Here is a 461,373-nt window from a genome sequence, read left to right on the forward strand (position 1 = left end):
TATCACTATCAATAATGGCAGCCTTTGTGTTCTGAGGTTGATATCCTACAAACTTATACCCCACAAATAAGGAAATAATTAAGGCAATAACTGATATAAATAACTGTATATATTTCATTCAAATCCCCGCTTCAATAGAAAATTTAACATTTGGTGATGGTATTATATCATAAGATTCCTTTACTAAAGGAAACCCGAAATCCAATCTAAGTCTACCAAAAGGAGAAAGCATTGAAAAGCCAAAACCTGGTGACACTCTCACAAGCTTGCTATCATAGTATTTCCCTTCATACTTCTTATTTTTATCATCTAAGCCAAAAAGTGTCGCATAGTCAACAAATAGTGAGCCTTTGATACCAGCATAGTCATATAGTTTTGGTAGAGGAAAATCCACTTGCTGTGTTAGATTAAAATAAGTTTTGCCTCCTAATGAGCTTTTATTTTTGTCTTCTGCTCTTGGTCCAATACCGGAAAGGTCAAACCCTCTAATCTCATTACCCCCTTTAAAAAAGTGCTGGCCAATGTTTAGATTTTCATCAGTATAAGAAAAAATATGACCTGCCGCCATCTTAAAGCGTAGCGTTATATCATCGTCAATTTTGCTTAATATAGGGTGCGTATAAAAAGATAAGAATTCAGATTTTAGGAAATTCACGTTTCCTCCCAATCCTGAAATATCCTGACTTAAGCGCAGTAAATACCCTTCTTTTGGAGCATATAGATTATCCAGTTTATTATATGCCAACGTGTATCCCACTGATGAAATCTGATGTTTACCTTTTCGGTCCAGTATTATTTCAGAGATATCGGTGTCTTGTCCACCCTTATTATCCATGTGTATATGATTATACTTATAAGAATAGCGAAGGGAATTAGTTAAGTTCTCTGTGACTTTATATGATAACTTTGTAAAAAATCCCATATCGCAACTATCAAAAGTAGTGTTTGGTTTATCTTGTTTTTCATAAAATACACCCATGCCTAGTGACGTATCAGAATCGTTAAAATTATTTTCAACAAACTCTAAATCAGTAGAAAATACGTATTGACTTTTTTCAAGAGCAAAAGAGAGCTCTTTTCCAGTACCAAATAAATTACGGTCTTTGAGGTCAATTTTAATCAATGCTCCACCAGGAAGAGACACACCTCCTCCCAAATACAACGAAGTAGTGTTTTTTTCTTTAACATTTAAGTCAAGATTTACTGTATTGTCATTAACTGCGTAACTATTTACTTTCACTGTTTCAAAAAAATCACTACTCATTAGTTTTTTACGTGACTTTTGAATCTCAGATATATTGTACGCATCACCTTCTGCTACACTTAGCTTACTTCTGATCACTTTATCTAAAGTGCGATCGTTACCATCAATTGTAATTTGATTTATATAAATCTTTTTACCCGGCAGCACTCTGTAGGTTACATCTACAACGTTGTCACGTTGTGCATACTCTGGATTAACTTTTGCAAATATATATCCTTTTTCATTTAAATATTTGTTTATTTTTTCTACTGTATTATTAATTTTAACTCTATTAAATATCTTATCGTTTTCCTCTGTTATAAAATCCAATATTTCTTCTTTTAGGCTCAAATCCTGAATTTCAGTTTCAATATTAACCTCATTATTTCCAAACAAATACTGCTGTCCTTCGTCAATCAAAAAAGTTAACTCTGTTTGATTGTTATTATCAACCTCAACAATTGGTTGAATATTATTTTGAATATATCCCTTAGACGAATAAAAACGATCGAGCAATTCTGTGTTAATCAATAGATATTGCGGTGAATAATGATTTTCGCCTTTAAAAATGGCTCTAAATAACTTACTAAATATGTCATTACTATGTCTTTTAATAACTTGCTCTAGCTCATTTTCAGAAAAGTTTTTATTGCCTATAAATCTTATATCCTTAATTTTAGAGGTTTTGCCTTCTTTTATTTTGAAAATTAGATTGACCCTATTACTATCGAGCTTCTCCAACTCATATTCAATTTTAACGCCAACCTTACCGTTATTTCTATAAGTAGTGATTAAATTCATTAAATCGTTTTGCAATTTTGTTTCAGTTAAAATAGTTAGCGACTTTGATTGAATCACATTATTTAGCAGCTCTTTGCTGTTAAATAACTTATTGCCTTTTAACACTACCTTGTTAATCAGTGGATTTTCTTGAATTTTTATTACTAAATTTTTTTTATCATCTATGTAAGCATTAACACTAGCAAATAACTTTGTTTTATATAGATCTTTTATAATTGAGTCTATATCATCGTCGTTTATATAATCACCAGATTTTAGTTTTATATAGAACCCTATTGTCTGGTTGCTTACCCTCTCATTACCAATACATTTGACATCTTTCACCTGCACTTTTTCCGCAGTTCCTAAAGCAACAAGCAGGGCAGGAAAAGAAATAAAAACCACTACCAGTATATAAAATAGCTTTTTCATATTTTATTTCAAAAAAGATCCCTGATATCATTTGACATTCCAGTTGCCATAAGCAAAAACAACACTAAAGCACCAAAAATAGCTGCATATTTTTGACATTTCAAGCTTAAATCCCTACGTATAACCGCTTCTATGATATAGTGAAATAAATGCCCACCATCTAGCAGTGGTATTGGCAGCAAGTTAATTGCAGCTAAATTAGCTGAAATGATTGCCATAAAATATAGAACCATAATAAATCCCTTTTTAGCTGATTGTCCTGAATATTTTGCGATTTTTATTGGTCCACCTATTTCATTGATACTCCTTTTACCAACAATAATGTGAAAGAGAGCTTTGATCGTTAAGCACATAGTGTGGTAAGTTTCACTTACTGATAAGCTCACAGCCCCAAGAAAAGACGACTGCTTTAATGTATTGACTGAAATAATCCCTATAGTTTCTCTTTCTATTGTGTTGCCAAAAACGTCTTTGTCCTTGATTATTAATGGAGTTAAACTGGTCCTGTGCTTCTCATTATTTCTGCTATACTCAATCTCCATTCTTGTTTTAGGATTCGACATTATCACACGTGAAATATCTTCAAAGTATTTTATTTTATGCTCATTGATTTGTGTAATAGTGTCACCTGGCAACAAACCAGCTTGCTTAGCTGCACTACCTTCGATTACATTTTCAATCACCGGTGGAGTGCGATAATAACCTGCTATGCTAAAAAATATTGTAAAAGCTATAACAGCAAATACCATGTTTGCAAAAGGCCCTGCAAAAACTACTGCTGCTTTTTTATGACGCGGTTTTGTATGAAATGAATACAATTTTTCTTCTTCCGTTAATTCTTGTTGATCAGCTGGGACACTCGCTGCATTAGTATCTCCTAGCATTTTAACATAACCACCCAATGGAACAGCGCTTAATTTCCATCTAGTTCCAGACTTATCGTTAAAACCAAAAATTTCAGGACCAAAACCTATGGAAAAAGATTCAACTTTAACTTTGCATGCTTTGGCAACAACATAATGCCCATATTCATGCACGAATACTATGACAGAAATTATTAAAGAAAATGATAAAAAATAATATATTCCATCGCTAAATTGATGGATAAGATTAGAAATTAATTCCACCTGTATATTTAGATCTTAACAAAATGTTAAGTATATTAAAATGCGCCTCGCTTGACAAGTATTTAGTTTAACTTTTAAATTAAAAAAAGTTTAATTGTAATGACAGATACCTCACTACTCAGAAGAAAATTAATATATAGAAGCTGGCATAGGGGTTGCAAAGAAACCGATATACTTTTAGGGCATTTCGCATTGAAATATCTTGATAAATTTTCCTTAAGCGAACTAATCGAATACGAAAAAATAGTTGATCTTGATGATTACGAATTATATTGTTACATAACTCGTAAGACAAACCTCCCTCCTGGCTTGAATAGTCAGATAGTCAATTTAATTGCTTGCTTTATTGAAGCTAATCCTTTATGCACTCAAGATTAGTGATAATCTTATTTACCTTATCTAGTACCTCAGTATATTCTATTCTTTTCTCGTTTCTATACTTTTCGCGCTCTTGATTTACTTCATCTAATCGCTTTGTTAATTCTAAAATTTTATCCTCAAGAATTAGTGCTGCAAGTAAGAAATTTAATGCATCCGACCCCTTACCTCCAATTTTTTGAGATACAGAACCAACTAGCTTGTCAAAACTATTAGCAAGGCGTAATAAATGGCTCTTCTTCCCACTTTCGCAAGATATTTTGTATGTGTTATTACGTATAACTATTTCTACTACTTGCATATGGTGCTAAAAATTTCTATCGTACAGTATAAACTCAAACCCCTACTTTCATCTTATTTATGGTATAAATTTTTATTCATTTATCAAATCAGATAATTTTTTACTGCTACGAAAATATGTTTTAAAGTATTGATTCTTTGTAAACTTCTGTAACATTAAATGGCTTGTTTCTTTCAAGTTATAACTTCTAACTGAAAAAGAACCAAACCCCCTAATTTCAACTCTATTATGATGTTTCAATGTGCTTGAAAGTATCCCAAAAAATCTATCAACTATAGCTGCTATAACAATCTTATCTAAAAAAGGATGTCTTTTTGCTACCCTCGCTATTATATCAGACTTTGTTGCCATTTATATGAAGCCAAAATAAGTAAACCTTATCACTTAGCAGATAATGCTATGTTATATTCTTCAACACCCAATACTTCAACTTCTATTTTTTCTGATATAGAGAATTTTTTATTCTCTGGTAAATGCTCTTGATCTATTAGAAGGGTTACATCGTTCTCAACTTCAACGACTAGTCCATTATCTTCTCTCTTACCTACAATAACCTGTATTTTATCACCTACCTTAACTTTCTTTATCAGTTCTTCAAGAGGATCATACTCTATTTGTTTTATTCCAAGATAAATTCTTGCCCGATTCACGTTAGCCCTTATTACTTTTGCTTCTATTTTATCACCTACATTATACTTCTTTATCTCATCTGAACCATTTTTAGACCAACTAAAATCTTTCACATATATTGTCCCTTCTACGTTCTCATCTATTTCAGAATCACCGAAAGCAACAGATACATATGAGCCGGTATTATTCTTCACTTCACCAGAAACAATAGAACCAGGAGGATATTTATTGATAAATACTTGCCAAGGGTTGTCTACACACCTTTTCATGCTTAAACTCATCCTACTCTTAGCAATGTCAATACTGAGAATTTTTACATATACTTCTTGTCCCCTTGTTACGAGACTACTAACTGGTAAATTACTCTTAACCCAAGTTATTTCTGACGAGTGCACTAAACCTTCAATTCCAGGTCTAAGCTCAACAAATAATCCATAATCTTCTATGCTTGTTACATAACCCTTATGCACACTATCAACTGGATATTTTGACTCTGCATCTTGCCAAGGGCTATCTTCTAGCTGCTTCACACCCAAGGAAATTTTAGCATTTTCCTTATCTATTTTTATAATTTTAACTTTTATAGTCTGACCACAAGTAAAAACTGCAGACGGATGACTTACCCTACTCCAAGAGATATCTGTAATATGTAACAATCCATCTATAACTCCCACTACATCTGATTCATGAATACCGACAAATACACCGTAATGAGTGATACTTTTTATTTTCCCTTCTATTATATCGCCTTCATTTAAAGATTCTAAAAATTTAATTTTTTCACCAGCGTGCAATTTTTCTAACACCAGCTTTCTTGATACTACAATATTGCCCTGCTTCTTATCCATTTTAAGCACGATGAACTTTTGTTCAGTTTCAATAAGGTGCTTCGCATCTTTTACTTGCTTCAAATCCACATGACTCAGCGGTAAAAAAGCGCTTATTCCGTCACCAAGATCAACAATAAAGCCACATTTAATTGAGCGTTTAATAACTCCGCTTACTTCAGCCCTTGTAACTGTATCTTCTTCCAACTTATTCCATTTTTCGTCCCTAATTGCTTTTTCACGACTAAGAACAACATTACCATGATAATCTTCAATTCTTTCCACATAAACTCTGATTTTCGAGCCAATAATGACCTCATCATTACAACCGAGTTCCTTGATCAGAATTCTCCCGTCAGATTTTAAACCAATATCAACCACAACGTCGTTAGGGTTTATTCTTGTAATTACACCTTCTACCACATCTCCTTCTTTAATTTTGTTAACAAAAGAATCTTCAAACAAGGTATTATCTTGATCCTCAAATTGGCCTTGACATATCTCTTCTATAAATTTGTTTGATGATAGCTTTCTGATAGTAACCGGTAGATTTACGACTGGATTATTATTATTCATACCTTTAACTTAAACTTTATTAGAACTCATATATTATATAATATTAACAATTATTGACAAGTAATTTTTCATTAACTCATTTCGAGAATTGTTTAAGCTATATAAAATATAGTGAGAAAATTATATATGTATCAAGAATATGCTATTTAAGAATAGCAAGTGGATTAGATCGTTCTCCAGAAGGTCCAGGCTAAAACCTGATGTTGATGAAATATTGGAAAAATATTCTATTCAAAACAGCAAGGAATCTATAGAGAAAATTGTAAATTCACAAAAAAGAATATGGGTAGAAATAGGCTTTGGCAACGGTGAAAATATGCTTTACCAGGTGCTCAATGAACCTGATCTATTATTTATAGGATGTGAGCCCTACTTAAAGGGGGTTTCTCGCTTGCTAACAAACATAGAAATACAGAACATAAAAAATATTTTAATGTGGACAGAAGATGCAAGAGAATTGATTGCAAATTTTCCTGATAACAGTGTTGAAAGATTCTTTATTCTCTTTCCAGATCCATGGCCAAAAAGAAGTCACAATAAAAGACGATTAATTAATACGGAATTTTTAAATTTATTAGCAAAAAAAATACTTATAACAGGGGAAATATTCATTGCAACCGATCATCAGGACTATGCAGAGTGGATAGCATCACATATAAAGCAGTGTAACTCTTTAATCTATAGGGAAGACGATTTCACAAGTTATACTCTTACAAAATACCACAGAAGAGCGCTCAAAGATCAGCGTAAAGTGAGGTTCTTTAAAGTAAGTGTTATTAATAATTTGCAGACTATGGATCAATAGAGTTTTTGCATATCTCTTTTACGTTAACTATAGATTAAAAATAATAAAAAAAGAGGGAGAAATAGAGTAAATTCCTTTAACTACTTCTCCTTATGAAGGAATAGACTTCTTGCATAACCCAAACTAAGTAGAAAAAAGGTATCATCCAAGTAGCCCCTTTCTCGTCATGCCGCCGCGGCGCTAACACGTAGCGGGATGATGAGGCTTATCGTCATGCCACCGCGAACCGTCATACTGTCACGGTATCTCTTAGCCGCTAACAAGTAGCGGGATGACGGTTGTCAGGTTAGCTGTTATCCCAGTTTTTGACACTGGGATGACAACGAAGGGCTACTTGGATGACAGGGAAGGATGCTGGAATGAAGGTTTTTCAAATTGTCGATAAACCTAAATCTATAATAACTATTTGCCTTTTTTCTAGGTTATGCAAGAAGTCTACTGAATAACAGTAAGATTTTTCAATCCTGTTCCACAGCAAATTTTAGTGCCATGTGAGTAGTTATGGTGCTGTTAACAATCAAAATAACAAAAACTAAGATGGTGATTAGTAGTGTATAAATATTCAAGGATAAATTTTCAAATTGAGTTAGCATTTTAAAATACACAAAGGTTGGCATTATCATTGGCAAAACAAGAATTTGCGATACTCCTGATGCTAAGTTGTTTCGACCAATCATCAATGCATTTCCAGTAGCTGAAATATTAATGATTATCAGCGTATTAAATAATAAAGACACTCCAACTGCTATTGAGTGTTCAATACTATTGCCTAGAATTGCAAAGCTGAATATGGAAGAAATTACTGAAATCGGTAACCCAAATAATAACCAGTGAGCGAAAATTTTATAAGCAACTATAAGCCTAGAAGAGAGTGGCTGTACAAAGATTTGCTCTAATATTCCATCATGATAATCAGATGTAAACAAATTATTTGTAGAAATCTGCAAAACAAATGTAGCACATATCCATGTTAATGTTAACATAACTTCTTGTTTATTGTTGTTTTTAAGTGTAAATGAAGATAAACTTAACATTATGATAAAAATACATACTATATAGGTAAAGTTCTTATCATCTATTACTAATTTTTTTACTGAGTCGATCATACTAGGCTTTTAAATGTTTATTATAAATTATAGTGTTTACTTTGAGGTAGTATAATTTTTTGTTCATAAATTATATAGGTTTTATTATTTTTTTGATAATGCAATTATGGAAAAGTTACCAAAAATAAAGTCACCAGAAGATTACACTCCTTCAGAAGATGAAGAATATATGAGCGTAAAACAACTGGAATACTTCAGCTTAAAGTTACAATCAATACTCGCTGAGTTAGAGAAACAAGAACTAGAAGATAATAGTATTGATACATACTATTCTGATGAAGATAGTGGAAACGAGGAATTAATCAAGCGTCGAAAAGATAGAAAAGAAAAAATTAAGGAGGCGTTAGAAAAAATAAAATTAGGCACTTATGGTTACTGCGATGGAACAGGAGAAGAAATAGGAGTCGAAAGACTTAAAGCTAATCCGCTTGCTATATATTGTATTGAAGAGCAAGAGAGAGTAGAAAAAGAAAAGAACGTGTACAACATTAACGATTAATTTACACATAAGTGGTGAGCCCATTGGACTTCAAGAGGAGCAAGAGGCGCTGAAGTATGTTATGCTATAAAGAAAGTGGAAAATTGGACATTCTCAACTTGACTCCTGCAGATTAAAAATTAAGTTGTATCCGTTCAGGCAATGGCGTCAACTTAAGGAAAAATATCAGCGATAGTGTATAAAATTTCTCTCTAAATTTTTTATCATTAAATTATCCAAAGAGTGCAAGGGACAGCACTTTTGTTTCTATTTTATTGCAACAAAAAAGTTTAAAATGTGTCTTTTTTAGGTGAGGCATGCAAAAAGGAAAAGATCTTATCTTACAAATTAAAAATGCAATATACTCGAAAACTTTTCAGAAAATCCATTGTGTTGAGTTTTACACGAACAAGAAAACTTCCTTTTTCGACAGTATTTTCTATGATTTTAAAGTTAGTTAAAAAAAGTTTGGGAATAGAATGTGAACTTATGGAGCCATTGACATGTACCCTCAAAGCAAGCTTTTTCTAAAGCAAGATATAAGATTTGCCATACAGGCTTTCAAGAATTTAAGCATCCAAACAGCCTATCAGGATGAACCTGAGTTGGAGAGGCTATAGACTTATTGCAGCAGATGGTTCTGGTATGAGATTACCCAGCTCTGGGGAAATTGTATCCGAGTTTGAACCAAATGGAACAACAGGCACCATTGGCAATTTGTTTGTTGATTTGTGTACTTCGTTGATTTGCAGTGCTCGTCTTGCAGCTTGGAATATAGGTGAACAAACGTTGGCGGCAGAGCAATTACCCGAAGTTATCACTCAAATGCGTTTATTAAATCAAGAGAAATTATTATTTATCTATGATCGTCTTCAGTAAAATTCATTCAGCAGCATTATGATTTGGAAGTAGATTTTATTTTTCGCTTGCAAAAAAGAAATTATAGTAAGCTATGGGAACGCTGGCGCATTAGATTTTGATTTTATATTAGAAAATGAAAAGCTAAAAAATAAAATGAAAGGACAGAAAGTAAGAGTTATAGTGCTGACATTAGCCAACTGAGAAACAGAGTTTTTGACCGAGACTTTGGAGCAAAGCTTATGTGTTAAGGTGACACATAGAGGAGTGCTATAAACGACTCAAAGTAGGAGCAGAGTTAGAGAATTTTTCTGGAGAGGCTGTATTACAAGAATTTTGGGCAAACTTGGTCATGTGCAATATATTATCGCTTCATATGTGTGATGCACAAGGGCCTTGGAACCCAGATCAAATTACTGAGTATCGTTTAAATTTTTCAGTTTTATTTGGTGTAATGAGGCAGAAACTCTATCAGGTACTTATTGCGCCAAAAAACTTTCAAGCCCTTTTTAAGTATACGCGCTAAAGTTAAAATCCGACCGGGACAGCCGCAATAAAGTAGATAAGCCTAAACGCCATCATGTCTTTAGGAGAGTTTGCTAATGAAAGTTCTTAAGTTGACGTCATTGACTGTTCCGATTCGTTATATGACATAAGAGCATCATATATTTCATGCAATGTATTTGAGATGTTTTTTTCCATATGTTGATTAATATGCCCATATATTGTCGTCTCTTCCGAACACTCTGTATCTTTATGTATATGATTTTGTTGCTTTAATTCTTCTCTATCTACACTCTCTATTTGCTCTGACACTAGCATAACTACCCCATATTTTACATAACGAAATAAAAAATTCTAACTGTAGTATGCTTATATAATCTACGAAGTCAATAGTTAAATTGAAAAGTTTCGGTTATAATTTACTTCATATAGAACATGCCCTTGAATTATGCTAAAAATCGCCATAGTAGGCCTACCAAATGCTGGAAAATCGACCCTATTCAACAGATTAGTAGGAAGAAAAGCAGCAGTAGTGAGTAACATTCCAGGAGTGACAAGGGATAGGCGAGAGGGAATGGGGAGAATTAGCGATTTGGAGTTTAAAGTTATAGATACAGGAGGATGGAACGACCAAACTAGTTTTTCACTGCAAGTTATTGAGCAAATAGAGTTTTCTTTATCCAGTTCAAACATAATTTTCTTTCTTGTTGACGCAAAAGTGCAAAATGAGCGAAATAAAGAGTTTGCAAAGTGGCTGAAGAGAAAAATAAATAAACCTGTGATACTGATAGCAAATAAATGCGAGAGTCATAAATCCGAAAATGTTGATTATTTGCAGTTTTTTGATTTTCTTGGCCCGGTGTATATCTCTGCCGAGCATAATCTTGGCATGGTTGATCTTTATGATGCATTAGCTGGTGTTATTGAAAATTTTAATGAGAACACTGAGTTACCTAACAATGAACTGAGTAGGCTGAGGATCGCGATCATCGGCCGTCCGAATGTTGGAAAATCAACTTTTTTAAATGGTTTACTTGCAGAAAACAGACTAATAACAAGTTCAGAGCCAGGTACCACACGTGATTCTGTGGATATTACATATGATCATGATGGAGAGTTAATTACTCTAATTGACACTACCGGAATCCGCAGAAAGGCGAATGTTGTAGATGGCTTAGAATCAAGATTTGTTGAGAAAAGCATGGAATCAATCAAGCGCTCTCATGTGGTAGTTTTAATGCTAGACTCCCTAGTTGGTATTGAGCAGCAGGATTTATCAATTGGTGAAGCTGCAATTAAGGGAGGGAAAGGGATTATTGTTGTTTTAAATAAGTGGGATTTAATAGGTAAGGATGACAGAAGCAGGTTAATAAAATTTGTCAAACAACAGGAAGTAACCAGGTTATTCTTGGAAGTGCCAACTATAACAATTTCTGCGTTAAAAGGCATGCGCTGCGGTGATGTGATAGATAAGTGTCTTGAAGTGAGTGAATCCTTGAACAAGAAGATCAGCACTGCAAAACTGAATAAGTGGCTCATAGATGCTGTAGGAAAACATTCTCACCCTCTTGTAAAAGGCAAAGCAGTTAAAATGAAGTATATCGCTCAAATTGGTACTAAACCTCCAGCTTTTTCTTTGATATGTAACATACCTGAAAGTGTTGATGAAAGTTACAAACGCTATTTAATTAACGATCTCAGAAAAAATTTCTTTGCAGACGGTGTGCCAGTTAGATTGCTTTTGAAAAAAAATAAAAATCCCTATGTAAAATGAATACTCTGCTTTATACTTTCAGGGATAATTTACTTAAAGTTATGTGTAATAATTCCAGAATTCCTGCAATCTTTCTGCTGTCGAGTGCCGCTGCTCTAATTTTTGCATATGTGCTAGAATATTTTTTCAACATGCTGCCATGCAAGTTATGTACATACGAGCGAATAGTTTACTATATCGCCGGATTACTTGCAGTAGCGTGCATGCTTAAAGACAACAAAATTCTAATCTATGCAATGTTTTGCAGCTACCTCATAGGTGCAGTAATATCTTTTTATCATGTAGGTCTTGAACTCCACTTATTTCATGATGTTTTAGGTTGTACAGAGCAAGCAAGTGGTAACGTTAGTATAGAAGAGCTCAGAAATAATCTACTAAATCCTAATTACTCTCCATCTTGTGACAGACCTCATTACGTTCTAGGTGTTTCCTTAGCAACATGGAATCTAATTTATCTCATAGTAGCTCTGTTCGTATCAGGTAAGGTGTATTGTGGAGAAAGAAAGAAATCTAAATAATTTAAGGTACAGCAACAATCAGTTCTTGCAACAGGCAATTAGAGTAGATCACGCTGGAGAATATGGAGCTATTTGCATTTATTCTGGTCAAAAATTTATTCTTAAGAAATCTTCTATAATCAATGAAATAATTGAAATGGAAGAGCAGGAAAAAAAGCATTTTCACTATTTTAATGAGAAAATCAAAGAGCAAAAAGTTCGTCCTACTGTTTTGTTGCCTGTTTGGCGTGTTTTAGGAGTGTCGCTTGGCGTTGCAACTGCCATTATGGGCAAAAAAGCTGCTATGGCTTGCACTGCTGCAGTTGAAGAAGTTATCGGGGAGCACTACAAAGAGCAAGTTTCACATTTAGAAGATGGGGAATTAAGAGAAACTATAAGTAAATTTCGCGACGAGGAGTTAGAGCACAAAGATATTGCAATTCAGCACAATGCTGAAAGCGCATTTGGCTACAACATTTTATCATCATTCATAAAAACAGGCTGCAAAACTGCTATTTACTTGTCTAAGTTAATTTAACTAAGCAGCTTTCTTAAAGTGTTTTAAATGTTCTGATAACAACAGAAACCAGGAAGGAATTCAAGTGTAACAATTATTTTATAACTATATTTACATATCACCATTATTAATAAATAATTAGTATTTGTAAATTAAATACATCTAAAGTATAGACTGCAAAGGAGGCAAAAGTGCGTTTTAATTTAGAAGAGGGAAATGCTCTTATGTAATACCTGCCACAGGTTCACAACTGTACGAACATTCATTTTTGAAGGTAAATTGCACAGCAAATGGTGTCATTCCAGTCTGGAATCCAGAAATTTTGCTTATAACTGAGCTGATAAGCTAAAGGTAATTGTCTTACACTAAAACAAACGTTTTTAATTAAGTTGCATAGAACCAGTGTCTGGGCACTGGGATGACACCCCACTGGTGGTCCAAACTACAACGTTCGTACAGTTGTGGATTCCAGACTGGGATGACACCCTACTGATGGGCCCAAATCACAATGTTCGTACAGTTGTGGGTCAGGCTATAGGATGACAGAAGTTGACTTTATTAGCTATAGGTGGTATGACACTTAGTCAATTTAAGTAAGCAGATGATCTTAGCTACAAAAGTATTTTTTACCTCATTTGTTTTTGGGTTTATTCTTTTTCCCTATTTTATAAAGCTTCTAAAAAAAATAAGCAAAGATGGGCAACCAATTAGATCATGTGGACCAGAAAGTCATTTAATAACAAAAAAGAATGTACCACCTATGGGCGGAATAATAATACTGACTTCTTCTTTATTACCAATTTTACTCTGGGTTCAGTTAACACCAGAAATTTTGCTGCTGATATTGATAACTCTATTTTTTGCTCTACTTGGATTTATTGATGATTATTTAAAATTGAAGACAAATCACTATCGAGGTTTAAGTGCAAAAACCAAAATACTTATTCAGTTTATTGTTGCTCTGGTTGGTGTGTTTATACTTAAGCTATACTCTGCTGAAGGTTTTACAAAAACGTCCCTATTTAAAGAAATAATAATCGATTTTGGCTATCTATATGTCCCATTCGCTGCATTTGTAATTGTCGGCTCTGCTAATGCTGTGAATCTCACAGATGGTTTGGATGGCCTTGCTGCAACTCAAGTCATCACTTCCTTTGCTTTTTTGGGGCTAATTGCATATATAACTCAAGCAGATATGAATATTACTTTATTCTGCATTGCATTTATAGGAGCTATTCTAAGTTTCTTGTGGTTTAACACACATCCAGCAAAAATATTTATGGGTGATGTTGGTAGCTTGTCGGTAGGCGCAGCCTTAGGGTTAACTAGTGTCCTAATTAAAAGAGAAATGCTTTTTGCCGTTATTGGAATAATTTTTGTAATAGAGACTCTATCTGTTATTATTCAGATATCATATTTTAAATATACAAAGTTTAAATATGGAGAAGGAAAAAGAGTTTTCCTTATGGCACCAATGCATCATCACTTTGAAAAGAAGGGATGGTCAGAAAATGTAATCGTTATGAAATTTTGGATAATTTCTATTATCTGTTCAGTTTTTACTATAACTTTCTTATTATAAAAACCTATGAAATACCCAGACTTTACATTAGAAAATAAATTATCAGGAGTGATAGCAGGAGTGGATGAAGTTGGAAGAGGTCCGCTAGCTGGTCCAGTAATATCCGCAGCCGTAGTGTTTATTGATAGAAATACAATTATTGATGGAATCAACGACTCGAAAAAGTTGACTCCTCAATGTAGGCAAGTCCTATATGAAAAAATAATATCCGTTGCAAAATTTGGTATAGGAATGGCAAGCGTAGAAGAAATAAATTCATACAATATCTTGCAAGCAACAAAACTTTCAATGAAACGTGCGTTGATAGACTTGGACCTAGAATTAGATTATGTGCTAGTTGATGGTAATCAACCACCTGAAGTGAAATGGCAAGTGAAATCCATAGTAAATGGTGATAATTTGAGTACATCAATTGCAGCAGCTTCAATCGTTGCAAAAGTTACGAGAGATCGGCTTATGCAAGAATTGCACAATAAGCATCCTGAATATAATTGGTATAAAAATAAAGGATATGGGACAAAAGAGCACCTTAACGCTATTGGCCTTTATGGAATTACAGAACATCATAGAAAAAATTTTGCACCCATATCTCGGGCATTATAGCCTTTACCCTTTTTTGAAAGGTATGGTTTCATTAAATAGGCAAACTGTACTCGATCCATTCCTTAAGGTAAACACTGAACTTACCCTTTCGATTATCAGGTAGTTATCAACTGTACGGAAATTTACTAAAGACTCATATCCTGCAGAATCAACCATAAAAACTGCCGGAAAATCAGAGTTTATTTTATTGAATTGTAGATATGTAAATTTTCCGTCATCAAAAACCTTAATTGGTATTATTGACTGACTACCTTTGACGTGCGAGATGGAATAATTAAAATTTAATCCCTTCTTTACAACTTCAATATCATTGATATCAGGAATAATGGTATGACTAGCTTGTTCGAAGATATCACCGTTATTTGTTGTGTAAATCTCATCACTGCTAAATAGTGGATAAAGAAACCTTACTTCATATGCTAATCTTGGATCATCTAGTCCAGTTGCTTCTTCAGCATGAAGTTCAAAGTAATAAACTCTTTTATTGGTAATTATAGTTGCATTAGTATCAGCAATATCATCTATGGGCTTAATAAACAATCTGTTACCTTGAGGAAGAAGTTGCCAACCAGTTGAATCACCCATTGAAAGGTTTTGTATTATCTCCCCTGGTTCAAACAATATACTGGACTGATAACCATAAAAACCCGTATACTTATGTATAGCCTGTGGGTTATAATTTATTACCTTTATGTGATTATCTCCAGCTATTGAACGTGGCTCCTGTTTTGCAAGTGCATCACTACCACAGAGGAACAATAGTACGGCAAACAGTAAACCAGTCATAATATCAAAATGAATTAATTTTCATTTTATCATTAATAGACATGCACTGCAACTGTTAAGGCACTTTCTATACTATAAACCCCAAAGCAAGCGGTAGAAAAGGCAAGAAATAAGGCAAACTCCTTAAATACTTTAGAACTACAGGAGGCTTTACCTGAACGGATATACTTGGAATCCTGCCATTTTCACTTTGTAAACATACCAAGAATTCTGTCCATTATTCCACCCATATTTGCTTCAGCTTGAGTATACTCTATTTTACCACCATGCAAGATTAGTTTAATATCTGATCCAGGTGATATATTAACAAATTTACTGCCAACAACTCCACTGCTAGTGATCAGAGCTGAACTATCAATTGGCAATTTTATGTCTTTGCTTATACACATATCGATTCGTCCTACGTAGGTAGCTTTGTCAAGTGATACACCAGTTATGCTTCCAACATCTACACCAGAGATCTTGACACTATCACCAACTCCTATACCGTTAGCGTTAGCAAAAAGACCATATATTTTATAGCAATCCTTATAGTTTTTCTTTATGTAAGATAGCTTATCAATAGCAAAGAAAATCAGAAAAATAGTAAAAATTAATACAAATAATCCAGCGGTTATTTCAAGTATATTTGACCTTCGCATCTTTAGTTATCAGGACTCCAGCTTTTATAGTAATTTTTCACTTTTTGGTTTGGATAGTATGCATCTTTTGTACCCGTTAAATTAGGAGTATGTTTTACTTTTCTTTTTTTATTATTAACTGGTACTACATTATCAGTATAGTGAAGCCATATATGCCATTCCGGAGGCACTGTTGTAGGCTCAGAAACACTGCTATACATAACCCACCTTTTTCCTTTACTTGATTCATAGTAAGAATTTCCATTTTCATCTCTTCCTACAAATTTATCTTCTCTTCGTAATAGGCGTTTTATTGCATTACAAATTTTAGATAACATAAGGGTATTAAAACAAAAAGTATTATATATACTAATACTTTAACGATATATTAACAACAATTTAATGCAATTACCAATCTTACAAGTTATTATCCCAATAATTGCATCAATGTTTTGCTTTCTTGCCAAGAAACACAAGGTATCTTGGTTTATTTCTTTTATTGCAACAACAATCACTCTTATCATTTCATCAATACTACTCATTAAAACATATAAAGGTGAAATTATAACTTATCACCTTGGAAATTGGGCTCCTCCGTATGGAATAGAGTTAAGAATCGACGTGTTAAATTCCTTAATTCTAACCCTAGTGAATTTTATAGCGCTGATTAGCGTGCTTTATAGCTTTTATATTAACGAAAAAGAAATTAGCAAAAACAAAATCACTGGTTTTTACTCTCTATTTCTACTGTGCTTAAGCGGACTGTTCGGGATTCTAGTAACAAACGACATATTTAACCTTTACGTTTTCTTGGAAATTTCATCTCTTTCTTCTTATGTATTAGTTTCAATGGGAAGGGATAAAAAAGCCTTGGTTGCAGCATTTGAATATCTAATTAGTGGAACAATAGGCGCAACATTTTATTTATTTGGCATCGGGCTCTTGTATTCAATGACTGGAACGCTCAATATGTCTGACATGGCTGAAAGAATAGTTCCATTACACGATAACAACATCATAAAACTTGGCACGTTGTTCATTTTTATTGGTCTCTCAATCAAAATGGCACTGTTTCCATTAAGCAGGTGGCTGGTTAATGCATATAGTGAGGCGCCAAGTTTCATTAGCATATTCTTTTCAGGCACAGTGACAAAAGTGATGATATATGTTTTCATCAGAATCTTTTATACTGTTTTTCATCAAAATTTCTTCTTATTTAAACCATCACTAAGCAACGTGATAATTATCCTCGCACTTTGCGCTGTTATATTTGGGTCGATATTTGCAATAACCGCAAAAGACATAAAAAGACTGCTTGCTCACTCTAGTATTAGCCAAATTGGTTATATAATTTTAGCACTGAGTTTTAACTCAAAAACAGGTGTATTTGCAGCAATTCTTCACATAGTAAACCACAGCATAATAAAAACATCTTTATTTATGGCTGCAGGATGTATTTCTTACAAATTTGATACAACAAAAATAGAGAATTTATCGGGACTCAAGAAATCAATGCCTTATACAGCACTTGCGTTCACTCTACTCAGTTTAGCATTAATCGGTGTGCCTTTAACAAATGGCTTTGTAAGCAAGTGGTATATAATGAAAGCAATTATCGAATCTCATGCGTGGATTTCCCTTGTAACATTTGCTGCTGGCTCTTTCCTTGCATTGATATATATGTGGAAGATGGTAGAGAAAATGTATTTTGAAAATGATGCAACGTCACGCACTGGAATGACACCGGACAAAATTAATGATGTGCCATTTCCTATGCTTTTCTGTCTATTGTTTATGGCAGTTTTAACAGTAGTAACTGGAATATATAGCACTCCAATTCGGTTAGTAGTTGAGAAGTTGGTTTTTTGATTTTTATCTTTGTTTCATATTTTACTATACTTTAAGGTTATAAGGTCTTTATTGTGGATAGACTGAAGAAGATTCATTGGTTGTTAGTCATTAACGTGATAGCGCTGTTTTGCGTTGGCATTGTTGTTCAATACTCTTCTGCTGGAGGAAAGTGGGTGCCATTTGCGATTCACCAACTGGTCATATTCTCCTTCTTTTTCCTACTTGCTATAGCTATGTCATTCATAGAGCTAGATTTTTATTTGAAGCACGCCTACTTTTTTTATGTAGCAGCAGTGATTTCGCTATTAGTAGTGAATTTTTTTGGCTCACACATAATGGGTGCAACAAGGTGGATAAGAATTGGATCAATTAGTTTGCAACCATCAGAATTTGCAAAAGTAGGCTTAATACTTGCGCTTGCTCGCTATTTTGATAAGCAGAGTGTATATAAAATGATGGAATTTAAAAGATTGCTTAAGGCACTTATAATTATTTTCTTACCCGTGTTCTTGGTGTTAAAGCAACCTAATTTAGGCACAGCTGTGATAATGTTATTTATAGGGATATCAATTATATTCACAGCAATAATAAAAAGATCTCATTCGGTAATATGTGGAACGCTTGGCATTTTTGCAGTACCGGCTATTTGGCCTTTTTTACGTCCTTATCACAAGCAAAGGATATTGTCGTTTTTGGATTCATCAGTGGATCCACTTGGAATAGGTTATAATGCGCAGCAATCTCAGATAGCTATTGGTTCAGGAGGTTTGCTTGGTAAGGGCTTTGTTAACGGAAGTCAAACTCAACTTGGATTTTTGCCGGAGAAACGTACAGATTTTGCTTTTGCAGTGCTGAGTGAGGAATGGGGATTTTTAGGTAGCATGGCTTTAATTTTGCTTTATACCTCATTACTTGGCATAATTTTCTCTATCGCTTATAGGTCGAAAAATTATTTTTCTAAGTCGGTATCTATCGGCATTTTCGCCTTTTTTAGTGCTCATTTCTTTATAAACATCGGAATGACAATGGGCCTCTTACCTGTGATAGGCGACCCATTGCCATTTCTGTCCTATGGAGGAAGTACAACTGCTGCAAGCTTAATATGCATAGGATTATTGCTGGCAATAAAAGCAGATGAACAACAAAATGCTTGTATTTTACCTATGCTAAAGTAAAATTAAATTTTACTTAATAGTTTTTATGCTAGATGAAATGCGTGAGGAATGTGGGGTATTTGGCATAAGTTGCAACCAAAGTGCTGCTTTTAACTCTATACTTGCTCTCCACGCTTTGCAGCATAGAGGTCAAGAGTCTTTTGGCGTAGTAACCAGTAACAACGATAAGCTGCACTCTTATCACTTTCAAGGTCAAGTGAGCAGCGTATTTGATGATATAGATGAAATAAAGAAATCCTTACCTGGAGATTGTGCAATAGGTCATGTTCGATACTCAACAAGTGGTAATAAATTTGGAGTGCAGCCCATGTTTAGCAAAAGTGGCAAATTTGGGGATTTCGCCATAGCACATAATGGTAATTTAATTAATATTTCTCCGATACGCGAACAATTGATTAAACAAGAGTGCGTTTTTCAGTCAGATATTGATACAGAAGTAGTAGTGCATCTGACAGCAAGCGGTGAAAAAGATAGCTTTTTAGAGAGTTTTATATATGCATTAAAGCAAATACAAGGTGCTTATTCTTTTGTTGCAATCAATCAAGAAGTAGTTATTGGAGTACGTGATTCATCTGGAATCAGGCCTCTTGTTTTAGGAAAGTTAAACGGTTCTTACGTTCTTGCATCTGAAACTTGTGCTCTTGATATAATAAATGCAGAGTTTGTTAGAGAAATAGAACCAGGCGAATTAGTTACCATCAGTTCGGGTAGTAAGCTAGCCTCAATGTTTCCTTTCCCACAGCAAAAATCAAGTTTTTGTATTTTTGAATACGTTTATTTTTCAAGACCAGACAGCATAATGAAGAATAGGTCTATATACGATACAAGAAAAGAAATAGGAAGAATACTTGCAGAAGAGAGCCCACCAAAAAACAATGTAGATATGGTTGTACCAATACCTGATTCTGGAATACCTGCAGCTATTGGATATGCAAAGCATTCAGGATTACCTATGGAACTGGGAATAATTCGTAATCATTACATAGGAAGAACTTTTATACAACCAACCGCTGAAGTACGTAAAGTTAGAATAAAATTAAAATTCAATGCTAATAAGCACACTTTGAAAGGTAAAAACATAATTTTAATAGATGATAGTATAGTGCGTGGTAGTACGTTAACAAATATAATAGTTATGCTAAAGGATGCAGGAGTAAAAGAGATTCACCTCAAAATTTCAAGCCCACCAATTAAGCATTCTTGTTTTTATGGAATAGATACGCCAGAGTGCAAAGATTTAATTGCTGCAAATAAATCTGTAGAGGAAATTAAGGAAGTTATAGGAGTAGATAGCCTAGCCTTCTTGAGTATTGATGGATTATATCAGGCTGTTAAAGGAGAAGTGCGTAACAATGCTACACCACAATATTGTGATGCTTGTTTCACTGGTGATTATCCAATTGGCAAATAGTCTACGCAAGATCTTAAGTTTTTAAACCGCCAAAATTTCTCTTGGCCTTTACTAATTCCGATTCTCGGAGTGCACACATAATCTGGTTTGAGGTGAGATTCATAAACACAAAATTCGTGGCTTATAGTAAGGTCCTGTTTGTTATGTTCTTTTGTAATATTTAATCTTTTACACAATATTCCTGGCCCACCTAAATTTGCCTCAAGCGGTTCAATGAGCTTTAATCCCCGTATTAACACTGCTGCTGGGAACCCTTCTGCTTCTGTTACAATATTTAAACAGTAATACATTCCATATATAAAGTACACATATGAAAACCCCGGCATACCAAACATTACTGAGGTTCGGTTAGTATAACCCTTAGCTGCATGACAAGCTGGGTCACTCATTCCTATATAGGCTTCAACTTCGGTTATTATTCCACTAAAGTTAGAAAATTTCAGCATCTTTCCTAGTAACTCCCCGGCTACAACCAAAGTTGGCCGCTCGTAGAAATTTCTTGGTAGTATTGTGTTGCTCATCATAAAAGTATAAGTTACTTGCAGATGCAAGCAACTTATACTGAATTTTCACTACTTTACCTATTTTGAAGCAGCAGGAGCTTGATGCTTTTGTGATGCGCCGCTCAAGTCTTCTACATTTGTTGAATGCTGCTCCAAAAATTTTACTTCTTCAGAGCTTTGTTGTAATTGTGTTTGTGGCAATTGTGATGCTAACACTTCATGTAAAGGCTTTGCTTCATATTGCCTTCCTACTTTTACTTCTTTATGTGCAGCTAATTGCTCCATAGTAACACCATTACCCTCAATAAGTTCTACGGAGCCATTATCATGAATATTAATTTTAATATTACATTCTTTTCCTTGAGCATTCCACTTTAAAGTCATTTGATATGACCCATTAGCTACTTCATAAATTCTTGTTCCATGTTCATCAACCCGGCAACGTAGCCCCCTTGCTTTACTTTGAGGTAGCAATAATGTAATTGCTTTCACGCCATATTGTTTACACAAATCGTTATTTAGAATGTCACTCATGCTTATTTCTTTTGTATTACTACCTATCGCAATTCTTACGGCAGGCTCAATAATATTATCTTCATTTTTGCTTTCTTTAAGTTTTATAAATTCTATATCATTATTTTCTATATTTTTAGATATCTCTTCTTTAATTTGTTCAGCAATTTTGCCTATAATGTTCTTACCACCATATTTATTCTCATCCCGAGCAGTATATGTACATATACCATTACTATCCTTATGAATATAAGGTTTTGGTTTCTTTTTATTAGTGGTATTAGTAGAAGTGTTGTTCTGCATTATAAAGAACTCATTCCATTCTTCTGCATTATTAAGAGTGACGTATTTAGGTACATTCTCATCTAGTGTTGATTTAGGTACATTTTTAGTATCCGAAATCGAATTATTATCAGAAGGACTGATATTTAGATTAGAAGAAGTTTCAATTAAAGATACAGTTTCAGTGCTATTAGTTAACATATATGCCTCCATTATTTTTAATATATAAATGTTAGCATATAGATACCACGCCAATTAGTCAATATAAATTATGATGTTTAATGTTGAAAGCTCAAATACTCCTTTGCTTGATCGGTTAGAACGCGCCCTCTTGGTGTGCGCTTTACAAAACTAATTTTGATTAAATAAGGTTCTACTGTTTCTTCAATATTGCCAACATCTTCGGATAGCGCAATAGATATGGTGTCAATTCCAACAGGGCCTGAAGTGTTGAATAAAAATCTTAGATAATTCATATCAAGTTTATTGAGTCCCATTTTATCTACACCCAATTTTAGTAATACAGAATCAGCGACTTCATAAGTAATTTTTTTATCATCTTTCACTTCAACAAAATCCCTTATTCTTCTGAGTAACCTCAAAGCAATTCTTGGAGTGCCGCGCGCACGGCAGGCAATTTCCCGTGCTGCATCCTCTTCAATTTCAGCAGAAAGAACTCTTGCGCCTCTTTTTATAATATTAACCAGCTCCTCAAAGGAATAAAACTCAAGATGCAAAGGAATGCCAAAACGATCTCTGAGTGGCGCAGAAAGTAATCCAAGCCGTGTTGTTGCTCCAATTAGCGTAAATGGTGGTAGATCTATCCTTAAAGTGCGAGTAGATGGACCTTCACCTACTAATATGTCCAGGCAAAAATCTTCCATAGCAGTATATAAAACTTCTTCGATGCTGCGATTTAATCTATGAATTTCGTCGATAAATAGAACATCTTTTGCATTTAAAGTGGTAAGCACTGCGGCCAAATCTCCAGCTTTACTAAGTAAAGGACCAGAAGTTGCGCGAAAGCTAACTCTTAATTCTTTAGAAACAATTTGTGCTAAAGTTGTTTTGCCAAGCCCTGGAGGACCATATAATAAAACGTGATCTAAAGCTTCAGTTCTCGTCTGTGCAGCGTTTATAAACACTTTTAAATTTTGTATTAAGTCTTTTTGCCCGACAAAATCATCAAGTTGTTCAGGCCTGATGTTGATATTGTGCACATCTTCAGTATATTCTTTACCGCACGATATTGATTTCATAGTATTGAAAGCTCCTTAAGCGCCATGCGAATAATATCCTTAGTGTCCAGATTTGGCCTGTATTTTTTTATCGTATCATAAGCTTTCATTTTTTCATACCCAAGATTGATCAATGCTGAAAGGGCATCTTCATTAATTGGATGAAAATTATTGTTATTTATTTCTAGTTTACTCACTTTGCCACTCAATTCAGTGATGATTCGATTTATGAGTTTCAGGCCAAGTCCGCTCATCTTGAGTGCTACTTTATCTTCATTCATAATTGCCAAAAATAGCTGTTCTGGAGTTAATTTGCCCAAAATTGACATTGCAGTTTTATAGCTAACGCCGCTTACTTTAACTAGCAACCTCAAGCACTGCTGTTCTTCTTCGCTTATAAAACCATATAGCTGAGTAGTGTTTTCTCTGTTATTTGCATAGGTTTCGATAAGTAATTTGATTCTACTTCCAATTGCACAAGCACTTAAAGTTTTGGCTGAAAGATACACCATATAGCCAACATCATTCACATTCAGGATTATGTGATCGCTGCGCACTTCATCAACTATTCCACTTAGATTTCCTATCATTTTTAGTACTATATAGGGTTCAGTTTAAATACTCCTGGATCTTAGGTCAAGCAAACGAACATTATAACAGGGAAACGTGGCTAAAAAACCACTTGACACCCTTCGCCAGCCCCCTTATCATGAAACTGAAGCTATTTATTTATCTTCTCTGTACAGATTAAATGACAAAAAAACTCAACGTATTTGGCGTCTCATGTTTAATTTTTTGCACTATGTGTACCTTATGTCTTCACAACATTTCTAGCTATATAAGCTAAAACGCGCTTATAAAGCGTTTAAGACAGTATAGAACGCCGATTTGCAGGATTAGAGAGTGACAACTAGCTAACACGGGGTTTCTTTTGCCTTTTTTTCTGCTTAGTAAATTTCTTAAACATTTAAACTAAGGTGAGTTGCATTTAAAAGCAGCTAAATTGCAGTGTTTAAGACTTTAAAGAACGCCAATACTGAAAATAGATAGTAACCGGGGCTTCTTTTGCCTTTTTTTTCATTTGGTAAATTTCTTGAATATTTATGGCTAAAGTAACTTAGGTTCACCGACAATCGTCATCCCGCTACTCGTTAGCGGGATCTATGCTAAGAGATACCGCGAATGAATCGCGCGGTATGACGGTCTGCGGCGGCATGACGATAAGGTTTATACCTTGTCATCCCAGTGCCCAGACACTGGGATCCAGCCTTTTCATAATCATCAAAACGTTGTATTTTAACATAAAACGGCTACTTTTATACTTAGAGGTTGTCCACAAACCAAGGAATACGTAGTATATAAAGAAAGAATATTGAGGTAAGAGATGAGGAAAAAATATCCAACAGATTTAAGTAAAAGGGAATGGGCAAGAATAGAAAAACACTTCAGAGTATCGTACAAGAAAGGAGGAAGGCCACCAAAATACAGTAAGTGTGAGATAGTAGATGCAATTCTTTATATACTGCGCACAGGATGTCAATGGCGCTATTTACCACACGATTTTCCGCCGTGGAAGGCTGTGCATGAACAGTTTAGAAGATGGAAAAAGCAGGGAATTTTTGAGAAAATGAACTATGATATCACTAAATATAGTAGGTCAAAAATGGGAAGCCGAGCGCATGCATAGTGGACAGTCAATCGGTAAAAACCACGGAAAAAGGTGGGTCAAAGGTTATGATGGTGCGAAAAAGGTAAAGGGGAGAAAAAGACATATAATCACAGATACTCAAGGATTTGTGCTTGGTTGCTATGTAGGAGCTGCAAGCGAAAATGACAGAGATGGGGTGAAGATGGCATTGGACAATATGAAGGAAAAATACAGCAATATTAAGAAAATGTGGGCTGATATGGGATACCAAGGAAAAGATTTAAAGGATTACGTAAAGAGAGAATATGGGATAGATATTGAAATTGTCAAAAGGCCTCCATGTAGGTTTTGGGTGCATAAAGATACACCACTAGAACTATTGCCACAACGGGATCCTGGATTTTCAGTACAGCCGAGAAGGTGGGTGGTAGAGAGGACTTTTGCTTGGATCAATAGAAATAGAAGGCTATCAAAGGAGTACGATTTACTTACAACATCTACTGAAAGTTTCATATATCTGGCTATGAGTAAAGTTATGTTAAGTAGGGAATATGCTTGATTTACTGGTTTGTGGACAACCTCTAAGCTATGGGAACGCTGGCGCATTAGATTTTGATTTTATATTAGAAAATGAAAAGCTAAAAAATAAAATGAAAGGACAGAAAGTAAGAGTTATAGTGCTGACATTAGCCAACTGAGAAACAGAGTTTTTGACCGAGACTTTGGAGCAAAGCTTATGTGTTAAGGTGACACATAGAGGAGTGCTATAAACGACTCAAAGTAGGAGCAGAGTTAGAGAATTTTTCTGGAGAGGCTGTATTACAAGAATTTTGGGCAAACTTGGTCATGTGCAATATATTATCGCTTCATATGTGTGATGCACAAGGGCCTTGGAACCCAGATCAAATTACTGAGTATCGTTTAAATTTTTCAGTTTTATTTAGTGTAATGAGACAGAAACTCTATCAGGTACTTATTGCACCAAAAAACTTTCAAGCCCTTTTTAAGTATACGCGCTAAAGTTAAAATCCGACCGGGACAGCCGCAATAAAGTAGATAAGCCTAAACGCCATCATGTCTTTAGGAGAGTTTGCTAATGAAAGTTCTTAAGTTGACGCCATTGGCTGAACGGATACGGAATGACACCATCCTTTTTTTTGGATTCCAGACTGGAATGACACCTCTGGACACTTCCGTCGTAAAGGAACCAGTGTCAGCTACTCGGATGACACCTTTTTTCTACTTAGTTTGGGTTATGCAAGAAGTCTAATGAAGTGAAAATAAATTTATTTACCAAAATAGAGTTGCCTTGGTCTACAGATCTTAGTTTCTTTATCATTTATCATTTCATACCACTGAGTAACCCAACCAGTGGTTCTTGCAAGTGCAAAAATAGGCGTGAACATATTTGAGGGAATATCGATAGCATTCATTATTATACCTGAGTAAAAATCAACATTTGGATATAACTTACGCACAATAAAATATTCATCCTTTAAAGCTATTTCTTCAAGTTTTTTTGCAATTTTAAGCAGTTCATTATTTTGTTCTAGTTTACTTAGAACCTCATGGCAAGCGCCTTTCAATATACGCGCGCGCGGATCATAATTTTTATAAACACGATGTCCAAATCCCATCAATTTAAATGGATCTTTATCATCTTTAGCTTTTTCGATGAATTTATCTATATCTCCACTTTGCTCTATCTCTTTTAGCATATTTATAACTGCCTCATTAGCTCCACCATGTGCTGGTCCCCAAAGTGTAGCAACTCCTGCAGAGAGGCTTGCAAACAGATTAGAACCAGCCGATCCCACCAATCTGACAGCCGCCGTAGAAGCATTCTGTTCATGATCAGCATGGAGAGTAAATATTTTATCCAGAGCTTTTGCAAAAAGGGTGCTTTTATCATTATCAACAGCATCGCCAAATATCATCTTTAAGAAATTTTCACTGTAACTTAATTCATTGTTAGCATTTATGAATTCCTGATTGTTGATATGCCTATAAATCATTGCAATAATTGTGGAAACTTGCGCTATTGCAGAAATTCCAAAATCTAGATCTTCACCATTGATATTGTTGCCATGCTTTTCATGGTAAGATGCTGACAAACTTGCAAAACATGCAACTAAGATTGACATAGGGTGAGCAGTTTTTGGAAATGCTTTAATTACATTTGTAACTTGCTCTGATACTTTGGATGATTCTTGTATTTTGAGAAGAAATTTTTTGTGTTGCTCTGAACTGGGTAATTCACCATAGAGCAATAAATAAATCACAGCAGTAAAATTATTATTCTCTGCCAAATCAGCTATATTATGTCCCCTATATTTAAGAACTCCTTCATCTCCATCAATGAATGTAATTGTAGAAGAGCATGAAGCTGTAGAAACAAACCCTGGATCGTAAGTGAATAATCCTGTCATCTTATATAAATCCTTGATATTTAACACATCAGGACCTGTTGTTCCGCTTAATACAGGTAGCTCGATTTTTAATCCATTACTTAGTTCTAATAGCACTTTTTTATCCATCACTTAAGCTACTTAAATTTTATACAGAATATACAAACTGAGGAGTATATATTAATACAGTTAACTTTACATTAACCGTATTAAGCGGTCATCAATGCTTTTACTTTTGCATTGAGGCGACTTATTTTACGCGCAGCAGTATTCCTATGAATAACACCTTTATTCACACACTTGTGTAAATTAGATTCAGCATTCCGAAATGCCAGAACAACATTTTCTTTGTCGCCAGACTTGATTATATCAACCAATTTTCTAATAGCGGTGCGAGTTTTACTTTTCCGCATCTTATTTATTAAAGTGCGTTTTGCTATTACCTTTATCATTTTTTTAGCACTCTTATGATTTGCCATATATTAATACCTAAAATACTGTACTTTCCTTTTAATTATAAAGTTTTTTTGTTAATTTGCAATATCAGTTTTTTCTATGGTTAATCTACTGCTTCTCTCTTCAATAATTTTTTCTAAACTTTGCAAGAATTCATTTTTGTTTAACCCAGAATATATTGGGGGCAATATTTCTATTACTGCCTTTCCGGGATTTTTTCTCAGAGAAAGTATGCTTTTTGGCCAAAACAAACCAGTGTTTAAAGCAACCGGTAACACAGGAACAGATAATACGCTATATAAAGCAGCAATACCTGGTTGATATTTTATATTTTGGTTTATAGTTGTTCTTGTACCTTCAGGAAATATTATTATGCTTCTATTTTCTTTTATACGCATTTTTGCTAGTTTGATTATATGGCGTATAGAACTGATACCATCTGAACGGTTAATAAAAATCATTTTCAGCGCTATAAGATGCAAACCAATGAATGGAATCCATTTCAATTCACGTTTTAAAATAAAAACCGCTTTTCTAAATAGTAGTATAAAAATAAATGTTTCAAATGGAGATTGGTGTTTAGATGCAATGATAAAAGGTTGCTTAGGGATGTTTTCCATTCCCCTCACTTCATATTTAATGCCACATAATAAACGCAGCATGAATAATACAACTCTCACCGAACAGACGAGGAAAATGGTTATTACACACTCAGAAAAGAAAATTACAGGGAGAGTAATGAAAGTATAGAATACCTCCCATAATATAAGAAAGAAATTAAACAATAAACTTGAAATCACAAACTCACATAAATTTATTTAAATTTAACTTTATTACAAATTAAAAACAATAAATTTAATTATTGATCATCTGAGTAATAGGATGCGAATCAGCTAATTTGTCCTTTAACTTTTCGTTAGCAATATGAGTATATATTTGTGTTGTAGAAAGGTTAGTATGGCCAAGAACTTTCTGTATCAACACAATATTTGCTCCGCTATCCAGTAGATGGGTAGCAAAAGAATGCCTAATCACGTGTGGAGAGATCTTATTTTCATCAATATTGCATTTTCTTGCTAACTCCTTCATTAATTGACCGACCCTCTGCCTTGTAATTGGTTTATTAGGTTTATCACCTGGGAATAGCCAATCAGACTCCTTTCTGTTAGAGAGCAGATTGTCACGAACTGATAAATAATTTCTAAGGCTCTGCAATGCTTGTTCATTAAAAAGAATTTGCCTCTCTCTACCACTTTTTCCTTTTATTATTATATAGCATTCTTTGTTATTACTGTTTATTAAATGCGACACTTCACATAATTTCATACTAATTAGTTCAGAAACACGCATTCCAGAAGAGTAAAGGATATCTAAAATCGCACATAGCCTTTTACTGCTTATCTCTTTATTCGATTCGCTTGCTGATTTTCTCACTGCGTCCATTAGCAAAAATATTTCTTCGACACTTAAATACTTAGGCAAAGGACGAGAAACTTTTGGATTCTTTAATTCAGCATCATTAGCCGGCGCTGGATTAAAATCTATTATTCCGTCATTAAATAGACACTTATAGAAATTTTTCATAGCGGATATTTTTCTTGATATAGAGCTACTTTTATATTTTTTTTGTGTACATAAAGATTTCACATAATCTTTAATATTGGTTTTGTTTACACCAACCAAGGTAGTGCCGCTTTCCAATAAAAATTCTTCAAACTGGTGTAAATCCGAACGATAACTTTCCAGAGTATTTTGTGTAGCGGACCTCTCTGAAGCTAAAGCATCTATGTAATATGTTATGTAAAGATTTTCTTTTTTATTTTGCGACTGTTTATTTTTCATTATCAGCTCCTATATTTATTTCTTTGGCTATAATTTGATTAGAAGTGTTCCCTGTGTTTCTTATGAGAAAATATGAGACAAATAAAGCATTTATCAATAGAGTGAACATCACAAACTTTTGCTTTAACCTTTTTCTTAAATTTAATCTTACTCTTATCATAGTTAAATTATAACGTTAAATCTATAAAAAACACCTTATAAAGTGAGCTCTACTATAAATATAGAATACTTCTTAGCTGTATCTATCTATATTTATTATAACATAACATTGATTATAATTCTAACATGGACAGATAGAGATTTCAATTACGTTAGTGTTATGGGTGTTAATAAATTTTTAATATACACCTTTACAAAAGAAGAAATCAAATGGCATCTTTTTTTAATAAAGTGCTAATAAAAGGAACGGTCACATTCGACCCTATAGATTCATTATCTATCTTCTCTATAATTTTATCAATGCTATAGAAAGAACGTTCTATTCTTGCTAAAATATAATTAATCACTTTTAAATCAATTTTTAACTGTTTATCTGAAAATCGTTTTATTAGCATAATTCTTAATAATTCCTCGCTTGCAGGCAAAATTTTTACGCTGATAGTTGATAATATTCGAGAACTTAAATCTCTTAATTTGAAGTTAAGCTTTTTTGGTGAAATTGAAGAAGTGATTAGCAGCCTCTTGTCACTTTCTTTCATGTAATTGTAACAATGTAATAACATTGCTTCATCTTTAATGTTTTGTACGTCTTCTAAAATAAAAGCATCGCTATACCTAATCTCGCTTACGAAGTTATTCACATTGATAAAAATTGCATCGTTTATTGATTGCCAAATATGAGCAAGATGAGTTTTACCGGAGCTTTTAGGTCCAAAAAGAATCAGACATTTCCAAGATAAATCATTAACTACCGAATTATACACGTGCTTATTTTCATCTAAGACGATGTAATTTTGCCGACTATAATCAGCTTGATTGTTGTTAAATAAATTTAATTGCACGTTGAACCTCTTACGTAACCTCTTTCTGGTAGTAATTTTTGCGCAGAAATTTACTTACGCTCCTCAAATGTGTCAGGTATTCTGGGCTCATTTCTCCTCTTACCATAAATTGATTATGCAAAAGGTCTGTTAGCCGTTTTTATAAAGCTCACTTTTAAAATATTTATTGATTGCATATTCTACTGATACATTGAACATTGCTATTATTGGAATAAAAAGTAATATACCTGTAAATCCAAAATATGAAGCGCATATAGTAATTCCCAGAATAATTACAGTTGGATGTATATGAACTTTTTTTCCTATTAATAAAGGAACTAATATGTTTGAATCTATTAATTGCCCAACACCAAATAATAGCAAAACAGCAGCACTTTCAAACCATCCACTAAATTGAGTGATAGCGCTCAAAAACCCAATAATGGTATATAATAATGGCCCTACGTAAGGTATGAACGTTAACATTCCTGATAAAATTCCAATAACAATAGAGTGTTTCAATCCGATTATGCTCAGGCTTACAGAGTAAAAGATCATCATGACAATACATACATTTACCTGCCCCTTTAGATAATTAGATATAATGAAATCCACTTTGAAAAAATAATCTGCAATTTTTCCCCTGTAAGGAATAGGGATTAATTTATTAGCTTTTTCTATAATTAAAGGCCAATCACGTAATATATAGAAAAACACTACAGGAGTAATCACCATTAATGATACCGTGTTAAAGCTTGAACTTAACACTTGGATTATAAAGTTACTAGCAATATCAAGAGCATTCACGAAATAAGATACATAGTTGCTGTAATTTTCTGCTAGATTTTTAGATAAGTGATCAAATAAGCTATCCTCGATTTTTATATTAAGAAATTCTAATACAGAGGGGATTACTTTAAGCTCTAATGAAGGCACTTTACTCACTAAGAAATTTAATATTGAAGTAATTTGAACATATATAATAGGTAAAACAAATGTTATGACTAGTATAAAAGCTATTAATAAAACAAGTATTATAAAAATTACAGAACATGAACGTGGTATTCTATACTTTTCAAACTTAATTACTAGCGGATTAAACAAATATGCAATAATAATAGATATTAAACATGGAAAAATCATAGTACGCATCAGGAATAACATCCCTATTATAAAAAGCAGTATGAAACAAATAGTTATATGACGTTTTTGCATGTGTTTAGCATAGCTAATTTACTGAAAAATATGCAATTTATTTTTCCTATGTTGAAAGTATTTTACGATTTGTAATACTATCGTTTTTTACTAAAATTTAGTTGTTTAATCCGCAGGCAAAGATAGATTTTGAGCTCTCTAAATATCTCTTTTGCTATTATAATTATGCTAGTTAATAGGGGAAGTAACTTTTATATGATGTCAGAAATTTTATTTTTCGGAAAGAATCTTGGATAGAGAGGAAAGCTTCTACAAAAAGAAATATGTGCGCTAAGAAATACAAAATAGCAGCATTAATAGTTGCAGCGGGAGTAGGCAGTAGATGCAATTCTACGATTCCTAAGCAATATATAAAACTGGCAGGTAAATCTGTTTTATTTCATACAATTAAAAGATTTCTGGCTAACCAATATATAGATTACATAAGAATAGCAATTAATAGAGACCATGAAAGTTTCTATGAGAAAGCTATATCACTAATTACAGACACTAAATTACTAAGCCCTGTATACGGAGGAGAAAACAGGCAAAGTTCAGTTAAACTAGGGCTTGAAAGCTTACAAAAAGTTAACCCAGATTTTGTAGTTATACACGATGCTTGTAGGCCTTTTGTGTCAGATGTTCTGATAGATAACTTGGTTGAATCTATGATTAATGATCAATATACAGGAGTAGTTCCAGCAATAGAAGTTGAAGACACTATGTCATTGGTGAGTAATAGTTTTATTGAATCTACGATTTCAAGAGGAAAGCTCAGAGCCATACAAACCCCTCAAATTTTTAATTTCAAAGAATTATTATCATGCCATCAATCAGTCAAAGAATTTACTGACGATTCATCACTAATGGTAGAGCACAAAAAACATGTTGCGATTATTAAAGGTGAGAAAAGCAATTTTAAGTTAACCACAAAAGAGGATATCAATATGGCAAAGCTTCTTTTTGAAGAGCCAAAATTTCGTGTCGGAGCCGGTTATGATATACATAAGTTCATTAAAGTTCAAAATGGTGCTGAAAGCTTTATAAAAATTTGCGGTGTGAAAATTGAACACAACATGGCAATAGAAGCGCACTCTGATGGTGATGTTGCAATACATGCAATCGTTGATGCAATACTCGGAGCACTGGGATGTGGCGACATAGGAGAGCACTTTCCTCCTAGTTCCTCTGAATGGAAAGATTGCAATTCATCTCACTTTCTTGACTTTGCTGCTAAAAAAGCAAAAGAAAAAGGGTACAGCGTGTCTAATTTAGATATTACTATAGTTTGTGAAGAGCCTAAAATATCGCCTTACAAAGTAGAAATGAAGAAATTCATATCAAAAGCATTAGAAATTGATGATGAATTTGTAAATATCAAAGCAACCACTGCAGAGAAATTAGGTTATATTGGAAGAAATGAAGGAATAGCAGTGCATGCTTCTGTGTTATTGCATACAAACTTTTATTGGAAATAGAAACGAAAAAACTTACTTGACATCCTTCGCCAGCCCCCTTATCATGAAACTGAAGCTATTTATTTATCTTCTCTGTACAGATTAAATGACAAAAAAACTCACGTATCTGGCGTCCCATGTTTAATTTTTTGCACTATGTGCACCTTATGTCTTTATAAAATTTCTAGGTTTTTACCTAATATAAGCTGAAATGCGCTTATAAAGCATTTAAAACATCAAAAAACGCCGATTTAAAAAATGGATAGTGAATAACTAGCTACCCTAGGGTTTCTTTTGCCTTTTTTTCTGTTTAGTAAATTTCTTAATGTTTATAATTTAGATTAGTTGCGGCTTAAAAGCAACTAAATCGCGGTTATTAAGCGTTTAGAATAAAAAAACGCCATACTTGAAAGTATAATGTAAGTAATTAGCCAACCACGGGGCTTCTTTTGCCTTTTTTTTTATTTGGTAAATTTCTTAATATTTATGGCTAAACGACAATCGTCATCCCGCTACTTGTTAGCGGGATCTAGAGATACCGCGGCGGCATGACGTAGGACTGCTGTCATTCAAGTAGCTGACGCTGGAACCCAGCCTTGCTGTAATCTCATCAAGAACGTTGTGTTTTAACATAAGATCAGCCACTTTTATGCTTACCAACTTAATAAAATTCCTGGATCCAAGTAGTCAGGCTACTCGGATGACACCTTCACAAAGTGAAATGAGATCCCGCTAACAAGCAGCGGGATGACGGGAAAAGAGGTGCTAGAATGACACCGTTTACTATGTAACATCTCATCATATCACAATGTTCGTACAGTTGTGGCGGTATGACGTAGAAAAACTGTTAACTTAAATCTATATTGACATGTCCCATTTTACGCTTATCCCTAACCTCTTTTTTCCCATATATGGTTAAACTAGCTTTTTCGTTGCTCAAATACTTATGAGAATCATATATATCATTACCTATTATATTTTTCGTCATACAAGGAAAGCATAATACTACTTCCTGCATAGGTAGCCCGCATATTATCCTAACTAGCTGTTCAAATTGACTAACGTTACATGCATCCAAGCTCCAGTGGCAAGAATTGTGAGGTCTGGGAGCTAGTTCATTAACTAACAATTCGTTATCTTTAGTAACAAAAAATTCAATAGCCAGAATTCCTATTACATCAAGCGCATTTGCTATTTTCTTTGCAGCTCGTTGTACCTCTTGAGTTAATTTGCTATCTATTTTAGCTGGCACTGTTGAAGTATCAAGTATTCCATCAACGTGGTAATTTTCTGCTATAGGAAAAAAAGCTACTTTACAGTTTTTATCTCTTGCAACGACTATTGAAACCTCTTTCAGTAAATCAACACTTGCTTCAAGAATGTACTCTGTATTCCAATCAAAGGAAGCAAATTGCTTCACTTCAGAATCATTCTCAAGCACATATTGTCCTTTTCCATCGTAACCCATTTCTGTTGTTTTCAGCCTTATTGGATAGCCAAAAGCTCTACTGCTTTTCAGTAGCTCATTATAATTTTGTATACTCTTATAGTTAGCAGTTTTTATACCCAAGTTTTTAATAAAATCCTTTTCTCTCAGTCTGTTCTGCGAAATGTGTAACGCTTTTTTACCCGGATAAAAATTTACATCGATATCAATTGCACTACATGGAATATTTTCAGACTCAATAGTAACTAAATCCACACTCTGTGCAAAAGATTCAAGAGCTTTCTTATTAGAGAAATCTGCTATTGTGAAATCATCAGCAACAGAGCAAGCCGGATCGTCTTTAGCACTGGCAAAAACATGTGTTTTTTGTCCAAGTTTTGTTGCAGCGATAGCAGTCATTTTACCTAATTGTCCACCACCTATTATTCCTATTACTTTTTTGCTCAGTGCATCTGGTTCATTCATACTATAAATTGATATTTCCTAATTAAAGTATACTTGAAAAATCTATGAAAAAAGCATATAATTAGAATATTATCTTTTTATCATGAATATTCTATAATGATTCTAGAATACACATTGACTACCAACTTTGTTGAAGTTACAGTTTTACCAATTTACATTGAAGAGCAATCCATTCCTTATGAAAATTGCTATGTATGGATGTATAACGTTAAGATAAAAAACAAAAGCCAATCAACTATTCAATTGTTAAGTCGTCATTGGCAAATAATAGATTATAAGGGCAAAGTAAATGAAATTGCCGGAGTTGGTGTTATCGGAGAACAGCCTGTGATAAAATCTGGAGAGGTATTTAAATACACAAGTGGAACATACTTAAATGTACCGTCAGGAATAATGCAGGGTAAGTATGAATTTCTGAATGAAGAAAGCATAAAAGTTTTTGAAGTTATGATACCACCCTTTTCTTTGGATAGTCCATACATCAAAACTAGACCCCATTAACTGTCAAAATAGTTTATTTGTAACCAGACTGCATTCTGTGATTTTTAGCAAAGCACGATCTTTCATTTGAGCTTTCTTCAATTTAAAATAAATACAGAAACTAGCTATCTTCAAAAATATGGTTGAATAATTGTTAATAATAGTGTATAATTATTAATATTTTCAAGCATTTTTGCCATGGCTCTTTCAAAATTTCTCGATCCTCGCAATGATTTGTGTTTCAAAAAAATCTTTGGAACGGAAAAAAATAAGAATATCCTGATCCACTTTTTGAACGATATTTTAGGGTTTACTGAGATAAATGCAATACAAGAAGTTGAGTTTCTTAGCACTATTATGGATCCCGAAGTTGCCTCTGATAAACAAAGTATTGTTGATGTTCTCTGCAAGGATTCTCACGGAAATAGATATATAGCAGAAATGCAGCTCGCTAGAGACAAGGGCTTCGAAAAACGCGCTCAATTATATGCCGCTAAAGCCTACTCAAGACAATTAGATAAATCTGGCAACTACATTGATTTAAAGAAAGTCTTCTTTATTGCTATATCAAATTGTAACTTACTTCCTGAAGAAGTTGATTATATTTCTACTCACAATATACGTGATATAAAAACTAACGGCCATTACTTAAAAGATTTTCAGTTTGTCTTTATTGAGTTGCCTAAATTCGCAAAAAATAAAGTAGAGCAGTTAGAAAGTATAGTAGAAAGGTGGTGTTTCTTTTTTAAATACGCAGAAGAAACAACAGAAGAGGACTTAAAAGAGATAGCAGAAAAAGCGCCAATAATAAAGCTAGCATATGATGAATTAGACAAGTTTCGTTGGAACGAAAAAGATTTAGTAGCCTATGAAGAAAGGATAATGGATCTACGCAAAGAAGAAGCTATTCTTGAATACAGACTTGATCTTGCTGAAGAGAAAGGTATACAAAAAGGTATAGAGAAAGGGAAAATTGAAGGGAAAATTGAAGGGAAAATTGAAGTCGCAAAAGCAATGCTGGCTAATAATGTTGATGTCAACACTATTGTTAAGTTTACTGGCCTTTCTATTAGTGAGATTGAAGAATTAAGTGGAAATCTGTGAACAGTTACGTTTATTTTTTATCCTTATCATCAAGTGTAAATAAGGTTATTGTAGAGATTAAGCCTATTATAACTATTATTAACGAAAATGGGGCAGCTTCTCTATAGCGCTCATCGCTTACAAGTTCATATATTCTAGTTGATATAGTTTCAAAATTAAATGGTCTTATAATGAGTGTTGCTGTGAGCTCTTTGATAGTATCCATAAATACGAGCAAAAATCCCGATAATATACTCTTCTTGATGAGAGGGATATGAACATTCAAACATGTGGAAATAGGTCCGTGACCCATGGTATATGCAGTCCACTCAATTTCATTTGGTGTTTTTTTGAGCCCTGACTCTACCGCCTTGAAAGATATAGCAAAAAAACGGAATAAATATGAGTAAACTAATGCGCCAATAGTTCCTACTAAGCTAATTTCCACAACATATTGAGTAATGAAAGAGGATATTCTGCTTAAAAATATTATTATACTAATTGCGATAATTGCATTTGGAATTGCGTAGCCTAAAGAAATGAGACGCGCTATATTGTTGATTACCTTATTTTTACGCGCCGTATATCCAATCATTATTGCAATGCTAATTGAGATTAATGCGGTGATAAATGATAAACTAATGCTATTTGCTATTATGTTATAGAATCTTGCTTCGTATATGAAAAACCCCTTCTCTATGCTCCAATATATGAGCGGAATCATTGGCAAAATAAAACCTATTAATATCGGCAATACACACATAAGATAAGCAAAGATCAACGGTATAGCGCCACTTATACTCCGTTTGTTGTGATAATCTGAATTGGTATTGATTGAAGAGTAGGATATTCCTTTTTTTTGTAGTTTTTTTTCGATAGCTATTAGTGTTGCAACGAAAATCAACTCTGCAACTGCTAAAACAGTAGTTGAATATTTGTCATGCAGTAAAAACCAGGTGCGATATATTCCTGTCGTAAAAGTATCGATAGCAAGAAACTGTGGTGTGCCGAAATCTGTAATTACTTCCATTAGTACCAAAGACAACCCAGCTATAATTGATGGGCGTATGGAGGGTATGATGACAGAAAACAGGCTCTTCAATGAGGAGAACCCAAGTGTTGACGCAATAGTGACTGAGTTACTAACATTCTTTAGACTTGAGCGGACTAACATATAAACGTATGGATATAGGCTGAATCCCATTACTAATATTCCACCACCTAGGGATTTTATTTCAGGAAACCAATAGTCACCTTTGCTCCACTCTAAAATGTCTCTTAATGAGCTCTGCACCGGACCTGAAAACTCTAGTGTATTTACATAGACGAACGCTACTATATATCCAGGAATCGATATTGGAAAGAACAAAGCAATCTCAAAAATTTTACTTCCAGGAAATGAAAAAAATGTGGTAAGCCAAGCTGGAATTACTCCAAATATAAAGGATATTCCCCCCACTCCTATCATCAAAATTAACGTATTCAGTATATATTCAGGGAAAAGTGTGCTGATTACCCATCCGGAATTTGCTGTATCTGTAAATAAGATTGATATTAATGATAATATTGGGCAGACGAATAATATGCTTACTAAAAATAAGAATATATTTTTAAATACTCTTAAAAACATTAATTTGAATCTATATTTTATATTAAAATGTTATATGTAAAAACTGAAGATATCCAGTAATTATAGCTAACCCAAGAAAGGTTTCCCTACGTCATACCGCCCACAACTGTACAAACATTCGTTTGTGAAAGCAGTATGTTAAATGTTATAGCAGGTTTTGCCTCAAACACAAAGGCAGTGCCCAGACTACTTGGATCCAGAAAAATTGATTGTAAACAAACGACTATACAACATTTTCAATAAAATTACAAAAAAGCTGGATCCCAGTGTCAAGCACTGGGATGACATCCTCCCTTGTGGAAATTGCTCTCAAATCACAATGTTCGTACAGCTATGGATTCATTCGCGGTATAGATTCCGCTAACGAGTAGCGGAATGACGGTTTTTCAAATTGTAGAGCCACTTTAGCTATAACAGCCGTACTATTGAATATCTTTATAATTTTGTATATCATGTTCTTAGTTGATAAGTGAATAATCATGAGCTTCGTCATTGCAACTTTCTATCACTTTGTAGAACTCTCTAATTATTATGACATGAAAGACGAAATAAAAACTGCATGCGACAACGTTGAATTAAAGGGTACTATACTCCTTGCAGAAGAGGGTATTAATGCGACTATATCTGGTGAAAGAAACGCAATTGATAAAATATTCGATTTTCTACGTTCTGATTATAGGCTAAGGGACCTTACATGGAAAGAGAGTGCAGCAGAATATCAACCATTTAGCAAGATGAAGGTAAAATTAAAAAGAGAGATTGTGAATCTTGGTGTAAGCAATCTTGATATTTCCCTTAAGGGTAAATATGTTGATCCAGAGCATTGGGATGATTTTACTTCTCAACCTGACGTTTTAGTAATAGATACACGAAACGAGTATGAAGTGAAATTAGGCAAGTTTAAAAATGCAATTAATCCACACACACAATGTTTCCGTGAGTTTCCTCAGTGGACAGAGTCATTTTCTGAGAGTAAAGACCTGAAAGTAGCTATGTACTGCACTGGTGGAATTAGATGCGAAAAATCTACAGCATATATGAAAAACCTTGGATTTAGTGATGTTTACCATCTTAAAGGCGGCATTCTTTCTTACCTTGAAAAAACTTATAATAAAAATGGTAATTGGGAAGGTGAGTGTTTTGTTTTTGATGATAGAGTTGCTGTTGATAACTCACTTACTCCAAGCAACACAATAAAATGCATATTCTGCTCAAATCAAGTTTCAACTGATAAACTGAAATCAGTTCCACGTGGCCAGGTGGTTTGTTTCAACTGTAAACTTTAGCATTAGAAAAAAGCTCCTGTACTAGAATTTAACACGGATCTTCAACAACTCCTTCGTGGTTGCATATTGTTTAATTCAGTGCTTTCAAGATATGTACTCACAGCATAACCCACCCCAGCTCCGAGTAACGCGCCAACCACAGCAGATGCAATAAACGCTGCAACAGAAACACCAACAGGAGTTAAAGCAGCAGCCCCTAAACAATATGCTGCAACTAGACCAATAACTAAACCAACTGTTGCTCCACAAATATAGTATTTGCTACTGCTTTTAAGTTTTTCTTGCGAGTTTGATACCTCATCCTGCAATTTTACGTTTGCACCTTTACCGCTAATCTTGTAACCAATTATATTAAGTGAAGGAAGATTTTTTTTGAGTTTATCTAATTCTTTTGCAACTTCATTGCTAATCTTGCAACCAATTAAATTGAGTAAAGTAAGATTTGTAAGTTTGGTTAATTCTTTTGCAACTTCAACACCAATATTGCACCCAGCTAAATGAAGTGAAGTAAGATTTGTAAGTTTGGTTAATTCTTTTGCAACTCCAACACTAATCTTGCACTTACCTAAATCAAGTGAAGTAAGATTTTTGAGCTTAGCTAATTCTTTTACAATTTCAACACTAATCTCGCACCCAGCTAAATGAAGTGAAGTAAGATTTGTAAGTTTGGTTAATTCTTTTGCAACTCCAACACTAATCTTGCACTTACCTAAATCAAGTGAAGTAAGATTTTTGAGCTTAGCTAATTCTTTTACAATTTCAACACTAATCTCGCACCCAGCTAAATGAAGTGAAGTAAGATTTGTAAGTTTGGTTAATTCTTTTGCAACTCCAACACTAATCTTGCACTTACCTAAATCAAGTGAAGTAAGATTTGTAAATTTGGTTAATTCTTTTGCAACTCCAACACTAATCTTGCACTTACCTAAATCAAGTGAAGTAAGATTTGTAAGTTTGGCTAATTCTTTTGCATCTTTAACACTAATCTTGTGCCCAGCTAAATTAAGTGAAGTAAGATTTGTGAACTTAGCTGATTCTCCTGCAGCTTCAACACTAATCTTGCACTCACTTAAATCAAGTGAAGTAAGATTTATAAGCTTAGCTAATTCTCTTGCAACTTCAACACTAATCTTGCACTTACCTAAATGAAGTGAAGTAAGATTTTTGAGCTCAGCTAATTCTTTTACAAATTCAACACTAATCTTGCACTCAGTTAAATCAAGTCTTGTGATATTTGGTATGCCTACTAACTTACTTACATCCGTGTAATCTAACCTACATAAAGCTGGAGTGTCGCCCTGTGTGTAAAATATCATTTATCCCACCGCATTATTAGAGTATATTTTAACTTTACCTAATATTTCAATAAAAGTCTACTTCTTATTCTTAATCAACTCTAAAGCCTTCTCCAGATCTATACTCTCAATATCTGCACTCTTGCCCAAAGCAACGTTTGTTTTACCGCACTTTATATAGAATCCGTACCTACCGTTGCAGATAAAAACTTCTTTTCCCTTTTCATTAACCCCGAGAGATTTTAACTCTTTGCGTGGACTGTTTGCAATAATTTGTACAGCTTCGCTCAATTCTGTATTCAGCACCTCTTTGGAGCTTTTCTTAAGAGAAAAGTATTTACCATCATAGAAAATATAGTATCCAAATCGTCCAAGGCCTATTTTTACTTCCTTTCCGGTTTCAGGGTGTTCTCCGATTACTTTTGGCAAGGAAAGTAACTGAGTAGCGGTGCTCAGATCAATCTCATTAACATTTATATCTTTTGGTATGGAAACCGTTTTTTTCTTTTTTAACTCGTTATTAAACTCCAGATAAAGTCCAAAAGGACCCTTTTTGATCATCACTTCTTGGTTTGTTATATCATCTATACCTAAACTTTTTGGATATTCTGAATTGTCGTTACTGCCCGTAATTTCTTTTGTATGGTTGCATTCAGGATAGTTAGAACATCCAAGAAACACCCCGGCTTTTCCAAAGTTCAATTTCAATATGCCACCTAAGCAAGCAGGACATTTCGTATTCACCTCTTTTTTTCCTTCTTCTGAACAAAACCAATCGATTACCAAATCGTGAATGCCGCTGAAAACTTCATCATGCGTCATTTGCTTGACAGAGTTTACATGACCAAAAAATGGCACCCAAAAGTGGCCTAATTCTTTTTTCCAATCTGCATGTCCATTTGAAATTAAATCAAGCTTTTCTTCCATTTGTGCTGTGAAATCATACTCTACACAACGCTGAAAAAAAGTTTCTAAAAATATAGTAACGATTTTACCACGACTGCTTGGAATAAACCTTTTGCTATCCAATGAAACGTACTCACGATCTTGTAATACCGAAATAATTGTTGCATAAGTTGATGGTCGACCTATACCGATTTCTTCCATTTTTTTAACGATACTTGCTTCACTATAACGAGGTGGCGGTTGAGTGAAATGTTGTTTTGGCTCAACTGAAATCAGCTTGCATGCTTCCCCTTCCTTCATGGCAGGTAGCAGGCCTTCATTTTCGGCTTCCATGTTATCTTGGTAGACTCTATAAAAACCATCAAAGAATATACTTGATCCACTTGCTCGCAGAATTACTTTCTGGTCAGTAGAACTAATTTCGACTACCACTTGATCAAGAATCGCCGACTCCATTTGACTTGCAATGGTCCTTTTCCAGATTAAATCATACAATTTAAATTGCTCTGGCGTTAAGTAATCCTTAATACTACCCGGCGTTCTATTGATATCAGTTGGACGAATTGCTTCATGTGCTTCTTGAGCATTTTTGACCTTTTTTACATATTTACGAGGAGACTGCGGTAAATATTTATCACCATATAATGACTTAATTGACCCTCTAATTGAGTTTATAGCCTCATCTGCAATATGAAACCCATCTGTACGCATGTAAGTTATCAACCCTACAGTTTCACCACCAATATCGATACCTTCATATAAATTTTGCGCTATGCGCATAACACTTTTCACATTAAAATACAGTTTATTCACTGCATCTTGCTGAAGACTTGAAGTAATAAACGGAGGAAGCGGGTTTCTCTTAACTTGCTTGCGTTCTACTGTGCTTACAGCATATTGCCTTGATTCAATCTCCCTGACTAAGTTCTTTGCTTCTTCTTCATTCTTAATATCAAATTTTTCTAGCTTTTTATTGTCATAGTGGCTTAGCATAGCAAAAAAAGCCTCATCTTTGCTATTTTGCATTTCTGCCTTTATACTCCAATACTCCTGTGTTATAAATTTACTAATTTCATCTTCTCGTTCGCATATAATCTTTAATGCAACAGACTGCACTCGCCCTGCAGACTTGCTTCCCGACAATTTTGTCCACAGCAGTGGTGACAAACTAAATCCAACTAGATAATCCAAAGCTCTACGTGCTTGTTGTGCACGCACTAAATCCATATTAATTTCACGTGGATTTTTTATTGCTTCTTGTACTGCTCTTTTTGTTATCTCATTAAAGACTACTCTATAAATGTTGTTTTCATTACTGATTGCTTTCTTTTCTTTTAATGTCTCTATCACATGCCAAGCCATTGCTTCCCCTTCTCTGTCTGGGTCTGTTGCAAGATATATATCTGATGTTTTGCTTGCGGCTTTTACTAACTCTTTTATATACTTTTCTGCTTTTTCAATGGTCTCATACTTTATAGCAAAATCATTATCCGGATCGACAGAACCGTTTTTTGCTGGAAGATCCCTCACATGTCCAAAGGATGCAGCTACTTTGAACTCTTTACTCAAATATTTACCTATTGTCTTTGCTTTCGCAGGTGATTCAACTATTAATAACGCCATACTGTTAATTATTTTAGTACTTAAAGATAATATGTTGAGAAATATACAATGAAAAGTAAAAAAATATTTTAATAGGTCTTGTGAATTTTACAAAGTAGGTTCTTGACCCTCTTTAGAAAACCCTTGGACGTTGATATTTTCAAGCGACTTTGAAGGCTCATTACAATAGTATATGATCGCAGCAGCAACCAGACAACAAGCTCCAACTGCTATTCCCACCGCTAACATTTCTAGGTGAACTGCAATAGCTACTCCTAAAGCAACCCCGGCTATTGCCAGTGCAGAAGCAGCCACACCAGGCAGTTTACTTCTCTTTTCACTTCGTGAACTTGGTTGTATATTATTGTTCTGGATGTCATTTTCTTGATCTGAAACTAGTATTTTAGTACTGCCACTTTCAGAAGCTATGCTACTAGAGTTACCGTTGGTTGTTAAAAATTCTGGTTGTGTACTTTGTTGATTACCATTACTTTCGAGTTCTGAAGAAGCCTCACTATTACTTGCACCTATGTGTTTAATAATGCCAGTTATTTCACTTACAGGCTGAGGAACTTGCTCATCAACACTAGAAGAACAAGCTTGATCAATGTTTTGATCATCAGGGCTCTCGCTTGATAGGTTATTCTCTATAACCTTTGCAAACGCTCTTACTTTCAATGTAGGAGCATGCCTTTCTGCAAAATTTTCAAAATCTACGAAGTTAATTAGAGTGATTCCTCCATTTCCTAACTCTTTTCTAAAGTCATCTTTGTGAACTTTAAAAAAGTTTTCTATACCAGCAAATATCATTGCTTGAAAATCACGCCTATAATGCGTTGATAAAGCATCAATTAGCGGCTCATGATTGTGCAGAAAAATTTCTTTTTTTATTTCGTTAGCTTTATTAATTAGAGTATAAGCATATTCTGGATATTGCCTTTGTAAGCTTTTTTGGTTATCAAACTTACTGCATATATCTTCATTTTTTTCCCATATACTTACTAATGTACTAGTGTCACTTTCCTTCAAAAAGTCATGTAGTAACTTATCTTCCTCCTCAAGTTTTTCGTATTCACCTAGGCACCTATTCCAATATTCTGACATTTCCCTTGTAAAATTAGAATTATGTTGTACTAGATATTCTGGCTTTTGTGCATTGGAACCTTGTAACTTAATTTCATGTGCTATCAGAAACTCCGCTGCACTTTTGTGTTTCTTTTCAACAGCCAAATGCAAAGGAGTTTTGCCATCTGCGTTTTGTAAATTAACATCAGCCTCTGCTGCTAATAGAGCATTCACTGTATCTGTATGGCCATTCACAGCAGCCCAATGTAAAGGAGTCCATCCATTTTCACCCTTCACATTAACACTAGCCTTACTTGCTATTAGAACTTCTACTATCTCTTTATGGGCATTTTTAGTAGCCCAATGTAAAGGAGTTTTGCCACGCGCGTTTTGTAAATTAACATCAGCCTCTGCTGCTAATAGAGCATTCACTGCATCTGTATGGCCATTTTCAGCAGCCAAATGTAAAGGAGTATCGTAAAGCCAACAATCTCTCACATCAACATCAGCCCCTGCTGCTAATAGAGCATTTATTGCATCTGTATAACCATTTTCAGCAGCCCAATGTAAAGGAGTCCATCCATTTTCACTCTTCGTATTAACACTAGCTTTACTTGCTATTAGAACTTCTACTATCTTTTTATGGTCATTTGCAATAACCCAATGTAAAAGAGCCCATCCATAATTCCATAAACCATCACTCGTATTAATATTAAATTCTTCTGCCTCCAATAGAGCATTTACTGCTTTTGTATGGCCATTTTTAATAGCCAAACGTAAAGGAGTTTCTCCATTATCATCTATTGCATCAATATCAGCCCCTTTTGCTAATAAAGCATTTATTGCACCCGTATGGCCTGTTTCAGCAGCCCTATGCAAAGAAGTTTGTTCCTTCTTACTTTTTGCATTAATATTAACCCCCGCCCCCGCTTTTATTAGAGCATTTACTACCTCCTTGTGACCAATTTTGGCAGCCCAATATAAAGGGGTCAGTCCATTCATATCTTTCGTATTAACATCAGCTCCATTTGATATCAGAGCTTCTACTACCTTTTTGCAGCCATCCCTAGTAGCCAAATATAACAATGTAAGTTTAAAAGAGGCAAGACCTGTATATAAGGTGAATTTATAATTTATGTTAAATCTATCATTTTTCCAATCCTGGAATGTACTTAAATCTATCCTCTGTAACCTCTCTTTTATCTTTTCGATTATGTTACTCTGATTTAAATCACCATCAGCATTTACTGCACTTAATATTTTTATCCACTGTTCATATTTCATAACTTTTCTCTACTAAACACTATACAAGCGTTTTATCCAGTATTTCAGCAACTGTCAATTTTGCTAACAAATCACGTAAAAATTTGTAGAAAACACTGGACTCCGTAGCATTACAAAAAATCCAATTATTTTCTTGCATTACTCTCTGTCATTCTGTTGCTCCTTTCTTGTCATCCCGCCGCGAACCGTCATACCGTCACGGTATCTCATCCGCTAACAAGTAACGGGATGACGGTTGTCGTTTATCCATAAATATTTAAGAAATTTACCAAATAAAAAAAAGGCAAAGAAACCCCGTAGTGCAAGTTTTGACTCTCTAATGCTTTAAGTTGGCGCTGTAATAATGTGCTGACGCTTAGTTTAAGCGCGATTTGGCTGAATGTAGAAAAAATTTAAAAGACATGCAGCCGCTATAATTTTATATAATCCGCTAATAAACACCTGAGTTTTTTACTGGATTTTGTTGTTGAGCCCACGCGGATCAAAAACAAGTTTTGAGTCAGAAATACTCTTAGTGCCATGATAAGGGCGCTGGCAGAGTTTGTTAAGCAACTTTCTATATAATATTTTCTAAAATAAATAGACTTCTCGCATCCAATTTCAGCAGCGCGTGACACACAACTGCAATGACAAGGTGTCGCAAGATAAACATCATATTCACACGAAATACTTGACTTCACGTGTACTAAGAAGCATTTTATATATGTTGTGTGCCCGTAGCTCAGCTGGATAGAGCAACAGCCTTCTAAGCTGTGGGTCGTAGGTTCGAATCCCACCGGGCACACTCTTCTATCAATACTTTCTATAAATCTTCAAGTACTCTGGCACTACATTTTCAATTGCTAATGGTCGAACCTTCATTGTTTCAAGGTCAGCTGACCTTTCGATTGAACTATTCATCATAACTTTCACCTGATCTTGAGTAAGCACAGGGTTCGTATCTCCGGTTATTGGTTTTAACAGCATAGAAATAATTTTATTTTCTAAAAAGAAAGCTATTAACTTTGCCATTGGAAAAGATACATTGATCAACAAACACTTTCTGTTAGTAACATTCAGAATAAACTTCAATAAGCTTTTGAAGGAGTAAACCTTTGGTCCACCCATGTTATAAATTTTCTTGTCTTGCTTATTAAAACTGATAATACGATATACCACTTCAGCTAAGTCTGTTACACATATTGGCTGAAATTTAGTTGTTCCATTGCCAATTAGTGGTAAGCAAGGAAGAATAGTTGCTAATCTTGCAAATTTATTAAAGAAGTTGTCTTCTTTACCAAATACAAGGCTTGGCCTAATTATTATTGCTTTTTGAAATGCTGAAGTTACAGCTTTTTCACCTTCCAATTTACTTTTGGCATATTTTGACAACTTGCTATTTTCTATTCCCATAGCAGAAAAATGTATCATCATAGATACATTTTTCATTTTTGCAGCTTTTGCTATCCTTTCAGCTATTTTAACGTGAACAACGTAAAAATCGTGCTTTTTTGCTTCATATAATATTCCCACTAAGTTTATAGCTACATCACATTCTTCCATACCCTCCAGAACTGATTTTTCATCAAAAAAATCGCCTTTAAATATTGATATTTGTCCTAAATTGCCACACAATTTTAAACAAGCAGCTTTTTCCTGATTACGAGTGAATATCTTTATTAAATATCCTTCTGCTGCCAAGCGTCTTACGATGTGTTTCCCTATAAACCCCGTTCCACCAAAAATAATTACACGTTTTGTCACAATTAAAGTTCCTAATAATTTGTTACTGTAAATTAATACAATGATTTCGCTTAATATTTTATTACGAATTCCCGTACAATAAGATCCATTTTCATTCCTCGTGAGCCTTTAACTAGAATTGCATCATTATTCTGAATAATGTTAGCTAAATCACTTTTCAATTGATTAGAATCACTAAAATGCGTGCCTCTTATATTATCTGGCAAAAGCTCATGCAATTCTAACATAAATTTACCAACTGTATAAACTTTATCTATATTATTTTCTGTGATAATCTTAACCAAATCTGTATGAAACTCTATGCTTTCATCACCAAGTTCCAACATATCACCAAGCAAAGCTACTTTTCTCTGATTAGAATATGTACTCAAAGTTTTTATTGCAGTTTTCATCGAAGCAGGGCTGGCGTTATAGGAGTCATCAATTAAATGTATATATTTTCTATTGTATTTGACCTTATGAATATTGCCTCTACCTTTCGCTACACTAAAATTCTTAAGTGCAAGTGGTAATTTTGATAAATCAAGTCCGAGGCTTTGCACAACTGCTGCAACAGCAAGTAGCGAATAAGCAAAATGCTCACCTTGTACACGTAAATTACAGTTTATAATTTGATTATCACTCAGCCTGATTTTTAAACTTAATCTATTAGCAACTCGGTTTGATGTCATTCCAGCGCGTGACGCTGGAATCCAGTCTTTATTATACAACCGTCTGATATGCTCATTTGCAATTGAACTTCCTGGATCCAAGTAGTCAAGCACTGGGATGACAGAAGATAGTGCTGAAATGACAGAAGATTCATCGTTTCTTATTAAGTTTAGTAAACAAACTTCAGCATTTTTATCTTTACCGAAGCTTATTACATTTCTATTGGCGTGTGATGAGAGATAATCATAATATTTATTATCTCTGCTTAAAACCAAAGTACCGTTATTTTTCATACCATACAGAATTTCTAACTTCGCTTGTGCAACGTCAAATAGTGATGAAAAATTTTCAGTATGTGCAGGTTCGATGTTGGTAATAACTGCAATATTCGGATTACTAATTTTTGATAATTCTTTTATTTCACCAGCTTTATTCATTCCCATTTCAAGAATTAAGTACTGGCAGTTTTTTGGAGCTTTCAGAATTGTCAAAGGCAATCCTATATTATTATTTAAGTTACCTTCGTTTGCATGGGACACTCCATATTGCGATAAAACAGTATGCAGCATATCCTTTGTAGTGGTTTTCCCGACACTGCCTGTAACTGCAATAACTTTAGCATCAATAAGAACATTTCTAATGTAGTATGATGCCATATCGTGCAAAGCTTTCAGGGTATCTTGTACAATCATGAGAGGGAAACTTTTATATTTACCCTCACTCACTATTGCAGCGACAGCCCCTTTTAAAAACGCTTCATGCAAAAAATTATGGCCATCAAAATTCTTTCCCTTGAGGGCAATAAATAAATCACCTTTTTTTATGCTTCTTGTGTCCGTTGAAATATTTGAGCTATGTATCCAATTACAACCATTTACGTCTCTTCCGCCAGTTGCATCAATGATATTATTTGTGTTCCATTTAAACATAATTTAGAGTATTCTTTATAATAAATTGAACAATAAAAGTAGCGAAAATACTACATGTTTTAGACAATGTGCAAATAATGGTTGCAATCCCTATAATTCTATCTTATAATGGATATAGAAGTTTAAATTTTTTCGTCTATAATTAAAATGTATTTAGTTATAGAAACTACCTTGGAGGTATGTATGGCAGAATCTATTTGGGCTAAGATAGGCGGAGCAGTTAAAACAGGTGTAGAAGCTACAGGTCGGGTGTTTGCTCTTGTGCCTAAAGCACTTATTTACCCTATAAAGAAGCCGTTTGCTTCAACGGGTGAAATGAAACATGATGCTACAGTTTCGTTAAAGAAAGCTGTTGGTATAGATGTACCTGAAGAAGAAAGGGAATATGATCCACCTATAGAAACCACACAGGCTAGTAAGGATCTTGGTGTACAAATAACAGAGCAAAAGAAAGGGATAGGAAAGGTAAGTTTTTTAGTGTCAAGAACTCTGACGGGAGATATACCTTATTTGAATGATGAACAATTGAATAAAATAAAAGCACTAAAAAGTGAGTATTCAAACATCACCATACATAGAGAAGAAAATAAAATTGTAATTGAAGTTGATGTTAAAAAAATAATTGAAGACATTAAAACTGACTCTAAAAATAAAGGAAAGAGTCCAGAGGAGATAAAAAAGCTTGCTCTTCAAGGAATTGCTGATAGCATTAATGGCGACCTTAAGAAGCTGGCAGGAATTACTGGTGGAGAATTTAAAATTCATACAGACTTAAAATTGCTGAATGGTATTGCAGAAAAATTGTATAAGGAATATGATAATCAAAAGCAGTCATCAGACAAAGTTGTGAAGTCTGATGTTGGTCAGCCTTCAGAAACTATAGCTTCAGGTGAGAAAAAATGGGCGCAAGAAGCTATAAAAGCAGGTAAGTCGCAAAGTTGTGGAATGCAAAAATAAGTTATAGGGGAGTATTATGAGTGAAGCTAAAAAAATAGAGGAAAGACATCATAGTCTAACTGTTCCTGGGGATATGTATCACTTACAACCAGGAGTTATTACTGGAAAAAGGGTAAGTGGAATAGAACCCTTTTTGAAAGAACAGCAGGACATGGTAAAAGTAAGGGAACTTGTAAGCTCTTTAAATATTGAAGATGCTTCTGGTGAAGCGATAAAACCACTATCTACACCTAATGTAGAGAAAAACGAAGAAAGAGGGAAAGGTCGCTCTTAAAATATGAGCAATGAAGTTTATGATAGCGATAACATCTTTGCTCAAATATTAAGAGGTGAGTTACCTTGTGAGAAGGTACATGAAAATGAAAATGTACTAGCTTTTCATGATAAGTACCCCGACGCACCAGTTCATATTTTAGTTATACCAAAAAATCAATATATTTCATATGATGATTTCATTCTAAAAGCTCCTGAAGAGGAAATAGCGGATTTCTTCAAAACTGTAAGAGAGATAGCACACAAATATAATCTAGAAAAAACAGGATATAGATTAGTCACTAACTACGGTGAAAATGGAGAGCAGGTTGTACCACACTTTCACGTGCATATTTTAGGTGGTAAAAAGTTAGGAAAGCATGTAAACTCATAGTGTTATATGTTTTGTTAAATGAGCGAATATTTAACCATAGTAATCTTTATCTGCGTATCAATTGTAGTATCTTTTGCTTTAGGTATATTGCCTATGTTTCTTGCAGTGAGTAAGCCAGATGGTGAAAAGCTTTCCACATATGAGTGTGGCTTCAATCCACTATCCAGTGCAAGAAAAAATTTTGACATTAAATTTTATCTAGTTTCAATATTATTTATAATATTTGACTTAGAAATTGCTTTTCTTTTTCCTTGGGCTGTTTCTTTATCTAAGATAAGCTATGGTGGATTTTGGTCTATGATGGTATTTCTTGCAATACTCACTATAGGTTTTATCTATGAATGGTGTAAAGGTGCATTAGAGTGGGAGTAGTTTATGACAAATCAAATTCTATCTAATGATGACTGGGGTCGTTATAAAAAAGAAGGGTTTCTTGTCACTAAATTTGGTGATTTAACAGATTATGTAATGAATTGGGCAAGGTCTGGTTCATTGTGGCCAATGACATTTGGTCTTGCATGTTGCGCAGTTGAGATGATGCATACTGCATCCAGCCGTTATGATCTTGATAGATATGGTATAATGTTTCGTGCAAGCCCACGTCAATCAGATGTGATGATTGTTGCTGGCACACTAACTAATAAAATGGCAGCAGCATTGCGCAAGGTTTATGATCAAATGGCAGACCCGAAGTATGTTATTTCCATGGGAAGTTGTGCAAATGGTGGTGGTTATTACCATTACTCTTATTCAGTAGTCCGAGGCTGTGATAGAATTGTGCCAGTTGACGTGTATGTCCCTGGATGCCCACCAACCGCTGAGGCGTTGCTATATGGAATGCTATGCCTACAAAACAAAATAAAACGGACTCGGAATGGATAAAACTGCAAAGTATATACAAAAAAAGACCAAATGCGAGTGCATTCAAAAAGATGATGGCATTATTGTAATATATTCAACTTTAGATGAAATTGAAAAGCACCTATTCTTTCTACGTGATGATGAAAAGTGTAGGTTTGAACTATTAGTTGATATTTTTGGGGTTGACTATCCAAATAGAGAGAAGCGCTTCGAGCTAATATACAATCTGCTCAGCATTGTGCATAATATTAGAGTACACATAAAGCTTCAGTTATGTGAAAGCGACATGCCTCCAAGTGTAGCGAAGATATTTAGTACGGCTTTGTGGTTTGAGCGTGAAGTGTTTGATATGTATGGAATAGAGTTTTCTGATCACCCTGATTTGCGTAGGATTCTAACAGACTATGGATTCAAAGGTCATCCAATGTTAAAAGATTTCCCTCTCACTGGTTATGAGGAAGTAAGATATGATATAGAGACAAAAAAGGTTGTGTATAATCCTATAGATTTACCGCAAGATTTTCGTATGTTTGATAGCTTATCGCCTTGGGAAGGTAAAACCATAAAAGTAAATACAAAGGAGTAGAAAATGACAGTACAAAGAAAAAAAATATCTTTAATCGGTGCAGGAAATATCGGTGGAACTCTCACCCATATGATTGCACTAAGGGAACTCGGTGATGTTGTTTTACTTGATATTAGTGATGGAATACCACAAGGTAAAGCACTCGACATAGCAGAATCATCCCCTATTGATGGATTTAATGTCAATATTACTGGCACAAATAGGTATGAAGATATAAAAAACTCCGATGCAATTATAATAACCGCTGGCATCGCTAGAAAACCTGGAATGAGCAGGGATGACCTCCTGCAAACCAATGCTAAAGTAATGAAGGAGGTTGGCGAAAATATTAAAAAATATTCTCCAAACGCGTTTGTAATAGTGGTTACCAACCCTTTGGATGCCATGGTTTCAGTGGTGCATAAATTTTCAAACCTTCCAACTAATATGATTGTTGGCATGGCAGGAGTGCTTGATTCTTCCCGTTTTCGTTACTTTCTTGCAAGTGAGTTAAATATCTCAGTTGAAGATATATCTGCTTTTGTGCTTGGAGGACATGGCGACACTATGGTACCACTAATCAATTGTGCTTCAGTTGCTGGAGTTCCACTTACTCAAATTATCGATATGGGTCTTATCACACAGAAAAAAGTCGATGAAATAGTTGAACGCACTCGCAATGGCGGTAAAGAAATAGTTGATCTGCTTAAGTCTGGATCTGCATACTACGCTCCTGCATCTTCAGCTATATGCATGTTAGAATCATATTTAAAAGATAAGAGGCGCATATTACCATGTGCTGCTTACCTTAATGGTGAATATGGTGTAGAAGATTTGTTTATTGGTGTTCCTGTAATTATTGGAAAAAACGGAATTGAAAAGATCCTAGAAGTTAAAATGAATGATAGTGAACAAGAAATGTTTAATAAGTCTGTAAACTCGGTGAGAGAGCTGGTGAAATCTTTAGGTTCATAAGCAAATTAATGGTTTTATAGAGCTTCTTTATAGCTCAAACAGCCTAAAAAAGTTGCTTGTGGTTACCTTCGCTACTTGTTCTGGTGACTCATTCCACAACTCTGCCAAACAATCAACAACGTATTTCACCATTGCTGGTTCATTCTTTTTTCCCCTATAAGGCTCAGGTGATAGATATGGTGCATCAGTTTCGACTAAAACACGCTCGCGTGGTACATTTTGTGCAATTTCTCTGAGTAAGCTCGCATTTTTAAAAGTAATAATTCCAGAAAATGAAATATATAACCCCAAATCTATAGATTGATAAGCAAGTTCTTTAGAGGAAGCAAAGCAGTGCATTACTCCACTAAAAGCACCGGCTTTCATTTCTGACCTTAACATATCGATCATCTCATTATCAGCGCTTCTTGTGTGAATAACTAAAGGTAGTCCAGTTATTCTTGACGCTTCTATATGTAATGCAAAACTTTTTTTCTGATTGTCTTTGTTGTCAGATTTATAAAAATCTAACCCGGTTTCACCGATACTAATTACCTTTTGGTTCTTGGTAAATTCAACTAATTCATCAACATGTATACACTCACCGTTTTCTATAGCAGCATCAAGCGGATGTATACCAACAGAGGAGTAGACCTGATCATAGGATGAAGAAATTTTTAATAACTTAGGAACATCGTCAATGCTTACGCATATGTTATGCAAAACCTTTACACCATTTTGCTCTGCCCTTGAAATTACTTTTGGTATTTCATCGTCAGAAAAATAAATCAAGTGGCAATGAGAATCTACTATCATGAGCTTATTGTTGAGGCTTTTATTATAGAAGAAAACTCTTCTATCACTGTTTTATAAACTTCTTTTTTAAATGATATAGCACTGGCTACTAAACTATCTATACCTTGCCAACGCCACTCTTTGAACTCTGGATGACCAGTATAATTAATATCAATGTCCTCATCCTCTCCGCAAAACTTCATTAAGAACCACCTTTGCTTTTGACCAGAATATTTTCCATTCCAGCATATTGGTATAACTTCTTCAGGCAAGTTGTAGTATATCCAATCCTTGCTTTTAGTTATAACCTTTACTTTATTAGTACCAACCTCCTCTAGCAACTCACGTAACGCTGCTTGTTCCAGTTCCTCACCATCATCAACACCTCCTTGTGGCATCTGCCAGTAAGAATCGCTATCAAAGCGTTTTCCAATAAAGGCATGTCCTTGTCTGTTAAATAGCATTATGCCAACACAAGGACGGTACTTATCTTTCTGCTCAACCACGAGTACGCTCTGTTTTTAAATGATTTGTTACAGAAGTTTTAATTAATTTTCCATTTTTTTCTTTCTTCATCTCTTCAACAATTTTCTTTGCAACTTCCTTTGCACTCAAGTTCGAGTTATCAATTTCAAGCGAACCCTCAGGTATAAATAGCCTTTTCTCTTCAATTTTCTTTATAGCAAAATCCGGATCAGTAATTTTATTTTCCTGATATCTCTCTTCTGATTGGACACGTCTTACTAGTTTTTCATTATTACAATGTAATACTACAGAAAAAATTTCCATGTCCATTTTTTTACTTAAATTTACCACTGAGTTATATAATCTTTGGTCATAGGGATCACCCTCTATCAATTCATTTGTAAATATATAATGTTTTGATTTTACGTAGTGTTTTTCCAGTATTGCTAATACATTTTCCCTAACTGCAAAAATTTTTTCCCATAGGTCATCTGGAACTTCAGCGTTTTGTAATTTAACAATATCAAATATAATATTATTGAATAGATTATTGCTTACTATTACTGCACCAATGATTTTACACAGTTCCTTTGCAGTAGTAAACTTACCACTGCCTGGAAAGCCGATTAAGTAGATGAGAGTCTTGCCCATAATGAATACTAGTAAAAAGCTATTTTCAATTATATAAAAAGTATATACATTGTACATGCTAAAAACATGATGATAAAATAGATGCAGGTAATACCTTTAACAAGTAGTTGCGTTGAAAATAGTTCATATTTAGAAATTTTGAGTATATAATTATAAATGAATCATATAACCTGTAAACAATGCTTAGCGATATGAAATCGATAAGAAGTACAATTGAAGAGATAATAGATCAAAATAAAGGTCATGATATAGTAACTTTTGATGTGCAGAATAAAACCGTTATTGCAAAATATATGATTATTGCATCTGGTGATTCAAGCCGTCACGTTAAAGCTTTAGCTGAGCACGTAATAAAAAGCCTCAAGCCACATGATAAAATAGATGTAGAAGGTATGGATGAAGGCAATTGGGTGGTTTTGAATTTTCAAGGCATAATGGTTCACATATTCAGGCCGGAAGTAAGGGAGTATTATAAAATAGAAGAGTTATGGAATTGATTATCCAGATAGCTGGTACACAATTGCACAAACGTTGTAATTTTGAAGGCAACTCCTGCACAGGTAGTGGTGTCATGAAAGTAGCTGACACTGGAATCCAGTTTTTCATGCAATTTCATCGAAAACGTTGTATAGTGTGCTTGTTTATAATTAAGTTCCAGTGTCTGGGCACTGGCTTCTCTATTAGGGTTACCTTCGGCATTAATGACAGGATAGACTGGGGTTTATAAAATGAAACACGCATCTGAATTTTTAAATTTCATCCAAGAAAGAGGGTACCTATACCAATGCACAAACATTGAAGGACTAGATCAATTATTATTGCAGAGCAATTATATAGTTGCATACATTGGGTTTGATTGCACAGCACCAAGTCTTCATGCTGGTCACCTAATTCAGATTATGATGCTCTGTCACCTACAAAAATTTGGTTATAAGCCGATAGTCTTACTTGGAGGTGGCACAACAAAAATTGGTGACCCATCCTTCAAAGATAAAGCAAGAAGCATCTTGCCTGTAGAGAACATCAATCAAAATACATCCAGTATAAGGAGAATATTAGAGAAAATGGTGTCTTTTAATGACAGCAAGACTGGTGCAATGATAGTAAATAACGCAGATTGGTTGGATAACATAAAATACATAGATTTTTTGCGTGATATAGGAGCTTATTTTTCTGTAAATCGTATGCTAAGTTTTGATAGTGTGAAAACCAGGCTGGATAGAGAGCAAACCTTAAGCTTTCTGGAATTTAATTACATGCTATTGCAAGCTTACGACTTTATTGAATTAAACAAAAAATATGATTGTCGTCTGCAGATTGGAGGGTCAGACCAGTGGGGAAATATAGTAAACGGAATTGAACTTGGAAAAAAGTTGAATTTACCTGAGCTATTTGGCCTTACCATGCCTCTTTTATTAAATGCACAAGGAAAAAAAATGGGCAAAACTGAAAGTGGAGCAGTGTGGCTTGATGATAATATGCTAAAGCCTTACGACTACTGGCAATATTTTCGCAACGTTGATGATCAAGATGTTGGACGTTTTTTAAGATTGCTCACTGATGTGCCAATTGATGAGATTAGAAAATTAGAGTCTTTAAAGGATCAAGAAATAAATGAAGCAAAAAAGGTCTTGGCAACAGAAGTGACAAAAATATGTCATGGTGACAAAGAAGCGGAACTTGCACAATTTGCTGCAATTTCTGCTTTTGAGAATGAAGATAGCTCACTACTTCCTGATTACATCATAAAAAAAGAACAAGTTGCAAGCGGCATATCCTTAGTAGACCTACTACATGACACCGGTTTTGAACCTTCAAAAGGCGCTGCAAAGCGTTTAATACAGGGCAACGGATGCAAGATTAATGATAATGTTGTAAACAATATTGATCATGTAATAAATTTCGAAAGCTTTAAAGATCAGCCATTTATAAAATTATCTGCAGGAAAGAAACGCCATATAAAAGTTGTGGTAGATTAGGTCTCGAAGTAAGAAAACAAATTTTATACAAGTGAGAAATTAGATATGGAGCAAATTTTCAAAATTCGAGAATTATGTATAAAACAACTGGAAAGATAGTAGAAAGCGAAATTCTATTATATATAGCTAAAGTGGCTTAGGTTTACCTACAATTTGAAAAACAACAAATTCGTCATTCCGCTACTCATTAGCGGAATCTATACCGCGAATGAATCCATAACTGTACGGACATTGCAATTTGGGCCTACCAGGAGGGCAATGCCTCTTATCCAAGTACCCTCTTCTTGTCATCCCAGTGCTTGACACTGGGATCCAGGAATTTTATTAAGTTGGTAAGAGGTTGTCCACAAACCAAGGAATACGTAGTATATAAAGAAAGAATATTGAGGTAAGAGATGAGGAAAAAATATCCAACAGATTTAAGTAAAAGGGAATGGGCAAGAATAGAAAAACACTTCAGAGTATCGTACAAGAAAGGAGGAAGGCCACCAAAATACAGTAAGTGTGAGATAGTAGATGCAATTCTTTATATACTGCGCACAGGATGTCAATGGCGCTATTTACCACACGATTTTCCGCCGTGGAAGGCTGTGCATGAACAGTTTAGAAGATGGAAAAAGCAGGGAATTTTTGAGAAAATGAACTATGATATCACTAAATATAGTAGGTCAAAAATGGGAAGCCGAGCGCATGCATAGTGGACAGTCAATCGGTAAAAACCACGGAAAAAGGTGGGTCAAAGGTTATGATGGTGCGAAAAAGGTAAAGGGGAGAAAAAGACATATAATCACAGATACTCAAGGATTTGTGCTTGGTTGCTATGTAGGAGCTGCAAGCGAAAATGACAGAGATGGGGTGAAGATGGCATTGGACAATATGAAGGAAAAATACAGCAATATTAAGAAAATGTGGGCTGATATGGGATACCAAGGAAAAGATTTAAAGGATTACGTAAAGAGAGAATATGGGATAGATATTGAAATTGTCAAAAGGCCTCCATGTAGGTTTTGGGTGCATAAAGATACACCACTAGAACTATTGCCACAACGGGATCCTGGATTTTCAGTACAGCCGAGAAGGTGGGTGGTAGAGAGGACTTTTGCTTGGATCAATAGAAATAGAAGGCTATCAAAGGAGTACGATTTACTTACAACATCTACTGAAAGTTTCATATATCTGGCTATGAGTAAAGTTATGTTAAGTAGGGAATATGCTTGATTTACTGGTTTGTGGACAACCTCTTACATAACCATATAACATTGGGAATAGAAACAAAAAACTTGCTTGACACCCTTCGCCAGCCCCCTTATCATAAAACTGAAGCTATTGTATTTGCTTTCGTCAATCTGCAGATTAAAAGGTAAGGATTACTTAATGTATCGGCGTCTTATGTTTAATTTTTTGCAGTACATAGATACTGTATGTCTTTACAAAACTTCATCTACATCTAGATTTTTATCTAAATAAGCTGAACGCGCTTATAAAGCGTTACAAGACATCAAAAAATGCCAATACTTGACAGAGATAGTAAAAGACTAGCTAACTCGGGGATTTTTTGTCTTTTTTTTCGTTTGGTAAATTTCTTAAACATTTATAGCTAACATGAACTGGGCAGCGCGTGACGCTGATTTACTTTATGACGGTGTCATCCCAGTGCCCAGACACTGGGATCCAGCCTTTTTATAATCATCAAAACGTTGTATTTTAACATAAAACGGCTACTTTTATGCTTACCAACTTAATAAAATTCCTGGATCCCAGTGGGCTTTGTTGCATCACACTTTATGAGATGGTGATTTATGGTAAATTCATGTAACTATCTCAAATTTAGCCATACCAATATCAGTGAATTTATTAAGCAAATAGCATTTGATTAGCAGTTCTTTTTCTCGATTTATCTCAGATTTATTCCTAAAACTAAATCCGAATATTTGCTTTAATCTTGAGAAAAACCCTTCAATATAAGATCTTTTCCCATAATTTACTTCTTTTTTCCATTCTTTCATGCCATCTTCACCGTATAATTTTATTAACCTAATAGCAGCATTCCTGTCAGACATATAATCTATTTCTGGATGTTCTGCCGCATTGTTTATTGGTGGAATTTTTGTCTTTATATCATATTCGTTACACAACTTATAAAACTTGTGCCTATCACATGCTCTATCTGCATATAGTGCTTTTATGGCATGCTGAAAATCAACTTCTTTTAGCAAATCACAAGCTCCATAGTGATCAGAGTAGACACCGTTACTGTATTTTACAGCTATGGCTTTTTTGTTGTTTATATTCAACATTACGTGCAATTTTCTCGTTTGCTCATAGCCACGATATTTTCTGTCAGTGCTATTTTCCTTGCTGTGACCAGGAGTGTTGTTGTATATACTAATTCCTGTACTGTCTATAGCAATTTCGATATCTTCCATATTATTTTTATCAATTCTGCAATCATTTATCTTAATATTAAGTTTCTTAAACCTTCTTGATGCTTGTGAATAGCTGATAACTGCCAAATCTCTTCCTATTTGTTGCAAATACCCTTTTATAAACCCGACTGTTTGTCTTAAACCAATTCTAAAGAAACTGACGATTATATGCACCAAAATCACAACTTTATCACTATAAATATAGTTGCCGCCCTGCATTTTTGGACAATTCTCGTACCAATTTTCTATGGCGTCATTGATATAACAAAAAATGCTTCCTCTTTCTTGGAGAAATTTGTTATATTCATGGCAGTTACTGACTCTCATTTTTTGTGGCATATTTTTTCTTCAACAGTTAAATGGCTATTTATAATGAATTTTGTCAGTAACTGCCAGTTCTTTTCACTTGAGCAACGCAACAAAGCCATCCCAGTGTCAAGCACTGGAATGACACCATTCTTTTTCCTGGATCCAAGTAGTCAGGGCACTGGGATGACAGGAGAAGGGGTTACTTAGATGACAGGAGAAGGGGCTACTTTGATCCTGGAGGGTGCAATTATTGTGCATGAATTTAAATGGTACAACTTATGACAATTATCTTCGCACCACAACGCTTGTGGAACTCAACATTTACTCGCCTATTTGGCTAATTTTTATTACAATTACAACAAAATAATTTTAGCTTTGATGAAAACTGTATATGTATGTCAATTCTGTGGTCATAGCACTGGCAGGTGGGTAGGGAAGTGTATTGCATGTGACAATTGGGATACAGTTGTTGAAGAAATAGCAGTAAAAACGGGCAAAAGAAGTATATCTGCGCCAATTTTAATAAAGACGTTATCGGGTAGCGAAATTATCACTCCAAGTCGTTTTTTAACAGGAATAGAAGAATTAGATAGAGTTTTTGGTGGGGGTATCGTTCAAGGTGCTAGCATTTTAATTGGTGGCGAACCTGGAATTGGGAAATCCACCCTTTTGCTTAGAATTGCAGCTAATGTTGTGCAACTTTCCTCTTTTGAATGTCTTTATGTATCTGGCGAGGAATCTTTAGAGCAAGTGAGCCTCAGAGCAAAGCGTCTTAAGATAGATGAACCTAAAATCAAGCTTTTGTCTACAGTGTCTTTAACTGATGTAGTAGCAACAATAAAGGAAAATAAAAGTATTAAATTCTTAGTAATTGACTCTATACAAACAATGTATGATAGCAGAATTACATCAGCACCAGGAACTGTAACTCAGGTCCGCACTTGCGCTCATGAATTAACCATTCTTGCGAAACAATATGGTATTTCTCTCTTAATAGTTGGTCATATAACTAAGGATGGACAAATAGCTGGACCTAAAACTTTGGAGCATATGGTGGATACGGTATTATATTTTGAAGGTGAAAATAGCAATCAATACCGCATTTTACGCACTATTAAAAATAGATTTGGCCCTGCAAATGAAATTGGTGTTTTTGAGATGTCTGAAGCAGGACTTGTACCTGTTGATAACCCATCATCATTGTTTCTGATGGCCCATGACAGAGAAGTAGTTGGCAGCGCCGTATTTGCAGGAATTGAAGGTTCAAGACCAATTTTAATGGAAGTGCAAGCATTAATAGCAGGGACTAATATGGCAACCCCAAGAAGGGCAGTAGTTGGGTGGGATATTAATCGATTGGCTATGATCATCGCGGTGCTAAATGCTCGTTGCAAAATGTTTTTGCATGATAAAGAGGTATACCTAAACATTGCAGGGGGACTCAAAATACAGGAACCATCGGCTGATCTTGCTGTTGCTGCTTCCCTTATTTCAAGTGTAGTAAATTTACCGCTGCCAACTTCTTCAATAATCTGCGGTGAAGTTGCACTTTCAGGAGAAATTAGGAATGTCTCGCATGCTGATCTCAGACTAAAAGAAGCACAAAAGTTAGGATTCAAAAAAGCAATTATGCCTAAAAATGGCAATTATTCTTCTCATGATATTGAGATAATTAAGCTTGGTCATGTAAGGGAATTAAGAGAAGTCTTTAATTACAATTAAATAATGCTTCAGCAAATTCTTTACTAGTAAACTCCCTTAAGTCCTCTATATTTTCGCCAATTCCTATAGCATGTAACTTTACCTTATAAGCTTCTGCAAGTCCAATTACTACTCCGCCCTTAGCGGTGCCATCTAGCTTTGTTACGATTAGCCCGGTAACATTGACCATCTTACTAAATGCCTCTAATTGGCTATAAGCATTTTGGCCGGTAGTTGCATCAAGAACTAAGATAACGTCATGAGGGGCAGTGTCATCCAATTTCTTTATCGTTCTATATATTTTTGATAATTCCTCCATAAGGTTCACATTATTTTGCAGCCTTCCTGCTGTGTCAATTAGAACAACATCAACGCTATCTTTCATAGCTTGACTTACAGCTCTATATGCCACACTCGCAGAATCGCTACCGTACTCTCCAGTAACGATAGAACAACCAGAGCGTTCTGCCCAAATGTTTAATTGTTCACTAGCAGCAGCTCTAAATGTATCGCATGCAACAAGCATAACGGACTTTCCCATCTCCTTATATTTATATGCGAGCTTACCTATAGTTGTGGTTTTACCATTACCGTTTACTCCGCATACCATTATTATGTGGGGTTTTTTATCCAAAACTAACGGCTGCACGACTGGATTTAATATAGCTTCTATTTCATTCACTAATTGCTGCGTGATAATATTATACTCAACTTCCTTGTCAAACTTGATGCTTGTGAGCCTATCGATAATCAACTTAGAAGTTTTATGACCAATATCCATGCTAATTAGCAATTCTTCTAGCTCATCTAAAAGCGACTGATCTAATTTTTTTTTGCCAGAAAAAATACTTTTCACCCCGTCGCTAAAGCGAGAAGAAGTTTTTAACAAGCCTTTATAAAGGTTACTAAACAAACTCAAGGGAATACTCCTTTTTAAATTATAAACTTAATACAGAGAATGACATGCACTACGTGAATTTGTAAAGTAAAATGCACTCACAAACCACATATTTTACTTTGCAAAAATTACTCTTTTTGAGTGTATTTTACTTTAGTTTTTAACCTAAATATGTTATAATGTAAAGTAGCAGTTTATAGGTAATTTTATGAGTTATAATGAGAAAATTTTAGATCATTATGAAAATCCAAGGAATGTTGGCTCTCTGGATAAAAATGATCCAAATGTTGGTACTGGTTTAGTTGGTGCACCATCGTGCGGTGATGTAATGAAATTGCAGATAAAGGTCAATGACAAAGGTGTTATTGAAGATGCAAAATTTAAAACTTTTGGTTGTGGTTCTGCCATTGCTTCAAGTTCTTTGTTAACAGAGATGATTAAAGGAAAAGCTATTGAAGATGTAACACAGATAAAGAATACTCAAATAGTGGAAGAGTTGTCTTTACCTCCAGTGAAGATACACTGCTCGGTGCTTGCTGAAGATGCTATAAAGGCTGCTATTCATGATTATCAAAGTAAACAAAATAAAGGTGGACATTGAGAACTAAAGCATGAGTGAATATCAAGGAGTAAACGCTATAAAGAAAGATAAAAAACTTATTACTATAACTGCGAAAGCAGTAGAAAGGATAAAGTATTTATTGGACCAAAAGAAGCATACTAACCTTGAGAAATCAGAAGAAGCAATAGGAATAAGAGTGCTAATTAAACAAAAAGGATGTTCTGGTTTAAAATATGATATTGAATATGCGTATGATACTCGTCCTTTAGAGTCGATAATTGAGGAAAACTGCAGTGATGACCAAAAAGTTAAAGTGTTGATCGATCCAAAATCCGTCATGTTTATTCTTGGCTCTGAAATGGATTATGTAGAAGAAAAATTTTCATCGGGTTTTGTTTTCAAAAATCCTAATGAGAAAGGAAAATGTGGTTGTGGAGAGAGTTTTCATGTCTAGCAGCTATTTTACATTGTTTGAAATTGAACCAACTTTCAATATCAGCTTTGATGAGTTAGAGAAAAAATATATTGAGCTAAGCAAAACTGATATAAATGAAAGACAGTCCCAAAACATGGAAAATATTAACAGAGCTTATCAGATACTAAAGTCACCGCTAAAACGTGCCGAGCATTTGCTAGATTTTTTTGATGTGAAAAGCCAAAAGGACCACTTAAATTCTGAAATATTAAGTGAATCAATGGAAATAAGAGAATATTTGCTGGACTGCGATGATCTACAATTTGCAAGCAGGATGATTGATGAAAAAATAAAAGGTTGCATTAAAAACCTAATTAACACTTTTGCTGTAAAGAATTTTGATGGAGCTGCTACACAAGTCTTAAGATTGAAATATTTATATAAGTCATTTGAGGAGGTGAAAAAGAATGCAACCGATTCAAATTTCTGAACCAAATTCAAGTGAAGTAGTTTTTGGTATAGATCTTGGTACTACCAATTCTTTAATTGCCATGGTAAATAAAGCTGGCAATGTGGAGATATTTAAAGATAAGCAGGGAAGAGAGCTACTGCCTTCTGCTCTTTCATATGAAAATAATACATTGAAAACTGGCTACGATGTCGGTCAAAACGCAATCTACTCAATAAAGCGTTTAATGGGTAAAAGTGTTAAAGATTTGAACAAGATGGGTGTTTATTTTGAAATAGATAACGAAAGTGAAAAAGTTATTAGAATAAAATGCGCAGAGGAAAAGTATCTTACTCCTATTGAGATTTCTGCTGAGATATTAAAAGCTTTATGTGAGAGGGTAAAAAAGTCTAAGGGGCTGGAAGTAAAAAAAGCAGTGATTACTGTGCCAGCTTACTTTGACGATTCAGCACGTAACGCAACTAAATATGCAGCAAAATTAGCTGGAATAGAAGTTCTTCGCCTCGTTAACGAGCCAACCGCTGCAGCGCTTTCTTACTCCATTGAAAAGAACAATAACAGTGGAATATATGCAGTTTATGACCTTGGTGGTGGAACATTTGATATTTCAATATTGAAATTGCATCAAGGAGTGTTTCAAGTTCTTGCGGTTGGTGGTGATACCAAACTCGGCGGTGATGATTTTGATCATTTGCTGAGTTCAATTGTGATTGATAAGTATAGAGAAAAGGTAGGTTTAAACAAAGAATGCTCTAGTGTCATCCCAGTCTGGGATCCAGAAAGTTTGATTACAAATGAACACACTAGAAAGTTATATAATAAGAACTGGATTCCAGTGTCAGCTACTTGCATGACAACACTTATTGAATCACGTATTGTAAAAGAATACCTGAGCGAAAACACCGTAGGCACTTTTGAATTCAATATTAACGGTGAATTATTTAAATGCGAATTTACTAGAGAAGAATTCGAGCAGGCAATCAGTTCTTTGGTCAATAAGACTATCAATATAGTTACTCGTACTATAAGCGACGTAGATCTTAAAATTGACGATATAAGAGGAGTAATTTTAGTTGGTGGTGCAACTAGAACACCATTGGTTCAAAATTCACTAGTTAAACTCTTTGGAAATAAAGTACTAAATGACGTGGATCCGGATAAAGCAGTTGCTATTGGGGCAGCTCTGCAGGCTCATGATTTAACTTCGAGCTCAAAAGATAGGAATATTCTCCTGGATGTTCTACCTTTATCACTTGGCATAGAAACTATGGGAGGCATAGTTGAAAAAATCATACCAAGAAATACACCACTACCAGTTTCAGAGATAAAAGAGTTTACAACTTATGTTGATGGGCAACCAGCAATGAAAATTCACGTTTGTCAGGGAGAACGTGAAATGATAGAGGATAACAAATCTCTAGCGCAGTTTGAACTAAAAGGTATACCGCCACTGCCTGCAGGTTCTGCAAGAATTGAAATAGAATTCACAGTTAACGTTGACGGAATCTTGACTGTTACTGCAAGAGAAAAAGCTACCAGAATCGAGCAGACAGTTGAAGTAAATTCAAGTTTTGGCTTGAGTGAAGCTGATGTTCAAAATATGGTTAACCAGTCAATAAACAGCTTTGATGAAGATATGAAGGCTCGTTCCCTTGCAGGTGCTAAAATTAATGGAAATAAACTCATACACTTGGTTGAAAACAATAATAACCTTTCCACTGATCAAAAGTTGAAAAACCTATTACAAAACGCAAAAAACGCTTTACAAGGCAATGACTTGAATGAAATTAACAACGCTATCGCCGAGTTAGAAAATTCTTCTTTAGAGTTGTGTGAATTAACAAATAGGTAGAAAAAGCTTACACAACCTTGTGCAATACTCTATTTAATCTCAGAGCGACAGGTAGTCTGAAGTTAAATGGTAACCAATCGACCTTTCCTAATTTAAATGATAAACCAACTATACTTACACGCCCAATGATATTTTCCATTGGTACAAAACCAACTTCAGGAAACCTGCTATCCAAAGAATTATTTCTATTGTCTCCCATAACAAAAAATTGATCGTTAGGTACATAATAAACCGGAGTGTTATATGATAGCTTATTAGAAATGTTATCTACCAAAATCTCATGCTCCTTGCCACTTAAAAGCGTTTCTATATATCTTGGTATGTTACGATTCGACTCATAATCAAAAAAACTTTCAATTTGCCTTCGCTCTACTTTCTGATCATTTAGGTATAATTCTCCCTCTATCATTTGCACTTTGTCACCTGGTGTTCCTATTACTCGCTTAACAAACCTGATGCTGTCATTTCTTGTGGGTTTGAAAACTACTATGTCGCCACGCTTTGGAGGGGTATAAAAAATCCTGCCGCTAAAAATGTTTGGAGAAAATGGAAATGAGTGTTTACTGTAACCGTATGAATATTTACTAGTAAAAATGTAATCCCCTTCAAGTAGGGTGCTTTTCATTGAACCAGAAGGTATATGAAATGGCTCGAATAAAAAACTACGTATTGATAGCGCAATCAACAGTAAAAAAAACAATGAAGATAAAAATCTTCCCGTTCTTATCACCCAGTTTTTGCTTAGTTCTTCCAACTTTTCCAACTTTGTTTTTCTTATAGATTAAGCTTATTATAATACATAAATTAAAAAATGGTAATATGAAATTTTACTTGTGAATGTTATTCCTCTATTCAAAACAATTTTAAAAAGGCGGTTCATTTCTTTCAACGGTGTCATCCAAGTAGCGTGACACATAACTGTACGAACATTGCAATTTGCAGGTGGCAGATGAAAGTAGCTGATGCACATCTGTACGAACATTTGCTTTTGTTAAGGTAATATGGTGTTATGAAAGTAGCTGACACTGGAATGGCTTTGTTGCATCGCTACTTATGAAAGGCTAACTATAGTTAGGATTATAAGCAACCTATTGAAAATCTTGTTTCTTTGCAATCAATCTGATCAAATTTAAGAATAGTAATTTGTTATTTATATTAATAAATTTAATTCTATTGAAAATAGCTAAAGCATTGAAATTCTTGAATTTTAGCCAGATTGGTGAGTGGTAGTGAAATTTCTTTTACTCAAATTTAGGTATTCACTGACCGTTCTTGTTATAAATACCAGAATAATAAGCTACTGATATTCCCTATCTTTTTTATCTTTAATCCATCATAGCTAGCGATGCAACAAAGCCCACTGGAATCCAGGTTGTAACCGTTCACGGATTGTGAGAATGAATAAAGAACTAAGCAGTCGTAACTTTTGGAAGGGATTTTGGCCATTGAGACTTGATGTCAAAAATATCGACAACATTCTTTCCACAAATCTTTCTCCATGTTCCGACCAGGTGAAAAAGCTGTTTTTACGATAGCCGTCTAATTTGCCGTTCTGCAAGGTTGTTGATTGACTTCAGGCTTTCGTAAAAACTTCCACACCATATCCTCGGCCTTAACATCTTAATGGCCATTCTCAAACCATTTACAAGCCTTGTCATTTCATGCCCCCCCTTTTTGCATTAGTTGTGTAGCATCTTTTAATATTAGCAAGGCCTATAATAGTGCAACACTGCCTTACGTATTGCCAATCCAAATTCTACTTGCTGTAAAATAACACAATCTGCTACATCGCTGCTAATCTCAATCCCTCTGTTTATTGGCCCTGGGTGCATAACAATCGCATCTGGTTTTGCGTATGATAGCTTTTGTGAATCAAGTCCATACAAATAAAAATATTCTTTCTCTGAAGAACTATTATTCATGCGCTCTTTCTGCAATCTCAAAAGCATAATTACGTCAGCATCCTTTATACCTTCAATTAATGAATAATGGACTGAATCTACTTCAGGAAAATGCTTACAAATCAAAGTTGGTGGTGCGACCAAGTTTATCTCTGCTCCAAACATTTTTAGCAACCTTATATTTGACCTTGCAACTCTGCTGTGCAGAATATCTCCACATATCACAACTTTGAGGTCCTTTATTTGCTTTTTGTGATTGCTGATTACAAGATAGTCTGCAAGAGCTTGAGTTGGATGTTCACTACTTCCATCGCCTGCATTGATTAGCGAGCAGTTAACATACTTTGCCAGTGTATTAATGATACCACTACTTTTATGCCTGATTATTATGTAATCAGGATTCATTGCATTTAATGTTTTGATCATGTCTTTTAGATCTTCTCCCTTGTTAATAGAAGAAGATCTTATTGGCAAAGTTACAACATTTGCTCCAAGGCTTTTTGCTGCTATTTCAAAAGACGCAAGTGTACGCGTTGAATCTTCAAAGAATAAATTTATTACTGTCTTATTTTCCAAGATATGACTATTTGCAACTTCTTTTTTAAGGTACTGGTTGGCCAACTTAGTTATATTTTCTACATCATCGACTGTAAGGTCTGAGATGTTTAACAAATTCCTTCTCTTGTTCATAGTTTCCTTTTCAACTACTTGAACCTATTCTACTTTCTTATTACCTTTTTTCAATAGACTTCTTGTGCAGCAATTGTTTTGGTGAAAGAACGGAAAAAGATAGTAAAGTCAAAATTAAGTTAGAAGGAAGAAAAAGTTCAGCGAGTCAAGAGTAAGGTATATTAGCATAAATCTTTCATCCCAATGTTTAGTGGCGCTGGGGATTACTTCCACTTACACTCATCCGCTATCATAACAGCCTCAAAAAGATGCTTCTCAAGTTCACTTAGAGGCAAATCACTTTGTGAATAATTTCCCCAAGATTTTAGTATATCGGAAGTTTCAACGCCTTCAATAATAGGATATTCTTGGTTTTTTTTAGCGTATAACTCTTGAGCCTGCTTGCTTACTAAAAATTCCAATAAGACTATAGCATTTTCCCTGTTTTTTGCGTTTTTTGTTACTGCTGCACCACTGATGTTTACCATTACACCGTGATCGTTGCGATTAGGAAAAAAAGCCCCTAGCTTGTCTGCAACATTCTTTTTATTTTCTGATGAAAGAATTCTCGCAAAGTAGTAGCTGTTTACTATTGCAACATCTCCCTCACCCGCTGCTACGGCGTAAATTTGATCAGTATCACCACCACTTGGTTTTCTTGCCATATTGCTCACAATTCCGCTTACCCATTCTTTCGTCTTTTCAAAACCATTATTTGCAATCATAAAAGCAATTAACGATCTGTTATATGGACTTGTAGAAGAACGCACTAATATTTTTCCTTTCCATTTTTCATTTGCTAAATCTTCATAAGTACTTAAGTCCTTAGGGTCTACTGACTCTTTATTGTAAACCAATATCCTAGCTCTTTTTGTAAGACCAAACCAATAATCTTCACTGTCTCTAAATCTTGCAGGTATAACACTTTTTAAAACCTCTGAATCTACTTGAGATAAAAGTCCTCTTTTTTTTGCTAGAATTAAGTTGATTGCATCAGCAGTCAAAAATAAGTCAGCTTCACCACCGTTTTCCATTCGTGAAAGTAGCTGAGAATAATCATCAATGATGTAACGTACTTTAATACCTGTATTTTTCGTGAATTCATCAAACAAAGTACGTACTAATTCTTCTTTGCGCGATGAATAAACATTTACCACTTGTGAGTCATTAGTTCCGTCGTTTCTGTATAAATAAGTAATAACTATCAATATAATTGCTATTAAGGATGTGAATATAAAGGCTTTTTTCATATTGGATAAAAAATAACTTCTTTCAGTTAAAGTTACCAAGATGGTACAACTTTAGCAAGTGTAAAGTTCGTTAGATAAATCATAAAAACTTCCTTGACAAGCTTCGCCAGCCCCCTTATTATAACACTGAAGCTATTTATTTATCTTCGCAATCTCTGCAGTGGATTAATGACAAAAAACTTAATGTATTTGGCGTAAATCATGCTTAATTTTTTGCATTATGTGCACCTTATGTCTTTATAAAATTTCTAGGTTTTTACCTAATATAAGCTGAAATGCGCTATTTAAAACATTAAAAAACGCCAACTTAAAAAATGGATAGTGAATAACTAGCTACCCTAGGGTTTCTTTTGCCTTTTTTTCTGTTTAGTAAATTGTATCCGTTCAGCCAATGGCGTCAACTTAAGGAAAAATATCAGCGATAGTGTATAAAATTTCTCTCTAAAACTTTTACCATTAAATTATCCAGAAGCCGCAGGAAACAGCACTTTTGTTTCTATTTTATTTCAACAAAGAAGTTTAAAATGTGTCCTTTTTAGGTGAAACATGCAAAAAGGAAAAAATTTTATTCTACAAATTATAGCTCTTTTCATAAAAGTCCGGATGTGATAGGATAAGGGTAGATGATGATAAGGAGGTTGAATGCCAGCAGCATATAGTTATGATTTAAGAAAAAAAGCAATGGAAGCACTAGACGAAGGAGAAAGCAGAGAAACAGTGGCAGCAAGATTTAAGATTGGACGAACTACTTTATGGGAGTGGCAGCAAAGAAGAAAAGAAACAGGAGACTTTCAATCAAAAAAACTTGGAAATGGGGGTTACAATCACAAAATTACCGACTGGGATACCTTTGCCAAATTTGCCAGAGAACACGGAGGAAAGACTCTATCGGAAATGGCTAAACTTTGGAACAACGTTAGTATCCAAACGATCTATCGAGCCCTTAAAAAAATTGGATTTACGCGCAAAAAAAGACATATGGATACAAGGAAAGAAACGAAGAAAAACGTGCTGAATTTTTGAAAATTATAGCGACAAAAGAACCTAAAAACTTAGTGTATATAGATGAGTCTGGCATTGATAACACCGAAGACTACCCCTACGGATATTGCCAGAAAGGACAGCGGTTTTATGCCTTAAAATCTGGAAAGAAAACTCAACGAATCAGTATGGTTGCAGCCTTAAGTGGAAGAAAGATAGTTGTTCCGTTAACCTTTGAAGGCCACTGTAATATGGATGTTTTTAATGGATGGTTTGAGCAATTTTTGACACCGATCTTGGAACCTGGACAGACTGTCATTCTTGACAATGCTACTTTTCATAAGTCTGATAAGATTATCGAGCTTGCTAAAGGGGTTGGTGCAGAAATTTTGTATCTGCCGCCTTATTCTCCAGATTTCAACAAAATTGAGCATCATTGGTTTGCTATAAAAAACAGAGCCAGGAAAAACATTCCTCTATTCGAATCCTTTCGTCGTGCTGTTGATTCTGCCTTCCTATGACCTGTTTGGACTATTATGAGAAATGCTATAAAAATATAATATACTCGAAAGCTTTTCAGAGAATCCATTGTGTTGAGTTTTACACGAACAAGAAAACTTCCTTTTTCGACAGTATTTTCTATGATTTTAAAGTTAGTTAAAAAAAGTTTGGGAATAGAATGTGAACTTATGGAGCCATTGACATGTACCCTCAAAGCAAGCTTTTTCTAAAGCAAGGTATAAGATTTGCCATACAGGCTTTCAAGAATTTAAGCATCCAAACAGCCTATCAGGATGAACCTGAGTTGGAGAGGCTATAGACTTATTGCAGCAGATGGTTCTGGTATGAGATTACCCAGCTCTGAGGAAATTGTATCCGAGTTTGGCCGCTTTAAACCAAATGGAACAACAGGCACCATTGGCAATTTGTTTGTTGATTTGTGTACTTCGCTGATTTGTAGTGCTCGTCTTGCGGCTTGGAATATAGGTGAACAAACGTTGGCGGAAGAGCAATTACCCGAAGTTATCACTCAAATGCGTTCATTAAATCAAAAGAAATTATTATTTATCTATGATCGTGGTTATCCTTCAGTAAAATTCATTCAGCAGCATTATGATTTGGAAGTAGATTTTATTTTTCGCTTGCAAAAAAGAAATTATAGCAAGCTATGGGAACGCTGGAGAATTAGATTTCGATTTTATATTAGAAAATGAAAAGCTAAAAAATAAAATGAAAGGACAGAAAGTAAGAGTTATAGTGCTGACATTAGCCAACGGAGAAACAGAGGTATTGATTACTTCACTTTTTGACCGAGTAAAATTTACTTTGGAAGATATCAGCAAAGCTTATGTGTTAAGGTGGCATATAGAGGAGTGCTATAAACGACTCAAAATAGGTGCAGAATTAGAGAATTTTTCTGGCGTAAATTTAGAGGCTGTATTACAAGAATTTTGGGCAAACTTAGTCATGTGTAATATATTGTCGCTTCATATGTGTGATGCACAAGGGCCTTGGAATCCAGATCAAATTGCTGAGTATCGTTTAAATTTTTCAGTTTTATTTGGTGTAATGAGGCAGAAACTCTATCAGGTACTTATTGCGCCAAAAAACTTTCAAGCCCTTTTTAAGTATACGCGCTAAAGTTAAAATCCGACCAGGACGATTGTATAGCCGCGATAAGGTAGATAAGCCCAAACGCCATCATGTCTTTAGGAGAGTTTGCTAATGGAGGCTCTTAAGTTGACGCCATTGGCTGAACAGATACATAACATTTGCTATACAGAAACTCTGCGATACCAAAATAAATAAAGAGGTACGCCACTTGCAGTGAATAAGCTTGCGATCAGCAAGGTATTCACAGAAGTTTCAAATATTACCCAGCAGCAAAAGGTTGTTGCTATACTGCCAATTAAAAATTTGTAACAACTCTTTTCTTGCACAATAACTTTGAGAAAAGCAAGACTGCATGCAAGGTAAACAAATAAAAATGAAACTACAGAAAAGTCGATAATTGATGTGATCTGCTTAGCAAAATTGTTGCTTGAAGTGAGGATTAGTAAAGTTGCAGTTCCAACTGAGCTAGTTGTTATGCCCCAGAAAGGAGAACCGTGCTTGTTTCTTTGAGCAAAAAACTGCGGCATCAGTTTATCTTTTGCAAGGCCAAGGGCCACTTGTCCACTAGCTAGTACCCAAGCGTTTAAAGTACCAACACAAAAAATGAACGCAGTTATAGAAATAATCAAGTGCCAATTGCCAGAGGCCATAATTTTTATTGCGTCAACATATGGTGCTCTTGAACTTGCTAAATCATTGCCATTTATTAATCCCATAATTGCAAGATTGTTGATAAAATACACAACAGCAACAGAGATTGTTCCAAGTACCACAGCTCCTGGTATTGTTCTAGCTGGATTATCAACTGACCCTGCAGGTGCTGTTGCCAATTCAACTCCAATAAAACCCCATAGAGTAATAAGTGTAGAACGGGCAAGAATCTGCGATGTTGTAAGATTTGATATTTCTTCACTTATGATGAAGTTATTTCTATCAAAAAAAAACAATGCTGCTATAGGTATTACAAGCAATACAGAAATTTTTATCACCGTCAATAAAAACTCAACACGTCCAGCAGTAGCTACTCCTCTAAAATTTATTAGTGTAATAATTGTAAGTAATAACATCTCTAAAAACAGATGTACGTTTTGAATATCTTCATGGAAAAATGGTGTAAGATAACTAACACCCACAACTATTACGGCTGTTGTGCTAACCCATGAGATCACCCAATACGTCCAACCAACAAAAAAAGCTGCAGCAGGGCCAAAAGCATGCTTTACATAAACGTGAGGGCCACCCGTTTCTGGAAATTTTGCACAGAGTAAGGCAAAAACCAAAGCAAGAGATATAGCACCAAGCCCTGATATTATCCAGCTTATGAGGCTATACATGCCATATGGAGCAAGGCTAATTGGAAGCATAAAAATTCCAGAGCCAATTTGGCTGCTAATCACTAAGGCAAAAATAGCCCAAAAACCTATTTTATTTGACACAATAATTTTTGTCTAAATAGATTAACAATATAACTGAAGCTCAGAAATTTCAATCAATCTTTATAAAAAATTGCATTTTTCTCAATTTATTTCTAAAATAGATTATGTTAACAGATTATTAAGAGGGGGTTATGAATCCAAGGTTAAAAAAATTTTTGGTTGTTTGTGGGTATGTTTTATTAGTTGGTGCTGCTATTGGAGCAATTTTTTTATTTGACTACTTACTTGAGATCTTTATTAGTGTGCTTCATGCATTCCTTCTTGCTAAAACTTCAAGTGAAGTATTAGCCTCTTTTGGAACACTTGCAGTTTTACTTGCCACTTGCGTTTTGTGCTACGGACTGCATAAGCTCTGTTCTATTTTTACAGAAAAGATTACAAGCAGCTATCAATCTTTCAAAAATGAAAACAGTGATGATAACATTTTTTCTGAAGTATATAATGACCCAACAATAGGGTTGAAAGATAAGATTCTATTTTTCTCTATATATTTAATATATTGCATTCAATTACCATTTTTGTACTGTGCATCGAAGGTATCAGAGCTCAGCAGAATGTTATCAAATAGTAGAGCAATAGGTGCTAGAATATGTTTAGTGCTTATCAATACTATATTATTAATCCCAGTGGCACTTCTTGAGTTAATAAAATATCCATTAGTAAAACTCTTTTCACCTTTGGGTTTGAATGTAAAGCAGCTAAGCTTTTTGTTTAATGTAAGTGATGTGGGCACTAGTAGTCAGAGTGTTCATACTAGAAGTTTTCAGCAAAGCGTTATTGAATGTGCCAAAAAATTAAAGGAAGAACATGGTACTCCGTCAAATAAGCTGGATGAAGAGTTTAAAAGTTATATAAGCGGTTTAACAAGTCAGCAAAAACGAATGATAGAACCTTATCTAAGATTGGATGGTTATGAAACTGGGGAGTGGGTAAATTGGGCAGATTCACAAACCGGATTGACATTGACACAGGCTATAAATTTAGTTTTAATTGCGGCAAGAAAGTAAAATGCAGATATAGAATTATTGAAGTCTATATTACTGGTTCGCTTTGAGGAAAGTAATCGCCAATGTGGTCCTGGAATGCTCAACCGTATCATTTATGCATTAAGTGGTCTTAAAGCGGAAAATAATTTTGCAGCTCAACTAGAGCCTCAGCCAATAGGAAAGTTGGCTAGTGATGCTACTAAAAGATTTCTTGAGAAATATGTGGATAAGCACTACCATAAAATAAAAGTTTTGAAAGAAAATTTTGATAATTTGTATTCACCAAGTTCTGGGGTGGATTTGAGCAGCGTGAGTGATGAAGTAAAGGATGGCATTTCTTATACAAGAGATGCTATAAAAGAATTTGTGTTTAAGGAATTATATGTAAAGTTTTATAACGACTATGGAGAACATATTCGGAGAGGGCAAATAAAACAAAGGCTAAGAGAATTAATAACAGATGAAGTCATAGATGCAGCAATATCTTATAAGATAGACGAGATAGAAATTCCTGCAGAACCACTTACTTATCTTGAAAGAGTAAAAACATTTTTTGGAGGTCATGCAAGGTCTTCTGCTGCTTAGTGGTTTAGTTCGTGCTATATAGCTAAACTAACTTAGATTTACTGACAATTTTAAAACAACAAATTCGTCATTCCGCTACTAGTTAGCGGAATCTATACCGCGAATGAATCCATAGCTGTACGAACATTGTGATTTGAGAGCAATTTCCACAAGGGAGGGTGTCATTCCAGTGCTTGGCACTGGAATCCAGCCTTTATTATGCAGCCACTTGGTTGAAATTAAGTCTTCTGGATCCCAGTGTCTAGGCACTGGGATGACACCATTTGCTGTGCAATTTACCTTCAAAAATGAATGTTCGTACAGCTATGGAATGAATCGTGGTATGACGCGTTAGCTATAGCTTTGTCTTCCCTTTTCTGAATGGCTTGCAAGCTGCTATCTCTACAAAAACTATATTTTTCTTCAGAAGAGAGTTATATTGTAACTATGGACAAAATAATCATAAAAAAATTTGGTGGGACTTCGCTAACTGATTTAAACCGAGTTGCAAATTTGATAAAAAACGATATTGAGAAAGGTTGTAATGTAATCGTTGTTGTATCTGCTGTTGCAGGATTTACTGACCAAATGGTTTTTCAGGCTAGGCAAATCTCAAATTTAAGTTATAGACAAGAGTTATCAGAGTATGACGTTATGCTTTCAGCAGGAGAACAAATCTCTTGCGGTCTATTAGCTATCACTCTCCAATCGATCGGAGTTAATGCTAAATCGTGGCTTGCCTGGCAGTTACCAATTGTAACTGATGATTTTTATTCTGAGTCTAAAATAAAAACAATAAAGATTGAACGTGTGAAAAGATCTTTTGCTGAGGGTTATACTGCTGCGATCATTGCTGGTTTTCAGGGTATAAATGATGATAGAATCACTACTTTTGGAAGAGGAGGCTCTGATATATCAGCAGTTGCCTTCGCGGTAGCCTTTGGTGTTAGAACTTGCGAAATTTTTACTGATATTGATGGAATATATACAGCAGACCCGAGAATTGTTCCAAAGGCACGCAAGCTCAAATTTATCTCTTACGATGAAATGTTGGAAATGTCGTCATCTGGTGCTAAAATACTGCATAATCGTTCAGTACAACTTGCAATGAAACATAACATTAAAGTGCAAGTGCTATCCACTTTTAAGGAAGTAGAAGGCACCACAGTGCTACACAAAAGGGATGTACTAGAGAGATACTTAATTACTGGAATAACTTATAGCACTAATGAAGCTCTTGTAACTTTCACTAACCTTGCAAATAACTTGCGTACTTTAAGAGATATAGCAGGAGCAAACGTTAAAATTGATATGATACATGGGTCAAGTTTTGTTATCTCCAAATTTGATATTGATTTAATGGAAAAGTTACTGAATAAGAATGAAAATTATGCTATAAACGATAATGTAGCTAAAATTTCAATAATTGGTATTGGTGTTATGTCTAACACTGAAGTGATGCACCGCACACTCAAGGTTTTAAGCGAAAAAAAGATAGAAATACTTGCTATCACAACATCTGAAATCAAAATCAGTATAATTGTTCAAAAAGAATGCGCTGTAGCTTTAGTCAAAGATTTACATACTGAGTATGAGCTTGATATGCAGCACTAGGATAGGCTTGACGTCCAGTTGTCTAAGAGTATGTCTTGAAAAGGAATGAGGAAAAAAATATGATAGTGTAAGTAAAAAATAGGAGGGAAAATTGTATCCAAGTGATATAAGTGATAAGGAATGGGAAATTTTGGAGCCACATGTTGCACAAGGAAAGATAGGGAGGCCAAGAAAGCACAATATCAGAACAATTATTAATGCAATAAGGTATATAATGAGAGGTGGTTGTCAATGGAGAATGCTGCCGAAAGATTTTCCTCCATGGAAGACGGTGTATGACTATTTTCTCAGGTGACGTAGTAATGGCAAATTGGAAAAAATACATAATATGCTAGTAAAAGAGGTAAGAAAAATGTTTGGTAAAAATGAAACACCTTCAGTAGGAATAATTGACAGTCAATCAGTAAAAACCACTCAAAAAGGGGATCCAGAGGATATGATGCTGAAAAAAAAATAAAGGGTAGAAAACGTCATATTGTTGTAGATACAGTGGGCTTAATTATTGCGGCTGATGTTCATAGTGCAAGTGTTCAAGATCGTGATGGTGCTCTAAATCTTTTCACTCAAGCTAAATACAAGGCTCCAACTTTACGTAAGTTTTTTGCTGATCAAGGATACATAGCAAAACCGCTGTTTATTGGAGACAGGATACGATTACCAAGAAAGCTGTTGATGTTACAGGATTTTTCGACAATCTGGACCACAATTTAGCACTGCAGGCTATCAAGAAGCACACAGACTGCAAATGGGTCATACTGTATGTTGAAAGGTGGATGAAATCCCCTATTCAGCAAGCAGATGGCAGTAAGGTAGTTAGGGAAAAAAGGAGTTCCGCAAGGAGGTTCAATAAGCCCAATCATTTCAAACATATTTATGCACCATGCATTTGATATATGGATGAAACAAAATCACCCAACAGTACCATTTGAAAGATATGTGGATGATGTGATAGTGCACTGCAGAACTAAAAGACAGGCAGAATTTATGCGAGCAGCAATTGAAGAAAGATTGGCACAATGTAAGCTAAAATTGCAACCTGATACCAATGCCATTCCAAAACTCCATCATTATACTGCCTTAGTATAACCTTCTCACTTCTATTGTCTATTTGTTTGTTATGTAATAGAAATTGGTATGAGATTGAAGAATTAAGTGTGAACGGTTACAGAATTTTTGCCAGGAGAAACATATAGTTAAAGTAATTCAGATTTGTAAGATATGTTTATCTGCAATTATAGCTTCAACAGTAGGCAATGTTGCTTTTAATTACCTCAACATTTTCTCTTGGCAATTCTTTAATGAACCGAGAAGTGCGCATCGGTTGCCACTGGTTGTTAATTTCCCTCCTATCTGCACATGAAATGATTAACCTTTCTTTGGCTCTGGTTATGCCAACATATGCGAGTCTCCTTTCTTCTTCTAAAGCTTTACCACTTTTGTCATCAAAAGATCTTTGATGAGGAAATAATCCCTCTTCCCAACCAGGTAGAAACACGCACGGGAATTCAAGTCCTTTGGCTGCATGAAGAGTCATAACATATACGGTGTCATCGTTATTCATATTATCCACTTCCATCACCAGACTTATATGCTCCAAGAAAGTTGTGGCATTATCGAAATTTTTTAAAGATGAGATGAGCTCTTTAACATTTTCTATTCGTGCTAAGCCTGTTACCTCCTCATTTTCAAGCATTTCAATATATCCTGATTGGTTTGCTACGATTTTAACGAATTCATGCAGTGGTTTTACGCTTACTATTTCTTCCCAAGCTTTAATTTTATTTAAAAAATCGTTGAGTGAGAGTTTAATTCTTTCGGTTACCTGATTACTATTAACTAATATTTTTGCTGCCTCAAAAAAAGAAATTTTGTTATCCTGAGCAGTCGTGTATATTTTCTTTAGAGTTGTAGCTCCTATGCTTCTTTTTGGCCGATTTACTATCCTTTCGAAAGCTAAGTCATCGTTATTGTTTGTAACAAGTCTTAAATATGCAATTATATCCCTGACTTCCTGACGTTCGTAGAATTTTACGCCACTTATAATCTTGTAGGGAATTGAATATTTTATAAAATACTCTTCCAGAACTCTAGTTTGAAAAGTGGCCCTTACCAGCACTGCAATTTCACTAAATCTGTATTTATTGAGCTTTAATATCTGTTCGCTTATGAACCTTGCTTCAGCTTTCCCATCCCATAATTTTATTAGATTTACCTTTTCCCCTTCAATGTTTGTTGTCCACAATTTTTTTTCTAAGCGAGTCTTATTGTGATTGATAACATATGACGCAGTTGCAAGTATGTGGGATGTTGACCTGTAGTTACACTCTAGTTTAACGGTTTTTGCATTTTTAAAATCATCAGAAAACTTCAAAATATTTTCAACTTCTGCACCACGCCAACTATATATCGACTGGTCATCATCTCCTACACAGCAAATATTTGAGTGCTCTTTTGCAAGGTATTTTAGCCAAAGATATTGTATCGCATTTGTATCTTGATATTCATCTACCATAACATATTTAAACTTGTTTTGGTAGTAGGACAGAACTTCGGTCTTTTGATTAAAGAGCTGTATGTTATATAGCAATAAGTCACCAAAATCGACAGAATTAAGGAATTTCAACCTTTCCTGATACTGGTGATAGACTTTGAGTGCAGTTACATATACTGGCCTAAATGATTGAATATCTTCCACTTCAGATGGCAATAAGCACTTCTCTTTCCATTGCTGAATAATATTCATAATGGTCTTACATTTTTCTGATAGGTAATCAGGATTTATTTCATTGATAATATTTTTTATTACCTGTAATTGGTCATCCACACCAATGATTGTAAAATTGGGGTTTAAGCCCACAATTTCTGCGTGCAGGCGCAAGATTTTTGCTGCAATTGCATGGAAAGTGCCAAGCCATGGTATGTTTGTGCCCGTTAGCTCAAGTACCCTTGATACCATCTCATTTGCTGCTTTATTTGTAAATGTAACTGCTAATATCTCATCAGAATAAGCGTGACCGTTTCTAATTATGTGTGCTATTCTTGAAGTAATCGTTCTTGTTTTTCCCGTCCCGGCTCCTGCCAGTATCAAAACTGGTCCATCTATGTTAGTTACAGCTGATTGTTGTTCTGGATTTAGCAGTGAGAGATAATCGTTCATCGTAGCCCTATAGATTATAACTTCGTAAAGTTAAACCTATGATTGAAATATTGTAAAGGTTTTATTGAATAGAACAGTTAAAGAATGCTTCACTCAAGTACTACATATTTAAACGTAGGTTTTACATCTATTTTGTTTTAGTAGTTTCAGGTGTATGTCGAGTAACAACAACTTGATTTGAGGTATTGGCACCAGAACTTCTGCTTGTTGGGTGGATAAGTGGAGTTTGGAATGGCTTATATGTACGCCTTCATTTCTATTTCTTCAGCTTTATAATAATTTAAAATGGAGCTGGAGCTTTGTAGTACAATGTTTTCAAACGTTTAATATAATATTGACTTTACCACGATAGTCACTTTAAATTAGTAACTATTGTTGCAGTTAAAGTATCGATGCCTTTTTTCTTTTATTTTTTTGCAATTCTCAGCATTTTATCTGCTGTATGCGTAATTAGTGTAAGAAATCCTGTGCATGCAGTATTATTTTTAATTTTCACCTTCGTTAACTCTGCAGTTCTTTTCATTCTCCTTGGAGCTGAGTTCATTGCTATGATGGTGATGATAGTATACATCGGTGCGGTTGCGGTGTTGTTCCTCTTTGTAGTTATGATGCTCGATATTGACTACATAAGGTTGCGCCAGGGTTTTGCAAAGCATTGCACTCTTGGTGCTATGTTGTGTGTTGTGTTTTTTCTAGTCATCAGCTTTGTAATCCGCAGCTCAGCACCGAATATAAGCAATGTTATAAACTATAATACCAATAATGTGAAAGCTATTGGTAATTTGCTGTATACCGACTACATGTACGCTTTTCATCTTTCTGGTATTCTGCTGCTTGTTGCAATTGTCGGTGCAATTGCTCTTACTTTGCAGGACAAGAAAAAAGGAGTTAAAAAACAGAATGTATTAAAGCAATTGACACAATCTTCATCTGTAAAATTGATTAAGGCTAAATTTGGAAAAGGAGTAGAATGGAAATAGGATTAAATCACTTTTTGATAGTTGCTGCTGTTTTGTTCACTATTGGAGTGTGCGGTATTTTCATCAACCGTAAGAGCATAATCAATATATTGTTATCAATAGAAATATTATTGCTGGCAATTAATATCAACTTAGTTGCTTTTTCTGCCTTTATGAATGATATAGTTGGGCAAATTTTTGTGATGTTTGTGTTGACTGTTGCGGCAGCAGAGTCAGGAGTTGGGCTTGCAATATTGGTTGTATATTATAGAAGCCGTGGCAATATAGATGTTGAACAAGCAAATTTAATGAAAGAATGAAAGTATGATGGATATACTGAAATTAATAGTATTTTTGCCACTTTTTGGTTCGCTATTTGCAGCACTTTTTAGAAAAAGTCAGTTAGTTACAACGGCAGGGATTGGAATATCTGCAGTTTTATCTTGGTATGTTTTTCTCACCTTCTCTGAAAATTATCACTTGAGTTTATTTCCTTTGTTTTCATTGAGCATCTTAAAAGTAAATTGGGCAATTAGTGTGGATGCTCTCTCATCCTTAATGCTTATTGTTATTACCACCGTTTCACTGGTAGTACATCTCTACTCTATCGGTTATATGGAGCATGATAAGGGGAAGTCGAGGTTTTTTTCTTACCTATCGCTATTTACGTTTTGCATGATTGTGCTGGTTGTAAGCGATAATTTCGTGCAGCTTTTTTTTGGCTGGGAAGGGGTTGGCCTATGTTCTTATTTACTCATAGGATTTTGGTTCCAAAAATATTCTGCAAATAATGCAGCAATTAAAGCATTTGTTGTGAATAGGGTAGGAGACTTTGCACTATTGATTGGAATCTTTCTTATTTATTATACATTTCACTCTTTGAATTTTACTGAAGTTTTTGACACAACTGATCTTCTTGGCACGCAGAACATTAGGGCATTCTGCTGTGAATTCAAAGTAACTCATATAATATGCATATTACTTTTTATTGGCTGTATGGGTAAATCTGCACAGCTTGGTTTACATGTTTGGTTGCCAGATGCAATGGAAGGGCCAACTCCTGTTTCTGCACTTATTCACGCAGCAACGATGGTAACAGCAGGTATATTTTTAGTAGCAAAGTGTTCTCCATTGTTTGAGTTATCAAATGTGGCACGAGAATTAATAGTTATCGTTGGAGCACTCACTGCTTTTTTTGCAGCCACCGTTGCAATTACTCAGAACGATATAAAGAAAATAATTGCTTATTCAACCTGCAGTCAACTTGGTTATATGTTCATGGCATGTGGGCTTTCTGCTTACAATGTTGCTATTTTTCATTTAATGACACACGCTTTTTTTAAAGCTCTACTATTTCTTGGTGCTGGCAATGTGATTCATGCAATGCATCATGAGCAAAACATTCAGAAAATGGGAAATTGCTGGAAGAAAATCCCTTGCACTTACGCTCTCATGTGGATTGGATCTCTTGCGCTTTCTGGGATATTCCCATTTGCAGGTTTTTATTCAAAGGATTTGATAATTGAACATGCTTATAGCACGGATAGCTTTGCTTTTGTAATAAGCTTAGTTGTTGCATTCTTCACAGCGTTTTACTCTTGGAGGTTATTGCTTCTTGTGTTCCACAGCCAAAAACAAAGTAAAATTAATATACATGAGGCACCAAAGATTATGCTTATACCATTACTGATACTCGCTTTTGGATCAGTATTTTCTGGAATATGGGGAGCAAATATTTTGAACATAACTAGTAATGCGTTTTGGAAATCAAGTTTAGTGATGATTGATGAGCATGGAGTTCATAATTTCTTTATAAAACTACTGCCAACCTTAACAAGCCTAAGTGGAATAGCACTTGCGTACCTAATTTACCAATATCAAGTAATTAGGCAAATTAAGAGTAAATTTTTACTTAAGTTTTTGCAGAATAAATGGTACTTTGATGAGGTGTATGAGTTTGTTATAATTGCACCGATAAGGTTTATATCTAGGCTTCTATGGAAGTTTGATGTTAAGGCTATTGATTCATTTGGACCAAATGGTGTTGTAAGGTTGGTTAATGAATGTTCAAAAAGTTCTATAAAGTTACAAACTGGTTATATATTTGATTATGCATTTATTATGTTTGTTACTTTAATAATCGGTGCTTTATATATTATTGGAATTAAATAGAAGGTGTTGTTACTTAGTATATTTTTGCTTCCACTGATAGGAGCGTTGATTTTATCCTTAATCAGGATTAATCATCAATCTATACACTTAAGATTCCTTGCTCTATTTTTTGCTGTACTTCCATTTTTGCTTAGCATTGTAGCTTGTATAGAATTTGATTATAACGATGCGGACTTTCAGTTTGTCAGCTACCCAATTAGAAATGTTGGAATAGGGATAGATGGTATATCGTTGCTTTTCCTTCTGCTTACAACTTTCTTGTTTGTAATTTGTATACTCTACAACTGCAAAATGAGTTATACAACCCTTAGGCCATATATGGCATTATTTCTACTGCTTGAGAGTTTTGTAGTCGGTTTTTTCGTTTCACTGAATGCTATAAGCTTTTATGTGTTTTTTGAAGCTGTTTTAATACCAATGTTCTTTATTATTGGCATTTGGGGAGGAAAACACAGGGTATATGGAACGTTTAAGTTGTTTCTTTATACATTAACTGGCTCATTATTATTTCTACTTGGATTGGTGTACATCTATAGCACTTTTGGGACGTTTAATATACAAAAATTAGCTACATTAGTGCCAAGCCTTGATCTTGAAGTGCAGTCATTGCTGTGGATTGCATTTTTTATTTCTTTTGCAATAAAAGTACCGATGTTTCCATTTCACACTTGGCTTCCTGATGCGCATGTACAATCACCAACTTCTGGATCTGTGATTTTAGCTGGCTTGCTTATTAAAATGGGAGGATATGGATTTTTAAGGTTTTCTATTCCAATGCTTCCTCAGGCAAGTTTGTATTTTTCAAATTTCGTTGTTGTGCTGAGCATTATTGCGGTGATATATGCTTCGCTAGTTGCGTTTGCTCAAGATGATATAAAGAAGTTAATAGCTTATTCTTCAATAGCACATATGGGGATCGTTACCGCTGGCCTCTTTTCATTTTGTGAGGAAGGAGTACTGGGTAGTATATTTCAAATGATTAGTCATGGCCTTATTTCTGCTGCTTTATTTTTATGTGTTGGAATGCTATATACTCGAACTGGGACTTTGGAGATTGCAAAATATTTTGGCATAGTAAACACAATGCCAAAATTTGGTTTTATGTTCATTTTATTTTCAATGGCTTCAATAGGGCTACCTGGAACATCTGGGTTCGCAGGTGAGTTTTTGGCTATGGTTGGGATGTTTAAGAGCATAGGGTTTTTTACAGGATTTATCGCACTTGGCACTATTTTAAGCGCAGTTTATATGCTGAATTTATGTAAGCAAATAATATGGGGGGTTAGCTATTCTAAATTATTAAATAACCGTTTGGATAGCATAGAATTTTCTGTCTTAATTCTGCTTGCAGTGTTTGTTATTTTGCTTGGATTCTACCCAACCCTTGCACTGAATTATTTGAAGCCATGTATGGCAAATTTGTTAGTCAAATATGATGCGCTATGAATTATATACAGATATTGCCGGAAACGTTCTCTATTATCTCCTCGTTAGTGTTGCTACTGCTTGGAATTATATTTAACCGCCGAACTATCAACTTATTAGCACTTGGCTGCACAGTGGTAACTTTGATTATTTTAATTATTTCGGCAGAAAACAATGAAATTTTTCTCTTTAATTCGTTGTTAAAACTCAATTTACACATCAGGTCAGCCCAAGGGTTAATTCTCAGCACAGGAATTTTAATACTTTTGATGCTGAATTTATCAAAATATGACTATAAATATGAATTTTCAATACTGATTCTTTTTGCACTATTTGGCATGATAACTTTAGTTTCAGCAAATAGTCTGATTTCTTTTTACTTAGCTTTTGAGTTGATGAGTATATCTTTATATGTTCTTGCGAGCTTTAATAAAGATTCAGCTTATTCATGTGAAGCAGGAGTGAAATATTTTACACTTAGTGCACTATCTTCCTGCATTATGCTATATGGAATGTCGCTGCTTTATGGATATACAGGACAAGTCAATTTCTCTGAGCTCGGTTCATTCTTGCAAAGCCATCAGATAACTTATGGAATAGTTTTTGGGTTAGTTTTTATCCTTATTGGTTTGTGTTTCAAGCTTGCTATTGCTCCTTTTCATATGTGGGCTCCAGATGTCTATCAAGGTGCACCTACCATAGTAACTGCGTTTTTTTCTACGGCCCCAAAAGCTGCACTTGTAACATTTTTAATTCGATTGATGAATGAAGAGTTAGTAAATGTAAAAAGTTATGTTCAGCCTATTTTCTTATACGTTTCAGCATTGTCTGTGCTTATCTCAGCTTTTGGGGCTTTGCGTCAGCAAAACTTAAAAAGGCTGCTTGCTTACAGTTCAATTGGTCACATTGGTTTTATATTTGCTTCACTTTCTATTTTTACACAAGCAGGAACAGATAGTGCCTTAATGTATCTGGTGATATATATCATCACAAGCATAGGGCTATTCTCATATCTCGTACAAATTGACGATGACGATTGTGATATTGCAAACTTGTCTGGTATAGGGAAGAAACGCCCAATTGTAGCATTTCATCTTTCTGTGCTGTTACTCTCGATGTCGGGAATACCTCCACTTGCGGGTTTTATCGCTAAATTTTTTATATTCAAAAGTTTAATAAATTCTGGCTTTATCACCCTGTCTTTGATCCTTGTAATGGCAAGTGTTATATCGTGTTACTATTATCTAAATATTATAAAAGCTATGTATTTCGATAAAGCTAGTGGTAATAAGGTTACTTATTCTAAGGGTCTATTCATTATCACTTCGGTGGCTTCACTGATTAACCTCGTTCTTTTCTTGTACGTTTTACTCACTCATTGAACTAAAGGGCTGACAAGGTGATCCCTGAGGGTTTTCATATTCATCATTACAAAGAAGTTTTAAGCACTAATGGAAAAGCACTGGACTTAATTAACAGAGGAATATCAAATGAAACTGTTATTATTGCCGATAAACAAACAGAAGGCAGGGGGCGCACCGGAAAAAGTTGGGTTTCTCCAGAAGGTAATTTCTATGCGAGTTTGGTGATAAACCTCTTTAACGATTATCTGAATGAAAGCCAGCTTTCGGTGTCATTCCAGTGCGTGACGCTGGAATCTAGGAATCAAGAAGCATGGATCCCAGTGTCAAGCACTGGGATGACATCGGATGGTACTGGGATAACAGTAGGCTTAACGAGTCAAGTTAAAGACATCAGCAAATTAACAGAATTGACTTTTGTGACTGCTCTTGTTGTAGGAAATACTTTACTGTCATTTATGGATGATAGTAACATTCAATATAAATGGCCAAATGATGTCCTAGTTGATAGTAAAAAAATCAGTGGAATATTGCTTGAAAAAAGATCCAATTCGAATTGGCTTATTGTAGGAATTGGAATTAATGTCAATCATGCACCACTTGCAGGAACAACGTGTATTAGCAATTACGGTGAATCTGTGTCTAACATAGATCTATTAGAGAAATTAATAATAAATTTTAATAAGCTAAGAAAGCAATGGCTGTTTGATGGGTTTTATGCTATAAGAAAAATGTGGCTCACAAGAGCATTCAAGATGAACGAGCAAATCAGTGTAAAGTTAGCTGACAAATTGTATGAAGGAATTTTTGCTGATATAGATGAAAGTGGTAAATTGGTGTTGCAGCAAAAGGATGAAAGCTTAATTTATTTTGATGCAGGTGAGTTATTTATTAACGATATATTATGAACACGTATGTGATTTTTGCTTACCTTATTAGTCTTACATTGATTACCGGAGAACTGATTCTTACCATTTCTTGCTATATTAAAAGTAAAAAAATTCTAGAAAGCCTGAAAGATAATAATGAAGAAGAAACATAAGCGATTACTTATAACTTCAGGAATTTTCTGCTTTTTAAGCTGCATAGTCTTTTTTATTTTAACAACGCTCAAAGAAAACATCTCATTTTTCTATACAGTAAGTGAGGCAATAGTTTTACAAAATAGTCAAAAACTAATCCGTGTTGGTGGAATGGTTGTTGAAAATAGCGTGATACGGAGCGAAAGTGAAGTAATTTTTCAAATGACAGATTTTAACAAAAGCGTTGTGGTAAAATATCAAGGGATACTTCCACCAATGTTTTCAGAAAAAAGTGGTGTTGTTGTGCAAGGTAAAATGTTTGATAATAGTACTTTTCTTGCAGATACAGTGTTTGCAAAACATGATGAGAACTATATGCCGAAAGTTTTAAAACAGATTCCCTAATTCAGCTGTATTGAAACGATATGTAGAGAGAGTAACAGCCCACTGGGCTATTACTTTTTTTCTTATATGAATTCAGGAGCATCCATTGGTGGCGGTTCTAGCGAAGATTTTAAATCGTTAATTTCTTTTATTAGCTCGTCAAGCTTACTCCTTTCTTCTGTTAGCATGTCATTTAATTGACTGATAGAGTTGCTATTGTTATGCAATACATCATCCAATTCAGGAACGAATTTCGTGTTCAGCTCTGCGATTAATTTATCTAAAGCTTTGTGGACATAACCAAGCTGCGCTGGATTTCGCGCAACTGTTTCATCATAACCTTTAGGTTTGGTGTTAACTTCTATTTTGCTTATTACTTTAAGTTCGTTTTTGCTTTCTTGTTTACTATTATTCATGCTAACTCCTATAAAAAATTATAATTTCAAAATCAACTCAGCTATATTGAAATGATATGTGGAAAGGGTAACAGCCTGATATCAGGCTATTACCTTTTTTATTAAAGCAATCCGTTCTCTTCACCAGTAATATGGAGTAATGGAGGAGCTTCTCCAATATCTGGAATCGAATCCCTAAGATCTGCAAGTTCACTGTCTATACTACTTGTCTTGCTGCCTATACTATCTATGGTTGATGATAATTGTGTTATTATACCACTTTGAATTGCACTATCCATATTTTCGTCATACTTATTAATGCTGTTTATCAAGCCATCATAAAAATTTTTAAGGTGCTTGATGGTCAATGTAATTTGTGGCATCTTATCAATCTCTTCTTGTGTCATATCTTTAGTTATATCAAATTCTTCCTTTGTTTTACCACTGACAATCTTCTTTATTACTGGCTTTTCAAAGCTTGGTTTATCAAACTTCGGCTTCGAAAGTTGTAATGTATTATTTGATTCAACTTCTTCACTAGAATATAATTTTATATTTTTATTCATAATAGTTACCTCCTATAAAAAAACTACTTATCTTTATAAATCACTACTATACAAATAACAGTGAGTCATTATTAATGTCTACTATTGTAAAGTCTGGAGCCTGTCCAATGTCTGGCATATCGTCCTTGATTTGCTTGAGCATCTCAATCATTTCCTTGTTCTGTTTACTCTGCTCTTCAAGTTCCCCTTTTAATGCATCAATAATAGCTTTAGACTGATCTTTACTGCCAAGATCACCAATCACAGCTGTCACTTTCTCATAAGGCAATTTGTGAATAATATCTTTTAGCTCTTCTGCACCTACGTTATCCAAAAGTTCTTTAAACTGCTCATTAGACATATTGCGAGCAAAAGCTTGAAGTTTGTCTGGGTTATCAACTAAAGACTTGATGATAATCTGAATCCTATTAGAATCAGTTAAATCCTGAGCAATTGCTTCGAGTTTCTCATGATCAAGCTTATTAACTAAGTCTTTCAGTTGTTCTTCTTGCAGACTATTTACTAAAGCTTTCAACTGATCACCTTCTAATTCTTTGGAAAGTATCGTCAAGTGGTGCTCAGCCAAGTCTTTTGCAAGCACTGTAAATTGCTCGTCATTTAAAGTTTTAATAAGTGCTTTGAACTGATCCACTTTTAAGTGAGGTAAAATTTCTTTTACTTGCTCTGGATTTAAGTCTCTAACTAGAGCTTCAAGCTGAGCATCATTTAAAATAGGAACAATTATTTGTAACTTTTCTGGATTTAGTTCCTGAGCAAGAGTTTGTAATTGGTGATTGGTTAGATGATCTACTAAAGCTCGTAGTTGGTTATCTGTTAAGTTCTCTGCTAAAGCTTGCAAATGGTTTGAGCTTAGTTCAGGAATAATTTTTTGTAGCTGTCCATCCGTTAAATTCTGTGCAAGAACCTGCAGTTGATTTGAATTCAGTTGAGGAATTATTTTTTGCAGTTGCTCATTACTAAGAGTATTGGCAAGAGTCTTTAGTTGGTCGTCTGTTAGGTCCTGAATAAAGACTTTGGTAAACGCGCTTGATAGCTCCTCTGGTATATTAGATGATATTATATCTTTTATTGTTTGTTCCTTGCTCTGTAATTTAATATATTGGAGTGCCTTATTGTCAGGTGTATCAATAATATTTCCTTGATCATCTGAGAAATAATATTTATTAGTACCTGACTCTTCCCATGTTACATATTGATATTTCACTGGTTGTATCCCAAGAAAGTGCCGATATATACTATGAGAAGATTCTGATACTTTGTAGTCAACTGATATCTTCATTAATTTGTCATTGAGATATGCAAAGGAATGCGAGTTATTTACATAATCGAGATCAGCATTTCTAAATGGCACGACCGGAAATTTACACTTTGTGATTAGATCTCCTTCTTTATCACAACGGTAAGATGTTTTCTCCAAATCTTTTCCATTTTCCTTTATACATACAACAGGTTTAAACGGACCATCATTCCAGGCATCGCAAAATTTTATAGGTAAGTCTAGTGCTATATTGTCTTTATCATCAAGTGGTATAAACCCAATTTTAATAAGTTTATCAAAAATTAACCCCCCGCTATCTGCAGAATCTTGAAATATCTTCAATCCAGTCTCGTTAAGCACCTTTTTTCCAGGCACCATCTTAAAAACATGTTTTTTTCCACTCATAGGTGTTACCAATAAATTCATTGTTAGTATTCTAACATTTATTGATTAATTTATTGTTAAGTTAGTATATATCAGAATTATAATAACAAATATTACTTGCGTAGAGAAAAGTTACAGAAAGAGGGATTTTTTAGGGAACTAGTGTAAAATACTCATGGACTAAAATAGGCTGACTTTATGATATGTTAGAACCTATATTGGTGGAGGCAAGCGGGATCGAACCGCTGACCTTCTGCGTGCAAAACAGATGCTCTACCAGCTGAGCTATACCCCCAATTCTTGTTTAAAGCATAAATCACTCAGGCTGAAATGCAAGAAATATTTATCTATTAGGCTATTGCTAAATAGTGTACAAATTCTGCAGGGTGTACACACTTCTCTATTTTTTTGTCTCCTTAGCGTTATACGTCACACCATCCAAATAAATCTGTGAACTGAAAATTAACAAGAAGTTTTCCTTTAAAAATTTTTTAACTAAATTATCACTAACGCAGTATATTATATAATTCATTTAACCACACATGAAAATTTTAGTTTGATTAAAACGGATAAAAACTGTATTGATGTTTAGTATAGCTGAAAAATGAAATGATCCCGTAGCTCAGCCGGTAGAGCAACTGACTTTTAATCAGTGGGTCACGCGTTCGAATCGCGTCGGGATCACTCACAAATTTTGAAAAACATGCTAAAAGAACAAGACAAAATATTCACCAACCTAAATGGTAAAGAAACTCCACTACTTGAGGGTGCAAAAAAACGTGGTGGTTGGCAAAAAACAAAGGAATTACTGGATTTAGGATCAGAAAAAATCATTGATGAAGTAAAGAAATCTGGCTTGAGAGGTCGAGGGGGTGCAGGATTTTCCACCGGCCTTAAGTGGAGCTTTATGCCCAAAAATCTCCCAAAAGCATATTTAGTAGTCAATGCAGATGAGTCAGAACCTGGTACATGTAAAGATAGAGATATATTGCGATATGAGCCACATAAGTTACTTGAGGGAATTCTCCTGGCCAGCAGAGCGATCAGCGCATCAGTTGCGTATATTTATATCAGGGGTGAATTTTATAATGAATATTTAGTTCTGAAAAAAGCACTTGAGGAAGCCTATAAAGAAAACTTAATTGGAAAAAATGCCTGCAAATCAGGTTATGATCTTGATGTATTTATCCATAGGGGTGCAGGAGCTTACATATGTGGAGAAGAAACAGCTCAACTTGAATCAATTGAAGGAAAAAAGGGCTTTCCTCGCATGAAACCTCCATTTCCCGCAGGTGTTGGACTTTTTGGCTGTCCAACCACAATAAACAACGTTGAAACTATAGCCATGGTTCCAGATATTCTAAATCGCGGAGGAGAATGGTTTGCATCTCTTGGTAAACCAAATAATACTGGTACTAAGATTTTTTGTATTTCAGGACATGTAAACAACCCGTGTAATGTTGAAGAAGAGCTCGGAATTCCACTACGTGAATTAATTGAAAAATACGCAGGTGGAGTGCGAGGAGGTTGGGATAATTTACTTGCTGTAATACCTGGTGGGTCTTCAGTGCCATTAATTCCAAAATCTATATGCGATACTATTGAAATGGATTTTGATTCATTAAGAACTGCACAATCAGGGCTTGGTACTGCTGCTGTAATAGTGATGGATAAATCAACTGATATAATAGCTGCAATAGAGAGGTTATCACACTTTTATATGCATGAGTCCTGTGGACAATGCACACCATGCCGTGAAGGTACTGGATGGATGTGGAGGATTATGAAGAGGATGGTGGCAGGAGATATTAAACCTGATGAAATAGATAAGCTGCTTGACCTTACAACTCAAATAGAAGGACATACAATTTGCGCGCTTGGCGATGCTGCAGCTTGGCCGATTCAAGGATTAATAAGACATTTTCGCCATGTTATCAAAGAGAGAGCGATAATTTAACTTTACTTATACTTCTTAAGCCGTTTTGCTACTTAGCAACCAGAGCTAAAAAATATTGATTCCCTTCTCTTTTAGGTGCCAATTCTACCTTTGCGATATCTTCAGTGTCTCGAATTAGCCGTTCTAATTTTTCCAGTCCAACTTCAGTGTTTATAAGCTCTCTCCCTCTAAATCTCATTGTGACTTTAATTTTATGTCCGTGGACAAGTAAGTCTCTTGCTTGACGCAATTTTGTTTCGTAGTCGTGATCACCAATATTAGGACCCAGTTTAATTTCTTTTATAGTTAATGTTTTTTGTTTCTTTTTTGCTTCACTTGCTTTCTTTTTTATATCATACTTTTGCTTGCTATAATCCAGAATTTTACATACTGGAGGGGTTGAATCAGGTGCAATTTCCACCAAGTCTAAACCAACACCCTGTGCAAATTCCAAAGCTCGTTCTATTGGCACGATTCCGACCATTTCACCACTATGATCAACTAAGCGTACCTCCTTAGCTGTGATAAATCCATTAATTCTGTTTTTATTGTTCTTTTTAACTTGCAAACTTTAACTCCCTTAATTCAAATTAATACTTTTTAACAGCGATTCATTAGCCTTTTCCAAAGAAAAAGACTCCTGTCTTTCCGATCCTAAATTTCTTACTGACACAGTTTTACTTGTAACTTCATTTTTGCCTACAATCCACAATATAGGAACCTTGTTTGAACTATGCAAACGTATCTTATAACTAATTTTTTCATTGGTCAAATCAGTCTTGACTCTCACACCTTGTTCTTTTAAAATATTGCTAATTTCTGTGGCGTAACCGTCAGCCTCATTTGTAATGGTCAGAATAGCAAGTTGCGTTGGAGCAAGCCAAACTGGAAATTTTCCTGCATAATTTTCTATCAAAATTCCAATAAAACGCTCAAAAGTTCCAAGAATTGCCCTATGTAACATGACAGGGTGATGCTTTTGTCCATCTGCTCCTATATAAAAAGCTCCCAGACGTTCTGGTAAAATGAAATCAACTTGTAATGTTCCACATTGCCAGCTTCTGCCTATTGCATCTTTCAAGACAAACTCTAACTTTGGACCATAAAACGCACCTTCACCAGGGTTAAGTTTATAACTCAAGCCTGCTTCTTTAACGGCTTCAAGCAGCGCTTTTTCAGCTCTATCCCACACTTCATCATTACCTGCTCTAATATCTGGACGGTCTGAAAATTTCACAGAAATTTCATTAAATCCAAGCTCTGAATATACTTCTTTTAAAAGGTCACAAAACTTTATAGTCTCAGAATTCACTTGTTCTTCCATACAAAAAATGTGTGCATCGTCTTGCGTAAAACCACGCACTCGCATCAGTCCGTGCAATGATCCTGAGCTTTCATTTCTATGGCATGTGCCAAACTCTGCCATACGTATTGGTAAATCACGGTAGCTCCTGGTGTGAGAATTAAAAATCTGCACATGACAAGGACAATTCATGGGTTTTATTGCTAACTTTTTATTCTCAGATTCGTCAACAATAAACATATTTTCACGAAACTTATCCCAATGTCCAGATTCCTCCCACAGCTCTTTACTTACTAAAATAGGAGTTTTTACCTCAAAATAGCCATTATTTATTAGCTTCTTTCTGATGTAAGACTCAAGAACATTATATAGAATATATCCTTGTTCATGCCAAAAAACCTGCCCAACAGCTTCCTCTTGAATGTGAAATAAATCCATATCCTTAGCAATTTTGCGGTGATCACGTTTTTCTGCTTCTTTGAGGCACTCAAGGTAAGCGTTTAATTCATCCTTATTTCTCCATGCTGTACCATATATTCGCTGCAACATTGGGCCCTTTGCATCACCTCGCCAGTATGCACCCGCTACTTTCATAAGTTTAAACGCTTTAACTCTGCCGGTTGATGGTGAGTGCGGACCACGACATAGGTCAACAAAATCACCTTGCCTATAAACAGTTAGGTTTTCACCCTCTGGTATGGATGAGATAATATCAACCTTATATTTTTCGCCTATACCACTAAAGAAATCAACTGACTGCTTGCGAGTCCAAACTTCTCGAACAAATCTGTGGTTACTTTTTACAATCTCTTTCATTTTCTTTTCTATTGCGGTAAGATCGTCCGTAGTGAAGGTACGATCTGTAGCAAAATCATAGTAAAAACCGTCCTGAATTGTTGGGCCGATAGTAATCTGAGTATTAGGAAATAGCTCTTTCACTGCCTGCGCCATTATATGAGCAGCATCATGCCTTATTATATCTAAACCCGCTTCGTCACTCAGTTGTATCACCTCTATCTCTGCATCAGCTTCAATTTCACGTGAGAGATCATGCAACTCACCATTTACCTTAAAGGCAATTGCTTCTTTCAAAGCATCTGGTTGTAATATATCAAAGCCAATGACTTTACCACTGTATTCTTTTACTTTTTGTTCGGTTGAAAAAGTAATCCTAACCATAAATAAACCTATACGGACATGTAGCTTGAAGGCGGTTTGCTTCTTCCAACGGTGTCATCCCAGTGTCACGCACATAGCCATACGAACATTCATTTTCGAAGGTAAATTGCACAGCAAATGGTGTCATTCCAGTGCTTGACACTGGAATCCAGCTTTTTTGTAATTTCATTGAAAATGTTGTATAGTGTGCTTGTTCACAATCAATTTTACTGGATCCCAGTGTCAAGCACTGGGATGACACCTTTGTGTTTGAGGCAAAACAGGCTATAACATTTAACATACTGCCCTCGCAAACAAATGTTCGTACAGTTGTGCATCAGCTACTGGGATGACACCACCCCTAGTGGGCACTGCCCCTAAATCATAATGGATAACAGGGTTATAAGCTCTGAACATTAATAATAAGGCCTATTCTTTTTTAACCTGAGTGCAATTGCGTCTTCCCAAACTTCACCATTACGCAATAACTTTTCTTTATTGTACATTAGCTCCTCTCTTGTTTCAGTAGCAAATTCAAAGTTAGGACCTTCAACAATTGCATCAACTGGACATGCCTCTTGGCAAAGTCCGCAGTATATGCATTTTGTCATATCAATATCATAGCGCGTGGTGCGGCGACTACCGTCTTCTCTTTCCTCTGCTTCAATAACTATTGCTTGAGCAGGGCAGATAACTTCACATAATTTACAAGCTATGCATCGTTCTTCACCGTTTGGATACCTACGCAACGCATGCTCACCACGAAACCTTGGACTTAAAGGGCCCTTCTCCATAGGATACCTCAAAGTAACCTTTGGCTTAAACATATATTTTAATGTAATAACAAACCCTTTAATTAACTCTACAAAAGACCAGTACCAAGCTAATTTCTTGAGCATAAAATATTTAAAACTTGTGTCAGTCATTATAAATCATATTATCAGTTTTCAAAATAAATATTTTCACCTGGATGATCTTTACAGTTTTTTTATATAATATATTCATTAATATGATAGTGTTATATTACTATAAATTGACAAGATAAATAAAATTTAGATGTTTTCAAATTAGGTATTTTGGTTCCTTAAGTATAACATTGCTAAGTAGTTTATATAAATAATGACAAACACAAATGAAACTATTTTCGCTTTGTCGACCGTATTTGGTAAGTCAGGAGTTGCAGTAATCAGAATTTCAGGCAACTACGCGCTTAAAGCTTTAAATCATTTTCATATTAAGAAAGAAATTAAACCAAGATTTGCTACTTTAGTTGATCTATATGATGATTCCAGTCAATTGATAGATAATGGAATAATCATCTATTTCCCTGCTCCAAACAGTTTCACTGGCGAGGACGTTATAGAGTTACAAGTGCATGGAAGCAAGGCAGTTATAAAAATCATCTTGGAGGAATTATCAAAAGTTTTCGTTATGGCCAAGCCTGGAGAATTCTCACTTAGGGCTTTTCTAAATGGTAAATTTGACTTAACGCAAATAGAAGGGATTGCAGACTTAATTGATGCTGAGACGAAAATGCAAGCTAAACAAGCGATTAAGCAGATATCAGGAGAATTGGAGAGACTATACAGCAATTGGAGGCAAAGATTAATAACGATACAATCCAAAATCGAAGCATATATAGACTTTCCAGAGGACATTTGGGCAGAAAAAAGTGAATTGGAAAAAATTAATAATGAAGTGCAATCTCTCGTGCAGTTGATACAAGAGCATTTAAATGATAATAGACGGGGCGAAAGGTTGCGTGAGGGTTTACATATTGTAATAACTGGTGAACCAAATGTCGGTAAATCAACTCTGTTTAATTTCTTAGCCAAGCGTGATATTGCTATTGTTTCTGAATATGCAGGCACAACAAGAGATATACTTGAAGCTCATATTGACATTGGCGGATACCCAATCATTCTCTCTGATACTGCTGGAATTCGTGAAAGTTCAGATCCAATAGAATTAGAAGGTATAAGTCGAGCGAAAAAGAGGTCTTTTGAAGCTGATTTAAGAATAGAACTATTTCCTTTTGAACAACGACACGATGTCAACTATCAAGCCGCAGGCAATATACCATCTGTCGTTGACACACAACTATGCAAATATTGTAATCAACAAACGGTGTCATCCCAGTGCGTGACAATGGGATCCAGATATAAAAATACTTGCAAATTATGCAATAGACAATGGATTCTAGAAACATGTGCTGAAAACAATGTTCATAGCTGGATTCCAGTGTCAGCTACTTGTATGACATCAGACCAAAATGACACCATTTATGTTCTGAGCAAAGCTGACGATGCAATTAGTGACAGAAATATACTGATTGGCGATGTAGATTTTCTACCTATTTCTATTCTAAAGGGAATAGGTACAAACAAATTGATCTCTCTCATAAAAGAGAAGGCAGAGGAAAAATTTGGGCATGATAGAGACACTCCTGTAATCACTCGGCAAAGACATAGGAATCACATGCAGAAAGCACTGGAACATTTACAACGTTTTAATATCGATAATCCAATTGAGTTGATATCTGAAGATTTGAGGCTTGCTGCATTTGAACTTGGTGCGGTGATTGGAATTATTAATGTTGAGGAAATATTGAGTAGTGTGTTTAGCAACTTTTGCGTGGGCAAGTAAAGCTTTTATAGATTGCTTAAAATCAAATGTTGTGATAGAAAAGAAATGGACGGATGGCCGAGCGGTTTAAGGCACCAGTCTTGAAAACTGACGTACGTGATGAGCGTACCATGGGTTCGAATCCCATTCCGTCCGCACAGCATCTCGCTATGCTAGCTGATTTTTAGAGCTTATTTGGACTATGTGGTTCATAACGCTGGAAATCTTGTCTAATCTAGCCACATCTTTTAAAAATACATCCCTTTGTAAATTGACCTTATTAGCGAAGAAAGCTAATATCTATAAATAGATTACCATCTGAATATGAAAACCGATATAGTAATAATAGGTGCAGGACCTGTTGGAATATTCACTGCTTTTCAAGCGGGAATGCTTGATATGAGATGTCATGTAATAGATGTTTTGGATCAAGCAGGAGGACAATGCACAGCTCTTTACCCAGAAAAGCCAATATACGATATACCTGGTTATCCTGTAATTACTGCCCAAAAATTAATTGAGCAGCTAATGGAGCAAGCTTCGCCATTTAAGCCTATTTACCATTTAAGTCAAAAAGTAGAAAAGATTTCAAATAACGAAGGTGAAAACTTTACTATCATAACGAGCATAGGTACAGAGGTAAAATGTAAGGCTGTTATTGTTGCTGCAGGTAATGGAATGTTTGAACCTAACCGTCCACCCTTAAGTGGTATATTAGAATATGAAAATAAATCTGTATTTTACAGTGTAAATAAAATTTCTGATTTTCAGGACAAAACTATAGTCATTGCAGGTGGGGGTGATTCTGCGGCTGATTGGACTGTAGAACTTTCTAAAGTTGCGAAGAAAATTTATGTGATACATAGGAGAAAGGAATTTCGCTGCACTCCTGAAACTAGAAATAAATTAGAATCACTTGAAATTGATGGAAAAATAGAACTGGTAGTGCCATATCAATTACACGAACTAGCAGGAGGTAATGGGCAGTTGAGCGCAGTGATAGTAAAAAACATTGCCTCTAAGGAAGAAAAAGAAATATCCGCTGATTTTTTGCTGCCATTTTTTGGACTGTCAATGAATCTTGGTCCAATAAACAATTGGGGTATACAGTTAGAACATAGCCGCATAGTTGTCGACCCAGCTACACTTAAAACCAGTAGAGATAGGATATATGCAATCGGAGATATAGCTATTTATTCAGGCAAACTAAAATTAATACTAAATGGTTTTGCTGAGAGCGCCATGGCTTGTTATGACATATACAAAGTAATCCACAACTCTCCGGTTAATTTTCAATATTCAACCTCAAAGGGAATTCACGGGAAAGAAAAACTTCCTTGACAAACCTCGCCAGCTCCCTTATCATGAAACTGAAGCTATTGTATTTGCTTTCGCCAATCTGCAGATTAAAAGGTAAGGATTACTTAATGTATCGGCGTCTTATGTTCAATTTTTTGCAGTATATAGATACTGTATGTCTTTACAAAACTTCATCTACATCTAGATTTTTATCTAAATAAGCTGAACGCGCTTACAAAGCGTTACAAGACATCAAAAAATGCCAATACTCGACAGAGATAGTAAAAGACTAGCTAACTCGGGGATTCTTTGTCTTTTTTTCTGCTTAGTAAATTTCTTAAACGTTTGCAGCGTAAGTTAGTTGCAATTAAAAGCAGCTTAATCTCGCTTGTCAAGCGTTTAAAACATAAAAAACGCCAATATTTTAAAGCGGATAATAACCCCAGGGTTTCTTTTGCCTTTTTTTTCATTTGGTAAATTTCTTAAATATTTGTGGCTAAACGACAACCGTCATCCCGCTGCTTGTTAGCGGGATCTAGAGATACCGCGAATGAATCGCGGTATGACGTAGGACTGCTGTCATTCCAGTGCTCCTTTTTTTGTCATCCGAGTAGCTGACACTGGGATCCAGGAAACTTAACTTTACACCAGGTGAATGTACAATAAGAACTGGATTCCAGACTGGAATGACACCGAAGGGGCTACTGGGATGACAAAAGGGGGCACTGGGATGACAGGAGAAAGAGGCACTGGAATGACAAAGAGGGTACTTGGATGACAGGAGGTAATGCAGGAAGTCTAATAGTGCAGCAACACAGAACCCCAGGTTAGGCCTGCACCTATTGAAATCAGCAGTGCCAGGTTTCCTAATTTTATTTTTGATTTTTGTATTGCATAATCAAGTGCTAGTGGAATTGATGCCGCTGAGGTATTTGCATGCTTATCAACAGTATTAATCACTTTCTCTATAGGGAAATCTAACTTCTTTACTACTGCTTCAATAATACGAATATTTGCTTGATGGGGAATTAGCCAGTCAATATCAGTAATTTTCAAATTATTGCATTTCAGAGTTTCCTCTATTAAGGCTGTTAACTTATCCACTGCATGTTTAAACACTTCTCTTCCATTCATGTATATTTTTCCAGAATCACCAGTAGAGGATACCCCTCCGTTCGTACATAGTATGTCCACATTGCCGTCAGAGTATAAGTTTGTTGATATGATGCCGCTTCTACCCATTTCTGATTTCATCACCACTGCACCAGCACCATCACCAAAGAGTACACAAGTTGACCTATCTTCCCAATCAACAATCCTAGACATTATTTCAGCACCTATAACCAATGCATATTTAATTCTATTGTTAGATTTTATGAGCGAATCAGCAACTGTAACTGCATATATAAAACCAGAGCATGCTGCTTGTACATCAAAAGCAAATGCGTTTTTACATTTTAACTTACTTTGTACAATCGTTGCACAGCTAGGAAAAGTTTTATCAGGAGTTGTTGTAGCAACTATAATCAAGTCAATTTCATCTACTGAAATTTTAGCTTTTTCTATAGCACTTTTTGCTGCATTTACAGCTAGATCTGACGTTAGTTCTCCTTCATCTGCTATATGCCTTTGAACTATTCCTGTTCTCTGCCTTATCCATTCATCGCTCGTCTCAACTATCGATGCAATTTCGTTGTTACTCAACATTTTTCTTGGTAGGTAAGATCCAGTGCTTAATATGAAACTTTTATTCAATATGACTTACCCCGTTAATTATCTTTTGATTTAAATTTTCACTAATTGCATTTACTGCAAATTTTATGGCATGGGCAAAAGAAATAGCATCAGAATTTCCATGACTTTTAATGATGATACCATTCAGCCCTAAAAACATAGCTCCACTTCTAATTTTGGGATTAAAACGCGTTAAAGCTTTATTTAGTTTGGATTTTAACAATATACCAACAAGCATTTTCGCTATCCACGAATTGAATACTTCCTGCTTTATTAGATTGATAAAGGTACTAGCGGTTGCCTCAGCCGTTTTGAGCATTACATTGCCAACAAAACCATCAGCAACAATCACATCTATATTACCCTCTAAAAATTCACTTGCCTCTATATACCCTTTGAAATTAATGCCTGGAGCGTTTTTAAGCAACTCAAAAGCGCCGCGCACTGAGTCATTACCTTTAACTTCTTCTGTGCCGATATTTAGCAAAGCAACTTCAGGATTGTCAATTTTTAATGCTATTTTTGCAAATATACTACCCATTAACGCAAATTGAAATAATGAGTCGGCATTACAATCAACATTTGCACCAAGGTCAAGCAAAGCGAAGCTTTTTGTCTTAGTTGGACAGATAGAGGCAATAGCAGGACGATAAATGTTTGGTAATGTTCCTAAAATAAATCTGGAAATTGCCATCAATGCTCCGGTGTTGCCTGAAGACACCACTCCGAAAGCTTTACCTTTTTTTACTGCCTCAATGGCAGCTTTCATACTTGAGTCTTTACGATGCCTCAGTGCAAAAGATGGCTTATCATTTGCAAGAACATTGTCAGAACAATGAGTAAACTCAGAATTGTTACTTACTTTTTTGTATTTTGAAAGCAAAGGAGATACTTCTTCCTTATCTCCATAAATATGAAAAAAAACTTTAATGCCTGGGTCAACAAGGTTGTCTAAAAAAAAACCAGCACCATGAATTACGGAAAGAGGCGCAAAATCGCCCCCCATAGCGTCAAGTGCAATAACTATATTATTATTGACCGTAGGTAACATATCATAATAGTCACTCCGCCTGTTGCTTGATGAAAACCCGTTTTCCTTTGTAACTGCCATCAACTGCTACGTTATGAGGCAACATGAATTCCCCAGTTGTTGAACATACCACAACATTCTTAGGCTCAATAGCATGATGAGAACGATGCATATTACGCCTTGACTTTGACTTTTTTCTTTTTGGAACTGCCAAAACTTCCTCCATTCTACTACAAAATTCAATTCATTAGTAACATGTTTTTTACAGGAAGTAAACAGGGATAGTAAAATAAGTAAGGTTTGCTTATGTAATTGAGTTCTATAGCTAAAGTGGCTCTACAATTTGAAAAACCGTCATTCTGCTACTCGTTAGCGGAATCTATACCGCGAATGAATCCATAGCTGTACGAACATTCATTTTTGAAGGTAAATTGCACAACAGATGATGTCATTCCAGTCTGGAATCCAGAAATTTTGCTTATAACTGAGCTGATGAGCTAAAGGTAGTTGTCTTATGCTAAAACAAACGTTTTTAATTAAGTTGCATAGAAGCTGGATCCCAGTGTCTGGGCACTGGCCCACTGGTGGGAATTGCTCCCAAACTACAACGTTCGTACAGTTGTGGATACCGTGGCGGTATGACGTAGGAAAACCTTTCTTGGGTTAAGCTTTAAATTAAAACATCAAGTATATTGAACTTAAAACATATCTCAGCTATACTTTGCGATAAAGTTAATAAAAATTTTAATAAAATCAGTAAGACTAACCTCTAGCTAAAATGAATACAAAGTGAGCTTTTTTGATATAAATAGTGTTAGAATAATTGGTAGGTACTTTATCAATTTTTTGTTAAGGCTTGGTAGTGCATTCATATTTTTTATTCAATCTCTATACCACTGCCTTGTGCCACCATATTATTTTAGCAACATAGCAAGACAAATTATAGAGATAGGCTTTTTCTCTCTGCCAATTGTTGGGCTCACTGGAGTTTTTATAGGAGCGGCAATAGTTTTACAAAGTAGCTTGAGTGACCCATTAATTAACCAAGAACAGATAATACCCAAACTTGTTACGATCACTATCATTAAAGAGTTAGGACCAGTTTTGATCAGCTTAATAATGGTAGGAAAGGTTGGATCATCAGTTGCAGCAGAAATTGGTACGATGCGCATCACCGAGCAAATAGATGCCCTTACAACTTTGAACATCAACCCTTTCAAATATTTAATTGCACCAAGGATTTTAGCGTCAATCATAGTATTTCCCATACTTACAGTATGTGCAGATTTAATAGGAATATTTGGAGGATGTATCACTGCAGTCTTCGAATTTAACCACAATTTAAATATATACATTAAACACACAGCTCAGTTCTTTAATACGTATGATTTTATAACTGGGCTAATAAAAGCAACTGCATTTGGCGCCATAATTTCTGTCGAAAGCTGCTATTACGGTTACCATTGCAAAGAAGGTGCACGAGGAGTAGGTGTTGCTACAACATCAACTGTTGTTTTATCGTCCATACTGATCATTTTAGCAAACTACATGATTACTTTGATACATGCGTAACCCCATAATATCAATATTGAACTTAAGCTTATCTTTTGATGATAGGACAGTACTAAAAGATCTAAATTTTGATATATTAAAAGGGGAATCATTAGTCATACTTGGTGGCTCAGGAAGCGGCAAATCTGTATTAACAAAAACAATTATCGGCTTGCTTGCTCCAGACTCAGGGTCTGTTAAAATAAATAGTAAAAGCAAAAATAAATTTGGGGTTTTATTTCAAAATTCCGCTTTATTTGACTACGTTACAGTGTGGGAAAATATATCTTTTAATTATAAAAAGCGCTTTAATATCAGCAAAAAAGAGGCAAAACAGCTAGCAATCGAGAAGTTAAATGATGTTGGACTGGAGGAAAGCATAGCAGATATGTTTCCAATAGAGCTATCAGGTGGAATGAAAAAAAGAGTGGCACTTGCAAGGGCGATTGCACACAATCCAGAAATCATTATTTTGGATGAACCAACTTCAGGATTGGACCCAATTATGTCAGATATAGTAAACGAGATAATAATAAAATTATCTAGAGATCTTAACCCTACAATTATCACGATTACACATGATATTCATAGCGCATTTAAAATAGCTGATAAAATAGCAGTATTATATGAAGGGGAGATCATTTCCCATGGAACTGTTCAGGAAATACAAAATACTAATAACGAATATATAAAAAAATTCATTCATTATATATAGCTAAAGATATATACACTATTGCTAACAGTCATATTTTTAAGTTTTAACTTTGTAAAAGGTAGTGAACATTGGAATTCAGATTTTTTTCAAACTGGATCCTATATAAGATAACAGAATTGTTTGTATTAGCTATATTCAAAAGCTCTATTGATATTTTGCAATATTTGTGATAAAATAATAGCTTAAGGTTGAGAGTAAAAATTTATGAGTGAAGCTCAAGGTCCAAACATTGCAGAATGGCAAGCGCAGCAGCAACACCAAGAGGCTGCTGGTGAGAAAAGTGGTTTTGGTCTTGGTCATAGTGACTCTGTTTCAACAGTTGTCGATGGAATGAAATGGTTGTTCAACTTTCATGAAGGAGCAATTGCTGCTTATAGTAACGTGTTTGAAGGTTTGGTGAGTGGTAGTAGTCTAGTAACGCTGTTTGGAAAATCAGGTAATATGTTTGGCATAAAATTTCTTGAAGGCCTTGCAGAATATTTTTCAGGTGGAGGTGGGGAAGATATGCCATCAGAAGGAATGGATATGGCTCATGGTGATGAGGGACCTCACTCAGATGATTACCCTCATGCCAATAATGAAATGGCTCATAATGCTGATGGTTTGCAAGACATGCATGATGCAGGTGATCACCATGGTCAATCTTTTTCACCTGGTCCTTCACCATCTGTTGGTGATGACCACGGGCATGAACTTGGTTAAACGCTTAAAAACTGCTGAATAGTATGCGAGAAGGCCTAATAAGAAAAGTTGCTGTTGTTATAATTAACATGAGTTTGTCTTAGTGAAAAAGGTTTCAGTTTTAGGGTCAACAGGAAGTGTTGGAAAAAAGACTGTAGATTTGCTCTCAAAGAGAAAAGAAGAATACCAAGTGGAAGCACTAAGTGCCCATTCGAACTTTGCTCTACTGGCACACCAAGCAAAACTGCTAAATGCAAAATATGTTGCTATCTCCGATGAAAGGCTTTACAAAGATTTGAAAGAAAGTTTACTTGGTACAGATGTAAAAATAGCAATTGGTGCTACAAATATTGCTACCATACCTGTTGATCTCTCAGTTGTTGCAATAGTTGGCATTGCAGGCCTTGGGCCAGTTATGGAAGTTATAGAAAGCGGTACCAAAGTCATTGCATTGGCAAACAAAGAAAGCATTGTTTGCGGTGGAAAGTTATTACTCAAAAAAGCTAAAGAAAAAAATGTACAAATAATCCCTATCGACTCTGAGCACAACGCAATTTTTCAAATTTTGCAAAATGACGACAAATGCGTAGAAAAGATCATACTTACTGCTTCTGGTGGACCATTCTTAAATTATAGTCTTGAGCAATTAAGAAATGTCATGGTAGATAAGGCGCTTAGTCACCCCACTTGGAATATGGGAAAGAAAATCTCGGTTGATAGCGCAACAATGATGAATAAGGCACTAGAGATAATAGAAGCACATAACTTGTTTAATATCAGCCCGGATAAAATTGAAGCAATAGTGCATCCTGAGTCAATAGTACATGGAATTGTAACTTATAAGGATGGGTTCAACTTTGCTGTGCTTGCAGAGACTGACATGGCAATTCCCATTTCATATGCTTTGTCTTGGCCGGAAAGATCAGCTTTAAATTGTAGACTAGATTTAACAGAGCAAGGAAAATTGACCTTTCAAGAACCAGACCATAAACGTTTTCCTGCGCTAAAGCTTAGCATGGCAGTGTTAAACTCTTCTGCTCCACAAGCAAATAGTATTGTGCTCAATGCTGCAAATGAAATAGCTGTTAATGAATTTTTGAAGTCACGAATTGGCTTTTTAAAAATAGTAGAGATAGTGGAATCAACAATGGAAAGTTTTGATAGTTATACTGATATTAATTCACTATCTGATATAATAAATATTGATTGTGAAAGTCGTATTATTGCTAATAAAATTGTTGAAAGTAAAGTTGTTGCGTATAGCTAGAGTAATGTAACCAGACTGTATTCTGTGATTTTTTTTTAGCAAAGCACGATGCACAATCGTCATTCCGCTACTAGTTAGCGGAATCTATGCCGAGATACCGCGAATGAATCGCGGTATGACGGTTCGCGGTGGTATGACGGTTAAGTAATTCGTCATCCCGCTACTTGTTAGCGGCTAAGAGATACCGCGAATGAATCGCGGTATGACGGTTCGCGGCGGTTATGACGTGTTAGCTATAGCTATCTTCAAAAATATGGTTGAATAATTGTGTGTATAATTATTAATATTTTTAAGCACTTTGGCTATGGCTTTATCTAAGTTTCTCGACCCTAAGCTGGATTTAACCTTCAAAAAAATATTTGGCACTGAAAAAAATAAGAATATTCTCATACATTTTTTGAATGATATTTTAGGATTTACCGAGATAAATACTATACAAGAAGTGGAATTCCTCAGTACTATAATGGATCCTGAAATTGCATCTGATAAGCAAAGTATAGTTGATGTTCTTTGCAGGGATTCTAGTGGGGCCAGGTATGTGATTGAAATGCAGCTTACTCGCGATAAAGGCTTCGAAAAACGAGCTCAACTGTATGCTGCTAAGGCTTACTCAAGACAATTAGATAAATCTGGCAACTACATTGATTTAAAGAAAGTCTTCTTTATTGCTATATCAAATTGTAACTTACTTCCTGAAGAAGTTGATTATATATCCAGCCACACTATAAGAGATGAGAAAACCAATGAGCATGACTTAAAAGATTTTCAATTTGTATTTATTGAACTACCGAAATTTCCTAAGAATAAGGAAGAACAGCTAGAAAGCATAGTGGATCGTTGGTTATTTTTCTTCAAATATGCAGATGAAACTACGGAAGAAGACTTAAGGAAAATAGCAGAAAAAGCACCAATAATAAAGTTAGCCTACGATGAATTAGACAGGTTTAGCTGGAATGAAAAAGATTTAGTAGCGTATGAAGAAAGAATAATGGATCTACGCAAAGAAGAAGCCATTCTTGAATACAGACTTGACCTTGCTACTGAAAAAGGCATCAAAATTGGTAAAGAGGAAGGGAAAATCGAAGGGAAAATTGAAGTCGCAAAAGCAATGCTGGCTAATAATGTTGATGTTACCACTATTGTTAAGTTTACTGGCCTTTCTATTAGTGAGATTGAAGAATTGCAGAATTAAGTGTGAACGGTACAGAGTAATTTCAAAGTGCATTTGCAATTGGAATGGATACATTTAATGGGAGTCCCATTTCACGGTGTTCAAATCTACTCCTTCTTGTACCATCTCCCAAAGTGGGCTCATTTCTCTCAGTCGGCCAACATTTTTAGCAACAAGATCTGCTGCGTACAAAACTTCTTCTTTAGTTGTAAATCGGCCTAGGCCGAATCTAATTGATGAATGCTCAAGGTCATGGCCATTATTTAGCGACCGTATGACATAGGAAGGCTCAAGAGACGCAGACGTGCACGCAGAACCAGAACTTACTGCTAAATCCTTGATTGCCATGATGAGAGACTCACCCTCAACATAGGGAAAGCTCAAGTTTAGGTTGCCAGGAATTCTATTTTCATAATCACCATTTAAAACGATATCAGGAAACGCTTCTTTTATCTTATTATACAAAATATCCCTTAATTCTTCCACTCTAGTTGTTTCTTTTTTCATTTCTTCTTTAGCAATACGTGCCGCTTCACCAAAACCAACTGCAAGAGGTGTTGGAACTGTTCCAGAGCGCATGCCTCTTTCCTGTCCACCACCACTAATTAGTGGTATCAGCCTAACACGAGGATTCTTTCTACGTACATATAATGCGCCTATTCCCATAGGTCCATAAATTTTGTGGCTAGAGAGACTCATAAGATCAATGCACATCTCATTAACATCAATTGGAACTTTTCCAAAGCTTTGAGCTGCATCTGTGTGGAAAAATATATTACGCTTCCTGCATATTTCACCAATCTCCTTTACAGGCTGAATCACTCCGATTTCATTATTTACCATCATTACTGAAATCAAAATTGTTTTATCAGTAATTGCTTCCTCAAGCTTTAATAAATCTATAATTCCGTTTTGCTTAACAGGCAAATATGTGACTTTAAAGCCTTCATTTTCCAGATGCCGACAAGAATCCAGAACACACTTATGCTCCGTGCAGACAGTTATTATATGATTTCCTTTATTTTTATAAAAGTGAGCAACGCCCTTGATTGCCGTATTATTTGACTCAGTTGCACCTGAGGTAAAGATAATTTCTTTGCTATCTGCGTTCACCAGATCAGCGATATGTTTCCTTGCTTTTTCCACTGCTTCTTCAGCAGTCCAACCAAATGAATGGCTGCGAGAGTGTGCATTACTGAACTCACCAAAGTAAGGTATCATCACCTCTAAAACACGGGGATCTACTTTAGTAGTAGATTGATAATCAAGAAATATTGGTAATTTTATTTTAGTATCATGTATTTTTTTACTTTCAACATTCATAAAGCTACCACGGAGACAAAATTTACAATTATTTTATAGCATTAAAACTTAATTTTTTCAAGATATAATCTTGCATCAAGTACAAAAGTGTCATCCAAGTAGCTGACACATAACTGTACGAACATTTATTTGCGAAAGCAGTGTGTTAAATGTTATAGCCAGTTTTGCCTCAAACACAAAGGCAGTGCCCAAACACTGGGATGACACCCTACTGGTGGCAATTGCTTCCAAATCACAATGTTTGTACAGCTGTGCGCCGTGCGCTGGAATCCGTTTTAGCCCTTATCTATATCTCAGTTCCACCAACAGTTATTGCGTCGACTTTGAGTGTCGGCTGACCAACTCCAACGGGCACATTTTGTCCATCTTTCGAGCATGTGCCAACACCAGGATCTAACTTTAAGTCATTACCAACCATAGATACTTTTTTCAACACTGTTGGACCATCACCAATTAGTGTTGCTCCTTTTACTGGCTGTGTAATTTTGCCATTTTCTATTAGGTAAGCTTCCGAAGATGAAAAAACAAATTTTCCTGACGTTATATCAACCTGCCCACCACCGAAATTTACTGCATATAGACCTTTCTTTACGCTAGATATTATTTCCTTCGGTGTATACTTTCCGGGCAACATATAGGTGTTTGTCATGCGCGGCATAATAACTTCTTTATAACTTTCTCTTCTACCATTACCAGTTGGGCTTACACCCATGAGTTTAGCGTTCATATGATCCTGCATGTATCCTTTTAGGATCCCATCCTCTATCAATATATTATAACTGGGTGGAGTGCCTTCATCGTCTACGCTGATAGAGCCGCGCAAATTGGGCAGAGTTCCGTCATCAACTACTGTGATGTCACTAGCTGCTACTTGTTTACCCACAGAATTTGAAAATGCTGAAACTTTTTTGCGATTGAAGTCGCCCTCAAGTCCATGACCCACGGCTTCGTGTAACAATATTCCTGGCCAGCCTGGACCTAAAACGACTGTCATTTCTCCGGCTGGAGTTGGAATTGCTTCAAGATTTACCAGTGCTTGTTCTAACGCTTGGTTTGCAACTTCTTTCCACTTTTTCTCAGAAATAAACTTACTATAAGAGTCCCTTCCACCATGCCCTGCAGAACCTCTTTCGGTACGGCCATCTTTTTCTACAATGACTAGCACATTAAAACGTACCAGAGGCCTGATATCGCTTAATCTGTGATCACCCTTTATTATTTGTACAACTTGCCATTCTCCACTTAGAGTTATTTTTACTTGCTTCACGCAGTTATTTTTGGACCTTACATACTCATTAACCTCATTGAGTAGCTTAATCTTTGAATTCAGATCCATTTCATTTATAGGGTTAATCCTCGAATATAGGCTTTTTGTCTCTTCGTTTAAATTTATTGAATTTGTCTTGTTTAAAGACACTGAGCTTTTTACCATAGAAGCAGCATTACTAATTTCTTTTTCGCTGATCTCAGAAGAACAAACGAAAGATGTACTATCTTCACAAAAAGACCTTAAACCAAATCCCCTTCTAGTATTCAAGTCCATGTGTTTTAATATGTTATCCTCAAAAACCAGGGACTCCGACTGGCAAAATTCTAGAAACAGCTCACCACCATCGCTATTGCTCAAAGCGTTATTGACTATTTTATATACGTTATTAATATTAACATTGTTTTGAGCAAAAAATATTTGATCTAGATTTGGCATTACCTTTGAACTAAAAATTGTTTAAGTATATTATTTAACTTTAACATAGTAAACTATAAAAAGCCCGGGTGGCGGAATTGGTAGACGCGCTAGCTTCAGGTGCTAGTAACTTTTTAAGTTGTGGAAGTTCAAGTCTTCTCTCGGGCACTCTTAGCTTCCATATTGCTTATTGAATTAATTAATGTTATAATATAACATATTAGGTAATATTCATGCTATGTATAGTGAAAAAAATAAGTTAGCCTGCAGAAAGAAGGTACGAACTTACTCGAAACGCTTAGTTACTACACTATCTACTATCTCTTTCATTGGATACATAGCGGCATTGGTCTTGAATATTCCTGTCTTAAGTCTGTATTTTAGTATTGCCGGCACTATATTCAGTGCACTTTCGTTTGCTTTAAATATATGGTCACTAAATGATCATTCCCGACAACAGAATCTTAATAAGAAATCTGGCATAAAAAACACTCCAGGACAAAAAAAGTTAACAAAGATCTATCTTGATATAGCATCCAGTGCTTCATTTCTAATAGGAGGTATTGCATCTATGTCGCTTTTTGAGTCTTCTGTTATTTATTTTGTTTCTACGCCTTTTTTTATTCTAGGCTGTGTTATTATGGCAGCTAATATCGTTCAAACTATGATTAGTGAACCACAGACAAAAAACGTCCTTGAGAATCTCTCTTCAAATACTGCAAGAGTACAAGCTTAAGTATTAACTTATTTAACTTATACAGGAATATTAGCTATATAATTCCACTGAAGGAAGCCATTCAAAAGAGTTCGATGTAATTAGCGTCAAAAAAGTGTAAGCAGAAATTGTGGGCTTATTGGGGTAGGAGCGCTTAGTACTCCTACTTCCACATCAATTACTTGAATAATTGCTCAAGCTATCAAAATAAAAGTTTTTATTCAGTAATTTGTGTATAAAGGGTACTATTTTACTAGTAGTGAAATAAATCAGAATGAAGTCTATTTTATTAACGAGGCCTTTATTGGACTCGTTCAATACAAGAAATATATTGAGAAAGTATGGATACAAAGTTTTTATAGAACCAGTATTCACAATAAAGTACTTAAATCCTGATATATCTGCGTACGAATTTGACGTTGTGATATCTACAAGTAAAAACAGTGTAAAGGCTTTTAGTCAAATATGCAAAGAGGATGACTTTCCGATTATTACAGTTGGTAATTCAACCATGCAGGCTGCAAAAAATTTGGGATTTTCTGATATAATCTCAGCAGACAGCAACGTTGATGGTCTGATATCATTCATAAAAGCTCACTATTCAAGTGCAATAAAGTTCTTATATATAAGAGGACAAGAAGTATCATGTGACCTAAAAAAGAGATTATCTGAAGAAGATTTTAACGTAAGAGAAGTTGTACTCTATAAAACAATTATAAAAAGGAATCTAACTAATAGGTGTAAAAATTTACTATTGGATGGTAAAATTGATAGTGTTGCTTTTTTTTCCTCACAGACAGCAAGGATATTTTGTTCATTAGTTCTAAAAAGTGGGTTATCTCATGTGATGAATAATACAGTTGCATATACTATGAGTAAGAACATTGCTGATAGTTTAAAGTTAATCAAATGGAAAAAAATTATAACATCGAGGTTGCCTACTGGGGAGAGTTTAATTGATATAATTAATAAGGATTGTTGATGCTAAAGATTGCAACTTGGAATGTAAACTCCATACGTAAAAGAGTTAACCAACTTTGTAGTTTTATAGTTGATAGTCAGATAGATATAATTTTGCTGCAAGAGATAAAATGTATGGAAGAGCAATTTCCTTATGCAGAGATAGAGAAGCTGGGATATGAATGTGCTGTCTATGGACAAGTTGCAAGAAATGGCGTTTGTGTTTTATCTAAATATCCGATACTGGAGAAGTTTAAGATTGATATCGTAGAAGGTTATCAAGAAGCGCGTTATATAGAGTGCATAATAAAGCACAATAATCAGAAGGTAAGGGTGGGAAGTGTATACGTTCCAAACGGTCAAAGCCCGGACTCTCAAGCATTTGAATATAAACTCAAGTTTTTTGATAATCTATATGAAAGGATGAGCACTTTGTTAAAGAATGAAGAGTTAACTATTATAGCTGGCGATTATAATGTTGCACCGGATGAAATTGATGTCTTTGATTCAAACTTATTGAATGGCCAAGTGTGCTTTCATATAAGAGAACGTGAGAAGTTAAGAGCGATCTTGAATCTTGGGTTTAAAGATGCGTTTAGAATATCTCACCCAAATTTGCAACAATTCACTTGGTGGCATTATCAAGGCAATTCACTCAGAAATAATCAAGGAATGCGAATAGATTATATGCTGTTATCACCACAAGCTGTAGATAAATTGGAAACATGCTACATAGATGATAGATTGCGTAAGCTAGAAAATCCGTCTGACCATACTCCTGTTGTATGTGCTATAGAATAATAGCAGATCTCTTACACAATTCACTTTTGGCAAACCTGAGTAGTCTTACCTTTGCTGCTCTGTGGTTCTTCCCTTCGTTTGTTTTCCTTTCCTGTCCAAGATTGATCGCGCTGCTCACTCTTTTCGTTTTCCCTGTTGTTTCTCTGGGAAATTTGCTCAGGAACAGGTTGTTTTTCACTCTTTTCTTTTCCTTGGGAAATTTGTTCAGAAACAGAGGTACCTTTCTCAACTTCTGTAACTGGGGTTTTTAAAATATCATCAATGCCCTCGAGAATTTTTCCATTCAGTTTTGCTCTCTTTTCTGTATCATCTTTATCTTGTGAGCTAGGGTCATACAAAGTACCTTTTTTGTTATTTGAAAAAAGAACCTCCACTCCTCCTTTTATGGCAAATATTGTGCCGATAGCAGTAAGAACTACTCCGAGTGTAGTAGGACCAAAAATTAACATTGGAATAGTGGAAAGAAGGACAGGAAAAAAGATCTTGCTTAAGAACGTTGTTACCATCTCTTCATCACTGAGTGGTGGTTCATCCTCTTCTTTCTTGTCTTTACCTAAGAATGGTATTTTTTCTTTCATCCCATCCATAAAGGAGCCAGAAATATTTTTCGGGTCTATTTTGATCCCTCCAATTAGCAGCAGCAGCATTTCCAATACAAACTTTATGGATGAATCTTTAGCTTCTGTACCGCGTATATCAGCTACACAGTCATCTACTACTTCTTTTATTTTACCATTCTTGAGATTCTCCTCATTAGCTAATTTTTTCTCTCTAATTTTCTCAAATACGGAAAGTAAAAACTGAGAAAAATTCTCTTCACTGAGTGGTTCTACATCTTCTAGCTTGACATTATTGAATATAATTTGATTCTGACTTAGCATGAAAGCGAGTACTGCCTCGTCATCTTCCTTTAATTCTTTAGGTTGTACTTTGTTTTTTAGCAATTGTATAAAGGCATCATGGATTACCTGATGTTCCTCTTTTTCAAAAATTTTCTCATCTTCGTTAGTTACCTGAGTAGGTAACTTTGGAGGTTTTGAACTTTTTACTTGTGGGCCTGTCATGGCTGACCTATTTGCATTTGCTATGTTCTATTCTAACATATTTTTCGTATTAGTTCAAATGATTTATACTCCTAGAATTCACGATGTTTAAGTCATAATTAAGGGAATTTAGACCCCAGTTGTCGCCAACTTTTATTTCTACTTCAAGTGGTACAGAAATTTCTATTGCATTTTCCATTATATCTTTCATAAGTTTTGCTGTTTCTTGTACCTTTTCGTCTTCTACTTCAACCAGTAGTTCATCGTGAACCTGGAGGATTATTTTACCTACTTTTAATTGGTCAAAAAGCTGAATCGTCGCACGTTTTATTATATCAGCGGCGGTGCCTTGCAGTGGTGCGTTTATTGCTGCCCTTTCTGCAAATTGTCTTATATAAGGAATTGTATTGTTTATGTCTCTTACAAAGCATCTCCTGCCAAACAAAGTTTCTACATAACCATGCAATCTTGCGATAGACACTGCTTTTTCCATATAGGCCTTTATTTCTGGGTAACAGGAAAAATAGTAATTAATGTATTCAGCAGCTTCCGCAATGGTAATTCCAAGCCGCTTTGCAAGACCAAATGGGCTAATGCCATATATAATTCCAAAATTGATGGATTTTGCTTTGCGTCTTAATTGCTCATCTATTTCTTGCACTCCAAAAACTTGCCTTGCGGTGATCTCATGAATATCTTGTCCGTTTGCAAAAGCTTCTTTAAATGCTGCAACGTTTGCAACGTGTGCCAGGAGTCTTAATTCTATTTGCGAATAGTCAGCAGAAATTATCTTATACCCTTTTGGCGCAATAAATGCTTGTCTGATAAGATTTCCCTCTTCGCTTCTGATAGGAATATTCTGTAAATTAGGATTGCTGGAGCTCAGCCTTCCAGTTGCAGTTGCAGTCGTTGAAAAGCTTGTGTGTATTCTACCATCAAGTGGATCAACTTGCTTTATTAATGCATCAGTGTAGGTGCCTTTTAATTTACTTAAATGTCGCCAATTTAAGATTTTACTTGCGATTTCTACCCCTTCTTCTTCGAGTGCCTCTAGAACTTCATAATTGGTGCTATACGATCCAGATTTTTTTGACTTTTTCTTTTTATTAAGCCCCATTTTGTTGAACAAAACATCACTTAATTGTTTTGGCGAAGCAATATTAAATCTTTCTCCTGCCAAATTATATATCTCATCTTCAAGCACGGCAATTACCTGCTGAAATTTATCGGACAGCTCCTGTAATTTTTGTATGTTCAGTAATATCCCATTTTTCTCCATATCAAATATTACTTTCATAAGTGGCTTATCGAAGCGCTCGTAAATTGTGAACAATTTTTCCTGAAATAACCTTTGCTTTAGCTTTTCATGAATTGCTATTAAAGTTTTTGCCGAGAGAATTTCTGCATTTTCACTCAAATTATGCGCAACTATGTTTGGAATACTGTGATCATGCTTTCCTGTATCCAAGCTATACGACATTATCATCAAATCATCAACTGAATCTAGAATCTTCTCTACTGCAGGAAAGATTTTCCTGATCTCTTTAATGTTATGTATTATTTTAAGCACCCCATTTGAGAGCAAAGTTAAGTTAATTATAATGAGTGCATCTTGTATGCTGTCTTGCCCTATATAAAAAATATTACTTTCGCTATAAGATAGACTTAATACATTGTTTTCAAGGTGGTAATGAATTGCAATTCTGCCTTCATATCTACAATGCTCTAAAAATTTCTCTAACTCTTCACTACTATACTCTATTTTTTCTTCTGTGCTGGATCCTTTGTAAGAAAAAAGCTTTTCCATTTTACCTATTAAGGAATTGAATTCATACTTCTTTAAAAAGGATAATAGTTTCTCCATATTTGGAGAATGGACTTCATATTTTGCAATATCATGTTGAAGGTCTACTTTTTCGCATAGTGATAAAAGCTCTCTTGAAATCAATGCTTTTTCCTTATGTTCGGTAAGAATATTACGAATCCTCGTTTGCTCGATGTTATCAATGTTCTCTATAATATTATTCAATGAATCAAATTCATCTAATAATTTAGTGGCAGTTTTTGGGCCTATTCCTGGAACGCCTGGAATGTTATCGGATGCATCACCAGTTAGAGAAAATAAATCAAGAAGCTTGTTTGAATTTACACCAAATTTTTCTACTATTTGTTTTTCATCTATGTATATATTTTTAATGGGGTCGAATATTAAAATATTGTGGTTCAAGAGTTGAAATAAATCTTTATCTGATGAAACGATTACCACTTTAAAGTCTTGGTGGTTGGCATATTTTGCAGCTAGTGTTGCGATTATGTCATCTGCTTCATAACCTTCAATTTCTTCATAGCTGAGGTTAAAAGCTTCTACAGCTTCCCTCAGTATGGTGAACTGTGGAGTTAGATCCTCAGGAGGCGTTACTCTATTCGCTTTGTACTCAGGATATAAATTGTGCCTAAAATTCTTTTTCCCTGCATCAAGTGCTATAGTTAAGTAGTCCGAATGGGCAATGTACTTAAGAACCATATTCAGAAAGCCATATACACCACCTATTGGCATTCCTGTTGTGGTAATTAAGTGAGGTAGTACATAGTAAGCTCTAAAAAGAAAACCATAGCCATCGATGATTGTGAAAGTTTTTTCTTTCATTGTAGATATTTATACGTGCTTTTGATGGTCCACTATTTAGCTGAGAAAATCAAGTTTTTGTTTTTCTGCTTTTGAGCGTTGTAAGAGATTTTACCGAAAATAGCATTCATGATGGGGATGTACACATATGTAATATCAAAACCTAGTAGAAGAAATTTGACCTTACCCAGAAAAAGTGGAGAGAAAGTTTGGAATGTTTTTCACAAAGAGAATGATGAATCAAAATGCTCAGGAATGCAATAGTTAATAGTGACGTTGTTTGTTATAAAAAATTTCTATGTATTCAAATATTGCAGTTCTAGTTTGTTGAGCAGAGTGTTGTGAAGTATCAATAAGTATTTCTCTTTTCAATGAGCTAAAGAAGCTTTCTGCAACAGAATTGTCGTAACAACAGCCTTTATTACTCATCTATATTCTTTACAGCTAAGAGATATTGATACCCTTGCGCAGTATATTGTGAACCTTGGTCACTGTGCAGCAGTAGATTTTTAACAGGTTTACGCCTATTAATGGCCATTAATAAAGAGTTCATAACCAATTGTTTATTTATTGCACTACTCATTAACTACCATACGTGAGAATTATTGCTGCCAAATATAGCCATCCCTCCTTGGTTTTGATGTAAGTAATCCCATACTTTATTTGGTTGATCAACAATAAAGTTTTGATCTAGTATATTGGGAGCTACAGCTCTATTATCTGTTTGTTGTTTTTTAATTTTAAACTTTCTTCTCAGTATAGCCCTGATGTCATTTTTCTGCATAATACTTTGCACCGTTTTCAAATTGCAACTTTTACCCAAAGCCTTCAATTCAGCATGAATTTTAGGAGCTCCATATCTACATTTAGAAACTTGATATATTTTTTGAATAGCTTCGAGTAGCTCTTTATTTGCTGATTCTCTACTGCTTATTTTTCTTGTGGTCCACTTATAGTAGCCACTAGCAGAAAATCCTACATAATTCCTGTACTTTATAGCAGTTACTATATAAAAAAATATTTTACTCTTTTTGACTGGCCAGGGCTTTTTTTAAAATGTCTCTTTCTCTTGTTACTTTTGCTAACTCTTTCTGTAAATCAAATCTCTCTTTGTCATAAGGTGCTACATCTGGAAATGCATTTGCCGCTGACTTTTTTTCGTTATATTTCTTCATCCATTTTCCTAATACACTATCCCTTATTCCTAGATCTCTTGCTACTTTTGCAACTGGTTGACCTACCTTTCTTTGTTCATTTGCCAGCTTAACAGCTTCCAATTTGAATTCTGCTGTATATTCTCTTACCATTTCTAATCCTCCAAAATTTTATTTTACCCAAAAAAACTCTTTTCTTTCTCTCCACTTTTTCTTGGTAAGGTCACTATTTCTTAAGTAATTTACACTTCAGAGTTTATCTGCTTTAAAGTTTACTCTATTCTGTTTCAGCATTTGTCATAAATCCTTAATTATTTCTGACTTTTTAGTTCAGTTTTTAACCATTCTTTCCTTAACTTAATGGCAGTGACAATAAGCCTATCTATCATTCTGATGTGATTTCAGTTTTTTTTACATGCAAACTTTCTAATCCCACCTTGTAGTTAGGGTAAATTAGAGAGACATTAAGATCTTTTTTAATTTTAACATTACTTACTTTTTTTGATCCTAAATAAAAACTCTGTGCATAATCTGGTAGGGAAGAAGCCTCAATTGGTTCTGGAGGGCTAACATTGAGAAGTTTGGTCGCATATATTACCACTTCAGATTGTGTAGTGGGTAAATCGTCTGCACAATTGTATATTTCACCAGGTTTTATGTTTTGCATGGAAGAAAATAAAATATTCGATATATCTTCAACGTGAATACGAGAAAAAAAATGCCCTTCTTTTTTCACATTTCTTGCTTTGCCAAGCTGCAAGTCAATTAACACGTTCCTACCAGGACCGTATATTCCAGCTAAACGAAAAATATGTACAGGCAGTTTGCTATTTAGCCACTTCTTTTCAGATTTAAGGCGCTTTTCTCCTCTGATTTCTATAGGTCTTGTTTCAGATTCCTCATCCACCCAATTACCAGAGTGATCACCATAGACGCTAGTTGCAGACAAATAACCAAACCATTTAACATTTTGCAGGCAATCACCGTATCTCTCCACAACATCATCACCATCTGGAGGAATAGAAATTAAAACGTGCGTTGCGCTTTTAAGCAGATCTTGGCTAACCTTCTCATAATTAAAGAGGATTACATTTTGTATATCTTTACTTCTTGATGTGCCACTGACTTTCCAACCTAAGTTCAGTAATTTTTTCGATAAAAATTTAGCTACATATCCATAACCAAAGCAAAACAAGTGCATGAAAATTAATTTTTAAAATTCTTCTTGATAAATTCTACTCCTAATTTTATTCCCTCTTCATTAATAATATGCCCTAATGCATGAATTGGGTGTCCTTCAACATTTACTCCATTTTCTTTCAGAGCTTTAACCGCTAAGTCGAGGGACGAAAAAGGTACCACGTCGTCAGCATCACCATGGATAACACATATGTTAGGTTTTGACTTGATCTCTGGTGCAGTTTTTGAAGGTGAAAGAAATCTACCAGAGTATGCAACAACTGATGCACAGGATTGAGAGCGGGTGAGAGCTGTATGTATTGCAAGCATTGCTCCTTGAGAAAATCCAACTAAAGAAAGTTGCGTATCTTTTAAATTAAGCTCCTTTAATTTTGTATCAATGAAATGATTTACAATTGATGTAGCATTTTTTACTCCATTATATAGCGCTTCCTCACTACGATCTTCCAAGCTGAACCACTGATAACCATCACCTATTTCTCTTTCAAACGGAGCATTGGGTACTGCAAAATATGAACCCAGTAAAAACTTGCTCATAACTTTAGCAAGGTGAATGAAATTATCGCCACTTGAGCCCCAACCATGTAAAAAAATAATCAAATTTTTCTTATTTCCGCCTGCACAAATTTCTGGGCCTTTAAGTTCAATCATTTCTTTTCCTTTTGCATTTATATTTTTATTTAACACTAATTTTCAAATTTGTAAAAACCCATGTGCAATTATGTACACTAGCTCATAACTGTATGAACATTGCAATTTGCAGGCAATTCGCGTGGCAGATGAAAGTAGCTGACACTGGAATCCAGCTTTTGATCGAAAATGTTGCATAGTGCACAATCAATTTTTCTAGATCCCAGTGTCAAGCACTGGGATGACATCATAGGGGCGCTGGGATGACACCCTCCTGCTAGACAATGTTCGTACAGCTATGGAATGAATCGCGGTATGACGTAGGATTGCTGTCATTCCAGTGCTTGACACTGGGATCCAGTTCTTATTACCTGGTGTAAAGTTAAGTTTCCTGGATTCCAGTGTCAAGCACTGGAATGACACCTCTGGGCACTGCCGTCATAAAGGAACCAGTGTCAGCTACTTTCATGGCATCAATAATTGACCTCGACTTACCGTCCAACTAGAAAGTTGTATATAGAATGACAGAAATCCAGATGTTATTTACTTACTTTCGATCTTTTCTATCAATTTTTTAACTAAGCCTCTTAGCTTTTTACTGGATTCATCAAGCTCTTGAATCTGCGAGCTGTGCTCTTTCATTAGTTCCTTATAGTTACCTCTTATGTAGTCAATCATTTCCTTCATCTGAGCAATCATCTTGTTAACATCCATACTGCCCAAATCAGGTATCATGCCAGGCATAGCCCCTTCTAACATACCGCCAGCCATAAGCTGCTGAGACATTTGCATAAATGGTTTTAAAGTCTGATTAAGCAATTCAGGATCCTTGGCTAATTTTTCTATTTGCTCTTTGCAAGTATCCATATACTGCTTCATAAATTCATCTTCTTGCCCTTTGTCTATCATAATTATAACCTACCTAAAAATACGTGTTCTTTATTATATATTATTTTAAAATTAAAAACAATACAAAATACCTGTCACAATTGCATTAATACTTTTTAAATAATAAAAAATGCTCCTTTGCTTATAAAGGGTCACATACCTTCTTTAACCATTCCTTATCTTTTACGCTATTTTCTAAGTTTTTATAGACAAATTGATGGTAGCCATTTATCCATTCAATTTCATCCTTAGTAAGCATTTGCACATTTATTAGTCTTCTATCATATGGAATAGAGGTCAGTTGTTTAAAGTTTAAGAAGCCGTTTTCTTGCCTGTCAACATATATCAGATTTTCAATTCTTATTCCATACTCTCCCGGAATGTAATAGCCAGGTTCGTTGGAAAGTATCATCCCTGGCGTGAGTTTCACTTTATTACTTTTTGATATTGCTTGTGGTCCTTCGTGTACTGATAGGTAACTTCCTACTCCATGCCCTGTACCATGCATATAGTCCATTCCAAATTTCCATAAATGCGTACGTGCTAATATATCCAATTCTCCACCAGTAGTGCCAGGAGGAAAGATGACACTTGCTATAGCAATGTGAGCTTTGAGTACTATTGTATAGTGGGTTATTTGTTCATCAGTTGGATTGCCAATTGCTACAGTTCTTGTCACATCAGTTGTGCCGTCAAGGTACTGGCCACCAGAGTCAATCAAATACAGTCCATCTTTCTGAATTACTTTATTCGTCTTACTGCTTGCACGATAGTGAATTATTGCCCCATTCTCATTAAATGCTGAAATTATTGGAAAACTTAGTTGCTTAAACAAATTCTGCTCTTTTCTGTATTCTAAAATCTTTTCTTCAGCTTCAAGTTCTGTACCAACATTATTTTCAAGCCAATATAGAAAATTTGTAACTGCCACTCCATCTCTGATATGCGCATTTATAGCCCCAGCTATTTCAGTTTGGTTTTTTGCTGCTTTATAAATTAGACAAGGATCTTCTCTCTCAGCTACCTGTTTATCTTTTATTACAGCCATGATACTCATTGGAGTTGTGCTTGGATCCATGACTATTGAATTTAGCTTGTGCAGCGAATTTTCTAGCTCACTAATATCAAAAATATTTATATGATTGCCTAAATTTGCTTCTATAGTTGAATGTTCTTTATCTTGAATAAACAAACCAACATTACCGCTTTTATACAATATAGCACGGCCCAATATACATGGAGTATATTTAGCATTTTCATTTCTTAAATTTAATAACCACGAAATTGAATTTGGATCAGTTAAAAGCACTACTTCAGCTTCTTTATCTATGCTTTTAGCTATTTTTTCACATTTGTCCTTACTACTTTCACCAGCATATTCAATAGAATGTAAAACCACTGCTTGTTTTCGACAGTCACTTTTTTTTCCAGCTAAACAGAGTATTAATTTACAGATATTCTCATACTTTCTTATATCTTCTATGGTAAAATATTGCAAATAATAACCTAGTGAGGCAGTCGATGTTAAGTTTGCTTTTATCCATTCGCGTGGATCCTCTTCTTGTATATTATATACTTGAAAATTGCCCCGATCGAGCTGATTGCGAGCTTGTGTGATATAGCGTCCATCCGTAAAAAATGGGCACTTGTTGTCTTTTGTAACGATAAGTAGCCCATTTGTTCCTGTAAAGCCACACAGCTTTGTTAGCTCCTCTGAATACTCATTTAAATATTCATCTTTAGTATGCAACATAAATGCATCAACGTTTATCTCGTGCATAAAAGAACGAAATTCTTCGATTTTTGACATAGAACACCTCATACAAAATTAGCAGCCACTTTCGTTTTCCTGTTTCTCAAATACACTAATATGCTCACTATCGCTGCAGGAGTGATGCCTTGTATTTGCTTTGCAATGCCAATCGTCGCTGGTTTTATCGTCTGCAACTTTTCTATTACTTCACTTGACAGGCCTTTAACTTGTGAATAGTTAAAATCAATTGGAATTTGAGTGTTAATTTCCTCTCGTAAAAACTTCATATCCGCTTCTTGTCTTATTAGATAAGGTTTGTATTTTGCTTCAATTTCAACCGCTTCGCATATTTCATTCTTAGTTATGCTACCCATTGCGGTGCCATCCCAGCGCGTGATGCTGCTTAACTCCGGCCATATTTCTTGTAATTTATTCCAGTCGATGTTTGGATAGCTAAGTAAATCTAGTGCCGTTTTTCTTATCCCATCATAAGATATTTTGATACCATAAGACCTAAGCTGCTCAGGAGTAATCGTCAGACTCCCTAACTCCTCTTCAAGCTGCTTAATGGATTCAAGTTTATTCTGTAAAACGGAGTATCTCTCATGCGAAACAAGGGAAATATCATAACCTTTTTGTGTTAATCTTCTATCTGCATTGTCTGACCTGATAGCTAGCCTATATTCTGCACGTGAGGTAAATAATCTATAAGGTTCGATCACCCCTTTGGTGACTAGATCATCTATCATTACGCCGATATATGAGTCTGTGCGATGAAGAACAAAGCTTTCTTTTTTTTCAGATGCAGAGAGTGCTGCATTAATTCCGGCAATAATTCCTTGCCCTGCTGCTTCTTCATATCCAGTAGTGCCATTAATTTGGCCAGCAAAATATAGGCCTTTAATTTTCTTAGTTTCAAGAGTATGGCTTAGTTCTCGTGGATCAATATAGTCATACTCAACTGCATATCCAGGTCTTAGTATTTCTGCATTTTCAAGTCCCTTGATACTCTTTATCATTTCACACTGCACTTCAATAGGCAATGAATTTGAAATTCCGTTCGGGTATATAGTATCATCATTCAAGCCCTCTGGTTCTAAAAATATTTGATGACTACTTTTTTCTGCGAATTTTTTAACCTTAGTTTCAATGGATGGGCAGTATCTTGGTGCTATAATATCATCCAAATACGAAGAAGCTGACCTGTGCAGATTCTCTCTAATTATTTTATGCGTGTTTTCATTAGTATGGGTAATAAAGCATGATACCTGAGGTTGATTAATTTTTTCTGTTAAGTAAGAAAACGGCACAGGTGGATTATCACCCACTTGTTCTTGCAATATTGACCAGTTTATAGTGCCACGATCAAGCCTTGGCGGAGTTCCGGTACGCAATCTACCTAATTTAAAATTATATTTCTTCAACGTATTTGCAAGTTCTACGGCAGGCTTATCTCCCATTCTCCCTGAAGGAGTTACCTGCTCTCCTATATGAATCACACCCCGCAGAAAAGTCCCTGTAGTTAGAACGACTTTACTTGTCAGTATATGCTCCCCTGAGCTTGTTATTACAGCTTTAATGCACAATTCTCCATTGTTATTACTCTCTATAAGAAAATCGTCAACCGACTCTTCTTTTACCGTCAAATTATTATAATTTAGAATAATTTCCTGTATTGCTTGCTTGTATAATTTTCGGTCTGCCTGTGCACGCGGGCCCCATACTGCTGCACCTCTGCTGCTATTTAAAATGACTGAGTGTATACTTGCTTGATCGATTGCTCTTCCCATTATTCCATCAAGAGCGTCAACTTCCCTGACTACAACGCCCTTTGCAACTCCTCCGATTGCTGGATTGCAGGACATTTCCCCTATAGTTGAAATTTTATGAGTTATAAGCAGCGTGTTTGCACCAAGGCGAGCTGCAGCAGCAGCAGCTTCGCACCCTGCATGACCACCACCTACTACTACTACATCATATTTATGCATGCCTTCTTGAGTAATTCTTACTCTACTAATATTCTAACTATTAGCGGTTAATGTCAAATTTTACAGTAATTAACTATTTCAATCATCAGTGGCCAATGTATAGCTAACTCACGTCATACCGTCACGGTATCTCTAGATCCCGCTAACAAGCAGCGGGATGACGGTTTTTCAAATTATCGGGTTTTAGTGGGGCGAGCGACCAGGATCGAACTGGCGACATTCAGTACCACAAACTGACGCTCTACCAACTGAGCTACGCCCGCCAAGATATAAAATTTCTAACATAAGAGCGCAAATAGTCAATTGATTATTTAACTCTCCTTTTGCAGAGGGTTTTAAGTTTAGCCAATAAATATTTTCATTGATACTTTTACCATTATAGTTAATTGTATTGACACTAATGAAGTAGTGGTATGTTTAAAAGTATTTTCACATTTAGTTTTTTTACGGCTATTTCAAGGATCTCAGGGTTAATAAGAGATGTATTGATTGCTACGGTTATTGGTGCGAACTCTCTTGCAGACATATTTTTTTCTTCGTTTCGTTTTGCCAATCTATTTCGAGCATTTTTTGCAGAAGGAGCGTTCACTACCTCATTCATACCATTATATTCGACAGAATCATATGATAATAAAAAGGCATTTAATTTTGCAAGTAGTGTAATATCCATTACGTTTATTATCTTAGTAATTTTTTGCCTTATCATGCAAACTTTCTCCCCTTATATGATTCAAATTTTTGCTCCTGGATTTGACCAAAGTAAGTTTACCCTTACTGTTACTTTATCAAGAATTATGATGCCCTACATAATCTTTGTTTCAATTGCATCACTTATTGGTGGAATGCTGCAAGTAAAGCAGCATTTTGCTTCAACAGCTATTGCACCAATCGTTTTGAATCTCTGTTTAATCATCAGTTTGTTTGTGCCTTACGTAAAAACTCCAGCGCACAACCTTTCTATAGCTGTCCTTATAGGAGGAATTTTCCAGCTACTTTTGATACTATTTAGTGCATACAAGTTAAAGGCAGCTTTTTCTTTTAGCCTTGAATTAAGCAATGAAGTAAGGTTATTTTTTAAGCGTGTGATACCTGCAATTATCAACAATTGTGTAACTCAAATAAGCTTATGGATTGATACAATCATGGCGAGTTTTATACCAAATGCGGTGTCCTATATATATTATGCCGATAGACTAAATCAACTACCGCAGGGAATAATCGGTACTGCAATTGGTACAGTGCTTCTTCCTTTAATTTCAAAACAGGTGGATAATACTGAAAATATAGTCAAAATACAGAACAAGGCTCTCAACATAGGATTAATGTTAATTATGCCAACAACTGCTGCCTTTATCATTATTCCCGACATAATTTTACTTACGCTTTTTTCTTACGGCCGGTTTGATCATTATGCAGTGCAGCAAACTGTTCCCACTTTAATAGCATTTTCTCTTTCTTTACCTGCATTTATTATAAATAAAGTATTGCTACCTACATTTTTTGCTAAAGGCAATCTGAAAATACCAACCATATTTTCGCTAATGTGTCTTGGAATTAATGTAGTGCTAAACCTTTTGTTAATGAACGAGTATCAGCATACGGGGATTGCTATTGCTACTTCCGTTTCCACTTGGATAAACTCTATTCTATTAATTAGTTATTTAACAATAAATAAAATGTATAAGGTTAGCCAAGCGTTATTGTTAAATGTCATGAAAATTTTTGTAGCAACGGCAGTCATGTCAATAGCCCTTTATATTTTTAATTCTTTGTTGGCAGGATTATTTTTTGATAAAATGTTGGCTCGTATTGTTTATTTAGCGACTTTAATAGCTTTGAGTGTTATTGTTTATTTTGGTATTCTCTATTTAATATTTAAGGGAAACTTTAAGCATGTGTAAATTATGAGACTTTCTTTATATGCTATATTATCAATCTCGCTGCTATTAATTCTCATGCATGTTGCTGCAACTTTTAAGGATTGGAGTGGCTACAAGGGATATATTATAAAAGAGTTGGAGAGGACGTATGATGCTGAAGTGCGTATTGGGGGAAAAATTAAAGTTTCGTTGATTACCCCAAAGCTCACTATTTATAATGTATACGTACAATACAACGAAAATAAAGAGCAAAAGTTGTCAGATTTAATTAGTGTAAGAAAAATTGAGGTAAAACCGTCACTCCTATCGTTGTTTTTATTTTCGTTGCAACCAAAGTCAATCACATTGTTTGGCATGAAAAGCAATAAAGAAAATTTAATTAATATTATAAATACAAAAGCCAGTGGTAACACAGTCGATTTAGTAATAAAAGACAGCCAAGTAAGTTTTAAGAATGATTTCGCTAATTATAGCAGCATTGTTAACATAAAGGAGGTTGCTGTAAAAAAAAATAGGCAATTCTCTGGTAAAGTAAAGGTAGGTGATAATAATTACGATTTTTCAGGAAAGGTTAATATCACAAAAAAGAATGTATATATTAGTGTTGAATCAAATTTTGTAAATTTGCTATTTACAGGTAATAGAAATCAAGAAGAACTCCAGGGTAATTTAACACTAACGATCAATAATAGTTCCGGTTTTGCGAGTGATTTAGCAAAAATCATTAATCTTAGCTTTCTCTCTTGTGTTATTCCTAGCGAAAATATCAAGATATCATCCAATATAAGTCTTAATGAAAGTGAGTTTACGGCAACTGACTTAAAAATTGATTCCAAAAGCATGCAAGCCAGCGGTACAATACAAAATGATAGAAAAGGCAATCACACTAATTTCAATATTAGCTTCAGTAAAGTTGATTTAGATTCCATACAAAATGATTCACAAAGAACAATGAATATGAAGGATCTTCTGGAATGTTTTAGAGCAGTTGTGCCAAAGAACTTGAGCTTAAATTTTAATATGGAAGCTTCTAACATTCAATATCAAAACAAAATATTGGACAATTTCCGTGCTGTACTAAAATCCACTGATGGCAAAGTAAAAGTTAATACGCTTCTTAAATTTCCTGGAATCAATAATATATCTTACTTATCAGGAGAGATCTCAAACAATAATGTCCTATCTGAATTCAACGGCGATTTATTAGTCGAAGGAAATGATTTTGGGTCATTCATTTCATGTTTTTTCCCTTCTATAAAGATGAAAGAAAACCAGAAAAATCAATTTACACTAAGTTCTAAACTGCACCTTGCACCAAGAATATTATCTATCTCAGACATTAGACTGCTAAATAATAAGGAATCCTTGCAAGGGTCAATTAGAGTAAGCCATACAAAAAAACACAATGTGGTCAATGGTGAATTTAGCATGCATAATCTTGATGCAGATAAATATGATCATTCATTATTTAGCAGTTTACCTAAAATGCAATGGCTGAAAAATTTTCAGTATGATGCAAATATAAAGGCCCGTGTTAATAACCTTACATTGAATGATACGAAAATTAAAAATTTGGATTTTTTGCTAAAAATGGAAAAAGGTAAGCTAGTTGCAGATAAAATAAAACTATCTGGAGAAGATTTCGATATTACCGGTAATGCAAAAATATTAGCAGATCAAAAATACGCCAAACCTTTATTAGATGTTAACCTTACGGGCAGTAAATTTAATGGAAATATCTTTAAATCACCAAATTTAGTAGAGGTAAAAAGAAATTCAAGAAATGAGATAGATCAAATTCAATGGTCAACAAAGCAGCTTGATTTTTTGGATGATAAAGAAGGCTTTGATGCAAATGTGCAAATCAATACTGCAGAATTTAAAACCGAGCATAATGTTTTGAAAGATTTTAATTTGGATGCGGTAATGAGAAACAACACTATCACTATCAGGCAGGCAAGTTACGTATTAGAACGCGGGCAAGTGTTTTTTCAGGGTTATTTAAGATCAGACTCAATAAATACAAGGTTTTCTATTGTAAATTTGGACACTAAAAAGATTGGTAAGGTTATAGGAATTGACAATGTAAATGGTCAGGTAAGCTTAAATGGTGAAATCAAAACTCAAGGAAAAAGTTTTCATGATTGGGCTAGTAACTTATCAGGAGATATAAATTTACAAGCACAGGGAATAGAATTTACTAATGTGGATTTTAATTCATTTATCACTAATTTGTTAAGCAGTAAGAATAAATCTGAAATTTCCACACTTGCTTATGTTGATATATATAATGGCAAGACATTTTTTGAAAATATTAGCGGAAAAGCAAGTATTAAGAGTGGTATATGTTCAACTAGTTTACAGTTCGGGATTGATCAAGCATCAGGGTCGATCTCTTCTAATTTAACCTTATCTAACTTCACTTTAAATTCTATATTCAGGTTCTTTTTCATACCACCAAATTATAGTAATCCAATCTATATCGATATGCATTTGGATGGCCCTATTTGGCGTCCTAAGATGAGTTTTGATGTAGACCAAATCTTCACCGCTCTGGTTGGCAAGAAAAATAGTTGATTTACTTAGGCGTACGGTTTAGGGGACAATGAACTCATCTGAACGGATACAAACTTAACCTAACTCATCACCACCTGGCAGTGGTGGCAAGCCAAATGCTTCTCTCTTTTCGTTGAGCGTCATGAAGCTTGCGTTTTCTACGTATTTCCACAACTTTTGTCTTTTTTCCATGAGAATTTCTATTGCATCTTTGTCATACGACAAGCACAGATCTTCACCAAATCTTGGTATCAGCCAAGAATTCAGGTGACAGATAATATTTTCTAGCGTTGGTAAAACCGTCTGCTCCCAGAGGGATAAGCGTGCTTCGACTAAATTGCTATAAGTGTTATCACCCGGTATGCCAAGCAATTGCGGTGGAACGCCAAAAGCTAGCGCAATATCACGAGCTGAGCTGTGTTTGGACTCAATAAAATCCATATCCCTTGGCGATAAGCTCATTTCTTTCCACTCCAAGCCTCCTTCAAGCAATATCGGTCTTCCAGCGTTTATAGAACCTGAATAATGATCATTTATCTGCGCTTTTAAGCGTTGGTACTGCTCTTGACTTAAACTTCCACCACTTCCATCTTTTGCTGATTTTACAACTATTGCACCACTTGGTCTTGCCCCATTTTGCAACATCGCTTGATTCCAAGCACCCGCCTGATTATGTTGATCTATGCTATATGCAGCTGCCTCAATTGGTGATAACCCATACCAATCATTCAAAGGATTAAAGGTCTTTAAGTGCAACACTGCTGAACATCCAGTTAGTTTATCAACTTTAAAGTCATAACTGTTGTTATTTATGGTATAACGATAGATATAAGGAACGTTATTTCTCCCTGGAACAATTTCAATCCTATCTGGGCGCAGAAGATAAAGCTCTGTTGGTGGTTTTCTACTATTCTGTGACTCAACCATCAATATATAAGAATTGCCGTTAACTAACCGATAAGTTACAATCCCCTCAATAAATTCCGATTTTGATGTCATTGGATTAGGAGAATAAAGTAATTTCAGTAATGGATGGGCTTTTAGTTGCGATTTTCCCTGTTCAGTAAGCTGGCAGAGAGTAAGAGGTACCGAAGATGCAGCACTTGCAATCATATTGATTGCTCGAAAGGCAATAACATTTTTTATGTAACCTTCCTCAGCAAAACTTACATAATCACGCTTACTCCAACTTGGCTCCATCATTAGCTGCAAAGCAGAATATTTAGTAAATACTGCGCTTTTTTTTCTTTGAAAAATATTGAGATTCATATATGCCTCCTAAAAAATTGAATTTGTGGTAGAATTATATCAATTGGTGTCACAGGAAGGATATACTAACGTACGAACATTATGTTTGAGAGCAATCTCTACACAGTAGTTAAATGGCAGGCACAATAAGGGGTAGCAAAAAGAATGAGCTTTTTTTTTGAGCTGAGCGAAGCCACCTAAGGTAGAAAATGAATCAGGAAGGAGTAAAAATATATTTAATATTTATATGATGTACTTACTTATAAATATCTTTTCTGTGTCCTATCTCTGTGATAACCACTTCATATTTTATAATATTTACGGAATAGATAACGCGATAATCACCTACCCTTAATCTTCTTTGTCCTTTAAATCTGTAATATAATGGCTCACCAAGGTTAATGGGATCAACTGTAAGGCGCTTATTTATCGCATTTATGATCCTTAATCTTATTGTTTTTGGAAGAGCTGGAAGGTCTTTCTCAAGAACGCTTTCTATGAAGATAATATTGTATTCCAGTCTACATCCTCACTTCTAATTTTCTTTACACCTGAAACATTACGTTTAGCAGCACGCTCAATTAGTATTTTATCTTCCTCATTTTCAATTGCTTCTTGTATTAGCTTCTCTGTTAGTTCTTTAATGGACTTATTTCTTATTTTAGCCAGTCCAGCAAGACACTCTGAAATTTCGTTGTTGAAAGTTATGCTAAATTTTGAGTTTGCCATATATTTTACCTAAAATCTACTAATAATTATACAACATTTTTCTGAATTTTTCAATAAAAAAAGTTGCCTATACGTAAAGAGGACCTGTGTTGACAAATAATTAAACATTTGTCATGTACTATGTTTGTTAAGGAGAAATAGCACAGAAGTTAGTATTAAGTATATTAGGAATAAGAAAGGCTGCGCCCAGTGTCACACACTGGAATAACAGGAAAAAACGAACTGCTATACTAAAAAAAAAGAAATAGAATATGACAGAATGGCTAATATCTAATCAGCTTATTGATTATAACTGTGCTGTAAAATCCATGGAAGAGAAAATTCAACAAATTCACAATAATTCAGCAGACGAATTGGTATGGCTACTCCAGCACCCTCCACTTTATACTGCAGGAATCAGTGCAACAGCTGATGATATTGTTGAAAAACTATTTCCCATATATAAAACAGGAAGGGGTGGTAAACACACATATCATGGTCCAGGACAGCGCATTATATATTTAATGTTAAACCTTAAAAAAAGAAACAAATGCGATATAAAGCTATATATTAGAGATCTAAGTAAGTGGATCATAAATGTTTTAAAGCAATTTAATATACTTGGAGAGTTTAGAGAAGATAGAATAGGTATTTGGGTAAACCATAACGGAGTAGAAAAAAAAATTGCAGCTTTTGGTATCCGTTTAAGAAAATGGGTAACTTATCATGGCATAGCGCTTAACGTCTTTCCAGACCTCTCTCATTATAAGGGTATTATTCCTTGTGGACTGCAAGATTATGGCGTCACGTCAATGGAAGAACTAGGAGTGAAAGTTCCACTCTCTGAATTGGATGATATACTAAAAAAAGAGTTTTATAAGATATTTTAATGATTGTTTACCTTTTATATTTCATTCTCACTTTATGTGCTAACACAGGTATTCATGCAATCGACCAAGTTGATATTATTGCTCCTTCTTCGAAGGGAAAAGAATTAGATCTGACTACTATAAAAGAATATGTAGAAGCTTTGGATTTTAATCCCCATATTTCGGAGAAAATATATAGTAATGATAATCCATTTTATTCCAACTCTGATGAATTCAGAGCAAATGATTTGGTTAGTGCACTAACCGGTGATAGTAAAATAATCTGGTGTATCAGAGGAGGAGAAGGGGCTTCTCGGTTAATTCCCTATCTAGAAAAGTTACCCAATGATAAAAAAGAAAGGATTGCTCAAAACAAAAAAATCCTCATAGGCTATAGCGATATAACTGCCTTGCACATCTATCTACAAGCTAAATATAATTGGCAAACTCTTCACGGCACCATGTTGGAAATGATAGTAAATAACTCCGTTTCTGAAAGCTCTGTTGAAAAATTGAAAGAGTTAATTCTTAACAAGCGGGATTCTATCAGATTTGATAACCTAAAGACGATAAATAATGGCATTAGACTAAAAGATGGCAGATTAAAGTCTAAAATCATCGGTGGTAATATGACTTTAGTTGAAAACAGTATAGGAACTGTTTGGCAAATAAATGCGAAAGGTAAAATTCTATTTTTAGAGGACATAAGAGTCTACCCATACGCAATAGAGCGCAGTTTAGATCACCTAAAACAAGCTCACATCTTTGATGGAGTACATGCAGTAATCTTTGGGGATTTCGTTAACTGCTATAACGATAACCTTGTTGAAGTTGTAAAAGAAAGGTTTGCAAAAAGTGTTAACTTTCCTGTATTTACAATGAAAGGGGTAGGCCATGGACATACAAATGATCCTTTACCTTTTAACACTCACGCTATTATTAGCGTTCAAGACGAAAAAGAAGGTTTGTTTTTTATGGACGTGCAGAATTTAGCTAATCTTATAGCTAACGCGAGCTCTACGTCATACCGCCGCAGTATCTCTTAGCCGCTAACACGTACTTAACCGTCATACCGCGATTCATTCGCGGTATCTCATCCGCTAACAAGAGATCCCGCTAACATGTAGCGGGATGACGAATTGCTTAACCGTCATTCCGCCGCAGACCGTCATACCGCCGCGGTATCTCTTAGCCGCTAACACATAGCGGAATGACGAAGTTATCGTCATGCCACCGCGAACCGTCATACCGCCACGAACTGTCATACCACCACGAACCGTCATACCGCGATTCATTCGCGGTATCTCTAGATCCCGCTAACACGTAGCGGGATGACGGTTGTCAGGGTGTCATGCAAGTAGCTGACTACTTGGATCTGGTAGGCTTAAATCACAATGCCCGTAAAGCTGCGACCCTAGAGCTACTATCTCTCACCCACTGCAAATATTGCACGGTACTATCCACTTGATCATCGTGTCGAGTTTCAGGAAACATTAAAATCTCATACTCAAAATCGTTCAGCCATACTGCTTGGTGCGGCAGAAAAACCTTGCCAGACTCTATAATCGGAACAATTTGATAAAATCGAGTGAGTTTGTCATCATGTGGTACTATTTCGATAATTGGTAAATCACTGTTTGTCTTTAGCTCTTGCACCAATTGCTGACCACTTGTTTTTGCTTCGATTAAAATTGCGTGCGGTGTCCATCTTGCAGCTAGTGACAGAACTTGCTCTTTAAGCTTTGGATACTCAAGCTTTGCGCGATATACATCGAGTAAATAGAATTTATTGCCCACTTTTGTCTAGGTGGTGCAGACGCTAAAGTTGCTCATGCTGCTTGTTGAAACTGCAGTGTCCCAGCTCTGAGTGACATATGAGAGACTATCAGAAAAATTTCTATAGCGCTTCAGCCACTCTCGTTTAATTATACCACTTGAAAGTGGCAGAGGGTTCTGTTGATATTGTGCAGCAAAAGCGTAACTTCCAAGTTCAACCTTTATCATCTCAACTTCTTCTTTTCCTCCATAGAGGGGATATAGCAACTGACCTTCTTCTCTTGAGTATAAAATCCTTGCAGGTGCAATGCGTGATACTGGTTTATTATACAGCCACCCGATGCGCTCATTTATAGTTACTTGGATGACAGGAACAGGAGGCGCTGGCTTTTTGATTGAATAAATGATCTCCTTATTTTCAGAAATCATCGGTAAACAAGTATGGTTCCATATGTTTTTCGGTTTGGAGAGAAGGTGCCCGGTTAAGTCCTCCTGGTGTAGCCTGTGCATCACAAGAACGATGACTCCTTTTTTTCTATCGTTGAGCCTGGTTACTAAAGTCTGGTCAAACCAGTTTGTAGCACGCTTTCTAAACGTTTCACTCAAAGCTTGAGCAGAACTGAGCGGATCGTCCACGATGATGAAATCTCCACCTTCACCGGTTAATGTTCCTCCAACTGATGTTGCAATTCTGTATCCTCTCTGCACTGTTTGAAATTTATATTTAGTATTCTGGTCTTTGGATAGTTCTACTTCTGGAAATAGCGCTCTATACCAACTAGACTGCATCACGCACCTGGTGTCGAGCGAGTGCTTTTCGCTGAGCAGCCGAGAGTAACTTGCAACTATTATTCTTGCAGTTGGCTGATTTCCCAGTATCCATGCAGGCCACGCAACACTCACGCACATGGACTTCATCGAACGCGGAGGCATATTGAATATTATTCGTTTCACTTCACCAGCGCTCGCCGCTTCCAGCCTATCTGCTATGACTTTTATGTACCGATAATTATTATACTCACACCCCGGCACTACCGTTTGAAAGCATAACTCAATGAATTTTAGAAAGTTCATGATATAATGTTGAAACCAGCGCGTGACGCTGGGATGACAAAAAAAGGAGCACTGGAATGACACCCTACTTAACCGTCATACCGCCGCGGTATCTCTTAACATAGATCCCGCTAACACGTAGCGGGATGACAATTGTCGTTTAGCCATAAATATTAAGGAATTTACCAAATGAAAAAAAAGGCAAAAGAAACCCTAGTCATTGTCTATTTTCAGTATTGGCGTTTTTTAAGTCTTAAACGCTGCAATTTAACTGCTTTTAAATGCAACTAACCTTAGCTATAAATGTTTAAGAAATTTACTAGGCAGAAAAAAAAGGCAAAGAAAACCCGTGGTAGCTAGTTATTACACTCTCTATTTTAAAATTTGACGTTGGGTGATGTCTTGAACGCTTTATAAGCGCGTTTCAGCTTATATAGGTAAAAACCTAAAAATGTTGTGAAGACATAAGGTACACATAGTGCAAAAAATTAAACAATAGTACGCCAAATACAAGTTTTCTTGTCATTTTAATCTGCTGCAGAGATTGCGAAGTTAAATAAAATAGCTTCAGTTTCATGATAAGAGGGCTGGCAAAGGGTGTCAAGTAAGTTTTTATAATATCAGAGGATAATTTCGACCATAAACCCCTATCAATAAATTTTAACAAAAATACTTCAGTGCATTTTCAAATATAAGCATTCCATCGCCATATTTTGGCACAGCAACACCTAAACGCTTGCTCTTTTCTTTTTCAAGGGGCCAATTATCTTGCTGGGTAAAAAATATTCCCCTTTCTGGATGGGGCATTAAAGCTAGCACTCTTCCACTTTTATCTGATAAAGCTGCTAGGTCGTATGTAGATCCATTCGGATTGTAAGGAAATTGTAGGTTAGCATAGTTGCCATTTTTATCAATGTAACGTAATGCGGTGGAATTGCTCTCAATCAATTGGTTCAAAATATCTTGATCCATAAAAAATTTGCCTTCCCCATGAGCAATAGGGAGATATAGTTCACTCAGGCCCCGTAGCCAAACAGAATTACTCTGCGGATTAACTCTCACTCTAATCCAGCGGCATTGGTAATTGCCTATATCATTATGGATTAAAGCTAGATTAGAGAACTCTGGAATTAATTTTACTAATATCTGACAACCATTACATATTCCTATAATCAGCTTGTCCTGAGATAAAAACTCTTGAAACTCATCCAACAAGTTGTTTTTAATACGTAAAGCAAACGCATTACCAGCACCAGTGTCATCACCATAGGAAAAACCCCCTGGAATTGCAAGTATATTGCTTAATTTCAGTTCACCTGGATTATCTATGATATCGTTAATGTGAACGATTTTTACTTCAATATTACCAATACCAAGTTTTCTGCTGCATTCCATAAATGCAAATGCAGTTTCTTTTTCGCAATTTAAGCCATAACCAGATAGGACTGTGATTTTCATGAATTGCTAAAAATTAAAAAATTCGAATTTCCTTTTTACAAAATTTGCTACTAAATTTAACGCAAATAACACCAATAATAAAGCTATAATTGCGATAGCAGCAAGTTCAACAAATGCAATTTCAGGATTGCTTGACCATATGTATATTTGCACAGGTAGAACAGTTGCCGGATCGAAAAAGGACGTAGGTGTATCAGCAATAAATGCCACCATACCCATCATAAGTAAAGGAGAAGATTCACCTAAAATCCTTGCAATTGCAAGCACAGTACCATGTATTATTCTTGGTAACGCAATCGGTAAAGAGTGATCTAATATCACCTTGATGTGAGGTGCACCGAGCGCAAACGCTGCATCTTTTATCGTAATAGGAACATTCGCAAAGGCATTTTTTGTTGCAATTATAATATTAGGTAACATCATAAATGAAAGAGTCATTCCACCAACAAGTGGTGAAGAGCGTGGTAGCCCAAATATGCCAAGATAGAGAGTTAAGCCCACTACACCAAATATTATTGAAGGCACTGCAGCAAGATTATTTATGCTAATTTCTACAATATTAGTCATTAGCCTATTTTTAGGCATAAATTCGTAAAGACAGATGCCCGACATAATTCCTATTGGTAATGCTAATGCTAGGCACACTATAATTGTCATTAATGAACCGATAAACGCTCCTAAAATCCCTGCATTTTCAGGTTCACGAGAGTCAGATTTAAGGAATAAAGACTTATTAAAAAATTTTTTCACTCTCCTCTTTTCTTTTAGCCAATCAAGTAATTTAGCATAACGATCATTCAAATATTTATCTTTATTTATTGAATTAATTATACTTGACGCGGTAAACCAGATCTCATATTCACCACTATCTTTTACTTTCTTACGAAAAAATTTCTCTAGTTCTTTGTAAGAATTACGACTTAAAATTTCGTCACCGTCTTTAAAATCAGTTCCTCCAAACACCTTACGTAAAGAATCGTTGAGTAAGCCAATGGACTTATACCGCAAATCACTAGGATTACTCGCCAAAGCAAGATCAGCATTTATTTCAACTGGCAATAAAATTTTCGTTACTGTTAAGGCACTGTAAGAGTTAACTAATATACTCAACAATATACACACAGGACAGCCAAGTGAGATAACTAGTGCCGTGAAAGAACAAAAGCGTAGCGCTCTGTTCTTTTTATTTTTCCTTTTTATACGAGCATGTACACGCCTTGACTGAAGTAATTTAAGGAATTTTTTCTTTATACTCATTTACTTTTCTTTACACGAGGATTTGAAAAAACTTTCCCCTTTTTTGTCATGCAAGTAGCTGACACTGGGATCCAGCAGGCTTTGCCTGCAAATAATTTTTACATTTTCCATGAAAGCACAAACCAAAAGGAGAATAATGAATGCTGGATCCCAGTGTCGAAGCACTGGGATGACACCACAGCGGGAGGCAAACACAATGTTCGTACAGTTGTGTGTCACGCACTGGGATGACAAGAGAGAGTTCTGAGATGACACAATTGACATCACTCCCTATTGTATCTACTTAGATTTCTTTTTAACATAAGTAGTACGCTCTTTGATCCTTGCAGCTTTTCCAAATAGTTTGCACAGATAATACAGTTTTGCTCTACGAACCTTTCCTTTTCTTGTCACTTGCACTGAAACCAGTGCAGGAGAATAAACAAAAAACTGAGACACTATACTTTCTCCATGGCTCACTTTTCTGACTGCAAAAGAAGAATGTAACCCGCGGTTCCTTTTTGATATACATACACCTTCAAATATCTGTATACGTTCACTTGTACCGTCAACTACTTTAAAAGTGACCTTCAAATCATCGCCAGGACGAAATTCTGGTATTTCTTTAGCTAACACTTGCATTTGCTGTTCGTTAAATTTTTTAAGTAAATTTGTCATTTATCTCTCCATTCAATAATTCAGGCCTACGCCTTTTTGTTATAACATGAGACTGCTTCTGCCTCCAATCACTTATTTTTTTGTGATTGCCAGATAACAAAACCTCAGGTACTTTATATCCCTTCCACTGCTCAGGTCTAGTATATTGAGGATATTCAAGTACACCACCACCATAATTAAAACTTTCTTCAGTAATACTATCGGTATTATTTACTACACCTGGAAGAAGTCTAATGCATGCATCAAGAACCACCATTGCAGCTGGCTCACCTCCTGAAAGTATATAATCTCCAATACTTAACTCATAAGGAGTATACGCATCAATTATCCTTTGGTCAATACCTTCAAATCGACCACACAATATTGTTATATGAGGAAACTCTAATAATTCTCTGGCAATATTCTGATTAAACTTAGTTCCAGATGGAGTCATGTAAATAAACTTAGTGTTTTTATGAACAGAGAGCATACTATCTACTGCATCACCAACTACATCAGAACGCATAACCATTCCTGCTCCACCTCCATATGGAACATCATCCACAGTTGAATGTTTATCTTTCGCAAAAGAACGAATATTTATTACTTCAAGGTTCCATATTTTTTTTTCTAACGCTTTTCCGGCAAGAGAATAGTTCAAAAACCCGGGGAACATTTCTGGAAATATGGTTAATATTGTAACATTGAATGCCATTAAGGTTTATTTTAAGTTATTTGGGGCTATACTCTAAGAACAGTAAATTGATATAATATATAGTTAAATTAAGCATGTCACTGAATAAAACGATATACGAAGGTAAAGCGAAAGCCATTATTGAAACTGAAGACTCATCAACTGTTATACAGCACTTTAAAGATGATGTTACAGCATTCAATAAGGAAAAATATGAAATTATTGAGAGCAAAGGAATAATTAATAATCATGTTAGTGCTTTTATCATGGAAAAGCTTGAGAAAGCAGGAATTAGCACACACTTTATAAAAACTCTGAATGAAAGAGAGCAGCTAGTCAAAAAACTCAAAATCATACCTCTTGAAGTAGTAGTGAGGAATGTTGCAGCTGGCAGCTTTTGCAAACGTTTTAATATCAAAGAAGGTGAGAGGCTTGCATCTCCTATAATCGAGTTTTTTTACAAAAATGATGACCTAGCCGACCCAATGGTAAATGAAAATCACATACTGTATTTTGATTGGCTATCTAGCAAAGAAATGGATGAAGTAAAAACTACAACTTTAAAGATCAACGAAATCCTAATTGATTTATTCTCAAATGCAGGCATAGATCTAGTTGACCTTAAATTGGAATTTGGCAGATTGATAAATGACAGTACTAAAATCATTTTAGCCGATGAAATCAGCCCTGATAACTGCAGGTTATGGGATAAAAATACTTATAAAAAGCTAGATAAAGACGTCTTTCGTTTGAATTTAGGCAACTTGAAAAAAGCATACTTAGAAGTTGCGGAAAGATTGTCAGTAGAGTTAGGTTAACTAAATACTACTCTATCAAGTGGAGGGTTACATGCCTCATCAAGTTTTCCAATAATTTCAATTTTTTCTCCACGTTTTTGGAAATGATTTTTCACGTTTTGCATATTCTCAGAACTTACGATCAATACCATACCAATACCACAATTAAATGTTTTTAGCATTTCTTTCTTCTCTATTTTACCCTCCTTTGTTAGCCATAAAAATATATCTGGCCATTTCCAGGAATTAATGTCTATGTTTGCAAATAAGTTTTTTGGAAGAATTCGCGGAATATTGTCTACCAAACCACCACCCGTGATGTGCGCAATACCTTTTACTTGTGACATGATAGGCAACAAAGAATCAACATATATTTTTGTTGGTTCAAGTAGTATTTCATTCCAAGATTTATTATTCCATAGAGATGTATCGTTATAATTTATACCTAAGCTTTTGAAAACATGGCGCACTAAAGAAAACCCATTTGAGTGAATTCCACTTGACTCTAAGCCAACTATATAATCACCTGCTTTCATCATACTACAGTTTGGAAGAATTTGCTTTCGATCAACTACACCAACCACAAACCCTGCAAGGTCATAGTGATTATTACCATACATTCCAGGCATTTCTGCAGTTTCCCCACCAACCAATGCTATTTTAGCTTGCTTGCACCCCTCTGCAATGCCCTTAACCACAGATAATAAAACATCTTTGGTCAAAACGCCTGTTGCAAAGTAATCAAGGAAAAACAAAGGCGTTGCTCCTTGTGCAAGTAAGTCATTTACACACATTGCAACTAAATCTATACCTATAGTATCATGTTTATTCACTTCTTGAGCTATCAACAGTTTCGTACCTACTCCATCAGTTGAGGAAACGAGTACTGGATGGTCATACTTCCTACTTAGTGCAGCAAAATCAAATAACGCAGAAAATGAACCTATTTCGCTGATTACTTCTTCTCTAGTAGTTTCTTGAGCAATAGGCTTGACTTCTTTTATTAACTTATTATATAGTTCAATATCTATTCCTGATCTGGTATAAGTATTCATAATCCTTTTATAAATTTTAAAATTGTTAATACTATATTAATGCCTTGATATAAAAAGTGCAACGAAACTTTCTCTTAATTGACTATTATATACTTACCAATATAGGGTAACTTAAATCATTTATAATTATCCAATGAACGAAAATACCAAAAACATACTGTTAATAACGGAACTGCTATCAGGACGGCTGCTTCATGACTTTGCTAACTCTATGAATGGAATAACGTTTGGCGTAGAAGAGCTTGAAGTAATAGATAAGAATGATGCTGATGCGCAGAAGGAAGCGTTGTTGTTTCTTAAAGAAAGCTCCGATGATTTAATATATAAACATAAAGTTATGAAGCAGGCATATTCTTCTTCAATGGATAATTATAGCTTTGATAAGACCAAATCTAATATCGAAAATTATTTATTAAAAAAAAAGTAAAGCTTACGTGGAAAATAGACGCATACTCTGCAAAAAATAAGGAAGATTTAATTGAAAAGATAAATAAGATAATTTCCAATATGGTGCTAACTATAGCCAGTGCAGTGGCGGAAGTCGAACTAGTATCTGTTTTACTGAGTCAAACAGAAGATAAAATGCTATTAACTATAAAAATTCTAAATGAACACAAACCAATAAGCAAATCATTAGTAGACAAATTAATCAAAAAAAATGACACTAATTTAAATACAAAAGATATTAATATCTATATGACCTCTTTATTATTAGAGTACTATAACACTGAAATGCATTATACTTGCGAAAATAATTTGCTGGAAATAGGTTTAACTATAACTTGAGTTGCATATTTGGTTATTACAACTTTTTCTTCGTGTCAAGGCATTCCCCGACAAGGGGTACCAAATCTAATTTTTGTAATCACTTAAGTCTAGTACTATTTTATTAATGTAGCGCTCATTTGCATCTTTGATGATAAACTTCATACCATTTTTATATTTAATGACTTCATCTACAGAAGGCACTTTACCAGCAATCGAAAGAATCAAACCACCAAGTGTAACATAATCTTCTTCAGGGTCACGTAATTCTATTTTTAGATCCTCTTCTATATCTTTTATAAGAGCCCTTGCTGATACTTCAAACTTATTTTGAGACAATTCAGTAATGGTATATTCTGAATTTATTTCGTTTTCACTATCAATGTTTGGTATTAGTTCCTCTATAAGATCAGTCATTGAAATTAAACCATCAGTTCCACCATATTCATCCAATACGATAGCTAAGCATGATTTAGAAGAGTTCATCCTAACAAAAAGATTAGTTGTCTTCATCGAGGGTGGAACAAATATTACGCTTTGTATAATATGTTTCAGATTGAAATTTTTATCCCTATTAAAAATAACATCTTTTACATAAAAAAAGCCTATTACGTTATCAAAGTTATTTTTATAAATTGGTATTTTAGTGTGGCAAGTGTTTTTTATCTTCTTTATTATTTCACGCTCGCTTGACTCAATGTCTACTGCGCATATCTCTGTACGTGGAGTCATTATATCCATTATACCACAATCGCGGAATTTTAATAGACCATTAAATATATTAAGGTCTGGCAGATCTTTCATTAATGCCTCAGTCGCACACTTTTTCAACACAGAAGCTTTTTTGAAAAGGAAGAGAAAAATTCTATATGCTATTTTTTCTACTAAGGTTCTTTTTTTACTCAATTTATTCCCTGTAATGGCAAAAACGTTTTCAGATTAGATTTATCAAGAAAACTGTTATTAAATGTTTAATAAGCATGTGAATAATGTCAAATTAATTTGTGAATTATTTGTTGATATAAAATACCAACAATTGATCAACAACTTTTTCAACAACATATACATAGTTGTGTAACAATGCATGATGGTAAAGTATTTTCCATAAAAGAAAATTACTAACACTCTAAACACCTTACTTATACACATAAATCATAACAGAAAATCAATAATATACGAAAGTTACTCACATATTTATCCACAAGTTGAATAACGCCAATTTTTACTGAATTTTAAGTTAGTAACAAGTTATTGATAGAACTATTATTACTACTATACTTTAATATACAAAAGAATAAATAGAATAGATTGGAAAGCAGCAAAACAACAATAGCGAGAATTATTAAGAGAAATGAGCCAGGTGGAAGAGTGCCTATCTGGCTAATGCGTCAGGCTGGCAGGTCTCTTCCTGAGTACCGCAAAGCAGTAGAAAATATGAATAATTTTATGGAGATATGCTACAACACAGATTTAGTGACAGAATTGACGTTACAGCCGGTGACAAGATTTGACATGGATGCGGCGATAATTTTTTCAGACATTTTAATAATAGCTGATGTTTTGGGTTGTGACGTGAATTTCGTACGCGGTGTAGGTCCAATAATAAAACCCGTGGAAAGTCCTAAGGAATTGAAGGGTCCACAAGAAATTGAAACTAAAACCTTACCAATTCTAAACGCTATAAAAAAAGTCAGAAGCCAATTACCAAAAGAAAAATCTCTCATAGGATTTGCTGGTGGACCATGGACAGTAGCCTCATACATCATAGAAGGTGGGAGCAGCAAAACTTTTTCCAAAGTATTAAATTTTTATCCTTCGTGTTTGAAGGAAATAATTGAACGAATAACGGAAGTAACGATTATTTATCTAATTAAACAGATAGAATTTGGAGCAGATGTTATTCAGCTATTTGACAGTAATGCTGGTGCGTTATCGGAACCATTGTTTAAAGAATATGTTATCGAACCAACAAAGAGAATTATCTTGGCAATAAAGGATAGATTTTCTGATTTTCCAATAATAGGTTTTCCAAGGTCTGCTGGAAATCTTTATAAAGATTACTGCGAACAAACAGGTGTATCTGCAGTAAGTATAGATTATAATGTTCCAATAAAATGGGCGAAAGCGAATCTAAACATCCCTCTACAAGGAAACCTTGATCCTAATCTTTTAGCCTATAATAAAACGGAAGCAATCAAAGAAGCAAAACGTATAATAGATTGCTTTAGAGATTTACCCTTCATATTTAATCTCGGACATGGAGTACTCCCTGATACTCCAGTTGAAAATATTGCTGCGTTGGTAAACCTGGTAAAAAGCTACTAATACAATACACAAAATTCCTAGCTTTTTTGTTGTACGGGGTTTATCATTTAAATTTAGCTTCAGTAAAATATGTCAGACCTTGCAAAAAGAATGTTCCTAATAAAACCATCACCTACGATTGCTGTAACTGATAAGGCAAATAAGTTGAAAAATGAAGGAAAAAAGATCTGTGTTTTAGCTGCAGGAGAACCGGATTTTGATACTCCAGATCATATAAAAAAAGCAGCTATTCAAGCAATAAGTGAAGGTAAGACTAAATATACTGCTGTTGATGGAACGCGTGAGCTGAAAGAAGCAATAATTAATAAGTTAAGAAAGGATAATAACCTCGAGTACACGCTTAACCAAATCTGTGTTGGTACAGGTGCTAAGCAGGTGTTATTCAATTTGTTCATGGCAACAATTAACTCTGGAGATGAAGTTATTATTCCAGCTCCTTATTGGGTTTCATATGTTGATATGGTAAGTCTTTTTGGCGGCTTGCCAGTTGTAGTAGAATGCAAACAAAATTTTAAACTGACAGCGGAATTATTGAAAAGCAGGATAACTAAAAAAACTAAATGGTTAATTCTTAACTCACCGAACAACCCTGCAGGAGCTGTGTACACATGTGATGAATTGAAAGACATAGCACAAATATTGCTTGAATATCCACATATGAATGTCGTTACAGATGATATTTATGAGCATATAATATACGACGAAAAGTTTTTTACTATCGCTCAGGTTGAGCCGAAGCTTTATGATAGAGTTTTTGTAGTCAATGGAGTATCAAAAGCCTATGCAATGACAGGCTGGAGAATAGGGTATATTGCAGGTAGAAGTGATGTGGTAAAAGCTATCTCTACGCTGCAGTCTCAAAGCACTTCTAATCCAAATTCGATAGCACAAGCAGCAGCAGCAGCAGCATTAAACGGTGATCATAGTTTTTTGAAAGAAAGAACAAGGATTTTTAAGAGTCGTAGAGATTTTATGGTGAAAGAGCTAAATTCTGCCCCGGGATTATCAGCGTCTGTTCCACAAGGTGCGTTTTATTTATTTGTCTCATGTGAAGGATTGCTCAGTAAAAGCACAAAAAGTGGTAAGATAATAAATAATGATTTAGATTTTACTGAATACTTACTGGGAGATCATTTGGTTGCTGTGGTTCCAGGAATTGCATTTGGTCTAGAAAATTTTATCAGAATTTCTTATGCAACCTCTCAGGAACAATTAGAAATTGGATGTGATAGTATTACTAAAGCGTGCCAGGAGTTAAAATGAAATAGACTATCCATAAGTTGTATATTTTGCCATACTTCGCCAAGGTTATTTTGAATGTTCTAACTTGTGTTTTTCTATGGAAGGCATTTTTATTGATTGAGCAAGTGTCTTTCTAATATTGAATTCCTCATTTTTTTCATTTTGTTGCAGTAAGTTAATGTTATTTATTTTATTTACTAAATCTTTCCCCTTTTCCAGAGTCTTTAAATCACTTTCGTTAATGTGATGTTCATTGTAAAATTCTGCAACAATTTCTTTTCTTTTCGGATAAGTATTTAAAAATTCCGACACCTGATGTTTAGCAACAGCTTGAATAAATTTCTTATTAAATCTTGAATCGTTATATAGATCTTCTAAATTTTCATCGTAGTGTTTTGCTTCATTTACAGCAAGCTTTATTATCTCTTCTATACCACTTAGAAGTTTCCTATACAATTTGTCGTATCTATTGCCTAGCACGTGTGTAGCGAATGTTTGTTCAATGTATTTTGTTATGTAATTTTGCAGCGTATTATCTATCGTGCTTATATTCATCAGCCTGCTTTAATATTATATTAACTATTTTACACATAAAAAGGTTAATATTGAATTAATAGAATACTTCTGAAGTCAAATTTTACTGAAAATTATGGTATTTAAGATATAATTGTCAGCATGAAATAAAAACATAAATAAAATGGATCTTGTAACAAAAGTAAAGCTCAAGATAAAGATGAATAAGGGTAAAATCATAAATATACTTATCATTTGTGGTGTAATTTTTTTCATATACCTTATTCATGAGCCAGTTGTAGATATGGTAGAAAAAATTATAAGTAAAATAAAAGGTCTCTTTTAAAAATAGAAAAAGTGAACTTTTTCTATCATCCAAACTTGAACCTGGAAAATTTAGTTAATGCATAAACTACTTATGTTGGCTATGAGTTCAACTGTATAAAATTCCGGTAAATTAAAATAAGTATTCATAAAAATATTGTTTTCTATAAACAGAGTATCTATAATGCCAGCTTTGGGGTAAAGTATTGCAGAGGAATTTTTTAATCTGGTTGTTGGCGTCACTGTTTTATGCATACCAATATATATTACGCGTAATTCCAAATATTATAATTCCTGAATTGGTAGTAAGGTTTAATATAGGAACAACAGAAATAGGACAATTTTGTGGACTGTATTATGTAGGTTATGTGTTAGCACATATTCCTGTAGGTATTCTTTTAGATAGATTTGGTTCTAAAGTTGTTATACCGATTTGTATTGCATTAACATCTTTAGGTGCTTTACCTTTAGTCAGTTCTAATGATTGGAGTTATTCTATTATTGGAAGAATAATTACTGGTATTGGATCCTCTGCTTCAGTACTTGGACTCTTTAAAATAATAAGAATCTATTACCATAGAGAAAAATTTGCCATGATGTTCAGCATATCGGTTATTATTGGCATTTCAGGTGGTGTATTTGCCACCAAACCATTACATGTCTTACTTGATAAGTTTGGGTGGGATTATTTATTTACTGTGTGTATAATGCTTGGATTATTGCTTGCTTTAACTACCTTTATATCTATACCTAAAGTTGGCACCTCAGACGAAGAATTAAATATTAAAAATTTAAGCAAAGTTATATTTAATAAAGATATTTTATTGATAGGTTTGTTTGGCGGTTTTATGGTTGGACCATTAGAAGGCTTTGCAGATGCGTGGTCCGCAACATTCTTGCATGAGATGTACGCTATAGATAGACACATTGCATATAGCATTTCAAAATGGATACTAATAGGCTTTGGCTTTGGGCATTTATTACTTCCTTACATATTAGCAAAAAATCCAACCAAGCACTATGGAATAATAATTTCTTGTGCTATGGCCATGATAATTGTGTTCTTATTACTTTTTATATGCAATATTAGTGAACTCCTGGCATGTATATTACTATTCATTATTGGTCTTGCTTCTGCATACCAAATTGTTTTTACTGCTAAAGTTGTAAGTTGTGTAAAAAACGAAGCAGTAGCAAGTGCAGGATCTGTAGATAATTCCATAGTTATGAGTTTTGGTTATTTTTTTCACGTCATTATTGCAAATATAATGAATTTTTATTGGAACGGTGAAATTATCGATGGAAAGCCATTTTATGGAACTGATGTAATGGTTAAGTCTATGTTAATAATACCTATATGCCTACTAATAGGAATGATAGGCTTTTGGTTACTTAAAGTTATAAGCTGTAAAAAGAGCTAAGCAGATTTAGATGATTAATATAGTATTGTTTTTTATAACTAAAGTATCTATAATCCTAAATTTTAGCTGAGATTCATGTTGCAGAGGAATTTTTTAATCTGGTTGTTGACGTCACTGTTTTATGCATACCAATATATATTACGCGTAATTCCAAACATAATTGCGCCTGAATTAATAACAAAATTTAACATAAGTATTGCAGATGTTGGCCAGTTTGGTGGGTTATACTATGTAGGCTATACGCTAGCTCATATACCTATTGGTCTTTTCCTTGATAGATTTGGACCAAAGTTTGTTTTACCTGCTTGTACCGTTTTGACATTTACCGGAACACTACCGCTTATATGCTTTGATGAGTGGAGTTATTCAATAATTGGAAGAATAATTGTGGGAATTGGGTCATCCGCTTCGGCAATTGGAATCTTTAAAGTTGCAAGCATGTATTTTGCGCAAGAAAAATCAGCAAGAATGGCCAGCTTATCTATAATTATAGGAATTTTGGGAGGGATATGTGGCGGGTTACCTTTAGACTTCTTACTCGATAAATTTGGCTGGAATTATGTTATCTATACATTCTCAGCATTTGGGTGTTTACTTGCTCTGTTGCTGTTCTTAGTAACGCCTGAAAGCAATGCTCAACAGGAAAAAGTTAGCATTAGAGACTTAAAAAACATACTTTTCAACAAGCATATTATTCTAATTAGCTTTTTTGGTGGACTCATGGTCGGTCCAATGCAAGGTTTTGCCGATGGTTGGGTGAAAGCATTCTTTTTTGAAGTATATAAAATGAATGAAGACTTGGCATCTTCTCTCTCTTCCGTAATATTGATAGGAATGTTAACAGGATCATTCTCTTTGGCTTATTTATTGGAAAAATATAAAGATAAGCATTATGAAGTAATAATTGCATGCTCATTTGCAATGATCGCTAGTTTTCTTTTGCTTTTTACTCAGATTGGTGGCTTGTATGTTGTATTACCTACGCTTTTTATTATTGGCTTCACATCTGGATATCAGGTGGTTACCATTTACAAAGCGATAAGTTATGTAAATAATAACTTAGTAGGCCTGGCTACAGCTGTGTCAAACATGATAGTTATGGTTTTTGGCTATTTTTTTCACACTGGGATCGCAAAAATAGTAGATTTGTGTTGGGATAGAACAATAATACAAGGAAATCCTGTGTATGGTGCTGAATTGCTGATAAAAGCAACATCAGTTATTCCTGTATGTTTGCTGGTGGCTGTTTTTGGGCTCTTATGGTTAAAAAATAAAGATTTTAGAGAAGTTGATTGTAATAAGTAGATAATTTATCGAAGGCTCGTATGATAAAATCGTTAGATGTACTAATTTAAGGTTCTTGTTATTATGAAATATAATACTTTATTTTACTTTGATATTTTTGTTTTAATTGTAATTGGGTTTTATTAGGTGGTAGGTATGTCGAAAAGTAATTTTTTTGTATGGTTGATAGTATCTCTTTTCTATGCGTACCAGTATGTGTTACGTGTCATGCCAAACATAATTGCGCCTGTATTAATAACAAAATTTAATATAAGCATTGCAGATTTAGGGCAATTTAATGGTCTCTACTATGTGGGATTTACACTAGTTCATATCCCTGTTGGTCTTTGTTTTGATAGATTCGGTCCAAAAATTGTTTTACCTATTTGTGCTGTCTTGGTATCTATTGGAACATTACCTCTTGTGTGCTTTGATGAGTGGTATTATTCAGTATTAGGTAGAATAATTGTTGGGATTGGCTCGTCTGCGTCAGCAATAGGAGTATTTAAAGTTGCCAGTATGTATTTTTCGCGAGAAAAATCAGCAAAAATGGCAAGCATATCTGTTATTATAGGGCTATTAGGGGCAATATATGGTGGTCTACCAATAGAACTTTTGCTTGATGAGTTTGGTTGGAATTACGTAATTTATATTCTTTCAGGGTTTGGTTTCTTACTCGCTTTATCTTTATTTTTAGTTATTCCTTACAATGCTTACGACTTTCGAAAAGAAAAAATTAGCATGAAGGATCTAAAAACTGTGCTTTTCAATAAATATATCATTCTAATTAGTTTTTTTGGTGGCTTAATGGTAGGTCCACTAGAAGGTTTTGCTGATGCTTGGACAAAAGCTTTTTTATGTGAGGTATATCAAATGGCCGGTGATCTAGCGTCTTCAATTTCTTCTGTTATATATGTAGGATTTGCAGCTGGATTGCTCTCTTTTGCTCACATATTAGAAAAATACCCAAATAGACATTATGAAGTTATTATTGTCTGTTCCTTTGCAATGATTGCTAGTTTCCTTTTACTTTTTACACGGGCTGGCGGATTGTATATTGTATTGCCTGCACTTCTTGTTATAGGTTTCGCTTCTGGATATCAAATAGTAACACTGTACAAAGCATTAAGTTATGTAAATAATAACTTAATAGGATTAACTACAGCTGTATCAAATATGATAGTTATGGTTTTTGGCTACCTCTTTCACACTGGAATTGCGAAGGTAATAGGTTCTTATTGGGATAAAGCGATTATACATGGAAGTCCTATTTATAGTGCTGAATTGCTGATAAAAGCAACATCTATTATTCCTGTATGTTTGCTAATAGCTGTTTTTGGGCTCTTATGGTTAAAAAAGCAGGACAAGCAGTCTTAAAATTGCTTGTGCATCTTAAAATTAAAGCGAGGTTTGATCTATGATGAGTGTTTTAAAGAAAATCTGTGGCTCTAAAAATAGTTTAAAGTCTTTTGATAACGAGGTTTATCAGTTTATAGAAAAAGAATTACAACGCCAAAAATCACAATTGCAATTAATTGCATCAGAAAATTTTGCAAGCAAAGCGGTAATGGAGGCACAAGGCTCTTTTCTGACTAATAAATACGCAGAAGGTTATCCAGGCAGAAGATATTACTGTGGTTGTGAGCATGTGGACAAAGTTGAAAGTCTGGCTATAGAAAGACTTTGTAAGTTGTTTGGTGTAAAATTTGCAAATGTTCAGCCTCACTCTGGTTCTCAGGCAAATCAAGCCGTGTTTGCTTCACTGCTTACTCCAGGTGATACAATACTTGGATTGTCACTGAGTTGCGGTGGGCACCTAACTCATGGTGCGGCGCCAAGCCTTTCTGGTAAATGGTTTAAGTCGATTCAATATACAGTAAATAAAGACACTTATCTGCTCAATATGGATGAGATAGAAAAGCTGGCGCTGGAGCATAAACCGAAATTGATCATAGCTGGTGCTTCTGCTTATCCAAGAAAAATGGACTTCAAACGCTTTCGCGAGATTGCAGATAAAGTTGGTGCTTATTTGCTTGCAGACATTGCTCACTATGCAGGGCTTATTGCAGCGGGCGAATATCCATCCCCTGCTGAATATGCACATGTTATGACTTCCACGACTCACAAAACTTTGCGTGGTCCTCGTGGTGGAATAGTGATGACCAATGATGAAGCATTACACAAAAAAATTCAATCCGCAGTTTTTCCAGGATTGCAGGGCGGGCCACTTATGCATGTGATAGCTGCAAAAGCTGTTGCATTTAAAGAAGCATTAGCACCAGAGTTTAAGACTTATAGCAAGAAAGTCGTGGAAAATGCGAAAGTGCTGGCTCAAGAATTGCAAAAGCATGGACTTGACATTATAACCGGTGGCACTGACTCTCATATAGTGCTAGTTGACTTAAGATCGCAGAAATTAACTGGAAAAGACGTTGTAGATAGCCTTGAGAGAGCCGGTATTACCTGTAATAAAAACTCTGTACCATTTGATACAGCAAAGCCGACCATCACTTCAGGGCTCCGTTTTGGCACCGCTGCTGAGACAACACGCGGACTTGAGGCAGAAAATTTTAAGGAGATAGCTGATCTAATAAATGAAGTGGTTCAGGGATTAATCAGCGAAAATAGCTCAGATGTTGAAAAAGCAGTAAAAACTAAAGTTGAAAGGATTTGTAGTAATTTTCCTATTTATTAATTTATGTGGAAGTAGCCCGCAGAAACGAAAAACTTGCTTGACAAACTCCGCCAGCGCCCTTATCATGAAACTGAAGCTATTTATTTATCTTCGCAATCTGCAGATTAAAACGACAAAGGGAACTTTGTATTTGGCGTAAATCATGCTTAATTTTTTGCACTATGTGCACCTCATGTCTTTATAAAACTTCTGGGTTTCTACCTATACAAGCCGAAACGCGCTTATAAAGCGTTTAAGACATCAAAAGACGTCAAATAGAACAAGGGAGAATTTGAATACTAGCTACCCTAGGTTTTCTTTGCCTTTTTTTCTGCTTAGTAAATTTCTTAAACATTTAAACTAAAGTGAGTTGCACTTAAAAGCAGCTAAACTGCAGTGTTTAAGACTTAAAAAACGCCAATACTGAAAATAAACAATGACTGGGGCTTCTTTTGCCTTTTTTTCGTTTGGTAAATTTCTTAATGTTTGTAGCTAACATGAACAAACATTTGAGAGTAACTTCTGCTAGTAGGGTGTCATCCCAGTGCTTGACACTGCTCTCCTTTGTCATCCCAGTGCCCAGACACTGGGATCCAGGAATTTTATTAAGTTGGTAAGCATAAAAGTAGCCGTTTTATGTTAAAATACAACATTTTAATGATTATGAAAAGGCTGGATTCCAGCGTCATGCGCTGGAATGACATTGTAGGGTGTTATCCGAGTCCTTTTTCCGTCATCCGAGGACCATATGACGTCATCCAAGTAGCGTGACTACTTGGATCTAAGCTGTATTACCAAGTCCAATTAAGTGCAGCATCATCACTTGTTGGAGGCTCAAAATACGGTTGTGACATTTCCTCTTGCACAGCTCTTTTAAATTCTGGACTTTGTATGCTTATCTTTGTTACATGCTCTTGTAAGACTTTCTCAGCAGCTATTTCAGCAGCTGTTGGACTTTTACCATCTTCTCCTTTAGGACCAGTATCCCCTTTCTCTCCTTTTAGCCCTTGAGCTCCATCTTCTCCTTTAGGACCAGTACCCCCTTTCTCTCCTTTTAGCCCGGTGTCTCCTTTATCTCCTTTTAGCCCTTGAGCTCCATCTTTACCATCTTCTCCTTTAGGACCAGTATCCCCTTTCTCTCCTTTTAGCCCGGTGTCTCCTTTATCTCCTTTTAGCCCTTGAGCTCCATCTTCTCCTTTAGGACCAGTACCCCCTTTCTCTCCTTTTAGCCCGGTGTCTCCTTTATCTCCTTTTGGGCCTTCTAGACCTTGAGCTCCATCTTCTCCTTTAGGACCAGTATCCCCTTTCTCTCCTTTTAGCCCGGTGTCTCCTTTATCTCCTTTTAGCCCTTGAGCTCCATCTTTACCATCTTCTCCTTTAGGACCAGTATCCCCTTTCTCTCCTTTTAGCCCGGTGTCTCCTTTATCTCCTTTTAGCCCTTGAGCTCCATCTTTACCATCTTCTCCTTTAGGACCAGTATCCCCTTTCTCTCCTTTTAGCCCGGTGTCTCCTTTATCTCCTTTTAGCCCTTTATCTCCATTTGCTCCTTTTAGCCCTTTACTTACTAAGAACTCCTTTACTGTTTGGTTATTTTGACCATCATACTTTGCTTTATCTGGACTATCAAGAAAGTTTCCTAATGTATCTACTAGAACTGATTCTTTATTATCTTTTGTACTAAGTAAACTTCCCAGAGCTGTTGATAGACCAGTTATTTTGTGCTCTGTTATTTGACCACCATTTGGTGTATATCCCACTTTAAGATCATTTGTGGTTATATCCAAAGTATATTCATTACCCGTATTATCTGCCAAAGTTACAAGTTTGACTTCTGCCAGAGTTGCTGCTGCTGTTCCTGCAGCACTTTCAAATTTTAAACTAGCCGGCATATCACACTCCATTAATTACAAAAACCATAGCATGCATGAAAATAGTATAATTTTTGTTAATGCTAGATTTTACATAAGATTTCCTTGAAACTTGTTGTTTCAGAATTCTTCTCTTGTCATTCAAGTGTGTAGCAGATGATGTCATTCCAGTCTGGAATCCAGCCTTTATTATGCAGCCACTTATTTAAAGTTAAGTTTTCTGGATCCCAGTGGGCTTTGTTGCATCGCACTTCGGATAGTAGGTAACGCACAATAAATTTATGAAGCTATCTCAAATTTAGCCATACCAATATCAGTGAACTTATTGAGCAAATAGCATTTAACAAGTAGTTCCTTCTCTCTATTTGTCTCAGATTTATTCCTAAAACTAAACCCGAATGTTTGTTTCAGTCGCGAGAAAAAACTTTCTATATAAGATCTTTTTCCATAACTCATCTCTTTTTTCCACTTCTTTATACCATCTTCATCATATGACTTTATGAGCTTGACTGCAGAATTTCTCTTAGCCATATAGTCTAACTTTGGATGCTCTGCTGCGTTGTTTTTCGGAGGAATTTTCGTTTTTATACCATATTGATTACACAGCTTATAGAGCTTTTCTCTGTCATATGCCCTATCTGCATATAGTACTTTTATGACATACTGAAAATCGACTTCTTTTAGCAAATCACAAGCTCCATAGTGATCAGAGTAGACACCGTTACTGTATTTTACAGCTATGGCTTTTTTGCTGTTTGTATTCAACATTACATGCAATTTTCTTGTCTGTTCATAGCTGCGATACTTTCTATCTTCGCTATTTTCTTTGCTATGACCAGGAGTGTTGTTGTATATACTAATTCCTGTACTGTCTATAGCAATTTCGATATCTTCCATATTATTTTTATCAATTCTGCAATCATTGATCTTAATATTGAGTTTCTTAAACCTTCTTGATGATTGTGAATAGCTGATAACTTGCAAATTTTTCCCAATTTGCTCAAGGTATCCTGCTATAAACCCAACTGTTTGCCTCAGGCCTATTCTAAATAAACAAGTTATTATGTGCACCAAAATTACAACTTTATCGCTATAAATATTGTTGCCACCTGGTATTTTTGGACCATTCTCGTACCACTTTTCTATGGCTTCGTTGATATAATGAAAAATATTTCCTCTTTTTTCTAGAAATTTGTTATATTCGCTATGGTTACTGACCCTCATTTTTTGTGGCATATTTTTTCTTTCAAGGTTAAATGGCTATTTTATAATGAATTTTGTCAGTAGCCACCAGATTTTTTCAGTTGCTATGCAACAAAGCCATCCCAGTGTCTGGGCACTGGGATGACACCGAAGGGGCTACTCGGATCTGTCATTCCAGGGCGTGACGCTGGTTTCCATCCAAGACGGCAGTGCTTGACACTGGAATGACAAGAAGAGGGCACTGCCCTCCTTGTATGTATTAGATATAGGCCGAGTTGTGGTCGTGATAAATGTGATCGCTTGCGCAATCGAACATTTTCACAAAACCATTCTCTAGATAAAGATTATATTCGTGATGTTGATCTGATAATACAATATTATCTTGCTCCCCTGAATTGAAATGACTTGAATCTGACAGCAATTCGTAATTTGGATTATCTATTTTACTAATGCTGTTTATTACTTTGCCATTACCACTTGATATAGCTAAACTATAACTATCACCATCCTTCATTATCTTGATGGACACCTTATCTTCAGGTAACACTATAAGCTTTTTCGTATCACTATCGTGGATTACGAATTTGCCTTTTTCAAAATAGTATTTGTCTTCCGGCAAAGCACCAACCTTGTATTCTGATGTGTGCAGTTTGTTCCAAAAATCTAACACAGATTGCTTTTCTGCTCCTTCCGCTCTATCATATAAGGCTTTTACATCATTATAATCTATCGTTACATTTGCCTTGTGCTTTCCTTCTGAGTCCTGCTCGTAGCTCTTTTCTATTTTTAGAATTGTGTCTTTTAATACTACCTGTTCTTGCTCTTTCTCCTCCACTGAAGCTGACCTTTTTGCCCTTGTTGGAATTTGTGGCTGATCAGACTGCATTTCACTATTGTCGTTTGATGCAGTTTTCTCTTCAGCAGCTTGTGCAATAACATTAGTAGTATTGTGACTCATGTTAACTTCTGTCTTAGTTTCACTTACTTGCCCTTTTGAACTTTCGGTTTTTGTATATATTCTCTGATAGTCCGTGTAGCCTCTATTAGTATCACCGATATCGCCACTGCCTTGATCAAAAGTTATTTTTTTACTTCCATTTCCCATATCTTCAATTTCAACTTGAGGGGAAACAGATGCTAGGAAATCGTTATAACTGTAGTTGTAGTCAGCAGAAAAGAATATTTTTCCTTTAAAATTGTGAAAGTTATTAGACAACATTCCAATTTCTTCATCACCATCAAACAATTTTACTTTAGTGAAATATGTTTGATCTTTTATTCTAACTATTTCACCACTAGAGTTTCTTTGTATGTGGTAATCATTTGGGTCGTGCTTTATAGCAAAAAGTTTGCCAGAGCCATATTTCTCTAAGTTTATAAGGCCCACATTTACATGTTTATGAGAATAATCTCTCTTTTCATATTCATGTGCAAATATTGGATCTATGTATCTATATTCGTCTGATATATTTGGCATACCTACTGGATGTTCATTCCCATCTTTCGTCACCGGAACAAGCTTATATGCTCCATCTTTTTCCACTAATTTTAGGTGAGTAATACTTTGTGGTAGTTGAAACCTTACATTTGCTCCATGGTCATGAATAAATAGATCACCTTTTTCGGTAATATAAAAGCCCATATTTTTAAATTCATGTAAGCGCTCGTCTCCTTGCTTTACAACCGCTTCGTACACATCATCGTCTGTTCTATCTGTTCCCTTATTATCCAATAATTTTCCTTTTTCCACGATTACTCCATTTGCCTTTTGCTCATCGGAATATTGAGCATGTTCTGAATCCTGATGATTCAAAATTTTGGTACCTCTAAGGAGCAGAGAATCTAAATCTTTTTGAATATGTCCAGTGCTAGGATGCAACAATTCATTTTCATGTAAATGCGCTTCATCAAAGTATTCATCGCGTTCAACTGTTCTGCCATCTATTAGGGAAGCTTTATAATGACCATTTTCTTTTGTAACTGGCATGTAAGCACCACCTTCGTATGAAACATTTAAGTTGTGCAATATATCCTCAAAAACGAAAGTTTCTTTAGTTTGGCCTTCAACTTGCTTAAAAAATCCTGATTCGCTCAATAATTCTCCAAGCTTTGTATTTCCGTCATATATAGACAGTGCACCCATATCTCCTTGACCATGAGCTTGCATAGAAAAAATCTTACCTTCTTGTAGATCAATATGAGTACCTCTGATTAAGTTTGGATCGATATTGACCAGCCCATCTAATATTTTTGCTGCTTGGGAATTATTTTCAATCTTATCAACAGCTTTGTTTTTTAGTTGATCAAACTTTAAAAATGCTGGTCTGTATTTTGTATTTTCCTCATTACGTAACTCTTCAATAGTAATCTCTCCTTTATGATATTTTTGATACATTTCACCACGTTCTTTATTCAAATTATCAAATTCATCTACCTGATTCTTAACTTCTGTATCATATTTTGATAGTACCCTTAAAGCCTGATTTTTATACTCTTGACTGTTTCGATATTCATTACCTTGTTGGTCAGAGTAAGTTAGTTTATCCTGTCCATCGGAAGTTTTTACTACCTTGAGGAAATGATATTCCTTTGATATATCAAGTGTATCATTTGTTGCCCTATTTATAGCACGAGCAACATCATAAAATGCAACGTGTTCTACAGGAGAAAAACTTCCAACGTTTTCTCCATCCATTTTTTCTATATTTGCTTTATAGTAGGATACGTTTTTAATTTCTCCACCCACTATTTCTTGACCAATTGCTATGAAATCTCCTTTTGTAACTTGCAAAGCGTTGAGATGTTCCATTGCAGTTTCTGTATCATTCTCAGCAAGCCAACTTTTGAAGTCAGTATCGTGTCCTTTTATGTCTTTCAAGAAACTTTTTGACTCATCTGAGTTACCTTGACGTAAAGCATCTAGGTAGTCTCTTAATAAACTAGGATCTTTTTCCTGTAAGTACATTATCAACGCATGACCTGTTTTATAAACCAAGCTATTTGCTTCGCTGTCCTTTGAGTATTCTAAACTTAAAATTTTATCTAAATCCAAATTTGCAGCTTCAGTTTTGTCGATACTTGATCCTTGAGAATTGAATTTATGATCTGAATGATGCTCAAAGTAGTCTGCAATTCCTTCCATTAATACTGTAGGTAAAGATTTGCCTCCTGTAGCCAAGTAAGTTAAACCATGTGCAAATTCATGCTGAAGGTTATGAACGCCACCTTGCTGGTAGACGTACATTTCAGCAAAAACGTCAGCTTTCCCTTTGTAGTAACATTTACCACCTTCGTCTCCAAGGTAAGAACCGAAACGCTCGCTTCCGCCAAGGTGAGTGTAATCATCCTTGTCATCAAACATGTAAATTTTAAATGTTTGTTCTGAACTGCCGCGTTCTAACTCGAATGCGTTTTTAAAATTAGTAGCTGTTTCTCTTATCTCACTTTCAATGTTAGCAACTTTACTTGCTCTTAAATTGTGAGAATAAACCTCTACTTTAATATTTATAGCTCTTCTCATAATAGTCAGAACAAATCATAAAAAAGCAGAATCAACAGCTTGACGGAAAGACTGAAAAATAGGGATATTTTTTCTAGCTCTGTTCTTTATAGCAAACCAATGATGCTCAATTTCGTTAAAGTCTGGAGAATATGGAGGAAGATAAAGAATTTCAGCACCTACTCCTTTAGCAAGATCATCGATTTTTTTAGATTTATGGAAAGCAGCGTTATCAAGAATTACAGTTTGGCCAGACCTTAAAATTGGAGTCAAAAACTGCTCAAACCAAGCCTCAAAAACATCCTTGTTGCAGTATCCCTCAAAGGTCAATGGAGCAATGATTTTCTTTTTATTTAGAGCTGCAATCATACTGACACGCTGAGTTTTTTTACCTGATTTTAGTGAATGAAACCTCTCTCCTTTTCTGCAATATCCGTATGGGTAGTCTTCTGTATTGTCTATCCCAGATTCGTCAATATATACAAGATTTTCAGGATATTTTGTTGCTATAACCTTTGCAAATTGAGCTCGCTTTTCTTCATTTCTTTCTTTATATCCGTAGGTCTTTTTTTCTTGTAAAGCCAATATTTTTAAGTGCGCGGTGAATCGTTTGTCGACTGATATTGCCCCAGAGTTTAGCCATCTCTGACTGAGTTTTGCCGCCATGGTTTTTTGCAAATTCGGTGAAGACATTCCAGTCGGTAATTTTATGGTTATATCCTACGCTTCCAGGCTTTTTTGACTGAAAATCTCCTGTTTCCTCACGCCTTTTCTGCCACTCATATAAAGTCGTTTTTCCAATTTTAAATCTCTTGGCAACAGTTGCTCTACTTTCTCCCTCATCCAATGCTTCCATTGCTTTTTTCCTTAAGTCATAACTATACGCTGCTGGCATACAAACCCCACTACCATAAATCCATATCTTACCTTATTTGGATTATTATGAGAAGAGCTATAAATCTTCAACTTCTATAACATGTGGCGAATTAAACCCTTTGCCGTTATTGTTGAAATATTCTGCTTTAGTTATATTTTTATTTACTTGTTGACTAATTGTCATAATTTTAACCTCTAATTTGCTGATCTTTCAATATCAAGCATAAAGTAATTTCCCTAAAAAAAACGTAAATCCCTGTATTAATATAATTTATATCTTAATAAATAAAGTATAGATAATTAACTTAATATGTAAAATTTAGAATATGGCTGAAATTCTATACAGCTATATTCCGGAATCACATTGGACAAGGACAAAAGCAAAGTGGTTTATTGACTTTCATTCCACCAAAGCACTATACTAAAACCACGATGGGTAATTAGCTCAGTTGGTAGAGCACTTGCTTGACGTGCAAGCGGTCGCTGGTTCGAACCCAGTGTTACCCACGTTTTTGTTTATGAAAAGATTTTATATGACAGCAGTGCATAACGGTAAACACTCAGCAGCGCAGTCCAAGCGCTTAATCTATTCCATAATAATAGTTGCGATAACAATGTTTATGGAAATAGTAGGTGGAATAATTTCACATTCGCTTGCTCTATTATCAGATGCAGGGCATATGCTCACTGACCTTTTTGCCTTGGTTTTAAGTTGGTTAGCACATAGGTTTTCAGCTAAGAAATCCGATTTGCAGAGATCATACGGGTATCATCGGTTGCAGATAATTGCAGCATTTGTTAATGGTTTAACTTTATTCTTCATTGCAGTAATCATTATAATTGAGTCAATAAAAAGATTTATTTTTCCGGTAAATGTTGAGTGGAAAGTAATGTTAGTAATTGCTACACTTGGCCTGATCTCTAATATCATAGTCTTTTTTATATTGCATAGTAAATGCGAGAGCAATATAAACATAAAAAGTGCTGTACTACACGTTATAGGAGATATTTTAGGTTCTGTAGCTGCTATACTTGCATCCATAATTATCATGTTTACTGGATGGCAAATGGTGGATCCGATTTTATCGGTATTTGTCAGTGTAATCATTTTGAATAGTGGCTACAAAATTCTAAAGAATTCTTGCCACATACTTCTTGAAGGTACACCTGAAGGGATATCTACTGAGGAAATAAAAAGTAAGATCACATCAGAATTACCTGAAGTGATAGATGTGCACCACATACATGCATGGTCACTGTCTGATAATTATTTTATAATTACCATGCATGCCAAAGTAAAGCAAGATGCACAACACACTGATATTTTGTATGAGATAAAAAAAATACTACTAAATAGGTTCGAGATAGCACACTCTACAGTCGAGATCGAATACGATGAGTGTGCGGATAATAAAATACTTAAACATTGACGTTTTAAATTATTATGCTATTACTAGAGTGTAATGATGTCAAAGGTAGGCTATGATAGGCATTTCTCAAATACAATTTCCTTCAAAGGAATCTAGCAAGCTAAAGTTTGTTAGTTATTTTGCAACTTTTGTTTCTTTAAGCATTATCACTAATCCCGTTAATGTTCTTTTTTCTCTTGGTACTATATTCTTCAGGTCTGAAATTAAAACTCTTTATATCTACAAAGAAATAAAAACGGCAAAACAGCAAAAAATGAGCAAAAGGGAATATTGGGAAATATTTTTTAAGAACAATACAATCAAGGTAGCAGCCTTCCTCTTGTTTTCTGCTTTCATAACATATCTAACTTTCACTACCACTTTCTTGCTTATTTCGTTACTGGGAACTATACCACTTACAATGCTATTAATTTTATTGCAGAGTGAACTAAGGCCAAAAGATTTTAACCCATTTACGCTGCTTAAAGCTTCTATAAATTTCTTTTTGGAAGGTATAAAAGAGAATTTACGTGGTATGGTTAATAGTTTTGATGTTAAGCTTGAACATTTACTGCCCCATCAATTAAATGATGATATCATTAAAAATATTGATAAATTAAAAGATAAGTATGGTGAAAAAGTATCCGAAGACGTTATTAATGATAGAGAATTTAAGCAATTTATTGAATATATAAATGATTTAAATGAACTTAATTATCGTCAATTTAGTGATGAGGATAAAGGAAGGGTAATTACATTTTTAAATGACTTTTGCAAAGATGATCAAAAGTATAGCTCCCGCTTTACAGGTGGACGGATTTTACTTTTAGTTCTGAAAGCCTGCAATGATGGAGACAGAGAAGCTGTAAAAAATAAAAAAGACGCGTTAATTACAAATTTGCTTGATAGCCAAACTTTCTCTAGAAAAGAGCGAATTCCTAACACTTGCTTCACCGGTATTATCTATAGAATGTTAAGCACGCTAGAGGGTATTCATCCTGATCCAGAAATTAGATTTACTCCTCCTAGGCAAATATTACTTCCAGGAGCACAAAATGAAGCACGTAAGTTCATGTTAGACAGGTTAAAAAACAAGAAAAACAATAAAGAAATTTTTAAGGCTTGGTATGACGTTCAAAATGGTTATGAAGACGATGAAAGTCAAAAAATAGTTGATGATTTTATTTCAGAAGTAAGTATTCCTTTAATGAGAAAATTATTGAGTATTACTTCTCAATATAGTGAACAAATTGTGCTGACGTTAATGAAAAATATTAGCTCTATAAAGTTAAATAAATTACAATGTTGTGAGCTGGTTCAGCACATGAGAAATAAACTGCAGGAGCATGGTTTAGGTGACCAAGAAAGTTTACTCGAAAACATCGGAAAAAAAGTATTCTTAGAGCTATTAAATCGAGATCTACTCGAGACAGATTTTTCTCTCAAGGATTCATCTTTGGATGGAGCTAAAAGAATAGCTAACAAAATAATAATAGGAGAAGTTGAGAAATTTAGGTCAGAAGCTGCTGAAAAAGCTAGGGAAGTTAACTCTATAGAAGTTCAAGTGGATGTTACATTGCGGGGTCTGTCAACCTTGCCGCGAGAAAAGAAGTGTTGCATTGCATATAGCAGACTAAGTGGCCAGTATGAAGGTGATGAGAGAGAGATAATGGAGAACATCTTACTAAAAAAATTAGAGATAACGAAAAAAGAAATGAATAAGATGCTAGAAGAGAATGATATACGTAAACTAAAATTAGCACTTGATGATGCATGTAAGAAAAGTGGAAAAAACATGGAAGAAATGATAAAAGAAGTAGAAGAAGTAGTCTCAAGTCGTTTCTCGCATGAAGTATCTGTTAGTAATATAGCAACAGAGTCAGCACACTTATAAAAATTTATTTTCCTTACCTTGCAGAAGATTCACAATATTTCTGTGGTGTTTTAGGAAGACCAGTGCTCCTATAATTAGTAATGTTAAGAACAAATTCCTCTGAAAAAAAAAGGACCATGCTACAGCCGTTGAAGTAGCACTGAGTGAAGCAAGGGAAGGGTATCTAAAGGCAAGAAAGACTATTATCCAAATTATTACGAATACTAAAGTAATATCAATGTTAAATGCTATCAGTATCCCTAGAGTGGTTGCAACGCCCTTTCCTCCACTGAATTTTAGCCAAATAGGAAACATGTGTCCTAAAACTGCTAAAATTGCAGATACATATATATAAAAATCGTTATTATCACAAAATTGTTGTGCTATATAAACGGCAATAAATCCCTTAAAGGAATCCAGAAATAATGCCAAAGCAGCAAGAAATTTATTTCCCGTCCTTGCAACGTTTGTAGCACCAATGTTTCCTGAACCTACTTCTCTTAAGTTTATCCCTTTTATTCTTGTAATAATTAAGCTAAACGGTATTGAACCGAGTATGTAGGATAGTGTAAGGACTATAACTAACACAGGTAAAATTTACTGATTAATAATCGCAAAATTTCGTCATCCCGCTGCTTGTTAGCGGGATCTATGCTGAGATACCGCGAATAAATCGCGGTATGACGTAGGGAAATCTTACTTATTATAGCTATACCTCTCCGCATATGCCAAAATTTAATTGATTTTATTATTCCTCAGCCTTTTTAGGTAGCACTGAACTTCCTCGTTAATCTGATTACTAAACAGTATAAGCGCTGTCATGTTGATAAGAGCTAAACAAGAGAATAAAGTTCCGCCAATATTAGCAATAGCCATTATGTCTTTAGAAAGGCCAGAGAAAAACGCCACAATTATTACCGCTATGCGATATATCACTATACTTTTTGCACCAAACAAATATAACCACCCCATTTCACAACAATATACAAATGAAATTACCGAAGAAAATGCAAACAAAGGTGCAGCTATGGTTAAAAGTATAGGAAACCATGGAGAAACTGTCTCAAATGCCTTTTGAGTAATTAATATCCCTTCACCAACACTAGTCTGGTATGCACCTGTTATTACTATTGTTATTCCTGTTAAACAGCAAATTAACATTGTGTCAAAGCATGGTTCTATCATAGCAACAAGCCCAGTTCTTACTGGTTCTTCATCTTTAGTTGTTGCATGAGTAATTGAAGCAGAACCAACACCCGCTTCGCTGGCAAAGATTGCCCTTTGAATTCCAGCAACGAATGCTCCTACCATCCCTCCACCAACAGCATTGAAATCTATCATAGTGGAAAATAATATTTTTAACGTATAACCAAGGTTATGAATATTAAATGCAATAATAATAATACAACTAAAGATATATATAAGTGACATAATAGGCACTAGTGCAGAAGATACTCTAGCTATCCTTTTAATTCCGCCAATAATCACTAGAGCAAGCAGCGCAGAGATTATGGAAGAAAGAAACCAAGAGTGACCATCTACCCAACTTGAATAGCCAGATAATATTGAAACCATTTGATTGGTTTGAAACGCTACACTTCCACCAAGACCTGATAATACAAAGAATACTGCATACATGGCAGCCAGCACAATACCAAGTTTTTTAAATCCAAATTCTTCCAGACCATTCCTTATATACTGAAAGGGACCACTAAACAATTGGTCCTGATCTTCTGTTCTATGTCTAAACGCCAACGTTACCTCAGCAAATTTTGCTGACATACCAAAAAAACCTGTAATCATCATCCAAGGCACCGCTCCTGGCCCTCCCATTGAAACTGCAATTGCGACTCCAGCAACAGTTCCAAGACCTACTGTGCTTGAAAGTGCAGTCATAAATGCCTGAAAATGCGTAATATGACCATCATGGTGATTCGTGTCATATTTTCCACATAAAATAGCAAATGCATGCTTAAACATTCTTATGTTGAGAAATCCAAACCGTAATGTTAGAAACACATAACCAAAAACTAGTAGAAGGATTATAAATGGCACGTAAAGGATCTTGAAAAACAGTACTTCATTCATGAAATTATTTATTCCGTTCAACACAGCGTCATAACTTTCATAAAAACCTGAAGCAGCGTACACATCATTAAACAATAGGCAAAATAACACCATACAAAGCAATCTATAAATCATGTTAATACCCTTTAGAATTGTAATAAGAATCTATTGTATTCAAAACTTCCCTTCTTAGTAGATATATTGCAACAGCATTTGGAATCATAAGGCACATAAACAAACTGTCACCTAGATAAGATATAAATTCTATATTCTTTGACATACAGCTGATATACACTGAAACCACTATAAGAATTTGGAACGGTATCAGTATTTTTTTACTACCAAATAAATACAGCAAAGCAACTTCACAGTAGTAACAATAAGCTATTATTGTGGAAAATGCAAAGGAAAACATCATTAGCGGAAAAACTAACTTGCTGAACAAGGGCAAAGCTGTTGAAAATATCGAACTAATTAGTGTAATATCACCCACGTTATCAGTGCTATGCATACCAGTGATAATTATCACAATACCAGTCAAAAATGAGATTAATATTGTGTCTATAAGTGGTGCAATCATTGCAACGCACCCAACTTTAATTGGATCTTCTTCTTTTACAGCTGAATGTGCTATAGCTGCTGTTCCGGTACCTGCTTCGTTAGCAAACACTGATCTTCTCACTCCGGCTATTAATCCGCTCAATACTCCGCTTCCTATAGCTGATTTATTGAAGATATCTTGGAATATTATGGATAGAGCATTCAGCAAATTACTTCCGTTTACATAAATTAAATATATACACATACCCACATATAGCACTATCATAATTGGTGCTAAGCTCGTTGAAACGAAAGCAATGCGCTTTATTCCTCCCAATATTACAATAAAGACAAGCAGGGATATAATAATGGATGCGTTGTATTCTAGGAGGTTATTTGATAGTGCTGCTATTTGATTTGCTTGAAATGGTATACCGCCCAAAATCATTGCAATAAGTAGCATAATCGCATAAGTGAAGGCAAGAAATCTACCAGTTTTTGCAAATCCAATTTTTGCAAGCCCGTACTTCATGTAATAAAAAGCCCCGCCAGTTGTATTTTCAGAGCGATAAGTAAATGCAAGCACCACCTCGGCAAACTTTATCGACATACCAAGTATTCCGGTAATTACCATCCAAAAAACTGCACTTGGGCCCCCTATTGTGATAGCTATTGCAACTCCTGATATTGTTCCAAGACCAACTGTTCCTGAAATTACTGTTGCAAATGCTTGAATATGAGTGATTATGCCATTGTTATTGTTATTACACTTTAGATTAAATAGCGTCTGTATTCCATATTTAAGTAACCTAAAGTTAATGAATTTGAACTGGGCAGTACAAAAGATTCCAGTTGCAATTACCCAAATAATTATAAATGGAATGTTGAATATCTTTATATACAGAAATGAATTTAATAGTTCACTTATCTTCAAAATCATGCAGTTTTCTATTTTTTGTTAGCTAACGAGCTTTATATGTAAAATATATGTAAAACCCGATGCTTATTGGAATAGTAAGTGTATACACTATACCTAAAATTGGTAGAGTCATCCAGGGCTTACTGATGAAAAATACAATAAGCACTCCAAAAAATGACACAAATATATAGGATAGGCTTTTGGGAATATAAATATATTTTGCAGAGAAAGTTGGAATGTGACTTATCGAAAAAAATGAAATGGCCAGAAAGTAACAAGCTACGTTTCTTGTGTTAAAAAATCGCTCTATGAGAAGTAAGTATTCACTCTCATGAGATTGAAAGGTAATAATTATTGGTAACAAAGAAAGTAAAGCACACACTGGAGCTGGAACACCAGAAAAGAAAAATTTTTCCCAGTATGGTTGTTCTGAGTGTAGCGAAACATTAAATCTTGCAAGTCTTATTGATATGCAGATTACGTATATCATTACTAAAATCCAACCTATGACTTTGATTTCGTTTAGCTTCCAAAAATACAAAAGAAATGCAGGCGCTGCACCAAAATTTAGAAAATCTGCAAAAGAATCAAGCTGGGCTCCAAAATCGCTAGTTGATTTTAGAATTCTAGCTATTCTGCCATCCATTCCATCTATTATTGCTGCAATGATGATAAAAATTACTGAGAATTCCCATTGTTCATTAAATGTAAATTTAAGTGAAGTGAGACCAGAACATAAACCCAATAAAGTTATAAAGTTTGGGAATAATTTAGTAATAGGTAAGAATCTACTGTTACTTCCATCGTTATTCATATAACGTCAAAAGTAAGCTTCTCTTGAACGTTTTCCTTATTTAAGTTTGCTATAATTGTTTCACCACCAATAACAGTTTGCCCTTCTGAAACTCTGACTTCTGTATCAGCAGGAACATAGATATTCACTCTACTGCCAAACCTTATAATTCCAAACCTTTCACCTGCTTTTACGTTCTGGGATATTCCTAAATTACAAACGATACGACGTGCAATTAATCCAGCTATTTGCTCCACAATAATTTCTTTCCCCTTTTCGTATTCAATTACAATAACCTGCTTTTCATTTTCATTACTAGACCTATTGCTCATTGCGGATACAAACTTGCCTTTTTTATAACTCATTTCCTTTATCGTACCAGATATTGGTATACGGTTCACATGGACGTTCAAAACACTTAAAAATATGCTAACAAGCGTAAACTTCTTCTCCTCTCCGTTTTCTGCTGATAAAGGATAATTAACTTCTTCAATTTTTGAAATCACACCATCAGCAGGACTTAATATAAGATTCTTATTGTTTGGCACAGCTCTTGCTGGATCACGAAAGAAATAAGTACACAATAATGTCGGAAACAAGCACGTAACGCCAAACCCCCAAGATATAGAGAATGCTATACACGTTACTATAAAGGAAACTACTATAAATGAATAACCTTCCCTGTTTATATTAGGTAAACCAAAACACATAATCTTATTAACAATAACCTATTGTTAATAATTTATCATTTATAATTTCTCATGAAAAGCTTTTTTTAACTGCTTCAGCAAAGTCTTTTTGATACAAGGTAACATTACAGATTGTTATATTAGCACATAGAATTACCGTCATACTGTAACAACCCGTCCAACACAAAATCTAATGCCTAAGTTTAGATCAGAAAACTGATTCTTCTAAAAGTTGCTCACTATCCTCGTCTATTATGATAGAATTATCATGATTTCTGAGTAAATCTCTGATTTTCGTTTCTATTTCATTTGCGACTTCTTTGTTTGTTTTTAGGTAAGTTTTTACATTCTCTCTTCCTTGCCCAAGACGTGTGTTGTTATATGAATAGTAAGCGCCTGCTTTTTCAAGCACACCAAGCTTTGCTCCCATATCTATTATTTCTCCGAGTTTTGATATACCTTCATTGTACATTATATCAAATTTCGCTTCTCTAAATGGAGGAGCAACTTTATTTTTTACAACTTTAACTCTTGTTTCATTACCTGTAATATTTTCTTTGTCTTTTATTACACCAACTTTTCTTATATCAAGCCTTACAGAAGTATAGAATTTTAATGCATTTCCACCCGTGGTAGTTTCAGGATTTCCATACACTACTCCTATTTTCATACGAATTTGATTAATAAATATCAATATACAGTTCGCTTTTGAAACGGCAGAGGTTAGTTTCCGTAGCCCATGACTTAGAAGCCTTGCTTGCAGCCCCATATGTTGATCACCCATATCACCTTCAATTTCAGCTCTTGGAGTTAATGCTGCGACAGAGTCAATAACTATCACATCAACCGCACCAGAACACACTAAATACTCAACAATATGCAACGCCTGCTCTCCAGTGTCTGGTTGTGAAATCACTAAATCATCAGTGCTCACCCCAAGTTTGCGAGCATATAAGACATCCAATGCATGTTCTGCATCGATAAATGCGCATGATCCTCCTTTTTTTTGTGCTTCAGCAATCACGTGCAAGGCAAGAGTGGTTTTACCAGAACTCTCGGGACCAAATATTTCAATTATACGCCCTTTTGGCAGACCTCCAACACCTAGAGCCGAATCAAGCGCAATTGATCCTGTGGATATTGTGTCTATTTTTTCTACAGGGTTTTGCTTCAACTTCATTATTGCACCTTTACCGAATGCTTTTTCAATCTGGCTTATTGCGTTATCTAGCGCTTTTTGTTTATCACTATTTCTTTCTTCTGGGTTACTTGCCATAGATCATTTATTAATTTATATAATTCTCTATGATAATCAAACGCGAATAACCTGCCAAGGTTTTTCTAGTATTTATGTATTATTTCAATGAAAAATATTAACGTTTTCATAAAGCAGATATTTGTTTGCCTTCGTTAGTAACACACTATACTTTAGTGTACGAACGTTGCAATTTGCAGCATAGCAGGTGGTGTCATCCAAGTAGCCAACACTGAAATGACTAAATTCGAAATGGCTACATGAATTTATTGTAAATTACTACCGTATAAGGTGCGATGCAACAAAGCCATTCCAGTGTCAGCTACTTGAATGACACCTCTTAGATGGGTCAGCTACTCAGATCTGCCATGAAAACTGCAACCCTAAATGTTGAAGCACTGTCGTACACTAAGCGCTGTAATGACAATTTTGGTTGCTTCATACACTTATCATGCTAGTCATAACAGAAATAATTTTTACCAGAGATATTTATGAAATAATTGACATAGTTTGGAAATATGTATATTATAGAACATTAATAGTTAGTTAATTTGTAGGTGTAATATGGCTAGAAATGTTTTGAATGAAAATGAGTATCACGCTTTTAAGCGGTTGTTTTTAACGTTTGGTATTCAGAAAAAGGATGTGGTAAATTTTGGCATTGAGACTATTAGGAAAGAGTTCAATGCACGATACCGTAAATTATCGTTAAAATATCACCCAGATAAAAACCCAAACAATAAAGAAGCAGAGGAGAAATTTAAGGTTATTGCATCAAATAAGCCATTTTTTGAAGAATTTATAATAGAGCCGTTGGAGAAAGGTCTCAATAAAAGAAATAATTTAATAAAAGAATTACGCGGTAAGTTGTGGAGTTGCAGTTATGAAGAATTGCAAAAATACTTAGATGATAAGCGCAGAAATAAACTCTATAATAAGCAGCAGTCAATTAACAATAATGTAACTGCTTATTCAAAATATTCTTCTTATTCATCTCTCTTAGGAAGTCTTTTAGTATTCTTCACATCAATTGCATTTTTAATAATTAATGGTATTTCTTGTAATGTACCAATAGCAGTAGGTTTTCTTGCTCCCTTGTTAGCAGGATCTATTTTGAGTCTAGCTGTTAAGAGCATTTATACTAGAAATGGGAAAGAGTTTAATCATCAGACTAATATTTTATTATTGTTTAACTTTGACCAAGAATGCGAAAATTTTTCAAAGAGTGATAGGACTAAATTAAAGTGGCTAAAAAATTCAGTTATTTTGAGCAACATAATCTGTACATCTTTAATGTTTTTCGGTGTGGGATTAGATTTAGTTGCCAACGGCTTTGGTATAACTAACTCTATGATGTTATCCGGCTTATTACTTTCATTACCATTCACGCTTTTAATTGTTACTTCACCTGTTTTCAATGCTGCAAGTAATTACATTCTCAAAAAGACAACTATAAATTCAATTGAGGAGCAATTTAAAGGTGATGATCAGTTTATAGAAGTCGATAACGAAAAGCCAAGCAGTACTATGAGCAATCAAAGTTATTTCCCCATCGGTCAGTTAATATCATCAAAGTTAGCTATTCTCCATACTCAAATCTCTAGCTAGGAACAATGAGCCACAGATTAGTATGGTTTTGACGTTTTGGATAGAGGCTTTTAATATGTGATTTGATATTGCATCGCCAATTGATTCACATTCAACTGCTTTTATTCCTATGTTATTGGCTTTTTCCCTAATCAAATTTGTATTTGTTGCTTTAGGTTCAGACTTAACACAAACCGCACATAGTAGTTTGATATATGGTGTTATAGCTCTTCTCATAATAGTCAGAACAAATCATAAAAAAGCAGAATCAACAGCTTGACGGAAAGACTGAAAAATAGGGATATTTTTTCTAGCTCTGTTCTTTATAGCAAACCAATGATGCTCAATTTCGTTAAAGTCTGGAGAATATGGAGGAAGATAAAGAATTTCAGCACCTACTCCTTTAGCAAGATCATCGATTTTTTTAGATTTATGGAAAGCAGCGTTATCAAGAATTACAGTTTGGCCAGACCTTAAAATTGGAGTCAAAAACTGCTCAAACCAAGCCTCAAAAACATCCTTGTTGCAGTATCCCTCAAAGGTCAATGGAGCAATGATTTTCTTTTTATTTAGAGCTGCAATCATACTGACACGCTGAGTTTTTTTACCTGATTTTAGTGAATGAAACCTCTCTCCTTTTCTGCAATATCCGTATGGGTAGTCTTCTGTATTGTCTATCCCAGATTCGTCAATATATACAAGATTTTCAGGATATTTTGTTGCTATAACCTTTGCAAATTGAGCTCGCTTTTCTTCATTTCTTTCTTTATATCCGTAGGTCTTTTTTTCTTGTAAAGCCAATATTTTTAAGTGCGCGGTGAATCGTTTGTCGACTGATATTGCCCCAGAGTTTAGCCATCTCTGACTGAGTTTTGCCGCCATGGTTTTTTGCAAATTCGGTGAAGACATTCCAGTCGGTAATTTTATGGTTATATCCTACGCTTCCAGGCTTTTTTGACTGAAAATCTCCTGTTTCCTCACGCCTTTTCTGCCACTCATATAAAGTCGTTTTTCCAATTTTAAATCTCTTGGCAACAGTTGCTCTACTTTCTCCCTCATCCAATGCTTCCATTGCTTTTTTCCTTAAGTCATAACTATACGCTGCTGGCATACAAACCCCACTACCATAAATCCATATCTTACCTTATTTGGATTATTATGAGAAGAGCTATAAGTGTTCTAAGAACTCTTCTACATTTCTGTTACGAGTAACACCAAAAACCACATAGATACCTTCAGCAAAGTTATCTCTTACCCACTGAGATAGCACTCTAGCACCGTCATTATTGTGCGCACCATCTAAAAATAATTGCCAATCTTTTGGTAATAAAGAAATTAAATTGCCCTCTTTTATACGCTCCAGTCGTGCAGGCCAATAAGTGCACTGTAAACCTGAAGTGATATCCTCTTCTCCAATATCAAATTCATACTTTCCACTTAAAATACTACATGCTGCAATAGCATTGCCTGCATTAATCACCTGATGATCACCCTTTAAAGATGGCAAAGGAAATTCTATTGATTGAATAGCTGATTGAAAAACCATTTTGTTGTTCTTTTTTTTGCAATTCCATTCAAGGCCTCCTCTATACAGAGGAGATTTCTTATTTATTGCATGGAATTCTAGTGTATTCATTATAGACTTTTTTTGTGGTGCTATTACACAAGGAATATTAGGTTTCATTATTCCAGCTTTTTCACCTGCTATGGTTTCTACAGTAGGGCCAAGATATTCTGTATGATCAAGGGCAATGGAAGTAATGATTGTTAAAATCGGACTATCTATAACATTTGTTGTATCAAGTCTTCCACCCATACCCACTTCAACTAAAGTTATATCGGCTTTATGACGAGAAAAAGCTAAAAAAGCTGCAATAGTTGCAGCTTCAAATAGAGTGATAGGTTGTTCTGCAATTACGGCACGGCATTCTTCTAACAAGCTATATAATTCATTATCGTCGATATAACTGCCTGCAATAACTATTCTTTCATTAAAATTCACCAAATGTGGAGAAGTGTATGCGTGTACCTTATACCCTGCTGCTTGCATTATATATCTTATAAATGCTAGTGTTGAGCCTTTCCCATTAGTTCCAGCTATATGAATTGCGGGAGGCATTTTTTTCTCGGGGTTATCTAGTTTGCTAAGAAAGCCTTTTATGCGATCAAGAGAAAAATCATTCGGCCTGCTACCAAGTGGCTTAGGCCAATGAGGCATATATATCATAGATTGTTGTTACATTTTAATTCATCTATCACACTTGCTATGCCATGTGTGTCGATTTTTTCACTAAATTGATAACGTTGATTAATAGCAATACTTATTCCACTCATTACAACATCACTTATCAAGAAAGAACTGTTATTTTTAGTAACTTTAAAATCAATATTTGTAAATTCTTCATCACCGTAAGAAAATCTTGTACCAATTAAGCAAGTTTCATCGTCAACTGCTTTTGTACTCATTATGATCATTTCACTATCATGCATGTATTTATATAAAATTTTAACGCACAAACGCGTAAGATACACTTCATACTCTCTTAAAAAATCTTCTTTTTCTTTTTGTTTAACTAAAGCCCAATGTTTCCCTATAACGAATTGCGATATTCCTTTGAGGTTAACATTGTTTTGAATGACCTCCTGAAGCTTTTTTTGCACACATTCCCGGTTTTTTTTATTCTCCTTTGTAGATATACCATCCACTTGTTGCTTCATAGTATGCACAAAAATTTTGTGATCTGTACAATTAGTGTAAGCACTTGAAGAAATTACAATAAAAACAATGATAGTTAAAACTTTAGTAATGTTCATAAGATATATTTATTAGCTATGATACTTAGAATGCAAAGTTTAATAAAGATTAAATAATAATCGCTAGCTTTAATATATCTATAGACACACCTTGTATAAATCATCTACAATTAATTAAGGGTCTGTTCTATGCGTTATGAGTTAAGTTAAATTTCCCGAGCGATAATTTCTAGTCAAGGGAATTGCCTCTGTTAATTTCGTTGAAATTGATACGCGATGCCCACCTTAACTTTAGTCTCAGGAATCTACTAAGGCTGACGGTAGATACGGATCCTATTTTGATTGGTTTAACATTTATGCTTCATCAATACAAAGAACAGGGTGTTTTCCTATGTTTGCCTAATGAAGTATTCCAAATTGTAATTGATGTTGAAAGGTATCCTGATTTTGTTCCTTGGTGCAAAGCCGTTTATATAAAAGAAAAAATTAACAACCAAATGGTTGTGGATCTCCTCGCAGCTTTTCATGGAATTAAAGGTAGATATACATCAGAAGTTACTTCTCTTTCTCCAAGTGGAACAAATGAAGGTTGGATAAAAGCTGTATCATCAAATGGAATATTTAAACATCTATACAATGAATGGCAATTCATTCCCATAGATGAAAATAAAACTATGGTAAAGTTTTATATAGAGTTTAAGTTTAAGTCCAACTCATTTTCCACTTTATTAAACTCAGTATATAAGTATACACAAAGTAAAATAATTGCTGCATTTAAAGATAGGGCTGAAAGCCTTGCTAAACAAAAGTTATCTTGACATTATTAATATAAATGTATAATTTTTTTTAGTAAGTTAAGTGTTTATATTGTAATGATTTTTAGACTATTGTTTTTATTAATTTTCATAAGTGTTAATTCTTATGCAGTTGTTAAGCAAGATTTATCCGATAACCAATACATTCAAAAAAAACCCAATGAAATAACATCAAATGAGCTATTATCGCCATTACCTGATGATAAATTATTAGGAGATCCAAAAGCACCAATTCTAATGATAGAATATGCTTCATTAACTTGTTATCACTGCTCTCTTTTTCATAGGAATGTTTTTCCTAAAATTAAAGAGAAATATATAGACACAGGTAAGATGTTATATATATTTCGTCATTTTCCTTTGGATTACAGAGGGCTAAAGGCTGCAATGCTAAGTCATTGCTACGAAAAACAAGAAGACTACTTTAATTTTAACAAAGCTGTTTTTAACTCAATAGATTCGTGGAATTACTACAATTTAAGTGATTTGACTTTACTACAAAGAATTGCTGCACTAAGCAACTTAAAGCAAGATGCATTTAACCAATGCATTAATGATAAGAAAATAATGGATAAAATCGTAAATGATAAATCACTGGCAATTAATAAACTTGGTATCACAGCCACTCCAATATTTTTCATCAAGCTTAACGATGATAAATCATATATAGAGCATAATAAAGTTAAACATGGAGGGTATAAAGAGCTGAAATATTTCACTAATGTGATAGATAAATTATATGGAAAAGCTATAGTGAAGTAATACCACTGTAGCTTACCATATAAAAGACTCTATGCTGAGTCATTGTTTTTCACTACTGTTTGTTGTTTTTTACGCTCAAACTCTCTTTTTTTACTGTGCCAAGTGTAGTAATACATAGCGATTTTATTCTCTATTAATACTATTGTCCCATCATAAAACTGAACCATATCCATAACTTTTCTCTGAGCTTCATCAAAACGTTCTTTATACTTTTCACGATAAGCTGGATTATGTAGTAACATAACCCCTTCATTCTTGTTAGATTTTTTGTTTAACGTTTCAACTTCACCAGCAATAGTATAAGACATATAACCCCCTCTAATTGATTATAAAAATTATATTTTAAAAAGAGAAATGCGCATAAACAATCCCTTTAATTCTAGCATAATAATCGACTGTTTATTATACTAGTTAACTATAGTACGATATATAATAATTTTTGTCACTTAAAATTTTATACTATGAAATAATAACTTAAAATAAATGTTTTTATTATTTTAAACTATATTATTATATTTATAAATTGTGTATGAATTAAGTCTCCCTAATTTATAATATATGCGTAATAATTTTAGTATAAAATTGTCATACATAAGAAATCTATTTGCAAAAGAATATAAAAAAATAGAAGAATATTGTATTCTTGAAAAAAAGCAACATATTCAAATTGGCCCTGAAGAAGGAAAGCTATTAAGTTTATTTATAAAAATCCAAAAAATCAAAAGTATTGTTGAGATTGGCACGTTATACGGTTATTCGTCGATTTGCATGGCAAAAGCTCTACTGGAAGATGGTCACATATATACAATAGAAAATAACCCTCAACACTCAAGAATAGCAAAAAAAAATTTTAGTGCTTTTAATCTAAGTGATAAAATTACTCTAATAGAAGGCAATGCATTGGAAAAACTTAATGAATTATCAGCAAAAGCACCATTTGACATGATATTTATCGATGCTGATAAAGGTGGTTATCCTAAATATTTAGATTGGGCAGAGTCATACATTAAACAAGATGGGCTAATCGTTGCAGATAACACTCTACTGTTTAACACAGTATTTTTAGAATCGCCTCCAAAAGAAGTATCAGAAAAATCATGGCATGCCATGAGGGAGTTTAATAATAGATTATCAGATGAAAAAAAATATTTCTCTATATTGATTCCAACTGATGAAGGAATGACTGTAGCTTTAAAGCTAACATAAGTTAAAAATCAAGGTCAGCATAATGTTTAGGAGGGATTAAACCAGAAATCCTCTCTAATAATATCTCACGAAAACAAGGCTTTGATTTAACAATGGAGTACCATTCTTTTAAAATTTTACTTTTTTCCCATGGAAAACTACTTACATAATCCATTACGGAAATATGCGATGCTAAAGTAATATCAGCTAAAGTGAACTTATCAGTTGCAAGCCAAACGTTCTTGTTAATTAAGTGTTCGATGTATTCCATATGGCAAGGCAGGTTATGCTGAGCTGCATGAAGAAATCTAGAGTCAGGGCTGCGGTTAGTAATTACTTTTTCATTCATAATATACTTAGTAACTTCATTGTAAAATTTGTTATCGAACCAATTGATTAGAGCGCGTATTTTAGACTTAATAATAGTGGATGAACCAAGTAATTTGACGTCGCTATTGTAAGTCTCTTCTATATATTCACAAATGGCATTACTATCCGCTATTACAAAGTTATTATCTATTAACACTGGTACTTGCCCGGTTGGATTGATCTCCATAAATTCATTCCGCTTTTCCCACGGATTTTCATACACTAGATCACAGCCTAATTTTTTTTCTTTTAGAAAAGCTCTAACTTTTCGTGAAAATGGACAAAGAGGAAAATGATATAAAATCATAGTGTTCCTCTTTTGTTATACCAATATCCTTTTTTTGTTACTCTATGGCTTGACCTACAACTGTACGAACTTTCTTTGTAGTCCACAGAAGTTTGCGTAGCAGGTAGTGTCATGCAAGTAGCTGACACTGGAATCCAGTTCTTGTTATACAATTGCCTAGTGCGCTCATTTACAGTTAAGTTTTCTGGATCCAAGTAGTCAAGCACTGGGATGACATCCTTTTCGGTAAAAATTGCTCTTATATCACAACATTCATACAGCTGTATGCCTAGGCACTGGGATGACATAAATAAGCGCTGAAATGACATAAATAAACATTGGAGTGACAATCTTGTAGTGACTTGCATGACAACTAACTTTTTGTTTACTTCAAAATAGCACTGCAAAAAATCTGACATATCAAATTATAAAACTAACATAGGATATACCTTGCTAAATAAAAAAAAAAGTATAATATTTTATAAGGTATGCAGGCAAAAACTCTGTAATTTGGTCAGATCAGAAATGAAGCAGCCATATCAGAACCTTTTTGGGTTGCATACCTATTTCATTATTTGTTTTATCCGAGGCTATGAATATAGCATTAAAACATCGTCCTAGTAGCTTCAAAGATCTAGTAGGTCAAGATATATTAGTGCGTGTATTAGAAAATGCTTTTATTTTAAACAAAATCCCACAATCTATACTGCTCTCTGGTAGTAGTGGAGTTGGTAAAACCACCACTGCAAGGATAATAGCTTTATGTTTGAATTGTTCCCTGGGGCCAATTTTTGAACCTTGCGGATCATGTGAAAATTGTCTAGCAATAAAAAATTCAAGCCATCCAGATGTAATTGAAATCGATGCAGCAAGTCACACTAGCATTGACGATATTAAAGTAATCCTGGGAGATATTTGCTATTCACCTATAAGCTCTAAATTCAAAGTCTACATTATAGATGAAGTACACATGCTATCTAGCAGTGCATTTAACGCATTACTTAAAACCCTAGAAGAGCCACCATCTAGTGTAAAGTTCATTTTAGCAACTACGGAAATAAAAAAGATACCAATAACTATTATTGCACGTTGTCAAAGATTTGATTTACACAACATTCCTGTAGCTAAAATAGTGGAACGTTTAAATGATGTTGCACAAAAAGAGAGTTATTCCATTGAAAAGGGAGCATTAGAATTAATTACACGACACTCTGGAAATTCAATGCGTAACGCCTTGTTTTTGATGAATCAAGCAGTGCTATATAGCAAAGATGGTGCAATATCCACTAAAAATGTGACAGACATACTTGGCCTAGTGGATAAAGATATTATATTCGATCTATTAGGGGCAATATTAGAAGGTGATTTACAGAAAGCTCTATCAGTGTTTGACAAGGCGGTAAAAACAGCAAACCCACTTAGTATTTTTGAAGGTCTATTGCAAACAATTCAGTTAGTATGCCGTTTTTTGATTACAAAAGAGATTGATAATGCAGTTACAGAGCATGAAAAGAATAGGATAAAAGATTTAAGTATAAAGAGATCTTTAATATTTTTTTCGAGATTGTGGAAGATGTTGCTTAAAGGTATTCAAGATATAAAAACTTCAACATGCAACGATGTTGCTGCTGAAATGATGTTAATTAGCCTCTGTTATCTTTCTGATCTGCCTTCTCCGGAACAGGTGGTCAAAAAAATTCTTTCGCAGAATGCACAGCCGGAAAATACACGTAATGTAAGAAATGAACAGCAACAAAATTATGATTTTGACAAAGTTTTGCAACTATTAAGGCGGAGTAACCAAATTTATCTTTACAAACAACTGTATAATAATCTACAATTAATAGATTGTAAACCTGGATATTTAAAATTAAAAGCTGTATCTAAGTTGGATAGTAATTTTTGCAATGATTTAAAAAATTACTTAAACCAGGTGACTCAGCAAGAGTGGGTTATTGCAGTTGATACAGGTTATATAAACAGGGAAGTGAGTAATTTAAATTATGCACCTGCAGTTAAGGATATCCTTGACACGTTTAAAGGTGCAAAAGTAGTTAATGTAGAAAATAAGGAGTAAGTTGTGGATTTTAGTCAAATAATGAAACAAGCGCAAGAGATGCAAAAAAAGCTTGCAGAAGCTCAAGAAAAATATGTTGGAAAAGAGTTTCAAGGTATTTCTGGTGGTGGCAAAGTTTCTGTATTAGTGGAAGTCATAAAAATAGGTAGCTATAAAGCTAAAAAGGTGAACATAGACTTAGAACTTATGAGAAATGAGGAAAAAGATATAGTAGAGGATTTAGTAACAGCAGCGTTTAATGATGCCGTTAAAAAAGCAGAAGAAGATATGGCGAATGCAACTTCTGATCTTGCAGGTATGATGGGTTTACCATCTGGGTTTAAACTTCCTTTTTGAATTTACTACTGAAGTTTCTTTTAGTGTAAGTATTTTTTTTCTAATATTCCCAACGCTAGTACTTCTTCATATAATGTACCTATACTAGCATAGCCCTACGTCATACCGTGATTCATTCCACAACTGTACAAACATTGCAATATGGCACGATATCACATAGTAAACGATGTCATTCCAGTGCTTGACACTGGAATCCAGCCTTGCCGTAATTTCATCAAGAACGTTGTGCTTTAACATAAAACGGCTACTTTTATGCTTACCAACTTAATAAAATTCCTGGATCCCAGTGGGCTTTGTTGCATCACACTTTATGAGATGGTGATTTATGGTAAATTCATGTAACTATCTCAAATTTAGCCATACCAATATCAGTGAATTTATTAAGCAAATAGCATTTGATTAGCAGTTCTTTTTCTCGATTTATCTCAGATTTATTCCTAAAACTAAATCCGAATATTTGCTTTAATCTTGAGAAAAACCCTTCAATATAAGCCATAATTTACTTCTTTTTTCCATTCTTTCATGCCATCTTCACCGTATAATTTTATTAACCTAATAGCAGCATTCCTGTCAGACATATAATCTATTTCTGGATGTTCTGCCGCATTGTTTATTGGTGGAATTTTTGTCTTTATATCATATTTGTTACACAACTTATAAAACTTGTGCCTATCACATGCTCTATCTGCATATAGTGCTTTTATGGCATGCTGAAAATCAACTTCTTTTAGCAAATCACAAGCTCCATAGTGATCAGCCGTTACTGTATTTTACAGCTATGGCTTTTTTGTTGTTTATATTCAACATTACGTGCAATTTTCTCGTTTGCTCATAGCCACGATATTTTCTGTCAGTGCTATTTTCCTTGCTGTGACCAGGAGTGTTGTTGTATATACTAATTCCTGTACTGTCTATAGCAATTTCGATATCTTCCATATTATTTTTATCAATTCTGCAATCATTTATCTTAATATTAAGTTTCTTAAACCTTCTTGATGCTTGTGAATAGCTGATAACTGCCAAATCTCTTCCTATTTGTTGCAAATACCCTTTTATAAACCCGACTGTTTGTCTTAAACCAATTCTAAAGAAACTGACGATTATATGCACCAAAATCACAACTTTATCACTATAAATATAGTTGCCGCCCTGCATTTTTGGACAATTCTCGTACCAATTTTCTATGGCGTCATTGATATAACAAAAAATGCTTCCTCTTTCTTGGAGAAATTTGTTATATTCATGGCAGTTACTGACTCTCATTTTTTGTGGCATATTTTTTCTTCAACAGTTAAATGGCTATTTATAATGAATTTTGTCAGTAACTGCCAGTTCTTTTCACTTGAGCGATGCAACAAAGCCATCCCAGTGTCACGCACTGGGATGACATCATCCTTTTTTTGGGATTCCAGCGTCACGCGCTGGAATGACACCTCTCTTGGGCTCTCTTAGCTATAAATATTAAGGAATTTACCAAACGAAAAAAAAGGCAAAAGAAGCCCCGTGGTTGGCTAATTACTTACATTATACTTTCAAGTATGGCGTTTTTTTATTCTAAACGCTTAATAACCGCGATTTAGTTGCTTTTAAGCCGCAACTAATCTAAATTATAAACATTAAGAAATTTACTAAACAGAAAAAAAGGCAAAAGAAACCCTAGGGTAGCTAGTTATTCACTATCCATTTTTTAAATCGGCGTTTTTTGATGTTTTAAATGCTTTATAAGCGCATTTCAGCTTATATTAGGTAAAAACCTAGAAATTTTATAAAGACATAAGGTGCACATAGTGCAAAAAATTAAACATGGGACGCCAGATACGTGAGTTTTTTTGTCATTTAATCTGTACAGAGAAGATAAATAAATAGCTTCAGTTTCATGATAAGGGGGCTGGCGGAGTTTGTCAAGGGATTTTTGACGAAATGATTTTGAAAGCAAAGAGCGGGAGAAGGGGTTCGAACTCTCGACCTCAACCTTGGCAAGGTTGCGCTCTACCAACTGAGCTACTCCCGCAATTAAATTAACCTAAATTTACTTAATTATAGGCATATACAGCGATTTGTAAACCCCGTGTACATGAAAAATGTGAGAGCCCATAAATTTGCGTGGTTCCTTCTATGATCTTTTCGTATACTTAAGGCTTATTTTTGATTATCATAAGTTTTTAATTATTCCACAAAGCTTTATGGGAATATTTTTATATAAAGACGACTTGCCAGCTAGTTCAATACCAGATGATATAAGGTCTATAGCTGTTGATACCGAGGCAATGGGGCTACTTCATAGCAGAGATAGATTATGCCTTGTGCAGCTCTCTTTTAATGATGGCAACGCTCACTTAGTTCAACTCAAGAACGATTATACAGCGCCAAATTTGAGAAAAATATTAGAGGATAAAAATATAACTAAAATATTTCACTTCGCGCGATTTGATGTGAGCATAATACGTTATTACTTGGAAACTTGGGCACTTCCGTGCTATTGCACAAAGATAGCTTCACGTTTAGTTCGCACTTACACAGATAATCATAGCTTAAAAGAGTTGTGCTTAGAGCTGCTTGATACCAAACTAAATAAGCAGCAGCAATCTTCTGATTGGGGAAATGAAAATTTAACAGACAAACAAAAAAGTTATGCTGCATCTGATGTTTTGTATCTCCACAGGATAAAGGAAAAGCTAGACTTAATGCTGGAACGTGAAAATAGAAAAGAATTGGCCCAAAAGTGCTTTGAATTTCTTCCTACTCGTATTGAGTTAGACTTAATGGGTTGGGAAAACGTGGATATCTTTAACCACCAGATGTAATAGAAGTTTTTTGTTTATGCAAAACACTTTAGGGCAATTTTTCAAGCTCTGCGGTAAGAATTTAGTTGATTAACTGCTAATAGATACGCTATATTTTACAAAAATTTAGGTATTTTATGAGTGATGATATTACATCGGTAAATGATCAAAATTTCAAATCTGAAGTCACTGACTATAAAGGGTTTGTTCTGATAGACTTTTGGGCAGAATGGTGTGGGCCATGTAAAAGTCTAATGCCACGTATTGAACAGTTGGCTAAAGACAGAAAAGGCAAGATTAAGATCTGCAAATTCGATATAGATGGAGAAACTGAAGTGCCAAGTAAGTATGGAGTGCAATCTATACCTACTTTAATCATATTTCAAGATGGTAAGGAAATTGCACGCAAAATTGGTGCAACAAATGATTTGTCAAGTTGGGTTGATAGTGAAATAAGCTAATAGACAAATTTGCTTTTGTGTGTATTATAAATATTGATAAAAGGGATTGTAGCTCAGTCGGTTAGAGCAGTTCGCTCATAACGAATTGGCCGTAGGTTCGAGTCCTACCAATCCCACCATTGTGTTGATCTTAGCATGATCGTAACAATGAGAAAGCTGTAGTATATGAACTATATGTTGATATAATGGAGGAAATAATGAAATTTACTAAGTCTCTAAATAACAAGTTAGATGAATTGCACTTACTAAATCATCCATTTTACCAGTCATGGAATACAGGAAGCTTAAGCTTGCAAGCTTTACAAACCTATGCTAAAGAATATTATCACCACGTTGCTGCGTTTCCTCGTTATATCAGTGGTATACATTTTTTGTGCCCAGATCTAAAAATGCGACAGGTTTTGCTTGGTAATTTGATAGAAGAAGAACAAGGTGATGAAAATCATCCAGAATTATGGCAACGTTTTGCTGAAGGGCTTGGCGTTGCGCGATCTGATCTTCGTGAAAGTGCACAGATTAAAGAGACACAGGAGTTAGTTGATGGTTACTTTGATATTGTAAGATCAGGTTTTGCGGCAGGTCTTGGAGCCTTGTACGCTTACGAACGTCAAACTCCAGAGGTTTCCAAGTCTAAAATTGAAGGTTTAAAAAAACACTATTCAATAAGTGATGAGCGTTCTCTTCAATTTTTTACGGTCCATATGCATGCTGATGAGTGGCATTCTGAGGAGTGTGCAAATCTTATTGAAGATCTAGATGAAAAAGAGCAAGATAAAGTTATGCAGGGTGCTCAAAAGGGAGCAAAGCTCTTGTGGGGTTTTCTTGATGGAATGATGAATGCTAGCGTGTGTTAGTAGTTGTAAGTAGCTTAAACTCAGTGATATTGGAATGCAATGTCTGCATGTAATCTTCTTATATCTGATCTGCGGCTTTGGGTTCATTTAGGATGTAGCGCAGAAGAGAAGTTTTCTCCCCAATTGGTGAGTATTGATATTGGTTTCACTTTTAAATCTCCTCCTTTAGGGCTTACAACTGATCAGCTTAAAGATACTCTCTGCTATTTGGAGGTAGTACGGAACATTCAATATTTCGTTCAAGGCAAGCAATTTAATTTAATCGAACATTTAACTCATGGGATATACAGGATGATTAACGACTTTTTGCTGCAAAAAAAGCATATTATTTCTTCTATCAGGGTGACTACTCACAAAACTGCACCACCAGTTCCTGGTGTGCATGGAGGTGTTTTCTTTACTTATCATAATGCGTTGCAAGAATGATTTACATTTCTGTTGGCTCAAATATAGGAAATCGCTTTTCCCATTTACAAAAAGCTGCTCAGTTACTAAAGGAGCGCTATTTTAAAGATTTAAAATCTTCAATTATTCTGGAGACTAAGGCTATTTTACCAAATGATGCTCCACCTGAATGGGACAAGCCATTTCTAAATATGGTTGTATACGGAAGTTGTTCTTCTTCTCCTGAAGAGCTGTTAAAGGGCCTTAAACAAATTGAGTGTGACATTGGCCGCCCGCAGGTCTATGAAAAATGGGCACCTCGCATTATTGATTTGGATATTTTGTTATGGGATAACCTGACACTTGATACATCCTACCTTAAGATTCCTCACCCAGAATTGATAAACAGACCATTTTTGCTCCACTTGATGGCAATGCTGAGTCCCATGGCAGTAGTTAACAAAACGTTTGGTACTATTAACCCTAACATTAAGGATTGCTTTTTAAGGAGTTTTACGCTTTCACCAGAGCTTGTAGGTATTGTTAATATTACTCCTGATTCATTTTCAGATGGTGGTCTTTATTATGATGCAGATCAAGCAACCAAGCAGGCACTGCGGCTGTTATCAGATGGTGCAAGCATAGTTGAACTTGGTGCTCAATCAACAAGACCTGGCTCCTCAATACAAACTCCAAAAGCAGAATATGCACGCTTAAAACCAGTGCTTGATAATCTCAATCAGTATATGAAAGTTGGTGACATTAAAGTCAGCATTGATAGTTTCTGGCCAGATGTTATTTTGAATGTTTTGGAGCACTACAACATTGCCTGGGTAAACGATCAGAAGGGAGATCTAGATGATAATACCTTAAAAGCGATTGCTAGCAGTGGATGTAGTATCGTTATTATGCATTCACTCTCCATACCACCACATAGTGACAACATTATCCCAAGTGACATTGATCCAATTGATACCATAAATAATTGGGCAGAAAGGAACATTAATAGATTACTAGCTCTAGGTTTTGATCAAAGCTCGATCATTATTGATCCTGGTATTGGTTTTGGCAAATCTATGTACCAGAATATCCAGATTTTACGCAGTATAGAAACGTTACAAAATTTTGGCTGCAAAGTTCTGGTTGGTCATTCTAGAAAGTCATTTATTTCTTCTTTTTCTACAGAACCTGTCTTTAATCGAGATTTAGAAACAATTGCTTTATCATCTGCATTGCACAACAAGGTTGATTTCCTTCGAGTGCATAATGTGCGTGATCACATGCGATTTTTTGTAGCTCAAGCTGCTTTACAGGGATGCTAGTTATCGGAATTATGGCTGTTGATCCCAAGGGGGTAATTGGAATAAATAATGGATTGCCCTGGCATTATCCAAGTGAGTTAGATCATTTTCGTCAGGTGACTGACAAACAAGTTATTGTTATGGGAAGAAAAACATTTGAAACTATGCCTCAAAACATATTGAAGGATCGTATCCCTGTTGTTTTTTCTCGTAACAAATTAAATTCTTGTTTTAACAGAGGAGTAAAATGCACTATTATTTCTTCTATGCAAGAGTTTTTGTCAATCCAAAGTAATTGGAGTTACCCTCAAATCTTTGTGATTGGTGGAGCACAAATAGCGCATCTTTTTTTAGAATATAATCTAATTTCAGAGTTCATCATGACAGAAATTTACAAACCCTATAAAGGTGATGTATATTTCAACTTAACACTTCTTGATGGATGGCATAAAACTATTCTCACCAAAACGAAAGATTATACTATATGTAGGCTAACACGTTAATATGCATGTTAAAGCAATTTATACCCACCGCATTGAATGTGGAGAAGTATTAGAGCAGGTTCTTGATCGCTATGTTTCAGAGTTGCTAGGAGAGGAAGTTGTTCTTGCTATCACATCAAAAATCATTTCTGTTTGTCAAAAACAAGTGGTTTGCAAAACTGCTTGTTCTAAAGAAGAGCTAATCAAAAGAGAAGCTGATGCAATTGTTGGTGTAGACCATAATTCTTACGGCATCTATTTAACGATTAAAGACAATATCTTAATTCCATCTGCTGGTATTGATGAATCAAATGGTAATGAGGTGTATATTCTATATCCAAAAGATGTTCAGAAAACAGCTCTGTCAATATGGAATTATCTCAAGACAAAACACTGCATAAAACATCTTGGTATTTTGATTACAGATAGTAACATAACACCTATGCGCCTTGGGGTTACGGGCGTTGCTCTTGGTTGGTGTGGATTTGAACCACTTTATTCCTATATAGGCAAGCCAGATCTTTATAATCAACCACTCCAAGTAACACAAGTCAATCTTCTTGATGCACTGGCAACATCTGCTGTTTTAGTTATGGGAGAAGGGGCAGAGCAAACACCGATGGCAATAATTAGTGGTGCACCAAAGGTTCACTTTCTTACTCATCCGCCAACTACAGAAGAAGAAAAAAGTGTGAAGATATCTATGGAAGAGGACCTTTACTCTCCTCTCCTCATGCGAGCCCGCTGGTTAAAGAGTTAAAGAGGAACTTAAAAATTTGCTATTAGACTTCTTAGAGGTTGTCCACAAACCAAGGAATACGTAGTATATAAAGAAAGAATATTGAGGTAAGAGATGAGGAAAAAATATCCAACAGATTTAAGTAAAAGGGAATGGGCAAGAATAGAAAAACACTTCAGAGTATCGTACAAGAAAGGAGGAAGGCCACCAAAATACAGTAAGTGTGAGATAGTAGATGCAATTCTTTATATACTGCGCACAGGATGTCAATGGCGCTATTTACCACACGATTTTCCGCCGTGGAAGGCTGTGCATGAACAGTTTAGAAGATGGAAAAAGCAGGGAATTTTTGAGAAAATGAACTATGATATCACTAAATATAGTAGGTCAAAAATGGGAAGCCGAGCGCATGCATAGTGGACAGTCAATCGGTAAAAACCACGGAAAAAGGTGGGTCAAAGGTTATGATGGTGCGAAAAAGGTAAAGGGGAGAAAAAGACATATAATCACAGATACTCAAGGATTTGTGCTTGGTTGCTATGTAGGAGCTGCAAGCGAAAATGACAGAGATGGGGTGAAGATGGCATTGGACAATATGAAGGAAAAATACAGCAATATTAAGAAAATGTGGGCTGATATGGGATACCAAGGAAAAGATTTAAAGGATTACGTAAAGAGAGAATATGGGATAGATATTGAAATTGTCAAAAGGCCTCCATGTAGGTTTTGGGTGCATAAAGATACACCACTAGAACTATTGCCACAACGGGATCCTGGATTTTCAGTACAGCCGAGAAGGTGGGTGGTATAGCTCTTCTCATAATAATCCAAATAAGGTAAGATATGGATTTATGGTAGTGGGGTTTGTATGCCAGCAGCGTATAGTTATGACTTAAGGAAAAAAGCAATGGAAGCATTGGATGAGGGAGAAAGTAGAGCAACTGTTGCCAAGAGATTTAAAATTGGAAAAACGACTTTATATGAGTGGCAGAAAAGGCGTGAGGAAACAGGAGATTTTCAGTCAAAAAAGCCTGGAAGCGTAGGATATAACCATAAAATTACCGACTGGAATGTCTTCACCGAATTTGCAAAAAACCATGGCGGCAAAACTCAGTCAGAGATGGCTAAACTCTGGGGCAATATCAGTCGACAAACGATTCACCGCGCACTTAAAAATATTGGCTTTACAAGAAAAAAAGACCTACGGATATAAAGAAAGAAATGAAGAAAAGCGAGCTCAATTTGCAAAGGTTATAGCAACAAAATATCCTGAAAATCTTGTATATATTGACGAATCTGGGATAGACAATACAGAAGACTACCCATACGGATATTGCAGAAAAGGAGAGAGGTTTCATTCACTAAAATCAGGTAAAAAAACTCAGCGTGTCAGTATGATTGCAGCTCTAAATAAAAAGAAAATCATTGCTCCATTGACCTTTGAGGGATACTGCAACAAGGATGTTTTTGAGGCTTGGTTTGAGCAGTTTTTGACTCCAATTTTAAGGTCTGGCCAAACTGTAATTCTTGATAACGCTGCTTTCCATAAATCTAAAAAAATCGATGATCTTGCTAAAGGAGTAGGTGCTGAAATTCTTTATCTTCCTCCATATTCTCCAGACTTTAACGAAATTGAGCATCATTGGTTTGCTATAAAGAACAGAGCTAGAAAAAATATCCCTATTTTTCAGTCTTTCCGTCAAGCTGTTGATTCTGCTTTTTTATGATTTGTTCTGACTATTATGAGAAGAGCTATAACCCTTGGACCAAATGTATCTGGCGTAACACCTTCTGGTAACTTGCTACTTTTTCTTTTTCTGCATCTCCGACAACGACCATGTTCCAATTACTACATCAGGCCTAATTTCCGGAAGATCAACTTTTTGGTGAACATAAGGTTTTTCGCATATTACAAGCTCTCCTCCGCATTCGCAAATATTAGGCAACTCTATTTTTACTACTTTATCCGCTTCCATTGTGGCATGAAAATTTCCTTTATGCCCAACCTGATCGCCAACATTCCTTTCGCTTTTTGGCTTGTCCTTTTTTGTTTTGTACAATTCTTTAGAGCTCGGTAGAGATGAATTTTTCGAGTTTAAACCAAGCCTCTCTTTCAACTCAGTGTTCTCAATCCTCAAGGCCTTATTTTCTGCCTCTAACTCTTCTATCCTCCCTTCCAACTTTTCTATTTTTTGCTGTAAATTTTTGCAGAGTTCTCAAAGGTTTACCACATTACCTCACTTTTGCTCTATGATTATCTTTATTATCTTGCTTTGTCTACCTTATTCTACCACTCCGCTGAACGGACAATGGCGTCAACTTAAGAGCCTCCATTAGCAAACTCTCCTAAAGACATGATGGCGTTTGGGCTTATCTACCTTATCGCGGCTATACAATCGTCCTGGTCGGATTTTAACTTTAGCGCGTATACTTAAAAAGGGCTTGAAAGTTTTTTGGCGCAATAAGTACCTGATAGAGTTTCTGCCTCATTACACCAAATAAAACTGAAAAATTTAAACGATACTCAGCAATTTGATCTGGATTCCAAGGCCCTTGTGCATCACACATATGAAGCGACAATATATTACACATGACTAAGTTTGCCCAAAATTCTTGTAATACAGCCTCTAAATTTACGCCAGAAAAATTCTCTAATTCTGCACCTATTTTGAGTCGTTTATAGCACTCCTCTATATGCCACCTTAACACATAAGCTTTGCTGATATCTTCCAAAGTAAATTTTACTCGGTCAAAAAGTGAAGTAATCAATACCTCTGTTTCTCCGTTGGCTAATGTCAGCACTATAACTCTTACTTTCTGTCCTTTCATTTTATTTTTTAGCTTTTCATTTTCTAATATAAAATCGAAATCTAATTCTCCAGCGTTCCCATAGCTTGCTATAATTTCTTTTTTGCAAGCGAAAAATAAAATCTACTTCCAAATCATAATGCTGCTGAATGAATTTTACTGAAGGATAACCACGATCATAGATAAATAATAATTTCTTTTGATTTAATGAACGCATTTGAGTGATAACTTCGGGTAATTGCTCTTCCGCCAACGTTTGTTCACCTATATTCCAAGCCGCAAGACGAGCACTACAAATCAGCGAAGTACACAAATCAACAAACAAATTGCCAATGGTGCCTGTTGTTCCATTTGGTTTAAAGCGGCCAAACTCGGATACAATTTCCTCAGAGCTGGGTAATCTCATACCAGAACCATCTGCTGCAATAAGTCTATAGCCTCTCCAACTCAGGTTCATCCTGATAGGCTGTTTGGATGCTTAAATTCTTGAAAGCCTGTATGGCAAATCTTATACCTTGCTTTAGAAAAAGCTTGCTTTGAGGGTACATGTCAATGGCTCCATAAGTTCACATTCTATTCCCAAACTTTTTTTAACTAACTTTAAAATCATAGAAAATACTGTCGAAAAAGGAAGTTTTCTTGTTCGTGTAAAACTCAACACAATGGATTCTCTGAAAAGCTTTCGAGTATATTATATTTTTAATTTGTAGAATAAAATTTTTTCCTTTTTGCATGTTTCACCTAAAAAGGACACATTTTAAACTTCTTTGTTGAAATAAAATAGAAACAAAAGTGCTGTTTCCTGCGGCTTCTGGATAATTTAATGGTAAAAGTTTTAGAGAGAAATTTTATACACTATCGCTGATATTTTTCCTTAAGTTGACGCCATTGGCTGAACGGATACCTTGGGTTAGCTATAGCTAACACCACAATTGTACTAACATTGTGATTTGAGAACAACCTTCACCAGAAAGGGTGTCATTCCAGTGTTAAGCACTGGAATGACGAGAGGTAACGCAAGAAGTTTACTCTTAATAAAAACCTGATGATGAATCATTATTACCAAATTTCGGCCTATTTCTGTTGCTGAAACCAGAACGAGGACGAGGAGGCCTCTTATGGTGACTTCCTCCAGGTTTTCTACTAAATGAATTATTGTAATAATTATCCCTGTCATTTGGACCATCTTTCCTTTCCTCGTTGTAAAGCTCACCTTCAAAAAACTCTCCCGTCTCTTGATCAACCCGACGTCTTGACAACTTTGGACACCCACCTTTTTCGAAGTCAATTACTAGTGCTTTGAAAGTATCATCTTGTTTAAGTACGCTCTCTATAGAATCTATATGTTCATTAGCTACTTCACTTATGTGCATTTTTCCTTTTCTGCCATTAAGAAATTCAAGCTCTACAATAGACTTCTCTATTCTTACAACCTTGACATCAACTATAGAACCTTGTTCTAGTTCTGTTATTGAATCAATCATCATACTCTTTGCAATTTCAGCTTCAGTGCCACTCGTAGCAAAAACAGAAACTTTACCATCATCTCCTATTTCAATTTTTGCATTACTTCTTTCACACACACTGCGTATATTTTTCCCCTTAGAACCTATAGCAGCAGAAATTTTGTCTTTATCTATGTAAAATGATAACATCCTTGGTGCATGGTCTTTGACATCATCACTGTGTTCTGAAATCACTGCATTCATTTTTTCTAAAATATGTAATCTTCCAGCTTTTGCCTGTTCTAAAGATTTTTCAACAATTTCAAAGCTTATACCAGAAATTTTCATGTCCATTTGTAGCGCCGTAACCCCTTCACTAGTTCCTGCTACTTTAAAGTCCATATCACCAAGATAATCTTCATCACCAAGTATATCGGAAAGTATTACATACTCGTCTTTATCTTTGATGAGACCCATAGCAATTCCAGCAACAGGGGCCTTTATTGGCACACCCGTATCCATTAAAGCAAGAGAAGTCCCACAAACTGTTGCCATAGAAGAAGAACCATCAGACTCCAAAATTTCGGACACTACTCTTATTGTATAAGGAAATTCAGACTTATCGGGTAAAACAGGATGAATTGCTTTCCAAGCAAGTTTGCCATGACCGATTTCTCTTCTTCCTGGTGCACGCGCAGCAGAAGTTTCTCCAACAGCAAATGAGGGAAAGTTATAATGCAACATGAAATGCTCACGTCTATCCCCTTCAATATCATCCACAATTTGCTCATCTTGAGTGGTGCCAAGAGCAGTAACAACCAGTGCCTGAGTATTGCCTCTTGTAAATAGTGCAGAACCGTGAGTTTTGGACAGAATATCAACTTCAACTTCTATCTGACGTATCTCATCATGCTTACGACCGTCTATCCTTACACTTTTCTTCCTAATTATTTCACGTACTAAAGATCTTTCAAAGTTTTTTACTGCATACGTAATTAACTTTTCGTCTTTTCCAGTTTCTTTAAGAGTATTCAATATATTCTCTCTGATCGCTTCTAGAGCTTGAACTCGCTCTTGTTTTACTATTTGCGAATATGCTTTTTCAAAATCTTTACCGTATTTTTCGAGCTCTTGTGTTATATCTGATGCATCAATAGGGGCAAAGCTCTCAGGTTTATTGCCAATTGTATCAGCAAACTCTTTTATGAGCTTAATGACAGGCTTAAGGTGTTCATGGCCAAATTTTATTGCATTAAAAACATTTTCTTCAGAGAGCTCTTTCACTTCTGATTCAACCATTAAAATTGAATTTTCATCACCAGACAAAAACAGATCCAAGCTGCTTGCTTTCATCTCTTGAACAGAAGGGTTGAGTATATAGTTATTATTTTCATCACAACCAACCATCACTCCAGCTATAGTAAAGTGAAAGGGAACACCAGAAATTGCAAGAGCTGCAACAGCACCAATCAATGCTGGCACTTCAGGAGGATTGACTGTATCATAAGTTAATAGATTGCACACCACACTAATTTCATCATGAAATCCTTCTGGGAATAGTGGTCTTATACTTCTATCTATTACTCTTGAGATTAAAGTTTCTCTATCAGATGGCTTGCCTTCTCTTTTAAAAAACCCGCCAGGGATCTTACCCATGGCATAGCTTTTTGCGATAAACTGCACATTTAAAGGTAGGAAATCAACGCTTTCTTCCTTCTTTTTACGTACAACAGTTACTAAAACAGAAGTATCACCGTAATTTACAACTACTGAACCATGAGCTTGGCGTGCTATTTTTCCTGTTTCTAAAGATAAGGCACGACCACCCCACTCTATAGATTTTTTTATAATTTTAAACATATTAAATTCCTCGATTATTTTCTAATGCCTAACTTCTCTATTAATTCCTGATAGGCTTCATTACCAAATTTACGCTTTATATAATTTAAGTGCTTGCGTCTTCTACCTATCAATATAAGTAAACCACGCTTAGAGTGATGGTCATGCTTGTGCACTTTAAAATGCTCAGTTAAGTTACTGATCCTCTCGGTCAAAATTGCACATTGTACAAAAGATGAGCCTGTATCATCTTCTTTAATTGCATATATATTTATCAAACTCTTTTTCTTTTCGGATGTTATCGACATCTAAACCTCATTTTAAATATTAAAAACACGAATAGGTTTCACACAACCATAAATAAAACTGCAGATTGCAATAGGTACACTACCCACCACCGTACAACAAATATCATGATTCTTTAAATTACGCAAGTTATTTAATACAACTTCCTGACCTTTTCTGATTTTCCCCGCATCTTCTAGGGAAATTTCAACTTTGAACATCGATTTTAAAGCCGATTCAATGGGGATGACGAAACTTTTTGTATTACTCCCTGTCACTCCATCATCTTCTGTCATCCCACCCCCCTCTGTCATCCAAGTAGCTGACACTGGGATCCAGCCTATTTCATCACGAACATTGTTTTTGACATATGCTCCTAGAATCTTTTGTCCATTACATGATTTGTAAGTATTTGTATATCTGGATCCCAGTGTCAAGCACTGGGATGACATCGGAGAGTAAGTTGTTGTGTTTTTTTTAGTAAGTTGCTCAATTGTCACTGATTCATTTTCTCTAAAGTCACCTACCATAGTTCTTCTTAATTTTGTAATGTGTCCAAAACAATTTAATGCAATTCCAAGATCACGAGCAATTGATCTTACATATACACCACTACCGCATATCATAGAAAAATTTGCACTATTATTTATCTTACTATTACCCACAAATATAAATGTACTTATAAATAAAGTATTACAATATTAGAGTTTGCAAATATTGAGGGTATAAAAATGGCAAACGAGAGTAATGAATGGGCTAAAAATGAATTTGGAGATGCTGTACTTGGAGATAAAAGATTAACTGACCGATTAGTAAATATTGCTGACAGTTTGATAAGTTTACCTGAAAGCTCAATTAATGAGGCATGCGGAAGTTGGTCAGAAGCAAAAGCAGCATATCGTTTTTTTTAAAATGAGAACGTAAAAGAAGTCGATATTCTAGCTTCACACATTGATAAAACAGTTGAGAGAACAAAAGCTCACAAGAGGGTTCTTGTCATTCAAGATACCAGTTACATTGTATATAATAACCATAAAAAAACAAGCGGATTAGCAAATTTGTCCAGTTATGATACTGCAAAAGGTATTATAATGCATACAGCTCTTGCCGTTAGTATAGAAGGTTTGGTACTAGGGATACTAGATCAAAAAGTTTATTCAAGACCTGAAGAAACTGAGAACCTTAAAAAAAAGAGCGATCGCATTGAAGATAAAGAAAGCGTAAAGTGGTTGGAAACTTTAAGAAAAACAAATAATATTATTGATCCAACTCAAACTGAGACTATAACTGTATGCGATAGAGAAGCAGATATATATGACTTTTTTGAGCTTGCACATAGTCTTAATTCGGCAGTGCTAGTTAGAGCATGCAGAGATAGAGCAGTAAATAGAAAATCTCGATATCCTGAAAAAGGTGAGCAGAAGTTATGGGCATTTATTAAATCCTCTCATTGTGCAGGTACGGTAGAAGTTGAAGTTCCTGTAAAAGATAATAAGCCAAAAAGAACAGCACGTTTGGAAGTTAGATTTGGAAAGTTTATGATGAATCCATCTAAGAATAATATTAGGCATAAGACGGAAGAACTACCTAAATTACCACTTTATGCAGTTTATGTTGTTGAGAAAACTCCCCTTCCCTTAAAAAAAAACCGCTAGAATGGATGCTATTAACGAATCTTTCAGTTAATACTTTCGATGAAGCTGTTGAAAAAATTAGTTGGTATCAACTATGTTTTTTAAAAATTTTTTTATTTGTGTAATTTTGCAAATTATATGGGCAATAAAAACCCGTTTGTCATAGAAATAGAATTTTATATCAAACAGCTACCACAGCAATTTCTGCTTAAGCTAATGAATATGTGCTTTAAGTCTGTGTGGACGCACATATTCATTAGCCAATTTCAGTTACCGTTGTGAAGATTTTTAAGTATGCAAATTAATTGCTTCTTTAAGTCTTGTATTAGCAATTACTATAATTTTACGCATTAGGGCTGTTATAGCCACCATCTTCTTCTTACCACTTTCAACAAGATTAGAATAAAAGGCGCCAAGTATAGATTTTGACCTTGTAGTAGCCATAGCGGCTGTAAAGAGCTTTGAACGAACGTTACTTCTACCACCTGTAATCCTTCGGTAACCAACAGCTTTACCACTTTCTTTTGGATGCGGTGCAACTCCGGCAAGACTTGCTACTTCTTTTCTATTTAAGTAACCAAGCTCTGGCATTAAACACAAAAAATCTTGTGATAACTTTTTACCTATTCCAGGAACTGTTTTAAGAATTTTTTGGCGTTGTTGTAATTCGCGGCTTTCATCAATAATCTTTTGTATAGTATCATTGAGTTCGTTTATTTGACTATCGAAAAACTCAATGGTCTTTTGACAGCTTTCTTTTATATGATCATTTTCCGGTGCTTCAAGTCTGCATTTTTCTTGAGTTCTCATTTGCGTAATATCATCACGACGTTGACAAAGTGCAGCCAAAGTTGATTGTTCTGTAGAGGTAGGTACAAATAGAGAGATAGTTCTATGGCGTTCAAATCCATATTGAGCAAGAGCTCTTGCATCTAGACTTTGCTAAAGTTCCGTGAGATAAAATAAAGCTTTTTACTTTACGAGTATTAGCTCGATGCACGGCAATATTTTTGTCGGTAAGAAAATGTGATAAGCCAAGCTCATATTTCCCTGTATTTTCTAAAGTCACTAAAGCATTAGGTAGAATATCTGAAAACTCTTGAAATAATTGTTGCCAACCAGAAGCATTATTATCAAATTCGACAGCATTCTTCTGTTTGTGAATTGCAACGACATTTTTAAATTTTCCGATGTCAATGCCAATAAAATTTTGATAAGATGTAACCATAATAAACCTCGATAGTTTTAGTTAATTTAAGATTGTAAACGGGTGCATATATATGTCCCAAGCAACTATTCAAACGTATCGAGAGATAGGGCTAGCGTACCTTGATACCAACGGTTGTAATACCAATTTCCTTTCGGTCGCGCACGCCCGCTATTCCTAGTGAGCAGGGTTATCTTTCTCTCTTATCTCTTTTATATCACGTTTTTAACTTACAATTGCCTTAGATGGAGAATAGAGATATTACATAAAATTTTAAATCCGGTCTCAAAGTTGAGGAATGTAGACTTGGAACAGCAGAAAGATTAATGAGGTATTTAACAGTCATGAGCATTATTGCTTGGAGAATTTTCTTTATTACATCAATTGCAAGAACTAACCCAACATTACCATGTACTGCCTTATTAGCTGAGGAAGAATGGAAAGTTTTATATGTTAAAATACACAGGAAACCATGTCCAAATATAGCCCCTACTATAAAAGAAGCCGTTTCGTGAACTTGGAGGTCATTTAGCAAGAAAAAGCGACCCAAAACCAGGACCAATTACTCTTTGGAAAGGATATAAACGTCTCTTTGATTTAGCAGAAGGATGGCGACTTGCTCACGAACCTCATATTTGTTGGTAATAGTAAGTTGTTAGCGGTATCTGGAGATACCACGGCGGTATGACGTAGGGAAATCTTACTTATTATAGCTATAGTTCTACATGAATTACAAAAGTAACATTTACTAGATCTTAATATTTTAGATCTATATTTTAATAAATAATGAGCTGTAATTAGTATGAATAATCCATTTAAAAGTGAGAACTATAAAAAAAATCTCGATTCTCTGATCAAAGCTGTAAAGCTAGGAAATGCAGAGAAACAATATAACAAAACGTTAAGGGATTTATCTCATGCATTAGAAGGTTTTACAGGTGAGGCAAAAGGTATAGCTGAGTTTGTTATATATACTGACTTGAACAATTATGTAGAACAGCCATTAGGTCTTTTTAAAACATTAATGAATAGAATTTTGGGAAAAAATTTTCCAACCAAGAACAGTAGTATAAGTAATTTTGTAAATGATGAGTTGTCAAGTTTCACTTTAGAAACAGCAGCTAAGTATACAAGAATTTTAAAAAAAATTGATCTCTTGGAACAATTAGAAAAAGATTTCAGAAAAAATAATATTTTAAAAGATTCTTTAAATTTAGAACAAAGTGAAAAGAGTCAAGGAAAAGATAGATCACACGAAGTGAGTTTGGAAGGTAGAAAGCAAAAGGAAGGTACTTTTGGGCTGCGAAAAGAAGAACAGCCGAAAGAAAAATTAGGTGGTAATCGCATGAGGCAAATAAAGCGACCAACAACAGCACCTCCGGCTGCTCCAGATTCGAGGAAGGTACGTTTTAAATCAGAAATATCCTCAGATGGAGAAAGCAAGGCAAAGTCTACATCTTCTTTACTAAAAGGAGCTAATAGTTTTAGTATGCCTGATGCTAAGGAAAATCCTTCTGAGGATTCAGGCTATGAAAGTTCATTAGATCAGGGGTCTGAATATGAAGACATATCAAATTATCAAGAGAAAAAGCAAAAGGAAAATCCTTTATATGAGCAGAGAGAAGATTCAGGCTATGGAAGTTCATTAAATGAAGAGTCTGTATACAAAGAGATATCAAATTATCAAGAGAAGAAGAGTAAAATTTTAATAGAAAATTCGCAGAGTTCAAAATCGCCCAAAGAAGAGCCAATTTATGCAACAGTTCCTAAAGAACATATAGAAGCAAAAAGAGAACGTAAGCAGAAACAACAACCTCAATCCCTCGTACCACAAAAACCACCGCAAGTGCCAAAAAAAATGTTTACTACTGGTCAAGAAGTTAGACAAGAATCGAAAGTGGTAATCAAAGATAAACCTGCAGTACCGCCAAAGCCTAAAAATCTAAGCCGTGCTAATCAAAAAGTAAGCACAGAGCCAAAAGTAGTAGGAGTAATTCTTAAAAAATCAGCTGAAAGAGTACCACTAAAATCTGAAAATCAAGACAATAGGAAATCAGCACAAAAAGCTGCTGGTAAGGCGATACCAAAAGTAGCAGCAGCTACTATGAAAGGAGGAGCTAATCGCGAGATGGGCAGTAAAGTAAAGGCATTAAAAGAAAAATTTGAGCAAAATCAAGCAAAAGGAAATGCTAATGTACAGCTTGCTGAAAGCAAAACCACTCCAGCAGCACAAGCGGATATCGGTGTGAAGAAAAAACAATCTCATTCATTTCTAACAGAGAATAAAAGATCTGCAACGAAACACGTAACAGCAAAATCTGATCCAAAATCTCATGTCAGCAAAAATTCCCTTCTCACGCATGCAAATGTAAAGGAAATGGTTGCACAAATTGAGAAAGGAAAAGGAGGAAGATAGTAACATTTGGGAAAAAAACATATGTGTCAAGTCAAGAGATTGTGAGCAAATTTAGGAAATTATAGCTAAACTGACTTAGATTTACCGACAATTTGAAAAACCGTCATTCCGCTAACTATAGTATTTTCGAAAGCGAATGATAAAGGTATAATATGTTTTTTTAAAGTAGGGAAAGCGATGGTATATAGTGTAGATTTAAGGGAAAAAGCAGTGTCTTTGGTAGAAAAAGGAAAGTCAAAGGTTGAAGTTGCAGAGGTTTTTGAGATAGGGATAGCAACACTATATAGATGGCTAAAAAAGAAAGCTACTGGCCAAGGTCTCAAAGCGGTAAAAAGTACTGGTTTTATTCGAAAAATAGATCCAGAAATACTCAAAGAATATGTCAAAAAACACCCAGATCACACACTAGCAGAAATGAAACAAAACCTTGGCTTTGGGATAAGTGCAATTTGGTATAGATTAAGACAGCTAAAAATAACCTTTAAAAAAAGTCACATTCTATCAAGAGCGCAATCAAGAAGATAGGCAGCAATTTATCGATAAAGTCTCAAAAATAGACCACTGTAGCATTTTATATATAGATGAAGCAGGAGTTGATAATAGACTATACCGAGAATATGCACGAGCTCCAAGAGGAGAAAAAATATATGCTGATGTTCCAGGAAAAAAGCGGGAAAGAGTGAGTATAATAGGTGGATGAGAAGTTTATTGCACCAATGACCTTCACAGGAGGGTGTAATAAAGATATATTTAATGTATGGTTAGAGCGAAGATTACTTCCACAATTACAGCGTGATACAACCATAGTTATGGATAATGCTACATTCCATAAAACTCCCAAAACAAAGTCATTAATAGAGTCTTTTGGCTGTCATTTGCTTTATCTTCCAACATATTCACCTGATCTAAATCCGATAGAGCATTGTTGGCACACCATCAAAAGTTGCCTCAGACCTCTAATGCATCAATGTACAGACTTACACCTTTTAGTTGGTAATACCATTTTAGACGTTTATCATTCGTTTTAGAAAATTGTAAGTTAAAAACGTGATATAAAAGAGATAAGAGAGAAAGATAACCCTGCTCACTAGGAATAGCGGGCGTGCGCGACCGAAAGGAAATTGGTATTACAACCGTTGGTATCAAGGTACGCTAGCCCTATCTCTCGATACGTTTGAATAGTTGCTTGGGACATATATATGCACCCGTTTACAATCTTAAATTAACTAAAACTATCGAGGTTTATTATGGTTACATCTTATCAAAATTTTATTGGCATTGACATCGGAAAATTTAAAAATGTCGTTGCAATTCACAAACAGAAGAATGCTGTCGAATTTGATAATAATGCTTCTGGTTGGCAACAATTATTTCAAGAGTTTTCAGATATTCTACCTAATGCTTTAGTGACTTTAGAAAATACAGGGAAATATGAGCTTGGCTTATCACATTTTCTTACCGACAAAAATATTGCCGTGCATCGAGCTAATACTCGTAAAGTAAAAAGCTTTATTTTATCTCACGGAACTTTAGCAAAGTCTAGATGCAAGAGCTCTTGCTCAATATGGATTTGAACGCCATAGAACTATCTCTCTATTTGTACCTACCTCTACAGAACAATCAACTTTGGCTGCACTTTGTCAACGTCGTGATGATATTACGCAAATGAGAACTCAAGAAAAATGCAGACTTGAAGCACCGGAAAATGATCATATAAAAGAAAGCTGTCAAAAGACCATTGAGTTTTTCGATAGTCAAATAAACGAACTCAATGATACTATACAAAAGATTATTGATGAAAGCCGCGAATTACAACAACGCCAAAAAATTCTTAAAACAGTTCCTGGAATAGGTAAAAAGTTATCACAAGATTTTTTGTGTTTAATGCCAGAGCTTGGTTACTTAAATAGAAAAGAAGTAGCAAGTCTTGCCGGAGTTGCACCGCATCCAAAAGAAAGTGGTAAAGCTGTTGGTTACCGAAGGATTACAGGTGGTAGAAGTAACGTTCGTTCAAAGCTCTTTACAGCCGCTATGGCTACTACAAGGTCAAAATCTATACTTGGCGCCTTTTATTCTAATCTTGTTGAAAGTGGTAAGAAGAAGATGGTGGCTATAACAGCCCTAATGCGTAAAATTATAGTAATTGCTAATACAAGACTTAAAGAAGCAATTAATTTGCATACTTAAAAATCTTCACAACGGTAACTGAAATTGGCTAATGAATATGTGCGTCCACACAGACTTAAAGCACATATTCATTAGCTTAAGCAGAAATTGCTGTGGTAGCTGTTTGATATAAAATTCTATTTCTATGACAAACGGGTTTTTATTGCCCATATAATTTGCAAAATTACACAAATAAAAAAATTTTTAAAAAACATAGTTGATACCAACTAATTTTTTCAACAGCTTCATCGAAAGTATTAACTGAAAGATTCGTTAATAGCATCCATTCTAGCGGTTTTTTTTTAAGGGAAGGGGAGTTTTCTCAACAACATAAACTGCATAAAGTGGTAATTTAGGTAGTTCTTCCGTCTTATGCCTAATATTATTCTTAGATGGATTCATCATAAACTTTCCAAATCTAACTTCCAAACGTGCTGTTCTTTTTGGCTTATTATCTTTTACAGGAACTTCAACTTCTACCGTACCTGCACAATGAGAGGATTTAATAAATGCCCATAACTTCTGCTCACCTTTTTCAGGATATCGAGATTTTCTATTTACTGCTCTATCTCTGCATGCTCTAACTAGCACTGCCGAATTAAGACTATGTGCAAGCTCAAAAAAGTCATATATATCTGCTTCTCTATCGCATACAGTTATAGTCTCAGTTTGAGTTGGATCAATAATATTATTTGTTTTTCTTAAAGTTTCCAACCACTTTACGCTTTCTTTATCTTCAATGCGATCGCTCTTTTTTTTAAGGTTCTCAGTTTCTTCAGGTCTTGAATAAACTTTTTGATCTAGTATCCCTAGTACCAAACCTTCTATACTAACGGCAAGAGCTGTATGCATTATAATACCTTTTGCAGTATCATAACTGGACAAATTTGCTAATCCGCTTGTTTTTTTATGGTTATTATATACAATGTAACTGGTATCTTGAATGACAAGAACCCTCTTGTGAGCTTTTGTTCTCTCAACTGTTTTATCAATGTGTGAAGCTAGAATATCGACTTCTTTTACGTTCTCATTTTAAAAAAAACGATATGCTGCTTTTGCTTCTGACCAACTTCCGCATGCCTCATTAATTGAGCTTTCAGGTAAACTTATCAAACTGTCAGCAATATTTACTAATCGGTCAGTTAATCTTTTATCTCCAAGTACAGCATCTCCAAATTCATTTTTAGCCCATTCATTACTCTCGTTTGCCATTTTTATACCCTCAATATTTGCAAACTCTAATATTGTAATACTTTATTTATAAGTACATTTATATTTGTGGGTAATAGTAAGGAATGACACCGTCTTGGATGGAAACCAGTGTCAGCTACTTTCATGACACCATCATAAGGTGAAACTGGATCCCAGTGTTTGGGCACTGGGATGACAAGAAGAGAGCACTGGAATGACAGGAGAAGGGGGGCTACTACCGTCATAAAGGAACCAGTGTCAGCTACTCGGATGATACCTTCTTTCTACTTAGTTTGGGTTATGCAAGAAGTCTATTCGCGGTATAGATTCCGCTAACACGTAGCGGGATGACGGTTGTCGGTAAATCTAAGTCAGTTTAGCTATATGCTTTTAATTCCCCCAAAAGGAGAATGAAATATGTGAAATTCTAGTTGATATAATTTAATGAATGGTTAGTTTAAATTACTAATTTATTTAAGAGACTTTGATGATATTTAGCCCACTCGCTTTTCTATTTTCCATATCACGATGTGCTTGAATTATTTCATCAAATTTATATTTTTTATTGATCCGTACAGTTAAAAGTTTTTTTCTTATCATCTCGAAGATTTCCATTGTGGTAAGCACTAATGTGAATCTATCATGCTTATAATGGTATATTGAGGTTCCAGTTGCAAATAACGAACGTGAACTAAGTAAAGAAAAACTAATAGGAGCGTTACCTGATATCTGCCCATAGGAAACGTATATGCCGAACCTGCCTAAAGATTCAAAAGAGAGCTTACTTGTAGCGTAACCTATGGGGTCATACACTGCACCTACTCCTCTGTTTTGCGTAATCTCCATAATTTTAGAAACGAAGTCTTTATCATTGTAGTTTATTGCGTATGTGCAGCCACTTTGTAAAGCTATCTTCATTTTTTCATCAGAGCTTACAGAACCTATCACTACACCTTTTTTATCCTTTGCCCATTGACATATTATTTGCCCTAAGCCACCATTAGCTCCATAAACTAGCACGAAAGCACCAGGCCTGATTTTATAAGATTGATTAACTAAATAGTGAGCTGTCATACCTTTAAACAGCACTGCAGCAGCAACTTCATCAGATATGTCATCTGGAATTTTTATCAGATATTTCTGGTGTATAATGCGCTTTTCACAATATGCCCCTGGAGGAGCTGTGCAATATCCAACTCTGTCTCCAACTTTGAATCCATCACTGATTTTTTTACCAAGTTTTTCAATAACCCCAACTGCTTCCACTCCAAGCACTGATGGTAAATTTTTAATTTTGCGTGTACCTTTTCTGTGCTCTAAATCATAACGATTTAAGCCGATAGTTGTGTGACGCACTAAGACTTCCTCGCCTTTTGGCTCACCTATGCTCTTATCTACAAATTCTAATACTTCTGGTCCCCCAGTTTTTTTAATTTGTATAGCTCTAACCATGATGAATATTAAGACAAAAACTTTGATTATGTTATCTAACAATTAATATTTTGCAAAGTTATTGTTTTCACAATCAATAGACTTCTTGCGTTACCTCCTGTCATTCCAGTGTCAGCTACTTGGATGACACCCTATTGATTACTGAAATGACATGGTTTGCAAACATTCTGTTACTTAAGCTTAAAAAACGTGTATGACAGTGTTATTTCGCTCAAATCTTTTGTATTGTTATCAAGCATTATCTCAGGATCTATATAAAAAGATACGGGCATAGCTGCTTTTTGTTTTGGTAGCAACATTTGTTCTTCAAAACAAAAGCATGCAATTTTATTGAAATACTTACCTGCTTTGAAAGGCGTAACGTTATACACCGCCATTCCAAATGAAGGCTGATCAGATAGATTTTTTGCGTAATAAAACGCTAAACTTTGTTCTCCTATGTTTACGTCAACGTAGTTAGTTTCTGATTTAAACTCCCAAGGTAGATCGGACATTATATCAGCATTGAAATGGACCCTGATCTTTTGGTTAGTTATATTTGTTGTTGTGTTAGTTACTTTTCTTATTGTGCCACCATACCCAGTAGCTTTACAGAAAATGCTATATAGAGGTACCGATGCATATGCAAGACATATCATCGACACAACTAAAGATACTAAAAAGAAAACTATAGAATTCTTACTGCCTTTCCTTAAAAAGGAAAACATCTAATCCCTATTGTTGAACAAGTTAAGTAACCTGAGTAGATTGAGAAATATATTAATAAAGTCAAAATAAAGATTAGTTGCACCGAGTATTGCCAATTTAGTAGTAGCAACTTCTGATCCGTCATTATGTTTATAATAAACGTCCTTGATTCTTTGAGCATCATACGCAGTCATTAAGGTAAAGACTATTACTGATATGAACGATATTGCAAAGTGGAGAGGACTACTTCCAAGAAATAAATTTACTATAGACGCAATGATTAACCCCCAAACTCCCATAATCAAGAAAGAGCCCATACTTGTAAGATCTCTTTTTGTAGTATTGCCATATAAAGCCATAGAGCCAAACATGATTGATGTAATGAAAAACGCCCTTGCTATATTTTCTGCAGTATAAACTATAAAAACATAAGATAAGGAAAGCCCCATTAACACTGAGAACGAGAAAAATATAGTAACGGCAGACTGAGCACTTAGGTGTTGAATTCTATAAGACATGTAGAACACCAATGCAACCGGAGATAACATTACCACAAGCGATAGAACGGGATTAGAATAAATTACTTGAAAAAGACCAGAAAATACTGTTAAAAATGCAACAAGCCCTGTGACGCCCAAAGCTAAAGCCATGTAATTGTATACTTTAGTTAGGTAACTTCTAAGCCCAGCGCTATAGTAAACGCCTTGAGAGCGAATATCCTGTTCATTTCTCATATAAGACATAATATAACTCCTTTTGTCCATTATTTAACACATTATAATATAAAACCACATTTTTATCAAGTGTTTTTATTATAAACAGCTATGCGCTGGCATTTGTTTTAATATAAATAGAATATAGGCCTATTGCTGCTGCATTTGAAACATTTAAGCTGTCAATTACGTTTGATATTGGGATCTTTAAAAGATAATCACAATTTTCTTTAACTAACCTCCGCATTCCTTTCTCTTCAGAACCAAAAATAATTACTCTTTTTTTCTCAAGACTCTTTATTTCATCTATATTTTCTTTAGCATTGCAATCAAACCCGTAACACCAGTAGCCGACCTTTTTTAAATACTGCATAGTTTTTACTATATTTGTAACGTATATTAGCGGAACAATATCTAAAGCCCCACTTGCTGCTTTTGCAATAGATGCATTTTCACTCGGTGAATGGTTATGTGGTAAAACCAATGCGTTGACATTAAAACAAGCTGAAGTTCTTAAAATCGACCCAATATTGTGCGTGTCAGTGACTTGATCTAAAATGACTATAGTAGAGCTGTCGTTTGAGCTTTCAGCTACTTCTTCGATGCTTAAGTTATAAAGAATAGGGGCAACATTTAAAGCAATTCCTTGATGGTTAGCACCTTTAGATAAAACGTCATTAAGTATTTTGTTTTCTACTAATCGAACTTTAATGTCCTTACTATTTACACATTGCCTAATTTCTTTTTCATGTTCTCTATAGAAATTTTCTGTTACTAACAGTTCTATACACTGCCTATTTTTATTCTTCAGTGCTGACATGCAGGTGTGCTTTCCATACAGCCAAAAATTCTCATTAGTTTTTGACGATTTCATCGTATTATCGAAAATCGGGTTTTTATAGAATAAGCAACATTTTACTATGTTTGGATATTGTTGTAAAATTATACAATTCGATTAATGCGTTTATGTCGGACGATGAGTTGGATTGGCAAAAAAATGTTAAGCCAATAGAATGTGGAAAAGTTACTTTGAAAGTTGATCATAAAGTAAATATAAAGTCTATGGTTGATAAAGGTACCTCCGACTTACAAGGGAATTTTCTTAATACCAATAATAGTAACTCATCATTTTGTCTTGACCAAAACACAAAATCAAAAGTTGATAGGGGTAAATATTTTATAAGCGATAAGCTCGATTTGCATGGCTATAATATAGAGGATGCTTACTGTAAATTGATAGATTTTATTATCAAAAATTATCGAGCAGGAAATAGATGTTTATTGGTAATTACGGGATACGGCAGTGCAACAAATAAAACAGACACTATAAAGAGTAACTTAAATAAATGGTTAAATGACACTAAAATCCAGCATATGGTTCTATACTACCAACAAGCTACGAAAAAACATGGTGGTAAAGGGGCTTTTTATGTTTTATTAAGAAGGAATAAAAACCTTGAGTCCTGATACTTAAAATTCCTTTTAAGCCTTAATTTTTCTTGTATAACCATACAGTGTTCGGCAGCGCGTGACGCACAACTGTGCGAACATTGTGATTTGGGTCTACCAGGAAGGATGTCTCCCAGTACCTCTTTTCCCGTCATCCCGCTACGTGTTAGCGGGATCTCATTTCACTTTATGAGGGTGTCATCCGAGTAGCCCCTTTCTCGTCATCCCGCTACGTGTTAGCGGGATCTCATTTCACTTTATGAGGGTGTCATCCGAATAGCTTGACTACTTGGATCCAGATTGGATACTGAGTTGGTGAGTATAAAAGTATAGCTTCTACGTCATACCGCCGCGGTATCTCAGCCGCTAACAAGTAGCGGGGTGACGAGTTATAGCTCTTCTCATAATAGTCAGAACAAATCATAAAAAAGCAGAATCAACAGCTTGACGGAAAGACTGAAAAATAGGGATATTTTTTCTAGCTCTGTTCTTTATAGCAAACCAATGATGCTCAATTTCGTTAAAGTCTGGAGAATATGGAGGAAGATAAAGAATTTCAGCACCTACTCCTTTAGCAAGATCATCGATTTTTTTAGATTTATGGAAAGCAGCGTTATCAAGAATTACAGTTTGGCCAGACCTTAAAATTGGAGTCAAAAACTGCTCAAACCAAGCCTCAAAAACATCCTTGTTGCAGTATCCCTCAAAGGTCAATGGAGCAATGATTTTCTTTTTATTTAGAGCTGCAATCATACTGACACGCTGAGTTTTTTTACCTGATTTTAGTGAATGAAACCTCTCTCCTTTTCTGCAATATCCGTATGGGTAGTCTTCTGTATTGTCTATCCCAGATTCGTCAATATATACAAGATTTTCAGGATATTTTGTTGCTATAACCTTTGCAAATTGAGCTCGCTTTTCTTCATTTCTTTCTTTATATCCGTAGGTCTTTTTTTCTTGTAAAGCCAATATTTTTAAGTGCGCGGTGAATCGTTTGTCGACTGATATTGCCCCAGAGTTTAGCCATCTCTGACTGAGTTTTGCCGCCATGGTTTTTTGCAAATTCGGTGAAGACATTCCAGTCGGTAATTTTATGGTTATATCCTACGCTTCCAGGCTTTTTTGACTGAAAATCTCCTGTTTCCTCACGCCTTTTCTGCCACTCATATAAAGTCGTTTTTCCAATTTTAAATCTCTTGGCAACAGTTGCTCTACTTTCTCCCTCATCCAATGCTTCCATTGCTTTTTTCCTTAAGTCATAACTATACGCTGCTGGCATACAAACCCCACTACCATAAATCCATATCTTACCTTATTTGGATTATTATGAGAAGAGCTATACTATACCGCTGCGAACCGTCATACCGCGATTTATTCCATAGCTGTACGAACATTCATTTTTGAAGGTAAACTGCACAGCAAATGGTGTCATTCCAGTGCTTGACACTGGAATCCAGCCGGCTTTGTTGCATCGCTAGCTATGGTGGATTAAAGATAAAAAAGGTGGAGAATATCAGTAGCTTATTATTCTGGTATTTATAACAAGAACGGTCAGTGAATACCTAAATTTGAGTAAAAGAAATTTCACTACCACTCACTAATCCGGCTAAAATTCAAGAATTTCAATGCTTTAGCTATTTTCAATAGAATTAAATTTATTAATATAAATAACAAATTACTATTCTTAAATTTGATCAGATTGATTGCAAAAAAACAAGATTTTCAATAAGTTGCTTATAATCCTAATTATAGTTAGCCTTTCATAAGTAGCGATGCAACAAAGCCATTCCAGCGTCACGCGCTGCCATGTGGTATACAAATTTCCTTCGAATTACAACGTACGTGCGCTCTATATGCACTTGATTGACAAATGCTCTCTTATCAAAATCTCAAGAATCTGCACTATATTTAATGCTGCGCCTTTGCGCAGGTTGTCAGCCACTATCCACATATTTAATCCGTGCTCAACAGTATTGTCTCTTCTAATACGCGATACATATACAGCATTCTCCTGTACAACATCAATTTGAGTTATGTATTCACTATCTTCACGCCTGTTGTACACTAAAACTCCACTATCTTCGGCTTCACTTAGCACTTCACGAGCTTGTTCTTCAGTGATATGTTGATCAAATTCCACATTTACTGCCATAGCGTGACCGATAAAGACGGGTACCCTTACACAAGTTGCAGTAACTTTTATATCTTCCTCTAAAATTTTTTTTGTCTCCTCTTGCATTTTCCATTCCTCTTCTGTAGAACCATTTTCCATGAATTCTCCTACATGGGGAATGCAATTGAATGCTATTTGCTTAGAGAATATCTTGGGTTTTTTAGCTTCGTTCATAAAGATTTTTTTTGTCTGGTCATAGAGCTCATCCATTGCTGCTTTGCCTGCACCAGAAGTTGATTGATAAGTTGAAGCAACGATTCTCTTTATTTTTGCTTTTTGGTGTAATAGATGTAGTACTAGCAGCATCTGTATTGTAGTACAGTTTGGATTGGATATTATGTTGTGGTTTTTATATTCCATAATTTTTTCTTTATTAATCTCTGGAATAATGAGTGGCACACCCTCTTTCATTCTAAAATGGGAACTGTTATCTATCACGATGCATCCAGCCTGTGTTGCAATTGGTACATACTCTTCAGAAACATGAGATCCAGCACAGAAAATGGCTACATTAGTTCCAACGAAGTCATAATCCTCAAGGCATAAAACTGTTAACTCTTTGTCACCAAAGCTCACCTTCTTCCCTTCTGATTTTTTCGATGCAAGTGCAATAACGCAATCTATCGCCTCATCTTGAAATTCAGCAAGCGTGCTTAATACCTCACGCCCTACTCTTCCGGTTGCTCCAATAACAGCAATTTTGTATCCCATATAGATGAACCTCTAATTTCAAAGTTCTATTATATTTTTACTGACAAAATTTACAATTGTTTTAATATTTTTACCTTGCAATTAATTGTAATTTAGCTATTATTATGCAATATTAGTAATATTACATAATGAAATGAAAGATGAGTAAGGAATACGATGAAACTAAGGTTAAACCTGCAATTTCTACACCTCAAGGGCCTGAAGGAACCAATGGATCAAAGGCCCAAAGTGTTCTTTCGAATAAAAGAAAGCCTACAATAAATTTTGATGATAAAAAGTATGGTGTAAAAACCTCTAAAATAGACCAACAGTCTCTAAACAAAAGACAAGAATCTTCAAAGCTAAGAGATTTCTTAAGGTCAATACCAATAATAAGGAGATTTTTAGCAAGGATTTTCACACCTGAAAAAATAGAAATCATCAGTAACCCTATATATGACAACATGGAAACATATAAAAAATCGCAGGAAGATTACCCTAGTAAGATAAAAGATGAAACTAGTATAGATGATGAACACACAAAAGAAGTAGATAGTAAACTTGAGAAGGGTAATGTTGAACAAGTGGACAACAAGAAAAGTCGTAGTTCATAAATATCAATCATTTAAAAATTATCTCTAGTTATAACATTGTATCTGAACAGACAATGGCGTCAACTTAAGGAAAAATATCAGCGATAGTGTATAAAATTTCTCTCTAAAACTTTTACCATTAAATTATCCAGAAGCCGCAGGAAACAGCACTTTTGTTTCTATTTTATTTCAACAAAGAAGTTTAAAATGTGTCCTTTTTAGGTGAAACATGCAAAAAGGAAAAAATTTTATTCTACAAATTAAAAATATAATATACTCGAAAGCTTTTCAGAGAATCCATTGTGTTGAGTTTTACACGAACAAGAAAACTTCCTTTTTCGACAGTATTTTCTATGATTTTAAAGTTAGTTAAAAAAAGTTTGGGAATAGAATGTGAACTTATGGAGCCATTGACATGTACCCTCAAAGCAAGCTTTTTCTAAAGCAAGGTATAAGATTTGCCATACAGGCTTTCAAGAATTTAAGCATCCAAACAGCCTATCAGGATGAACCTGAGTTGGAGAGGCTATAGACTTATTGCAGCAGATGGTTCTGGTATGAGATTACCCAGCTCTGAGGAAATTGTATCCGAGTTTGGCCGCTTTAAACCAAATGGAACAACAGGCACCATTGGCAATTTGTTTGTTGATTTGTGTACTTCGCTGATTTGTAGTGCTCGTCTTGCGGCTTGGAATATAGGTGAACAAACGTTGGCGGAAGAGCAATTACCCGAAGTTATCACTCAAATGCGTTCATTAAATCAAAAGAAATTATTATTTATCTATGATCGTGGTTATCCTTCAGTAAAATTCATTCAGCAGCATTATGATTTGGAAGTAGATTTTATTTTTCGCTTGCAAAAAAGAAATTATAGCAAGCTATGGGAACGCTGGAGAATTAGATTTCGATTTTATATTAGAAAATGAAAAGCTAAAAAATAAAATGAAAGGACAGAAAGTAAGAGTTATAGTGCTGACATTAGCCAACGGAGAAACAGAGGTATTGATTACTTCACTTTTTGACCGAGTAAAATTTACTTTGGAAGATATCAGCAAAGCTTATGTGTTAAGGTGGCATATAGAGGAGTGCTATAAACGACTCAAAATAGGTGCAGAATTAGAGAATTTTTCTGGCGTAAATTTAGAGGCTGTATTACAAGAATTTTGGGCAAACTTAGTCATGTGTAATATATTGTCGCTTCATATGTGTGATGCACAAGGGCCTTGGAATCCAGATCAAATTGCTGAGTATCGTTTAAATTTTTCAGTTTTATTTGGTGTAATGAGGCAGAAACTCTATCAGGTACTTATTGCGCCAAAAAACTTTCAAGCCCTTTTTAAGTATACGCGCTAAAGTTAAAATCCGACCAGGACGATTGTATAGCCGCGATAAGGTAGATAAGCCCAAACGCCATCATGTCTTTAGGAGAGTTTGCTAATGGAGGCTCTTAAGTTGACGCCATTGTCCGTTCAGCGGAGTGGTAGAATAAGGTAGACAAAGCAAGATAATAAAGATAATCATAGAGCAAAAGTGAGGTAATGTGGTAAACCTTTGAGAACTCTGCAAAAATTTACAGCAAAAAATAGAAAAGTTGGAAGGGAGGATAGAAGAGTTAGAGGCAGAAAATAAGGCCTTGAGGATTGAGAACACTGAGTTGAAAGAGAGGCTTGGTTTAAACTCGAAAAATTCATCTCTACCGAGCTCTAAAGAATTGTACAAAACAAAAAAGGACAAGCCAAAAAGCGAAAGGAATGTTGGCGATCAGGTTGGGCATAAAGGAAATTTTCATGCCACAATGGAAGCGGATAAAGTAGTAAAAATAGAGTTGCCTAATATTTGCGAATGCGGAGGAGAGCTTGTAATATGCGAAAAACCTTATGTTCACCAAAAAGTTGATCTTCCGGAAATTAGGCCTGATGTAGTAATTGGAACATGGTCGTTGTCGGAGATGCAGAAAAAGAAAAAGTAGCAAGTTACCAGAAGGTGTTACGCCAGATACATTTGGTCCAAGGGTTAAGTCTATAATTGCAGCACTCAGCGGATTTTACAAAAACTCAAAGCGTGAAGTGGCTAGTATCATAAATGACATTTTTAATTTGAACATAAGTGTTGGCAGCATATCAAATCTTACTATTACCCACAAATATAAATGGACTAAAAAGTAAAATATTACAATATTAGAGTTTGCAAATATTGAGGGTATAGAAATGGCAAACGAGAGTAATGAATGGGCTAAAAATGAATTTGGAGATGCTGTACTTGGAGATAAAAGATTAACTGACCGATTAGTAAAGATTGCTGATAGTTTGATAAGTTTACCTGAAAGCTCAATTAATGAGGCATGCGGAAGTTGGTCAGAAGCAAAAGCAGCATATCGTTTTTTTCAAAATGAGAACGTAAAAGAAGTCGATATTCTAGCTTCACACATTGATAAAACAGTTGAAAGAACAAAAGCTCATAAAAGAATTCTTGTGATTCAAGATACAACTTATATTTCATACTCAAGCCATAAGCGGATTGGGAACTATTGCTGGAAAAGGAGCAGTAATGCATACAGCCCTTGCTGTTAGTACGGAAGCTGGGAATACTGGATCAAAAGATTTACTCGAGGCAACTCATTTCTGAAGAAGAAAAAAGACTAAAGAGCCATCGTAACAACGTTCATATTGAGGATAAAGAAAGTATGAAATGGCTAGAAAGTTTAAAGAAAACAAATAATATTATAGATCTGGCCCAAACCGAAGCTATAACTGTATGTGACAGAGAAGCAGATATGCATGATTTTTTTGAACTTGCACATAATCTTAACTCAGCAATTTTAGTAAGAGCTCGCCACAACAGAAATGTAAATAAAAAATTCATGCATACCAGGAACAAGCAAAAATTATGGTCATTTATCCAAGGCCTCCCTTGCGCTGGAAAAGTAGAAGTTGAAATCCCTGCTAGAGATAACAAGCAAAAAAGGACAGCGTTTTTAGAAATTAGATTCGGAAAATTTATCACATGAAGGCCATATAAAATGTAAAGAAGGTCACATAAAATATAAACCGACAGCATTATTCAGTCTACAACTTCACGCAATTCATGTTGTTGAAAAAAACTCTCCTCCCGAAGCAAGTCCTCTAGAGTGGATGCTTTTTTCCGGTCAGTACTTTTGAAGAAGCTGTTGAAAAAGTTAGTTGGTATTGTTTGAGATGGAAAATAGAGATATTGCATAAGATTTTAAAATCTGGTCTCAAAGTTGAGGAATGTAGACTTGGAACAGCAGAAAGATTAATGAGGTATTTATAGCTCTTCTCATAATAGTCAGAACAAATCATAAAAAAGCAGAATCAACAGCTTGACGGAAAGACTGAAAAATAGGGATATTTTTTCTAGCTCTGTTCTTTATAGCAAACCAATGATGCTCAATTTCGTTAAAGTCTGGAGAATATGGAGGAAGATAAAGAATTTCAGCACCTACTCCTTTAGCAAGATCATCGATTTTTTTAGATTTATGGAAAGCAGCGTTATCAAGAATTACAGTTTGGCCAGACCTTAAAATTGGAGTCAAAAACTGCTCAAACCAAGCCTCAAAAACATCCTTGTTGCAGTATCCCTCAAAGGTCAATGGAGCAATGATTTTCTTTTTATTTAGAGCTGCAATCATACTGACACGCTGAGTTTTTTTACCTGATTTTAGTGAATGAAACCTCTCTCCTTTTCTGCAATATCCGTATGGGTAGTCTTCTGTATTGTCTATCCCAGATTCGTCAATATATACAAGATTTTCAGGATATTTTGTTGCTATAACCTTTGCAAATTGAGCTCGCTTTTCTTCATTTCTTTCTTTATATCCGTAGGTCTTTTTTTCTTGTAAAGCCAATATTTTTAAGTGCGCGGTGAATCGTTTGTCGACTGATATTGCCCCAGAGTTTAGCCATCTCTGACTGAGTTTTGCCGCCATGGTTTTTTGCAAATTCGGTGAAGACATTCCAGTCGGTAATTTTATGGTTATATCCTACGCTTCCAGGCTTTTTTGACTGAAAATCTCCTGTTTCCTCACGCCTTTTCTGCCACTCATATAAAGTCGTTTTTCCAATTTTAAATCTCTTGGCAACAGTTGCTCTACTTTCTCCCTCATCCAATGCTTCCATTGCTTTTTTCCTTAAGTCATAACTATACGCTGCTGGCATACAAACCCCACTACCATAAATCCATATCTTACCTTATTTGGATTATTATGAGAAGAGCTATACCACCCACCTTCTCGGCTGTACTGAAAATCCAGGATCCCGTTGTGGCAATAGTTCTAGTGGTGTATCTTTATGCACCCAAAACCTACATGGAGGCCTTTTGACAATTTCAATATCTATCCCATATTCTCTCTTTACGTAATCCTTTAAATCTTTTCCTTGGTATCCCATATCAGCCCACATTTTCTTAATATTGCTGTATTTTTCCTTCATATTGTCCAATGCCATCTTCACCCCATCTCTGTCATTTTCGCTTGCAGCTCCTACATAGCAACCAAGCACAAATCCTTGAGTATCTGTGATTATATGTCTTTTTCTCCCCTTTACCTTTTTCGCACCATCATAACCTTTGACCCACCTTTTTCCGTGGTTTTTACCGATTGACTGTCCACTATGCATGCGCTCGGCTTCCCATTTTTGACCTACTATATTTAGTGATATCATAGTTCATTTTCTCAAAAATTCCCTGCTTTTTCCATCTTCTAAACTGTTCATGCACAGCCTTCCACGGCGGAAAATCGTGTGGTAAATAGCGCCATTGACATCCTGTGCGCAGTATATAAAGAATTGCATCTACTATCTCACACTTACTGTATTTTGGTGGCCTTCCTCCTTTCTTGTACGATACTCTGAAGTGTTTTTCTATTCTTGCCCATTCCCTTTTACTTAAATCTGTTGGATATTTTTTCCTCATCTCTTACCTCAATATTCTTTCTTTATATACTACGTATTCCTTGGTTTGTGGACAACCTCTAATATGGAAGATACCGAAATTGCTATAGACAGTACAGGAATTAGTATATACAACAACACTCCTGGTCACAGCAAGGAAAATAGCACTGACAGAAAATATCGTGGCTATGAGCAAACGAGAAAATTGCACGTAATGTTGAATATAAACAACAAAAAAGCCATAGCTGTAAAATACAGTAACGGTGTCTACTCTGATCACTATGGAGCTTGTGATTTGCTAAAAGAAGTTGATTTTCAGCATGCCATAAAAGCACTATATGCAGATAGAGCATGTGATAGGCACAAGTTTTATAAGTTGTGTAACGAATATGATATAAAGACAAAAATTCCACCAATAAACAATGCGGCAGAACATCCAGAAATAGATTATATGTCTGACAGGAATGCTGCTATTAGGTTAATAAAATTATACGGTGAAGATGGCATGAAAGAATGGAAAAAAGAAGTAAATTATGGGAAAAGATCTTATATTGAAGGGTTTTTCTCAAGATTAAAGCAAATATTCGGATTTAGTTTTAGGAATAAATCTGAGATAAATCGAGAAAAAGAACTGCTAATCAAATGCTATTTGCTTAATAAATTCACTGATATTGGTATGGCTAAATTTGAGATAGTTACATGAATTTACCATAAATCACCATCTCATAAAGTGTGATGCAACAAAGCCATCCCAGTGTCACGCACTGGCATGACACCCTTTTGGATAGAAACCAGTGTCAGGTACTCGGATGACACCATTTACAACCACTCTCCTACCCTTTCTAGCTGTTTATAGCTGTTAAATCTCAGGAATTTATCAAAATATGGAGAGGCAATAAAGGGTGTGGAATTACTTAAATAGTTAGATAAAAAACCAGGCAGATCATTTTTTAATTCTTGCATTTTGTATCTATAATTTTGTATAGAAATAACTTTTATTTTATCATAATCAAGTTTCCAATAAGCAAGTTCTGAGACTTCTCTTTTTGTTATATGTTCTACCGCTAAGGCTTGTAAAATTAATTGCGGAAAAAACCCCGACATCACTTCTTCATTGGAAGGTGGTGAACCAAGTTTATAGTCTATAATTGCTACTTGCCCACTTGATAGATACTCAACTCTATCACATCTTGCTGTCAGTGAAATTTCTTGTGGCTTATTTGTCATCCAAGCAGTTTCATACTGATCACAAGAACCAGTGTCACGCGCTGGAATATGAAATATCGGACAGGAAAAGTTCTTTTCCAACTCAACATAATTGCTTCGAGTTTCATCAAATTCGACAAAAGATTGAATTATCTTTTGTAGTCTTACCCACCACATATTTGAAAAATTAAACTGACTAGTCGAGAATGCTTCTCGTGCAATGCTCATTGGAGATTTTTTGTTGCGTAAATATCTTGCAAGAATGTTGTGTACCATAGTGCCAAATTCCAATATCGATGGCTTAAAATTCAAGTCTCTTAATTGTTTAAGGCCCAGTATATACTCAACGTAAAATGAATAAGGATTACGAATTAGCTTTTCTATTGCACTGCAAGACATCACCTGCATTTTTTCTTTTCTAACTTCGGTTTGAGGTTTTGGCATAGGCTGAGTACATGGAACAGTACATTCAGGCGTATTTAATATCCTTAGCCAATCACGATAAGGATATTTTGACCCCTGCAACAGAATTTCCAAACGCTGCAATAGCATTGGTTTTCTATGGCTTAGCGATCTTGTAATATAAACCTTACTTGCACAAAACAAATTGTGTAAAGTATAAAAAAAATACCCCTGCTCTTCTTGCGCAGAAGGAAGATTAAATTTTTCTCTCGTAAGTGCATTCAAAAGCGGACTTTGAAAGCTTGGCGCTTCATTAAATCCAGCAAGTATCACAACTTTGTTGTGATATAAGCTGAATTTATTCAAGTCACTTGCTACAGAGAAAAACTCTTTCTCTAAAAATAAGGTCAGAATTTGGCTATATAACTCTAAGGAGCATTTAATTTCTACACCCTCACATGCATTTGAAAAATTACAGGTAAAATTACCTATTTCACTATTTAGCTCTGAAAAATTTATACCAGATAATATATTAATACACTGCAAATGAGTTGCTACCACATCGAAAATAGAGCAATTTATAGAACGAAGTAAAGGATTAAATATAACCTCTAACTTACTGATAATAAGTAATATATCTTCTTTGTATTTTAGCTTTTTATGGGCATTGATAGCATTTATAATATCGCTCAGGCCATTTGTACTAAAGTTGCGTAATACCTCTATTTCAAATTCAGATAAAATCCGAGTGTACTCTTCTTGAGTGTAACCAAAAGTCACTAGCCTATGTTTAAGGAGCGAAAGTAATGACACACTGCTCCAATTTGAGGTCAAAACTTCGATACTATAAAGCAGAAGCGTTATATAAGGGTAATTTTCCGGTATGGCACTGTGTTGCCTTGATAAACATGCTATACGAGCTGCAAGTAATTTATCAAAGACGACCAAAGAAATGTTTTCATAACCTTCATTTTCTATAATTAATGATGTCACTTGTGCTTCTTCCTCTCTGGAATCACAAGTGATGACTTCAATATTGCCAACATGTCCACTACTAACTTTGCTTAGATCGGCAGTTGTATCAAAGACGTAATCTAGATATTCCTCAGGACTTCCTGTTATCCCAGCCCTTTCTTCTGTCATCCAAGTAGCTGACACTGGGATCCAGTTTTCATTATACAGCCACCTGGTGCGCTCATTTAAAGTTAAGTTTTCTGGATCCCAGTGTCTGGGCACTGGGATGACACCAGAACACGCTTCTGGCAGAAAACTAACATCCCTTCTATCCACTTTTAAATAATCGAGTAGATCTTTCAGGCAATATTGATAGTGTTTTTTATCAAGCAATTTCCAGTCTTTCTCTTTAATTTTCAAATTCAGGTTAGGCAAAATTATTTTTCCAAATGGCAGATCATATATAGCCTTAATTAACGACTTATCCTTTCCAATTCCAACAAAGATTATATATTGGTCTTTTTGTAAAGAGGTTATCATACTGTTTATGTAATCACTCTTATGTTCTAATATATCTACTACTCCTAAATCTTTTAAAATTTTATTCCATGTTTCAATAAGTAAATTTATGAAACTTTCTATTTTTTTTGAATGTTCATCGAACTCTGCCATTTGGGTATACTGAATTTTATCAAGCAATGATGGCAGGCTATAAGCTAAATCAATTGGAAAATTATCATTATTTTTTCTATTCCACTCCAATATGAATTGAATGAGTAGCAGCGTCCTTTTTGTTGGCTTGATAACTTTGACTCTATCAAGATTTAATATTAAATCCTCCTCATCGATGTTCTCTAGCGAAACTATCTCTGGCAAAATTATGCATTTTTTAGCGTTATAATTCTTGAATGCACTCAGCAGCGCTATCACATCCCTCTTGCAAGGAAGTATGATCTTTACTTCAGGGATTTTTTCTCTTTCATATTCAGAAAATATATGCTGAACCAGCACATCGAAAAGGGATTCATCCACATTAACGGTAAAAACTCTTCCCACTAACAGTAACAATTAATACAATACTTTTATTGTATAGAAATTATTCAAAATATAAACGTGCTTGTATGCTATTATATATTAAAATCTTTTATAACATTACATGACAAACATCAGAATAGAAGTTTTAAATAAATGTGAGCAAGTTGGCTGCAGATGGTTAGTCAACGTTTACTCGATTTATATACACAAAGAATTACCACCAAAATTATATGAAGAAATTTGTGGGCTATTTTATAATAAAGTCATACAAGACTGCCGTTATTATTCCTACAACGAAAACCTTGAAGAAGTTCAATATGACTTCATAGAACCACAAGCTGAGTGGGGCTTGGAGATAAGCTTTTTACCTGGCATGACCGACAATGTAGGCAACACAGCGAAACAAATTGTTAGAGAATATTTAATAAACAAGGACTACATTGATGAAAATGTTTATATCAAAACAAGAAGTTCAAAATTGATTCTAAGTCAAGGGAATTTGCCAACTGAAGATGATATAAAACAAGAATTCAACCCTATCACTGAGTATTGCACGCTTATCTGTAAAAACTATAGCTGGAAATATTATGGTAAATCGAATACCCCACCTGGTGTCATCCCAGTGCCCAGACACTGGGATCCAGAAAATTTCAAGCAATTGTATAATGAAAACTGGATTCCAGTGTCAAGCACTGGAATGACAGGGGGGGAAACAGGAATGACAGAAGGAAGAGCTGGAGATACCCACCCCTGTGTCATTCCAGCGCGTGACCAGGAAAAAGAAAATGGATCCCAGTGTCGGAGCACTGGGATGACAAGAGAGGGCACTGGGATGACAGAAAAAAAAGCTGGAATGACAGGAGAAAGCACTGGAGTGATATCAAGTAGTAATGGAGCTAAATCTGTTGATTTAAATGTAAGTGACCAAGAACTTGAGAAAATCAGCAGAGATGGAATCGATGGTAACGGCACTTTAGGGCTCTCGCTGGCAGCAATGAGAGCTATAAAGGATTACTTTAAAAAACTTAATAGAAATCCATATGATATTGAACTTGAGTCCCTAGCACAAACTTGGTCTGAACATTGTAAGCACAACATTTTCTGCTCTCCTATTGATGAAATAAAAGATGGCTTATATGCACATTACATTAAGCGTGCAACGCGTGAGATAAATTCTGACATATGCGTGTCAGTTTTCTCCGACAATGCCGGAGGAATAATTTTTGATGACGATTACTTAATCGTAGATAAAGTTGAAACTCACAATAGCCCTTCAGCTCTTGATCCATTTGGTGGAGCAATGACTGGAGTGCTTGGAGTAAATCGTGATATAGTTGGTTTCGGTAAAGGCGCAGAGCCTATAATGAATACCTATTACTTTTGCTTTGCCAAAGAAGCAAAAGGCAAGTTTTATAGGGATAAAGAGCGCACTGATGAGATCTTACCGCCAAAATATATAATGAAAGAAGTGATTCACGGTGTTAATGTTGCTGGTAATTGCTCTGGTATTCCAACACAACTTGGATCGGTATATTTTGACGATAGATTTTGTGGAAAGCCGTTAGTCTTTGTTGGCAGTGTCGGAATTATTCCATGCAACATAAATAACGCACCTTCACACATCAAAGGGCCTAAAAACGGCGATAAAATCGTAATTATTGGCGGAAGAGTTGGAAGGGACGGAATTCACGGTGCAACGTTTTCCTCAGAGGCTTTGTCGGGAAACAGCCCTTCAACAATTGTGCAAATTGGTGACCCTATAACACAAAAAAAATTATCCAACGCCGCCTTGGAAGCAAGAGATCTTGATCTTTATAATGCAATAACGGATAATGGAGCAGGCGGTCTATCATCATCTATTGGTGAAATGGGAAAAGACGGATTTGAAGTTGATTTGAGCAAGGTTCTCCTTAAAAACGATGGTATGGCTCCGTGGGAAATATGGATATCAGAATCACAAGAGAGAATGACCTTAGCAGTGCCAGAAGAAAATCTCCCTATGTTTAAGCAAATCATGAAAAAACATGATGTGGAGGTTTGTGTGATTGGAGAGTTCAATGAGAGTGGTAAAGCTGTTGTTAAATGTCCTAAAGGGAAAGTAATAATGGATATCGGAACTGAATTTCTGCATGATGGTAATCCTAAAGTGCATTTACAGACAAAGCCGTGGTCTAAGGAGTCTGCTGTATCCTTTCCTGTCATCCCAGTGCTTGACACTGGGATCCAGCAGGTAAAGCCTGCAAACATTTTACGCCAAAACTCATCTAATGGTGGAATTGAATGTGAAATGGATTCCAGTGTCAGCTACTTGCATGACACCCTTTGCGTGTCAGCTACTTGCATGACATCAAGCCAAGAAACTGAACTAAAAGAAATGCTGAGCAGACCAAACATTTGCAGCAAAGAGTTCATAGTGGTGCAATATGATCATGAGGTTCAAGGATCGTCAGTGTTAAAACCACTGCAAGGCAAGGGAAGAATGTGCAGCGAAGCTATTGTCTCAAGGCCTGTTCTTTCTTCAAATAAAGGTGTTGTAAAATCGCAAGGATTTGGCTCAAGTTATGGAGAAATTGACACCTACCACATGGCAGCATGTGCAATTGACACCGCGATACGCAACTATGTAGCCGCAGGAGGAAATATAAATCATCTAGCGTTGCTCGACAATTTTTGCTGGTGTGATGCTTATAATCCAGAAAGGCTATGGCAGCTAAAGAGAGCTGCAGAGGCTTGTTACGACTTTGCAACTGCATTTAAAACACCATTCATATCCGGAAAAGACAGTATGTTCAATGACTTCAAGGGATATGATGAAAATGGCGAGAAAGTGATAATCTCCGCACCACCTTCATTACTCATCTCAGCAATTGGAATTATAGAAAATATTGAAAATGCGGTATCGCTTGATGTGAAAATGCCGGGAGACTTGATATATGTACTTGGAGAAACACTTGATGAACTTGGTAGATCTGAATATCAGTTATATAGTGGAATAGGTAATAACAACGTACCAAAAGTTGATGCAAAGAGCGCTAGGAAGTTGTATGAGCGTTACAACCAGGCAATAAAAGATGGCATAATTGCCTCTGCAATTGCACCAAACTTAGGCGGATTAGTTATTGCTCTGGCAAAATCGCTAATTGCAGGAGACCTTGGTGCTGAAATCGATCTTTCACTAGTGCCAATAGGAAAAATACAAAATACAGACATAATAAACAAGATAATAATGTTTTCTGAATCGCAAAGTAGAATTTTGGTTACTATTGCACCACAAAATCAGAAGAGGTTTGAAGAATTGTTTGAAGGTGCAGTTTATTCATGTATTGGCAAAGTAACAGAGAAAAAGGTGCTAAACATAAAGGATGTTTTAAAAGTAGATCTGAAAGATGTGGCATGCTAATATAAAATATTTTTCTTATTATGCTAAATAACTCTTTTACTATATGTAATGTTTATTTAGAATGAATGTATGTTATTAATTTTGGGTAGGTAATTATGTCTATTTTATCGATACTCCTGTTTATCAGTCTTTCTTTACTCAACACTTCAAATAAATTGATGATATGTGCTGCCTTATTTGTGGGAGCTGCTTTAGTTGTAAATTCAATGGTTGAATTTTATGGCAGAAGCAAAGCTACGTACAACTTAATAGTGTGTACAGCGCTATGTTGTGTTTTTAAATGGCAAAGTTTTAATTTGATGATATTGATTTCATATACTGCAATTTTAGTATCTCTTCTCTCAAGCATAATTATTTTTGAAAAATTGAAGTCCAAGTTGAATTTTCATATGGCAAATCTCATTACTTTAATTATAGCATCAGTGGTTGATAGTGCCGTTGTATGTGTTGGATTACTATACAAATTTTCTGCAGGTAAATGCTTATCAATATACATTAGAGATTTAATTTTTAAGTTTTCTTATGTGTCAGTATTGAGCATCTGCTTGTTTGTAGGAATGTATTTATTTTGCTTGGCGAACAAGAAGTATTTTAAGATTTCCACATAACCTGTTTTCTGATATAGCTAAACTGACTTTGGGTCCTGGGGGTGTATTTGGTGGTCCTAATACGTAACAACAGTTTAGAATTTATAGGTAGCCTAAACCCACAACTGTACAAACACTATGATTTGAGCCTATCAGGGGGGTGTCATTCCAGTCTGGAATCCAGAAAAAAGAATGGTGTCATCCCAGTGCTTGACACATAGCTGTACGAACATTCATTTTTGAAGGTAAATTGCACAGCAAATGGTGTCATTCCAGTCTGGAATCCAGAAATTTTGCTTATAACTGAGCTGATGAGCTAAAGGTAGTTGTCTTACGCTAAAACAAACGTTTTTAATTAAGTTGCATAGAACCAGTGTCTGGGCACTGGCCCACTGGTGGGAATTGCTCCTAAACTACAACGTTCGTACAGCTATGTGCTTGACACTGGGATGACATCATAGGGGCACTGGGCATAAGTGTTGAAAGTATCAAAAATAACGTGATATGAGATGATCAACGGCATGTAAATTACCTCCCGACAGTAAAACAATCGAACGTATAAAAGAGTCATTTAGATCCAATGTGAATTGCAGTAATGCTATTTTGAACCCATGTAGATTATTTTTGATTTTATAAACAAGAAATAACAAAGCCGATCATGTAAATATACACCTTCATGCCATTCATAGTATGGCTTAAAAAGTGCTTATATCCAAGATTTTGCTTTATAAATTTAAAGAACACTTCTATATCCCATCTGCGCCTATATAGCTCTGTTACTTCATAAGCTGGCATTTCAAACAAGTTTGTCAAAAACCATATTTCATCTCCAATTTTATTTCTGATTTTTATTAGCCGTAGATCATGCTTTTCTGCCACTTTACCTCGTGCACGATAAAGATTAACTATTATATCTTCTAAAATCTCTGATCCATCCGATTTTTGTTCTCTTATAACTTTGTTCCTGCTTATAACATCATGTTTTCTTCCTACTTTAACTCTTGTGATAAATTTGTACTCCTTTTCATCAAATTCGGCAAAAGTTCCAACTTTTCTGATTCCTCTATCAAATAATAAAATATCCTCTTTTTCAACTTTAGCTTCATTAATTGCTCTCACTAATGCTATATCTTCACTACTTTCTTCTTGTCCTTTACAAAATCTTATACTTGTCGGCAATTGATCCTTTAATCCTACACTCACTTTAACTTGACTGTCGTTACTTTTACCGCCTATTTTTAGCCCATCTTTTATGAGATATCCCGATAAATTTATGATCGTCGAATCAAACTTATGTAAGTTATTTGATGTTTTTTGGGGTAATAGCTTTTTAATCTTGCTCATCAAATCAATATATACTCCCTTAAAATATTCTGGATTTATAACTTTTAACCTTTTTGACAAACCACTGTATGTTACTGTACTTTTATCGCTATTCTTATCCATTATACACCTGTTTATTACCATTTCTAGCGCTCTTAGGCTTGTTTTTTGCCCCATTAATATTAACTTCATTAGACCTTTAAATATAATCTTGCCCAACAATTTAGTATTACATTTATCTACTTCACTTAATTTTCCTAGCCTTTCTAAATCCTCATCTTTTATTAAATTTAGTACTCTTTCTATTTGATCCATTATTGCCTCCATTTTCTTGCAATAATAGTTCTTTATGTCTTTTTTGTGTTACTTTCAACACTTATGGGGCACTGGCCTACTTAACCGTCATACCGTCGCGGTATCTCAGCCGCTAACAAGTAGCGGAATGACGATTTATCAAACGCTGCTTAATTTTCCGTAACAGTTGAAAAAATCAATAGAAAATCAATATATCACTATAAATTCACGTATTTTGAGGCTATAATGGTTAATACGCTATATGGTATAATATGGACGATTTTATCAGAGTTAAGGGCGCAAGGGAACATAATCTGCAAGGTGTAGACGTCAATATACCGAAAAATAAGCTAGTTGTTATAACTGGGCTAAGTGGTTCTGGCAAGTCTAGCCTTGCATTTGATACGATTTATGCAGAAGGCCAACGCCGGTACGTTGAAAGCCTGTCAGCTTACGCGCGTCAATTTCTCAACATTCAGGATAAACCAGATGTTGAGTCGATTACAGGTCTCTCTCCTGCAATATCTATCAACCAGAAATCGATCTCAAAAAATCCAAGGTCAACAGTTGGAACTGTTACCGAAATTTACGATTACTTGCGCTTAGTATATGCACGAATAGGAGTTCCTTATTCACCTGCAACTGGATTACCAATAACAAAACAAACGGTGTCTCAAATTGTAGATACTATAATTGCGTTACCTTTAGAAACTAAGATATATATACTTGCCCCTGTTGTGCGTGGTAGAAAGGGAGAACATCTTAAAGAGATATTGGAAATTAAAAGACAAGGTTACGTAAGGTTCAAAATAGATGGTGAAGTGTACAATGTAGATGACTTGCCTAAACTCGATAAGAACAAGAAACACGACGTTTTTGTGGTTGCAGATAGAATATCAATATTGGGCGATATAGGAAATCGACTGCCAAGTAGTATAGAATCCGCACTAAAACTTGGTAATGGTCTAATGTATGTAGAAATAGTAAACCTACCTGACAACCATAATTCCGAGTATAAAAATGGTCAAATTCTGACTTTTTCAGAGAATTTTGCATGCCCCGAGTCTGGTTTCACTCTTGAGGAAATAGAACCAAGATTATTTTCTTTTAACAGCCCTTACGGTGCATGTGGTTCGTGTAATGGGCTTGGTAAAAAACTAAGTGTTGATATAAAGCTAATAGTACCGGATGAAACTCTTTCAATATCTGAGGGTGCTTTAAAGCCAGTGGGATCAATGTTCCGTCAAGTGCACACAGGTTATGGATTTCTAAAAAGTGCAATTCTATCACTGGCTGAAAACTACAAATTTAACCTTGATATTCCGTGGAAGAACATAGATCAAGAAGTAAAAGATATGATACTCTTTGGCTCTAATAAATTTCAAGGTTTGATCAGTATCTTGGAGAACCAGATGGATTATGATGAAACACTTGTTGAGCGATATTGCTCTGTCACTCACTGCAGAGAATGTACTGGCTATAGATTGAAAAAAGAAGCGCTTACAGTAAAAATTGATAGCAAACATATAGGTGAAATATCTAGGCTCAGCATCGATGAATCCCTTAAGTGGTTTGAAAATTTGCCAGACAAGCTCACAGAACAACAGAAGCAAATCTCAAGTAAAATATTAAATGAAATAATCAAGAGGCTAGCATTTTTAAAGAATGTAGGGTTGAATTACCTAACGCTTGATCGAGAATCTAGCACTCTCTCTGGCGGTGAGAGTCAGAGGATCAGACTTGCTTCACAAATTGGCTCTGGTTTAACAGGAGTGCTGTACGTGCTTGATGAACCCTCGATAGGCCTTCATCAATGCGATAATGATCGGTTAATTGCTACACTGAAAAACTTGAGAGACATGGGTAACACTGTAATCGTTGTTGAGCATGATGAAGATACAATAATGGCTGCTGATTATGCGATTGATATTGGTCCTGGAGCTGGCGTAAATGGTGGAAAAGTTGTTGCAGAAGGAACACCAGACCAGGTGCAAAGAAATTCAGGGAGCATAACAGGGCAATATTTGAGTGGAGAGAAAAAAATTTTAATTCCAAGAAGAAGAAAGCAAGCAACTCAGTTCATAAAAGTAATAAATGCATGTGAAAATAACTTAAAAAATGTGAACGTTAAATTTCCTATAGGGAATCTTATTTGTGTTACTGGAATATCAGGAGGGGGAAAATCAAGTTTAGTCATAGAAACGTTATATAAATATTCAGCACATAAGATACATCATTCGTCTGCACGGTATGGCCAATGCGATAAGATAGAAGGCCTTGAATATATAGATAAAGTTATAGAAGTTGATCAGTCGCCAATTGGTAGAACTCCTGCGTCAAATCCAGCAACATATGTCGGTATGTTTACTCATATAAGAAATTGGTTTGCAGGTCTTTCGGAGTCAAAAGCAAGGGGGTATAATATAGGCCGGTTTTCATTTAATACCAGAGGGGGAAGGTGTGAGGCTTGTAAAGGTGATGGGCACTTAAAGATAGAGATGCATTTTCTACCGGACGTTTACGTGAAGTGTGAGCAGTGTAAAGGACGAAGGTATAATCGGGAAACATTGGAAGTTACTTATAAAGAAAAATCAATCTCTGATGTGCTTGATATGACGATAGATCAAGCTTGTGATTTTTTTGAAAACCTTCCAATGGTAAAAGAAAAGTTGGTTTCTTTGCAGGAAGTGGGGCTTGGCTATATAAAACTCGGACAGTCGTCAACAACGTTGTCTGGGGGTGAAGCACAACGAATAAAGCTGTCCAAAGAGCTATCAAAACGATTTACCGGAAGAACATTGTATATTCTTGATGAGCCAACAACTGGATTACACTTTGAAGATATAAATAACTTACTAAAAATACTCCATAGATTAGTCGATCTGGGAAACACTGTTATAGTTATCGAGCACAATTTGCACGTTATAAAAACTGCAGATTATATAATAGACATCGGACCAGAGGGCGGAATAAAAGGCGGAGAAGTGATTGCTACTGGAACTCCAGGAGAAGTGGCAAAAATTCCAGAAAGTGTTACAGGCAGGTATCTTAAAACGTATTTATTATAAACTATTTCTTAATTATATTAGGCTAGGTTGCATATTTATGATTTGGAGATAAGAATGTCAGTATATCGATACTTTAGAAGGTACGTTGAATATGGAGTTGTACCTGCTAAGAAAGCAGAAGATAACACACTAGTTCCAGAAAATAGTTTCTATAAATCTGTACGTTACGTTGATAATGTGCTAGGACCTGTGAAAGATGTAATTTGTGGAGTTGAGAGTAAAGACAATTATAACAAGTATTATCAAGATAATGATAAACGTGGGTCACAGGGCAGAGAAAGTGTATTCATTGTGTGCACTTGGTGCTATTTTAGCAGCCAACATAATATTGCAACCTTTATGTTTGATACTATAACTAAAGTGACTTAGGTTTACCGACGATTTGATAAACGACAAATTCGTCATCCCGCTGCTTGTTAGCGGGATCTAGAGATACCGCGGCGGTATGACGTAGGAAAACCTGACTTGCACTAGCTACAGCACTCAGCAGTGGCTCAGTTTGAACTATATTGAAATGAAATAAAAAGTGAAAGAGTGTAAGCTTAAGTTACTTTATAGCTCTTCTCATAATAATCCAAATAAGGTAAGATATGGATTTATGGTAGTGGGGTTTGTATGCCAGCAGCGTATAGTTATGACTTAAGGAAAAAAGCAATGGAAGCATTGGATGAGGGAGAAAGTAGAGCAACTGTTGCCAAGAGATTTAAAATTGGAAAAACGACTTTATATGAGTGGCAGAAAAGGCGTGAGGAAACAGGAGATTTTCAGTCAAAAAAGCCTGGAAGCGTAGGATATAACCATAAAATTACCGACTGGAATGTCTTCACCGAATTTGCAAAAAACCATGGCGGCAAAACTCAGTCAGAGATGGCTAAACTCTGGGGCAATATCAGTCGACAAACGATTCACCGCGCACTTAAAAATATTGGCTTTACAAGAAAAAAAGACCTACGGATATAAAGAAAGAAATGAAGAAAAGCGAGCTCAATTTGCAAAGGTTATAGCAACAAAATATCCTGAAAATCTTGTATATATTGACGAATCTGGGATAGACAATACAGAAGACTACCCATACGGATATTGCAGAAAAGGAGAGAGGTTTCATTCACTAAAATCAGGTAAAAAAACTCAGCGTGTCAGTATGATTGCAGCTCTAAATAAAAAGAAAATCATTGCTCCATTGACCTTTGAGGGATACTGCAACAAGGATGTTTTTGAGGCTTGGTTTGAGCAGTTTTTGACTCCAATTTTAAGGTCTGGCCAAACTGTAATTCTTGATAACGCTGCTTTCCATAAATCTAAAAAAATCGATGATCTTGCTAAAGGAGTAGGTGCTGAAATTCTTTATCTTCCTCCATATTCTCCAGACTTTAACGAAATTGAGCATCATTGGTTTGCTATAAAGAACAGAGCTAGAAAAAATATCCCTATTTTTCAGTCTTTCCGTCAAGCTGTTGATTCTGCTTTTTTATGATTTGTTCTGACTATTATGAGAAGAGCTATATCCTGCTTAACATTTTCCATCATTTTATCTTTTATTGTTCTATCCTCATCATCAGAAGTGCTGCTACTAATATCACTGATACCACTATCCCCTGAATTGCGGCGTTGTTTGTTAGGAGTGCTATGAATGTTGTCTTCCATGAGTTTTTGCATTGTTGGGCCAAATGTTCTTCCAAGATTGCTACTCACTGTTTTATTACTATCATTTGCTTGAGAATGAGGTACATTTCGCTCAAAAATTGCTTTTATTCCAGTAAATTTAGCTTGGGAAGATTTCGGAGGAACAGGTGGGGCAACTATGCCTTTTGAGTTAATCTTTCCTTCATTTTGAGGAAAAATTTTTGGATTATTTTTTTCTACTGTAGTATTCATTTTTTTACCTCTAAACCTATTAACTAATAAAAGTATAAACTTAGAGGTATTAATTTTGTAATAACAATGCTAATAGATTACCGCAGTTTCAATAAGCATCACCAGAGGATTCTCTATATAATGCTTAAAGGCATTTAAAAACTTTGCTCCGAGTGCCCCATCAACTGCTCTATGGTCAACAGAGAGCGTTACTGTCATTATTTCTGCTATTTCTATTTTCTCATTCATAACAATTGGTTGTTTTTTAGATGCACCAACTGCCATAATGCAAGATTGCGGCGGATTGATTATAGCACTGAAGGCTTTTATACCAAACATCCCTAAGTTGGAGATAGTAAACCCTCCTCCTTGAAACTCTTCAGGTTTCAATTTTCCAGATCTTGCTCTGCTTACTAAATCTTTCACTTCTTTTGATATAGATAAAATACCCTTTTTATCAGCATTTTTTACTATAGGAGTAATTAGCCCATCTTCAAGTGCCACAGCGATTGAAATATCTATATTTGAATATCTCAGTATTTTATTATCTATCCACGAAGAATTTATATCAGGAAATTTTTTCATGCTGAAAGCTGCAGCTTTTATGATTAGATCATTAATTGTTACTTTATTGTTTTCATCTGCTGAGTTAATCTCGTTTTTTAACGATATTAACTTATCAACCTGGCAGTCTACAGTTAAATAAAAATGTGGAACATTCTGTTTTGATTCAGTCAGGCGCTGTGCTATCACTTGGCGCATGTTGCTTACTTCAACTATGGTATCTTTCTCAGGACTTTCAGTATGTATACCACTGCCTAAAAACTCCAACACATCAGCCTTAATTATGCGACCATATGGTCCTGTACCTTTTAATTGCTGCACATTAACCCCTTCATTTTGAGCTATTTTCTTAGCTAATGGGCTTATTTTTGTTCTACCTTCTGCATAACCCTCTGTCATCTGAGTAGCTGACACTGGGATCCATTCTTCTTTTCTAGATCCCAGTGTCAAGCACTGGGATGACATTGAGGGGTTGGATTCCAGCGTCACGCGCTGGAATGACACCGAAGAATGACTTATTGGCTTTCCGTTTAAATCTTGGTGTTCTGATTTTTGATTATCAACAGCACTTTTTGTCACTTCCTTTTTAACTGCACTATTGATGGAAGTTGAAGTATAGTTGTTAAGTGCACTTTCATCTTCTCCTTCTTCCAGCATTAAAGCTATTGGTTGATTTACAGGCACGCCACTTGTTCCTTCTGTTACTAAAATTTTTGCTAAAACTCCTTCATCTATAGATTCAAACTCCATTATGGCTTTATCAGTCTCTATCTCAGCAATTACATCGCCTACTTCAACTTTGTCTTGTTCTTTTTTATGCCACTTTACAATTTTTCCTCCAGTTTTGCTCATTGTTGGTGAAAGAGCAGGCATTAATATTTCTATAGGCATTGATTTTGCATTTAAAGATCTATTCAATTTTTAATTTACTCTTTATCTTATGTCAACCTAATCGTGAATTATGATGAATAAGTCTGTTACACTATCCCTCACGTTATCCCAGTGCGTGACACTGGGATCTTGGTTCAGTACTATTATCCTATTGTTTTTATTATTTAGCCATAGCTTGTTTGCTAACAACTTTGTTTCAACCAAATCAAATAAGATCAACATGAGAACGGGGCCAGGGTTTCACTATCCTGTAAAATGGATATACACTTGCAAAAATCTGCCCCTGAAAGTGATAGAAGAGTTTGAGAGTTGGAAAAAGGTCTGCGATATAGATGAAGACTGCGGATGGATAAAAGGCAATCTTCTTAGTGATAAGCGCTACGCGATTTTAAAAGAAGATACTTATGGATATCAAAAACAGAGTGTAGATAGCAAGATTACTATGAAAATAGACAAGTTTGTTGTAATAGAAATAAAAAAATGCAGTGAAAAATGGTGTTTGCTGTCCTCATCGAAACGCAAAGCATGGGTACAAAAAAAACATATATATGGGGTTGATTAGGTTGACAAAAGATCTGAATTAACACTAGTTTCTGGGCCTTCTGTAGCATGCTCTTCAGATGAAGCAGAGGGTTCTTGAGGCTCTGGAGACTGTACAGGGCTATCACAGAAACTCCTTAACATCTCCTCAGCGGATGAATCTAAAATTTGTACAATAGACTTTTCACTCTGCTCTTTTAGCGATTGATCCATTCTAGAAATCAACTCAGAAAACTCGCTACCTGATTTTTCAGCTTCATTTTTTATTTTACTTTCTATGCTTGCAATATTGCCTTGTTCAATTTCTTCTTTTGTTATGTTGAACGAATTTGCAGCATCTTGATATCCAATCTTGCAATTTCCACAACCAATTATGCAAAAAGCAATAGAATTAGATATTTCGCTTGCAGCCCACTTATGTATAGCGTAAGCCAAATAATTGTCATGGTATTTAATGCTAAATTGTTGTTCTATTAGCTCAGAAATTTTATTCTTTAGAGACATAAAGTACCCTCCTTACATTCGTTATACCTTTTTGTTAAGATACAGCAATTACACCATTTACTACATGCTTTACTTTAATTAATTATTAAAACGAGAGCATAATTTTCAGAGTTATATCTTTTTACCTTAACAATTCTTTTTTGAGTTCCTCTTCAATCATCTTAGTTAAACTCGTGTCAAACTCACTCCTCGAAAAATCCCTAACCTCCCCGGGATCATATCGATTTCCTATCATTTTTTCAATAGCATCATTTATTATGTTTATGTCAAATCCCTTTATAATAGGCGTTACCTTCACCTGCCCTGCAGAGCCTTTACCATAAATTCTTTTGCTTTTATCAATGCAACCACCTGCACCAGGTTTACTGCTTCCAAAACCCTTGCTACACTTTACTGTTTCATGCTTGATTTCACCATTTTCTATATATATTATTTTATTATCTTCAGTAACCCGCAATCCTGTTGTTGTGGTTTTTTCTTTTAATTTTACACTATCATCAATTATTGGTTCGGTATAATCCTTATACTCATATATTTTATAGATGCCTCCGCCTCCCATAGTGATTAAATCCTTGCACTCTTGTTTACCTAAACGACACTTTCTTATAAAAATAGGACCCCCATCCTTATCTGTATATTCCTTTTCCCTGTTACCTCCTCCCTGTTCAACTTTAATGTTAATTATAGGATAATCAAGATCAATTTCCAATTCAGCTTTAATATAATCTCCTGGCATTCCTACTCTACTTTCAGTGGAATTAGGTGTGTAAGTGTAAGGTGTATCTTTTATGTGACCTGCTTCACCACATCCCCACACTTCTATTTCAACACGGCTAGATGTTATTTGTGAGCCATCCACATCATAATCTCCACTTCCAAAAACATGGGACTTTTCGCTCTTTTTTTCCGGTTCTTGTTTCTCTTTTTCCAGTTGTTTCTCGATTATCTCTTTTAACTTCTCTTTGAGACCTTCTAAATCGAACCTACACAATTTATCAGCGTAAAAAACCTCTGTTCTGTTTGCTTTAATCAGTTGATCTTTTAATTGTGTACACTTTCGTACTTCATTTTTTTCATCTCTTAATACTTTACCATCCTTATCTTTACAATCCACTTCCTCATACCTTAAGTAGAATGGCTTATCATCTTCATTTTTATTCAAATATTGTTTTGAACGGCTACACTTTCCATCAAAGCAGATGCAACCATCATCACCTTGCTCACATCCTTCTTTATGCTCTACATCCGTCAATTTGTATACTACTTTCAGTCCTTCACCAGATTTTAATTCTTCGTCTATTTTGCTATCTTTCTTCACACAATAACTGCATTCTTCCTTCTTCTGCTCATTTTCATCAGGGAAGAAAACATACTCTTGCTTATTAAATATTATTTTATCCAACCTCTCTTGAGTTTCTTTCAAAGGGTAAACTATTTCCTTGCTTGGAAGATAATAGAACTGATTTGATTCCTTGGAGTAAACAGCATTGTATTTAGTATATCTTGTTCCCATTAATTTTAGTGGTATTATTTTATTTTCTCTTTCAAGAACAAACTCCTCTGGTTCTGGCTGCCATCCAGAAAGACAAAGCATTTTACTGTTAGAATTTCCTTTATACTTTACTTCTATTTCCGGCTGCCCAGAGTTATTAAATTCACATTGAATAGATTTGTCTTTTAACTTTTTCTCAAAATCATTAAAACTATAAAAACTTCCGCCTTTAGAACATTTAATTTGCACATCAGGAACATAGCCATATTCTTTCAGAACTTTAAATTGTTGCGGATTACTTTCTAATATACCTTCTATAATATTATCAATATTACTATCAGTTGTTTTTGCTACTATTGCTGGTTTTACTACTTTTAAAGATAGGGGGCCAATGTTTATAGGATGGTTGAGGTCAGTATTAACATTAAAAGTACAGGAACCATTACTATAGGTTCCATGTGCTTTAGCACAAGTGCTCTCACTCATCTTCATTTCTACTTTCAATGTATTTGCATTTACTATCTCCACTATCTCAGGTTCTGGAGCAGGTGGTGCAGGAAAACAGCGGATGAACTGTGGATTGTTTTCATCTATACTTTGAGTTCCAAGGTATTCAGCGCAGAGCTTATCTTTTTCTCTATAAGTTTTGAAGTAGTACGTGATGCCATCTTTGTCTAAAATAGAGCGCCACTCAGCTTTATTTTCTCCATACCCTTTAGGGAAATCTAATTTTTCTCCAATCTCTCCGTCTCTTCCTTTCAGATCACCAATGATTACCTTAACCTTAGGATTAAAGTAATCATTGTCTTTATCTGTTATAGGAACAATTCTAACTTGTGGAAGCGACATTGCAAGTTGTTCACAAAATGGAGGGGGGCCAGGTGCAAGTGGAACAGGAGCACATTTTACTGCCGTTTGGTAGCAGGTATCACAGACTTTTTCCATCTCCCCAGGACGGAAAATATTCTCACCCGAAAATACTCTAGAACCCCATGAAGAAATTCCTGACATACAAGCCCCTTTTTGACTGCAAGCACATATTTTAGGAGAGTTAGCGAATCTTCTTTTTTCCTCATCAGTAACACCGTCTGCCCATTCCCATTTAAGACCCCGAGCAATTTCTCCTCCAGCTTTTGTTTTATCTCCTTCCCAGTCGATAAAAGCTGCAGCAGAAACTCCAGCTCCTGTACCTTGCGTTCCATATATCTGGCGGCAGGATTCCCCACTTTGTAAGTCATAACAATAACTTTGTCCATCATAAGCACATACTCTAATTTTGGGATTAAAGTAACCATCAACTCCTTGATCTTTTATTGCTTGCACCTTAATTTCCTTTACCCAATCTCCACCAACTATTGCTTCCCACCAAGTATTACTTTCTACAAATGTTGGACAATCAGCATATCCTTGATACGAAAGACCAAGTATCAAAAAAAATATCAATAAGAAATTAAGCCTTACACTTCTCATAAAATACCGGTAACCACTCATTAACTTCTTCTCCTTTTTCCTTTATTGCCTCGTACATATACTTTATCGTCTCTTTGTTAGCTGAAAGTACATGTATTTCTTGCATATTCTTTAAATCTAAATTTAAAGTTACTAATCCTTTATACTGTTTTATCAAAAATAAACCTTCCTGCGTTGGCGTCTGCAGAATTATATTCAGCTCCTCTTTTGATAAAGAAAATGCTTTCATGTATAATCTATTTGCATTGACGTTCGGCATCAAGATTCTTGTATCAACATGTTTATCTAAATATTGAGTAAATTTGCTAGCAAATGCGAGATTTAAATTTTCAGTACTTAGGATTACTACAACATTTAGTTCCGTCATTCTTTGCATCCAGTTATCAAACTCTTTCTCTGTAGGAAAAATATTACTTATCTCCCATGCTTCATCCAAAACAAGTATTGCAGGCGAGCCATCACATTTTGCCTCAAAAGAATATAAAAAATAGTAAAGTATCACGGACATACATTCCTTTTGTTTTGTAAGGTTTGCGGTGTTGAGAGATATAATTTTTGTTTCCCAGTCAATATCTGATTCATTACCATCTTGAAATAAGTAAGCAAAGTCACCATCGTCACACCATCTACTTATCTTACCCCCAAGGAGCAAGAGCACCTCAGAAATTTGTGAAATAGAACGTGATTCCTTGGGTATAGCAAATATAGAATCCACAATTTTTCTTATCTTTTCTTCTACGTCCACCAAGCTCGTATCGGCTACCATTCTTCTGATCAGTTCAACCAACATATTGCGATTGGAAGCACTATCTTCAATGTTTAGTGGATTAAATTTTAGGCTTTTGTCCTTATATTTTGGATCGATTATGTAATATTTACCACTCACTGCTTTAGTAAAAATTATTGATTTTCCAGTGTTATCCAATATGACAATTCTTGGGTTAAACTTTCTTGATTCTGATAATAGAAAATTAATGAGTGAAGTTCTGCCTGAATTTGGAGCTCCGAGTATCGTAGTATGGCCATTATTTCTTTTTCCATGAAAATTAAAGAAGTAAGGATTTCCTTTTTTTGAGAAAAAAATCATTACCGCTTCTTTCCACCTTCTTCCTTTTAATGTACCTGACGTAAAATCGTGCAGCATAGCAAAGCTGCAAGCGTATTTTGTTAAGATATTTTTCGGTTGCGTAATAAAAGCAAAATTGCCTGGAAGTTGTGCCCAAAAATGACTTTCCATATGTAAATCAGTTCTAAACATCATGAAGCCAACTAATGACATTATAGAAGATAAATCACTAATACTTTCAGCTAACTTATTCCTATCATCTGCAAATATTGTAAAAATAATTTTCTGTTGGCAGAAGTCTATACTAGAGGTCTTTTCAAGCTCTATTATTTCTTCAATTCCTGAGCTTTTAAGTAAGGTATTATCCTCACTAATTTGCAGCATGTTGATTTGTTTTTTAAATTCTTTTATTGCTTTGTTATTACTAGTAAATATCATTATTTCTGTAATGATAAATTCAGATTCAAGCTGCAAGCATCTATCTATATTACCTAAAGAGATTTCCCGGTATTCTTTTATGCTGAAAATAGAGCCAAATTTCTGTTGATTTTCAAATATTGTTTGAAACGTATTGAAACCAAAAGCTATTTTAAAATTTCTAATATATTGCGACAGGTCCCTTTCATGTATTGGATAATCTTTGTGCGTTAATGTAACAATATAGTGGAGAAATTCTATCATTTCAGAATATATTTTACCTTCACTAAACCTTAGACTCAGTTTTTTAGCTCCAAAAGGTCCTAAATCATTTTGAATTACGTCAGTTATCTTTTGCAACTCCTGATGGCTTTCTTGTAAAGACAACTTATGCTTATTCTTTATTCTATTGAAAAAAAACGAATTATTAGTATGCTTGCCAAAATCGCTAAACAATATTACAATGTATAGTTCATTTATATACTGTAATTTACTATCAGTTAGTTTATTAAACCACGTTGAATGTAGGTTGTCAGAGAAGTCTTCAGTTTTATTCCATTTCAAGCTCAGTTTATTGCGCTTTCTAACGGTATGAATCCAAACGGTAAAATACAGGCTATTAATATTTTTTGATATGCTTTTTCTAATTTCAGTTCTGAGGTCGCTGTAGTTATCAACAGAAGAATAATCTTCTAACTTGATTATTTTTAACAATTCTCCCTGTTTTGTGAGTATGGTTTCTTCATCGTAATGACAAGCATAAGGAACAAAATCTAAATCAATGCTTTCTAGTAATGCTAAGTTGTTCTTTTTTTTAAGCTTAGAGTTAACTGTTGGTACTTTTAACTGCATATGCGTATTCAATAAAGATAATTAAAAAAGATAAAAATACTATCTTAATTTTTATCTTTTTTTTCGCTATCGGATTGTAATTTTATATCTTTTGTAAAGTTAAATTTTTCTTTTAAGTAGTCTGTTGCCTTTTCTGTACTACCGAACATCAGGACCAGTACACCAAACATTATCATAAAAAAGATTAGACCTCTGAACACTACTGCAAGTATCACTGCAGCTATACACAACCCTATGATTGTTGAAGGACTCATATTTTCTACAGTATCTTTAACTGAAAATGAAGAAACAAAATTTTTTACCGTTTCTTGTATACCCTTTAATTCATCACTCGCCGAACTTGCTTCGCTAGAATATGATGCAAAAATGAAACTTAATAAGGCTATAAAAACCAAAACTTTATTCAATTGAATGCGCATCAACTAAACACCTTTTAAACATTCCTCAAATATAACAACTTTTATATCAATAGGCAAGAACTGAATTCACTTATCCACTACAAGTAACACATATTTAATTTTTACCGCTGCGAACATGCTGTAAGCTCTTATCATCAACAGGACGACTCAAATTGGTGGATGTTAATTCACTTGAAGGGGTTAAATACCATGTAGTTATTGCCTCTATAGCAAATACTGCTCCTATGACACACAATATTCCTAATTTTGCTATTGCTGCTGCAACAAGACATCCCACTGCTAGAAGAGCACAACCTGCTGCAAGTGCAACGTGAAGATTTCTATCATTGGATTGTTTTTTAGATAGGATATCTTTAGAAGCTTCTTGTTTGCTTGAAACAGCTTTCTCCTCTTTTTCTTCGGGTTGCATTGGATCTTTCTTCTCATGATGTTTAGAAGGAGATCTTCGTCCACTTGGCCCTTTGGACCTTGTTTTAGTTAGGTGTGCTAATTTTGTCTCTCCTTCATCCTCTGGTTGTAAGCCATTATCTCCTTCAACAGAGCTCAATGTTGAGTTTAAACTTTCCTCAGATGAAGTGCTTGTTACTAAAGTTAAACTGCTCCTTCTGCTACTTACTGGTGATTTCAAACTTTCTTTACTCGTTCTAGGTGAGTCTATTCCACTATCTGAGTCATTGCCACTACTGAGTTTAGAAGTTTGCTTCTCCTCTATTTCTTTCACAACCTTGCTACATTTTTCAAACACTTCCTCTGTAACATCTGAATTACTAAGTATTTTATTATCACCACTTTTTTTCTCAGCTACATTCAAGGGTGTTTCTTGTGTGTTGTTTTGCTCTTCAATATGTTTTAGCTGCATTTGATCTTCAATATTTTCTTCAACAGCATTTGGTATTGAGCTTACACTGCTGCTCCTGTTAGTAATATCCAAAATTGTTTGTACTATTGCTGCCTTTTTTTTTGAGTCTAGTTTTTTTGACTCTGTTATTTCTGCTTTCAACGCTGGAAGAAAGTGTTGGATATAATTATTATAATGTTCTCTTTTTTTCCCCACTGATTTTTCTAACTCAGCTAATGCTTCAGGGCTAGTTCCTTGCTTGGATGACTCTAAGTGTTTTGCAATAGCCTGCTCATTTTGTCGTTCTCTCAGTATTTTTTCCAATTCAGCCAATGTTTTAGGACTAGCTCCCTGCTTGAACAACCTTTTGCATTCTTTGGAAGTCTCATCTTGATTTTCTTGATAATTTTCTGCTGTTACCTTTTTGTATATAGTGTTGCTCAATTGTTGGTTAATATCTCCTTCCTTACTCTTAGGTTTTTTAAAGGGACTGTGCATAACATTCCTCCATACATAATAAAATGTATAGATACCTTTTTAGCGTTAATTTTACATTAAAACTGGGCAATTATGCCATATTATAAATAATTGCGGCAACTTGCTTATTGGAAGGTCGCTTAACTATTTGCTTTCTGGGCTTTCTACTTCTACAGATTTGCTATTAATATGATTCTTTGCTTGTTGAACTAACATATCCACTACTTCTTTTACAGGCTTTTCCCTATCAACCATGCCAACACTTTGGCCGGCCATTAAAGATCCTGTTTCAACATCTCCTTCAATCACTGCCCTTCTTAAAGCTCCAGCCCAGAACTTTTCTATTTCAAGCTGCCCATCTTCTTTTGAGATCTGTCCCTTTTGGTATTCATCAATAACTTCTTTTTGACGCTTCATGAAGTCATCGCTTGCTTTGTTGGCTATAGCTCTTACAGGAATTACAGGAAAATCAGCACTTATCTGTACAGAAGGTATTGCATTACGTGCGGCTGATTTAATAAACACTTCCTTAAAATTTTTGTGGGCAATTGACTCATTAGTGCAGACAAATAATGTACCTATTTGACAGCCACTTGCCCCCATTTCCAGGTAATTAACTATCATTTCGCCTCTTCCTATTCCACCTGCAACAAACACTGGTATTTGTTCATTTTTAAAATGAGGCAATATCTCTTGTGCAAGAACAGAAGTGCTGACTGGCCCTATGTGCCCACCTGCTTCCATTCCTTCTATTATTAATGCATCTACTCCCATTTTTACTAACCTTTTCGCAAGGCTTAATGCTGGTGCAAAGCACATAACTTTAATGCCTGCACCCTTGATTTTTTCTATATTAGGCTTTGTTGGCAGTCCACCGGCAAGCACTATATGGCTCACTTTCGTTTCAATACACACATCTATCAACTCACTCAACTTTGGGTGCATAGTAATTAGGTTTACACCAAATGGCTTGTTAGTTAATTTTTGTGTCTCTATGATTTCTTTTTCCAGTAAGTCTGGGAACATTGCACCACATGCAATCACACCAAAACCACCAGCGTTTGAGATTGCTGAGACCAAGTTTCTCTCTGAAACCCAGCTCATAGCACCACCCATTATAGCAAACTCACTGCCAAGAAAATCTGTTCCTTTTTTCCAGAGGCTACTTAACATATAACCTATATCATACGTTTAAAAATGTTTTGTTTATCTATAAATGTGTGTTTTAAGGCGCCAAGTATATGTAAGATTATAAAGAGTACCATAAAATATGCAAGCATCGAATGTAGCTCGTTAGCCGTGTTAGCTAGATCTTTGTTTTGATTAATCAACAAAGGGATATGAAAAAAATATTTGATCTGTTTGCCAGAAGCAGAAGACATGACATAGCCAGATAGTGGCATTAGCACCATCAAAGAATATAAACCAAAGTGTACTGCTTTACTTATATTGATTACAAACCGAGAAAAATTTGCTGGAAGTGGTGGAACATAAGTAAAGACGCGAAAAAATATGCGTACTATGATTAATCCAAGAATAGTGATACCGCAAGCCTTATGAATAGCGTATATGTTGAACTTAATTTCATTGCTAAGTGGTAAGCTTTTCATATAAAGTCCAGAGCAAAGCATACCGATAATAAAAACAGCCATCAACCAATGGATAACCCTTAAACCTAGGCTATATTTATCGTCTTCCATTTTGATTACCCTAAAGTAGCATTTATATAATAGAAAAACTATTTTTCAATCAAAATTATTAAAGCAATTTAGATTTACCGACAATGTAGCTATACAAATTCGACCCAGCCGAGAGTCAAGTAGCAGGCACTGGCATCTAAGTCATAGAAACGGATCAAATGCAAAACTTACTTGACACCCTTCGCTAGCCCCCTTATCATGAAACTGAAGCTATTTATTTATCTTCTCTGTACAGATTAAATGACAAAAAAACTCAACGTATCTGGCGTCTCATGTTTAATTTTTTGCACTATGTGCACTCTATGTCTTTATCAAATTTCTAGGTTTTTACCTATACAAGCTGAAATACGCTTATAAAGCATTTAAAACATCAAAAAACGCCAACTTAAAAAATGGATAGTGAATAATTAGCTACCCTAGGGTTTCTTTTGCCTTTTTTTCTGTTTAGTAAATTTCTTAAACATTTATGACTAAAGGTTAGTTGCATTAAAAAGCAGCTAAATCGCGGTTATTAAGCGTTTAGAATAAAAAAACGCCATACTTGAAAGTATAATGTAAGTAATTAGCCAACCACGGGGCTTCTTTTGCCTTTTTTTCTGTTTAGTAAATTTATTAAATATTTATGGCTAAACGACAATCGTCATCCCTGTAAAGGTCAAGTATCCCGCTACGTGTTAGCGGCTAAGAGATACCCGGCGGTATGACGGTTCGTGATGGCATGACGATAAGGTTCCAGTGTCAAGCGTTTGGCATGCAAATTTCCTTAAACGTTCGTAAGCTTAAAACTTTACTTTAGATCAAACTGCTGTATAGTGACTTTATAGCTTCAATTTTGTAATGAATATACCTAGTATAGAAAATTGTGATCTTCACAATAAAACCGTCTTACTCAGAGTTGACTTCAATGTTCCTATAAAAGATGGAGAAATTCGTGACGTCACTCGTATTTTGAGAGCATTGCCTACTATTCAGTATTTAGTGAATGCGAGTGCAAAGATTATTATTATATCGCATTTCGGACGCCCAAAGGCTAGAGACGATAATCTGTCACTAAAAAATATAATTGACATTTTATCACAGTTACTAAATAAAAAAGTGAAATTCATTGATGATTGCGTTGGTGAAAAAGTGCAAAAAGCAGTGAGTGCTATGGATGCAGGAGATATAATATTACTGGAGAATCTAAGATTTTATGAAGGGGAAAAGGAGAATGATGCAAACTTTGCCAGACAATTAGCATCTCTGGCGGATATATATGTAAATGATGCATTTTCTTGCTCTCACAGAGCTCACGCTTCTATTTCACGCATTACAGAATTTTTACCCTCTTATGCAGGGTTTTGCTTGCAAGATGAGCTAAAGTATCTTGAAAAAGCTGTATCGTTTAAAGCTAAACCTATTACTGCGATAGTTGGGGGAGCTAAAATATCAACTAAAATAAAAGTGCTTATGAAGCTAACAGAAAAGGTTGATTACCTAGTTCTAGGTGGTGCAATAGCCAATAATTTTTTGTCATTTAGCAAAGTAAATATAGGGAAATCTTTCTTTCAAAATGGTGTTGACGACCTTCTGCATAATATTCTTGAAACAGCAAATAAAAACAATTGCAAAATAGTTGTGCCAGAAGACGTTCTGGTTGCAGTAAACTCTGATTACAGCACTAGTATTTCAAGAAGAACTGAGTCCATTTTGGACGGTGATATAATTTTGGATATCGGACCACAAACTTTGAGTACAATAAGCAGTATAATAGCAAGCAGTAAGACTCTGCTGTGGAATGGACCTATTGGTGTTTTTGAACATTCAGCTTTTGCAAGTGGTACAATAGGGGTAGTGAAAATCGTAAGTGACTTAACGCACAAAGGAAAGTTAACCAGCATAATAGGGGGAGGCGATAGTCTATCTGCAATAAGCGCTGCAGGCCTTACCGATAAGGATTTTACATATGTTTCCACTGGTGGAGGAGCATTTTTAGATTGGTTAAGTGGCGATGAAATGCCGGGAGTTGCTGCTCTGCAAAAACGATTAGATTAAAACTTTTTTAAATTATTTTTTATAGGCTAGCTTTTTTGTGAACGTGATTATGTCGAAGACAGTTAAACTAATTTTGTGTTTAATAATACCAATAATAGGATTTATTTTTTATATTAAGGATCATTATTTTCACACCGGCTATGTAGAAGAAAATGTTGAAGTCAATTTTGAACCATTTTTCAGTTCACAACCAGCCACCGTTTCAGAATTAACTGACTTCGATAGAGGAGTGTTGAAAGTTTGTGGAGATTGGGGAGCACATCCAGATAAAGAAGATTTCAAAATTTTACTTAGTTGTCCGCAGCATCAAGAAGTAGTGAAAGGAATATATAAGTGATTACGCCAGATGCGGATTTGGAGTTACTTAAAGATGAACTGGCTAACATTTGGTTTACAAATAGTGGAAGTGAAAAAGAAACTATAGGGTTTGGACATATTTTTTGTGGTGAGCCAAACGATAAATTAGGTGGTATGCATTTTGTAGGTAGATATGTTGAAGCTCAAGAGGATAAATGGGCAGTTGGAATCCTGTGCAATGAATCAGATATTAAGCCGCCGGTTTATACATTTGGAATGAAATATTTGGGTAAGGATGGGGAAGTGAAAGTTAAATGCCCAAATGGATACGCATATAACCTTCATGCCGATAATTTCTGCAACTAAGGCGTTTAAGGAATTAGGAAAAGATGGAATGTGTCTATATGAAATGGAAGATGACAATTATCAATCAGTGTTTGTAAGAAAGAATGATGCTATACTCACGTTCTATCCTGACTTAACACCAAAATGTGATGATAAGAGTACTTATTGTAGTTGCAGTAAATCTTAATTTCAAAACCAATAGGGTGAACAAATGATAAAAATGCTATAGGGTGTAGCAAATCCAAATGAGTTAAAATTTTGATTAAAGGGTTTTGTGAATAATAATGAAGAAGGGCATTATTCGTCTAATAAAAGCAATTCAATACTCTTGTGAAGGAATAAAATCAGCTTTTATATCAGAAATTGCGTTCAGACAGGAGTTACTGCTTTTTATAGTATGTGTCTCAATTTTGTTTGTTTTGGATGTAAGTAATCTAGAACGTGCAGTAATGATAAGCAGCCTATTCCTGGTGTTAATTGTGGAAATTGTTAACACTGCTTTTGAAACGACAATTGAGCGTATTTCCAGTGAACAACACATACTTTCAAAAAAGGTGAAAGATCTAGGTAGTGCAGCAGTTTTTCTTTCATTAATTAACTTCCTGATAACATGGATGATAATATTGATAGGTTAATACGAATGTTATTAAGATATGTTGTCAAACTCACCAATTAAAGTTTTTATATCTTGCGGTAAATCAGAGACAAATTCCATGTATTCCTTACTTTTTGGGTGGTATAAGCCCAGTGTATAAGCATGTAGTGCTTGTCTATTGAAATTACGAATGAAACTAGAGTTTTTAGCATATTTTGTGCTTTTACTACTATTTTTTCCATAAACTTGATCACCAACTATGGAATGTCCTATGTGGCTCATGTGGACTCGAATTTGGTGTGTTCTGCCTGTCTCTAAAGTGCATTTAACGAGGCTTACTTGTCCTATAACTTTTTGCACTAAATAGTGAGTGATTGCTAATTTGCCTGTGATTTTTGTTACACACATCATTTCTTTATTACCGCGTTTGGGAGCAATGTTAGTTTTTATCGTGCCTTGCTGAGAAGATAATGTTCCCCAAACTATAGCTCTTCTCATAATAGTCAGAACAAATCATAAAAAAGCAGAATCAACAGCTTGACGGAAAGACTGAAAAATAGGGATATTTTTTCTAGCTCTGTTCTTTATAGCAAACCAATGATGCTCAATTTCGTTAAAGTCTGGAGAATATGGAGGAAGATAAAGAATTTCAGCACCTACTCCTTTAGCAAGATCATCGATTTTTTTAGATTTATGGAAAGCAGCGTTATCAAGAATTACAGTTTGGCCAGACCTTAAAATTGGAGTCAAAAACTGCTCAAACCAAGCCTCAAAAACATCCTTGTTGCAGTATCCCTCAAAGGTCAATGGAGCAATGATTTTCTTTTTATTTAGAGCTGCAATCATACTGACACGCTGAGTTTTTTTACCTGATTTTAGTGAATGAAACCTCTCTCCTTTTCTGCAATATCCGTATGGGTAGTCTTCTGTATTGTCTATCCCAGATTCGTCAATATATACAAGATTTTCAGGATATTTTGTTGCTATAACCTTTGCAAATTGAGCTCGCTTTTCTTCATTTCTTTCTTTATATCCGTAGGTCTTTTTTTCTTGTAAAGCCAATATTTTTAAGTGCGCGGTGAATCGTTTGTCGACTGATATTGCCCCAGAGTTTAGCCATCTCTGACTGAGTTTTGCCGCCATGGTTTTTTGCAAATTCGGTGAAGACATTCCAGTCGGTAATTTTATGGTTATATCCTACGCTTCCAGGCTTTTTTGACTGAAAATCTCCTGTTTCCTCACGCCTTTTCTGCCACTCATATAAAGTCGTTTTTCCAATTTTAAATCTCTTGGCAACAGTTGCTCTACTTTCTCCCTCATCCAATGCTTCCATTGCTTTTTTCCTTAAGTCATAACTATACGCTGCTGGCATACAAACCCCACTACCATAAATCCATATCTTACCTTATTTGGATTATTATGAGAAGAGCTATACTGCTAAGTATTCCCGCTTTATTTTGCGATTCGATAACAATTCAGACAAAAAACTATGGGCTGCTTCATTTTTTGCAATTACCATTAGCCCACTAGTATCTTTATCGAGTCTATGAACAATTCCTGGTCTTACATTAAGGTGAGCGATAACTGCGTTCAAAAGCGTATCATTGTTTGTCCCAGCACCTGGGTGCACTGTTAATCCACTTTGTTTACTCAGAACTATAATGTCCTCATCTTCATAGACGATATCAAGTTTTATGTCATAATTAGGCTCAATTGATGTGGATATGTCAGGTTGAACGAGATGTACTATATACTCTTCACCTGATTTTACTATGTGGTCATTATTAATTATCGGTGTGCCAAGTAATTTCACCTGCTCATTTTGTATCAATCTTTGCGCTTTGCTGCGTGATATGTTGCATTTTTCAGCTATATAGGTGTCTAACCTTAATTTCTCTTTATCATTATTAACACTTAAGGTTACTTCTAAGTGGTCTATAACAACTACCCCGCGCGAGCTACTGCAAATGCTGCTTGAATATTTTGATCTACAAAATCAACTTTTGTACTAGGAAGATCACCTTGTTTTTTAATATGGCAAATTGTTTGAGAGCCATCTTTCCAGTGAATTATTATTTTATTATCAAAATTTCGTAATGTTGCCTCAACCTTTTTTTCTTTATTATCTTTTTCTTCCAGCTTAATAGATTCTAATAAATAATATAGAAAGTCACTTGGTTTGCCGTTGATTTTTTCTTTCCATTCATCTGTTTTTTCTTGTTCAGATTTTTTTTGCTCTAACTTTTCCTTCTTTTGCTGCAGCTTATTTTGTTCTGCTTCCAGCTCTAACTTTCTAACTGTGTCACGTAGTTCTTTGACTTTATTTTCTAATACTAATAATTTATTAGTATTATTTCCATTGTTATAGCATTTCTCATAATAGTCCGAACAGGTCATAGGAAGGCAGAATCAACAGCACGACGAAAGGATTCGAATAGAGGAATGTTTTTCCTGGCTCTGTTTTTTATAGCAAACCAATAATGCTCAATTTTGTTGAAATCTGGAGAATATGGAGGCAGATACAAAATTTCTGCACCAACTCCTTTAGCAAGCTCGATAATCTTATCAGACTTATGAAAAGTAGCATTGTCAAGAATGACAGTTTGTCCAGGTTCCAAGATTGGTGTCAAAAATTGCTCAAACCATCCATTAAAAACATCCATATTACAGTGGCCTTCAAAGGTTAATGGAGCAACTATCTTTCTTCTACTTAAGGCTGCAACCATACTGATTCGTTGAGTTTTCTTTCCAGATTTTAGGGCATAAAACCGCTGTCCTTTCTGGCAATACCCATAGGGGTAGTCTTCAGTGTTATCAATGCCAGACTCATCTATATACACTAAGTTTTTAGGTTCTTTTGTCGCTATAACCCTTGCAAATTGAGCTCGCTTTTCCTCATTTCTTTCTTTATACCCGTAGGTCTTTTTTTTCTTGTGAATCCTATATTTTTAAGTGCTCGATGAATCGTTTGTCTACTAATATTGCCCCAAAGCTTAGCCATCTCTGACTGAGTTTTACCACCTTGCTCATTTGCAAATTCGGTAAATGCATTCCAGTCGGTAATTTTATGGTTATAGCCCACGCTTCCAGGCTTTTTTGACTGAAAATCTCCCGTTTTCTCACGTCTTTTCTTCCACTCATATAAAGTTGTTTTTCCAATCTTAAATCTCTTGGCAACAGTTTCTCCACTCTCTCCTTCATCCAATGCTTCCATTACCTTTTTCCTTAAGTCATAACTATATGCTGCTGGCATGCTTACCATCACTACTATAAATCCATATCTTACCTTTTTTGGACTATTATGAGAAGTGCTATAGCTTCTAAATCAGGCGTACTTGGTTGAGCTTGCTTCTTTTTTATTTCTTCTAATTCATTCCTTACTACGTTTAATTGCTCCTTCAATTCCGTTTTTTCCTCTTCTGTATCCTCTTTTAACTTTTTTAGCATGCTAAGGAACTCGTTATTATTAGACTGCGTAGTTGATTGAAGCCAGCCTACAAAGCGGCTTGGTTCAAATCGTTCAATCTTATCTTCAGCAATTTTAATAGCATTCTCTAACCTAGAAAAAGTACCTTCAATATCTAGTGAATGTGCTTTTTTTGTCAATTCTTTAGTGTTGTTTAAAACTTCTGAAATTTCTGCATGTAGCCAATCTAAATCTTTTTTGATGTCTTCTCTGATTTTTTTTAGGTGATCAAGCGTTTCTTTAATGTTAATATTTGCAGGCTTTAAAAGACTATTATCAAGTAAATCGCAAGCTTTTTTAAGGTTACTGTCAAATGAGTTGCAAAGCGGACTAAGTAGTTTTTTCATTAGAGATATTAGTTCATTTTCCCTTTTACCAAGCTTATTTTCTACTACTGATACAACCATGCCCTTTCCAGACCAGTATGGAAATAGAAGACCTAAAGAACTGTGTTTTCTAATAGTATGATTTTCATGATCCACGCTATTACTTATTAGATTGCTAAGTGTTGATATGATGCATAAAAGAATAGCGACTAATAAAGCTATTAATATTATTGGAGCATTAATGGATTGTGATATTGCTGAAACTACTATAATAGTACCAAATACATATGATCCAGTAAACAAGAGAATCCTATTTCTATTTTCTGCTTCTATATCTTCTAGTATTTCTCTCTGCGTCTTAGAATTTGGTAAAACTATTGAAAGCTTTTTCCTCTTACGATCTAAATTTGTTACAATTTCAATTTTTTCGGCTTCTTGAACAATCTGGCTGTACTGTTCATCAACTTGATAGTTTCCTACTTTTTTATCTATCTCATTCTCTTTTATTTTTTGTGTATTTATAAAGTTTATAACAGCAGTAAATAAGAAAACTGCAAGAGGAATAAAGGCAAGAGGTGCTGGCGTGAACGCAAACCCAGCAATACTTACTGTAACAGGCTGAATAGAAAAGGCAGTAAATGCTATAAGAGTAGCAATGGTACTTGCTATCGATATAGTACCAGAATACTTTCTTATAGAGCTCAAAATTCTACTGGGCTGGTCAGAAAGTTTTCTAAATCCTAAAAAATCAAAATAGTCTTTGAAAGGATCTTGAGTGTCTGTAACCATAACATTTTTCTAGTTTAAACTTATTTAGGTATACATTAACCAAACCTTAAAATCAAGTTTCTTAATTTTTCAACATGTGCCAAGGCCTATTGGAGCGCACTGTATTAATCTTTACGTAACGATTTGTTAACCAAACAGAATGTGTGCCATACGTTTCTAGATCAGCATGTTTAATAATTTTAGCGTTGCAAGCTGAATAGTCGAATTCACTTAATTGAATTGTTAAATCAACTTTATCACAATTTTCTGAAATATCTTCTTTTTTATAAGCTAGCAGCACTAATTTATTATTTCCTTTATTATATATGCAGCCATAATCGTTACACTTTAGCCTTTTATCTGAGTTATTGTATTTTTTATGATTCAAAATTTGGTTCTGCACATTTTGCTTCGCCCATGTTTTGACAACAAAGTTCCTATTTTTCCTGGTGAGAGAATATAGTAAGTTATCACTTTCTTTTACAGCAACATTATCAGCATTTATTAGGATGTCGGGGGTTTTATATGCAGCGCTAAAGCAAATACCTAGTACAATAAAAAAAAATCCCAAAAAACGCCAATTTCTTTCCCACAAGCACAGCCACAATAACCCAAATGTTATTATAATAATTGATGAGGCAGGAAAAGTACGAATGGGAATAACCAAATACTGAAGACTAGCGATTGCATTTGTTATATACAAGATACTGTCAATTGGGCGCTCTATAAATGGCGCTATAATCCATTCAATACCTAAAGGAATCAATAAGACATAAATTATTCCAAGTGGAATAATAATTAATGTAACTATTGGTATAGCAACTAAATTTGTGATAATGCCACTAATTGAAAAATAATTAAAATTATATATCGTATACGGAACAGTTGCTAAACTTGCTATTACTGAGCTGATCATTATCGACACAAAATATTTCATTATTTTTATTTTGAATAATTTGTTGGCATTGATCTGATAACTGGCAACCAGTGCCAAAACAGCAGAAAATGACATCTGAAAGCCTGGCTTTAAAATTGCTTCAGGTTCTATGATAAGTATCACTGCAGCAGCAAACGCAATTGCTATTAACCCTCGATATTTTCTCTCTATCATTATTGCAACGAGTACTAAAATCACCATGATGTAGGCACGCTGAGCAGAAATTTGCATACCGGTAATCAACAAATAAAACGTGGTTGGCAAGATAGTAAGGAATGCAGATATTTTCTTGGTGTTATACTTAAGAGTCAAAGTTTCAGATATTGCGAATAAATTACGAAACACTACAAAAAACAGACCAGCAACGAATGATAAATGCAAACCAGATATGGCAAACAAATGTGCTATACCTGAATCTCGTATCGCGTCCATAGTTTTTTGATCTATGCCATCTTTTTTACCGATCAGTAATGCAGAGATTATATCCGCATGTGGTTTTTTGATATTTTGCTGCAGGTTTTCATAAATGTATTGACGGAAAGATTCTATATACTCTAGAAATTGCCTTGCTTCAGCCTTTTTGTGTAGGGCTATTTTGCTTGTCGCAAAACCTGTTGCACTTATTTTCTGGTAATATGCTATTCTTGCAAAATCGTATGCATACTCCGAAGGCGCAATCTTTAGAGGGAAGAGTTTTGCTGATAATTTTACTTGATCGCCTATTTTAATGCCTTTTTCCACTTTGGTTCTAACTGATATTCTGATGTTATCTAGAGCTCTATCCGGTGTCATTCCAGCGCGTGACGCTGGAATCCATATCTTTTTTTTCTGGGTAAGGTCAAGTACTGGGATGACAAAAGGGGGCACTGGGATGACAGAAGAGGGCGCTGAGATGACAAAAGGGGGCACTGGGATAACAGGAGAGGATTTTGAGATAGTAGGGGATTTTTCAACAGAAAGCAGAAATTGTTTATATGAGCCCCTGTCGTTAATATCCTTCACTGTGGCAACGATATCTTTTACATATCTCTCTTTATCAAGAATTTGAGTATCAACTAAAGCTGTTCTTAATTTACTAGCTGTAAATCCTATGAGCACTGCAATTAAAGCGATACACAATATCGCGTACCTTTTATACAATATTGCAATCAAAATTAGTGTGGGTAAAAGCAAAAGAAAAATAGATATGCAGCTTGGTTCAAAACTTAGGGAAAAATAGGTTAAAATTCCTGCACACTGAAAAACAGGAAGCCACAGTATCAAGTTATATTTTTCATTATGACGTATATAACTAACTATTATGTCGAGAAAAGTTACAACCATGGGGTGATTTTGTTCTTTTATTTTCTATTATTGTATATATAATAACTAAATAAACAACGACGCGGGATGGAGCAGCTCGGTAGCTCGTCAGGCTCATAACCTGAAGGTCGTAGGTTCAAATCCTACTCCCGCAACCATTTTTAAGGATATAGTTGTTCCACTTTCCAATCGCTTCCCTCAACAAGAGTGTATCTAAATCTAATATGCTTCCTATATTCACCTTCTTGCCAAAATTCAATTACTTTTGGGATTACACAAAATCCCACCCAAAAGTCAGGACGGGGAACTTGTGTGTTGTAAAATTCCTTCTCCCTCAGTTTGATAGCTTGCTCGAAGTCTTGCCAATTTTTCAAAACGCTCGATTGTTTTGAGCACCATGCGCTAATTTGACTACCCAGCGCTCGAGAAGAGAAGTATTTGTCAGTTCTTTCATCGTTTAGAAGTTTAACCTCTCCTTCAATTCGCACTTGCCTAGCAAATTCTATCCAATGAAACACTAACGCAGCTTTGGGGTTCTCAGTCAATTCTTTCCCTTTTTTACTGTTTACGTTAGTGAAAAACACAAAACCTTCTTTGCTATATTCCTTTAGTAATACCACTCTTGCAGATGGAATACAGTCTTTGCTACAAGTTGCTAGCGTCATTGCAGTTGGTTGTTCACACGGAGAATTAAGTACTGCTTTGTACCACTTTGAAAACAAATCAAATGGATCTTTTTCAAGTGAAAATATCATATCAAAAAATAAAATCTTAATTCTGGCACGCGTTGCAAAAATAAGTGCTACGGCCATTTTGTCGTATAAGTGTTATGATATTATTGCAAATCTTGCAAGGTTTTTGAACTTTACCATATACATAAAAGTTATTTTGAAAGTATCCAGCAGATCCAGATGGCTGTGCATAATCCTTCAGTGTTGAACCACCTGCAGCAATTGCGTCACTCAGAGTATTTTTTATTTCAGCAGCAAGTTTTTCGCACTCTCTATAGGTCAAGTCTTTTGCTGACCTGAGTGGTGATATGCGGGCTCTAAACAAACTTTCAGAAGCATATATATTCCCTACGCCAACTATTAATTTATTATCCATTAATGCTGATTTGATATTCACTTTTTTGTTTTTCAGCAACTCCTGTAAATAGTCTCCACTGAATTCATCCGTGAGGGGCTCTATTCCGAAACCGTCAAAAAAATTTATTTCTTGTTCTTTGCTTAAAGTAATAACTAATCCAAATCTTCTTGGATCATTAAAGATTATTGAAGTATTATCGGAAAATAAAAATACCACGTGATCGTGCTTATTCCGCACTTGATCGTGGTCAGCATATATAAGCTTTCCGCTCATGCCAAGATGTATGATGACAGCCATACTATCATCTGTATTCGAGATTATGTACTTACCTCTACGTTTAATATCATTTATGACTCTGCCCTTTAGCACATCATCAATATTTTTTGTTATTGGGGCACGTAAATTCCAATTATTAACTATGACATTACTAATTTGCTTGTTTTTAATTTTATCAAGCAAAAAATTAGAGATTACTTCCACTTCCGGTAATTCTGGCATCTTGTCTACTCTGTTGCTGCTTTTTTCTTTTTAAAATATTTTGCTTTAAAGCTTTCGCTAATCTTTTTCTCTCTTCTTCTTTTTCCTTATTTTTTTTTATGTTATTCATTATCATAATATGTGAACTTGCCGTTGTAGCTCAGGTGGTAGAGTACGTCATTGGTAATGACGAGGTCCCAAGTTCGAATCTTGGTAACGGCACACTGATTATACTTATAATATTGCATAACTTGTAAGCAAGGCTTAAAAGAAAGTTAAAGAGGTAAGTTGTCATGCTTTTTCCATATCCTTTCTACCTTCTTGTTTTTGAGTAGCTCTAATGCTTTATAAAAGTGATACCTTGTTTTACTTGGCACTATAATGTCATCAATGTATCCATGTGATGCAGCAAAAAATGGATTAGCGAACTTTTCTTTGTATTCTTTAATTAACGTTTGCTGATCTTTTTCGTGTCGAAATATAATCTCAACTGCACTTTCAGGGCCCATCACAGCTATTTCAGCAGTTGGCCAGGCATAATTTATATCACCTTTTAGATGTTTCGAATTCATAACAATGTATGCACCACCATACGCTTTTCTAGTGATAAGGCTAATTTTCGGCACGGTCGCTTCAGCGTAAGCGTAAAGCAGTTTCGCTCCGTGTTGTATTATATTATTGTATTCTTGATTTGTACCCGGCAAAAATCCTGGAACATCAATAAGTGTGATGATCGGAATGTTAAATGCGTCACAAAACCTTACAAACCTCGCAGCTTTTCTTGAAGAATCAATATCCAAACATCCTGCAAGGTGCATAGGTTGATTTGCAACAATACCAACAGTATTTCCTCCAATTCTACCAAAACCAGTTATGATATTACGAGCAAAATCAGGTTTCAGTTCAAAGAAATTCCTTTCATCACAAACTTTTTCAATGAGTTCATACATATCATAAGGAGTATTAGGATTGGTAGGAATTAGAGTGTTTAAGGATTCATCAATGTCGTCAACATCATTACAGATTGGTGCAGATTTTGGTGATTCTTGATTATTTGCTGGTAAGAAAGTAAAGAATTCACGCATTTTTAGCAGCATTTCAACATCATTATTGAATGCAAAATCCGCTACTCCTGTTTTGCTTGTATGAATTTTTGCTCCACCGAGGTCTTCGAAACTTACATCTTCGTAGGTAACCTTTTTTACTACATCTGGCCCGGTTATAAACATATATGAACTGTTTTTCACCATGAAAGTAAAGTCAGTTAATGCTGGGGAATAAACTGCACCTCCTGCACATGGGCCCATAATTAAAGAAATTTGTGGTATAACACCCGATGCATTTACGTTTCTTTGAAAAATTTCTCCATAACCAGCAAGAGAATTTACTCCTTCCTGAATTCTGGCTCCACCAGAATCATTTAGTCCGATAATTGGAACTCTGGCATTAATTGCCATATCCATAATTTTGCATATTTTTTTTGCATGTGACGCACCAAGTGAACCACCAAAGACAGTAAAATCCTGAGAATAAACAAAAACTTTTCTGCCATAAATAGTACCATGACCAATCACTACCCCATCACCTAAAAAATTAGCATTTTGCATGCCAAAATCATTTGCATGATGTTTTACGAATTTATCGTATTCTGCAAAAGAACTTTCATCGAGCAATATACTGAGCCTTTCTCTAGCAGTTAATTTCCCTTTTTCATGTTGTTTGGTAATCCTGTCAGAACCGCCTCCTTTTTCAGCTTCTAGTGCTTTGGTTTTTAGATTTTCTAGTATTTTAAAGTCTTGCATACAATAAAGTAGTTTTCAAATTAGTTGTAGACTTTATTAAGTTTACAAACCCTACTAACTATACACATACACTATTGCTATATGCAACAATGTATGTATGATAATTGTTAATGCTCTGGTGATTCATGGTCACTACTTTGAAAATGTTGCGATGTGTCAACACTTTTCATATTAGAAAGAGGTGGACTAACTGCACTGCTTTTCGTTTGTGCAAAACTTTTAGCAGCTTCAACAACCTTGCTTATACGAGGTTCTTTTTCTAGCTCTTTTAGGTACTTTGAGAAGATTTCACAACTTTTGTCATCCATATGTACCATTATTTTACCAAAACTTTCAGCTTTTTCAGAAGATAAAATCATTTCGATCTTTTCATCGCCTACCCTAAAGGTCATTTTTACTTTGCCTTGCATATCATGATATTGCCAGCTTTTTATTCAGATTAGATTATCTCCTTCTCCTATTCGCAATGCACCATATTCTAAGTCCTTAAATTCCGGGGAGTTCATAAATTTTGCAGGAGTGATCACACTTTTTTCTGGACACTGTACATAATAAAATTTATTATCTCTTTCTACTACAATTCCTTTTTTTTGTCATTTTCAATACTATCACTTACAATTTGTTTTAGACGTGACAAATATTCGCCGCGTTCTTTCAGTATATCTTCTGGCAATAATCTCCGAACTTCTTGGCTCACATCAGTGCCTGTTGAAACTAGATTAAACATTTCTAACATAAGAGGCCGTAGTTTTTCTTTTCCAGTCTCAGTAACATTTTTATCTTGCTCCATGAGGTGGTATAAGATCAGTATCGAATAATCTATTATTGATGACTTTTTTCTCCTTGGAATACATCAACACTAAACATGACCTTGTGCTTTTTTGCATCGTCTATAGATTTTTGAAGTCTCTTTGCTATGTTTTCGATAGCTTCATCATTAGGTAAGTGTTCAGGCAATGGCGTCAACTTAAGGAAAAATATCAGCGATAGTGTATAAAATTTCTCTCCAAATTTTTTATCATTAAATTATCCAAAGAGTGCAAGGGACAGCACTTTTGTTTCTGTTTTATTTCAACAAAGAAGTCTAAAATGTGTCCTTTTTAGGTGAAATATGCAAAAAGGAAAAAACCTTATTCTACAAATTAAAAATATAATATACTCGAAAACTTTTCAGAAAATCCATTGTGTTGAGTTTTACACGAACAAGAAAACTTCCTTTTTCGACAGTATTTTCTATGATTTTAAAGTTAGTTAAAAAAAGTTTGGGAATAGAATGTGAACTTATGGAGCCATTGACATGTACCCTCAAAGCAAGCTTTTTCTAAAGCAAGGTATAAGATTTGCCATACAGGCTTTCAAGAATTTAAGAGGTTGTCCACAAACCAGTAAATCAAGCATATTCCCTACTTAACATAACTTTACTCATAGCCAGATATATGAAACTTTCAGTAGATGTTGTAAGTAAATCGTACTCCTTTGATAGCCTTCTATTTCTATTGATCCAAGCAAAAGTCCTCTCTACCACCCACCTTCTCGGCTGTACTGAAAATCCAGGATCCCGTTGTGGCAATAGTTCTAGTGGTGTATCTTTATGCACCCAAAACCTACATGGAGGCCTTTTGACAATTTCAATATCTATCCCATATTCTCTCTTTACGTAATCCTTTAAATCTTTTCCTTGGTATCCCATATCAGCCCACATTTTCTTAATATTGCTGTATTTTTCCTTCATATTGTCCAATGCCATCTTCACCCCATCTCTGTCATTTTCGCTTGCAGCTCCTACATAGCAACCAAGCACAAATCCTTGAGTATCTGTGATTATATGTCTTTTTCTCCCCTTTACCTTTTTCGCACCATCATAACCTTTGACCCACCTTTTTCCGTGGTTTTTACCGATTGACTGTCCACTATGCATGCGCTCGGCTTCCCATTTTTGACCTACTATATTTAGTGATATCATAGTTCATTTTCTCAAAAATTCCCTGCTTTTTCCATCTTCTAAACTGTTCATGCACAGCCTTCCACGGCGGAAAATCGTGTGGTAAATAGCGCCATTGACATCCTGTGCGCAGTATATAAAGAATTGCATCTACTATCTCACACTTACTGTATTTTGGTGGCCTTCCTCCTTTCTTGTACGATACTCTGAAGTGTTTTTCTATTCTTGCCCATTCCCTTTTACTTAAATCTGTTGGATATTTTTTCCTCATCTCTTACCTCAATATTCTTTCTTTATATACTACGTATTCCTTGGTTTGTGGACAACCTCTCAAATCTTACTATTACCAACAAATATGAGGTTCGTGAGCAAGTCGCCATCCTTCTGCTAAATCAAAGAGACGTTTATATCCTTTCCAAAGAGTAATTGGTCCTGGTTTTGGGTCGCTTTTTCTTGCTAAATGACCTCCAAGTTCACGAAACGGCTTCTTTTATAGTAGGGGCTATATTTGGACATGGTTTCCTGTGTATTTTAACATATAAAACTTTCCATTCTTCCTCAGCTAATAAGGCAGTACATGGTAATGTTGGGTTAGTTCTTGCAATTGATGTAATAAAGAAAATTCTCCAAGCAATAATGCTCATGACTGTTAAATACCTCATTAATCTTTCTGCTGTTCCAAGTCTACATTCCTCAACTTTGAGACCGGATTTAAAATTTTATGTAATATCTCTATTTTCCATCTAAGGCAATTGTAAGTTAAAAACGTGATATAAAAGAGATAAGAGAGAAAGATAACCCTGCTCACTAGGAATAGCGGGCGTGCGCGACCGAAAGGAAATTGGTATTACAACCGTTGGTATCAAGGTACGCTAGCCCTATCTCTCGATACGTTTGAATAGTTGCTTGGGACATATATATGCACCCGTTTACAATCTTAAATTAACTAAAACTATCGAGGTTTATTATGGTTACATCTTATCAAAATTTTATTGGCATTGACATCGGAAAATTTAAAAATGTCGTTGCAATTCACAAACAGAAGAATGCTGTCGAATTTGATAATAATGCTTCTGGTTGGCAACAATTATTTCAAGAGTTTTCAGATATTCTACCTAATGCTTTAGTGACTTTAGAAAATACAGGGAAATATGAGCTTGGCTTATCACATTTTCTTACCGACAAAAATATTGCCGTGCATCGAGCTAATACTCGTAAAGTAAAAAGCTTTATTTTATCTCACGGAACTTTAGCAAAGTCTAGATGCAAGAGCTCTTGCTCAATATGGATTTGAACGCCATAGAACTATCTCTCTATTTGTACCTACCTCTACAGAACAATCAACTTTGGCTGCACTTTGTCAACGTCGTGATGATATTACGCAAATGAGAACTCAAGAAAAATGCAGACTTGAAGCACCGGAAAATGATCATATAAAAGAAAGCTGTCAAAAGACCATTGAGTTTTTCGATAGTCAAATAAACGAACTCAATGATACTATACAAAAGATTATTGATGAAAGCCGCGAATTACAACAACGCCAAAAAATTCTTAAAACAGTTCCTGGAATAGGTAAAAAGTTATCACAAGATTTTTTGTGTTTAATGCCAGAGCTTGGTTACTTAAATAGAAAAGAAGTAGCAAGTCTTGCCGGAGTTGCACCGCATCCAAAAGAAAGTGGTAAAGCTGTTGGTTACCGAAGGATTACAGGTGGTAGAAGTAACGTTCGTTCAAAGCTCTTTACAGCCGCTATGGCTACTACAAGGTCAAAATCTATACTTGGCGCCTTTTATTCTAATCTTGTTGAAAGTGGTAAGAAGAAGATGGTGGCTATAACAGCCCTAATGCGTAAAATTATAGTAATTGCTAATACAAGACTTAAAGAAGCAATTAATTTGCATACTTAAAAATCTTCACAACGGTAACTGAAATTGGCTAATGAATATGTGCGTCCACACAGACTTAAAGCACATATTCATTAGCTTAAGCAGAAATTGCTGTGGTAGCTGTTTGATATAAAATTCTATTTCTATGACAAACGGGTTTTTATTGCCCATATAATTTGCAAAATTACACAAATAAAAAAATTTTTAAAAAACATAGTTGATACTATAGTTGAAATAGCACAGTTACTCACCCCATAAATTTGGTGCTCTCTTTCAATCAAAGGTGTCTTGCTGCTTGAAATGTTTTCTTTGTAAAAATTTGGCTTATCTTTATATCATCTCATTCAAACAGCATTAACATAACTTATGCCTTTTTTAGATGTAGAAATTTTCTAGGAATTGTCTTTTTGAATTCTATGGTATTTTGTTTAACATTGAAACAAGAGGCCAGTGTCACGCACTGGCATGACACCCATTTGTTCCTATAGTTGTCTTTTCTCGTCTACCTTATTTTGCCACTCTGCTGAACAGATACATAAAGAAAGTGGAAAATTGGACATTCTCAACTCGGCTCCTGCAGATTAAAAATTAAGTTGAATAAAAATTGGATTTGACGCAGTTTTTTCCCATAGTTTAAGAAATTAAAAGTTTAACGATTAGAATTATAATTACAAACCACAATAAAAAATAGACTTTTCCATTTGATTTATTTTTAATTTGGATGTTTTCTAATTTTTTATCAGCTATTAGGTTTAATTTTTCTATAAGGCTAAATATCCCTTGGATTGTTTTTACAGGATAAGAACTTCTAATTTTTTCCCTATACCCTATTTTACTTTCATGTTGACTGCTTATCCACGCTTCAACTACTTTCCACATATTGATTTCTGGGTAGATCTTTCTACATGTCCCTTCCAGTAAAATCATAGTTTTCTGCAGCAATAACAATTGTGTTTGAACTTTCATATCAAAATCACCAGTTATTTTTAATAGCTGAGCAAGTAAACTAGCAAATGAAATCTTCTGTATAGGCTGCCCAATAATGGGTTCACCTATTGCCCTGCAAGCTGTGACAAAATTTCTATGCTGTGATGAAACGTAACCAGCTTTAAAGTGCATTTTTGCAACGTGATCATAATCCCGATTTAAAAAGCCTTTGAGTATCTCTATAACGTAATAGCATGTCTCACGATCTATTCTACCCATGATTCCACAATCCAGAGCAATAATATTGTTATTACTATCAACCATTAGATTTCCAGGATGCATATCAGCATGAAAAAAACAATCCCTGTATACCTGATTACAAAACGATTCTATAAGATTGATAGCTATTTGCTTATGATTATTCAGTTTTTCAACTTCGTATATTGGCGTTGCTTCTATCCATTCTAATGTTAAAACCTTTTTTGCAGTTCTATTCCAATCTATTTCAGGTACATAAAAACCTCTGTCATTTTTTGTGTTTTTCTTTAGTTCCGAAGAGTGAGCAGCTTCAAAACGTAGATCTAACTCTAATCGGCAAATTTCAGCAAAAGTTTTAACTAATTCAATTGGCCTCAGCCTTTTTGATTGTTCGCTAAATTTTTCTGCAATTTCTGCAAGCCAAGAAAGCATTTTTATATCTCTTGAGAATGTTTTCTCAATATTTGGCCTTAAAACCTTCACAGCAACTTCCTTACCCTCAGTTGTAACCGCTCTATGCACCTGAGAAATCGATGCTGCTGCAATTGGCTTTTCAGAAAAGCTTGAAAAAATGTCGCTCAATTTACAATTAAACTCACTTTCTATAGTTTTAACTGCTATTTTATGTGAAAATGATGGCAATCTATCACATATCAATAACAAGTTATTTGTTATATCTTCATTTAAAACATCAGTACGTGATGAGATAGACTGCCCAAACTTAATGAACACCGGACCTAATTTTTCAAGAGCACACTTTAGCTTGTGGCCTTGTATTTTATTTATTGATTTTTTTGATGGTGGAAGTAAATAAGGTAATATATTGTAACGCGTCAGCACCGTAGTTATGTGCAGAAGACGCAAAATATTTTGAATCATTTCGCTGCGTAACTGCTAAATATTTCATTTAGGGTTCTATTTTTCATAATCTCATCAGGCTTGCCTTGGCAATAGATAGTATTATTTATACAAATTATGTAATCTGAGGATGGTAGAGCAGAGTTAAGATCATGAGAAGTCATAAGAATCGATACCAATCGTTTTTTTGCTATTTTATTTATAATATCATAAAATTTAGCCCGCGCGTTAATATCCATTGCACTAACTGGTTCATCTAGAATGATCAAGTCAGGCTCTGCAATTAAACAACGTGCAAGTAGCAATAATTGTGTTTGCCCTGCAGAAATTTCTAACACTTGATTCTTCAAAATGTTACCGATACCAACCAACTCTATCGTTTCTGTAATAATGGATTGATTTTTCTTTAGTCTTTTCAAGGAGCTATTTAAAAGGAAATATTCAACTGTTATTGGCATCAAATTACTAATACTAAAATTTTGCGGCATATAGCCAATTTTTATGTTGTCAGCAAATACGATATGACCGGTACAGCTTTTATTTATGCCAGCAATTGCTTTCACTAAAGAGGTTTTACCTCCACCATTTGGACCAAGTATTGTAATTATGTCTCCTCTTTCCATGAACATATTGATATTGTCAAGGATTCTTTTACCATCATATGTGAGAGCAAGATTTTCTATTTTTAGAACACGATTATTGACATTATTCAATTTATTGACAAAATTTAACTTCTTCTCAACGTTTATATGAGACATTTACTGACTTTTTTTCTATTACTTTCATTTACACTATACTATAATATCGCCTTTTCATCCAATTTAAAAGTTGTAGCTACAATCAAACCTATCCACTCACTTGTAGCTTCTATTACAGAAGGGATTTTAGAACCGGAATTGCTTGGCTATGCAACATCTGCGCATAATTATATATTAAAGCCATCTGATGCGAGTAATTTAGAATCAAGTGACGTTATATTTTATGTTGACGATAACTTAGAGACGTTTGTTCAAACTTTCGCCAAAAATAATAAAGAACTAGTGCAATTGTCAAAGGCAATCAACCTACTTCCTACTCGGCCACATTCATTTTCTAGAAAAATTACTCACATTAAAGATGAAAAAGATTTACACATTTGGCTGAGTCCCGAAAATGCAAAGAGCATGATACTTTCTGTAAGTGCAACATTGTCTAACATAGATAAAGAAAATTCCCATCGATACAACTCTAATGCAACAAAAGCTATAAAAAAAATAGACCAAGAAGTAAAAGAAATCATGAAAGAACTGAATGATTTTAAAAATCAAAAATATATCGTCTCTCACGATGCTTATCAATATTTTGAAAAATATTTTGGTTTAAATCACCCAAGCGCCATTCTTTCCATAGAAGAGGATTCTTACATAGGTATGAGGAGTTTAATGAAGCTAAAAAAGATAATGAAGGAAGAAAACGTTAAATGTATATTTGCTCATTCACAGGAAGACAGCATAAAGCCTAATGCTCTTTCTAATGACGCAAAAATGGTAGTTCTTGATCCTATTGGATCAGACATAGAGCCTGGAAAAGATGCATATCTAGCTATAATCAATAACATTGCACAAAATTTTAAGTCTTGTTTTGTTGAGTAATAAGTTCCCTTTTAGCTTACTGTTTTATTGTTCTGCATTTATTTGTCCTTTACATATTATGCAGGTTTAGAATTATGCTTTATTCTTACGTTTATGTCTTGGCCCAATACAATCAATAAGTTAAGCAAGTATTCTAAGGAGAACCCTTCGATTTTTGACCTATTGATTTGAGATACTTTAGGTTGATCAATCTTTAGAGCGTTTGCTGCTTTTTTCTGTGTTGTGTACTTCTTACTTATTAATTGTGCAATGACCTTTATTAATTTCAGTTTTGTATCTTTCACATCCCCCAACTCTACTATTATAGGATAACTTAATTGTAAATTTTGCATAATAATAAAATCCCTTATAAAAAAATTACTTTAGTTTTTCTTCTTTAAATAACACATGCCTTCTGACTACTGGGTCATACTTCCTAAACTCCAGTTTTTTGGTAAGCTTTTTTGGATTACGCTTTTTTACATAAAAATAACCTGTTGATTTTTCTTCACCAGTTTTTGTTGTCTTGATTGCAGTGCTAACTAACTTAACGAGCAAAGAAGCATTTTTTTTCGCCATACTTATAATGATATAATAAATTCTATGCGAGTTTATTACGCAAAACACTAAAAGTCAACCGAATAATGCAGATCGTAAAATTCTTGACAATCAACAGTGCATTAAGTAGCATGAAGTTAACTTCAGAATGAAAAGCAAACGGTAAATAAGTGGTAAATAGTGGTAAAAGGTTATTATTGATAGAAAATTCCACCTGTTCTAATGAGGTAAGAGTTGCCTTGTCAGTTAATAATAAGGTTGTAGAATTTGAACAAGAATTCAAGGAAAAAAAACAATTAAGAGGTAATATATACGTTGCTTATATAAAGCGTATAGAGCCTTCTTTGCAAGCCGTATTTATCGAATATGGAAAAAATAAGCAAGGTTTTTTGTCTTTTTCCGAGATATCTCTAGATTACTTCAATATTCCAGAAAAAGAAAAGGAAACTATCTTTGAGAGCTACTCAAATGACGATTATACAGAAAAAGGGAACGATACCATAGCAAATGTCTCTTCAGATTCTGCAGCTAGTAAGAATGTCAACGAGTCAGGTAGTGGTTTTGTAAGAGAGGTACCTTTATATAAAAAATACAAATTACAAGATGTTATTTCAGTAAATCAAAAAGTATTGGTTCAGCTAACTAAAGAGGAACGAGGCAATAAAGGAGCTTCATTTACAACATACATAACTTTAGTGGGTAGATACTGTGTTTTCATGCCAAATTCCATGAGTAAAGGTGGAGTGTCTCGCAGAATTGAAGATGCTAATGTCAGAAAGCAGTTAAAGGAGATACTGAGTTCAATAAACTTGCCAAAAAGGTCAGGTTTAATAGTAAGAACTGTTGGTTCAGGAAAAAATAAGAAAGAAATTGAGCAGGATTACAATTACTTATCCTCATTATGGCAGAGCATTCAAAAAAATGCCTTCTCTGTAAACGTTCCATCATTAATTTACAATGAAGCAGATGTAATTATGAGATCTGTTCGTGATTTTTGTAGCGATGGTATAGAAGTTATAGTGTCTGGAAAGGAAGCTTTTGAGGCAGTTAGGCAATATGCTAACAATGCACTAAAAGGTAGTAAGTTGCGCTATAGATTGTATAGAGGTTATGCTCCGATCTTTACTTACTACGGAATCGAAGATCAAATTTCTGAGTTATATGGCAATAGAGTAGAATTGCCATCTGGTGGGTCTTTGATAATAACTTTAACTGAGGCGTTTGTTTCGATAGACGTGAATTCAGGAAAGATGACAGGAGAAGATAGCATAGAAGAAACAGCTTATAGAACCAACATGGAAGCAGTACCTGAAATATCAAGACAGGTGAATCTTAGGGGCCTATCAGGATTAATAGTAGTCGATTTTATTGATATGTTGAAATATCAGTATTGCAGAGCTGTTGAGTCTGCTATAAAGCAAGCGTTTAAAGATGATAAAGCTAAAGTTCAATTTAGCTACATAAATGACTTTGGTTTAATGGTATTTTCAAGACAAAGAATTAAACCAAACATACAAGAAATTAATACTACAGAGTGTTTACACTGCAAAGGTACTGGAAGAGTAAAATCAAACGAAGTAATTGTTTCATCAATACTAAGGGATTTACAATATATTGCTAACAAGAATCGAAATAAGTCTTTTGATTTAGTAGCACACAGTGCAGTTATAGCGCACATTTTTAATAACAAACGCAATACAGTTTCTACAATCGAAAAAGAGTTTAATATTACATTGAACGTTAGTATTGATAACAGTTTAGATATAAATACATTTGTTTTAAAACAAGGAGATGATGTTAATTTAAACGGTTATAAGCCATTACAGAACTCTGGATACCAAATTGGGGATAGCAGCAATGAAGAAGCCGATAATTCAAATAAACTACGAGGCAATTTTTGGCTGACTAAGTGGCTTTCGCGCCTTTTAAGTTCTAATAACTAATTAGAAACCTAAATTGGGCTTGTAATTAATGAGCCCTATACTTATATATTCTTATATCAGATAATATTTACAATGGGGTACTCATTATGGGAAGAGCAATAGGCATAGATCTCGGAACAACAAATTCTTGTGTTGCAATAATGCAGGGCAAGGATACAAAGGTAATAGAAAATAAAGAAGGGGCAAGAACTACTCCATCTATAGTTGCATTGACTTCTTCAGGAGAAAGGTTGATTGGTGCTCCAGCAAAAAGGCAAGCAACCACCAATGCAAGTAATACCTTTTTTGCTACTAAGAGATTAATAGGCCGTCAATATAGTGATCCTGAGATGAAAAATCTAAGTGTACCATACAAAGTATTTGCAGCAAAAAGTGGTGATGCATGGGTTAAAACAACTGATAATAAAGAATATTCTCCTAGTCAAATTGGTGCATTTATACTACAAAACATGAAAGAGGCAGCAGAAGCTTATCTTGGAGAGGAAGTAAAAGATGCTGTGATAACAGTGCCAGCATACTTCAACGACTCTCAACGTCAAGCAACAAAAGATGCAGGAAAAATTGCCGGATTAAATGTACTCAGAATAGTAAATGAACCGACTGCTGCAGCACTTGCTTATGGTCTTGATAAGAAACATGGGCACACAATAGTAGTATATGACCTTGGTGGTGGTACATTTGACGTTTCAATACTTGAAATAGGTGATGGAGTTTTCGAAGTGAAAGCAACAAACGGTGATACCCATCTTGGAGGTGAAGACTTTGATAATGGAGTAGTGAGTTATTTACTAGATGAATTCAAGAAAAGTAATGGCATTGATTTGAAAAATGATCCAATGGCTATGCAAAGAATCAAAGAAGCTGCTGAAAAAGCGAAAATTGAATTATCAAGTGCAATGGAAACGGAAATAAATCTACCGTTTATTACAGCTGATGCAAGTGGTCCAAAACACTTAAATATGAAATTAACGAGAGCAAAACTTGAAAGCTTAGTGAATGATTTAATCGAAAGAACTATGGCTCCTTGTAAAAAAGCTCTTGAGGATGCTGGTTTATCTGCTAGTCAAATTGGCGAAGTGGTTCTTGTTGGTGGCATGACTCGTATGCCAAAAGTCATAGAGAAAGTTAAAGAATTCTTTGGCAAAGATCCACATAGAGGAGTTAACCCTGATGAAGTTGTAGCAATTGGAGCTGCAATACAGGCGGGGATCATTCAAGGTGATGTAAGAGATGTGTTACTACTTGATGTGACCCCACTTTCTCTTGGTATTGAAACTCTAGGAGGAGTATTCACTCCACTTATTGAGCGTAATACTACAATTCCTACTAAAAAATCTCAGGTGTTTTCAACTGCAGAAGATAACCAAACAGCTGTTACAATTAAGGTGCATCAGGGTGAAAGAAAACTGGCAGTTGATAATAAGCTACTCGGTCAGTTTAGTTTGGAAGGGATACCTCCTGCTCCGCGCGGAAGGCCACAAATTGAAGTGACATTTGATATAGATGCAAATGGAATAGCACACGTTTCTGCAAAAGATAAAGCTACTGGAAAAGAGCAAAAAATACGCATTCAATCTTCAGGTGGTTTATCTGATGATGAAATAAATCGCATGGTAAAAGAAGCTGAAGAAAAAGCGCAAGAAGATGAAAAGCGCAAAAAGTTTATTGAAGTGAAGAATCAAGCGGATAGCTTAGTCCATTCTACAGAAAAGTCTCTGACAGAGTATGGTGATAAAGTTTCACCAGAAGATAGATCTGCTATTGAAAATGCAGTTAACGAATTAAAAGAAGTTAGTAAATCTGATAACATTGATGACGCTGATTCAATACAGCAGAAAGTCACTAATCTTTCTCAATTATCTATGAAACTTGGAGAAGCTATGTATCAAGCATCTCAACAAAATAGTGCTGAAAATGGCTTTTCATCAGAAGGAAATCCAAATGATAAAGAGGAAAAAGTAGTAGATTCTGATTATCAAGACATAGATAATAAAGAAGAGAATAAGTAATTGCGATTGTCATCCAAGTAGCTGATACTGGGATGACAAGAGGAGCATATTGTTGCTTAAAGAAACCATTATGGATATTATTAAAACAATAGAAGAAAAGATACGCGATTCGATAGATGTAATTGATATCAACATTATCGATGAATCAGCAAAGCATGCTGATCATTATTTTGCTTCATCTTCAACATTACCTTCGCACATTAAATTAATATTAATATCTGACGGCTTTATTGGAATGAGCGTTCTAAAAAGACACAAGTTGATTTATGAGTTATTGAAGGGTGAGATAGAGCTAATACATGCAATTTCTCTTCACTTATATACGCAAGATGAGTACAATTTAAAAAATAAATAATAAAAATGTGAAGGAAGAGTCTATATTAGTTAAAGCAGGAAGAAAATTTAATGACTATAAAGGTTCCATGAACCCGCCAGTTTATCATTCTTCTACCATATTATTCCCTACTTACAAGGACTACTTAAATGCAGCAAATGGAGAAAGTATATACGATGTAATCAACGATGGTGTTGCAAGGGATTATAGCTACAGTAATGTTGGTACTCCTACTGTTCATTATCTTTCAAATGCACTGGCTGAAATTGAAGGGAGTGGACAAGCGCTTATTTATCCTTCCGGACTATTTGCACTTACTTTTGCTATTCTAACTTTCGCTAAAGCAGGCTCGCACGTTTTAATTCAAGATAATAGTTATTATAGGCTTAGGAGGTTTGCAGAAAATGAGCTACCAAAAAGAGGAACAGAAGTAACTTTTTATGATCCAACACAGGATATAACTGATTTAATTCAGAGTAATACTTCATTGATAATGATCGAGACTCCTGGTTCTGTAACGTTTGAGATTTCGAATATAGAGCATATAGTAAAAGTTGCTAAAGAACGTGGAATTGTAACCGTTTGTGACAATTCATGGGCCACTCCTTTGTTATTTAAGCCGCTTGATTATGGAGTTGATGTTGCACTATATGCGGTGACAAAGTATCTAGCCGGTCACTCAGATTTAGTGATGGGAGCTATGGTTGCTGAAGGTGAAACTTTTAAATTGCTTTATGAGAGCTATAAAAATTATGGAGTAACCATTCAATCGCACGACTGCTACCTTGCACATAGGGGACTAAGAACACTGCATGCACGTATGGCAAGGCACCAAAATACAGCAATGGAAGTGGCAAAGTGGCTAGAAAAACATTCAAAAATCAAAAAAGTTTTGTATCCAGCACTTCCCTCCCATCCTCAACACGAATTATGGAAAAGTTACTTCAAAGGAGCAAGTAGCGTATTTAGTATAATACTGGATAGAGAATATTCATGTGAAGAACTAAGCTGCATGGTTGATCATATGAAAATTTTTAGTATTGGTGCTTCTTGGGGAGGGTGTGACAGTTTGATATTACCAATAGATCGTAGATCTATGTCAAGATCTGTAATGAATTCAGATTATGGTGGAAGTTTCATGCGGATATTTTGTGGACTAGAAGATTCTGAGGATTTGATCTCTGATTTAAATGCTGCACTAGCAAGACTGCCATGTTTGAATATCAAAGCTGGCAGATGAAACTGAGAGAATTACTGCATAACATTATTGATGTTAACTTTGATATTGAAATCAAGGGCGTTACATGTAATCCCAAGAGAGTCAAGGAAGGTTATCTTTTTGTTTGTGTGTCAGAAAGGAGTAAAGAATACGCAACATGCGATACTGGAATCCATATCCTTCCTACTGAATCACAGTGTTACGTACACAACTGTGTAGACGTTGTGATACAAGGGGCCAAGAAAGATGTCATCCCAGTGCTTGACTACTTGGATCCAGAAAATTTAATTGTAAATGAACACACTAAGCAATTGTATAATAAAAACTGGATTCCAGTGTCAGCTACTTGCATGACAAATACTCCGGGTTTTGCAGTGCTTGAACACCTAAACCCTCAAGAAATATACAGCGAAATAGTCAGCAGGTTTTATCAATTCAAACAGCCCAAATATGTTGCTGCTGTAACTGGTACAAATGGTAAAACTTCAGTAGTAGAATTTTGCCGCCAGATCTGGCAAAACTCTGGCTATAATGCTGCGTCTATTGGAACACTTGGAACATGCATCAATAATGGCAGAAAAGGTAATAGCAACAGCCTTACCACTCCAGGTGCAGAAGACCTTTACGCAACATTGCGTGGTATAAGTGTAGAACACTTAGTGTTGGAATCATCAAGTCATGGGATTGATCAATACAGAATCCATGGATTAAAGTTGAGTGCTGCAGCTTTTACTAATTTCTCGCAAGATCATTTAGATTACCATAAAAGTCTTGGTGGATATTTAGAAACTAAAAAAAGGTTATTTTACGAAGTATTACCAGAAGGAAAAACAGCGATTTTAAATGCGGATATAGATGAATACGGCGCATTGCTTAAAATAGCTGAAAAACGCAGTAATAAAGTTGTGACTTATGGAAAAAAAGGCTCTGATATTACTTTATTAGAGCAAACACCAACCCCTAATGGTCAACATCTTACAGTAAAAATTGATAACCAAATTTACAATACATTTTTCCCAGTTTTAGGAAAATTTCAAGCATATAATCTGCTATGTGCAATCGGTATATCTGGATTAAATTACAGAGAAATATGCGTAGAAAAACTCATTTCTCCACCAGGAAGAATGGAAAAAGTGAAACCTTTTGCATTCGTGGATTACGCTCATACTCCAAGTGCGCTTAAACAAGCCCTATTGTCTTTAAAATGGCATATCAACAAAAAAATAATTCTAGTTTTTGGATGCGGTGGAAATCGCGATCAGACGAAACGTTCAGAAATGGGCAAAATAGCACAAATGTATGCAGATAAAGTAATAATTACAGATGATAATCCGCGTGATGAAGATCCGGCAAAAATTCGCCACGATATTTTGCTACATTGCCCTGATGCACTGGAGATAGGAGGTAGGAGAGAAGCTATAGAGAAAGGCGTAGATATTGCCTATAACGAGGGTATGATTCTGCTAGTTGCAGGAAAGGGAAATGAGAAATTTCAAATTATAGGCAACCAAACTTTTGAATTTAGCGATGTTGAGGTTATTAAAAATAAAGTTGCATCTTGACCTATATATTCTGGCCAACTTTCTGCACAAAACTCTCTGTTTCTTCCATTTTAGTGTTAGGTTTTGACATTACGTACGCAATGCAAACAGATACTAATGCAATGGATACAGATATACCAATAGTTATAGCTCTTCTCATAATAATCCAAATAAGGTAAGATATGGATTTATGGTAGTGGGGTTTGTATGCCAGCAGCGTATAGTTATGACTTAAGGAAAAAAGCAATGGAAGCATTGGATGAGGGAGAAAGTAGAGCAACTGTTGCCAAGAGATTTAAAATTGGAAAAACGACTTTATATGAGTGGCAGAAAAGGCGTGAGGAAACAGGAGATTTTCAGTCAAAAAAGCCTGGAAGCGTAGGATATAACCATAAAATTACCGACTGGAATGTCTTCACCGAATTTGCAAAAAACCATGGCGGCAAAACTCAGTCAGAGATGGCTAAACTCTGGGGCAATATCAGTCGACAAACGATTCACCGCGCACTTAAAAATATTGGCTTTACAAGAAAAAAAGACCTACGGATATAAAGAAAGAAATGAAGAAAAGCGAGCTCAATTTGCAAAGGTTATAGCAACAAAATATCCTGAAAATCTTGTATATATTGACGAATCTGGGATAGACAATACAGAAGACTACCCATACGGATATTGCAGAAAAGGAGAGAGGTTTCATTCACTAAAATCAGGTAAAAAAACTCAGCGTGTCAGTATGATTGCAGCTCTAAATAAAAAGAAAATCATTGCTCCATTGACCTTTGAGGGATACTGCAACAAGGATGTTTTTGAGGCTTGGTTTGAGCAGTTTTTGACTCCAATTTTAAGGTCTGGCCAAACTGTAATTCTTGATAACGCTGCTTTCCATAAATCTAAAAAAATCGATGATCTTGCTAAAGGAGTAGGTGCTGAAATTCTTTATCTTCCTCCATATTCTCCAGACTTTAACGAAATTGAGCATCATTGGTTTGCTATAAAGAACAGAGCTAGAAAAAATATCCCTATTTTTCAGTCTTTCCGTCAAGCTGTTGATTCTGCTTTTTTATGATTTGTTCTGACTATTATGAGAAGAGCTATAACCATCAAAAAAGCTTTGATTTACATAAAGTACAAGCAACTGATGAATTAGAAACCGTAAAATTTCTCAAAACGCTAAGCAAGAAAGAAAGAGAAAAACTTGGTTTTTCTCCTAAACAGCAAAATAACCAAAAGGTTGAGACTAGCAAAAAAACTTATAATCCACTTGATTGGAATCCAATCTATCAAGGTAAAAAGCTCTTTAGCTTAGGCAATATGTCGAGTAATTCGTCTTCATGTAGTGAAAAAAGCAATATTTCAGATGTAAGCGATAAGTCTAATAATTCAAACATTGTTAGATGTAATATTACTAGGAGTAACAGTAAGGAAGACCTTCGTAAACCTGATGCTTCACATAATGACAAATCTGCAGGTAAAAAATTATCTAATGTCAATGTAAGCGAATTAATCAGAAAGTTTGAACAAGGTAATGACATAGTAAAAGGGCGTTAATCAAATGTTACCCTATCTTTGTATATGTAAAGGTAGGGTATCTTTTCAAAATAGTATATCCTTTATAGCTTTGTTAATTTTTGACTCCCTCTCTGCAAAAGCAGTTTCTAGAGAGGTTTTAAGTTTTTCCCATTCTTCTTGACCATTTAGAACTAAAGATTTATATTCATTTTCAATTTTTTCCAATGCTCTTTGATATGAAAAACCTAATTCCTCATATATATCAATATTTATCGATTGCAGTATTACCAAAAATGAAAACAAATTCGGATCAGGTAATTCTTCTCTTGTGTGATTCAGAAGACACAGCTTTATTTTTTTTACGCAGTATTCTATTGTTTTTAACGATAGTGACAGGCTTTCTGCATAAAATATAAAACTATCTACAATCAAATTTTTTGACTTTTTCGGTAATTTAATATTTTCAAATAGTTCTTTTGTAAATTTTTCTATCGGTTGTTTTGGCAAATGTAAAGAGAGATCAGTAAAAGATTTTAGGTCAAAATTTGGTCCAAGTATTGTGCTGATTGCTCTTTGTACATTACTCTTATCTTTACTTACAGAAATAATGAAAACCAGCCCCTCCACATCAAGCATATACTTTATAGATTCCAAAAAATCGACAACGAATTTAGGACGGCACACATCAAGATTATCCACCATTATATAAATGTTTTTGTCTTTTCTGATTTTATTAACCACATCCGCTAACTGTGTTTTAAAATCTCTAGTACTCTCTTTTCTTCTTTGGAGAAGACTTAATTCACTCAAGACAAAACCTATGTCTTTTTTATCAGCCTCTTTTGCAGCATCAAGAAATACTGAAAGCATAGCAAGTGGAGATTTACTGATCAGCTTTCCTAGTGTGTTTAGAGAAAATAGCTCTTGGTTTATGTTCTTGAACTGTTGTATAACACTTCTTTTTACTTTATACGATACAAATAAATCTTCAAATAGGAAATTTAAAAAAGAAGGCAGTGGTTGGTCCAATGCATTGATATCCCATGCACTATAATAAGCTGCAATTTCATTTTGCTGTTTTAACTCTTTTACCCATTCTTTCAAAAAAAACGTCTTGCCCCATCCATCATATCCTTCCAAAGATATTATTGTAAAAGACTGATCAATTGTTTTAATTATAGTGTTGAATTTACCTGAAAATTGCTTATAGTTTAGGTGGTCATTTTCCCAAGCCACCACTTTAAGTGGTGGCACTATTTTTTTCTTTTTGAATGTTATTAGCGATATAAGTTTTTTTAAGCACATGTCTTATTTTATATTTAACTCATATTCTTGTCTTGAAGTAAGTGCTATCCTCAGCGTTCCTTCATCAAGATAGTCAATTTCTCCGCCCATTGGTATGCCGCAAGCAAGGCGTGATATTTTCACATCCAAATTTTTTAGCAATTCAATTATATATTGTGCAGTAACTTGGCCCTCTAATGTCGGATTAATTGCGATAATTATCTCTTCAATTTTAGACTCTGTCACTCTTTTCAGAATAGTATCAAGGTTGAGTTCTTTTGGACCTATGCCATTTATTGCAGACAATCTGCCACCCAAAACATGGTATAAACCTGAATATATATTTCCTTTTTCAAACGCCCATAGATCACCTAATTCTTCTACTACACACAGTAACTTAGTGTCACGTTTTGGGTTAGTACAAATAGAACAAGGTGACTTAGTATCTAGATTTCCGCAAACTTCACACTCTATTATAAGATCTGCTAGCTCTTTAATCAAAGATGCAAGTGGTAGCATAACTTTTTCTTTGTTTTGGAGTAAATGTATAACTAACCTGCGTGATGATGATGGCCCTAAACTTGGCAATTTAGAGAAAGCATGAACTAGATTTTTTATGTTAACGTTCATTCAATAAATTCAGAATAGGCAGTCAAATGGTAACATCAAACCCTTTGTAAAGAAAGTGGTAAGTTTCTCTTGATCCCACTTTGATCAGCTATAGAAAAAATTTTTTACTTTAACGAAAAAAATTACTTCCGCACACTTAAAGCCTGATTATAATAGACTTCTTGCATAACCCAAACTAAGTAGAAAAAGGTATCATCCGAGTAGCTCTCCTTTGTCATCCCAGTGCCCAGACACTGGGATCCAGGAATTTTATTAAGTTTGTAAGCATAAAAGTATAGCTAACGTGAGCTCTACGTCATACTGCCGCGAACCGTCATACCGCGATTCATTCGCGGTATCTCGGCCGCTAACAAGTAGCGGGATGACGGTTGTCAGGCTAGCTGTCATCCCAGTGCCCAGACACTGGGATCCAGAAATTTTAATTGTAAGTAAGCATACTGGGTTGATAAGTATAAAAGTAGCTAGAAAATAAACATTTTTGATGAGATTATATGGAAAACTGGATGCCAGTGTCAAGCACTGGCATGACACCCTTCACGGACTTTTAAATTACTTTAGCTATAAATATTAAGAAATTTACCAAATGAAAAAAAAGGCAAAAGAAACCCTGGGGTTATTATCCGCTTTAAAATATTGGCGTTTTTTATGTTTTAAACGCTTGACAAGCGAGATTCAGCCGCTTTTAATTGCAACTAACTTACGCTGCAAATGTTTAAGAAATTTACTAAGCAGAAAAAAAGACAAAGAATCCCCGAGTTAGCTAGTCTTTTACTATCTCTGTCGAGTATTGGCATTTTTTGATGTCTTGTAACGCTTTATAAGCGCGTTCAGCTTATTTAGATAAAAATCTAGATGTAGATGAAGTTTTGTAAAGACATACAGTATCTATATACTGCAAAAAATTGAACATAAGACGCCGATACATTAAGTAATCCTTACCTTTTAATCTGCAGATTGGCGAAAGCAAATACAATAGCTTCAGTTTCATGATAAGGGGGCTGGCGGAGGGTGTCAAGCAAGTTTTTTCGTTTCTATGTTGTCAGCTACTTGGATGACGCCAATCTGAGTTAACTACACCAACTCACATTCAGCAAAAAAGAAAGCTATCTCCTTACGAGCATTTTCTAGACTATCCGAGCCGTGGACTCTATTTTCACTAATATCATCAGCAAAATCACCCCTGATTGTGCCTTTATCTGCCTGCTTTGGATTGGTAGCTCCCATGATTTGTCTGTATTTACTTACTGCATTTTCACCAACTAAAACTTGAACTACCACAGAACCAGAGGTCATAAACTCTACTAATTCCCCAAAAAAAGGCCTATCTTTATGAATTTCATAAAACAGCTCTGCTTGTTTTTTTGTTAGTAACATCATTTTTTGTGCTGTGATTTTCAGCCCAGATTGTTCGATGTAGGAATTTATATTGCCTGTAATATTATTTTTTACTGCATCAGGTTTTAAGATTGAAAGTGTCTTCTCAATTGCCATATTATTTCCTTATATAGAATAGTACATTTATAGATTTATTTTATTACAAATTTTAATTTCATAGAAGTGATTTTTTATCTATAATTAAGGACAAATCATCAAGGAGGTATTGTATGGGTAAATGTTGTAAAAATAACACTACTAAACAAGCTGAATCTACTACTAAAAAATTAGTAAGTAACTTTAAGTCATCGCTTTTGTGTGGAACAAAAGGGTTTTTGACTTTTAGTCTGGCATTTTTAAGTTATTTGGAATATAGTTCACATCATAATACAAAATTAAAAGAAGGTGCTGCCTTTGCAATGAAAAGAAACACTATTCCATCTCTTGAAATGACAATCATAGCACCGCTTGTTTGTTTTGCACTGCCAGCTATGCTAGGCAGTATGAGCCTCATGCAATGCGCACTTTTATGTGCTGCCTTAATGATTGCCACATGTTTTATTGTCAGAACTTTTCATCTGCGTGAGAAGTTAATGGAAAAAATCACTAACCATAGTAGAAAAGAAATAGACGCGGAATTTAAGAAAGATACTATAAAATTTCCTATTTTTGATCAAAATAGAAAACACATCGAGTATAATTCGCCCAATTCAGGGCAACCACTGAATGAAACGAGTAGCACCTCTCTTTTCGTTAAAGTTTTACTTTTCCCTCTAAAGGTTCTTTTGAAGGTCCTGCAAAGTTGTATAATGCTATCTTTAGCTGCTGTTGAACTTCTTGAAACCGTGCCAAGTTTTTGTGTTGATCTGTTTTTTGATAGAAGTTTTGAATCCACACAGAGTAACATGCAGAGATTTGGCCACTTATTGTATGCAAATGTGAGAAATTTAGTGCCTATAACTAAATTTGATGAGTGTGTAGCTAATTTTATAGGTACCCCGAAAGTAACTTGTTGTAGTAGTGCGTAGGTGAAAAAGGCAGTTATCTTATTTAATCTTGGCGGGCCTGATTCACTAAATGCGGTCCGTCCTTTTTTATTCAACCTTTTTTATGACAGGAGAATAATCAATCTACCGAATCCCTTTCGGTTTCTTTTAGCAAAGTTTATATCTGCGAAACGAGAAAATACTGCACGAAAAATATACGAGGAAATTGGAGGTAAATCGCCAATTCTAGAGAATACAAAAATGCAAGCTAATGCTTTAGAACTAAAATTAAACGAAAATAGAAACCATGTACACAAGGTATTCATCTGCATGCGCTATTGGCGTCCATTTGCTGACGAAGTTATTGAAAGTGTAAAACAGTTTGATCCTGATGAAGTGATTCTGCTGCCACTGTATCCACAATATTCAACTACCACAACTCTGTCATCCATCGAGAATTGGCAAAAAAATGCTAAACGGTATGGCCTAAAATGCAATACAAAAATGATTTACCGTTATTATGATAACCAAGATTTTATTGAAGCTCACGCTAATCTGATAGCTAAGTACTATAAATTGGCTAGCAAAATCGGTAAACCAAGAGTCCTATTTTCAGCCCATAGCTTACCTCTTAGTATTATTAAAAAAGGCGACCCTTACGCTTCACAGGTAGAAAGAAGCGTAGAGTTAATAGTAGAAAAGTTAGCTATTAATAACTTAGATTGGTCAATATGTTATCAGAGTAAGATTGGTCCTGTAAACTGGCTAGAGCCAAGCACTGAAAGTGAGCTATTACGCGCAAAAATTGATGGTGTACCTGTAGTTCTATCACCTATATCTTTTGTTTCTGAGCATTCAGAAACTCTAGTTGAACTTGATATAGAATATAAAGCAATTATCAAGGATGGATATTACTTTCGCGTGCCAACTCTCAGTGCCGATTCTTTGTTTATTAAATGCTTGGCTGATTTATGCATAAATCTCCCTTAAAGCCCTGATTTATAGTGCTTTTCTTTTAGGATTTTATGTGATAGAATAACAGAAAGTTATTATTTTATTAACTATTTCATGCCAAGCAAGCTAAAAGAAAAATCAAATACGGTTGCACAAAAGGTACATGATGCTTATAATCATGATATCAGGAAGGTAATCTGCATCACAACAGGTTTAACAGCCCTATTGTGTAAGATTTCACTGCAATTTTGCTGCGAGTTCATTGACAATAATAGATCCAATATCTTTCTTATACGGAATGTTGCTCGACTAGTAAAGTTTCCGACATCTATTCTATACATTGCCCATTCTGCATTTACTCTACAGGATCTAATTAAGGATTACAGAAACCCTGAGAGTAAAAAAGAGCTGGCAAAAATTGTGGGTAAATCGGCTAATCTTGCAAGCAGCATCATAGAAGCATTGATGATGTTGAAAGTCATCCATTTTTTTACTAGGAGTAATGCAGACGTAATAAGTCACATTCACTTAACATCAACGATCCTATTTCTGTTTATTTCGGAACCTATAAGCTACTATTATTCATGGAGAAAATACCTAGATAATAAGGATCCTGAAAAGTCTGCTGAGTGTAAGAAGGACCTTATTATCAGCACATTAACTTTGTCATTAGGTTTGTTAAACTTCATATTAAAAAGAATGGAGACTGCAACCATACCAATAAACTTAGGTAATGGTATAATCTATAATTTCAACTTAAGCGTAACAGTTAGCATAATATATAGTGCAGTATTTCTGGCAGTTCAGCTTGACAAATTGTTTCAACAACCTGTCAATGATGATCCTTCCACTGAACTTGATAGTGCTGGCCATAACCATATTCAGCACGGTAATGATGGTAATGATCTGCCCGATGGTAACGCTGTGGGAATGTAAGGGTTAGAGGTGAAAAGATTTTATTTCTACTGCCAACGCTAGTACTGCTAATTTGCTAACAATACTCCAAAGTGACAGAATTTTACCTTCCACAACCTGGCTAACATCATGAAACTCACAGTCAGTGGCATTCAAGCTAGAATATACATCTTTTCTGCTATTACATCGGTATAAGTAACATGTTGGAGTATCTCCTATATAGTATATTAGCGGTTCTGCAGAACTGCTTTTAAACATGTCAATGGTTGGTACACCTTCTTGTATAATAACGCTATTGATTGCTATTCCTTCTTTTATCTTTTTCATTTTATGACGCTTTTTTTTATTGAGGTTTAATATTTCCTCTCCACTTGTTGCTGTTATAATGCCCATCCCATATGTACCATTGCTTGCTTTGATAAAAACGTAAGGTTGTGTTTTTATTTCATGTTCCTCATATTTTTTTTGCACTAGAGATAATATTTGGTCAACTTTAGTTGCTACTGCTCCTAGTGACAAATCATCATCAAAATCAACTCCATCACAGCTCTCTGTAAGCACAGAAATTAGCCATGGGTCTATTTTAAATTCGCCACAAAACTCAGATGCTAATTCTTGATAGATTTCAAAATACTTAAATTTCTGCCTGCTATGCCAACCGTATAGTGGGCTTGGTACTATATCTTGCTTTACGTCTTTCAGCGTGTCTGGAATGTGGCTCGTCATATCACGGTTCAGTATAATAACATCAGGCACAAATCCTGAAGTTGTCTTTAGCAGAGAGTTTTCTTTCACAACAGTTTCATACTGTTCTATTAAATTGTATACTTCATTATGTAAAAGGCCAATTCTAGTTTCAAAACCTGCGAGTTGCAGTACTTTCTCTATAACAAATACGTTTTCTATATACATTTTATTGCGTGTATAATTTTCCGGTATTATAAGAACCTTTTTGTATTGGTGTCTTTTAAAGTAGCTTTTTATCAATCTTGCTGCCATTGTTCTTGATTCTTCACTTAAGTTATTGAATCCTGCAGGAAATAAATTAGCGTCCACTGGGACAATTTTGTAGCTGGAGTTTCTAAGATCTATAGAGCTATAAAATGGCGATGTAAGGCCATTAAATTTTGCTTCGAACCAATTATTTATACTTTTTTCCAAATCTGGGTGAATTATGTTTTGCATCTGCACTTTAAATGTTATAAGGAAGGTATTATATTATAAGCTATAGTTGAACATATTTAGTAAATTTGACTAAAGATTAAAGTATAATGAGATTCTTATTTAAAGTGATAGAAAAATGATTCAACACGATAACAATAAAATGTATGGCACTACTATATTATCAATTAGAAAAGATAAAAGTGTAGTAGTAATAGGTGACGGGCAAGTTTCACTGGGCCACACTGTTATAAAATCTGGAGCAAAAAAAGTTAGGCGTCTTTCTGGTGATTCCGTAATTGCTGGATTTGCCGGGGCAACAGCCGACGCATTTACTCTTTTTGAAAGATTAGAATCTAAACTTGACAGGCACCCAGGGCAATTAATGAGAGCATGTGTTGAACTTGCAAAAGACTGGAGAATGGATAAATATCTGAGGAAATTAGAAGCTATGATGATCGTTGCAGATAAATCTATTTCATTAGTAATTACGGGAACAGGTGATGTTCTTGAACCTGAAGATGGAGTCGCAGCTATTGGCTCTGGGGGAAATTTTGCTCTATCTGCAGCAAGAGCTTTAATTGACATTAAAGGAATATCAATAGAGGAAATTGCGAAAAAGGCTATGAAGATAGCTGGCGATATATGTGTTTATACAAATCATAATGTAGTTATTGAAAAGATAGAGGAGTGATATGTCTTCCAAGCAAAAAACTTTATGCACCAATTTTTCCAATCAGCCCATAACCCTTTCAGAAGGGCGGTCTTGTAGTAGTGACACCTACGATGAAAAAGATAACCTCTATAAAGATACTAAGAGTGGTTTTGATTCAAATGACAGCGATGTTCAAGTTAATGACAGCACTCAAGTTTTGTTAGATGACCTGCCACCACAGAAGATAGTTAAAGAATTGGACAGATTCATAATCGGACAGGATGATGCAAAGCGTGCTGTTGCTATTGCGCTCAGAAATCGTTGGCGTCGCAATCAGGTTCCATTTCCATTGCGTGATGAAATCATACCTAAGAATATATTGATGATCGGTCATACAGGGGTTGGTAAAACTGAAATAGCTCGTCGCTTAGCAAAACTTGCCGGTGCACCGTTCATAAAAATTGAGGCAACGAAGTTTACTGAAATAGGGTACGTTGGACGTGACGTTGATTCGATAATACGCGATTTAGTTGATGCAGCAATAGTTTTAGTTAAAGAGAAAGCCCGTAAAGCCTTAGCTAAAAAGGCTTTAATTTTAGCTGAGAAAACAATAGTAAACTCTATGGTAGGCGAAAATGCAACCGAAGAGAGTAAAAAAATTTTTAGAGAAAGGTTGAGGAATAAAGAGTTTGAGGACGGAGAAGTTTCTATTAACGTCAGAGAGAGCAAGAGTATGTTACCTACTTTCGATATACCAGGTATGCCAGGTGGGCAAGTTGGTGTGATGAATGTAACAGAAATAATGGGCAAGATGTTTAACGGGAGCAAAAAAACAAAAACTATTACGGTGAAGGTAAAAGAAGCGCGTGAAATATTAATTAATGAAGAAAGTGAAGGGCTAATGGATGAAGATAAGATAATCAAAGAAGCCATTGATCTTGTTAGTAATGACGGTATAGTATTTTTGGATGAAATAGACAAAATTGCAGCGCGTACAGAAGTAAAAGGTGAAGTAAACAGAGAAGGAGTGCAACGCGATCTGTTACCATTACTTGAAGGAACAACTGTTACAACTAAGTATGGCCATGTAAAAACAGATTATATATTATTTATTGCATCTGGTGCTTTTCATCAGTCTAAACCATCTGACCTCTTACCGGAATTGCAGGGCAGATTACCGATCAGGGTAGAACTTAAGGCACTTACTCAAGAAGATTTAATAAGAATATTAAAGGAACCAGAATCTAGTTTGTTAAAGCAGTACATAGCTTTAATGAAAACAGAAAATGTGACACTTGAGTTCACTGATGATGGTATAAAAACCATAGCTGAAATAGCGTTTACAGTTAATAGGCAAGTGGAAAATATAGGCGCAAGAAGGCTTCACACTGTTATGGAGAAGCTTTTAGATGAGATAAGTTTCATTGCTTCTGAGAAAAATAGCGAAAAATTCATTATAGACAGCAAGTATGTAAAAGATAAACTTGAGTCAATTTCGAAGCAGCTTGATTTATCTAAGTTTATACTTTAGGAAAAACGAAAAGCCTACTTTAAGTAGTATAGAAAGTGTTCAGACAATGGCGTCAACTTAAGAACTTTCATTAGCAAACTCTCCTAAAGACATGATGGCGTTTGGGCTTATCTACCTTATCGCGGCTATACAATCGTCCCGGTCGGATTTTAACTTTAGCGCGTATACTTGCTCTATCAAAAAGGGCTTGAAAGTTTTTTGGCGCAATAAGTACCTGATAGAGTTTCTGCCTCATTACACCAAATAAAACCGAAAAATTTAAACGATACTCAGCAATTTGATCTGGATTCCAAGGCCCTTGTGCATCACACATATGAAGCGACAATATATTACACATGACTAAGTTTGCCCAAAATTCTTGTAATACAGCCTCTAAATTTACGCCAGAAAAATTCTCTAACTCTGCACCTATTTTGAGTCGTTTATAGCACTCCTCTATATGCCACCTTAATACATAAGCTTTGCTGATATCTTCCAAAGTAAATTTTTCTCGATCAAAAAGTGAAGTAACCAATACCTCTGTTTCTCCGTTGGCTAATGTCAGCACTATTACTCTTACTTTTTGGCTTTTCGTTTTATTTTCTAGCACAAAATCAAAATCTAATTCACCAGATGAAATTCGTTCCCATAGCTTGCTATAATTTCTTTTTTGCAAGCGAAAAATAAAGTCTACTTTCAATTCATAATGCTGCTGAATGAATTTTAATGAAGGGTAGCCACGGTCGTAGATAAATAATAATCTATCTTGATTTAATGAACGCATTTGAGTAACGACTTCAGGTAATTGTTCTTCTGCTAACGTTTGCTCACCCACATTCCAAGCCGCAAGGCGAGCACTGCAAATCAGCGAAGTACATAAATCAACAAACAAAGAAACCCTTGCTAATGGTGGCATTATACCTGTTGTTCCATTTGGTTTAAAACGGCCAAACTCGGATACAATTTCTTCAGAGCTCGGTAATCGAATACCAGAACCATCTGCTGCAATAAGCCTATAGCCTCTCCAAGTTCCATACTCAGGCTCATCTTGATAGGCTGTTTGGATGCTTAGCCCTAATAATTCTTTAAAACCTGTATGACAAATCTTATATCTTGCTTTAGAAAAAGCTTGCTTTGAGGGTGGAACTTTACAAGTCAATGGATCCATAAGCTCACATTCTATTCCTAAACTTTTCTTAATTATAGCTCTTCTCATAATAGTCAGAACAAATCATAAAAAAGCAGAATCAACAGCTTGACGGAAAGACTGAAAAATAGGGATATTTTTTCTAGCTCTGTTCTTTATAGCAAACCAATGATGCTCAATTTCGTTAAAGTCTGGAGAATATGGAGGAAGATAAAGAATTTCAGCACCTACTCCTTTAGCAAGATCATCGATTTTTTTAGATTTATGGAAAGCAGCGTTATCAAGAATTACAGTTTGGCCAGACCTTAAAATTGGAGTCAAAAACTGCTCAAACCAAGCCTCAAAAACATCCTTGTTGCAGTATCCCTCAAAGGTCAATGGAGCAATGATTTTCTTTTTATTTAGAGCTGCAATCATACTGACACGCTGAGTTTTTTTACCTGATTTTAGTGAATGAAACCTCTCTCCTTTTCTGCAATATCCGTATGGGTAGTCTTCTGTATTGTCTATCCCAGATTCGTCAATATATACAAGATTTTCAGGATATTTTGTTGCTATAACCTTTGCAAATTGAGCTCGCTTTTCTTCATTTCTTTCTTTATATCCGTAGGTCTTTTTTTCTTGTAAAGCCAATATTTTTAAGTGCGCGGTGAATCGTTTGTCGACTGATATTGCCCCAGAGTTTAGCCATCTCTGACTGAGTTTTGCCGCCATGGTTTTTTGCAAATTCGGTGAAGACATTCCAGTCGGTAATTTTATGGTTATATCCTACGCTTCCAGGCTTTTTTGACTGAAAATCTCCTGTTTCCTCACGCCTTTTCTGCCACTCATATAAAGTCGTTTTTCCAATTTTAAATCTCTTGGCAACAGTTGCTCTACTTTCTCCCTCATCCAATGCTTCCATTGCTTTTTTCCTTAAGTCATAACTATACGCTGCTGGCATACAAACCCCACTACCATAAATCCATATCTTACCTTATTTGGATTATTATGAGAAGAGCTATACATGTGAGAGATTATCAGGGAAATTTTTATAGCGCTTTAGCCACTCTTGTTTTATTATACCACTTGAAAGCGGCAGGGGGTTTTGTTGATATTGAGCAGCAAAAGCGTAACTCCCGAGTTCAACTTTTATCATCTCAACTTCTTCTCTTCCTCCCTCCAGGGGATATAATAACTCATTCTCTTCTCTTGAGTATAATACTCTTGCAGGTAGTGTCATTCCAGCACTTGATGCTGGAATCCAGTCTTTTGCGGTTGAATTTTCTGGATCCCAGTGTCTGGGCACTGGGATGACAGGAGGGGGGGTTGGAATGACACCAGTATGGTTATTAATTGAATAAATAACCTCCTTATTTTCAGAAATCATTGGCAAACAAATGTGATGCCATATGTTTTTTGGCTTAGATAAGAGGTGCCCAGTTAAGTCTTCCAGGTGGAGCCTATGCATCACAAGCACAATTACTCCTTTTTTTCTATCGTTGAGTCTCGTTACTAAAGTCTGATCGAACCAGTTTGTGGCACGTTTTCTAAATGTTTCACTCAAAGTTTGAGCAGGGTTAAGCGGATCATCCACAATAATAAAGTCACCACCTTCACCGGTTAATGTTCCTCCAACTGATGTTGCGATTCTAAATCCTCTCTGCACTGTTTGGAATTTATATTTAGTGTTCTGGTCTTTGGATAGTTCTACCTCTGGAAATAGTTCTTTATACCAATCAGATTGCATTATGCACCTGGTATCAAGCGAATGTTTTTCACTAAGCAACTTAGAATAACTTGCAACTATTATTCTTGCAGTTGCCCAGTATCCATGCGGGCCACGCAACACTCATACATATGGACTTCATTGAACGCGGAGGCATATTGAATATTATGCGCCTTACTTCGCCAGCATTCGCTGCTTCCAGCCTATCTGCTATGACTTTTATGTACTGATAATCATTATACTCACATCCTGGCACCACTGTTTGAAAGCACAGTTCAATGAATTTTAGAAAATTTATATTATCCATATGTGTATTTTAGTGAATGGAATGTAGACTTTAATAGTTTTGATTTGTCTTGTAAGATTGAGGTGTTACAGTGACAGGCTTACAATGCTGCTAATTTAGTAAATAACCTACGAGTGCTATTTCTTCAACTTTATCGAAGTAAAGAATTGATTTCCATTGCGGTAAATGAGCAACATTATTGAATCTTTACCGTTTTTCTTTACTGCTGAATCAACTTGTTTTTGAAAATCATTAGTATTTTCTATATCGGTTCCATCTAATTGGATAATAATGTCTCCTTTTTTAATACCACGCAACGTGGCATTACTGTTACTATCTACATTAGTAACTATCACACCTTTTGTAGGATTACTTTCTTTTGATTCTTTTGGCAGGTTTGAAACAGTTAAACCAGTTATGTAATCGGATGTTGATTTGTTTTCTTCTTGATTATTACCTTGACCATCATTTGCAGATTCTTCAATCACAACCTTAATATTGACCTCTTTGCTCTTTCTAAGTAACTTAATTTGTACTTTTTTTCCAGGTTCAGTTCTTGAAACCATTTGAGGCAGTTGTGTCATTCTATCAATTTTTTTATCATCAAATTCTAATAATATGTCACCCACCTTAATTCCACCTTTTTCTGCAGGACTATCCTTTACTATACTTGCAACCAATGCGCCTTTTATATCTTTTAAACCCAAGGACTCAGCAAATTCTTTCGTTATAGGCTGAACTTGCACACCAAGCCAACCATGTTTTATTTTTTTGCCACTTTTTAATGTGTCAATAATTGACATAGCTAAATTAGATGGTATGGCAAAACCTATACCCACGTTGCCGCCAGACTCAGATGGAGAATAGATAGCAGTATTAATACCTATAACTTTTCCATTTAAATCAAATAACGGTCCTCCAGAGTTACCCCTATTAATTGCAGCATCAGTTTGAATAAATTCATTCATAGTGCCAATACTAATGTCCCTGGACCTTGCAGATATAATTCCTGTGCTTACAGAGCCACCCAAACCAAATGGGTTACCTATTGCCATAACCGTATCACCAACCCTTGCTTTATCAGAATCACCAAATGCAACAGAAGAAAGATCTTTATCAGAATTAATCTTAAGCACAGCAAGATCAGTTCTTGCATCATAGCCTAAAACTTCTGCTTTGAAATAAGTATTATCGTTCATAGTAACTGTGATATCTTTGGCGTTTTTAATAACGTGATAATTGGTTACTATAGTTCCACCTTTATCTATAATAAACCCAGAACCAAGCAACACCACCTCTTTGTTAACACTAGGGCCCCTATCCATAAAAAACTGATCAAAATGCTCAAAAAACTCTCTAAAATCATCAAAAAAATTATTTCCTGGCATAGATGGAACTCTAGTTCTGCTGTTATTTTCTTGTTTGATGATTTGTTCGCTTGAAATATTTACAACCGCAGGAATGAGTTCTTCCACTAAATCGGCAAGTCCTTGATTACAGTTGCATGCAGTAGTGCTAGCATCAACGACCTTTTTTGCATTCCAATCAAACATATTAGCATACGAAGAAAACGCAATTAGAAAATATGCAAATATAGATAAAATAAATGCCTTACTTTTCATAAATTATTTCCATCCTTTATTTAAAATATCTAAAAAGTTATTGTTTGGTGAAAGTACAAATTTAGTATTATTTTCGGCAAATGATTTACTGTAAGCGCTCATAGAGCGATAAAAGTTAAAGAACTCTTCATCAACCTTAAATGCCTCATTATAAATTCTAGTTGCTTCAGCATAACCACGGCCCCTTATTTCGTACGATTCTTTTACTGCACTGGAGATAATTTCCCTTTTTAATTTATCAGCTTTTGATCTAACTTCCTGCCCAGCTTGCTCTCCTTCTGCTCTAATTTCTTTTGCTTCTTTTTCCCTTTCAGTTTGCATACGGCGAAATATTGCAGAACTATTTTCTTCTGGTAAATCTGCTCTCTTAATTCTTACGTCTATTATTTCTATGCCAAATTTTTCAGCTTCAGAATAAACTCCACGCTGAATCAATTGCATAACTTCTGATCTTTTTTCATTCAACAAGCTAATCAACGAAAATCTGCCTATATTTTCTCTTATGTGTGCTTCTATAACCGGATATAATCTTCTAACCAGCCCTGATTCATTCCTCACAGCCTGGTAAAAAATAACAGGATTTGTTATTTTATATTTTGCATATGCATCTACTATAATACGTTTTTGATCCGCTGTTATCACTTCCCTTGGGATCTTATCAGGACTTAAATCTAAAACTCTTTTATCAAGAAACTCTACACTATTTATGAATGGTAACTTAAAATATAAGCCACTTTCCCTAACATCTCTTACAACTTTACCGAGTTGTATAACTATCGCTTGCTTTGTTTCTTGCACAACAAATATTGAATTAAATAAAACAATCAATAAAACAACAAATACAGAAACAAAAACAATTTTAATATTACTACTCATGGTTATTTTCCTAAATTTGTAAGAGGTAAATAAGAAAACATACCTTTCAGATCATCAGTTACAACAACTTTGTCTACCTTACTGAAAATATTTTCCATAGTTTCAAGATAAATACGATTCTTAACGAGAGAAGGATTCTGTCTATATTCCTCATAAAGAGATAAAAAGCGATTTGCATTACCTTTTGCTTCATTTATTATTTCATTTTCATATGCTTGTGCATCTAATTTTATCTTTATCGCTTCACCCTTTGCTCGAGGTATAATATCATTATTATAAGCATATGCTTCGTTTATAGTACGCTCTTTGTCTGCACGAGCACTTTGTACATCTCTAAACGAACTGATTACTTTTTCTGGTGGATCAATTTTTTTCATTTGAACAGATAAAATCTCTATGCCCATTTGGTATCCATCAAGAATCTGCTGCAATAGAATTCTAGTATCTCTAGAAATTTCTGGTCTGCCTTGACCAAGTGCAAAAGAGATCGTGTTTTTACCTATTATTTCTCTCATGGCACTTTCAGCAGCATTTTTAACACTGAAACCGGGTTTGTAATCCCGCACTTTGAATAAATAGTCCTTAGCATCTCTAACGCGCCATTGAACCTCGAAGTTAACGTTGACTATATTTTCATCTCCAGTTAGCATCACGCCTTCACCGCGATCTGTATCTCGCCCATAAGAACTACTTACCCCAATTTCTTCACGATTTACTTCCTTAACGTTCACTTTAAAAACCTTGCCAATAGGGTAGGGGAAGTGATAACGCAAACCAGGTGTTTCCGTATTAGAATATTTACCAAAGGTAAGTTCTATACTTTCTTCACTAGGATGGACAATATAAAAGCCAGTGCAAGCATAGAACAGCAAAATAATGAAAATGATGAAATAAGGTTTTTTGCCCCTGTTTCTGGTTAATCCATTAAGAAAGAACCTTATATCAGATACAGCTTTACTTAAAATATCTTCATTATTAGGAGTTTTGTTCCCTACCGGTTTCTTTCCCAGATTCCAAGGATTATTATCATCAAACATAATGATTGATTCTATAATTAATACGCTAATATTACTTCTTTAATAAGAAAATGCAAACATAAATTGCTATTTTATTTACAAATTAATCATCAGGATGGAAAACATGATCGTACACTTCCTTTTCTCTATGTAGTATGGTTGACTCTATGGAATTTTCTGGCTTTTTTTTGAATTCTTTTTTGTCACTCTTTAAGTGCACTACGTCTTCGTGAAAATGGAAATGATAGCTGAATAATAAAACCATTATTATTAAAGTTATAACAGCTAAAAAGATGAGTGTTCTTTTTCTATACCTCATAAATGCTTCAGCTTCTTGACCTAATTTTCTACGCTACCATAAAACACGTCAAGCGAAATTATTTGAAGACAAATAAATACTGGCAATCAATTTAACACTAACTTAAGAATCAAGGAATACAATTATAATATATTTAATTAATAGTGAGGTTTAAAATGTCACCTAATGAAAAAAATTCAAATTCTGTTGGAACTCAACAAAACCAACCAGAAGATAGTTTTGATTTGAATAAAACGATGCAAAATCTACCAAATTCAGATATTGCTAATGATCACAAGAAGCTAAAAGAAAGAATGACTGACCTGTTAAAAGGAGATACAGAATTCTCTAAGATGAAACAAGGAGATAAGATTCTTGTAGTAAGTACAGCAAGTGGGTTATTTACGGCAGTACTACCACTTTTGGCAGTTGGTGCAACACTTGCTATACCGGGTGCTATAGTTGGTCTTGCTTTATATTTCGCTGTAAAAGTCGCTGTAAAAGCAGTTCAATCTGGATATAAAGGGCTCAAGTGGTCAGCAGAAAAAACAGTTGATGGGGCGAAATATACTGCTGGGAAAGTTAAGGACGCATCAACATACGCTGCCGGAAAAGTTAGAGATGGTGCTATGCATGTTAAAGATAAGGTGAAAGAAGGTTATGAACATTCAGTAGATTCACTGAAAAAAGGCGCTAGTTTTGTAGGCGAAGGAGTGGCAAATAAGTTCCATAAGGCATCTGGTGAGACGGACTATTTAGATAAGGTAAAAAGGTTTACTCCAGATGCAATTAAGAAATCTGACGAAATAAGAAATGATATGAAAGCAATTTTTGCTGATAAAGGAAATAATTCTGGGTTAGTGAAAAATATACTTTCTGGAATATCGTCAGAAATTGATTTAAAAATGGCAGAGAAGGCAAAATCAGGGGAGATTGAACATACTTCTGGATGGCAAGTACAGAAAGAATTCATTAATAATTTAAATGAAAAAAGCTTGCATAACTTGTTAACACAAAGGTCATTACCTAAAGGTAGTTATTTCATCGACAGTGTTTTCTCTGAACATCACGATGAAATTAAGAAGGTTATTAAAGAATGTAGAGAAAATCATTTGTACTCAAGCGTAAGCAATATGTTTGACAGAGCAGAGAAAAAAGCTAACAGGCCTTCTGTCAAAAGTTTAACTAGGTCTGTGTCATCATCATTCTCTTCACTGGGAAGAAAAGGCTCTGAACAATCTAACAGCTTGTCAAAAAGCAATTCACTAAATTCTATAGGAACTGAAAGTACTGCTACTGTCTCTGATTCAGATTCTCAGAACTTTGCAACAGTCCGTAGAAGCAATTCATCTAGTAGCTTAACTCCTAAGCTTACTCCAGTTGCTCCACCAGAACTACCTAGAAGCGCCTCATTGACTAACTTAAATGGACAAAGTTCTTTCAGTGAAGATGTTCTCAGTGATCCTATTGTGGAGCAAAACCTGGATAGTTTGAGTAACAGAACTCTCACTCACAGTAATTCTACTGACAGTGGAATGGGTTCTGGTTCTTCTACGCTAACAAGAAAACAAGTTCTTCCTTTAAAAGGAGAATTTGACAGAGAACTCGAAGAAAAGTTGGCAAAACGACACGCATCTCTAGATCAACCTAGTGCAGAACCTGTCAACTCAAGAGCTACAGCAACTCCAGGAACAGTGCAATAAGTAAAACTTCTACCTTCTCCAAAAGGATGTTACTCAATGAGTAACGTCCTTTTTTTGTTTTTAAACTATAGAAAAATCCTAGATCCCAGCGGTATGCGTACAACCGTATGAACATTGTGATTTCTCTGCTAGGAAAGGTGTCATCCGAGTAGCTGACACTGGGATGGCTTTGTTGCATCGCTAGCTATGATGGATTAAAGATAAAAAAGGTGGAGAATATCAGTAGCTTATTATTCTGGTATTTATAACAAGAACGGTCAGTGAATACCTAAATTTGAGTAAAAGAAATTTCACTACCACTCACTAATCTGGCTAAAATTCAAGAATTTCAATGCTTTAGCTATTTTCAATAGAATTAAATTTATTAATATAAATAACAAATTACTATTCTTAAATTTGATCAGATTGATTGCAAAAAAACAAGATTTTCAATAGGTTGCTTATAATCCTAACTATAGTTAGCCTTTCATAAGTAGCGATGCAACAAAGCCCACTGGGATCCAGGAAAGTTTGCTTGTAAACAAGCAAACTAGCATAGAAAGTGGTTACAACGTTTTCGATGAGATTATATGGAAAACTGGATTCCAGTGTCAAGCACTGGAATGACATCACAGGGGCACTGGGATGACACCTTTACGTTTGAGGCAAACTAGCTATAACACTTAACATACTACCTTTGCAAACAAATGTTCATACAGTACGCGCTGGCGTTATTTTCTCTTGATGAATAAATCTCGGTAGAGTATAGTAGCAATGCATTTATGTAGCTACTAATGAATAATTTAGTTTTGGTTTATACAACTTTTTCAAATTTTGAGGAGGCTAAAACTGTTTCTGAAGAATTGTTAAACGAGAAATTAATTGTATGTGTAAATATATTTCCTGAAGTGAATTCTCTGTATTTATGGAAGGGTGAAATTAACAGTAGTTGTGAAATAGTAGCAATTATGAAAAGCAAAAATGATCAAGTTGATAAAATTGTAGAAAAAATCGAAGCAATGCATTCTTATGATCAGCCAGCTATTGCTGTGATGCCCATAGAAAAAGCAAATAAATCTTTTACTAATTGGGCTAATAGTGTTATTGATGTAAGTAGTATTGGGGTGTAGCCAAGTGGTAAGGCAGCGGTTTTTGATACCGCCACGCGAAGGTTCGAATCCTTCCACCCCAGCCATATTGAAGTGGGTGTGAAATGATATCACTTTTCTATAAATTAAGATTATTGAATTATATATTAGGTAGTCTAAAAGATATAATTGTGAAACTGTTTCTCTTCACAATGTATCTTTACACATTCAGCATTGTGCTCATGTTTCTCAGCAATGGTTTTTGGTATGCTGTAGAATTTTGCTCTTTCAAAAATGCGTTTTACCGTTTGTTTCAATATTGCAAGTGGTATTATGAAAATAGGGAAGATCTCGGTTACGGAATTTCTATTCGAATATTAGTGGCGTTTCTTACTCCGCATTTTCTCTATAAATTATTACTTGGCATAGGCTGGAAGTTCTTTTTAAAGGAAAAGATAATACAGATACTCAACACAAGAAGAAAAAAGGGTAGTGAGTTCAGTAACAGTAGCAAACCAAGTGGCAGTAGTTATAGTGATAAGAATAATTACAGCAATAACAGTGGTAACAATGAGCGTCAAGCTCAAGATGCAAAGCGAAAAGTAAACATGATAAAGCAGCTATTAATCAAAGATATAGAGGCAACTATAGATAGGAGATTGAATTATATTTTTTTCGGTAAAAGGAGTAAACCTCATTAAGTATATAAAAAGGCTTTATCTAGTAAGGCTTTTTAAGGTTGGCTGTATTTTATTTTTTACGTATACCGGATCACAATCAGCCAATATACATGTGTGCACAAAATCTTGACTAAAGTCTGACAACCAAGAAATTGCCTTACGTTTTTCTACCAAGCTTTCTGTTTTTTTACAGTTACTTGCTGCATCAATCATTGCCTGCGCTATTACTGATTTCCACAGCAAATAATACCTTTGTATATCATCTGACGTACTATTTGTTTCATAGTGGTTAAAAAATTCTTTAAAATTGAAGTTGTTTGACATAATGATACCTCTTTGGATTAAAATTTGAATGATTTGAGTTTATGTCGCCACAGCAGATTCCGCTAACAAGCAGCGGGATAACGAATTACTTAACCGTCATTACACCGTCATACCGCGATTCATTCGCGGTATCTCGCTAACAAGCAGCGGACCGTCATACCGCCGCGGCGCTAACAAGCAGCGGGATGACGGTTGTCAGGCCAGCGCCCCTATGATGTCATTCAAGTAGCTGACACTGGTTCCTTTATGACGGCAGTGCCCCTATGGTGTCATCCCAGTGTCCCTATGATGTCATCCCAGTGCCCAGACACTGGGATCCAGGAATTTTGATTGGACACTGGGTTGGTAAGCATAAAAGTGTTATGTAAAATACAACGTTCTTGATGGGATTGCATGAAATGCTGGATCCCAGTGTCTGGGCACTGGGATGACACCATAGGAGGCTGCTTGGATGACAAAAAAAGGAGCACTGGAATGACAGCAATCTACGTCATACCGCGATTCATTCGCGGTATCTCAGCCGCTAACAAGAGATCCCGCTAACAAGCAGCGGGATGACGGTTGTCGTTTAGCCATAAACATTAAGAAATTTACCAAATGAAAAAAAAGGCAAAAGAAGCCTCGTGGTTATTATCCGCTTTAAAATATTGGCGTTTTTTATGTTTTAAACGCTTGACAAGCGAAATTCAGCTGCTTTTAATTGCAACTAACTTACGCTGCAAATGTTTAAGAAATTTACTAAGCAGAAAAAAAGACAAAGAATCCCCGAGTTAGCTAGTCTTTTACTATCTCTGTCGAGTATTGGCATTTTTTGATGTCTTGTAACGCTTTATAAGCGCGTTCAGCTTATTTAGATAAAAATCTAGATGTAGATGAAGTTTTGTAAAGACATACAGTATCTATATACTGCAAAAAATTGAACATAAGACGCCGATACATTAAGTAATCCTTACCTTTTAATCTGCAGATTGGCGAAAGCAAATACAATAGCTTCAGTTTCATGATAAGGGGGCTGGCGAGGTTTGTCAAGGAAGTTTTTTCGTTTCTGCGGGCTACCTGGTTTTCCTACTGAAATTTTGAAAAATGTAATCTACTCCTATATTCAAATATATCAAGCAGTAATTCAAAATCAGCCATTGCGCCTTTTGCGTTATTATACGCGAGATTGAGCAGCTCTTTGTCCTGATATAAATCAGCAAATTTAAATTCCATACATCCTGATTGCCTTGTCCCTAAAATATCTCCACTGCCTCTTAGCATCATATCCCTTTCAGCAATGTAAAATCCATCCTGTGACTCACACATGATCTTTAACTTTGAAGACGAGCTTTTACTTAAATTATCGTATAATAATACACAAAAAGATGGCTTGTTTCCTCGTCCTACTCTGCCTCTTAACTGATGCAATTGTGATAACCCAAATTGCTCTGCATTTTCTATAATCATGATGGTTGCATCTGGCACATCTATACCAACTTCTATCACAGTGGTTGCAACAAGCAGAGAAAATTCATTCCTTTTGAAGGAAAACATAACTTGATCTTTCTGCTCCTGAGTCAATTTTCCGTGTATTATCCCGACTTTATCAAGAAATGTTTTTTGTGATTCCTGAAAACGCATCTCTGCTGCAGCAATATTGGTCTCTTCGTTTTCTTCTATATATGGACAAATCCAATATGCTTTTTCGCCCCTGTTTATAGCACCTTTTAGCTTTTCAATAACATCTGGCACCCTACTAATGTTCATAGTTACAGTTTTTATTGGCAATCTGGATTTTGGTTTTTCTTTCAAAATTGAACATTCAACGTCACCATACATAGCTTGCTGCAAAGTTCTTGGAATGGGAGTTGCAGTAACGAAAAGTATATCGGCATTTTCTCCTTTTCCTACCAAGCGATTTCTCTGCATCACTCCAAATCGCTGTTGCTCGTCTATGACTGCAAGCCCTAAATTTTTAAATGTAACGTTAGCTTGAAATAGTGCATGAGTGCCAATCACTATATTTAAAACACCACTTGCAAGTTCGTTCATGATAATCTTTCTTTCCTTGCGCGAAGTTTTACCAGTAAGCAGCGCAACTTTTATATCGGTACAGGATAAAACTTCCTCAATCCAATTATAATGTTGCTCCGCCAAGATAGTAGTCGGTGCCATTAGAGCTGCCTGCATGTTGTTTTCTACCACATTTATCATTGCAAAAAGTGCAACTACGGTTTTGCCACTACCAACATCACCTTGCAGCAAGCTTATCATGCGATACTTGGATTTTTGTCTCTCTGAGATCTCATCTATTGCACGAGTTTGATCATTTGTTAATTGAAACGACAATTCATTTAAAACTTGCTCTTTGTATTTACTCAATATTATAAATTCTCTTCCCCTTTCTTTCACATGATTTTTTCTTGCAAGTTTCAGCGCTAGCTGATACGCAAACAATTCATCATAAGCAAGCCTTTTTCTACAAACCTCAGCTTCCACCAATGAGCTTGGTCTGTGCAACTTTATGATGCTTTCCCTCCAACTTAACCATTTTTTTTGCTTGATTAATGTATCATCTATCCACTCTGGTAAATCAGGCAATTCCTTTAGATTAGAGCTTATTATGTTCCCAATGCGCTTATTGGTAATGCCACGGCATAATTGGTAAACTGGCTCTATGCAAGCTATTTCTTTAAATTGGTTGATGTCAAGCGACACGTAATCTGGATGAGTAATTTGCCAATGTTCAGCAAATTTTTCGAGTTTGCCACTGATGATCACATTCGCTCCAATTGGAAATAGTTTATATAAATACTTAACTGAGTAATTAAAAAAGACTATGAATATATACTGACTCTCACTTTCAACGACTATTTTATATGGTCTACCTCTAAAAGTGGGCGACTGATGTTCATAAACTTTTGCAATGAAAGTTGTAAATTCTCCAACTCGAGCATCAGATAGTAACTTGCTTCTATCCACATAACTAAGTGGCTTATAAAACAGCAGATCCACCACCTTGTCCCCACCACAAAGTTTAGGCAATATTGCGGAATGGAACTTAGGTATATTCTCCAGCCTGCTATTTAGAAAAATCTGATTGCTCATTGAGATTCATACATGTGTAAAACTGTTATAGAGCCTTTTTAAAATCTTGTCACCTTATGGTCAGGTATGCACTATAGCTAGCACAGCTCTCTAACGTCATACCGCGATTCATTCGCGGTATCTCAGCCGCTAACACGTAACGGAATGACGAATTTGTTGTTTTTAAAATCGTCGGTAAGCCTAAGTTACCCCTAACTATATTTGCTATCATAGGGCTTATAGTAGGTATTTTATTAACTTATTAATCATTTTTATGTATTATTATACCATTAGCAGTCTATATCAAGGTATTAATGATGAACAGCTCTACACCAAAAGAAAAGGAAAATCCAATAGTTACACTAAGAGCTCAAGCAGAAAAGTTTGGTTTTAGCAGGTTGAGGGCTGGTAAAGATAATGCTGAAGCGAATTCTGGTGCAACTATGTACGTAGATCTTCCAAGAATGAAACTTGTTATTCAGAACAAAGTTATAACAAAAGAGCTTGTTGATGAATTATATAATAAACATACCAACCTCATTTCAAATGACAAAAATAAGTACCGCCAATTTGTAAAACAAGTTTTTACAGAGCTATTTGAATATGCTGAAGCAGAAGTTCCAAATGATTCTATTCTAGAAGAACTAATCACTAATTGTAACCAGGCTGCTTATGTGGGTGCATTGTATGGTAAAGGAGGACCTATCCTTCATTTAGCTGAAACATATGGGTTATTGTTTCAGTCTAATCATGTAACACATATTAATTGTAGTGATCCAAGTCATGCGGCAATCAGAATTGAAGAAAAAATTGCAGTTCGCACTTTTGCAGAACTGGAAGAAGAATTATGTAAATTGGATAGCTCGCTAGAATTCACACTTAAGTCTCAAGGTGACAAAGATGTAACATATGAAGATGGTAAATTGTCGCTCACTGTTCCTCGAAAATTGAGAGATTACAAAATTGATGGCAGAAATTTATTTGATGTCATTAAGGAGTATTTTTACGAATTCTGCGAGAAGCTAGGATTTAAGTTGAAAATAGAGCATGACTTGGATAAGCAACTGAAAGTGAACAGTGTAGAGTCACTTACCCACGATAAGGGTAGGACTTAGCCTTGATAATGATTAAGATATCTCAATCTCTGTAAGCTTATTTGCACAATCAATTACTTTAGAACTCGGAAATTGATTTTTAAACCAAGTATACTGACGTTTCGCGTAGTGTCTTGTATTGGTTTGAGCAATCTGTATCGCTTCGTCTAAAGTAATCTCACCTTTCAAGTACTTTATAATTTCTGGCACTCCGTGTGCTTTCATAGCTGGCAAATGTGGGGCTAGGTTCATGTTAAGTAGCTTTTTTACTTCATCAATTGCTCCATTTTCAATCATTTTGATAAAACGAGAATTTATTTTTTGGTATACATCCTCACGTTTAGGCAAAATTGTATATATCTTAAAATTATTGAATAAAGGAGGCTGTCGATTTTTCTGCCATACGAAAATCGACTTGCCAGTTTCAGTGATAACTTCAAGTGCCCTTGAAAGGCGGTGCGAGTCATTCATGAATACTTTACCTTGAATCCTTGGATCTTTGCTTAGCACTAATTTGTAAAACTCCTCTTTACTTAAATTTTTCCTTAATTCGCTTACATTTTTCCTTACTTTCTGACTTATTTGTGGCATTGATGATAAGCCTTTGATTAAACTGCTGATGTAAAGCCCGCTTCCTCCAGTGATGATAGGTATTTGAGCATTTTCTAATGCGTGATTAACTTCTTTTTCTAAATCCTCTAACCATAGACCCACGGAATAATTTTCTTTTGCTGAAACATAACCATATAATTTATAAAATTCTTCTTGCTTTAGTGGTTGAGCAGTAATTATGGGAATTTCTTTGTATACCTGCTTTGAATCACAATTTATTATACTAATATTTCCATATTTTTCTCTCAGGTTATCGCATAATTCTGATTTACCTGAGGCCGTAATTCCTGTAATAATTACTATATTATTTTTCATTTATATTAATTTAATTAACATATGATAAAGTGTAGTAAAAGTTTGGATTCTACAATCTAAAGTTTGGAGATTTTTATGGCAGAAAACAACGACAATAATTCATTTACTAAGCGTTTCACAAACAGGACTCCTGGCGGTACAGGGGAAGGTTTTTCCAGTAAGTATTCGTCTCAAAACACCAAAGAACGGGCATTAGGGGAAAAAGGAAAAATTTCTGAATTAGCAGGCAAAAAAACCGAATCCAAGGAAGCTTTTTCTGAAAGTGGCGGCATAAAAAGTAAAAGCAGAACTGTCAATGAAAGATCTTTTGCTGATGCAACAAAAAGAAGTAGGTCAGATCTTATATACTTAGTCCGTGGTAAAGATCGTGGAAAATCAGCGTGGCATTATGTATTAGTTGATAAAGAGAAAAGAGAAATGTTTCTAGCAAAAAGCAGAACTGGCTCTATAGATGTTGCAGACTATGGAGAGATTTTGTATTCAGGATGGGGAGAGGATCCACCACAGGCAATAATTGATAAAGTCAATGAAGAGTTTGGGTTGTAGCAAATCTGCATAACAAATGGTAAGCTGCGTTGCATTACGTTTACAAAAACTAGCAGTTACTATATAAGATACAGTGCAACAAAACTGATCTAGTTGTTATGAATAAGTTTTTAGCTATATGGTATCTAAAATAATAAATGCAATACAGAACAATTTATTAGTGTGTTTTCCAACAGAAACAGTGTATGCTCTTGCTTGTAATGCACTAGATAATGAATCTATAGGAAAAATATATCAGATAAAGAAACGCTCTCAAAATAAACCACTGTCTATATTTGTTAGTGATATTTACAATTTGACAAAAATAGCAAAGGTAAAGGAAAGATATATTGATTTAATAAACCACTTTTCTCCTGGACCAATTACCTATATTTTACCACTTAAAAACAACAACATATTGCCAAACGAATTCTTTAAAGATAGTATAGGTATCAGAATTCCTGAGCATCCTATTGCAATTTCAATACTAAACAAACTGAAAGTTCCAATAGTTGCAACTAGTACAAATATTTCAGGAAAAGAAAGTGTATGTAAGGCAAACGATATACCACAATCCATTAAGCAACATTTATCTGTAGTGATTGAAGATGACGAACTAGTTTCTGGTATAGAATCTACTATTATTGACTTAACCGAAGATAAGATTAAGGTTTTAAGGGAAGGTGCAATTTCATTACAAACAGTAAACAACGCATTTTCAAACTAAAATCTATAGGAGAAAGAATGAAAAAAGTAATAGGCCACAACCAAGCCAAAAAAAAAATAATGAACAACTTATCTGTTCAGTCTTGGCTGATCTGTGGTAAAAAAGGTATAGGAAAAGCAACACTTGCAAAATCCTTCTCCAATTGGTTACTCATAAAAAACTATAATGAAGTAGCATTGGACTTACACATTGTTGAAGGTGATACTATCGGAATAGAAAAAGTCAGAGAAATGAAAAACTTTCTACACTTAAGTCCCATTCAATCAGAACACAAAATAGCTATAATAGATAGCTTAGAGGCAATGACTAATAACGCTAAAAACGCAATATTGAAAATATTAGAAGAGCCGCCAAAAAATTCTAAGATATTTATAATTAGCCATAAGCCATATGATATACAAACCACTATCCGGTGTAGGTGCTTTCAGCTAAATTTACTCCCATTAACTTATGATGAAACAAAGCAAGTTGCTTCATCTCAATGTAAATTTGATAATCAAACGTTTGACGAAATGATTACTTTATTTCCTGGAATGCCAGGAATGATAATAAATACAATAAGTAGTGATGCTTATGAAGCATACAAATGCTTTTATAAATTTCTTCATGATTTAAAGAATCCCAATATGATTAATAAAGTAATTAATAGCGAAATCGAACTAGAACTAGCATCATATATAATTCAGGCCTTCATTTTAGAAAGCATAAAGAGAGAGGTAAATGGTGTTGAAATTCTGCTAAGTCAGTGGAAAAAAATAGATGAACTTTTCGTTGCCGCAAAGCAACTCCACTTAGATAAAAAGCATGTTTTAGCTAATGTAGTTAATATCATGACATAAGTTTACAAAGTATAATACTTTTAACATAAATTCATGATAAAATTCTGTTAATTTAATACTCGAAGTATATAATTTGACTGATAATAAATTAACTGTATGGCAATCAATAGAAGTTTTGACGAAAGCCATATTGAACATGCAGAAAAAATTAAGCTTAATTAAGAATATAGCTTCAGATCAAGACATAACCCTAGAAAAAGGAAAGGAGTTGTTAAGTGGCATTTATGAAGCAAATTTTAAGCTAAACAAGACAATCAATATAGCTACTTTGCCAAAAATTGGCTATCATATGCTAAATGGTGAGCTTGTTGTACGTAATCATATTACGGAAGAGGAAGTAAAGATTCCTGGAGATTTTCATTACCTTAAAGTCGTAAAATCCGATCATGATAATTATAAATTAACGTTTTGTAATTTTTTAGGTAATGAGTTTTTTGAATATAAAAAGTATGATCCACAATATTCTGGTATTTCAGATGAATATAAATTTGTGGATTTTGGTAGTGTAAGAAAGACTCATAATCTAAAATTTAAGGAATACATTGGTCATGCACCTAAATTTTTTGCTGCAGAAGGGCCTATTGAGCCTGGATCCCAAAACCATGTAATTGATCTATTTGAGCTAGTCAAAAGTGGTAAAGGTAGAAAAGTGGGAACCTTTGCTGATGAATTTGGTTATTTTGATGATCAAAATAAATTACATTATTATAATTATCACAAAAGTGTAGAAAGTAATACTTATGATCCTGAAAATTTCAGTGTAAAAATGATAAATATAGATGTGAGCAAAATCGATAAATTCTACCTCATTGCAGAACAAGGTGATATAATCATTCATCCTATTTGGGAAAATTTAGACATATTTTAAAGTTTTTTTTAGAGTATCTAAGCTTATTGTTATTATAATGATCCGATTAGGTCTGGTAGTATTGTGTTATGGAAGATAAATTGCTTGAATCAGTAAAAAACAAAAGTTATTTCAGTAAAGCAGTCGAATGGTACTGCCATAGGTATCTGTTTTGTGTAGCAGAAAGATCTTGGATGGCATTAATAGTATCGCTTCTCCTAGTATGCTTATGTTTATTAACATTAAACATATACCTGTTATTTCCTATTAAAAAAGATTTAAATTTTGTGAAGTATATGAACCACACAGAAGATGAGTTCTCTGCAATGCATAAGCTTAGTTTCAGTAAAAAGGAAGATGAATACACTTCCACAGCGAGGTACTTAATAAGTAAATACATTGAAATATACGAGTCCATTAAGATCGTTGAACCGAAGTACCAAGAAAATTTTATAAGAAACAATTCTATACATAAAATCTATCAAGGCTTTCAGGAAAAAACGAATAATGAAGCTGGTAATTTGTCTTTATCTAAAAGAAAAATCGCCAACATAAATGTAATAACATTATCTATTGATCGATCGACCAAGGACTTAGTTACATTTGCTGGAAATGCTACTGTAGTTTTTACAACCGAGCAAAATAAGGAGGATACTGTGGAGATTAGCTTCACTTTGTCGAATATAAAAGCAACTCTGGCTGGTATAATACCATTTAAATTTATTGTTAATGGTTATAAATACAGATTTTAAAATATTACTTGGTAGCTAAAAAAAATAACCAAAGTGCACATAGCAGTAATAACTGGAGGTAAAACTAGAAGAATTGGTGTTTTTTTAATAAAGTAATTCTGAGAAGGTTTTAAGAAAAAGGCGTTGTAAATTATCGGTAAAAAGTACAGAGCGTTGAGTATAGTACTAACAATTAACACTAGAGTTACAAACACAGAAAGTATTACATTGCCAGAGTTGAAAACAGCTTGAAAAATGAGAAATTTACCCCAAAAAGTCGGAGCAGGCGGCACCCCTATCATAGACAATGCACCTATAGCAAATGCTGTCATGCTAATTGGCATACTGCGTCCTATACCGTAAATCTTATCTATATATTTCTCACCTGCTCTCGTTATTATTGCTCCGGCAACGAAAAACAAAGTGATTTTTGCAAATGCGTGGCAAACTAATTGAAAAATTGCAACCCTCATGCTGAGATCACTAAAAATTGAAGCGAATAATATAATATACGACAATTGAGAGATGGTAGAGTAAGCAAGCAATTTCTTTAATTCTTTTTGCTTTAGTGCAATCAATGATGCAGTAATAATAGTAAATCCAGCAGCGTACGGAAGCCACCCTCCAGCAAACCAATTTTGCTGCACAAAACGTTGCATATTATCGACGCCGAAAGTGTATAATATAACTTTTATGATGATGAAAACTCCGGATTTCACAACAGCAACAGCGTGCAGTAGTGCACTCACAGGAGTTGGTGCAACCATTGCTTTTGGTAACCAAAAATGCATTGGCATTAATGCAGCTTTTCCTATTCCGTAAATCAGCATAGCAAAACACACTGCAATGAAAGTGATGAGTGAAGTATCAAATTTGAATATTCCACCGCTTACAAAGTCTAAAGTATGAAATTCATGATATAAAAGGCCTATTGCAGGAAAAAATAATACCAAAGAAGAGAAAAATAGCACGCCAAAGTAATAGCGTCCTGCAATCATTGATTCATTTGTTGAGTTGTAAGTAACCAGAGGGTATGTACTAATAGTTAGAAGCTCATAAAAGACAAATGTAGTGAGCAAGTCTCCAGAAAAAGCAATAAACATTGCACAGCCAATCGATATTGAAAAAAAGCATAGAAAACTTGAGTGATTGCTATCAGCATAGTTATTCTGCATATAACATATTGCATATATACTGGTCAGCACCCATAAAAACGATATTAATAAACTGAATATTACTCCGGTAGACTCTAGCTTTAAACTAATGTGCAAATTATTACCAAAATCCATGAGAATAAATTGAGAATGATCACCATATACCCAATATAAAGTGCACAGACACGTATACGTAAACAGAAGTACAGAAGAAGTGACAGTAATACTATTGTTCACTCCGGGCCATTTACCAGTAAAAAAAATAACTAACGCACTTAAAAGTGGAATCAACGCAGTAATTAATAAATAATTCTCAGTAATTGAAAATGGTAAGGAAAGAGACGTTAAAACACAGTCCATTAAATAATTCATCTTTTTGTTTAGGTAAAGCTAGAATTATACTAAAATCATAGAAAAACCGCTATGTTTTTTTGGCAAACTAGTCGTTTGTGTATGCTATAGCTATACTGCGATTCATTCCACAACTGTACGAACATTTGTTTTTGTTAAACACAACAAAGATGTCATCCCAGTGCCCTGACTACTTGGATCCAGGAAAGTTTGCTTGTGAGCAAGCAAACTAGCATAGAAAAACGTTTTCGATGAGATTGCAGAAAACCAGTGTCTGGGCACTGGGATGACAAAGGAGGACAGTGTCAAGCACTGACCATTTGCTGTGCAGTTTACCTTTAAAAATGAATGTTCATACAGTAAGCCATAAGATGACAAAAGAGTAAACTTTATCTGTGTGAGCTATAGACGCAAATTACAACAAATGCAGTAGCGTAATCTCCATCGTCACTTAAAGAAAGATGAATTTTGGAGATAAAATCCTTGCTAACGGTAAGATATGGCTTGCCTCTTACATCATTGTATATTTCTATATCTTTCATTGTAATACCCTGACCACTACCTCGTGCTTTAACAAAAGCTTCTTTTGCTGCAAAGCGTTTAGCAAAATACCTTGCTCGCATTTCTTGACTATTATACTTTCTACTTAGCTCTATTTCCTTTTCAGTGTAGATTCTATTGAGAAATTTTTCCCCGTATTTTTGTAATATTCTCAATATTCTTGGTATATATACTATGTCAGTGCCGATACCGTGTATCATTTTGCGCTAAAGTGATTTATTGCTTCCTCAATCTGCATTTCCTTTACCTCTCCAGTTGCTCTATTTTTTACTTCAACTATATTTTCACTTACTGCTTTCTTTCCGACAATTATTTGCCACGGCAAGCCTATCAGATCCATTCTAGAAAATTTTACTCCTACACTCCCTTCCGTATCATCGTAAAGCACTTCATCGCTCTTCAAAGCTTTGTATATTTTATCTGCAGCCTCCGTTACTTTCATTTGTAAATTGATTAAACCAATTCTGAAAGGAGCTACCTCCTCCGGCCAGATAATTCCCTTATCATCATGAAAAGCTTCTATTATCGCACCAACAAGTCTTGAAACCCCAATGCCATACGAACCCATATGTATATTGACATTTTTTCCATCTTGAGAAGTAACACTTGCCTTCATAGGCTTTGAATATTTGTCGCCAAAATAAAAAATATGCCCTATTTCAATACCTTTACTAACATTTAACTGCTCTTGTGATATAGGGCAAGTCTCAGGATCATGCATATCATCTGCAACTGCGTATATACTCTTTAAACTTTCAATATCTTCACTCTCTAGTAGTTCAGAAAATTTATTGTCATAATATAAAGTGCTCTCACCAGTGTTTGCCAATATATGAAACTCGTGGCTCAAATTTCCTCCAATTGGCCCCGTATCAGCTCGAACTCCAATTGGAGTAAATCCCATGCGTTTGAAGATTTTTATGTAAGTTTTGTACATCAAATTATATGAATTCAGTGCACCTTCGTAATCTACATCAAAACTGTATGCATCCTTCATCAAAAATTCCCTGCCCCTCATAACACCATAACGTGGTCTTACCTCATCACGGAATTTCCATTGAATTTGGTATAAACAAAGTGGCAAATCTTTGTAACTTTTTACCACATCTCTAATTAAATCAGTTGCTATCTCCTCATGCGTTGGACCAAAAAGCATATCTTCCTCATGCCTATCCTTTATGCGTAGCATTTCCTTACCGTAATCATCGTAACGCCCTGATTCTCGCCAAAGACTTGCTGGTTGCACACAAGGCATTAATGCTTCAATAGCACCGGATTTGTTCATTTCATCTCTGATAATATCTTCAATATTCTTAAGCACTAAGAGACCAAGTGGTAACCACGTATAGATGCCAGATGCTATCTGCTTTATTAAACCTGCACGCAAAGAATATTGATGGGAGATAATTTTAGCATGGGCAGGCTTTTCCTTTAGAGTTGGCAGGTAATATTTGGATAAGCGCATATAATAGATCTGATTGTATTAAGTAATCTTAATACAATCAGACCTGTAGGTAAACTTATTTTGAAAAGGAAGGGAAGTGCATGGCTGACCATTTCATAGTTATCATAGTCCTTGTACAACATTTTCCTTTTGGCATCGCAACGCTTTTCCACCAAACTGTGCTATGCGATCCTCAACAGAAAGAGGAGGTGAATCTTGCACCTCATTATCCACTGAGTCAACATTATTTACTTGTGGTGAATCAACACACGAACTTGGCGGTACCGGTGACTCCTCTGTTTCTTGTTCAGGATGTATCGGAGATGTGGCTCTAGATCCTATACCACTGTCAAGACCCCCGCTTCCTTCTTCCTTGCTTGATGGGGAATTTGTGTGTTTTGTCTGCTCCTCTTTTTCCTGCTCTATCTCTTTCTGTTTGTCTTTGCTTTCATCTGTAGTCCAATCTGAATCGCTAATAGAATCAGAATGCTCACTTTCACTATCTGAGAATTGCATGACTGCTGCTCTCTCCTTAAGTCTCTTTGTCCAATCTGAATCATTATCATCCGACTTCTTTCTCTCTGCTTGCTCCCTATCTATTCTTGCAGCAAACTCTTCTGGTGTTTCTTTTTTGTCAGTGCCCCCACTACTTTCTAATTTTGCTTTCAATTCATTTGTAAAATTTTGTTGCTGCCCACTCTTTTTAACGTAGTACCTCCTCTTATCTGTTCAAACAGAGTAGAATGATTATTATTCTCAGGTTCACCAGCCTTCTTCGGTGCATCATTCTTAGGTTACTCCGTACGCTTGGAAGCTGTAAAAAAATGCGGAGGCGGAGGTGGTAGTGCAGCATCTTGTGGCAATGGAGGAGGTGGCGGCGGTGGTACACTGACACTTGGATTTGGTTGTGTTCCAAACGTTACTGGAGGTGATTGAGGAGTAGGTACATTTGATTTATTCTCCAGATTAGTACAATTTTTACACACAAATTTTTGTGGTTCTTGAGATGGAGTATGGCCGAATTTCTGTCCATTAAGACCTACTTCTTTCTTATTATCATCTCTAGAAATAGCCAGTTTAACAAGATATGTCACTGAAATAAGTGCAACAACCGTAGAAACAGCAAAAATTGCTAAAGGAACTGCTGCAATAGGACCAGAACCAGAAACTGCTATAATAACATAAGGAAGATATTGACCAGATATGAAACTAAATATAGATAATAATGAAACAGCAATTAAAGGTTTCCATATAGTCTGCTTAGTTTTAGTAAGCTCCTGACTATCTTTTAGCAATGAAGAATTATTGGATATCATCATTTCTTTGCCTCACTTGTTAACGATAATTTAATAATAACCCAATTAATAATTTCTGTCAATAATTAATTATGAAAAACAAAGTTGCAATTTGAATAGATAAGCTATAAGTAATATACGACCAGCAATAGCCATACAATAGACTTCTTGTATAACCCACACTAAGTAGAAAAAAGGTGTCATCCAAGTAGCTGACACTGCTCTCCTTTGTCATTCCAGTGCTTGACACTGGAATGACACCATTTTGGATGGAAACCAGTGTCAGAACTAGTTAACCATGGGGCTTCTTTTGCCTTTTTTTCCATTTGGTAAATTTCTTAAATATTTATGGCTAACATGAAGCTAAGTACGAACTTTGTTAAACATAACAAATGGTGCCATTCCAGTGCTCCTTTTTTTGTCATCCCAGTGCTTGACACTGGGATCCAGTTTTCCATATAATCTCATCGAAAATGTTGTAACCACTTTCTGTGCTAGTTTGCTTGCTTACAAGCAAACTTTCCTGGATCCCAGTGTCTGGGCACTGGGATGACATCATAGGGACACTGGGATTACACCCTGACAATCGTCATCCAGCTACTTGTTAGCGGCTAAGAGATACCGCGAATGAATCGCGGTATGACAGTTCGTGGCGGCATGACGATAACCTCGTCTCACTGCCATTAAGTTAAGGAAAAAAGATAGATTTTATGGGATAATGATGTATACCAATAAGTTTAAAGGTAGTATGAGTAAAAAAGGCAGTAATAAAATTTATTCAAAATGAATTGGCAAGTCTAGAATTTATAGAATCCCATAAATCATCTTCAAAAGATTTTATGAGAAAGAGGAAGTTATCTTTTATTGACATATTTATCTTAATTTTAAGAAAAAGTGTAAAGTCGCTGCAAGTAATACTAAACGAATTTATTTTATATAGGAAAAAAGACTATACCGTTACTGCTAGTGCTTTTAGTCAAGCAAGAAAAAAAATGAAACACAGTGCATTTTCAGAAATTAACGAAGGTGTGGTTTCCTTGTACTACCAAGACCAAAAATTTAAAACTTGTTTTGGCTTTAGAGTGTTAGCTCTTGATGCCTCCAAAATCATTTTACCAACAAGCGTTGAAATAAAAAATGAATTTGGCTCAAGAAAAATACGTAACCAAAAACCAAAAGATTTAGGTGATTATGCAAGTGCAACCTTTGCGGTTTGTTAAGATGTGCTAAATAATGTTGCCATAAGGTCAGTGTTAGATAGAGGTAACACTCATGAAATTAACTTAGCAGATGAAATGCTTAAAGTTGTAAATACTAATGACTTACTGATTTGTATATTTATCTTATAAATTTCTTTCTAGCCTTACAAAAAGAAAAATTGCTTATGTCATTCGATGTCCCAGATCATCTTTTAATGAAGTGAATGCTATGTTTGAAGAAAAAAGCCCATCTAGTGTTGAGGTTACCATATGTGCTCAGCGTAAGATAAAACAAGAAAATAGTGGAATAACGCTTCAAAGTGGTACTGCCATCTGGTGAAATTGAAGTGTTAGCTACATCATTAATGGATGAACAAAAGTTTCAAACTGGAGGATTTAAGGAGTTATATTTTTTACGCTGGGGAGTTGAGACATTTTTTGCAAAACTCAAAGGAAGACTAAGTCTAGAAAATTTTACAGGAAAAAGTGTTGAGTCTGTTAAACAGGATTTTTGGTCAGCTATCTTTATTAGCAACCTAGAAAGTGTTATGACAGAAGATGTAGAAGAAGCGTTGAATATGGACTTAACCGATGATAAGCTTAAGAGGAGCATTAACAAATCTGTCTCATTTAACGCGATCAAAAACTTGGCTTTCGACATTTTTGCTACGGAATCAGATACTGACTGCATTATGGATCAATTATCAAAGCTATTTTTGATGAACACTTTGGCGGTAAGAAAGGGAAGGAAAGTTGATCGTCATAAGGTACCTTATCTTCGTTCGTTCAATTACCAAAAAAGGGTTAGAAAACACATATTTTGACTAGAGGTAGTATTCATATCTTCTGATAATAACTGGGTAGCTTATTGCCATAGCTCCTGTAAAATGACTTCTAAACAAACTATTTCTTAAGTAATTTACACTTCAGAGTTTATCTGCTTTAAAGTTTACTCTATTCTGTTTCAGTATTTGTCATAAATCCTTAATTATTTCTGACTTTTTAGTTCAGTTTTTAACCATTCTTTCCTTAACTTAATGGCAGTGAACCTCGTCATCCCGCTACTTGTTAGCGGGATCTCTTGTTAGCGGCTGAGATACCGCGAATGAATCGCGGTATGACGGTTCGCGGCGGTATGGACGTAGGAAAACCTTTCTTGGGTCAGCTATAGAGACTCTCATCTTTAGCGAGCTTCAAGGTAATTGGTTGCTATTTGCGAAAATATTCGCATAATTTAAGTAACGTTACTTAATAAAAATTAACTATGGAGCTTAATAAGATTGCAGCATCGATTTTACTTTCTGGGCTAATCATTATGATAGTTAGTAATGTAGTTGATATGCTTTACAGTCCAGAAGAATATAAGATTGAACACCAAACGATAGTAGCTGCTGGCAGCAATGAGTTCCAGCAAAAAATCGAGCAAGTGGCGCTTGATATTGGAGCGCTCATGCAGAATGCTAGCTTTGAGAAAGGTAAATCAGCAGCAAAAAAATGTATAGCCTGCCATAGTTTTGAGAAAGGTGGAATGAATAAAGTAGGACCAAACTTATGGAACATCGTTGGAAATAAAAAGGCCCATCTTGGTAACTCATTCAATTACTCAAAAGCAGTGCTTGAAAGAGGTGGAAAATGGGGGTATGAGGAGCTATTTGCCTTTTTAAAGAACCCAAAAGCCTATATAAAAGGTACACGTATGGCATTTGCAGGTATTTCCAATCCACAAGAAATTGCAGATCTAGTTAGTTATTTGCATCAATTGAGTGATAGCCCGGTTGCTTTGCCAAAGTAGTATGGATTATTGTAAATTGTTTGATGGAAATAATGGTCACATAGCATATCGAAAGCTACAAGGAAAGAAAGCTTCTGTAGTTTTTTTCGGTGGATTTGCATCCAATATGGATGGAACTAAAGCAACTGCTATTTACAAATTTTGCCAAGAAAATGACGTAGCACTTGTGCTATTTGATTATTTTGGTCACGGTCATTCAAGTGGTAATTTTATTGATTACACGATAAGTGATTGGCAAAAAAATTGTGCTAAAGTAATGAGTGAATTAACTAGCGATAAACAAATAATTATAGGTTCAAGTATGGGAGGATGGCTGATGTTGCTCACTGCCCTTCAATTTCCAGAAAAAATTGCAGCACTAATTGGTATATCGTCTGCTCCCGATTTTACTGAAGATTTGATATTCAAGCAATTGTCAGGCAAGCAAAAAGAAGAACTAGATTCTAAAGGTGTAATAGATTTTACTTCAGAGCATTGTACATACAAAATAACTAAAAATTTGATCGAAGATGGCAGAAAGAACCTTCTTTTAAACAAAAAGACAATAGATATAAACTGTCCTGTGCGCTTGCTGCATAGCATTAATGATAAAGATGTTCCTTATCAAACTTCATTGAATTTAGCTGAAAAAATTAAGTCAACCGATGTTGAAGTACACTTAATAAAATCAGCAGAGCACAATATGTCTGACAATCATTCACTGGAAGTTTTATTTAAGACCATTAGAGAATTTTGTAACCAGACTGCATTCTGTGATTTTTAGCAAAACACGATTTTTCATTTGAGCTTTCTTCAACTTAAAATAAATACAGAAAATTGCTGCCTATAGCTAAACTGACTTAGATTTACCGACAATTTGAAAAACCGTCATCCCGCTACGTGTTAGCGGCTGAGATACCGCGGCGGTATGACGGTTCGCACCATCACACTTTGGAACCTTACAGATATTGAGCAAATCCAATAATATCCTTGATTTCTTTTATATTATGGGTTGCAATTTCTGCTGCTTTCTTTGTGCCTTTTTTTAATATTTCATGTAAATGGAATTGGTCTTTTAAAAGATCATTCATTTTCTCACGTATGGGTGATATAACACTGATAATTAAATCAGCTAACTCTTTTTTGAAGTGCTTCATGTCATGTTTGTTCACTTCTTCACATACTTTTTTCGCATTTACATTACTAAGCACTGAATAAATGTTTATCAAATTGCTTATTTCTGGTCGGCACTTTAAAGTAGCAAAGCCTAGAATTGAATCTGTTTTTGCTTTTTCTATTTTTTTGACAATTAAGTCATCCGTATCATCAAGGTTAATGCACGAATGTTCTGAAGGATCAGATTTACTCATCTTGCTTGTGCCATCCCTTAAGCTCATTATCCTTGATGTGCAATCCAAAGTTAAGATTTCAGGTACGATGAAATAATCCAGCTTATAATGATTGTTAAAAGCTGATGCAATATCACGTGCAAGCTCCAAATGCTGTTTTTGATCATCACCAACAGGAACGTATTTAGTTTGATACAACAATATATCTGCAGCCATAAGTACTGGATAACTATATAATCCAAGAGAGGCTTTTTGTTTATCGCTGCCAGCTTTATCTTTAAATTGAGTCATGCGATTAAGCCAACCAATTGGTGTATAGCATCCAAGCAGCCAGCCCAGTTCTGCATGACCACTAACTGTGGACTGACTAAAAATAATGGACTTTTCTGTATCTATTCCGCATGCAATATAAGCTGCTGCTGTTTTGAAAATATTACTTTTTAATTCACTTGCGGGAAGCTTATTTGCTGTGATTGCGTGTAGGTCGACAATACAAAAAAGAGATTTGTATTTATCCTGTAAGTCTATCCACTGTTTGATTGCACCAAGATAATTACCTAAATGTAGTACGCCACTTGGCTGGATACCTGAAAAGACAATACTTGTCATTATACATTTACCTCATGCTAATCGCTTCCACAATCAGCAGATTTCTTAGAAAGAATAACCATTGCAGGACGGAGCAACCTATTTTTGATAGTATAACCAGTTTGTAGTACTTCTACAATGGTGCCAGGCTTTTTTTCATTGTCTTCTCTTTCCACAACAGCTTGGTGTAAATTACTATCAAAAAGCTCACCAAGTGGATCTACTTCCTCTATTCCATGTTTTTTTAGATCATTTATAATTTTTTGATAAGCTACTTTAATCCCCTCATGAACAGGATCACCGTCTTTCAAAATTTCCATTACTCTTTTTAAATTGTCGCACGAGTCGATCATATCACGTGCAAGTTTTGTGACTGCGTAGTCACTTGCATCGCTAATTTGCTTTTGCATTATACGTTTGACGTTTTCATTATCTGCAACAGCACGGCGTAAATGATCTTCAAGCTGAACTGCACGTTCTTTTAATGTATTGAGATCTTCATTTAAATCATCAGTTTGCTTATGGTTATCACTTTGTTGGTCGTCACCTTTCTGCCTACTTACCATATCAGCAAACTTCTTCTTTTTCTCCTTACTGCTATCTGACATATCATTACCCTTAAGAATCTAATAAATATATAACAATTAATCTGAAAATATCAAGCGCCAGCTACATTCGTCTTTCTATGCTCGCATTTAAAAAGTTAATTAAAGTAGTTTTATAAAAAGAATCAGAAAAAGTACTAATATCATTTTGTGCCATATTAATGTAGTGTCTAGCTTTTTCCATAGAAAGCTGAATGGCATTATGGTGATTAATATAGTGTAATGCTTGGTCAAAATTGTGTCTAGCTGAAGAAAAGCATTTTTCCCAGAATGTTTGCTCTGCTGGACTGCCCTTTTCGTATGCTATAATAGCAGGTAAGGTGACTTTACCTTCGAAAAAGTCTTTTCCGACTTGTTTTCCAGAAGTGCCTTGATTAGCAGTATAATCGAGCATATCATCAACTATTTGAAATGCCATACCAAAATTAAAACCAAAATTCTTTAGCCTCTCTGTTTCGTCATTTGTTGCACCAGATACTGTTGATGCAGCTTCACAGCATGCAGAAAATAAAGATGCTGTCTTTTCTCCAATGATATCAAAATAATTTTCCCTGACTGTGTGGGGGTCAAAGCGTGCTGTCATCTGCTTTATTTCACCCTTCACAAGTAAATGCGATGCTTTAGATAAAATAGAGAGAATATTTAAATTTCCACACTCTATAAGCCATCTAAATGCTAGAGTCAACAATAGATCACCAACTAAAATGCTTGATTTATTCCCCCAAATCTTATTCGCTGTTTTAACTCCATGGCGTGCCTCACTTTCATCGAGCACATCATCATGAAGTAAAGTAGCATTGTGTATAAACTCTACCGATGCAGCAACGTTGATCCTATTCTTCCCAGAATAGTTTAGCATTTTACATATAATAAAAACTAGTTTAGGCCTTATTTTTTTTCCACCTGACCTAACAAGATGAGATATAATATCAGTAGCAAGCTTAGCATCTTCATCATTGACATTTTTGAAGACAAAGTCATTCATAGCTGACAAATCAGAAGATACAATATCGTCTAATTTATCGCTGTTTGTTATTAGCATTTTAAAAGACTTATGCTTCTTGCCCTTGTGCTTTCTCGTTCTCTACTTTCTTCTTTTCTGTTTTCTTTGGTTCTGTTTCTAAAGTTACTATGCCTTTTTTGATAAACCACAGTACTCTTTCAGTTGCCTGCGCGCCTACACTTAGCCAATGTTTTAATCTATCAGCTTTCACCACAACACGATTTTTATTGTCTTTTGGTAACATTGGATCATATTGTCCTATTTTCTCAATAAAACGCCCATCTCTTGGTGCTCGTGAATCAGCTACAACTATCCTATAAAAAGGGCGTTTCTTTGCGCCAAACCTCGCCAACCTTATTTTAACTGCCATGTTAACCTTTATTCATATATTAGCCACAATTTTATACAATGAGCCGTTTTAAGTCAAATGAATTATACAACTTTTGCACCTTATAATATAATTACCAATAATGTAGGGCAGTGCCGGGCGCACAGCTATACGAACATTCATTTTTGAAGGTAAATTGCACAGCAAATGGTGTCATTCCAGTGCTTGACACTGGAATCCAGCCTTTTTTTAATCATTAAAACGTTGTATTTTAACATAAAACGGCTACTTTTATGCTTACCAACTTAATAAAATTCCTGGATCCCAGTGTCTGGGCACTGGGATGACATCCTTTCTAGTGAAGATTGCTCTCAAATCGCAATGTTCGTACAGTTGTGTGTCTGGGCACTGGATGCGTTTGAAGCAACTTATAAGATTTTTGATTATATATCATCAAGTATAGCGTGATTAACTTCGACTTTATACTTTGATTCCAGATAGCTAATTAATTGCTCTTTTAGCGATATCATCACACGTTTTCCGGTGTCAAGCGTGTTTAATTTGCCATTTGATGAATGCATTTCTTTTAGAACACCTATTATAATTTCATTATTGTATTGAATAGGATCTGTCACTGAACCAGTTGTTTTCATATTGAAAATCTCTTCTACAAAAGAAAAGGGGTAGTTTTGTTGATCCACTTTATTGCGGTGCATCTGCTGACCTTTAACTAATTCCACACCTTGAATTTCTTCCAAATCTGTTTTTTCTCTTAGTTGAACTGCAACCTCTTGCCCGAATTTAAACATTCTTTCTTTTATAAACTCACTACGCCAAAGCTCTACCGCTAATGCCTTGCCTTCTTCAAAACTTTGCAATTTGGGTGGAACGATATCGACGATTTTTACACTAACAACAGCGTCCCCAACGCCCTTAAAATAACCTTTCTGATCCTTTTCTCGCGAAAAAATGAAAGAAATCAAATCACCAGAATCTCCTACGTTATTACCGCTTTGATCTTTTCCACTCGCATCTACTGGACCAATAGTTTGTATAGGTAAATTATATTCACTCAATATTTCTTCAATTTCTGAACCATTGTATATCTTATAGTTCACTTGGTTTATGAAATCATTGACTCTTTCAAAAGACTTTTGGTTAGTTAGAACTGACTTTATGTCTTTTTTTAAATCAACTAAGTCTTCATCAGAGATTTGATGCGCACTTTCCACTTTTACTATGTGCCAACCAAAACTGCTTGCTAAAACTTCACTTACTTCACCTACTTTGAGAGCAAATACCTTCTCTCTCACGTCTTCTGGTAAAAAATCCTTAGTTATATTATTTACTCTAGTTTCCTCAAGTTTTGCTTTGCCAAACTCTTCTACTATCTGTTCAAAGCTTGTTTTACCCTCCTCAAATGCTCTTCTTGCTGTCTCAGCTTCTTCTTTGGTAGAAAATATTGCATTGAATATATCTCTTTGATCTTTAAGTTCTTGTTGTTCTATTATACCATCAACTTCTTCATCTGAGATCTTGATTTGATCTTCAAAATACTTTTGGCCTAGGGAAATATATTGCGCAGTTCGATACTCAGGATAATAAAAATGGGATTTATTTCTTTCGTACAAATCAAGTAAGGCTTGATCATCTGGTTCAGGAATGTTTGTAACTGCATCTTCAGTTATTTTAACAATATCAACTACTCTAGTTTGGTAGCGACTTTTGTATATCTGCTCATCAATTTTCTCGCCAAAAGTTACTGGATAATTATCTTTAAATAATGAAGTCATGAACATCATTGCAGGCAGGACTTTCTCTAGCTTTGCTATATACTCTTTCTCTGTCATATGCAGGTCATTTAGCGTTTCATAGAATTTATTTTTGTCAAATTCACCTTTATCATTTTGAAAGTATTTGGTGTTTTTAATATGGTTTTTTATAGATTCTTCTCCAACTGTCAACCCCAGCTCACTAGTTAGGTTAAACAATAGTTTTTGCTCTATAAGTGCGTTAAGCAAATCATATTTCAGCTTTTTTACTTGTTCTCTACTCGCATCAGATCCAGAAATTTGCTTTTCATAATTTTGATATAGTGATTTATACTCATCTGACGTTATAACTTCTTTTCCAACCCTAGCTACCTCTTCTTTTTCATCATCACCTGATAAAAGGTTGCCAATTCCCATGAAGATTAACAAGCAAGCTAAAAGGACAACGGTTACTTTAGTGAAAAAATTTTTAACATTCATTTTAAACCCAGTTAATTAATGATTAATTATAGAATAGTGATAATTTAATGCTTGTAAACCTGTTGCTTTATTAGCTAATATATATAATATTACAATATATTAACTTAAAATTTAACTCTCTAATCTTAAATAGGAACATATGTTTAACTGAGTTATACTATACCTTAGGAAGGGGAAATATTTTGTTTGAAATATGCTTAAAGGTAAGCGCATTTAATTAACTTAAGAGGTGGGAAGTGACAAACAAAAAGTTATTGAATGACAAAATTAATGCTTTTTTAGTTTTAATAGTTTATATTTTAGCTCTGTATAACAGTAAGGGATACTTTAAATGGGAGATGCTTTTTTGATGTCAATGGAATCTTCTAAGGGCAATAACGATAGAAATAAACAGTTTCTAGTGCAAATAGCTGCTTGGTTAGTAGACAACACTGGTTTAACTTTTAATCAAATAGCACAATGTTGCAGATTGGCCCTTGAAGAAGTACAAGACATAGCTGATGAGGAAATAGAAGTAGAAAAATATAACCCTATTATTTCTGGAATAATTACTGAAAAAGAAATTGATGATTGCAAAAAAAATCCAAATCGTGTACCAAATTTGATTATAAAAAATATAAAAAAAAGGAGTAAAGCGATTGGTAGCATTCTTGGCTTTGCCTCTACGGCAAGACGTAGAGATAAACCTGATGCGATTTATTATTTAGTAAAAAAATTTCCTATCTTGGACAATAACGTTATAGCTAAATTAATTAGTACAACAAATTACACAGTTGAGCAGGTAAGAGATGGATCTCATCATAACATGCAAAATATAAAACCCCAAGATCCTGTACTACTCGGCTTATGTAGTCAAGAAAATTTAGAAGCAGAAGTGGAAAAAGCAAAAGTAGAAGAGGAGAAGCAAGAAAGGTTAAAAAAATATAAAGAATAGCTATTGAAAATCCTCAAATTTTTGTGCTTTGTTAACATTAAATTAACTTGACTTGCTAGTGTTTATTAGTATAATGTAAGTAAAGTACGGGGTTTAATGATAATTAAGCTTAATACGCACTGAAACTAACTCAGCCTAATTTATTATCTTATAGTCACATTTTAGGTTAGTAAGCATCAATTAAAATTTTTGGAGGATTATGACAACAATCAATGAAGATGTTTTGGCAAAAGGAAAGGTTACAGCTCAACCTGAAAAAAGTGAGCAAATTTACAATAACGATACAGTAAAACAGATGGTTAATGAAGGTACTGAGAAAAACAGAAAAACATTAGATCTGAGCGAATTAAAAGAGAAAACAGCAGAAGAATTGTTAGAGTTAGCTGAAGAAAGAAAAATTTCAACTAACGGTAAAAGCAATGGTAGAATGCTAAAGCAGGAAATAATATTCAGCTTAATGAAAAAAATGAGTGAAGAAGGAGGCATAACCACAGGGAGTGGAATAGTGGAAATATTGCCTGATGGTTTTGGTTTCTTACGTTCAGCAAGTGCAAATTATGCCCCAAGTACCGATGATGTTTATATTTCTAACGGGCAAATAAAGAAGTTTAATTTACGTACAGGAGATATGGCATATGGAGAAATAAGGCCACCTGGTGATAAAGAGAGATATTTTACTTTAACTAAGGTTCAAAGTATAAACTCTACTGAAGTAAGTGAATTAAGAAAGTACGTCCATTTTGATAATTTGCTTCCTCTTTATCCTGAGGAAAGCATAGTACTTGAGTGTAATAATGGTGATGATAAAAAAGGCTTAAGCATGCGTGCTATAGATATAGTAGCTCCTCTTGGAAAAGGGCAAAGAGCGTTAGTAGTTGCTCCACCTCGCACAGGAAAAACTGTATTGCTTCAGCAAATGGCTAACTCTATAGCTATAAATCACCCTGAAGTAGAATTAATAGTGTTACTTATAGATGAAAGACCTGAAGAAGTAACAGATATGATACGTTCTGTAAAAGGTGAGGTAGTAAGTTCTACGTTCGATGAGCCTGCTTACCGTCACGTACAGCTTGCTGAAATAGTAATAGAAAAAGCTAAAAGAATGGTTGAGCATAAAAAAGATGTGGTAATTCTACTTGACAATATTACTAGACTTGCACGTGCTTATAATGCGGTTATTCCTTCGTCTGGGAAAGTTCTAACTGGTGGTGTAGATTCAAACGCACTGCAGAGACCAAAACGCTTTTTTGGAGCAGCTCGTAATATTGAGAATGGGGGTTCTTTAACTATAATCGCCACAGCTCTTATAGAGACTGGTTCAAAAATGGATGAAGTTATTTTTGAAGAGTTTAAAGGTACAGGAAATGCTGAGATCATACTTGATAGAAAACTTTCTGATAAACGTATATTTCCAGCTATTGATATTACAAAATCCGGAACAAGGAAGGAAGAGCTATTAGTTGATAAGGCTATACTAAATAAAATATGGGTGGTGCGTAGGATACTCAATCCTATGGGACCCGTTGAAGCAATGGAATTTTTACGTGACAAACTACTTTTAACAAAGAGCAATGCTGACTTTTTTAACTCCATGAATCACTAAAAGTAAGCCAGTTATGATGGATATGCTGAGCAAAAAGTAAAACGCTCTTATAGCTAAAATAATTTGGATTTACCAAAATATATTTATAGTTAAGTTGGCAATTTACCTTAAGTTAGCGCGTGACACTGGAATGACACCCTTGGTGGCAGACAGCTAAAGGAAAATATCAACTAGGTTTATAATCTATCACTACCGTGTTTGCAATTTTGTCGTGAAAAGCTTGTTTATGTTCATCACCTACTGCACATACTAAAACTAAGATTAGTATAGCTAAGAATAAAATGGGATTACAAAGTGATATGCAATAAATTATAAAAAGAGCTATAGTCCTTTTCATTGCTTGCATTGTAGTGATTGACTCAAATGTATCTTTGTCTTTTACACGCATGCTAAATAACAAGTGTCCTGGAGTGCCGCCAAATTTTACTAGCATGAATATATGAAATATACATGGTATCATTAAAAATAAAGAAAATACAATCGTGGTGATTACAATTATTGCACCCATGATCCCTTGTATTGCGTGTGTAAGTGAGAAACCCACCGCCATTAAACCAAATGGTATTGCGATAAATAAAATACAATCAACTATAAATGCTAGAGTACGTCTTGTCATCGTTGAGTAGTTTACTTTTTTATCCATGTACTACCTATAAAGAAAAATATCAACTAGATTTATAGTCTATCACTACTGTTTTTGCAATTTTATCGTAAAAAGTCTGTTTGCGTTGATCAAATACTGCAAACAAAAATAAAATTAGCACAATTAAAAGATATAGAAAAGTATAACCATGATAATGCAGATGAAGCAAAAAGCGAAAAATAATCCAGATGCTTCCCTTAGAAATACATCTTATTGTTGCTTGCATTAGGGTAGCATTTGTAAATGTATTAGCATTTTTAATATGCATACCACACAATAGTTTTCCTGGGGTACCACTAAGTTTTGTTATCATTAATATTTTGAATACTGTTAGTACTAATGTTGAGATCGCTATATAAGCTACAAGTGATATTGTTGTTACTAGTTGTTCAATTTCCTGAACAAAATCTTCATCACTTAATAACATAAATACAACATAGATAAAATCAGGAGAAAATATGAGAAAGTCAAGTACTTCTGCCACAATACGCCTTGCAAACCCTACATAATTTACTTTAACATTTATTTCAGTATTCATAACCCCACCTATATTTCATAATATCATCATATAATATAAAAATACGTTATTAAATAACCGTAAATATACTAATTTGGGTAATATTAGCTACTTGTGTCACTCTATTATTTGAATTAACATTAAATCATTTACAGTTAGGGAAGTTATGTCAACACCAATCACAGTTGCATATGGCGACGGTATCGGACCAGAAATTATGGAAGCGGTGCTGTCGATATTGCACGAAGCAGAAGCGAAAATCTCAATAGATATTATTGAAATAGGTGAGCGTGTTTACAGTAAAGAATGGTCTCACGGAATTTCTCCAAGTGGTTGGGAATCAATTGAAAGGACAAAAATATTATTAAAATCTCCGACAACAACTCCTCAAGGTAAAGGCCACAAAAGCTTAAATGTAGCGCTCAGAAAGAACCTAGGGTTATATGCAAATATCAGACCATGCATTTCATATCATCCTGTTATAGAAAATAAATTCGATAAGTTTGATATCGTAGTAATACGTGAAAATGAAGAGGACGTTTACACCGGAATAGAGCACAGGCTCACTGGTGACTCTTACCAATGCACTAAAATTATTACTAGATCCGGCTCAGAAAAAATATGCAGGTACGCTTTTGAATATGCAAAAAAACATAGTAGAAAGAAGGTAACTTGTCTTACTAAAGATAACATAATGAAAATGACTGACGGAACTTTCCATGCGGCGTTTGATCGTATTGCAAAGGAATACCCGGACATAAAGGCAGAACATTATATAGTCGATATTGGGATGGCACGTGTTGCCACAGAACCGGAGAATTTCGATGTTATAGTAACCGAGAACTTATATGGCGATATATTATCGGACATTGTGGCGCAAACCTCTGGATCTGTTGGACTCGCTGGAAGTAGCAATATAGGTAATGAATATGCAATGTTTGAAGCAGTGCACGGTTCTGCTCCTGATATTGCAGGAAAAAACATAGCTAATCCTTCTGGACTTTTGAATGCTGCAGTGCATATGTTGGTCTACATCAGTCAAGTGAGTACTGCAAAACTAATTTACGATGCATGGCTCAAGACTTTGGAGGATGGAATACATACCGCCGATTTATATAAAGAGAAAAAGAGTAAACAGAAAATTGGTACCAAAGAATTTGCAGAAGCCGTTATAGATAATCTAGGAAAAAAACCGAAAACATTATCTGAGCTTACAGTCGGTAGCAGTACAAATAGCAAAATAAGTGAAATACAAAATAGCTATGAACAGGACTATAAAACCAAAAAGCTAGTAGGTAGTGATATAGCGCTTGCTTGGGACAAATCCAGCAACTTTGACCAAATAGTTAGGTTATTTGAATCGAGTAATCTGCAAATGATAGCAATATACTCAAAAGGTCTTGCGATTTGGCCAGGAAACTCAAAACCTTCAAGTGATCAAATAACCTGTAGGTTTATCGCAAATAATGAAAAGCAAGCTATTACAAATAGTGATGTGAATAACTTGCTAATCAAACTTGAAGAACACAATTTTGACGTGGTGAGAATGGACAAATTGTATTTGTATGATGGGAAAGAGGGGTTCTTTGTTTAAATATTTAAAAGAGGTGTGGTAAATGAAATGGACTCAAAAAAAGTAGAACTAATATTTGAAAAGTTTCAACAATCAAATCCTGCGCCAAAAATAGAGCTAAATTATACCAATCATTTTACGTTACTGGTTGCGATAGTTTTATCAGCGCGGACAACTGATGTAAGCGTTAATAAAATTACAAGAGAACTATTTAATATCGCTGATACGCCAGAAAAAATGCTGAGCTTTGGGCAGAGTGAGCTGAAAAAATGCATAAGCAGTATTGGTTTATATAATTCCAAAGCAAAAAATATAATCGGGCTTAGTAAAATATTGGTAGAACGATACAACAGCAAAGTACCTACTAATTTTGATGATTTGGTGTCTTTGCCTGGAGTGGGGAGAAAGAGCGCTAATGTGTTCTTAAATTCGGGGCTTGGCATTCCAACATTGGCAGTTGATACTCACGTTTTTAGAGTGAGCAATAGAATTGGGCTTGTGAAAGAAAAAGATGTGTTTAAAACAGAGCAATCTCTTTTAAATGTGGTTCCCAAAAAATACCTGCTTTATGCTCATCATTGGCTAGTTTTGCATGGTAGATATGTTTGCAAAGCACAGAAACCTTCGTGTGAAACGTGCATAATTCATGATTTATGTGAATTTGAGTGCAAAAGGTATAAAGTCTAGTATTTCTTCTTTTGTCATCCAAGTAGCTATAGAAACGAAAAAACTTACTTGACACATTTTGCTGGAATGATACAAGTTATTATTCAAACAACAGTTATGCAAGAGATCTGATTACATCTAAGCTAACAATGGACCACTAGATATATTACTAACCACGTTGACCTGATTCAATATTTTATTAGTGGGATTGAAATAATTTTCTATAAATTCCTTATATATAGCTGTTAACTTGTGTATATCGTTTACTGATACGCATTCGTTTATCTGATGTGCAGTTTTGTTGATTATACCAAATTCAATCACTGGACAAACATCTTTGATAAACGCAGCGTCAGATGTGCCACCACTTGTGCTAAGTATAGCATCAATGTTGGTAACCTTACTTATTGCATCAAGCATAATATCAGTATTTCTATCGGGAGTAGAGAGGAAAACGTCCCTGCTGCTATGCACAGAAAGTTTATAATCGCTAGTTACACTGGAGCATATTTCATCAATCAGCTTATATAAGCCACCCGGTGTTTGTTCATTGTTATATCGAATGTTAAAACGTGTAGTTGCTGAGCCAGGTATTAGATTGCTAGTATTATTTCCAACATCGATAGTAGTAACTTCGCAATGTGAAGGCTGAAAATATTTATTACCATGATCAAAAGTAGTATTTTTTACCTTACTCAATATCGATATTACCTTATATATTGGATTATCTGCTAGGTCTGGGTAGGCAACGTGCCCTTGTTTTCCATGGCAAATTAATTCAAATGTTACAGAACCTCTTCTGCCTATTTTTATGGTATCACCTAATTTCTCACTACTGGTTGGTTCGCCAACCACACAGAAATCCACCTTTTTTTGCTTACTTTTCATCCATTCCAAAACTGCCTTTGTTCCATATTCTTCCATGCTTTCTTCAGCACTGGTAATCAATGCACTTATCGAACCATTAAATTGAAACTTCTCTGCAATCAAATTTACCATAGCAGCAATAAATGCAGCTACTCCGCTTTTCATATCAGCGGCCCCTCTTCCATATAACATTCCATCCCTCACTTCTGGATTAAATGGATCAAATGCCCAATCTTTTAACTGACCCGGTGGTACAACATCAACATGCCCAGCAAAGCACAAATTTGGTACTCCATTTATATATTTCGCATAAAGATTTTTAACTTTATCACCAAACTCTAAAATTTCACAATCAAAGCCACTTTTCTTGAAGATTGTTGCTATATGCTCTATTGCCCCGCCGTCCCTTGGTGTTATACTCTCAAAAGAGATCAATTTCTTAGTTAGCTCTACAGGGTCAATTTTCATGTCAACCTTAAAATAATTATATTGCTATATTGTAAACACTCTATGCATTATTTAAAACAAATATTACATCAAGCACAACAAACTTTTCTAAGGGAAGTAATAACAGATTACCACCTTGCTGATGATATCTATGAAATATGCACACGACACGGAAATGACATCTTTCTAGTTGCAGATGAAAATACAGCAAAACTTTTAAACAAAAACGTATTTAATAAAATTTCTCATTTAATTATTCCAACCCCACCTGTCATTCCAGTGTCACGCGCTGGGATGACACCAGGTAGAGAAATGATACCAAGCAGAGCTGCCTCTCTTGAAACCGTAAATCTAGTTAGAAACAAAGCAAAAGACAGTGACTTAATAGTTGCATTTGGTAGCGGCACCGTTAACGATATCTGCAAATATGCAAGCTACCTCGAGAAAAAAGATTATATATCCTTCCCAACAGCCGCTTCTATGAATGGATATACATCCGCAAATGCTTCAATATTAGTAAATGGATATAAAAAATCGTTCAAAGCACATCTTCCAAGAGCAGTATATATAGATATAGACATACTTGCCAATGCACCACTGCGTCTCACATTAAGCGGATTTGCAGATTTCATTTGTCGTTCAACAGTTCAGGCTGACTGGCTACTATCTCATTTGTTGCTTGGCACAGAATACAATGAATTACCTTTTACACTTGTTCGCGATTTGGAGCAAATTTTGCTAAGAGAGTATACGGCGCTTACTAAAAGAAGTAGAAAAGTGGTCCTATTACTTATGGAAGTTCTACTAATTTCAGGACTTGGAATGGTAATATCAAAAGGCAGCTATTCTGCAAGCCAAGGAGAGCATATGATAGCTCACGCAATGGAAATGGTAACAAGAGATCATTCCTTACTACATGGCGAAAAAATTGCTGTTACGACGATTACCATGGCTAATTTGCAGGAAAAGATATTATCAATACAAAACCCGATTATCAAACCGACCACTTTAGATGTAAAACATATAACTCAGTGCTTTGATAATATCGAATTTGTAAGAACTTTTGAACAGAAGCAAATTATGCAGCAAAAAATCCAAGAGATTATTTGTAAAGAATGGCATAATATTTCCAGTTTAATTAAGCAAAATTTACTACCTGCAAAACACCTGCAAAAAATATTTGAAGATCTATCAATTCCACACTTACCAGAGCACCTCAGTTGGAATAAAGAACAATATTGTAAAGTGGTCGATCTTGCGTTTACAACAAGAGATAGATTCACCTTTCTTGACTTAGCTAACTGCATAGAAGAAAGTTAAGTTTTGTAGTGAAATTCTGTCATTTAAAGAGATCATAGGCCAAAAGCTAAACCCTTTTCACAATCTCTTATCCATTGTCTCCTCACCTGAGTGGATATACAACTCATTCCAAGTAACTGACACTGGGTTTCACCAATAGCACTGCTTTGCTAAACATAGTTTAGTTCGAGTGGCTGAGGAGGGACTTGAACCCCCGACCAAGAGATTATGATCCTCCTGCTCTACCAACTGAGCTACTCAGCCTAATTAAAAACCTTATTATACACACGATCTATATGTTTCGTATAATACTTCAAATCAAACAAAGATTCAAGTTTTTCCGAGTTAATAACCTTAAGTAAGGGTTTATCTTGTTTCAATTCGGCCAGAAAATCACTGTTGTTTTGTTTCACTTTCATTGCATTGCTCTGAACAATTTTATACGCCTCTTCCCTCGCCAAACCACTATTTACTAACTCAAGCAATACACGCTGTGAGAAAACTAAACCTTTTGAAGAATTTAAGTTCTTTTCAATGTTTTCCTTATTGATCACCAATTTATCTATCAAATCTGTTAATCGCACTAAAGCAAAATCCATTGTTATACAAGCATCAGGAGCAATGCATCTTTCCACAGACGAGTGTGATATATCACGTTCGTGCCACAATGCAACATTTTCTAACGCAGGAAAAACATAACTGCGTATTAAACGTGAGAGTCCAGTCAGATTTTCACTTAAAATAGGATTACATTTGTGTGGCATAGCAGAGCTTCCCTTCTGCCCAGTGGAAAAATGCTCAGAAATTTCGCCGATTTCAGTTCTTTGCAAATGACGAATTTCAACAGCAACATTTTCTATTGAGCTTGCAATCACTCCCAAAACTGAAAAGAACATAGCATGTCTATCACGAGGAATGACTTGAGACGATATGATTTCAGGTATGAGTCCTATTTCTTTCGCTACATATTCTTCAACAAACGGATCAACATTTGCAAAATTGCCTACTGCACCTGATATTTTACAAATTGAGATCTCTTTTTGCGCGCTAATTAATCTCTGATAATTGCGTTTAAATTCAGCATAAAATCTGGCAAATTTTATTCCAAGAGTTGTTGGTTCTGCATGCATTCCGTGACTGCGTCCAACACAAACAATATCTTTATAGTCCTCAGCTTTTTTTTTCAATGCTGCAAGTAAATTTTTTAGATTCTCGAGCAAAATATCACAGGACTCTTTCAGTTGCACCGCAAGGCATGTATCCAAAACATCAGAACTTGTCATTCCATAATGAAGATAACGAACATCAACTCCCGCTTTTTCAGCAACATATGTCAGAAAAGCTATAACATCATGTTTTACAATGGATTCAATTTCGTTGATACATTCAACATCAAATTCAATAGCACCAGAGAGGTTCTCAGCAATATTATTCGGAATCACTCCTAACTTTGCTTGAGCTTCACACGCTAATTTTTCTATTTTAAGCCATATATTAAATTTATTATTTTCCTCCCAAATGGAAGACATTTCTTTTCTGCTATAGCGGGGAATCATTTTTGATTTATTCCAATAATGGTGTCATTCCAGTGCGTGACACTGGAATCCAGATATAAAAGTATTTGCAAATTATTCAATGGACAACGGATTCTAGAAGCATAAAATAATGTCCATGATGAAATAAACTGGATCCCAGTGTCACGCACTGGGATGACATGAGGGGAGCACTGGGATGACACCAGCTTAGCCATGGCAGACATTTCTTTACGACTATAACAAGGGATCATCTTTGATCAGCTATCATCACCATCAGTAGCTTCTTTATTCGCATCTTGCTCTGCCTCTTGTTGCTCAGACTTCTGATTTTGCAATTTTACTTGCCTTAGCTCATTTGCATCTGTTTCGGATTTTACGACGTATATAGTAATTGGTACTACTACTTCACTATGTAATTCTACGTTTACTTGGTATTCACCCAAGTTTTTGATGCTTACTCCACCAAAAGATAAACTACGGTGATCTATCACATGTCCTTCTTGTAGTAAAATTTTCGCAATTTCACGTGTTGTTACAGAACCAAAAATTTTACCATCCTCTGAAGCTTGCTTTATCAATACCACAAACTTATCATGTAGTGACAATGCAAGCTCTTTTGCTACATTTAATCTTTTTATATTCTCTTCTTCCAGTAATAAACGTTGCTCCTCTAGCTTTGTTAAATTTTCCTTGGTAGCTTTCACCGCTTTTCTTTGTGGAAAAAGAAAATTACGTGCATAACCTGGTTTAACTTTGACAACTTCACCAAGCTTACCTAAAGTCCTTATATTTTCCTTTAAAATTATCAACATAAATTACCTAAACTTTTTTAGTACAGTAAGGAATAAGAGCTAAAAAACGTGCCCTTATGATCGCTAAGCGTAACTTCCTTTGTTTTTTTGCACATACGCCTGTTAATCTTCTAGGTAATATCCTACCATAGTCAGAGGTAAACTTGGATAATAAATCTATATTCTTATAATCTATGTCTTCATCTTTAGACGCAGCAAGAGGGCAAACTTTAGAACGCCTAAAGCCAGTCCTATTATTTACAGATACGTAAGAATTATTAAAACTATTTCGTCTTTTCATCATTATGCGCTTTGCTCCTCAATTTGTTTATTCATCATATGAGATTTACCTTCAAAAATTTTATCAACCTGCACAGGAAAGTGGCGAATAACGTTCTCATTAAGTTTCATTCTACGCATAAATTCATCCAGAATGCTTGCAGTAGAACTTATGCACATTATACAATAATGACCGCTCTTCATTTTATTTTTGTGATATGCAAAATCCAAAAGACCCCAATGTTCATACTTGATTAATCCTGATGCTTCAATGTTTTTCAAAAGCATTTCCAACGCTTTGCTCGATTGAGTTGGACCGTTTATTCTAAAATCTTTCAAAATATCTTGAAAAATCTTTATTAGATGTTCTGAAATATTTCTCTTCAAAGCATTTACTGCGTTATGGATAAACGCACTTTTAGTACTGCCTCCTAGAAATTTTGTAAAATCTTGCGTTATTCCTAAATCTTTTAGGTCATCTTTCAACTCTTTATCGATTTTTGACTTCACTTCTTTCAAATTTGAAAGATCTTCTTCCAATTCAACCCATAAAATTTTTGTAAGATCTTCCAAGAAATCAGAGTAAGCAACTAGACCTTCTTTAATGTTTTCAGCACGCACTTCTAACTCTTGTGTTGTAAGCTTGTCATTTCCTTTTTTCAGAATATCCCTGATTTGCTGGAACATAACATCTGCTTTAATATTTTTCAATGAAACAGCTAGCTCTTGGACCATCTCCTCTACTTCTTGCTGTAACAATCCTTGTTGTGCTATAAAAGTAAATTCATAAAGATTCACTATATCTTCCTTTAATACCGATTAAATATTTCATTATATAAAGCTTTTTTATATAAGCAAGTTATTTGTGTTAATTTCTACGCCTTTAATCCAGCTTAAGTTAGATATTTCATACATAACTTGAGGAGCAATTGAGTACGCACCTGGTAATAAGATGCTCACTTTATGTTTTTCGAGAAGAAGTTTTAGCATTATTTTGGTTCTGCCTTCATCTTTCAATATTGCGTTTAATTCCATAGCGGCTTTTTGCGAATCCGTGCACTCAGTGGTGAGAACTAATTCTTTTATTGTAGAAGTGATTCTTTTTGTAAACTCAGATATATCTTTGCCTGCCAATCTTGTTGTATTTTCCGAAGCTTCAAGATCAATTATCACAAATGTTCCTGGTGAAAATAAATCTCTTTTTTCTTCTATTATTTCATTATTATAGAATGCTATTTCAGAAACGTTATGGGGATCAGAAAGTGTGAGGATAACAAACCTTCCACGCTCTGAAGTTCTCATACGTGCATTTAATATTACCCCAGCAGTTTTTGCTGTTCTATTTTCTCCGATAAACCCAATATTTAACTTTTCCAGAAGAGTTCTAAATTTTTCAAGCGGATGATTAGTTAAATAAAATCCTAGTGAAAATAACTCATGTTCTAATTTTTCCTCTTCATCAAAATCTTCCACATTCTCAAGTTTCGGTTTGAGGACATCAAGACTACCAAACAAAGCAGCTTGACTTGATTCTCTATCCTGTTTGTTTTTATTTGCAAAGTAAATCAGCGTGTCCATTGACTCATATAGCTGCTTTCTGTTCTTATGCACGCTATCGAATGCTCCGGATTTAATCAGGCTTTCTAGCGCTCTCTTATTTATTGTATGACCTGAATTTTGAATGAATTCCCATATGTCCTTACAAGCGCTTGAACGTACGTTCACTATTCCTTCCGCTATAGAAAAACCAACATTCCTCAAGGCAGCAATACCATAACGTATGCGTTCATCCTCTATTGAGAATTCAGCTTGAGACTTGTTTATATCAGGTGAAAGAACGGTAACGCCACTAAACTTTGCTGCATGATAAAATAAATTCAGTTTATCTCTATCATCAATATTCAGATTCATTAGTGCTGTAAAAAATTCTAATGGATAATTAGCTTTAAGGTAAGCCGTTTGATAAGATATAACCGCATATGCTGCAGCATGAGATTTATTGAACCCATAACCAGCAAATTTTGCAACAAGGTCAAAGATATAACTTGCCCTGTCATAATCAACGCCATTTTTTGTTGCCCCTTGGACAAAAAGTTCACGTTGTTTATCCATCTCTTCCTTGATTTTCTTACCCATGGCACGTCTCAGCAGATCTGCTTCCGCTAAGCTATACCCGGAAAGAATACGGGCTATTTCCATCACTTGTTCTTGGTAAATTATTACCCCAAATGTCTCTTTTAATACTTCCTCAAGTAACGGATGAATATAATCTGGCTTCTCAAGTCCATGCTTTCTTGCAACGTAAGTTGGAATGTTATCCATAGGTCCTGGACGATAAAGGGAAATTAAAGCGATAATATCCTCAATACAGTCCGGTTTTAGTTTAATTAAAGCTTCTCTCATTCCCGAACTTTCAAGCTGGAACACTCCAATTGAATCACCGCTTGAGAGTATCTCATAGGTTTTTTGGTCATTTAAAGGAACTGAAGAAATATCAATCTTTTTTCCATCACGATTAATTAAACGACATACATGATCTATTAGCGTTAGCGTACCAAGCCCAAGAAAATCAAATTTTATTAGCCCAGCTTTCTCCACATATTTCATGCTGTATTGAGTGATTGGCAAAGCTGAATTTGGATCATAATACACAGGAACAAAATTTTCCAACTTTTGATCACATATTACAATTCCAGCAGCATGAGTTGAAACGTGACGATATATTCCTTCGAGCCTTAGCGATATATCAAGAAGCTTTGCAATTACCTCATCACTATCCCGCTCTTTCTGCAGGTTTTGATCAAACTCTATCGCTTGTGATAAAGTTACAGGATTTACTGGATTAAATGGAACCATTTTAGATATTTTATCCACTTGAGAGTAAGGCATTTGCAATACTCTACCAACATCACGCAATACTGCCCTTGCCTGCAATTTACCAAAAGTGATTATTTGAGCAACATAACCGTACTTTTTCTGAACATAATCAATAACCAGGTCCCTTTTCTCTTGGCAGAAATCGATATCAAAGTCAGGCATCGATACACGATCAGGATTCAAAAATCTTTCAAATATTAGGCCAAACTTTATTGGATCAAGGTCTGTAATCTGCAAGCCCCAAGCAACAATTGATCCAGCACCAGAGCCTCTTCCTGGACCAACTGGAATGCCATTTGCTTTGCTCCAACGAATGAAATCAGAAACTATCAAAAAGTAGCCAGCGTAGTTCATCGAAGTTATCACACTCAGTTCGTAATTCAGCCGATCGTAGTATTGTTTAAGGTCTATGTCTGTCTCATTCGCAATACGGAATTCTAATCCTGCAACTGCCTGCTCCCTCAGTTCTTCATTCTCAGTTTTATTTTCTCGACAAGGAAATTTAGGCAAAATAGGCTGCCTGCTTCTTGGCATGTAAGAGCACCGCTTAGCTATCACTAAAGTGTTATGAATTGCTTCGGGAATGTCGCTGAACAGCTCCTCCATTTCTGCCACAGACTTGAAGTAATGCTCGGTAGTTAACTTCTTTCTGTTATTCTCCAGGGCATAACTCCCCTCCGATATACACGTTAATATATCATAAGCCTCATAGTCAGACCTATTTGGAAAAAACACATCGTTCGTTGCAACTAGTGGTATATTGCGCTGATAAGCAAAATCTATTAAAGTTTCTTCAAGCTCTAGCTCCTTGCTCAGCCCATGACGCTGCAATTCAACATATAAATGACCATTAAATGCTGAAAGCAGTTTTTCAACCGTTTCTTTATCTTGCCCCAACAATAGTTGAGCCAAACATCCACCGGTTAAAGCGATCAGACCCGTACTTAAATTCAATAGCTCATCAAAATCAACGTAAGGAATATCGCTGTTATTCTTGCGCTTTCTAAAAGACTCACTCACCAAAGTGACTAAATTAGTGTACCCTTGCTCATTTTTTGCAAGCAATAATATAGGTAAATTTTGTTCTGAATGTTTAACTATAATATTGCATCCTATTATTAGCTGTATTCCCCTACTCGCCGCATATTCTGAAAACTCGAGCGAGCCAAACAAGTTACCTGAATCAGTAATTGCAACCGCTGGCATTTTATTTCGCAAACAAAGGCCGATCAGCTCCTCAATTTTAACCGAGCTTTCAAGAAGCGAATAAACACTATGAACACGTAAGTGTATGAACATAAGAAACTTTAGATCAACAAAAAAGGATAACATTAATTTACTCATGAGAACATAATTTTCATGAGAACAAAAGCCTATAAAATTCTAAAATTAAAATACAAAAACTTACTTGACAAACTCCGCCAGCTCCCTTATCATGATAGTGAAGCTATTGTATTTGCTTTCGCCAATCTGCAGATTAAAAGGTAAGGATTACTTAATGTATCGGCGTCTTATGTTCAATTTTTTGCAGTATATAGATACTGTATGTCTTTACAAAACTTCATCTACATCTAGATTTTTATCTAAATAAGCTGAACGCGCTTATAAAGCGTTACAAGACATCAAAAAATGCCAATACTCGACAGAGATAGTAAAAGACTAGCTAACTCGGGGATTCTTTGTCTTTTTTTCTGCTTAGTAAATTTCTTAAACATTTGCAGCGTAAGTTAGTTGCAATTAAAAGCGGCTGAATCTCGCTTGTCAAGCGTTTAAAACATAAAAAACGCCAATATTTTAAAGCGGATAATAACCACGGGGCTTCTTTTGCCTTTTTTTTCATTTGGTAAATTTCTTAATGTTTATGGCTAAACGACAACCGTCATCCCGCTGCTTGTTAGCGGGATCTCTTGTTAGCGGCTGAGATACCGCGAATGAATCGCGGTATGACGTAGGGATTGCATTAGCTATAATTCTTTAGTTTTCACTTTTCTTTTAACCTTGCAATGATATTTTCTTTGCCGATAAAAATTAATAATTTAGCGAGCTCTGGTCCTGTTTCTGTTCCTGTTAAAGCTAAGCGCAACTGCATAAATAGGTCTTTTGCCTTTATATCTACTGTGTGCCGAATAGTTGTGACCCACTCTGATAATGTGTTTTCATTATAATCGTCTTGAGGCAATGCATTGAACGCAATTTTTATAAGCTCCTTATCAAAAATCACAGGCTCTATATCAGATTTGCATATTCTCCACCACTTGGCCACCTCAGAAAACCTTTCTATATTGTTCTTTATAAAATACCAAAACTCTGAGGAGTCCACTCCAATTTGATTTAAACGTTCTTGTATAATTTCAAATGGCATTTGTTGCAGCACTTTGCTATTTAGCTTGTATGCTTCACTCAAGCTAAATTGCGTACATGCTGAGCTAAATTTTTTAATGTCAAATGAATCAATCAAAGATTGCATACAGGCGCAAGCTTCAATTGGATTGGATGTTCCAAGCTTCACTAAATAACTAACTAGTGCCATCGGTTCAATTTCACCTTCTTTTATAGATTTAATGTCCAGCACGCCGGTTCGCTTGGATATTTTGCTATCATCAAAATGTAGTAGAGAAAGGTGAGCAAACATAGGAATTTTCGCTTTTAATGCTTTAATCATTTGGATTTGCACTGCGGTATTAGTTACATGATCTTCCCCACGTACAACATGGGTTACATTAAAGTCAACATCATCGATAGCAGAAGGTAACATGTATGTGTACATTCCATCTTCTCTTTTTACCACAGGGTCGCTGATGCTATTGGTTGCAATATTTATTTCGCCTTTAACTTTATCATTCCATTTAACAACTTCATTTCTATCCAACTTAAATCTAAAATGTGGTCTTCTTCCTTCTTGCTCATAACTAATTTTCTCTTGCTCAGTTAGAAGTAACGCGCTTCTGTCATATACAGGGGGAAGTCCTTGTTTTAACTGCAATTTTCGTTTAATGTCTAACTCTTCTCTTGTTTCATAGCATGCATAAATATGCCCTTCTTTTATTAACTGCAAAAACACCTCATTGTAACGCTCAAAGCGCTCTGATTGCTTGAAACTTGCATCCCAATTGATACCAATCCATTTCAAATCTTGTATGATATCATTTATATATTTGACATCTGAACGCTGAAGGTCAGTATCATCAAAACGGAGTAAAAATTTTCCATTTTGATTGCGTGTGTACATCCAACAAACCAAGGCAGTTCGTACGTTTCCTACGTGGAGGTAGCCAGTTGGGCTTGGAGCGAATCTTGTTAGCATTTAAATAGCAATATTGTTTACTCTAATTTATTTTAATTTTATATAAATATATGGCTAGAGCAAGCGAGATCTGCTAATACAATTGAGCAAGAGAAGAATAAGTATGGCTATAGCATTGTGGCACCTTTGATATTTGATGGATTAAGACCATATGATAAATTCAAGAAAATTCACAGCTTGACGACAAAGGCTAATGTAGCATTATATTGGTATCATGACTAACTTAGAAAAGATGAGAGAAAAACTGCAAGATCAAATAAATTATCATAATGTTTTGTATCACCAAAAAAATAAGCCAGAAATAAGTGATGCTGAATATGATGAACTGAAGAAAAAGTTAGCTGAAATAGAGCCAGAAATTTATGCAACACAAGATAGTGTTGGTGCTCCACCTGATGAGAGGTTTTCTAAGGTGGAACATCAAGAACCTATGCTTTCCCTTGAGAATGCTTATGATGAACAAGGTGTAGAGAAATTTTTGTCTAAAATAAAGAGGTTTTTAATTGAGGACAAAATAGAGATATTATGTGAACCAAAAATTGATGGGTTGTCGTTTTCTGCAATTTATGAGGATGGAAGATTTGTTAAAGCTGCAACTCGAGGTGATGGTTTTGTAGGGGAAGATGTCACTCACAATGTTGCAACAATAAAAGGCTTTCCTAAGTTTTTGCAAGGTGTGCAAGGAAGACTAGAAGTAAGAGGTGAAATATACATCAGTAACAGCGACTTTTTAAAGTTAAATGAAAACGATGAATTTGCCAATCCTCGAAATGCAGCCGCTGGTTCTCTAAAGCAATTGGATGCAAACATTACAGCAAGCAGACCTCTTAGATATTTTGCTTATTCTTTGATTGGTGGAGCAGAGAAAAGTCAAAGTGAGGTACTAAATAAGCTTGAGGCACTTGGTTTTTGCGTAAATGAGCATCAGTCCTTAACGAGTAGTTTAGATGGAATGCTGAAGTTCTATAATGAAGTCTATAACTGTCGCTATAACTTGGATTATGATATTGATGGAATAGTCTATAAAGTAAATGATTTGGTACTACAAAATCGTCTAGGGAATACTCACAAAGCACCGCGCTCAGCACTTGCATACAAGTTTTCTGCGGTTTATGCAAAAACAAAGTTAAACAAGATATTTATACAGGTGGGCAGAACAGGGGTTTTAACTCCAGTTGCAGATTTAGTGCCAGTCAATGTTGGTGGGGTGCTAGTTAGTAGAGCAAGTCTGCATAACCAAGATGAGATAAAACGTAAAGACATAAGAGAGGGAGATATTGTAACAATCAAAAGGGCAGGGGATGTAATTCCCCAGATCGTTGAAGTAAGCAGAGATTCTCGTCTTCCAAATACACCTGAATTTGTGTTTCCTGAAGTATGCCCTGAATGTGGTAGTAAAGTACGTCAGGTTGAGGGAGAGGCTGCAGTAAGATGTCCTGAGGAATTTGCCTGTAAAGCTCAAATAATAGAAAAACTAAAGCATTTTGTATCGAAAGATGCATTTGACATTGTTGGCCTTGGTGATAAGCAGATAGAGTTTTTTTACGACCTTGGTCTGATAAAACAAATTCCCGATATTTTTACTTTAGAAGAAAGATTGGATGAATTTAATCTGGAAGAACAGTCTGGTTGGGGCAAGAAATCAATAGCTCATTTATTAAATGCTATACAAAGCAGAAGGGTAATAACTCTAGATAGGTTTATATTTTCTTTAGGTATTAGATTTATTGGCCAAGTTGCAGCAGAATTGCTTGCAGATTATTATGTTTCTTATGATAATTGGTATAATTCGATGATTGAACTGTCATCAGATAATACTGAGCTAGTAGGTATAGACGGCATAGGAAAAAAAGTAGCTGAATCTTTGGAATCATTTTTTTCTAAGGAACATAACATCAAAATGTTAAATGATCTTACTGCTTGTCTTCAAATTCTTCCTGTGAGCTCCAACTCTAGTAACTCTGTTTTAAATAATAAAATTATAGTGTTTACTGGTAAGCTACTTGCTATGAGTAGAGGAGAGGCAAAAGTAAGAGCCAAAACTCTAGGAGCAAAGGTCAGCTCACATCTTTCTGCTAAAACTGACTACCTAATTGCAGGAGAAAAACCAGGATCCAAATATAAAAAGGCAGTGGAATTAGGTGTAGAAATTTTAGATGAAGACCAGTGGCATAAAGTGATAAGTTTGGGAGTGTTCAAATGAAACTTGGATTGTATATTAAATCAAAGTTGCAAGACTATTTAGAGAGTAGCCAATTCTTTCCATCCAAGAATCATTTTATTGACTTGCCTCAATTTTTCAACAGAAGGCAAGTCTTCTGTGCTGAGTGGTAGGCGGACAGTTTGATGTTCTATGAGCCCAATATCATGCAAAAGTGCTTTAGTGGGTATTGGGTTGCTGGCAATAAATAACGCTTCGCAAGCCTGTTGCCAGATATCTGCCTGAGGGTTCCTGCCATTGAGGCACTTCTTAACATATTCATGTGCTACATATGGCCAAACATTGGAAGCAACGGAAACCAGGCCAGCCGCACCATAGGCGGCCATATCGGATATCATATTATCATCTCCGCAAAAGACCTCAATATTTGGTGCAACTTTCTTATACTGAGTTAAAGTATCAACAGTGCCACTTGAATCTTTGATAGCCCAAAATTTTTCGTGACTGGATAAGTTGCGTACAGTTTCAGCGTGAAGACTCACTCCTGCTCTCGATGGAATATTGTAAAACATAGCCGGCACATGTGCTTTTTCAAGTAGCTTTTCAAACCATAAAGTCTGCCCCATAATTCCGGGCTTTGCATAAATGGGAGTTGTCATTAGATAGCCATGAATAGGCATACCCTTGCAAAAATCAAGCCATTCAAGAGTCTGATATAGATTCACTCCTGGTACGCCAATTATAATTTTCGTATTTAATTTTAGCTTACATACGAATTCAACTAATGTACGCTTTTCAGAATCAGTAAGCGATAGGCTCTCACCTGTGCTACCCAGCAACACTACGCCATTTTCAGCTTTAACTTGCATTGTCAGTAAACGCTGCAAACTGCTATAATCTATGCTATCCCCATTGCAATTAAAAGGAGTAACACAAGCAGTCCATAAAAATGTAGATTTCAATTTAAATTGTTAAAATGGTATTTCATCGTCGAGTAGTTCATCTTTTATATCGTTGTCAAAACTTTCGTGTTTATCTTTTTGTTCTGTTTCACCTTGTTTGTATTCACTTGGCTTGTAATCAGAATTTGGCGCACTATTTCGTGAATCCAAGAGAGTAAGAGCGCTATTAAAATTATATAGAACCACCTCTGTTGTGTATCTTTCACCACCGTTTTGGTCAGTCCATTTTCTAGTTCTCAAAGAACCTTCAACATAAACTTTACTGCCTTTGCGTGCAAAATCTTTGACGATTTTTACTAATCCTTCACTAAAAATTACGATATTATGCCACTCTGTCTTTTCAGAGCGCATACCGGAAAGTTTGTCAGTCCAACTTTCAGACGTGGCTATTGAAAAACTTGCCATTTCTTTTCCATTTTGTGTAGTCCTAATTTCAGGATCTTTTCCTAAATTACCAACTAGTATGACTTTGTTTATGGTACCACCAGACATAATTATGCTCTAAATAAATCCTTTTATTATCTTATGTGAAAATACTATTGTCAAATTTAATTAAAAGTGCGCTTGGAGGGATTCGAACCCACGGCCTTTGCCTCCGGAGGGCAACGCTCTATCCAACTGAGCTACAAGCGCATATATATTTAAGTTATTTAATAGATAAGCCATCCAAGTCAAATTTTTGTTTTGGATAAAGCGTAAACATAATACTCCCATATCCAAAATATACATTTTGAGAATCATTCGCATGCTTTTTTATTGCTTTTTGATCTACGGTCCATACAAAAGTTACATAATTTTCAGTGACTGAGTGCACTTTTAAATCCTTAGTATTTATAAACAGTTTTCCATTTACCCATATTTTCCATGTATCGGGAGAAAGATATAAGATTGAGTCTAAACTCACTACCTTACAGTTGAAATTATCTGATACCTCCTCTTTTACAGCTCTTGAAGATCTTAAATTGAACTTTTCCATTTCATTGACCATTCTATTAACTGGCTCTTCATCAAAAAAAATGCTTTTTACGTTACTATATTGTGACAAAACGTCAAAGTCACTTTCCACTGCTTCTCTTATTATATCGTCCCGATCTGTATAGCTTAGTTTTTGATTGTTGATAAAGAAACACTCTTTTGCACGCAAATTTGCTATATCAATAAAATCGTCGATTTCTTGATTGCCAACTTTAAGAATACTTTCAAAATATCTTTTTTCTATCATCATTCCATACTGAGAATGATGACAAACCATTTCATCATTACCTTGTTTTTCTATATATACGCATAAATTTTCACTATTTAATCCTAATATTTTATGCTCAATAAGATCTTCATTGCTAATATGTTGTCGGCAAGAATACTTCTTACAAATTCCTATGCTTTCTATAATATCTTCACAACTGCAATATGCATTAACATTGGAAATGAGTAGCGTAAAAATAAAAAACAGCTTTATATTCATTATCTTATCTACTTAATATAGTATACCAATCAAAGACTATATTAGCTCTCACTATTTCTATCATATTACCACTCAAAATCTGGTTCATAGCTGCAGCATCAATATTTCTCTGCTTGTTTAAAATAAGAGATTTGATCATAACATAACCAGGCAGATTTGGAATAGACTGTAAAAATAAAAAAATATGCTTATCGCTGATTGAGCTTAAATTTAGGGCCACTTCACTTTTTATTACTTTTGTGCGTTCACTTTTGTTGTGGAGCTCAACTTCTTCGGGTATAGAAATTGATATTTCAGGTTCTAATATATAGTACTTTTTATATAACTTGCTAAGCTCGAAATTTAAATTTGCAATGTATCTGCTACTATGTAAATTTGAAGAGGAAATTTTTTTCCATAAATCTAGATTTTTATTTAGAATGACTTCCTTTTTTTGAATCTCAGTAATCTGTAAATTAATAAAACGTATTTTATCAATCTCAATTTGGTTTTTATTATAAATCTTTTCGTTATAGATAACAACATATGTTAATAACCCTATTAATCCAACAGATAATAACAAATACGATATAAACTGAATTGTAGCTTTTCTTTTTAATTGAGAGATAGTCATTAATCTACATTGCCTCTCCTATTTCAACATCAATAGATAGATTTTGCTCTTTAGCAGCAGGTAAGCTAGAAATATTAATGTCATAGGTACGAAAATTATCGTTTAAATTTTTTCGTAGTTTCTCGTATTGATGAGAAATATTTTTACCGGATTGAAAATTAAACTTTAAAGTTGTGGTAATATAACTTTTTGCCTCATTATAATTCCATTCAAATGATCGAAGCTCTATACCTGGTATTTTTAACTTTTCTACATACTTAACTTGTGTAAGAGGAGAGTATTCTATTTTTGATAAAATATTATTGATATTAATAAAATCATAAATTTCATCTATTTTTTTTACATTATAGCTTTGGCTAAGTTTTGTTAATTGGTTATTTAAGGTGTTCTGCTTTGCTGATAAATTATCAGCGACATTGAAATTTGAATACAAATTTAGCAAACAAAGGGTGTTTGTTATAACTAAAACCAGGGCGAAGTATAGAAAAATTCGAGGAGAGTTTAAATAAAGGTAATTGAATAGATAAAATTCTTTAGTTTCCTTTGTATTAAAAATAGCTGCTAATTTATTCTTAAAGCTATGAAACAAAATTATGGTATCGCAAAAGTTATCTTTTTCACTTATAGCTAGTTCTGCTCCTAATAGTTTGCCTAACTCATATGGAGTTAATATGTTCACACTGTTCTCTGAAAAATTTATGACTGATAAACTAGCTTTGATATCTTCTGACACTATGATACAAAGGTCGATAGGGTTATTTTTTTCAAACCCAAACTTAGTTAAGGATCGAATAGTATCTTGCACTTCCTGATATATTCCACCAGCGATAATTCCTGGTAAATTATCATTAGTAAATGATGTTAAGCGCGTAAATACCATTTTATTCTCTTTAAGAACCACTTGTCTATAGCCTCCCGTTTTAGTTGCAGCAACTATAATTTTCCAATTATTAGGATCTTTATGTAGAATCTTTTTTGTTATATTACTTATTTCTATAGGAAACATTAATATTCCCTTAAAGTTGGAGCCTATCTCAATAAACACATTCAACCAATATTCTACTAAATGCTTTGCTTTTGATGAAACAAGAAGATAGCACCAGTTTTGATTGAATTTGTTTGGCTTCTCAACCAAAAAAACTGAACTTATGTCATTATTACGAGAAAAATGCTCCATCTTTGTTTTTGCTGATAGATAGGCACTAATCTTGTTTGCCCTTGTAATAAACTGTAGCGAGTAATTTTGATCTGCATGATTAAGCACCAGGTATAAAGGTGCTTTTTTATCTGACGAAAGACATGAAATTAAATCGGAAACTGCTTTATCGTTTTTGCCCTTAACAAAATACCTTTTATTTAAAGTATTATTTTTAAAATATAGTAACATTATGCCTTCTTCTCCAATAGAAAGCATAAACTTACTTTTGGATTTTGAACTAAACATATTAACAAAGCATATACTTATCTAGAATTAAAAAGGCAATTTATTGAAATTCATTAAACGTTAGAGGGAAATATTGTTATAAATTTTCGCAGCAACATTATTTATATTATAATTTTTTTTATAAAATTACCACTAATATTAAGTTATTTAGATAATAAATTAAGAAAATTCATTAAGACGAATTTGTTGTTTTTCAAATTGTAGGTAAACCTAAGCCACTTTAGCTATATCTGCCGATTGACTTTAATTAATAAGAGTTATTAATCTATTTACTATTCTTGTAATATTATTTCTAATGGTAAAGAAATATATATTTTTCTGGAACAGTTGTTATTTCAGATACAGAATTTATTGTAAGTAAACTAACCATTTGCTGAAGAGCGCTCATCTTCTGTGGTACTTGATGATGGAGCAACTAATTTGCTCAAAATCTCATCTTTTGGTCCCATAGCGTAAATGACACCATCTGACATGAGGATCACCTTATCAACTACGGACAATAACGGTAGCTTGTGAGTGATGATAACAGTAGTAGTATTTTGTTTTCTTGCAATGCCAATTGCATTAATTAAGCATGCCTCTCCATTGCTATCTAAGTTAGCGTTTGGTTCATCAAGTACTAAAAGTTTTGTGTGACCATAAAAAGCTCTGGCAAGTCCAAGAAGCTGTTTTTGGCCGCCAGAGAGCGTTACTCCTCCAGGACCTCCTATTGTTGTATCATATCCATTTGGTAAGCTTAGTATTAGTTCATGTATTCCTGCAATTTTTGCTGCTTTGATTATTTCTTCAGGATTTGGATCTGGCCTCATGCGAGCAATATTAGCTTTGACACTAGTGTTAAATAACTCAATATCCTGAGGTAAGTAGCCAACATAATTACCAAAATTTTCTCGATTCCAAGTATATACATCAGCGCCATCTAGTCTGACTACACCAGATATTGGCTTCCATACACCAACAGTTAATTTTGCGATAGTGGATTTACCAGAAGCACTTGCACCAATAACACCAACTACATCTCCAGGATCTATAATGAATGATATTCCTTTTACTGTCGGCTTATTGCTTCCATAAGGAGTAAAAAATACTCTATCAAATTCCAATTTTCCTTCAGGTTCTGGTAGAGCCATCGTTTGCTCTCTTTTTGGCGATGTTAATATAAGTCTTTGTAGCCTTCCATATGACATTCTAGCCTGATTTAAAAACTTCCAAGTATGAACCGCAGCATCAAATGGTGCTAATACTCTACCCATTAAAATTGAAGCAGCGATGATGCTACCGGCAGTCTTATGAGCTGTGATTGCAAGTAATGCACCTGTTCCAATTACTGATATTTGCAGAGTTGAGCGCAAAAACTTAGTGATTCCAGTAATTACATTAGAGCGATTTTGTGCTTTAATTTGCATTGCTCGATTCTGATCATTTCGTTTACACCAATCAGAGACTATGAATTCTGACATGCCCATAGCTTCAACCACTTCTGCATTTCTTGTTGCAACATCTATAGCATTGATATTCCGTATAGTTTCTTCGTTGGTTTCTTGTAATATTCGTTTAGTGGCAAGTTCATTCCATATTGCCATAGAGACTAATATAATAATTCCAGTAATAGCTATAAACCCCGTGGAGGTATGTATCATGAAAATCACAACAAGGTAAATTAACGACCATGGAGTATCAAACAGTGAGAATATACCATTTCCTGTAATGAAATTTTTTATCACTCCGAGATCTCGTATTGCTTCACCACTTGAAGTTGAGCTCTGCACTGACGTTAGCCTGATTGACCTTACTATCAGATCTGGTGTTGCAGTTTTATCGATCCAATCACCTATTTTTGCCATGGCTAAATATCGACAAGTTTCAAGCATTGCAGAACATGCAAATGCAGATAAAGTGATAATTGTCAGCATAGTTAGTGTTGGTACACTTTCGCTCGATATCACCCGATCAAGCACTTGAGAGGTATAAAGTGGTAGGAATAACATTAATAAATTGATTCCCGCACTAAACCAAAAGATAAACCAAAATGCACTTTTGCATTTTTCTAGGCAAACATATAGAGTACTTTGCTTCAATTCTTTTTTTATTGATGGCGTAATTTCCACAATCTTCCTCTTAATTTGATTACATGCACCATATACAATTTTTATTACAAAAATATTAATAACGGTAGTTAGCTTACTTTAAGTGAGTAAAATATTAATATATGTGAATAGGAAATATAAACAATGGTAAAAAGAAGTATAGTTAATATTTCCTTCGTTGCCTATAGCGAAGCTACGTCATACCGCGATTCATTCTATAGCTGTACGAACATTCATTTTTGAAGGTAAACTGCACAGCAAATGGTGTCATGAAAGTAGCTGACACTGGGATGGCTTTGTTGCATCGCTACTTATGAAAGGCTAACTATAATTAGGATTATAAGCAACTTATTGAAAATCTTGTTTTTTTGCAATCAATCTGATCAAATTTAAGAATAGTAATTTGTTATTTATATTAATAAATTTAATTCTATTGAAAATAGCTAAAGCATTGAAATTCTTGAATTTTAGCCGGATTAGTGAGTGGTAGTGAAATTTCTTTTACTCAAATTTAGGTATTCACTGACCGTTCTTGTTGTAAATACCAGAATAATAAGCTACTGATATTCTCCACCTTTTTTGTCTTTAATCCATCATAGCTAGCGATGCAACAAAGCCCACCGATTCATTCTACTGCAACGCAGAAAATTCGTACAATTGTGCATAATATGGGGCTTCTGGCTACATTTTTCTATTGAACTCACCTTTTCTCTATGTGACAGATTTCGTATTAAATTTTAAATTTAATGCGCCTAGATATACAAGCATTCCTAGCAAAACCATAGGTATAGAAAGCAACTGCCCCATAGTTAAATCAAGCCACAAATAGCCAATTTGATAGTCTGGTTCGCGAAAAAACTCAACGAAAAAACGTGCTATTCCATACCACATAACTGCAATACCAGTTAACGCACCGTGATACAGTCTTATTCTAGTTAAGAAAAACAGTGAATTTGCAACTGCAAAAAGTAGCAGTCCTTCAAAAAGTGCCTCATAAAGCTGGCTTGGATGACGCAGCAAATTATCACCACTCTCTGGAAATACCATACCCCATGGCATAGTTGTAACTCTGCCAAATAACTCTCCGTTTATAAAATTGCCTATGCGACCTAAAAATAAACCTATGGGAACTCCGCAAGAAACTAGGTCCAGTGCATAAAATATAGGAATGTTATGTCTTCTGCAGGAGATTATTACTGCAAGCAAAACTCCTATAGCACCGCCATGAAATGACATCCCTCCTTCCCAGGTCTTCAATATCTCGATAGGGTTGCTTATATAAAGAACTGGATCATATATCAATACGTAGCCAAGTCTACCTCCAAGGATAATACCTACAATAGTGGCTGTTAATAACGAATCGTAAAAATTCTTAGTAAATATTTTTTGGTCATCTAGCTTATGTAAATACCAATATGCAAACACTATACCCAAAACGTAGGCTAAGGAATACCAATATATAGAAACAGGACCGATGCTGAAAATTACTGGATTTAAAGACATATTTTGCTATAAATTATTCTTAGACAATCTACTTTTTTCACGATCCCACTCTCTCTGTTTTATGGTTGCTCTCTTATCGTAGAGTTTTTTTCCTTTTACAATGGCAATTTTAGTTTTTGCAAATCCTTTATCGTTAAAATAGACCGAAAGCGGCACAACAGTTATCCCAGCAGTCTTGATTTGACCAATTAGTTTATTTATCTCCTTTTTATGCAAGAGTAATTTACGTTCCCTTTTTGGTTTATGATTTTTTCGGTTCGCAGCTTTATATTCTGCAATATGCATATTGTGCAGCCATACTTCGCTATTCTTTTCAACAACGTAGGCGTCGGAAATATTTACTTTTCTTTCTCTTAGCGATTTAACTTCACTGCTTAATAAGACCATACCCGCTTCAAATTCTTCTAAGATGAAATATTCAAACCTTGCTTTCCTATTTTCTGCAATAACTTCCATATCTAAAGATATCTTTAAGCTTCAATATATTACAGAGTTTTTGACTTAATTCATAATAAAACAGTTATCCCAATAAATATAAGGTGCCAGGCTAGTCTGATAGCAACAGGATAACAAAAATCAAGTAAGTGCTTTTTCTGTCTCTCTAGGCACAAGTTCCTTTACTTCTTTCATTTCAGTTTTAGGCTTTGACATTATATATTGACCAGCACCAACTATGAGCGCAGATCCTGCAGCTAGTCCAATTATTGCTGGTACAGATAGGGCAGTAGCAAATGCAAGTGCAACACCAACTATCACTGCAGTTACAAAACACACAATAACACCTTTTACAATTGCATTTTTTGCAGATTGTTCTTTTTCTTTCACAATTGCATTTTTTCCAATTTGTTTTTCTTCCTTTTTCTCTGGAAGCTGCATTACATCTTTATTTTCAGTAAGATCCTTTGGCGTTTTTTTATTCTCATTTTTTAACGTTTGCTTTTTTTCCGCTTCCTCTAAAAGCTGAATTATACCTTGATCTTTAGTGAGGTCTCTTGGCGTTTTTCCATCAACATCTTTTAATGAAGGGTCTGCTTCAGTGTGTAGCAGAACTTCCACCACTTTTATTTTGCCATTTTTAGCAGCAAGATGTAAAGGAGTACGTCTATCACCATTTTTTGCCTTAACCTTTGCTCCTTTTGCGATTAGAGTTTTTACTATATCTTCGTGGCCATTTTCAGCAGCAACATGCAAAGGAGTCCATCTATCAGCATCCTTTATATTAACATCTGCTTTCTCAACTAGAATTTTTACTACCTCTATGTGGTTATTTTCAGCAGCAAGATGTAAAGCAGTACATCTATCATCATTTTCTGCATTAACCTTTGCTCCTTTTTTGATTAGAATGTCTACTACATCTTTATGGCCCTCTTTGGCTGCAAGATGTAAAGGAGTCTCGTCCACAATACCTTCTGCATTAACATCTGCTTTCTCAACTAGAATTTTTACTACCTCTATGTGGTTATTTTCAGCAGCAAGATGTAAAGCAGTACATCTATCATCATTTTCTGCATTAACCTTTGCTCCTTTTGCGATTAGAATGTCTACTACATCTTTATGGCCCTCTCTGGCTGCAAGATGTAAAGGAGTCTCGTCCACAATACCTTCTGCATTAACATTTGCTCCTTTTGCAATGAGAATTTTTACTACATCTTCGCAGCCCTCTCTGGGAGCAAGATGTAAAGGAGTACATCCATCATCATCTTTTGCATTAACGTTTACTCCTTTATTTAATAGGTTTTTCACCTCCTCCTCATTATTATGTTTAACAGCTGAATGCAAAGCTTTGATGTTCTCTTGTGCCTTTAATAGAGCTCCTTTTACCACTTCATGGCCTTTTTGAGAAGCAAATGTTAAAGGAGTCCATTTATAATGATCTTTCGCATTAACATCTGCTCCTTTTTCAATTAGAGTTTCTACTATATCTTTGCGGCCATTTGCAGCAGCAAGATGTAAAGGAGTCCACCCATCACTATTTTTTGCATCAACGTTGATTCCTTCTGCTTTTGATAGAACTTGTACTATCTCTTTGTGGCCATTTGTAATAGCAAGATGTAAAGGAGCCCATCCTTTATCATTTTCTGCATTAACATTTGCTCCTTTTCCAATTAGAGTGTTTACTACATTTTCGTGGTTCTTTTCAACAGCAAAATGTAAAGAAGTCCATCCATCACCATTTTTTGCATCAACAATTGCTCCTTTTCCAGTTAGAATGGTTACTACATCTTTGTGGCCATAGTGAGCAGCAATATGTAAAGGAGTAATTTTATTATCATGTTCTGCATTAATATCTGCCCCGTTTTCAATCAGAGCTTTTGCTACATTTGCATAGTTCCAATAAGAAGCAAGATGTAACAATTTGACTTTCTTAGAATTTTGACCACAAGATATAGTAAATATGTAATTTATGCCAGATCCACTATCGTTGTCAGGTTTACTCTTTTCCCACTCTTGACATAAATCTGGATCTTCTTCTTGTAACTTAGCTTTTATTTTTTCAACTATATTGTCCTTGCTCAAATCTGAAAGGTCATTTATTTTTTTTAATATTTCCATAAATTTGTCATATTTCATAACTTCCTCACTTAAAAAACATAACTTAGTTGTTATATCTTTCAACATAGAAGTCAAGAACCTAAATATTCGTTATTATCTTTCCTTAAAGAGTCATTTAAGTTATATTACAGACTATGAAAAACCTCAACTTTAGGAAGGAAATCAAGTTTTTTTCTCTGTCATTTATAATTTTATTTGTTCTATGGACTGTATTGTCTGGTTATTTTGAGCCGTTTTTTATTTTTTGTGGAGTGTTTTCCTCTATATTCACATCGTTTATCTTTAGAAGGTTGATAAACGCTGAAAGAGCTCTTAGCCAGATTTTAAATAGTACGAGTAGACTATCGTTTTATAAGTTAGTAAGTTATATACCGTGGTTAATGTACCAAATCATTTTATCAAGTGTTTATGTAACAAAAAAGGTGCTACAACTCAAATCTAAGCTTGAACCGATTATTATCCTAAGAAAATGCAAAGGGCATAATGACGAAAGCATTGCGTTATTTGCCAATTCAGTCACAATCACTCCCGGAACTTTAACTATCAATGTTGAAAGCAAGCAAAAAACGTATTTGTCTACCATATGCTTGATAGATAAAAACCTTGAAAGCGGCATTTCTGAAATAGAAAACAAAATCTTAAAAATACTACGTTCAGTTAAGTAATTGCTTTAAATAAGTTAACAGCATCCTTATATTCCCTTACAAGACTTTCAAGCATTTCTTTTGGAAGGCTATTATTAACAATAGAACATAAATAATTATATAAATCTTCTAACCTTAATATGTTATTTCTCTTCTTGCTGTTAAATTTATACGGAAAAATACCTTCCATAACTTCAATAGTAGTAGCCTTGTTTAAAAATACATTTTCACTTGTCACGCTTATTCTTGCTAAAACAGTGTTAATTTCAGGTTCGTCACTCGTATAAAAATCTGATAGCTGAGTTATTCTAATAACGTACAAAGTTACTATTTTTGACAAGCAATTATCAGCATATTCACAATTTTTTATTACCTCCCACTGAGTAACCTGAGATTTACCTATTTTTGCATTGTTCGGTAATTTACTCATTGAACTTTCTCCATTTAATCCAGTGTAATAAATTATACTAATACTTTGTTAAATAAATAATAACGCGATTACAAAAATATATACTTATAGTGGTATATTATACAAAAATAGCACAATATCTAAGCATTAAAGCTAGTTTTAGCTGGGTACATGGGGCTATTCGTTATTTTGTGTTGTCCAGTGAGGTTCAAAATTAGAGGTCCACTTATATAAAGAGTTTAGTCTGCCTTCTTTGCTATAAAATAAGTTTTCCTTTTGAGCTGTTTTGTTAGTATTAACTAAATTCTAAACTAACTGTGCTATAATGAAAAAGATAAAACTCGGAATACTAATTTCAGGTAGGGGGTCGAATATGCAGGCCTTAATAGAAGCATGTCAAGATCAGAATTTTTCCGCAGAAGTTGCATGTGTTATCACAAATAATAGCGAAGCTGCTGGTCTGAAAATAGCAGAGCAAGCAGGAATCTCAGCGTTTATTGTTAAAGATAAACCGCTTGATGCTGGTAAAATTCACGAAATACTTGTTCAACATAAGGTTGATTTAATTTGCCTTGCAGGGTTTATGAGAATTCTCAAAGCTGATTTTCTGAGTAAATGGCATAACAAGGTGATAAATATTCATCCCTCTTTACTTCCGTCTTTTAAAGGCCTAAACGCTCAAGAGCAAGCTCTAAAAGCAGGTGTAAAAATTACAGGTTGTACTGTACATTATGTCACTCCTGAAGTTGATGCTGGAGCCATAATTGCTCAAGTTGTTGTACCAGTGTTACCAGCTGATGATATTCAAAGCCTCTCAGAACGCATTCTAGCTGAGGAGCATAAGTGCTATGTAGAAGCAGTAAGATCAATAGCAGAAAGTATTAATTATTGACCCTGAGCGTTTTTTCCAACTTCAACGAAAAATAAATTTTCGGGTTCCAGTAAAGAACTTGCCAGCTCGTTTACTTTTTCTAGCTTTACGTCATTAATGAGACTTACAAAATTATTTAGACGATTAATATCGCGATTACGTACCTGCATACTAGCCAAGAACACTGCTGTGTTTGCGTTATTAGATAGGGAAAAGATAAAATTATTTACCATACTAATTTTTGTATCTTTAAATAATTGTTCATCAATTCCTTCCTTTTTTATCCTGCTCAATGTATCTCTTATTGCAGATATGGATTGACTGGCAGTAGAGCTATCAGTACTTAAACCTCCGGCTATAATATTTGCATGCGTATAACTAGCCATAGAGGCACTAATACCATAAGTAATTCCAAGATTTTGCCTTAGCTCTTTCATCAGCACTGAATTCAGCCCCATACCACCAAGCGCATTAACCAAAACTTGAGCATTATAGTAGTCTGGATCTTCATAAGCTATACCTTTTTGAGCAAAAAGTATCACACTTTGTGGTATATCCATAAAAATGTTCTTACTTTCTGCAGAACCAAAATCATTTTTCACAGGTATTTTTCTCACTTTTGATCTTTTTGACGGCAATTTAGATAAATATTTATCTAATAATGTAATAATTTCTTCTTTTTTTGCACAACCAGCAACACTGATAACTATGTTATCTTTAGCAAAATTACGTTTTATGTATGTTAAAACATCATCTCTAGTAATGTTCATTATAGTGTCAAGAGTACTGTACACACTTTTTGAGTAAGAGTGTTTTTTAAACAACAACGTACCCAATTCTTTTCCAGCGACAAAATAAGGATTTTTTTCAAGATTATTAAAATCAACTTTGGCTTTCTCGAAAACTCTATTCAACCCTTCAGAGTCAACTTTAGGACGTATTATAGCATCGCTAAGTAGTGAAATACTTTCTTCTAAATTTTCAGACAAAGTTTCTAATGACACTCCGAAACTTTCTAAATCGGGGTAAAAAAGTAAATTTATTCCTTTGATCTTCAGTTTTTTTGCAAAATCCTTAGCGTCATTTTCTCCTGCCCCTTCTTGGATTACAAGAGAAGTAAACCAAGCAAGCCCCTGTTTTTCTGCACTCTCATACACATAACCTGCATCTTTAAATGATATATTCAGTGAAACTTTTGGTAAAGCACAGTTTTCGACAAATAAAAACTTAAATCCTTTACGGGTAGTAACCTCCTCTATATTTAAGCTACCACTTGCTTGTAAATTAAAGCTTAGGTAGAAAAAAAACAGAAGTACAAATTTACTTATTCTCATTGTTATCTCCTTTTGGTAATAAACGACCAATTAACTTATTGGAAGAAAAGATAGTACGAATTTTGTTATTTACATCCTCTAAATTAACATCATCTATTTTGCTATATGAAATATCTATTTCATCAAGTGGAATACCAAGTGCAAGGTGTGGCACATAGAACATCGCTATATGAGTTAAGTCAGATAGATTATCAAACTGTGCTGCTTTGTATCTATATTTCGAGCTTTGCAACTCCTCATCCGTTATTCCTTTAGACATGAAGTTATTAATAGCATTATCTAACTCTCTTTCAACAATATCTAAATTAACTCCGCTTTTTGGAATGACCTGAATATCAATGTAGCCATCACTAAAAGCTAGGCTATTATAATAAGCAAACACTGATACTGCCACATCTTCATCTAAAACCAGATCATTATACAGTTTGCTGGATTTGCCGCTACCTAAAATTTCAACCGCTAAATGAGCAGCGGAAGCTTCATTTATATGCTCAAATAAGGGTACACGATAACGAAAATATAAAACTGGTTCTTTTACTTCAGTGCTCTCTAAGGTCACCGATAGACCTGCATTATGCACTGGATCCTGATTTGGGTAATTTCTCATTACAGGCTTAGCTTTAATTTCGCCATATTTTTCTTCTGCTAATTTCACTACTTCATCAAGTTCCACATCACCCACAATCAGTAATATTGCATTGCCGGAGTGATAATAGTTATCATGAAACCTCGTTATGTCATCCAAATTGTAAGTTTTGATATCGCTCTCCCAGCCGATAACAGACCTACCATAGCCAGTACGGTAAAATGCACTATTCATTTCTTCCCATAACAAGTTGTTAGGATGATTATCAAATCTCATTTTTCTTTCTTCCAACACAATGTTTTTTTCTCTATCTATTTTGTCTTGAGTAACATTAAAGCTGCCCATTCTATCTGCTTCAACTTCCATTGCAAGTGGTAAATCTTTTTTGGGGACCAACTCATAATAACAGGTATATTCTTTAGTGGTAAACGCGTTAAATTGAGCCCCAATGCTACTCATAGTGGCTTCTATATCTGTGAACTTTCCTGTAGTTTCAAACATTAAATGTTCAAAGTAGTGAGCCAATCCTGCTTTGCCGATTGGATCATCCATTCCCCCAACTTTGTATATTACTGCATGTAAAACGGCTGGAATCCGATGATTAGAAACAACATAAACATCTAGTCAGTTACTGAGTTTAGTATATTTTATGTTGTGCTCTATGTTTAAAGCATTCGAAGAAATTGGGTAAGTAAAAAAAAGTACAGGTAGTATAAGAAAACTAAAAAACTTATGAAGCATTATTTCGACCTAATATAAAAACAATTATTTTATTCCTCATTTTGTTTAGAAATAAGCATATCGTATATATACCACTTATATAACAATGTAAACATTCCACAAACTATAGATAAATCTGCTAAATTAAAGGCTGGCCAATACCAATCATCAATATGAAAATATATGAAATCATATACAGCTCCCCAATAGATCCTATCAACTACGTTTCCGATTGCTCCACCAATCATCAGAGAAAAACCAAGGTAAGTTGACTGATCGTCAGACTTGTATATCAAATATGCAAGTATACCAATTATTAGTATTGAAAATGCTGAAAAAAAGAAACCGCCATGTGGTAAAGCGCTACACATTCCAAAACTAATACCTGAATTCCAAACTTCAACTAGTTTTATAAAACTAGCGATCTCAATTGATTCTCCTTCATCAATCAATGAGTTTATGTACAATTTGCTCGTTTGGTCAATCAATACTATAATTAATATAACAACTAAGCATAACTTTTTCATAAATTTGCCTTTAACCTATAAACTTTAAGTATATCATAATTTATCTGTTTTGTTAACTCCTCAATACTATGGAATTTTTTTTCTGACCTTATGAATTTTAAAAGTTGTATATTGACTTTATGACTATATACGTCTTCATCAAAATCGAATATGTGCATTTCTATTATAGGCTTTTTCAGATCCTTAAAAGTAGGTCTCATACCAATATTGACTACTCCATATAACCAATTTGGATTACTATCAGGAAAAGTCACTCTAGCGTAATATGTGCCAAACTTAGGTTTTATCATGCAATCTTCTATAGGAATATTTATGGTTGGAAATCCTATTTCTCTACCTCTACATGCACCTTTTGTCACAACACCAGAAACTTGATAAGGCCTGCCGAGCAATTTATTAGCAATTTCTATTTCGCCCCTTTGTACATACTCCCTTATTGAAGAAGAAGAGCAAATTTTGCCGTCAATTGTTAATGGCTCTAATTTAGTCAAAGAGTATCCATATATTTCAGAATATTTCTCTAGAGTTAATATATTACCCAATCGTTTATGACCAAAAGTGCAATTTTCTCCGACAATTATGTGTTTAGCGCCATATTTATCTATTAAAATCTCACTGATAAAGTCATCGCAGCTAACCTCAGAAAAACCTCTATTAAAATTAATAATATATAAGTAATCTATACCATAGCTGCTGATTAGTTCCTTTTTTTGTTCTTGGTCTATTAACCTAAAATTGTTTCTACCAAATAAAACAGTTGATGGGTGAGGCTCAAAAGTTAAAACTGCAGAGGGTAATCCTCTTTCTTGTGCTACCTTCTTTAGAGTAGAAATTGCAAACTCGTGTCCTAAATGAATGCCATCGAAATTTCCGAAGGTTAGTGCTATATTATTTTCTATCCCTTGCTCACAATTATAAATAATTTTCATACAATTTGATGTTTTTACATGTTTCTTATATATAATAACTATATTTTAGTAAGCTACGGAGATAAATTGTGAAAAATGTTGTGATATATGTAAAGAAGGGCTGTCCATACTGCATAAGGGCAAAGGATTTACTAGATAAAAAAGGTGTGAAGTATGAAGAAATTGATGTGCTCAAAAACTCAGATCTATTTAACGACATAAAATCAAAGTATAACGTTAGAACAGTTCCACAGATTTTTATCAACGATAAGCACATTGGGGGGTGTGACAAATTGATGGATCTTGAAAAAGAAGGAAAGTTGGATGATATGCTAAATAATAATGACAATCACACTGATGTCACAACCTACACAAACAGCAATGATGAATGTGGAGAGTGTGTTATACCACATGATGATTTTATGTAACTTTTTATCTTGTTTTGTCGTGTAATACGTAAATGAAAACTAGTATGCTCACTTTAAACAATTCTTAATGAATTAAAAATACAATTCATTCAGTGAGTTTTTTTAGTGGGAAAAAATGACAAAAAATATTTCAATTATTAGCAGAAACTTAATTAGTATCGAATTAGTTAACAAACAAGATTTAGAGAATTTCATCAAGATTTTCACAGTGCTTGATAAACATATAGCAGCTAAAACACTTTTTACAGAAGAAGTGAGAATAGAGTATAAACAACACAACGGCATAGAAGTTGTTGAATTGCTAAAAGATACAGACTTTACATATCATGAGGTTGAAAATGTATTGAACCACCTGAGTAAACATGGAATGAAGGTGCCCAGCAGTGTTATAGCACACACCCTTTTTGCTGCATACAATCATGCACTTGAATTTAAGGATGTAGCATTTTCCTTTTCTGAAGGATTTCCACAATTTAACATCAGAGTAAATAAGAACACCTTCATAATAACTCCTATGAGTGAAGAGAATTTGGAATTGAATTCACAAAATAGCAGAACGCTTATAGAGTCACTAAAGAGCGAAAAAAGTATTTATGATTGTATAGCAGAAGAAAATACCATTAAAGTTATAGTGCATTCTGAAATGCATCAAGCTATAAATTTGATTATAAAATCACTGATAAAGTCTCGCCTTTTAGCAAAAGAGGAAGAAGGAAAATTCAAAGAGAAATTGAGACAACTTGCTTTTAAGGATCAAGCTTTTGTTGAGTATTCTAGCATCAGAACCATCAATAGGTATCCACATAATCATCCTCTGAGGAAGCATGAAAGTGTTACTAAGGATATAGAAAATATTTTATGTGATTTCATAACAAATGAGAACAGCGAGTTTGCTATAGAGCGACTAAATAGGCTGAGCTCAGCAGTTTCTCCGGATACTCCAAGAATCATCACTAAAACTATAGATAAACTTGTTAAGTTTCACTAAGGTATACGAGAGCCAATAGACTTCTTATATTACCTTCTGTCATCCAAGTAGCTTGGCTACTTGGTTCTTTTTTTGGGTTCCAGCTATGTACATAGCTGTATGAACATTGTAGCCGTTATTCAAGTAGCCCGCAGAAGCGAAAAACTTACTTGACAAACTCCGCCAACTCCCTTATCATGAAACTGAAGCTATTTATTTATCTTCTCTGTACAGATTAAATGACAAAAAAACTCACGTATCTGGCGTCTCATGTTTAATTTTTTGCACTATGTGCACCTTATGTCTTTATAAAACTTCTAGGTTTTTACCTAATATAAGCTAAAATGCGCTTATAAAGCATTTAAAACATAAAAAAACGCCAACTTAAAAAATGGATAGTGAATAACTAGCTACCCTAGGGTTTCTTTTGCCTTTTTTTCTGTTTAGTAAATTTCTTAATGTTTATAATTTAGATTAGTTGCGGCTTAAAAGCAACTGAATCGCGGTTATTAAACGTTTAGAATAAAAAAACGCCATACTTGAAAGTATAATGTAAGTAATTAGCCAACCACGGGGCTTCTTTTGCCTTTTTTTTGTTTGGTAAATTTTTTAACATTTATAGCTAAACGACAACCGTCATCCCACTACTTGTTAGCGGGATCTAGAGATACCGCGAATGAATCGCGGTATGACGGTTCGCGGTGGCATGACGTAGAATTTTATACTCACCAACTCAGTATTCCAACCTGGATTGTATCTTATCGGTAAAAAAGAAGAGCTATTTTAGGAAGTTTTTATAGGACTAAAACCAAAGAAAACTTGCATATAAGTTTATCAAGATGTAAAATTAAAGTTATTTTAAAAGAATAGGTTAATTATGAATCTTGTAACAAAATCTGCTATCGATTTTACTGCTTCATCTGTTCTCTCTGACGGAGAAATTGTTGATGATTTCTGTCTGAGTAAGCGCATAAAAAATAAGTATGCTGTCCTTTTTTTCTATCCACTTGATTTTACTTTTGTTTGCCCAACTGAATTGATATCGCTCAATAATAGAATAAATGAGTTTGCAAAGCGTGGTGTTGAAGTGATAGGAATAAGTGTAGATTCAAAATTTTCACATTATAAATGGCGAAACACTCCAGTTAATGATGGTGGTATTGGAGAGATTAGCTACACTTTAGTGTCTGATATCAAAAAGTCTATATCAAGAGACTATGGGGTCTTATATGATGACTCAATTGCGCTGAGAGCAACTTTCGTTATTGATGATAAATTTATTGTACGTCATCAATCGATAAATGATTTGCCTTTAGGGCGTAATATCGATGAATTCGTTAGAATCGTTGATGCAATTAAACATAATGAAGAGCATGGTGAGGTGTGTCCAGCAGGGTGGAAAAAAGGTAAGCCAGCAATGCAGGCAAGCGATGAAGGAGTAGCTGATTATCTAAACTCATATAGTGAAGAATTATAAGTTTAGTACAAAAGTTCTTATTATTGGATCCGGGGCAGCGGGTTATGCTGCTGCTATATATGCAGCACGTGCAAACTTAGAGCCAATTGTAGTAACGGGAATGCAGCCTGGTGGTCAGCTTACAATTACTACAGATGTTGAAAATTATCCTGGTTTTGTTTCAGTACAGGGTCCAGAACTAATGGAGCAAATGAGGTTGCATGCAGAAAAGGTTGGAGCAAAAATAATAGATGATGAGATAAAAAGCGTTGAACAACTTGAGGACTTTAATGAGTATAGATTTAGATCTTCTGGTAATATCAATGACTACTATTCAGATGCAATTATCATTGCATCTGGTGCGCAAGCGAAGTGGCTTGGTTTAGAAAGTGAAAAGAAATTTCAGGGTTATGGGGTTTCAGCTTGTGCGACTTGCGATGGTGCATTTTTTAGGAATAAAGTTGTAGCTGTGATTGGTGGTGGAAACACTGCTGTTGAAGAAGCAATATTTTTAACTCGATTTGCCAAAGAAGTGATATTAATACACAGGCGTGATAAATTAAGAGCGGAAAAAGTAATGCAAGGTAGGCTCTTTAAAAATGATAAAATAAAAGTAATGTGGAACCATACCGTAGAGCAGATTCTTGGAGAAGAAAATCCAAAAAGGGTTGCTGGTATTGCGATTAAATCAGCAGAGATCGATAAAACCCAAGAATTAAAAGTGGATGGAGTGTTCATTGCAATCGGGCATGCACCAAATACGGGTATTTTTAAAGGCTTTGTTGAAATGGATGAGCAGGGTTACATCATTACAAAACCTGGAACAACTTTAACTAGTAGGGCAGGAGTGTTTGCTGCAGGTGATGTTCAAGATAAGGTATATCGTCAAGCAGTAGTTGCAGCAGGAACAGGATGCATGGCTGCGCTTGATGCAGAAAAGTTTTTGGAGTCGTAGTTAATTCTAGGATTTTAGATAAATTGCTTGCAATTTTCCTTTTCTTTTACATAATTATATTAGTAAATCATTAATAAAGAGGGTTTAGTATGCCTTATAGAAACGGTGTAGCATATTATGGAGCTTATGGAGGTGGTGATAACACGGCATCGCAAGCTCGAAATCCGACAACTTCAAGACAGCTAAGTGAATCAACAAAACAGCTATTTAAGGCTATTGATGATGGAAACCTAGAAGATTTTAAAGAAGCTCTGGCAGAGGGTGCGGATGTTAATGCGTTTGATAAAGAAGGCATGACACCTTTGATGTCCATAGTTACTAATTTGTCTGCAGGCTCTGAAACAGAAAAAGAATATCAGAATATGATTAGGTTGCTCCTACTGCACCGGAGCATAGATGTTAATATTTCTGAACAAAATAATAACAATACAGTTTTGCATCTAGCAATGTGCTTTCAACAAAAGAAAACTTTACAACTCTTACTAAGTCATCCAAACATAAACACTTATCTAACCAATAAAAACCATCAAAATCCTGAGGGATGTGCTAGACAAAATCGTGCTGGGCATTTGATAATAGAAATACAAAAAGCACAGAAAGGAAAAGAATTATTAGCTGCTCTTTCTAGCGGAAATATTTGCCAAGCGAAAACACTATTGAATCAAGAGCTTCATCCTAATTGCTGGAGAAGAACCCAAGATGGAAGAATAAAAACACCACTTAGCTTAATTATTCGATTATGTTTACGAACGATAACAGAAGATGAAAAAGAAGTATTGACAAAACTTTTAAAACATAAAGACCTAGATTTTAGTTACGAGCAGTATGCACAATTAAAGCAAACAATTGAACAAGCTATTCAGAGCCGATTAACTGATACTATTAATAGAAAAGATTTAGATGATGTGAAAAAATTAGTAGAAGATAATTGTTTTATAAATCGTGCAGTTGTTACTGCTGCATTGGGGGGTGTTGATAATCCAGTTAACTCTATTAAAGATTATTTAAATGAAAAATTTCCTGCAAATACGAATAATATACCAGAAGATTTTGAGAAGTTTTTACAAGGGCTTGAAAGAACAAAAGCTCAACTTGTAGAGAAAGAGCAAGAGCTAACGAATAAAACTGGCAAAATTTCACAATTAGAAAAAGATTTAGTACAAGTAAGGCAGGAAAAATCGGCTCAACAAAGTGAATTGATTGAATTTAAAAGAATTGTGTGTGGAAGAGCAAGCGACACTGTCGAAATTTCACGATTAAAAAGAGATTTGGAACAAGTAAGGGAAGAAAGAGATAGGCTTTCATCAGAAAATAGACTGCTCCGTAGTAATAAAAACGAAAAATCCTCGCAAGCAATTTCTTCTGGTAGAAAACTAAGCAACTACGCTTCTGCATGTTTTATATTGCTCGGAGTATATACTGTTGTTGCATGTTTAGTAATAGAAGATTATCCAGGGATAATAAGTGCTTTCTTTACAGCAGTTGCACTGGCTTTTTTTTTATTAGGATGTTGTAGTTTATATAAAGCAAACACAATACTTAGTGATGTTGAAAGCACTCAGCTTGGTGGTTTAGAACGAAGTTAAAGTTTTGATTTCTTCTCCATGCCCTGCTGAAAATTTTTGTACATGTTAAAAACATCTTGATAATTGAGGTGAGTGTAAATTTGAGTAGTTTCCAGGCTTGAGTGACCAAGCAGTTGTTGTATTGATCTTATGTCAATATCTTCCTGAAGCAAATGAGTAGCAAAACTATGGCGAAATGCATGTGGAGATAAAATTTCTGGTAAATTTAACATTCTCCTTATTTTTTGCAAACGATTGGCCACATAAGTTCTTCCCAATTTTTTTCCTCTTACTCCCACAAAAAGATGTTGTGCTTCATCAAGGTAAGGACAGGCTTTTACATATTCTTGTATACATTTTTTTACTACTGGGAGAATGAATACCTGCCTTTGTTTATCTCCTTTACCTGTTACTATTAAACTTTCATTGTTAATATCACTAACCCTAAGGTTCAACGCTTCACTGATTCTTAAGCCTGTACCATATAGCAGGACGATAATTGCAATTTCTCTTTTTATCACCCAAGGTTCGCCCAGATCGGATAGTTTCATTTCTTTCAATAAAGTTTTTATATTAGGTATTGATAATGCTTTGGGCAGAGTTCTTCTCTGAATTGGCCTTGATAAGGAAAATACAGCTTCATTGTCTATATTGTGGTTATTTTTTATGTACTTGAAGAAATTTCTGATTACTGAGAGTGCTCGAGTGTTGGATCTTGCGTTTACACCTCTTGCGTAACGAGAGGTAAGCCAACTTCTTAACTCAGGTACGCTCAATTTTTCCAAAGTGCCGACATTTACTTCTCCACCAATGTGAGTATTTAGGAAACTTATAAGATCCTTCAAGTCCCTCATGTATGACTCTAAAGTGTTTGGTGAATAAGATCTGTTGCACCTCAGCCACTCATACCATTTTTCAATGATTGAACCGAGGTCCACAATTATTTTTTAAAGAAAGCATCGATGCACGCATCTCGAAAGGCTTCATTTATATCAGGATGAGAGTGACAAATTCTGTATATATCCTCTGCTGCTGCACCATATGCCATTGCAACCGCTGCTTCGTTGATTAGCGTATCAGCGTATGCTCCTATGATATGCACACCTAGTATTGTATCTGCTCTGCTACAAGTCAGCACTTTCACGAATCCTTCAGCATCATCAGTGATTTTTGCTCTGCCGTTTGCAGCAAATTGACATTTACCAACTTTGTACTTACGGCCAGCATTTTTGAGTTCCTCTTCGGTTTTACCAATCGAAGAAACCGCAGGGTGAGTGTAAATGACAGATGGTATGATTCCATAATCAACGTGAGGTGACTGTCCTGCTATTATCTCTGCAACTGCCACTCCTTCTTCCTCTGCTTTATGAGCAAGCATTGCTCCACCGATCACATCACCAATAGCAAATATTCCTTTCACATTAGTTTCATATCTGTTGTTAACTTGAACGAAACCGCGATTATCTTTTTCTATTTTTTCATCAATACTAAGATTCTCAGTGCATGGTTTGCGTCCTGCTGCCACCAATACCTTATCCGCCTCTATAGTGTTTGTTTGATTATCTTTTACAGAGCAAACTTTCATACTCAAAGAATTACTACTTTGTTTTATCTCCTCAACTTTAGTGCTAAGTAAAAATTTTATTCCTTGTTTTTGTAGACTAGAAAGTAGAGACTTACTTAATTCTCCATCCATTGCTGCAGCGATTCTGTCAAAAAATTCTACTACAGTGACTTCAGACCCTAGCCTCCTCCATACAGAAGACATTTCAAGCCCTATTGCCCCAGCTCCGATTACGACAAGTTTTTTTGGTACTTCAGTTAAAGATAATGCACCAGTTGATGAAATAATACTTTTCTCATCGATATTAATTCCTGGCAAAGAAATAACATCAGAACCGGTTGCAATTACTATATTTTTTGTCTTCAGCACCTTACCTTCAACTGAAACTTCAAGATTACCTTGGTCAAAAGAAGTAATTTTCCCAAGCCCATTGATTTTAGTGATTTTGTGAAGGTTAAACAGATATTCTATACCTTTTCCAAGTTCCTGAACTCTGGCGTCCTTATAGCCTAGCATTTCTTTTAAGTCGAAACTTGCGTCCTTAATTTTTATGCCAAGCTTCGACAGATCATTTTTCGTGTGAGCATACTGATAGGAAGAATGGAGCAATGCTTTGGAGGGTATGCACCCAACCCGCAGGCACGTACCACCAAAAATGCTATTTTTATCTATGCAGGCAACTTTCAATCCAAGTTTTGCAGCAGCGATAGCACACTTATAGCCTCCTGGGCCACCACCTATAACAATTAAATCATAATCAGTCATAAAAAACAAACCTATTTTCTAAAGAATAAACACCATTCTTCTCAGTTGTTACATATATCTTATTGCGAGTAAACACTGGAGTGTGAAACACATTACCAGGTACTTTGACTACCTTTCCTGCACTTTCAGATCCCGGAAAAGCAAACATTGAACCTTTATTGCTTGTCACCCACAGTGTATGGGCATGCATAATTGGAGCAAACAATTGCGTATTTTCTATTAAATCAGATGCCCAGACTGTTTCTCCATTTTTTATATCCAGGCCAATTATTTTATCGTCTTTAGTAACTATAAAAATTCTTCCGCCTTCTTTTTGCTCCTTTGGAGGAATAAGAGGACTGTAATATGATTCAATGTCTGATACACTTTTTACTTGCAGTGACTTTGACCATAAAATATTCCCTGATTTTACGTCAATACCATAAATATAAGAATTGTTTGTAGCTATTAAAGTATCGCCAAGCACTCTCGGTGTAGTAGTTACATCTGTGAGCTGTGTATCCAAAAGGTTTGTAGCCAATTTTTGGCTCCACAATTTTTTACCGTCTTCATTAAAAGCTATTAACTCACCATTTGAAAATGGCGCTATTATTTTATCGTTAGAAATTGCTGGCGATATGGAATACAAACCTCGAACCTCATTGATACCGTTTTGATAAGCCCAAACGAAGCTGCCATCTTTTATATCAAACACGTACAGATAATTATCAATAGTCAATACTACCAATTTATTGTTTATTACTGCTGCTCTCCCTCTTACTGGAGCTCTCAATTCTTTTTCCCACTGAATCTCGCCGGTTTTTGCATCTATTGTGTGTAGAACGTTATCCACTATAAAGAAAACGTTTCCTCTGTGACGCAATAGGCTCATGTTACTAATTTTTTTTCTGTGTGAGAGGTGTAATTTCCAATTCATAGCCTTTGAGTTATCAATATCAAAGGAATATAAAGCGCCGTGCTTGTCTGATAAAATAACGCTATTTTCTGTAAGCACTGGAGCTACATATCCTTGAGATAGTTTTTTATCCACTAGACTTATTCTCTCGCTTGCCATTGTGTAACTGCTACACAATAACATTATCATGACAATTATTACTTTCATTATTTATTGAAAACAAGATTCATTAATATACATCTTAAGAACCTTAATTACAACGGAAATGTTCTTGCTGCATGTTAAAAACGTTGATTTATGAACGAAATATTATATTATTATGTGAGATAATGTATACTCTTAGAGGTAGTACACCTCATCCACTATGCGGCAACGTGCATAGCTGTACGAACATTGAGATATAAAAGTAATTTATACCAAGAAGAAAGATGTCATCCAAATAGCCTCTTTTCCTGTCATCCCAGTGCTTGACACTGGGATGGCTCTGTTGCATCGCAACTGAAAAAATCTGGTGGCTACTGACAAAATTCATTATAAAATAGCCATTTAACCGCTTAAGGAAAAATATGCCACAAAAAATGAGAGTTAGTAACTGCCATGAATATAACAAATTTCTAGAAAAAAGAGGAAATATTTTTCGTTACATCGATAAAGCTATCGAAAATTGGTATGAAAATAGTCCAAAAATGCAGGGCGGCAACTATATTTATAGTGATAAAGTTGTGATTTTAGTGCATATAATCGTTAATCTTTTTAGAATTGGCTTAAGACAAACAGTCGGGTTTATAAAAGGATATTTGCAACAAATAGGAAGAGATTTGGCAGTTATCAGCTATTCGCAAGCTTCAAAAAAAACTTAATATTAAGATCAATGATTGCAGAATTGATAAAAATAATATGGAAGATATCGAAATTGCCATAGATAGCACAAGCATCAGCATTTATAACAACACACAGCAAGGAAAATAGCGCTGACAGAAAATATCGTGGCTATGAACAGACAAGAAAATTGCATGTAATGTTGAATATAAACAGCAAAAAAGCCATAGCTGCAAAATACAGTAACGGTCTGATCACTATGGAGCTTGCGATTTGCTTAAAGGAGTTATAGCATTTCTCATAATAGTCCAAACAGGTCATAGGAAGGCAGAATCAACAGCACGACGAAAGGATTCGAATAGAGGAATGTTTTTCCTGGCTCTGTTTTTTATAGCAAACCAATGATGCTCAATTTTGTTGAAATCTGGAGAATAAGGCGGCAGATACAAAATTTCTGCACCAACCCCTTTAGCAAGCTCGATAATCTTATCAGACTTATGAAAAGTAGCATTGTCAAGAATGACAGTCTGTCCAGGTTCCAAGATCGGTGTCAAAAATTGCTCAAACCATCCATTAAAAACATCCATATTACAGTGGCCTTCAAAGGTTAACGGAACAACTATCTTTCTTCCACTTAAGGCTGCAACCATACTGATTCGTTGAGTTTTCTTTCCAGATTTTAAGGCATAAAACCGCTGTCCTTTCTGGCAATATCCGTAGGGGTAGTCTTCGGTGTTATCAATGCCAGACTCATCTATATACACTAAGTTTTTAGGTTCTTTTGTCGCTATAATTTTCAAAAATTCAGCACGTTTTTCTTCGTTTCTTTCCTTGTATCCATATGTCTTTTTTTGCGCGTAAATCCAATTTTTTTAAGGGCTCGATAGATCGTTTGGATACTAACGTTGTTCCAAAGTTTAGCCATTTCCGATAGAGTCTTTCCTCCGTGTTCTCTGGCAAATTTGGCAAAGGTATCCCAGTCGGTAATTTTGTGATTGTAACCCCCATTTCCAAGTTTTTTTGATTGAAAGTCTCCTGTTTCTTTTCTTCTTTGCTGCCACTCCCATAAAGTAGTTCGTCCAATCTTAAATCTTGCTGCCACTGTTTCTCTGCTTTCTCCTTCGTCTAGTGCTTCCATTGCTTTTTTTCTTAAATCATAACTATATGCTGCTGGCATTCAACCTCCTTATCATCATCTACCCTTATCCTATCACATCCGGACTTTTATGAAAAGAGCTATAATTTTCAGCATGCCATAAAAGCACTATATGCAGACAGAGCATATGACAGACATAAACTCTATAAATTGTGTGATGAATGCGGCATAAAGACAAAAATTCCTCCAAAAAAACAATGCAGCAGAACATCCAAAGTATGGCAGAGAGAAATGCTGCAATTAGACTAATAAAGTCATACAGCGAAGATGGAATGAAGAGGTGGAAAAGGCAAACAAACTACGGAAAAAGATCTTATGTAGAAAGTTTTTTCTCGCGACTGAAACAAACATTCGGGTTTAATTTTCGGAACAAATCTGAAATTAATCGTGGGAAGGAACTGCTACTCAAGTGTTATTTGCTTAATCAATTTACTGACATTGGTATGGCTAAATTTGAAATGGCTACATGAATTTATCGTAAATTACCACCGCATAGTTGTAACATTGTACCATATTACAATGTTCGTACAGTTGTGTGCGCGACCGGGGGTTTTATACTATTCTAGAAGTAACATACGGAAAAGGGGGGATTCGAACCCCCGACATATTTTCATATGTGCACGCTTTCCAAGCGTGTGCTTTAGACCACTCAGCCACCTTTCCATGCTTATTCATAATATTGAAAATTGTACTGCTAAACAATATAAAAACCTGGTATATAGGGTTCACCACGAAAATTCACAGTATTGTTAAACTTGCTTCTGCAAGTTGGAAATGTTTTATCGCAACCTGCGAGTATTGAATATTTATCTCCAGCAAAAATTTGGTATGGAGGCGAAGTAAACAACGTAACTACTTTATTTTTATATTCTTTTACTACACCTTCAAACGCTATTGAGCCAAAGAATTTTACTACTCCGTGCTTATAATATTCATCACTCTCAGTTAAATTCGTGTCTTCAAATCTTCTTTCGTCTATTACTTTAGTGATTGTACTTATTTTACTAAATTTTTTAGTATCGGCTTTACATTTATCATCGCAAAATTGTGCTCTGCATGCAGGAGAGTATAATTCTGCTATGCTTCTCTCAAGCTTTGCTGAGAGCCCTCTAATTTCAACAATAAATCTTCCACTACTTAATGTCACTTTACCAAAAGTTCCTGAATGTAGATTCATTGTCCCCTGGGTCAAGTCTTTATAATTCACAAGAAATATCTCAATATTTGCAAAGTCGTACTTTCCTGATAAAACATCTTCTTCTTTAATATCACCACTATTTAATATCCCTTCAATTTCTAGATTATCAGTTTTTAAATCGCTGTTTAATATTATACTACTGGCTGTAAATCCACTTGAAGATTTATAGAGTATATTATCAATATTTAAATCTTCATCATAGTCAGTGAATCCCATTACTTCTCCACCTGCGAGCTTTAATTTCCAGCACGTAGCAGTGGTAAGTAATTCTCCAGCTAAATGATTTTTTAGTGTGGTTTGCATAGGGGCCTCCTGCTTAATTGATTAAATTTGAAAGTAGCTATACGGCCAGTAGAATAAGGGCAGTGTGTTCTTTTCTCATCATCTAAGTAGCCATAAAGCGTCATTCCGGTGACCATAGGGTGTTATTCCAGTGCTTGACATACAGCTTTACAAACATTTGTTTGTAAAGGCAGTATGTTAAGTGTTATAGCCGGTTTTGCCTCAAAGACAAAGGCAGTGCCTTGACTACTTGGATCCAGGAAAATTGATTGTGCATTATACAACATTTTCGATCAAAAGCTGGATTCCAGTGTCAAGCACTGGAATGACAGGAGAGGGGTGCTGGGATAACAAGGAGAGAAATACTGGAATGACAAAAATTGGCACTGAGACGATAGAAAAGGAGCACTTATGGAATATGGCTACAAAGGCTTATACTTCTCAACATCACCTGATTTTGCATCCTCGATGCCTGAAAGGATTTCTTTAATGATGTTATAGCTTAGCTCAGGGTTATCTTCAACAACTTGACCAATTTTAGCCCAATGCTCGATTTGTTGTGGTACGGAACGATTTTGTAACATGGAATGGGACTGTACTATTTCCTCAAATTCTCCATCAAGATTTACTGTTATATCCATGATATTGTTACTTCTACTTTAAGCTATTATACCATATATTGGAAATTTTTTCAATATAAAATTTTCATCTGGAAATACACACCACAGTTAACTGTGGTGTGTACTGGCTGGCTAGAAAGAAAACTTCACACCAGTAAGAAGGAGAATTCCTTGGTTAGAAGGTGCCTCTTCTGTGGTACTACCTGCTTTTGTAATCTTATGATTTGCGTTTTGTTTCTCGTTAGTCATAAAATAATGAAGAGCTGCGTAAGGAACAAATTTGCTCTTACTGCATGCAGGAGATAGATCATATTGAACGCCAAGTGCGCCATCGTGAAGCATATCTCCATCATTCATTCTGCTACCAAAGTACGTCAAACTTGTGTAGATATTCTCATGTTGATACCCAGCTCCTACGGTCCAATACATGGTGTTTATACTATCTTTACCAAATTGAGCTTCCAGCCCTTTCACTCTCTTGTCATCATCAGTAGTACCTTTACCATCAATTTCCGTATAGATATCACCAACTAATTTTTTAATACCCTTCGGTTGACCAGATTTGCCCAAGTATGCAAAAGAGGCAGCAAATTTTACGCCTTGATCTTCATTAATCTTATAATCAGCGCTTACACCCAAATTAACACCCATCAGGTCATTATATTCCACAAATTCCTTATAAAGATGCTTATCTTTACTTGGTTGCTTTGGAAAGCCATATTCACCAACTGCAGAAGTTTTAACTTTTATGTTATGTTTATCAAAGTCATATTCATATGATGCACCAGCACTTACTATGTGCTCATAGTCTGGACCAACATGCTTTATCTCTTCTTTATGCTTTATCACCTTAGTACCATTTTTATCCTCCTCAAAAGGAACTGTTTCTTTTACAGTAAACAAGCTACTATCATAGCGAGGTGAGTAGCTGATACCAAATCTTGCGCCCATATAATTTGGTGAGTAGTAGGCAACTCTAAATGGCAGTGTAGTCATAACGCCTTTGTTATATTTCCCTGCCATGCGGAAAGAGAATTTTTCACTTTCACTCGAAAAACTTTCAGTGTAAAGACGTGGTGTTACATAAAATGGAAAGCTAGCAGCGCTTCCTTCTAAGTTCACTTTTCTGAACCAGTCACTATCTGCAGCTCCGTCAACAGTCGCAATTCTTGTTGCATCAAGCCTCATCAGAGCCTCAGGACCAAATTGGTAACCAAGCTTCACGTCACCATATTTTGAGTTAACAAACACATGCGCACTTCTGCCTTTTGCAGCATAAACACCCTGTGAAGCTCCCTTACCTTCGGTCACTGGGACATGAAACTGCACGTCAGCACCATAAAGAAGACCTAAATCTTCATTCTTATTTTCTGCTCTGAGGTGCAATATTGCATCAGCAATCATACCCATATCGTTGCTGTAATCACCAATATTTCCTATTCCTTCATAGAATATTGGATTTGCTCCTCTTGTTATATCTGGAGTGGAATTATAATACTCTGTAGATCTGTTTGGCATAACGTTATAACGTTCATACTCTTTACCACTTGGTCCAGCTTTGCCATAACCTTGAGCATCAACAACACCACCAAAAGTTATTCTTAAATTACTTTGCCCTTGATTGGTATCGATAATATCAACTCCACCAACTGAAACAACAGGACTTGCCTTACCTTTTTCCTCTGTATTTTTGTTAACAACTTTTATATCCTTCTTTACATCTTTAGCTTCAACTTTAGCATTCTTAGTTTTAGAACGCTTAGTTTTTGAAACTTTACCTTTTTCTATATTAGAATTCTTAGCGTTTAGAGCTTTCACTTTTGAATCCTCTATAAGCTTTGCTTTTTTCTCATTTGCTAGCCTGATCTCCTCTTTTTTCTTCTGCTCGGCTGCTAATCTCATCTCCTCCTTTTTCTTAAGCTCTTCAGCTTTTTTTCTTGGATCAGCATTACATATTCTGTCCATCTTTTCTTTCAGTTTTTTATTTGATGTTTTCATAACTTCTGTTTTTCCAGAAGTTTTTGTGCTCTCTTGCTTTTTTATTTCCTTCATACTCTCATCAGGAAAGTCAGCTGCAAAACTGCTGAAAGAACATAAAGTTAATAAAGAAACTAGAGCAGTTCTAGTATATATAGACTTTTTCATGAAGTGCCCCCAAAAAATTTCGAAATCATATCTTAAATGTAAATAGTATAAAAATGTTGAAAATTCAACTTAAAGCAACCTTATAACGAAAATAAAAGTAAAATGCAATACCTTAAAAGCAACTTTCTTAATATGCTCAACGTGTATATTAACCAAAATTTAGTACAGAGGTTCGCTTGTTAGTGCATTATAACTCGACTATTTATTCTATGGAAGTAAAATTTTTCCACCACAAGTTATTTGCCATTCTTCTTTAAATTTCTTTAGGTATTCTTTTTTTTCGCACTCTAAAAGTAGCTCTTCCACACTTTTGTTGTAGCTTTCAGTAGTAATCCTTCCCTGATGATGCATGAACCTTAAGTAAATCAAATAAGTGTTAATTACATCTGTTTCACAATAATCTCGAATCTCTTGTATCTTGCCGCTATCGTATAAGCCCATAACTTGTGACCCATCAACTCCAATCTTACCAGGAAGATTAAATGCTGCACAAACTTCGTTCATTTTTACTCTCGCAGAAGCTCCAAAATCAGAGAGGGATTCGAGCAAATCACAATGCCAATCACTGCTATATCTCTGATTGTAACTATTCCACTTATCGCCAGCTTTATGAAAATATTCCGCTTGAATGCCATGGACCATAGCACGATACTTCAGCACTGGTATATCAAAAGTGCGTCCGTTGAACGAAACTAATCTTGGCTTTTTCTCTGATATGTAGTTAAAAAATCCTTTCACTAGCTCCTTTTCACTGGAATTTAGTGTGCCTCCAGATCTTATTTCTTGCAGTGTGAACACCTCATAACCACTCTGGTAGCTTATATTGCAAAGTAAAAAACTAATAACTACAACAAGGTGAAAAGGCTGACGCAGAAAAGAGTTTTGCCCGTTTGTTATTTCAAGATGATATTTTGTTAATGCATCCCTCTTCTCTTCTACACTACTATCATCACTAATATTGAGTAAATTTTTGCAGGAATTTACATCTGGTATAGTTTCAATATCAAATACCAATAAAGAATTAAGCATTGCCTATATACTCCTCCGGACGGTCGATCCAAGGTCGCACTTTCACAAATAAAAAGAGGTGTACCTTGCACTCAAATAATTTTTCTAGTTCAGCACGCGCTTCGATATTAATTTTTTTAATATTACTGCCATCTTTTCCTAGCACTATTTTTTTATGACTATCTTTCAACACAAATATGATCTGTTTGATGACTAAACTCTTATCTTTTTTTTCCTCAAATTGTTCAGTTATAACAGCTGTAGAGTATGGCAATTCTTCACGCAAGTTCAAGAATAATTTTTCTCTCGTAATTTCTGCTGATAAAAAATTTGTCGAGGAATCGGTTATTTGATCTTCTTCATAAAACCAGGGGCTCACCGATGCAACTTCAGACAAGTAATTCATCAAATCAGAAAGTCCATCATTCTTTAATGCTGATATCATAAAAACCTTTTCAAATTTATAAAGCAAATTCAGATGCTCATGCGCCATCTTTAATTCAGGCCTTTTTACCAAATCAGTTTTATTGATAACCAAAATGCATCTGCCTTTTGTGCGCTGCAGCCGCATAAATATAGTCTTAATTCTTTCTATATTTTTCAAATAATTGCTTACATCAACAAGCAACAAAGTGATGTCACTATCCTTAACTGCCGACCATGCAGATTTGACTAAAGCTTTTTCAAGTTTTGTTTCTGCTGAGAAAATTCCTGGGGAGTCAGTAAAGACAATTTGTGTGTTGTTGCATGTTGCAACACCCCTTATTTGCGTCCTTGTTGTTTGCACTTTAGGGGTGACAATTGCAATTTTCTTGCCTATGATGCTGTTAATTAATGTAGACTTCCCAGCATTTGGTAAGCCAGCTATCGTTACAAATAAGCATTTTTGTTCTTTCACAAAGAAAATTATAAAGAAAACTGAATGTCAGCGTCAAGCTACTTATATGACAAGAAGTCAGAAAATCCATAGGAGGATTTGCTAATGAAGGCTCTTAAGTTGACGCCATTGCCAGAACGACTGCTTGATTTAAGGGTAACGTTTTAACCATAAGGTCACTAACTCCTTAATATGTGTGTTCATAATTTGATTTTCCACGAAAGACATAATAGCAATAACCAGTGTAAGTTAAAATGATTGGTAAAAGCGGTATTATAACAATGAGCATTAAAGATAAACTTGGCCCAGAAGCAGCTGCATCCAGAATGGTATATTGAAAAGGTATAATCCATGGGTAGATACTAATTCCTAAACCTAAATATCCCATAAAAAAAATAGCAATACTGAGAAAGAATGGACGGTACTCCCGTTTAGTATTCTGAAGATCAAACCACAGCATGAAAAATAGCCAAGATGTGAGTAATGGAATAGAAAATAAATAATAAAAATTTGGCATGCTAAACCAAAAGTTTTTAATACGTTCATTTAAAAATGGTGTCACTACACTCACTAGTCCCATGAAAATACCTACAAAACCAAGCGTATAAGAAGCAACCTTGCGTGCCCATTCTTGTGTTATATTTTCTGTCTTCATTATGAGCCATGTAGAACCTAAAAGTGCATATCCAAATATCACAGCAACGCCTGTCATTACACTAAAAGCACTTGCCCAATCAAATTGGCCACCAGAAAAGTTGCGTCCGTTTACTTCTACACCATGTATAAATGCACCTAAAATCATGCCTTGGCAAAATGCAGCACCAAGTGACCCAAAATGAAAGGCATAATCCCATAATCGCCTGTATTTTCCTTCTGCCTTAAAACGAAACTCAAAGGATACTCCGCGCACTATAAGGCCAAGCAGCATAATAATGATTGGAATATAAAAAGCAGGCATTAATATTGAATATGCAAGAGGAAAAGCAGCAAACAACCCTCCACCACCTAGTACCAACCATGTTTCGTTTCCATCCCAAAATGGTGCAATTGAACTTATCATGTGATCACGGCATTTATCTGACGGTGCAAAAGGAAGTAAAATACCAATACCTAAATCAAACCCATCCATTAAAATATACAGTAAAACAGCTATGGCAATTAGTAGTCCCCAGATTAGGGGTAAATTAATTAAGGAAGAAAAATCAAACATGATTGTTGCCCTTTCCAGATGTACCAGCATCAATCACTGAAGCTCCAATACCGTGTTTATAAAATTGCTCTTCTTCTTTAATGACAGGAATTCCTTTGTATATAAGTTTCAGGATATAGTAACTGCCTGCTCCAAATATAAGGGTATACATAACGATAAATGCAATCAAAGACCATGCAACCTGAGGACCGGTAATCGCAGGTGAAAATGATTCAATTGTGCGCATAATTCCATATACAGTGTAAGGTTGACGACCAATTTCAGTAGTGAACCAACCTGCAAGTAACGCTATGAACCCAGACGGCATCATTGATATCCACCATCCATGTAAGAAACAACTTTGGAATAATTTGCCACGAAGATACTGTATAACACTTACTAACCCAATTATGATCATTAAAATTCCAACTCCAACCATTATACGGAAGGACCAGAATACCCATACTACAGGTGGTCTATCTTCTTTTTTCCATTCCTTTAATCCTTTTACTTCTCCTAAAAAATCATGTGTTAAGATCAAGCTGGCAAGATTAGGAATTTTTATCTCGTAGTGATTAATTTCATTTTGCTGATCCGGATAAGCAAATAAAAGTAAGCCAGCCCCTTTTTCGGTTTCCCATATACCTTCCATTGCAGCAATCTTAGCAGGTTGATGCTTTAGTGTATTTAATCCATGCCTATCCCCCATGAACAGCTGAAATGGTGCAGCTAAAGCTACCATAATGGTTGCCATACCAAGCATAATTCTTGCTTGAGGAGCATGTCGTTTTCTCCAAAGATAAAATGCTTCTACACCACCAACCACAAAAGCTGTTGTAAGATAGGCTGCTGTTACCATATGAATAAAGCGATAAGGGAAAGAAGGATTAAAAATAATCTCTAACCAATTGGTTGGATATAGTAGACCATTCTCACCAATCGTGAATCCAGCGGGTGTTTGCATCCAACTGTTGGCTGCAATAATCCAAAAAGCTGAAATAAGCGTTCCCACTGCAACAATACAAGTAGAAGCAAAGTGCATACGAGAACTTACTCTATTCCATCCAAATAGCATAATACTCAAAAAAGATGCCTCCAGAAAAAAGGCTGTTAAAACCTCAAAGGAAAATAGAGGGCCGAGAACATTGGCTGTGCGGTCAGAAAAAATTGACCAATTGGTACCAAGTTGATATGACATTACAACTCCAGATACCACTCCCATGCCAAAAGCAACGGCAAAAATCTTGATCCAGAATTTATAAACATCACGGAAACGTGTATCACCAGTCTTAAGCCAACACCATTCCAAAAAGGCTAGAAAACTTGCAAGCCCGATCGTGAAAGCAGGAAATATAATGTGAAAGCCTATTGTGAAGGCAAACTGAATTCGAGCTAGCAGCACAGAACTAAATTCAAACATTTTATCCAATACCCATGTATTACAAATAATAGCCAAATCTGCCTATAATTCAATCCATTTTTTCACAAAATTGACCTTACCCAGAAAAAGTAGAGAGAAAGTTAAGACGTTTTTGTCATGAGAATAAATTGTGCAGGAATACAACTGTTCTCCCTTGTCATACCGTCACGGTATCTCTAGATCCCGCTAACACGTAGCGGAATGACGATTGTCAGGCCAGCGCCCCTATGATGTCATCCCAGTGTTCAGACACTGGGATCCAGGTTGCTCACAAGCAAACTAGCATAGAAAGTGGTTACAACGTTTTCGATGAGATTATATGGAAAACTGGATCCCAGTGTCAGCTACTCGGATGACATCATCCTTTTTTGGGGATTCCAGCGTCACGCGCTGGAATGACACCTTCCGTATAAACATTAAGAAATTTACTAAGCGGAGAAAAAGGCAAAAGAAGCCCCGTGGTTGGCTAATTACTTACATTATACTTTCAAGTATGGCGTTTTTTTATTCTAAACGTTTAATAACCGCGATTCAGCTACTTTTAAACCGCAACTAATCTAAATTATAAACGTTAAGAAATTTACTAAACAGAAAAAAAGGCAAAAGAAACCCTAGGGTAGCTAGTTATTCACTATCCATTTTTTAAGTTGGCGTTTTTTTATGTTTTAAACGCTTTATAAGCGCGTTTCAGCTTATGTAGGTAGAAATTTTATAAGACATAAGGTGCACATAGTGCAAAAAATTAAACATGAGACGCCAGATACGTGAGTTTTTTTGTCATTTAATCTGTACAGAGAAGATAAATAAATAGCTTCAGTTTCATGATAAGGGGGTTGGCGAAGGGTGTCAAGTAACTTTTGCATTTAATCCATTTCTATGGCTTATATAATAATCGTTATTGTAGTATAATTTAGAATAATGAAATAGATACCTAAATGTTTTAGCTATTAATTATATGTTGCACAAAAGCATATATTGCCCTACCATCCAAGTAGGTCAAAAATAAAGAGGTTGGCATGAGTTTTACTTTACCTGAATTACCATATGATAAAACAGCTTTGGAGCCTTACATATCTGCAAAAACTTTGGATTTTCATTATGATAAGCACCATAAAGGATATTTAAATAAACTCAATGAGCTAGTTGAAAATACGGATTATCAACATGTAAAAATTGAGGAATTAATAACAAAAGTGCATGGTAATAGCGGCAACTTGCCTATATTTAATAACGCAGCACAAGTTTGGAATCACACTTTTTATTGGAATTCAATGAAAAAAAATGGTGGTGGTAAGCCTAAAGATGGTAGTCTTCTAGCAAAAAAAATTCAAGACGATATCGGTGGCTTTGATAAATTTTATGAAGAATTTTCGAGTCATGGAGTAAGCCAATTTGGCAGTGGATGGGTATGGTTAGTGCTCGAAAAAGGTAGGTTAGGAAAGCTCAAAATCACCAAAACTCCAAATGCAGATTTGCCAATAATTTATGGCCAAGTGCCACTACTCACTATGGATGTGTGGGAGCACGCCTATTATTTAGATTGTCAAAACCGTAGAATTGACTACATAAAAGTTTTCCTTGATCATTTGATTAATTGGGATTTTGCAGAAGAGAACTTAGAAGAATATATGAGATGAATATACCCCGGGTAACAAAATTAGATAATGGTCTGCGCATAATAACTGAGCAGGTGCGTGATATTGATTCCGTAGCTTTAAGCATACGAGTTGGTGTTGGCAGTAGAGCAGAAAGTGCAAAGCAAAATGGAATATCCCATTTTTTAGAACACATGGCTTTCAAAGGGACGAAGACAAGAACTGCCTTTGAAATTGCAAAAGCTTTTGATGACATAGGTGGAGTTTTCAACGCTAGCACCGGTAGGGAAAGCACCACCTATTATGCAAAAGTCCTCAAGAAAGACATAAAAACTGGTATTGATATATTAATAGATATATTGATGAATTCCACGTTTCCAGAAGATGAATTGGAACGTGAGAAGGGTGTTGTAATACAAGAGATTTTTCAAACTAATGATTCACCAAGTGACATTATTTTCGACAAATATTTTGAGGCAGCTTATAAAGACCAACCATTTGGTAGGTCAATCTTAGGCACGCAAAATACTGTAAAATCTTTTACTCGAGGAGATCTAGATAATTACATAAATGAGCATTACTTTGGTGAGAATATGCTATTTGCCGTTGCAGGAAATGTTGAACATGAAGAAGTTGTTGCATTAACCAAAGATTTTCTCTCAAAGATTCATTCTAAAAAGCTGAAAAAAAGCCAAAATGCGAGCTGTACTGGTGGTGAGTATTTAGAACATCGTAAATTAGATCAGGTACACTTGCTAATTGGTCTACCTAGTGTTTCTCGCCATGACGATAAATATCACACGTTTCAAGTGCTTGATTCTATATTAGGGAGCGGAATGTCATCACGTTTATTCCAGGAAGTAAGGGAAAAGCAGGGATTAGCTTACTCTGTTTATTCATTTAATTCCAGCTATACTAATACAGGAATGTTTTCCATTTTTGCTGGTACAGACAGTAGTAACTTAGATAAGCTTTTAAAATCTATAACGACAGAGTTGAAGAAGTTGTCTACAGATGATCTGAAGGAAGAAGAAGTAAATAGAGTGAAAGAGCGAGTAAAATCCCAAATTTTAATGTCACGCGAAAGTGTTAGCTCACGTGCTGAAACATTGGGACACTACTACGGTAACTATAATAGGTACATCAGTAAAAATGAATTAATAGAAAAAATTAGTGCAGTTACCACTGCTAACGTAAAAAAAGCAGCAGAAGAATTGTTATCTCAGCATGAAAAAACCACTCTAGCTGCAATTGGAGAAATTGAATCATTGCCAAGTTACGATAAAGTGGTTTCTATGCTTAAAGCTTAGTGTACTTTAATTATGTTGCTTAAGCTCACTAAAAAGTTCAATGAACGGTTGCAAAATCCTTTCTATAAAAAGTTTGCTTTCTGGTTCATCGCGTATATTACTTATCAGTTTATTCAAAGTTTTCTCGCTGTTTCGTAAAAATAAATAGCTTTCTACTGCTTGCACACCAGACAAGACAGTCAAAATTCCTCCTATCACTAGACAAGCAGCTATAGCAGGTACGGTACCCACTGCAATTGCAGTTGCGATTAATGATAACCCAGCTAAGAATGTAACGGCTGAAACGCAAAACGCTATTTGATGTTTTTCTTTATTGTTAACCATAAATACCTCACAAAAACTATATTTTTAACATACCAGTGTTGTCATGTATTGTCAAGTTTTTAAAGAAGATTAAAAAATGCAACGCACATGTGCAAAAAACGCTAACTATGGATTAGCCAAGGAAGAAAGAGTAGGAAGAGGAAGGCTTTTTCTGTTTTAGGGAATATAAAATAAGCGTAGAAAAATATGAACTAGGTGTATAATTCACAGTGTAGTGGTGTCTCACTAATCCAATTATTTTTCTCCCGATCTAGCCTATCATCTAATATAGCCTGCCTTATTGATGCCATTAACTTATTCATAAAGAAAATATTATGAATGGTAACGAGCGTGTAAGCCAGGAGCTCTTTAGCTTTCAGTAAATGGTGTATATAAGCTCTTGAATGTTTTCTGCAGGTAAAACATAAACAGTCACTTTCAATTGGGTTGTTGTCCAGCTCAAATCGTTGATTCCGCAAATTAATATGCTCTTTGCACTTTGAAGAAATAGAATTTCTGTTTTTTACTTTAACAAGTGCGCCACCATGCCTTGCTAAGCGGGTTGGATGCACGCAATCAAACGTGTCAATTCCAAGCTCTACTCCGCGAAAGATGTCCACAATTCCACCAATACCAAGCAAATGAGTAGGCCTGTCTTTTTTCAGGTGGTCCATAGTGAAAGAAACTACATCATGCATCTGCTCTTTACTTTGACCAAGTGATCCACCTATTGCTTGACCAAAAAATGGCAAATCGTTGATAAAATCACAACTTTCTCTACGTAAATCTTGATACACTCCGCCTTGACTAATTCCATACAGTGCCTGCTTGCCATTATTGTTTTTTTCAAATTCATTTAAAGAACGTTCAGCCCATCTGTGGCTCATGAGCATTGATTTTGCTGTGTATTCTTTGCTTACGTGAAATGGAGTGCATTCATCTAAAACTAGGATTAAATCTGCACCTAATTTCTGTTGAATTTGTACAGATTTTTCAGGAGTTAAGCAATAAATTTTACCATTAATGTAAGAACGGAAAATTGCCCCATCCTCATTAATTTTGATCAAAGTTTTTTGTTTTTTTCTTATTCCTTTTATCTCTTCCGAAACTGATCCGTGGCCTAAGCTAAATATCTGATATCCACCTGAGTCAGTTAGCATTGGCCCATTCCATCCTATCATCTTGCGCAAACCACCAAGTTTTGCAACAGTATTCTCTCCTGGTTGAAGCATTAGGTGATAGGTGTTGGAAAGTATGATTTGGGTACCAGCTTCACTTATTCTTTCAATATCTGCAGCTTTAATTGCAGCTTTTGTTGCGCAGAATATAAAAGCGGGGGTTTCTACGCTTCCATTTGGAGTTTTAATTGTTCCAACTCTTGCAGAACCTGATTGCTTGATTCTCTTGAATGAAAATTCTTCTTTCATCTATTTGCCTGAAAGTTCTGTTATGATGTTTTCTACTTTCTCAGGAGTAAGATTTTCATAGAAGTCATTATTGATCTGCACAACGGGAGCATTAACGCATGCACCTAGGCATTCAACTTCTTTTAAAGTGAACAAATTATCTTTAGTAGTCTCACCGATATTGATTCCAAGTTTTTTTTTAAAGGTATTTAAAACTTCTTCACTATTGCACAACCAGCAAGGAGTTGTTCTACAAATTTGTATTAGATATTTGCCTACTGGTTTTAAATTATACATGGTGTAAAAATTTGCCACTTCATATACACGAATATGTGGAATATGCAGCATATCAGCAACATAACGCATAGCAGATTCAGAAACCCATCCGCATTGCTCTTGAACCAGATATAGTAAAGGCATAACAGCACTACCTTCTCTACCTTTGGGATACTTCTCTATAAACTTTCCCGCTTTCTTGAGGTTTTCTGATGTAAAACTAAACTGCTCTTCTTTTTCTATCATTCATGAGACTCGTGTAAACTTTAACAGATTATACCTGTAGAACCAATGATTGCAATTGTTGGTTTTTTGAGAAATAGCATAAAGCTTCTTAGCTCTCTTCAAGCTTATATTTACCTTTTAGTATAAAATATTATATTAATTTTTTAATTTTAGTTAAAATTTTCATTGACATTAACACACAGGAGTAATCATAATAGCATTTTATTAATATTTTAAATAAAATTATGTCTATATTAAGAAGATTGCTCGGGATCAACTCAAATACACCGGAAATTAAAGAAGCGATAGGTTTTAATCCAACAAACGTAGAATTAATTGAGGGGAATGGAGTTGCTTACGGACTCAGCTATCAAGATAATGGTAATGGGAGCAGTAAAGTAAAATTACTTATTAGTCCATTATATCAATCAAAAACATACGAATGTGGTACAAATATCAGCGTAGCAAATGAATTCAAAGATCAATTATCTCTCACATTAATAGAAGATTCAGCTGAAATAGATAAAGTTGGAGTTATCTTTCCTGAAGAAGGAATTAGCGAAGAAGGAGAAAAATGCGTTAAAGGCTTATCTTTTAACACTTACGGAATTAAACAATCAGTTAATACTCCTTCAGTTGAACATTTAGATAAAAGAAAATTACAAAAGAATATTGATAATAATAGTCTTGCAAATGTGGGCAATAGTTACTTTCAACCAAGAGCAGTGAAAGTTGGTAATGGTGACGTAATTGTAATCGCCCATAACTTAAAGGATCAAACTTTAGTTTCTTGGTACTTAAAGTCAAGCGAGAGCGGAAAATTTAAGGTATTGACTGGAGAAAAAGGTGTTACAGAAAGAAAATTGTTCAATTTTGATAATCAGGGGCAATTGGCATTAAATGGAAACACGATGCTTTATTCGCAAGTGAGCAAAAGGATTACTAAGGAAAATCAAGAGGTGAGAAAAACACGTATTTTTAAATTTGATATGGCTAAAGTGATTCAGGGTCTGAAGGATGGAGTTAATGGCTTTTTACTTGGTAATCGAAAAGGTCAAATAGATAATAAAGCACTATCTCTTTCTAGAGAACATGAAATAAGCTTTTTGCAGTATGTTGAACAAACGGAAGGAAATGATCTAGTTGCTTTTCTTGAAAATGACCAATCAGCTAATGAGCAGAGGTTACATATAGCAACTCTACTTAAAAATGGATCAGTGTCAGATTTTCCTATCTATCAATTTACAGATCCTATAGAGCAATTATATATTAAAGGCAACGGTCAGGGTGGTTTTATCGTAACTGCGGTAAGTGGAGAAAATATTGTAACTTTTAATCAAAACGGCTCTGGAAAATCTTCTGAAGCAACAATAATACCGGCAAATAGCATCAAAACTCTCAGTGATTTTGTTAATATCATTAACGGTCGATTAACGCCAGATATTATTTCTAGTAGTACCGTGGCTCCTATAACTGTTGCAGAAACGGTTGTGACTTCTAAGAAAACGCCGACTGCTGCAATTACTAGCACAGCAGAAACCGACGCTGTGAAGACTACTAAATTGACAACGGAAGCCGTTGCACCTACTTCTACAATAAGTAAACCTTCAACGGAGTCAACGACAGTAGCAAAAACAACTACTACTTCACAAGCGACCACGGTTGCTACAACGTCAACTAGTGTGCCGATAGTAACTTCAGGGACTGAGACAAGTACTGTAAAACCTACAGCAGCGACTGGTGCGTCGACTTCTACGATGAGTAAACCTTCAACAGAGTCAACGACTCAAACAAGTACAGTAACAGTGAAGCCAACAACAGAAGCCGTTGCACCTACTTCTACAACGAATAAACCTTCAACAGAGTCAACGACTCAAACAAGCACAGTAACAGTGGAACCAACTGCGCCAACAACAAGCTCAGAGAAAACTACACAAACAGTATTTAGTATACCAAGTACTAGAACAAAAGAGTCAACAACTCCTATATTCACCACGACTTTACTTCCTCAGTCTACTTCTTCACCACAACCTACTCAACTTGCTATAGGGTCTAATAAGGCAGGAATGATAGGGGGATCTTTGGTTGGAGCAATAGGTATTGTTGGAATTATAGGATTCATAGCATATAGATATGTTAAGGGTCGTAATGCTGCTCCTGTATTAGAACTAACTGATTTGGGTTATAGAAGGCGATCATCTTCAAGTAGCGATGAAGAAATTTTTACCACTGGTAACAGAATGCGAACTATATATCAATCTGAAACAGTGCTAAATAGTATATCAGTAGAAAGTAGTAGTCGATCAAGAAGTAGCTCATCGTCTTCAAGCGGTGGACCAGGCTCTTGACTAACTGAAGCGGAGTCTAAAAGTGAAAAAAGCTTATCTTGGGATAGTGATGATGTGCCGGAATATCACCTTTAGCTATTTGTCTAAATGTTTTTAATATGTAGACTGTTAGGAAATTGTCTTTTGCTTTTGTGATTTTCATGTTAAAGTATAATTCCTAGGTGAAATAAGTAGCTGCTGTTGTGTGATAAACATAGCAGAGGAAAGTCCGGGCTCCAAGGAAAAATAGTGACGGGTAATGCCCGCCGGAGGTAACTCCAGTTATAGGGCTACAGAGAATTACCGCCTAAAATATTCTTAGGTAAGGGTGAAAAGGTGTGGTAAGAGCACACCATGGCAATGGCAACATTGGTAGTCGAGTAACCAACACTAGGAGCAAGATTAAATAGAAGTAGATTTTATGTTTTCCTCATATCTACTCGGGTAAATCGCATGCGGTAAATGGTAACATTTACTCCAGATAAATAGCTACATAAACAGAACTCGGCTTATATTTCACCTAGGCGTTCACATGATACGTGCGATATAAGCCATGCTATATTTAAATGTATAGGCATTTCATGCGTTGTCCTTCACTTGTTCTGCTTGATAGCCATCACTACTTTCGCCTACATTAACATTAGAATATTCTTCATCATCAATATACTCTTTCAGAACATACCCTCTGCCCCAAACGGTTTCTATGTGGCTTTTTCCATCATTTGCACTTTCAAGTTTCTTACGTAATTTGCACATAAAAACATCAACTATCTTGTTATCTGAAGGTTCATCTAAGCCATTGTAAAGATGATTTAAGAACATTTCTTTTGTTAATACTGTTCCTTTACGCAGTGCTAGCAATTCTATCATAGAATACTCTTTATTAGTAAGGTGAACCGTTTTACCTTTCACCTCAACAATCCTGTGATCAAAATTGATATTTATATTACCAATCTTTATCACCGATTCAGGATGGCCTTTAGTACGACGCACTATGGCCTTAATTCGAGCTAATAACTCACTTTTATGAAATGGTTTGGTTAAGTAATCATCGGCACCATACCCGAGTCCTTTAGCTTTGTGATTGACAGCGGATATACATGAAAGTATTAAGACAGGAACTTTGATTTTTGCACTTCTTAGTCTTAGCAATATATCATATCCGTCAATATCACCAGGCAAGTGTATATCTAAAATAACTAGGTCATAGTAATCTCCGTTTGAGGAAACCATATTATTGTTATAATCTTGTGCAGAAGTAACAACGTCACAGAAATGTCCATCAGAAGTTAAGGCGTTAACCACAGTCTTTGCACTTACTTGATCATCTTCAATTAATAATATACGCATATTTTACACCCCATAAATAATTTATAATTTTAGTAATATATATAACTAAGGAAAGTAATAAATCAAATTTTTATTAACAAATGATCAAAATTACACTTATTAATTAATAGTAAATATATTGTTCCAAAGTTATATAAATAGATCTAAAATATAATAGACATACCATGATAGTAATAATATTTTTAGTAAATATTGAATTAAAGTTACTATTATTAAAAGAATACTTCGGTTAATAAATATTTAACTATTCTATATGTCTGTGTTATATTTTTAATTTACTTATCCTACTATTTTAAAGTATAAGTAATATTTTCAGGAATATTGTGTGGCAATATCAATTTTAGGTGCTGGTGCATGGGGTACAGCAATCGCAATTTCATTAGGTAGTAAGAAAGATGTGATTTTGTGGACTCGCAATGAAACTACATTTGAATCAATCAACGGGAAAAGAGAAAGTGACAAGCTACCCGGTTGTCGAATTTCTGATAATGTGTCAGTAAAATTGGCTATTGAAGACACAATTAATGCTTCAGTAACAATCCTCGCTGTTCCCACTCAGTCTCTGAGGAAGGTATGTCAGCAATTGCATAATTGTAATCTGAAAAAAGATGTAGCAATAATTTTAGCTTGTAAGGGAATAGAAAAGTCTACATTAAAATTACCTAGTGAAATAGTAAATGAAATTTTACCTAACAATCCTATTGCTATTTTTTCAGGTCCTAGCTTTGCTGTAGAAGTTGCAAGAAAATTACCCTATTCAATGGTTCTTGCATGCCAAAATAACACATTAGGTTCAAAGCTAGTATCAGAGCTGCAACAAGAAAATGTTAAATTGGAGTTTAGTAACGACATTATAGGAGTACAGATTTGTGCAGCGTTAAAGAACGTTTTTGCTATAGCGTGTGGGATTGTTTTAGGTAGTAAACTTGGGTTTAATGCTCATGCAGCATTGATTACGAAAAGTATGAGCGAAATTAAGGCTTTATACTCAGCAAAAATTGGTGACGGTAGTGTGGATATAAATACACTACTTGGGCCAGCATGTCTGGGTGACCTAATTATGACATGCACATCCTTGAATTCAAGAAACTTATCTTTTGGGTTTAAAATAGGTAATAGTGACAATGGCTTTAATGTTCAGCAGATTTTGTCAGAAGGCAAGTCAGTGATTGAAGGTTTTAGCACTGCTGAGTCCATATTTAATTTAGCAGGAAAGCTAAAGATAAAAATGCCTATATGTGAAGCGGTCTATAGATTATTGTATGAAAGCGCCTCTATAGAGGATACTATTTCTGTTCTTATAAGTTAATTTTGTATTTGGATATATTGTGAAATTTTTATATAAATTAATATCAACGTGGTGGCTGTCTGGAACAGTAAAAAAAATGCCAGGTACTGTGGGTAGTTTGGCTTCTTTTCCGCTTGTTCCTGTAATCCTGAGCAACAAAATTTTAGGTGCAGCAATTATTTCTTTTTTATTCTTAATTGGATTATGGTCTACAGGTAATTATATAAAACATTACAAGACTTCATGTGATCCAAAAGAGGTAGTAATTGACGAAGTGGTTGGTCAATTGCTGACGATACTTTTAGTTTCGATATTGTTAAGCCAAGAGATGAATTGTTCTTCATTGTTGTTGTGCTTTTTTTCTTTTAGGTTTTTTGATATAATAAAAACGTGGCCTATAAATTTAATCGATAAAAATACCAAAGGTCCTTTAGGTATTATGCTAGATGACGTTATAGCTGCAATTTTAGCCTGTGTTCTTATAGGAGCCTTTTATTGTTTATTGTTGGTGTATGCAGGATAAAAAAATTTATTATTCAAGCTTAATTGTTCAAAATCTAAAGGATTATATACTGTACACAGCGAATTTATCTGAGTGGGAAGTACACGATGAATTTGATAACATCATATTTACAATAAATGGTACCAGGGAGTCATTATTTAATTTTGTGTTCTGTGGAGATCAATGTACCGAGCTTTCTATACAAAAAACTCTAGATTATCTCAGAACAAGAGATATAGAAGCAACATGGGTAATAAATTCACATATGAAAATAAGAGATATTTTAGAAAAGTGTGAAATAAAACACGTTAGCACACCAAAAAAAGCTTTACTTAATATGAAAAATTACTTTTTACCTGCTGATGTTATTCCAAACTTGAGGTTAAATGCTGTGAATGGTAGCAACCTCTTAGAACAGTTAGATCTACACACTTCTAAAATTTTTTATCATGGCGTTGGAATTGTCAGCACATTTTTTCGCGGATTATCAAATTATGATGATAAGAACTCAAGATTAAGATTTTTTCTTGTAACACTAAATAATGAAATTATTGGGACATGCGGTCTTTATGTTCAAGACAGCGTAGCTGGTTTTTATAGTGATGGAGTTTTACCAATTTACAGGAATCGTGGAATAGGTACCCAAATGGTTTTAGAAAGAATAAAGATAGCTAAACAGCTTGAATGCAAATATATAGTAGCACATTGTATGAAATCTTCTGTGAACCTTTATAAGAGATTGGGCTTTCAAATGTTAGGCAATCTTTACTTATATACCTCTTCAGCATAATTCTGAGCGGCTACAAATTTTTACATTTGTTTTAAAAGTGCTATGTTTTTTTTGTATGAAGTGGTTTTAATATTGATTCTAATATTATTCTTTCTCTCTTATTCTAAATTAAAAATTAGTAATAAGATTAGGAACTTACAGCATCAAAATGTTATCATAAATAATTTAATTGATACTGTGAATGATGGGTTTTATATTTGGGATGCAAAAAAACGTATAGAAAAGTTCTCTCCCAATTTACTAATTTTGCTTAATACTGTTTTTTACTCATTTAATGAGTTTGTGAATTTTTTTGAGCAATCAGAAAGCTTAATCAAAAATTTTGTTGAGGCAAAGGAAATAAATAAATCTTTTACTCTAGATTTAAAGTCAAAAGACAGTGAGGTTTATTGCATATGTTACGGTAGAAGCATAATAGATGATTCTAACAATGTGATAGGTGTGCTGTTATGGATAAGGAATGTCTCAGACTGTAAGATAAAGGCTAACGGACTTGAGTTAGAAAATAGTAAGCTTACACAGGAAGTGGAGAGCTATAAAAACGTTTTCAACTCTTTACCATTTCCAATACTAAGATATAACAAGAGTAGAAAGGTGGAATTTTATAACTTGTTTTATGATAAATATGTAGATGGTTCTAAGAAATTTGCTATTACCGGTAGCGCTCATAGCACAAAACCAGGAAGACATGTCATAACTTATAAGAACGAACCTAAGGTTTTCGATTTTGTTAAAATTCCAATACAAGGTTCTGGTAGCATAGTAATGTATGGGAAAGATGTTAGTGATGCAGAGAAATTATATACTGAATTAAACAGTTATTTAGCTACACAGAAAAATTTGCTTGAGAGGTTACCGGTTGCTATAGTAATATATAGTAAGAATCAAAAGCTAAAATTTTATAATAATGCTTTTATAAAAACCTTTCAATTTGACCCAAAATTTTTGGCATCTTACCCAACTTATCATGAAGTTATGCTTTACCTCTGCGAATCTAAAAAGCTTTTAGAAAAAGAGGATTTTCAAACTATTAGTAATCAAAGACATGAGTTGTTCAAAAAATTATTTGAATCGTATGATGATACGATGCATTTCACGAATGGAAAAGCGTTCAGGGTATTAACAATACCCTACGCTTCGGAAGGTTTGCTGTTCTCTTACGAAGAATGCAAAAGATAATACTTAAACTCCTTCTCTCTCTACCATGAGCTGTTTTACTTTCGCTATTGCTCTTGCTGGATTAAGTCCTTTAGGACAAGTTTTTGTGCAATTCATTATTGTATGACAACGATACAACTTGAATGGGTCGTTTAAAACATCAAGTCTTTCACCTGTCTTATTATCACGGCTGTCAGCAATCCATCTGTAAGCTTGTAATAGTATTGCTGGTCCTAAAAATTTATCACTATTCCACCAGTAGCTTGGGCAACCAGTCGAACAGCAAGCACATAATATACAGTCGGACAAGCCATCTAATTTTTTTCTATCTTCAGAAGATTGAGAGTATTCTTTATTTGGTAGGGCAGGCTTATCTGCTTGTAACCAAGGTTTAATTGATTTGTATTGCTCATAAAATTGGCTCAAATCCGAGACTAGGTCCTTTATTACATACATGTGAGGTAATGGATATATTTTTACGTCACCTTTTATATCATGTATAGATCTAGTACATGCAAGAGTATTGGTTCCGTCAATATTCATGGCACAAGATCCACATATGCCTTCTCTACAAGAACGTCTGAAAGTTAAAGTCGAATCTATTTCATCCTTTATTTTTATTAATGCATCAAGTACCATAGGGCCACAATTATCCATATCAATAAAAAATGTGTCTATTCTAGGGTTTTTCTCGTCATCAGCAGACCAACGGTAAATTTGAAATCTTCTGATGTTTTTTGCTCTAGCAGGAATAGGATAAATTTTGCCCTTTTGATTAATTTTAGAATTCTTTGGCAAAGAAAACTGAACCATATCACTTACCTTTTATTGTTTATAGCTAAAACCCTTTGTAGATAACATATTTTATTATCATCTACTATATTTTTATTAAATTCCTTTTAAATCGTGCACATATTGTAGCCAAGCGAAGCTAAAATCTCTCTTTCTAGATTTTTCATTATAATTTCTTCATCTTTTTTTTGGTGATCATAACCAAGTAAATGCAGTAATCCATGCACTAACATGTGTGCAATGTGAGCAAGAATGGGTATACAATACTCATGCGATTCTCTTTTTATTGTGTCTATTGAAATTGCTATGTCTCCTAAATCGCACTCATTAGACAATTGTTCATACGGAAATGATAGTACGTTAGTTGGCTTATCCATTTCTCTAAATTTTAAATTAAGTTGATGTAGCAAGTCATCATCAGCCAGAGCTATTGATATATTTGGTTTATAGTGGTCTATTTTTAATTCTTTTAGAGAAGCATTGATGACGCCTAATACAAAATTTTTAGGATTTTCTATAATGCTGCACCATTTCTTGTCAAGAATATTTACTTCTAACATGAGTGACACATCAGTAAGGGTGTCATGCAAATAGCTGACACTGGAATCCAAAAAAGAAGAGTTATAGACCCTTGTGTCATGTACACAACTGTACGAATATTGTACACTAGAAGGATGTCATCCCAGTGCCTAGACACTGGAATCCAGGAATTTTGATTAGACATCAAGTTAGTGAATATAAAAGTAGCTAATCTTATATTAAAACACAACGGCTTTAATGTGGTTGCATTAAGGCTGGATTCCAGTGTCAAGCACTGGAATGACACCTTTGTGTTTGATGCAAAATCGGCTATAACGTTTAATGCACTGCCTTCGAGACAAATATTCATACAGCTGTGCGTTGTGTGCTGAGATGACATCATTTAGGAACTGAAATGACAGGTATTACACATCACTCATCCTTATTATTTCATTCCATTCAATTTCCGAAACTGGGGCAATTGATAAACGTGGTTGTTTTAATATAGTCATATTTTTCAAAAGTGGGTTTTGTTTTATATTATTTAACGTTACTTGGTTATTTAAAGGTTTCAAAAACTTTACATTCACTAATCCGAACTTGGGATCATTAACATGATAATACTCTTTAAATACTTCAACGATTCCAAGTATTGCTTTCTCTTTACCTGTATGATAAAAAAACGCAAGATCGCTTGCTTTCATAATTTTCATGTAATTTTGAGCTTGATAATTGCGCACACCATCCCACTCAACTACCTGATCCTTTTCCATTTTTTGCCATGAGTATTCACTTGGCTCTGACTTGAGTAGCCAAAATTGCATTATTTTTTTCTTCTTAAGTAAGCTGGTATATCATAGATATTGCTGCCCCACTTAGCTCCTTCGCTTACCTGTTCAGCTGGTTTTGTTTCCAGTGTTTTGTCTTGTGTACTTTCACTTTGACTATATGGCCACTTAAATTTCTCTTTCTCTGAGTCTTCGCTCTGACTTATAGGTGAAGTTTCTGATTTATTATTGCGACCATCAATGCCAGTTGCAAGAACAGAAACTCTAACTCTTCCCTCCATCGCTTGATCAAAAGTAGCACCAAATATTATATTTGCATTTTCATCTACTTCTTCACGCACTCTATTGGCTGCAGCATCAACTTCAAACAGAGTCATATCTCCGCCACCAGTAATGTTAATTAATATTCCTTGCGCACCTTTCATTGATACATTATCAAGCAATGGATTAGATATTGCAGCCTCTGCAGCACTAATTGCTCTATCTTCTCCTTCTGCCTCTCCGGTGCCGATCATCGCTTTGCCCATCTCGCTCATTACTGTTTCTATATCAGCGAAGTCAAGATTGATAAGCCCTGGCATGACCATCAAGTCAGTTACTCCTCTGATGCCAATGTGCAGAACATTATCAGCAAGTTTAAATGCATCAGAAAATGTAGTTTTTTCATTTGCAATTCTAAATAAATTCTGATTTGGAATGACAATAAGTGTATCCACGTATTTTTGCAGTTCTTCAAGTCCAAGCTCTGCAATGCGCATACGGCGCACACCTTCAAAACCGAACGGTTTAGTTACAACTCCAACAGTCAATATCTTTTTTTCTTTTGGCGCTCTATCCTTAACTGCGGCTCTTGCTTCTCTGGCTGCTTTTGCAATTACCGGTGCTGCACCGGTTCCAGTACCACCGCCCATTCCTGCTGTGATGAAAAGCATATGACTATCTTTTATATGCTCCATAATCTCATCAATTGACTCTTCTGCTGCACCTTTGCCAACATCAGGCAAAGCACCAGCACCAAGCCCCTTAGTTAAATTAATGCCAAGCTGAATTTTTTTATCACATAACGACTTTTCTAGTGCTTGAGCATCGGTATTTGCGACAACAAAATTCACTCCTTGCAAATTAGATTGGATCATGTTATTCACAGCATTTCCACCAGCACCACCCACTCCCACAACGGTAATCCTTGGGTGTAATATAGGCAACTCCGGCAGACTAAGATCAATAGACATTTAAATTACTCAAATTTAGCGAATTCACTTGATAATAAGTTACCGCTTTTTTAATAATATGCAAATACTTTTCACTTCTATAGGCGTAAATAGTAAACGGGATTTACTTATTCTTAACATTTATACTAATAAGTGCCGTTAATTATAATAACTAGATTCTTAGATGACATCACTTAACCGATGCAAAAAATAGAAAACGTTTATAAAAAGGGACAGAAACCTATCCCTTTTTATTTTGTTGAAGATTATTATATTGTCTGATCTTTCCCTTTCAATGCTTCAACTGCAACATCTTTTAATTTTGAGGCAACTTGATATGTCCCATAAACAGCAGCAACTGCAGCAATTGCCATTATGGCACCCGCAACTATCTGACCAGCAACACCTGTTCCGATAAATCCAGGTAATGAAGCAGCTATTGCTTGATTTGTTCCAACAAAGTAACTGGCAGTCTTAGCAAGAAACCCAGAAGCTTCTGCTGCACTAACAAAGCCTGCTTTCATATGCATTGCTGTAAAGACAACACTTGCAACTGCAAGCGGAAATAATGCTGTTCTCCCTTTATTATGCATAGCGTACTGACCAGCTCCACCAGCAGCACCAGGAATTCCCCAGTATTTTTCAGCTTGTATATATCCTTCTGAAATAGCATGAAAAATGCCATCCTCTTTTCTATACTCATAATTTGTTAATGCCATAACTCTACTCCTTAAATAGAATGTTAAAATTTCATTAAGGAAGCATATAGTAAAAAAAATTGCCTGTCAAGTAAACTAATTTTTTAATATACCTTTATTCTGTAATTGAGCGCTTCAGCAATGTGTGCTCTTTTTACTTCTTCACTTTTTGCAAGATCTGCAATAGTTCTTGCAACTTTTAATACGCGTGTGTAGCCTCGATTGGAAATGTAATTTTCTTTCAGTACGTATTTTAGCAATTCTAACCCTGCCTGATCTGGTTCAGTAAATTTATTAAATGCTTCACCGCTTACTTCTGAATTGCAACGAATATTTAATTCACTATAGCGCTCAGTTTGAACTTTTCTTGCTGCTATCACTCTTTCTCTTATAATTTTAGTACTTTCTCCCTCCACAGAGATTTCAGGAGAGAGTATGCTAACGTTTGGCATTTCAATGCATATGTCTATTCTATCAAGCAATGGGCCTGATATTTTGTTTTTGTAATCTGTGCCACACTTTGGAGCTTTGTTGCACGATCTGCTTGCATCACCTAAATAACCGCACCTGCAAGGGTTCATTGCAGCTATCAGTTGAAAATTGGCAGGGTAGGTTATGTGAGCATTTGCCCTTGCAACGGTAACTTTTCTATCTTCAAGTGGTTGGCGCAGAGAATCAAGCACGAGTCTTGGAAATTCAGGTAGCTCATCAAGAAATAACACGCCATTGTGAGCCATGGTAATTTCTCCGGGTTTTGCATTCTTTCCTCCTCCTATCATTGCTGGCATGGAACATGAGTGATGAGGTTCACGAAAGGGGCGAGTTACTTTGAATATTTCATTACCAGTTTTTGTTATGCTGGAAATAATATTAACATCAATCATCTCCTGTTCGGTTAAATCAGGCAGCAATCCTATAAAGCGCTTAGCAAGCATTGATTTTCCAGTACCAGGAGGGCCAACAAGAAGCATATTATGCCCACCTGCTGCTGCAATTTCAGCTGCTCTTTTTGCAACAACTTGGCCTTTAATATCCTTCATATCGGGAACCAATCTTTTTTCTTTGGGTGCATCACTATATTTAAAAATTACTGGCTGAATTAATTGCTCACCCTTAAAGTGTCTGATAATATCAGTTAATTTCTCTATAGCTAGAATTGAAACATTCTTTACCCATGAAGCCTCTACTCCATTTCCCCTTGGGCAAATTACTCCTTTATTTGCCTGTTTTGCATTGATCGCTGTTGGCAGCACTCCTGAAACTGGAATAACTCTGCCATCAAGGGCAAGCTCACCCATAATGATATAAGACTGAACTTTTTCAACTGGTATCACATTCATTACAACAAGTAGTCCAATAGCAATAGCCAAGTCATAATGACTACCTTCTTTCAGTAAATCCGCAGGGGAGAGATTAACTGTAATTCTTTTTGGAGGTAGTAGTAGATTGATTGAATTTAACGCTGCTCTGATGCGTTCTTTGGATTCCGCAACAGTTTTATCTGGCAATCCAACAATATTAAAAGCTGGAATACCATTTGCCATATGAATTTGTGCATTGACATTTACTGTGCTAATTCCCTGAAGCGCAACGGTATTTATATTTGCAATCATAATATATTATATAAAATTGTTAATACAATATATTAAAGAAGCGATGAAGTAAAGGCTACAGCAATTAAAGATGGCTTAACTTAGCAAAAAAGTGTAGTATTCTATCACTTTGCTGATTACAAATGTTTATAAGGATAATCACTTTTTTCTTACTATATTCAAGTACGGCTTTTTGTAGTGATTGTAATTTTAATTTACCATACTGTGGGCTCAGTTGTAATCTAGATCTATCATATAGAAATTTAAGTAATATAAAAAAATTATTGAATAACGACGATAAGTTTGTTGCGCTTACGTTTGATGATGGACCGTCTAACAATAGAGTAAACGATATTATTAATGTTCTGGAAAGCTATGAAGCAAAAGCAACATTTTTTGTGCTTGGTGAACGTATAAATGAAAAAACGTCTGAAATAGTAAAGAAAATTCATGAATCAGGTCATGAGTTAGGCAATCACTCTTGGTCGCATAGGAAGTTGACATCACTTTCAAGTGAGGAACAATTGCAAGAATTGGAAAAGACAAATACAGCAATTAAAAATGCAATAAAACAAGATGTAAAATGGTTTCGTCCGCCATATGGATGTTATGACGATAATCTGATTGAAAATACTGATCAATTAAATATGTATTCAATATTATGGACAGTTGATTCGCTAGATTGGCAAGGTGATAAGCCAGAAACTTTAGTTGAAAGAGTTTTAAGTAATGTACATAATGGAGCAGTTATACTGTTTCATGATCACAATAACAGGTCAAACACAATTGAAGCTTTACCTCATATTATTAAAATACTAAAAAAATCAGGTTATAAGTTTGTGACCTTAAGTGAGTGGGAAAAAAGGGTTTGTAATACGGTAAAAGCCAGAAGTGTAACAATAAAAGAGGGGAAAAAAGTGCGTTTTGAAGGAATGTTATGTGGACAAAAAACAAAGTCTTTAACCGCAGAGCATTCATATTAGGTGGTATTCAGCTTACCATTTCTGCGGTTTTTAGTTGCAGGTTATATAATTTACAAATACGAAACAGACAAAAGTACGAAGCACTATCTAATAGTAATAGAATAAGAGTTGCTACTATTATGCCTAAGCGGGGCAAAATTTTAGATAGGAATAGCATTGAACTTGCGATGAACAAAATTTCGTATGTTGTTTTGTTTGATGGTTCTGGTAAGGAAGTTGATTTGCAGACATTATCAGAAGTCGAGTCTAAAATAGCAAAATCGTCAGAAAAAATAACTGCTCTTTATAAACGTTATTACCCGTTTGGTTCAATGTGTTCTCATGTAATCGGATATACAAAAAGACAGCAAGGCATAAGCGAAGTAGGAATCAGCGGTATTGAATATACATATGATCATATATTGAAAGGCAAGTCAGGAAAATCTGAGCAGGAAATAAATTCTAAAAAACGCGTCATAAAAGAATTATCAAGCATACCACAACAAGACGGACAAGATGTACAACTGACAATTGATATTAATCTGCAAGAGAAAACCGCAGAGGTATTTAAAGATCACCAAGGCTCCGCAGTGGTAATTGATGTAAATAATGGAGAAATTTTAGCATTATATAATTCACCTTCTTACGATAATAATCTTTTTGCTAGCAGGCTATCAAATGAGACTTGGGAGAGCTTGAATGCTCCTTCATTACCGCTTGTGAATCGTGCGTTATCATATCAAATTCCACCTGGTTCAATATTTAAAGTAATAGTTGCGCTTGCGGGTTTAAAAGACGGGATAATAACACCAGAAGAGAAATTCTCGTGCAAGGGCTATATGAAAATAGGTGAGCGGAAATTTCGTTGTCTGAAAAGCAAAGTCCATGGGTATGTATCTTTAAATGAGGCAATGGCATTATCATGCAACACTTACTTTTATAATATAGGGAAAAAAATAAGTGTAGACTCTCTGGTAGAAATGGCCAGAAAATTTGGTATTGGAAGTGGGCCACTGATTGGAACGTTTAAAGAAGAAGCTCCAGGGTTGTTGCCAGATAGAGATTGGCGTACACGAAAGCTATATTCGCAGTGGTATTTAGGTGACACTATCAACTTAGTTATAGGACAAGGGTATATGCTTACAACACCACTACAGCTTGCAGTTCTTGCAGCGAGGATTGCAACAGGAAAAGAGGTAATTCCCCGCATTAAGATGAATGAAACGATACAAGATTTTCCCGATATTGATGTGGATTGTGAGCATCTTAGCATAGTTCGAAAAGCTATGTTTGATGTGGTGAATTCTAAAACTGGAACCTATAAGAAAGGGCTAAGCGGTATACAAATTGCTGGCAAAACCGGTACACCAGAAATAAACTCTAAGGGCGAAAGTCATAAGTTATTTATCGCCTATGGCCCTTACCATAACCCGCGCTATGCAATCTCTGTGTTTATAGAACACGGCAAAGCCCCACGCCAAGATGTTGCTATAGCTAATGAAATATTTCAGTATATGCTTGAAACTATGAGTATTAAACTTCTTGCATAACCATATAACAAACTTTTATTGGGAATAGAAACGAAAAAACTTACTTGACACCCTTCGCCAGCGCCCTTATCATGATAGTGAAGCTATTGTATTTGCTTTCGCCAATCTGCAGATTAAAAGGTAAGGATTACTTAATGTATCGGCGTCTTATGTTCAATTTTTTGCAGTATATAGATACTGTATGTCTTTACAAAACTTCATCTACATCTAGATTTTTATCTAAATAAGCTGAACGCGCTTATAAAGCGTTACAAGACATCAAAAAATGCCAATACTCGACAGAGATAGTAAAAGACTAGCTAACTCGGGGATTCTTTGTCTTTTTTTCTGCTTAGTAAATTTCTTAAACATTTGCAGCGTAAGTTAGTTGCAATTAAAAGCGGCTGAATCTCGCTTGTCAAGCGTTTAAAACATAAAAAACGCCAATATTTTAAAGCGGATAATAACCCCAGGGTTTCTTTTGCCTTTTTTTTCATTTGGTAAATTTCTTAATATTTATAGCTAAACAACAACCGTCATCCCGCTACGTGTTAGCGGGATCTATGCTTTGAGATACCGCGAATGAATCGCGGTATGACGGTGTAGATGATGGTTAAGTAATTCGTCATCCCGCTGCTTGTTAGCGGGATCTATGTTAAGGTATAGTAGGGGGATCTATGTTAAGAGATACCGCGAATGAATCGCGGTATGACGGTGTAATGATGGTTAAGTAATTCGTCATCCCGCTGCTTGTTAGCGGGATCTATGTTAAGGTATAGTAGGGGATCTATGTTAAGAGATACCGCGAATGAATCGTGGTATGACGGTGTAGATGATGGTTAAGTAATTCGTCATCCCGCTGCTTGTTAGCGGGATCTATGTTAAGAGATACCGCGAATGAATCGCGGTATGACGGTTAAGTAGGGTGTCATTCCAGTGCTCCTTTTTTTGTCATCCCAGCGTCACGCGTTGGTTTCAACATTATATCATGAACTTTCTAAAATTCATTGAACTGTGCTTTCAAACGGTAGTGCCGGGGTGTGAGTATAACGATTATCAGTATATAAAAGTCATAGCAGATAGGCTGGAAGCAGCGAGCGCTGGTGAAGTGAAACGAATAATATTCAATATGCCTCCGCGCTCGATGAAGTCCATGTGCATAAGCGTTGCGTGGCCCGCATGGATACTGGGAAACCAACCAACTGCGAGAATAATAGTTGCAAGTTATTCTCAGCGGCTCAGCGAAAAGCACTCGCTCGACACCAGGTGCGTGATGCAGTCTAGTTGGTATAGAGCGCTATTTCCAGAGATAGAACTATCCAAAGACCAGAATACAAAATATAAATTTCAAACAGTGCAGAGAGGATACAGAATCGCAACATCAGTTGGTGGAACACTAACTGGTGAAGGTGGTGATTTTATCATTGTGGACGATCCGCTCAGTTCTGCTCAAGCTTTGAGTGAAACGCTTAGAAAGCGTGCCACAAACTGGTTTGATCAGACTTTAGTAACCAGGCTGAACGATAGAAAAAAAGGAGTCATCGTTCTTGTAATGCACAGGCTACACCAGGAGGACTTAACTGGACACCTTCTCTCCAAGCCAAAAAACATATGGCATCATATTTGTTTGCCAATGATTTCTGAAAATAAGCAGGTTATTTATTCAATCAAAAAGCCAATGCCTCCCGTTCCTGTCATCCGAGTAGCTCAGCACTGTGCGACCAGGCGATTATATAATAAACCAGCGTCACCTGTAAGGATATTATATTCAAGAGAAGAAGGTCAGTTGCTATATCCCCTCGATGGAGGAAAAGAAGAAGTTGAGATAATAAAAGCTGAACTTGGGAGTTACGCTTTTGCTGCTCAATATCAACAAAACCCTCTGCCGCTTTCAAGTGGTATAATTAAACCAGAGTGGTTGAAACGCTATAAAAAATTTCCTGATAATCTCTCGCATATAACACAAAGTTGGGATACTGCGGTTTCAACAAGTAACATGAGCAACTTTAGTGTCTGCACCACCTGGGCAAAAATAGATAATAAATTCTATTTACTCGACGTATATCGCGCAAAGCTTGAGTATCCAAAGCTTAAAGAACAGGTTTTGTCACTAGCTGCAAGATGGTCACCACACGCAATTTTGATTGAAGCAAAAACGAGTGGTCAGCAATTGGTGCAAGAGCTAAAGACAAACAGTGATTTACCGATTATTGAAATAGTGCCACATGATGACAAGCTCACTCGATTTCATCAAATTGTTCCGATTATAGAGTCTGGCAAGGTTTTTCTGCCACATCAAGCAGTATGGCTGAACGATTTTGAGTATGAGATTTTAATGTTTCCTGAAACGCGCCACGACGACCAAGTGGACAGTACCGTGCAATATTTGCAGTGGGTGAGAAACAGTACCTCCAGGGTTGCAGCTATACGAGCATTGTGATTTGAGTCTACCAGTACTGGGATGACAGCTAGGAGACAACCGTCATCCCGCTGCTTGTTAGCGGGATCTCTTGTTAGCGCCGCGGCGGTATGACGTAGGATTGTTGTCATTCCGCTACTTGTTAGCGGCTGAGATACCGCGGCGGTATGACGGTTCGCGGCGGCATGACAATAAGCTCGTCATTCCGCTACTCGTTAGCGGAATCTATGCTGAGATATCGCGGCGGTATGATGTAGGGAAACCTTTCTTGGGTTAGCTATATCAATAGCATTGCTTTAAAAAGAGTGCCCATATTTTCAGTCAACCTTAAGAATTCACTAAAGATCCTATTCTTTTGTTCATCACTTGCGCTTTTCATTAAAGCCTGGGTTCTTTCTTTTATGCCAAAAAGATATAAAAATTCCCTTTGAGTTAAAATCTCACAATCTACATGCTTTAATGGATCTCTTAACGCTTGAAAGTTCACAAGTGCGGTAATATCACTATTACCAACATTCTCAAGAAAATTAGCATACTTATGTTGTTTTATCGATTGCAAAGTGCTCTTATATGCGGGGTATACATAACCGTAATCTACAATCAAAGCAGCTCCTTTATTATTATATATCTTCTTCTCAAGTTTTTTTAATATTTCAACCCCAACTGAACATATTTCCACCACTGCACCATTAAAAAATTTTCCATTTGTCATCTGAGTAGCTGACACTGGAATCCATGATTCTTTTTTTCTGGATTCCAGTGTCACGCACTGGCATGACACCAAGAGACTGCCATCATCTTGTTTTGTCACCATATTTTCATACCACCCCTCATCATGATATACAAACTGATCTATCGGAAGAGCGTCAAAGAACTCATTTGCTAAAAAAATGGTTGGTTGTTCTGGTAGGTTGTCAATATTTTTGTGCCAATTAATACCTAAACCCTTTAATTTTTCCTTTTGTATCTTCTGTAAAGTAGGGCTTATTTCAACTAAGTGGATCAACATTGAATTAAAAAAGCTGCTGTATTTTTTAGTGACTCTTATTATATCGTGAATGAGTGTTCCTTTGCCTGGCCCAAGTTCAACTAGAGAAAATTTTGATGGCTTTCCTAATTTTTCCCATGTATGCATTATCCAAACTGCAATTACTTCACCAAATAATTGGCTGATCTCAGGTGCGGTAGTAAAATCACCATCCTTACCAAGCGGTAATTTACTTGTATAATAGCCGTATTTTTCATGGTACAAAACGGCATTCATGAAATCACTGATGGATATTGATCCTTGACTTTTGTCAATTAATTCGTGTATATAAGTGAGCATGTTATTAATAAATGTTTAACTATAGCGTGCCATAATATAAAATAGTAGAGTATTTATATATATAGTATAAACTTAAGTTTGTGAGTAATAGTGCTTCAGTTATGGACGACAAAAACACCGATTATGTTGCCCTTATACCTCAAGATGATAGTATTGAATACAAATTTGAAGAAGCTGTCAATTTTATAGAAAACAAGGTTATAAATGCTGATGGGCTAACTTTAGCGGAAGTGTTTCAAGTGCTAGTTCAAATGCTAAATGGTGATCTAGAATTGGTAAAAAAAGTACTAGCATGTGCTAATATTATGGCAAAGCATGGAATGAAGGTAGCAAAAGAGTCGCAATTAAGCAGAGCTGATGTTCGCCGAGCTTTGGAAGGTAGAGAAAGTGTTGTCAATAGACAAGATTTTATAAAGAAACCACCTCTTCCACCTGCTATAAAATCGACCAAAAAGAAAAGTAGAGGTCTTTAGATGGCTGAATCTATAAAAAAATTTACTGTACAATGTGACTTCAAAGGACAAAGTTCACCTTTTGCAATATACATAGGAAATCCAAAAAGTGATGCTCATCCAATTCATCATCAAGATTCCTGGCTTGTAAAAGAACGTGGAGGGAATATTCCTAATAAAGTAAAAGAAAGTCTACAAAAATTATATAAACTATCTCAAGAAAATGGAGTCTCTTTCTCAGAGTTATGCGCGTATGCCATTACTGTGGTTAGTAATAATGATAAAAAAAGTGACGACAAGGAGTAAGATAGTTTAATCCCTCAATATTTCATTTATAGAGATTTTCGATCTCGTCTTTTCATCCACTTTTTTTACTATGACTGCACAATAGGTTGAAATGTTATTTTTCGATGGAATAGACCCTGGTACCACTACAGAATAAGGTGGCACTTCGCCGTAAAATACCTTGCTAGTTTCTCTATCAATAATCTTTGTTGATGCCCCAATAAACACACCTATGCCAAGGACTGATCCTTCTCTCACTACCACACCCTCGGCCACTTCGCTACGTGCTCCAATAAAGCAATTATCTTCTATAATGACAGGTGAAGCTTGAATAGGCTCAAGAACTCCACCTATTCCCACTCCACCGGAAATATGACAGTTTTTTCCTATTTGCGCACAGCTACCAATCGTTGACCAGGTATCTATCATTGTTCCTGAATCAACATATGCACCAACGTTGATAAAACTTGGCATTAGAACAACATTTGTACCTATATAAGCAGATCGGCGAACAAAACACCCAGGAACTGCTCTAATTTTTAACCGGCGAAATTTCTCCTCATTCCATTCACTAAACTTGTTACCGATCTTATCAAACCAGCAATTGGTATTGTCTATTATTTTGCTTTCTTCAGTGAGAAAATGTAATAATATTGCTTGCTTTATCCACTTATGTACTACCCATTCTCCACTTGATAGCTTTTCTGCTACTCTAATTTTGCCACTATCAAGGAGCTCAATTACCTCTTTAATTGCTATTCTTGCTGTTTTCTTTAGATTACAGTCATTAAATTTTTCTCTATTTTTCCAAATATCTTTTATCTCACTCTGTGTTTTTTTTAGTTGCAAACCTTCCATTTGTTATATATATATTGATATTAAATTTGTAGCTCTGTATCATTTGAGCTTGTTACTACTTTATATGTAAGTGCTATGAAAATACAATGTAATAGTTGTACTAAAACTTACTTAGTATCTCCTAAGCAAATTGGCGCGTCTGGAAGAAAGGTAAAATGTACGAACTGCAATCACATATGGCATGAATATCTAGAAGAAGTGTCAAACAAACAGCACTCTGCTAATATACAGGAAAAAAAAGTTAGTGGAAGAAATTTTTTACAAAATCTAGCATTTACCACTCTAGCTTTTGCAACAGCTACGGGGTTATGCGTCGTAATAGCTAATGGCATCTTTCCTAGAGAGATGAACAAAGCATACAAAACGATCAGTTTATACAAGGATTCAATAAGCTATAAATTAGGGTACAAAAAAGAACAAACAGAAAGTCCAAATGTAAAAAAACTTGCTGTAAATAAGTTTTATCAAGACTACCTTTTTTTATCTAATTTAAGATCTAGTTAAATAGGCATAAGCCGTCGCCGGTATCGGTATTCAGTTTCTATAGCTACTCAGATGGTGCTTAGGGTGACAGAGTTTTAAAAATAAGTTATTTTTTAGCAAAAAAGGCAGCTCATGAGTATTAAAATTGCACCTTCTATACTTTCAGCAGATTTTGCAAAATTAGGGGAAGAAGTAAGAAAAATTAGCGATTTAGGTGTAGATTACATACACATAGACGTTATGGATGGGAATTTCGTTCCAAATATTACAATTGGTCCTAGCGTTGTCTCTGCAATACGTAAATATAGCAATCTTCCTTTTGATGTGCATTTAATGGTCAAATCTCCTGGTAACCACATTGAAAGCTTTATAAATGCTGGTGCTGATATTATCACTGTACATGCAGAAGCAGAGATACACCTTGAGAGGTTGATAAGAAAGATAAAGTCATACAAAGATGTAAACGATGCAAAAAAACCGATTCAAGCTGGAGTCTCAATTGTTCCTTCAACTTCCCCAAGTGTGCTTGAATATATAATACATGAGCTAGATATTGTGCTGATTATGACAGTCAACCCTGGCTTTGGAGGGCAGGAATTTATTCATTCACAGTTGAACAAGATATCTACTATAAAAAAAATGATACAGGAGCGTAATCTTAAAACACAAATTTCAGTAGATGGTGGAATTAACTTTTCTAACGCAGCTGATATAATAAAAGCAGGTGCAGATATTTTAGTTGCGGGATCGGCGATATTCAAGGCTGAAGATATTAAGAAGGCCATAAACTATCTTAAAAATCCATTGTTGTGACCCTATATAGCTAAAGTGGCTTAGGTTTACCTACAATTTGAAAAACAACAAATTCGTCATTCCGCTACTCGTTAGCGGAATCTATGCTGAGATACCGCGGCGGTATGACGTAGAAAAACCTTTCTTGGGTTGTATCCGTTCAGCTAAGCGGTGTGAGAGATGATAGATAAGAGGTTTTGGAAAGCCCATTTGTTTCCATGTCAAGTATAATGAAATTATCCGTTCAAGTTCCCCACTTCGATTGGGTAAAATATGAATTTTTGCGATAAACGACATAATGCCGTATCTGCTGTTCAGCATGTTTGTTTGTCAGCGGAATGTTTTCTGGGTCATCTAAAAAATTCCACATTATTCTTTCAGATTTCAAAATATTTTTTGCAACTCGAGAAGCTCCAATTGCTTCAGGTAAACGGCTTCAAGTAATACCTTGTACGTTTTCGCAATTTTCTGGCACGTCTGGTAAATCTAAAAACATCTATCTCATTTTTTAGCAAGGCCTTTTTTAGTGCAAATAATTCAGTGGCTACGTTTCTTAAGTAACAGCCCAGAACTTTAACTTCAACTATGTGCTAATCTTTCAAAATCTCTTGATAAATGTGCCCAACAGATTTGCCTGTTCTTATCGGCAAAGTAGTTGTATGCTGCGTACCTGTCGTAAGCTATTGCGATTGCAGAACTTACTATTTTGTAAAACCTTCATTCCTCTTGACTCTGTCAATTTTATAAAACTTGCTGTATTACTGGCAAACATCCAGCACCAACCAAGTTTACCTTTGTTATAATGGCTCGTTTCATCGATATGCAGAACTTCACTTTTACTTACTTCTTGCTCGATTTGCTCATATGCTTCTTGGCATTTTTCTGCAACTCTAGCCTCGCTATTTGACACGCTACCAACACTGATGTCCAGGTTGAAAATATTTTTTATAATATTTGCTACTTCTCTTTTCGAGTTCTTGTAAAATCCGCTCAGCGCCGCGATTGTTGACTTAACTTTTGGACCAAATGTATCCGCAGTAACACCTTCTGGTAGCCTGCTACTTTTTCTTTTTCCACACTTGCAACAGCGGCCATTGGTATTCCACAACATAAGGCTTAATTTCTGGCAAATCAACTTTTTGATGAATGTATGGCTCTTTCGATATCGCAATTTCTCCTCCGCACTCGCAAGAACTCTATTTTCACCACTTCATCTGCTTCCATTTTAGGGCGATACTTTCCTTCATGCCCAATCTGTGCCCCTATTTTCCTGTCACTTTTTTTCTTTTTCTTCTTTAGCTTGTATAACTCTTTTGAGCTCGGTATCGATGAATTTTGTGAATTCAGACCTAGTCTTTCTTTCAATTCAGCATTTTCGATTCTTAGCGCCTTATTCTCAGATCTAAAATTTTCGTTTTCTATCTCTAACCTCTTTATCTCTGCTTTTAGTTGCTCTATCTCTATTTTAAAGCTTTCACAGAGCTTGAGAAGACTAGCTAGTAGATCAGACATATTTACCACACATACTACTTGTGATATTATGTTTTTAGCACTCCTTGTCTACTTTTTATTTTACCGCTCCGCTGAACGGATACCTTTTTTTTACTGTTTGAGTATGTAAGGATTATGACGACCTATCCCAAACCTCAACTATATCCTCACTAAACTCTATTATCTTTGTTTTTTTAAACTGATAACAGTTGTTAATGAATTGAATCCCTAAATCTCCTACAAAAGGAGTGGCATCATTGCCTAAAATTTTACCACTGCGGCATATTATCAACCTGTTGATTAAATTACACTTTAATAGTTCTGTGATTAACACTCCTCCACCTTCAACTAATAACCTTGTTATACCGATTTCTGAAACAAGTTTTAATGCCATGTCCTTTAGGCAGGCTTTGCCTGCATCGTTTGAATTGACTTTCAAGTAGTTAATGTTTTTTATTTTTTTCTCTACTTCTTTATTTGTGATGACCCAAGTTATTACTTTGTCTGCAGTCTTTGCAATGTTATGCTCTTCCTTTAATCTCCCTTGACTATCTATAATTAGCCTTATTGGCGATCTACTTCCGAGTCCTGGTAATCTGCAAGTTAAGAGTGGATCATCATTAATAAGAGTATTGCTGCCGATCATAATTGCATCATATTTCGTTCTGAGCTCATGCACCCAGTTTCTCGTATTTTCACTTGTTATCCATTTGCTATCGCCTGTAAATGTTGCGATTTTTCCGTCAAGAGTTGTTGCGACTTTGCAAGCTATAAATGGTCTATGTAATTCTTTAGTGGTGAAAAAACCGACATTCAGTTCTTCTGCTTCTTTTTGCATAATACCTTGCTCAACTTCAATTCCTGCTTCTTTCAGAGCTTTAATGCCTCCACCTGAAACTCTACTATCTGGGTCAATAGTTGCAATTACTACTCTTTTTATGCCAGCTTTTATGATTTTTGCAGTGCAAGGCCCCGTGACTCCGTGATGACAACATGGCTCAAGAGTGATATATATAGTTGCGCCATGAGTTGAATCTTTAGCGTTTTGCAAAGCGACTACCTCCGCATGCGGACGCCCACCAATCCCTGTATATCCCTCACTAACAATTGTACCATCTTTTACAATAACACACCCGACAGCAGGATTTGGTGCAACATTTCCAAGATTTTTTTCTGCAAGCCTTAATGCAATTGACATGAAATGATCATCAGTCATTAGAAAGAAGTCATTTCGTATGAGGTATCAAAAATTCTTCTGTGCTCGTGTATAGCAAATCTATCTGTCATACCTGAGATATAGTCACATATTATTACTGAACGCTGAGATTCACAAGCGAGTTTGCTCCACTCTGTGGGAAGTAATCCTGGGTTTTCATAAAAACATTGAAAGAGTTCCTGTATTATGCGTTTTGCTTTGTTCATCGTTCTACTCAGTTTATAGCTTCTGTATATTTTCTCCATGTTGAATCTTTTCATTTCTTTTGTAGCATTCGCAACTTCTGGTGAAAATGTGACTAGCATTTTATTTAGACTTCTTACGTCTTCTACGCTTTTTATTTTGTGATCTTCAATATTTCTTTCAGTCTGAGAAACAACATCACTTATCATAGTTCCTATAGTTCCACTCAGTGATTCATGTATGAGTTTGCTCTGAGGCAATTCTGAATATCTGCTCCTTATGTCTTTAAACATTTTTTCAATTAAAGGAACATTCAGCAAATCTTCGATGGTTACTAAATTCGCCCTGAGTGCATCATCAAGATCGTGAACACTGTAAGCAATATCATCGGCAATTGAAGCAACTTGCGCTTCAATGCTTGAAAATTCTTCAAGTTTTAGATCATATTTTTTGTTGTATTCTAATAACAGCTGATTATTTGTAGAAGACTCCGCGTTTTGACCAAGCAAGGGACCGTTATGTTTTGCAACTCCTTCAATCACCTCCCAACTTAGATTCATACCATCAAAATCAGCATGTTTTTGTTCGAGGTAAGTTAAAATCCTTATAGCTTGAACATTATGATCAAACTCATACTTCTCGTTATCAAGATTCAAATCTTGAACTGATTTCTTTAGAGCATCTTCACCTGCATGACCAAATGGAGGATGACCAAGATCATGTGCGAGCGCTATGCATTCAGTGATATCCTCATTTAAGCCAAGTCTACGCGCAATGGACCTTGCAATTTGTGCAACTTCAAGGCTATGAGTAAGCCGAGTGCGATAGTAGTCGTGCTCATAATTGATAAAAACTTGTGTTTTGTACTCCAATTTTCTAAACGCATTAGAGTGAATGATACGGTCCCTATCACGCTGAAAGCAGCTGCGATTCTCATCTTCTGGCTCTTTGAAGTATCTCCCTTTTGTTTTGCTTGGAAAACATGCATAATTTAATAGAAAATTATTGTTTGACATGTAAAATTTCTACTATAATAAGTTATCAATAATAAACGGTGGTTACTATGTCAACAAATTACAACATCAACTTAACTGATAATGCACTAAAAAAAATCCACTCTCTTGCAGAGCAGGAAGGGGATAAGAGTTCCATTTTACGGGTTGCAGTTTCAGGTGGTGGATGTTCTGGCTTCAAATACAATTTTCTTATGGATCAAATGAATAAAAATCTATCTTTGGATGATGAAGACGATGATTACGATGATGAGTTTGATGACGAAGACGAAGATGATGACTATGAAGAAAGTGAGGACTATAGAAGCCACTCCAGTTTTAGCGAAAAAGGTAAAGATATAGTAATTAATGATGAAAATGGAAACCCTGTATTAATGGTTGATAATTGTTCAGCAAAATTTTTAAATAACTCAGTTATAGATTATACTGAGGATCTCAGTGGTTCTGGTTTTCAAATAAAGAATGCCTTTGCTAAGTCTCAATGTGGTTGTGGTAACAGTTTTTCGGTTTAATTATTACTAAAACTTAGATGCCTTCTGGATCTTTTAAACATGGGTGGTAATGTAGCACTAGAACTAACTTCCGTAGATAAAAGCTTCAAGAACAATTCTGCTGTTGTAAAGGATATCAACTTAAGTGTCACAAGAGGGCAAGTAGTAGCGCTGATTGGCGATTCAGGTGCAGGGAAAACAACTATATTGCAAATCGCAGGCTTGTTGGACAAGCCAACTTCAGGTATAGTTACGATAGATGGAATAAATTGCACACAAGCCAGTAATAAGCATAAAACTCATGTAAGAAGAAATTTTCTTAGTTTTGTTTATCAATTTCACTATTTGTTACAAGAGTTATCGGTGTTGGAAAATATTATGCTTCCTCAACTCATTGCAGGAAAAAGCAAAGCTGAAGCAAAAAAAAATTCGCAAGCAATGTTGGAAAAATTTGGTCTGGAAAACAAAGCAAGTAGCATGGTATCTGAAGTTTCGGGTGGGGAAAGGCAGAGAGTTGCAATTGCAAGAAGCATTGTAAATTCTCCAAAGCTTTTACTTGCAGATGAGCCAACAGGAAATTTAGATCCAACAAATTCTTTTAAGGTGTTTTTACTGCTACATTCATACGTAAAGGAAAATAACAGCTCTATGCTTATAGTAACACACAATCATCTCCTTGCAGAAAAGGCAGACTGCATTTTCCAATTGAGAGATCGATCATTAGTGAAGTTGTGAATAGGAAAAATAGCACAATTTCTATGCCCTATACTTATCTAACCAATGATCATTAACAGAGTATAACTCGCATGAAATGCTTTCATTGCTTTTTATACATGGACTTTTTAACTTACGCTGTTTACTTAGGGAACACCCCGATAACATAAACACAGCTAAAACAAAAAATAATAGCTTTTTAAACATAACAAAACCTTTTCATTTATATTACTACACTCATTTCTCTTGTTTGTAAAGATTAGGCATATTCTTTTACCCTTACCTCTTTTTTGACCTTTTGAAAAGAAATAGTTGCACTATTCAAGCGCAGTTTTATATAATTGTCCACGATTTGAGTCACTTCCTCTTCTTTATCCTTTAGAAAGTGATTAGTATCATCTATCATATGGTATTTCATGTGATCACTTCTTACTGAATTTATCAACCTTTTTGCTAATTCTGTTACATCGCTTTCTTCTGAGATTGTATCATTACTGCTTTGTATTATAAGCCCAGAAACTGGACAGGGAGAAAGAAAAGAAAAATCGTACTTAGTTACCGGAAGAGAAAGAGCAATAAAACCCACTATCTCAGGGCGGCGCATTGTTAGCTGCATAGCCACCCATGCTCCAAAAGAAAAACCAGCGATCCAAATTGGAACATTGCTAGGATTATGTTCCTGAAGCCAATCAATGGCTACCGCAGCGTCAGTTAATTCTCCTATACCCTTATCAAAAGTTCCGGTAGATTTTCCCACACCACGAAAGTTAATTTTCAATGCAGAAAAATTGTTATCGATAAAAGACGTATATGTACTATGTACAATTTTACTATCCATATTACCACCATATTGAGGATGATGATGTAAAACCAGCACAACCGGCGCGTTGGCATCTTTGCTTTGGTGGTATTCACCTTCTATCTTTCTTGTTGCATTATTTAAAAAAACTTCAACCATGGTAACTCCTAATAAGAACCCGCTTGACAGGTATTGATGACGTGAGTTATTAATTATGTATTAATTTCGCTGTTTTTGCAATAAATTTTTTATCGTGTTAAAGCTAACGTACATAGTTATGGCTATAGTTGATGGTAAACTTATTTAAGTGACAGATGAATCCATTCTCTTTAGAAAATAGTGGTTGCGTATATGCTGATTACAATGCAACTGCTCCAATTAGTGAAAATGTAAAAAAAAGTATATTTGAGGTCTTGTCAAAACAAACGCTCAATCCATCATCACTACATAAGAGAGGACAAGAAGCGAGGAAGATTCTTCAGGATGCAAGAGATAACGTACGTGGTGCTATTGGCGTTTCAAGTGATAAAGAAATAGTTTTTACGTCTGGTGCAACTGAAGCGAATAACCTTGTTATGAGAGGAATAGCAGGCTACCTGCATATAATTTCAGCTATAGAGCATCCTTCAATTCTTAATTCTGCATGTAATCCATATATAATACCTGTTAATCAGGAGGGCATTGTTGACTTTTTAGAGCTAGAAAAAATTCTAAGCGAACTTAAAGGAAACAAAGCAATAGTTTCAGTTATGATGGCAAATAACGAAACCGGAGTTATTCAACCTATTGAGGAAATAGCTGAAATAGCCCACAAATTTGGAGCAATTTGCCACACTGACACTGCTCAAAGTGTTGGGAAAATTAAAGTTAATATGGAAGATTTAGGAGTGGATTTACTCACTTTATCCGCCCATAAATTTGGCGGTGTAGCAGGCAGTGGAGTTTTAATATTCAATAAAGAACTTGCGATAGAACCTATTATAATAGGTGGTGGACAAGAGAAGGGATTTCGTGGTGGTACGGAAAATATTGTTGCAATTGCAGGCCTTTCTGCTGCACTGCAAAATATTCCAGATCTTTTATCAAAAATGGATGAAGTAAAGGAGCTACGCGATCAATTAGAGTGTGAATTATTAAATCTTGCCAGTGACATAAGAATCTTCGGTAAAAACTCTAAGAGGCTGCCAAACACAAGTTTTATTTATATGCCAGGAGTAAAGAGTGATGTGCAGCTCATGCATTTTGACTTGAATTATATTGCAGTTAGTAATGGCTCCGCATGTTCTTCTGGAAAAGTTGAGCCTTCCCATGTTTTGCTTGCAATGGGGGCAACAAAAGAGCAAGCAGAGTGTTCAATTAGAATCAGTATAGGTCCAGAAACTAAACCACAAGACATAAAAAAAATAGTGGATTGTTGGTATAATATCTACAAGCAGAACACCTTGGTATAGATAATACGTGGTATCATGCAGGCACTGGCCGAGCATTAGATGTAAAAAATTACTTTACAACCCCGCGGTATCTCTAGATCCCGCTAACAAGCAGCGGGATGACGGTTGTTAGGCTAGCTGTCATCCAAGTAGCTGACACTGGTTCCTTTATGACGGCAGTGCCCCTATGGTGTCATTCCAGTGCCCTGACTACTTGGATCTAGCAAGCTTTGCTTGCAAATAAGTCTAATACGTGTCGCGTTTTATGCCAAAACACAATTGGAGTTACATGCAAAATAGATCCCAGACTGGGATGACAAAAAAAGAGCACTGGAATGACACCATTTGCTGTGCAATTTACCTTCAAAAATGAATGTTCGTACAGCTATGGATTCATTCGCGGTATCTCACCATAGATCCCGCTGACAAGCAGCGGTATGACGGTTATCAGTAAACATGAATTACTTTAGCTATGCAATCAGGCTTCCTAAAAACACTTTGTAGCCAATCAATTCTTGAGTATAAAAAAAATTCCTTTAATAATAAGGTATGCTAATCAGGAATTTAATAAAACAAGCAACTCAAGTAGGAAGCAGTGAAAATGCAATACGGTATGTCGAATATCTCTATCAATTTGAGAAGTTTAGAAACACATTAAACCTCACTTTGTCACTAATAAAGCAAAATAGGCTTTCGTTTGAGATATACCAAGAGGGATTAGTGGATATGGAAGAGGGAGTGTGTAAGACAATCAGGTCTTCCAGTGTAAATAGATATGTTATTGTACTGAGGAAGTCAAACCCATACATTATAGTGCATGAACTTTCACACATGGTTGAAAATGAACTGAACTTAAATTTGGAGCAGGAATTCCTCCATAAAGTTTACCAGGATATTGAGCAGAACCTAAAGCAAGCAAATATTCTTGTGCAGAAAATTATCGGCCAAGTTATATTTAAGGAGATACAGGCTTATCAAACTGCAAAATCACGTGCATCTGAGTTATTTGCACGCTATTTTGAGCTATTTGCTTGGGCGCAGGAGGTTTACCCTAAAGATAAAGAATACTTAATCCGCACTCAAGACTTAAACAAAGTGTTCCTTGCTACTGACCAATGGAAAAAGAGCTACCTTGATTCACAAATGATGGAGAGAATAGATAAGGAAATCAAGGAATACAGCAATAAAACTGCCACTAAAGACGTAACCAAAGTGCAAAGCAGTTGGACTAATAAATTTTCTCCTGGGGGCAAAAAAATTAGCTCTATATTTGGAGATGATGATTAGCTTATAGTGCAGGCCAGACGTCATACCGCCGCGAACCGTCATACCGCGATTCATTCTTTTGGTGTACGAACATTGCAATTTGCAGGTAATTTGAGTAGTAGATGGTGTCATTCCAGTGCTTGACACTGGAATCCAGGAATTTGGATTGGGCACTAAGTTGGTGAGCATAAAAGTGGCTGATCTTATGTTAAAACACAACGTTCTTGATGAGATTACGGCAAGGCTGGATTCCAGTGTCAAGCACTGGAATGACACCATTTGCTGTGCAGTTTACCTTTAAGAATGAATGTTCGTACAGTTGTGCGCGGTATCTCATCAGCTAACACGTAGCGGAATGACGGTTGTCGGTAAATCTTTTAGCTATAGAAGTTAATTTTGCAGTTAACTTCTACAGCGTTTCAAAGTATAGTTTTGGTAATACAGTAACTAAATATACATGAAAACCATTTTAGCTGTTGAAACAAGCTGCGACGAAACTGCAGTAGCGATTGTAAATAGTGACAAGCAAGTCCTTGCTCACGAAATTCTCTCCCAAGCAGAACACAAAAAACGTGGTGGGGTGATCCCTGAAATAGCTTCACGTGCTCATATGAAGCATTTAAGTGGTCTAATAAAAAGCGTCGTGGAAAAATCTAACCTTAACTTTTGTGACCTCAATGCAATTGCAGCAACGTCAGGACCAGGACTCATAGGTGGATTAATAGTTGGTACAATGATGGCTAAAGCAATTGCGCATGTAGCACAAAAACCGTTCATTGCAGTGAATCACTTAGAAGCGCATGCATTGGTTATTAGGTTACTGCATGAGGTAAAATTTCCATTTTTAGTCCTACTAATATCAGGTGGTCACTGTCAATTTTTAATTGCACAGGATGTAGGTAAATACATTAAACTTGGAGAAACGCTCGATGATTCACTAGGAGAAGCATTTGATAAAGTTGCTAAGATGCTGGGTTTAAGCTATCCCGGAGGGCCATTAATTGAAAAGTTAGCTAAAAAAGGCAATGGTGCAAGATTTAAATTGCCAAGGGCAATGATAAAACGTTCTGGATGTAACTTTTCGTTTTCTGGAATTAAAACAGCAGTAAAAAACTTAGTGCAAGAACTTAAAATGAGCGAGCAAGATGTGTGTGATGTATGTGCTTCTTTTCAAGAGTGTATTAGTGACATACTGCTGGACAGGGTTAGTAATGCGATTATTATGGCCGAATCTTTAAATATCAAAATCAATGACTTTGTGATTACCGGCGGAGTTGCAGCAAATAATTTCTTGAGAGAAAAATTAAAACAACACATAAACTTAAACATATTTTTTCCTCCCAACAACCTATGTACAGATAATGCAATAATGGTTGGATGGGCAGGAATTGAAATGTTACAGAAAAGCTATATAGATTCTCTCAATTTTGCACCAAGACCTAAGTGGGAGTTAGAGAGTTATTAAAAGCTCTCAATTCTGAATTATAGCTAAAGTGACTTAGGTTCTCTAATTGCACATAAGTCAACAATAATTTTCACACAAATCAAAACAGCATATCTTCTCCATAATCCTTGGTAATTTTACATAAGTTAAAAGTAGCATATGGTTCTCTCCGCGGTCTGAGATGACAATAAATTTGTCAAGCCGCATTATACTTGTTAGGCGGAAGTGGACGGCAACATGTTTACCACGAAGTCTAACTAAGTTCTTGCTTGTCCCTTCCATCGGCATTGCTATCTTTATTTTCAATAAAATTATTGTCCTATGCTCTTTTGATGTTTATTGATAATAAAATTCTGTTTTATCAACCAACATCCTATGCATAATTACAGCTAATTTTCTTGCTACTGCTACAATTGCTTTTTTCATTCCTTTTTTCTTCGCAACCCCAGTTTTTTAATTTAAATGTCCTCTTGGTAACTGTAAGCATTGTTTGTGCAGCTTCATATAACATACTTCTACATTCCGCTGGTCCCATCTTTGATATGCTGCCATGCCGATCAACTTCTCCAGAAGAATATTGCCTTGGTGTCAACCCTATATATGCTCCAACTGTATCAGATTTCTCAAACCTATGTGGGTTATCAATTGCAGCTTTATAGCTCTTCTCATAATAGTCAGAACAAATCATAAAAAAGCAGAATCAACAGCTTGACGGAAAGACTGAAAAATAGGGATATTTTTTCTAGCTCTGTTCTTTATAGCAAACCAATGATGCTCAATTTCGTTAAAGTCTGGAGAATATGGAGGAAGATAAAGAATTTCAGCACCTACTCCTTTAGCAAGATCATCGATTTTTTTAGATTTATGGAAAGCAGCGTTATCAAGAATTACAGTTTGGCCAGACCTTAAAATTGGAGTCAAAAACTGCTCAAACCAAGCCTCAAAAACATCCTTGTTGCAGTATCCCTCAAAGGTCAATGGAGCAATGATTTTCTTTTTATTTAGAGCTGCAATCATACTGACACGCTGAGTTTTTTTACCTGATTTTAGTGAATGAAACCTCTCTCCTTTTCTGCAATATCCGTATGGGTAGTCTTCTGTATTGTCTATCCCAGATTCGTCAATATATACAAGATTTTCAGGATATTTTGTTGCTATAACCTTTGCAAATTGAGCTCGCTTTTCTTCATTTCTTTCTTTATATCCGTAGGTCTTTTTTTCTTGTAAAGCCAATATTTTTAAGTGCGCGGTGAATCGTTTGTCGACTGATATTGCCCCAGAGTTTAGCCATCTCTGACTGAGTTTTGCCGCCATGGTTTTTTGCAAATTCGGTGAAGACATTCCAGTCGGTAATTTTATGGTTATATCCTACGCTTCCAGGCTTTTTTGACTGAAAATCTCCTGTTTCCTCACGCCTTTTCTGCCACTCATATAAAGTCGTTTTTCCAATTTTAAATCTCTTGGCAACAGTTGCTCTACTTTCTCCCTCATCCAATGCTTCCATTGCTTTTTTCCTTAAGTCATAACTATACGCTGCTGGCATACAAACCCCACTACCATAAATCCATATCTTACCTTATTTGGATTATTATGAGAAGAGCTATATACGTCATTGCTACTATAATCCCCACTCCTGGAACAGTAGTTAACAATTTACAATCATCGTCTTTTTCACCTTGTTCTGAAAGCATTTTGTCAAGCTTTCTTAATGACTTTTCTATTGCTTCCAAACTACAAACTAACGCTTCAATTGAACTCCTACTGATTTCATCCAAATTATTTATTGCCTCTTGTATTCTTAAAGCGAAAGTTTCAAATTTTGATCCTTTACCGACCATGTATCTTCAACAACCCTCTTATTGTTCCAATAACCTGCTGTTTGCTACACATTAGCTGTCTTCTGCTTCCAAGCGCTATTTTAATTTGACAACTGATTTTACTAACACTTCTCATCATCTGCGCTATACCCCTCGCATCGTTTTTATCATTCTTATTGATTCTTGCAGACAACGCTGCTGCCATATGCCTTGCATCTACACAAATTACTGGTAATCCAAAACTCCTTAACTCTTTGCACATTGATATTGACAACTATCCACTTTCTATTCCTATGGGTTCGTATTTTTTGCCTTGGCTAATCTGCTATTGCCTTACTTTCGCTTGCAACAACTTCTTCCTTAACAACTTTTCCTTTCTCATCAACGATACTTATAAAAGTTTCTTTTAATGAGATCGCTATAATATTTCATGACCTACTGTAAAAGTTTAAATTATTTTTGAAGAACCAATTCATTGAATTTGTTACTTCGTGCTAAAATAATGGAGTATGTCTCTCCATCATTCAATAGCAATTACAGTATGTTTAGCTATAATTTGAAAAACAAAAATTCGTCATTCCGCTACTAGTTAGCGGGATCTAGAGATACCGCGGCGGCATGACGTAGGATTGCTGTCATCCCGCTGCTTGTTAGTGGCTAAGAGATACTGTGAATAAATCACGGTATGACGGTTAAGTATCCCGCTACGTGTTAGCGGCTGAGATAACGCGAATAAATCGCGGGATGACGTGTTGCTTGGGTCAGCTATAGAAGCAAAACTCATCATTTTGAAAGAGGAGGAGATTTTTCCGGACCCTCAGCAGGGATTGATTTTGGATCTGATAATTCTGTATTTACCTTGATTGGCTCTAATGGAGTTTTCTGCTCTTCCGGTTTATCATCTGGAATTGGAACAGGCCAATCCATAATGTTTTGCGGTATAACTTCTGCTTCTTTAGCTTCTTTTTGACCTGTTGAAGATGATGCATCAACTCCTGCATTTTTGGTAACTTCTTGTTTTAGTTGTTTATTTTCTTCTTGCAGTTGCTTTAAATTTTTCTTTAACTCGTCAATCTCTCTTATTTTTTGTTTTAATTGTTCAGATATAGTTAGTTTGTCTCTAGTCAATTTTTTGTTTTCTTGTCTTAACCCCCTAGCTATTCTGCTTGAGTTGTTGTTTACAGCTTGTATACCTTGGTCTTGCTGCTGCATGCTTGTTCCTCTACTTTCATATTCAACTTCAGTTTGAGTTGCCTGACCTTTTTCCTGCTGTAATATGTTCTGCAGTTGCTCTAGACTCTCTTTGACAGATGCCAGCTCTTCCTGTGTACACGTTAACATCCCTTCCTTTTCCTTAAGTTGATATTGAAGTTTTTCTATTTCCCTCTTCGTATTTTCTTCGCTTAGCTCATCTGCAAGTGATCTTCCAGGTTCAAGTTGTCGAATTTCCCTCTCTAAATCTTCCTTTTCTCTCTGTAATTCATTTAATTCTTTAGACAATTGGCTCGCCGTTTCAGCCAATGTATTGTTTTCCTTTTTTGTTTCCATTAACTGTTCTGCCAACTGCTTTTTATGATCATCCTTTAAACCTTCCACTATTTTCTTCAGGTCATTCTCCAAATTTGCACTCTTTTTCTCTAGTACAGTTAAATTAGCTTCACTTTGCTTCAATTTCTTCTGTAGTTCTTTATTTATCCCATTTACTGATTGAACTTCATCTTCTTTATCTTTCAACTTATCATTTAAGCTTTCTATTACATCATTTTTATCCTGCAGTTCTTTCTCTATCTTTTGTGTTAACTGCTCAATATTTTGATTCTTCCAAGCTAATTCTTGCGTCATCCTTTTTAATTCAGCTTTAAGTCTTTCAGCTTCTTCTTCCTCAGTTTGCTTTTCTTCACTTAATTCGCTTATTTGTGTATCACCTTCTTTTTCTATCTTTTGATTAAGTTCTTCTAATTTTTCGAGTTTCTCTATAAGTGACTTAATAGAAGCATCTTGCTCCTTTATTCTTTGATCTCTTTCAAATATCGCTCGCTGTTGTTCATTAACTTTATCTCTCAAGGAGTCACGTTCTAATCTTAGATCCTCAAGCTGCTTTGCCTGCACTGCAAAATATTTAGCAAATGTTTCTTTTTCTTCCTCTAATTCCTCAACTTCATCTTTTAATCCTTCTTGCTCATACTCTTCTTCATCACCAGACATATCATCCTCAAATATTTCATCTTCATCACTAAATTCACTGCTGGTGGATATAGAACTTCTACGTGAAGAAGGTGTGCTAGGAGAGGAATACCCACTGCTGCTTGGTGTAGGTGACTGTGGTGATATATGTGGATCTTTTGTAAATATTTCCTCTGCTGGTACTTGCTGATCGTCTACACTCTTGGATATGCCAGTAAAAGCTTGATACAGAGTTTTTCCGTTGATAAAAACTTCTTTATTTTGTCCAACTAACTTTAATACTTCTTCTGAACTCGTTATTCCTCCAAATTTTGGCTCACCAATAACACTCTGTATACCACCAGAATCCAATTTTACGGTCATGCTACAGTCTATGCTGTTACCTTCAGAATCCTTAGCCTGCCAATTAATGGTCATTTCACATGAGCTTGAACCAGTAAAATCATAGTGCCTTTCGCTGCCTTTTTTGGTTGCAGTTATTTGACTATCTTTCCCTAAAGATATGTTATAAACCTTACCTTCACTGCTGGCCCTTAAAATATTGCTAATTTCTATTGGTTTTTCTTCATTTTCAAATCTAATTTTGAAGTCATCATCTTTTGTTGAATACGCTAAGAAATTTTGATTTGGTAAAGATGCTTCAAATTCTCTATGTGTTTCATTTATTGATTGCTCAAATTTTTGGAACTCCTTTTCCCACTTTAAATTTATCTGTCCTGTAATGTTCTCATCTTTGCGTAAAGGGCCAATAAAATACCAGATTAAATTTTTTTCCTCCAATTGTTTTATAGTCTCTTGAAAGCTGCTACAAGATTCAATCACATCTAAAATATCCTTTTTCTGCTGTTCATCTACATTTAAACTTTGACCCTCAGCTATAAATACATTTTCGTTCTCCCATGGCATAATTTTACATTTTTAGAAAATATACTACAATACTAACAATTTTAATTAAAAAATCAACTAATTATGTGGGTAAATAAAGAAGAAATTTGAACACTTGTCCATTATGTTATATAGTAGTTACTCCTTAAGCAGTGCAGTATGGACAATACCATTATAAGAAAATACGATATTAGAGGTATAATAGGCAAAGACTTGCAGATTAATGATGGGTACGAGATAGGTAGAAAGTTTGGCCAAACCGTAGTTAGTGTTTGTGTCGGCTACGACAGCAGAATAGATTCACCAGGTATAGAAAGAGAATTAATTAGGGGCTTAACTTTATCCGGTGCAAATGTTATACGCGTTGGACTATGCTCTTCACCTATGCTTTACGCTGCAACACAAATCACACAGGCGGATCTTGGTATCATAATAACTGCCTCTCATAACCCCAGCGAATATAATGGCTTTAAATTTTTTAGTAATAAAAAAGTCTTCTCAGATCAAGAAATGAAGGAAATTATAAGCAGTCCAATTAAAAACAGCACAAGAATTGGAAGCTTAATTAACATAAATATATATAGTGAGTACATTAGCATATTGAAAAGTGCAGTGAAGAATAATACTACACAGAAATTAAAAATAGCCTGGGATTGTGGAAATAGTCCAGCAAGTGGAATTATAAGGTATATTGAAAAGATCTTGCCTGGTCATACGCACATCGTAACCAATAACTCTATAGATGGGGCATTTCCACTGCATGATCCAGATCCCATAGAGGAAAAAAATCTTGCTCAATTAATTGACATTGTGAAGGAATATGGATGTGATCTTGGCATTGCGCTAGATGGCGATAGCGATAGGGTGCGCTTAATTGATAATAAAGGCAACGTTGTTTCCAATGACCATTTATTTATAATTTTTGCACGTGAAGTGTTGGAGGAATATCCAGAAAGCAAAGTTATTGCTAACGTAAAAATGAGTATGAAAGTGCATGATTTTGTTAGCAAGTTAGGAGGGCAAGTTATCACCTGTGCTACTGGACATTCACTAGTTAAGAAGAAGATGGTAGAGGAAGAGGCAAAGTTTGCTGGTGAATTAAGCGGGCACTTCTTCTTTTCTGAGCTAAGTTTTGATGATGGGCTATATTCTGCTGTTAAAGCAGTTGACATTTTGCTTAAGAAAAACCAAAGCCTATCTCAGGTGATTGAGGATTTACCGAAGTTATATATCACTCATGAAGTGAAGATTGTAGTGAAAGATGAGAAAAAGTTTCAAATAATTGAGTCAATAAAGAAAACACTGGAGCAGCAAAATATTGTATTTTCAGATCTTGATGGTGTTAAGGTAACCGATAATAAAGGTTGGTGGCTTCTTAGGGTATCAAATACGCAAAACTGCATTACAGCAAGATGCGAAGGAGAGACTTTAGAAGGTTTTGAACTTACTAAAAAGGTTTTGTTCCATTACATTGATGAAGCAAGGTCTTTAAATTGTAGCTACTCACAGAAATAAATTTGATTTATAAAATTGACATGAAAGTATAAAGATAAATAGGCTAAATGTACTTATCACCTGGTCAGGCTGCAGCATTATTTCGTGTAACCGTTTGCGGGTCCACTTAATTCTGCAATTCTTTGATCTCACTCATGGAGAGGCCAGTAAACTTAACAATAGTGGTGACATCAACATTATTAGCCAGCATTGTTTTTGCAATTTCAATTTTTCCTTCCTTTTTAGCATCATCAAGTTTTTGTTCAAGAACAGCCCGTTCATCACGAATACGTTTTATTTCCTGTTCGTAGGCAATAAATTCTTTCTCTGACCAGTTGAATCTATTTAGTTCTTCATATGCCTTTTTAATTATTACATCACTACCTATTATCTTTTCCAATTCTTCTTCGCTAGTTTCATCTGCATATTTAAAATAATAGATCCATTTTTCAACTATACTCTCCAATTGGTCTTCTTTAGTTTTAGGAAATTTTGGTAACTCGATAAATGTAAAATAAAAATCTTTTAAATCATGTTCATAGCTATCTTTGTCTAACATTACATGATCTGACTTATACTCAGATTTATTAGGAAAGAGAATACAATCAGCAATAGCTATAAAAATGATTTCTTTAAGATCCTGATATTGATCACCTTTATCAGCTTGCCTTGAATAAGCTTTAGCAGCGTAATATTGAGCGCGTTTTTCAAAGCCTTTAGTTTTGGCAACTTGCATTTCGACTATTACTTGCACCCCATTTTCATCCCTGCAAAGAACATCAACGATACTTTGTTTTTTAGAGGCAATTTCAGCATCTTGAATAGTGCTGAGGAATTCTATTTCTTTTATTTCATCTTTGCCAGTGAACCCCAAAATATCATTGAGAAAGTGAATGAGGATGTCTTTATTTTTTTCAGTACCAAAAATACGCCGGAACGCAACATCATTCTTGGGGTCGAGAAATTTAGAAAGAGCCATAAAAAAATTTTTAAATGTATCTTTATATTATATATTCTTATTGATAATAATTCAATAATTTGTCATCTTTTTTGTTAACTTTACTGATGTTGCCAGAAGGAACGTTGTTGCAAAATTTTGTAAAATTTATTATCCTAAGGTTTCAAGTTCTCACAGGTTTATTGGAACTATATGTACAATGTGTTTATCAGTGAAAATCCGGAGAAAATGATGGGGGAAAAGTTAATACATTACTTTAGCCAGGGTAAATGCGAAGGCAATGCAGAAATGAAAAATCTGCTGGGAGGAAAGGGGGCAAATTTAGCAGAAATGTGCAATGTTGGCATTCCTGTTCCACCTGGTTTCACAATTTCCACCTCTGCTTGCAAAGTCTATTATCAAGACAATAGATCTTCTGTTATCCAAGTAGCTGACTACTCGGATCCAGAAAAAAATGTGGTCACGCACTGGAATGACATATGTAGTGGAATCAAAAACTACATGGCGATGCTCGAAAATGACATCGGTTGTAAATTTGGGGATTTAAATAATCCTTTATTAGTTTCAATACGCTCTGGTAGTGTTAGTTCAATGCCGGGCATGCTTGATACTATTTTAAATGTTGGTCTAAATGATGAAACCGTTGTTGGGCTTGCAAAAAAAAGTGGCGAACGTTTTGCTTACGATAGCTACTGCCGTTTCATCATGATGTACTCCAATGTTGTACTACAGCTTGATCATCACCTATTTCAAGATGTTGTTGATAATGAGCAGCAAAAGAGTGGAGCAAAAAGCTTAGCTGATCTTGATGTTGATGTTTTAAAGAGAATTGTTAACGATTTTAAAAAGATAGTATATGAAAAAACTGAGAAACATTTCCCGCAGAACGTTGAAGAGCAATTGTTAAACTCAGTTAATGCAGTATTTGCCTCTTGGAAAAATGATAGGGCTGTTTCCTATAGAAGAATACATAATATTCCTGAAAACCTTGGAACAGCGGTCAACGTGCAAGCAATGGTTTTTGGTAATTTAAATGATAATTCTGCAACTGGTGTGATATTTACACGAAATCCTTCAACTGGAGAAAAAAAATACTTTGGTGAATTTCTGATTAATGCTCAGGGTGAGGATGTGGTTTCTGGTGTTTATACTCCTATGCCAATTGACGGAGAGCAAAAAAACACCATGGAGAAGTTGCTGCCAAGTGTCTACCGGGAATTATGCGTGGTATGTGAAAAACTTGAAAGGCATTATAAAGACATGCAGGATATCGAATTTACTGTGCAGGACGGTAAGTTATGGATTTTGCAGACTAGGTCTGGCAAGCGCACGGCTGAAGCTGCTATTCGCATAATAGTTGATATGGTAAACGAAGGAACGATTACAAAAGAAGAAGGAATATTGAGAATTGATCCAAAAACTTTTGACAATTTATTGCATCCAGTTCTTGACGTTAAGGGTGACCAGAAAGTAATAGGGAAGGGACTGCCGGCTTCTCCAGGGGTTGCTTCTGGATATGTAGTGTTTAGTGCAAGTGATGCTGAAAAAGCTGCAGAGCAGGGTAAAAAAGTGATTTTAGTAAGGTCAGAAACGAGTCCTGAAGATATTAATGGAATGAATGCTGCAAGTGGCATAGTAACAGCACGGGGAGGGATGACCTCGCATGCTGCTGTTGTAACCCGTGGAATGGGTAAGCCATGCATTTGCAGTGTGAGTGGACTTTATATCGATAAAGATGGAACTTTCTTTTCTGTAGGGGATGCAAAAGTAAATAAAGGTGAACCAATTACCATCAACGGAGGAACAGGGGAGGTTATGCTTGGCATTCTTCCTACAATTTCACCTGAATTATCGCAAGAATTCAAAACGATAATCAACTGGATAGATGAAATCAAAACGATCAAAGTGAGAGCGAACGCTGATACTCCAAAAGATGCAAAAATTGCAAAAGAATTCGGTGCAGAAGGTATAGGCTTATGTCGCACAGAACATATGTTTTTCGCTAGTGATAGAATCGAATTCATTCAAAAATTGATAATAGCTGACGATGAAAATGAAAGGGCAAATGCGCTCATTAAACTAGAAGAAATGCAAAAGTCTGATTTCAAAGAAATATTTTCTATTATGGAGGGCAGGGAAGTCACTATACGGTTGCTTGATCCACCTTTGCATGAATTTTTACCCAATGATCAGTCTACTATAGAAAAAATTGCCAAATCACTTAGTAAGTCAGTTGAGTCAGTAAAAAATAAAATAGCACAGTTATCAGAAAAGAACCCAATGCTTGGCCATCGAGGTTGTAGACTTGCTATTTCTCATCCTGAAATATATAGCATGCAGATTAGGGCAATACTTAGTGCTGCAAGTGAATTAAAGAAAGAAAAGAAGATAGAAGTGGAGCCTGAAATCATGATTCCTTTTATCATGAGCGAGAAAGAATTTATTCTGATATGCGAGCTAGCAAAGAAAGAATCCTCTGTTATCTCAGCTGGGATCCAGACGCAGATTCCAGCGTCACGCGCTGGAATGACATCAGACAAGGCTTATTCAATTGGAACGATGATAGAACTACCAAGAGCAGCACTGATTGCTGATAAGTTAGCAAAACATGCAGAGTTTTTTAGTTTTGGCACTAATGATTTAACGCAAACAACCATGGGACTTTCAAGAGATGATTCAGTTAATTTCCTCGATTCTTATAAGGAAAGCAACATATTCGAAAACGACCCATTTGAAGTGCTGGACATCGAAGGGGTAGGGGAGTTAATTAAGATAGCCATTGAAAGAGGCAAAAAAACCCGAAAAGAAATAAAACTGGGTATATGTGGAGAGCATGGAGCAGATCCAAAATCTATAGAGTTTCTCATCGAATCAGGGGTAGATTATGTTTCATGCTCACCCTATAGAGTACCGATTGCAAAGTTAGTGGCAGCACAGTTTAGTGTTAGATCTAAATTTGCTAGGTAAGTATAGTGGCAGTGTTGGCTACTCATATGGTTTGAGCCCACCAGAGGGTGTCATTCCAGCGCGTGACGCTGGAATCTAGTTTTTATTATGGCCTTTTGGATCCCAGTGTCTGGGCACTGGGATGACATCCTGTTACACGTTCAACTTCATTCTCTCTCATCTCCCTATAACTTGGTAATGTAGAATTTTTTACATGCAACCCGGTATATATTGCAATCAAAGCAGCTATGACACTGCAAACTACTGCACCAGCTACAAATGGAACCATCACAGCAGCAGTAATGAATAATCCTGTAATAACAACTCCAACAACATCTTTTGTCAATGAGGTGTATAGCTCTTCTCATAATAGTCAGAACAAATCATAAAAAAGCAGAATCAACAGCTTGACGGAAAGACTGAAAAATAGGGATATTTTTTCTAGCTCTGTTCTTTATAGCAAACCAATGATGCTCAATTTCGTTAAAGTCTGGAGAATATGGAGGAAGATAAAGAATTTCAGCACCTACTCCTTTAGCAAGATCATCGATTTTTTTAGATTTATGGAAAGCAGCGTTATCAAGAATTACAGTTTGGCCAGACCTTAAAATTGGAGTCAAAAACTGCTCAAACCAAGCCTCAAAAACATCCTTGTTGCAGTATCCCTCAAAGGTCAATGGAGCAATGATTTTCTTTTTATTTAGAGCTGCAATCATACTGACACGCTGAGTTTTTTTACCTGATTTTAGTGAATGAAACCTCTCTCCTTTTCTGCAATATCCGTATGGGTAGTCTTCTGTATTGTCTATCCCAGATTCGTCAATATATACAAGATTTTCAGGATATTTTGTTGCTATAACCTTTGCAAATTGAGCTCGCTTTTCTTCATTTCTTTCTTTATATCCGTAGGTCTTTTTTTCTTGTAAAGCCAATATTTTTAAGTGCGCGGTGAATCGTTTGTCGACTGATATTGCCCCAGAGTTTAGCCATCTCTGACTGAGTTTTGCCGCCATGGTTTTTTGCAAATTCGGTGAAGACATTCCAGTCGGTAATTTTATGGTTATATCCTACGCTTCCAGGCTTTTTTGACTGAAAATCTCCTGTTTCCTCACGCCTTTTCTGCCACTCATATAAAGTCGTTTTTCCAATTTTAAATCTCTTGGCAACAGTTGCTCTACTTTCTCCCTCATCCAATGCTTCCATTGCTTTTTTCCTTAAGTCATAACTATACGCTGCTGGCATACAAACCCCACTACCATAAATCCATATCTTACCTTATTTGGATTATTATGAGAAGAGCTATAAAAATCCTTTTTGCTCTCTTTATATTTAGTTTCTTGTTCATTTGGCATAGAAAATTGAGCATCTACAAAGCCGTTAGCTTTATTATCATTATTTGGTGTGGCAGTTTGATCAATCCCTGTTAGTACAGGCGTTTTATTTTCGTTATTATGATGCTGACCGTTACCACTATTTGGTGTAACAGTTTGATTGGTATTTGTCTTCTTTGTTAATATAGAAGGCACTGTTACTACAGGCGTTTCATTTTTGTTATTATGATGCTGACCGTTACCACTATTTGGTGTAATAGTATGATTTGATAGACCATCGCCGTGAGTTCTTATGTTGATACTACAGGAGATACTGGTTTATTAATAACACTCCTACCGTTACCACTATTTGGTACAGTAGTTGGATTTGTTTTTTTTGTTGATGTTGCTATAGATTTACTAGTGGCATTACTATTACTGCCAGATCCTACTTTAATTTCCTCATTAGATATTTTTTGCTTTTCTTGTTTCTCCTCTATCGCTGACACGAGTAACGTAACAAGTTTTTCATTGTTTTTGTCTATAGCCTTATCTAACGCATTACTCTTTAATTGTTGACACAACTTGTACAGCTTGCTTTTAGGTATTAGCTTTGATTGTTCTGCGTTAACATTTTGTAAGAGTAGATCTAAAATTTCGGTATTACCAAAATGGACAGCATAATTTAATATAGATTGACCATTTATAGTTTTGGGAATATGGCATGTTTCTTCTTGTTGGGAAATGATACTAATAATTTTTAGCTCATTTTTAAAGAGAAATTTTATAAAATCTAGATTACTTTTTTCAATTGCAAGTGCTAATAGTAAATCTCCCAACACACAGCCATTATGAAATTTTTGCTTTAGATCAATTCTTGCATTTAGCTCTTTACTTAATTCTTCAAGACTTGCTTGAGGCTTCTGTTTTACAGTCTCATTTATATTTAGATACAACTCTCTAATATCATCATTACTATATATCATAACTAACCCTACTACTATATGTTAGTTTATTATAGCAACTTTCCCACAACCAGTCAAGGCATATTGCAGTTTCAAGCAGCATGATATATATTGAATATAGTTCTTAAAGCAAATGATGGAAGATTTAGCCTATAAATTAGTTAAAGTGACCGAAGCTGCGGCGCTTGCTGCATATAAACTAGCAGGCTTCGGCGATGAAAAAAAGGCTGATCAGGTTGCAGTTGATGCAATGCGTACAGTATTAAATTCAATGGAAATAAATGGTACTATCGTAATTGGTGAAGGTGAGAGAGATGAAGCGCCGATGCTATATATTGGCGAGAAGGTTGGCACTGGAGATGGTCCTGAGATTGACATTGCTGTTGACCCACTTGAAGGCACTACGATTTGTGCTCATTACAAATCAGGGGCAATGTCCGTTCTTGCTGCAACGAAAAAAGGTAATTTTTTACATGCACCTGATGTTTATATGGAAAAGATAGCAGTAGGAAAAAATCTTCCAGAGGGTGTAGTCTCACTAAAAAATAGCATTGAAAAGAATCTAGACAATTTAGCCAAGGCAAAAAAGTGCAAAGTGAATGATCTCGTGGTAACTGTACTTAAACGTGAAAGGCATAGTGAATTAATAGAGAAAATCAGGAAATTAGGAGCAAAAATTAAACTAATAGATGATGGTGATGTTGCGGCCGTAGTTTCACTAGTAAATGGCAATCACGATATGTATATCGGCATAGGAGGAGCACCAGAGGGAGTGCTTGCGGCTGCAGCGCTGAGTTCAATAGGTGGGCAGATGGAGGGAAGATTAATATTTGACACGGATCAATTAAAAGAAAGAGCAAAAAATTTAAATATTGATGACCCAGAAAAAGTCTACGCCGTAAAAGATATGGCAAGAGGTGAATCAGTGTTCATTGCAACTGGAGTAACAAGCGGAGAACTTGTGGATGGAGTTGATAACGTCTGTTCAACTAGTTCTTTAATAATTCTGCCTAATAGGCTGATAAAGCTGCAAACAATGCAGAACTTATGTTAGCTTTTTTAGTTTCTAATTTTAGCTTTACAACATTTAGCATTAAGATATAATCAAGTTTACTTATAACAATAGAGGTGTGAAATGTTTTCTAGTATTATAAATCTATTTAATGGTTTGTACAAAAATTCGAGTACCAAGGAAAGTGAAGAAAAGTTGACTCTTCTATCTCCTCAAGCAAATCTTCAATTCGATGAGACTCAGGTACAAAGTGTGCTCTCAGATTTTGAGGAATTGGAGTTTAAGGATAATAAGTGTTTTGACAAAATAGCAGACGATTATGAAAAGAAGGGGAAGAGTTCCCTCTTTAATTACGTGATATTGAATAAGCGGAAAGAAATAATCGATATATTAGATAGGAATCTTCCTCTCCTCGAAGAACAGGAGGAGTTTAGAAAGAAATATGGTCAATATGTTCTTCAAATTGACAAAGGAATGAGTTATGGAAAAGAACTTCAAGATGGACTTCGGCCTTTTGAAGATAGGGCAGAAAAAGTATTATCAGATTTTGAAAGATTGAATTTTGATTTTAAGGATAATAAGTGTGAAGATTCTTCTGATTCCGTAAATTATAATAACGTTTGGCCGGCAGATCCATTTGACAAGATAGCAAATTATTATCGAGAGGATGATATTTTCCTTTTCAATTATGTGGTATTGAGTAAGCGAAAAGAAATAATGGGTATATTGGATAAGAAGCTTACTTCTAAAGATCAGGAGGAGTTAAAAGAAAATTTTAAAAAGAGGTTGGGTAGATATCTTATTCGAATTGGTGAAGGAATGAGCGATGGACAAGAATTTCTAAAAACTGGTAGTGCAATTGCTTTCTTTGATGGGTGTTATGTGCCATGTCCATATGCAAACCGTCTTCTTAATCATTATGACCATCTTAATATCAACATTACTAAACCTGAACAAAGTTTAGAAACCAGTCGTCTTTTCACTGAAAAAACTAAAAGAATGGAAGAAGAGAAAAGCGAGGTAAAAAGAGCAAAAATATACAGCAATGGTGAAAGAATAGTAACAATTGAGAAGAATGAGAAACAACAGAGGAACTACTCCTTTACAGAATTTGCAATATGTGACATCGAAATTAGTTGGGGTGCAAAAGATGAATCTGGAAAAGACCTTAACTGTACTGTTGTTCTAAATATAAATTTAGGTCAAGTTAGTATTAAAAAATCAACTATTGACGGTAAAGATGTTGAACCAAAGGAAATTTTAGAGTTAGCTAAGCAAAACGAGGCTGTGCTTATAAAAGGTAAAGCTTTATGTGAAGTTTTAGTAGAACATTTCATTAAGCAAACACCATGTGAGGAAAAGAAGGATATGCAATCGCACGAGAATATCGTTGTACCTGGTTCCGGTGCACCTCGCTCTATTAATGAGGAAATAACTGTAGAGCATCCGTTCGGGAAAGCGGCAAATAAAGATAATCATAGAGAAATGTGAGTTTACAACAAATGATGCCATGAAAGTAGCTGATACATAACTGTACGAACGTTTGTTTGCGAAGAAATGTTATAGCAGGTTTTGCCTCAAACACAAAGGTGTCATTCCAGTGCTTGACACTGGAATCCGGCCCTTTTACGCAGTCCCATTAAAAACGTTGTATTTTAACGTAGGATTAGCTACTTTTATACTCACCAATTTAATCTCTAATCAAAATTCCTGGATCCCAGTGTCTGGGCACTGGGATGACATCCTCCCTAGTGGATTCAAATCACAATATTCGTATAGTAAGCACTGACCACTTTTGCTTCAATATTTGCGATGCCCCTGAACAGACAATGGCGTCAACTTAAGAGCCTCCATTAGCAAACTCTCCTAAAGACATGATGGCGTTTGGGCTTATCTACCTTATCGCGGCTATACAATCGTCCTGGTCGGATTTTAACTTTAGCGCGTATACTTAAAAAGGGCTTGAAAGTTTTTTGGCGCAATAAGTACCTGATAGAGTTTCTGCCTCATTACACCAAATAAAACTGAAAAATTTAAACGATACTCAGCAATTTGATCTGGATTCCAAGGCCCTTGTGCATCACACATATGAAGCGACAATATATTACACATGACTAAGTTTGCCCAAAATTCTTGTAATACAGCCTCTAAATTTACGCCAGAAAAATTCTCTAATTCTGCACCTATTTTGAGTCGTTTATAGCACTCCTCTATATGCCACCTTAACACATAAGCTTTGCTGATATCTTCCAAAGTAAATTTTACTCGGTCAAAAAGTGAAGTAATCAATACCTCTGTTTCTCCGTTGGCTAATGTCAGCACTATAACTCTTACTTTCTGTCCTTTCATTTTATTTTTTAGCTTTTCATTTTCTAATATAAAATCGAAATCTAATTCTCCAGCGTTCCCATAGCTTGCTATAATTTCTTTTTTGCAAGCGAAAAATAAAATCTACTTCCAAATCATAATGCTGCTGAATGAATTTTACTGAAGGATAACCACGATCATAGATAAATAATAATTTCTTTTGATTTAATGAACGCATTTGAGTGATAACTTCGGGTAATTGCTCTTCCGCCAACGTTTGTTCACCTATATTCCAAGCCGCAAGACGAGCACTACAAATCAGCGAAGTACACAAATCAACAAACAAATTGCCAATGGTGCCTGTTGTTCCATTTGGTTTAAAGCGGCCAAACTCGGATACAATTTCCTCAGAGCTGGGTAATCTCATACCAGAACCATCTGCTGCAATAAGTCTATAGCCTCTCCAACTCAGGTTCATCCTGATAGGCTGTTTGGATGCTTAAATTCTTGAAAGCCTGTATGGCAAATCTTATACCTTGCTTTAGAAAAAGCTTGCTTTGAGGGTACATGTCAATGGCTCCATAAGTTCACATTCTATTCCCAAACTTTTTTTAACTAACTTTAAAATCATAGAAAATACTGTCGAAAAAGGAAGTTTTCTTGTTCGTGTAAAACTCAACACAATGGATTCTCTGAAAAGCTTTCGAGTATATTATATTTTTAATTTGTAGAATAAAATTTTTTCCTTTTTGCATGTTTCACCTAAAAAGGACACATTTTAAACTTCTTTGTTGAAATAAAATAGAAACAAAAGTGCTGTTTCCTGCGGCTTCTGGATAATTTAATGGTAAAAGTTTTAGAGAGAAATTTTATACACTATCGCTGATATTTTTCCTTAAGTTGACGCCATTGGCTGAACAGATACAATTATTCTATTATCAGGAGGATGCCATTAATCGCTTTATATAATGCTACTTGTAACACTTATGCCCTGAACGGAGACAGTTTAGGCTGTTATGCCTGGCGGCTTTGTTGGAATAAGTTTTTCAACACTGCTAACAATAAAATTGATTGTATCGTCAGCTACCTTATCGAATTTATCATTTATCTCTTTTCCTATTTCTTGATTTTTAACATATTCGTGTAGAGCTAAAGCAGTTATAGCTGCACATGCTGCAATTAAGCCAGTTTGTGCTATAATGAATAGTGATAATCCTCCTACGAATATAGATGTTAATCCAATAGCCAGGTTTATAATTTTACTTTGTGTTGTTTGTTGCGTCGCTTGGCTTTGATCTGCCTGTTTATCCTCTAAAGCATTCGATATTGTTTTTAAGGCAACTTTTATCGCTATTGCTGCAACTGAAACCATAATTAGCCCTATAGCTATTTTTGCTAAAAGAAGAATCGACGGTAGCATCATTACAAATAATAGCGCGCCAATTCCTCCAGCTAACCACTTCTCATTTATTTTTTTTGATTGATTTGTACCAGTGTTCATTATTACCCTCCACTTTACTTATGATTTACCTATATCTAATACGAAATATGAAGGTAGTCAACTATATATTTTATATGAAAGATTGTATTAAAAGTTTTTCATGTTATTTTTTGCTGCTTCGTGGTTAAATTTGGAATTTTAGAAAGAGTTACGTATTATTTGAAATTTTTGTATACTGTTTTGAATCAGTTAAATAGATAATGAAGTGCAGGACGCAGTTTTAATTTTACAAGATGGCAAGTGCTTTTGGGGAAAATCAGTAGGTAAAAAAGGCAAATGCATAGGTGAGGTCTGTTTTACCACTGGTATGACCGGTTATCAGCATACTATAACTGATCCTTCTTTTGCCGATCAAATTATAACGTTCACTTTTCCTCATATTGGTAACGTTGGAATAAACCATAAGGATAATGAAGGAAAGAAAATTTTTGCAAGTGGTGTGGTTATGCGTGAACTTTCTTCTATGTCCCACCCTTCTTCATATATCAGTTTAAATGATTGGTTAGAGAAAAATAACGTGATTGGGATATCAGGAGTTGATACTAGAGCTTTAACGAGACATTTGAGAGAACATGGATCTCAAAATGGAATGATATGCTCATCGAGTAAGGCGCATGCGTTGGACAAATTGAAGGAATACAAATCTGTAAATGGGATAGAAATAACCAATAAAGTCAGCTTGCATAGTAATTTTAAAAGTGACCTTAATGCAAAATATAGGGTTGTAATCGTTGATTTTGGCGTAAAAATCAGTATAGTTTCACGCTTAATAGAACTTGGTTGTACAGTTGAATTAATCAGACCAAGCACAGGTTTTGCTCAAAAAGTGTTGAGTATGAATCCAGATGGGATAGTGCTTTCAAATGGTCCTGGTGATCCGCAAGAAATAGGAGAAAGTGTAGTTTCAGAAATAGACATTATTATAAAATCTAAAATACCAATTTTTGGCATATGCATGGGCCATCAATTACTTGCGATTACTTTGGGGGCAAAGACCATCAAGATGGATATAGGTCACCGAGGGAGTAACCATCCAGTTTATGATGTAATTAGTGGAAAAGTTGAGATCACTAGCCAAAATCATGGTTTCGTTGTTGATTCAGCTTCTCTTCTAAGTAATGTTGAAATTACTCACATTTCTCTATTTGATAATAGTGTAGAGGGAATAATGATGAAGGATTACCCAGTCTTTTCTGTGCAATACCATCCAGAAGAAGCGCCAGGTACGCATGATTCGCATTATTTGTTTAAACGTTTTATTGACAATATTGTGTTGTATAAAATGAAATCTGCGTGATTTTAATCAGGGTAGGTTTTATTGCTTGATTTTTTAATTTTAGGCGTTTAGTATTAAATACAATAAGAGCTTAAGTTAAGATGCTAAAATAGTATTCTCTTAACAAATTTTTGCGGAGGAGTGACCGAGTGGTTAAAGGTAACAGACTGTAAATCTGTCCGCGTGAGCGTACGTAGGTTCGAATCCTACCTCCTCCATTGTGCGGGTATAGCTCAATGGTAGAGCTCTAGCCTTCCAAGCTAGTGACGTGGGTTCGATTCCCACTATCCGCTCTTTTTTTTGTTGTATTTTTATAAAATCAACATATTATTTATTGATGTATTTGTATTTTAGGTAGAAAAGTTTAAATTATGACAGCAATAGTGGAAGCATTTGGAAAGCCGCATGTAAATGTGGGAACAATAGGACATGTGGATCATGGGAAGACGACGTTAACAGCGGCGATAACGAAGCATTATGGAAATTTTGTAGCGTACGATCAGATAGATAAAGCGCCAGAAGAAAGGAAGAGGGGGATAACGATAGCAACAGCGCATGTTGAGTATCAGACGGAAAAAAGGCATTATGCACACGTTGATTGTCCTGGACACGCTGACTATGTAAAGAACATGATAGTAGGTGCAGCACAGATGGATGCGGCGATATTGGTAGTGTCGGGGGTTGATGGGCCAATGCCACAAACGAGAGAGCATATATTGCTGGCGAAGCAGGTAGGTGTTGGATATATCGTGGTGTATATAAATAAAGCTGATGTTGCTGATGCTGATATGATAGATTTAGTAGAAATGGAAGTGAGGGAATTACTGAGTAAATACGGATTTCCAGGGGATGAAGTGCCTGTGGTGGTTGGTTCAGCACTCAAGGCGCTGGAGGATGACAGCAGCGAATATGGAAAGAAATCAATAGACAAATTGATGGAAAAGTTAGATGAATATGTAGCGGTTCCACCAAGGCCTGTGGATTTACCATTTTTATTGCCAATCGAAGATGTATTTTCGATATCGGGGCGAGGAACAGTGGTAACAGGAAGAATAGAGAAGGGAGAGATAAAGACGGGAGAAGAGATAGAGATAATAGGTCTGCAAGCGACGCAAAAGACGATATGCACAGGTGTTGAGATGTTTAAGAAGTTGCTGGATAAGGGAAGTGCAGGACTCAATGTAGGAATATTGTTAAGAGGAACAAAAAGAGAAGAAGTGGAGAGAGGGCAAGTATTAGCGAAACCGGGGACGATAACACCGCATAGAAAGTTTAAGGCGGAGGTTTATATATTAAAGAAAGAGGAAGGAGGAAGGCATACACCATTTTTTGCGAATTACCAGCCACAGTTTTATTTAAGGACAACGGATGTAACTGGGAGCATAAAATTGCTAGATGGGAAGGAGATGGTAATGCCAGGAGATAATGTGAGTGTAGAAGTAGAATTGCAAGTACCGATAGCAATGGATAAGGGATTGCGTTTTGCGATAAGAGAAGGCGGTAGAACTGTTGGTTCTGGTGTTGTTTCTGAAATTTTGGAGTGAGTGTAGTAACTAAGATGAAGCAAGATATATATATTAACATTAAGGCTTTCGATTGTTCTTTATTGGAGGAGTGTGTTCGAAAATTTGTTGATGAATTAAAGCGGTCCAGTGCAAAATTATCTGGTCCGATTGCGTTGCCAAGGAAAGATTCTAAATTTATTGTTAATAGATCTCCTCACGTTGATAAAAAATCTCGTGAACAGTTTGAAATGAGAACTTCTAGGCGTTTGATTGTTTTACATGATCTTACTCCTACTATGATGCAGATGCTTACAGGTTTATCTTTTTCTGCTGGCGTAGAAGTGGATTTAAAAGTCAAGGAAGTTAAGGTTTAGGAGAAGGAAATGAAGAGAATAAATTCGCTGAGGAGAATTGGTTTACTAATGATGAATATTGGTCATACTGCTATGTATTCTGACAATAGTCGCATGGCTGTAACTTTATTGCATCTCAGCGAAACTTATATTATTGATATAAAAGGACAAGATAAATGTGGCTATAATTCAGTCATTTTAGGCACAGGAGATTTTAAAAATATAGCAAAACCTCAGTTGGAATATTTAAAGAAAAAGGGTATAAATAATAAATGTAAGTTATACGAAAGTAGATTAAATGACCTGTCGGGAATAGAATGTGGTAAAAAAGTGGGAATCAATCATTTTGTGGTTGGTCAATATCTTGATATTACGGGTTATTCTATAGGTAAAGGATTTGCTGGTGTGATGAAGCGGCATAATTTCAGTGGGCTTAGGGCATCTCATGGTGTTTCTATTGCTCACAGATCACAAGGTTCCACTGGCCAATGTCAGGATCCTGGTAGAGTATTCAAAGGAAAGAAAATGGCTGGTCATTTAGGTAACAGCAGGATAACTGCACAAAATATGAAGATATTATCCATTGATCATGAAAATAGTATAATTGCTGTGAAGGGTAATAATGTTCCTGGGTTTAAAAATTCCTATGTTTTTGTAAGAGATGCAGTTAAAAAATCTTTACATAAAGATGTTCCTTTTCCGGTAGGTTTACTGTTAGATGTAAATGATGATGCTAGTAATTTGGTAAGTTAGTTATGGAATGTAATTTAGTTAATCTATCTAATGATAATGTAGGTACTGCTCAGCTCAATCCTTTGATATTTTCTGCTAAGCAAAAATTGAGTATTTTGCATGATATAGTGAGATGGCAATTAGCGAAGAGAAGAGCTGGTACTCATAAAACAAAAGGTATTAGTGATGTCTCTGGTACAACAGCTAAACCTTATGGTCAAAAACGTACCGGTAGGGCAAGACAAGGGAGCTTGCGATCTCCTCAATTTAGAGGTGGTGGGATTATTTTCGGCCCTGTTGTGAGGAGTCATACTTATTCTCTTAATAAGAAGGTACGCAAATTTGGTTTAAAAATTGCTTTATCTCTAAAGTATTTAAATAATCAAGTAATTATTCTGGATAATTTAAATATTGATGTGAAGAAAACGTCTGAAATGTGTAAATGTATTAAAAATTTTAAATTTTCTTCCTTTTTGATAGTTGGTGATTATGGAGATGATTTGTTGCGTGCGGCTAAAAACTTGCACTATGTAGACTTAATCAAACCTATTGGGTTAAATGTTTTTGATATATTGAATCACGAATGCGTGATGTTGACAAAGGATACTTTAAAGCATCTTGAAGGTAGATTGTTATGATCAAATATAATAATATAATAAAATCTCCTATAATTACAGAAAAGGCCTCTTTTTTGAGGGAGAAGTTTAATAAATATTCTTTGTATGTTTTTGTAAATGTAAATAAGCGTCAAATAAAGTTGGCAATAGAGTCTCTATTTGATGTTAAAATTTCTTCTATAAATGTTGTTAGAATTAAGCCTAAATATAGGCGTTTTAGGGGTGTGATTGGTTGTGAAAAACAGAAAAAGAAAGTTTATTTTTCTTTGATGGATGGTCAAAAATTAGATATAATGAGCGTTTAGTATGGGTATGAAATTTTTTAATCCTGTTACTCCGTCTTCTCGTGGGACTGTGTTAGTAAGTAAAGTTGGTTTATCAAAAGATGAGCCAGAAAAGTCTCTTACATCCGGTAAAAAGTCCAGTGGTGGAAGAAATAATCATGGTAGAATTACAACTCGTCATAGGGGTGGTGGTCACAAAAAGAAGTATAGAATGATAGATTTTAAGCGTAATAGAAGTGGTCAAGGTATAGTTGAAAAAATAGAGTATGACCCAAATAGAAGTGGGTTTTTGGCGTTAATATCATATAAGGAAGATGATATTAAGTCTTATATATTAGCTCCTCAAGGTATGAAGCCAGGTGATGTTGTTACAGCTGGGAATGATGCTGATATTTTGCCAGGGAATTGTTTGCTACTCAAGCATATACCTGTTGGTTCTTTCGTTCATAATGTTGAGCTGAAGCCAGGTAATGGTGCTGCGATTGCTAGAGCTGCTGGTTGTTATGCACAAATCGTTGGTCGTGATGGCCAATATGTTTTATTACGACTCAGGTCTGGTCAAATTAGGTTGATTTTATCTTCTTGCAAGGCTACTATTGGTGTAGTATCTAACCCTGACCATAAGAATAGAAAGTTGGGTAAAGCTGGGAGAAGTAGGTGGCTTGGGATTAGACCTACTGTACGTGGGGTTGCAATGAATCCGGTTGACCATCCTCATGGAGGCGGGGAAGGAAAAACCTCTGGTGGTCGTCATCCTGTTACTCCTTGGGGTGTTGCAACAAAAGGAAAGAAAACTCGAAGGAGAAATAAATCTAGTGATAAGTATATAAAACAATTGAAAGGTTAGTTTATGAGTAGATCTGCATGGAAGCCTCCTTTTTGTCATCCTTCTATATTAAAGTCGGTGAATAATGCTTTAAACAAGGGGTTTGTTAACATGGCTATAAAAGTTCATTCCAGGGCTTCTGTAATTCTTCCTAATTGTTTAGGTTTAAAGTTTGCTGTTTATAATGGTAAGGATTACATTCCTGTGAATGTTAATGGTCAGAATATGATAGGTCATAAGTTTGGTGAGTTTTCACCCACTCGTAAATTTACTGGGCATAGTGGTAATAAAAAGGCGACAAGAAGGTAATTGATATGAAAAACAGAGATGTAATAGTTAAAGCTGGTTCTAGGGTTTTAAAATCAACTCCTCGTAAATTGAATTTGGTTGCTGGTTTAGTACGTAATAAAAAAGTTTCTTTTGCCACTGTGCAATTAAGATTTTGTGAAAAGAAAGCTGCAGGTCTTATAAGGAAGGTATTAAATTCTGCGATTGCTAATGCTCAAAATTATGGATTGGATATCGATAATTTATATATAAAAGAAATTTTAATAGGTAAGTCTCTTACTTTGCGTAGGGTATGTCCAAAAGCTATGGGTAGAGCTAATAGAGTTAGTAAACGTTATAGTAATATAACTGTAAAATTGGGGGAAATTATATGATTCATAAAAATAGAAAATTAATAAGGAAAGTGCAAAAATATGGGAAACGTTAATCCTAAAGGATTTAGGTTAAAAATAATTAATACTTGGTCATCTATTTGGTATGCTGAGAAGGGTTATAAACAAGGGTTGCATCAAGATTTATCTATTCGCAGTTATATAAATGAATCTTTTAAGCATGCTGGTGTTTCTAAAGTAATTATAGAGCGTACGATCGATTTGGTATCTGTAATAATACATTCTTCTAGACCTGGAGTGATAATAGGTAAGAAAGGCTCGGATATTGAGAAGATAAAGCAAAAGATAGCTGAAAAAGTAAAAAATAATGTGGAAGTGAATGTAGTAGGGGTTAAAAGGTCTGAAATAGATGCAGTTTTAATATCAAACAGCATTGCACAGCAGTTAGAAAAAAGGGTTTCATTTAGAAGAGCGATGAAAAAAGCTATTCAAAGTTGTTTGAGGATGGGTGCTAGAGGTATTAAAGTAAGTTGTTCTGGGCGCCTTGGCGGAGCTGAGATAGCTCGTACTGAGTGGTATAAAGAAGGCCGTTTGCCTTTGCATACTTTGCGTGCTAATATAGATTATGCTTTTGCTGAAGCAAAAACTATATATGGCATCATAGGAGTTAAGGTCTGGGTTTATATTGGTAACTAATTAGGTATATTGAAATGTTTGTTCCTAAAAAAAGTAAATATAAAAAAGTATTTAAAGGACGAATTAAGGGTAACACGAAAGGTGGTAGCACATTATCTTTTGGAGATTATGGCCTAAAGACTATGGAAGCAGGTAGGATTCAGTCTAAGCATATTGAAACTGCAAGGCGTGTAATATCTAGAACATTAAAACGCTCTGGTAAAGTGTGGATAAGAATTTTTCCTGATACCCCTGTTAGTAGAAAGCCGGCGGATGTGCGTATGGGTAAAGGGAAAGGTAGTGTTGAGTTTTGGGTATTTAAAGCTAAGCCCGGTAGAATGTTGTTTGAAATTAGCAGTGATGTTCCCATGCATTTAGCAAGATTGGCGCTTGAAAAGGCAACTGCTAAGCTTCCTATGAAGTGTAAATTTGTATCTAATCATAATTAAATGGAGTTGCAATGGATATAGCTGACATTGAATCGAGGTCCTCGCAAGAATTGCATGAAATTCTTGTGAATTTGAGAAAAGAGTTTGTTAATTTGGTTTTTCAAAAGAAGCTGGGCCAGTGCAACAATATTTCGCGTTTTAGCTTAATAAGAAAGAGCATAGCTCGTATTTTAACTACATTAAATAAAAGAAGAAGAGAGGAAAAGAATGCCTAAAAAGGTTTTTTGTGGTACTGTAACTAAGGCTAAGTGTGATAAGACTGTAAAGGTTTCGGTATTACAAGTGTATAAGGATGAGCTGTATAAAAAGGTTATAAAAAAATACAAGAAGTATACAGCACATGATGAGAATAATAGTTGTAAAGAAGGGGACAAGGTTTTAATACAAGAACACAAGCCTATTTCTACTACTAAAAAATGGGTTATTGTTAATAGCTCACATTGAATAGGATATTTATATGATTCAAAAAAATACATTGTTGGAAGTAGCTGATAATTCTGGCGCGCGTGCAGTGCTTTGTATTGGTTTATTGGGTGGTAGAAAGTCTGCATCTATAGGTGACACAGTTATTGTCTCTACTAAATCTATTACTCCAAGAGGGAAAGTTGAGAAGGGAAAAGTATATAGAGCAGTTGTGGTGAGGGTGAAAAGCCCTATTAGAAAATCTGATGGTTCTGTAATTCGTTTTTCTAGCAATGCTGTAGTTTTGATTAACGATCAAGGTGAACCACTTGGCACTCGGGTGTTTGGTCCGGTAAAAAAGTTATCATCTGGTTCTTTTATGAAGATAATGTCATTAGCTGTTGAGGTTTTATAATGAGTGCTAAAATAAAAAGTGGTGACGACGTTATAGTTTTAACTGGTAAAGATAAGGGAAAAATTGGTAAGGTAATCAAAGTTATAGCACGTGATGCTAAAAAGAAAGTAATTGTTTCTGGAGTGAATGTGCATAAGAGACATACTAAACCAAAAGCTGGTAGTAGTGGTGGTATATTAAATAAAGAGTTAGCTATTGATATATCCAACGTTGCAACATTGGACCCTAAATATAAAACTCCAACTAAAGTGGGGTTTAAGGTTATAGACGGTAGAAAAGTGCGTTTTGCAAAAGTTTCTGGAGAAGTGATAGATTAGGTTGATATGTTTAAAGAATTATATAAAGATAGCGTAGTAAAGTCCTTAAAGGATAAGTTTAATTACGGCAATATAATGCAAGTGCCTAAACTTGTCAAGGTGTGTATCAATATGGGCGTTGGAGATGCTGCTACAGATAGTAAAGCAATAAATGAACCATTTGATAGCCTATATTTGATTGCTGGGCAGAAGCCTTTATCAACTTTTGCAAAAAAATCTATTTCTGGCTTCAAGATCAGAAAAGGTGCTACAGTAGGTTGCAAAGTAACTTTGCGTAGAGATAAAATGTATGAGTTTTTAGAAAGATTGATATATATTGCTTTGCCAAGGGAAAAAGATTTTAGAGGATTTAGTGTGAAGCAATTTGACGGTAATGGTAATTTTTCCTTTGGTATAAAGGAACATATCTCGTTTTTAGAAATAGACTATGATAAAATAAGTAAAATTAGAGGTATGGATATTAATATTATAACAAGTGCAGTTAGTGATAAGGAAGCAAAGGAATTATTACTGGCTCTTAAATTTCCTTTTTTTGATTAATTGAGAGGAGAAATATATGGCAAAAAAATCTATGATAGAAAGAAATCTTCGCAGAATAAAGTTGTGCGATCAATATAAAGAAAAAAGAGAAAAATTGAAATCTATAATAAATAATAAGAATTTGTCTATTGTAGAAAGGTTTACAGCTCAAAATAAGTTAATTAAAAAATTGCCTAGAAATTCTTCTAAAACCAAAATTAGAAATAGGTGTGCTTTAACTGGGAGACCAAGAGGAGTATATAGAAAATTTGGTTTATGTAGAATTGTTTTGCGTGATTTATGTTCTTTTGGGCAAATTCCAGGAGTTACAAAGTCTAGTTGGTAAATATAATATAAGGAGTATATTGTGGCGTTATCTGATAGTATTGGTGATTTTTTAACAAGGATACGTAATGCTCAATTGGCAATGCATAGGGCAACAAGGGTACTATTTTCTAAGATGAATTCTTCTATATTGGAGATTTTAAAAGAGGAAGGGTATATCCTTGATTATGAAAAGCAAGTTGTAGATAATTTACCTTCTTTCATTGTAAAATTGAAGTATTATGAGAAGTTACCTGTAATTAGTGACATAGTTAGGGTGTCAAAGCCTGGTTGTCGTCGTTATTCTAAGTATAAGGACATTTCTAAAGCATATAATGGTCTTGGTATTTTTATTATATCGACACCCAAAGGAGTGATGACTGATTATAATGCACATAAGTTAAAGGTTGGTGGAGAAGTTTTGTGTCGTGTGTTTTAAATAATAGGAGAAATTCATGTCTCGTATAGGTGCTGCTCCTATCAATATTCCTGCTGGTGTTTCAGTTGAATATAATAATGGTAGTATGTTAATAAAGAGTGCTAAGGCTGAAAAGGAAGTTAGCTTGATCAGGGATGTTGTGTGTCAGATTATTGATAATCAGCTATTGCTTTCTGTTGATCAAGATAAAGATAATTATGATAAAATAAAGCCTATGTGGGGCACTTATAGGAGTAATATTAATAATATCATTAACGGCATGGTTGATGGTTTTTCTGTTAATCTTGAGATTAACGGTGTGGGATATAAGGCAGAGTGTGATGGTAAGTATTTGACTTTGTATCTTGGTTATAGCCATAATGTTAAATATAAAGTGCCTAAAGATGTTGAGATTAAGTGCATAAAGCCAACTCACTTAGTAGTTAGTGGTATGGATAAGCAGAAGGTCTATATGGTGGCGTCTGATATATGCAAAATTAGAAAATATGATCCTTATAAAGGTAAGGGTGTTGTAATAAAAGGCAAATTTATGCTGCGTAAGGTTGTAAGTAAAAAGAAGTAATAAAAATGAAAAGATCGTATAATTTTTTAAGTAATTCTGAAAAAAGGAAGTTACGTAATAGAGCGAAGCTTGACAAGAGCGCTGAACGTTTACGTATATCCATATTTAAATCTAATAGGCATTTTTATGTCCAGTTAATTAATGATGTAAAAGGAATAACTCTCACTTCAGCTTCTACTTTGGATGCTAAAATTAAGGATGTATGTAAAGGGAAAGTCAACGCTGAAACTATAAAACAGGTTTCTTCTTTAATGGTTGAGCGTCTGTCTGGCATGAAATTAGAGCAGCAGCTTACGTTTGATCGTGGAGCGTATAAATACACAGGATTAGTTTCTCAATTTGCTGAGGCTTTAAGAAGTTCTGGATTTGAATTTTAGAAGGTTTTGAATATGGCTATAAAGAATTTACAAAATAATAATGATTTATCAGAGCTTTTAGTTTCGGTACGAAGAGTGACAACGGTTACCAAAGGTGGTAGAAGATTTTCATTTTCAATTTTGGTTGTTGTTGGCGATGAGAAGGGTAGGATAGGGTGTGGAATAGGTAAGCACGCAGAAGTTGCTGAAGCAAGAGTCAAAGCTGTAAATGCTGCAAAGAAATCAATGATTAGAGTGTACTTGCGTGAAGGTAGAACTTTGCATCATGATATTAAAGCTAAATTTTGTTCTGGTGAGATAGTTTTAAGAACCGCAAGAGCCGGAACAGGTATTATTGCTGGTGGAGCGATTAGATCAGTTTTTGAGGTGTTAGGTATAAAGGATGTGGTAGCTAAATCCACTAGATCAAATAATCCTCATAACGTTATATGTGCGGTGTTTAAGGCTTTTGATAGTATGTTATCTCCTCGTCAGGTAGCAAGCAAAAGAGGCAAAAAGATTAGCGAGATAGTTGGAAACAGGTAAAGTATGAATAATGCTGTAAAATTAAACTCTATATTTACTAAATTATCTAAGAAAAAGAAGCCTAAGTTGCTGGGTAGAGGTATCGGTTGTGGTAAAGGTAAAACATCCGGTAGAGGGCATAAAGGGCAGAAGGCTAGAAGTGGAGTTTCTATAAATGGTTTTGAGGGTGGACAACAGTCTATATATACTCGTTTGCCTAAAAGAGGTTTTAAGCCTATACGTAGGAGCATATACTCTATAATTAATGTTGGCGATATACAGCGCTTAATGGAAGCTAAAAAAATAGTGAAAGACTCTGTTATAGATAAGGAGAGGCTGTATAAATTAGGTTTTATAAAGTCTATTAAGGATAAAATTAAACTTCTTAATAAAGGTAAGTTGAGCGAAAAATTTGTGTTTCATGTTGATTTTGCGTCAGAAGCTGCAAAAAAATCTGTAGCTTCAGTTGGTGGTAGTGTGGAAATACTATCGTAAGTCATGGGCAATAAATCAGCATTTAATAGCTTGGATCCTACGTTGTTATATAAAGGCGATTTATTAAAGCGTATATTTTTTACGCTAATAGCTTTAATTTGCTATCGCTTGGGTACTTATGTGCCTATTCCTGGAATTAATCTTGATGTAATTAATGATATATTTCCCAAAGATGGCTCAGGCGTTTTTGGAGTATTTAATTTATTTTCTGGTGGTGCATTGGCTAGAATGACAATTCTAGCATTGAACGTTATGCCATATATAATGGCTTCTATCATTATTCAGTTACTTTCTTCTGCGATTAAAGGAATGAAGGAAGTTAAGAATGATGGAGAGTCAGGCCGTAGAAAGATGAATTCTTATATACGCTATCTGACCATAGTAATTTGTGTATTTCAATCAATTCCAATTTTGGTTGGATTGGAAGGGATGAATAGGGAAGGGGTATTGGTTGTAATCGAACCTGGTGTTATGTTTCGTACAATAGGTGTTTTCAGCCTTTTAGGTGGAACTATGCTTTTAATATGGCTTGGTGAACGAATCAGCGCTAGCGGTATAGGCAATGGTATCTCATTAATCATTTTCACGGGTATAATATCAGAGTTACACAGCGCTTTGTCATCTTTGTTAACGTTAAATAAAAACGGTAGCGTATCGTTATTTATTATCCTTTTTGTTTTGGTATTGTTTTTTTTGCTGCTACTCTTAGTTATTTTTGTAGAGTCTTCTTATAGAAAGGTTATTGTTCAACATCCTAAAAAGCAATTTAAAAGATTACATAATGACGATTTTACTTATATTCCATTGAAGATTAATTTATCTGGTGTAGTACCAACCATTTTTGCTAATGCAATTTTATTGACACCTATTTCAATTGCAAATTTCTATAAGGGGCACGCTTTTTCTGATTTTATTTTGAATTACTTTATGGCAAATAAAGTAGTATATATTGTAGCCTATTTGGTGCTGATAGTATTTTTTAATTTTTTCTATACCAATTTTATATTTAATCCAGAGGAAAACGCAGATTTTCTTAAAAAAAATGGTGGTTTTATACCTGGTAGAAGGCCTGGGAAACATACTTCTGATTACCTTCAAGATATAGTTTTTAAGTTGACATTCATTGGCTCTGCGTATTTGGTAGTCATATGTACTGTACCTGAAGTTATGAGATATTATTATGATATACCATTTATTTTTGGTGGGACGAGCTTACTGATTATAGTGAACGTTATTACTGATACTATTATGCAAATACAATCTTATATTTTTTCAAATAGGTACGACAACTGGATAAAGAAATATGAGTCTAAAACGAGGAAAGTAAGATGATCATTACGATTTTTGGTCCTCCAGGTTCTGGTAAAGGTACTCAGTCAAGCTTGTTAATAGCAAAATATAATTTAAAATTAATTTCAGTAGGGGATTTATTAAGGAATATTATATCTAGCAGTAATGAGTTAGGTAAAAAAATAAAGGGTACCGTGGAATCTGGTAATTTAATTCAAGATGAAATTATATGTGGATTATTACGTGACCAGCTTGCATTAGTGGATGATAATTGCTTATTAGATGGTTTTCCGAGAAATTTAAACCAGGCTCATTTTTTGACTCAAGTTTTGCAAGAAAAATATAATAGGGATGTTGACATTGTAGTTGAGCTGCAGCTTGACGATAATATTGCAATCGATAGGTTAAAAAATCGTCTCGCGTGTTTGGACTGTAAAAGCATATATAGTGTATCTTCTTTTAAGAGTACTACTTGTGCTAAATGTAAAAGTACGAGGTTAGAGAAAAGAATTGATGATGCTGATATGTCTGCAATTAATAAGAGAATAAGTGAATATCACCTTCAAATGAAAGGTTTACGCGAGTATTATAAAGGCAAATTATTAACAATTGACGCTAATTTGAGTGTTGATGAGGTAATGCAAGAGATTGAAAGTAAAATTTCTTGTAATTTGGTTTGACTCTGAGTTGTTTTATGGTATAAATTAAGAGTTGTTATTAATAAAGTATCGAGGTACCAGTGGCACGTATTGCAGGCATAAATATTCCAGTGAGGAAATGTGTTCCTTTTGCATTAACTTATATATATGGTATAGGTATTGCTACTGCGAATGTAATTTGTCACGCTTGCGAAGTTGATAAGCGCAAACGTGTTTCAGAATTACGAGATGAAGATATAGAAAAGATCAGCGGTTTCATTAGACAAAATTATGTTATAGAAGGTGAGCTCAGAAAAGAAGTGGCTATGAACATAAAATCTTTAGTGGAAATGGGATGCTATAGAGGGGTGAGACATAGAAAAGGTTTACCTGTGAGAGGGCAAAGGACTCATACTAATGCTAAGACTCGTAAAGGTAGATCTCGGTTGCCTATTGCTGGGAAAAAATAAAATTTATTATTATTGTGAGTTTTAATGAAAAAAGTCAAAACGGTTAGTAAGAGTAAGAAGGAGTTTATTACTGGTGTTGTCCATATTCGTGCAACTTTTAATAATACTTTTGTAAATGTAACTGATGTTCATGGTAATACGCTATGTCAAACTTCTGTGGGTGCATGTGGTTTTTCAGGTTCGAGAAAATCCACACCTTATGCTGCAGGTAAGGCTGCGGAGTCTGCTGCGAAGAACGCAATGGAGAGATTTGGTATGAAGGTTGTCTCTGTAATAATTCGCGGTCCTGGCTTTGGTACCGAAGCTGCGGTTAAAGCACTTCAGAGCTGTGGGTTGACTGTGACTTCAATTGCAGATAAAACCGCAATTCCTCATAATGGGTGCAGGTTAAGAAAAAAAAGAAGAGTATAGGATATTTGAAAAGGTTGTTTTATGTATTATAATAATGATGTTTCTCTCTGTAGCAATTTAGATAAATTGATTAAACCTAGTTCAGTTAAGGTAATATCAGATGATTCAAGTGAAAAAAGTGATATAGTGCTAGAACCGTTGGAAAGTGGTTTTGCTTTAACATTAGGTAATGCATTAAGACGTGTAATGTTATCTTCTCTTAAAGGTAGTGCTGTTTATGGAATAAAAATTGAAGGTGTAACTCATGAGTTCACTTCAATTCAAGGGGTGAGAGAAGACGTAACTGATATAGTATTAAATATGGGTATGTTGAAGTGTAAATTAAATGGTGCTTCTAATAAATGCTTAAATTTAAACGCTAAAGGGCCTTGCCAGGTATTAGCTGGGATGATAGAAACTGATGATCAATGCTCTATTGTTAATAAAGATTTGTTAATATGTACGCTGGGGCAAAATGTGGAGCTTAACATGACCATATATGTGGCTAGCGGAAAAGGTTATCTTCCTGTAACTAAATATAAAGAAAATGAACTTTTGAAGCTTATGAGTGAACAGGATTTAATTGGTTTTATTCCAGTTAATGCTTTGTATAGCCCTGTCAACAGGGTTTCGTACAGGGTAGAGAACAGTCGTGTTGGCCAAGTGACTGATAAGGATAAGCTGATATTGTCAATTGAAACTGATGGTACAATTTCTCCGAGTCAAGCTGTTGACTCTGCTGCAAGAATATTACAGGAGCAACTTCAGCCCTTTATTAGTTCTGATGTAAGTTATAAAAAATCGCAGGTTTCTTCGTCTAGTGGTGCTAAAGATTTGGGTTATGACCCTGTCTTATTGCGTAAGGTAGATGAAATGGAATTATCTGTCAGGTCTCATAACTGTCTGAAAAACGAAAACATCACTTATATAGGTGATCTTGTGCAAAAGACAGAAGGTGAAATGTTAAGAACTGCTAATTTTGGCAGAAAGTCTTTGAATGAGATTAAGGCAGTTTTGACTAATTTTGGCTTGTCTTTGGGTATGAATGTGCTAAACTGGCCACCTAAGGATATAGATGAGTTGGCTAAACAACATACTGATGAAGATTAGGTGATATATGAAACATGGAATAAAAAAACGTAAACTATCTCGTTGTACTGAACATAGATTATCGACGTTAAAGAATCTATCTATCTCATTAATTAACCATGAGCAGATTGTAACTACTTTACCAAAAGCTAAGGAACTTCGTCCATATGTCGAAAAGTTTATTACAATTGCTAAGAATAAGAATACTTTACATGGTAGAAGACTTTTGCTTTCACGCCTTCATAATAGTAAGTTAGCAGTTGATAAGTTATTAAACGTCTTAGCCAGCCGTTATCAAGATCGTAAAGGTGGGTATTCTAGAATAATAAAATTTAGCACTCGAAAGGGTGATTGCGCTTCAATGGCAGTGATAGAACTGGTTGATAGGGATATTGCAGCAAGAGGTAAGGTTTATAGTAAAAATAAAGAAGGAGGCAAAGTAGTTACACAAAGTTAATTGTTATCATAATTGTTCTTCTTGTGGTAAGTAGGTTACGCTACTTTGTAGGTTACTTTGGCGAGTTACTAGTTTTAGTATATTTAAAACTGAAATGGTATAATGTTATAAAACGCCGTTACCGTTGTAAGTTCGGTGAAATTGACTTAATTGTATCTAAAAAAAAGGAGCTGATTTTTATAGAAGTTAAAACAAGTTTACTTGGAAAAGAAATACCGATATCTCATCTTCAATGTCAGTCTATTATAAATTCTTCTCAGTATTTCTTAAGTAAAAACCTTAGTTTTTTAGATTATTCAGTCAGATATGATTTATATTTTCTTTCCTTAAAGAGAAGACCTGTTTATATAAAAAATGCTTGGATTGAAGAATGAAAGATTTGTAGCTGAATTAATTTAGATTTACTGGATTTAATATGAAAAAGACCCAATACAATAATTTAGTTTCATCTTACGCTAGAGTGCTATTTCATGTCTCAGGAAGCAGGTTAGGTATTATAAGGAAAGAAGTAGAATTTTTGTTGGCTTTTTTTAAGGATCAACGTGATGTTTTTGTGTACCTATCTCATCCTATGATTTCTTTTGCACACAAAAAAGAAGTGATGCTTTCTATAAATGAGCACTTGAGTGAGAATTTAGTAAAATTTATTATGGTTATATTTGCAAATAAACGCTCTAGTTTATTGATCCTTATATTAGAAAAATTCTTAAGTCTTGCAAGAGAAAATGAAAATGAATTCGAAATTACTATAAAGTCAGCAGAAACTTTAAAGGAATCTGATATAAAAATAATTACTGAATCTTTGAGCTTTCTTGGTAAAATAATAAAAGTAAGCAATGTGGTTGACCCTTCTATACTAGGTGGCTTCGTAGTTAGGTATGGTTTTAATTTGATCGATGCTTCGCTAAAAAGTTACTTGGATAGGTTAGTTGACTTAAGTAAAATGGAAATATTAAAAGTAAGGAATTTTGTATGAAGAACAGTATGAATGTTTCTGAGATAGCAAGTATAATAAGAGAAAAGGTTGAGACGTTTGATAATCCTATAAAGCGGGAAAATATAGGTGAAGTAATTTCAGTAACAGATGGTATCGCATTGGTTTATGGGCTGGAAAAAGCAAAATTCGGTGAAAAGGTATTTTTTGCAAGTGGTGTAGAAGGAATAGTTCTCGATTTAGATCATAATACGGCTGGAATAGTTGTGCTTGGTAATGACCGTGATGTGAAAGAAGGGGACGTTGTAAAATGTAGTGGTGATGTTGTGCAGGTGCCTGTAGGGCATGAATTGTTAGGGAGAGTTGTAAATGCGTTGGGCCATCCTATGGACGACGGTGGGGAAATTAGAGCCAAAAACAGAATGGATATAGAATCTAAAGCGCCAGGCATTATTGATCGTAAGTCTGTGCATGAGCCACTGCAAACAGGAATTAAAATTATAGATTTGCTAATTCCAATAGGTAGAGGGCAGCGTGAATTAATTATTGGTGATAGACAAATTGGTAAAACTACTATTGCGCTTGATACTATTATCAATCAGAAGAAGATTAACGATGAGGTAAACGAAAATCAAAAAGTTTACTGTGTTTATGTTGCTATTGGGCAAAAAATTTCAACAGTAGCAAAAGTGGTAAATAAGCTGAAAGAAAGCGGAGCATTAGAGTATACAACTGTAGTTGTGGCTAGTGCATCTGACTGCGCGCCTATGCAATTTTTAGCACCTTATGCTGGTTGCACTATTGGGGAATTTTTCCGTGACAATGGAATGCATTGTTTGATTATATATGATGATTTATCTAAGCATGCTGTGGCATATAGGCAGATGTCTTTATTGCTCAGACGTCCTCCTGGTCGTGAAGCTTACCCTGGAGATATATTCTATGTACATTCTCGCTTGCTTGAAAGAGCTGCTAAAATGTCTGATAAAAAAGGGCAGGGTTCTTTAACTGCTTTGCCAATTGTCGAAACTCAAGCTGGTGATGTATCTGCATATGTGCCAACAAATGTTATTTCAATTACCGATGGGCAGATCTTTCTTGAGTCTGAATTATTTTATAAAGGATTTCGACCTGCAGTAAATATAGGTTTGTCAGTTTCACGGGTTGGTTCTGCTGCACAACTAAAGTCTGTGAAGAAAGTTGCTGGTTCTATAAAGCTAAGCTTAGCTCAGTATAGAGAATTAGAAGATTTCGCAAAATTTGGTTCTGATCTTGATGCTAGTGTTCAATTATCCTTGAATAAGGGTAAATATCTTGTCGAGTTATTAAAGCAAAAACAACATTTACCTATGTCAATAGAAGAACAAGTAGTGCTGATGTATATTTTTTCTAACCTATATAATCAGTTAAGTAAAATACAAATAAGTTACATTAATAAATTTGAACATGATCTTATTAATTATTTTCATACTGTGCATCCTGGGGTTTTAAAAAAGTTGTCAAATGACATGAGTGATGATATAAAAGGTGATATTTTTAACATTGTGAGTAATTTCGTTACTCAATTTAATTGCGTTTAGGTGGTGATTATGGCTTCATCCATTATTAATAAATTTCCTATAACGAGTGAAGGTTTTGAGAATATGCAAGCCGAACTTGAAAAATTAAAGGAAGAAAAACCTTCTGTGATACAGGATATTTCTGATGCTCGTGATCAAGGTGATTTATCTGAAAACGCAGAGTATCATGCAGCAAGGGAAAGGTTAGGTTTTATTGAAGGCCGTATAATGGAGATAGAAAGTAAGCTCTCACATGCGGAAGTAATAGAAGTAAAAAATTTGTCTGGTGATTCAGTAATGTTTGGTGCAACTGTGACATTAAGCATGTTAAGTGATAATAACGGTGAAGTGGAATATGTTTATAAGGTTGTAGGCGAATATGAAGCTGATGTTTCAAAGCAGTTAATATCTACTAGTTCACCACTTGGGAGTGCCTTAATCGGCAAAAAAGTCGGTGAATATGTGGAAGTGACAGTGCCAAATGGAGAGAAATTGTATAAAATAGTTAAGATTGAATTTAAGTAAATTATTATGGTACAGGCCACTTATGCTTCAATGAGTCTACCAGGTATTTCTTCTGTGGAAGATGTATTAGAGGATGCTCGTTCCGGTAAATTATTCATTTTAGTTGATGATGAAAATAGAGAAAATGAAGGCGATTTGATTGTCTTAGCTGAGAAAATAAAGCCGGAACATATGGCTTTTATGGTTAGGTACGGTACAGGGGTTGTTTGCTTAGCAATGACTAAATTTCACATGAAAAGGTTGGGCCTTAATTTCATGGAAAAGAAAAATATTGGTGAAAATCATACCGCATTTACTACATCAATTGATGCACGTTATGGCATTACAACCGGTGTTTCAGCAGAGGATAGAACGAAAACTATACATGCTGCTATCAACAAGGATGGTACTCAGGATGACATCATAACTCCAGGTCATGTTTTTCCTGTAATTGCACATAAAGGTGGGGTGGCACAACGTGCTGGTCATACTGAAGCGAGTGTTGAAATGGCGAAGTTAGTAGGGTTTGATCATTCAGCAGTTATTTGTGAATTAGTGAATGATGATGGCTCTATGATGCGCTTACCTCAGTTACTTAAATTTGCTGAACAACATAAAATTAAGTTAACTACCATCGACAAACTTATCAGTTACGTTAAAAATTTAAACTAGCGTTTATAAATTTGTATAATTTAAGTGTTAAAATATAGAATTTCTATAAATTATACAAGCACAGAATTTTCATGTTTAGAGTTGCTAAGTTTTTGACCTTATTGTTCTTTTTTGCATATTATAATAATGCTTACTCTATTAACATTATTAGAGATAGTGAAGTGGAAGCAATAGTGAAAGAGCTAGCGCAACCTTTATTTTCTGCTGCGGATATTGATCATGAGCAAATAAAAGTTTTTATAATTAATGACAATTCGATTAATGCTTTTGTAATTAACAATAACAGTATTTTCATTCATTTAGGACTTTTACAATATTCGGCTAAACCTTATGTCCTGCTTGGTATATTAGCACATGAGATTGCTCACATATCTGCTGGTCATATATTGCAAATGAGTAGTGCTATGGGTTATTTTCAATCGATAGCAATGATTAGTTATATGGTAGGATTAGTTTCTAGTATTATCATTAACCCTCAGGTTGCTGGTGCAATTTTGCTTAGTGGTGTAGCGTTTAGTTCAAGGCTATTTTTTAACTATTCTCAAGAGCAAGAAAGTGTAGCAGATAGCTATGCTTTAAGGTATCTTGATGAATCTGGCTATGATAATTCAGGTATGAAAGAGATTTTTGATTATTTTAAAAGTATTGAGCATGAGAACACCGAGGAATATTTCCGCACTCACCCACTTAGTGAGAAACGTATATTTGCTGTACAAAATTATAAGGTTAAAAACAACGTAAAACCAATTTTTGCGGATAAGTTACTAAAGTTTGAGCGTGTGGTTGCCAAGCTAGACTCTTTCTTTGCTCCTATTCATGTGTTATCTAATAAATATGAAAATAATTCTGAGTATGTAAATGCTATAGTTTGCTATAGGCAAGGAAAGATAGAAGAGGCTATTGCTAAAGTTAATTCATTGATTCAAGAGTCACGCAATGACCCATACCTATATGAATTAAAAGCAGAAATGCTATACAAGGCCGGAAATTTAAGTGAAGCAATAAAAATGTATGAGGAATCGCTTAGGTATTTATCTGAGAAAAACAGTTATTTAGTGAAACTTGCATTATCTCATACTTTATTATTACACGGTGATGCAAAAAAGGCGATTTTTTACCTGGAGCAGATTTTGAATATAGAACCAAATAACGCTTTTGTCTGGAAGTATTTAAGCATTGCATATAAATGTGAAGCTGATACGGCAATGCATTATTTTGCCTTGACAAAAAAGGCTTGTATTGAAGGTGATTTAAAGCAATTTACAAAATATGCTGAGCTAGCTGTTAAAACTTTACCAAAAGATAGCCCTTATTTGTTGCAAGTTGAAGATATGAAGCGATTTAATGGATAACAAAAAAGCATTTCTGTACTTTTATGGGTTATTTCTTTCCACACTTTTCCAACATAGCTTTTGCTTCATCGCTTACATTGGGCATAACTTTTATTATAATCGTCTTAGCGCCAAAAAATACAGCACAAAACACGCCTAGAGCAAAGAGGGCTGGCCACGGCATCCTGCCAAATATTGCAAGCAAAGCTGCACCAATTATTACTACCGTCATAAGTGGACCGCCTATCCCCCAAACATAACCAATAATATTACATATTACTTGTGTTGTATCATCCATATCAGGACCAGTGATAGCTGCGTAACCTGAGAAAGAGAAAAGCAATACTACACACAAGACACCAAAAAATCCTATTATAGAGCTCATTTTTTTGCCTCTAAGTAATAAATTAACGTAAACCTAAACCTACACATTTTTTATTTTAAAGTAAAAATTATAATTTGTCCATACATAAGTGTTGCTACATAAATAACCCACCATTAATATTGAGCACATGCCCTGTTATATATTTTGCTTCATCACTTGCTAAAAACAAGACCCCTGCTGCTATTTCTTCCCCTGTTCCCATTCTTTTCATTGGAATATTATCTAATATTTTTCCCTTTTGTCCTTCATTTAAAACTTCAGTCATTTTAGTATCTATAAACCCAGGAGCAATACAATTTACTGTTATATTACGACTTGCAACTTCTTTTGCTATGGATTTGCTCATAGCTATTATTCCAGCTTTAGACGCCGCATAATTTGCTTGCCCGGCGTTTCCTGTCAGCCCTATTATTGAGGAAATATTTATAATTCTTCCCCAATTATTCTTAATTAGTTTTCTGCATGCTTCTCTACTCAGCTTAAATGTAGAGCTCAAGTTAATATCAATTACTTTTTGCCATGCTTCATCTGTCATTCTCAATAATAAACTGTCTCGCGTAATACCCGCATTGCATACGAGCCCGTCAAAGCCTTCCATCAGCTCACTTGCTCTATTTATTAGTTGATTTACTTCCTCAGCATTTGATAAATCACAAGGGAGTACATGCATGTTTTTTTCATATTGTTTAGCAACTTCTTCGAGCACTTCTTTTTTTGTGCCAGAAATACATAAAGTTGCTCCGGCTTTGTGCATAATTTTTACAATTGCTTGCCCTATTCCGCCTGATGCGCCAGTAATCAGGAACTTTCTGCTTTCCAATTTAAGCATAATAACTTTATATTATCTTAATTCCTAACAGAATATTGACTAGTTGGCAATAGATTTCTTACATAATATAAGTAACTCAGATATTCACAAAATAAAGAAAAAGTTATAATAAAGTTAAACGTCAAAAAATTTTAAAAACATAGTTGATGCAGGAATTGTTACTAAATAGTTTATTCTGGTGCTCTACAGTCTAAATGGAATGCTTAAATTATAGATTCTTTGTTTTTGTGTGTTATCTTGAGTTAACACAAATTCACAGTAGTATTATGATAAGTAAGTTAAAAAAGCTTAGCGCTGGATTTTCTTTGACAGGCTTGATTGGCCATGGTGATAATATAAATATGCAAGGAGCAAAAAATAAAAAGAAGAAGTACCCAAAATTTTTGGATAAGACGTTTGCATTGATTGATGCAGTGATAAATTTTATTTTAAAACGCGAAAGTAATAACGTAAATGAAGTCCTGAAAGTAACATGGGGACCACTATTTTTTGGTCTGGTAGTAATACTCATCTTTTTTGGGATAGGTGGTATTTGGTCGGCTATAGCTCCAATTGACGGTGCGGTGCATGCAAGTGGAGAAGTTATTGTATCTTCAAATAGAAAAATAGTTCAACACTTGGGCGGAGGAATAATAAGCAAAATTTTAGTAAAAGAGGGTCAAGCAGTTAAAAAAGATGAGCCTCTAGTTTTGTTGAGTGATGTTAACGAGAAGGCGAATTTAAGTATCATCAAAGAGAAGCTCTTATCATTTTTAGCAACAGAAGCAAGGCTTCTTGCAATCAGAGTAGATTTGGACACGCTCGAGTTTCCTGATGAGGTTAAAAAATTATCTCACGATGAACTTGTAAATAAAGCGATAAAGAATCAAGTAAAGTTGTTCAACTCTCAGAGAAAGAGCATATTGGGAAAAACAGACATACTGCAACAACGTATAAAGCAGTTAAATGATGAATTAGCGGGGCTAAACTTTCAACTAAATGCAGCTCATAAGCAATATGACTTGATAACTGAGGAGTTGGAAACAAAAAGACAATTACTTGATAGTGGCCATATAAGCAAACCACACATTTTAGCTTTAGAAAAGCAGTTTGCTGAAATTGAAGGCAGAGTTGGACATTACCGTTCTGCAATATCTCAAGTGCAGCAAAAAATTGGAGAGAACGAATTAGAAATTATAAACGTGAGAAATGATTCTCAAGAAAGAGCAAACGCTGAACTTAAGGAAGTTAGTACGTCTATTGCAGACTTGAAAGAGAGACTGATAGTTGCTGAAGATTCATTAGCACGTACAATAATTAAATCGCCTCAAGATGGGATAGTCACAGATATAAGATACCATACTGAAGGTGGTGTTATACAATCTGGAGTTCCGATCATGAGCGTAGTGCCATCGGATGATGACCTAATAATAGATGCTAAAATTCAGACCAGAAACATAGAAGAGATACTGTCAGCACAAAAGAAAGATAGCAACATAGTCTCTATTGATGGGCTAGAAGGGCTAAAGGTTAAAGTTCGTTTAAGTGCTTACAGTGCACGTCGTTTAAGTTTAATTAATGGTATAGTAAGCAATATTTCTCCCGATGCCCTTGATGATCCAAGGCTAGGGCGTTATTATTCAGTACGTGTAGTGATACCAAAACCAGAGCTTGCTCAGTTTAAAAACGTATACCTATACCCTGGTATGCCAGCAGAAGTGTACATAGTTACTCAATCTCGTACTCTTTTATCATTCTTGTTTACGCCTATAATTGCAACAGTCGATAGGTCTTTTATAGAAAGGTAGCTCACTCGTTAAAGTAGTAGTGAAAGTGCCGTAATAAAATTTAGGTACATAATTAGACAATAGGCTTCTTGACCTTACCCAGAAAAAGTGGAGAGAAAGAAAGGAGTTTTTTCGGGTAAAATAAAATTTTGGAGGATTAGAAATGGCAAGAGAATATACGGCAGAATTCAAATTGGAAGCTGTTAAGCTGGCAAATGAACAAAGAAAGGCAGGTCAAACAATTACAAAAATAGCAAAGGATTTAGGAATAAAGGGTGGTTTATTAGGAAAATGGATAAAGAAACACAACGAAAAAAAGTTGGCAGCAGATGCATTTCCAGGTAGAGGTAACATGGCTCCTTACGACAAAGAGAGGTTTGATTTACAAAGAGAGTTAGCAAGAGTAACAAGGGAAAGAGACATTTTAAAAAAAGCCCTGGCCAGTCAAAAAGAGTAAAATATTTTTTTATATAGTAACTGCTATAAAGTACAGGAATTATGTAGGATTTTCTGCTAGTGGCTACTATAAGTGGACCACAAGAAAAATAAGCAGTAGAGAATCAGCAAATAAAGAGTTATTAGCAGATATTCAAAAAATATATCAAGCTTCTAAATGTAGATATGGAGCTCCTAAAATTCATGCTGAATTAAAGGCTTTGGGTAAAAGTTGCAACTTAAAAACAGTGCAAAGTATTATGCAGAAAAATGGTATTCAGGCTATATTGAGAAGAAAATTTAAAATTAAGAAACAACAAACGGACAGTAGCTCCCAATATATTAGACCAAAACTTTATTGTCGATCAACCAAATAAAGTATGGGATTACTTATATAAAAACCAAAGAAGGATGGCTATATTTGGCAACAATAATCGATCTATATTCACGCATGGTAGTTAATGAGCAGTTCAATAAATAAACAATTGGTTATGGACTCTTTATTAATGGCCGTTAACAAGCGTAAACCTGCCAAAAATCTACTATTACATAGTGATCAAGGTTCACAATATACTTCGCAAGGTTATCAATATCTCTTATCCATAAAAAACATAGATGAGTCATAAAGGTTGTTGTTACGACAATTCTGTTGTGGAAAGCTTCTTTAGCTCATTGAAAAGAGAAATACTTATTGATACTTCACAACACTCTGCTCAACAAACTAGAACTGCAATATTTGAATACATAGAAATTTTTTATAACAAACAACGTCACTATTAACTATTGCATTCCTGAGCATTTTGATTCATCATTCTCTTTGTGAAAAACATTCCAAACTTTCTCTCCACTTTTTCTGGGTAAGGTCAATACCTTTAAGCCCAACACCAAGCTCGAGAAAGTAGAAAGTGTGGAGCAGCCTATTCAGTCTTCTTTGAATCTAACATGAAAGGCTATGCTCAAAAAACTATAAGCGTCCAAGTAATTTTTTAAATAAGATAACTCCTTTAGAATATCTCTTAAGCTATTAACTTAACATCACCATAGGATTTAAAACATTCCCCAAAAAATGTTAAAGCTATTTTAGTAAAATACTCAAAACTTGACCCTAAGCAACTTTGAGTTCATGCTCCTGGTACTCTTGCTTTACCTTCCTGCATAATCGCTTTTGGAGGAAATATATTACTGGATGAAGAACTCACTATATCACCACACTTTAAACCTTTTACCGCTGCTTTGACTCCTTCTGAGACTTTTTTAGATAGACTAATTGTTTCAAAAGATTGACAAAGTTTTCCAGACCTTTCAAAATATCCCTGTTTAATAGCATCGTAGACCCAATATCCACCAAGCGAGCAATTCTCACCTAATTCTTCTTTACAATTTTTGAACTTTTCCAGTATTTCCTTTTTGTTACTAACTTCTACTATTATTTTATCTTGCTTGTCAGGGTACAAATTAACTTCTAATTCTCCTAAACTAGTAGAGAAAGTTAACACTATATTACTATTGTCTGCAAGATTAGTGTAATGCCTTATGCCATTTTCCGTTATAATTTCTACCTCACTTTTACCGATCTTTACTATATCTCTTCCGTATTCTATTTTTCCTTGAGTTAACCCTAAGCTCCTTGCCCCATCTGTTATCTTTGCGACATCTATTATGCTATCCTCTGAATACTCTAAGTAGAAAGTAGAGTTGTCCATTTTTGCATCTTTTAACTTACCATTAGTTGCACCTCTAACAACTTCCATAAACTTGAGAGTAAGATTTACACAACTTCCATGAGCTTTTATCATATTAGTTTCATGATCTTCAAATTCTAATTCCAGTGTATTGAGCACATACATACTATCTATAACATACCACACCGCTCCTTTTGATACTAATTTACATATTATATCACTAGCAACCTTGGAGTTCTTTTCTAATTCACTAATCTCTTTTATTCTTTTCATCACACAATCCATAAAGTTATACTTATCTTCATACATCTTTCCATATAGCTTTCCTTGATGAGGAAAATTAAACCTTATTCCAGACTTTATAGCTTCGTTTACAACTTGTTCTAATTGATTCATGTCTTGCGCTTTACCTACTTCATCTAAAAACACTTCTAACTTTGCCTGCTGGTCTAGTATTAAATTATCCCATAGAGTCCTAGATTTAAGCAGATGCTTTTCACTATCTAACCCTTTGAAATCTTTTATTCCTGCTGCCAGCAACAATCTTTCTGCTTCTTTACAACAAGTTTCATCACTATGAAAAACATTTCTGATATATTGAAAGATTCGTAACTTCCCTTTATTGTTATGAAGGCTTAAAACTCTCTTTAAGTCTTGAGTACCCTTGCGTTCATTCAAAAACTTTTCTAATACAGTAAGACCTTTACTTAGAGAAGAAGGGTTATCTTTGTCAACACCACCAAGAATACAGTCTAATTCTTGCTGCAACCTTTTGTGATCCTCAGTTAAAAGATAACCTTCAGCATAGTAGTTACAATTATCAATTGCTATGTCTAGTGGGGTCTTTCCTTGTTTATCACATATATCAGATCTAGCTCCACTATCCAGAAGTGAAGAGATGAGATCATTGTAATCAGTGCTTGTTTAAAACAGCATGGTGTAAAGGGGTATTACCAATCGAGTCTTGCACATTAAGAGCAGCTCCGTTTTTTACAAGATATTCAACTATGTTTAAGTGACCTCCTAGAACAGCAAAATAGAAAGCAGTGTAGATATAACTGTTTTTTGTCTCAATATCAGCTTTTTCTATAAAATATTTAACTATATTTAGGTGACCCTTTAAAGCAGCATGGTGTAAAGGGGTATTACCAATCGAGTCTTGCACATTAAGAGCAGCTCCGTTTTTTACAAGATATTTAACAATATCTAAGTGCTTGTTTAAAACAGCATGGTGTAAAGGGGTATTACCAATCGAGTCTTGCACATTAAGAGCAGCTCCGTTTTTTACAAGATATTCAACTATGTTTAAGTGACCTCCTAGAACAGCAAAATAGAAAGCAGTGTAGATATAACTGTTTTTTGTCTCAACATCAGCTTTTTCTATAAAATATTTAACTATGTTTAGGTGACCCTTTAAAGCAGCATGGTGTAAAGGGGTAGTGCCACGATAGTTTGCCTCAGGAGTAGCTCCGTTTTTTATAAGATATTCAACTATGTTTAAGTAACCCTTAGTGGCAGCATGGTGTAAAAGGGTATTACCAATCGAGTCTTGCACATTAAGAGCAGCTCCATTTTTTACAAGATATTCAATTATGTTTAAGTAACCTTCTGAAATAGCAAAATAGAAAGCAGTGTAGATATAACTGTTTTTTGTCTCAACATCAGCTTTTTCTATAAAATATTTAACTATGTTTAGGTGACCATTTGAAGCAGCACAGTATAAAGTGATACTACCAATCGGGTCTTGTAGATTAAGAGGAGCTCCGTTTTCTACAAGACATTCAACTATATCTAAGTGACCACTTAAAGCAGCAGCATATAAAGGAGTATCACCCTTCTTGCTTCGTAGATCAAGAGTAGCTCCGTTTTTTACAAGATATTTAACTATGTCTAAGTAACCACCTTTAACAGCAGCATGTAAGGGGGTAGTGCCACGATAGTTCTTCATATTCGGATTAGCTCCTTTTTTTATAAGACATTCAACTATATCTAAGTAACCCTTTGAAGCAGCAGCATATAAAGGAGTATCACCATCCTTGTCTTGTAGATCAAGAGTAGCTCCGTTTTTTACAAGATATTTAACTATGTCTAAGTAACCCTTAATGGCAGCAAAGTACAAAGGAGTAAAGCCGTGATTGTTCTTTGCATTAGGATCAGCATGATTTTTTATAAGATATTCAACTATACTGAAATTATTCTTGCGAACAGCACTGTGTAGGGGAGTATGATCATCCTTGTCTTGTAAATCAATAGCAACATTTTTTTTACCTACAAGATATTCAACTATTCTTAAGCGATCCATGGAAGCAGCTACATGCAGTAAAGTAGTCTTTACATCCATATCGGAAAATATTATGTCAAAATCTTGTTCTTTTAGCTGATTTTCTATTCTATCAATAACATTACTCTCATCTACACCATCTTGTATTATTGCTCTTAATATCTCTTGCAACTCACTTAAATTCATAATTTTACCTTAGTTTAAAACCGCTTTAATCATTATATGCCTGATACAAAAGTCAAGAATTTTATATGTCTTCCTGAAAATTACGAGCGATTGTTTTAGTTGCTCTGCTTGATCGGTAGAAGGAGCATATTTGTGCAATTCAATAGAAACATGCCTTTCTTCAGCATCACAAAATTTTTAATTATTGACTTTCCCCAAAAACGCAAGAAAGTAAGTATATTTGTGAGAATAATTTAAATAAAAGCGGCGTTGTGAAAATAAAAGCGTAAAATTGTTGCAACGAAGTTGGGCAAATTAGTTCGTACCTAAATGTGGCAAAAGTAGGCTAATATAGCTGGTTTTGCGATATAGTCAAACTATTATACAAGAAAGTTCAAACGGTACAAGTGGTGGGACGAGTATAATTTAAAACCTTAAAAACTATTTTTTAGCATCTGCAAGATCGATACCGTTTGTTTGATCAATTTCAACATTGCTAAGCGCTGTATTTGCTTCATACGAACAGTAACATCCTACTGCAAGAAAAGTTAATGCAGCTACAGCAAGTGAAATACACATTGCTAAATGAAACATTGTTAAACTTGCACCAACAGCAAATGCCACAGATAACAAAAAAGAAACAGAAGCATAGATTACTTGCTTTCTACTTTGAGCATTTACTGCTGAGAGTTTTTTGTTTTCATTACCCAGGCTGAGATCTTTTTCTTTGGCGAGCCGACTATTTTCTGATAAAAGTTGAATTTCTTTTTTAGTAAGACAATCAATACTTGCTTGTTTACTTAATGTCTCATGCTTTAGTTGTGAAACATTTTTCTTTGTACTATTCAGCTCTTTATTTTTACCTTCAAGTTGTTCCTGCAAACATTGGATTTGACTTTCCACCCTATTTTTGCTTTCAAGTTGTTCATGTAGATTTTTAACTTGACTCTCTAGTTCTTTACTTTTGGTTTCAGATTCCTGCAGCTTTGTCTTCAGGTCGTTATTTTCATTTTTGGGCTTTTTCAGCTTTAGCTCATTCTTTAGTTTGTTGTTTTCTTCAGTGAGCTGAGTTACTTCACCAGTTTTGTTAGTTAAGTCTCGCTTTGCACTATTCAGGTGCCCTTCTAGCTGTTTTGCTTGCTTTAGATCTTTTTCTAATTGTGAAATATTTTTCTTTGCAACATCTAGCTCTTTCTTCCCCTCTACGAGTTGTTTTTTTGTTTCCTCAAGTTCTTGAGCAAGTTGAATTACTTCACTAGTGTTGCCAACCAATTCTTGCTTTACACTATCCCGCTCCTGTTCCAACTGAGTTTGTGTGCTCTTAAATGTTTGAATTTCTGCATTCAAGGCTTTATTTTTATCATCCAGCTCTTTTTTGCTGTTTTCAAGGTTAGCTTCTTTGCTCTCAAATTCCCTAGTTATTTTAGCCAATTCTTGCTTTGCACTCTCTTGCTCTCGTTCTAACTGAGCTTGTAATTGTGAAACCTTTTGATTTGCATCATCAATCTTTTGTTTTGCTTGTTCCAAATCTTCTTTTAATTTTAAAATATTTTCATTTGCATTATCCAGCCCTGTCTTGCTGTTTTCAAGGTTAACTTTTATGTTCTTATATTGCTCTTTAAGCTTACTGCTTTCTTCAGTAAATTTAGTTACTTGATTATTTAGCTTGCTAATCTTTTCCTCCTTCTCTGCAAGCTGAGCTCCTGTACTCTTAAGTTCTTTAGCTTTTGCATCCAAGCCTTGATTTAGCTTTTTCTTCTCCTGCGCAAACTGAGCTTGTGTATTTTTAAACTCTTCCAGCTTTTGGTTCGCATCATTCAGCTCTTGATCCTTGCTGTTAAGTTCCTCAGTTTTTTCATTCAAGCTTTGTTGTGTACTCTTTAGCGTTTCTTTTAGTTGACTCTTGTCTTGAGTCAATTGAGCTACTTTATCATTAAGCTCATCACACTCTTGTTCTTCTTGTTTCAATTTTTCTTCTAATTTTGGGGCATATTCAATCGGTATTTCAGAAAGCTTAATATCCTTATTTTCTTCCCTGACTTCTTCAAAGAATTTCTCGCCATCTATACATGTAAAGTTAAGTAGACAATTTATTAAGTGGTAAAATGGACTAAGCACGTAAGAAATATAAAAATACCTAGATGCATTGCTGTCTGATTTAAAATTTTCCTGCTTTACTTCCCGAATAAGTTTATAATAGGTATCAATTTTATGATAGTATGGCTCTAAATAATCTAGAACTTTATCCGTTTCTAGTTTTAATGGTTTACCTACATGTTTATAATGCGCACCAGCATTACCGTGTGGCAGACGGTCTGATTGACAAGCTACTCTAATAGTCTTCTTTCCAAGACACTCACTGTAAACTTCAGCAGCATCATTGTAGAAAACTCTTGGGGAGCCAAAAGTTGCAACATTAATGTCTTTGGCTTCTTCTGTTTTATCAAGACATAAAGCAGCTATAGTAGCAAGAGCACCTCCCATGCTATGACCTGTAACATTAATTTTTAAACTTTTGATTCCTTCTAATCCTTTATCATTAGCATGCCCTTGTAATATCTTGTGTACGCTGGGCCAAGAGCGTTTGAATAAAGAGTAGAAACCAGAGTGGATATAATTATCTCCAGATAAAAATGATAACTTAGTCAAAGATGCACGAAGATCTTCCTTCAAATCATTCAAATCGCGAGTACCATGATAAGCTATAGTTACTTCCTTGTCTTTAATAAAAACATAACCAACATCTCGATTGTATGAATTGCTACCCGTCAAAGCATAGCCGACATTGTGTTGTTCTAATTTATAATCACTATCCGAGCAATATTTATCTTGAATGAGTTCATTGTCATAAAATTTTATTATTTGATAACCTGCTTCTTCAAACTGCCTTTTAGTTTCATATTCATCTTTCTTTAATTTCCTGTCCCCATCACCATAGGCAATTTTACTGAGAGTACACATTTCTAGTAATTTTTCTTTATCAAATTCTGCAATTTGTCCTGTTATCAGATCGGCAAGGTCAGAAGCATCATTTAACTCACTATTCTCAGAACGCTCTATATTCTTCCATATTTTAATTAAACTAGAAATGTCTTGATTCAAAAGCGCGTCGAGATCATGTTCATCTCGAGCTTCTAATTCACTCTTAATTGGTCCGAGCTTTTCAATTAAGACCTCTTTTATTAAAGTATTGCTAATATTTACAAAATCATCGCTAATAGAATTTTGATTATCAATAACACCTGGCATATTTCTTACTTACTACAAGCTTAATTAACTTAGTATACCACTATGCAATTATTTAGTCAAATAAGTTATCAATTTAATAAGATTAACCATAAATCTTTTCGTCTTCAACGGTACAAGCAATATTTGTTCAGGAGCGTTTCTGGGAGGAATATTACAGTAACTAGCGTTAACAGCAATTCAATTATTTACTTTCTTCACAAAACACAAAAAAAGTACGTATATTTGTGAGAGTTTTTTACGTAAAAGGGGTGTTTCAAAAACAAAAACGTAAAATTATTACAACAAAGCTAAGCGAATTAGTTCGTATATAAATGTGGCAAAATAGGCTAATATAGCTGGTTTTACGGTATAGTAGAATTATTATATAGAAAAGTTCGCACAGAACAAGTGGTAGTCCATACGATCCCAAAGAAACTTGTTCTCACCGCCCTTGATTTTGAGCACTGAAAATGGTTGATTTACTTGAGATGTTAATAATATAGTTTACTGAATTAATAGTAATTCATTTGAGAATAAAAAGAAAAATTTATGATAATTTTACATTTCAAATGGATATTGTTCTTTTTATAAAAAATATTCCTATACTGCGCAAGGTCAAGTTGTTAACCACATCAATTTTTCTTTCAAATTAAATCTTATCTTTTACAATGAATCTTACGTTTAAATTATTTGATACCCAAAATTAAGGAAGCCATTTTAAACGGCACACAACCTCAGCATCTAAAACTAGCTGACTTGAAGGAAATATCACTCTCATGAGAGGAGCAAATGAAGGTGCTTTACGGACAAGAGTCTTAATAATAGTCTTCTATATTATTGTTAATAAACACCACCATAAAATATGCAGAAACAACCTAGAAGACCGATTACAACCAATGCGTAAATATAGAGTAAAGAAAACTTCATCCACCTATTAACTTCTACCTACTACCTCTACCATTGCTATGGTTATAAACTCTACTCACTCCATCAATTTTATCTAATGCAGACTGCGGGTTACCAAAATCAATTGATATCACTCTTTCTCCGCCTAATTGTAATGCTCCTCCACCTCCACGCTGTGGGTATTGGAGTCCTAAAAATTGTAATAGTAATGGATCAATTTCATGTTGAATTCCTGGATGATCTTGAATCAATCTACCCCTAGGAGAAGATAGAGGATCATTTTGGAATAATTGTGAAATATTTCTTCTCCGATTTTTAAAGTATTGTTCATTTCTTTGAGATTGTCTAGTGTCATTTCCAATGCCTACACTAAGAAGACCACGTATATAACCTATAATACCTTCACCTTTCTCTCCAAAGTTATTATTTCCCTGTAAAGCTTGATCAATAGCTTGGTTAATATCCCTAGCATTTTCGTATACCCATATGCCACAATTATGGCCATCTGTTTGCTGATGAACGGAAACATTATGGACATTATCATCGTTAATATCACATTCTCTTAAAGCTCCTCGAATATTATTGTCAATACCACTATCTGGACCAAGTGAATCAGCATAATACCCATAATAATTTCCATTTTGGTGTACAATAACTAATGTAACCCAATGACGATTACCTACATTAATAATAGCAATTAATCTATCTTTTTCACCCGAATCTACTTTTTGTTTAAAGTTAGCTATGTGACTACTTAATAAGCCCCTACCTGTTGGATCATTTTGATTTCCATCGACTCCTACTGAAGTTATTGTAAAATCATGACGATTATTAGTTGGATTAGATCGATCATCATGGAAAGTATATTGTTGTGCAGCGAAAAACATGTCATGAGTTTGTAGCCAATAACGATAATTTTGATTATCTGTTGCAAAGTCTAGTGCAAGTAGATCATGCACATCTTCTATCTCACGAGCGTTGTTTCTACGAAGGATAGCATTTATTTGTTGTAATATTCCTTGTGCTGTAGAAGTACCACCTCCCCTTATTCTTGACTTTAATGTTTCTATTACCTGTGCTCTAGTACCTTGCAAGTAACTAAATGGAACGTGCAGATTATCATCTATATCAAGCAAAAAAATCGAGTTCTGTCCTGGTTTTTTTTCCGTGTAAAAGCGTCTGAAATTTTCACGAGTTTGATCTGACAATAGATTTTCTGGTGGATTTTCATCAATAACACTATTAGGTCCTACTAGTCCTCTAGTACTGCGATCAAGCCTATGTATATATAGTCTTTGTGGAATAGATATAAGACCTTCTACTCTCTCTGCACCTGCATTAAATATAAGAGGAAATAAAACCACCTCATTTCCAGAAGTAATAAGCAAATATCCTCTTTGCTTGTTCATAAGTTCTTTTATTCGATCTTTTGCGTTATTCTCCTTTTGTGCTACTTCTTCTGCATTATTAGCAAATCTTAATACATATCCAATTGGATGAGTATCTGGATCATTTTCTGTAGGTTGTCTTAATAATAAAAGGTCTAATCTCTGTTCTGTAATTCTTGTGAGTATTACCCTTTCTCCTTCTTCTTCCTGACCCCTTTTCAAACTATATTTTTGACCAACTTTATACATAGCAAACACTTTATAAGGATTATCACTAGCATAAAATGTACCATGTAGTATAGAACGGAACTTATCCTCACTATTAACATTTATTGCATCCATAAGCGGCATCAATGCTCCAGAGATCTCTTGAAATAGTTCTCTATGCTGACCTACATTTTTCCAGCCATCATTCATAACCCTTTCTGAAATACCATGTACATTTTCAGCATTAGGCACTTGTACAAGATCACCATCAAGAAAATTATTTGCATTATTATTTTGGTAATCGTGATATAAACCAAGGTCATTTGGTTGATCAATATATAGCTCAAATTGGTCATTAAGTGTGCATGAAACTTCCCATACATGAACATTATTCCCATTCATATTAAGATCTTGTAATTTGATTGCTCCTTGTTGTTGCGCATCGTGAGCTCTAATATGAAGTATAACTATATCAGAACCTTGAGCATGAAAAACCATGGTTAAAGCATGACCCCCATCATCATATCTAAATATGTGTTTTGTTACTTGCAGTCTATTGTTTTGTATTAACACCTGCTCGTGATCAAAAGCACTACTCCCAAAAGCGAACCCAGTTATGCAATCAAATATTCTATTATAATTCTCTGCATTTCTTGGTATTTCATTAGGAAGATGGTAAAGTAAGAAATCTCTAATATTTTCTCTAATTCCTTCATTCTCCAAACACTCAAATAATCTTTGTACTAAAGGAAATCTATCCTGTTGAAGCCCTACCGTATCAACACTAAAAGGATCTAGATTTAAATTAAAATTTAATCCAACACAGACAGTATTTCTTGATTCAGTATGGATAGGTATAAATGAAGAATTGTGTAACCTTCCAGCGTAGCCTATGGCACAGTTTAATGCAACATCTGACGGTGTGTCAAATATAGCAAGATTAATAACAATAGGAATATTTTCTCTTTCTGCTTGATGACGTACAAGAAATGCAACATGTGAGTTTCTAGGAGATAAGTCAAGGTCAATGCCTATTGTGTAGCGATGACTAAAATTTGCTAAGAAGCCTAATAAAAACCCGTGACTCTCAAACTTTTGACTGCGATTTTCAATATTATTTTCTATCTGCGCTCTATAATTATTATAGGTATAGCTCTTCTCATAATAGTCAGAACAAATCATAAAAAAGCAGAATCAACAGCTTGACGGAAAGACTGAAAAATAGGGATATTTTTTCTAGCTCTGTTCTTTATAGCAAACCAATGATGCTCAATTTCGTTAAAGTCTGGAGAATATGGAGGAAGATAAAGAATTTCAGCACCTACTCCTTTAGCAAGATCATCGATTTTTTTAGATTTATGGAAAGCAGCGTTATCAAGAATTACAGTTTGGCCAGACCTTAAAATTGGAGTCAAAAACTGCTCAAACCAAGCCTCAAAAACATCCTTGTTGCAGTATCCCTCAAAGGTCAATGGAGCAATGATTTTCTTTTTATTTAGAGCTGCAATCATACTGACACGCTGAGTTTTTTTACCTGATTTTAGTGAATGAAACCTCTCTCCTTTTCTGCAATATCCGTATGGGTAGTCTTCTGTATTGTCTATCCCAGATTCGTCAATATATACAAGATTTTCAGGATATTTTGTTGCTATAACCTTTGCAAATTGAGCTCGCTTTTCTTCATTTCTTTCTTTATATCCGTAGGTCTTTTTTTCTTGTAAAGCCAATATTTTTAAGTGCGCGGTGAATCGTTTGTCGACTGATATTGCCCCAGAGTTTAGCCATCTCTGACTGAGTTTTGCCGCCATGGTTTTTTGCAAATTCGGTGAAGACATTCCAGTCGGTAATTTTATGGTTATATCCTACGCTTCCAGGCTTTTTTGACTGAAAATCTCCTGTTTCCTCACGCCTTTTCTGCCACTCATATAAAGTCGTTTTTCCAATTTTAAATCTCTTGGCAACAGTTGCTCTACTTTCTCCCTCATCCAATGCTTCCATTGCTTTTTTCCTTAAGTCATAACTATACGCTGCTGGCATACAAACCCCACTACCATAAATCCATATCTTACCTTATTTGGATTATTATGAGAAGAGCTATATCAGTTATATATTCTAAAATATCTTCTCGGAGAGAATCTCTTACATTTTCTTCGTCATCATTTGTTAGTATTTCCATAAAGTTGTCAATCCTTTGTTGACCTTGTGCTACCTGTGCAAAATTGACTGATCTATCAAGTTGTCTGAGCTGATTTTGATTAAGTTGTCTTCCTTCTATTTCCTTAATTGTTAATCTGTGATTTCTAAAGAGTTGCCTCAAGAAATGAACCTCGGATGCTGAATATTTGGCAAATTTATCTCTACCTCTAAAATCCTTTTCACGAATCGCCTCGAATACTGTTGCAATTGCCTCTCCCTGACTCTTGCCCTTTCCATGCATGCATACTTTGTATTGCTCAAAATTTAGGTCTTCTTCCCTTAAATTTGGATTTTGCCGTCTAATCTCTCGCACTAGAGCATTTCTCTCCCTTGTACTGAACCTTAACCCATCACTATTAGGACGATCAGAAATACTGTAACATCTGACAACTTGCTGTCCGTCACGATAAACAGCGACTTTTAGGTTCCCTGTATTTCTATTTCTACCACCTGTATCAATACCATGATTATCAAAACGAAAATACACTCTCTCATTTGCTTTTAAGATATTAGCATCATGTGCAGTAGCAAACATACTAAAAAAGAATACAGGAAGAAAACGACCTGCACTTACATGATACAAGAAAGATGGACATTGATCTAAAAAAGATTCAAATCCTTGTCTGAATCCTTCAAGATCTCCATCCACCAAACTCCTAATAAGTCCATCACCATTACTCATACAAAATACCCCTTATTTACTACGACCAGAAACACCAAGAGTTCATAAGTGGATTACTTATTACCACTAAGCGTAAAGATGCTTTTTTTCTTATAAGAAGAAACACCACTTACACTAGGAGTTCCAAGCTCAGACTGCGGACTATCATCAACTGGCAAAGTTGTTTTCTTACTACCATGAGCTTTAGATCGTGATCGCAAATTACTACAAGGACCATCACCTCCAGGTGGTAAAATTGTTTTCTCTAACTCAGAGAATAATTCTTCTGCAAACAGACCGTAATCTACATTTACTCTTTTACCTTCTCTACCACATAATCTAAGACTTTTTATTATCCTTCCCTTAAAGAACTCAAATCTTTCAGGAAAGCTATTTTTAGCAAATAACATCATATCTAGTATTTCTTTTTTCTCTATTTCTTTTTCCTCATCAGACTTATAAATGTCTTCTCGTTTCCAGTTAACTATCAATTCTGCAAGTACACCCTTTATAGGAATTCTATCATTTGAAGTATTAATAATAGCAGCCTTTTTATATTCACTAAAACTACCACACTGCCAAATCTCCATAATGAGAGATCTAGCTTGAACGCTTGATTCAGGATTTTTCAACATTGTATCTGAAAGTGAAGAAAGAAGAATCTCATAGTTTTGCTGTGAGAATATTTTCTCTGAATGATCTCCACGTTCTGAAACTCCTTTATAACACCAATACTGTACCAAATCATGAACCGTATCAAAAAAACATGAACGTATTAACCTACTAAAAAGGAAATATACCCCTCTATCCTTCTGCAATAATTTCTGTAAAAGAGTATCTTTGTCAGCTATATTCCTTACACAAAAATCTAAAATAGGAGCGTCTTTCTCAACAGATTGAGGACGAGACAGAGCAATAATAGCTTCTGTAAGTTTCTTTTCCTTATCTTCTTCTTTTAAATGATTATAAAAATACTCTACTCCTTCGCTCCATTCAAGTTTTACAGCACTGTCAAAACCTTCTGACGCATTACTTGGTTGCTTTAATCCCCCAGATTCTCTATCGATCCAGAAACTTAATACAGGATCTTCCCTTTTCATCCCATACAAAAGTGAATTTAGTATGTATTTATTATCATCTTTTACAGGACGACCATTACCATCAACTGCATTAGATGAAAAACTTCTTTTATAGGAATCAAATTGCTTCTCAAAGAGGGAAGGAATTTTATCTACTACGCAATACCTACAAGCTATATTATATTCTGAAAGTGGATTATCTATTCCACCTATTTTCTCTTCAGTAAACCTTTGACCTAAAGCAGCATTATTTAATCTTATACCTGACCAGCAGTCTTCATCTTGGAACACTTCATGCAAAAACTTCAGCTTATCATCTTTAAAGTATTTTATGTGCCCCATAAAGTTATCTTGAAGGACCCCCACCCATCTCTTGATAGCTGACTTCCTCCCGGCAGCAACTGTTGGATCTGGATGTTTAATAGCTTCCTGTAATTTTTTGGACATCGTAGCCCGAAGCTCTTTCTGTGTTGGCATTAACCCCTCCTATTAAGTATTTATATAAAAAAGGCATTGTACAGACATTAGAATGGATTGCAATATTAAAATTACTAGAATAGAGGGTTTAATAAAAGACGTTATGGCTAAAACTTCTTTTCTTGAATTTTCTCAATATAATCAACAGAGAGGCCAGTATCTTCAGCGATAACATCTGTTCACCTTTTTTTCGCCGATTTTGATGCCTTCTTCTCTACCTTTTTCAGTAGCATCATCAAGTTTTTGAGCGAGCACTCTAAAATTATATAAACTTCTGGATGGCACACCTTTTTCATAAGCCCCACCTAGATCAAGTACAAAACTGCCTGTATCTTTGAGCTTGCTATGTACTAATTTTGCAAATCGACTAAGCCATGCAACATATTCCGCTTGGGATTCATTTCCGTATTCTTTTTTTCTTTGTAAAGCAAACGGTGGACTGGTGATTACGAGATCTAAGCTTGTATCTGGTAATTGCGGCAATAGGTTAAGAGCTTACTATTACCCACAAATATGAACGTTTGTTGCATAGCTCTTAATGGTATAACTTTTGCTTGAAATAACTGTTTATATGGTGCAATTTACAGCTTTTAGTTGCTAAAATTATAACTCTTAATTTAATAATTTTAATCTAACAAGCTTTCAAGTTAATAAAATTAAATTATTTGAGTAAATACAATACCATGTCTTTATTTGTGGGTAATAGTAAGGGTTAAGAGAGTCTTCACAATATGCAGCTCCCCTATCCGTAATATATGTGGGTTTATTATTAAATTTAAATTTTTCCAATATGTGTGCCATATGAAAGATACTTATATTTGGGTATGTTAAAGAAAAAAATGACTGTCATAGATGGTCTTAGAATTGCATTTTAGGCTTTGGGTGGAGGTTATTATGCCACTTTTACAACCACCTCTATAAACGCCCTTTAAACCCCGGCAAATGAATTCATGAGTTTAGTAGCTATAAAAAACTTCAAAAATACCTATTTTAGGTGTGAGAGACTAATCTTCTAAGAAACTCTTTCTGCTAGTAGCTCTTTTTTAATCAAGACATAACCAAATTCACTAGCTTTCTTGCTTAGAGTCTTCACTATTTTTTCCTTATATAACTTTTCATAGTAATCAATGCCCTTCTCTACATATTCCTGTCCATACTTTAGCATACTATAAAAAATGCACGCCAATTTCCTAGCCGTAGCGGTAATCGCTTTCGGTGCTCCTAGTCGTTTTTTTAACCTTCTGCAATATGCACCAATCCCACCGTTGCTTCTTGACACACACTGGGCAGCCATCCTAAAAGCATTTGCAGCACGAGCAATAACTTTGCGAGTTCTCGTCCCAAATACTTTTTCCCCTGTAACTTTATTAGCAGGACTTAGCCCCAACCAAGAAGTAAAGTGCTTCTCTGATGGCCATTTATCGTGGTTCAAACCAACTTCTGAGATAATTGTTTGTATAGTTAGCACATCAAGCCCAGGAACTTTAGTAAAATCAATACCGGTTACTCTATACAGTTCTTCGTGTAAAGGAAAGTCTGGTCTGTTTTTTGAAAACCTATTCTTTATTTTGCTGCATCGCTTATTCTCGTCAGATTTTGTTTCAAATGTTTTGTAATATTGTTCGATGCTTTTGTCGCATTCTGCTATTTTTTCCTGATAAATATTATACAATTCAAATTCTTGCTTTAACACAAATAAGAGTTCCTTTCTGTAGTCGCCTTTTAGCGCTTTTGCCATGGTAGATCTATCATTTCTTATCCGTACATCTCTCAATTCTGATAATTTTTCAGGATTCCTTTCACCTTCAATTATTGCTTTGATAATTTGCATACCGGTCACTCCAGTAATATCACTTATGACTTTGTGTAATTGAACGTTCATTTGAATTAACGCTTTTTGCATACGTAGAATATGTGTGGATGCACTTTCAATCAGGTTGCTACGTTGCCTAACGTAATTACGCAACACACACATTTGATCATCAGGTCTAAACGACCCATGGAGTAATCCATAGCTGTGTAATTGTTGTAACCATTGACAGTCTTGAACGTCGGATTTTCTACCAGGCACGTTCTTAATATATCGTGCATTTACCAATTTTACCTCAAATCCATATGACTCAAGTATTTGAAACAAAGGAATCCAATATACTCCTGTTGATTCCATAGCTACTGTTCTAACTTTACATTTCTTTAACCACCCTGCTAAGTTATGAAGATCAACTGTAAAGCATCCAAATTTTTTGACACGTTGTTCATCTCTTCCTTCAGGTACACATACATAATGTACAGCTGAGCCGATATCAATTCCTGCTGTATCAGGATTCACTATTTCTAGTTTACTTTTTGCCTTTATCATGGTAATTATCCTACTATAACTTATAATGGAGAAGCACTTAAGCTTGGGACGGTTAGATTATACAATCTTCTAATCGAGGTAGTCATAATAGACTCCATCAGTGGTTTAACCGTTCCTCCAAAACCACGCTCCTAAACGGGCACTTAAGCACCATTGATCAGTCGGTTATAACTGCAGAAGTACTTCTTGATAAATTATATATAAAAATTGCTATGGAAGTGAAGAAATAGTTTCTTTCCGGTTTAACAAGATTTTTTTCTTGTTCGACGCTCCTAATAAAACACAAGCCAAAAGCTCAATTACGATTATCGTGAGCCCACACCTTTACATGATAAAGATCTTGAAACTTAATGTCAATATTTTCAGTAGCAAATTTATGTTAAATCTATATCCTTTTAGCATGGACAAAAAGAAGATACATTGCCAGTAGAAGATAAAGTGTTGGCAACTATCGCTTATCATAGAGCGGATAGAAAATGAGGTTAGAAGAAGTGAATGAGTTGCTAAGGCAAATGGAAGAAAAGCCACATTCTG

The 461,373-nt window shown here is 35.1% G+C and carries 429 protein-coding genes, 17 tRNA genes, 3 other RNA genes and 47 pseudogenes (2 of these 496 cut by a window edge); 243 read left to right on the forward strand and 253 right to left on the reverse strand.

Features of this window, described 5'->3' with window-relative positions; translation table 11 throughout:
* The 3 genes in view from OPR28_RS04140 to rseP are tightly spaced (at most 8 nt apart) and all read right to left on the reverse strand, a layout consistent with a single transcriptional unit that may run on beyond the window.
* Nucleotides 1-118, reverse strand: partial view of an OmpH family outer membrane protein gene (locus OPR28_RS04140; RefSeq protein ID WP_265023561.1) — the start only. Its footprint begins 434 nt before the window's first position; 118 of the gene's 552 nt are visible here — the first part of the coding sequence; the start codon lies at nucleotides 116-118; its stop codon lies off the left edge, out of view.
* Nucleotides 119-2,455, reverse strand: a complete 2,337-nt coding sequence (bamA, locus tag OPR28_RS04145) for an outer membrane protein assembly factor BamA (protein ID WP_320157043.1) — start codon at nucleotides 2,453-2,455, stop codon at nucleotides 119-121.
* Nucleotides 2,456-2,463: 8 nt separating this feature from the next.
* The gene (gene rseP / locus OPR28_RS04150; RefSeq protein ID WP_012673365.1) at nucleotides 2,464-3,582 is read right to left on the reverse strand and encodes an RIP metalloprotease RseP; all 1,119 of its coding nucleotides are present in this window, start codon (nucleotides 3,580-3,582) and stop codon (nucleotides 2,464-2,466) included.
* Nucleotides 3,583-3,681: 99 nt separating this feature from the next.
* On the opposite strand from rseP, the gene OPR28_RS04155 reads away from it, so the two are divergent.
* A complete protein-coding gene (locus tag OPR28_RS04155; RefSeq protein ID WP_006279484.1) occupies nucleotides 3,682-3,960 on the forward strand; it encodes an FAD assembly factor SdhE in 279 nt (92 codons plus the stop codon).
* Here the strand turns inward: OPR28_RS04155 and OPR28_RS04160 are convergent.
* The 3 genes from OPR28_RS04160 to OPR28_RS04170 all read right to left on the reverse strand — a co-directional run bounded on the left by OPR28_RS04160 (nucleotide 3,935) and on the right by OPR28_RS04170 (nucleotide 6,294).
* Nucleotides 3,935-4,261: a cell division protein ZapA gene (locus tag OPR28_RS04160; protein ID WP_151808012.1), complete on the reverse strand. Its 327-nt coding sequence runs from the start codon at nucleotides 4,259-4,261 to the stop codon at nucleotides 3,935-3,937. The genes OPR28_RS04155 and OPR28_RS04160 overlap by 26 nt on opposite strands.
* Before the next feature lie 72 nt (nucleotides 4,262-4,333).
* Nucleotides 4,334-4,612: an HU family DNA-binding protein gene (locus tag OPR28_RS04165; RefSeq protein WP_010963035.1), complete on the reverse strand. Its 279-nt coding sequence runs from the start codon at nucleotides 4,610-4,612 to the stop codon at nucleotides 4,334-4,336.
* Nucleotides 4,613-4,641: 29 nt separating this feature from the next.
* Nucleotides 4,642-6,294: a 30S ribosomal protein S1 gene (locus OPR28_RS04170; RefSeq protein ID WP_012673366.1), complete on the reverse strand. Its 1,653-nt coding sequence runs from the start codon at nucleotides 6,292-6,294 to the stop codon at nucleotides 4,642-4,644.
* A 139-nt stretch (nucleotides 6,295-6,433) separates the two neighbouring features.
* Between OPR28_RS04170 and trmB the strand changes: the two genes are divergently transcribed.
* On the forward strand, nucleotides 6,434-7,099 hold the full coding sequence (trmB, locus tag OPR28_RS04175; protein WP_012673367.1) for a tRNA (guanosine(46)-N7)-methyltransferase TrmB: 666 nt from the start codon (nucleotides 6,434-6,436) through the stop codon (nucleotides 7,097-7,099).
* A gap of 458 nt (nucleotides 7,100-7,557) precedes the next feature.
* Here trmB and OPR28_RS04180 read toward each other — a convergent pair whose 3' ends face one another.
* A complete protein-coding gene (locus OPR28_RS04180; RefSeq protein ID WP_151808123.1) occupies nucleotides 7,558-8,205 on the reverse strand; it encodes a heme exporter protein CcmB in 648 nt (215 codons plus the stop codon).
* 106 nt (nucleotides 8,206-8,311) lie between these two features.
* On the opposite strand from OPR28_RS04180, the gene OPR28_RS04185 reads away from it, so the two are divergent.
* Nucleotides 8,312-8,704: a TraR/DksA family transcriptional regulator gene (locus OPR28_RS04185; protein ID WP_010963040.1), complete on the forward strand. Its 393-nt coding sequence runs from the start codon at nucleotides 8,312-8,314 to the stop codon at nucleotides 8,702-8,704.
* Between the two features lie 296 nt (nucleotides 8,705-9,000).
* Nucleotides 9,001-10,144, forward strand: a pseudogene (locus tag OPR28_RS04190) (transposase).
* Between the two features lie 9 nt (nucleotides 10,145-10,153).
* Here the strand turns inward: OPR28_RS04190 and OPR28_RS04195 are convergent.
* A complete protein-coding gene (locus OPR28_RS04195) occupies nucleotides 10,154-10,363 on the reverse strand; it encodes a hypothetical protein (protein ID WP_015589377.1) in 210 nt (69 codons plus the stop codon).
* 130 nt (nucleotides 10,364-10,493) lie between these two features.
* Between OPR28_RS04195 and der the strand changes: the two genes are divergently transcribed.
* From der to OPR28_RS04220, 5 genes are all read left to right on the forward strand, one after another.
* Nucleotides 10,494-11,819: a ribosome biogenesis GTPase Der gene (der, locus tag OPR28_RS04200; RefSeq protein WP_265023563.1), complete on the forward strand. Its 1,326-nt coding sequence runs from the start codon at nucleotides 10,494-10,496 to the stop codon at nucleotides 11,817-11,819.
* On the forward strand, nucleotides 11,816-12,337 hold the full coding sequence (locus OPR28_RS04205; protein WP_065094847.1) for a disulfide bond formation protein B: 522 nt from the start codon (nucleotides 11,816-11,818) through the stop codon (nucleotides 12,335-12,337). Before der ends, OPR28_RS04205 begins: the two co-directional genes overlap by 4 nt.
* Nucleotides 12,312-12,854, forward strand: coding sequence for a demethoxyubiquinone hydroxylase family protein (locus OPR28_RS04210; protein WP_006279362.1), 543 nt, complete (start codon nucleotides 12,312-12,314; stop codon nucleotides 12,852-12,854). The genes OPR28_RS04205 and OPR28_RS04210 overlap by 26 nt, the downstream gene beginning before the upstream one ends.
* Before the next feature lie 580 nt (nucleotides 12,855-13,434).
* A complete protein-coding gene (mraY, locus tag OPR28_RS04215; protein ID WP_265023564.1) occupies nucleotides 13,435-14,415 on the forward strand; it encodes a phospho-N-acetylmuramoyl-pentapeptide-transferase in 981 nt (326 codons plus the stop codon).
* Between the two features lie 6 nt (nucleotides 14,416-14,421).
* Nucleotides 14,422-15,018: a ribonuclease HII gene (locus OPR28_RS04220; RefSeq protein WP_015589381.1), complete on the forward strand. Its 597-nt coding sequence runs from the start codon at nucleotides 14,422-14,424 to the stop codon at nucleotides 15,016-15,018.
* A 3-nt stretch (nucleotides 15,019-15,021) separates the two neighbouring features.
* Here OPR28_RS04220 and virB9 read toward each other — a convergent pair whose 3' ends face one another.
* The 3 genes from virB9 to OPR28_RS04235 form a co-directional block, all read right to left on the reverse strand.
* Entirely contained in the window at nucleotides 15,022-15,804 is a 783-nt protein-coding gene (gene virB9 / locus OPR28_RS04225) for a P-type conjugative transfer protein VirB9 (RefSeq protein ID WP_265023565.1), read from the reverse strand.
* 185 nt (nucleotides 15,805-15,989) lie between these two features.
* Complete coding sequence (mlaD, locus tag OPR28_RS04230; RefSeq protein WP_265023566.1) at nucleotides 15,990-16,445, reverse strand: outer membrane lipid asymmetry maintenance protein MlaD; 456 nt, start codon at nucleotides 16,443-16,445, stop codon at nucleotides 15,990-15,992.
* Between the two features lie 2 nt (nucleotides 16,446-16,447).
* Nucleotides 16,448-16,762 (reverse strand): NADH-ubiquinone oxidoreductase subunit NDUFA12 family protein, encoded by a 315-nt coding sequence (locus OPR28_RS04235; RefSeq protein ID WP_007548590.1) that lies wholly within the window; start codon nucleotides 16,760-16,762, stop codon nucleotides 16,448-16,450.
* A 64-nt stretch (nucleotides 16,763-16,826) separates the two neighbouring features.
* Here OPR28_RS04235 and OPR28_RS04240 point away from each other — a divergent pair, with 64 nt between their 5' ends.
* The 3 genes from OPR28_RS04240 to purF are packed head-to-tail and all read left to right on the forward strand — an operon-like array spanning nucleotide 16,827 to nucleotide 20,861.
* Nucleotides 16,827-18,293 (forward strand): proton-conducting transporter transmembrane domain-containing protein, encoded by a 1,467-nt coding sequence (locus OPR28_RS04240; RefSeq protein WP_265023567.1) that lies wholly within the window; start codon nucleotides 16,827-16,829, stop codon nucleotides 18,291-18,293.
* A 53-nt stretch (nucleotides 18,294-18,346) separates the two neighbouring features.
* Nucleotides 18,347-19,450, forward strand: coding sequence for a rod shape-determining protein RodA (rodA, locus tag OPR28_RS04245; protein WP_253303503.1), 1,104 nt, complete (start codon nucleotides 18,347-18,349; stop codon nucleotides 19,448-19,450).
* 25 nt (nucleotides 19,451-19,475) lie between these two features.
* A complete protein-coding gene (gene purF, locus OPR28_RS04250; protein WP_265023568.1) occupies nucleotides 19,476-20,861 on the forward strand; it encodes an amidophosphoribosyltransferase in 1,386 nt (461 codons plus the stop codon).
* Here the strand turns inward: purF and OPR28_RS04255 are convergent.
* From OPR28_RS04255 to ruvA, 4 genes are all read right to left on the reverse strand, one after another.
* Nucleotides 20,843-21,382, reverse strand: coding sequence for a DNA-3-methyladenine glycosylase (locus OPR28_RS04255; protein ID WP_038199418.1), 540 nt, complete (start codon nucleotides 21,380-21,382; stop codon nucleotides 20,843-20,845). The genes purF and OPR28_RS04255 overlap by 19 nt on opposite strands.
* A gap of 60 nt (nucleotides 21,383-21,442) precedes the next feature.
* On the reverse strand, nucleotides 21,443-22,372 hold the full coding sequence (locus OPR28_RS04260) for a hypothetical protein (RefSeq protein ID WP_265017805.1): 930 nt from the start codon (nucleotides 22,370-22,372) through the stop codon (nucleotides 21,443-21,445).
* Nucleotides 22,373-22,437: 65 nt separating this feature from the next.
* A complete protein-coding gene (gene ruvB, locus OPR28_RS04265) occupies nucleotides 22,438-23,418 on the reverse strand; it encodes a Holliday junction branch migration DNA helicase RuvB (protein ID WP_264705936.1) in 981 nt (326 codons plus the stop codon).
* On the reverse strand, nucleotides 23,415-23,987 hold the full coding sequence (ruvA, locus tag OPR28_RS04270) for a Holliday junction branch migration protein RuvA (protein WP_209472514.1): 573 nt from the start codon (nucleotides 23,985-23,987) through the stop codon (nucleotides 23,415-23,417). Before ruvA ends, ruvB begins: the two co-directional genes overlap by 4 nt.
* 794 nt (nucleotides 23,988-24,781) lie before the next feature.
* On the opposite strand from ruvA, the pseudogene OPR28_RS04275 reads away from it, so the two are divergent.
* From OPR28_RS04275 to OPR28_RS04285, 3 genes and pseudogenes are all read left to right on the forward strand, one after another.
* A pseudogene (locus OPR28_RS04275) lies at nucleotides 24,782-25,604 on the forward strand (IS5 family transposase).
* Nucleotides 25,605-25,641: 37 nt separating this feature from the next.
* Nucleotides 25,642-26,142, forward strand: a pseudogene (locus OPR28_RS04280) (IS4-like element ISWosp8 family transposase); the annotation flags it as partial.
* Nucleotides 26,142-26,315: a hypothetical protein gene (locus tag OPR28_RS04285; protein ID WP_156517996.1), complete on the forward strand. Its 174-nt coding sequence runs from the start codon at nucleotides 26,142-26,144 to the stop codon at nucleotides 26,313-26,315. The pseudogene OPR28_RS04280 and the gene OPR28_RS04285, both read left to right, overlap by 1 nt.
* A gap of 16 nt (nucleotides 26,316-26,331) precedes the next feature.
* On the opposite strand, the gene OPR28_RS04290 is transcribed toward OPR28_RS04285, so the two are convergent.
* The 6 genes from OPR28_RS04290 to OPR28_RS04315 form a co-directional block, all read right to left on the reverse strand.
* A complete protein-coding gene (locus OPR28_RS04290) occupies nucleotides 26,332-27,582 on the reverse strand; it encodes a citrate synthase (protein WP_077188600.1) in 1,251 nt (416 codons plus the stop codon).
* 80 nt (nucleotides 27,583-27,662) lie between these two features.
* Nucleotides 27,663-27,932: a 30S ribosomal protein S20 gene (gene rpsT / locus OPR28_RS04295; RefSeq protein ID WP_006279236.1), complete on the reverse strand. Its 270-nt coding sequence runs from the start codon at nucleotides 27,930-27,932 to the stop codon at nucleotides 27,663-27,665.
* 51 nt (nucleotides 27,933-27,983) lie between these two features.
* Nucleotides 27,984-28,709, reverse strand: coding sequence for a lysophospholipid acyltransferase family protein (locus OPR28_RS04300; RefSeq protein WP_006279235.1), 726 nt, complete (start codon nucleotides 28,707-28,709; stop codon nucleotides 27,984-27,986).
* Nucleotides 28,710-28,764: 55 nt separating this feature from the next.
* Nucleotides 28,765-29,751, reverse strand: a complete 987-nt coding sequence (locus OPR28_RS04305) for a tyrosine recombinase (RefSeq protein ID WP_265023569.1) — start codon at nucleotides 29,749-29,751, stop codon at nucleotides 28,765-28,767.
* 365 nt (nucleotides 29,752-30,116) lie between these two features.
* A complete protein-coding gene (locus tag OPR28_RS04310; RefSeq protein WP_077188602.1) occupies nucleotides 30,117-30,752 on the reverse strand; it encodes a DnaA ATPase domain-containing protein in 636 nt (211 codons plus the stop codon).
* A gap of 129 nt (nucleotides 30,753-30,881) precedes the next feature.
* On the reverse strand, nucleotides 30,882-31,946 hold the full coding sequence (locus OPR28_RS04315) for an AI-2E family transporter (protein WP_265023570.1): 1,065 nt from the start codon (nucleotides 31,944-31,946) through the stop codon (nucleotides 30,882-30,884).
* A 263-nt stretch (nucleotides 31,947-32,209) separates the two neighbouring features.
* On the opposite strand from OPR28_RS04315, the gene OPR28_RS04320 reads away from it, so the two are divergent.
* Nucleotides 32,210-33,403, forward strand: a complete 1,194-nt coding sequence (locus tag OPR28_RS04320; RefSeq protein WP_155969285.1) for a bifunctional 2-C-methyl-D-erythritol 4-phosphate cytidylyltransferase/2-C-methyl-D-erythritol 2,4-cyclodiphosphate synthase — start codon at nucleotides 32,210-32,212, stop codon at nucleotides 33,401-33,403.
* 826 nt (nucleotides 33,404-34,229) lie between these two features.
* On the opposite strand, the gene OPR28_RS04325 is transcribed toward OPR28_RS04320, so the two are convergent.
* Entirely contained in the window at nucleotides 34,230-35,294 is a 1,065-nt protein-coding gene (locus OPR28_RS04325; protein ID WP_265023571.1) for a 5-(carboxyamino)imidazole ribonucleotide synthase, read from the reverse strand.
* Between the two features lie 99 nt (nucleotides 35,295-35,393).
* On the opposite strand from OPR28_RS04325, the gene apaG reads away from it, so the two are divergent.
* Complete coding sequence (gene apaG, locus OPR28_RS04330) at nucleotides 35,394-35,795, forward strand: Co2+/Mg2+ efflux protein ApaG (RefSeq protein WP_179951370.1); 402 nt, start codon at nucleotides 35,394-35,396, stop codon at nucleotides 35,793-35,795.
* Between the two features lie 177 nt (nucleotides 35,796-35,972).
* Nucleotides 35,973-36,878, forward strand: a complete 906-nt coding sequence (locus OPR28_RS04335) for an Rpn family recombination-promoting nuclease/putative transposase (protein WP_077188606.1) — start codon at nucleotides 35,973-35,975, stop codon at nucleotides 36,876-36,878.
* A gap of 10 nt (nucleotides 36,879-36,888) precedes the next feature.
* Here the strand turns inward: OPR28_RS04335 and OPR28_RS04340 are convergent, their stop codons facing one another.
* Entirely contained in the window at nucleotides 36,889-38,487 is a 1,599-nt protein-coding gene (locus OPR28_RS04340; RefSeq protein WP_264705318.1) for an ABC transporter permease, read from the reverse strand.
* A 479-nt stretch (nucleotides 38,488-38,966) separates the two neighbouring features.
* Between OPR28_RS04340 and trhO the strand changes: the two genes are divergently transcribed.
* Nucleotides 38,967-39,773, forward strand: a complete 807-nt coding sequence (gene trhO, locus OPR28_RS04345; RefSeq protein WP_265023572.1) for an oxygen-dependent tRNA uridine(34) hydroxylase TrhO — start codon at nucleotides 38,967-38,969, stop codon at nucleotides 39,771-39,773.
* A gap of 41 nt (nucleotides 39,774-39,814) precedes the next feature.
* Here the strand turns inward: trhO and OPR28_RS04350 are convergent, their stop codons facing one another.
* The 3 genes from OPR28_RS04350 to OPR28_RS04360 form a co-directional block, all read right to left on the reverse strand.
* On the reverse strand, nucleotides 39,815-41,089 hold the full coding sequence (locus OPR28_RS04350; RefSeq protein ID WP_265023573.1) for a leucine-rich repeat domain-containing protein: 1,275 nt from the start codon (nucleotides 41,087-41,089) through the stop codon (nucleotides 39,815-39,817).
* A gap of 57 nt (nucleotides 41,090-41,146) precedes the next feature.
* Nucleotides 41,147-43,597 (reverse strand): type I DNA topoisomerase, encoded by a 2,451-nt coding sequence (gene topA / locus OPR28_RS04355; protein WP_265023574.1) that lies wholly within the window; start codon nucleotides 43,595-43,597, stop codon nucleotides 41,147-41,149.
* A gap of 87 nt (nucleotides 43,598-43,684) precedes the next feature.
* Nucleotides 43,685-45,925, reverse strand: coding sequence for an ankyrin repeat domain-containing protein (locus OPR28_RS04360; protein WP_265023575.1), 2,241 nt, complete (start codon nucleotides 45,923-45,925; stop codon nucleotides 43,685-43,687).
* 710 nt (nucleotides 45,926-46,635) lie between these two features.
* Here OPR28_RS04360 and OPR28_RS04365 point away from each other — a divergent pair.
* Nucleotides 46,636-46,709, forward strand: a tRNA-Arg gene (locus OPR28_RS04365).
* Nucleotides 46,710-46,717: 8 nt separating this feature from the next.
* Here the strand turns inward: OPR28_RS04365 and OPR28_RS04370 are convergent.
* Nucleotides 46,718-47,668 carry a complex I NDUFA9 subunit family protein gene (locus OPR28_RS04370; RefSeq protein WP_265023576.1) on the reverse strand — a complete coding sequence of 317 codons (951 nt, stop codon included), beginning with the start codon at nucleotides 47,666-47,668 and terminating at the stop codon, nucleotides 46,718-46,720.
* A gap of 50 nt (nucleotides 47,669-47,718) precedes the next feature.
* Nucleotides 47,719-49,248: a UDP-N-acetylmuramoyl-tripeptide--D-alanyl-D-alanine ligase gene (locus OPR28_RS04375; RefSeq protein WP_265023577.1), complete on the reverse strand. Its 1,530-nt coding sequence runs from the start codon at nucleotides 49,246-49,248 to the stop codon at nucleotides 47,719-47,721.
* Between the two features lie 183 nt (nucleotides 49,249-49,431).
* Here OPR28_RS04375 and OPR28_RS04380 point away from each other — a divergent pair, with 183 nt between their 5' ends.
* The 7 genes from OPR28_RS04380 to mdh are packed head-to-tail and all read left to right on the forward strand — an operon-like array spanning nucleotide 49,432 to nucleotide 53,252.
* A complete protein-coding gene (locus tag OPR28_RS04380) occupies nucleotides 49,432-50,205 on the forward strand; it encodes a hypothetical protein (RefSeq protein ID WP_265023578.1) in 774 nt (257 codons plus the stop codon).
* Nucleotides 50,206-50,221: 16 nt separating this feature from the next.
* The gene (locus tag OPR28_RS04385; RefSeq protein WP_265023579.1) at nucleotides 50,222-50,479 is read left to right on the forward strand and encodes a hypothetical protein; all 258 of its coding nucleotides are present in this window, start codon (nucleotides 50,222-50,224) and stop codon (nucleotides 50,477-50,479) included.
* A 3-nt stretch (nucleotides 50,480-50,482) separates the two neighbouring features.
* Nucleotides 50,483-50,851 carry an HIT domain-containing protein gene (locus OPR28_RS04390; protein ID WP_015589394.1) on the forward strand — a complete coding sequence of 123 codons (369 nt, stop codon included), beginning with the start codon at nucleotides 50,483-50,485 and terminating at the stop codon, nucleotides 50,849-50,851.
* Nucleotides 50,852-50,869: 18 nt separating this feature from the next.
* Nucleotides 50,870-51,223 carry an NADH-quinone oxidoreductase subunit A gene (locus tag OPR28_RS04395; RefSeq protein WP_006279576.1) on the forward strand — a complete coding sequence of 118 codons (354 nt, stop codon included), beginning with the start codon at nucleotides 50,870-50,872 and terminating at the stop codon, nucleotides 51,221-51,223.
* Between the two features lie 3 nt (nucleotides 51,224-51,226).
* Nucleotides 51,227-51,733 (forward strand): NuoB/complex I 20 kDa subunit family protein, encoded by a 507-nt coding sequence (locus OPR28_RS04400; RefSeq protein ID WP_006279574.1) that lies wholly within the window; start codon nucleotides 51,227-51,229, stop codon nucleotides 51,731-51,733.
* Nucleotides 51,726-52,298 (forward strand): NADH-quinone oxidoreductase subunit C, encoded by a 573-nt coding sequence (locus OPR28_RS04405; protein WP_007548576.1) that lies wholly within the window; start codon nucleotides 51,726-51,728, stop codon nucleotides 52,296-52,298. Before OPR28_RS04400 ends, OPR28_RS04405 begins: the two co-directional genes overlap by 8 nt.
* A 3-nt stretch (nucleotides 52,299-52,301) precedes the next feature.
* Nucleotides 52,302-53,252 carry a malate dehydrogenase gene (mdh, locus tag OPR28_RS04410; RefSeq protein ID WP_182319704.1) on the forward strand — a complete coding sequence of 317 codons (951 nt, stop codon included), beginning with the start codon at nucleotides 52,302-52,304 and terminating at the stop codon, nucleotides 53,250-53,252.
* Nucleotides 53,253-53,279: 27 nt separating this feature from the next.
* Here mdh and OPR28_RS04415 read toward each other — a convergent pair whose 3' ends face one another.
* From OPR28_RS04415 to OPR28_RS04425, 3 genes are read right to left on the reverse strand one after another with little or no spacing between them, the layout of a single operon-like run.
* A complete protein-coding gene (locus tag OPR28_RS04415) occupies nucleotides 53,280-54,047 on the reverse strand; it encodes a TatD family hydrolase (RefSeq protein ID WP_010082353.1) in 768 nt (255 codons plus the stop codon).
* Nucleotides 54,044-54,532 (reverse strand): RNA pyrophosphohydrolase, encoded by a 489-nt coding sequence (locus OPR28_RS04420; protein ID WP_006279569.1) that lies wholly within the window; start codon nucleotides 54,530-54,532, stop codon nucleotides 54,044-54,046. The genes OPR28_RS04415 and OPR28_RS04420 overlap by 4 nt, the downstream gene beginning before the upstream one ends.
* Nucleotides 54,525-55,142 carry an AAA family ATPase gene (locus tag OPR28_RS04425; RefSeq protein WP_265023580.1) on the reverse strand — a complete coding sequence of 206 codons (618 nt, stop codon included), beginning with the start codon at nucleotides 55,140-55,142 and terminating at the stop codon, nucleotides 54,525-54,527. The genes OPR28_RS04420 and OPR28_RS04425 overlap by 8 nt, the downstream gene beginning before the upstream one ends.
* A gap of 179 nt (nucleotides 55,143-55,321) precedes the next feature.
* On the opposite strand from OPR28_RS04425, the gene rsfS reads away from it, so the two are divergent.
* The 4 genes and pseudogenes from rsfS (at nucleotide 55,322) to OPR28_RS04445 (ending at nucleotide 58,339) form a co-directional block, all read left to right on the forward strand.
* The gene (gene rsfS, locus OPR28_RS04430; protein ID WP_015589391.1) at nucleotides 55,322-55,639 is read left to right on the forward strand and encodes a ribosome silencing factor; all 318 of its coding nucleotides are present in this window, start codon (nucleotides 55,322-55,324) and stop codon (nucleotides 55,637-55,639) included.
* Nucleotides 55,636-55,869 (forward strand): hypothetical protein, encoded by a 234-nt coding sequence (locus OPR28_RS04435; RefSeq protein WP_264338840.1) that lies wholly within the window; start codon nucleotides 55,636-55,638, stop codon nucleotides 55,867-55,869. Before rsfS ends, OPR28_RS04435 begins: the two co-directional genes overlap by 4 nt.
* A gap of 1 nt (nucleotide 55,870) precedes the next feature.
* Nucleotides 55,871-57,121: a tyrosine--tRNA ligase gene (gene tyrS, locus OPR28_RS04440; RefSeq protein WP_007548582.1), complete on the forward strand. Its 1,251-nt coding sequence runs from the start codon at nucleotides 55,871-55,873 to the stop codon at nucleotides 57,119-57,121.
* Between the two features lie 395 nt (nucleotides 57,122-57,516).
* A pseudogene (locus tag OPR28_RS04445) lies at nucleotides 57,517-58,339 on the forward strand (IS5 family transposase).
* 590 nt (nucleotides 58,340-58,929) lie between these two features.
* Here OPR28_RS04445 and OPR28_RS04450 read toward each other — a convergent pair.
* Nucleotides 58,930-59,886, reverse strand: a complete 957-nt coding sequence (locus tag OPR28_RS04450; protein ID WP_265023581.1) for an IS5 family transposase — start codon at nucleotides 59,884-59,886, stop codon at nucleotides 58,930-58,932.
* Between the two features lie 33 nt (nucleotides 59,887-59,919).
* On the opposite strand from OPR28_RS04450, the gene OPR28_RS04455 reads away from it, so the two are divergent.
* Together OPR28_RS04455 and radA are read left to right on the forward strand one after the other, a co-directional pair.
* Entirely contained in the window at nucleotides 59,920-60,063 is a 144-nt protein-coding gene (locus OPR28_RS04455) for a hypothetical protein (RefSeq protein WP_265023582.1), read from the forward strand.
* Nucleotides 60,064-60,234: 171 nt separating this feature from the next.
* Complete coding sequence (radA, locus tag OPR28_RS04460; RefSeq protein WP_253303013.1) at nucleotides 60,235-61,578, forward strand: DNA repair protein RadA; 1,344 nt, start codon at nucleotides 60,235-60,237, stop codon at nucleotides 61,576-61,578.
* Here the strand turns inward: radA and ftsY are convergent.
* The gene (gene ftsY / locus OPR28_RS04465; RefSeq protein ID WP_253303012.1) at nucleotides 61,565-62,476 is read right to left on the reverse strand and encodes a signal recognition particle-docking protein FtsY; all 912 of its coding nucleotides are present in this window, start codon (nucleotides 62,474-62,476) and stop codon (nucleotides 61,565-61,567) included. The genes radA and ftsY overlap by 14 nt on opposite strands.
* Before the next feature lie 187 nt (nucleotides 62,477-62,663).
* On the opposite strand from ftsY, the gene iscU reads away from it, so the two are divergent.
* Genes iscU through OPR28_RS04485 form a run of 4 tightly spaced genes read left to right on the forward strand, consistent with a single transcriptional unit; the run spans nucleotide 62,664 to nucleotide 65,753 of the window.
* Nucleotides 62,664-63,056 carry a Fe-S cluster assembly scaffold IscU gene (gene iscU, locus OPR28_RS04470; RefSeq protein WP_182319561.1) on the forward strand — a complete coding sequence of 131 codons (393 nt, stop codon included), beginning with the start codon at nucleotides 62,664-62,666 and terminating at the stop codon, nucleotides 63,054-63,056.
* A gap of 10 nt (nucleotides 63,057-63,066) precedes the next feature.
* Complete coding sequence (locus OPR28_RS04475) at nucleotides 63,067-63,471, forward strand: HesB/IscA family protein (protein WP_077188307.1); 405 nt, start codon at nucleotides 63,067-63,069, stop codon at nucleotides 63,469-63,471.
* Entirely contained in the window at nucleotides 63,464-63,922 is a 459-nt protein-coding gene (locus tag OPR28_RS04480) for an iron-sulfur cluster co-chaperone HscB C-terminal domain-containing protein (RefSeq protein ID WP_174516069.1), read from the forward strand. Before OPR28_RS04475 ends, OPR28_RS04480 begins: the two co-directional genes overlap by 8 nt.
* The gene (locus OPR28_RS04485; RefSeq protein ID WP_265023583.1) at nucleotides 63,900-65,753 is read left to right on the forward strand and encodes an Hsp70 family protein; all 1,854 of its coding nucleotides are present in this window, start codon (nucleotides 63,900-63,902) and stop codon (nucleotides 65,751-65,753) included. The genes OPR28_RS04480 and OPR28_RS04485 overlap by 23 nt, the downstream gene beginning before the upstream one ends.
* Before the next feature lie 7 nt (nucleotides 65,754-65,760).
* Here the strand turns inward: OPR28_RS04485 and lepB are convergent, their stop codons facing one another.
* From lepB to OPR28_RS04500, 3 genes are all read right to left on the reverse strand, one after another.
* Nucleotides 65,761-66,507, reverse strand: a complete 747-nt coding sequence (gene lepB / locus OPR28_RS04490; RefSeq protein WP_077188309.1) for a signal peptidase I — start codon at nucleotides 66,505-66,507, stop codon at nucleotides 65,761-65,763.
* A 949-nt stretch (nucleotides 66,508-67,456) separates the two neighbouring features.
* Nucleotides 67,457-68,344, reverse strand: coding sequence for an aspartate carbamoyltransferase catalytic subunit (locus tag OPR28_RS04495; RefSeq protein ID WP_006280416.1), 888 nt, complete (start codon nucleotides 68,342-68,344; stop codon nucleotides 67,457-67,459).
* 203 nt (nucleotides 68,345-68,547) lie between these two features.
* Nucleotides 68,548-69,573, reverse strand: a complete 1,026-nt coding sequence (locus OPR28_RS04500; RefSeq protein WP_010082338.1) for a Fe(3+) ABC transporter substrate-binding protein — start codon at nucleotides 69,571-69,573, stop codon at nucleotides 68,548-68,550.
* A gap of 642 nt (nucleotides 69,574-70,215) precedes the next feature.
* Between OPR28_RS04500 and OPR28_RS04505 the strand changes: the two genes are divergently transcribed.
* Together OPR28_RS04505 and OPR28_RS04510 are read left to right on the forward strand one after the other, a co-directional pair.
* Nucleotides 70,216-71,075, forward strand: a protein-coding gene (locus OPR28_RS04505) for an IS630 family transposase (protein WP_264705388.1) whose coding sequence is annotated in 2 segments (ribosomal slippage) — nucleotides 70,216-70,540 and nucleotides 70,540-71,075 — 861 coding nt in all. Because the reading frame shifts where the segments join, the coding sequence is not laid out codon by codon here.
* Nucleotides 71,072-72,280, forward strand: a pseudogene (locus tag OPR28_RS04510) (IS4 family transposase). The gene OPR28_RS04505 and the pseudogene OPR28_RS04510 overlap by 4 nt, the downstream one beginning before the upstream one ends.
* 49 nt (nucleotides 72,281-72,329) lie before the next feature.
* Here the strand turns inward: OPR28_RS04510 and OPR28_RS04515 are convergent.
* A complete protein-coding gene (locus OPR28_RS04515; RefSeq protein ID WP_265023584.1) occupies nucleotides 72,330-73,604 on the reverse strand; it encodes an APC family permease in 1,275 nt (424 codons plus the stop codon).
* Nucleotides 73,605-73,735: 131 nt separating this feature from the next.
* Here OPR28_RS04515 and OPR28_RS04520 point away from each other — a divergent pair, with 131 nt between their 5' ends.
* A complete protein-coding gene (locus OPR28_RS04520; protein ID WP_265023585.1) occupies nucleotides 73,736-74,611 on the forward strand; it encodes a hypothetical protein in 876 nt (291 codons plus the stop codon).
* An 18-nt stretch (nucleotides 74,612-74,629) separates the two neighbouring features.
* Nucleotides 74,630-75,175 carry a hypothetical protein gene (locus tag OPR28_RS04525; RefSeq protein WP_265023586.1) on the forward strand — a complete coding sequence of 182 codons (546 nt, stop codon included), beginning with the start codon at nucleotides 74,630-74,632 and terminating at the stop codon, nucleotides 75,173-75,175.
* A gap of 114 nt (nucleotides 75,176-75,289) precedes the next feature.
* Here OPR28_RS04525 and OPR28_RS07145 read toward each other — a convergent pair.
* Nucleotides 75,290-75,466 (reverse strand): annotated as a pseudogene (locus OPR28_RS07145) (WPE palindromic element domain-containing protein); the annotation flags it as partial.
* A gap of 135 nt (nucleotides 75,467-75,601) precedes the next feature.
* Between OPR28_RS07145 and OPR28_RS04535 the strand changes: the two are divergent.
* From OPR28_RS04535 to OPR28_RS04555, 5 genes are all read left to right on the forward strand, one after another.
* A complete protein-coding gene (locus OPR28_RS04535) occupies nucleotides 75,602-76,768 on the forward strand; it encodes an aspartate kinase (RefSeq protein WP_010962950.1) in 1,167 nt (388 codons plus the stop codon).
* 91 nt (nucleotides 76,769-76,859) lie between these two features.
* Nucleotides 76,860-77,063: an IS5 family transposase gene (locus tag OPR28_RS04540; protein WP_007549940.1), complete on the forward strand. Its 204-nt coding sequence runs from the start codon at nucleotides 76,860-76,862 to the stop codon at nucleotides 77,061-77,063.
* A 33-nt stretch (nucleotides 77,064-77,096) separates the two neighbouring features.
* Nucleotides 77,097-77,225, forward strand: coding sequence for a hypothetical protein (locus OPR28_RS04545; protein ID WP_255317429.1), 129 nt, complete (start codon nucleotides 77,097-77,099; stop codon nucleotides 77,223-77,225).
* Between the two features lie 17 nt (nucleotides 77,226-77,242).
* Nucleotides 77,243-77,479 (forward strand): hypothetical protein, encoded by a 237-nt coding sequence (locus OPR28_RS04550; protein WP_238513961.1) that lies wholly within the window; start codon nucleotides 77,243-77,245, stop codon nucleotides 77,477-77,479.
* A 162-nt stretch (nucleotides 77,480-77,641) separates the two neighbouring features.
* Nucleotides 77,642-77,854 carry a hypothetical protein gene (locus tag OPR28_RS04555; protein ID WP_265023587.1) on the forward strand — a complete coding sequence of 71 codons (213 nt, stop codon included), beginning with the start codon at nucleotides 77,642-77,644 and terminating at the stop codon, nucleotides 77,852-77,854.
* Between the two features lie 154 nt (nucleotides 77,855-78,008).
* Here OPR28_RS04555 and OPR28_RS04560 read toward each other — a convergent pair whose 3' ends face one another.
* Nucleotides 78,009-79,925 carry an ATP-dependent helicase gene (locus OPR28_RS04560; protein ID WP_265023588.1) on the reverse strand — a complete coding sequence of 639 codons (1,917 nt, stop codon included), beginning with the start codon at nucleotides 79,923-79,925 and terminating at the stop codon, nucleotides 78,009-78,011.
* Between the two features lie 392 nt (nucleotides 79,926-80,317).
* Between OPR28_RS04560 and OPR28_RS04565 the strand changes: the two genes are divergently transcribed.
* Genes OPR28_RS04565 through ccmE form a run of 8 tightly spaced genes read left to right on the forward strand, consistent with a single transcriptional unit; the run spans nucleotide 80,318 to nucleotide 87,269 of the window.
* Complete coding sequence (locus tag OPR28_RS04565) at nucleotides 80,318-80,905, forward strand: NADH-quinone oxidoreductase subunit J (protein WP_006279581.1); 588 nt, start codon at nucleotides 80,318-80,320, stop codon at nucleotides 80,903-80,905.
* Nucleotides 80,896-81,204: an NADH-quinone oxidoreductase subunit NuoK gene (nuoK, locus tag OPR28_RS04570; protein ID WP_006012916.1), complete on the forward strand. Its 309-nt coding sequence runs from the start codon at nucleotides 80,896-80,898 to the stop codon at nucleotides 81,202-81,204. The genes OPR28_RS04565 and nuoK overlap by 10 nt, the downstream gene beginning before the upstream one ends.
* Nucleotides 81,205-81,208: 4 nt before the next feature.
* Complete coding sequence (gene nuoL, locus OPR28_RS04575; RefSeq protein WP_049973600.1) at nucleotides 81,209-83,056, forward strand: NADH-quinone oxidoreductase subunit L; 1,848 nt, start codon at nucleotides 81,209-81,211, stop codon at nucleotides 83,054-83,056.
* A 3-nt stretch (nucleotides 83,057-83,059) separates the two neighbouring features.
* A complete protein-coding gene (locus OPR28_RS04580; RefSeq protein WP_265023589.1) occupies nucleotides 83,060-84,502 on the forward strand; it encodes a complex I subunit 4 family protein in 1,443 nt (480 codons plus the stop codon).
* Nucleotides 84,499-85,863, forward strand: coding sequence for an NADH-quinone oxidoreductase subunit N (locus OPR28_RS04585; protein WP_265016239.1), 1,365 nt, complete (start codon nucleotides 84,499-84,501; stop codon nucleotides 85,861-85,863). The genes OPR28_RS04580 and OPR28_RS04585 overlap by 4 nt, the downstream gene beginning before the upstream one ends.
* Before the next feature lie 17 nt (nucleotides 85,864-85,880).
* On the forward strand, nucleotides 85,881-86,750 hold the full coding sequence (locus OPR28_RS04590; RefSeq protein ID WP_265023590.1) for a biotin--[acetyl-CoA-carboxylase] ligase: 870 nt from the start codon (nucleotides 85,881-85,883) through the stop codon (nucleotides 86,748-86,750).
* The gene (locus tag OPR28_RS07150; protein ID WP_006012903.1) at nucleotides 86,747-86,884 is read left to right on the forward strand and encodes a CcmD-like small membrane protein; all 138 of its coding nucleotides are present in this window, start codon (nucleotides 86,747-86,749) and stop codon (nucleotides 86,882-86,884) included. The genes OPR28_RS04590 and OPR28_RS07150 overlap by 4 nt, the downstream gene beginning before the upstream one ends.
* Entirely contained in the window at nucleotides 86,868-87,269 is a 402-nt protein-coding gene (gene ccmE, locus OPR28_RS04595) for a cytochrome c maturation protein CcmE (protein ID WP_012673317.1), read from the forward strand. Before OPR28_RS07150 ends, ccmE begins: the two co-directional genes overlap by 17 nt.
* A gap of 62 nt (nucleotides 87,270-87,331) precedes the next feature.
* Here ccmE and OPR28_RS04600 read toward each other — a convergent pair whose 3' ends face one another.
* From OPR28_RS04600 to OPR28_RS04615, 4 genes are all read right to left on the reverse strand, one after another.
* Nucleotides 87,332-87,664, reverse strand: a complete 333-nt coding sequence (locus OPR28_RS04600; RefSeq protein WP_182320991.1) for a hypothetical protein — start codon at nucleotides 87,662-87,664, stop codon at nucleotides 87,332-87,334.
* 101 nt (nucleotides 87,665-87,765) lie between these two features.
* Nucleotides 87,766-88,209, reverse strand: coding sequence for a hypothetical protein (locus OPR28_RS04605; protein ID WP_265023591.1), 444 nt, complete (start codon nucleotides 88,207-88,209; stop codon nucleotides 87,766-87,768).
* Nucleotides 88,210-88,255: 46 nt separating this feature from the next.
* Nucleotides 88,256-89,893, reverse strand: a complete 1,638-nt coding sequence (locus OPR28_RS04610) for a magnesium transporter MgtE N-terminal domain-containing protein (RefSeq protein WP_406829239.1) — start codon at nucleotides 89,891-89,893, stop codon at nucleotides 88,256-88,258.
* 177 nt (nucleotides 89,894-90,070) lie between these two features.
* A tRNA-Ala gene (locus OPR28_RS04615) sits at nucleotides 90,071-90,146 on the reverse strand.
* Between the two features lie 316 nt (nucleotides 90,147-90,462).
* On the opposite strand from OPR28_RS04615, the gene OPR28_RS04620 reads away from it, so the two are divergent.
* A tRNA-Lys gene (locus tag OPR28_RS04620) sits at nucleotides 90,463-90,535 on the forward strand.
* 19 nt (nucleotides 90,536-90,554) lie between these two features.
* Complete coding sequence (gene nuoF / locus OPR28_RS04625) at nucleotides 90,555-91,808, forward strand: NADH-quinone oxidoreductase subunit NuoF (RefSeq protein WP_265023592.1); 1,254 nt, start codon at nucleotides 90,555-90,557, stop codon at nucleotides 91,806-91,808.
* A 28-nt stretch (nucleotides 91,809-91,836) separates the two neighbouring features.
* Here the strand turns inward: nuoF and infC are convergent, their stop codons facing one another.
* The 5 genes from infC to nuoI are packed head-to-tail and all read right to left on the reverse strand — an operon-like array spanning nucleotide 91,837 to nucleotide 95,147.
* Entirely contained in the window at nucleotides 91,837-92,355 is a 519-nt protein-coding gene (gene infC / locus OPR28_RS04630; RefSeq protein ID WP_182320999.1) for a translation initiation factor IF-3, read from the reverse strand.
* Between the two features lie 12 nt (nucleotides 92,356-92,367).
* Nucleotides 92,368-94,269 carry a threonine--tRNA ligase gene (gene thrS / locus OPR28_RS04635; RefSeq protein ID WP_265023593.1) on the reverse strand — a complete coding sequence of 634 codons (1,902 nt, stop codon included), beginning with the start codon at nucleotides 94,267-94,269 and terminating at the stop codon, nucleotides 92,368-92,370.
* Entirely contained in the window at nucleotides 94,262-94,549 is a 288-nt protein-coding gene (locus tag OPR28_RS04640) for a hypothetical protein (RefSeq protein ID WP_049973587.1), read from the reverse strand. Before OPR28_RS04640 ends, thrS begins: the two co-directional genes overlap by 8 nt.
* The gene (locus OPR28_RS04645; protein ID WP_265023594.1) at nucleotides 94,543-94,665 is read right to left on the reverse strand and encodes a hypothetical protein; all 123 of its coding nucleotides are present in this window, start codon (nucleotides 94,663-94,665) and stop codon (nucleotides 94,543-94,545) included. Before OPR28_RS04645 ends, OPR28_RS04640 begins: the two co-directional genes overlap by 7 nt.
* Complete coding sequence (nuoI, locus tag OPR28_RS04650) at nucleotides 94,665-95,147, reverse strand: NADH-quinone oxidoreductase subunit NuoI (protein ID WP_038199316.1); 483 nt, start codon at nucleotides 95,145-95,147, stop codon at nucleotides 94,665-94,667. Before nuoI ends, OPR28_RS04645 begins: the two co-directional genes overlap by 1 nt.
* A gap of 220 nt (nucleotides 95,148-95,367) precedes the next feature.
* On the opposite strand from nuoI, the gene mnmE reads away from it, so the two are divergent.
* The 4 genes from mnmE to OPR28_RS04670 all read left to right on the forward strand — a co-directional run bounded on the left by mnmE (nucleotide 95,368) and on the right by OPR28_RS04670 (nucleotide 98,950).
* On the forward strand, nucleotides 95,368-96,894 hold the full coding sequence (gene mnmE, locus OPR28_RS04655; protein WP_265023595.1) for a tRNA uridine-5-carboxymethylaminomethyl(34) synthesis GTPase MnmE: 1,527 nt from the start codon (nucleotides 95,368-95,370) through the stop codon (nucleotides 96,892-96,894).
* Nucleotides 96,895-96,941: 47 nt separating this feature from the next.
* Nucleotides 96,942-97,029 (forward strand) — tRNA-Ser (locus OPR28_RS04660).
* 168 nt (nucleotides 97,030-97,197) lie between these two features.
* Nucleotides 97,198-98,214, forward strand: coding sequence for an NAD(P)/FAD-dependent oxidoreductase (locus OPR28_RS04665; protein ID WP_265023596.1), 1,017 nt, complete (start codon nucleotides 97,198-97,200; stop codon nucleotides 98,212-98,214).
* 613 nt (nucleotides 98,215-98,827) lie between these two features.
* Nucleotides 98,828-98,950: a hypothetical protein gene (locus OPR28_RS04670; protein WP_255317430.1), complete on the forward strand. Its 123-nt coding sequence runs from the start codon at nucleotides 98,828-98,830 to the stop codon at nucleotides 98,948-98,950.
* 20 nt (nucleotides 98,951-98,970) lie between these two features.
* On the opposite strand, the gene OPR28_RS04675 is transcribed toward OPR28_RS04670, so the two are convergent.
* The 3 genes from OPR28_RS04675 to rpmF are packed head-to-tail and all read right to left on the reverse strand — an operon-like array spanning nucleotide 98,971 to nucleotide 101,150.
* The gene (locus OPR28_RS04675) at nucleotides 98,971-99,927 is read right to left on the reverse strand and encodes a beta-ketoacyl-ACP synthase III (RefSeq protein WP_209472442.1); all 957 of its coding nucleotides are present in this window, start codon (nucleotides 99,925-99,927) and stop codon (nucleotides 98,971-98,973) included.
* Entirely contained in the window at nucleotides 99,920-100,957 is a 1,038-nt protein-coding gene (gene plsX, locus OPR28_RS04680) for a phosphate acyltransferase PlsX (RefSeq protein ID WP_151807807.1), read from the reverse strand. Before plsX ends, OPR28_RS04675 begins: the two co-directional genes overlap by 8 nt.
* A 10-nt stretch (nucleotides 100,958-100,967) precedes the next feature.
* Nucleotides 100,968-101,150: a 50S ribosomal protein L32 gene (rpmF, locus tag OPR28_RS04685; protein WP_010962967.1), complete on the reverse strand. Its 183-nt coding sequence runs from the start codon at nucleotides 101,148-101,150 to the stop codon at nucleotides 100,968-100,970.
* Nucleotides 101,151-101,725: 575 nt separating this feature from the next.
* Between rpmF and OPR28_RS04690 the strand changes: the two genes are divergently transcribed.
* The 5 genes from OPR28_RS04690 (at nucleotide 101,726) to OPR28_RS04710 (ending at nucleotide 106,342) form a co-directional block, all read left to right on the forward strand.
* Nucleotides 101,726-102,508 (forward strand): MlaE family ABC transporter permease, encoded by a 783-nt coding sequence (locus OPR28_RS04690; RefSeq protein ID WP_265023597.1) that lies wholly within the window; start codon nucleotides 101,726-101,728, stop codon nucleotides 102,506-102,508.
* A complete protein-coding gene (locus tag OPR28_RS04695) occupies nucleotides 102,501-103,202 on the forward strand; it encodes an ABC transporter ATP-binding protein (RefSeq protein ID WP_006279859.1) in 702 nt (233 codons plus the stop codon). The genes OPR28_RS04690 and OPR28_RS04695 overlap by 8 nt, the downstream gene beginning before the upstream one ends.
* 204 nt (nucleotides 103,203-103,406) lie before the next feature.
* On the forward strand, nucleotides 103,407-103,904 hold the full coding sequence (locus OPR28_RS04700; RefSeq protein WP_182367341.1) for a hypothetical protein: 498 nt from the start codon (nucleotides 103,407-103,409) through the stop codon (nucleotides 103,902-103,904).
* An 82-nt stretch (nucleotides 103,905-103,986) separates the two neighbouring features.
* Entirely contained in the window at nucleotides 103,987-105,150 is a 1,164-nt protein-coding gene (gene dxr / locus OPR28_RS04705) for a 1-deoxy-D-xylulose-5-phosphate reductoisomerase (protein ID WP_265023598.1), read from the forward strand.
* A 304-nt stretch (nucleotides 105,151-105,454) separates the two neighbouring features.
* Nucleotides 105,455-106,342, forward strand: a complete 888-nt coding sequence (locus OPR28_RS04710; protein WP_265023599.1) for an Rpn family recombination-promoting nuclease/putative transposase — start codon at nucleotides 105,455-105,457, stop codon at nucleotides 106,340-106,342.
* Nucleotides 106,343-106,396: 54 nt separating this feature from the next.
* Here the strand turns inward: OPR28_RS04710 and OPR28_RS04715 are convergent, their stop codons facing one another.
* From OPR28_RS04715 to tldD, 3 genes are all read right to left on the reverse strand, one after another.
* Entirely contained in the window at nucleotides 106,397-107,644 is a 1,248-nt protein-coding gene (locus OPR28_RS04715; protein WP_265023600.1) for an IscS subfamily cysteine desulfurase, read from the reverse strand.
* A 90-nt stretch (nucleotides 107,645-107,734) separates the two neighbouring features.
* Nucleotides 107,735-107,875: a hypothetical protein gene (locus tag OPR28_RS04720; protein ID WP_156517969.1), complete on the reverse strand. Its 141-nt coding sequence runs from the start codon at nucleotides 107,873-107,875 to the stop codon at nucleotides 107,735-107,737.
* A gap of 55 nt (nucleotides 107,876-107,930) precedes the next feature.
* Complete coding sequence (gene tldD / locus OPR28_RS04725) at nucleotides 107,931-109,349, reverse strand: metalloprotease TldD (protein ID WP_010962974.1); 1,419 nt, start codon at nucleotides 109,347-109,349, stop codon at nucleotides 107,931-107,933.
* Nucleotides 109,350-109,411: 62 nt separating this feature from the next.
* Between tldD and OPR28_RS04730 the strand changes: the two genes are divergently transcribed.
* From OPR28_RS04730 to OPR28_RS04745, 4 genes are all read left to right on the forward strand, one after another.
* A tRNA-Leu gene (locus OPR28_RS04730) sits at nucleotides 109,412-109,496 on the forward strand.
* Nucleotides 109,497-109,566: 70 nt separating this feature from the next.
* Nucleotides 109,567-110,064 carry a hypothetical protein gene (locus OPR28_RS04735; RefSeq protein WP_265023601.1) on the forward strand — a complete coding sequence of 166 codons (498 nt, stop codon included), beginning with the start codon at nucleotides 109,567-109,569 and terminating at the stop codon, nucleotides 110,062-110,064.
* Nucleotides 110,065-110,317: 253 nt separating this feature from the next.
* The gene (locus OPR28_RS04740; RefSeq protein WP_265023602.1) at nucleotides 110,318-111,025 is read left to right on the forward strand and encodes a uroporphyrinogen-III synthase; all 708 of its coding nucleotides are present in this window, start codon (nucleotides 110,318-110,320) and stop codon (nucleotides 111,023-111,025) included.
* The gene (locus OPR28_RS04745) at nucleotides 111,025-111,804 is read left to right on the forward strand and encodes an exodeoxyribonuclease III (RefSeq protein ID WP_006279450.1); all 780 of its coding nucleotides are present in this window, start codon (nucleotides 111,025-111,027) and stop codon (nucleotides 111,802-111,804) included. The genes OPR28_RS04740 and OPR28_RS04745 overlap by 1 nt, the downstream gene beginning before the upstream one ends.
* 20 nt (nucleotides 111,805-111,824) lie before the next feature.
* Here the strand turns inward: OPR28_RS04745 and OPR28_RS04750 are convergent, their stop codons facing one another.
* Both OPR28_RS04750 and polA read right to left on the reverse strand, forming a co-directional pair.
* A complete protein-coding gene (locus OPR28_RS04750; protein WP_265023603.1) occupies nucleotides 111,825-112,868 on the reverse strand; it encodes a hypothetical protein in 1,044 nt (347 codons plus the stop codon).
* Between the two features lie 49 nt (nucleotides 112,869-112,917).
* On the reverse strand, nucleotides 112,918-115,494 hold the full coding sequence (gene polA / locus OPR28_RS04755; RefSeq protein ID WP_265023604.1) for a DNA polymerase I: 2,577 nt from the start codon (nucleotides 115,492-115,494) through the stop codon (nucleotides 112,918-112,920).
* 117 nt (nucleotides 115,495-115,611) lie between these two features.
* Here polA and OPR28_RS04760 point away from each other — a divergent pair, with 117 nt between their 5' ends.
* Nucleotides 115,612-115,737, forward strand: coding sequence for a hypothetical protein (locus tag OPR28_RS04760; RefSeq protein WP_265023605.1), 126 nt, complete (start codon nucleotides 115,612-115,614; stop codon nucleotides 115,735-115,737).
* Here the strand turns inward: OPR28_RS04760 and OPR28_RS07155 are convergent.
* From OPR28_RS07155 to OPR28_RS04815, 8 genes and pseudogenes are all read right to left on the reverse strand, one after another.
* Nucleotides 115,695-116,780, reverse strand: a pseudogene (locus OPR28_RS07155) (IS3 family transposase). The gene OPR28_RS04760 and the pseudogene OPR28_RS07155 overlap by 43 nt on opposite strands.
* Nucleotides 116,781-117,012: 232 nt before the next feature.
* Nucleotides 117,013-117,828, reverse strand: coding sequence for an SDR family oxidoreductase (locus tag OPR28_RS04785; RefSeq protein ID WP_265023606.1), 816 nt, complete (start codon nucleotides 117,826-117,828; stop codon nucleotides 117,013-117,015).
* Between the two features lie 5 nt (nucleotides 117,829-117,833).
* Complete coding sequence (locus OPR28_RS04790; RefSeq protein ID WP_015589325.1) at nucleotides 117,834-118,478, reverse strand: alpha/beta hydrolase; 645 nt, start codon at nucleotides 118,476-118,478, stop codon at nucleotides 117,834-117,836.
* Nucleotides 118,479-118,673: 195 nt separating this feature from the next.
* Entirely contained in the window at nucleotides 118,674-118,865 is a 192-nt protein-coding gene (locus tag OPR28_RS04795) for a hypothetical protein (protein WP_265023607.1), read from the reverse strand.
* Nucleotides 118,866-119,000: 135 nt separating this feature from the next.
* Entirely contained in the window at nucleotides 119,001-119,366 is a 366-nt protein-coding gene (locus OPR28_RS04800) for a hypothetical protein (protein WP_064125381.1), read from the reverse strand.
* 121 nt (nucleotides 119,367-119,487) lie between these two features.
* The gene (locus OPR28_RS04805; protein ID WP_265023608.1) at nucleotides 119,488-121,155 is read right to left on the reverse strand and encodes an aminopeptidase P family protein; all 1,668 of its coding nucleotides are present in this window, start codon (nucleotides 121,153-121,155) and stop codon (nucleotides 119,488-119,490) included.
* An 8-nt stretch (nucleotides 121,156-121,163) separates the two neighbouring features.
* Nucleotides 121,164-123,086 (reverse strand): tRNA uridine-5-carboxymethylaminomethyl(34) synthesis enzyme MnmG, encoded by a 1,923-nt coding sequence (mnmG, locus tag OPR28_RS04810; protein ID WP_264705894.1) that lies wholly within the window; start codon nucleotides 123,084-123,086, stop codon nucleotides 121,164-121,166.
* A gap of 187 nt (nucleotides 123,087-123,273) precedes the next feature.
* Nucleotides 123,274-123,349 (reverse strand) — tRNA-His (locus OPR28_RS04815).
* Between the two features lie 150 nt (nucleotides 123,350-123,499).
* Here OPR28_RS04815 and murJ point away from each other — a divergent pair.
* Nucleotides 123,500-124,987: a murein biosynthesis integral membrane protein MurJ gene (murJ, locus tag OPR28_RS04820; protein ID WP_265023609.1), complete on the forward strand. Its 1,488-nt coding sequence runs from the start codon at nucleotides 123,500-123,502 to the stop codon at nucleotides 124,985-124,987.
* A 3-nt stretch (nucleotides 124,988-124,990) separates the two neighbouring features.
* Nucleotides 124,991-127,543 carry an AsmA-like C-terminal region-containing protein gene (locus OPR28_RS04825; RefSeq protein ID WP_265023610.1) on the forward strand — a complete coding sequence of 851 codons (2,553 nt, stop codon included), beginning with the start codon at nucleotides 124,991-124,993 and terminating at the stop codon, nucleotides 127,541-127,543.
* Between the two features lie 54 nt (nucleotides 127,544-127,597).
* Here the strand turns inward: OPR28_RS04825 and OPR28_RS04830 are convergent, their stop codons facing one another.
* The 3 genes from OPR28_RS04830 to OPR28_RS04840 all read right to left on the reverse strand — a co-directional run bounded on the left by OPR28_RS04830 (nucleotide 127,598) and on the right by OPR28_RS04840 (nucleotide 129,499).
* Nucleotides 127,598-128,791 (reverse strand): phage portal protein, encoded by a 1,194-nt coding sequence (locus OPR28_RS04830; RefSeq protein WP_265023611.1) that lies wholly within the window; start codon nucleotides 128,789-128,791, stop codon nucleotides 127,598-127,600.
* A gap of 235 nt (nucleotides 128,792-129,026) precedes the next feature.
* Nucleotides 129,027-129,290 (reverse strand): type II toxin-antitoxin system RelE family toxin, encoded by a 264-nt coding sequence (locus OPR28_RS04835; protein ID WP_080717643.1) that lies wholly within the window; start codon nucleotides 129,288-129,290, stop codon nucleotides 129,027-129,029.
* Nucleotides 129,266-129,499, reverse strand: a complete 234-nt coding sequence (locus OPR28_RS04840; protein ID WP_010081986.1) for a DUF6290 family protein — start codon at nucleotides 129,497-129,499, stop codon at nucleotides 129,266-129,268. The genes OPR28_RS04835 and OPR28_RS04840 overlap by 25 nt, the downstream gene beginning before the upstream one ends.
* Nucleotides 129,500-129,750: 251 nt before the next feature.
* Between OPR28_RS04840 and lipB the strand changes: the two genes are divergently transcribed.
* On the forward strand, nucleotides 129,751-130,368 hold the full coding sequence (gene lipB / locus OPR28_RS04845; protein ID WP_141456645.1) for a lipoyl(octanoyl) transferase LipB: 618 nt from the start codon (nucleotides 129,751-129,753) through the stop codon (nucleotides 130,366-130,368).
* On the forward strand, nucleotides 130,368-131,393 hold the full coding sequence (locus OPR28_RS04850) for an LD-carboxypeptidase (RefSeq protein WP_265023612.1): 1,026 nt from the start codon (nucleotides 130,368-130,370) through the stop codon (nucleotides 131,391-131,393). Before lipB ends, OPR28_RS04850 begins: the two co-directional genes overlap by 1 nt.
* A gap of 343 nt (nucleotides 131,394-131,736) precedes the next feature.
* Here the strand turns inward: OPR28_RS04850 and terL (OPR28_RS04855) are convergent.
* From terL (OPR28_RS04855) to pstA, 3 genes and pseudogenes are all read right to left on the reverse strand, one after another.
* Nucleotides 131,737-133,197, reverse strand: a pseudogene (terL, locus tag OPR28_RS04855) (phage terminase large subunit).
* Between the two features lie 639 nt (nucleotides 133,198-133,836).
* On the reverse strand, nucleotides 133,837-134,634 hold the full coding sequence (locus OPR28_RS04860; protein WP_044471287.1) for a phosphoribosylformylglycinamidine synthase subunit PurQ: 798 nt from the start codon (nucleotides 134,632-134,634) through the stop codon (nucleotides 133,837-133,839).
* Between the two features lie 6 nt (nucleotides 134,635-134,640).
* Nucleotides 134,641-135,891, reverse strand: a complete 1,251-nt coding sequence (gene pstA, locus OPR28_RS04865; protein ID WP_007549491.1) for a phosphate ABC transporter permease PstA — start codon at nucleotides 135,889-135,891, stop codon at nucleotides 134,641-134,643.
* Between the two features lie 48 nt (nucleotides 135,892-135,939).
* Between pstA and OPR28_RS04870 the strand changes: the two genes are divergently transcribed.
* Entirely contained in the window at nucleotides 135,940-136,122 is a 183-nt protein-coding gene (locus tag OPR28_RS04870; RefSeq protein WP_236514378.1) for a hypothetical protein, read from the forward strand.
* Between the two features lie 48 nt (nucleotides 136,123-136,170).
* Here the strand turns inward: OPR28_RS04870 and rplS are convergent, their stop codons facing one another.
* The gene (rplS, locus tag OPR28_RS04875) at nucleotides 136,171-136,548 is read right to left on the reverse strand and encodes a 50S ribosomal protein L19 (protein WP_006279489.1); all 378 of its coding nucleotides are present in this window, start codon (nucleotides 136,546-136,548) and stop codon (nucleotides 136,171-136,173) included.
* Complete coding sequence (gene trmD, locus OPR28_RS04880; protein ID WP_265023613.1) at nucleotides 136,532-137,242, reverse strand: tRNA (guanosine(37)-N1)-methyltransferase TrmD; 711 nt, start codon at nucleotides 137,240-137,242, stop codon at nucleotides 136,532-136,534. The genes rplS and trmD overlap by 17 nt, the downstream gene beginning before the upstream one ends.
* Nucleotides 137,243-137,316: 74 nt before the next feature.
* Between trmD and purC the strand changes: the two genes are divergently transcribed.
* Nucleotides 137,317-138,039 carry a phosphoribosylaminoimidazolesuccinocarboxamide synthase gene (purC, locus tag OPR28_RS04885; RefSeq protein WP_006279491.1) on the forward strand — a complete coding sequence of 241 codons (723 nt, stop codon included), beginning with the start codon at nucleotides 137,317-137,319 and terminating at the stop codon, nucleotides 138,037-138,039.
* On the opposite strand, the gene purM is transcribed toward purC, so the two are convergent.
* The gene (gene purM, locus OPR28_RS04890) at nucleotides 138,036-139,073 is read right to left on the reverse strand and encodes a phosphoribosylformylglycinamidine cyclo-ligase (protein WP_265023614.1); all 1,038 of its coding nucleotides are present in this window, start codon (nucleotides 139,071-139,073) and stop codon (nucleotides 138,036-138,038) included. The genes purC and purM overlap by 4 nt on opposite strands.
* 133 nt (nucleotides 139,074-139,206) lie before the next feature.
* On the opposite strand from purM, the gene OPR28_RS04895 reads away from it, so the two are divergent.
* A complete protein-coding gene (locus OPR28_RS04895; protein WP_006280049.1) occupies nucleotides 139,207-139,500 on the forward strand; it encodes a hypothetical protein in 294 nt (97 codons plus the stop codon).
* A gap of 14 nt (nucleotides 139,501-139,514) precedes the next feature.
* Complete coding sequence (locus OPR28_RS04900; protein ID WP_233395610.1) at nucleotides 139,515-139,859, forward strand: hypothetical protein; 345 nt, start codon at nucleotides 139,515-139,517, stop codon at nucleotides 139,857-139,859.
* 66 nt (nucleotides 139,860-139,925) lie between these two features.
* Here OPR28_RS04900 and OPR28_RS04905 read toward each other — a convergent pair whose 3' ends face one another.
* Nucleotides 139,926-140,744 (reverse strand): transporter associated domain-containing protein, encoded by an 819-nt coding sequence (locus OPR28_RS04905; RefSeq protein ID WP_007549273.1) that lies wholly within the window; start codon nucleotides 140,742-140,744, stop codon nucleotides 139,926-139,928.
* A 402-nt stretch (nucleotides 140,745-141,146) separates the two neighbouring features.
* On the opposite strand from OPR28_RS04905, the gene hemE reads away from it, so the two are divergent.
* Together hemE and OPR28_RS04915 are read left to right on the forward strand one after the other, a co-directional pair.
* The gene (gene hemE / locus OPR28_RS04910) at nucleotides 141,147-142,163 is read left to right on the forward strand and encodes a uroporphyrinogen decarboxylase (RefSeq protein WP_265023615.1); all 1,017 of its coding nucleotides are present in this window, start codon (nucleotides 141,147-141,149) and stop codon (nucleotides 142,161-142,163) included.
* A gap of 69 nt (nucleotides 142,164-142,232) precedes the next feature.
* A complete protein-coding gene (locus OPR28_RS04915) occupies nucleotides 142,233-143,426 on the forward strand; it encodes a pyridoxal phosphate-dependent aminotransferase (protein WP_012673336.1) in 1,194 nt (397 codons plus the stop codon).
* Nucleotides 143,427-143,471: 45 nt separating this feature from the next.
* On the opposite strand, the gene OPR28_RS04920 is transcribed toward OPR28_RS04915, so the two are convergent.
* Complete coding sequence (locus tag OPR28_RS04920; RefSeq protein WP_006280043.1) at nucleotides 143,472-143,960, reverse strand: hypothetical protein; 489 nt, start codon at nucleotides 143,958-143,960, stop codon at nucleotides 143,472-143,474.
* Between the two features lie 488 nt (nucleotides 143,961-144,448).
* On the opposite strand from OPR28_RS04920, the gene OPR28_RS04925 reads away from it, so the two are divergent.
* From OPR28_RS04925 to OPR28_RS04945, 5 genes are all read left to right on the forward strand, one after another.
* Complete coding sequence (locus OPR28_RS04925; protein WP_265023616.1) at nucleotides 144,449-145,663, forward strand: MFS transporter; 1,215 nt, start codon at nucleotides 144,449-144,451, stop codon at nucleotides 145,661-145,663.
* 75 nt (nucleotides 145,664-145,738) lie between these two features.
* Nucleotides 145,739-146,968: an MFS transporter gene (locus tag OPR28_RS04930; protein WP_265023617.1), complete on the forward strand. Its 1,230-nt coding sequence runs from the start codon at nucleotides 145,739-145,741 to the stop codon at nucleotides 146,966-146,968.
* 135 nt (nucleotides 146,969-147,103) lie between these two features.
* Nucleotides 147,104-148,324, forward strand: a complete 1,221-nt coding sequence (locus OPR28_RS04935; RefSeq protein ID WP_253303566.1) for an MFS transporter — start codon at nucleotides 147,104-147,106, stop codon at nucleotides 148,322-148,324.
* Between the two features lie 40 nt (nucleotides 148,325-148,364).
* Complete coding sequence (gene glyA / locus OPR28_RS04940) at nucleotides 148,365-149,642, forward strand: serine hydroxymethyltransferase (RefSeq protein WP_265023618.1); 1,278 nt, start codon at nucleotides 148,365-148,367, stop codon at nucleotides 149,640-149,642.
* A 461-nt stretch (nucleotides 149,643-150,103) separates the two neighbouring features.
* Entirely contained in the window at nucleotides 150,104-150,238 is a 135-nt protein-coding gene (locus OPR28_RS04945) for a hypothetical protein (RefSeq protein WP_265023619.1), read from the forward strand.
* A gap of 174 nt (nucleotides 150,239-150,412) precedes the next feature.
* On the opposite strand, the gene OPR28_RS04950 is transcribed toward OPR28_RS04945, so the two are convergent.
* The 6 genes from OPR28_RS04950 to OPR28_RS04975 all read right to left on the reverse strand — a co-directional run bounded on the left by OPR28_RS04950 (nucleotide 150,413) and on the right by OPR28_RS04975 (nucleotide 157,086).
* A complete protein-coding gene (locus OPR28_RS04950) occupies nucleotides 150,413-151,510 on the reverse strand; it encodes a collagen-like domain-containing protein (protein WP_265023620.1) in 1,098 nt (365 codons plus the stop codon).
* 116 nt (nucleotides 151,511-151,626) lie between these two features.
* Nucleotides 151,627-151,761: a hypothetical protein gene (locus OPR28_RS04955; RefSeq protein ID WP_265023621.1), complete on the reverse strand. Its 135-nt coding sequence runs from the start codon at nucleotides 151,759-151,761 to the stop codon at nucleotides 151,627-151,629.
* A 7-nt stretch (nucleotides 151,762-151,768) separates the two neighbouring features.
* Nucleotides 151,769-152,725, reverse strand: coding sequence for an IS5 family transposase (locus OPR28_RS04960; protein WP_265023622.1), 957 nt, complete (start codon nucleotides 152,723-152,725; stop codon nucleotides 151,769-151,771).
* A 71-nt stretch (nucleotides 152,726-152,796) separates the two neighbouring features.
* Nucleotides 152,797-152,934, reverse strand: coding sequence for a hypothetical protein (locus OPR28_RS04965; RefSeq protein WP_265023623.1), 138 nt, complete (start codon nucleotides 152,932-152,934; stop codon nucleotides 152,797-152,799).
* Nucleotides 152,935-152,951: 17 nt separating this feature from the next.
* The gene (locus OPR28_RS04970; RefSeq protein WP_265023624.1) at nucleotides 152,952-156,212 is read right to left on the reverse strand and encodes a peptidase M2; all 3,261 of its coding nucleotides are present in this window, start codon (nucleotides 156,210-156,212) and stop codon (nucleotides 152,952-152,954) included.
* 15 nt (nucleotides 156,213-156,227) lie between these two features.
* Nucleotides 156,228-157,086, reverse strand: a protein-coding gene (locus OPR28_RS04975) for an IS630 family transposase (protein WP_265023237.1) whose coding sequence is annotated in 2 segments (ribosomal slippage) — nucleotides 156,228-156,762 and nucleotides 156,761-157,086 — 861 coding nt in all. Because the reading frame shifts where the segments join, the coding sequence is not laid out codon by codon here.
* Between the two features lie 415 nt (nucleotides 157,087-157,501).
* On the opposite strand from OPR28_RS04975, the gene OPR28_RS04980 reads away from it, so the two are divergent.
* From OPR28_RS04980 to OPR28_RS04990, 3 genes are all read left to right on the forward strand, one after another.
* Nucleotides 157,502-157,574, forward strand: a tRNA-Val gene (locus OPR28_RS04980).
* A 26-nt stretch (nucleotides 157,575-157,600) separates the two neighbouring features.
* Nucleotides 157,601-158,497, forward strand: a complete 897-nt coding sequence (locus OPR28_RS04985) for a cation diffusion facilitator family transporter (protein WP_265023625.1) — start codon at nucleotides 157,601-157,603, stop codon at nucleotides 158,495-158,497.
* Nucleotides 158,498-158,549: 52 nt separating this feature from the next.
* Complete coding sequence (locus OPR28_RS04990; protein ID WP_264707369.1) at nucleotides 158,550-160,370, forward strand: hypothetical protein; 1,821 nt, start codon at nucleotides 158,550-158,552, stop codon at nucleotides 160,368-160,370.
* On the opposite strand, the gene plsY is transcribed toward OPR28_RS04990, so the two are convergent.
* The 6 genes from plsY to recA form a co-directional block, all read right to left on the reverse strand.
* Nucleotides 160,365-160,937: a glycerol-3-phosphate 1-O-acyltransferase PlsY gene (gene plsY, locus OPR28_RS04995; protein ID WP_265023626.1), complete on the reverse strand. Its 573-nt coding sequence runs from the start codon at nucleotides 160,935-160,937 to the stop codon at nucleotides 160,365-160,367. The genes OPR28_RS04990 and plsY overlap by 6 nt on opposite strands.
* Before the next feature lie 147 nt (nucleotides 160,938-161,084).
* Nucleotides 161,085-162,551, reverse strand: coding sequence for an alanine/glycine:cation symporter family protein (locus tag OPR28_RS05000; protein ID WP_077188354.1), 1,467 nt, complete (start codon nucleotides 162,549-162,551; stop codon nucleotides 161,085-161,087).
* A gap of 1 nt (nucleotide 162,552) precedes the next feature.
* On the reverse strand, nucleotides 162,553-163,896 hold the full coding sequence (locus tag OPR28_RS05005) for an alanine/glycine:cation symporter family protein (RefSeq protein ID WP_265023627.1): 1,344 nt from the start codon (nucleotides 163,894-163,896) through the stop codon (nucleotides 162,553-162,555).
* A gap of 22 nt (nucleotides 163,897-163,918) precedes the next feature.
* Nucleotides 163,919-164,689 carry a CDP-alcohol phosphatidyltransferase family protein gene (locus OPR28_RS05010; protein WP_265023628.1) on the reverse strand — a complete coding sequence of 257 codons (771 nt, stop codon included), beginning with the start codon at nucleotides 164,687-164,689 and terminating at the stop codon, nucleotides 163,919-163,921.
* Nucleotides 164,686-165,378 carry a phosphatidylserine decarboxylase gene (locus OPR28_RS05015; protein WP_007548750.1) on the reverse strand — a complete coding sequence of 231 codons (693 nt, stop codon included), beginning with the start codon at nucleotides 165,376-165,378 and terminating at the stop codon, nucleotides 164,686-164,688. Before OPR28_RS05015 ends, OPR28_RS05010 begins: the two co-directional genes overlap by 4 nt.
* A 187-nt stretch (nucleotides 165,379-165,565) precedes the next feature.
* Nucleotides 165,566-166,633, reverse strand: a complete 1,068-nt coding sequence (gene recA / locus OPR28_RS05020; RefSeq protein WP_010963008.1) for a recombinase RecA — start codon at nucleotides 166,631-166,633, stop codon at nucleotides 165,566-165,568.
* A 543-nt stretch (nucleotides 166,634-167,176) separates the two neighbouring features.
* Between recA and OPR28_RS05025 the strand changes: the two genes are divergently transcribed.
* The gene (locus tag OPR28_RS05025) at nucleotides 167,177-168,220 is read left to right on the forward strand and encodes a J domain-containing protein (RefSeq protein ID WP_265023629.1); all 1,044 of its coding nucleotides are present in this window, start codon (nucleotides 167,177-167,179) and stop codon (nucleotides 168,218-168,220) included.
* Here OPR28_RS05025 and OPR28_RS05030 read toward each other — a convergent pair.
* The 4 genes and pseudogenes from OPR28_RS05030 to OPR28_RS05045 form a co-directional block, all read right to left on the reverse strand.
* Nucleotides 168,188-168,424 (reverse strand): annotated as a pseudogene (locus OPR28_RS05030) (bifunctional folylpolyglutamate synthase/dihydrofolate synthase); the annotation flags it as partial. The gene OPR28_RS05025 and the pseudogene OPR28_RS05030 sit on opposite strands and share 33 nt — an antisense overlap.
* A gap of 27 nt (nucleotides 168,425-168,451) precedes the next feature.
* A protein-coding gene (locus OPR28_RS05035) for an IS630 family transposase (protein WP_265023237.1) occupies nucleotides 168,452-169,310 on the reverse strand; the annotation gives its coding sequence in 2 pieces (ribosomal slippage) (nucleotides 168,452-168,986 and nucleotides 168,985-169,310; 861 coding nt in all).
* Between the two features lie 60 nt (nucleotides 169,311-169,370).
* Nucleotides 169,371-170,426, reverse strand: a pseudogene (locus OPR28_RS05040) (bifunctional folylpolyglutamate synthase/dihydrofolate synthase); the annotation flags it as partial.
* The gene (locus OPR28_RS05045) at nucleotides 170,423-171,013 is read right to left on the reverse strand and encodes an MlaC/ttg2D family ABC transporter substrate-binding protein (RefSeq protein ID WP_182321265.1); all 591 of its coding nucleotides are present in this window, start codon (nucleotides 171,011-171,013) and stop codon (nucleotides 170,423-170,425) included. The pseudogene OPR28_RS05040 and the gene OPR28_RS05045, both read right to left, overlap by 4 nt.
* A gap of 116 nt (nucleotides 171,014-171,129) precedes the next feature.
* Between OPR28_RS05045 and ssrS the strand changes: the two genes are divergently transcribed.
* The 3 genes from ssrS (at nucleotide 171,130) to OPR28_RS05060 (ending at nucleotide 172,530) form a co-directional block, all read left to right on the forward strand.
* Nucleotides 171,130-171,290, forward strand: a non-coding RNA gene (ssrS, locus tag OPR28_RS05050) — 6S RNA.
* Between the two features lie 19 nt (nucleotides 171,291-171,309).
* Nucleotides 171,310-171,771 carry a type II toxin-antitoxin system RatA family toxin gene (locus OPR28_RS05055; RefSeq protein WP_010963012.1) on the forward strand — a complete coding sequence of 154 codons (462 nt, stop codon included), beginning with the start codon at nucleotides 171,310-171,312 and terminating at the stop codon, nucleotides 171,769-171,771.
* 54 nt (nucleotides 171,772-171,825) lie between these two features.
* Entirely contained in the window at nucleotides 171,826-172,530 is a 705-nt protein-coding gene (locus tag OPR28_RS05060; protein WP_065094498.1) for a DsbA family protein, read from the forward strand.
* A gap of 29 nt (nucleotides 172,531-172,559) precedes the next feature.
* Here OPR28_RS05060 and OPR28_RS05065 read toward each other — a convergent pair whose 3' ends face one another.
* Nucleotides 172,560-172,838 carry a DUF2671 domain-containing protein gene (locus OPR28_RS05065; protein ID WP_006279425.1) on the reverse strand — a complete coding sequence of 93 codons (279 nt, stop codon included), beginning with the start codon at nucleotides 172,836-172,838 and terminating at the stop codon, nucleotides 172,560-172,562.
* Between the two features lie 250 nt (nucleotides 172,839-173,088).
* Between OPR28_RS05065 and OPR28_RS05070 the strand changes: the two genes are divergently transcribed.
* Complete coding sequence (locus OPR28_RS05070) at nucleotides 173,089-173,736, forward strand: O-methyltransferase (RefSeq protein WP_265023631.1); 648 nt, start codon at nucleotides 173,089-173,091, stop codon at nucleotides 173,734-173,736.
* 1 nt (nucleotide 173,737) lies between these two features.
* Here the strand turns inward: OPR28_RS05070 and OPR28_RS05075 are convergent, their stop codons facing one another.
* Nucleotides 173,738-174,391 carry a glutathione S-transferase family protein gene (locus tag OPR28_RS05075; protein ID WP_065094500.1) on the reverse strand — a complete coding sequence of 218 codons (654 nt, stop codon included), beginning with the start codon at nucleotides 174,389-174,391 and terminating at the stop codon, nucleotides 173,738-173,740.
* Nucleotides 174,392-174,498: 107 nt separating this feature from the next.
* Nucleotides 174,499-174,615, reverse strand: a pseudogene (locus OPR28_RS06965) (WPE palindromic element domain-containing protein); the annotation flags it as partial.
* A 232-nt stretch (nucleotides 174,616-174,847) separates the two neighbouring features.
* Here OPR28_RS06965 and ffs point away from each other — a divergent pair.
* From ffs to OPR28_RS05095, 3 genes are all read left to right on the forward strand, one after another.
* An RNA gene (gene ffs / locus OPR28_RS05085) (signal recognition particle sRNA small type) lies at nucleotides 174,848-174,947 on the forward strand.
* A 15-nt stretch (nucleotides 174,948-174,962) separates the two neighbouring features.
* The gene (gene dnaX / locus OPR28_RS05090) at nucleotides 174,963-176,447 is read left to right on the forward strand and encodes a DNA polymerase III subunit gamma/tau (protein ID WP_265023632.1); all 1,485 of its coding nucleotides are present in this window, start codon (nucleotides 174,963-174,965) and stop codon (nucleotides 176,445-176,447) included.
* A 3-nt stretch (nucleotides 176,448-176,450) separates the two neighbouring features.
* Nucleotides 176,451-176,783 carry a YbaB/EbfC family nucleoid-associated protein gene (locus OPR28_RS05095; RefSeq protein WP_010963017.1) on the forward strand — a complete coding sequence of 111 codons (333 nt, stop codon included), beginning with the start codon at nucleotides 176,451-176,453 and terminating at the stop codon, nucleotides 176,781-176,783.
* A gap of 84 nt (nucleotides 176,784-176,867) precedes the next feature.
* Here OPR28_RS05095 and OPR28_RS05100 read toward each other — a convergent pair whose 3' ends face one another.
* On the reverse strand, nucleotides 176,868-177,020 hold the full coding sequence (locus OPR28_RS05100) for a hypothetical protein (RefSeq protein ID WP_182319668.1): 153 nt from the start codon (nucleotides 177,018-177,020) through the stop codon (nucleotides 176,868-176,870).
* A 97-nt stretch (nucleotides 177,021-177,117) separates the two neighbouring features.
* Nucleotides 177,118-178,058, reverse strand: a pseudogene (locus OPR28_RS07160) (IS5 family transposase).
* Between the two features lie 33 nt (nucleotides 178,059-178,091).
* On the opposite strand from OPR28_RS07160, the gene OPR28_RS05120 reads away from it, so the two are divergent.
* Entirely contained in the window at nucleotides 178,092-178,235 is a 144-nt protein-coding gene (locus OPR28_RS05120) for a hypothetical protein (RefSeq protein ID WP_265023633.1), read from the forward strand.
* Nucleotides 178,236-178,721: 486 nt separating this feature from the next.
* Here OPR28_RS05120 and OPR28_RS05125 read toward each other — a convergent pair.
* Nucleotides 178,722-178,794, reverse strand: a tRNA-Gly gene (locus OPR28_RS05125).
* Nucleotides 178,795-178,966: 172 nt separating this feature from the next.
* On the opposite strand from OPR28_RS05125, the gene OPR28_RS05130 reads away from it, so the two are divergent.
* From OPR28_RS05130 to OPR28_RS05175, 10 genes and pseudogenes are all read left to right on the forward strand, one after another.
* Entirely contained in the window at nucleotides 178,967-179,587 is a 621-nt protein-coding gene (locus OPR28_RS05130) for a ribonuclease D (RefSeq protein ID WP_010962900.1), read from the forward strand.
* Nucleotides 179,588-179,703: 116 nt separating this feature from the next.
* Nucleotides 179,704-180,027, forward strand: a complete 324-nt coding sequence (gene trxA, locus OPR28_RS05135) for a thioredoxin (protein WP_265023634.1) — start codon at nucleotides 179,704-179,706, stop codon at nucleotides 180,025-180,027.
* A gap of 42 nt (nucleotides 180,028-180,069) precedes the next feature.
* Nucleotides 180,070-180,146 (forward strand) — tRNA-Ile (locus OPR28_RS05140).
* Between the two features lie 78 nt (nucleotides 180,147-180,224).
* On the forward strand, nucleotides 180,225-180,881 hold the full coding sequence (locus tag OPR28_RS05145; protein ID WP_264724243.1) for a CADD family putative folate metabolism protein: 657 nt from the start codon (nucleotides 180,225-180,227) through the stop codon (nucleotides 180,879-180,881).
* A gap of 39 nt (nucleotides 180,882-180,920) precedes the next feature.
* Nucleotides 180,921-181,307: a dihydroneopterin aldolase gene (locus OPR28_RS05150; RefSeq protein WP_265023635.1), complete on the forward strand. Its 387-nt coding sequence runs from the start codon at nucleotides 180,921-180,923 to the stop codon at nucleotides 181,305-181,307.
* A complete protein-coding gene (folP, locus tag OPR28_RS05155) occupies nucleotides 181,304-182,587 on the forward strand; it encodes a dihydropteroate synthase (RefSeq protein WP_265023636.1) in 1,284 nt (427 codons plus the stop codon). Before OPR28_RS05150 ends, folP begins: the two co-directional genes overlap by 4 nt.
* Nucleotides 182,581-183,069, forward strand: a complete 489-nt coding sequence (locus OPR28_RS05160; protein WP_265023637.1) for a dihydrofolate reductase — start codon at nucleotides 182,581-182,583, stop codon at nucleotides 183,067-183,069. Before folP ends, OPR28_RS05160 begins: the two co-directional genes overlap by 7 nt.
* 1 nt (nucleotide 183,070) lies before the next feature.
* The gene (locus tag OPR28_RS05165) at nucleotides 183,071-183,808 is read left to right on the forward strand and encodes a putative folate metabolism gamma-glutamate ligase (RefSeq protein WP_265023638.1); all 738 of its coding nucleotides are present in this window, start codon (nucleotides 183,071-183,073) and stop codon (nucleotides 183,806-183,808) included.
* A gap of 93 nt (nucleotides 183,809-183,901) precedes the next feature.
* Nucleotides 183,902-184,595: pseudogene (locus OPR28_RS05170) on the forward strand (IS5 family transposase); the annotation flags it as partial.
* A 60-nt stretch (nucleotides 184,596-184,655) separates the two neighbouring features.
* A protein-coding gene (locus tag OPR28_RS05175; protein WP_265023237.1) for an IS630 family transposase occupies nucleotides 184,656-185,514 on the forward strand; the annotation gives its coding sequence in 2 pieces (ribosomal slippage) (nucleotides 184,656-184,981 and nucleotides 184,980-185,514; 861 coding nt in all).
* Nucleotides 185,515-185,531: 17 nt separating this feature from the next.
* Here the strand turns inward: OPR28_RS05175 and OPR28_RS05180 are convergent.
* From OPR28_RS05180 to OPR28_RS05200, 5 genes and pseudogenes are all read right to left on the reverse strand, one after another.
* Nucleotides 185,532-185,976, reverse strand: a pseudogene (locus tag OPR28_RS05180) (DUF6444 domain-containing protein); the annotation flags it as partial.
* A 144-nt stretch (nucleotides 185,977-186,120) separates the two neighbouring features.
* Nucleotides 186,121-187,329: pseudogene (locus OPR28_RS05185) on the reverse strand (IS4 family transposase).
* A gap of 297 nt (nucleotides 187,330-187,626) precedes the next feature.
* Nucleotides 187,627-189,900, reverse strand: coding sequence for a polyribonucleotide nucleotidyltransferase (gene pnp, locus OPR28_RS05190; RefSeq protein ID WP_265023639.1), 2,274 nt, complete (start codon nucleotides 189,898-189,900; stop codon nucleotides 187,627-187,629).
* A gap of 14 nt (nucleotides 189,901-189,914) precedes the next feature.
* Nucleotides 189,915-190,187 (reverse strand): 30S ribosomal protein S15, encoded by a 273-nt coding sequence (rpsO, locus tag OPR28_RS05195; protein ID WP_006279944.1) that lies wholly within the window; start codon nucleotides 190,185-190,187, stop codon nucleotides 189,915-189,917.
* Nucleotides 190,188-190,199: 12 nt separating this feature from the next.
* Nucleotides 190,200-190,814: pseudogene (locus OPR28_RS05200) on the reverse strand (tRNA pseudouridine(55) synthase TruB); the annotation flags it as partial.
* A gap of 81 nt (nucleotides 190,815-190,895) precedes the next feature.
* Here OPR28_RS05200 and OPR28_RS05205 point away from each other — a divergent pair.
* Nucleotides 190,896-191,893 (forward strand): annotated as a pseudogene (locus tag OPR28_RS05205) (IS4 family transposase); the annotation flags it as partial.
* Nucleotides 191,894-192,086: 193 nt separating this feature from the next.
* On the opposite strand, the pseudogene OPR28_RS05210 reads toward OPR28_RS05205, so the two are convergent.
* A pseudogene (locus OPR28_RS05210) lies at nucleotides 192,087-193,026 on the reverse strand (IS110 family RNA-guided transposase).
* A gap of 216 nt (nucleotides 193,027-193,242) precedes the next feature.
* Here OPR28_RS05210 and OPR28_RS05215 point away from each other — a divergent pair.
* From OPR28_RS05215 to OPR28_RS05235, 5 genes and pseudogenes are all read left to right on the forward strand, one after another.
* A pseudogene (locus tag OPR28_RS05215) lies at nucleotides 193,243-193,650 on the forward strand (IS4 family transposase); the annotation flags it as partial.
* Between the two features lie 157 nt (nucleotides 193,651-193,807).
* Entirely contained in the window at nucleotides 193,808-195,421 is a 1,614-nt protein-coding gene (locus OPR28_RS05220; RefSeq protein ID WP_265023641.1) for a hypothetical protein, read from the forward strand.
* A 177-nt stretch (nucleotides 195,422-195,598) separates the two neighbouring features.
* A complete protein-coding gene (locus tag OPR28_RS05225) occupies nucleotides 195,599-195,946 on the forward strand; it encodes an IS630 transposase-related protein (RefSeq protein WP_022626382.1) in 348 nt (115 codons plus the stop codon).
* Between the two features lie 167 nt (nucleotides 195,947-196,113).
* Nucleotides 196,114-196,449: a transposase gene (locus OPR28_RS05230; protein ID WP_049973597.1), complete on the forward strand. Its 336-nt coding sequence runs from the start codon at nucleotides 196,114-196,116 to the stop codon at nucleotides 196,447-196,449.
* Between the two features lie 219 nt (nucleotides 196,450-196,668).
* Nucleotides 196,669-197,608 (forward strand): annotated as a pseudogene (locus OPR28_RS05235) (IS110 family RNA-guided transposase).
* A gap of 193 nt (nucleotides 197,609-197,801) precedes the next feature.
* Here the strand turns inward: OPR28_RS05235 and OPR28_RS05240 are convergent.
* From OPR28_RS05240 to rlmB, 6 genes and pseudogenes are all read right to left on the reverse strand, one after another.
* Nucleotides 197,802-198,799: pseudogene (locus tag OPR28_RS05240) on the reverse strand (IS4 family transposase); the annotation flags it as partial.
* 26 nt (nucleotides 198,800-198,825) lie between these two features.
* Complete coding sequence (locus tag OPR28_RS05245) at nucleotides 198,826-199,023, reverse strand: hypothetical protein (protein WP_265023642.1); 198 nt, start codon at nucleotides 199,021-199,023, stop codon at nucleotides 198,826-198,828.
* 229 nt (nucleotides 199,024-199,252) lie between these two features.
* Entirely contained in the window at nucleotides 199,253-200,230 is a 978-nt protein-coding gene (locus tag OPR28_RS05250; RefSeq protein WP_253303422.1) for a quinone oxidoreductase family protein, read from the reverse strand.
* Between the two features lie 170 nt (nucleotides 200,231-200,400).
* Nucleotides 200,401-200,937, reverse strand: coding sequence for a cytochrome c oxidase assembly protein (locus OPR28_RS05255; protein WP_006279376.1), 537 nt, complete (start codon nucleotides 200,935-200,937; stop codon nucleotides 200,401-200,403).
* Complete coding sequence (locus OPR28_RS05260) at nucleotides 200,938-201,660, reverse strand: Bax inhibitor-1/YccA family protein (protein WP_010962942.1); 723 nt, start codon at nucleotides 201,658-201,660, stop codon at nucleotides 200,938-200,940.
* Between the two features lie 79 nt (nucleotides 201,661-201,739).
* Nucleotides 201,740-202,504 (reverse strand): 23S rRNA (guanosine(2251)-2'-O)-methyltransferase RlmB, encoded by a 765-nt coding sequence (gene rlmB / locus OPR28_RS05265; RefSeq protein ID WP_253303421.1) that lies wholly within the window; start codon nucleotides 202,502-202,504, stop codon nucleotides 201,740-201,742.
* A 92-nt stretch (nucleotides 202,505-202,596) separates the two neighbouring features.
* Between rlmB and OPR28_RS05270 the strand changes: the two genes are divergently transcribed.
* Nucleotides 202,597-203,097, forward strand: coding sequence for a Smr/MutS family protein (locus OPR28_RS05270; RefSeq protein ID WP_182319589.1), 501 nt, complete (start codon nucleotides 202,597-202,599; stop codon nucleotides 203,095-203,097).
* Nucleotides 203,098-203,499: 402 nt separating this feature from the next.
* On the opposite strand, the gene OPR28_RS05275 is transcribed toward OPR28_RS05270, so the two are convergent.
* Nucleotides 203,500-204,358 (reverse strand): IS630 family transposase gene (locus tag OPR28_RS05275; protein WP_265023237.1). Its coding sequence is split into 2 segments (ribosomal slippage): nucleotides 203,500-204,034 and nucleotides 204,033-204,358, totalling 861 coding nucleotides; the frame shifts between segments, so codons are not numbered across the junction.
* A gap of 570 nt (nucleotides 204,359-204,928) precedes the next feature.
* Complete coding sequence (locus OPR28_RS05280) at nucleotides 204,929-205,963, reverse strand: aspartate-semialdehyde dehydrogenase (protein WP_012673309.1); 1,035 nt, start codon at nucleotides 205,961-205,963, stop codon at nucleotides 204,929-204,931.
* 140 nt (nucleotides 205,964-206,103) lie between these two features.
* Here OPR28_RS05280 and OPR28_RS05285 point away from each other — a divergent pair, with 140 nt between their 5' ends.
* From OPR28_RS05285 to OPR28_RS05300, 4 genes and pseudogenes are all read left to right on the forward strand, one after another.
* Entirely contained in the window at nucleotides 206,104-206,556 is a 453-nt protein-coding gene (locus OPR28_RS05285) for a hypothetical protein (protein ID WP_265023643.1), read from the forward strand.
* A gap of 208 nt (nucleotides 206,557-206,764) precedes the next feature.
* Nucleotides 206,765-207,973: pseudogene (locus OPR28_RS05290) on the forward strand (IS4 family transposase).
* 144 nt (nucleotides 207,974-208,117) lie between these two features.
* Nucleotides 208,118-208,661, forward strand: a pseudogene (locus tag OPR28_RS05295) (DUF6444 domain-containing protein); the annotation flags it as partial.
* 81 nt (nucleotides 208,662-208,742) lie between these two features.
* A pseudogene (locus tag OPR28_RS05300) lies at nucleotides 208,743-209,823 on the forward strand (IS4 family transposase); the annotation flags it as partial.
* Between the two features lie 28 nt (nucleotides 209,824-209,851).
* Here OPR28_RS05300 and OPR28_RS05305 read toward each other — a convergent pair.
* A protein-coding gene (locus tag OPR28_RS05305; RefSeq protein WP_265023237.1) for an IS630 family transposase occupies nucleotides 209,852-210,710 on the reverse strand; the annotation gives its coding sequence in 2 pieces (ribosomal slippage) (nucleotides 209,852-210,386 and nucleotides 210,385-210,710; 861 coding nt in all).
* Nucleotides 210,711-210,770: 60 nt separating this feature from the next.
* Nucleotides 210,771-211,464 (reverse strand): annotated as a pseudogene (locus tag OPR28_RS05310) (IS5 family transposase); the annotation flags it as partial.
* 57 nt (nucleotides 211,465-211,521) lie between these two features.
* Between OPR28_RS05310 and OPR28_RS05315 the strand changes: the two are divergent.
* Nucleotides 211,522-212,145: pseudogene (locus tag OPR28_RS05315) on the forward strand (transposase); the annotation flags it as partial.
* 116 nt (nucleotides 212,146-212,261) lie between these two features.
* Here OPR28_RS05315 and OPR28_RS05320 read toward each other — a convergent pair.
* A complete protein-coding gene (locus tag OPR28_RS05320; RefSeq protein ID WP_265023645.1) occupies nucleotides 212,262-215,060 on the reverse strand; it encodes a WPE palindromic element domain-containing protein in 2,799 nt (932 codons plus the stop codon).
* A gap of 100 nt (nucleotides 215,061-215,160) precedes the next feature.
* On the opposite strand from OPR28_RS05320, the gene OPR28_RS07040 reads away from it, so the two are divergent.
* The 3 genes from OPR28_RS07040 to OPR28_RS05335 all read left to right on the forward strand — a co-directional run bounded on the left by OPR28_RS07040 (nucleotide 215,161) and on the right by OPR28_RS05335 (nucleotide 219,247).
* The gene (locus OPR28_RS07040) at nucleotides 215,161-218,439 is read left to right on the forward strand and encodes an AIR synthase-related protein (RefSeq protein ID WP_265023646.1); all 3,279 of its coding nucleotides are present in this window, start codon (nucleotides 215,161-215,163) and stop codon (nucleotides 218,437-218,439) included.
* A 95-nt stretch (nucleotides 218,440-218,534) separates the two neighbouring features.
* On the forward strand, nucleotides 218,535-219,047 hold the full coding sequence (locus OPR28_RS05330; protein WP_265023647.1) for a hypothetical protein: 513 nt from the start codon (nucleotides 218,535-218,537) through the stop codon (nucleotides 219,045-219,047).
* A gap of 47 nt (nucleotides 219,048-219,094) precedes the next feature.
* Complete coding sequence (locus tag OPR28_RS05335; RefSeq protein WP_156518033.1) at nucleotides 219,095-219,247, forward strand: hypothetical protein; 153 nt, start codon at nucleotides 219,095-219,097, stop codon at nucleotides 219,245-219,247.
* Nucleotides 219,248-219,656: 409 nt separating this feature from the next.
* On the opposite strand, the gene OPR28_RS05340 is transcribed toward OPR28_RS05335, so the two are convergent.
* Nucleotides 219,657-220,664: an IS4 family transposase gene (locus OPR28_RS05340; RefSeq protein ID WP_265023318.1), complete on the reverse strand. Its 1,008-nt coding sequence runs from the start codon at nucleotides 220,662-220,664 to the stop codon at nucleotides 219,657-219,659.
* A 251-nt stretch (nucleotides 220,665-220,915) separates the two neighbouring features.
* On the opposite strand from OPR28_RS05340, the gene uvrA reads away from it, so the two are divergent.
* The 3 genes from uvrA (at nucleotide 220,916) to OPR28_RS05355 (ending at nucleotide 225,185) form a co-directional block, all read left to right on the forward strand.
* Nucleotides 220,916-223,711 carry an excinuclease ABC subunit UvrA gene (gene uvrA, locus OPR28_RS05345; protein ID WP_006279734.1) on the forward strand — a complete coding sequence of 932 codons (2,796 nt, stop codon included), beginning with the start codon at nucleotides 220,916-220,918 and terminating at the stop codon, nucleotides 223,709-223,711.
* Nucleotides 223,712-223,738: 27 nt separating this feature from the next.
* The gene (locus OPR28_RS05350; RefSeq protein WP_265023648.1) at nucleotides 223,739-224,080 is read left to right on the forward strand and encodes a hypothetical protein; all 342 of its coding nucleotides are present in this window, start codon (nucleotides 223,739-223,741) and stop codon (nucleotides 224,078-224,080) included.
* Nucleotides 224,081-224,326: 246 nt separating this feature from the next.
* Nucleotides 224,327-225,185 (forward strand): IS630 family transposase gene (locus OPR28_RS05355; protein ID WP_265023237.1). Its coding sequence is split into 2 segments (ribosomal slippage): nucleotides 224,327-224,652 and nucleotides 224,651-225,185, totalling 861 coding nucleotides; the frame shifts between segments, so codons are not numbered across the junction.
* Here the strand turns inward: OPR28_RS05355 and OPR28_RS05360 are convergent.
* The 3 genes from OPR28_RS05360 to OPR28_RS05370 all read right to left on the reverse strand — a co-directional run bounded on the left by OPR28_RS05360 (nucleotide 225,158) and on the right by OPR28_RS05370 (nucleotide 227,242).
* The gene (locus OPR28_RS05360) at nucleotides 225,158-225,586 is read right to left on the reverse strand and encodes a hypothetical protein (RefSeq protein ID WP_265023649.1); all 429 of its coding nucleotides are present in this window, start codon (nucleotides 225,584-225,586) and stop codon (nucleotides 225,158-225,160) included. The genes OPR28_RS05355 and OPR28_RS05360 overlap by 28 nt on opposite strands.
* A gap of 69 nt (nucleotides 225,587-225,655) precedes the next feature.
* Nucleotides 225,656-227,020 (reverse strand): pyruvate dehydrogenase complex dihydrolipoamide acetyltransferase, encoded by a 1,365-nt coding sequence (locus OPR28_RS05365; protein ID WP_006280214.1) that lies wholly within the window; start codon nucleotides 227,018-227,020, stop codon nucleotides 225,656-225,658.
* A 57-nt stretch (nucleotides 227,021-227,077) separates the two neighbouring features.
* Entirely contained in the window at nucleotides 227,078-227,242 is a 165-nt protein-coding gene (locus OPR28_RS05370) for a hypothetical protein (protein WP_010082092.1), read from the reverse strand.
* Here OPR28_RS05370 and OPR28_RS05375 point away from each other — a divergent pair.
* Nucleotides 227,241-227,582, forward strand: a complete 342-nt coding sequence (locus OPR28_RS05375) for an SH3 domain-containing protein (protein WP_265023650.1) — start codon at nucleotides 227,241-227,243, stop codon at nucleotides 227,580-227,582. The genes OPR28_RS05370 and OPR28_RS05375 overlap by 2 nt on opposite strands.
* Here the strand turns inward: OPR28_RS05375 and OPR28_RS05380 are convergent.
* The 7 genes from OPR28_RS05380 to OPR28_RS05410 all read right to left on the reverse strand — a co-directional run bounded on the left by OPR28_RS05380 (nucleotide 227,579) and on the right by OPR28_RS05410 (nucleotide 236,795).
* Complete coding sequence (locus tag OPR28_RS05380; RefSeq protein WP_182321229.1) at nucleotides 227,579-228,064, reverse strand: WBM0748 family T4SS-associated protein; 486 nt, start codon at nucleotides 228,062-228,064, stop codon at nucleotides 227,579-227,581. The genes OPR28_RS05375 and OPR28_RS05380 overlap by 4 nt on opposite strands.
* Nucleotides 228,065-228,185: 121 nt before the next feature.
* On the reverse strand, nucleotides 228,186-231,026 hold the full coding sequence (locus OPR28_RS05385) for a hypothetical protein (protein WP_265023651.1): 2,841 nt from the start codon (nucleotides 231,024-231,026) through the stop codon (nucleotides 228,186-228,188).
* Nucleotides 231,007-233,361, reverse strand: a complete 2,355-nt coding sequence (locus tag OPR28_RS05390; protein ID WP_077188410.1) for a VirB4 family type IV secretion/conjugal transfer ATPase — start codon at nucleotides 233,359-233,361, stop codon at nucleotides 231,007-231,009. The genes OPR28_RS05385 and OPR28_RS05390 overlap by 20 nt, the downstream gene beginning before the upstream one ends.
* 44 nt (nucleotides 233,362-233,405) lie before the next feature.
* The gene (locus tag OPR28_RS05395; RefSeq protein ID WP_265023769.1) at nucleotides 233,406-233,780 is read right to left on the reverse strand and encodes a hypothetical protein; all 375 of its coding nucleotides are present in this window, start codon (nucleotides 233,778-233,780) and stop codon (nucleotides 233,406-233,408) included.
* 94 nt (nucleotides 233,781-233,874) lie between these two features.
* Nucleotides 233,875-235,116, reverse strand: coding sequence for a hypothetical protein (locus OPR28_RS05400; RefSeq protein WP_265023652.1), 1,242 nt, complete (start codon nucleotides 235,114-235,116; stop codon nucleotides 233,875-233,877).
* 123 nt (nucleotides 235,117-235,239) lie between these two features.
* The gene (locus OPR28_RS05405) at nucleotides 235,240-236,268 is read right to left on the reverse strand and encodes an NAD(P)H-dependent flavin oxidoreductase (protein ID WP_077188405.1); all 1,029 of its coding nucleotides are present in this window, start codon (nucleotides 236,266-236,268) and stop codon (nucleotides 235,240-235,242) included.
* 5 nt (nucleotides 236,269-236,273) lie between these two features.
* Complete coding sequence (locus OPR28_RS05410) at nucleotides 236,274-236,795, reverse strand: cytochrome b (RefSeq protein WP_010082022.1); 522 nt, start codon at nucleotides 236,793-236,795, stop codon at nucleotides 236,274-236,276.
* Nucleotides 236,796-237,632: 837 nt separating this feature from the next.
* Between OPR28_RS05410 and OPR28_RS05415 the strand changes: the two genes are divergently transcribed.
* The 3 genes and pseudogenes from OPR28_RS05415 (at nucleotide 237,633) to OPR28_RS05435 (ending at nucleotide 240,106) form a co-directional block, all read left to right on the forward strand.
* On the forward strand, nucleotides 237,633-238,829 hold the full coding sequence (locus tag OPR28_RS05415) for a phosphoglycerate kinase (RefSeq protein ID WP_265023653.1): 1,197 nt from the start codon (nucleotides 237,633-237,635) through the stop codon (nucleotides 238,827-238,829).
* 49 nt (nucleotides 238,830-238,878) lie between these two features.
* A pseudogene (locus OPR28_RS07165) lies at nucleotides 238,879-239,658 on the forward strand (EndoU domain-containing protein).
* A 97-nt stretch (nucleotides 239,659-239,755) separates the two neighbouring features.
* Nucleotides 239,756-240,106 carry a diacylglycerol kinase gene (locus tag OPR28_RS05435; RefSeq protein WP_007549043.1) on the forward strand — a complete coding sequence of 117 codons (351 nt, stop codon included), beginning with the start codon at nucleotides 239,756-239,758 and terminating at the stop codon, nucleotides 240,104-240,106.
* A gap of 11 nt (nucleotides 240,107-240,117) precedes the next feature.
* Here OPR28_RS05435 and OPR28_RS05440 read toward each other — a convergent pair.
* The 7 genes and pseudogenes from OPR28_RS05440 to OPR28_RS05470 form a co-directional block, all read right to left on the reverse strand.
* Nucleotides 240,118-240,555 (reverse strand): annotated as a pseudogene (locus OPR28_RS05440) (RluA family pseudouridine synthase); the annotation flags it as partial.
* Nucleotides 240,556-240,579: 24 nt separating this feature from the next.
* Nucleotides 240,580-241,438 (reverse strand): IS630 family transposase gene (locus OPR28_RS05445; RefSeq protein ID WP_265023237.1). Its coding sequence is split into 2 segments (ribosomal slippage): nucleotides 240,580-241,114 and nucleotides 241,113-241,438, totalling 861 coding nucleotides; the frame shifts between segments, so codons are not numbered across the junction.
* 60 nt (nucleotides 241,439-241,498) lie between these two features.
* Nucleotides 241,499-241,939, reverse strand: a pseudogene (locus OPR28_RS05450) (pseudouridine synthase); the annotation flags it as partial.
* Nucleotides 241,940-242,010: 71 nt separating this feature from the next.
* Entirely contained in the window at nucleotides 242,011-242,463 is a 453-nt protein-coding gene (locus OPR28_RS05455; RefSeq protein WP_265023656.1) for a hypothetical protein, read from the reverse strand.
* Nucleotides 242,460-243,319 (reverse strand): IS630 family transposase gene (locus OPR28_RS05460; protein WP_265023390.1). Its coding sequence is split into 2 segments (ribosomal slippage): nucleotides 242,460-242,998 and nucleotides 242,998-243,319, totalling 861 coding nucleotides; the frame shifts between segments, so codons are not numbered across the junction. Before OPR28_RS05460 ends, OPR28_RS05455 begins: the two co-directional genes overlap by 4 nt.
* Before the next feature lie 29 nt (nucleotides 243,320-243,348).
* Nucleotides 243,349-244,647 carry an MraY family glycosyltransferase gene (locus tag OPR28_RS05465; RefSeq protein ID WP_265023657.1) on the reverse strand — a complete coding sequence of 433 codons (1,299 nt, stop codon included), beginning with the start codon at nucleotides 244,645-244,647 and terminating at the stop codon, nucleotides 243,349-243,351.
* A gap of 61 nt (nucleotides 244,648-244,708) precedes the next feature.
* Nucleotides 244,709-246,886, reverse strand: coding sequence for a ComEC/Rec2 family competence protein (locus OPR28_RS05470; protein WP_265023658.1), 2,178 nt, complete (start codon nucleotides 246,884-246,886; stop codon nucleotides 244,709-244,711).
* A gap of 60 nt (nucleotides 246,887-246,946) precedes the next feature.
* Here OPR28_RS05470 and OPR28_RS05475 point away from each other — a divergent pair.
* A tRNA-Met gene (locus tag OPR28_RS05475) sits at nucleotides 246,947-247,023 on the forward strand.
* 3 nt (nucleotides 247,024-247,026) lie between these two features.
* On the opposite strand, the gene pdxH is transcribed toward OPR28_RS05475, so the two are convergent.
* From pdxH to OPR28_RS05490, 3 genes are read right to left on the reverse strand one after another with little or no spacing between them, the layout of a single operon-like run.
* A complete protein-coding gene (gene pdxH, locus OPR28_RS05480) occupies nucleotides 247,027-247,620 on the reverse strand; it encodes a pyridoxamine 5'-phosphate oxidase (protein ID WP_265023659.1) in 594 nt (197 codons plus the stop codon).
* Nucleotides 247,621-247,636: 16 nt separating this feature from the next.
* On the reverse strand, nucleotides 247,637-248,452 hold the full coding sequence (gene mutM / locus OPR28_RS05485; RefSeq protein WP_265023660.1) for a bifunctional DNA-formamidopyrimidine glycosylase/DNA-(apurinic or apyrimidinic site) lyase: 816 nt from the start codon (nucleotides 248,450-248,452) through the stop codon (nucleotides 247,637-247,639).
* A complete protein-coding gene (locus OPR28_RS05490) occupies nucleotides 248,418-248,561 on the reverse strand; it encodes a hypothetical protein (RefSeq protein WP_182321034.1) in 144 nt (47 codons plus the stop codon). The genes mutM and OPR28_RS05490 overlap by 35 nt, the downstream gene beginning before the upstream one ends.
* A 19-nt stretch (nucleotides 248,562-248,580) precedes the next feature.
* Between OPR28_RS05490 and OPR28_RS05495 the strand changes: the two genes are divergently transcribed.
* A tRNA-Thr gene (locus OPR28_RS05495) sits at nucleotides 248,581-248,653 on the forward strand.
* A 53-nt stretch (nucleotides 248,654-248,706) separates the two neighbouring features.
* Here OPR28_RS05495 and OPR28_RS05500 read toward each other — a convergent pair.
* The 4 genes from OPR28_RS05500 to OPR28_RS05515 form a co-directional block, all read right to left on the reverse strand.
* The gene (locus OPR28_RS05500) at nucleotides 248,707-250,233 is read right to left on the reverse strand and encodes an acyl-CoA carboxylase subunit beta (RefSeq protein ID WP_265023661.1); all 1,527 of its coding nucleotides are present in this window, start codon (nucleotides 250,231-250,233) and stop codon (nucleotides 248,707-248,709) included.
* 107 nt (nucleotides 250,234-250,340) lie between these two features.
* On the reverse strand, nucleotides 250,341-250,643 hold the full coding sequence (locus tag OPR28_RS05505) for a hypothetical protein (protein ID WP_231115838.1): 303 nt from the start codon (nucleotides 250,641-250,643) through the stop codon (nucleotides 250,341-250,343).
* Nucleotides 250,644-250,807: 164 nt separating this feature from the next.
* Nucleotides 250,808-251,023, reverse strand: a complete 216-nt coding sequence (locus OPR28_RS05510) for a hypothetical protein (protein ID WP_233641024.1) — start codon at nucleotides 251,021-251,023, stop codon at nucleotides 250,808-250,810.
* A gap of 32 nt (nucleotides 251,024-251,055) precedes the next feature.
* Complete coding sequence (locus tag OPR28_RS05515; RefSeq protein WP_255324782.1) at nucleotides 251,056-251,190, reverse strand: hypothetical protein; 135 nt, start codon at nucleotides 251,188-251,190, stop codon at nucleotides 251,056-251,058.
* Nucleotides 251,191-251,344: 154 nt separating this feature from the next.
* Between OPR28_RS05515 and OPR28_RS05520 the strand changes: the two are divergent.
* Nucleotides 251,345-251,610 (forward strand): annotated as a pseudogene (locus OPR28_RS05520) (IS4-like element ISWosp8 family transposase); the annotation flags it as partial.
* Nucleotides 251,611-251,623: 13 nt separating this feature from the next.
* Here the strand turns inward: OPR28_RS05520 and OPR28_RS05525 are convergent.
* Nucleotides 251,624-252,446, reverse strand: a pseudogene (locus tag OPR28_RS05525) (IS5 family transposase).
* Nucleotides 252,447-252,518: 72 nt separating this feature from the next.
* A pseudogene (locus OPR28_RS05530) lies at nucleotides 252,519-252,926 on the reverse strand (IS4 family transposase); the annotation flags it as partial.
* A gap of 216 nt (nucleotides 252,927-253,142) precedes the next feature.
* Here OPR28_RS05530 and OPR28_RS05535 point away from each other — a divergent pair.
* Nucleotides 253,143-254,082 (forward strand): annotated as a pseudogene (locus OPR28_RS05535) (IS110 family RNA-guided transposase).
* Between the two features lie 612 nt (nucleotides 254,083-254,694).
* Here OPR28_RS05535 and ubiB read toward each other — a convergent pair.
* Both ubiB and OPR28_RS05545 read right to left on the reverse strand, forming a co-directional pair.
* The gene (gene ubiB / locus OPR28_RS05540; RefSeq protein WP_236514429.1) at nucleotides 254,695-256,125 is read right to left on the reverse strand and encodes a 2-polyprenylphenol 6-hydroxylase; all 1,431 of its coding nucleotides are present in this window, start codon (nucleotides 256,123-256,125) and stop codon (nucleotides 254,695-254,697) included.
* Complete coding sequence (locus OPR28_RS05545) at nucleotides 256,122-256,862, reverse strand: metal ABC transporter ATP-binding protein (RefSeq protein WP_265023662.1); 741 nt, start codon at nucleotides 256,860-256,862, stop codon at nucleotides 256,122-256,124. Before OPR28_RS05545 ends, ubiB begins: the two co-directional genes overlap by 4 nt.
* Between OPR28_RS05545 and OPR28_RS05550 the strand changes: the two genes are divergently transcribed.
* On the forward strand, nucleotides 256,854-257,735 hold the full coding sequence (locus OPR28_RS05550; RefSeq protein WP_265023663.1) for a zinc ABC transporter substrate-binding protein: 882 nt from the start codon (nucleotides 256,854-256,856) through the stop codon (nucleotides 257,733-257,735). The two genes, OPR28_RS05545 and OPR28_RS05550, sit on opposite strands and share 9 nt — an antisense overlap.
* A gap of 56 nt (nucleotides 257,736-257,791) precedes the next feature.
* Here OPR28_RS05550 and OPR28_RS05555 read toward each other — a convergent pair whose 3' ends face one another.
* Both OPR28_RS05555 and rpmG read right to left on the reverse strand, forming a co-directional pair.
* Nucleotides 257,792-258,067, reverse strand: a complete 276-nt coding sequence (locus OPR28_RS05555) for a helix-turn-helix domain-containing protein (RefSeq protein WP_010082632.1) — start codon at nucleotides 258,065-258,067, stop codon at nucleotides 257,792-257,794.
* Nucleotides 258,068-258,092: 25 nt separating this feature from the next.
* Nucleotides 258,093-258,293: a 50S ribosomal protein L33 gene (gene rpmG, locus OPR28_RS05560; RefSeq protein WP_015589280.1), complete on the reverse strand. Its 201-nt coding sequence runs from the start codon at nucleotides 258,291-258,293 to the stop codon at nucleotides 258,093-258,095.
* Between the two features lie 149 nt (nucleotides 258,294-258,442).
* On the opposite strand from rpmG, the gene OPR28_RS05565 reads away from it, so the two are divergent.
* From OPR28_RS05565 to murE, 5 genes and pseudogenes are all read left to right on the forward strand, one after another.
* Nucleotides 258,443-260,215: an Rne/Rng family ribonuclease gene (locus OPR28_RS05565; protein ID WP_265023664.1), complete on the forward strand. Its 1,773-nt coding sequence runs from the start codon at nucleotides 258,443-258,445 to the stop codon at nucleotides 260,213-260,215.
* A gap of 86 nt (nucleotides 260,216-260,301) precedes the next feature.
* Complete coding sequence (gene dnaK / locus OPR28_RS05570) at nucleotides 260,302-262,224, forward strand: molecular chaperone DnaK (RefSeq protein ID WP_012673300.1); 1,923 nt, start codon at nucleotides 260,302-260,304, stop codon at nucleotides 262,222-262,224.
* 70 nt (nucleotides 262,225-262,294) lie between these two features.
* A complete protein-coding gene (locus tag OPR28_RS05575) occupies nucleotides 262,295-262,579 on the forward strand; it encodes a BolA family protein (protein ID WP_077188332.1) in 285 nt (94 codons plus the stop codon).
* A gap of 7 nt (nucleotides 262,580-262,586) precedes the next feature.
* Nucleotides 262,587-263,820, forward strand: a pseudogene (gene metC / locus OPR28_RS05580) (cystathionine beta-lyase).
* On the forward strand, nucleotides 263,795-265,339 hold the full coding sequence (gene murE, locus OPR28_RS05585; protein WP_265023770.1) for a UDP-N-acetylmuramoyl-L-alanyl-D-glutamate--2,6-diaminopimelate ligase: 1,545 nt from the start codon (nucleotides 263,795-263,797) through the stop codon (nucleotides 265,337-265,339). The pseudogene metC and the gene murE overlap by 26 nt, the downstream one beginning before the upstream one ends.
* A gap of 1 nt (nucleotide 265,340) precedes the next feature.
* Here murE and OPR28_RS05590 read toward each other — a convergent pair whose 3' ends face one another.
* Nucleotides 265,341-265,478: a protein-tyrosine phosphatase family protein gene (locus tag OPR28_RS05590; RefSeq protein ID WP_265023665.1), complete on the reverse strand. Its 138-nt coding sequence runs from the start codon at nucleotides 265,476-265,478 to the stop codon at nucleotides 265,341-265,343.
* Between the two features lie 47 nt (nucleotides 265,479-265,525).
* Here OPR28_RS05590 and OPR28_RS05595 point away from each other — a divergent pair.
* A protein-coding gene (locus tag OPR28_RS05595) for an IS630 family transposase (RefSeq protein ID WP_265023237.1) occupies nucleotides 265,526-266,384 on the forward strand; the annotation gives its coding sequence in 2 pieces (ribosomal slippage) (nucleotides 265,526-265,851 and nucleotides 265,850-266,384; 861 coding nt in all).
* Complete coding sequence (locus OPR28_RS05600; protein ID WP_265023666.1) at nucleotides 266,381-266,866, forward strand: hypothetical protein; 486 nt, start codon at nucleotides 266,381-266,383, stop codon at nucleotides 266,864-266,866. The genes OPR28_RS05595 and OPR28_RS05600 overlap by 4 nt, the downstream gene beginning before the upstream one ends.
* Nucleotides 266,867-266,911: 45 nt before the next feature.
* Here the strand turns inward: OPR28_RS05600 and OPR28_RS05605 are convergent, their stop codons facing one another.
* A complete protein-coding gene (locus OPR28_RS05605; protein WP_253303549.1) occupies nucleotides 266,912-268,132 on the reverse strand; it encodes a KAP family P-loop NTPase fold protein in 1,221 nt (406 codons plus the stop codon).
* 3 nt (nucleotides 268,133-268,135) lie between these two features.
* Nucleotides 268,136-268,741 carry a recombination mediator RecR gene (gene recR / locus OPR28_RS05610; RefSeq protein ID WP_010963080.1) on the reverse strand — a complete coding sequence of 202 codons (606 nt, stop codon included), beginning with the start codon at nucleotides 268,739-268,741 and terminating at the stop codon, nucleotides 268,136-268,138.
* A gap of 361 nt (nucleotides 268,742-269,102) precedes the next feature.
* On the opposite strand from recR, the gene OPR28_RS05615 reads away from it, so the two are divergent.
* The gene (locus OPR28_RS05615; RefSeq protein WP_080717651.1) at nucleotides 269,103-269,213 is read left to right on the forward strand and encodes a WPE palindromic element domain-containing protein; all 111 of its coding nucleotides are present in this window, start codon (nucleotides 269,103-269,105) and stop codon (nucleotides 269,211-269,213) included.
* A 599-nt stretch (nucleotides 269,214-269,812) separates the two neighbouring features.
* On the opposite strand, the gene ndk is transcribed toward OPR28_RS05615, so the two are convergent.
* The gene (ndk, locus tag OPR28_RS05620) at nucleotides 269,813-270,232 is read right to left on the reverse strand and encodes a nucleoside-diphosphate kinase (protein WP_182309846.1); all 420 of its coding nucleotides are present in this window, start codon (nucleotides 270,230-270,232) and stop codon (nucleotides 269,813-269,815) included.
* A 113-nt stretch (nucleotides 270,233-270,345) separates the two neighbouring features.
* Between ndk and OPR28_RS05625 the strand changes: the two genes are divergently transcribed.
* The 3 genes from OPR28_RS05625 to OPR28_RS05635 all read left to right on the forward strand — a co-directional run bounded on the left by OPR28_RS05625 (nucleotide 270,346) and on the right by OPR28_RS05635 (nucleotide 272,991).
* Nucleotides 270,346-271,143 carry a hypothetical protein gene (locus OPR28_RS05625; protein ID WP_265023667.1) on the forward strand — a complete coding sequence of 266 codons (798 nt, stop codon included), beginning with the start codon at nucleotides 270,346-270,348 and terminating at the stop codon, nucleotides 271,141-271,143.
* Entirely contained in the window at nucleotides 271,144-272,091 is a 948-nt protein-coding gene (hemH, locus tag OPR28_RS05630; protein WP_236514410.1) for a ferrochelatase, read from the forward strand.
* Between the two features lie 78 nt (nucleotides 272,092-272,169).
* Nucleotides 272,170-272,991: a hypothetical protein gene (locus tag OPR28_RS05635; protein WP_265023668.1), complete on the forward strand. Its 822-nt coding sequence runs from the start codon at nucleotides 272,170-272,172 to the stop codon at nucleotides 272,989-272,991.
* 3 nt (nucleotides 272,992-272,994) lie between these two features.
* Here the strand turns inward: OPR28_RS05635 and gshA are convergent, their stop codons facing one another.
* The gene (gene gshA / locus OPR28_RS05640) at nucleotides 272,995-274,155 is read right to left on the reverse strand and encodes a glutamate--cysteine ligase (RefSeq protein WP_265023669.1); all 1,161 of its coding nucleotides are present in this window, start codon (nucleotides 274,153-274,155) and stop codon (nucleotides 272,995-272,997) included.
* A 115-nt stretch (nucleotides 274,156-274,270) separates the two neighbouring features.
* On the opposite strand from gshA, the gene hslV reads away from it, so the two are divergent.
* On the forward strand, nucleotides 274,271-274,825 hold the full coding sequence (hslV, locus tag OPR28_RS05645) for an ATP-dependent protease subunit HslV (RefSeq protein WP_253303553.1): 555 nt from the start codon (nucleotides 274,271-274,273) through the stop codon (nucleotides 274,823-274,825).
* Between the two features lies 1 nt (nucleotide 274,826).
* On the forward strand, nucleotides 274,827-276,317 hold the full coding sequence (gene hslU, locus OPR28_RS05650) for an ATP-dependent protease ATPase subunit HslU (protein WP_264705442.1): 1,491 nt from the start codon (nucleotides 274,827-274,829) through the stop codon (nucleotides 276,315-276,317).
* Between the two features lie 70 nt (nucleotides 276,318-276,387).
* Here hslU and OPR28_RS05655 read toward each other — a convergent pair.
* The 7 genes and pseudogenes from OPR28_RS05655 to OPR28_RS05685 all read right to left on the reverse strand — a co-directional run.
* A pseudogene (locus OPR28_RS05655) lies at nucleotides 276,388-277,500 on the reverse strand (IS4 family transposase); the annotation flags it as partial.
* Between the two features lie 27 nt (nucleotides 277,501-277,527).
* A protein-coding gene (locus OPR28_RS05660) for an IS630 family transposase (protein WP_265023237.1) occupies nucleotides 277,528-278,386 on the reverse strand; the annotation gives its coding sequence in 2 pieces (ribosomal slippage) (nucleotides 277,528-278,062 and nucleotides 278,061-278,386; 861 coding nt in all).
* Nucleotides 278,387-278,446: 60 nt separating this feature from the next.
* Nucleotides 278,447-279,458 (reverse strand): annotated as a pseudogene (locus OPR28_RS05665) (WPE palindromic element domain-containing protein); the annotation flags it as partial.
* A 116-nt stretch (nucleotides 279,459-279,574) separates the two neighbouring features.
* On the reverse strand, nucleotides 279,575-281,059 hold the full coding sequence (locus tag OPR28_RS05670) for a DegQ family serine endoprotease (RefSeq protein WP_265023670.1): 1,485 nt from the start codon (nucleotides 281,057-281,059) through the stop codon (nucleotides 279,575-279,577).
* A 3-nt stretch (nucleotides 281,060-281,062) separates the two neighbouring features.
* Entirely contained in the window at nucleotides 281,063-281,935 is an 873-nt protein-coding gene (gene hflC / locus OPR28_RS05675; RefSeq protein ID WP_182319521.1) for a protease modulator HflC, read from the reverse strand.
* A gap of 2 nt (nucleotides 281,936-281,937) precedes the next feature.
* A complete protein-coding gene (gene hflK, locus OPR28_RS05680; RefSeq protein ID WP_010962866.1) occupies nucleotides 281,938-282,972 on the reverse strand; it encodes an FtsH protease activity modulator HflK in 1,035 nt (344 codons plus the stop codon).
* 82 nt (nucleotides 282,973-283,054) lie between these two features.
* On the reverse strand, nucleotides 283,055-283,270 hold the full coding sequence (locus OPR28_RS05685; protein WP_065094531.1) for a hypothetical protein: 216 nt from the start codon (nucleotides 283,268-283,270) through the stop codon (nucleotides 283,055-283,057).
* 155 nt (nucleotides 283,271-283,425) lie between these two features.
* Between OPR28_RS05685 and walE1 the strand changes: the two genes are divergently transcribed.
* The 4 genes from walE1 to OPR28_RS05705 all read left to right on the forward strand — a co-directional run bounded on the left by walE1 (nucleotide 283,426) and on the right by OPR28_RS05705 (nucleotide 286,720).
* Nucleotides 283,426-284,952, forward strand: a complete 1,527-nt coding sequence (gene walE1 / locus OPR28_RS05690) for an actin bundler (protein ID WP_265023671.1) — start codon at nucleotides 283,426-283,428, stop codon at nucleotides 284,950-284,952.
* A gap of 773 nt (nucleotides 284,953-285,725) precedes the next feature.
* Nucleotides 285,726-286,061, forward strand: coding sequence for a divalent-cation tolerance protein CutA (cutA, locus tag OPR28_RS05695; RefSeq protein WP_253303679.1), 336 nt, complete (start codon nucleotides 285,726-285,728; stop codon nucleotides 286,059-286,061).
* Nucleotides 286,052-286,126: transfer RNA gene (locus OPR28_RS05700), tRNA-Gln, on the forward strand. The genes cutA and OPR28_RS05700 overlap by 10 nt, the downstream gene beginning before the upstream one ends.
* Nucleotides 286,127-286,327: 201 nt before the next feature.
* Nucleotides 286,328-286,720 (forward strand): hypothetical protein, encoded by a 393-nt coding sequence (locus tag OPR28_RS05705; RefSeq protein WP_265023672.1) that lies wholly within the window; start codon nucleotides 286,328-286,330, stop codon nucleotides 286,718-286,720.
* Nucleotides 286,721-286,735: 15 nt separating this feature from the next.
* Here OPR28_RS05705 and OPR28_RS05710 read toward each other — a convergent pair whose 3' ends face one another.
* From OPR28_RS05710 to recG, 3 genes are all read right to left on the reverse strand, one after another.
* Nucleotides 286,736-287,023, reverse strand: coding sequence for a hypothetical protein (locus OPR28_RS05710; RefSeq protein ID WP_010962862.1), 288 nt, complete (start codon nucleotides 287,021-287,023; stop codon nucleotides 286,736-286,738).
* 269 nt (nucleotides 287,024-287,292) lie between these two features.
* Nucleotides 287,293-287,481 (reverse strand): hypothetical protein, encoded by a 189-nt coding sequence (locus OPR28_RS05715; protein WP_265023673.1) that lies wholly within the window; start codon nucleotides 287,479-287,481, stop codon nucleotides 287,293-287,295.
* Between the two features lie 607 nt (nucleotides 287,482-288,088).
* A complete protein-coding gene (gene recG / locus OPR28_RS05720; protein WP_265023674.1) occupies nucleotides 288,089-290,110 on the reverse strand; it encodes an ATP-dependent DNA helicase RecG in 2,022 nt (673 codons plus the stop codon).
* A 296-nt stretch (nucleotides 290,111-290,406) separates the two neighbouring features.
* On the opposite strand from recG, the gene OPR28_RS05725 reads away from it, so the two are divergent.
* Nucleotides 290,407-291,204, forward strand: a complete 798-nt coding sequence (locus OPR28_RS05725) for a hypothetical protein (RefSeq protein WP_209472619.1) — start codon at nucleotides 290,407-290,409, stop codon at nucleotides 291,202-291,204.
* A gap of 12 nt (nucleotides 291,205-291,216) precedes the next feature.
* Here OPR28_RS05725 and miaA read toward each other — a convergent pair whose 3' ends face one another.
* Entirely contained in the window at nucleotides 291,217-292,110 is an 894-nt protein-coding gene (miaA, locus tag OPR28_RS05730) for a tRNA (adenosine(37)-N6)-dimethylallyltransferase MiaA (protein WP_264329657.1), read from the reverse strand.
* A gap of 75 nt (nucleotides 292,111-292,185) precedes the next feature.
* Between miaA and OPR28_RS05735 the strand changes: the two genes are divergently transcribed.
* From OPR28_RS05735 to OPR28_RS05755, 5 genes are all read left to right on the forward strand, one after another.
* Nucleotides 292,186-292,656 carry a hypothetical protein gene (locus OPR28_RS05735; RefSeq protein WP_010082479.1) on the forward strand — a complete coding sequence of 157 codons (471 nt, stop codon included), beginning with the start codon at nucleotides 292,186-292,188 and terminating at the stop codon, nucleotides 292,654-292,656.
* Between the two features lie 118 nt (nucleotides 292,657-292,774).
* Nucleotides 292,775-293,362 carry an L-threonylcarbamoyladenylate synthase gene (locus tag OPR28_RS05740; protein ID WP_006280292.1) on the forward strand — a complete coding sequence of 196 codons (588 nt, stop codon included), beginning with the start codon at nucleotides 292,775-292,777 and terminating at the stop codon, nucleotides 293,360-293,362.
* Between the two features lie 17 nt (nucleotides 293,363-293,379).
* The gene (locus tag OPR28_RS05745; protein ID WP_038199127.1) at nucleotides 293,380-294,201 is read left to right on the forward strand and encodes an AAA family ATPase; all 822 of its coding nucleotides are present in this window, start codon (nucleotides 293,380-293,382) and stop codon (nucleotides 294,199-294,201) included.
* 73 nt (nucleotides 294,202-294,274) lie between these two features.
* Nucleotides 294,275-295,069, forward strand: coding sequence for a hypothetical protein (locus OPR28_RS05750; RefSeq protein WP_265023675.1), 795 nt, complete (start codon nucleotides 294,275-294,277; stop codon nucleotides 295,067-295,069).
* Between the two features lie 68 nt (nucleotides 295,070-295,137).
* Entirely contained in the window at nucleotides 295,138-295,800 is a 663-nt protein-coding gene (locus OPR28_RS05755; protein ID WP_010082435.1) for a hypothetical protein, read from the forward strand.
* On the opposite strand, the gene OPR28_RS05760 is transcribed toward OPR28_RS05755, so the two are convergent.
* The 8 genes from OPR28_RS05760 to OPR28_RS05795 form a co-directional block, all read right to left on the reverse strand.
* A complete protein-coding gene (locus tag OPR28_RS05760; protein ID WP_010962853.1) occupies nucleotides 295,797-297,293 on the reverse strand; it encodes a proton-conducting transporter transmembrane domain-containing protein in 1,497 nt (498 codons plus the stop codon). The two genes, OPR28_RS05755 and OPR28_RS05760, sit on opposite strands and share 4 nt — an antisense overlap.
* Nucleotides 297,294-297,407: 114 nt before the next feature.
* Nucleotides 297,408-297,662, reverse strand: coding sequence for a hypothetical protein (locus OPR28_RS05765; RefSeq protein ID WP_010962852.1), 255 nt, complete (start codon nucleotides 297,660-297,662; stop codon nucleotides 297,408-297,410).
* Between the two features lie 11 nt (nucleotides 297,663-297,673).
* Nucleotides 297,674-298,045, reverse strand: coding sequence for a holo-[acyl-carrier-protein] synthase (locus OPR28_RS05770; protein ID WP_010082456.1), 372 nt, complete (start codon nucleotides 298,043-298,045; stop codon nucleotides 297,674-297,676).
* The gene (proS, locus tag OPR28_RS05775; RefSeq protein WP_265023676.1) at nucleotides 298,042-299,310 is read right to left on the reverse strand and encodes a proline--tRNA ligase; all 1,269 of its coding nucleotides are present in this window, start codon (nucleotides 299,308-299,310) and stop codon (nucleotides 298,042-298,044) included. Before proS ends, OPR28_RS05770 begins: the two co-directional genes overlap by 4 nt.
* A gap of 102 nt (nucleotides 299,311-299,412) precedes the next feature.
* The gene (locus OPR28_RS05780; protein ID WP_265023677.1) at nucleotides 299,413-299,958 is read right to left on the reverse strand and encodes a hypothetical protein; all 546 of its coding nucleotides are present in this window, start codon (nucleotides 299,956-299,958) and stop codon (nucleotides 299,413-299,415) included.
* 125 nt (nucleotides 299,959-300,083) lie between these two features.
* Complete coding sequence (locus OPR28_RS05785) at nucleotides 300,084-300,608, reverse strand: hypothetical protein (protein ID WP_265023678.1); 525 nt, start codon at nucleotides 300,606-300,608, stop codon at nucleotides 300,084-300,086.
* Nucleotides 300,609-300,784: 176 nt separating this feature from the next.
* On the reverse strand, nucleotides 300,785-300,910 hold the full coding sequence (locus OPR28_RS05790) for a hypothetical protein (protein WP_265023679.1): 126 nt from the start codon (nucleotides 300,908-300,910) through the stop codon (nucleotides 300,785-300,787).
* Between the two features lie 95 nt (nucleotides 300,911-301,005).
* On the reverse strand, nucleotides 301,006-301,170 hold the full coding sequence (locus OPR28_RS05795) for a hypothetical protein (protein WP_162829040.1): 165 nt from the start codon (nucleotides 301,168-301,170) through the stop codon (nucleotides 301,006-301,008).
* Nucleotides 301,171-301,351: 181 nt separating this feature from the next.
* On the opposite strand from OPR28_RS05795, the pseudogene OPR28_RS05800 reads away from it, so the two are divergent.
* The 3 genes and pseudogenes from OPR28_RS05800 to OPR28_RS05810 all read left to right on the forward strand — a co-directional run bounded on the left by OPR28_RS05800 (nucleotide 301,352) and on the right by OPR28_RS05810 (nucleotide 304,338).
* A pseudogene (locus tag OPR28_RS05800) lies at nucleotides 301,352-302,607 on the forward strand (IS4 family transposase).
* Between the two features lie 440 nt (nucleotides 302,608-303,047).
* Nucleotides 303,048-303,575, forward strand: coding sequence for a c-type cytochrome (locus tag OPR28_RS05805; RefSeq protein ID WP_010082469.1), 528 nt, complete (start codon nucleotides 303,048-303,050; stop codon nucleotides 303,573-303,575).
* Between the two features lies 1 nt (nucleotide 303,576).
* Nucleotides 303,577-304,338, forward strand: a complete 762-nt coding sequence (locus OPR28_RS05810) for an alpha/beta hydrolase (protein WP_012673268.1) — start codon at nucleotides 303,577-303,579, stop codon at nucleotides 304,336-304,338.
* A gap of 175 nt (nucleotides 304,339-304,513) precedes the next feature.
* On the opposite strand, the gene trpS is transcribed toward OPR28_RS05810, so the two are convergent.
* The 5 genes from trpS to OPR28_RS05835 all read right to left on the reverse strand — a co-directional run bounded on the left by trpS (nucleotide 304,514) and on the right by OPR28_RS05835 (nucleotide 309,679).
* Nucleotides 304,514-305,512 (reverse strand): tryptophan--tRNA ligase, encoded by a 999-nt coding sequence (gene trpS, locus OPR28_RS05815; protein WP_265023680.1) that lies wholly within the window; start codon nucleotides 305,510-305,512, stop codon nucleotides 304,514-304,516.
* A gap of 17 nt (nucleotides 305,513-305,529) precedes the next feature.
* Nucleotides 305,530-306,099: a nucleotide exchange factor GrpE gene (locus tag OPR28_RS05820; RefSeq protein ID WP_012673267.1), complete on the reverse strand. Its 570-nt coding sequence runs from the start codon at nucleotides 306,097-306,099 to the stop codon at nucleotides 305,530-305,532.
* A gap of 61 nt (nucleotides 306,100-306,160) precedes the next feature.
* The gene (locus OPR28_RS05825; protein WP_253303187.1) at nucleotides 306,161-307,138 is read right to left on the reverse strand and encodes a polyprenyl synthetase family protein; all 978 of its coding nucleotides are present in this window, start codon (nucleotides 307,136-307,138) and stop codon (nucleotides 306,161-306,163) included.
* Between the two features lie 10 nt (nucleotides 307,139-307,148).
* The gene (rpsP, locus tag OPR28_RS05830) at nucleotides 307,149-307,469 is read right to left on the reverse strand and encodes a 30S ribosomal protein S16 (RefSeq protein ID WP_006279266.1); all 321 of its coding nucleotides are present in this window, start codon (nucleotides 307,467-307,469) and stop codon (nucleotides 307,149-307,151) included.
* A gap of 401 nt (nucleotides 307,470-307,870) precedes the next feature.
* Entirely contained in the window at nucleotides 307,871-309,679 is a 1,809-nt protein-coding gene (locus OPR28_RS05835) for a peptidylprolyl isomerase (protein ID WP_182319497.1), read from the reverse strand.
* 331 nt (nucleotides 309,680-310,010) lie between these two features.
* Here OPR28_RS05835 and OPR28_RS05840 point away from each other — a divergent pair, with 331 nt between their 5' ends.
* On the forward strand, nucleotides 310,011-310,613 hold the full coding sequence (locus OPR28_RS05840; protein ID WP_010082495.1) for a cell cycle transcriptional regulator TrcR: 603 nt from the start codon (nucleotides 310,011-310,013) through the stop codon (nucleotides 310,611-310,613).
* 199 nt (nucleotides 310,614-310,812) lie between these two features.
* The gene (gene rho, locus OPR28_RS05845; protein ID WP_007549497.1) at nucleotides 310,813-312,216 is read left to right on the forward strand and encodes a transcription termination factor Rho; all 1,404 of its coding nucleotides are present in this window, start codon (nucleotides 310,813-310,815) and stop codon (nucleotides 312,214-312,216) included.
* Nucleotides 312,217-312,382: 166 nt separating this feature from the next.
* On the opposite strand, the gene OPR28_RS05850 is transcribed toward rho, so the two are convergent.
* Both OPR28_RS05850 and OPR28_RS05855 read right to left on the reverse strand, forming a co-directional pair.
* Nucleotides 312,383-312,859 (reverse strand): RDD family protein, encoded by a 477-nt coding sequence (locus tag OPR28_RS05850; RefSeq protein WP_006279800.1) that lies wholly within the window; start codon nucleotides 312,857-312,859, stop codon nucleotides 312,383-312,385.
* Between the two features lie 22 nt (nucleotides 312,860-312,881).
* Nucleotides 312,882-313,397, reverse strand: a complete 516-nt coding sequence (locus OPR28_RS05855) for an RDD family protein (RefSeq protein ID WP_265023681.1) — start codon at nucleotides 313,395-313,397, stop codon at nucleotides 312,882-312,884.
* A gap of 145 nt (nucleotides 313,398-313,542) precedes the next feature.
* On the opposite strand from OPR28_RS05855, the gene icd reads away from it, so the two are divergent.
* Together icd and nth are read left to right on the forward strand one after the other, a co-directional pair.
* A complete protein-coding gene (gene icd / locus OPR28_RS05860) occupies nucleotides 313,543-314,970 on the forward strand; it encodes an isocitrate dehydrogenase (protein WP_182320693.1) in 1,428 nt (475 codons plus the stop codon).
* Between the two features lie 27 nt (nucleotides 314,971-314,997).
* A complete protein-coding gene (nth, locus tag OPR28_RS05865; protein WP_006279797.1) occupies nucleotides 314,998-315,636 on the forward strand; it encodes an endonuclease III in 639 nt (212 codons plus the stop codon).
* Nucleotides 315,637-315,753: 117 nt separating this feature from the next.
* On the opposite strand, the gene dapE is transcribed toward nth, so the two are convergent.
* Nucleotides 315,754-316,950, reverse strand: a complete 1,197-nt coding sequence (gene dapE / locus OPR28_RS05870) for a succinyl-diaminopimelate desuccinylase (protein ID WP_265023682.1) — start codon at nucleotides 316,948-316,950, stop codon at nucleotides 315,754-315,756.
* Nucleotides 316,951-316,992: 42 nt separating this feature from the next.
* On the opposite strand from dapE, the gene OPR28_RS05875 reads away from it, so the two are divergent.
* Nucleotides 316,993-318,249 (forward strand): iron-containing alcohol dehydrogenase, encoded by a 1,257-nt coding sequence (locus tag OPR28_RS05875; protein ID WP_265023683.1) that lies wholly within the window; start codon nucleotides 316,993-316,995, stop codon nucleotides 318,247-318,249.
* Nucleotides 318,250-318,419: 170 nt separating this feature from the next.
* Here OPR28_RS05875 and OPR28_RS05880 read toward each other — a convergent pair.
* From OPR28_RS05880 to gltX, 8 genes are all read right to left on the reverse strand, one after another.
* Nucleotides 318,420-318,492: transfer RNA gene (locus tag OPR28_RS05880), tRNA-Met, on the reverse strand.
* A complete protein-coding gene (gene purB, locus OPR28_RS05885) occupies nucleotides 318,492-319,784 on the reverse strand; it encodes an adenylosuccinate lyase (protein ID WP_038250082.1) in 1,293 nt (430 codons plus the stop codon). Before purB ends, OPR28_RS05880 begins: the two co-directional genes overlap by 1 nt.
* Nucleotides 319,781-319,978, reverse strand: a complete 198-nt coding sequence (locus OPR28_RS05890; RefSeq protein ID WP_264705406.1) for a hypothetical protein — start codon at nucleotides 319,976-319,978, stop codon at nucleotides 319,781-319,783. The genes purB and OPR28_RS05890 overlap by 4 nt, the downstream gene beginning before the upstream one ends.
* A 42-nt stretch (nucleotides 319,979-320,020) precedes the next feature.
* The gene (rplI, locus tag OPR28_RS05895) at nucleotides 320,021-320,575 is read right to left on the reverse strand and encodes a 50S ribosomal protein L9 (RefSeq protein ID WP_006279792.1); all 555 of its coding nucleotides are present in this window, start codon (nucleotides 320,573-320,575) and stop codon (nucleotides 320,021-320,023) included.
* A gap of 7 nt (nucleotides 320,576-320,582) precedes the next feature.
* Entirely contained in the window at nucleotides 320,583-320,858 is a 276-nt protein-coding gene (gene rpsR / locus OPR28_RS05900) for a 30S ribosomal protein S18 (protein ID WP_007548890.1), read from the reverse strand.
* Nucleotides 320,858-321,631: a 30S ribosomal protein S6 gene (locus tag OPR28_RS05905; protein ID WP_265023684.1), complete on the reverse strand. Its 774-nt coding sequence runs from the start codon at nucleotides 321,629-321,631 to the stop codon at nucleotides 320,858-320,860. Before OPR28_RS05905 ends, rpsR begins: the two co-directional genes overlap by 1 nt.
* A 48-nt stretch (nucleotides 321,632-321,679) precedes the next feature.
* Nucleotides 321,680-325,009 carry a DNA polymerase III subunit alpha gene (gene dnaE / locus OPR28_RS05910; protein ID WP_265023685.1) on the reverse strand — a complete coding sequence of 1,110 codons (3,330 nt, stop codon included), beginning with the start codon at nucleotides 325,007-325,009 and terminating at the stop codon, nucleotides 321,680-321,682.
* A 682-nt stretch (nucleotides 325,010-325,691) separates the two neighbouring features.
* A complete protein-coding gene (gene gltX, locus OPR28_RS05915; RefSeq protein ID WP_265023686.1) occupies nucleotides 325,692-327,014 on the reverse strand; it encodes a glutamate--tRNA ligase in 1,323 nt (440 codons plus the stop codon).
* Nucleotides 327,015-327,228: 214 nt separating this feature from the next.
* On the opposite strand from gltX, the gene ligA reads away from it, so the two are divergent.
* Nucleotides 327,229-329,217 carry an NAD-dependent DNA ligase LigA gene (ligA, locus tag OPR28_RS05920; protein ID WP_077188219.1) on the forward strand — a complete coding sequence of 663 codons (1,989 nt, stop codon included), beginning with the start codon at nucleotides 327,229-327,231 and terminating at the stop codon, nucleotides 329,215-329,217.
* Between the two features lie 38 nt (nucleotides 329,218-329,255).
* Here ligA and dapA read toward each other — a convergent pair whose 3' ends face one another.
* From dapA to OPR28_RS05970, 10 genes are all read right to left on the reverse strand, one after another.
* Entirely contained in the window at nucleotides 329,256-330,137 is an 882-nt protein-coding gene (dapA, locus tag OPR28_RS05925; protein ID WP_264722888.1) for a 4-hydroxy-tetrahydrodipicolinate synthase, read from the reverse strand.
* 9 nt (nucleotides 330,138-330,146) lie between these two features.
* Nucleotides 330,147-330,629 (reverse strand): single-stranded DNA-binding protein, encoded by a 483-nt coding sequence (ssb, locus tag OPR28_RS05930; protein ID WP_010082448.1) that lies wholly within the window; start codon nucleotides 330,627-330,629, stop codon nucleotides 330,147-330,149.
* 67 nt (nucleotides 330,630-330,696) lie between these two features.
* Nucleotides 330,697-330,770 (reverse strand) — tRNA-Arg (locus OPR28_RS05935).
* Between the two features lie 13 nt (nucleotides 330,771-330,783).
* Complete coding sequence (locus OPR28_RS05940; RefSeq protein ID WP_265023687.1) at nucleotides 330,784-331,599, reverse strand: hypothetical protein; 816 nt, start codon at nucleotides 331,597-331,599, stop codon at nucleotides 330,784-330,786.
* Between the two features lie 4 nt (nucleotides 331,600-331,603).
* On the reverse strand, nucleotides 331,604-332,212 hold the full coding sequence (locus tag OPR28_RS05945) for a hypothetical protein (RefSeq protein ID WP_265023688.1): 609 nt from the start codon (nucleotides 332,210-332,212) through the stop codon (nucleotides 331,604-331,606).
* Between the two features lie 4 nt (nucleotides 332,213-332,216).
* Nucleotides 332,217-333,656, reverse strand: coding sequence for a hypothetical protein (locus tag OPR28_RS05950; RefSeq protein WP_015589193.1), 1,440 nt, complete (start codon nucleotides 333,654-333,656; stop codon nucleotides 332,217-332,219).
* A 362-nt stretch (nucleotides 333,657-334,018) separates the two neighbouring features.
* A complete protein-coding gene (locus tag OPR28_RS05955; protein ID WP_265023689.1) occupies nucleotides 334,019-335,764 on the reverse strand; it encodes a type I secretion system permease/ATPase in 1,746 nt (581 codons plus the stop codon).
* 690 nt (nucleotides 335,765-336,454) lie between these two features.
* Nucleotides 336,455-337,246, reverse strand: a complete 792-nt coding sequence (gene lgt, locus OPR28_RS05960) for a prolipoprotein diacylglyceryl transferase (RefSeq protein WP_155969071.1) — start codon at nucleotides 337,244-337,246, stop codon at nucleotides 336,455-336,457.
* A gap of 6 nt (nucleotides 337,247-337,252) precedes the next feature.
* Nucleotides 337,253-337,702 (reverse strand): SsrA-binding protein SmpB, encoded by a 450-nt coding sequence (gene smpB / locus OPR28_RS05965; protein ID WP_007548863.1) that lies wholly within the window; start codon nucleotides 337,700-337,702, stop codon nucleotides 337,253-337,255.
* Nucleotides 337,703-337,822: 120 nt separating this feature from the next.
* On the reverse strand, nucleotides 337,823-339,865 hold the full coding sequence (locus tag OPR28_RS05970) for an ankyrin repeat domain-containing protein (RefSeq protein WP_265023690.1): 2,043 nt from the start codon (nucleotides 339,863-339,865) through the stop codon (nucleotides 337,823-337,825).
* 68 nt (nucleotides 339,866-339,933) lie between these two features.
* Between OPR28_RS05970 and OPR28_RS05975 the strand changes: the two genes are divergently transcribed.
* On the forward strand, nucleotides 339,934-340,464 hold the full coding sequence (locus OPR28_RS05975) for a Na+/H+ antiporter subunit E (RefSeq protein WP_077188223.1): 531 nt from the start codon (nucleotides 339,934-339,936) through the stop codon (nucleotides 340,462-340,464).
* Here OPR28_RS05975 and OPR28_RS05980 read toward each other — a convergent pair.
* Nucleotides 340,457-340,873 carry a hypothetical protein gene (locus OPR28_RS05980; RefSeq protein WP_006279382.1) on the reverse strand — a complete coding sequence of 139 codons (417 nt, stop codon included), beginning with the start codon at nucleotides 340,871-340,873 and terminating at the stop codon, nucleotides 340,457-340,459. The genes OPR28_RS05975 and OPR28_RS05980 overlap by 8 nt on opposite strands.
* A 304-nt stretch (nucleotides 340,874-341,177) precedes the next feature.
* Here OPR28_RS05980 and purN point away from each other — a divergent pair, with 304 nt between their 5' ends.
* Entirely contained in the window at nucleotides 341,178-341,744 is a 567-nt protein-coding gene (purN, locus tag OPR28_RS05985; protein ID WP_012673208.1) for a phosphoribosylglycinamide formyltransferase, read from the forward strand.
* Here the strand turns inward: purN and OPR28_RS05990 are convergent.
* The 4 genes and pseudogenes from OPR28_RS05990 to ribF all read right to left on the reverse strand — a co-directional run bounded on the left by OPR28_RS05990 (nucleotide 341,738) and on the right by ribF (nucleotide 345,819).
* Nucleotides 341,738-343,057, reverse strand: coding sequence for a M16 family metallopeptidase (locus tag OPR28_RS05990; RefSeq protein ID WP_265023691.1), 1,320 nt, complete (start codon nucleotides 343,055-343,057; stop codon nucleotides 341,738-341,740). The two genes, purN and OPR28_RS05990, sit on opposite strands and share 7 nt — an antisense overlap.
* Nucleotides 343,044-344,384: pseudogene (locus OPR28_RS05995) on the reverse strand (M16 family metallopeptidase). Before OPR28_RS05995 ends, OPR28_RS05990 begins: the two are co-directional and overlap by 14 nt.
* Nucleotides 344,385-344,413: 29 nt before the next feature.
* Nucleotides 344,414-344,890, reverse strand: a complete 477-nt coding sequence (lspA, locus tag OPR28_RS06000) for a signal peptidase II (protein WP_006279329.1) — start codon at nucleotides 344,888-344,890, stop codon at nucleotides 344,414-344,416.
* The gene (gene ribF, locus OPR28_RS06005; RefSeq protein WP_010082493.1) at nucleotides 344,887-345,819 is read right to left on the reverse strand and encodes a riboflavin biosynthesis protein RibF; all 933 of its coding nucleotides are present in this window, start codon (nucleotides 345,817-345,819) and stop codon (nucleotides 344,887-344,889) included. Before ribF ends, lspA begins: the two co-directional genes overlap by 4 nt.
* Nucleotides 345,820-345,887: 68 nt before the next feature.
* On the opposite strand from ribF, the gene grxC reads away from it, so the two are divergent.
* From grxC to OPR28_RS06030, 5 genes are all read left to right on the forward strand, one after another.
* The gene (grxC, locus tag OPR28_RS06010) at nucleotides 345,888-346,226 is read left to right on the forward strand and encodes a glutaredoxin 3 (protein ID WP_007550037.1); all 339 of its coding nucleotides are present in this window, start codon (nucleotides 345,888-345,890) and stop codon (nucleotides 346,224-346,226) included.
* Between the two features lie 115 nt (nucleotides 346,227-346,341).
* A complete protein-coding gene (locus OPR28_RS06015; protein ID WP_265023692.1) occupies nucleotides 346,342-347,214 on the forward strand; it encodes a hypothetical protein in 873 nt (290 codons plus the stop codon).
* A gap of 856 nt (nucleotides 347,215-348,070) precedes the next feature.
* A complete protein-coding gene (locus OPR28_RS06020; RefSeq protein ID WP_012673206.1) occupies nucleotides 348,071-348,670 on the forward strand; it encodes a peroxiredoxin in 600 nt (199 codons plus the stop codon).
* A complete protein-coding gene (gene trxB, locus OPR28_RS06025; protein WP_209472656.1) occupies nucleotides 348,657-349,604 on the forward strand; it encodes a thioredoxin-disulfide reductase in 948 nt (315 codons plus the stop codon). Before OPR28_RS06020 ends, trxB begins: the two co-directional genes overlap by 14 nt.
* A gap of 89 nt (nucleotides 349,605-349,693) precedes the next feature.
* On the forward strand, nucleotides 349,694-351,190 hold the full coding sequence (locus tag OPR28_RS06030) for an ankyrin repeat domain-containing protein (RefSeq protein WP_265023693.1): 1,497 nt from the start codon (nucleotides 349,694-349,696) through the stop codon (nucleotides 351,188-351,190).
* Here OPR28_RS06030 and OPR28_RS06035 read toward each other — a convergent pair.
* The 3 genes from OPR28_RS06035 to OPR28_RS06045 are packed head-to-tail and all read right to left on the reverse strand — an operon-like array spanning nucleotide 351,187 to nucleotide 354,600.
* The gene (locus OPR28_RS06035; protein ID WP_265023694.1) at nucleotides 351,187-352,107 is read right to left on the reverse strand and encodes a tyrosine recombinase XerC; all 921 of its coding nucleotides are present in this window, start codon (nucleotides 352,105-352,107) and stop codon (nucleotides 351,187-351,189) included. The two genes, OPR28_RS06030 and OPR28_RS06035, sit on opposite strands and share 4 nt — an antisense overlap.
* A gap of 2 nt (nucleotides 352,108-352,109) precedes the next feature.
* Complete coding sequence (lpdA, locus tag OPR28_RS06040) at nucleotides 352,110-353,498, reverse strand: dihydrolipoyl dehydrogenase (RefSeq protein WP_265023695.1); 1,389 nt, start codon at nucleotides 353,496-353,498, stop codon at nucleotides 352,110-352,112.
* On the reverse strand, nucleotides 353,491-354,600 hold the full coding sequence (locus OPR28_RS06045) for a PQQ-like beta-propeller repeat protein (RefSeq protein ID WP_265023696.1): 1,110 nt from the start codon (nucleotides 354,598-354,600) through the stop codon (nucleotides 353,491-353,493). The genes lpdA and OPR28_RS06045 overlap by 8 nt, the downstream gene beginning before the upstream one ends.
* Before the next feature lie 359 nt (nucleotides 354,601-354,959).
* Here OPR28_RS06045 and OPR28_RS07170 point away from each other — a divergent pair.
* Nucleotides 354,960-355,500, forward strand: a pseudogene (locus OPR28_RS07170) (transposase); the annotation flags it as partial.
* Between the two features lie 29 nt (nucleotides 355,501-355,529).
* Here OPR28_RS07170 and OPR28_RS06055 read toward each other — a convergent pair.
* Nucleotides 355,530-356,389 (reverse strand): IS630 family transposase gene (locus OPR28_RS06055; RefSeq protein ID WP_264705388.1). Its coding sequence is split into 2 segments (ribosomal slippage): nucleotides 355,530-356,065 and nucleotides 356,065-356,389, totalling 861 coding nucleotides; the frame shifts between segments, so codons are not numbered across the junction.
* A 78-nt stretch (nucleotides 356,390-356,467) separates the two neighbouring features.
* Between OPR28_RS06055 and OPR28_RS06060 the strand changes: the two are divergent.
* A pseudogene (locus OPR28_RS06060) lies at nucleotides 356,468-356,838 on the forward strand (transposase); the annotation flags it as partial.
* Nucleotides 356,839-356,944: 106 nt separating this feature from the next.
* Here the strand turns inward: OPR28_RS06060 and OPR28_RS06065 are convergent.
* From OPR28_RS06065 to OPR28_RS06105, 9 genes are all read right to left on the reverse strand, one after another.
* A tRNA-Ser gene (locus OPR28_RS06065) sits at nucleotides 356,945-357,031 on the reverse strand.
* Between the two features lie 31 nt (nucleotides 357,032-357,062).
* Nucleotides 357,063-357,869 carry a DUF2163 domain-containing protein gene (locus OPR28_RS06070; RefSeq protein WP_265023698.1) on the reverse strand — a complete coding sequence of 269 codons (807 nt, stop codon included), beginning with the start codon at nucleotides 357,867-357,869 and terminating at the stop codon, nucleotides 357,063-357,065.
* A 122-nt stretch (nucleotides 357,870-357,991) separates the two neighbouring features.
* Complete coding sequence (locus tag OPR28_RS06075; protein ID WP_265023699.1) at nucleotides 357,992-358,135, reverse strand: hypothetical protein; 144 nt, start codon at nucleotides 358,133-358,135, stop codon at nucleotides 357,992-357,994.
* Nucleotides 358,136-358,270: 135 nt separating this feature from the next.
* Nucleotides 358,271-358,489: a ParD-like family protein gene (locus OPR28_RS06080; RefSeq protein WP_264702559.1), complete on the reverse strand. Its 219-nt coding sequence runs from the start codon at nucleotides 358,487-358,489 to the stop codon at nucleotides 358,271-358,273.
* Between the two features lie 111 nt (nucleotides 358,490-358,600).
* Nucleotides 358,601-360,613 carry a WD0745 family porin gene (locus OPR28_RS06085; RefSeq protein ID WP_265023700.1) on the reverse strand — a complete coding sequence of 671 codons (2,013 nt, stop codon included), beginning with the start codon at nucleotides 360,611-360,613 and terminating at the stop codon, nucleotides 358,601-358,603.
* 207 nt (nucleotides 360,614-360,820) lie between these two features.
* Nucleotides 360,821-361,642 (reverse strand): 3'-5' exonuclease, encoded by an 822-nt coding sequence (locus OPR28_RS06090; protein WP_012673253.1) that lies wholly within the window; start codon nucleotides 361,640-361,642, stop codon nucleotides 360,821-360,823.
* Complete coding sequence (era, locus tag OPR28_RS06095; RefSeq protein ID WP_010082484.1) at nucleotides 361,635-362,519, reverse strand: GTPase Era; 885 nt, start codon at nucleotides 362,517-362,519, stop codon at nucleotides 361,635-361,637. Before era ends, OPR28_RS06090 begins: the two co-directional genes overlap by 8 nt.
* Nucleotides 362,520-362,685: 166 nt before the next feature.
* Nucleotides 362,686-363,708, reverse strand: a complete 1,023-nt coding sequence (gene cydB / locus OPR28_RS06100; RefSeq protein WP_265023771.1) for a cytochrome d ubiquinol oxidase subunit II — start codon at nucleotides 363,706-363,708, stop codon at nucleotides 362,686-362,688.
* Nucleotides 363,701-365,107, reverse strand: coding sequence for a cytochrome ubiquinol oxidase subunit I (locus tag OPR28_RS06105; RefSeq protein WP_265023772.1), 1,407 nt, complete (start codon nucleotides 365,105-365,107; stop codon nucleotides 363,701-363,703). Before OPR28_RS06105 ends, cydB begins: the two co-directional genes overlap by 8 nt.
* 227 nt (nucleotides 365,108-365,334) lie before the next feature.
* Between OPR28_RS06105 and OPR28_RS06110 the strand changes: the two genes are divergently transcribed.
* The 3 genes from OPR28_RS06110 (at nucleotide 365,335) to OPR28_RS06120 (ending at nucleotide 368,012) form a co-directional block, all read left to right on the forward strand.
* Nucleotides 365,335-365,463 carry a hypothetical protein gene (locus tag OPR28_RS06110; RefSeq protein ID WP_265023701.1) on the forward strand — a complete coding sequence of 43 codons (129 nt, stop codon included), beginning with the start codon at nucleotides 365,335-365,337 and terminating at the stop codon, nucleotides 365,461-365,463.
* A 660-nt stretch (nucleotides 365,464-366,123) separates the two neighbouring features.
* On the forward strand, nucleotides 366,124-366,744 hold the full coding sequence (locus tag OPR28_RS06115) for a superoxide dismutase (RefSeq protein ID WP_010082437.1): 621 nt from the start codon (nucleotides 366,124-366,126) through the stop codon (nucleotides 366,742-366,744).
* A complete protein-coding gene (locus tag OPR28_RS06120; protein ID WP_010962800.1) occupies nucleotides 366,741-368,012 on the forward strand; it encodes a M16 family metallopeptidase in 1,272 nt (423 codons plus the stop codon). The genes OPR28_RS06115 and OPR28_RS06120 overlap by 4 nt, the downstream gene beginning before the upstream one ends.
* 6 nt (nucleotides 368,013-368,018) lie before the next feature.
* Here OPR28_RS06120 and OPR28_RS06125 read toward each other — a convergent pair whose 3' ends face one another.
* The 3 genes from OPR28_RS06125 to nuoE all read right to left on the reverse strand — a co-directional run bounded on the left by OPR28_RS06125 (nucleotide 368,019) and on the right by nuoE (nucleotide 370,243).
* Nucleotides 368,019-368,336 (reverse strand): WD_0736 family protein, encoded by a 318-nt coding sequence (locus tag OPR28_RS06125; RefSeq protein WP_010082444.1) that lies wholly within the window; start codon nucleotides 368,334-368,336, stop codon nucleotides 368,019-368,021.
* Between the two features lie 191 nt (nucleotides 368,337-368,527).
* Entirely contained in the window at nucleotides 368,528-369,742 is a 1,215-nt protein-coding gene (tgt, locus tag OPR28_RS06130; protein ID WP_010082445.1) for a tRNA guanosine(34) transglycosylase Tgt, read from the reverse strand.
* The gene (gene nuoE, locus OPR28_RS06135) at nucleotides 369,743-370,243 is read right to left on the reverse strand and encodes an NADH-quinone oxidoreductase subunit NuoE (RefSeq protein ID WP_182320564.1); all 501 of its coding nucleotides are present in this window, start codon (nucleotides 370,241-370,243) and stop codon (nucleotides 369,743-369,745) included.
* 224 nt (nucleotides 370,244-370,467) lie between these two features.
* On the opposite strand from nuoE, the gene OPR28_RS06140 reads away from it, so the two are divergent.
* Nucleotides 370,468-372,570, forward strand: coding sequence for a hypothetical protein (locus OPR28_RS06140; protein ID WP_044471262.1), 2,103 nt, complete (start codon nucleotides 370,468-370,470; stop codon nucleotides 372,568-372,570).
* Between the two features lie 157 nt (nucleotides 372,571-372,727).
* Nucleotides 372,728-373,077: RNase P RNA component class A (gene rnpB, locus OPR28_RS06145), an RNA gene on the forward strand.
* Between the two features lie 51 nt (nucleotides 373,078-373,128).
* Here the strand turns inward: rnpB and OPR28_RS06150 are convergent.
* Complete coding sequence (locus tag OPR28_RS06150) at nucleotides 373,129-373,899, reverse strand: response regulator transcription factor (RefSeq protein ID WP_096616586.1); 771 nt, start codon at nucleotides 373,897-373,899, stop codon at nucleotides 373,129-373,131.
* 325 nt (nucleotides 373,900-374,224) lie between these two features.
* Here OPR28_RS06150 and OPR28_RS06155 point away from each other — a divergent pair, with 325 nt between their 5' ends.
* Genes OPR28_RS06155 through OPR28_RS06170 form a run of 4 tightly spaced genes read left to right on the forward strand, consistent with a single transcriptional unit; the run spans nucleotide 374,225 to nucleotide 377,658 of the window.
* Nucleotides 374,225-375,208 (forward strand): NAD(P)H-dependent glycerol-3-phosphate dehydrogenase, encoded by a 984-nt coding sequence (locus tag OPR28_RS06155; protein ID WP_006280098.1) that lies wholly within the window; start codon nucleotides 374,225-374,227, stop codon nucleotides 375,206-375,208.
* A gap of 19 nt (nucleotides 375,209-375,227) precedes the next feature.
* Entirely contained in the window at nucleotides 375,228-375,710 is a 483-nt protein-coding gene (locus OPR28_RS06160; RefSeq protein WP_006279290.1) for a phosphatidylglycerophosphatase A family protein, read from the forward strand.
* On the forward strand, nucleotides 375,700-376,479 hold the full coding sequence (locus tag OPR28_RS06165) for a GNAT family N-acetyltransferase (protein WP_006280097.1): 780 nt from the start codon (nucleotides 375,700-375,702) through the stop codon (nucleotides 376,477-376,479). The genes OPR28_RS06160 and OPR28_RS06165 overlap by 11 nt, the downstream gene beginning before the upstream one ends.
* Nucleotides 376,480-376,521: 42 nt before the next feature.
* The gene (locus OPR28_RS06170; protein WP_265023702.1) at nucleotides 376,522-377,658 is read left to right on the forward strand and encodes a hypothetical protein; all 1,137 of its coding nucleotides are present in this window, start codon (nucleotides 376,522-376,524) and stop codon (nucleotides 377,656-377,658) included.
* Between the two features lie 3 nt (nucleotides 377,659-377,661).
* Here OPR28_RS06170 and OPR28_RS06175 read toward each other — a convergent pair whose 3' ends face one another.
* Nucleotides 377,662-378,450, reverse strand: a complete 789-nt coding sequence (locus OPR28_RS06175; RefSeq protein WP_264378091.1) for a succinate dehydrogenase iron-sulfur subunit — start codon at nucleotides 378,448-378,450, stop codon at nucleotides 377,662-377,664.
* Nucleotides 378,451-378,536: 86 nt separating this feature from the next.
* Entirely contained in the window at nucleotides 378,537-378,989 is a 453-nt protein-coding gene (gene ybeY / locus OPR28_RS06180; RefSeq protein ID WP_253303271.1) for an rRNA maturation RNase YbeY, read from the reverse strand.
* Between the two features lie 24 nt (nucleotides 378,990-379,013).
* Here ybeY and OPR28_RS07045 point away from each other — a divergent pair, with 24 nt between their 5' ends.
* Nucleotides 379,014-379,145 (forward strand): hypothetical protein, encoded by a 132-nt coding sequence (locus tag OPR28_RS07045; RefSeq protein ID WP_259348783.1) that lies wholly within the window; start codon nucleotides 379,014-379,016, stop codon nucleotides 379,143-379,145.
* A gap of 15 nt (nucleotides 379,146-379,160) precedes the next feature.
* Nucleotides 379,161-379,340 (forward strand): hypothetical protein, encoded by a 180-nt coding sequence (locus OPR28_RS06190; RefSeq protein WP_022626337.1) that lies wholly within the window; start codon nucleotides 379,161-379,163, stop codon nucleotides 379,338-379,340.
* Between the two features lie 33 nt (nucleotides 379,341-379,373).
* Here OPR28_RS06190 and OPR28_RS06195 read toward each other — a convergent pair whose 3' ends face one another.
* From OPR28_RS06195 to OPR28_RS06210, 4 genes are all read right to left on the reverse strand, one after another.
* Nucleotides 379,374-379,772: an EVE domain-containing protein gene (locus OPR28_RS06195; protein ID WP_077188253.1), complete on the reverse strand. Its 399-nt coding sequence runs from the start codon at nucleotides 379,770-379,772 to the stop codon at nucleotides 379,374-379,376.
* Nucleotides 379,772-380,968, reverse strand: a complete 1,197-nt coding sequence (ftsZ, locus tag OPR28_RS06200; RefSeq protein WP_010962790.1) for a cell division protein FtsZ — start codon at nucleotides 380,966-380,968, stop codon at nucleotides 379,772-379,774. The genes OPR28_RS06195 and ftsZ overlap by 1 nt, the downstream gene beginning before the upstream one ends.
* A gap of 248 nt (nucleotides 380,969-381,216) precedes the next feature.
* On the reverse strand, nucleotides 381,217-381,666 hold the full coding sequence (locus tag OPR28_RS06205; protein WP_264329516.1) for a hypothetical protein: 450 nt from the start codon (nucleotides 381,664-381,666) through the stop codon (nucleotides 381,217-381,219).
* Nucleotides 381,667-381,749: 83 nt separating this feature from the next.
* The gene (locus tag OPR28_RS06210) at nucleotides 381,750-383,258 is read right to left on the reverse strand and encodes a YifB family Mg chelatase-like AAA ATPase (protein ID WP_095742738.1); all 1,509 of its coding nucleotides are present in this window, start codon (nucleotides 383,256-383,258) and stop codon (nucleotides 381,750-381,752) included.
* A 122-nt stretch (nucleotides 383,259-383,380) separates the two neighbouring features.
* On the opposite strand from OPR28_RS06210, the gene OPR28_RS06215 reads away from it, so the two are divergent.
* From OPR28_RS06215 to terL (OPR28_RS06225), 3 genes are all read left to right on the forward strand, one after another.
* The gene (locus OPR28_RS06215) at nucleotides 383,381-384,220 is read left to right on the forward strand and encodes a polysaccharide deacetylase family protein (RefSeq protein WP_264706004.1); all 840 of its coding nucleotides are present in this window, start codon (nucleotides 383,381-383,383) and stop codon (nucleotides 384,218-384,220) included.
* On the forward strand, nucleotides 384,175-385,749 hold the full coding sequence (locus OPR28_RS06220; RefSeq protein ID WP_209472678.1) for a penicillin-binding transpeptidase domain-containing protein: 1,575 nt from the start codon (nucleotides 384,175-384,177) through the stop codon (nucleotides 385,747-385,749). The genes OPR28_RS06215 and OPR28_RS06220 overlap by 46 nt, the downstream gene beginning before the upstream one ends.
* A gap of 967 nt (nucleotides 385,750-386,716) precedes the next feature.
* Nucleotides 386,717-388,168 carry a phage terminase large subunit gene (gene terL, locus OPR28_RS06225; protein WP_265023704.1) on the forward strand — a complete coding sequence of 484 codons (1,452 nt, stop codon included), beginning with the start codon at nucleotides 386,717-386,719 and terminating at the stop codon, nucleotides 388,166-388,168.
* Between the two features lie 256 nt (nucleotides 388,169-388,424).
* Here terL (OPR28_RS06225) and OPR28_RS06230 read toward each other — a convergent pair whose 3' ends face one another.
* Nucleotides 388,425-389,474: a class I SAM-dependent methyltransferase gene (locus OPR28_RS06230; RefSeq protein WP_209473138.1), complete on the reverse strand. Its 1,050-nt coding sequence runs from the start codon at nucleotides 389,472-389,474 to the stop codon at nucleotides 388,425-388,427.
* Nucleotides 389,475-389,575: 101 nt separating this feature from the next.
* On the opposite strand from OPR28_RS06230, the gene OPR28_RS06235 reads away from it, so the two are divergent.
* Complete coding sequence (locus tag OPR28_RS06235; RefSeq protein WP_022626336.1) at nucleotides 389,576-389,947, forward strand: hypothetical protein; 372 nt, start codon at nucleotides 389,576-389,578, stop codon at nucleotides 389,945-389,947.
* The gene (locus OPR28_RS06240; protein WP_010962783.1) at nucleotides 389,948-390,232 is read left to right on the forward strand and encodes a DUF2610 domain-containing protein; all 285 of its coding nucleotides are present in this window, start codon (nucleotides 389,948-389,950) and stop codon (nucleotides 390,230-390,232) included.
* Nucleotides 390,233-390,238: 6 nt separating this feature from the next.
* On the opposite strand, the gene dapD is transcribed toward OPR28_RS06240, so the two are convergent.
* Nucleotides 390,239-391,069 (reverse strand): 2,3,4,5-tetrahydropyridine-2,6-dicarboxylate N-succinyltransferase, encoded by an 831-nt coding sequence (dapD, locus tag OPR28_RS06245; RefSeq protein ID WP_264339475.1) that lies wholly within the window; start codon nucleotides 391,067-391,069, stop codon nucleotides 390,239-390,241.
* Between the two features lie 75 nt (nucleotides 391,070-391,144).
* Between dapD and OPR28_RS06250 the strand changes: the two genes are divergently transcribed.
* Together OPR28_RS06250 and rpe are read left to right on the forward strand one after the other, a co-directional pair.
* Entirely contained in the window at nucleotides 391,145-391,573 is a 429-nt protein-coding gene (locus tag OPR28_RS06250) for a zinc-ribbon domain-containing protein (protein ID WP_182366253.1), read from the forward strand.
* A gap of 111 nt (nucleotides 391,574-391,684) precedes the next feature.
* The gene (rpe, locus tag OPR28_RS06255) at nucleotides 391,685-392,365 is read left to right on the forward strand and encodes a ribulose-phosphate 3-epimerase (protein WP_265023705.1); all 681 of its coding nucleotides are present in this window, start codon (nucleotides 391,685-391,687) and stop codon (nucleotides 392,363-392,365) included.
* A 143-nt stretch (nucleotides 392,366-392,508) separates the two neighbouring features.
* On the opposite strand, the pseudogene tnpC reads toward rpe, so the two are convergent.
* The 3 genes and pseudogenes from tnpC to OPR28_RS06270 form a co-directional block, all read right to left on the reverse strand.
* Nucleotides 392,509-393,856, reverse strand: a pseudogene (tnpC, locus tag OPR28_RS06260) (IS66 family transposase).
* Between the two features lie 112 nt (nucleotides 393,857-393,968).
* A complete protein-coding gene (gene ribD, locus OPR28_RS06265; RefSeq protein WP_265023706.1) occupies nucleotides 393,969-395,051 on the reverse strand; it encodes a bifunctional diaminohydroxyphosphoribosylaminopyrimidine deaminase/5-amino-6-(5-phosphoribosylamino)uracil reductase RibD in 1,083 nt (360 codons plus the stop codon).
* Nucleotides 395,051-396,250, reverse strand: a complete 1,200-nt coding sequence (locus OPR28_RS06270; RefSeq protein WP_070356885.1) for a deoxyguanosinetriphosphate triphosphohydrolase — start codon at nucleotides 396,248-396,250, stop codon at nucleotides 395,051-395,053. The genes ribD and OPR28_RS06270 overlap by 1 nt, the downstream gene beginning before the upstream one ends.
* A 47-nt stretch (nucleotides 396,251-396,297) precedes the next feature.
* On the opposite strand from OPR28_RS06270, the gene OPR28_RS06275 reads away from it, so the two are divergent.
* On the forward strand, nucleotides 396,298-396,759 hold the full coding sequence (locus OPR28_RS06275; protein ID WP_010081891.1) for a HesB/IscA family protein: 462 nt from the start codon (nucleotides 396,298-396,300) through the stop codon (nucleotides 396,757-396,759).
* Nucleotides 396,760-396,798: 39 nt separating this feature from the next.
* On the forward strand, nucleotides 396,799-397,473 hold the full coding sequence (locus tag OPR28_RS06280) for an ABC transporter ATP-binding protein (RefSeq protein ID WP_007549198.1): 675 nt from the start codon (nucleotides 396,799-396,801) through the stop codon (nucleotides 397,471-397,473).
* A gap of 238 nt (nucleotides 397,474-397,711) precedes the next feature.
* On the opposite strand, the gene OPR28_RS06285 is transcribed toward OPR28_RS06280, so the two are convergent.
* Nucleotides 397,712-398,410: an alpha/beta hydrolase gene (locus tag OPR28_RS06285; RefSeq protein ID WP_265023707.1), complete on the reverse strand. Its 699-nt coding sequence runs from the start codon at nucleotides 398,408-398,410 to the stop codon at nucleotides 397,712-397,714.
* A 155-nt stretch (nucleotides 398,411-398,565) separates the two neighbouring features.
* Between OPR28_RS06285 and OPR28_RS06290 the strand changes: the two genes are divergently transcribed.
* Nucleotides 398,566-399,702: a cysteine desulfurase family protein gene (locus tag OPR28_RS06290; protein WP_265023708.1), complete on the forward strand. Its 1,137-nt coding sequence runs from the start codon at nucleotides 398,566-398,568 to the stop codon at nucleotides 399,700-399,702.
* Nucleotides 399,703-400,230: 528 nt separating this feature from the next.
* Nucleotides 400,231-400,968, forward strand: a complete 738-nt coding sequence (locus OPR28_RS06295; RefSeq protein ID WP_182319399.1) for a WD_0702 family putative metalloprotease — start codon at nucleotides 400,231-400,233, stop codon at nucleotides 400,966-400,968.
* 36 nt (nucleotides 400,969-401,004) lie between these two features.
* Here the strand turns inward: OPR28_RS06295 and OPR28_RS07175 are convergent.
* Nucleotides 401,005-401,106 (reverse strand): annotated as a pseudogene (locus tag OPR28_RS07175) (WPE palindromic element domain-containing protein); the annotation flags it as partial.
* Between OPR28_RS07175 and OPR28_RS06300 the strand changes: the two are divergent.
* Both OPR28_RS06300 and tsaD read left to right on the forward strand, forming a co-directional pair.
* Nucleotides 401,084-401,248, forward strand: coding sequence for a hypothetical protein (locus tag OPR28_RS06300; protein WP_022626335.1), 165 nt, complete (start codon nucleotides 401,084-401,086; stop codon nucleotides 401,246-401,248). The pseudogene OPR28_RS07175 and the gene OPR28_RS06300 sit on opposite strands and share 23 nt — an antisense overlap.
* A gap of 156 nt (nucleotides 401,249-401,404) precedes the next feature.
* The gene (gene tsaD, locus OPR28_RS06305) at nucleotides 401,405-402,412 is read left to right on the forward strand and encodes a tRNA (adenosine(37)-N6)-threonylcarbamoyltransferase complex transferase subunit TsaD (RefSeq protein ID WP_265023709.1); all 1,008 of its coding nucleotides are present in this window, start codon (nucleotides 401,405-401,407) and stop codon (nucleotides 402,410-402,412) included.
* Nucleotides 402,413-402,764: 352 nt separating this feature from the next.
* On the opposite strand, the gene OPR28_RS06310 is transcribed toward tsaD, so the two are convergent.
* The 5 genes from OPR28_RS06310 to OPR28_RS06330 form a co-directional block, all read right to left on the reverse strand.
* Nucleotides 402,765-403,079 carry an IS110 family transposase gene (locus OPR28_RS06310; protein WP_265023710.1) on the reverse strand — a complete coding sequence of 105 codons (315 nt, stop codon included), beginning with the start codon at nucleotides 403,077-403,079 and terminating at the stop codon, nucleotides 402,765-402,767.
* A protein-coding gene (locus tag OPR28_RS06315) for an IS630 family transposase (RefSeq protein ID WP_265023237.1) occupies nucleotides 403,076-403,934 on the reverse strand; the annotation gives its coding sequence in 2 pieces (ribosomal slippage) (nucleotides 403,076-403,610 and nucleotides 403,609-403,934; 861 coding nt in all). Before OPR28_RS06315 ends, OPR28_RS06310 begins: the two co-directional genes overlap by 4 nt.
* A gap of 28 nt (nucleotides 403,935-403,962) precedes the next feature.
* Nucleotides 403,963-404,229 (reverse strand): hypothetical protein, encoded by a 267-nt coding sequence (locus OPR28_RS06320; protein ID WP_265023711.1) that lies wholly within the window; start codon nucleotides 404,227-404,229, stop codon nucleotides 403,963-403,965.
* Nucleotides 404,219-404,413 carry a hypothetical protein gene (locus tag OPR28_RS06325; RefSeq protein ID WP_182320446.1) on the reverse strand — a complete coding sequence of 65 codons (195 nt, stop codon included), beginning with the start codon at nucleotides 404,411-404,413 and terminating at the stop codon, nucleotides 404,219-404,221. Before OPR28_RS06325 ends, OPR28_RS06320 begins: the two co-directional genes overlap by 11 nt.
* Before the next feature lie 578 nt (nucleotides 404,414-404,991).
* Nucleotides 404,992-407,298, reverse strand: a complete 2,307-nt coding sequence (locus tag OPR28_RS06330; protein WP_265023712.1) for a coiled-coil domain-containing protein — start codon at nucleotides 407,296-407,298, stop codon at nucleotides 404,992-404,994.
* Between the two features lie 138 nt (nucleotides 407,299-407,436).
* Between OPR28_RS06330 and OPR28_RS06335 the strand changes: the two genes are divergently transcribed.
* The gene (locus tag OPR28_RS06335) at nucleotides 407,437-408,792 is read left to right on the forward strand and encodes a phosphomannomutase/phosphoglucomutase (protein WP_155968310.1); all 1,356 of its coding nucleotides are present in this window, start codon (nucleotides 407,437-407,439) and stop codon (nucleotides 408,790-408,792) included.
* A gap of 106 nt (nucleotides 408,793-408,898) precedes the next feature.
* On the opposite strand, the gene OPR28_RS06340 is transcribed toward OPR28_RS06335, so the two are convergent.
* Nucleotides 408,899-409,750 carry an Rpn family recombination-promoting nuclease/putative transposase gene (locus OPR28_RS06340; protein WP_077188186.1) on the reverse strand — a complete coding sequence of 284 codons (852 nt, stop codon included), beginning with the start codon at nucleotides 409,748-409,750 and terminating at the stop codon, nucleotides 408,899-408,901.
* 210 nt (nucleotides 409,751-409,960) lie between these two features.
* Between OPR28_RS06340 and ppdK the strand changes: the two genes are divergently transcribed.
* Nucleotides 409,961-412,696, forward strand: a complete 2,736-nt coding sequence (gene ppdK, locus OPR28_RS06345) for a pyruvate, phosphate dikinase (protein ID WP_265023773.1) — start codon at nucleotides 409,961-409,963, stop codon at nucleotides 412,694-412,696.
* 85 nt (nucleotides 412,697-412,781) lie between these two features.
* On the opposite strand, the gene OPR28_RS06350 is transcribed toward ppdK, so the two are convergent.
* From OPR28_RS06350 to OPR28_RS06365, 4 genes are all read right to left on the reverse strand, one after another.
* Complete coding sequence (locus OPR28_RS06350) at nucleotides 412,782-413,021, reverse strand: hypothetical protein (RefSeq protein WP_265023713.1); 240 nt, start codon at nucleotides 413,019-413,021, stop codon at nucleotides 412,782-412,784.
* 37 nt (nucleotides 413,022-413,058) lie between these two features.
* A protein-coding gene (locus tag OPR28_RS06355) for an IS630 family transposase (RefSeq protein WP_265023237.1) occupies nucleotides 413,059-413,917 on the reverse strand; the annotation gives its coding sequence in 2 pieces (ribosomal slippage) (nucleotides 413,059-413,593 and nucleotides 413,592-413,917; 861 coding nt in all).
* Nucleotides 413,890-414,201 (reverse strand): hypothetical protein, encoded by a 312-nt coding sequence (locus OPR28_RS06360; protein ID WP_265023714.1) that lies wholly within the window; start codon nucleotides 414,199-414,201, stop codon nucleotides 413,890-413,892. The genes OPR28_RS06355 and OPR28_RS06360 overlap by 28 nt, the downstream gene beginning before the upstream one ends.
* Nucleotides 414,202-414,296: 95 nt before the next feature.
* A complete protein-coding gene (locus OPR28_RS06365) occupies nucleotides 414,297-414,971 on the reverse strand; it encodes an ankyrin repeat domain-containing protein (RefSeq protein ID WP_265023715.1) in 675 nt (224 codons plus the stop codon).
* A gap of 115 nt (nucleotides 414,972-415,086) precedes the next feature.
* On the opposite strand from OPR28_RS06365, the gene glpX reads away from it, so the two are divergent.
* Together glpX and OPR28_RS06375 are read left to right on the forward strand one after the other, a co-directional pair.
* Nucleotides 415,087-416,004, forward strand: a complete 918-nt coding sequence (glpX, locus tag OPR28_RS06370) for a class II fructose-bisphosphatase (protein ID WP_265023774.1) — start codon at nucleotides 415,087-415,089, stop codon at nucleotides 416,002-416,004.
* A gap of 81 nt (nucleotides 416,005-416,085) precedes the next feature.
* Complete coding sequence (locus tag OPR28_RS06375; protein ID WP_265023716.1) at nucleotides 416,086-417,453, forward strand: hypothetical protein; 1,368 nt, start codon at nucleotides 416,086-416,088, stop codon at nucleotides 417,451-417,453.
* 362 nt (nucleotides 417,454-417,815) lie between these two features.
* Here the strand turns inward: OPR28_RS06375 and OPR28_RS06380 are convergent.
* Nucleotides 417,816-419,024: pseudogene (locus OPR28_RS06380) on the reverse strand (IS4 family transposase).
* A gap of 251 nt (nucleotides 419,025-419,275) precedes the next feature.
* Entirely contained in the window at nucleotides 419,276-419,770 is a 495-nt protein-coding gene (locus tag OPR28_RS06385) for a hypothetical protein (protein ID WP_010962761.1), read from the reverse strand.
* Between the two features lie 205 nt (nucleotides 419,771-419,975).
* On the opposite strand from OPR28_RS06385, the gene carA reads away from it, so the two are divergent.
* The 36 genes from carA to OPR28_RS06565 all read left to right on the forward strand — a co-directional run bounded on the left by carA (nucleotide 419,976) and on the right by OPR28_RS06565 (nucleotide 440,816).
* Nucleotides 419,976-421,067 (forward strand): glutamine-hydrolyzing carbamoyl-phosphate synthase small subunit, encoded by a 1,092-nt coding sequence (gene carA, locus OPR28_RS06390; RefSeq protein ID WP_015589146.1) that lies wholly within the window; start codon nucleotides 419,976-419,978, stop codon nucleotides 421,065-421,067.
* Between the two features lie 114 nt (nucleotides 421,068-421,181).
* Nucleotides 421,182-421,264 (forward strand) — tRNA-Tyr (locus OPR28_RS06395).
* A 4-nt stretch (nucleotides 421,265-421,268) separates the two neighbouring features.
* Nucleotides 421,269-421,339: transfer RNA gene (locus OPR28_RS06400), tRNA-Gly, on the forward strand.
* Between the two features lie 78 nt (nucleotides 421,340-421,417).
* Nucleotides 421,418-422,590, forward strand: a complete 1,173-nt coding sequence (gene tuf, locus OPR28_RS06405) for an elongation factor Tu (RefSeq protein ID WP_253303165.1) — start codon at nucleotides 421,418-421,420, stop codon at nucleotides 422,588-422,590.
* 14 nt (nucleotides 422,591-422,604) lie between these two features.
* On the forward strand, nucleotides 422,605-422,925 hold the full coding sequence (rpsJ, locus tag OPR28_RS06410) for a 30S ribosomal protein S10 (protein WP_012673184.1): 321 nt from the start codon (nucleotides 422,605-422,607) through the stop codon (nucleotides 422,923-422,925).
* A 9-nt stretch (nucleotides 422,926-422,934) separates the two neighbouring features.
* Nucleotides 422,935-423,657 carry a 50S ribosomal protein L3 gene (gene rplC / locus OPR28_RS06415; RefSeq protein WP_006279218.1) on the forward strand — a complete coding sequence of 241 codons (723 nt, stop codon included), beginning with the start codon at nucleotides 422,935-422,937 and terminating at the stop codon, nucleotides 423,655-423,657.
* A 2-nt stretch (nucleotides 423,658-423,659) separates the two neighbouring features.
* The gene (gene rplD / locus OPR28_RS06420) at nucleotides 423,660-424,274 is read left to right on the forward strand and encodes a 50S ribosomal protein L4 (RefSeq protein ID WP_012673183.1); all 615 of its coding nucleotides are present in this window, start codon (nucleotides 423,660-423,662) and stop codon (nucleotides 424,272-424,274) included.
* Nucleotides 424,271-424,558 carry a 50S ribosomal protein L23 gene (locus OPR28_RS06425; RefSeq protein WP_015589144.1) on the forward strand — a complete coding sequence of 96 codons (288 nt, stop codon included), beginning with the start codon at nucleotides 424,271-424,273 and terminating at the stop codon, nucleotides 424,556-424,558. Before rplD ends, OPR28_RS06425 begins: the two co-directional genes overlap by 4 nt.
* Before the next feature lies 1 nt (nucleotide 424,559).
* The gene (gene rplB / locus OPR28_RS06430; RefSeq protein ID WP_253303168.1) at nucleotides 424,560-425,384 is read left to right on the forward strand and encodes a 50S ribosomal protein L2; all 825 of its coding nucleotides are present in this window, start codon (nucleotides 424,560-424,562) and stop codon (nucleotides 425,382-425,384) included.
* Nucleotides 425,385-425,387: 3 nt separating this feature from the next.
* The gene (gene rpsS / locus OPR28_RS06435) at nucleotides 425,388-425,672 is read left to right on the forward strand and encodes a 30S ribosomal protein S19 (RefSeq protein WP_265023717.1); all 285 of its coding nucleotides are present in this window, start codon (nucleotides 425,388-425,390) and stop codon (nucleotides 425,670-425,672) included.
* Between the two features lie 5 nt (nucleotides 425,673-425,677).
* Entirely contained in the window at nucleotides 425,678-426,025 is a 348-nt protein-coding gene (rplV, locus tag OPR28_RS06440; protein WP_007549821.1) for a 50S ribosomal protein L22, read from the forward strand.
* Between the two features lie 39 nt (nucleotides 426,026-426,064).
* Nucleotides 426,065-426,679, forward strand: coding sequence for a 30S ribosomal protein S3 (gene rpsC, locus OPR28_RS06445; RefSeq protein ID WP_010962753.1), 615 nt, complete (start codon nucleotides 426,065-426,067; stop codon nucleotides 426,677-426,679).
* A 14-nt stretch (nucleotides 426,680-426,693) separates the two neighbouring features.
* Nucleotides 426,694-427,107, forward strand: a complete 414-nt coding sequence (gene rplP / locus OPR28_RS06450; RefSeq protein ID WP_265023718.1) for a 50S ribosomal protein L16 — start codon at nucleotides 426,694-426,696, stop codon at nucleotides 427,105-427,107.
* Between the two features lie 11 nt (nucleotides 427,108-427,118).
* Nucleotides 427,119-427,322: a 50S ribosomal protein L29 gene (rpmC, locus tag OPR28_RS06455; protein ID WP_006279350.1), complete on the forward strand. Its 204-nt coding sequence runs from the start codon at nucleotides 427,119-427,121 to the stop codon at nucleotides 427,320-427,322.
* On the forward strand, nucleotides 427,315-427,551 hold the full coding sequence (gene rpsQ, locus OPR28_RS06460) for a 30S ribosomal protein S17 (protein ID WP_007549925.1): 237 nt from the start codon (nucleotides 427,315-427,317) through the stop codon (nucleotides 427,549-427,551). The genes rpmC and rpsQ overlap by 8 nt, the downstream gene beginning before the upstream one ends.
* A 13-nt stretch (nucleotides 427,552-427,564) precedes the next feature.
* On the forward strand, nucleotides 427,565-427,924 hold the full coding sequence (gene rplN / locus OPR28_RS06465; RefSeq protein ID WP_006279348.1) for a 50S ribosomal protein L14: 360 nt from the start codon (nucleotides 427,565-427,567) through the stop codon (nucleotides 427,922-427,924).
* A complete protein-coding gene (gene rplX, locus OPR28_RS06470) occupies nucleotides 427,924-428,241 on the forward strand; it encodes a 50S ribosomal protein L24 (protein WP_406829240.1) in 318 nt (105 codons plus the stop codon). Before rplN ends, rplX begins: the two co-directional genes overlap by 1 nt.
* A gap of 6 nt (nucleotides 428,242-428,247) precedes the next feature.
* Nucleotides 428,248-428,781 (forward strand): 50S ribosomal protein L5, encoded by a 534-nt coding sequence (gene rplE, locus OPR28_RS06475; protein WP_265023719.1) that lies wholly within the window; start codon nucleotides 428,248-428,250, stop codon nucleotides 428,779-428,781.
* 16 nt (nucleotides 428,782-428,797) lie between these two features.
* On the forward strand, nucleotides 428,798-429,106 hold the full coding sequence (gene rpsN, locus OPR28_RS06480) for a 30S ribosomal protein S14 (RefSeq protein ID WP_006279345.1): 309 nt from the start codon (nucleotides 428,798-428,800) through the stop codon (nucleotides 429,104-429,106).
* Nucleotides 429,107-429,127: 21 nt separating this feature from the next.
* The gene (gene rpsH / locus OPR28_RS06485; RefSeq protein WP_265023720.1) at nucleotides 429,128-429,523 is read left to right on the forward strand and encodes a 30S ribosomal protein S8; all 396 of its coding nucleotides are present in this window, start codon (nucleotides 429,128-429,130) and stop codon (nucleotides 429,521-429,523) included.
* Nucleotides 429,524-429,539: 16 nt separating this feature from the next.
* Complete coding sequence (gene rplF / locus OPR28_RS06490; protein WP_007551152.1) at nucleotides 429,540-430,085, forward strand: 50S ribosomal protein L6; 546 nt, start codon at nucleotides 429,540-429,542, stop codon at nucleotides 430,083-430,085.
* 5 nt (nucleotides 430,086-430,090) lie between these two features.
* Entirely contained in the window at nucleotides 430,091-430,462 is a 372-nt protein-coding gene (gene rplR / locus OPR28_RS06495; protein WP_006279867.1) for a 50S ribosomal protein L18, read from the forward strand.
* Nucleotides 430,463-430,474: 12 nt separating this feature from the next.
* Nucleotides 430,475-430,987, forward strand: coding sequence for a 30S ribosomal protein S5 (gene rpsE, locus OPR28_RS06500; RefSeq protein ID WP_265023721.1), 513 nt, complete (start codon nucleotides 430,475-430,477; stop codon nucleotides 430,985-430,987).
* 3 nt (nucleotides 430,988-430,990) lie between these two features.
* Nucleotides 430,991-431,461, forward strand: coding sequence for a 50S ribosomal protein L15 (rplO, locus tag OPR28_RS06505; RefSeq protein ID WP_006279863.1), 471 nt, complete (start codon nucleotides 430,991-430,993; stop codon nucleotides 431,459-431,461).
* A gap of 3 nt (nucleotides 431,462-431,464) precedes the next feature.
* Nucleotides 431,465-432,793, forward strand: coding sequence for a preprotein translocase subunit SecY (gene secY / locus OPR28_RS06510; RefSeq protein WP_010962747.1), 1,329 nt, complete (start codon nucleotides 431,465-431,467; stop codon nucleotides 432,791-432,793).
* Nucleotides 432,790-433,431 carry an adenylate kinase family protein gene (locus OPR28_RS06515; RefSeq protein ID WP_265023722.1) on the forward strand — a complete coding sequence of 214 codons (642 nt, stop codon included), beginning with the start codon at nucleotides 432,790-432,792 and terminating at the stop codon, nucleotides 433,429-433,431. The genes secY and OPR28_RS06515 overlap by 4 nt, the downstream gene beginning before the upstream one ends.
* A 59-nt stretch (nucleotides 433,432-433,490) precedes the next feature.
* The gene (gene rpsM, locus OPR28_RS06520; RefSeq protein WP_010962745.1) at nucleotides 433,491-433,859 is read left to right on the forward strand and encodes a 30S ribosomal protein S13; all 369 of its coding nucleotides are present in this window, start codon (nucleotides 433,491-433,493) and stop codon (nucleotides 433,857-433,859) included.
* A gap of 24 nt (nucleotides 433,860-433,883) precedes the next feature.
* Nucleotides 433,884-434,270, forward strand: a complete 387-nt coding sequence (gene rpsK, locus OPR28_RS06525; protein WP_015589137.1) for a 30S ribosomal protein S11 — start codon at nucleotides 433,884-433,886, stop codon at nucleotides 434,268-434,270.
* A gap of 21 nt (nucleotides 434,271-434,291) precedes the next feature.
* A complete protein-coding gene (locus OPR28_RS06530; RefSeq protein ID WP_182320411.1) occupies nucleotides 434,292-435,359 on the forward strand; it encodes a DNA-directed RNA polymerase subunit alpha in 1,068 nt (355 codons plus the stop codon).
* A 7-nt stretch (nucleotides 435,360-435,366) separates the two neighbouring features.
* Nucleotides 435,367-435,795 (forward strand): 50S ribosomal protein L17, encoded by a 429-nt coding sequence (gene rplQ, locus OPR28_RS06535; RefSeq protein ID WP_007550873.1) that lies wholly within the window; start codon nucleotides 435,367-435,369, stop codon nucleotides 435,793-435,795.
* Between the two features lie 23 nt (nucleotides 435,796-435,818).
* Nucleotides 435,819-436,169: a YraN family protein gene (locus OPR28_RS06540; protein ID WP_265023723.1), complete on the forward strand. Its 351-nt coding sequence runs from the start codon at nucleotides 435,819-435,821 to the stop codon at nucleotides 436,167-436,169.
* Nucleotides 436,170-436,210: 41 nt separating this feature from the next.
* Nucleotides 436,211-436,771, forward strand: a complete 561-nt coding sequence (gene atpH, locus OPR28_RS06545; protein ID WP_010962742.1) for an ATP synthase F1 subunit delta — start codon at nucleotides 436,211-436,213, stop codon at nucleotides 436,769-436,771.
* A complete protein-coding gene (gene atpA, locus OPR28_RS06550) occupies nucleotides 436,768-438,309 on the forward strand; it encodes a F0F1 ATP synthase subunit alpha (RefSeq protein WP_182320407.1) in 1,542 nt (513 codons plus the stop codon). The genes atpH and atpA overlap by 4 nt, the downstream gene beginning before the upstream one ends.
* A 9-nt stretch (nucleotides 438,310-438,318) precedes the next feature.
* The gene (gene greA, locus OPR28_RS06555) at nucleotides 438,319-438,813 is read left to right on the forward strand and encodes a transcription elongation factor GreA (protein WP_265023724.1); all 495 of its coding nucleotides are present in this window, start codon (nucleotides 438,319-438,321) and stop codon (nucleotides 438,811-438,813) included.
* A gap of 6 nt (nucleotides 438,814-438,819) precedes the next feature.
* Nucleotides 438,820-439,464, forward strand: a complete 645-nt coding sequence (gene ribB / locus OPR28_RS06560) for a 3,4-dihydroxy-2-butanone-4-phosphate synthase (RefSeq protein ID WP_007549343.1) — start codon at nucleotides 438,820-438,822, stop codon at nucleotides 439,462-439,464.
* Between the two features lie 71 nt (nucleotides 439,465-439,535).
* The gene (locus OPR28_RS06565) at nucleotides 439,536-440,816 is read left to right on the forward strand and encodes a M48 family metalloprotease (protein WP_236514838.1); all 1,281 of its coding nucleotides are present in this window, start codon (nucleotides 439,536-439,538) and stop codon (nucleotides 440,814-440,816) included.
* Nucleotides 440,817-440,844: 28 nt separating this feature from the next.
* Here the strand turns inward: OPR28_RS06565 and OPR28_RS06570 are convergent, their stop codons facing one another.
* Entirely contained in the window at nucleotides 440,845-441,180 is a 336-nt protein-coding gene (locus OPR28_RS06570; RefSeq protein WP_236514837.1) for a TrbC/VirB2 family protein, read from the reverse strand.
* A gap of 94 nt (nucleotides 441,181-441,274) precedes the next feature.
* Nucleotides 441,275-442,009, reverse strand: a complete 735-nt coding sequence (gene fabG, locus OPR28_RS06575) for a 3-oxoacyl-[acyl-carrier-protein] reductase (RefSeq protein WP_015589136.1) — start codon at nucleotides 442,007-442,009, stop codon at nucleotides 441,275-441,277.
* A 266-nt stretch (nucleotides 442,010-442,275) separates the two neighbouring features.
* Here fabG and OPR28_RS06580 point away from each other — a divergent pair, with 266 nt between their 5' ends.
* Nucleotides 442,276-443,796 (forward strand): HlyD family type I secretion periplasmic adaptor subunit, encoded by a 1,521-nt coding sequence (locus OPR28_RS06580; protein ID WP_265023725.1) that lies wholly within the window; start codon nucleotides 442,276-442,278, stop codon nucleotides 443,794-443,796.
* Between the two features lie 142 nt (nucleotides 443,797-443,938).
* Nucleotides 443,939-445,033: pseudogene (locus OPR28_RS07180) on the forward strand (IS3 family transposase).
* A 298-nt stretch (nucleotides 445,034-445,331) separates the two neighbouring features.
* On the opposite strand, the gene OPR28_RS06600 reads toward OPR28_RS07180, so the two are convergent.
* The 3 genes from OPR28_RS06600 to OPR28_RS06610 all read right to left on the reverse strand — a co-directional run bounded on the left by OPR28_RS06600 (nucleotide 445,332) and on the right by OPR28_RS06610 (nucleotide 451,587).
* Nucleotides 445,332-446,660, reverse strand: coding sequence for a hypothetical protein (locus OPR28_RS06600; protein ID WP_265023727.1), 1,329 nt, complete (start codon nucleotides 446,658-446,660; stop codon nucleotides 445,332-445,334).
* Nucleotides 446,661-446,805: 145 nt separating this feature from the next.
* On the reverse strand, nucleotides 446,806-448,359 hold the full coding sequence (locus tag OPR28_RS06605) for an ankyrin repeat domain-containing protein (protein WP_265023728.1): 1,554 nt from the start codon (nucleotides 448,357-448,359) through the stop codon (nucleotides 446,806-446,808).
* A gap of 420 nt (nucleotides 448,360-448,779) precedes the next feature.
* Nucleotides 448,780-451,587: a lipase family protein gene (locus tag OPR28_RS06610; protein WP_265023729.1), complete on the reverse strand. Its 2,808-nt coding sequence runs from the start codon at nucleotides 451,585-451,587 to the stop codon at nucleotides 448,780-448,782.
* Nucleotides 451,588-452,238: 651 nt separating this feature from the next.
* Here OPR28_RS06610 and OPR28_RS07000 point away from each other — a divergent pair.
* Nucleotides 452,239-452,346: pseudogene (locus OPR28_RS07000) on the forward strand (zinc ribbon domain-containing protein); the annotation flags it as partial.
* A gap of 161 nt (nucleotides 452,347-452,507) precedes the next feature.
* On the opposite strand, the gene OPR28_RS06615 reads toward OPR28_RS07000, so the two are convergent.
* From OPR28_RS06615 to OPR28_RS06645, 6 genes and pseudogenes are all read right to left on the reverse strand, one after another.
* Complete coding sequence (locus OPR28_RS06615) at nucleotides 452,508-455,249, reverse strand: C48 family peptidase (protein WP_320157044.1); 2,742 nt, start codon at nucleotides 455,247-455,249, stop codon at nucleotides 452,508-452,510.
* Nucleotides 455,246-456,104 (reverse strand): IS630 family transposase gene (locus OPR28_RS06620; protein WP_265023237.1). Its coding sequence is split into 2 segments (ribosomal slippage): nucleotides 455,246-455,780 and nucleotides 455,779-456,104, totalling 861 coding nucleotides; the frame shifts between segments, so codons are not numbered across the junction. Before OPR28_RS06620 ends, OPR28_RS06615 begins: the two co-directional genes overlap by 4 nt.
* Nucleotides 456,105-456,132: 28 nt before the next feature.
* Nucleotides 456,133-456,945 carry a hypothetical protein gene (locus OPR28_RS06625; protein WP_320157045.1) on the reverse strand — a complete coding sequence of 271 codons (813 nt, stop codon included), beginning with the start codon at nucleotides 456,943-456,945 and terminating at the stop codon, nucleotides 456,133-456,135.
* A gap of 53 nt (nucleotides 456,946-456,998) precedes the next feature.
* Nucleotides 456,999-458,480 (reverse strand): cytoplasmic incompatibility factor CifA, encoded by a 1,482-nt coding sequence (locus OPR28_RS06630; RefSeq protein ID WP_264378219.1) that lies wholly within the window; start codon nucleotides 458,478-458,480, stop codon nucleotides 456,999-457,001.
* Between the two features lie 107 nt (nucleotides 458,481-458,587).
* Nucleotides 458,588-458,963: pseudogene (locus OPR28_RS06900) on the reverse strand (DNA methyltransferase).
* 529 nt (nucleotides 458,964-459,492) lie between these two features.
* Entirely contained in the window at nucleotides 459,493-460,839 is a 1,347-nt protein-coding gene (locus OPR28_RS06645; protein ID WP_265023730.1) for an IS110 family RNA-guided transposase, read from the reverse strand.
* A gap of 411 nt (nucleotides 460,840-461,250) precedes the next feature.
* Here OPR28_RS06645 and OPR28_RS06650 point away from each other — a divergent pair.
* Nucleotides 461,251-461,373 (forward strand): annotated as a pseudogene (locus tag OPR28_RS06650) (DNA mismatch repair endonuclease MutL); its annotated part runs 68 nt beyond the window's last position; the annotation flags it as partial.

The organism is Wolbachia endosymbiont (group A) of Epistrophe grossularia (assembly GCF_947251435.1).
GTDB lineage: Bacteria > Pseudomonadota > Alphaproteobacteria > Rickettsiales > Anaplasmataceae > Wolbachia > Wolbachia pipientis.

What these genes read in the sequence shown, in the direction of transcription:
- bamA (WP_320157043.1), bottom strand. Translation starts at nt 2,455, where the DNA reads ATGAAAAAGCTATTTTATATACTGGTAGTGGTTTTTATTTCTTTTCCT.
- OPR28_RS04155 (WP_006279484.1), top strand. Translation starts at nt 3,682, where the DNA reads ATGACAGATACCTCACTACTCAGAAGAAAATTAATATATAGAAGCTGG.
- OPR28_RS04160 (WP_151808012.1), bottom strand. Translation starts at nt 4,261, where the DNA reads ATGCAAGTAGTAGAAATAGTTATACGTAATAACACATACAAAATATCT.
- OPR28_RS04165 (WP_010963035.1), bottom strand. Translation starts at nt 4,612, where the DNA reads ATGGCAACAAAGTCTGATATAATAGCGAGGGTAGCAAAAAGACATCCT.
- OPR28_RS04170 (WP_012673366.1), bottom strand. Translation starts at nt 6,294, where the DNA reads ATGAATAATAATAATCCAGTCGTAAATCTACCGGTTACTATCAGAAAG.
- trmB (WP_012673367.1), top strand. Translation starts at nt 6,434, where the DNA reads ATGCTATTTAAGAATAGCAAGTGGATTAGATCGTTCTCCAGAAGGTCC.
- OPR28_RS04180 (WP_151808123.1), bottom strand. Translation starts at nt 8,205, where the DNA reads ATGATCGACTCAGTAAAAAAATTAGTAATAGATGATAAGAACTTTACC.
- OPR28_RS04185 (WP_010963040.1), top strand. Translation starts at nt 8,312, where the DNA reads ATGGAAAAGTTACCAAAAATAAAGTCACCAGAAGATTACACTCCTTCA.
- OPR28_RS04195 (WP_015589377.1), bottom strand. Translation starts at nt 10,363, where the DNA reads ATGCTAGTGTCAGAGCAAATAGAGAGTGTAGATAGAGAAGAATTAAAG.
- der (WP_265023563.1), top strand. Translation starts at nt 10,494, where the DNA reads ATGCTAAAAATCGCCATAGTAGGCCTACCAAATGCTGGAAAATCGACC.
- OPR28_RS04205 (WP_065094847.1), top strand. Translation starts at nt 11,816, where the DNA reads ATGAATACTCTGCTTTATACTTTCAGGGATAATTTACTTAAAGTTATG.
- mraY (WP_265023564.1), top strand. Translation starts at nt 13,435, where the DNA reads ATGATCTTAGCTACAAAAGTATTTTTTACCTCATTTGTTTTTGGGTTT.
- OPR28_RS04220 (WP_015589381.1), top strand. Translation starts at nt 14,422, where the DNA reads ATGAAATACCCAGACTTTACATTAGAAAATAAATTATCAGGAGTGATA.
- virB9 (WP_265023565.1), bottom strand. Translation starts at nt 15,804, where the DNA reads ATGACTGGTTTACTGTTTGCCGTACTATTGTTCCTCTGTGGTAGTGAT.
- mlaD (WP_265023566.1), bottom strand. Translation starts at nt 16,445, where the DNA reads ATGCGAAGGTCAAATATACTTGAAATAACCGCTGGATTATTTGTATTA.
- OPR28_RS04235 (WP_007548590.1), bottom strand. Translation starts at nt 16,762, where the DNA reads ATGTTATCTAAAATTTGTAATGCAATAAAACGCCTATTACGAAGAGAA.
- OPR28_RS04240 (WP_265023567.1), top strand. Translation starts at nt 16,827, where the DNA reads ATGCAATTACCAATCTTACAAGTTATTATCCCAATAATTGCATCAATG.
- purF (WP_265023568.1), top strand. Translation starts at nt 19,476, where the DNA reads ATGCTAGATGAAATGCGTGAGGAATGTGGGGTATTTGGCATAAGTTGC.
- OPR28_RS04255 (WP_038199418.1), bottom strand. Translation starts at nt 21,382, where the DNA reads ATGAGCAACACAATACTACCAAGAAATTTCTACGAGCGGCCAACTTTG.
- OPR28_RS04260 (WP_265017805.1), bottom strand. Translation starts at nt 22,372, where the DNA reads ATGGAGGCATATATGTTAACTAATAGCACTGAAACTGTATCTTTAATT.
- ruvB (WP_264705936.1), bottom strand. Translation starts at nt 23,418, where the DNA reads ATGAAATCAATATCGTGCGGTAAAGAATATACTGAAGATGTGCACAAT.
- ruvA (WP_209472514.1), bottom strand. Translation starts at nt 23,987, where the DNA reads ATGATAGGAAATCTAAGTGGAATAGTTGATGAAGTGCGCAGCGATCAC.
- OPR28_RS04285 (WP_156517996.1), top strand. Translation starts at nt 26,142, where the DNA reads ATGAAAGTTCTTAAGTTGACGCCATTGGCTGAACGGATACGGAATGAC.
- OPR28_RS04290 (WP_077188600.1), bottom strand. Translation starts at nt 27,582, where the DNA reads ATGGATAAAAAAGTGCTATTAGAACTAAGTAATGGATTAAAAATCGAG.
- rpsT (WP_006279236.1), bottom strand. Translation starts at nt 27,932, where the DNA reads ATGGCAAATCATAAGAGTGCTAAAAAAATGATAAAGGTAATAGCAAAA.
- OPR28_RS04305 (WP_265023569.1), bottom strand. Translation starts at nt 29,751, where the DNA reads ATGAAAAATAAACAGTCGCAAAATAAAAAAGAAAATCTTTACATAACA.
- OPR28_RS04315 (WP_265023570.1), bottom strand. Translation starts at nt 31,946, where the DNA reads ATGCAAAAACGTCATATAACTATTTGTTTCATACTGCTTTTTATAATA.
- OPR28_RS04320 (WP_155969285.1), top strand. Translation starts at nt 32,210, where the DNA reads ATGTGCGCTAAGAAATACAAAATAGCAGCATTAATAGTTGCAGCGGGA.
- OPR28_RS04325 (WP_265023571.1), bottom strand. Translation starts at nt 35,294, where the DNA reads ATGAATGAACCAGATGCACTGAGCAAAAAAGTAATAGGAATAATAGGT.
- OPR28_RS04335 (WP_077188606.1), top strand. Translation starts at nt 35,973, where the DNA reads ATGGCTCTTTCAAAATTTCTCGATCCTCGCAATGATTTGTGTTTCAAA.
- OPR28_RS04340 (WP_264705318.1), bottom strand. Translation starts at nt 38,487, where the DNA reads ATGTTTTTAAGAGTATTTAAAAATATATTCTTATTTTTAGTAAGCATA.
- trhO (WP_265023572.1), top strand. Translation starts at nt 38,967, where the DNA reads ATGAGCTTCGTCATTGCAACTTTCTATCACTTTGTAGAACTCTCTAAT.
- OPR28_RS04350 (WP_265023573.1), bottom strand. Translation starts at nt 41,089, where the DNA reads ATGATATTTTACACACAGGGCGACACTCCAGCTTTATGTAGGTTAGAT.
- topA (WP_265023574.1), bottom strand. Translation starts at nt 43,597, where the DNA reads ATGGCGTTATTAATAGTTGAATCACCTGCGAAAGCAAAGACAATAGGT.
- OPR28_RS04360 (WP_265023575.1), bottom strand. Translation starts at nt 45,925, where the DNA reads ATGAAATATGAACAGTGGATAAAAATATTAAGTGCAGTAAATGCTGAT.
- OPR28_RS04375 (WP_265023577.1), bottom strand. Translation starts at nt 49,248, where the DNA reads ATGTTTAAATGGAACACAAATAATATCATTGATGCAACTGGCGGAAGA.
- OPR28_RS04380 (WP_265023578.1), top strand. Translation starts at nt 49,432, where the DNA reads ATGGCAGAATCTATTTGGGCTAAGATAGGCGGAGCAGTTAAAACAGGT.
- OPR28_RS04385 (WP_265023579.1), top strand. Translation starts at nt 50,222, where the DNA reads ATGAGTGAAGCTAAAAAAATAGAGGAAAGACATCATAGTCTAACTGTT.
- OPR28_RS04390 (WP_015589394.1), top strand. Translation starts at nt 50,483, where the DNA reads ATGAGCAATGAAGTTTATGATAGCGATAACATCTTTGCTCAAATATTA.
- OPR28_RS04395 (WP_006279576.1), top strand. Translation starts at nt 50,870, where the DNA reads ATGAGCGAATATTTAACCATAGTAATCTTTATCTGCGTATCAATTGTA.
- OPR28_RS04400 (WP_006279574.1), top strand. Translation starts at nt 51,227, where the DNA reads ATGACAAATCAAATTCTATCTAATGATGACTGGGGTCGTTATAAAAAA.
- OPR28_RS04405 (WP_007548576.1), top strand. Translation starts at nt 51,726, where the DNA reads ATGGATAAAACTGCAAAGTATATACAAAAAAAGACCAAATGCGAGTGC.
- mdh (WP_182319704.1), top strand. Translation starts at nt 52,302, where the DNA reads ATGACAGTACAAAGAAAAAAAATATCTTTAATCGGTGCAGGAAATATC.
- OPR28_RS04415 (WP_010082353.1), bottom strand. Translation starts at nt 54,047, where the DNA reads ATGATAGTAGATTCTCATTGCCACTTGATTTATTTTTCTGACGATGAA.
- OPR28_RS04425 (WP_265023580.1), bottom strand. Translation starts at nt 55,142, where the DNA reads ATGGGCAAGACTCTCATCTACTTAATCGGCTTTCCAGGCAGTGGTAAG.
- rsfS (WP_015589391.1), top strand. Translation starts at nt 55,322, where the DNA reads ATGCTTAGCGATATGAAATCGATAAGAAGTACAATTGAAGAGATAATA.
- tyrS (WP_007548582.1), top strand. Translation starts at nt 55,871, where the DNA reads ATGAAACACGCATCTGAATTTTTAAATTTCATCCAAGAAAGAGGGTAC.
- OPR28_RS04450 (WP_265023581.1), bottom strand. Translation starts at nt 59,886, where the DNA reads ATGCCACAAAAAATGAGAGTCAGTAACTGCCATGAATATAACAAATTT.
- OPR28_RS04455 (WP_265023582.1), top strand. Translation starts at nt 59,920, where the DNA reads ATGAATTTTGTCAGTAACTGCCAGTTCTTTTCACTTGAGCAACGCAAC.
- radA (WP_253303013.1), top strand. Translation starts at nt 60,235, where the DNA reads ATGAAAACTGTATATGTATGTCAATTCTGTGGTCATAGCACTGGCAGG.
- iscU (WP_182319561.1), top strand. Translation starts at nt 62,664, where the DNA reads ATGAGTTATAATGAGAAAATTTTAGATCATTATGAAAATCCAAGGAAT.
- OPR28_RS04475 (WP_077188307.1), top strand. Translation starts at nt 63,067, where the DNA reads ATGAGTGAATATCAAGGAGTAAACGCTATAAAGAAAGATAAAAAACTT.
- OPR28_RS04480 (WP_174516069.1), top strand. Translation starts at nt 63,464, where the DNA reads ATGTCTAGCAGCTATTTTACATTGTTTGAAATTGAACCAACTTTCAAT.
- OPR28_RS04485 (WP_265023583.1), top strand. Translation starts at nt 63,900, where the DNA reads ATGCAACCGATTCAAATTTCTGAACCAAATTCAAGTGAAGTAGTTTTT.
- OPR28_RS04495 (WP_006280416.1), bottom strand. Translation starts at nt 68,344, where the DNA reads ATGAACAAGAGAAGGAATTTGTTAAACATCTCAGACCTTACAGTCGAT.
- OPR28_RS04500 (WP_010082338.1), bottom strand. Translation starts at nt 69,573, where the DNA reads ATGAAAAAAGCCTTTATATTCACATCCTTAATAGCAATTATATTGATA.
- OPR28_RS04520 (WP_265023585.1), top strand. Translation starts at nt 73,736, where the DNA reads ATGAATCCAAGGTTAAAAAAATTTTTGGTTGTTTGTGGGTATGTTTTA.
- OPR28_RS04535 (WP_010962950.1), top strand. Translation starts at nt 75,602, where the DNA reads ATGGACAAAATAATCATAAAAAAATTTGGTGGGACTTCGCTAACTGAT.
- OPR28_RS04545 (WP_255317429.1), top strand. Translation starts at nt 77,097, where the DNA reads ATGCTAGTAAAAGAGGTAAGAAAAATGTTTGGTAAAAATGAAACACCT.
- OPR28_RS04555 (WP_265023587.1), top strand. Translation starts at nt 77,642, where the DNA reads ATGCACCATGCATTTGATATATGGATGAAACAAAATCACCCAACAGTA.
- OPR28_RS04560 (WP_265023588.1), bottom strand. Translation starts at nt 79,925, where the DNA reads ATGAACGATTATCTCTCACTGCTAAATCCAGAACAACAATCAGCTGTA.
- OPR28_RS04565 (WP_006279581.1), top strand. Translation starts at nt 80,318, where the DNA reads ATGCCTTTTTTCTTTTATTTTTTTGCAATTCTCAGCATTTTATCTGCT.
- nuoK (WP_006012916.1), top strand. Translation starts at nt 80,896, where the DNA reads ATGGAAATAGGATTAAATCACTTTTTGATAGTTGCTGCTGTTTTGTTC.
- nuoL (WP_049973600.1), top strand. Translation starts at nt 81,209, where the DNA reads ATGATGGATATACTGAAATTAATAGTATTTTTGCCACTTTTTGGTTCG.
- OPR28_RS04585 (WP_265016239.1), top strand. Translation starts at nt 84,499, where the DNA reads ATGAATTATATACAGATATTGCCGGAAACGTTCTCTATTATCTCCTCG.
- OPR28_RS07150 (WP_006012903.1), top strand. Translation starts at nt 86,747, where the DNA reads ATGAACACGTATGTGATTTTTGCTTACCTTATTAGTCTTACATTGATT.
- ccmE (WP_012673317.1), top strand. Translation starts at nt 86,868, where the DNA reads ATGAAGAAGAAACATAAGCGATTACTTATAACTTCAGGAATTTTCTGC.
- OPR28_RS04600 (WP_182320991.1), bottom strand. Translation starts at nt 87,664, where the DNA reads ATGAATAATAGTAAACAAGAAAGCAAAAACGAACTTAAAGTAATAAGC.
- OPR28_RS04605 (WP_265023591.1), bottom strand. Translation starts at nt 88,209, where the DNA reads ATGAATAAAAATATAAAATTATATTCTAGTGAAGAAGTTGAATCAAAT.
- OPR28_RS04610 (WP_406829239.1), bottom strand. Translation starts at nt 89,893, where the DNA reads ATGAATTTATTGGTAACACCTATGAGTGGAAAAAAACATGTTTTTAAG.
- nuoF (WP_265023592.1), top strand. Translation starts at nt 90,555, where the DNA reads ATGCTAAAAGAACAAGACAAAATATTCACCAACCTAAATGGTAAAGAA.
- thrS (WP_265023593.1), bottom strand. Translation starts at nt 94,269, where the DNA reads ATGGTTAGGATTACTTTTTCAACCGAACAAAAAGTAAAAGAATACAGT.
- OPR28_RS04640 (WP_049973587.1), bottom strand. Translation starts at nt 94,549, where the DNA reads ATGTTAAATGTTATAGCCTGTTTTGCCTCAAACACAAAGGTGTCATCC.
- OPR28_RS04645 (WP_265023594.1), bottom strand. Translation starts at nt 94,665, where the DNA reads ATGTTCAGAGCTTATAACCCTGTTATCCATTATGATTTAGGGGCAGTG.
- nuoI (WP_038199316.1), bottom strand. Translation starts at nt 95,147, where the DNA reads ATGCTCAAGAAATTAGCTTGGTACTGGTCTTTTGTAGAGTTAATTAAA.
- mnmE (WP_265023595.1), top strand. Translation starts at nt 95,368, where the DNA reads ATGACAAACACAAATGAAACTATTTTCGCTTTGTCGACCGTATTTGGT.
- OPR28_RS04665 (WP_265023596.1), top strand. Translation starts at nt 97,198, where the DNA reads ATGAAAACCGATATAGTAATAATAGGTGCAGGACCTGTTGGAATATTC.
- OPR28_RS04670 (WP_255317430.1), top strand. Translation starts at nt 98,828, where the DNA reads ATGTACAATAAGAACTGGATTCCAGACTGGAATGACACCGAAGGGGCT.
- plsX (WP_151807807.1), bottom strand. Translation starts at nt 100,957, where the DNA reads ATGTTACCTACGGTCAATAATAATATAGTTATTGCACTTGACGCTATG.
- OPR28_RS04695 (WP_006279859.1), top strand. Translation starts at nt 102,501, where the DNA reads ATGCGTAACCCCATAATATCAATATTGAACTTAAGCTTATCTTTTGAT.
- OPR28_RS04700 (WP_182367341.1), top strand. Translation starts at nt 103,407, where the DNA reads ATGAGTGAAGCTCAAGGTCCAAACATTGCAGAATGGCAAGCGCAGCAG.
- OPR28_RS04710 (WP_265023599.1), top strand. Translation starts at nt 105,455, where the DNA reads ATGGCTTTATCTAAGTTTCTCGACCCTAAGCTGGATTTAACCTTCAAA.
- OPR28_RS04715 (WP_265023600.1), bottom strand. Translation starts at nt 107,644, where the DNA reads ATGAATGTTGAAAGTAAAAAAATACATGATACTAAAATAAAATTACCA.
- tldD (WP_010962974.1), bottom strand. Translation starts at nt 109,349, where the DNA reads ATGCCAAATCTAGATCAAATATTTTTTGCTCAAAACAATGTTAATATT.
- OPR28_RS04735 (WP_265023601.1), top strand. Translation starts at nt 109,567, where the DNA reads ATGTATAGTGAAAAAAATAAGTTAGCCTGCAGAAAGAAGGTACGAACT.
- OPR28_RS04740 (WP_265023602.1), top strand. Translation starts at nt 110,318, where the DNA reads ATGAAGTCTATTTTATTAACGAGGCCTTTATTGGACTCGTTCAATACA.
- OPR28_RS04745 (WP_006279450.1), top strand. Translation starts at nt 111,025, where the DNA reads ATGCTAAAGATTGCAACTTGGAATGTAAACTCCATACGTAAAAGAGTT.
- OPR28_RS04750 (WP_265023603.1), bottom strand. Translation starts at nt 112,868, where the DNA reads ATGACAGGCCCACAAGTAAAAAGTTCAAAACCTCCAAAGTTACCTACT.
- polA (WP_265023604.1), bottom strand. Translation starts at nt 115,494, where the DNA reads ATGAAAGAAAAAACTTTCACAATCATCGATGGCTATGGTTTTCTTTTT.
- OPR28_RS04760 (WP_265023605.1), top strand. Translation starts at nt 115,612, where the DNA reads ATGTACACATATGTAATATCAAAACCTAGTAGAAGAAATTTGACCTTA.
- OPR28_RS04785 (WP_265023606.1), bottom strand. Translation starts at nt 117,828, where the DNA reads ATGCACTTGTTTTGCTTTGGTTATGGATATGTAGCTAAATTTTTATCG.
- OPR28_RS04790 (WP_015589325.1), bottom strand. Translation starts at nt 118,478, where the DNA reads ATGATTGAACTTAAAGGCCCAGAAATTTGTGCAGGCGGAAATAAGAAA.
- OPR28_RS04800 (WP_064125381.1), bottom strand. Translation starts at nt 119,366, where the DNA reads ATGATAGACAAAGGGCAAGAAGATGAATTTATGAAGCAGTATATGGAT.
- OPR28_RS04805 (WP_265023608.1), bottom strand. Translation starts at nt 121,155, where the DNA reads ATGTCAAAAATCGAAGAATTTCGTTCTTTTATGCACGAGATAAACGTT.
- mnmG (WP_264705894.1), bottom strand. Translation starts at nt 123,086, where the DNA reads ATGCATAAATATGATGTAGTAGTAGTAGGTGGTGGTCATGCAGGGTGC.
- murJ (WP_265023609.1), top strand. Translation starts at nt 123,500, where the DNA reads ATGTTTAAAAGTATTTTCACATTTAGTTTTTTTACGGCTATTTCAAGG.
- OPR28_RS04825 (WP_265023610.1), top strand. Translation starts at nt 124,991, where the DNA reads ATGAGACTTTCTTTATATGCTATATTATCAATCTCGCTGCTATTAATT.
- OPR28_RS04830 (WP_265023611.1), bottom strand. Translation starts at nt 128,791, where the DNA reads ATGAATCTCAATATTTTTCAAAGAAAAAAAAGCGCAGTATTTACTAAA.
- OPR28_RS04840 (WP_010081986.1), bottom strand. Translation starts at nt 129,499, where the DNA reads ATGGCAAACTCAAAATTTAGCATAACTTTCAACAACGAAATTTCAGAG.
- lipB (WP_141456645.1), top strand. Translation starts at nt 129,751, where the DNA reads ATGACAGAATGGCTAATATCTAATCAGCTTATTGATTATAACTGTGCT.
- OPR28_RS04850 (WP_265023612.1), top strand. Translation starts at nt 130,368, where the DNA reads ATGATTGTTTACCTTTTATATTTCATTCTCACTTTATGTGCTAACACA.
- OPR28_RS04860 (WP_044471287.1), bottom strand. Translation starts at nt 134,634, where the DNA reads ATGAAAATCACAGTCCTATCTGGTTATGGCTTAAATTGCGAAAAAGAA.
- pstA (WP_007549491.1), bottom strand. Translation starts at nt 135,891, where the DNA reads ATGAGTATAAAGAAAAAATTCCTTAAATTACTTCAGTCAAGGCGTGTA.
- OPR28_RS04870 (WP_236514378.1), top strand. Translation starts at nt 135,940, where the DNA reads ATGCAAGTAGCTGACACTGGGATCCAGCAGGCTTTGCCTGCAAATAAT.
- rplS (WP_006279489.1), bottom strand. Translation starts at nt 136,548, where the DNA reads ATGACAAATTTACTTAAAAAATTTAACGAACAGCAAATGCAAGTGTTA.
- trmD (WP_265023613.1), bottom strand. Translation starts at nt 137,242, where the DNA reads ATGGCATTCAATGTTACAATATTAACCATATTTCCAGAAATGTTCCCC.
- purC (WP_006279491.1), top strand. Translation starts at nt 137,317, where the DNA reads ATGTCACTGAATAAAACGATATACGAAGGTAAAGCGAAAGCCATTATT.
- purM (WP_265023614.1), bottom strand. Translation starts at nt 139,073, where the DNA reads ATGAATACTTATACCAGATCAGGAATAGATATTGAACTATATAATAAG.
- OPR28_RS04895 (WP_006280049.1), top strand. Translation starts at nt 139,207, where the DNA reads ATGAACGAAAATACCAAAAACATACTGTTAATAACGGAACTGCTATCA.
- OPR28_RS04915 (WP_012673336.1), top strand. Translation starts at nt 142,233, where the DNA reads ATGTCAGACCTTGCAAAAAGAATGTTCCTAATAAAACCATCACCTACG.
- OPR28_RS04920 (WP_006280043.1), bottom strand. Translation starts at nt 143,960, where the DNA reads ATGAATATAAGCACGATAGATAATACGCTGCAAAATTACATAACAAAA.
- OPR28_RS04930 (WP_265023617.1), top strand. Translation starts at nt 145,739, where the DNA reads ATGTTGCAGAGGAATTTTTTAATCTGGTTGTTGACGTCACTGTTTTAT.
- OPR28_RS04935 (WP_253303566.1), top strand. Translation starts at nt 147,104, where the DNA reads ATGTCGAAAAGTAATTTTTTTGTATGGTTGATAGTATCTCTTTTCTAT.
- glyA (WP_265023618.1), top strand. Translation starts at nt 148,365, where the DNA reads ATGATGAGTGTTTTAAAGAAAATCTGTGGCTCTAAAAATAGTTTAAAG.
- OPR28_RS04945 (WP_265023619.1), top strand. Translation starts at nt 150,104, where the DNA reads ATGTTTGTAGCTAACATGAACAAACATTTGAGAGTAACTTCTGCTAGT.
- OPR28_RS04950 (WP_265023620.1), bottom strand. Translation starts at nt 151,510, where the DNA reads ATGCCGGCTAGTTTAAAATTTGAAAGTGCTGCAGGAACAGCAGCAGCA.
- OPR28_RS04960 (WP_265023622.1), bottom strand. Translation starts at nt 152,725, where the DNA reads ATGCCACAAAAAATGAGGGTCAGTAACCATAGCGAATATAACAAATTT.
- OPR28_RS04970 (WP_265023624.1), bottom strand. Translation starts at nt 156,212, where the DNA reads ATGAGAAGAGCTATAAATATTAAAGTAGAGGTTTATTCTCACAATTTA.
- OPR28_RS04985 (WP_265023625.1), top strand. Translation starts at nt 157,601, where the DNA reads ATGACAGCAGTGCATAACGGTAAACACTCAGCAGCGCAGTCCAAGCGC.
- OPR28_RS04990 (WP_264707369.1), top strand. Translation starts at nt 158,550, where the DNA reads ATGATAGGCATTTCTCAAATACAATTTCCTTCAAAGGAATCTAGCAAG.
- OPR28_RS05000 (WP_077188354.1), bottom strand. Translation starts at nt 162,551, where the DNA reads ATGATTTATAGATTGCTTTGTATGGTGTTATTTTGCCTATTGTTTAAT.
- OPR28_RS05005 (WP_265023627.1), bottom strand. Translation starts at nt 163,896, where the DNA reads ATGATTTTGAAGATAAGTGAACTATTAAATTCATTTCTGTATATAAAG.
- OPR28_RS05010 (WP_265023628.1), bottom strand. Translation starts at nt 164,689, where the DNA reads ATGAATAACGATGGAAGTAACAGTAGATTCTTACCTATTACTAAATTA.
- OPR28_RS05015 (WP_007548750.1), bottom strand. Translation starts at nt 165,378, where the DNA reads ATGTGTTTTGGTTTACCTAATATAAACAGGGAAGGTTATTCATTTATA.
- recA (WP_010963008.1), bottom strand. Translation starts at nt 166,633, where the DNA reads ATGGCAAGTAACCCAGAAGAAAGAAATAGTGATAAACAAAAAGCGCTA.
- OPR28_RS05025 (WP_265023629.1), top strand. Translation starts at nt 167,177, where the DNA reads ATGGCTAGAAATGTTTTGAATGAAAATGAGTATCACGCTTTTAAGCGG.
- OPR28_RS05045 (WP_182321265.1), bottom strand. Translation starts at nt 171,013, where the DNA reads ATGAACATTACTAAAGTTTTAACTATCATTGTTTTTATTGTAATTTCT.
- OPR28_RS05055 (WP_010963012.1), top strand. Translation starts at nt 171,310, where the DNA reads ATGCTTCATCAATACAAAGAACAGGGTGTTTTCCTATGTTTGCCTAAT.
- OPR28_RS05060 (WP_065094498.1), top strand. Translation starts at nt 171,826, where the DNA reads ATGATTTTTAGACTATTGTTTTTATTAATTTTCATAAGTGTTAATTCT.
- OPR28_RS05065 (WP_006279425.1), bottom strand. Translation starts at nt 172,838, where the DNA reads ATGTCTTATACTATTGCTGGTGAAGTTGAAACGTTAAACAAAAAATCT.
- OPR28_RS05070 (WP_265023631.1), top strand. Translation starts at nt 173,089, where the DNA reads ATGCGTAATAATTTTAGTATAAAATTGTCATACATAAGAAATCTATTT.
- OPR28_RS05075 (WP_065094500.1), bottom strand. Translation starts at nt 174,391, where the DNA reads ATGATTTTATATCATTTTCCTCTTTGTCCATTTTCACGAAAAGTTAGA.
- dnaX (WP_265023632.1), top strand. Translation starts at nt 174,963, where the DNA reads ATGAATATAGCATTAAAACATCGTCCTAGTAGCTTCAAAGATCTAGTA.
- OPR28_RS05100 (WP_182319668.1), bottom strand. Translation starts at nt 177,020, where the DNA reads ATGTTAAAGCACAACGTTCTTGATGAAATTACGGCAAGGCTGGATTCC.
- OPR28_RS05120 (WP_265023633.1), top strand. Translation starts at nt 178,092, where the DNA reads ATGAATTTTGTCAGTAACTGCCAGTTCTTTTCACTTGAGCGATGCAAC.
- OPR28_RS05130 (WP_010962900.1), top strand. Translation starts at nt 178,967, where the DNA reads ATGGGAATATTTTTATATAAAGACGACTTGCCAGCTAGTTCAATACCA.
- trxA (WP_265023634.1), top strand. Translation starts at nt 179,704, where the DNA reads ATGAGTGATGATATTACATCGGTAAATGATCAAAATTTCAAATCTGAA.
- OPR28_RS05145 (WP_264724243.1), top strand. Translation starts at nt 180,225, where the DNA reads ATGAAATTTACTAAGTCTCTAAATAACAAGTTAGATGAATTGCACTTA.
- OPR28_RS05150 (WP_265023635.1), top strand. Translation starts at nt 180,921, where the DNA reads ATGTCTGCATGTAATCTTCTTATATCTGATCTGCGGCTTTGGGTTCAT.
- folP (WP_265023636.1), top strand. Translation starts at nt 181,304, where the DNA reads ATGATTTACATTTCTGTTGGCTCAAATATAGGAAATCGCTTTTCCCAT.
- OPR28_RS05160 (WP_265023637.1), top strand. Translation starts at nt 182,581, where the DNA reads ATGCTAGTTATCGGAATTATGGCTGTTGATCCCAAGGGGGTAATTGGA.
- OPR28_RS05165 (WP_265023638.1), top strand. Translation starts at nt 183,071, where the DNA reads ATGCATGTTAAAGCAATTTATACCCACCGCATTGAATGTGGAGAAGTA.
- pnp (WP_265023639.1), bottom strand. Translation starts at nt 189,900, where the DNA reads ATGTTTAAAATTATAAAAAAATCTATAGAGTGGGGTGGTCGTGCCTTA.
- rpsO (WP_006279944.1), bottom strand. Translation starts at nt 190,187, where the DNA reads ATGTCGATAACATCCGAAAAGAAAAAGAGTTTGATAAATATATATGCA.
- OPR28_RS05220 (WP_265023641.1), top strand. Translation starts at nt 193,808, where the DNA reads ATGAATAATCCATTTAAAAGTGAGAACTATAAAAAAAATCTCGATTCT.
- OPR28_RS05225 (WP_022626382.1), top strand. Translation starts at nt 195,599, where the DNA reads ATGGTATATAGTGTAGATTTAAGGGAAAAAGCAGTGTCTTTGGTAGAA.
- OPR28_RS05245 (WP_265023642.1), bottom strand. Translation starts at nt 199,023, where the DNA reads ATGACGGTAGTAGCCCCCCTTCTCCTGTCATTCCAGTGCTCTCTTCTT.
- OPR28_RS05250 (WP_253303422.1), bottom strand. Translation starts at nt 200,230, where the DNA reads ATGGTTAGAGCTATACAAATTAAAAAAACTGGGGGACCAGAAGTATTA.
- OPR28_RS05255 (WP_006279376.1), bottom strand. Translation starts at nt 200,937, where the DNA reads ATGTTTTCCTTTTTAAGGAAAGGCAGTAAGAATTCTATAGTTTTCTTT.
- OPR28_RS05260 (WP_010962942.1), bottom strand. Translation starts at nt 201,660, where the DNA reads ATGTCTTATATGAGAAATGAACAGGATATTCGCTCTCAAGGCGTTTAC.
- rlmB (WP_253303421.1), bottom strand. Translation starts at nt 202,504, where the DNA reads ATGAAATCGTCAAAAACTAATGAGAATTTTTGGCTGTATGGAAAGCAC.
- OPR28_RS05270 (WP_182319589.1), top strand. Translation starts at nt 202,597, where the DNA reads ATGTCGGACGATGAGTTGGATTGGCAAAAAAATGTTAAGCCAATAGAA.
- OPR28_RS05280 (WP_012673309.1), bottom strand. Translation starts at nt 205,963, where the DNA reads ATGGGATACAAAATTGCTGTTATTGGAGCAACCGGAAGAGTAGGGCGT.
- OPR28_RS05285 (WP_265023643.1), top strand. Translation starts at nt 206,104, where the DNA reads ATGAGTAAGGAATACGATGAAACTAAGGTTAAACCTGCAATTTCTACA.
- OPR28_RS07040 (WP_265023646.1), top strand. Translation starts at nt 215,161, where the DNA reads ATGACAAACATCAGAATAGAAGTTTTAAATAAATGTGAGCAAGTTGGC.
- OPR28_RS05330 (WP_265023647.1), top strand. Translation starts at nt 218,535, where the DNA reads ATGTCTATTTTATCGATACTCCTGTTTATCAGTCTTTCTTTACTCAAC.
- OPR28_RS05340 (WP_265023318.1), bottom strand. Translation starts at nt 220,664, where the DNA reads ATGGATCAAATAGAAAGAGTACTAAATTTAATAAAAGATGAGGATTTA.
- uvrA (WP_006279734.1), top strand. Translation starts at nt 220,916, where the DNA reads ATGGACGATTTTATCAGAGTTAAGGGCGCAAGGGAACATAATCTGCAA.
- OPR28_RS05360 (WP_265023649.1), bottom strand. Translation starts at nt 225,586, where the DNA reads ATGAATACTACAGTAGAAAAAAATAATCCAAAAATTTTTCCTCAAAAT.
- OPR28_RS05365 (WP_006280214.1), bottom strand. Translation starts at nt 227,020, where the DNA reads ATGCCTATAGAAATATTAATGCCTGCTCTTTCACCAACAATGAGCAAA.
- OPR28_RS05375 (WP_265023650.1), top strand. Translation starts at nt 227,241, where the DNA reads ATGAGAACGGGGCCAGGGTTTCACTATCCTGTAAAATGGATATACACT.
- OPR28_RS05370 (WP_010082092.1), bottom strand. Translation starts at nt 227,242, where the DNA reads ATGTTGATCTTATTTGATTTGGTTGAAACAAAGTTGTTAGCAAACAAG.
- OPR28_RS05380 (WP_182321229.1), bottom strand. Translation starts at nt 228,064, where the DNA reads ATGTCTCTAAAGAATAAAATTTCTGAGCTAATAGAACAACAATTTAGC.
- OPR28_RS05385 (WP_265023651.1), bottom strand. Translation starts at nt 231,026, where the DNA reads ATGAGAAGTGTAAGGCTTAATTTCTTATTGATATTTTTTTTGATACTT.
- OPR28_RS05390 (WP_077188410.1), bottom strand. Translation starts at nt 233,361, where the DNA reads ATGCAGTTAAAAGTACCAACAGTTAACTCTAAGCTTAAAAAAAAGAAC.
- OPR28_RS05395 (WP_265023769.1), bottom strand. Translation starts at nt 233,780, where the DNA reads ATGCGCATTCAATTGAATAAAGTTTTGGTTTTTATAGCCTTATTAAGT.
- OPR28_RS05400 (WP_265023652.1), bottom strand. Translation starts at nt 235,116, where the DNA reads ATGCACAGTCCCTTTAAAAAACCTAAGAGTAAGGAAGGAGATATTAAC.
- OPR28_RS05405 (WP_077188405.1), bottom strand. Translation starts at nt 236,268, where the DNA reads ATGTTAAGTAGCCTCTGGAAAAAAGGAACAGATTTTCTTGGCAGTGAG.
- OPR28_RS05410 (WP_010082022.1), bottom strand. Translation starts at nt 236,795, where the DNA reads ATGGAAGACGATAAATATAGCCTAGGTTTAAGGGTTATCCATTGGTTG.
- OPR28_RS05415 (WP_265023653.1), top strand. Translation starts at nt 237,633, where the DNA reads ATGAATATACCTAGTATAGAAAATTGTGATCTTCACAATAAAACCGTC.
- OPR28_RS05435 (WP_007549043.1), top strand. Translation starts at nt 239,756, where the DNA reads ATGAAGAAGGGCATTATTCGTCTAATAAAAGCAATTCAATACTCTTGT.
- OPR28_RS05455 (WP_265023656.1), bottom strand. Translation starts at nt 242,463, where the DNA reads ATGACCTGTTCGGACTATTATGAGAAATGCTATAACAATGGAAATAAT.
- OPR28_RS05465 (WP_265023657.1), bottom strand. Translation starts at nt 244,647, where the DNA reads ATGGTTACAGACACTCAAGATCCTTTCAAAGACTATTTTGATTTTTTA.
- OPR28_RS05470 (WP_265023658.1), bottom strand. Translation starts at nt 246,886, where the DNA reads ATGGTTGTAACTTTTCTCGACATAATAGTTAGTTATATACGTCATAAT.
- pdxH (WP_265023659.1), bottom strand. Translation starts at nt 247,620, where the DNA reads ATGATATTTTCACTTGAAAAAGATCCATTTGATTTGTTTTCAAAGTGG.
- mutM (WP_265023660.1), bottom strand. Translation starts at nt 248,452, where the DNA reads ATGCCAGAATTACCGGAAGTGGAAGTAATCTCTAATTTTTTGCTTGAT.
- OPR28_RS05490 (WP_182321034.1), bottom strand. Translation starts at nt 248,561, where the DNA reads ATGAATAACATAAAAAAAAATAAGGAAAAAGAAGAAGAGAGAAAAAGA.
- OPR28_RS05500 (WP_265023661.1), bottom strand. Translation starts at nt 250,233, where the DNA reads ATGCAAGACTTTAAAATACTAGAAAATCTAAAAACCAAAGCACTAGAA.
- OPR28_RS05505 (WP_231115838.1), bottom strand. Translation starts at nt 250,643, where the DNA reads ATGCAAGGCAAAGTAAAAATGACCTTTAGGGTAGGCGATGAAAAGATC.
- OPR28_RS05510 (WP_233641024.1), bottom strand. Translation starts at nt 251,023, where the DNA reads ATGGAGCAAGATAAAAATGTTACTGAGACTGGAAAAGAAAAACTACGG.
- ubiB (WP_236514429.1), bottom strand. Translation starts at nt 256,125, where the DNA reads ATGATTCAAAATATTTTGCGTCTTCTGCACATAACTACGGTGCTGACG.
- OPR28_RS05550 (WP_265023663.1), top strand. Translation starts at nt 256,854, where the DNA reads ATGAGACATTTACTGACTTTTTTTCTATTACTTTCATTTACACTATAC.
- OPR28_RS05545 (WP_265023662.1), bottom strand. Translation starts at nt 256,862, where the DNA reads ATGTCTCATATAAACGTTGAGAAGAAGTTAAATTTTGTCAATAAATTG.
- OPR28_RS05555 (WP_010082632.1), bottom strand. Translation starts at nt 258,067, where the DNA reads ATGCAAAATTTACAATTAAGTTATCCTATAATAGTAGAGTTGGGGGAT.
- rpmG (WP_015589280.1), bottom strand. Translation starts at nt 258,293, where the DNA reads ATGGCGAAAAAAAATGCTTCTTTGCTCGTTAAGTTAGTTAGCACTGCA.
- dnaK (WP_012673300.1), top strand. Translation starts at nt 260,302, where the DNA reads ATGGGAAGAGCAATAGGCATAGATCTCGGAACAACAAATTCTTGTGTT.
- OPR28_RS05575 (WP_077188332.1), top strand. Translation starts at nt 262,295, where the DNA reads ATGGATATTATTAAAACAATAGAAGAAAAGATACGCGATTCGATAGAT.
- murE (WP_265023770.1), top strand. Translation starts at nt 263,795, where the DNA reads ATGAAACTGAGAGAATTACTGCATAACATTATTGATGTTAACTTTGAT.
- OPR28_RS05590 (WP_265023665.1), bottom strand. Translation starts at nt 265,478, where the DNA reads ATGAGAAGAGCTATAACTATTGGTATATCTGTATCCATTGCATTAGTA.
- OPR28_RS05600 (WP_265023666.1), top strand. Translation starts at nt 266,381, where the DNA reads ATGATTTGTTCTGACTATTATGAGAAGAGCTATAACCATCAAAAAAGC.
- OPR28_RS05605 (WP_253303549.1), bottom strand. Translation starts at nt 268,132, where the DNA reads ATGTGCTTAAAAAAACTTATATCGCTAATAACATTCAAAAAGAAAAAA.
- recR (WP_010963080.1), bottom strand. Translation starts at nt 268,741, where the DNA reads ATGAACGTTAACATAAAAAATCTAGTTCATGCTTTCTCTAAATTGCCA.
- OPR28_RS05615 (WP_080717651.1), top strand. Translation starts at nt 269,103, where the DNA reads ATGACGGTTGTCAGGCTAGCTGTCATCCCAGTGCCCAGACACTGGGAT.
- ndk (WP_182309846.1), bottom strand. Translation starts at nt 270,232, where the DNA reads ATGGCAATTGAGAAGACACTTTCAATCTTAAAACCTGATGCAGTAAAA.
- OPR28_RS05625 (WP_265023667.1), top strand. Translation starts at nt 270,346, where the DNA reads ATGGGTAAATGTTGTAAAAATAACACTACTAAACAAGCTGAATCTACT.
- OPR28_RS05635 (WP_265023668.1), top strand. Translation starts at nt 272,170, where the DNA reads ATGCCAAGCAAGCTAAAAGAAAAATCAAATACGGTTGCACAAAAGGTA.
- gshA (WP_265023669.1), bottom strand. Translation starts at nt 274,155, where the DNA reads ATGCAAAACATAATTCACCCAGATTTGGAAAAAAGTATAAATAATTGG.
- hslV (WP_253303553.1), top strand. Translation starts at nt 274,271, where the DNA reads ATGATTCAACACGATAACAATAAAATGTATGGCACTACTATATTATCA.
- hslU (WP_264705442.1), top strand. Translation starts at nt 274,827, where the DNA reads ATGTCTTCCAAGCAAAAAACTTTATGCACCAATTTTTCCAATCAGCCC.
- OPR28_RS05670 (WP_265023670.1), bottom strand. Translation starts at nt 281,059, where the DNA reads ATGAAAAGTAAGGCATTTATTTTATCTATATTTGCATATTTTCTAATT.
- hflC (WP_182319521.1), bottom strand. Translation starts at nt 281,935, where the DNA reads ATGAGTAGTAATATTAAAATTGTTTTTGTTTCTGTATTTGTTGTTTTA.
- hflK (WP_010962866.1), bottom strand. Translation starts at nt 282,972, where the DNA reads ATGTTTGATGATAATAATCCTTGGAATCTGGGAAAGAAACCGGTAGGG.
- OPR28_RS05685 (WP_065094531.1), bottom strand. Translation starts at nt 283,270, where the DNA reads ATGAGGTATAGAAAAAGAACACTCATCTTTTTAGCTGTTATAACTTTA.
- walE1 (WP_265023671.1), top strand. Translation starts at nt 283,426, where the DNA reads ATGTCACCTAATGAAAAAAATTCAAATTCTGTTGGAACTCAACAAAAC.
- cutA (WP_253303679.1), top strand. Translation starts at nt 285,726, where the DNA reads ATGAATAATTTAGTTTTGGTTTATACAACTTTTTCAAATTTTGAGGAG.
- OPR28_RS05710 (WP_010962862.1), bottom strand. Translation starts at nt 287,023, where the DNA reads ATGTCAAACAACTTCAATTTTAAAGAATTTTTTAACCACTATGAAACA.
- recG (WP_265023674.1), bottom strand. Translation starts at nt 290,110, where the DNA reads ATGAGCAATCAGATTTTTCTAAATAGCAGGCTGGAGAATATACCTAAG.
- OPR28_RS05725 (WP_209472619.1), top strand. Translation starts at nt 290,407, where the DNA reads ATGAACAGCTCTACACCAAAAGAAAAGGAAAATCCAATAGTTACACTA.
- miaA (WP_264329657.1), bottom strand. Translation starts at nt 292,110, where the DNA reads ATGAAAAATAATATAGTAATTATTACAGGAATTACGGCCTCAGGTAAA.
- OPR28_RS05735 (WP_010082479.1), top strand. Translation starts at nt 292,186, where the DNA reads ATGGCAGAAAACAACGACAATAATTCATTTACTAAGCGTTTCACAAAC.
- OPR28_RS05740 (WP_006280292.1), top strand. Translation starts at nt 292,775, where the DNA reads ATGGTATCTAAAATAATAAATGCAATACAGAACAATTTATTAGTGTGT.
- OPR28_RS05745 (WP_038199127.1), top strand. Translation starts at nt 293,380, where the DNA reads ATGAAAAAAGTAATAGGCCACAACCAAGCCAAAAAAAAAATAATGAAC.
- OPR28_RS05755 (WP_010082435.1), top strand. Translation starts at nt 295,138, where the DNA reads ATGGAAGATAAATTGCTTGAATCAGTAAAAAACAAAAGTTATTTCAGT.
- OPR28_RS05760 (WP_010962853.1), bottom strand. Translation starts at nt 297,293, where the DNA reads ATGGACTGTGTTTTAACGTCTCTTTCCTTACCATTTTCAATTACTGAG.
- OPR28_RS05770 (WP_010082456.1), bottom strand. Translation starts at nt 298,045, where the DNA reads ATGATACACGGTATCGGCACTGACATAGTATATATACCAAGAATATTG.
- proS (WP_265023676.1), bottom strand. Translation starts at nt 299,310, where the DNA reads ATGCGCTTATCCAAATATTACCTGCCAACTCTAAAGGAAAAGCCTGCC.
- OPR28_RS05785 (WP_265023678.1), bottom strand. Translation starts at nt 300,608, where the DNA reads ATGATGATATCCAATAATTCTTCATTGCTAAAAGATAGTCAGGAGCTT.
- OPR28_RS05790 (WP_265023679.1), bottom strand. Translation starts at nt 300,910, where the DNA reads ATGGAAAAAAAGGCAAAAGAAGCCCCATGGTTAACTAGTTCTGACACT.
- OPR28_RS05805 (WP_010082469.1), top strand. Translation starts at nt 303,048, where the DNA reads ATGGAGCTTAATAAGATTGCAGCATCGATTTTACTTTCTGGGCTAATC.
- OPR28_RS05810 (WP_012673268.1), top strand. Translation starts at nt 303,577, where the DNA reads ATGGATTATTGTAAATTGTTTGATGGAAATAATGGTCACATAGCATAT.
- trpS (WP_265023680.1), bottom strand. Translation starts at nt 305,512, where the DNA reads ATGACAAGTATTGTCTTTTCAGGTATCCAGCCAAGTGGCGTACTACAT.
- OPR28_RS05820 (WP_012673267.1), bottom strand. Translation starts at nt 306,099, where the DNA reads ATGTCAGATAGCAGTAAGGAGAAAAAGAAGAAGTTTGCTGATATGGTA.
- OPR28_RS05825 (WP_253303187.1), bottom strand. Translation starts at nt 307,138, where the DNA reads ATGCTAATAACAAACAGCGATAAATTAGACGATATTGTATCTTCTGAT.
- rpsP (WP_006279266.1), bottom strand. Translation starts at nt 307,469, where the DNA reads ATGGCAGTTAAAATAAGGTTGGCGAGGTTTGGCGCAAAGAAACGCCCT.
- OPR28_RS05835 (WP_182319497.1), bottom strand. Translation starts at nt 309,679, where the DNA reads ATGAATGTTAAAAATTTTTTCACTAAAGTAACCGTTGTCCTTTTAGCT.
- OPR28_RS05840 (WP_010082495.1), top strand. Translation starts at nt 310,011, where the DNA reads ATGGGAGATGCTTTTTTGATGTCAATGGAATCTTCTAAGGGCAATAAC.
- rho (WP_007549497.1), top strand. Translation starts at nt 310,813, where the DNA reads ATGACAACAATCAATGAAGATGTTTTGGCAAAAGGAAAGGTTACAGCT.
- OPR28_RS05850 (WP_006279800.1), bottom strand. Translation starts at nt 312,859, where the DNA reads ATGGATAAAAAAGTAAACTACTCAACGATGACAAGACGTACTCTAGCA.
- OPR28_RS05855 (WP_265023681.1), bottom strand. Translation starts at nt 313,397, where the DNA reads ATGAATACTGAAATAAATGTTAAAGTAAATTATGTAGGGTTTGCAAGG.
- icd (WP_182320693.1), top strand. Translation starts at nt 313,543, where the DNA reads ATGTCAACACCAATCACAGTTGCATATGGCGACGGTATCGGACCAGAA.
- nth (WP_006279797.1), top strand. Translation starts at nt 314,998, where the DNA reads ATGGACTCAAAAAAAGTAGAACTAATATTTGAAAAGTTTCAACAATCA.
- dapE (WP_265023682.1), bottom strand. Translation starts at nt 316,950, where the DNA reads ATGAAAATTGACCCTGTAGAGCTAACTAAGAAATTGATCTCTTTTGAG.
- OPR28_RS05875 (WP_265023683.1), top strand. Translation starts at nt 316,993, where the DNA reads ATGCATTATTTAAAACAAATATTACATCAAGCACAACAAACTTTTCTA.
- purB (WP_038250082.1), bottom strand. Translation starts at nt 319,784, where the DNA reads ATGATTCCCCGCTATAGCAGAAAAGAAATGTCTTCCATTTGGGAGGAA.
- OPR28_RS05890 (WP_264705406.1), bottom strand. Translation starts at nt 319,978, where the DNA reads ATGGCTAAGCTGGTGTCATCCCAGTGCTCCCCTCATGTCATCCCAGTG.
- rplI (WP_006279792.1), bottom strand. Translation starts at nt 320,575, where the DNA reads ATGTTGATAATTTTAAAGGAAAATATAAGGACTTTAGGTAAGCTTGGT.
- rpsR (WP_007548890.1), bottom strand. Translation starts at nt 320,858, where the DNA reads ATGATGAAAAGACGAAATAGTTTTAATAATTCTTACGTATCTGTAAAT.
- dnaE (WP_265023685.1), bottom strand. Translation starts at nt 325,009, where the DNA reads ATGTTCATACACTTACGTGTTCATAGTGTTTATTCGCTTCTTGAAAGC.
- gltX (WP_265023686.1), bottom strand. Translation starts at nt 327,014, where the DNA reads ATGCTAACAAGATTCGCTCCAAGCCCAACTGGCTACCTCCACGTAGGA.
- ligA (WP_077188219.1), top strand. Translation starts at nt 327,229, where the DNA reads ATGACTAACTTAGAAAAGATGAGAGAAAAACTGCAAGATCAAATAAAT.
- ssb (WP_010082448.1), bottom strand. Translation starts at nt 330,629, where the DNA reads ATGTCTGGTGGTACCATAAACAAAGTCATACTAGTTGGTAATTTAGGA.
- OPR28_RS05940 (WP_265023687.1), bottom strand. Translation starts at nt 331,599, where the DNA reads ATGAATATAAAGCTGTTTTTTATTTTTACGCTACTCATTTCCAATGTT.
- OPR28_RS05945 (WP_265023688.1), bottom strand. Translation starts at nt 332,212, where the DNA reads ATGACTATCTCTCAATTAAAAAGAAAAGCTACAATTCAGTTTATATCG.
- OPR28_RS05950 (WP_015589193.1), bottom strand. Translation starts at nt 333,656, where the DNA reads ATGTTTAGTTCAAAATCCAAAAGTAAGTTTATGCTTTCTATTGGAGAA.
- lgt (WP_155969071.1), bottom strand. Translation starts at nt 337,246, where the DNA reads ATGTCTTTAAATCCAGTAATTTTCAGCATCGGTCCTGTTTCTATATAT.
- smpB (WP_007548863.1), bottom strand. Translation starts at nt 337,702, where the DNA reads ATGGAAGTTATTGCAGAAAATAGGAAAGCAAGGTTTGAATATTTCATC.
- OPR28_RS05970 (WP_265023690.1), bottom strand. Translation starts at nt 339,865, where the DNA reads ATGTTGAAAGATATAACAACTAAGTTATGTTTTTTAAGTGAGGAAGTT.
- OPR28_RS05975 (WP_077188223.1), top strand. Translation starts at nt 339,934, where the DNA reads ATGAAAAACCTCAACTTTAGGAAGGAAATCAAGTTTTTTTCTCTGTCA.
- OPR28_RS05980 (WP_006279382.1), bottom strand. Translation starts at nt 340,873, where the DNA reads ATGAGTAAATTACCGAACAATGCAAAAATAGGTAAATCTCAGGTTACT.
- purN (WP_012673208.1), top strand. Translation starts at nt 341,178, where the DNA reads ATGAAAAAGATAAAACTCGGAATACTAATTTCAGGTAGGGGGTCGAAT.
- OPR28_RS05990 (WP_265023691.1), bottom strand. Translation starts at nt 343,057, where the DNA reads ATGAGAATAAGTAAATTTGTACTTCTGTTTTTTTTCTACCTAAGCTTT.
- lspA (WP_006279329.1), bottom strand. Translation starts at nt 344,890, where the DNA reads ATGAAAAAGTTATGCTTAGTTGTTATATTAATTATAGTATTGATTGAC.
- ribF (WP_010082493.1), bottom strand. Translation starts at nt 345,819, where the DNA reads ATGAAAATTATTTATAATTGTGAGCAAGGGATAGAAAATAATATAGCA.
- OPR28_RS06015 (WP_265023692.1), top strand. Translation starts at nt 346,342, where the DNA reads ATGACAAAAAATATTTCAATTATTAGCAGAAACTTAATTAGTATCGAA.
- OPR28_RS06020 (WP_012673206.1), top strand. Translation starts at nt 348,071, where the DNA reads ATGAATCTTGTAACAAAATCTGCTATCGATTTTACTGCTTCATCTGTT.
- OPR28_RS06030 (WP_265023693.1), top strand. Translation starts at nt 349,694, where the DNA reads ATGCCTTATAGAAACGGTGTAGCATATTATGGAGCTTATGGAGGTGGT.
- lpdA (WP_265023695.1), bottom strand. Translation starts at nt 353,498, where the DNA reads ATGACTGATTATGATTTAATTGTTATAGGTGGTGGCCCAGGAGGCTAT.
- OPR28_RS06045 (WP_265023696.1), bottom strand. Translation starts at nt 354,600, where the DNA reads ATGAAAGTAATAATTGTCATGATAATGTTATTGTGTAGCAGTTACACA.
- OPR28_RS06070 (WP_265023698.1), bottom strand. Translation starts at nt 357,869, where the DNA reads ATGCAAACCACACTAAAAAATCATTTAGCTGGAGAATTACTTACCACT.
- OPR28_RS06075 (WP_265023699.1), bottom strand. Translation starts at nt 358,135, where the DNA reads ATGTTGTATAATGCACAATCAATTTTCCTGGATCCAAGTAGTCAAGGC.
- OPR28_RS06080 (WP_264702559.1), bottom strand. Translation starts at nt 358,489, where the DNA reads ATGGATATAACAGTAAATCTTGATGGAGAATTTGAGGAAATAGTACAG.
- OPR28_RS06085 (WP_265023700.1), bottom strand. Translation starts at nt 360,613, where the DNA reads ATGAAAAAGTCTATATATACTAGAACTGCTCTAGTTTCTTTATTAACT.
- OPR28_RS06090 (WP_012673253.1), bottom strand. Translation starts at nt 361,642, where the DNA reads ATGCTTAATTCTTTATTGGTATTTGATATTGAAACTATACCAGATGTA.
- cydB (WP_265023771.1), bottom strand. Translation starts at nt 363,708, where the DNA reads ATGTTTGATTTTTCTTCCTTAATTAATTTACCCCTAATCTGGGGACTA.
- OPR28_RS06105 (WP_265023772.1), bottom strand. Translation starts at nt 365,107, where the DNA reads ATGTTTGAATTTAGTTCTGTGCTGCTAGCTCGAATTCAGTTTGCCTTC.
- OPR28_RS06110 (WP_265023701.1), top strand. Translation starts at nt 365,335, where the DNA reads ATGATGTCATCCCAGTGTTCAGACACTGGGATCCAGGTTGCTCACAAG.
- OPR28_RS06115 (WP_010082437.1), top strand. Translation starts at nt 366,124, where the DNA reads ATGAGTTTTACTTTACCTGAATTACCATATGATAAAACAGCTTTGGAG.
- OPR28_RS06120 (WP_010962800.1), top strand. Translation starts at nt 366,741, where the DNA reads ATGAATATACCCCGGGTAACAAAATTAGATAATGGTCTGCGCATAATA.
- OPR28_RS06125 (WP_010082444.1), bottom strand. Translation starts at nt 368,336, where the DNA reads ATGGTTAACAATAAAGAAAAACATCAAATAGCGTTTTGCGTTTCAGCC.
- tgt (WP_010082445.1), bottom strand. Translation starts at nt 369,742, where the DNA reads ATGAAAGAAGAATTTTCATTCAAGAGAATCAAGCAATCAGGTTCTGCA.
- nuoE (WP_182320564.1), bottom strand. Translation starts at nt 370,243, where the DNA reads ATGATAGAAAAAGAAGAGCAGTTTAGTTTTACATCAGAAAACCTCAAG.
- OPR28_RS06140 (WP_044471262.1), top strand. Translation starts at nt 370,468, where the DNA reads ATGTCTATATTAAGAAGATTGCTCGGGATCAACTCAAATACACCGGAA.
- OPR28_RS06150 (WP_096616586.1), bottom strand. Translation starts at nt 373,899, where the DNA reads ATGCGTATATTATTAATTGAAGATGATCAAGTAAGTGCAAAGACTGTG.
- OPR28_RS06165 (WP_006280097.1), top strand. Translation starts at nt 375,700, where the DNA reads ATGCAGGATAAAAAAATTTATTATTCAAGCTTAATTGTTCAAAATCTA.
- OPR28_RS06170 (WP_265023702.1), top strand. Translation starts at nt 376,522, where the DNA reads ATGTTTTTTTTGTATGAAGTGGTTTTAATATTGATTCTAATATTATTC.
- OPR28_RS06175 (WP_264378091.1), bottom strand. Translation starts at nt 378,450, where the DNA reads ATGGTTCAGTTTTCTTTGCCAAAGAATTCTAAAATTAATCAAAAGGGC.
- ybeY (WP_253303271.1), bottom strand. Translation starts at nt 378,989, where the DNA reads ATGTTAGAAGTAAATATTCTTGACAAGAAATGGTGCAGCATTATAGAA.
- OPR28_RS07045 (WP_259348783.1), top strand. Translation starts at nt 379,014, where the DNA reads ATGCAAATAGCTGACACTGGAATCCAAAAAAGAAGAGTTATAGACCCT.
- OPR28_RS06195 (WP_077188253.1), bottom strand. Translation starts at nt 379,772, where the DNA reads ATGCAATTTTGGCTACTCAAGTCAGAGCCAAGTGAATACTCATGGCAA.
- ftsZ (WP_010962790.1), bottom strand. Translation starts at nt 380,968, where the DNA reads ATGTCTATTGATCTTAGTCTGCCGGAGTTGCCTATATTACACCCAAGG.
- OPR28_RS06205 (WP_264329516.1), bottom strand. Translation starts at nt 381,666, where the DNA reads ATGGCATTAACAAATTATGAGTATAGAAAAGAGGATGGCATTTTTCAT.
- OPR28_RS06210 (WP_095742738.1), bottom strand. Translation starts at nt 383,258, where the DNA reads ATGATTGCAAATATAAATACCGTTGCGCTTCAGGGAATTAGCACAGTA.
- OPR28_RS06215 (WP_264706004.1), top strand. Translation starts at nt 383,381, where the DNA reads ATGTTTATAAGGATAATCACTTTTTTCTTACTATATTCAAGTACGGCT.
- OPR28_RS06220 (WP_209472678.1), top strand. Translation starts at nt 384,175, where the DNA reads ATGTGGACAAAAAACAAAGTCTTTAACCGCAGAGCATTCATATTAGGT.
- terL (WP_265023704.1), top strand. Translation starts at nt 386,717, where the DNA reads ATGAACTTTCTAAAATTCATTGAACTGTGCTTTCAAACGGTAGTGCCG.
- OPR28_RS06230 (WP_209473138.1), bottom strand. Translation starts at nt 389,474, where the DNA reads ATGCTCACTTATATACACGAATTAATTGACAAAAGTCAAGGATCAATA.
- OPR28_RS06235 (WP_022626336.1), top strand. Translation starts at nt 389,576, where the DNA reads ATGGACGACAAAAACACCGATTATGTTGCCCTTATACCTCAAGATGAT.
- OPR28_RS06240 (WP_010962783.1), top strand. Translation starts at nt 389,948, where the DNA reads ATGGCTGAATCTATAAAAAAATTTACTGTACAATGTGACTTCAAAGGA.
- dapD (WP_264339475.1), bottom strand. Translation starts at nt 391,069, where the DNA reads ATGGAAGGTTTGCAACTAAAAAAAACACAGAGTGAGATAAAAGATATT.
- OPR28_RS06250 (WP_182366253.1), top strand. Translation starts at nt 391,145, where the DNA reads ATGAAAATACAATGTAATAGTTGTACTAAAACTTACTTAGTATCTCCT.
- rpe (WP_265023705.1), top strand. Translation starts at nt 391,685, where the DNA reads ATGAGTATTAAAATTGCACCTTCTATACTTTCAGCAGATTTTGCAAAA.
- ribD (WP_265023706.1), bottom strand. Translation starts at nt 395,051, where the DNA reads ATGACTGATGATCATTTCATGTCAATTGCATTAAGGCTTGCAGAAAAA.
- OPR28_RS06270 (WP_070356885.1), bottom strand. Translation starts at nt 396,250, where the DNA reads ATGTCAAACAATAATTTTCTATTAAATTATGCATGTTTTCCAAGCAAA.
- OPR28_RS06275 (WP_010081891.1), top strand. Translation starts at nt 396,298, where the DNA reads ATGTCAACAAATTACAACATCAACTTAACTGATAATGCACTAAAAAAA.
- OPR28_RS06280 (WP_007549198.1), top strand. Translation starts at nt 396,799, where the DNA reads ATGGGTGGTAATGTAGCACTAGAACTAACTTCCGTAGATAAAAGCTTC.
- OPR28_RS06285 (WP_265023707.1), bottom strand. Translation starts at nt 398,410, where the DNA reads ATGGTTGAAGTTTTTTTAAATAATGCAACAAGAAAGATAGAAGGTGAA.
- OPR28_RS06290 (WP_265023708.1), top strand. Translation starts at nt 398,566, where the DNA reads ATGAATCCATTCTCTTTAGAAAATAGTGGTTGCGTATATGCTGATTAC.
- OPR28_RS06295 (WP_182319399.1), top strand. Translation starts at nt 400,231, where the DNA reads ATGCTAATCAGGAATTTAATAAAACAAGCAACTCAAGTAGGAAGCAGT.
- tsaD (WP_265023709.1), top strand. Translation starts at nt 401,405, where the DNA reads ATGAAAACCATTTTAGCTGTTGAAACAAGCTGCGACGAAACTGCAGTA.
- OPR28_RS06310 (WP_265023710.1), bottom strand. Translation starts at nt 403,079, where the DNA reads ATGATTTGTTCTGACTATTATGAGAAGAGCTATAAAGCTGCAATTGAT.
- OPR28_RS06320 (WP_265023711.1), bottom strand. Translation starts at nt 404,229, where the DNA reads ATGGTCGGTAAAGGATCAAAATTTGAAACTTTCGCTTTAAGAATACAA.
- OPR28_RS06325 (WP_182320446.1), bottom strand. Translation starts at nt 404,413, where the DNA reads ATGGCAGCAGCGTTGTCTGCAAGAATCAATAAGAATGATAAAAACGAT.
- OPR28_RS06330 (WP_265023712.1), bottom strand. Translation starts at nt 407,298, where the DNA reads ATGCCATGGGAGAACGAAAATGTATTTATAGCTGAGGGTCAAAGTTTA.
- OPR28_RS06335 (WP_155968310.1), top strand. Translation starts at nt 407,437, where the DNA reads ATGGACAATACCATTATAAGAAAATACGATATTAGAGGTATAATAGGC.
- OPR28_RS06340 (WP_077188186.1), bottom strand. Translation starts at nt 409,750, where the DNA reads ATGGCTCTTTCTAAATTTCTCGACCCCAAGAATGATGTTGCGTTCCGG.
- ppdK (WP_265023773.1), top strand. Translation starts at nt 409,961, where the DNA reads ATGGGGGAAAAGTTAATACATTACTTTAGCCAGGGTAAATGCGAAGGC.
- OPR28_RS06365 (WP_265023715.1), bottom strand. Translation starts at nt 414,971, where the DNA reads ATGATATATAGTAATGATGATATTAGAGAGTTGTATCTAAATATAAAT.
- glpX (WP_265023774.1), top strand. Translation starts at nt 415,087, where the DNA reads ATGGAAGATTTAGCCTATAAATTAGTTAAAGTGACCGAAGCTGCGGCG.
- OPR28_RS06375 (WP_265023716.1), top strand. Translation starts at nt 416,086, where the DNA reads ATGTTTTCTAGTATTATAAATCTATTTAATGGTTTGTACAAAAATTCG.
- OPR28_RS06385 (WP_010962761.1), bottom strand. Translation starts at nt 419,770, where the DNA reads ATGAACACTGGTACAAATCAATCAAAAAAAATAAATGAGAAGTGGTTA.
- tuf (WP_253303165.1), top strand. Translation starts at nt 421,418, where the DNA reads ATGACAGCAATAGTGGAAGCATTTGGAAAGCCGCATGTAAATGTGGGA.
- rpsJ (WP_012673184.1), top strand. Translation starts at nt 422,605, where the DNA reads ATGAAGCAAGATATATATATTAACATTAAGGCTTTCGATTGTTCTTTA.
- rplC (WP_006279218.1), top strand. Translation starts at nt 422,935, where the DNA reads ATGAAGAGAATAAATTCGCTGAGGAGAATTGGTTTACTAATGATGAAT.
- rplD (WP_012673183.1), top strand. Translation starts at nt 423,660, where the DNA reads ATGGAATGTAATTTAGTTAATCTATCTAATGATAATGTAGGTACTGCT.
- OPR28_RS06425 (WP_015589144.1), top strand. Translation starts at nt 424,271, where the DNA reads ATGATCAAATATAATAATATAATAAAATCTCCTATAATTACAGAAAAG.
- rplB (WP_253303168.1), top strand. Translation starts at nt 424,560, where the DNA reads ATGGGTATGAAATTTTTTAATCCTGTTACTCCGTCTTCTCGTGGGACT.
- rpsS (WP_265023717.1), top strand. Translation starts at nt 425,388, where the DNA reads ATGAGTAGATCTGCATGGAAGCCTCCTTTTTGTCATCCTTCTATATTA.
- rplV (WP_007549821.1), top strand. Translation starts at nt 425,678, where the DNA reads ATGAAAAACAGAGATGTAATAGTTAAAGCTGGTTCTAGGGTTTTAAAA.
- rpsC (WP_010962753.1), top strand. Translation starts at nt 426,065, where the DNA reads ATGGGAAACGTTAATCCTAAAGGATTTAGGTTAAAAATAATTAATACT.
- rplP (WP_265023718.1), top strand. Translation starts at nt 426,694, where the DNA reads ATGTTTGTTCCTAAAAAAAGTAAATATAAAAAAGTATTTAAAGGACGA.
- rpmC (WP_006279350.1), top strand. Translation starts at nt 427,119, where the DNA reads ATGGATATAGCTGACATTGAATCGAGGTCCTCGCAAGAATTGCATGAA.
- rpsQ (WP_007549925.1), top strand. Translation starts at nt 427,315, where the DNA reads ATGCCTAAAAAGGTTTTTTGTGGTACTGTAACTAAGGCTAAGTGTGAT.
- rplN (WP_006279348.1), top strand. Translation starts at nt 427,565, where the DNA reads ATGATTCAAAAAAATACATTGTTGGAAGTAGCTGATAATTCTGGCGCG.
- rplX (WP_406829240.1), top strand. Translation starts at nt 427,924, where the DNA reads ATGAGTGCTAAAATAAAAAGTGGTGACGACGTTATAGTTTTAACTGGT.
- rplE (WP_265023719.1), top strand. Translation starts at nt 428,248, where the DNA reads ATGTTTAAAGAATTATATAAAGATAGCGTAGTAAAGTCCTTAAAGGAT.
- rpsN (WP_006279345.1), top strand. Translation starts at nt 428,798, where the DNA reads ATGGCAAAAAAATCTATGATAGAAAGAAATCTTCGCAGAATAAAGTTG.
- rplF (WP_007551152.1), top strand. Translation starts at nt 429,540, where the DNA reads ATGTCTCGTATAGGTGCTGCTCCTATCAATATTCCTGCTGGTGTTTCA.
- rplR (WP_006279867.1), top strand. Translation starts at nt 430,091, where the DNA reads ATGAAAAGATCGTATAATTTTTTAAGTAATTCTGAAAAAAGGAAGTTA.
- rpsE (WP_265023721.1), top strand. Translation starts at nt 430,475, where the DNA reads ATGGCTATAAAGAATTTACAAAATAATAATGATTTATCAGAGCTTTTA.
- rplO (WP_006279863.1), top strand. Translation starts at nt 430,991, where the DNA reads ATGAATAATGCTGTAAAATTAAACTCTATATTTACTAAATTATCTAAG.
- secY (WP_010962747.1), top strand. Translation starts at nt 431,465, where the DNA reads ATGGGCAATAAATCAGCATTTAATAGCTTGGATCCTACGTTGTTATAT.
- OPR28_RS06515 (WP_265023722.1), top strand. Translation starts at nt 432,790, where the DNA reads ATGATCATTACGATTTTTGGTCCTCCAGGTTCTGGTAAAGGTACTCAG.
- rpsK (WP_015589137.1), top strand. Translation starts at nt 433,884, where the DNA reads ATGAAAAAAGTCAAAACGGTTAGTAAGAGTAAGAAGGAGTTTATTACT.
- OPR28_RS06530 (WP_182320411.1), top strand. Translation starts at nt 434,292, where the DNA reads ATGTATTATAATAATGATGTTTCTCTCTGTAGCAATTTAGATAAATTG.
- rplQ (WP_007550873.1), top strand. Translation starts at nt 435,367, where the DNA reads ATGAAACATGGAATAAAAAAACGTAAACTATCTCGTTGTACTGAACAT.
- atpH (WP_010962742.1), top strand. Translation starts at nt 436,211, where the DNA reads ATGAAAAAGACCCAATACAATAATTTAGTTTCATCTTACGCTAGAGTG.
- atpA (WP_182320407.1), top strand. Translation starts at nt 436,768, where the DNA reads ATGAAGAACAGTATGAATGTTTCTGAGATAGCAAGTATAATAAGAGAA.
- greA (WP_265023724.1), top strand. Translation starts at nt 438,319, where the DNA reads ATGGCTTCATCCATTATTAATAAATTTCCTATAACGAGTGAAGGTTTT.
- ribB (WP_007549343.1), top strand. Translation starts at nt 438,820, where the DNA reads ATGGTACAGGCCACTTATGCTTCAATGAGTCTACCAGGTATTTCTTCT.
- OPR28_RS06565 (WP_236514838.1), top strand. Translation starts at nt 439,536, where the DNA reads ATGTTTAGAGTTGCTAAGTTTTTGACCTTATTGTTCTTTTTTGCATAT.
- OPR28_RS06570 (WP_236514837.1), bottom strand. Translation starts at nt 441,180, where the DNA reads ATGAGCTCTATAATAGGATTTTTTGGTGTCTTGTGTGTAGTATTGCTT.
- fabG (WP_015589136.1), bottom strand. Translation starts at nt 442,009, where the DNA reads ATGCTTAAATTGGAAAGCAGAAAGTTCCTGATTACTGGCGCATCAGGC.
- OPR28_RS06580 (WP_265023725.1), top strand. Translation starts at nt 442,276, where the DNA reads ATGATAAGTAAGTTAAAAAAGCTTAGCGCTGGATTTTCTTTGACAGGC.
- OPR28_RS06605 (WP_265023728.1), bottom strand. Translation starts at nt 448,359, where the DNA reads ATGAATTTAAGTGAGTTGCAAGAGATATTAAGAGCAATAATACAAGAT.
- OPR28_RS06610 (WP_265023729.1), bottom strand. Translation starts at nt 451,587, where the DNA reads ATGCCAGGTGTTATTGATAATCAAAATTCTATTAGCGATGATTTTGTA.
- OPR28_RS06615 (WP_320157044.1), bottom strand. Translation starts at nt 455,249, where the DNA reads ATGATTTGTTCTGACTATTATGAGAAGAGCTATACCTATAATAATTAT.
- OPR28_RS06625 (WP_320157045.1), bottom strand. Translation starts at nt 456,945, where the DNA reads ATGAGTAATGGTGATGGACTTATTAGGAGTTTGGTGGATGGAGATCTT.
- OPR28_RS06630 (WP_264378219.1), bottom strand. Translation starts at nt 458,480, where the DNA reads ATGCCAACACAGAAAGAGCTTCGGGCTACGATGTCCAAAAAATTACAG.
- OPR28_RS06645 (WP_265023730.1), bottom strand. Translation starts at nt 460,839, where the DNA reads ATGATAAAGGCAAAAAGTAAACTAGAAATAGTGAATCCTGATACAGCA.